This is a genomic window from Burkholderia glumae LMG 2196 = ATCC 33617 (assembly GCF_000960995.1).
GTDB classification, from domain to species: Bacteria; Pseudomonadota; Gammaproteobacteria; order Burkholderiales; family Burkholderiaceae; genus Burkholderia; species Burkholderia glumae.
This window is the reverse complement of the sequence record NZ_CP009435.1, coordinates 1640945-2096009: the sequence shown is the minus strand read 5'-3', so window position 1 is coordinate 2096009 and position 455065 is coordinate 1640945. Positions and strand designations below refer to the sequence as shown.

Here is a 455065-nt window from a genome sequence, read left to right as displayed (position 1 = left end):
GACACCGGCACGCTCGGCGCCGAATTCGTGGTGAACTGCGCGGGCCAGTGGGCCAAGGGCCTCGGCCGGCTCGCCGACGTCACGGTGCCGCTGCACGCGGCCGAGCACTACTACATCGTGACCGGCCGGATTCCGGGCACGCACCCGGACCTGCCGGTGATGCGCGACCCCGACGGCTACGTCTACTTCAAGGAGGAAGTGGGCGGGCTCGTGATGGGCGGCTTCGAGCCCGACGCGAAGCCGTGGGGCATGGACGGCATTCCCGACCAATTCGAATTCCAGCTGCTGCCCGACGACTGGGACCAGTTCGAGATCCTGATGCGCAACGCGCTGCACCGCGTGCCGGCGCTCGAGACGGCCGAGGTCCGGCAGTTCTACAACGGCCCCGAGTCGTTCACCCCGGACAACCACTTCATCCTCGGCGAGGCGCCCGAGCTGGCGAACTTCTTCGTCGGCGCGGGCTTCAATTCGATGGGCATCGCCTCGGCGGGCGGCGCCGGCCGCGCGCTCGCCGAGTGGATCGAGGCGGGCGAGCCGACCCTGGACCTGTGGGCCGTGGACCTGCGCCGCTTCGCGCGCCTGCACGGCAACGACGCGTGGCTCCACGACCGCGTGAAGGAAACGCTCGGCCTGCACTACGCGATGCCCTGGCCGAACCGCGAACTCGAGAGCGCGCGCGGCGTGCGGCGCTCGCCGGTCCACGCGCAGCTGCAGGCTGCCGGCGCCTGCTTCGGCAGCCGGATGGGCTGGGAAATCGTCAACGTGTTCGCGCCGCCGGGCCAGCCGCCGCGCATCGACTACCGCTTCGGCCGGCAGAACTGGCACGACTGGAGTGCCGCCGAGCACCGCGCCTGCCGCGAGGCGGTGGCCCTGTTCGATCGCAGCGCGCTGGCCAAGCTGCTCGTCAAGGGGCGCGACGCCGAAAGCGCGCTGCAGTCGCGCCTGGCCAACGACGTCGCGGTGGCGCCCGGCAGCATCGTGCGCAGCGGCATCCTCAACACGCGCGGCGGCTACGAGTCCGACGTCGTGCTCGCGCGGCTTGCCGACGATCGCTATCTGCTGCTCACCGGCACCACGCAGGCCACGCGCGATCTCGACCTGCTCGAGCGTCATCTCGAGGCCGGCGATCGGCGCTGCGTGGCGCTCGACGTGACGGGGCAATACGCGCTCTTCTCGCTGATCGGCCCGCATGCGCGCGCACTGCTGCAGCGCGTCTCGCGCGCGGACTTGCGCGATGCCGGGTTCGCGGCCGGCACCTGCCGCGAGATCGAGCTCGGCCACGCCACCGTGCACGCGCTGCGCCACGCGATCGCCGGCGCGCCGGGCTGGGACCTGCTGGTGCCGGTCGAGTCGGCGGTGCCGGTGCATGCGGCGCTGGTGCACGCGGGCGCCGCGCTCGGGCTCGTCCAGGCCGGCGAGTACGCGCTCGAATCGCTGCGCATCGAGAATGGCCAGGCGGCCTGGGGCCGTGAACTGTCGCCAAGCCTCGACCCGTTCGAGGCCGGCCTCGCCGGGCTCTGCAAGCTCGCGATGCCGATACCGTTCACGGGCTCGGCGGCGCTTGCCGCGCGCGCCGGGCTACCGTGCCGGCGCCGCGTCGTCGCGCTGCGCGTCGAGGGCCGGCCCGACGTCACCTTGTGGGGCGGCGAGGCGATCCTGCGCGACGGCGCGGCCGTCGGCCTACTGAGTTCGGCCGGGTTCGGCCACACGCTCGGCCTGCCGGTCGCGCTCGGCGTGGTGAGTTGCGCGGCCGGCGCGCCCGACCCCACCGAGGGCCGCTACCAGATCGAACTGGCGGGCGAACGGCTCGCCGCGACGGCGCGCCTGCCGGCGCCGCACGATCCGGCCGGGCTCGGGCGGCCCGCATGAGCGCGCCGGCGGCCGCCCCGTCGAGCCCGCCCCCGGGTCGGCCGGCGGGTTCGTCCCGGGCCGGCCGGCGCGGGCGGCATCGGGCCGGCGCCGTCTCGTCATCCGCGCCGGCCGCGCTCCGCCGCGCCGTTTCCTGCCGGTTCGCGCGGCGCGGCGCGGGGCGCTTTCCCACTTGGCTTTCAGCTTGTTTTCACACGCTTTTCCCGGCCCGCCAACCTTGTCTCGGTCACGCGGATGACACCGTTCGCCCGCTATTCTCGGCGACGACGCAGGTCGCGCCCCGCGCGACGCCGGCCGCATTTCTTTCGGCCGTCTCTGGCACGGCCGCCCATTCCCTCCGCCCAGGAAGCAACCCATGACGACGAAACATCGCCGCGACTTTCTGCGCCTCGCCGCCGGCACCGCCGGCGCCGCCGCGCTCAGCGTGTTCCCGCCCGTGATCCGCAACGCGCTCGCGATTCCCGCGAGCCGCCGCACCGGCACGATCCGCGATATCGAACACATCGTGATCCTGATGCAGGAGAACCGTTCGTTCGACCATTACTTCGGCACGCTGCGCGGCGTGCGCGGCTTCGGCGATCCGCGTCCGCTCACGCTCGCCAACGGCAAGTCGGTGTTCCATCAGCCGGCCGGCCTCGGCGAAGTGCTGCCCTTCCGTCCCACCGCGTCGAACCTCGGCCTGCAGTTCATCCAGGATCTGCCGCACGGCTGGCAGGACATGCACGCGGCCTGGAACCACGGCCGCTACGACCAGTGGGTGCCGAACAAGGGCACGACGTCGATGGCCTACCTGCAGCGCGAGGACATTCCGTTCCACTACGCGCTGGCCGACGCGTTCACGATCTGCGACGCCTACCATTGCTCGATCCCGAGCTCGACCGACCCGAACCGCTACTACATGTGGACCGGCTACGTCGGCAACGACGGCCAGGGCGGCGGCCCGGTGCTCGGCAACGAGGAAGCCGGCTACGGCTGGACCACCTATCCCGAGGTGCTCGAGAAGGCCGGCGTGTCGTGGAAGATCTACCAGGACATCGGCGAGGGCCTGAACGCGGCCGGCTCGTGGGGCTGGACCAGCAAGAACGCCTACATCGGCAACTACGGCGACAACTCGCTGCTCTACTTCAACCAGTATCGCAACGCCCAGCCGGGCAGCCCGCTGTACGACAAGGCCCGCACGGGCACCAACGTCAGCGCGGGCGGCACGCTGTTCGACGTGCTGAAGGCCGACGTCGCGAACGGCACGCTGCCGCAGGTGTCGTGGATCTGCTCGCCGGAGGCGTATTCGGAGCACCCGAACTGGCCGGCCAACTACGGCGCCTGGTATGTCGAGCAGGTACTCGCGACGCTGACCTCGAACCCCGAGGTGTGGAGCAAGACCGCGCTGTTCATCACCTACGACGAGAACGACGGCTTCTTCGACCACGTGCCGCCGCCGTTCGCGCCGCAGTCGCGCGACAACGGCCTGTCCACCGTGCCCACCACCAACGAGGTGTTCGCGGGCAACGCGACGCACATGGCCGGCCCCTACGGCCTCGGCCCGCGCGTGCCGATGATCGTGGTCTCGCCGTGGACCAAGGGCGGCTGGCTCTGCTCGCAGACCTTCGATCACACCTCGCTGCTGCAGTTCATCGAGGCGCGCTTCGGCGAGCAGTACGACATCGCGGCCTCGAATATCTCGCCGTGGCGCCGCGCCGTATGCGGCGATCTGACTGCCGCGTTCGACTTCCGCGATCCGGACTCGCGCCTGCCGTCGCTGCCCGACACGAGCGGCTACGCGCCGCCCGACCGCACCACGCACCCCGACTACGTGCCCCTGCCGCCCGTCTCGCAGGCCGTGCCGCGGCAGGAAGCCGGGCTGCGTCGGGCGCGCGCGCTGCCCTACGAGCTGTTCGTGTTCGGCCGCAACGACGCCGCGCGCGGCAAGTACAAGCTGACCTTCGCGAACGGCGGCCGGGCCGGCGCGGCGTTCCAGGTGCAGGCCGCAAACCGCATCGACGGCCCGTGGGCCTATACCGTCGAGGCAGGCAAGAAGCTCGCCGACAGCTGGAGCACGGCGGCCACGCTCGGCCTGTACGACCTTTCGGTGTACGGCCCGAACGGCTTCTTCAGCCGCTTCCGCGGCACCACCGCGGCCGGCGACGGCCACACGCCGAATCCGGAAGCGCTGTACGGCTACGACGTGATCAACGGCAACCTCATGCTGCGCCTCACGAACCGCGGCAAGGCACCGGTGCGGCTGACCGTGTCGAACGGCTATGGCGGCCGCACGCGCACCTGGGAGCTGTTCCCGGGCCAGCGCATCGATGACTACTGGGACCTGCGCGGCAGCCACGGCTGGTTCGACCTGACGATCAGCGACGGCACCGCCTCCGGCTTCCTGCGCCGCTTCGCCGGCCACGTCGAGACGGGCCGCCCGAGCACCAGCGACCCGGCGATCGCCACCGTGTAAACGGCGACGGCGCCCGTCACGTAATGCGACGGGCGCCGTCCGCGGGGTTCTCGCGCCGCGCGCGCTCTCGCGCTCGCCGCCCTGCCCCGCCCCGCCGTGCCGCTCACGCGGCCGGCGGATTGCCTGTTTCGGGTGTGCTCAGTTCGTGAGCTTCGGTTCGCCCTGCGGCTCGCCGACCACGAAGCCGCCGCCCTGGTAGCGCTGTGCCGGATCGTCGAGATTGCGGTCCGGGCCGCTCGACGGGAACAGGTGCTCGAACGGCGCCGAGCTGTCCTGCGGGCGGAAGCCGAGGAACGCGGCCTTGGCGTTGTCGATCCACTTGGTGCGGTTGTCCGACACGCCGTAGACGATCGCGTGGCCAACCCGGTTGGTCATCAGCGAGCAGCGCACCAGCTCGATGAAGTCACGGAAGCTCAGGTAGGTAACCAGCATGCGCGGGTTCTTGGGCACGTCGAACGACGAGCCGATCCGCAGGCACACCGTCTCCAGGCCGAAGCGGTCGAAATAATAGCGCGACAGCGACTCGCCGAAGCACTTCGTCACGCCGTACAGCGAATCGGGGCGCGGCGGCGAATCGACGTCGACCACCTCGGTGACCGGATGGAAACCGACCACGTGGTTCGAGCTCGCGTAGACGATACGGCGCACGCCGAACTGATGGGCGGCCGCATAGAGGTTGTAGACGCCGCGGATGTTGGCCTCGATCAGCGCGTCGAACGGCGCGTCCACCGAGATGCCGCCGAGGTGGATCACGGCGTCCACGCCCTCGACCAGCGCGTTGACGGCGGCGCGGTCGGCCAGGTCCGCCACCACCGCTTCCTCGTGCGGTGCCACCTCGCCGAGCGGCGCGATGTCGCTGACGCGGACGATGTCGGCCCAATCGCCGAGCGCCGCGCGCAGCTGGCGGCCGAGATTGCCCGCGGCGCCGGTGAGCAGCAGGCGGCGGAACGGCTTGGCGGTCGTGGAAGTGGGCGAAGTCACGGCGAAATCCTCTCTGGATGGCGAATCGAAGCAGGTGGCAGGACGCCGATGCAAAGGCATCGAGGCGCGGAATCGCGATCTTATACGATGACTGACGTTTTGGGCTACCCGGCGAGAACCCCTAGCCGCGAGGCCTCCGCCTCACGCGGGTCGGGCGCCGCGCCGCGCGGCGGGCCGCCCGGTCGGGCACGCTCAATCGGCGCCGTCGCGGCCCGCCTCGGCCGCTTCGTGCGCGCGGCGCAGACGCTCGCGGCTGTTGGTCAGGTGGGTGCGCATCGCGGCGCGCGCCGCCTCCGGATCGCGCCGCGCGATCGCCTCGAAGATCGCCTCGTGCTCGTGGTTCAGGCGCCCGACATAGCGTTCGAGATCGTCGCCGGCGAAGCGCGCCGAGTTCACGCGCGCGCGCGGAATGATCGAGGTGCCGAGCTGGGTCATGATGTCGACGAAATAGCGGTTGCCGGTGGCCTGGGCGATCTGCTGATGAAAATGGAAATCGAGCTGGGCCGTGTCGCGGCCGCCCGAGGCGCTCTGCGCGATCGCGTCGAGCGCGCGGCGCAGCGAATCGAGGTCGGTATCGTTGGCGCGCTGCGCGGCGAGGCTCGCGCATTCGCTCTCGAGGCTGATGCGCAATTCGAGCACGGCGAGCACGTCGCGCAGCGTGGTGATGGTGGCCGGATCGATGCCGAGCGTGCGGCGCCGCTCCGGCGCCAGCACGAAACTGCCGATCCCGTGGCGCGTCTCGATCAGGCCGCTCGCCTGCATCCGCGAGATCGCCTCCCGCACCACCGTGCGGCTCACCCCCTGGGTGGCCATCACTTCCGTCTCGGTCGGCAGCTTGTCGCCGGGACGCAGCATGCCGTTCTCGATCTGCGAGCTCAGCGCGTCGACGACATCTTGGGCGAGGCTGCGGGCGCGGCGGCGCGGGGGCACGGGGAGCGCGGGCACGGACATGGGGCCTTATCCTTAAAATAGAGAATCCGACCCGACGGAAAGCGGATCAGACCGAAATGGCGCGGCCATTATACTGCGTCACAAGTCATCCGATGACTGATGTTTCCCCCAATCCCTTGACGGACGGGGTCGCGGCGGCACGGCGCACGCGGCGGTCGGATGTCGAATCATCGCACTTCTTGACGCGCCTGGACAGATCGGCCTGTCGGGCCGCTGCCGACGGCTCGCGCCGGCAGTGCGGCAGCAGGTTCAGCCGGCGCCGATGCCGCGCGCCATGCCGGCGGCGGCGAACACGATGAGGATGATCAGCGCGGCCTGCGCATGGCAGATGCGCGAATAGGTGAACGCGCGCGCCACATCGGGCAGCTCGCCGCGCCGCACGGCCGCTCGCCACCGCAGCAGCGCGCTCATTGGCCGGATCTCGAGGATCAGGATGATCACGAAGGCCGTCATCTTCAGATGGAACAGCGGCTCGTGCAGATAATAGGCGCTGCCCTTCTCGAAGCCGCCGAACGCGCGCATCAATCCGGTGACGAGCAGCACCAGCGCCGTCAGCCCCCAGCCGGTGTCGGCACGGAACACGGCCTTCAGGTCGGCGACCTGCACCACGGGCGCGGCGGCGACGCGCTTGAACGCGCGATTGCGCGTGGCGCTCGCGGCCAGCGCGAGACCGAAAGCGCTCAGGTGGATCGCGGCCAGCAGCCACTGAATGATCATCGCAAGCTCCTGTTTCGGGCGGGACGGCCATGCCGCACCCACGCGGCGCGGCCCGCAGGACTTTGAGGCAGGCGGCCCGACCGCCGCTCCGCGAGGCGATCGTGCCGCCTGGAGGATGTCAGCCGAACTGCCGCAAGGTCGCATCGAGTGCGCGCGCGGCGGCGCGATCGCCCTCGGTCGCGAGCGGCGCGCGCATCACGAGCTTGCGATTATGACCGACCGCCGCCGGCGAATTCCAGAGCAGTTCGACCTTCGGCCGCGAGAACGGCCGGCCGCGCGGAATATCCGAGCTCGCCGGCACGCCGGGCCGGGCGCGGTCCGGTTCGGCCGATGCCGGCCCCGCCCCGTCCGCGGCGGCCGTCTCGGCGGCGGCGGGCGCCGCCGCGGGCCCGGAGCTTGCTATCAACGGCTCTGACCGGGGGGGCGACAGGGCCGGGTCCCGGCCCGAATCCGCGCCGCCCGCCGGCTCGACAGCATGAACGGGCGCGGCCGCCGCGCCGGCGTCGAGCGAGGGGCCGGCGTCGGCCGCAGCAGCGGCGCCGCCCGGTGCGATCGCCGCCTCCGGCTCGAGCGCGGCGGTCGCGGACATGGCCACCACGGCCGGCGGCTCGACCACCGCGGGAGGCGGCAGCACGGTGCCGCGCGGCCAGCGAATCGCCAGCTCGCGCGCATCGTATTGCCCGACCTTGCGGCTTTCCATCCAGACCACCACGGTGCGCGTGAGCACGTCGAGCGAGATCGCGTAGCGGCCGATCGCGAAGCGGCGGGCGGCGATATTGGTGCGCCAGAGCGGCTGCGGGCGGCAGATCCATACCACGGCGGCATAAAGCACCGGCGCGACCACCAGCCAGCCGTTGCTCGCCACCACCGCGTGCAGCGCACGGCGCCAGCCGGCGAACCAGACGAACGCGCCGACCGACCAGACGGCGAACAGTAAGCCGAGCAGCGCGAACAGGCGCAGCGCCTGCCGCAGCCATTGCGGCAGCGGATGGCTCGGCCGCTCGGCGCGCGCGGCGGCGCCGGGCAGCGTCATCAGCAGGAACAGGAACACCAGGTTCACGCAGGCCCACGGCGACGACGCCATGGTCGACAGCGTCGACCATGCCATCTGCGCCATGGCGTGCAGCCAGCGGACGAACAGCACGAGACCGATCGCGCGCAACGCGAAAATGACGCCGGCGCCAGGGGCCGGACTCGCGCGCGTGATTTTCGTTCTCGCCAAAACCTCTCTCCTGTCGATCTCGCCGGTGCCGGATTTTACGAAACGGCCATTATAGGGGCATGACCTGCCGCGTCAGACGAAAGCCGTCGCATTGCAGCCAAACGGGCCCGGCCGCGCGGCGCGGATACAACACCGAAGGCGCCCCCGAATGGACAACGCCCCGCGGGGCAAAAACCCTGCGGGGCGTCGGAGCGCGCCGGAACGGCCGGCGCGCCGCTCGTGCGATCAGTTCGCGTTGACTTCGCGCAGCACCGTGCGGCGGCTCTGGCGCAGCAGTTCTTCATAGACCTTCACGTAGTTGGCGGCCATCACCTTCGACGAGAAGCGCGATTCGAACGCGCCGCGCACCTTCTCGCGCGGCAGCGTGTCGAGCTGCTTGACGGCGGCGACCGCCGAGATCTCGTCCTCGACGACGAAGCCGGACACGCCGTTGTCGATCACTTCGGGCACCGAGCCGCGCTTGAATGCGATCACCGGCGTGCCGCAGGCCATCGCCTCGATCATCACCAGGCCGAACGGCTCCGGCCAGTCGATCGGGAACAGCAGCGCGTGCGCATTGCCGAGGAATTCGGACTTCTGCGATTCGTTGATTTCACCGATGTACTCGACGTGCGGCAGCGCGAACAGCGGCTTGATCTTCTCTTCGTAGTACGCGCGGTCGGCCTTGTCGAGCTTGGCGGCGATCTTGATCGGCAGGCCGGCCTGCTCGGCGATGCGGATCGCGGTGTCCACGCGCTTTTCCGGCGAGATGCGGCCGAGGAAGGCGAGGTAGCTCGGCTTGGCGTCCTTGGGCGGCGTCAGCAGGTTTTCCGGCAGGCCGTGGTAGACGGTCGGCTGCCAGTTGGCCTGCGGCAGCGGAATGCGCTGGTTGTCGGAGATCGACACCACCGGCACGGTGTTGAAGGTGTTGAAGATCGGCTGCAGTTCCGGCAGATCCAGGCGGCCATGCATCGTCGTGACGTGCGGCACCGGCTGGCGCGAGAACAGCGAGAACGGGTAATAGTCGATGTGGAAATGCAGCACGTCGAATTCGTCCGCGCGGCGGCGCACTTCCTCGAGCAGCAGCATGTGCGGAGCCATCACGTCGCGGATCGTCGGATCGAGGCGCAGGGCCTGCGGCCAGAACGCTTCGAGCTTCGCGGACGTCTGCGAATCGCCGCTAGCGAACAGCGTCACGTCGTGCCCCATCTCGACCAGTGCTTCGGTCAGGTAGGACACTACGCGTTCGGTGCCGCCGTACAGCTTCGGGGGAACCGCCTCGTGCAACGGAGCGATTTGAGCGATTCGCATTCGAGTAACTCCTAAAATATCGGCAAAAAGTCAGGCTGGATCAACCGTAAGCCTTGCCGTCCGGCGAGCCGGACTGATCAAAACGTCGGACAAAAACGACCGGCTCGCGGTAACGAAGCGCCGCCCACTGACGGCGCACTTGCATTCAACGCGTGGTGCCTTACGTCGTTGACAGCATCCCGTAAAATTTCCTTCATGCTGCGGGAGGCGGCACCGGGCATCCTGTAAAAATGACTCAGGGTTAGCCCGAACGGCATTATCGAGGCGAACGATGGCCGCGGCGCGGAACATTTCAAAGACTTTACCTTGTTACAAAGGCGCAACATTTTGCAACCCTTGGATTTTCAAGGCGGAATTAGAGTAGGACCATCGTTGACGCGCCGCCACAAACTTACCGGCCGGCCCGCCTGTTCGTTTCACGAGCCCCAGGTCCGCGCGCACCGCGCGCAACGCATGCGAGCCGCCGGATTTTATCCCAAAATGGATCGCAGACCGTAGCTCGATCGGATGCGATCGGGTGCGGCACAAAACCCGGGCTTGTTTACAATGCCGGCTTTCGTCTGCTTCTTGGACCGGCGCGGCACGCTGTCCGCACTGCGCGCGCCGCTTAACCTCCGTTCGACCACACGCACAAATTTTGGAAGCTCTCACACCTGCCCAGCGCAACGCCCACAACGCGAAGCTCTCGAGCTATGCGAGCCGCCCCCTTGCGTTTCTGTTCCGCTACATCCGCAAGCATCCCGTCGCCCATCTGATCGTGCTGGCCAGCGTGCTGGCGGCGGTCGGCTGCGCGCTCGGCTCGCAGTACGCGATCAAGCACCTGATCGACGTGCTGGCCGGCGGCCGCCATCACCCCGGGCCGCTGTGGGCCGCGTTCGGCCTGCTGGTGGGCCTGATCGCGGCGGACAACATGCTCTGGCGCGTCGGCGGCTGGGTCGCCGCGCACACCTTCGTGGCCGTCACGGGGGACCTGCGCCGCGACCTGTTCCAGTACCTGAGCGGCCACTCGCCGACCTATTACGCCGAGAAGCAGCCCGGCACGCTCGCAAGCCGGATCACCGCCACCTCGAACGCCGTCTACACGTCCGAGAACACCATGGCGTGGAACGTGCTGCCGCCTTGCATCGCGGTGGCGGGCGCGATCGTCATGATCATCGTCGTCAATCCGCTGATGGCGCTCGGCCTGTTCAGCTGCTCGGCGGTGCTGGCCGTGGTGCTGTTCAAGCTGGCCGGACGCGGCTCGGCACGCCATCATGCGTTCGCGACCAAGGCCGCGGCGGTGGACGGCGAACTGGTCGACGTGATCGGCAACATGTCGATGGTGCGCGCGTTCGGCATGACGCTGCGCGAGCAGAAGCGCTTCGGCCAGACCGTCAAGGCCGAGATGGACGCGCGTCAGCAAAGCCTGCTCTACCTCGAGAAGCTGCGGCTGCTGCACGCGGTGATCACGGCGATGCTGTCGGCCGGCCTGCTCGGCTGGGCGCTGCTGCTCTGGGACCAGGGCCGCGCGACCTCGGGCGACATCGTGCTGGTCAGCTCGCTCGGCTTCACCATCCTGCACGGCACGCGCGACCTCGCGGTTGCGCTGGTGGACGTCACGCAGCACATCGCGCGGCTCGCCGAGGCCGTGAAGACGATCCTCGAGCCGCACGGCATGCCGGACCGCTCGGACGCGACCGACCTGCAGCCGAGCGGCGGGCGCGTCGAGTTCGACAAGGTCACGTTCGCCTATCCGGGCCGCCGGCCGATCCTCGACCATTTCGACCTGCGCATCGAGGCGGGCCAGCGCGTCGGGCTGATCGGCAAGTCGGGCGCCGGCAAGTCGACCGTGCTCGCGCTGCTGCAGCGTTTCTACGACGTCCAGCACGGCGCGATCAAGATCGACGGCCAGGACATCGCCGCGATCACGCAGGACAGCCTGCGCCAGCAGATCGCGCTGGTGCCGCAGGACATCTCGCTGCTGCACCGCTCGATCTACGAGAACATCGCCTACGGGCGCCCCGACGCGAGCCGCGAGGAAGTGCTCGCTGCCGCGCGCGACGCGCGCTGCAGCGAATTCATCGAGGCCATGCCCGACGGCTATGACACGATCGTCGGCGACCGCGGCGTGAAGCTGTCCGGCGGCCAGCGCCAGCGCATCGCGATCGCGCGCGCGATCCTCAAGGACGCGCCGATCCTGCTGCTCGACGAGGCCACCTCGGCGCTCGACAGCGCCTCCGAGGAAGCGATCCAGGCCGCGCTCGACCGGCTGATGGTGGGCCGCACCGTGATCGCGATCGCGCACCGGCTCTCGACGCTGCGCAACTTCGACCGGATCATCGCGATGAGCGCCGGCAAGGTGATCGACGACGGCTCGCCCGCTGAGCTGCGCAACCGCCCCGGCATCTATCGCGACCTGCTGACCAAGCAGCACGGCCACGCCATGATGCCCGACGACGACGCGACGCTCGGCGACGAACGCGTCGCCTGACGCACCGCCCAGCCGAGACGAAAACCGCCGGTCCAGCCGGCGGTTTTTTCATGGACGCGCGGCTCAGCCGGCCCTCTGCAGATCGCGCAGGAAGTTGTCGCGCCAGACCGAGACGTTGTTCTCGCGCAGCTGCGCGATCATCTCGGTGTAGCGCGCGCGGCGCTCGGCCACCGGCATCGACAGCGCCTGCGAGAGCGCCTCGGCCATGCTGTCGATATCCATCGGATTGACGATCAGCGCGCCCGTCAGCTCGCGCGCGGCACCCGCGAAGCGCGACAGCACCAGCACGCCCGGGTCCTCGGGGTCCTGCGCCGACACGTATTCCTTCGCGACCAGGTTCATGCCGTCGCGCAGCGGCGTCACGAAGCCGACGCGCGCGAGCCGGTACAGCGCGGCGAGCAGCGGCCGTTCGTACTGCCGGTGGATGTAGAGGATCGGCGCCCAGTCGAGCTCCGCGTAACGGCCGTTGATGCGCCCCGACTCGCCTTCGAGCTGCAGCCGGATGTCCTGGTAGGCGCGCAGGTCCGCGCGCGTGGACGGCGCGATCTGCAGGAACGACACGCGGTTGCGGTACGACGCCTCGTGCTCGAGCAGCTTCTCGAACGCGCGGAAGCGCTCGACGAGCCCCTTCGAGTAATCGAGGCGATCCACGCTCATCACGAGCTGCCGCCCGTGCAGCGAGGTGGCGAGCGTACGCACCGCGCGGCCGTTGGCGCCCGCCTGCGCGAGCGAGGCGATCTCGTCGGGATAGATGCCGATCGGATAGGCATGCGCCTGCAGCACGCGGCCGAACGCGCGGATCGTCACCGGGCCGCTGCCGCGGATGCCGGGCGCGCCGCCGCGCTCGAGGCTGCCCTGCGCCTCCGCGTCGATGTAGTCGCAGAACGCGCGCAAGTCCGGCTCGGTCTGGAAGCCGAGCAGGTCGTACGAGCACATCGCCTCGACCAGCATGCGGTGCGGCGGCACGTTGACGAGCACCTCGGCGGCCGGAAACGGGATATGCAGGAAGAAGCCGATCCGGTTCTTCACGCCGGCCGCGCGCAGCGCCTGCGCGAACGGAATCAGGTGATAGTCGTGGACCCAGATCACGTCGTCGTCGCGCAGCAGCGGCACCAGTTGCTGCGCGAGCCAGACGTTGACGCGGCCATAGCCCTCGAATTCGTGGCGGTCGTACTGGATCAGATCGGTCCGGTAGTGGAACGCGGGCCATAGCGTCGCGTTCGAGAAGCCGCGATAGTACTGGTCGTAATCGCGGCGCACGAGGCCGATCGTGGCAAACGTCACGGGGCCGCGCTCCTCCACGCGGATCTGCGGCGCGCCCGAGGCGACCACCTCGCCGCTCCAGCCGAACCACATGCCGCCGGTTTCCTTGAGCGCGTCGTAGACGCCGATAGCGAGGCCGCCCGCGGCCGGTTCGCCCTCGGAGATCGGCGCGACCCGATTCGATACGATGATCAGCCGGCTCATGCGCGGGCGGGCTCCGCCGCAATCCAGGCGGCGATCTGCGCGCGCATCGCCTCGACCGAATCGAGCCGTGCGCGCGCCGTGGTATCGCCCGCGCCAATCTTGATCGACAGGCCGCCGGCCGCATCCACCACCGCGAAGCCCTTCTCGTCGGTCAGGTCGTCGCCGGCGAACACCGGCCTGCGGCCCGCGAACGGCGGCTCGTTCAGGAACGCCGCGATCGCGCGGCCCTTGTCGACGCCTTTCGGCTTGATCTCGAACACCATCTTGCCGGGCTGCAGCACGTAGGCATCGGGATAGTCGGCCACGAGCCGCTCGGCCGCCTCGCGCGCCACCGCCTCGCGTTCGGGGGCGTTGCGGAAATGCAGCGCGACGGCCGCGCCCTTGATCTCGAGCAGCATGCCGGGATGACGCTCGACCACCGCGGCGAGCTCGTGCTCGATGCGCAGCAGGCGCTCGTCGTTGAAGCCCACGCGCTGCGTATCGCCGTTCGCGTCGCGCCGCTCGGCGCCGTGCAGCCCGGCGACCGGCAGGTCCGTGAGGCCGAGGAAGCCGTCGATGCTGTCGATGCCGCGGCCCGAGACGATCGCCACCGCGCCGCGCGTGAGCGTGCGCAGCTCGGTCAGCAGCGCGGGCAGCGAGGCGGGTACGTGAATGCCGTCTGGCGTCGGCGCGAGATCGACGAGCGTGCCGTCGAAATCGAAGAAGAATGCGGTATCGGTCAGGGGGAGGGAAGCCGGGACGGATTGCATCGGTTCTCGGGTGAGGGTGGCGTGGGCATGGCTGGCCGCCGCCGGCGCAGCGGCCGACGAAAGCATGACGGCATCTTACCGCGCCGGCCGGGCCGAGGGCAAAACCGCCGGTGCCGCGCCGGCCGGCCGAGATGGGTTGGCGCGCGGCCCGGATCCGTTTCGCGTGATCGCCGGCATCGCTCGCAGCCGCCCCCGCCCCGACGAATTGCGCTACAGTCGGACGATTCGAAGACGGGCTGCAGCGCGCGTATCGGCCCCGATTCGGACTGCCCTGCCCCGGTTCCCACTCTCCGCCGATGAGCCGATCGATGCCTCTCCTGCCCGGCACCACCCGACGCCAGCCCCCGCGCGGCTCACACCGTGCGCGCCCCGCGATGGCACGCGCGGGATCGGCGGCGGGCGCGGCGCTGGTGCTGGCGGCGGCCTGCGCGCTGGGCGCCTGCTCGCCGCGCGGCACCAGCACCGCCACGCTGACCGACGTCTCGGGCCACCTGCCCGACCTCGCGTTCTCGCTGACCGGCGAGGACGGCAGGCCGATCGACGCGGCGGCGTTTCGCGGCCGCGTCGCGCTCGTCTATTTCGGCTACACGCACTGCCCCGACGTCTGCCCGACGACGATGGCGCGGCTCATGCAGGTGCTGGCCCGGCTCGGCCCCGACGCGGACCGGGTGCGCATCCTGTTCGTGTCGGTCGATCCGGCCCGCGACACGCCGGCACTGCTGCGCGCCTACGTCGGCGCGTTCGACGCCAAGCACGCGGTCGGGCTGACCGGCAGCGCGCGCGAGATCGAGACGCTGGCGAAACGCTACCGCATCGCCTATCAAATGGACGCACCCGATGCCTCGGGCGACTATGCGGTCACGCACAGCTCGGCCGTCTATGTGTTCGATGCGCGCGGCCGGGCGCGGCGGCTCGCCACCGACCAGGATTCGCCGGAGGCGATCGCCGCCGACCTGCGCGGCCTCCTTGGCGCACCGGCCTCATGAAGCCGCGCCCCACCGTGCCTCGGCACCGGCTCGCGCGATGAGCCCGCTCGCCTGGCTCGATCCCTGGGAGCCGTCGCCGACGGTGGTGGTCGCGATCCTCGGCGCGGCCGTGCTGTTCGCGCGCGGCGCCCGCAAGGCGCGCGTCACGCCGCTGCGGCAGCTGTCGTTCTGGTTCGGCCTGGGCGCGCTCTACGTGGCGCTGCACACGCGGCTCGATTATTTCTTCGAGCACGAGTTCTTCATGCATCGCGCGCAGCACCTGGTATTGCATCATCTCGGGCCGTTCTTCATCGCGCTGTCCTACCCCGGCGCCGCGATCCGCGCCGGCCTTCCGTTCGCGTGGCGGCAGCGCGTGGTGAAGCCCGCGCTCGCCGCCAGGCCGCTGCGCGTCGCGCTCGACGTGCTGTTCCATCCGGCCGTCGCGGTGCTGCTGTTCGTCGGGCTGATCTATTTCTGGCTGCTCGCGCCGATCCACTTCGTCGCCATGCTCGACTGGCGGCTCTATCGCGTGATGAACTGGAGCATGGTGATCGACGGGCTGCTGTTCTGGTGGCTCGTCGTCGATCCGCGCCCCGCGCCGCCGGCCCGCCTTGCGCCGGGGCGCCGCATCCTGATCGCGATCGCCGCGATTCCGCCGCAGATCCTGCTCGGCGCGCTGATCTTCTTCACGCCGCGCGAACTCTACCCGATCTATTCGATCTGCGGCCGCGCGTTCACGTGGCTGAGCCCGCTGCGCGACCAGCAGATCGGCGGCCTGCTGCTGTGGATTCCCGGCTCGATGATGAGCGTGCTCGGCGCACTGGTCGCACTGCGGCACTGGATGCGCCTGTCCGCGCGGGGCCGGCTGCGCGAGCGGACCGGCGCGGCGCCGCGCCCGGCGGACCGCGGCCGCGCCGCCGCCCCGCGCTAGGCGCGAGGCGCCCGGCGCGCGTCAGGCGCAACGCATCCAGACGTGCGGGATGCCGTCGTCGTCGTGGACCTCCGAGCTTGGCACGAAGCCGAACGCGCCGTAGTACTTCTGCAGGTGCGCCTGCGCGTGCAGGCTGATCGGCGTGGCCGGCCATTGCTCGCGGATCCGTTCGAGCACGTTGGCGAGCAGCGCGTTGCCGAGCCCGATGCCGCGAAACGGCGCCGTGGTCAGCACGCGGCCGATGCGGATGTCGGGCGAGCCGGCATCGGGCGGCAATACGCGCAGGTAGCCGGCCAGCCGGCCGCCGGCGTCGACGGCGCTCAAATGCCAGGCGTCGAAATCGGCGCCGTCGATGTCGCCGTAGATGCAGCGCTGCTCGACCACGAACACGGCGCTGCGCGCCTCGAGCAGTGTGTAGACCTCGCGCGCGGACAGCGCGCCGAACGGCTGCCAGCGCCATTCGAGCGTGGCGAGCGAAGCGGAACGGGACGAGGACGGCTGGGAGGAAGCGTTTGAAGACGACATGCGGCGGCCCAGAATGAAAACACGCGCCCGGGCGGGCGCGCTACAGGCGGTCATTATGCCCGCCGCGCGGCCCGCCGGGCAGACCGCGGCGCAAGCCCCGGCGCCGCCCCAAGACGGCGCCGGGGCTTGCCGGGATGCGCTCAGGCCGGCATCCGGCCGAACCGGCCGCGGTTGAAATCGTCGACAGCCGCGCGGATCTCCGCCTCGCTGTTCATCACGAACGGGCCGTAGCCGACCACCGGCTCGTCGATCGGCTCGCCGCTCAGCACCAGCAGGGTCGCGTCGTTGTTGGCCTCGATCTCCACGCCCGCGCCGTCGCGCGACAGATGGATCACCTGCGCTTCGCGCGCGACTTCGCTGCCGTTCACCAGCACCGTGCCGCGCAGCACCGCGAGCGCCAGCGTGCGGCCGTCGGCGATCTCGAAGCGGGCGCGGCCGCCCGAGGCGAGCCGCACGTCCCAGACGTCGACCGGCGTGAAGGTGCGCGCCGGGCCGTGATGCCCGTCGAACTCGCCCGCGATCACGCGCACGCGTCCCGCGCCGTCGGCGAGCGGCACCGACGAAATCTCGGCGTCGCTCAGCGTCTGGTAAGCGGGCGCGGCGAGCTTGTGCTTCGCCGGCAGGTTCACCCATAGCTGCACCATCTCCAGCGCGCCGCCGCGCTTGGCGAACGCGTCGGAATGGAATTCCTCGTGCAGGATGCCGCCCGCCGCGGTCATCCACTGCACGTCGCCGGGACCGATGTGGCCGCCCGCGCCGGTCGAATCGCGGTGATCGACTTCGCCCTCGTAGACGATCGTCACCGTTTCGAAGCCGCGGTGCGGATGCTGGCCCACGCCGCGCCGCTCGGTGGTCGGCTCGAAGCGGGCCGGGCCGGCGTAGTCGGGCAGCAGGAACGGGCTCAGGTGCGCGCCGGTGCTGTGATAGCTGAACAGCGAGCGGACCGGAAAGCCATCTCCGACCCAGTGCGGACGCGGGGCGCTGTAGGTGGCAACGATCTGTTTCATATGCGTTCTCCTCAATCTGCGTGCCCACGGCGATCTGCCCGGACGATAGGAAGCAGCATAAGATCGGAACGATAGACGCGGTAGTATGCGAAAATCGCACTCAGCGTTCTATCTGGTGAACGATGATGCGAGATCTGAACGATCTGTATTTCTTCGTGCAAGTCGTGGACCATGGCGGCTTCGCGCCGGCCGGACGCGCGCTGAATCTGCCGAAATCGCGGCTGAGCCGGCGCGTCGCCGGGCTCGAGGAGCGCCTCGGGATGCGGCTGATCCAGCGTTCGACGCGACGCTTCACGCTCACCGAGGTCGGCGCGACCTATTACGCCCACTGCCGCGCGATGCTCGTCGAGGCCGACGCGGCCGACGAGGCGGTTGCGCTGCGCCATGCGGAACCGCGCGGGATCGTGCGCGTGACCTGCCCGATCGCGCTGCTCGATTCGCTGGTGGGCGAGATGCTCGGCGCGTTCATGGCGCAATGTCCGCAGGTCGAGATTCATCTGGAGGAAACCAACCGGCGCGTCGACGTGGTCGGCGAAGGCGTCGACATCGCGCTGCGCGTGCGGCCGCCGCCGCTCGAGGACAGCGATCTCGTGCTGCGCCCGCTCGCCGAGCGCGGCCAGTGCCTCGTGGCAAGCCCGGCGCTGCTCGCGCGCGTGACGCCGCCGCGCGTGCCGGCCGATCTCGCCGCGCTGCCGAGCCTCGCGCTAGGCCAGCCGCAGGACGATCACGTCTGGAACCTGCGCGGCCCCCACGGCGCGCACGCAACCGTCCCGCACCGGCCGCGCTTCGTCACGCGCGCCATGTTCGCGCTGCGCGCGGCGGCCGTGGCAGGCGTCGGCGTCGTGCAACTGCCGACCATGATGATCCGCGACGCCGTCGCGCGCAGCGAGTTGCAGGTCGTGCTGCCCGACTGGGCGCCGCGCCGCGAGATGGTCCACGCGGTGCTCGCCTCCCGGCGCGGCCTGCTGCCGGCCGTGCGCGCGCTGCTCGACTTTCTCGTCGAGCGGTTCGCGGCGCTCGAACCCGATTGAATCCTGTCGAGCCCGATCGCCTCGCCGCCCGCTTCGTCGTCATTCGTCGCCGCAACAGGTGCCCGCGCAAAGCACGGCGATTTCTTTTAGACTGCGCGAATTCCGTGCGGCTCCGGCCGCACGCCCCGAAATCTCCGCCCCTTTGCGCCATGTTCGAACTCTCCACCTCGCAGTCCACCTCGAAGCCCGAGCTCTATGCCACGCTCGTCGAGCAAGCACGCTCGCTGCTCGAATCGGAAACGGATCTCGTCGCGAACGCGGCGAACTTCTCGTCGCTCGTCTATCACTCGCTCGACGGCCTGAACTGGGCCGGTTTCTACTTTTACGACGGCGCCGAGCTCGTGGTCGGGCCATTCCAGGGCAAGCCCGCCTGCGTGCGGATTCCGCTCGGCAGGGGGGTGTGCGGCACGGCAGCGCAAACGCGCGAGACGCAGGTGGTGCGCGATGTGGACGAATTCGCGGGCCACATCGCCTGCGATTCGGCTTCGCGATCGGAAATCGTCGTGCCGCTGGTGGCCGGCGACGGCACCTTGATCGGCGTGTGGGATGTGGACAGTCCGCAGCTCGCCCGCTTCGACACGGCGGATCGGGAGGGCATGGAAGCGCTGTGCCGCGTGTTCGTCGCGTCCCGGGAGCGGCGCGGCCGGGCTTGAGCTTGAGCGAGGGCGGTGCGGCCCTTCACGTGCGTCGCCGGCCCATCCGCGCGGCGAGGTGCCGGATGGTGAACCCGGCGCCTCGGCAGGCACCGCCGCCCGGCTTGTCCTGCGGGCAACGGGCAGGGCATGCCTGCACGAGATCACGTCGCCAGCCGGAAAAAGCAAAAGCCCCGCATTTGCGGGGCTTTTGCTTTTCCTACCTGGAGGCGCGAGCCGAAGTCGAGCCGGACTACACGGCTTGGCAGGCCGCTGATTATTTATATAAATCAATTGATTAGGCGAATTGACCACCCAATCAACCAATTCAAATATCTGAGGAAACCATGCCTACGTTCAAGTTCATCGACGGCGTACTGACGCCGGAGTCATTCGTAAAAGCAACGCTCAAGTACACCTGCGCGAAAGGGTCGGTGTCGATCATCACCTTGGATTGGCCGAGGGACCGACGCTAGAAAGCCGCGTTACGGTCAACAATGCGACTTGTGCATGTTGTGGCGAGATTCCCGTTTTCCCCCACCGGCACTCACAGTGTGAAAAACGGCAAAGTCGTCAGCGTGTATCCGTGAGATACGCCATCCTTTGGATGGAATGAGAGGGGAAAGCCTTACCCAGCAAGCCTCTCCCTGCGGCTGTAGCAAATTTGTACCAAACAAAAAAACCAATCGCGGCAGGCTTTGTGCTTCCCGCTCCCGACCTCGCTACGTGGTTGCAAAGCAACTTGCAGTGCTCGATGATGCAGTAGTATTTGGCAAGGCCCGGTATACAAACCTATGCCAAGGCGCACGATTGTGTTTTTGCGGCTTGTCTGTTATCGATCAAAGGCAGACAGTATGGTTACTACGGAGAAAGATAATGGGTCGACGACGCGCCTGATATGTAGGCTAGCAGGTTGCTGAAATGCCTCCTGAGCGGGGCAAGCAAAAAATTGCCGACCGCATAGGACGCCCTACAAGCCGCTCGTTTGACTTGGGCAAGGGGTGGGACCACCTTTGAAAAGGGCTCCCGGGCACCCCGCAAAACGGTATTTCAGCAACCTGCTAGGCAGTCGTGAGCAAGTCTGGCTTGAGATGCTCTGGATCAGAGCCTCTGATGTAGCGCTGATCTACGAGAATTTTCCTACAATAGTCGGAGCGGGAATTTGACCACCAATAAGATACCGAAAGCATTTCTTTCTTATTCGCACGATTCGCTAGACCATAAAAAATGGGTTCTCGACCTCGCAATTCGGCTTCGCAGTAATGGCGTGGAGTCAATCATCGACCAGTGGTCGCTGGGACCAGGGGATGATTTACCCCATTTCATGGAGCAAAACCTCGCTATCGCTGACCGCGTACTAATGATCTGCACCGAAAACTACGTCAAAAAGGCTAACACTGGCGCGGGCGGTGTCGGTTACGAGAAGATGATTGTCACTGCCGATCTTCTCAGGCGCATCGACTCGAACAAGGTCATCCCGCTAATCCGGCAGTCGGGCACTCACACTGTGCCAACCTTCCTACAATCGAAGTTGTACCTGGATTTCTCACGTCCGGATCAGATGGAGCTCGCTTTCGATGATCTGATACGAGCCATTCATGGCGCTCCGCTGTATGTGGCCCCACCTGTATCGAACAATCCTTTCGTACCTGTGGCCGATACTCCTGCCACGAAGACCGGTGATGGTGTTTTAATAGCGATGAGAATAGTCGTGGCGCTGTTTGAGGCCAGTTCATCGAACTTTATTTCCTATCGAGACATCCTCAGAAAGGCGTCAATTTCACGGATCATGTTGGATATTTATATCCAAGAAGCAATCGATCAAAAGCTTATCACCTGGCTCGAGTCGAGCAAGGAATACCTTAAACTTGAAAACAAAGGTAAGCACTACGCCATCCAGCACAAGCTGATCCGGAATTAAGTTTTTAGTCGCTTCGTCAATGTCCGCTCTTGGTTGCGGCCGCTCGCCGTCACCAACAAACAAATGACGGCGCGCTTCGAGCGGTCTCGTTCCCGCCACCGGCGACCGGCGACCTTGATTTACCAAAGCAATTTTTTAGGGCCGCGTGGGCACGTCCCCAGTCAGGGGCCGAGACCGTAGCCTGGCGACCTGACCCACTAATCCGTCAAGAAGCATACGGCACCCTTTAGGAGCAAAACCGGGCATGGACGCTGACGGAGATGCATGCGGCACCTGCAGATTTTACGGGGCTGCTGGAGCCTCGGCGGCGTGTACACTTCTCGGATCCGAGGCCCAAAGGAAGGAATGACGATGCCGATCCGCTGCTCATTCGATTTGAATGGAAAAACCACCTCGACGCTGAACTGCCCCGGCTTCGGGATGGTCCCGGCCTTTTCTGGCAAGGACAGCGGACGCGACAACCCCAACGCTACCGGAATCGAAGGAGTCGGTCCAATTCCGAAAGGGACGTATTACATCCTCGACCGACAATCGGGAGGGCATGCTGGCTGTACGACGCTTGGGGAAAGTATGGATGGGGCACCACCGACCACACCAAATGGTTTGCCTTGTGGAATGCGAGCACCGGGGACTCGACTTATGTCGGGAGGGTGAAGCGCGGACATTTTCGGCTGCATCCTATGGGGCCGCGTCGTTTGAGCGAAGGGTGTATCACCGTGACAAACCCGACAACGTTCGATCGCCTCGCCGATTTTCTTAGATCAAGCGGCGCGGACCTGCCGGTGCCCGGTTCGTCGTTTAAAGCCTATGGAACGGTTGAGGCGAAATGAAGAAATTCGGATTGCTCGCGTTGAACGTCGTGGTGACGTTGCTCGGCGGCTGGATTCTCGCGCACATCATTGTCGCGATGACAGACGACATGCCCGATTGGCTGGAATCCGTGCTAACCGCCGTACTCCACGCGACGGGCCAGGACCAACTCGCGAACCCCGTCGACCTGCCAGCACTCGGCATGCTGGCGATACTGATCGCATCAATCATCGTCTGCGGCCTGCTTGTCTGGATCGCGAACGTCGCAATCTGCCGCGCTCGAACCCGTCGAGCCCAGGCGTAACGACATCGTGCGAGCGGGCCGCCCCGCTCGCGCAACTTCCTTAGAACAACCCCGCCGGCTCAGCGCCGACGTCCGAGCTCGAAATACTCACCTCATGGCGGCTCGCGGCCTCCAGGCCAATCGTGTACTGGATCGGCACCGTCTCAATCTGAAATCCGTCGAACACTCGCCGGATTTCCGGGTGATCATTCAGGCTAACGATCGCGCGGCCCTTGAGGGTCCGCAGGTGATCGGCCATCTTCTCGTATTGCTCAAACGGAAACGAAACGCCGTAACCCGCGGTGTCGAGATACGGCGGATCCAAGTAGAACAGCGTGTGCGGGCGATCGTAACGATCAATGCACTCGGCCCAATCCAGGCCGCTCGATAAACGCGCTGGCGAGTCGCAGATGCGCTGCTGACAGATCCTCCTCCAGACGAAGCAGGTTCGGCCCAGGTGGTGTAGTCGGCTATACGGCCAAAGAGCCGGCTTAGGCGTGGTTGCGCGTGTTTCTTCAGTGGTTAGAGGCGACTTTGTACCACTCTGGGCGACTTTTTTACAAGGATGAAGCGGATTCGGAAAAAGCAAAAGCCCCGCGTTTGCGGGGCTTTTGCTTTTCCTACCTGGAGGCGCGAGCCGGAGTCGAACCGGCCTACACGGCTTTGCAGGCCGCTGCATAACCGCTTTGCTATCGCGCCGAAAGCGGACTGCCGATCATCGCGATACAGCCACACGCAACGACCGCAGATTTCGTCAGGCAGGACAGACATCCTGCCAAACAAAAAGGGAAGCTTTGCTTCCCCTTGTTTTGGAGCGGGAGACGAGTCTCGAACTCGCGACCTCAACCTTGGCAAGGTTGCGCTCTACCAACTGAGCTACTCCCGCATTGTCCTACTTGCGCAGACTTTGCCGAACTACACTGCTTCAACAAAACGCCGCTTGAATCTGGAGCGGGAGACGAGTCTCGAACTCGCGACCTCAACCTTGGCAAGGTTGCGCTCTACCAACTGAGCTACTCCCGCATTTTGCTGCTTCCTGCTGCCATCCCCGCTTAACTGCTTCGTTCGCTGCTGCGTTCGTTTCAGTGCAGCGGAGAGATGAGATTATGTAGAACCCGTTTCAATGTGTCAAGCGTTTTTCGCGCCCTTTTTGTCGACACCTTCTGCGATCCACGTCCCAGCGCCATCACATCGCGCCGCCGCGCTCACGAATCTGCGGCCACGCGAGCTTCATGTAGTACAGCATCGACCAGATCGTCAGCACCGCAGCGAGGTAGATCAGCCACAGCCCCAGCATGCGCGTATCGATGGTGATACTGCCCCCAATCGGCAGCTCGCCATAATACAGCAACATCGGGATCGCAACCATCTGGCAGGCCGTCTTGAACTTGCCGAGCGAATTCACCGCCACGCTCTTCGATGCGCCGATCTGCGCCATCCATTCCCGCAGCGCCGAAATCGCGATCTCACGGCCGATGATCACCAGCGCGATCGCCGCGTCGATGCGCGTGAGCTGCACCAGGACCAGCAACGCGGCCGTCACCATCAGCTTGTCCGCGACCGGGTCGAGGAACGCGCCGAACGCGGAGGTTTGATTCCACTTGCGCGCGAGGAAGCCGTCGAACCAGTCGGTCAGCGCGGCCAGCACGAAGATCAGCGCCGCCGCGAGATTGCGGTGGCCGGCGCTCATCATCACGTCCGGCAGGTAGAACACGCCAACCACGAGTGGAATCAGCACGATACGCACCCAAGTCAGGAAAATCGGGAAATTGAACGGCATGTCGGGTTGGGCCGATAAAGGATGTGCAATTGTGCCGTGCCGCCCGCACCGCCACAAGCCGCGCGGGCGCGCGTCGTTTCAATGGAGCTGCCGGTAGATCTGCTCGGCGAGCGCGTGCGAGATGCCCTCGACGCTCGCCAGTTCCTCGACGCTCGCGGCCACCACGCCGCGCAGGCCGCCGAAACGCGCGAGCAGGCGCTGGCGCCGCTTCGCGCCGACGCCTTCGAGCTCCTCGAGGCGCGAGGTCTGGCGCGTCTTGGCGCGCTTCGCGCGCATGCCGGTGATGGCGAAGCGGTGCGCCTCGTCGCGAATCTGCGCAACCAGCATCAGCGCGGCGCTCTCCTTGCCGAGTTCGAGCGAGGGCCGGCCGTCCGCGAAGATCAGCGTCTCCAGGCCGACCTTGCGGCCCTCGCCCTTCGCCACGCCGACCAACATCGAGCAATCGAGGCCCAGCTCGGTGAACACCTGCCGCGCGACCTCCACCTGCCCCTTGCCGCCGTCGATCAGCACGATGTTCGGCAGCAGCGCGGCCGAGGCGCTGGCGCGCGTCGCATCGCCGTCGATGCCGGCCTGCGCGTCGGCCGCGGCCGCCTCGCCCGCCTGCTCCACCATCTTCTCGTAGCGGCGCATCAGGACCTGGCGCATCGCGGCATAGTCGTCGCCGGGCGTGATCCCGGTGATGTTGTAGCGGCGATACTCGCCCGACTGCATCTTGTGGTGGTGAAAGACCACGCACGAGGCCTGGGTCGCCTCGCCCATCGTGTGGCTGATGTCGAAGCACTCGATGCGCAGTTGCGCGAGATCGTCGGCCTCGAAGCCCAGCACCTCGGCCAGCGCGCGCGTGCGCGCCTGCTGCGAGCCCTGCTCGGACAGCAGCCGCGCGAGCGCGAGCCGAGCGTTCTGCTCGGCCATCGCCAGCCATGCGCGCTTTTGCCCCTGCGGCTGGCGCAGCACGGCCACCTTGTGGCCGGCCTGCTCCACCAGCAGGTCGATCAGCTCGCGGTTGGCCAGCGCGTGGCTGACCACCAGCACGGGCGGCACGCGATTGCCGAGATAGTGCTGGGCGATGAACGCCTCCAGCACTTCGGTCTCGATCGGCGCGGCAACCGATTCGGCGTCGTCATCGGCTTCGGCGACGGCTGGTGGGCCCTCCGCCGGCGGCACGGCTTCGTCGGCACCGCGCGCGCCGCCGGCCTCGGCCGCGGCCGGAGCCGGCGCCGCGTGATCCGGCGCGCGCGCGGGATCGTCGGACCCGGCAGCGGCCGGCGTCTCGACGGCGACAACGGCAGCAGCAGCAGCAGCAGCAGCAGCAGCGGCGTCCGGCACGGCGCCGGCCAGCGCCGCGGGATCCTCGACGATCGCGCCCGCGTCCTCGTCCGGCGCCGCCTGCTGCGCCCCGCCCGCCGCCAGCGCGCCGTCGGCGTGCGCGGGGAAGTAGGCCTTGTCGCCGAGGTGCCGCCCGCCGCGCACCATCGCGAGATTGACGCAGACCCGCCCGCCGTGCGCGACCACGGCGAGGATGTCGACATCGCTCTCGCTGCCGACCTCGATCGCCTGCTGATGCAGCACCGTGGCGAGCGAGCTCATCTGGTTGCGCACCGCGGCCGCCTGCTCGAACTTCAGTTCCGCGGCGAAACCGTGCATCTTCTGCTCGAGTTCCTTCATCACTTCGCTCTGCCGGCCGAGCAGGAAGCGCGAGGCGTTCGCGACGTCGCGCGCGTAGTCCGCGGCGTCGATCGCGCCCACGCACGGCGCGGAGCAGCGGCCGATCTGGTGCAGCAGGCAGGGGCGCGTGCGGTTGTTGAACACCGAATCCTCGCAGGTGCGCAGCTGGAACACGCGCTGCAGGATCTGGATGCTCTCGCGCACCGCCCAGGCGCTCGGAAACGGCCCGAAATACTGGTTCTTGCGATCGACGGCGCCGCGGTAATAGGCCATGCGCGGAAACGCATGACCGGTCAGCTTCAGATACGGATACGACTTGTCGTCGCGAAACAGGATGTTGTAGCGCGGCGCGAGCGCCTTGATCAGATTGTTTTCGAGCAGCAGCGCCTCGGCCTCCGAGCGCGTCACCGTGGTCTCGATCCTGGCGATCCGCGTGACCATCATCGCGATGCGCGGCGAAAGCTGGGTCTTCGTGAAATAGCTCGAGACGCGCTTTTTCAGGTTGCGCGCCTTGCCCACGTAGAGCACCGAGCCGGCGGCGTCGTAATACCGGTAGACGCCCGGCAGATGCGGCAATTGCGCGAGGACCGGCTTCGGCTCGAATGGCGCGGCGGCCTGGCTCGCCGGGGCTGGCTGGCCACCATGGCCAGAGGCTTCGGGGCGATCGGAGGTATCGGGGGATGTCATGCGAAATCCGGGCGCCATGCGCGCGCGAACGGGTCATTTAGAATCGCCAGTTTAGTGCATTCGCCCCAATTCCTTCGATGCCTCCGATCCGCTCCGCCACGGCCGACTCGCTCCCGCACTCCGACGGCGGGCCGCTCGCCTGCGACATCTTCTGCACGGTCGTCGACAATTTCGGCGACATCGGCGTCTGCTGGCGGCTCGCGACCCAACTCGCGCGCGAGCACGGCTGGCAGGTACGCCTGTTCGTCGACGATCTCGCGACCTTCGCGCGCATCGCGCCGGGGCTCGACCCGGCCGCCCCGCGCCAGACGTGCGACGGCATCGTGATCGAGCATTGGGGCGAGCCCGTGCATGCCGGCGACACGCTCGCGATCGCGGACGTGGTGGTCGAGGCGTTCGCCTGCGAGCTGCCGGCCGAATACGTCGCGGCGATGGCGCGCCGCGCGCGCGCGCCGGTCTGGATCAATCTCGAGTACCTGAGCGCCGAGGACTGGGTCGCCGATTTCCATCTGCGTCCGTCGCCGCACCCGCGTTACCCGCTGCGCAAGACGTTCTTCTTCCCCGGGCTCGGGCGCGGCACCGGCGGCGTGCTGAAGGAAGCCGATCTCGACGCGCGGCGCGAGGCCTTCGTCGGCCGCGCCGCCGAGCGCGAGGCCTGGTGGCGGCAGGCCACGGGCGGCCCGCCGCCGGACGCCGACACGCTCGTCGTGTCGCTGTTCGCCTACGAGAATCCCGCGCTCGGCGCGCTGCTCGAACAATGGCGTGACGGCCCGCAGCCGGTACGGCTGCTGGTGCCCGAAGGCCGGGTTTGCCCGGCCGTCGCCGGCTTCTTCGGCATCGGCCGGTTCGGCGCCGGCAGCCGCGCCGACGCGGGCCGACTCAGCGCGCACGGGCTCGCGTTCGTCGCCCAGCCCGACTACGACAAGCTGCTGTGGGCCGCCGACCTCAACTTCGTGCGCGGCGAGGACTCGTTCGTGCGGGCGCAATGGGCGCGCAAGCCGTTCGTCTGGCACATCTACCCGCAGGCCGACGACGCGCATCGGCCGAAGCTCGACGCCGCGCTCGCGCACCTGACCGCTACGCTGCCGGCGCCTGCGCGCGATGCGACCGCGCGCTTCTGGCATGCCTGGAACGGCGCCGGCAGGCCGGACTGGGCCGACTTCCTCACGCATCGTGCCGCCCTCGAGGCCCGCGCGCATGCCTGGGCGGACGAGCTCGCCACACTCGGCGATCTCGCCGGAAATCTGGCGGAATTCTCAAAAACTCAGTTAAAATAAGCGGTTATCCAACGGCGGACCACGCAAGCGAGTCCCTGTCGGCGCCTGCGGCGCGCGGCGTGTCTTGCCGGGCGCGATCGGCGCGGACATGGGAGGCATGCAGCCAACCCGCGTGTGCGAGCGGCGCCCCGCGCGCGTTCCTGCCGCGGCGGCAAGCCGGGGCCGTGGCGCGTCGGCCGTTCCCCGCTTGCGTTGTCGGCCGTTGCGCAACGTCAGGAAAATTTTTTCGCACAGGACAGTTTTGATATGAAAACCGCACAGGAACTCCGCGTAGGCAATGTCGTGATGGTCGGCAACGACGCGTGGGTCGTCTCGAAGACCGAATACAACAAGTCGGGCCGTAACGCCGCCGTCGTCAAGATGAAGCTGAAGAACCTGCTGACGAACGCAGGCCAGGAATCCGTGTACAAGGCCGACGACAAGTTCGACGTCGTCGTGCTCGACCGCAAGGAAGTGACCTACTCGTACTTCGCGGACCCGATGTACGTGTTCATGGACGCCGACTACAACCAGTACGAAGTCGAAGCCGAAATGATGGGCGACGCATTGAACTACCTCGAAGACGGCATGACCTGCGAAGTCGTGTTCTACAACGAGAAGGCGATCTCGGTCGACATGCCGACCGTGATCGTGCGCGAGATCACCTACACGGAACCGGCCGTCAAGGGCGACACGTCGTCGGGCAAGGTCCTGAAGAACGCCAAGCTCGCGACCGGCTACGAGCTGCAGGTGCCGCTGTTCTGCAACACCGGTGACAAGATCGAAATCGACACGCGCACCAACGAATACCGCAGCCGCGCCTAAATTCGCGCAACCTGCACGAAAAAGCGCCCTTTGGGGCGCTTTTTCTTTTTCCGGCACACTGCAGCCGCGGCCTCGCGACAGGCGGTGAAACGCTGCGGAGCGCCGTTCCGCAAAGGCATCAATTTGTATCTTCGGTAACTCTTTTGCTTATATCGGCAAATATCGTACGCTTTATGCCCCGGGGGACATAAAATCCGACTCTAATCAAACAATGGGGCCAACGCGCCCGCCACGCACGGTCGCCCTTTGAACATCCAGCACACCATGCCCCACGCCCTCATAGTCGAAGACGATCCCAACAGCTTGTCCGGCCTGACGGCGCTGCTCGCCGCGGACGGATTCACGGTCGACACGGCCACCTCGCTCGCCGAGGCCCGGGCGGCACTGGCGCGGACGATTCCCGACGTCGTGCTGGTCGACCTGAACCTGCCGGACGGCAGCGGCTTCGACCTGTTGCAGCATTTGCCCCAGCCGCAGCAGCCGAACGGCGGCCTGCCCGTGATCGTGCTGACCGGCAACGCCACGGTCGAGAGCGCCATCGAGGGCTTGCGCTACGGCATTTGGGACTACCTGCTGAAGCCCGTCAACATCCCGCGCTTGCGCAGTCTGCTGGCGCGCATTCCGCGCCCTTACGAGCTGATCGAGGAAGTCCAGGCACTGCGCACCACGCTGCGCAAACTCGGCCGTTTCGGCCCCCTGATCGGGCGCAGCAACGCAGTCCAGCATGTCTACGACATGATCGAGCGCAACGCGCGCAGCGAGGCTGCGGTGCTGGTGTGGGGCGAAGCCGGCACCGGAAAGGAGACGACGGCTCGGGCGCTGCATGACCTGAGCCGCCGCCGCAAGGGACCGTTCATCAAGTTCGACTGCCGTGCCGCGCTGCAGCTGCCGCGCGTGATGGAACTCGGCAACATCGTCATCGAAAGCATGCTGTTCGGCCGCGAGCGCGGCTCCTACGGCGGCGCCGAGCGGCGCGAGCCGGGCCTCTTCGAGCAGGCGAGCGGCGGCACGCTGCTGCTCAAGGACATCACGGCGCTGCCGCTGCCGATCCAGGAATCGCTGCTGCGCGCGCTCGACTCGCAAAGCTTCCGGCGCATCGAGGGCACCACCGAAGTGGCCACCGACTTCCGGCTGATCGCCACCTCGCGCCGGCCGTCGCGCGAGGCGCTCGACCACGGCACGCTGCGCGAGGATCTGTGGATGCGGCTCGACGCGGCCTCGATCGCGCTGCCGCCGCTGCGCGCGCGCGACGACGACATGCTGCAGATCGCCCAGGCCTTCGTCGACGATCTGAACCGCCAGGCGCACGACGCCGGCCTCGGCGCCGTCGCCAAGCGGATCGCGCCCGACTTCATTCGCGAATGCCTCGCCTACGACTGGCCAGGCAACGTGCGCGAACTGCGCGATCGCGTGCGGCTCGCCTACGAGGCGTCGGGCGATTTCATCGAGTCGCTGCGCGCCAACGACGGCGTGTTCGTGCCGGGCGCGGCGCTCAGCGGCAGCAGCGTCCAGGTGCGCGTCGGCACGCCGCTGTCGGACGTGGAAGACCTGTTGATCCGCGCCACGCTCGACGCGGTCGGCGGCACCCGCCATCGCGCGGCCGCGCTGCTCGGCATCAGCCCGAAGACGCTCTACAACAAGCTGCAGCGCATGAAGATGAACTGACGGCGGCACTCGCCGCCGGCCGCCGCCCCGCCGATCTCAGCCGAACGTCTCGCGCAGCAGCGCGCAGGCACGCTGGTACTCGGGCCGGCGCATCAGCTTGTCCCAGCCCGACGCCTTGCCGCGCGGCCGCAGCCGACGGATCCGCCGCGCCGATTCCGGCGACACCTCCGCCCGCATCTCCTCGAGCACCCGCTCGGCGGCTTCCGGCTGGTTGCAGACCAGCACCATGTCGCAACCGGCCTCGAGCGCCGCGTCGGCCGCCTGCGCCAGCGTGCCGCCCGCGCGCGCCGCTTCCATGGAAAGATCGTCGCTGAACACCGCACCGGTGAAGCCGAGCCGCTCGCGCAGCACGCGCTGCAGCCAGATCGACGAGAATCCGGCCGGCCGCGAATCCACCTGCGTGTAGATCACGTGCGCCGGAATCACCGCGGCCAGCGCCAGCCCGAGCCAGTCATACGGCGCGGCGTCGAGCTTGAGGATCTGTTCGAGCGGGCGATCGTCGGTCGGCAGCGCGACGTGCGAATCGGCCTCGGCGTAGCCGTGGCCGGGGAAATGCTTGCCGCAGTTCGCCATGCCGGTCAGCGCGAGCCCGTGGCTCAGGCTCTTCGCCAGCAGCGTGACGACGCGCGGATCGCGATGGAACGCCCGGTCGCCGATCACCTTCGAGCGGCCGTAGTCGAGATCGAGCACCGGCGTGAAGCTGAGGTCGATCCCGCAGGCGCGCAACTCGGCGGCGAGCACGTAGCCGACCGCGGTCGCCGCGCGCGTGGCGTGCAGCACGTCCTTGTCCCACAGCTCGCCGAGCCGGCGCATCGCCGGCAGCACCGTGAAGCCGTCGGTGCGAAAACGCTGCACGCGCCCGCCCTCGTGATCGACGGCGATCAGGAGGTCGTCGCGCACGGCGCGGATCGCCTCGGTCAGCGCGCACAGCTGCTCGCGGCTTTCGAAGTGGCGCGCGAACAGGATCACGCCGCCCGTGCGTGGATGCGCGAGGCGCCGCGCATCGTCGCGCGTGAGCGTCGTGCCGACGACGTCGAGCATGACGGGGCCGGGGGTCGGTTTCATCGAATCGGGTCCGTGAAGTGAAAGAGAGAATCGGCCGGAGCGTCAGCCGGCGACGGGCGCCGAGGCCGCGTCCGGCACTTCGGCGACCACGAACGACACCGCGTAGTCGCGCTCGTCGCTGACCGTCACGCGCGCGCTGATGCCCCGTGCGGCGAGCCAGTCGGCCAGCTCGCCGGAGGCCGTCACGTAGGGCTGGCCGCTCGGCTCGTTGAGGGTTTGCAGGGCGCGCCAGGTCATCGGCCAGCGCATCCCGAGGCCGATCGCCTTCGAGAACGCCTCCTTCGCGGAAAAACGCGTCGCGAGGAACGCGATGCCGCGTGCCTCGGAGCGCTGGCGGCGCGCGTGGAACACGCGCAGTTCGTCCGGGCCGAGCACCTTCTCGGCGAACCGGCCGCCGGTGCGCTCGAGCACCGCCGCGATCCGGCTCAACTGGACGATATCGGTGCCGATGCCGTAGATCGCCATGAGGCGAGCCTCAGCGGCCACCGTGGCGTGCGGCCACGCGCGCCGCCACCATGATCGCCTTCATCTCGCGCACCGCGTTGTCCCAGCCCGAGAAGATCGACTGCGCGACGATCGCGTGCCCGATGTTGAGCTCGACGATGCCGTCGATCGCCGCGATCTGCTGCACGTTCGTATAGTGCAGGCCGTGGCCGGCGTTGACCTTGAGGCCGAGCGCGACGCCCGCGTCGACGGCGGCCGCCACGCGCTCGTACTCGCGCTGCTGGCCGGCCGCGTCGTGCGCCTCGGCGTAGGCGCCGGTATGCAGCTCCACGACCGGCGCGCCGGCCTCGTGGGCCGCGCGGATCTGGGTCTCGTCCGGGTCGATGAACAGCGACACGCGCACGCCCGCGTCGGCGAGCTGCCGGCAGGCCGCACGCACCGCCTCGAAGTGCCCGGCCACGTCGAGGCCCCCCTCGGTGGTCAGCTCGGCGCGTTTTTCCGGCACGAGACAGGCATCGTGCGGACGCACCTCGCAGGTGATGTCGAGCATTTCCGGCGTGACCGCGCACTCCAGGTTCATGCGCGTGGTGAGCAGCGGGCGCAGCGCGCGCACGTCCGCGTCGCGGATGTGGCGGCGATCCTCGCGCAGGTGCAGCGTGATCGCGTCGGCACCGGCCTGCTCGGCCGCGAGCGCCGCACGGATCGGGTCCGGATAGGCGGTGCCGCGCACGTTGCGCAGCGTCGCGACATGATCGATGTTGACGCCGAGATCGATGGCGTTCGGCGCGGTCAGGAAAAAGCTCATAGGTTTTGCAGATCGATGAGGATCTGGCGCGTCGCGAGTGGCGTGCCGCCCAGATAGGTATTGAGCAGGAAGCGCATCAGCGTCTTGCTTTGCGCGACCGTCTGGGCACGATGGTAATCGTCCTCCTCCATGTCGAGCAATGTCTGACCCGAGACGATCGGCCAGTGCGACGGTGTGTCGTCGCCGGCCTCGCGCACGCCGCGCTCCGGATCGAACACGTAGCGACCGTCGGCGGTGACGGCGCGGCGCGCCACGGTCCGGTTCAGCGCCCGCGCGTAACCGGTCTCGCGCAGCAGCACGCGCTCGAACGAGCGCAGCACCTGCACGGCCGGCTCGTCGTGGGCGAGCCGCGCGAGCGTCACCAGGTAATGCTGAAACAGCGCCGGGAAGGGATCCTCGCGCGCGCAGAACTTGACCAGCAGTTCGTTCACGTAGAAGCCGCAGAGCAGCGCGTCGCCGCCCAGCGGCAGCATTCCGCCCACCCACTCCGCGCCCGTCAGCGTGCGCATCTCCGACTTGCCGGACCACGACAGCGCGAGCGGCTGGAACGTCTGCAGGACCCCGCGCAAGGCCGAATGCGGCCGCTTGGCGCCTTTCGCGACGAGCGCGACGCGGCCGTGGTCGCGCGTCAGCACGTCGATGATCAGGCTGGTTTCGCGATAGGGATGGCTGTGCAGCACGAAGCCGGGCTGCTCGGCGACGCGAAAATCGGATGCGCGCGCCGCGACGCGGCGGGCCTTGCGGGGCCGCGCCGGCTCGGCAGGCGAGCCGGAAGCGGGCGGCTCCGCGACGGAGACGGGTGCGCCGTCGGAGCCGTCGGGCCTGCCGTCATTCGTACCCATAGGCACGCAGCCCCGCTTCGTTGTCCGCCCAGCCGCTCTTCACCTTGATGAATGTTTCGAGATAAACCGGGCCGTCGAACAGCTTCTCCATGTCGAGCCGTGCCTCGGTGCTGATCTGCTTGAGCTTGGCGCCCTTCTTGCCGATCACCATCGCCTTGTGCGAATCGCGCTCGACGAGGATCGTCGCGAACACGCGCGTGAGGCGCCCCTCTTCCTCGAACTTGTCGATGATGACGGTGCTCGTGTAGGGCAGCTCGTCGCCGGTCCAGCGGAATACCTTCTCGCGCAGGATCTCGGCCGCGAGAAAGCGCGAGCTGCGATCGGTCAGGTCGTCCTGGCCGTAGATCGGCTCGCCCTCGGGCAGGTAGGGCTTGACGGTGTCCATCAGACGGCGGATGTCGTCGTCCTGCTTGGCCGACAGCGGCACCACCTCGGCGAACGAGCGCAGCTCGCCCATCTGCTTCAGGAACGGGAACAGCGTCGACTTGTCGTGGATGCGGTCGAGCTTGTTGAGGATCAGCAGCGTCGGCACCTTGGGCGGAATCAGGTCCAGCACCTTCTGGTCGTCCGGGCCGAAGCGGCCAGCCTCGATCACGAACAGGATCGCGTCGACCGAGGTCAGCGTGGAGGTCACGGTGCGGTTGAGCGAGCGGTTCAGCGCAGTGCTGTGGCGCGTCTGGAAGCCAGGCGTGTCGACGAAGATGTACTGCGCGTCGGGCAGCGTGTGGATGCCGGTGATGCGGTGGCGCGTGGTCTGCGCCTTGCGCGAGGTGATGCTGATCTTCTGGCCGACGAGCGCGTTCATCAGCGTCGACTTGCCGACGTTCGGCCGGCCGACGATGGCGATCATGCCGCAACGGAATGCGGGGGTGGCGGTTGCGTTCATATCAGGCTGCTGCGATTCGAGGCGGGCCGCACGACGCGGCCCGCGGATAGGATCAGGCGTTCAACGGCCGACATCGACCACGCGCAACGGCGTGACGGAGAGCTCGTCGTCCGGGTCGGGCGCCGCGCTCGCGATGTCGCGCGCGCGCAACGTGCGGTCCGGCGCGCCGGCGCCGCGCGGCGCGGCATCGGGGTTGTCGGCGGCGCCCGGCTGGCCGGCGGGCGCGGATTTATCGGCGGCGGGCTTGTCGGCGGCAACCGGCGGCTCGGCCACGGGGGCCACGGGGGCCACGGAGGCCGCGTGTGCCGTCGGCCGCTCGCCGGGCGGCTGCGACGAAGCCGGCTTCTCCGGCTCGGCCGGCGCGGCAGGTGCGGCCGGCTTGTCGACGCTCGCGGACTTGTCGGCGGCGGGCGGCTTGGCGCCGCGCTCGGGCTTGTGCGGCAACGTGTCGGCATGCGCGGCCGCACGAATCACGGCCACCGGCGGCGCACCGCGTTCGCCGGCCGCCGACGCCTTCGCTGCACCCTGGGCCGGGCTCATGGCGCGTTCCTTGTGCTCGGGCGCCGCGCGCAGATCGAGCGCCTCCTGCACCCCCTTCACGCCCGGCACGATCTCGGGCTCGCTCTTCGAGGCACGCGCGCTCTTCGAGCGCTTCGACTTGGCGGCCGCCATCGGGCGCGCCATCACCTCGTCGAGCGCCTTCTTCGCGGCGGCCTGCTCGGCCGCGCGGCGGCTCGCCCCGGAGCCAGACACCTTGACGTCGAGCTTCGGCACCGTGCATTCCACCTCGAACTGCTGATTGTGCGCCGCACCATGCGTCGCCACCACGGTATAGGTCGGCAGCGCGATCTTGTGCCCCTGCAGGTATTCCTGCAGCAGCGTCTTGGCGTCCTTGCCGAGCGTGCGCGGATCGATGTGGTCGAGAATCGGGACATAGAGGCGCTTGATCACCCCCTGGGCGGCTTCGAAGCCCCCATCGAGGAACACCGCCCCGATGATGGCTTCGAACGCGTCCGCGAGGATCGACGGCCGGCGGAACCCGCCGCTGCGCAGTTCCCCTTCGCCGAGCCGCAGGCCGTCGGCAATATTGAGGGCCTGTGCGATTTCGTACAGCGACTGCTGCTTGACGAGGTTCGCCCGCACCCGCGACAGGTCGCCTTCGTCCAGCTTGCCGAAGCGCTGGAACAAAAGGGCCGCCACCGCGCAATTCAGAACGGAGTCGCCAAGGAACTCGAGCCGTTCGTTATGCGTGGCGCTATGGCTACGGTGGGTCAAAGCCTGACGCAGCAATTCCGCATTGCGAAATTCGTAGCGCAGCCGGCTTTCCAACTGGGACTGAGACATGAGCAGGAGTATAACGCGGGCGCCGGTTCCGTCTAGCGGCGGACGCCGGGCTCGAAAAGGCGTGTCGAAGCGGTGTTACCGCCGGTTCTTGAAGTGATTTGCCAGCATCGCGCGCGGCCATGGCGCGATGCTGGCGAGCGCGGCTCAGTGGAACGGGCCGATCCGCTTGAGGTCGCTGAAGTTCATCCAGATGAAGAACGCGCGACCGACGATGTCGCGGTCGGGCACGAAGCCCCAGTAGCGGCTGTCCGCGCTGTTGTCGCGGTTGTCGCCCATCATGAAGTAGTGGCCGGGCGGCACCTTGCAGATCACGCCGTGCTCGTTGTACGTGCAGTTGCTCTTGTACGGGAAATCGTAGGCGCCCATCACGTACGGCGGCACGGCCGGATTGTTCAGGATCGCGTTCTTGCGCGTGCCGTCGATGGTCTCCTCATACTGTTTCGCATAGTTCATGCGCTCTTCGTCGAAGAAGTCGGGCAGCGGCGTCTCCGGCACCGGCTGGCCGTTGATCGTTAGCTTCTTGTCGAGGTATTGGACGGTGTCGCCGGGCAGGCCGATCACGCGCTTGATGTAGTCGACCGATTCGTCCTTCGGGTAGCGGAACACCACCACGTCGCCGCGCTGGAGCGGGCTGCCCTTGGTGATCTTCTGGTTGCCGATCGGCAGGCGCAGGCCGTATTCGAACTTGTTCACGAGAATGAAATCGCCGACCAGCAGCGTCGGCACCATCGAGCCCGACGGGATCTTGAACGGCTCGACCACGAACGAGCGCACCACGAACACCGCCAGGATCACCGGGAAGAAGCTGGCCGTGTATTCGAGCCACCAAGGCTGGCGCAGCTTGTCGTCGCGCAGCTTGGCGCGCGTCTCGGCCGCGTTCTCGTCGGCGAAGCGCTCGCCGACGCGGGCCTGCTGGCGGTCGAACTCGGCGACCGCCGCGTCGGCCGCCTTGCGCCGGCGCGGCAGGAACACCAGCTTGTCCAGCACCCACGCGATACCCGTCAAGACGACGAGCACAAAAAGAATCAATGCGAAATTCATAAAAGGATCAGTCCTGTTATTTGTCTTCGACACGCAAGATCGCGAGGAACGCTTCCTGCGGGATCTCGACCGAACCCACCTGCTTCATGCGCTTTTTGCCTTCCTTCTGCTTTTCCAGCAGCTTCTTCTTGCGCGTGATGTCGCCGCCGTAGCACTTGGCCAGCACGTTCTTGCGCAGCGCCTTGATATTCTCGCGCGCGATGATGTGCGCGCCGATCGCCGCCTGGATCGCGACGTCGTACATCTGGCGCGGGATGATCTCACGCATCTTCGCCGCCACCTCGCGGCCGCGGTATTGCGACTGCGAACGGTGAACGATGACCGACAGCGCGTCGACCTTGTCGCCGTTGATCAGCATGTCGACCTTGACCACGTCCGAGGCGCGATACTCCTTGAATTCGTAATCCATCGACGCATAGCCGCGCGACACCGACTTCAGCCGGTCGAAAAAGTCGAGCACGATTTCGGCCATCGGGATCTCGTAGGTCAGTTGCACCTGGCGGCCGTGGTACTGCATGTTGATCTGCGAACCGCGCTTTTGCGTGCAGAGCGTGATGACCGAGCCGACGTAGTCCTGCGGCATGTAGAGGTTCACGGTCACGATCGGCTCGCGAATCTCCTCGATGCGGGCCGGCTCGGGCATCTTCGCCGGATTCTCGACCATGATGGTCGTGCCGTCGCTCTGCACCACCTCGTAGACCACCGTCGGCGCGGTGGTGATGAGGTCCATGTCGAACTCGCGTTCGAGGCGCTCCTGCACGATCTCCATGTGCAGCAGGCCCAGGAAGCCGCAGCGGAAGCCGAAGCCGAGCGCCTGCGAGACTTCCGGCTCGTACTGCAGCGAGGCGTCGTTGAGCTTGAGCTTCTCGAGCGATTCGCGCAGCGCGTCGTACTGGTTCGCCTCGACCGGATAGAGGCCCGCGAACACCTGCGGCTTCACTTCCTTGAAGCCCGGCAGCGGCTCGGCGGCGGCCTTCGTCACGTGCGTGACGGTGTCGCCCACCTTGGCGGCCGTCAGTTCCTTGATGCCGGCGATGATGAAGCCGACCTGCCCCGCCGAGAGCGATTCCAGGTTGCGCGACTTCGGCGTGAACACGCCGATGTGCTCGACCGGGAACTGCGCGCCGGTGGCCATCAGCTTGATCTTGTCCTTCGGGCGCAGCGTACCGTTGACGATGCGCACCAGCATCACCACGCCGACGTAGTTGTCGAACCACGAATCGATGATGAGCGCCTGCAGCGGCGCGTCCGGATCGCCCTTCGGCGGCGGCACCTTGGCGATCAGCGACTCGAGCACGTCCTCGACGCCGAGGCCGGTCTTCGCGCTGCAGCGCGTCGCGTCGGTCGCGTCGATGCCGATCACGTCCTCGATCTCGGTGATCGCGTTGTCGGGGTTCGCCGCAGGCAGGTCGATCTTGTTCAGCACCGGCACCACCTCGACGCCGAGCTCGATCGCCGTGTAGCAGTTCGCGACCGTCTGGGCCTCGACGCCCTGGCTCGCGTCCACCACCAGCAGCGCGCCCTCGCAGGCCGACAGCGAGCGGCTGACTTCGTAGGAGAAGTCGACGTGCCCCGGCGTGTCGATCAGGTTGAGGTTATAGACCTTGCCGTCGCGGGCGCGGTACGTGAGCGCCGCCGTCTGGGCCTTGATCGTGATGCCGCGCTCGCGTTCGAGGTCCATCGAGTCGAGCACCTGGGCTTCCATTTCACGGTCGGTCAGGCCGCCGCAAACCTGGATGATGCGATCCGCGAGCGTCGACTTGCCATGGTCGATGTGGGCGATGATCGAGAAATTGCGAATATGATCCATTCAGTGCCGATCAAGCGAAAAAGGCGCGCTCGACGACTGCGGAGCACGCCTTGTAAGTCGGTGAAAAAACGGCCTATTTTAGCCGAAAAGGGCTGTCCGGGGCGGCATTTTGGCCGCCGCGGCAGGCTCCGCGGCACGAAACCTGCAGGAACGACCGGCCGCCGGCACGCTCCGGCGCTCCGCAGGCGGCGCGCGACGCGGCTCAGCGGGCCGCGCGGCGCTCGAGCGCCGCCCGCACGCATCGCGGATCGAGGCGGTGCCGGCACAGCTCGACACCGTCGAGCAGCAGCACCGGCACGTCCTCGTCATAGCGCGCGACGAGCGCCGGATCGGCGTCGACGTCGAGGTAGTCCACCTCCACGCCGAATTCGGCCGCGAGCGGCGCCAGTGCGGCACGCATCTCGCCGCACAGGTGGCACCAGCCGCGGCCGTACAGCGTCAGCGCCATGCGCGACCTACTTCTGCCGCGGCCGCAGCGGGACGAACTGCGTGTTGTCGCCGCGTCGCACCAGCACCGCGACCATCTTCTGCGGATCGAGCTTAGAGGTGACCTCGACGAACTGCTTCGCGCTCGTGATATCGACGTCGCCGACGCGGATCACGATGTCGTCGCGCTTCAGGCCCGCGCGCGAGGCCGGCCCTTCGGCCAGGTCGACGTGCACGCCGTTCGGCACCTTCGCGGCCTTCAACTGGTCCGCCGTCAGGTCGCTGACCGTCAGCCCGAGCGCGTTGCTCTGGCGCGGCGTGGCGGGCCGGCGCGGCTTGCCGTCGTCGGCGCGCGCGTTCTTCTCGGCCGGCACCTCGGCGATCGTGATCGGCAAGTCGCGCGAGCTGCCCTTGCGCCAGATCGTCAGCGTCGCCTGGGTGCCCGGCTTGGTGTCGCCGACCATGCGCGGCAGGTCGGTGGCTTCATCCACCTGGCGGCCGTTGAACTTGAGGATGATGTCGCCGGGCTGCACGCCGGCCTTGTCGGCCGGGCCGCCCGCCACGACGCTGCTGACCAGGGCGCCTTCCGCGCGCGGCAGCCCGATCGAGTCGGCCACGTCCTTGGTGACCTCGGCGATCGCCACCGCGATGCGCCCGCGCGTGACCTTGCCCGTGGTCTTCAGTTGCTCGGCCACGCGCATCGCCTCATCGATCGGAATCGCGAACGAGATCCCCATGAAGCCGCCAGTGCGGCTGTAGATCTGCGAGTTGATGCCGATCACCTCGCCCTGCATGTTGATCAGCGGGCCGCCCGAGTTGCCCGGGTTGACCGCCACGTCGGTCTGGATGAAGGGCAGGTAGTCGCCCGTGTTGCGGCCCTTCGCGCTGACGATGCCGGCCGTGACCGTATTGTCGAGCCCGAACGGCGAACCGATCGCGACCACCCACTCGCCCACGCGCACCTTGTTCGAATCGCCGATCGCCACGGTCGGCAGGCCGCTGGCGTTGATCTTGACGATCGCCACGTCGGTGCGCTCGTCCACGCCGATCAGCTTGGCCTTGAACTCGCGCTTGTCGGTCAGCGTAACGTAGATGGTGTCGGCGTCGTCGACCACGTGCGCGTTCGTCATCACATAACCGTCCGGCGACAGGATGAAGCCCGAGCCCACGCCGCGGTTCTGCTCGGTGTCGGGCGCGTCGGGCAAGGCGTTCTTCGGCGTGCCGGGCGAACCCGGCGCGCCCGGCAGCGGAATGCCGAAAAAGCGGCGGAAGAACTCCGACATGTCACCGTCGTCCGGCCCCTGCGGGAACACGCCGCCGCGCGGATCGGCCGGCACGATCGCGGTGGTGCGGATGTTGACGACCGCCGGGCCCACCTTTTCGACCAGATCCGCGAAATCGGGCAGCGCCGCGCGCGCCGCCGGCGCGGTGGGCGGCGCGACCGGCACGGTGACCGGTGCGGACGCGCCCTGCACGGGCGCGGCGGTTTGCGCCGCCAGCGACGCGACGGGCAGGCAAGCCGTCAGCGCCGCTGCGGCCATCCAGGGACGCAGCGTGAATGTGATCATGTCGGGAAACCGGAAGATTACTTCGAAGGCTTGTATTCTATGGCAGCCGCGAACTGCTGCAACGTCGCCGGCGGCACTTCGCCGAGCAGCGTGATCCAGAAATCGCCGCGGCGCTTCACCAGCACATGCGTCGCGCCCGTGCTGCCCGCACCTTCCTTGCGCGTGCCCTTCTCCACCGGCTCCAGGAATACGGAGATGGTCGCGAGCCCGTCGGTAAACACGGCCTGATCGACCGGGATCGGCGGCTCGTTCGCGTCGCGCGCGGCCATCGGGCGGCGCACCTCGCGGATCTTGCGGAAACCGGCCACGCTCGGCGCGATCCGCCAGCCCTGCGACTCGATGTCGACGGGCGCCACCGGCGGGCGCACCACCGTGCAGCCGCTCAGGTTGTGGATGCCGTTCGCGATCGCCGTCTTCTGGCCCGGGCGCTCCTGGCCGATCTGCAGCTGCGAGAACGCCACCTGCTCGAGCACGTGATCGTCGGCATCGAGCGTCTGGCTACGCAGCAGCAGCCCCGTCTTCGCATCGGTCCAGAGCTTGTAGGCATAGCGGTAGCCGTCCTTCGGCACCAGTTCGGCAACCTGCGCATCGACACCGGCCACGCGATCCTGGCCGAGCGGCTTCAGGTCATACACCGACAGCACCTCGGCGCCGCTCGCGCCGAGCAGCGCCGGGAACGCGTCGCGGTTCTGGCGGCGCTCGACCACGCAGAGCTGGCGTTCCGGCACGAACGTCACGAGATCGTCGTTGTGGCGCAACAGCTTGCGCGGCTTGCCGTCGAGGCTTTCGATCTGCTCGTACTCGCCGCCCTTGGCGGCGATGTGCACGATGTGCGAGGACTGCACGTAGGTGCCGCGCTGGAACACGAAGGTGCCGTCGTAGCTCTGCTGCTGCGCGGCCTGCTGGATGCGATCGAGCCATGCGGCGGCGGCTTGCGGGCCGGCGGCCGGATCGACCGGCTGCTGCGCGATGGCATGCGAATGAACCGAGAGCAAGGCGGCTGCGCAGAGCACGAGCGCGGGCAGCCGCGTCCAGCCTGAAGTGGCGCGATTCAACAGCGATGTCCGCATCGGGTTTACTGGCCTTGCGTGGCGGCGGTGCGAATCAGCGGCATCGAGCCCGGCACGACAGGCTGCTGCGCGAATTGCTGGTGGGCCTCGAGATACTGGTCGAGGCTCGCATCACGGATGATGTTGCCGTCCTGGCGGCTCGACGCGGCCACGCGCTGCAGATCCTGCGGCGCGACCGAGGCAACCTGCACCGCCCCTCCGACCTGGCCTGCCGTGCCCTGCAGTTGCGGCACGACGATCCAGGTCAGCGTGGCCGCGGCGGCCGCCACCGCGAAGGCGGGCAGCACGCGGCGGCGCAGCGGCTGGCGCCGGACGGCCGCTTCGGCCGCGGCGGCCGACGCCACCGTGACGGCGGCCGGCGCGATCAGGTGCGGCTCGGCCGCGAACGCGGCCGCGAAACGGGCGCCGAAGGCCTGGCTGACGGCCGGCTCGATCGCCAGTTCGTCGGAGCGCAGCGCGTCGCCGATCGCGTGATATTCGGCCCAGGTGCGGCGCTCGGTGACGCCGAATCCGGCCAGGATCTGCCCGATCGACCCGGCCGACGCTTCACCGTCGATCAGTGCGGACAGTTGCTCGCCCTGCGAGCCTGCTTGCGATTGCGTAGAGACCGACCCCATGATGCTCCCCATCTTCCGATACCCCGTCGTGACCACGACTCAATCTGTAACTGGACCCCGTGCCGATCCTGCCGCCGGGCAAGCGCTTACCAGCGCTTGCCTTCCGGCGTGTCGAGCAGCGGCCGCAACTTGTTGGCGATCGCTTCGCGGGCCCGGAAGATACGCGAACGCACGGTGCCGATGGGACAATCCATCATTTCCGCGATTTCCTCGTAACTCAGACCCTCGATTTCCCGCAGCGTGATGGCCGTGCGCAATTCCTCGGGCAACAGCGCCATCGCCGCATTCACCGTTTCGGCGATCTGCTTGCTCATCAACATCGACTCGGGCGTGTTGATATCCCTTAGTTGGTCGGCATCGGAGAAAGTTTCAGCCTCTTCGGCATCGGCTTCAGTCGAGGTCGGTGCGCGGCGCCCCTGGGTTGCCAGGTAGTTCTTCGCCGTGTTGACGGCAATCCGATACAACCATGTGTAGAACGCGGATTCGCCGCGGAATTGCGGCAACGCCCGGTAGGCCTTGATGAACGCGTCCTGGGCCACGTCCTCGACCTCGGCGGGGTCACGCACGAGGCGCGAGATCAGCCGGAGGATCTTGCGGTGGTATTTGGAGACCAGGAGTTCGAACGCCGCCTTGTCACCTTTCTGTACGCGCTCGACCAGGGCCTGATCGATTTCTTTTTCACTCACCTGACAAATCCGTTAACTAGGGATGCAACGCGGAGCGCTATTGTAGCAACGCCACCTGGCGCGCCGCGAAACGCGCGCGGCGCGTGCTGCCGGCCTAGCCGTGCGTGGCCTGCCTGCCGTGCACCGACAGGGCGCGAAAGGCACGCGCGTCGAGCGCGTCGGCCGGCACCACGAACGGTACCGGACGGCCGTGCCCGCACGCGATCGCGAGCACCAGCAGGCGGTCCGCCCACTGCGTGCAGCCGACCACCGGGCCGTACGCCACGCGCCGGCCGCCGCGATCGAACACGGCGAGCGCGCCGCTGCCCGCGTCGATCTGCAAGGCAGCCGGCACGCGGCTGGCGCTGGTCCGCCGCGCGACCGACGCGAGATACGCGCCGCTCAGCATCCCGACGAGCATCGCTCCCGTTCGATCCATGAAACTGCCCGGCAGCGCTGCGGCTGCCGCGGCGACGGCCGCCGCGCAGAGCACGACGAACGCCGCCAACGCGACGCGCAGCGTCGCCGAGGCACGCAGCGCAACGGGCTGCGTGCCGGCGGAAAACAGGAGGAAGGGATCCGTCAAGCGACCCCGCTTCAGACGCGCTTGAAAACCAGCGTGCCGTTAGTCCCGCCAAAGCCGAAGGAGTTCTTCAGCGCGACGTCGATCTTCATGTCCCGCGCCTGGTTCGCGCAGTAATCGAGATCACATTCGGGATCCTGATTGAAGATGTTGATGGTCGGCGGCGACACCTGGTTGTGCACGGCGAGCACCGTAAACACCGATTCGAGGCCGCCCGCGCCGCCCAGCAGGTGGCCCGTCATCGACTTCGTCGAGTTGACCACCATCTGCTTGGCGCGATCGCCGAACGCCCGCTTGATGCCGGTCGTCTCGGCCAGGTCGCCGAGCGGCGTCGAGGTGCCGTGCGCGTTCAGGTAGTTGACCTCGTCGGGATTGACGCCGGCGTTGCGCAGCGCGGCCAGCATGCAGCGGCGCGCGCCGTCGCCGTCCTCGACCGGGGCGGTCATGTGATGGGCATCGGCGCTCATGCCGTAGCCCGCCACTTCGGCGTAGATCTTCGCGCCGCGCGCCTTCGCATGCTCGTACTCCTCGAGCACCATCACGCCGGCCCCCTCGCCGAGCACGAAGCCGTCGCGGTCCTTGTCCCACGGACGGCTCGCCGTGGCCGGGTCGTCGTTGCGCTGCGACAGCGCGCGCGCGGCCGCGAAGCCGCCGATGCCGAGCGGCGAGACGGTCGCTTCCGCGCCGCCCGCGATCATCACGTCGGCGTCGCCGTACTCGATCAGGCGGGCCGCCTCACCGATGCAGTGCAGGCCCGTGGTACAGGCCGTCACGATCGCGAGGTTCGGGCCTTTCAGGCCAAACTTGATCGACAGGTGGCCCGAGATCATATTGATGATCGAGGCCGGCACGAAGAACGGCGAGATGCGGCGCGGGCCGCGATTGAGCAGTTCGGTCTGCGTGACCTCGATCATCGGCAGCCCGCCGATGCCGGAGCCCACCACGACGCCGATGCGCTCCGAATTCTCGTCGGTCACTTCGAGACCGCAGTCCTTCATGGCCTGCATGCCCGCTGCGATGCCGTAATGGATGAAGGTATCCATGTGGCGTGCTTCCTTCGCCGGCAGGTACGCTTCGACGTCGAAGTCCTTCACCTCGCCCGCAAAGCGGGTCGAAAAATTCGTGGCATCGAACTTGGTGATATTGACGATGCCGGATTTTCCGGCAACGAGATTGGCCCAACCGTCGGCAACATTATTGCCAACAGGCGAAATCAGCCCCAGGCCTGTAACGACAACTCGGCGGCGGCTCACGGTACCCTCTTTTCCATTGAATGACTAAAGCAAAAGCCACAGCGGCCGCAGGAACCAGCCCTGCGAGCCCTGTGGCTGTTAACGCGGCCGGCATCGATGCCGGCCGCGCGATCGAGCGCCAATGCAGCGTTCCAGAAAACGTTGCAGACGGCGTGTGCCTGTGTCAGGCCTTGACGTTCGCGCGAGCGTAGTCGATCGCTTGCTGAACCGTCGTGATCTTTTCGGCCTCTTCGTCCGGGATTTCCATGCCGAACTCGTCTTCGAGCGCCATCACCAGCTCGACCGTGTCGAGCGAGTCCGCACCCAGATCGTTCACGAACGAGGCTTCGTTCTTGATTTCGCCTTCGGCGACGCCCAGTTGCTCGGCGACGATCTTCTTGACACGTTGTTCGATGTTGTCCATTACCCCTCCGAGGGAAAGTTCAAATTTACAAGTGCGCGCATTTTATCAGGTTTGATGCCGCCAAAAATGCGTGCCGGCGTTGCGGTTCGACAGGCGCCCGATGCGCCTTTCTCCATCCGTCACACGGCGCGGATGGTAAACGAATTCCGTTACGACATGTACATGCCGCCGTTCACGTGCAGCGTCGTGCCGGTGATGTAACCGGCCTGCGGCGATGCCAGGAACGCGACGGCGTGAGCGATGTCGTCGGTGCTGCCGAGGCGGCCGAGCGGAATCTGGCTCTTCAGCGCCGCCTGCTGCTCTTCAGGCAGCGCCTTGGTCATGTCGGTATCGATGAAGCCGGGCGCGACGCAGTTCACCGTGATGCCGCGGCTGCCGATCTCGCGCGCGAGCGCGCGCGTCAGGCCGGCCACGCCGGCCTTGGCGGCCGCGTAGTTGGCCTGGCCCGGATTGCCGAGCGAGCCGACCACCGAGGTGATGTTGATGATGCGCCCGCCGCGGGCCTTCATCATCGGGCGCAGCACCGCGCGCGACAGCCGGAACACCGACTTCAGGTTGGTGTCGATCACCGCATCCCAGTCGTCGTCCTTCATGCGCATCGCGAGCTGGTCCTGCGTGATGCCGGCATTGTTGACGAGCACGTCGAGGCGGCCGAATTCCTTCACGGTCGCCTCGATCAGCGCTTCGCCCGCGGCCGCGTCGTTGACGTCGAGCACCGCGCCGCGGCCGGCCGCGCCGGCCTCCGCGAACGCGGCACTGATCGCCTGCGCGCCGGCCTCGCTGGTCGCGGTGCCGATCACCGTCGCGCCGCTGCGCGCGAGTTCGAGCGCGATCGCGCGACCGATGCCGCGCGACGCGCCGGTCACGATCGCCACCTGTTTGTCGAGATTCTTGTCCATATTGGTTCCGTGAAACGATGGAAGCGGAATGTCAAGGCGCCGCGTTACGCGGTGACGAGCTTGAGCACGTCGTCGAGCGTGGCGGGATCGAACACCGATACCCCCGTGAGCGTGCCGTCGATGCGCTTGGTCAGCCCCGCCAGCACCTTGCCCGGGCCGCATTCGACCAGCTGCGTGACACCGGTGCCGGCGATGTGCCGCACGCACTCGACCCAGCGCACCGGGCCGGCCGCCTGACGCACGAGCGCGTCCTTGATCGCGGCGGGATCGGACACCACGGCCACGTCGATGTTGTTGACCAGCGGGATCGCCGGCGCGTTCACGGTGACGCTCGCCAGGTAGTCGCGCAGCTGATCCGAGGCCGGCTTGAGCAGCGACGAATGGAACGGCGCCGACACCGGCAGCGGCAACGCGCGCTTGGCGCCCTTCGCCTTCGCCAGTTCGCAGGCCTTCTCGACCGCGGCCTTGGCGCCGGCAATCACGACTTGTGCCGGCGCGTTGAAGTTGACCGCCTCGACCACGCCTTCGGCCGATGCCTCGGCGCAGACGGCGCGGACCGTGTCGTCGTCGAGGCCGAGGATCGCGGCCATGCCGCCCTGGCCGACCGGCACCGCGTTCTGCATCGCCTGCGCGCGGAACCGCACGAGCGGCACCGCATCGCGGAACGCGATCGCACCGGCGGCCACCAGCGCCGTGTACTCGCCGAGGCTGTGCCCCGCGACGATCGACGGCGCCGGGCCGCCCGCCGCCTGCCAGGCGCGATAGCAGGCGTAGGCGGCCGTCAGCATCACGGGCTGGGTGTTGGCCGTCAGGTTCAGTTCTTCAGCGGGACCTTCCGCGATCAGCTTGCCGAGGTCCTGGTTCAGCGCGTCGGACGCTTCCTGGACGGTCTCGCGCACCACGGCGAGATCGGCGAAGGCGTTGAGCATGCCGACCGATTGCGAACCTTGTCCCGGAAAAACAAAGGCAAATTTCATTTCGTCCTCATTGATTCGATTCGAGCGGCGCACCCGCGATGGCGGGCGCGCCCGCGAGGGGCCGCCGCGCGCTCAGAAGCGGAATGCCGTCGCGCCCCAGGTGAAGCCGCCGCCGACGCCCTCGATCAGGACCGTCTGACCGCGCTGGATTCGCCCGTCGCGCACCGCCACGTCGAGCGCCAGCGGAATCGACGCGGCCGAGGTGTTGCCATGCTCGCCGACGGTGACGACCATGCGCTCCTGGGGCAGGCCCAGCTTGCGGCAGGTGCTGGTCATGATACGGATATTGGCCTGGTGCGGAATCAGCCAGTCGACCTGGTCGGCCGTCAGGTTGGCCTTTTCGAGCGCCTCGATGGCCACCTTCTCGAGCACGTTGACGGCAAGCTTGAACACCGCCTGGCCGTCCATGTGCAGGAACGCGCTGCCGGCGATCACGCCGCCGTTCACGTTGCCCGGCGTGCAGAGGATGTGCGAGTAGCTGCCGTCCGCGTGCAGCGCGCTGCCGAGAATGCCAGGCTCGTCCGAGGCCGACAGCACCACCGCGCCGGCGCCGTCGCCGAACAGCACGCAGGTGGTGCGGTCCTTGAAATCGAGGATGCGCGAGAAGGTCTCGGCGCCCACCACCAGCGCGGTGCGGTGCTGGCCGCCGCGAATGAAGCTGTCGGCCGTGGCCAGCGCGTAGGCGAAGCCCGAGCACACGGCCTGCACGTCGAACGCGGCGCCGCCGTTGCGGATGCCGAGCTTGTTCTGCAGCAGGCAGGCCGTGCTCGGAAAGACGAAATCGGGGGTCGAGGTGGCGACGATGATCAGATCGATCGACTGCGGATCGATGTCGGCGGCCTCGATCGCGCGCTGCGCGGCGGCCAGCGCGAGATCGCTGGTCGTCACGTCCGGATCGGCGAAGTGGCGCGCGTGGATGCCGGTGCGCGCGACGATCCACTCGTCGCTGGTTTCGATGCCGTCCTTCGCGAGACGCTCGGCGAGCGCCTGATTCGTGACCCGGTTGGGCGGCAGGTGGCTGCCCGTGCCGAGCACGCGGGAATAGAGAGTCGATTGGGCCATTTAAGCTTTCGAGGACAAAGCGGAAGAAGGCTCGGCCTGCTGACCGGCGGACGGACCCGCCTGACCGGCACCGCCCGCGTCGTGACCGCTTTCGCCAAGCGGCATCGCGTTCTCCGCCATGGCCCGGGAAAGGCGCTCCAGCACGCCATTTTTGACCGCATCATACCCGCGTTTGATGGCCCACTCAAACGCGTAGGCGTCGGCCGAACCGTGGCTCTTGATGACGAGCCCGCGCAGGCCGAGCAACGCCGCGCCATTGTACTGGCGATGGTCGACGCGCCGCTTGAAGCGCAGCAGCACCGGCAGCGCCAGCACGGCCATCAGCTTGGTCAGCCAGGAGCGGCTGAATTCTTCCTTGATGATGTCGGCGAGCATCTGGGCGAGGCCTTCCGAGGTCTTCAGCGCGACGTTGCCGACGAAGCCGTCGCAGACGATCACGTCGACCGTGCCCTTGTAGATGTCGTTACCCTCGACGTTGCCGCGGAAGTTGAGCGTGCTGGCGCGCAGCAGTTCGCCCGCGCGCTTGATCGTGTCGTTGCCCTTGATCACTTCCTCGCCGATGTTGAGCAGGCCGATCGACGGACGATCCCTGCCCTCGAGCGCCGCGACGAGCGCGTGCCCCATTTCGGCGAACTGGAGCAGGTGCTGCGGCTCGCAGTCCACGTTCGCGCCGAGGTCGAGCATCATCGTGTAGCCGGTCGGGTTCGGCAGCGCGAACGCGATCGCCGGCCGCTCGATGCCGGGCAGCGTCTTCAGCACATAGCGCGACACGGCCATCAGCGCGCCGGTGTTGCCGGCCGACACGCAGGCCTGCGCCGCGCCTTCCTTGACGTGGTTCAGCGCGACGCGCATCGAGGAATCTTTTTTCCGGCGCAGCGCGATCTCGACGGAATCGTCCATCGCGACCACTTCCGTGGCCGGGACGATCGAGAGCGCGGGCTCGTCGAGCGCCTTGAGCTTTTTCAGCTGGGCACGTATCGCGGTATCGATGCCTACCAGCATCAAATGCGCATCAGGGTGCGCACGGACAAACTTGACTGCCGCGGGAACGGTCACGGACGGGCCGTGGTCGCCTCCCATGCAATCGATCGTGAGCTTTACTGTCATGGAGTGCGACGAATTTCAGGCACAAAAAAGCGGCAGTTGAATGCCGCCTTTTTGTCGAGCCAGGAAAGTGTCAAGCGAACCGGTCGTCGTGCGAAGTGCCCTGACATGGGGCCGGATCTCGCGCGACGAAACGCGCTTAGTCGTTCTTCGTCTTGACGACTTTCTTGCCGCGATAGTAGCCGTTCGGGCTGATGTGGTGACGCAGATGCACTTCCCCCGTGCTCGGCTCGACGGCCAGCGGCGTGGTCGTGAGGAAATCGTGCGAACGATGCATGCCGCGCTTGGACGGCGACTTCTTGTTTTGTTGAACTGCCATGACTCACTCCTAAAAATTTTCCGGATTCTAACACAGCCCGATACGGCGCCTAACCACATCCGGGCACTGCCGCCCGACGCCTTCCCGTGCTCCAACCTACTCAGTGTTTCTTGTCGCCGTCCCGCTTCAGCGCCTCGAGCGCCGCGAACGGATTGGGCCGCTTTTCACCACCCTCGCCGCCTTCGCTCTCGATCTCCGCGTCGGCCACGGCATCCTCGGCGGGGCCGCTGGCACCCGAGACGAGACTTTCATGCACCGCCGGACAGACTTCATGCTTCGGCACGAGCGGCAGCGAGAGCAACAGCTCCTCTTCGATCAAGTCAACGAGATCGAACTGGCGCGAACCCACGATCACATCGACTTCATCGTCCTCATCGAGCGGAATGGCTTCCGCCTCCTCTTCGCTCGCCACGATCCGATACACCATGTCGATATCGAAGGCTTGCGAATACGGCGTCATGCAGCGCTGGCACTCGAGCCAGGCGGCGCCGTGCAGCGCGAGCCGCAGATAGGGCTGCTGGCCTTCGCTGCCGTCGTCCTGCAGTTCCGACTGGGTCGAGCCTTCCGCTTGCCACGTAAACACAGTGTCGTGATCTGGCGCATCGGCCGGCACTTCGTTTACCATGCGCGGCAGCTGCGAGAGCCGCACCGCGCCGGCCGACTGCCGGGCACTGCGTGCGAACTCGAACAGGTCGACGAGGTGCGGATCGAGCGATACCGCAGGTTTGCCAGAAGAAGGATTCATGTGCGCTCCTGCCGTATTGTGCTTGCCGTCCTCGACCCCGCCGGTGCCGGGTGCGCCCGCGGGTTCCGCGCCGCTCCGCCCGCCGCCGCGGCTTGCGGACCGGAGCCGTGGCGATCGATCGAGCCGGGCCGATACCCGCTCGATACCCGCCCGCGGCACCTCGGTCGGCGCTCGATCACCGCTGCCGATGAAAAGCGCAAGACTATATCTGTTTTATCTTTTCGAGTCAATCACTTAAGACCCCGCCTCGCGCCACGCCGCGAGGCCCCTTCCGACGCGCCACGATGACCACGTTTTCCCGTCCGCCCAGGCTGATCCTGGCGTCCAGTTCCCGTTACCGGCGCGAGTTGCTCGAACGCCTGCGGATCCCGTTCGAGGTCGCCACCCCCGATCTCGACGAGACGCCGCGCGCCGGCGAATCGCCGGCCGACACCGCCCTGCGGCTCGCCGCCGACAAGGCACGCGCAGTGGCCGGCCGCGTCGCCGCGCCCGAGGGCGCGATCGTGATCGGCTCCGACCAGGTGGCGACGTTCGACGGCCGCCAGATCGGCAAGCCCGGCACGCACGAACGCGCGCTCGAACAACTGAAATCGATGCAGGGCCGCCATGTCGAATTCCATAGCGCGCTCTGCGTCTACGACAGCCGCACCGGTCGCGCGCAGGTCGAGGACGTCGTCACGCGCGTGCGCTTTCGCTCGCTGTGCGACGCCGAACTCGACGCCTATCTGCGCGCGGAGACGCCCTACGACGTGGCGGGCAGCGCCAAATCGGAGGGGCTCGGCATCGCGCTGCTCGACGCGATCGACGCCGACGATCCGACCGCGCTGGTCGGCCTGCCGCTGATCGCGCTCACGCGGATGCTGCGCGAGGCCGGCGTGCCGCTGTTCGGCGCGGAGGTGCGGGCATGACGAAGGGCACGCTTTATCTGATCCCGAACACGCTAGGCGAAGGCGACGCGTCGCTGCTCGCGGCGGTGCTGCCGGCCGCCGTGCAGGCACGCGCCGCCGCACTCGGCTATTACATCGGCGAGAACGCGAAGACCACGCGCGCGTTCCTGAAGAAGATCGGCACCGAGCGGCCGATCCAGGAAATCGAGATTCGCGAACTGAACGTGAAGACGCCAGCGGGCGAGATCGAGCGGCTGCTCGGGCCGATCCTCGCCGGCGCCGACGGCGGGCTCGTCTCCGAAGCCGGCGTGCCGGCCGTGGCCGACCCGGGCGCGCTGCTGGTGCGGCGCGCGCACGAGCGCGGCGTGCGCGTGGTGCCGCTGGTCGGCCCGAGTTCGATCCTGCTCGCCCTGATGGCCTCCGGCCTGAACGGCCAGACCTTCGCTTTCCACGGCTACCTGCCGGTCGACGCGGCCGCGCGCGCGAAGCGCCTGCGCGAACTCGAACAGCAGTCGCGCAAGACCAGGGAAACCGAAATCTTCATCGAGACGCCGTATCGCAACCAGGCGATGCTGGAGGCGCTGCTCGCGAGTTGCGCGCCGTCCACGCTGATCTGCATCGCGGCGGACCTGACGCTCGACACCGAGACGATCGTGAGCCGCAGCGCGGCCGACTGGAAGAAGGCGCCGCCCCTCAACCTGCAGAAGCGGCCGGCGATCTTCCTGCTGCTCGCGAACTGAGCGGCCCGGGCGGCAGCCCTTGCCGCCTCGCCCGCCGGGGCCCGCCTGCTTGACCGCCGGCCGTCAGCGCAGCCGGACCGCGCTGTCCGACAGCGCCGATTTCACCGCCCCGCCGCCGATCGCCGCGCCGAAGCGCCGCGCCACGCGGCTGCTCAGGCTTTCCTTGACCGTGTAGTCGACGATGTCGGGCGCCTTCAGCACGTCGCGCGCGACCGAGTCGGTGGTGCCGAAGCCGTCCGCGAGGCCGAGTTCGACGCTCTTCGCGCCGGTCCAGAACAGCCCCGAGAAAATGTCGGGCGAATCGTGCAGCCGCTTGCCGCGGCCGTCCTTCACGGCCTGGATGAACTGCGCGTGGATCTCGTCGAGCATCGACTGCGCATGCTCGTCCATTTTCGGTGTTTCCGGCGAGAACGGATCGTAAAAGCCCTTGTTCTCCCCCGAGGTATGCAGCCGGCGCTCGACGCCGAGCTTGTCCATCAGGCCGGTGAAGCCGAAGCCGTCCATCAGCACGCCGATCGAGCCGACGATGCTGGCCTTGTTGACGTAGATCCGGTCTGCCGCCGCGGCAATGTAATAGCCACCCGAGGCGCACATGTCGCTGACCACCACGTAGAGCGGCTTCGACGGGTATTTCTTGCGCAGCCGGCGGATCTCGTCGTAGACGATGCCGGCCTGCACCGGGCTGCCGCCCGGGCTGTTGATGTGCAGCACGACGCCGACCGTGCCGGAATCGTCGAATGCGTCGTCGAGCGCGGAATTGATGTCGTCGGCGTTGGCGCTGTTGCCTGCCGCGATCTCGCCGTCGATCGACACGAGCGCGGTGTGGCGGCTGCTCGACAGCTTGCCGTCGCCCGAGAAGTCGAACACCGCGAGCATGATCGCCACCACCGCGATCAGCCAGAGGAAACGGAACGCGATGCGCCAGCGGCGCGCCCGGCGCTGCTCGATGATCGCCGCCATCGCGATGCGCTCGAGCGCCGCGCGCTCCCAGCCGGGTTCATGGCCGGCGCCGCGCGCGGTGCCGGAGGAATCGGGAGAAATCGGTTGGTCGGTCATGCGTGGGCCAGTGAGGGTCGGAAAAGAAAAATCGGCGACGCGTCAGGACGCCGACGGCCGCAGTTCGCCGTCGGGCAGCCAGTAGACGGCGCGGCCCTCGGGCGTGTCGCGCTCGTCGACCGCGACGGCACGCAAGCGCGCGCCGCGGCACGGGCCGCCGACGCATTTGCCGGTGTCGGGCGCGTAGATCGCGCCATGCGTGGCGCACATCAGGTAGAGGCCCGAGGATTCGAAGAACTGGCCCTCGTTCCAGTCCAACTCCATCGGCACGTGCGCGCAGCGGTTCAAGTAACCGTAGGCGCGCCCGTCATAGCGAACGAAGAATACGACCACCTCCTCGCCGCGCAGACGCGCCGTCTGTCGCACGCCGAGCCCGCCGTCGACGAGCGCGTCCGACGCGCAGACGAACACCGCCTCGTCGCTCATGCGTGCTGGCGCAGCCAGTCGGCGAGCGCGCTCACGTCGGCGGCAATGAAACGCGGCGCCAGCGCGGCCAGCGACTCGGCGGAATGCGCGCCATAGGCCACGCCGATGCCGGCCGCCCCCGCGCTGGCCGCCATCTGCAGGTCGTGCGTGGTATCGCCGATCATCACGGTGCGCGCCAGATCCTGCCCCAGTTCGCGGCTCAGTTCGTGCAGCATTGCCGGATGCGGCTTCGAGAAGGTTTCGTCGGCACAGCGCGTGCCGTCGAAGAAACGCGTCAGCTTGGTCTCGTCGAGCGCGCGGTTCAGCCCGACACGGCCCTTGCCGGTCGCCACCGCGAGCAGGTAGCCGGTGTCGCGCAGTTCCTCGAGCAGTTCGCGCACCCCGGCGAACAGTTCGACGCGCGGGTCCTTGACCAGATAATGGAACCGGTAGCGCTCGGCAAGCCGCGCGTACTCGGACGGCTCGAGCGTCGGCGCGGCGATCGCCAGCGCGTCGCGCAGCCCGAGGCCGATCACGTAGCGCGAGGCTTCGTCGGACGGCGTTGGCAGGCCGAGGTCGCGGCAGGCCGCCTGGATGCTCCGCGCGATGTGCGCGGTGGAGTCCATCAGCGTGCCGTCCCAGTCGAAAACGATCAGGTCAAATTGCTGTCGGGCCATGCGGTTCATGCGGCGGGTGCGCGCAGCTCGTTGAGTTGGTCGAGGAAGCGCCGGCATTCGTCGGGCAGCGGCGCGTCGAATTGCAGCGGCTCGCCGGACAGCGGATGCGCGAGCTTCAGGCGGTAGGCGTGCAGGAACATCCGTTTCAGCGACGGACGCGCGTTGGCACGGGCCAGCGCCTTGTTCAGCGCGAAATCGCCGTACTTCGCGTCGCCCGCGATCGGCAGCCCGAGATGCGCCAAGTGTACGCGTATCTGGTGGGTCCGCCCCGTTTTGAGTTCCGCCTCGACCAACGCGTAGTCGGGCCAGCGCTCGATCAGGTTGAAGACGGTATGCGACGGCAGGCCATCGTCCTGCACGCGCACACGGCGCTCGCCCTCGGCCGTCGAATACTTGAACAGCGGCACCTTGACGGCGCGGCGGCGGCCCCAGTCGGCCGCCCAGTCGCCGTGGGCGCAGGCGTAATAGCGCTTGTCCATGCGGTTCTCGCGAATCTGCTCGTGCAGCGCGACCAGCGCCGAGCGCTTTTTGGCGAGCATCAGAATGCCCGACGTCTCGCGGTCGAGCCGATGCACGAGCTCGAGGAACTTCGCGTTCGGCCGGGCGGCGCGCATCTGCTCGATCACGCCAAACGACACGCCGCTGCCGCCGTGAACCGCGACCCCGGCCGGCTTGTTGATGGCGATCAGCGCCTCGTCCTCGAACAGAATCTCGAATTCGACGGCCGGCACCGGCGCGGCCTCGCGCGCAGGGTCCGCGGCGGCCACGCGAATCGGCGGAATGCGCACCACGTCGCCGAACGCGAGGCGGTATTGCGCATCGATCCGGCCCTTGTTGACCCGGACCTCGCCGCTGCGCAGGATGCGATAGATGTGACTTTTTGGCACGCCCTTGCAGACGCGCAGCAGGAAATTGTCGATGCGCTGACCGGCAGCATCCTCACCGACTTCGACCATGGAAACCTGACCGCTCGCGACCGATTTCTGGGATATTTTGCCTAACTCATTCATACTGAATATAATTTTGCCCAGCTCTCCGCTGCGGGCGGCCGGATCGGCCGGTTCGGGCGGATTGCGCAAAGGCGCAAGCGCAAACCGTTATTTTACTTGCGCCCGGGGTCCGCTGCTCGCCCTGTACAAAAGAGAAGCAGCAAGTTGCACGCACGGCACCCCGCGCCGGCAGGGATCGCGCCCACAGGCGGATTCGGTTGGAGGTGTGCCGCGGTAACGGAAGGTTGGACAAAAAGAATTCAATTGGCAGCGGCAGGCCGGCGTGAAGTAGGCCGGTCGCGCTGCCGGTTGCGAATATGACGGCGTGCGCCCGGTGTAGTCTCGTGAAACGTGCGGAACCAGGCGACGTCAAACCAAGGTAGAACACCCCAGGCGGGGAAGTCGGGCTGGATTCGATACTCCCCGCTGCGGCCCGGCCGCAGCACATGCCGCCCCAGCGACGTCGCGCGCAACTTGCGCCGCGTGCTGCGTGCGGCATTGCCCGGCAGCCGGCTTAGCGCGCCGCATGGCGCGCGGGGCGGACACCCGTGCTTTGAAGCCGCGTTCGCAGGTGCCCATGGCTGCCGACCAGTCGTATCGGTCCGCGCCTCTTCAGGCAATTCTCCCGCCCTCATTCCCGCTCCAGCGTGCTCGTGACAACACAACAAGGCGCGGCCTGCCGCCGCCCGCGTTCCGCCTGACAGCCGGGACGCGCCGCCGATAGCGCCGCCTGGAGCCGCTTTATGAAACGCATGTTGTTCAATGCGACACAGCAGGAAGAACTGCGTGTCGCCATCGTCGACGGGCAGAAGCTCATCGACATCGATATCGAAACCGCCGGGCGCGAACAGCGCAAGGGCAACATCTACAAGGGCGTCATCACCCGCATCGAGCCCTCGCTCGAAGCCTGCTTCGTCAACTACGGCGAAGACCGCCACGGCTTCCTGCCTTTCAAGGAAGTCGCCCGCCAGTATTTCCGCGACGGCGTGGACATGCGTTCCGCGCGCATCCAGGATGCGCTGCGCGAAGGCCAGGAGCTGATCGTCCAGGTCGAGAAGGAAGAGCGCGGCAACAAGGGCGCCGCGCTGACCACCTTCATCTCGCTGGCCGGCCGCTATCTGGTGCTGATGCCGAACAACCCGCGCGGCGGCGGCGTGTCGCGCCGCATCGAGGGCGACGAGCGTCAGGAACTGCGCGAAACCATGGCGCAGCTCGAAATCCCCGAGGGGATGAGCATGATCGCCCGCACCGCAGGTATCGGCCGCAGCGCCGAGGAACTGCAGTGGGACCTGAACTACCTGCTGCAGCTCTGGCACGCCATCGAGGCCGCCTCGAAGAGCGGCCATGCGGGCCAGCCGATGCTGATCTACCTGGAATCGAGTCTCGTGATCCGCGCGATTCGTGACTATTTCCAGCCCGACATCGGCGAAATCCTGATCGACACCACCGAGATCCACGATCAGGCGCGTGCGTTCATGGACATCGTGATGCCGGACAACGTCGGCAAGGTGAAGCGCTACCACGACGACGTGCCGCTCTTCTCGCGCTTCCAGATCGAGCACCAGATCGAGACCGCGTACTCGCGCACGGTGCCGCTGCCCTCGGGCGGGGCAATCGTGATCGACCACACCGAGGCGCTGGTCGCGATCGACGTGAACTCGGCGCGCGCCACCAAGGGCGCCGACATCGAGGAAACCGCCACCCGCACCAACCTCGAGGCCGCCGACGAAGTCGCGCGTCAGCTGCGCCTGCGCGATCTCGGCGGCCTGATCGTGATCGATTTCATCGACATGGAATCGGCCAAGAGCCAGCGCGAGGTCGAGCAGCGCCTGAAGGACGCGCTCAAGCACGATCGCGCCCGGGTGCAGATGGGCAAGATCTCGCGTTTCGGCCTGATGGAGCTGTCGCGCCAGCGGCTGCGCCCGGCACTGTCGGAAGGCAGCCACGTGACCTGCCCGCGCTGCAACGGCACCGGCCACATCCGCGATACCGAATCGTCGGCGCTGCAGGTCCTGCGCATCATCCAGGAAGAGGCGATGAAGGAGAACACCGCGGCAATCCACTGCCAGGTGCCGGTCGAAGTCACCGCCTTCCTGCTCAACGAAAAGCGCCAGGAAATCAACAAGATCGAGTCGCGCTTCAAGGTCGGCATCGTGCTGATCCCCAACAAGCACCTCGATACGCCGCACTACAAGCTCGAGCGCCTGCGCCACGACGATGCACGCCTCGACGATCCGCGTGCCTCGTGGAAGATGGCCGAGGAAGCGGCTCGCGAGCTCGAGTCGGAAACCGGCTACAGCAAGCGCACCGGCGACGTGAAGCCGAAGCAGGAAGCGGCCGTCAAGGGCATCACGCCCGACCATCCGGCACCGGGCGCGCCGCAGCGCGAAGCCGCGCCGGTCGCCCCGGCGGCAGCTCCGGTCGCAGCGGCACCCGTGCCGGTTGCCGCCTCCGGCGGCGGTTTCTTCGGCTGGATCAAGAGCCTGTTCGGCGGCCAGCCGCCCGCACCGGCGCCCGCCCCCGCTCCCGTCCAGGAAGTGGAGACGCAAGCGCGTCCGAGCCGCGAGCGCGGCGAGAAATCCGAGCGCGGCGAACGCGGCGGTGATCGCAACCGCAATCCGAATCGCCGCAACGGCCAGCCGGCCGGCGCGCGCGACACGCAGGCGGCGGCGGGTAGCCGCGTGCCGCAGGCGCGCGGCGAACGCGAGGTCAAGGAAGGCCGCGAACCGCGTGAAAACCGCGGCGAGGCACGCGAGGGCCGCGGCAATCGCGAACCGCGCGAGGCACGCGAAGGCCGCGAGGCTCGCGAGCCGCGTGAAGTGCGCGAGCCGCGCGAACCGCGTGCAGCCCGCGAACCGCGCGAGGCACGCGAACCGCGTGAAGGCCGCGAGCCGCGTGAAAGCGCGGTGACGGCCGACGGTGCCGAGGCCCCGCGTCAGGAACGACGCGAGCGTGGTGAACGCGGCGAACGCCGCAAGCCCGTGCCGCACGCGGCTACGCTCGAAACCGTGAATCGCGGCGAGACGGCACCCGCCGAAGCCACGGAAGACGCGGAACTGCTGGCACCGGGCGCCGAATTGGCCGCCGACGCGGAAGCCGGTGCGCGCGACGGCGAGGAACGGCGCCGCCGCCGCCGCGGCCGTCGCGGCGGGCGCCGCGAGCGCGAGGAAGGCGTGGCGGGCGCCGCACCGGAAGGCGCGGAAGCCGGCGAAGGCACCCAGCAAGCCGTGGAGGCCGAAGCCGGCCATGCCCATGGCAGCGAAGCGCCGGTGGCGGCAGCCGTCGCCACCGTGACCGTCGCCACGGCCGCGGTCGCGGCCGAGGCAGTGGTTTCGCACGCAGCGGCATCGACGCCGGTTGAAGCGACGCGGACCGAAGCGACGCAGGCTGAAACGGCACCGGCAGCGCTGATGCCGGCACCGGCCGCCGAGACGGCACCCGCCGAGCAGGCCGCGACGCCCGCCGCGTCGTCCGTGGAGCGGGTCGAACCTGCCGCGCCCGCCGAGCCCGTCGTGCTGGCCACGCCGGCTCCCGCGGAACCGGCACCCGCGACCGAACCCGCGGCCGTCGCCCACGTCGAGACGGCACCGCAGGAAGCCGCTGCGGCCAACGTGAGCGAGCCGCCGGCCGTGCCGACGGCACCGGTGATCGAACCGGCGGTTCCGACGGTCGAGCCGACGCAGGCTGCGCTGTTCGAACCGGCTCCGGCGATCGAACCGGCCGCCCAGGCACCGGCGGCCGAACCGGCACCGGCTGCCCCGCAGGTAGCGGAGTCCGAGCCATTCGTCGCGCCCGCACCGGTGGAACCGGCACCGGCACCGGCCGAGCCGGCACCCGCGGCAGCCGCCGAGCCGCAACCGGTCGCCGCTGCCCCCGTGGCGGCTCCGATGGAAACCGCTGCGGCGCCGCAAGCGGCTACTGCGTCGGCCCCGCTCGGCATCGAGGCCGCGCTCGACGCGGCCGGCCTGACCTGGGTCAACACCGACGCGAACAAGCTGCGTGCCGCCCAGCAGGCCGCCGCGCAGATCGTCCCGCCGGTGCGCACCCCGCGCGAGCGCAAGGTGCTGCCGCCGGTCGACCCGACGCCGATGCAGCAGGTCGAGACCCGTTCGCAGCAGTAAGCAGCGCCGGCTTGCGCCTGCGCAAACCCGCCCTCTCGAGGGCGGGTTTTTTCATTTCGCATGCTTCGTCGGGATGTCGCGCAAGTTTCGCGCACGCCACGCGGCCTCACCGGCGCTTGGTGCGCGCTTCCCGCATCGCGGCCCCCGCGCGCCGCCGTCTGTGCTCTTTTCCTAGGGGTTTGCGTGCGCCGGCCCGATCGGCCGCTTGCCGTTAAAATAACGGTCTGGTCGTCTTTCCCGAACGGGCCTCCGTCACCATGTCCCAACGCATCATCCCGGTCACCGACGTCAGCGGCATTCCGGATATCTCCGGCACGCCGTTCGCGCCGAGCGGCATCCTGCGCGACACCCTCGCGCGGCCGCTGCGGGATCTGCGCATCTCGGTCACCGATCGCTGCAACTTCCGCTGCGTCTACTGCATGCCGCGCGACGTGTTCGACAAGGACTATCCGTTCCTGCCGCACAGCGCGCTGCTCTCGCTCGAGGAGCTCGAACGCGTGGCGCGCCTCTTCGTCGCGCACGGCGTCGAGAAGATTCGCATCACCGGCGGCGAGCCGCTGCTGCGCAAGAACCTCGAGTTCCTGATCGAACGGCTCGCGCGGATGCAAACGGTGGGCGGCCATCCGCTCGACCTGACGCTGACGACCAACGGCTCGCTGCTCGCGCGCAAGGCGCGCAGCCTGCGCGACGCGGGTCTGACGCGCGTCACGGTCAGCCTCGACGCGCTCGATGATGCGCTGTTTCGTCGCATGAACGACGCCAACTTCGCGAGCGCCGACGTGCTGGAAGGGATCTTCGCCGCACAGGACGCCGGGCTCGCTCCGGTCAAGGTCAACATGGTGGTCAAGCGCGGCACCAACGACGCCGAGATCGTGCCGATGGCGCGCCGCTTCAAGGGCACCGGCATCGTGCTGCGCTTCATCGAATACATGGACGTGGGCACCTCGAACGGCTGGGACATGACCGACGTGCTGCCGTCGGCCGAGGTGCTCGAACGGATCGACGCGCAATTCCCGCTCGTGCCGCTCGAGGCGCACTCGGCGGCCGAGACCGCGCAGCGCTGGGGCTATGCGGACGGCAGCGGCGAGATCGGCCTGATCTCGAGCGTCACGCGCGCGTTCTGCGGCGCCTGCACGCGCGCGCGGCTGTCGACCGAAGGCAAGCTCTATCTGTGCCTGTTCGGCTCCTCCGGCCACGACCTGCGCGCCCTGCTGCGCAATGGCGCCACCGATGCGCAAATCGCGACCGCGATCGCGCGGATCTGGCAGGCGCGCGACGACCGCTATTCGCAACTGCGCGGCACCGCGCAGGCCGGGCAGCGCGCCGATGCCGCCGCGCCCCGCGTCGAAATGTCGTATATCGGTGGCTGAGCGCCGCCGCCCCCGATGTCCATGATCGCACCCGCGCCCTTGCCCGGTGACGCCACCCGCCAGTTGACCGGCCTGCTGCTGGCCGGCGGCCGGGGTTCGCGCATGGGCGGCGTCGACAAGGGGCTGCAGCCGCTGCGCGGCGAGCCGCTCGCGCTGCACGTGCTGCGCCGGCTCGCGCCGCAGGTCGCGGCGATCGTGATCAGCGCGAACCGCAACCCGGACACCTACGCGGCGCTGGGCCGCCCCTACGGCGCGCGGGTCGTGGCCGACGCGACGCCCGGCTTCGCGGGACCGCTGGCCGGCCTGCTGGCGGGCCTGCGCGCGGCTGCCACGCCGCTGGTGCTGAGCGCGCCGTGCGACACGCCCGATCTGCCGGACGATCTGGCCGCGCGCCTGCTGGCCGCGCGCGGAGCGGACCGCGCCGCGATCGCGATGGCAGTCAGCGTGGCCGCCGACGGCCGCGCGCATCCGCAGCCGACCTTCGCGCTGGTCCCCGTCGCGCTCGCCGACGATCTCGAGGCCGCACTGGCGGCCGGCGAGCGCCGCGTGCGCGCGTGGTACGCACGCCACACGACCATCGAAGTGCCATTTGACGACGAGCACGCGTTTTACAATGCCAACTCTTTGCAGGAATTGACACGCCTCGAACGCGACTGACAGCGGCCCGCGCCTCACCCGCCGCCGCCCGCCTCCGTCGGCGCGTCCTGCCGCTGCGGCACGCTGCTGCCGCCTGCCGGCGTGAACCCGATCCCAGCCTTGCGGCGCTCCTTCAGCCATGACCACGCCACCGTCGCCCGAAACCCTGTCCGTCGAAGCCGCGCGCATGCTTGCGCTGCAAGCGATCGTGCCGGTCGCGGAAACGGAGCGCGTCGCGCTGCACGACGCGCTCGGCCGCGTGCTCGCCGACGCCGTCACCTCACCGCTCGACGTGCCCGCCTACGACAACGCCGCCATGGACGGCTACGCGTTCGCCGGCGCCGCGCTCGCGCACGCGGCAGGCGCCGAACTCGCCCTGCCGGTCGCCGGCATCGCGCTGGCCGGCCATCCCCACGCGGGCCCCCTGCCGCCCGGCGCCTGCATCCGGATCATGACGGGTGCGCCGCTGCCCGCCGGCAGCGACACCGTGATCGCACAGGAGCGCACAAACGCGACCGACACGCTGGTGCGCTTCGCGGCGAACGCGGTCACGCCCGGCGCGAACTGCCGCCGCGCCGGGGAGGATCTCGCACGCGGCGCGATCGTCCTGGAAGCGGGCAGGATCGTGCGGCCCGCCGATCTCGGCCTGCTCGCCTCGCTCGGCATCGGCCACATCGAAGTGCGGCGCCGGCTGCGCGTGGCGTGCCTGTCGACGGGCGACGAGCTGCGCGCGCCGGGCGAGCCGCTCGGTGCCGGCGGCCGTTACGACAGCAACCGCGCGACGCTGTACGGGATGCTCGCGGCGCTCGGCGTCGACGTGCTGGACGGCGGGATCGTCCGCGACGATCCCGCCGCGCTCGAGGCGGCGCTGCGCGAGGCGGCCATGCGCGCCGACGTGGTGATCACCTCCGGCGGCGTGTCGGTGGGCGACGCCGATTTCACGCGCGGACTGCTCGGCCGCCTCGGCGAGATCCGCTTCGCGAACCTCGCGATGCGGCCCGGCCGGCCGCTCGCCTGCGGGCGCTTCGCGCCGCCCGAGCCGGGCGCGCGCGCGGCGCTGTTCTTCGGGCTGCCGGGCAACCCGGTGGCGGTGGCCGCGACGTTCCAGGTAATCGTGCGCGACGCGCTGCTCGCCATGATGGGCGCGCGGGCCGAGCCGGCGCCGCGCTATCCGGCCCGCACCAGCGCGGCGATCGACACGCGCGCGGGCCGCACCGATTTCCTGCGCGGCGTGGCTAGCCGCGAGCCGGACGGCGCGTGGCGCGTCGCGCCGGCGGGCTCGCAGAGTTCGGCGTCGCTGAAGGGCCTCAGCGACGCGAACTGCTTCATCGTCGTGGGCGCCGGCCTCGCCCGCGTCGAGGCCGGCGACAGCGTCGAGATCCTGCCATTCGCCGGCGCACTCTGAGCAACAATTATTTTCAGCACTTACGGGGCAATTCGATCATGAAAAAGCAAATCTCCTCGATCGCGGCGGGACAGACGGCCAAGGCACTGATCCTCGTCTACCTGACCTTCAGCGTGCCGATCGTGCTGCTCGGCATCGTCGTCGCGTTCGTGCGCTACGGCTCGGTCGAGCTGAGCACCATCTTCAGCGCGCTGCTGCTGAACGCGATCATCGGCTTCGTGCTGCTGTGGATCGCCTGCCATGCCTACAACTGGGTCGCGTCGCGCTTCGGCGGCATCGAGATCGTGCTGTCGGACGTGCCGGAGGAGGCATGAAATTCGAGATCCGCGACGCAGCCCCGAGCGACGTCGCGGCACTCATCGCGCTGACCCGCGAACTCGCCGAATTCGAGGCGCTGACGCATCTGTTCGTCGCGACCGAGGCCGATCTGGCCGATGCCCTGTTCGGGCCAAATCCGGCCGCCGGCGCGCTGGTGGCCACGCAAGAGGGCGACCTGATCGGCTATGCGCTCTACTTCCAGAACTACTCGACCTTCGTCGGCAAGCGCGGCCTCTATCTGGAGGATCTCTACGTGAAGCCGACGTGCCGCGGCACCGGGCTCGGCACGCGGCTGCTGCGCGCGGTTGCGGCGCTCGCGGTCGAACGCGGCTGCGGCCGCTTCGAGTGGACCGTGCTCGACTGGAATCGCCAGGCGATCGAATTCTACGAACGGATGGGCGCGGTGGTGCTGCCCGACTGGCGCGTGGTGCGCGTGACGGGCGATGCGCTCGACGCGCTCGCGCAACCCCTGCGCGACGCCGACTGAACCTTTGAAACGAACGGCGGGCGCCGTCCCCCAGCCCCCGCCCTCGCCGTTCGCGCGCCGCCGGAGCCGGCACGCCGGCACCGGCAGGCAGACACCATGCGCTCAGCCGTCCTCGCCGTCGGCCGCCGGGCCGGCCGCGCCGCCGAGCAGACCGGCCGCATCGTCGCCGGGCAGCGCCTCGACTGCCTTGAGCTTGCGATTCATCACGCGCGTGCGCTGCTCGGCCGCCTCGATCGAGCGCGTCACCGTCTCCAGCTGCGACTTGGTGCGCGCGAGCACCTCGCCGAACTTGCCGAACTCGGTCTTCACCGCGCCGAGCACCTGCCAGACCTCGCTCGAACGGCGTTCGATCGCGAGCGTGCGGAAACCCATCTGCAGGCTGTTGAGCAGCGCCGTGAGCGTGGTGGGACCGGCCACCGTGACGCGATAGTCGCGCTGCAGCAGATCGGTGAGCCCGGGGCGCCGCAGGATCTCGGCATAGAGCCCCTCGGTGGGCAGGAACAGCAGCGCGAAATCGGTGGTGTGCGGCGGCGCCACGTACTTCTCGGCGATCGTTTTCGCCTCGGCGCGCACGCGGGCCTCCAGCGCACGCGCCGCTTCCTCGACGCCGGCCGCGTCGGCGCGCTCCTGCGCATCGATGAGCCGTTCGTAATCCTCGCGCGGAAACTTCGCATCGACCGGCAGCCAGACCGGCTGCGCGTCGGCCTGCCGGCCCGGCAGCCGAATCGCGAACTCGACGCGCTCGCTGCTCTTGGGCACCGTCGCGACGTTCTTCGCGTACTGGTCCGGCGTCAGCATCTGCTCGAGCAGCGCCTCGAGCTGCACCTCGCCCCAGGTGCCGCGCGTCTTCACGTTGGTCAGCACCTTCTTCAGATCGCCGACGCCGGCCGCCAGCGTCTGCATCTCGCCGAGCCCGCGATGCACCTGTTCGAGCCGCTCCGACACGAGGCGGAACGATTCGCCGAGCCGCTGCTCGAGCGTCGCGTGCAGCTTCTCGTCGACGGTGCGGCGCATCTCGTCGAGCTTCGCGGCGTTGTTCGCCTCGATGTCCTTCAGGCGCTGCTCGAGCGTCGCGCGCACCTCGCCCATGCGGCGGTCGTTCGCTTCGCTGAGCTGCGCGAGCTGCTGGCTCAGCACCGCGCCGAAATGGCGTAGCGCCGCGCCCTGCTCGTCGCGCGCGAGCTGGGCCTGCTGGTGCAGTCCATCGCGCATCGCGTCGAACTGCTGGTGATGGGTGGCCACCAGCTTCGCGAGCTGCTGCGCGAAACCGTCGATCTGCTGGTTCTGCACGGTGGCCACGCTGGTCAACTGCGCGGCCAGCATCTGCTGCAACTGCGTGAAGCTGCCGGTGAGCTCGGTGCGCGCGCCGCGCGAGCCCGCCGCGAACTCGTCGCGCAGCGCGCGTTCGAGCCGCTCGAGCGCCTGCGCTTGGGCATCCTGCGCCTCGTCGAGCCGCTCGCCGAGCCAGCCGATGCCGTCACCGGCATGGCTCGCGCCGCGCCAGATCACCCCCAGCGCGATCGCGAGCGCGGCCGCGAGCAGCGCGACCGCGCCGAGCAGCCACGGCGTCATGCGCGCGCCCTGCCGAGCACGTCGGGATTGATCGGGTTCGGCGGCCGGCCGGCGCGCGGGCCTTCGCCAAGCGCCGCGATCAGATTGTCGGCGGCGAGGTTGGCCATCGCGCGACGCGTGGCCTCGCTCGCGCTCGCGATATGCGGCGTGAGCACGACGTTGGGCACCTCCAGCAGCGCCGGCAGCACGCTCGGCTCGCCCTCGAACACGTCGAGCCCGGCCGCCGCGATGCGGCGCTCGCGCAGCGCGGCGGCCAGCGCCGCGTCGTCGACGATGCCGCCGCGCGCGATGTTGGTCAGCGTCGCGCTGGGCTTCATCAGCGCGAGCTCGGCCGCGCCGATCGTATGGTGGCTCTCCTTCGTGTAGGGCAGCACCAGCACCACGTGGTCGGCCTGCCGCAGCAGGGCTTCCTTCGACAGATATTCGGCGTTCAGCTCGGCCTCGATGCCGGCCGCCACGCGCGAGCGGTTGTGATAGACGACGCGCATGTTGAAGCCGCGCGCGCGGCGCGCGATCGCCTGGCCGATGCGGCCCATGCCGATCACGCCGAGCGTCGTGCCGTGGAGGTCGGCGCCGAGAAAGCTGTCGAACGACCATTTCTGCCAGCGGCCCGCGCGCAGCCAGTGTTCCGACTCGGCGATGCGCCGCGCGGCGGCCATCATCAGCGCCCAGCCGAAATCGGCGGTGGTCTCGTTCAGCACGTCCGGCGTGTTGGTGGCGAGCACGTTGGCGGCGTCGAACGCCGCCATGTCGAAGTTGTTGTAGCCGACCGCCATGTTCGCGACCGCACGCAGCTTCGGCGCCGCCGCGAGCGCCGCCGCGCCGATCGGGTCGCCCGCGGTGAGCGCGCCGTCCTTGTCGGCGAGGCGCGCATGAAGCGCGTCGGGCGCGAGCGCGTCGCCGTCGTTCCAGTCCACGTCGAAATACTGCCTCAGGCGCTCGATCACGTCCGGAAAGATCGCACGCGCCACCAGGATTTTCTGCATAAGCCGTCTCCGTCGAGCGTGCGCGGCCCGGTGGGACGGCGCCTCGCGGCCCCACCGGGCCGCGGCACGCAGCCCACACCTGCCGAAACCCGCCCGTTCAGGCGGAAAAGAACAGCCACGTCGCCAGTGCGAACACCGGCAAGAGGATGCCGAACGACCAGCCGAGATAGCCGAAAAAGCTCGGCATGCGGATGCCGCGCGCCTCGGCGATGGCCTTGACCATGAAGTTCGGCGCGTTGCCGATGTAGCTGTTGGCGCCCATGAACACGGCGCCGGCCGAAATCGCCGCGAGCGCTGCGGCGCCCGTCGTCATCAGGCTCGCCGCGTCGCCGCCGGCGAGGTTGAAGAATACGAGGTAGGTCGGCGCGTTGTCGAGGAACGACGACAGCAGCCCGGTGGCCCAGAACAGCATCGGCACGACCGGCTCGCCGCCCGCGTCCGTGACGAGCCGGACGATCGGCGCGAACGCGCCGCCGGCGCCCGCGCGCAGGATCATGATGACGGGCGCGATCGTCACGAAGATGCCGGCGAACAGCTTCGCGACCTCCTCGATCGGGGCCCAGTCGAACGCGTTGCCCTCGCGCGCCGAGCGCGGCGTGAGGGCGAGCGACAGCAGCGCGACCGCCACCAGCGCGAGGTCCCGCACCAGGTTCTGCAGCGCCACGTGGGTGCCGGCCACCTCGAACTCGATACCGGGCTTCCAGATCCCGCTCATCAGCACCAGCGCGACGATCGCTGCGAGCAGCACGAAGTTGATCCGGCCTTCGAGCCACAGGCGGGTGCCGGCCGCCGGCTGGGCGCCCGGCCGGTTGGGCCCGAACGCGACGGCCCGCGCCTCGCCGGCCTCGTGGTCGAGCGGGTCCGCGTCGTGATCGAGCGCGCGCCCGAGCACGCCGTCGCGGCGAAAGCGCCACGCGTCGAGCACGTAGAACACGGTCAGCAGCACGGCGCAGACGAACAGCGTGGGCAGCGCGAGGTGGATCGTGGTCCAGAAGAAATCGACACCGTTCAGGAAGCCGAGGAACAGCGGCGGGTCGCCGAGCGGCGAGAGCGCGCCGCCCGCGTTGGCGACGAGAAAAATGAAGAACACCACGACATGCACGACACGCGGGCGGGCGGCGTTCGCGCGCAGCAGCGGGCGGATCAGCAGCATCGCCGCACCGGTGGTGCCCATCACGCTCGCCAGCACGGCACCGAGCGCAAGCAGCGCGGTATTGCGCGCGGGCGAGGCGCGCAGCGCGCCATGCAGGCAGATACCGCCCGCCACCGTGTAGAGCGCCGTCAGCAGCACGATGAACGGCAGGTATTCCTCGAGCAGCGCGTGAACCAGCGTGGCGCCCGCGGCCGCCGCGCCGAACGCGACCGCGAACGGCACGAGCAAGGCGCCGGCCCAGCCGGCCGCGATCTTGCCGAAATGCCGATGCCAGAACGCCGGCGCGACGAGCGGGCACAGCGCGATCGACAGCAGCATGCCGGCGAACGGGATGCCCCACAGCGCGGACAGCGTGGCGCCGTCGAGCGCGGCGGCCGAGGCGGTGGCGGGCGCGCCGCCGAGCAGGAGCGCGCCGAGCACGGCGAGCACGGCCGGCAGGCCGGGCGCGCGCCGCCGCCGGCCGCGACCTGGGGCGGCGAGCGTGGAGCCGGCGGAGAACGTGGCGGGAACGGACAAACGGAAAGCGGCCTGGCGCCGCGTGACGGCCGTCATGCGCCGCGCACGAGGATCGCGTGAACGCGATACGGGCCGTGCGCGCCGAGGACGATGGTCTGCTCGATATCGCCGGTGCGCGAGGGCCCCGACACCAGGTTGACCGCGCGCGGCAGTTCGCCCCGTTCCGCGCGGATCAGCGCGAACGCGTCCTCGTGGCCGGCCACGATCCGCGAGACCGGCACGACCACGATGTGCGTCTCGGGCAGCAGCGCGGCCGACGCGTAGCTATCCGGGCCGGACAGCAAGACGAGCGAACCGGTCTCGGCGGTCGCGCAGAAGCAGCCGGTGATGCCGACCAGATCGCCGTCGGCGGGCTTGCGCGGCACGACTTCCAGTCCGGCCGCCTGCCAGTCGAGGCCGTCGAGCGTGCGCCAGGCGATCGCCCGCGGCGGCAGCGCGTGCTCGCGCAGATAGCGCGCGGCCTCGGCCGGCACGGCGTCGAGCGTCTCGACGAACGCGACGGTGGTGGACATGCGCGCGGCTTCCTCGGCGAAACGCGCCGCCAGCGCGCCCGGCTCGGCCGGCATCGGCGGCCGCGGGCCGGCCGGATGGCGCGCGAGATAGTCGGCGGCCTGCTCACGTTCCTGGGCTTCGGGCTCGGTGGCGCGTCCCTGCGCGGCGCGGATGCGCGCGAGTATGTTGCGGCGGGCAGCCGACGTATCCATGAGCGGTCCTCGTGGGCGTGACGATAACGAACGATCGGGCTCGATTATAACGGCGCCCCCGCACGCGGCCGGCCGAGCGGCCCGGCGCGCCGCTCGTGGCGGCCGCTTATTTTCCTGCCTCGTCCTCGACCGGCTGCGCGATGCCGAACACCTGGCGCAGGTAGGCGAGATAGGCCTTGTCGTCGCACATGCTCTTGCCCGGCGAGTCGGACAGCTTGGCGACCGGCTGGCCGTTGCAGCGGACCATCTTGATGACGATCTGCAGCGGCCGGTAGCCGAGATCGTTGGTCAGGTTCGTGCCCACTCCGAACGCGAGCTTGCAGCGGTCGCGGAAGCGTTCGTAGAGCTGCAGCACCTTCGGGATGTCGAGCGCGTCGGAGAACACCAGCACCTTGGTGCGCGGGTCGCAGCGGTTGGCCTCGTAATGGCGGATCATCCGCTCGCCCCACTCGAACGGGTCGCCCGAATCGTGGCGCGCGCCGTCGAACAGCTTGCAGAAGTACATGTCGAAGTCGCGCAGGAACGCGTCCATGCCGTAGACGTCCGACAGCGCGATGCCGAGATCGCCGCGATATTCCTTGGCCCACATCTCGAGGCCGTAGATCTGCGAATCGCGCAGCCGCGGGCCGAGCGCCTGACAGGCCTGCAGATACTCGTGCGCCATGGTGCCGAGCGGCGTGATGCCGTGCCGCATCGCGTAATAGACATTGCTGGTGCCCGCGAACTGCTCGCCCAGCCCGTCGCGCAGCGTCAGCGCGACCTCCTCGTGCCAGACCTTCGAGAAGCGGCGGCGCGTGCCGTAGTCGGCGATCTTGCAGTCGGCGAACTCGGGCCGCGCGCCGAGCAGCTTCATCTTCTCGCGCAGCCGCCCGCGCCCCTCGCCGTAGTCGGGCTCGCTCTGCGTGTTGCGGAAATAGACCTCGTTGACGATCGCCAGCACCGGGATCTCGAACAGGATCGTGTGCAGCCAGGGACCGCGGATCGCGATGTCGATCTCGCCGTTGCCCTTCGGCGAGGGCGAGATTTCGATGTATTTCTCGCTCAGGTGGAACAGCGCGAGGAAATCGACGAAATCGCTCTTGATGAACCGCATCTGCCGCAGATAGTCGAGTTCGGCGTCGTTGAAGCGCAGCTGGCAGAGCCCGCGCACCTCGTCGCGGATCTCGTCGATGTAGGGAACGAGATCGACGTCCGGGGTGCGGCAACGAAAGCGGTATTCGACGTTGGCGGCGGGAAAGTGATGCAGGACGACCTGCATCATCGTGAACTTGTACAGATCGGTGTCGAGCAGCGAGGTAATGATCATGATTCGAGACTGCCAAAAACGGGATCAGCGGGAGTAGCGGAATCCGGAGCGAGCCGAGCCCGCAGGCAGCGCGCGCGCTGCCCGATCTGCCTGCCGCATGTTACCCGAATGCGAGAGGAGACACTTCGTCGCAGCGGCCTCGGTGCGACATAAACTAATCACGAAACGATATAAGACCGCTGCGGAGCGGCTGGATGCCGCTTTTCCGCATCAGTTACAATGGCATATTCGGCGCAAGGCCCGCCTCCCCACACACATATTCGCCAAGCAGGAGCGTTTTGAATGACTCACGTTGTGACCGAAGGCTGCATCAAGTGCAAATACACCGATTGCGTCGATGTATGCCCGGTGGATTGCTTCCGTGAAGGTCCCAATTTCCTCGCGATCGACCCGGACGAATGCATCGACTGCGCCGTGTGCGTGGCCGAATGCCCGACCAATGCGATCTATGCCGAGGAAGACGTTCCTGGCGATCAGCAGCAGTTCACGCCGCTGAACGCCGAGCTGGCGAAGCTGTGGCCGTCGATCACGAAGACCAAGCCCGCCCCCGGCGACGCCGACGAGTGGAAGGACGTGCAGGACAAGCTCCATCTGCTCGAGCGCTGAGCGTGCCCGAGGCGTGTCGCGCTGCGCAACTGTGCCCTGGAAATTTAACGAGAGCGCTTGACACCTCCTGCAGCGCCTCATACAATCTCGTTTCTCTGCTGTTTGTTCCCCGATAGCTCAGTCGGTAGAGCGCCGGACTGTTAATCCGTAGGTCCCTGGTTCGAGCCCAGGTCGGGGAGCCAAAAGTGCAGAGCCGGCGCGGCCTTGCCACGCGGCTTCTGCATCGAGAACAAACGCAGTACCGATTTATTCCCCGATAGCTCAGTCGGTAGAGCGCCGGACTGTTAATCCGTAGGTCCCTGGTTCGAGCCCAGGTCGGGGAGCCAGACAGCGAAAGGCCCGTCATACGACGGGCCTTTTTGCATTGGGCGGTCGACGGCAGCCTTGATGCTCGGCGCGTCGATTCGATCGCCACGGTCATCGCGAATGCCGCCCGATTCCGCGCAGCGGTACGCGAGGCAGCCCGCGCTCGCCGGCCGTGCTAGAGTCGAACTCCCAGCCGCTTTGCGCCCGCGCCAGCCAACCATGACCCGCCATTTCGCCGCCGCCCTCGCGGCCTGCGCCGCCTCGCTGCTTCCGCTCGCGGCCCATGCCGAGGAAATCGCCAGCGTCAACACGAATTTCCGCCTGACCGGCTCGGACCGCGTCGTGGTCGAGGCGTATGACGATCCGCTCGTGCAGGGCGTGACCTGCTACGTCTCGCGCGCGCGCAAGGGCGGCATCAAGGGCAGCCTCGGCATCGCCGAGGACCCGACCGAGGCATCGATCGCGTGCCGTCAGGTGGGTCCGATTCATTTCACGCAGCCGCTCAAGCAGCAGACCGACGTGTTCAACGAGCGGCTGTCGTTCGTGTTCAAGACGCTGCACGTGGTGCGCGTGGTCGACCGCAAGCGCAACACGCTCGTCTATCTGACCTATAGCGACCGGATCGTGAGCGGCAGCGCGAAGAACAGCGTGACCGCGGTGCCCGTGCCGGACGGCACGCCGATCCCGCTCAAGTAAGCTAAGCCGCGCCGCCGCGATCCCCTCGCCCGTGCCCGTTACCGCGCTGACCGCGATCACCGTGCCGATGACCGTGGCGCCACACGGCGGCGGCCTCGAGCTGGGATGGCGCAGCCCGCAGCTGGTCGGCGCGCTCGCCGCCGTAATGGTGTCGGCCGCCACGCGCCGCGCGCGGACCGGACCGGGCTCCGCCCGCGGCTTGCTCGCGAATTTCGGCGCGCCGCCCTCAAGTTTCTTCGCCGGGCGCCGATATAAGAGGAAAACCACCCTGGCGCCGGCCGCCAACGCGCTTCGAGAGATTCATGGGACAGATCACCCTGTCGATCAAGGACGACACCATCACGTCGCTGCGCAAGGACTTCGAGGCCTTCGTGCGCGTGTCGCAGAAGCTCGATCCGCAGTTCGCGACGCCGTCGTTCGAAGACTTCCTGCGCGCCAAGCTGCTCGACAACATGGTGCCGCTGACCGAGAACGCCGTGCAGCGCATGCTGCAGGGCGGCCAGTACGCGTGGGCGAAACGCACACTCGACAAGGAATTCCCCGACGTGCTCGCGATCATGATGCGGCAGGCGGAGAGCTTCGGCTTCGGCTTCGCGTCGCGCAGCGAATGGACCCCTGACGAGCTCGTGAAGGCGTGCCAGGACTGGGCCACCGCGCTCGTCACGGAAGCGCAGGGCGATCCGGCCCAGATCGAGCCGCTCGCCGCGCAGATCAAATCCGCGGTCCACGACATCCAGACGCTCGAGGAACGGATGCAGACGCCCGCCTGGCGGCTCGCCGAATCGCTGCGCCAGCGCGTCTACGAGGCGAAGCTCGCCTGCGAGATGAGCGTCGGCAGCCTGGCGCGCGAGAAGCTCGGCGAGTTGCGCGGGCTGCTGCGGCTCGGCATCTCGCACGGCTCGTTCCAGAAGCAGGAAGCCCAGCAGATCATGGAATACCTGCGCCTGCTGAAGCCGGAAATCTTTGTCGAGGAACCCTACGACATCTTCTCGCGGCTCGCCGGGTGGCTGCGCGGGATCTTCCTGGTGGCTGCGCCGATGCAGCCCAAGGCGCCGGTTCAGCAAAAGCAGCAGCGCAGGCCGTAATCCCGCCCGCGGCCGCGCCGGCCCGCTCGACGCGGCATCCGGCCCGGGCGCGCAGCCGCGGCTCACGCGCGTCGGGACTGCCACGCGCAGGCCGCGGCGCCGGTGTCGCTTACTGCGACTGCGAGCCGTTGCCGCCGCCCGACGGCGCCATCGGCGACATGCCGTTGGTATTGCCGTTCACGGCATCGCCCGCTTTCGACTTCGCGCCGTGCATCGAGCTATGGGAGCGCATCTTCGCATGCGGCGCCGTCGAATGCTTGGCGCCCGTGCCGCCGGCGCCCGGACCGGTGCCCGGCGCGGTCGGTGCGGCGTCGGTACCGCCGCCGGCGCTCATGCCGGCGCCGCCCGACGGACCGCCGCCGCCACCACCGGCACCAGCGCCAGCGCCCGTGCCTGCGCCACCTGCGCCGCCACCAGCCTGGGCCATGGCGGCGGTCGCGCCGAACGCCATGGTGGTCACGACAAGCGCGCTCATCAGCTTCATACGAATTCCGGACATGACATTTCTCCTCGGGTGAATGGGACACGGCTCGACCGCGAACCGCGCCACGCCGCCGCAACGGGCGGCAGGTTCATGAAATGCCGGCGGCCGGCCGGGCCGGGTCGCCGTCATGGCCGCCATCGCTGCCCGGCCGGCGCACGCCCGCCGCCGGCGGCTCGCGGCCGGCGCACCAGCGCCTGCCACCACCCATGCGGTCGGGTTTACGCCGTCTCGGAGTCGCGTCGTCGATGCCGGCCTCAAGGCTTGCGCAGCGTTCGTTCCCGATCCGGCAGCGCGCGTCCGGTAAGTCCCCGGGCGCGGCGCGCGCCGCGCCCGATGCGCCGCCCGTGCCCGTCGCGGCGGGCTTTGCGCAGAACTGGCCGGCGCCGGCGGTGCCGGCCTCACGCGGCGCTCGCCGCGGTGATCGCGCTGGCTTATGATGCGAAGCCTTGTCTTTTTTACTCATGCGCGCACGCCGTGCATGCCATTCGATGCCCAATCTGGATTTCACGCTGACCGGCGAATTCGTCGAACTGCACAACCTGCTCAAGATCACCGGCGTGGCCGACAGCGGCGGCTCCGCCAAGGTCCTGGTCGCCTCGGGCGCGGTGCGCGTCGACGGCGCCGTCGAGCTGCGCAAGACCTGCAAGATCCGCGCGGGCCAAGTGGTGCTGTTCGAGGACACGCGCATCGCCGTCCACGGCGCTTAAGGGTCAGGTTCGGCTTCGCCGCACCCCGCCGAGGTGCGTGCGGCGCTGCCCGCCGGCACGTCGGGCCCCTGCGCGGCGCGATTCGACAGCGGGAAGCGAAACCCGTAAGCTTGCCGTCCCAGTACAACAACGCCGCGCGGGCTCGCACTCGCGCGCACCGCTCATGCCGCGTCACGATTTCTCGCGCGCCGCTCTCGCGCCGCCCTCCTTTTCCCGCCACGCAGCCGACACCGCCCGTCTGGCCGCGCCGCTTGCGATCGCACAGCTCTCGCAGATGGCGATGAGCGTCACCGACACGGTACTGCTCGGCTCGCTCGGTCCCGATGCGCTCGCCGCCGGCGGCCTCGGCGCCACGCTGTTCTTCGTCGCCGTCACGGTGTTGCAGGGCGTGCTGAGCTCGGTCAGCGTCAGTGTCGCCCACGCGCGCGGTGCCCGCGACGACAGCCAGATTCCCCACATCTACTGGACCGGCGTGGTGCTCGCGCTGCTGCTGTCGGTGCCGGCGATCGCGGTGCTGCTCTACACCGAGCCGCTGCTGCTGATGTTCCACGAGCCGCCGATGCTGGCCCACCACATCGGCGAATACACGCGCGTGCTGAGTCTGGCCGCGCCCGGCAGCCTGATCGGCGTCGGCCTGATGCGCTCGTTCCTGCCGGCGATCGGCGCGGCGCGACGCCTGCTGTGGGTGTCGATCGCGAGCGTCGGCGTCAACGCGGTGCTGAACTACGGGCTGATCCACGGTGCGTTCGGGTTGCCGCGGCTTGGCTTCCTCGGCTCGGCGGCGGCCACCACCCTCACCATCTGGCTCACCGCGATCTCGCTCATGCTGCTGCTGCATGGCCGGCCGGCCTACCGCCAGTTCGTCGCGGCCTCGCGCCCGAAGCTGCCGCTGATGGGCGAGCTGGTCGGCATCGGCTGGCCGGTGGCGATCACCTACGGGGTCGAGTCGACCCTGTTCCTCGCCACCGGCCTCACGATCGGCGTGCTCGGCGAGACCTCGCTCGCCGCGCACCAAATCGCCCTCAACATCGCCTCGGTCACCTTCATGGTGCCGCTCGCGATCGGCCAGGCCGCCAACGTGCGCGTGAGCTACTGGGTCGGCGCCGGCGCGCCGCTCGCCGCTCGCCACGCGGGCTTCGTCGCGATCGGGCTCGGCGCCGCGTTCATGTTGCTGTCCGGGCTCGTGATGATCGTCGCGCCGCACGCGATCGTCGGGCTCTATCTGCGTCTCGACGACCCGGCCAACGCGCGCACCATCGCGCTGGCGGCCTCGCTGCTCGGCATCGCCGCGCTGTTCCAGATCGTCGACGGCGTGCAGACAGTGGGCTCGGGCTGCCTGCGCGGCCTCAAGGACACGCGCGTGCCGATGCTGGCCGCCACGATCGGCTACTGGGGCATCGGCTTCCCGGTGGGCTACTGGTTCGCGTTCCATGTCGGGCTGGGCGCGCGCGGGCTCTGGTGGGGCCTCGCGGCCGGCCTCGCCAGCGTCGCGGTGCTGATGACGTGGCGCTTCCACCGCAAGACCTCAATGCTGGCCGGCCGCTGACCGCCTGCGCCGCGAGCCGACGTGAAATCGGCCGCGGCGCTATGCTGGTCGCCTCCGGACGCCGTCGCCAGAACGGTGCCCGTCCCCACTTGCGCTTTCATGCCGTGCGCCGCGCGGCATGGTCCCTTTCTCAGTGACGGAGTCATCAAGATGAGCGAAGCAGTACGGATGGAACGCGACACGTTCGGCGAAATCGCGGTGCCGGACGCCCGCCTGTGGGGTGCCCAGACGCAGCGTTCGCTGCAGAACTTCCGGATCTCAACGGAAAAGCAGTCGCCCGAGCTGATCCATGCGCTCGCGCTGATCAAGCGCGCGGCGGCCAGCGTCAACCGTGAGCTCGGCGTGCTGCCGGAGGACAAGGCGAACGCGATCGTGGCGGCAGCCGACGAAATCATCGCCGGCAGGCACCCGGACGAGTTCCCGCTCGCGGTCTGGCAGACCGGCTCGGGCACGCAAACCAACATGAACCTCAACGAGGTGATCGCGAACCGCGCGAGCGAGCTGCTGGGCGGGGTGCGCGGCGAGTCGCGCAAGGTCCACCCGAACGACGACGTGAACCGCGGCCAGTCGTCGAACGACGTGTTCCCGACGGCGATGCACATCGCCGCCGCGCTCGCGATCCACGCCCGGCTGCTGCCGGCGTTGAAGCGCCTGCGCGCGACGCTCGACGAGAAGTCGAAGGCGTTCGCCGCGATCGTCAAGATCGGCCGCACGCACCTGCAGGACGCCACGCCGCTCACGCTCGGCCAGGAGTTCTCGGGCTACGTGGCGCAGCTCGACCAGGGCATCCGCCACGTCGAATCGACGCTGCCGCATCTGTACGAACTCGCGCAGGGCGGCACCGCGGTCGGCACCGGCCTCAACGCACATCCGCAGTTCGCGGCGGCGGTGGCCGACGAAATCGGCCGGCTCACCCAGTTGCCGTTCGTCACGGCACCAAACAAGTTCGAGGTCATGGCCGCGGCCGACGCGCTGGTGTTCGCGCACGGCGCGCTGAAGACGGTCGCCGCGAGCCTGATGAAGATCGCCAACGACGTGCGCTGGCTCGCCAGCGGCCCGCGCTGCGGTCTCGGCGAGCTGTCGATCCCGGAAAACGAGCCGGGCAGCTCGATCATGCCGGGCAAGGTGAACCCGACCCAGTCCGAGGCGGTGACGATGCTGTGCTGCCAGGTGTTCGGCAACGACGTGGCGGTGAATTTCGGCGGCGCGAGCGGCAACTTCGAGTTGAACGTGTTCCGTCCGATGATCGCGCACAACGTGCTGCAGTCGGTGCGGCTGCTGGCCGACGGCGCGCTCAGCTTCAACGACCACTGCGCGGTCGGCATCGAGCCGAACCGTTCACGCATCGACACGCTGCTCAATGAATCGCTGATGCTGGTGACGGCGCTCAATCCGCACATCGGCTACGACAAGGCCGCCCAGATCGCGAAGAAGGCGCACAAGGACGGCACCACGCTGAAGGCCGCCGCGCTCGCGCTCGGCTACGTGAGCGAGGCGCAATTCGACGAGTGGGTCAAGCCGGCCGAGATGATCGGCAAGCCCTGAGCGGCACGGCCGGCGCCGCCGCGATGCCCGGCAGGCCCGGGCGGTGGGGCGGACGCGCCGGCCGGCATCACTGCCGGGTCCGGGCTCGCGCATCGTCCGTCGCGCGCCGGCCCCGGCCGTTTCAGACGGAGCCCTTCGCGACTTCCTCGGGCTTGAGCTCGACGATCTTGTCGAGCGCCGCGCGCACGTCCATCGCGTACTGCGCGAGACGCTTCTCCTCGTCGGTGACGGGCACGAAGGGCGGCACCGGCAGCGGGTTGCCGTTCTCGTCCACCGCCACGAACACCACGAGGCAGTCGGTGGTCTGGCGCAGCACGCCGCCCTTCGGATCGCCGGCCTGAACCGACACGTGGATGTGCATGCTGGTGCGGCCCGTGGCGACCACGCGCGCCTTCAACTCGACCAGGTTGCCGACCAGGATCGGCCGCTGGAAACGGATGTTGCCGACGCTGACGGTCACGCAATAGCGGCTCGACCAGATCGCCGCGCAGGCATAGGCGGTTTCGTCGATCCACTTCATCAGCGCACCGCCGTGAACCTTGCCGCCGAAGTTCACGGAGGTCGGCTCGGCGAGGAAACGGAACACGGTCTCGGAGCGATCGAGCGGCGCGGTGGGCGGGGATTTCGACATCTTGGGCTCCGTTTCGGGCGGTATCGTGTGGATGCGCCGATTATACGGGGCCGCGACGATGCACCGCGCCCATCCCTTCCTGCGATGTCCGTCCGCCGAGGTGCGCGCGTGGCTCAGTTGTGAACGCTGATGCCCTGGTCGATCGTGCCGTACATCTCGATGCTGCCGTGGCCCGCGTCGCCGCCCGCCGCGCCGCCGTTCGCGCAGCCCGCGCAGACGAGCGCCACGGCCAGTGCCGCCAGCCAGACCTTGGTCAGTTTGCGCATGATCGTTTCCTCTCGCTACCGGATGGAGCGCATTCTACGCGGCGCCTCCGGCAGCGGACGCGCCTTCGACATTTCACGACGGCCAAAATCATCGAATCCGCGCCGCGCCTACACTGCTACCACCCCCGCCCCACGGAGCCCGCCCATGATCGCCACCGACCCGCACTTTCCCGGCCTGAGCCGGATCGGCGCGCTGCTCGCCGACCCGGCACGGGCGGCCATGCTATGGGCGCTGATGGACGGCAGCGCGCGCCCGGCCGGCGAACTCGCACGAATCGCCGGACTCTCGCCGTCGGCCGGCAGCGCGCATCTCGCGCGCCTGACCGACGGCGGCCTGCTGGTGCCCGATGTGCGCGGCCGGCATCGCTATTACCGGATCGCCTCGTCCGAGGTCGCCGCCTCGATCGAGGCGCTCGCGAATCTCGCGCAGGCCGCCGCGACCGCCAGGCCGCCCGAGGCCAGCCGGCCCGCACGCACCGTGCCGCACGCGCTGCGCCACGCGCGCACCTGCTACGACCACATGGCGGGCGAACTCGCGGTGCAGCTCTACGAACGCATGCTCGATGCCGGCTGGCTGAGCGCCGGCGCGCGCGAGGTCGAGGTCACACCGGCCGGCGCGGTGCAATTCGCGCGCTGGCAGATCGATCTGGGCCGCGAGCGGCAGCGCCGCCGGCGCTTCGCCTGCACCTGCCTCGACTGGAGCGAACGGCGCGCGCATCTGGCCGGCGCGCTCGGCGCCGCGCTGCTCGACGCGTTCCGCGCGCAGCACTGGATCGAGTCCGCCGGCAAGCCGCGCCTGCTGCGCGTCACGCCGGAAGGACGGCGTCAGTTCGCACGCCTGCTTACCGCCGGTTGACAGCGGATTTTCAGGCGGTTGACGAAGCACGCGCGGCGACATGGTTTGTTACAGGGATCGCGAGGCGCATTACAAAAGCGGGCGTTCGGAAACATCGGGCGCGGGTAGAGTGAGCTCACCGGTGCGCCGACGCGCCGGATCTCGAGCCACGAGTTCAACATGACATCACGCCGCGCTTCGTTCCTGACCACCTCGCCGAGCGCACTGGCCGCGCTGGCCCTCGCCGCCTTCACGGCGCTCGGCCTCGCCGCGCCGGGCGTGCTCGCCCAGACGCCGCCCTCCGCGCCTGCCGCGCAGCAGCCGGGGGGCGACCCGCCCTCGCGCGTGGCGCGGCTCGACTATCTATCCGGCCCGGTGACCACCGAGCCCGCCGGCGCGAGCGACTGGTCCTACGCCGCCGTGAACCGCCCGCTGACCACCGGCGACCAGCTCTGGAACGATCGCGGCGGCCGCTCGGAAATGCATATCGGCTCGACCGCGGTGCGGCTCGATCAATCGACCTCGCTCTCGATCCTGAATCTCGACGATAGGAGCGCCCAGCTCAAGGTGGCGCTCGGCACGCTGTCGACGCACGTGCGCGAGGAGCCGCCCGGCAGCGCCTATGAAATCGACACGCCGAACCTCGCGCTGGCGATCAACGGTCCCGGCGACTATCGCGTCGACGTCGCGCCGGACGGCGGCTCGACCACCGTCACGGTGCGCAGCGGCAGCGCGACCGCGTACGGCGACCAAGGCCAGATGCCGATCGGTCCCGGCCAGCAAATCAGCTTCACCGGCACCGCCCTGCAGACGGCCGGCAGCGGCGCGGCGCCCGCGCCCGACGCATTCGACACGTGGGGCGACGCGCGCGACGCGGCCGAGGATCGCTCGATCTCCGCCCGCTACGTGTCGCGCGACATCCCCGGCTATCAGGATCTCGACGCGAACGGCAGCTGGCACGAGACGCCCGAGTACGGCGCGGTCTGGATTCCGAACAACGTGCCGGCCGGCTGGGCTCCCTATCACACCGGCCACTGGATCTGGCAGGCGCCGTGGGGCTGGACCTGGGTCGACGACGCGCCGTGGGGCTTCGCACCCTACCACTACGGCCGCTGGGCCTATATCGACGACAGCTGGGGCTGGGTGCCCGGCCCGCTCGTGCCGGCCGCGCCGCCCTGCTATGCGCCGGCGCTAGTGGCCTTCGTGGGCGGCGGGGGCGGCGGCTTCGACTGGAGCGTCGGACTGGCCGCGGGCGGCGCGCTCGCCGCCGGCATCGCATGGTTCCCGCTCGGCCCGCGCGATGTCTGGCACCCAGGCTGGCAGGGCTGGAGCCCGCATTACTACGAACGCGTGAACCGGCCGGTGGTCATCAACCAGACCGTCAACATCACCAACATCACCACCATCCACAACACCTACGTGAACTATCACGTACACAACGCCATCACCGCCGTGCCGGCGACGGCGTTCATGCACGGCCAGCCCGTCGCGCACTTCGCGCAGCACGTCGATCCGCAGCAATGGCGCAACGCGCGCATCGGCGCGGGCGCGCCCGCAGTAGCGCCGGTGCGCCAGAGCTTCTCGGGCGGCCTGCGCAACGCGGCCTACCGGCCGCCGCAGGCCGCGTTCGCGCATCCGGTCGTGGCCACCCGCAATCCGGCCGTACCGGCCGCGTTCCACGACCGGCAGGCACAGCAGTATGCGCAGCACGGCGGCAGCGTGCCGGGCGCGGGCACGCCGGTGATCCGCACCGCACCGCCGCCGAACTACGCGCCGCGGCCGGTCCGGCCGGCGGCCGGCGGCGGTGCCCCGGCCGACGGTCGCGGCCCGTGGGCGATGCGCGGCGTGCAGCTCGTGAACACGCACGGGCCGGTGCTGCAAACGGGCCGCGCCGGGCCGGCGGCGCGCCCCGGCGCGGCCGTGATGCCGGCCGCCGGCCTCGCACGGTCGGGCGCCGCGCTGCCTGGCAACGGCGTGCCGCGCCCTCCCGCCGGGGCGTGGCAGCCGGGCGGCGCGCAGCCGCCCGAGCAGGCGGCCCGTGGCGGCCAGCCGGCGTGGACCCAGCCGCATGCGCCGATCGCGCAGCAGCGCGCCGACGGCCGTTTCCCGCGCCACGACGCGCCGGTCGAGCACGGCGGCGAGGGCGTTCAGCTTCACCCGAACGTCGGACAGCAGAACGGACAGAACCGGCAGCCGCATGTCAACGGCGTGCCGAGCCCGGGCGGACACGGCTTCGCGCCGGTCCCGGCGCCGCACGCGGCGCAGGAGAGGCAGGTGCCCACCGAGCCGCGCGCCGAGCAACAGGCGCCGCACATGAACGCGCCCCGGCCCGATTTCGGGCGACAGCCGGTGCCGATGCCGGCCCCGCAGCAGCATGTCGAGGCGCCCGCCTTCGAACGCCCGCAGCCGCGCGCCGAGGCCCCCCGCTTCGAGCGCCCGCAGCAGCAGCCGCGCGCCGAGACGCCACGCATGGCGGCACCGCAGCCGCATTTCGAGCGCCCCCAGCCGCAGCCGCACATGGAGCCGCAGCACATGGCCCAGCCGCACATGGAAATGCCGCACCAGGCGCCATCGCAGCCGCGTCCGCAGGAGGCGGCGCATCAGGGGCATGCCGCGCACGGCTGAGGTACGCCGTCGCCGCCGGCCAACGCGCGCGGCCACACGTCCGGTCCGCTCCGGCAACGAGCCGGCAGCAACCCGCCCGCGCCGACCTCGCGCGGGCGGGTGACGCTGCGCTGCCGGGCCGCCTGCCCGGCGCCTGCCTCAGACCGCCATCGGCGCGCTCAGCGGCGCGTGGTGGCGGTAACCGGCGAGCGTGAAATCGGCCGGCTCGATCCGCTCCAGCCATTCGGGCGCGTAGACGCCCGTCTTCGCGTAGTCGGGCACGCGCTCGGCGATCTCGAGGCGCGGGCTCTCGTAGGGCTCGCGCTCGAGCTGCTGGCGCAGCATGTCGAGCTGGTTCTCGTAGATGTGCGCGTCGCCGATGAAATAGCTGAACCAGCGCGGCTGGTATCCCGTCAGCCGGCCGACGAGCTCCAGCAGCGCCGCACCTTCCGCGAGGTTGAACGGCGTGCCGAGCCCCACGTCGTTGCTGCGGATGTACAGGCAGAGCGAGATCTCGCGCTTCGCCAGATTCGGCAGGAACTGATAGAGCAGATGACAGGCCGGCAGCGCGATTTCCTCGAGCTTGACGGGATTCCAGCCGTGGAACAGGATGCGCCGGCTCGACGGGTCGCGCATGATCGTGTCGAGGCAGTCGCGCAGCTGGTCGATCGCCTTGTGCAACAGCAGCTTTTGCGCGCCCGCCTCGTCGAAGCGCGTGACGATGCGATAGCCGCGCGCGAGCGCGTCCTCGAGCTGCGCCGTGGCCTGCGCGTCGAGCACCTTGTAGCCGGGCCAGCGGCGCCACTGCACGCCATACACGTCGCCGAGGTCGTCCACGCCGGTGCGATACGGGTTAGCGAGCCAGGCGGCGTTCTCGTTCGCATTGGCATCCCAGACCTTGCAACCGAGCGCGCGGAACTCGGCGGCGCTGCGCGAGGCGCGCAGGAAGCCGACCAGTTCGCCGATGGCGGACTTGAACGCGAGCTTCTTGGTGGTGACCGCCGGAAAGCCCTGCTGGAGATCGAAGCGCAGCATCGCGCCGGGAATGCCGATGGTGCGCACGCCGGTGCGGTTTTCCTGCCAGGAGCCGGTGTCGAGGATGGTGCGGACGAGATCGAGATACTGTTTCATGCGGGTTCCTTCGGCCGCGAGCGCGGCCACACCCGGCGATTCTAACAAGCCTCGCGCCGCGCGGCCGGCGGCGGGCGCAGCGAGCCGGCAACGCGCCACCTGCGATCGGCTCGGTTCGCGCGGTGCGCGGCGGCCAGGCGCCCGGCAGGCAGCGACGCGCACCCGCCGGCCGGCCCCGCCCGGCGATCCGGTAGAATCGGCGGCTTTCCCGCCCGCCCCCGGATCTCCCATGACGACCCTGAGCCTGATCGTCGCGCGCGCCCGCAACGGCGTGATCGGCCGCGACAACCAGCTTCCCTGGAAGCTCCCCGAGGATCTCGCGTTCTTCAAGCGCACCACGATGGGCGCGCCGATCGTGATGGGCCGCAAGACCCACGAATCGATCGGCAGGCCGCTGCCGGGGCGCCGCAACATCGTCGTCACGCGCGACGCGACGCGGCGCTTCGACGGCTGCGACGTGGCCGGCTCGCTGGCCGAGGCGCTCGCGGCGGCGGCACGCGACGGCGCGGCCGAAGCCTTCCTGATCGGCGGCGCGCAGCTGTACGCCGAGGGGCTGCACGCCGCCGACAAGCTGATCGTCACCGAGATCGACGCCGATTTCGACGGCGACGCGCATTTCCCGGCCCCCGATCCGGCGCAGTGGCGCGAGGTGTCGCGCGAGCGCCATCATGCGGCCGCGCCGAACGACTTCGACTACGCGTTCGTGGTCTACGTGCGCGCGCCTGCGCCCTGACGAGCCCGGCCCGCTGCCTGCCTGCGCCCCCACCGCGCCGATAAAAAAAAGCGCCGCTTCGCGCGGCGCTTCCTGCTTCAGCCCGGCGCGGGGCAAGCCCGCGCGCCGCTCACTGCCCGGCGATCGTCATCTGCTCGATCAGCACCGAGCCGGTTTCCTTGGTGCCGCGCACGATCGTGTCGGCGCCGATCGCGACGATGTGGCGGAACATCTCCTGCAGCGTGCTCGCCACCGTGATCTCTTCCACCGGGTACTGGATCACGCCGTTCTCGACCCAGAAGCCCGCCGCGCCGCGCGAATAGTCGCCCGTCACGTAGTTCACGCCCTGCCCCATCAGCTCGGTCAGCAGCAGGCCGGTGCCGAGCTTCTTCAGCATCGCGTCGAAATCGTCGCCCGCCTTCGTGCCGGTGCTGCGCAGCGCGAGGTTGTGCGAGCCGCCCGCGTTGCCGGTGGTCTGCGTCTTGAGCTTGCGCGCCGAATAGGTCGACAGGAAATAGCCTTCCACCACGCCGTCCTTCACCACGCTGCGCGCCTGCGTGCGCACGCCTTCCTCGTCGAACGGCGCGCTGCCCATCGCGCGCGGCACGTGCGGATCCTCGAGCACCTGCACGTGCGGCGCGAACACCGGCTTGCCGAGGCTGTCGACGAGGAAGGTGGTCTTGCGGTAGAGCGCGCCGCCGCTGGTGGCCTGCACGAAGGCGCCGAGCAGGCCCGCCGCGAGCGGCGCCTCGAACAGCACCGGCACCTTGCGCGTGTCGAGCCGGCGCGCACCCATGCGCGCCAGCGCGCGCTCGGCCGCGTAACGGCCGACCGCCTCGGGGCTGGCGAGCTCGGCGGCGTTGCGCTTCGAGCTGTACCAATCGTCACGCTGCATGTTGCGGCCGCTGCCGGCGATCGGCGCGCAGGCCACGTAGTGACGCGAATACGGGTAGCCGCCCAGGAAGCCGCGCGAGGTGGCCAGCACGAACTGCGAATGCTGCGCCGACACGCTCGCGCCTTCGGAATTGCGGATCTGCGGGCTGACCGCGAACGCGGCGTCCTCCGCGCGGCGCGCGATCTCGACGGCCTCGTCGGCGCTCAGCGCCCACGGGTGGTAGAGATCGAGGTCGCGCGGCGCCGTCTCCAGCAGCTCGGCTTCGGCCAGGCCCGCCGCATCGTCCTCGGCCGTGAAGCGCGCGATGTTGTAGGCGGCCGCGACCGTGTCCTTCAGCGCGCTCGACGAGAAGTCCGAGGTGCTGGCGTTGCCGCGCTTCTTGCCGATGAACACCGTGACCCCGACCATCTTGTCGCGGTTGTGCTCGATCGTCTCGACTTCGCCGCGCCGCACCGACACCGACAGGCCGTCGCCTTCGGAGATTTCGGTCGCCGCGTCGGTCGCGCCGAGCGACTTCGCGTGCCGGAGGATGTCCGAGGCGATTTCTTTCAGTTGCTCCTGCGTGTGCGGGAAATGGCGCGCGGGTGCGTCGATATGGGCAGGCATCGTCGTGATATCCGGTGGCGGGCGCGGGCACCCGCTTGTTTCGAAATTGGCGTATCCCGCGATCATAACAAGGTCCGGCCGCCGCCACCTACCCATGCCGCCCCCTCCGCGCGACCGGCGGCGGCTCGCGGCGCGATACAATCTCGCCCATGAACCGCAAAACCCGTATCCAACCGATCGAGCCCGCCGACGACGACAGCGGCCACGGCTACGACCGCCCCAGCAAGTCGCAACTGAAACGCGAGATGCATGCGCTGCAGCAGCTTGGCCGCGACCTGGTCGAGCTGCCGAAGGACGCGCTCAAGCGCATGCCGATGCCGGAGAGCCTCGGCGACGCCGTGCGCGAGGCGCGCCGCATCACCGACCACGAAGGCAAGCGCCGCCAGCTGCAGTACATCGGCAAGGTGATGCGCGTGCTGACCGAGCCCGAGATCGAGGCGCTCAAGTCCGCGCTCGACGCCCAGCGCGGCGTGAACAAGGCCGAAACCGCGCGGCTGCACTGGATCGAGCGCACGCGCGACCAGCTGCTCGCCGCCGACGAGGCGCTGACCGCCTTCATCCGCGACTATCCGGCCGCCGACGTGCAGGAAGGCCGCACGCTGATCCGCAACGCGCGCAAGGAAGCCGAGCAGGGCAAGCCGCCGCGCTACTTCCGCGAGCTGTTCCAGTGGATCAAGACCGCGAGCGGCACGCCGGGCGAGGCCGACGGCGAGCGCGACGAGGATCACGACGAGGATCACGACCATGACGACGAAGCGTAAGCACCCCGACGAACTGATCGTCGGCCTCGTGTCGATCAGCGACCGCGCGAGCCGCGGCGACTACCAGGACCAGGGCATCCCGGCGCTCGAAGGCTGGCTCGGCGGCGCGCTCGTCTCGCCGTGGCGCGCCGAGACGCGCCTGATCGCCGACGAGGCCGAGCTGATCTCGGCCACGCTCGTCGAACTGATCGACACCGCCGGCTGCGACCTGGTGCTGACCACGGGCGGCACCGGCCCGGCGCGGCGCGACGTGACGCCGGAGGCGACGCTTGCGATCGCCACCAGGGAAATGCCGGGCTTCGGCGAACAGATGCGTCAGATCAGCCTGCGTTTCGTGCCGACCGCGATCCTCTCGCGGCAGGTCGCGGTGATCCGCGAGACGGCCGACCACGCGGCGCTCGTGATCAACCTGCCGGGGCAGCCGAAATCGATCCGGGAAACGCTCGAGGGACTGCGCGACGCGGCCGGCGCCGTGGTGGTGCCGGGCATCTTCGCCGCGGTGCCGTATTGCATCGACCTGATCGGCGGCCCCTACATCGAGACGCGCCCCGAGGTCACGGCCGCGTTCCGGCCCAAGAGCGCGCAGCGGCCGCCGCGCGAGGCGTGAGGCCCGGCGCGGCCACGGCCATGGCCGTCCCCGCGCGCGCCGCCGTGCGCCGCCGTGCGCCACCTTCGCGCGCAGCGTCAGACGCCGTCGGGCGCGGTGCTCGCGGCCGGAATCAGGAAATGCTCGCGGTAATACTTGAGCTCGTCGATCGACTCGTGGATGTCGGCCAGCGCCGTATGCATCGCGCGCTTCTGGAAGCCCTTGTAGACAGCCGGCTGCCAGCGGCGGCACAGCTCCTTCAGCGTGCTGACGTCGAGGTTCCGGTAATGGAAGAAGCGCTCGAGCTCGGGCATCCAGCGCGCCATGAAGCGGCGGTCCTGGCAGATCGAGTTGCCGCACATCGGCGATTTGCCGGGCGACACGTACTGCGCGAGGAACGCCTCGATCTGTGCGGCGGCCGCGGCCTCGCTCACGGTCGAGGCGCGCACGCGGTCGATCAGGCCCGAGCGGCCGTGCGTCGACTGGTTCCAGGCGTCCATCTTCGCGAGCGTCTCGTCGCTCTGGTGGATCGCGAGCACCGGGCCTTCCACGGCCTTGTCGAGCGTCGAGTTCGTGACGACCACGGCGATCTCGATGATGCGGTCGCTATCCGGGTTCAAACCCGTCATTTCCATGTCGAGCCAGACGAGATTCAGTTCGTTGCGCACGAGCGCGCTCTGGCCGGCGGGTTCGGGGGTTTCGGTCATACGGTTTTCCTGGAGAATCGGCGGTGGCGAATGCGCCGCCAAGGCAGCCGAAGACCGATGAGCGGGCCCCGACCGCAAGAACATATAATTCTCGCATAGATACCACTGGCTCCCTTCCGATGTCCGCCCAACCGTTCACCCTGCTGTTCGCCGCCGCCATCCTCGCGATGGTCGGCACCAAGCTCTGGCTCGCCTCGCGCCAGATCCGCTTCGTCGCCGCCCATCGGGCCAGCGTGCCGGGCCAGTTCCGCGAGACGATCACGCTGGTCGCGCACCAGCGCGCGGCCGACTACACCGTGGCGCGCACGCGCCTGGCGATGCTCGAGGTGGTCGCGAGCGCCGTGGTGCTGATCGCGCTGACGCTGCTGGGCGGCGTGGGCGCGCTCGATCAGGCGCTGCGCGGCTGGCTCGGCGCCGGCTACGGCCAGCAGATCGCGCTGATCGCGCTCGTGCTGCTGATCACGAGCGCGGTGGAACTGCCGTTCAACTATTACCGCCAGTTCGGCATCGAGGCCCGCTTCGGCTTCAACCGCATGACGCGCCGGCTGTTCGTCACCGATCTCGTGCGCGGCACGCTGCTGGGCGCCGCGTTCGGCCTGCCGCTGCTGTTCGTCGTGCTGTGGCTGATGAACCGCGCCGGCCCGCTCTGGTGGCTCTGGGCCTGGGTGGTCTGGACCGCGTTCCAGCTGGTCGGGCAGGTGATCTTTCCCACCTTCATCGCGCCGCTGTTCAACAAATTCGAACCGCTCAGCGACGAGGCGCTGCGCTCGCGCATCGAAGGCCTGATGAAGCGCTGCGGCTTCGCGGCGAAGGGGCTGTTCGTGATGGACGGCAGCCGCCGCTCGGCGCACGGCAATGCCTATTTCTCGGGCTTCGGCGCGACCAAGCGCATCGTGTTCTTCGACACGCTGCTGGAGCGGCTGTCGGGCAGCGAGATCGAGGCCGTGCTGGCCCACGAGCTCGGCCATTTCAAGCTGCGCCACGTGCTGAAGCGGATGATCGTCGCGTTCGCGCTGAGCCTCGTGCTGCTCGCGCTGCTCGGCTGGCTCGCGGGCCGCGTCTGGTTCTACACCGGGCTTGGCGCATTGCCGTCGATGACGGGCAGCAACGCGGGCCTCGCGCTCGTGCTGTTCTTCCTCGCGCTGCCGGTGTTCCTGTTCTTCGTCACGCCGCTGGGCAGCCTCAGCTCGCGCAAGCACGAGTTCGAGGCCGATGCGTTCGCGGCCAGCCAGACCGACAAGCAGGACCTCGTCAACGCGCTCGTGAAGCTCTACCAGGACAACGCCTCGACGCTGACGCCCGACCCCGTCTACACCGCGTTCTACTACTCGCATCCGCCGGCTTCGCAGCGGATCGATCGCCTGCTGCGGCACGCATGACGCGCGGCCGCCAGAATGCGCCGGCCCGGCCGGCCAAAGCGGGCGCGCCCGGCGCCGGGCGCCTCGAAGGGCGCGTGATCGCCGCGCACGGGCGCCATTATCTCGTCGCGCCGGCCGCCGGCGGCCCGATGCTGCAGTGCTTTCCGCGCGGCAAGAAGAGCGAGGTGGCGGTCGGCGATCGCGTGTTCTACGAGCAGAGCTCGGCCGACCAGGGCGTGATCGTCGAGATCGGCGAGCGCCGCAACTTGCTCTACCGCTCGGACCAGTTCAAGTCGAAGCTGTTCGCCGCGAACCTCGACCAGTTGCTGATCGTGCTCGCCACCGAGCCGTACTTCAGCGAAGACCTGCTCGGCCGCGCGCTGATCGCGGCCGAGGCCAACGCGCTCAAGCCGATCGTGGTGCTCAACAAGATCGACGTCGCCGCCGCGCTGCCGGTCGCGCGCGAGCGGCTTGCGCCGTACCGCGCGCTCGGCTACGACGTGGTGGAGCTGTCGGTGAAGGGCGCGCCCGACGCGGCACTCGCGCTGCTGATGCCGCGCCTGGCCGGCCATTCGACGATCCTGCTCGGCCAGTCGGGGATGGGCAAGTCGACGCTCGTGAACCTGATCGTGCCGGAGGCCGAGGCGGCCACGCGCGAGATCTCGGCGGCGCTAAACAGCGGCCGGCACACCACCACCTTCACGCGGCTCTATCCGCTCGCCGATGGCGGCGCGCTGATCGATTCGCCGGGATTCCAGGAGTTCGGGCTCTATCACCTGACGGAAGGCCGGCTCGAACGCGCGTTCCCGGAGTTCCGGCCGCTGCTGGCCGACTGCCGCTTCTACAACTGCCATCATCTGCACGAACCGGGCTGCGCGATCCTCGCCGCCGTCGAGGATGGGCGGATCGCGAAATCGCGCCACGCGCTCTACGCGCAGCTCGTCCACGAGGCGAGCCAGATCGTGCGCTGAGCGCGCCGCCTGCCGCCCCGCCGCCTTTCGCGATGCGCTTCACGGCCCCCGATCTCGCCACCGCCCATCACTGGGTGAACCTGCTGAGCGCGGCCGGCATCGGTTGCGAACTGCACAACCGCTTCGCCACCGGCGCGCTCGGCGGGCTGCCGCCCGATCAGTGCGCCCCGGAAATCTGGCTGCACGACGAGCGCGACACCGCGCTCGCGCGGCGGCTGCTCGCCGGCGCCACCGCCGGACCGCCCGCCGGCGCGCCGCGCTGGCATTGCGGCGGCTGCGGCGAGTGGCTCGAAGCCCAGTTCACGGCCTGCTGGCGCTGCGCGCGCATCCGCGACCCGCGCGACGACGAGGCAGCGCCGGGGCGGTAGCGCACGCCGGCGAGCGGGCAAGGACGGCGCAAGCCGAGCACCCGGCGCTCAGCTCAGCCGCGGGCCTCGTGTTTCAGGCCAGGGGCGGCTCGGGCTGCCCGGACTGCACCGAGACAAAGCAAGGCACGCCGGCCGGCGCCGCCATCAACGAAAAAGCCGGCGCGTCGGCCGGCTGTTCCGATGTCCGCGGCACGCGCTCCGGCGCCGCGCGGTCACGACACCCAGACCGCCAGCGTCAGCATCAGCAGCAGGATCATCCACAGGATCACGGCGCGCCAGACGAGGCCGACCGCCGATTGCAGCGTGCGCGGCGTGCAGTCGTCGCCGACCGCGAGCGGGCCGCTGTCGCCGACCGCGAGCGCGTCGACGCTCGACGGCTCGGCGAGCGGGCCGGCCAGCCGCGCACCGAGCGCGCCGCTGCCGGAGGCCAGCAGCACGCCGTCGTTCGAGTCGGGCCATTGTCGCGTATGGTTGCGCCACGCGTAGATCGCGTCCTCGAAATTGCCGACGATCGCGAAGCCGAGCGCGGTCAGCCGCGAGGGGATCCAGTCGATCACGAAGAACGCGCGCTGCGCGAAATTCGAGAATGCGGCGGTGCGATCGTCGCCCGGCACCGACCAGCTGCGCGACAGATATTCGGCGATCCGGTACAGCACGGCGCCCGCCGGGCCCAAGGGCAGCACGAACCAGAAGAACACGCCGAACACATGGCGATGCGAGGCGATCACGGCGTGGATCAGCGTGTGTCGGACGATCTCGCCGACGGGCATGTCCACGGTGTCGAGTCCGGTCCATTCGTTGAGCACTTCGCGCGCACGCGGTACGTCGTCGTTGTTGAGCGCGAGGTGAATATCGGTGAAGTAATGGCTGAACTGCCGGAAACCGAGCGTGAAATAGACCACCACCACGTTCCAGGCGAACGCGAACGCGAAGCTGAGCTTGAACAGCAGGTAATAGACGAGCGCCACGGCCAGCACCCATGGCACCACCACCACCAGCCAGGCCAGCACGCCATGCTTGTTCTTGCCGGCGTCGAAGCCATGCGCGGCGGCTTGCGCATGTAGCTGGAACAGCGTGAACACCGGATTTCCCGGCGACAGCGCGCGCACCTGCTCGATGATGAGGGCGAGGAGAACCGAAAAGAAAGTCATGCGAAAGGCCGTGCCGTTCTGGGTTATGCGATTTTTCGCATAACGATAGCACAGCGGACCCGCCCGATGCTTCGGGCCGCCCCGGCGCGCCCGGTGCGCGGCATCGCCGGCTCAGGCGCGCGCGACCAGGAAGCGATACAGATTCCGCAACATGCCGGCGGTAGCGCCCCAGATGAAGTACTGGCCGCCGTCGCGCCCGTTCGGGTAGGGCATCGCAAAAAAACGACGCTCGCCGCCCTCCCATTTGAAGAGCCGCACCTCGTGATGCGCGGGCGTCATCAGGAACGCGAGCGGCACCTCGAAGATCTCGGCCACTTCGAGCGTGTCGGCCTGCACCGTGAACGGCGGATGCACGATGCCGACCACCGGCGTCACGCGATAGCCGGTGCCGGTCAGGTACTCGGGCAACTCGCCGAGCACCTCCACGTGCTCGTGGCCCAGCGCGATCTCCTCGTGCGCCTCGCGCAGCGCGGTGGCGGTCGCGTCGGCGTCGCCCGGTTCGTGGCGGCCGCCGGGGAAACTGATCTGGCCGGCGTGATCGGTGAGGTGGTCGGCGCGCTGCGTGAGCAGCACGGTCAGCCCCTCGGCACGCGCGACGAGCGGCACCAGCACGGCGGCGACGCGCGGATCGCGATCGACCTGCCGCGCCTCGTGCGCTTCCTGCGTCCAGGCGTAGCTCTGGCTGAAACGTTCGCGCAGCCCGGCCGGTGTGAGAACCTCGCGCGGCACTTCCGGCAGGCCGGCGCCGGTCGATTCGACAGGCAGCACTTCGGGATCGATGATCGGACGGCGTATCACAGGCTCGCTCGCGGAAAAGTCAGACGGAACCGTATTGTCGCGCCGGAATAAAAAAAGCACCCGGAAGGGTGCTTTTTCCTTACAGCATTTACGCCTGCTGGGCCGCGGCGCGATCCTTCGACACCAGCTTTTCCTTGATTCGAGCCGACTTGCCCGAACGCTCGCGCAGGTAGTACAGCTTCGCACGGCGGACATCGCCGCGGCGCTTGACGACGATGCTCGCGAGCAGCGGCGAGTACGTCTGGAACGTACGCTCGACGCCTTCGCCCGACGAAATCTTGCGGACGATGAACGACGAGTTGAGGCCACGGTTGCGCTTCGCGATCACCACGCCTTCGTAAGCCTGAACGCGCTTGCGGTTACCTTCCACCACGTTCACGTTCACGATCACCGTATCGCCGGGGGCGAATTCGGGGATCGTCTTGCCTGCGAGCGCGCGCTCGATCTCTTCCTGCTCAAGTTTTGCGATCAGATTCATGACTGCTCCCAATGCCATCGTGTCGGCGTTTGCGCCTGTCCGGTCCGGACCTGGCCCCGATAGAGGATGGATTCACAACTGGTGCCGCGCACGCATGCGCGCCACCGCCTGGTTCCCGGTCCGCCGCGAGCACGCCTCAGTTCGAGGCTTGCTTCGCGGCCTTCGCGAGACTTGCCAGCCAGGCCTCGTCGGCCCGGCTCAACAACTGCTTGCTGCGCGCCCGTGCGATCAGGTCCGGGCGCTTCTGCCACGTGTTGCGCAGCGCTTCCTGGCGCCGCCACTTCTCGATCTCGGCATGATGGCCGCCGAGCAGCACGTCGGGCACCCGCGCGCCCTCGTACTCCTCGGGCCGCGTGTAATGCGGGCAATCAAGCAGGCCGTCGACGAAACTGTCCTGCACGGCCGACTGCGTATCATTCAGGACGCCGGGCAACTGGCGCACCACCGCATCCATCAGCGCCATCGCCGGCAGTTCGCCGCCCGACAGCACGAAATCGCCGAGGCTGATTTCCTCGTCCACGCAGCGATCGAGCAAACGCTGGTCGATCGCCTCGTAGCGGCCGCACAGCAATACCACACCGGGCTCGTCGACCATCCGCATCACGCGTTCGTGCGTGAGCGGCGCGCCTTGCGGCGACATCATCACGACCCGCGTCGCGGCGATGCCCTGGGCGGCCTGCGCGGCCTTCGCCGCGCCGATCGCCGCCTCGAGCGGCTTCGGGATCATCACCATGCCGGGACCGCCGCCGTAGGGGCGGTCGTCGACCGTCCGGTAGTTGTCCGTGGTGAAATCGCGCGGATTCCACGTGCGCAACCCGAAACGCCCCTGCTTCACGGCCCGGCTGGTAATGCCCCAGTCGGTCAGCGCGGCGAACATCTCGGGAAAGAGCGTGACGACATCGAACTGCATCGCGCGCGCCTCGGCGTCATTCATTTCAGTAATCGGCTTCCCAGTCGACGACGATGCGCTTCGCCGCCTGATCGACCGTTTTCACGTACACGCCGACGAACGGAATCAGCCGCTCGCCGGTGACCGGGCGCCCGTCCTTGCCGCTGGCCGGATAGTCGACCCGCATGATCGAATGCACGCCGTTGTCGATCATGTCGCCGACGCGGCCGAGCGCGGTGCCCGCCTCGTTGACCACTTCCAGGCCGATCAGATCGACCCAGTAAAATTCGTCGGTGTCGAGCGCCGGAAAATCCTCACGGCGCACGAACACGCGGTAGCCGCGCAGTGCCAGCGCCTGATCGCGATCGGCCAGGCCGGCCGGATGCGCGACGACGGTATCGGCATGCAACTTCGACTGCGTGATCTGCGCGCACAGGCTTTCGGCATCCTTGCGCAGCCACCAGAGGCGCGCCTTCAGCAGCGCATCGCCGCCGCGGCCCGCGCCCGCGTGGGGCAGGATCTTGACCCAGCCTTTCAGGCCATAGGCATCGACGATCGCGCCGACCTCGACCGCATCGTCAGGCCAGGACTGCACCGGCTCGATGCTGGCCGAGGCATGCCCCGGGTTCCCGCTTGCTGCTTCCGGCCTCGCGCCGCCCTTGGCGGACGCGCGCTCGACCGGCTTGCGGACGAACACACCAAACTGCGAAGCTTCGCGTGTGCCGCGCTTTGCATCGCCGGATGAATCGTGACCGGACATTCAGACCACCTCGCGGCCGCGACCACCGGAAAACCGTGCCATGTCAGGCAGCCGGCTGCGCCTTTTGCGCTTCCTTCACGAGGCGAGCGACGGTGGGCGACAGTTGCGCGCCAACGCCTTGCCAGTACGTCAGGCGATCCTGAGCGATACGCAGCGATTCGCCCTTCGTCGCGACCGGGTTGTAGAAGCCGACGCGTTCGATGAAGCGGCCGTCACGACGATTGCGCGAATCGGTGGCAACGATGTTGTAGAACGGGCGCTTCTTCGAGCCGCCGCGAGCCAGACGGATGATAACCATATGAAATCCTTCGGGAAAACCGGGTTCGAAACTGCTGAAACGAGCGATTATAGCTGGAAACCAGCGGCATAACAAACACTTACCGTGGCATGCCGCAAAAAAGACGGCTCGCGAGGCGCTGCGGTGCAGCGCCTGCCGATCCGCGCGCAAGCTCCTACAATCCCGGCATGGTGCCTCGCGCACGCTCCCGCCCTGCTCCGCCATGCGCCCGACCGTTTCCGCCCGCCGCCGTTCGCTCGCCGCCCTGCGCCGCTGCCTGCAGGCGGCCGGCGCCGCCTGTCTCGCGCTCGCCGCGACCGCCGCCGACAGCCGCGCCGCCCCGCCCGTCGAGCGGCTGCGCGTACCGCCCGGCTTCCAGGTCGAGCTGTTCGCCGCCGACGTGCCGACCGCACGCGAAATGGCCTGGTCGCCGCGCGGCGTCCTCTACGTCGGCTCGACCGACGGCGTCGTCCATGCGCTGACGGTCGACCGGGGCCGCGTCACCGGCCGCCACGTGGTTGCCTCCGGGCTCGATATGCCGGTCGGCGTGGCTTACCGCGACGGCGCGCTCTACATCTCGGCGATCTCGCGAATCCTGCGGCTCGACGACATCGACGCGAAGCTGGCCACGCCGCCCAAGCCGGTGGTGGTGACCGACGCGCTGCCGTCCGAGCGGCAGCACGGCTGGAAATTCATCGCGTTCGGACCGGACGGCAAGCTCTATGTGCCGACCGGTGCGCCCTGCAACATCTGCGGGCCCGATCGCGACCGCTACGCGATGCTCGGCCGGATGAACCCGGACGGCAGCGATTATCAAGTGTTCGCGCGCGGCATCCGCAACACCGTCGGCTTCGACTGGCATCCGGCGACGCACGCGCTGTGGTTCACCGACAACGGCCGCGACATGCTCGGCGACGACGTGCCCGACGACGAGCTGAATTACGCGCCGCGCGCGGGCCTCGACTTCGGCTATCCGTATTGCCATGCCGGCGACGTGCCGGACCCGCAATACGGCAAGGGCCATCCATGCAGCAGCTTCACGCCGCCGGTGCTCAAGCTCGGCGCGCACGTGGCGGCGCTCGGCATGCGCTTCTACCGCGGTGCGATGTTCCCGGCCGGGTATCGCGATGCGATCTTCATCGCCGAGCACGGTTCATGGAACCGCAGCAGCAAGGTCGGCTATCGCGTGGTGAGCGTGACCGCCGGGCCGGACGGCCGCGGCGCGCGCATGCAGGTGTTCGCGCAGGGCTGGCTGCAACCCGACGGCAGCGTCTGGGGCCGGCCCGCCGACGTGCTGCCGCTGCCGGACGGCTCGCTGCTCGTCAGCGACGATTACGCGGGCGCGATCTATCGAATCACGTATACCGGGCACTGACGGCGGCAGCGGAGCGCGGCTTTCGACGCGGCGTAGAATGAGGCAGGCGCTGCGGCCGCGGCGCCACGCCTTGCCCGCCTCGCCTTTGCTATCGGATCTTTCCTAACGAATCGTCATGTCCAGCCAGCCGTCGCGCTCCCTGCCCGCTGCGCATCCGCCACGCTTTCGCTCGAAGACGCTGGCCGCCGCGCTCTCGTTCCTGCTCGGTGCGTTCGGCGCGCATCGCTTCTACCTGCACGGACACCGCGACCCGGCCGGCTGGGCGCATCTGGCCGGCACGCTGCTCGGCGCGCGCGGCATGCTGCTGCTCGCCGCCACCGAGCGCGCGTCCGGGCTCGGCTGGTGCCTCGCCGTGCCGGGCGCGATCTCGCTGCTGGCAGCATTCCTGGCCGCGATCGTCTACGGGCTGCGCCCCGACGACCGCTGGGACGCGCGCTTCAATGCCGGCACCGGCCGCCACAGCCAGTCGGGCTGGACGGTCGTGCTGGTGGTGATCTTCTCGCTGCTGATCGGCGCGTTCCTGCTGATGACGGGACTCGCGCTGTCGTTCCAGACCTACTTCGAATCGCAGGTGCAGGCGGCCAAGGCGCTGTCGCAGTAGTCGGCCTGCCGCGCCGGCGCCTTTAGAACAGGTTCAGCTGCGGCGTCCCGGCGCCCGCGCGCGCCGCCTCCTTCACGCGCTGCGGCGCATGGAACTGCGAGAAATCGAGAATGCCGCGCGCGCGCTCGTTCAGGCCGATCCGCTTGACCGCCTTCTGGAAGCGCTGCTTCAACAGATCGGCCCACAGGCCCTCGCCCTTCATCCGGCTGCGGAAATCGGCCTCGTAGTCCTTGCCGCCGCGCATGTCGCGCACGCGCGCCATCACGCGCTCGGCGCGCTCAGGAAAATGCGCGCCGAGCCATTCGCGAAAGAGCGGCGCCACTTCCCACGGCAGCCGCAGCACGATATAGCTCGCATGGGTCGCGCCGGCCTCGGCGCAGGCTTCCAGCACGCGTTCGAGGTCAGGCTCGGTGACGAACGGAATCACCGGCGCGATGCTCACGCCCACCGGCACGCCGGCCTCGCGCAGCGCGCGGATGGTGCGCAGCCGCCGCGAGGGCGTGGCCGCGCGCGGTTCGAGCGCGCGCGCGAGATCGGCATCGAGCGTGGTGATGGTCACCGCCGCGATCACCTGCCCGCGCGCGGCCATCGGCGCGAGCAGATCGAGGTCGCGTTCGATCAGCGACGACTTGGTGATCGCCGCGAACGGCTGGCCATGATCGTGCATCACCTGGATCACGTCGCGCGTGATGCGGCGCTCGCGCTCGCAGGGCTGGTAAGCGTCGGTGTTGACGCCGAGCGCGATCGGCTCGGGCACGTAGCCGCGCTTGCCGAGCTCGCGCTCGAGCAGCTCGGCCGCGTTGACCTTGGCGTAGATCCGGCTTTCGAAATCGAGCCCGGGCGAGAGCCCGAGATAGCTGTGGGTGGGCCGCGCGAAACAATAGATGCAGCCATGCTCGCAGCCGCGATACGGATTCAGCGAGACGTTGAACGGGATATCGGGCGAGGCGTTGCGCGTCAGGATGCTTTTCGCGCGCTCGTCGAATACCAGCGTGCGCAGACACGGACCAGGCCCGCCCGTGCCCTCTGCCTCGTCGTGGCCGGCGCCTGCCTGCCAGCCGTCGTCGACGCGCTCGCGCTGGTCCGTCTCGTAGCGCCCCTGCAGATTGCCCACCGCGCCGCGGCCCTTGCGCGGCAGGGGCGGCGCCACCGGAAATTCGACATCGGATCGATCGCTCATCATGCCTCTTCGTCATGCCGGCACAAGCGAACGTCGCGTGGGCCGAATACTGTTTATTTATACAGTATTCGGCCCACGCTGCCAAGTTGTCGCAGTTGTTGCCCGGTCGTCAGCCGTCTACGGCGATCGTCAGGGTCTCCTTGATCTCCTCCATCACCACGTAGCTCTTGGACTGCACCGCGCCGGGCAGTTGCAGCAGGATGTCGCCGAGCAGCTTGCGGTAGTCCGCCATCTCGCCGATGCGCGCCTTGATCAGATAATCGAAATCGCCGGATACCAGATGGCACTCGAGCACCTCGTCGATCTTCATCACCTCGCGCCGGAACTGCTCGAACATGTTGCCGCTCTTGTGATCGAGCGTGATCTCGACGAACACCAGCAGCGCAGCGCCCAGCAGGGCGGGATCCACGCGCGCGTGATAGCCGGTGATCACGCCGTCGCGCTCCATGCGCCGCACGCGCTCGATGCAGGGCGTGACGGTCAGTCCGACCTGCTCGGCCAGGTCCTTCATCGCCATGCGTCCGTCCTGCTGGAGCAGCCGCAGAATCCGGCGGTCGAGCTTGTCGAGCGCGCGGACTGGTTGACGTTGGGTTCTCATCGTGTTTTTTCTGAATTTCTAAAAAATACAATAACAAAACCTAGATATTCGACAATACCATAGCGCAAAAAACTAGGCCGGTTCGAGCGAGCAAGAGTTGACAAGTGCTTTCTCCGCGCCCCCGGCTTTTTCCATTTCGGAGCAGCTATGCGAGTCGTGATTCTGGGAAGCGGTGTGGTGGGCGTGACGAGCGCCTATTATCTGGCGCGCGCCGGCCATGAGGTGACGGTGATCGAGCGCGAGGCAGGCCCCGCGCTGGAAACCAGCTTCGCGAACGCCGGCCAGATCTCGCCCGGCTACGCGGCGCCGTGGGCCGCCCCCGGGGTGCCGCTGAAGGCCGTCAAGTGGATGTTCGAGAAGCATGCGCCGCTCGCGATCCGGCTCGACGGCTCGCGCTTCCAGTTGCAATGGATGTGGCAGATGCTGCGCAACTGCACGTCCGAACGCTATGCGGTCAACAAGGGCCGCATGGTACGGTTGGCCGAATACAGCCGCGACTGCCTGCAGGCGCTGCGCGCGGACACCCAGATCGAATACGAAGGCCGCACCGGCGGCACGCTGCAACTGTTCCGCACCCAGGCGCAGTTCGACGGCGCGGCGAAGGACATGGCCGTGCTGCGCGAGGCCAAGGTGCCGTTCGAACTGCTGAACGCGCAGGAACTCGCGCGCGCCGAGCCGGCGCTGGCCGCCGTCTCGCACAAGCTCACGGGCGGCCTGCGCCTGCCCGGCGACGAAACCGGCGACTGCCAGCTGTTTACCACGCGGCTCGCCGGGATGGCCGCGGAACTCGGCGTGCAGTTCCGCTACAACACGCCGGTGGATGCGCTGGCCGTGGCGGGCGGCCGGATCGCCGGCGTCCAGTGCGGCGGCGAGCTGGTGCGCGGCGACGCCTACGTGGTCGCGCTCGGCTCGTATTCCACGCGCCTGCTGTCGAACCTCGTGAAGATCCCGGTCTATCCGCTCAAGGGCTACTCGATCACGGCGCCGATCGTCGATGCATCGGCCGCGCCCGTCTCCACGGTGCTCGACGAAACCTACAAGATCGCGATCACGCGCTTCGATTCGCGCATCCGCGTGGGCGGAATGGCCGAGATCGCCGGCTTCGACAAGCGCCTCAACCCGGCGCGCCGCGAGACGCTCGAAATGTGCGTCAACGACCTGTTCCCGGGCGGCGGCGATACCTCGAAGGCGACGTTCTGGACCGGCCTGCGCCCGATGACGCCGGACGGCACGCCGATCGTGGGCCGCACGCCGATTCCGAACCTCTATCTCAACACCGGCCACGGCACGCTCGGCTGGACCATGTCGTGCGGCTCGGGCCAGTTGCTGGCCGACCTGATGTCGGGCAGGAAGCCGGCCATCCAGGCCGACGACCTCTCGGTGCACCGTTATCTCGGCGAGACGGCGGGCACCCCGCGCCCCGCCTACGCGTAAGCACGGCGCCTCCGCCGGCGCGCGCCAAACGACGAAGGGCACCCTCGCGGGTGCCCTTTTCACCTGTGCCTCAGGGCACGGGCCAATGCCTGGCGCGGCGTCAGAACTGGTCTTCGGTCAGCGCGAGCACGCTGTCGGTGCCGCTCGCCGTGACGATCGACGCGGCAATCCCCGGCGCCTGCACCAGCACGTGCTGCGCATAGAACTGCGCGATCGCGATCTTCGCGTCGTAAAACGCCGTATCGTGCTCGCGCAGACGCACGGCGGCCAGCAGCGCGCGCGCCATCTGCCAGCCGCCCAGCACGATGCCGGCCAGCTTCAGGTACGGCACGCTGCCGAGGAACACGGCGTTGGGATCGCCCTTGGTGTTCGCGACGACGAACTCGATTACCGCCTCGAACGACTTCAGGCCCTCCGACAGGTGCCGGCGCATCGCGGCACAGGCCGGCGAGTCGTGCGCGCCGAGCGCCTCGACGGTCTCGCCGATCGCGGCGGCCAGCGCCTTCGCCACCGCACCGCCGTCGCGCACGGTCTTACGGCCGACCAGGTCGTTGGCCTGGATCGCCGTGGTGCCCTCGTAGATGGCGAGAATCCGCGCGTCGCGGTAATACTGCGCGGCGCCCGTCTCCTCGATGAAGCCCATGCCGCCGTGGATCTGCACGCCGAGGCTGGCGACCTCGTTGACCATCTCGGTGCTCCATCCCTTCACGACCGGCACCAGGTACTCGTAGATCGCCTGGTGGCGCTTGCGTTCGGCCTCGTCGGGATGCGCATGCGCGTGGTCGCTGTGCGCGGCGGCGACATAGGCCAGCGCGCGGGCGCCCTCGGTCAGCGCGCGCATCGTGCCAAGCATGCGCCGCACGTCCGGATGATGGATGATCGTGACCGACTGTTTCGCCGAGCCGTCCACCGGCCGGCTCTGCACGCGCTCCTTCGCGAACGCGGCGGCCTTCTGGTAGGCGCGCTCCGCCACGCCGATGCCCTGCATGCCCACGCCGAAGCGCGCGGCGTTCATCATGATGAACATGTATTCGAGGCCGCGGTGCTCCTCGCCGACCAGATGGCCGATCGCGCCGCCGTGGTCGCCGTATTGCAGCACCGCGGTCGGGCTCGCCTTGATGCCGAGCTTGTGCTCGATCGATACGCAATGCACGTCGTTGCGCGCGCCCAGGCTGCCGTCCTCGTTCACCAGGAACTTCGGCACGATGAACAGCGAAATGCCCTTCACGCCTTCGGGTGCGCCCGGCGTGCGCGCCAGCACGAGGTGGACGATGTTGTCCGCCATGTCGTGCTCGCCCCAGGTGATGAAGATCTTGGTGCCGAACACCTTGTACGAGCCGTCGCCCTGCGGTTCCGCGCGCGCGCGCACCAGCGCGAGATCGGAGCCGGCCTGCGGCTCGGTCAGGTTCATCGTGCCGGTCCATTCGCCCGATACCAGCTTCGGCACGTAGCGTGCCTTCTGCGCGTCGCTGCCGGCCGTCAGCAGCGCCTCGATCGCGCCGTCGGTCAGCAGCGGACAGAGCGCGAACGACAGGTTGGCGGCGTTCAGCATTTCGATACAGGCCGTGGCGATCAGCTTCGGCAGCCCCTGGCCGTCGTATTCGGCCGGATGCTGGAGTCCCTGCCAGCCACCCGCGGCGAACTGCCGGAATGCCTCGCCGAAGCCGGCGGTCGCCGCCACCTCGCCGTCGCGCCACGCGCTCGGCTGCCGGTCGCCCTCGACGTTGAGCGGCGCGAGCACCTCGCCGCAGAACTTCGCGGACTCGTCGAGCACGGCCTGCGCGGTGTCGAAGCCGGCGTCCTCGAAGCCCGGCAGCTTCGCGACGTCGTCGATGCCGGCCAGCTCCTTCATCACGAACAGCATGTCCTTGACGGGCGCGATGTAGCTCATGGTGCTCCTCTCCTCTGTCTGCCTATGGGTAAAAAAAGGGGCGCTCGCCGCGCCCCTTGGTCCGTGCGGTCAGCCGCACCGGCAATCGATACGCGGGTTGGCCGCGCCCCGGCTCAGCCGAGCGCCGCCACCAGTTCCGGCACGACCGTGAACAGGTCGCCGACGATGCCGTAGTCGGCCACGCTGAAGATCGGCGCCTCCTCGTCCTTGTTGATGGCGACGATCACTTTCGAGTCCTTCATGCCGGCCAGATGCTGGATCGCACCCGAGATGCCGACCGCGACGTAGAGCTGCGGCGCCACGATCTTGCCGGTCTGGCCGACCTGGAAGTCGTTCGGCACGTAGCCGGCGTCCACCGCCGCGCGCGAGGCGCCCAGCGCGGCCTGCAGCTTGTCGGCGAGCGGCTCCAGCACCTTCGTGTAGTTCTCGCCGCTGCCGAGGCCGCGGCCGCCCGACACGATGATGGCCGCGCTCGTCAATTCCGGGCGGTCGAGCTTCGTGACCTCGCGGCTCACGAACTGCGACTTGCCGCTGTCGGCGGCCGCCTCGATCTTCTCGACCGCCGCGCTGCCGCCTTCGGCCGCCACCGGATCGAAGCCGGTCGCGCGCACCGTGATCACCTTGATCGGATCGCTCGACTGCACGGTCGCGATCGCGTTGCCGGCGTAGATCGGGCGCTCGAACGTATCGGCGCTGTCGACCGCCGTGATGTCGGAGATCTGCGCGACGTCGAGCTTGGCGGCGATGCGCGGCGCGACGTTCTTGCCGTAGGCGGTGGCCGGCGCGAGGATGTGCGTATAGTCCTTGGCGATGTTCAGCACGGTGGCCTCGACGTTTTCCGCAAGACCGGCGGCCAGTTGCGGCGCATCGGCCAGCAGCACCTTCGCCACGCCGGCGATCTTCGCCGCCGCGTCGGCCGCGCCCTGCGCCTCGTGCCCTGCCACCAGCACATGGATGTCGCCGCCGATCTTCTGCGCGGCGGCCACGGTGTTCAGCGTCGCCGCCTTGATCGAGGCGTTGTCGTGTTCGGCAATGATCAGGATCGTCATCTTCTCGTCTCCCCTTTACAGCACTTTCGCTTCGGTCTTCAGCTTCTCGACCAGCGTCTTCACGTCGGCCACCTTCACACCCGCGGCACGCTTGGGCGGCTCGGCCACCTTCAGCGTCTTCAGGCGCGGCGCGACATCGACGCCGAGGTCTTCCGGCTTGACGTTCTCGAGGGGTTTCTTCTTCGCCTTCATGATGTTCGGCAGCGTCACGTAGCGCGGCTCGTTCAGGCGCAGGTCGGTGGTCACCACCGCCGGCAGCGTCAGCGCCAGCGTTTCCGCGCCGCCGTCCACTTCGCGTGCGACGGTGGCCTTGCCGTCGGCGATCGTGACCTTCGAGGCGAACGTCGCCTGCGGCAGGCCAGCCAGCGCGGCCAGCATCTGGCCCGTCTGGTTGGAATCGTCGTCGATCGCCTGCTTGCCCAGGATCACCAGCTGGGGCTGTTCCTTGTCGACCAGCGCCTTGAGGATCTTCGCGACCGCCAGCGGCTCGACGCCGTCACCGGCTTCCACCAGGATCGCACGGTCGGCGCCGATCGCCAGCGCCGTGCGCAGCGTTTCCTGCGCCTGCGCCACGCCGATCGAGACGGCCACCACTTCCGTCGCGGTGCCCGCTTCCTTCAGGCGCACCGCCTCTTCCACGGCGATCTCGTCGAACGGATTCATCGACATCTTCACGTTCGCGATATCGACGCCCGTTCCGTCCGACTTCACACGCACCTTCACGTTGTAGTCGACCACTCTTTTTACCGGCACCAGGATTTTCATGCACACGCTCCAAAGTTACGAATACGACCGACGGCCATTCTATAGCGTCACCCGCCAGGGGCGGCGATACAGGCCATGCGACCCTCGACCGTCGAGGATAACGTCATTCGGCGACACGCCGGCAATAGCGAACGGTCGTTCTATTTTAAGAGAGAAAAAACCCGGACGCCAAGCCCGGGCTCTCGACCTTCGCCTCTAATCGCCGGCACGCCCGATGCTCGCGCCCGCGGCGCTCACCAAGACGCTATCACCGCGCCGCCGAATTTGGCTTCGAGATACTGCTTGACCTGCGAGGAATGGTAGGCCGCCACCAGCTTTGCGACCCACGGCTTGTCGCGATCCGCGGCGCGCACCGCCAGCACGTTCACGTAGGGGCCGTTCGCGTCCTCGATCGCGATCGCGTCCCGCTTCGGCTGCAGGCCCGCCTCCATCGCGAAGTTGGTGTTGATCGCGGCCGCGTCGACGTCCGCGAGCGAACGCGGGATCTGGGCGGCATCGAGTTCGACCAGCTTCACGCCCAACGGATTGCCGACCACGTCGAAGCGCGTGGCACTCGGTCCGGCGCCGGCGCGCAGGCGGATCACGCCCTGCTTCTGCAACAGCAGCAGGGCCCGGCCGCCGTTGGTCGGATCGTTCGGGATCGCGATGCGCGCGCCCTTGGGCAGGGCAGCGAGCGAGGTCACGCGCTTCGAATAGACACCCATTGGGAACGTGACCGTGTTCGCCACGGCGACGATCCGGTAGCCGCGGTCGCGGACCTGCGCGGCCAGATACGGCGCATGCTGGTAGCTGTTCGCGTCGAGCTCGCCGCTCGCGAGCGCCGCGTCCGGCTGCACATAGTCGGAGAACTCGACGATGCGGATCTCGAGGCCCTGTCCGGCCGCCACGCGCTTCACGACTTCCATCACCTGCGCATGCGGGCCCGCCGTCACGCCGACGCGGATCGTCTCGGCCGCCGCCCGCGCGGCGCCGAACCCGGCAAGCCATCCGGCCAGCACGAGGCTGGCGAACACGGTACGTCGCTGCATCTGGGTCGGGCTCCGGAAACGAAGAGGGGGAAACGGGGCTCAGCGGTGACTGAGCCGCCGCACCAGCCAGTCGCCGAACGACTGCACGATCTGCACGAACACGATCAGGATCACCACCACCGTCCACATCACTTCCGGCTCGTAGCGCTGGTAGCCATAGCGGATGCCGAGATCGCCGAGCCCGCCGCCGCCGATCGCGCCGGCCATCGCCGAATAGCCGACCAGCGACACGAAGGTGATGGTCAGGCCGGCGACGATGCCGGGCCATGCCTCGGGCAACAGCACCTTGAACACGATCTGGCGCGTGGTCGCGCCCATCGCGAGCGCCGCCTCGATCAAGCCGCGATCGACCTCGCGCAGCGCGGTCTCGACCAGCCGCGCGATGAACGGCGCCGAGGCGATCGTGAGCGGCACCACCGCCGCCGCGGTGCCGATCGACGAGCCGACCACCAGCCGCGTGAACGGGATCACCGCCACCAGCAGGATGATGAACGGCGTCGAGCGCACGGCATTGACGAGGCCGCCCAGCGCGCGATTGACGGCGAGGTTCTGCAGCACGCCCTGGCGGTCGGTCAGATAGAGCAGCACGCCGAGCGGCAGCCCGACCAGCGCGCCGACCACGCCCGAGATGCCGACCATGATCAGCGTTTCCCAGAACGACTGCACGAACATATCCAGCATTTCACTCAACATGCGACAACTCCTCGACCACCACGCCCTGCTCGCGCAGATACGCGAGCGCCTGCCCGACCTTGCCGGGTTCGCCGCCCGCGAGCACCGCGAGCGAGCCGAACGCCTGCCCCTGGATCTCGTCGATCTGGCCGTGCAGGATGTTGAAATCGAGTTCGTAGCGGCGGATCGTCTCCGAGAGGATCGGCTGATCGACGCCGCTGCCGGTGAACGCCAGGCGCAGCAGGTGGCTGCGCCCGCTCTTGAGCTTGTCGGCCACGCGCGCCTTCAGCGCCGGCGGCAGTTCCTGCGCGATCACGTCGCCGAGCAGCGCGCGCGTCACCTCGTGGCGCGGCTGCAGGAACACGTCGATGACCGGGCCGGTTTCCACCACGCGGCCCGCGTCGAGCACGGCCACGCGGTCGCAGACCTGCTTGATCACTTCCATCTGATGCGTGATCAGCACGATCGTGAGCCCGAGCTCGCGATTGATCCGGCGCAGCAGCTCCAGGATCGCGCGCGTGGTCTCGGGATCGAGCGCCGAGGTGGCCTCGTCCGACAGCAGCACCTTCGGCTTGCTCGCGAGCGCACGTGCGATGCCCACGCGCTGCTTCTGGCCGCCGCTGATCTGCGCGGGATAGCGGTCTTTCTGCGCGGCGAGGCCGACCAGCTCGAGCAGCGGCAGCACCGCCGCGTCGATCCCGGCGCGCTTGACGCCGGCCAGTTCCAGCGGCAGTGCGACGTTTTCGTAGACGGTGCGCGACGACAGCAGGTTGAAGTGCTGGAAGATCATGCCGATGTCGCGGCGCGCGGCGCGCAGCTCGGCGGCCGACAGCAGCGTCAGGTCGCGGCCGTCCACCACCACCTTGCCCTCGCTCGGGCGCGTCAGCAGGTTGACGGCGCGGATCAGCGTGCTCTTGCCCGCGCCGCTGCGGCCGATGATGCCGAACACCTCGCCGCGCGGAATCGTCAGGTTGACGTCATGCAGTGCCTCGATCCAGCCACGCGGGCCAGGGAAACGCTGCGACAGCTTGCGAATTTCGATCATGTCAACAAAACGGCGGAAGCTGCGGTGCCGACCGTATCGGGCCCGCCGGCGGCCGCCGTCATATCCGGGAATGGCCGCGCATTTTAGCGCAAGCACCTCATTTCACTTAATAATCGATTCGGTTTCTTTCATAACCTGGAGAAATTAGAGGATCGGACCCGCGCGGCGCGCCGGCCGCGCGACTATGATCGACGGCATCCTGGAACCCGCCGGAGACCTTGCCGATGCATGCCACCGCCCCCCAGGCCCGAGATCCGGGCGGCCCCGACGGTGCGGCCTGGACGCGGGTGCGCAGCGCCGACGGCGTCGAGCTGGCCGCGTGCCGCTGGCCCGTCGCTACCCCGCCGCGCGCGACCATCGCGCTGCTGCACGGACTCGCCGAGCACGCGGGGCGCTACGACGCGCTGGCAGCCCGGCTCGCGGCCGCCGGCATCGAGCTGGTCGCCGTCGATCTGCGCGGCCACGGCCGCTCGCCGGGCTCGCGAGCCTGGGTCGAGCGCTTCGACCGCTATCTCGACGATGCCGACGCGCTGATCGGGTTCGCCGCGCGCGACGGCGTGCCGTTGTTTCTGATGGGGCACAGCATGGGCGGCGCGATCGCGGCGCTGCATGCGATCGAGCGCGCGCCGCGCGTGGCCGGGTTGCTGCTGTCGAGCCCGGCGCTCGCGCCCGGCCGCGACGTGCCGCGCTGGATGCTCGCGGCAAGCCATGTGATGAGCCGCGTCTGGCCGCGCTTCCCGGCGCTGAAGATCGATGCGGCCTTGCTCTCGCGCGATCCGGCTGTGGTGGCCGCGAACCGCGCGGACCCGCTGGTCCATCACGGTGCGGTGCCGGCGCGCACCGGCGCCGAATTGCTGGCCGCGATGGCACGCATCGCCCACGGCCGCGCGGCGCTGACGCTGCCCACGCTGGTCTGGCACGGCACCGCGGACCAGCTGACCGAGCCCGACGGCAGCCGCGAGTTCGCCGCGCAGGCGGGGCCGGCCGACCTGACGCTCACGCTCTACGACGGCAATTATCACGAGACGCTCAACGATCTCGAACGCGAGCGTGTGACCGGCGCGCTGATCGACTGGATTCGCGCCCGCACCTGACCGTCCCGTTCCCACCTGAGGCAGGCGCCACCCGCGGCGCAGGAAGGATGGCGCGAGGCCGCCGCGCGCGTCAAACGCCCGCCAGCACGCGCAGATGCGCCACCACGCTGCGGCCGAGCGCGGACAGGTGGTAGCCGCCCTCGAGGCAACTGACGATGCGGCCCCGCGCATGGCGGCGCGCGACCTGGCAGATCTGCCCGGTCAGCCATTCGTAGTCGGCCTCGACGAGCCCCATGCGGCCGAGTTCGTCCTCGCGGTGCGCATCGAACCCGGCCGACACGAACAGCATCTGCGGCCGGAACGCCTCGAGCCTGGGCAGCCAGAGCAGATCGACGATCTCGCGCACCGCCATGCCCTGGGTACGCGCCGGCACCGGCACGTTGAGCATGTTCGGCGCCGGATGATCGGTGCCCGAGAACGGAAACAGCGGGTGCTGGAAGAAACTGCACATCAGCACGCGCGGATCGTTCGAGAACGCCGCCTCGGTGCCGTTGCCGTGATGCACGTCGAAGTCGATCACGGCGACGCGCTCGAGCCCATGGACGTCGAGCGCATGACGCGCGGCGACCGCGACGTTGTTAAAGAAGCAGAAGCCCATCGCGCGCGCGGGCTCGGCATGATGGCCGGGCGGACGCACGCTGCAGAACGCGTTGTCGTAGCGCCCTTCGATCACCGCGTCGGTCGCCGCGATGGCCGCCCCCGCCGCACGCAGGGCCGCGCGCCAGGTATGCGGATTCATGCGCGTGTCGGGATCGAGCTCGAAGTAGCCCTCGGCCGGTATGTTCGACTTCAGATAGTCGATGTGCGCGCGCGTATGGACACGCGCGAGCGCGGCTTCGCTCGCGAACGGCGCGCTCTCGTGCTCGAGCAGATCGTCGATCCGGCTCGCGATCAACTGGTCCTGGATTGCCGAGAGCCGTGACGGGCATTCGGGGTGCCACTCGCCCATCTCGTGCAGCAGACAGTCGGGATGCGTGTAAAGAGCGGTTGCCATGGCCTGTTCCGCGGCACACGCCCAGCCGGCGCCGCAGGTCTCCTCCAATGATGACGCCGCGTTCGTCGCGCGCGAATTCGCCGCTAACTTACCACAACGGCCTGCGTCGATCCGTCGCCTTAGAGCCCTCGGTTATACTGGACCGACTTCCACCGCGTCGTCCACCCTCCGGTACCCATGACTTTCCGATCGTCCGCCGTCTTCCATCCGCTTCGTTTCCGCTCACGTTTGCCGCTCGCGTCGCTCTCGCTCGCGGCCGTGGTCGCGACGCTGGCCGCATGCGCGCAGACGCCGACCGAGCCGCAGGCCGCAGCGCCGGCAACGCCCACTGCGCCGGTCGCGCCCGCTGCCGTGCCTGACGCCCCTGCCTCCGCTTCCGCGCCGGCCCCTGCCTCCGCCCCCGCCGCCGCGCCGGCCGCGGCCACCGCGCCCCAACTGGTGCCGGCCGCCGGGCTCTCGGCCTCCGAAGAGCAGATCGTGCCGCAGCAATACGCGAACAATCCGAAGATCGACGCGTTCATCGACGAAGTGGCCGCGCGCGACGGCTTCGATCCGGCGAAGCTGCATGCCTTGTTCGCGAGTGCGAACTATTCGGCGACGGCAGTGCGGCTGGTGCGCCCCGCCCGGTCGCCGTCGGTCAAGAACTGGCGCGCCTATCAGGCGCGCTTTCTCGATGCGATCCGCATCAACGCGGGCGTGAAGTTCTGGCGCGCGAACCAGGCGACGCTGCAGCGCGCGTCGGCCGAGTTCGGCGTGCCGCCCGAGGTGATCGTCGGCATCATCGGCGTCGAGACGATCTACGGCCGCTACATGGGCAACTTCCCGACGCTCGACGCGCTGACGACGCTCGCGTTCGACTATCCCGACACGCCGAACCGCGACGACCGGCAGGCCACCTTCCGCAAGAACCTCGAGGATTTCCTGGTCTGGACGCGCGACAGCCAGCTCGATCCGACCAGCGTGCTCGGTTCGTACACCGGTGCGATCGGCATTCCGCAGTTCCTGCCGAGCAGCATTCGCAGCTACGCGGTCGACTACGAGGGCAACGGCCACATCGACCTGCGCGCGAGCACCGCCGACGCGATCGGCAGCGTCGCGAACTATCTGAAGCAGCACGGCTGGGAGCCGGGCCGCCCGGTGGTATGGCAGATCGCGCCGGACGCGGGCAGCCAGGGTGTCGCGCAGGCCGCGGCCGACGGCAAGCCCGAGCCGCACCTCAAGCTGTCGCAGCTCACCCAGGCCGGCCTGGTGCTCGACGAGCCGTCGGTGGACCCGGCCGCCGAGGCCGGCACGCTGGTCACGGTCGTCGATCTGCCTAGCCCGGGGCGCGCGACCGAGTACAAGCTCGGCCTGAAGAACTTCTATGTGCTGACACGCTACAACCGCAGCTTCTTCTACGCGCTGGCCGTCTATCAGCTCGGCGAGCGCGTGAAGCAAAAGATGCTCGCCACGCAGTGAGGCCCAGGCACCTCGCCGGACCCATGAAAAAAGCGCCCTCGTGGCGCTTTTTTCTTGGGCGAAGACGGCAGCGAGCCGCTTGCGGCACTCAGGCGGGGAACACGCCCGTCGACAGATAGCGGTCGCCGCGGTCGCAGGCGATGAACACGATCGTCGCGTTCTCGACCTGCCGCGCGATGCGCATCGCCACCTCGCAGGCGCCGCCCGTCGAGATGCCGCAGAACAGGCCCTCGGTCGCGGCGAGCTTGCGCGCCATCGCCTCGGAGGCGGCCTGGCTGACGTTCTCGACGCGGTCGATGCGGCTGCGATCGAAGATCTTCGGCAGGTAGGCCTCGGGCCACTTGCGGATGCCGGGAATGCGCGAGCCTTCCTCCGGCTGCGCACCGACGATCTCGATGCTCTGGCGCTGCTCCTTCAGGAACTGCGTGGTGCCCATGATGGTGCCCGTGGTCCCCATCGCCGAGACGAAATGCGTGATGCGGCCTTCGGTTTCACGCCAGATTTCCGGGCCGGTCGTCTCGTAGTGCGCGAGCGGATTGTCCGGATTCGCGAACTGGTCGAGGATCACGCCCTTGCCTTCGCGCTGCATCTGGTCGGCGAGATCGCGCGCGAGTTCCATGCCGCCCTTGGTCGGCGTCAGCACGATTTCCGCGCCGTAGGCGGCCATGCTCTGGCGGCGCTCGACCGACAGGTCCTCGGGCATGATCAGCACCATCCGGTAGCCGCGGATCGCGGCCGCCATCGCCAGCGCGATGCCGGTGTTGCCGCTCGTCGCCTCGATCAGCGTGTCGCCGGGCTTGATGCGCCCGCGTTCCTCGGCCTTGCGGATCATCGACAGCGCCGGGCGGTCCTTGACCGAGCCGGCGGGATTGTTGCCTTCGAGCTTCGCGAGGATCACGTTGTTGCGGGCCCGGATCTCGTCGTCGGGGATCCGCACGAGTTGCACGAGCGGCGTGTTGCCGATCGTGTCTTCGATAGTCTTGTAAGCCATGGGCGATAAGTGAATACGAGGCCGATGAATCTGTCGATTGTAATCCAGCGCCGGATCGGTCGTATCGGCACCGGGAATGTCCCTGCCCGCGTCCGGGCCGTTCGCCGCCCGCCGCTCACGCAAAAAACCCGCGGCGACGCTGCGGGAAAACCGTCGAACCAGGACGGCTGAAGGAGTCACGCCGAGGCCTGCCGCACCGCGCGCCTGCCGCGCGCGGGCGGCGTCACTTGCGCGCGGCCTTGTTCCGCGCGGCAGCGCCGCGCGCGGCGGGCGACGCCGCAGCCTTGGCAGGACCGACCGTGAGACCCTCGGACACCAGCCGACCGACCGATTTCGGGCCGATGCCCTTGACGCGCCGCGCCAGGTCCGCGGCATCCTTGTACGGCCCGTGCGCGTTGCGCTCGTCGACGATCGCCTGCGCTTTCGCGACGCCGATGCCCTTGATGCCACGCAGCGCGTCGCTGTTCGCCTGATTGACGTCGACGGCGGCCCACGCCTGCGCAAGCCCCGCGAACCACATCGCCACCAACAGAATCTTCTTCAGCATCGGGATCTCCCATCAAGAAAAACGGCCGGCGGCTGCCGACCGTGAGACCCAGTGTAGGGACGATGCCGGGACGCTCACAGCTGGCCGAACAGCCAACGCACGTAGCGATCGACCCCCTCCTGAACGGTCAGGAACGGCGCGTCGTAGCCGGCCGCGCGCAGCCTGGACGAGTCGGCCTGTGTAAAGCACTGATATTTGCCGCGCAGCGCGTCGGGAAACGGCACGTACTCGATGAGCCCCTGCCGGACCTGCTCGTCGAGCGTGAGCGGCGGCTCGCCGTCGAGCGCGCGCAGCGTGTTGACGACCGAGGTCGCGATGTCGTTGAAGGGCTGGGCGCGGCCGGTGCCGAGGTTGAAGATGCCGGATTTTTCGGGATGGTCGAAGAAGAACAGGTTGACCTTCACCACATCCTCGACCGACACGAAGTCGCGCGTCTGCTGGCCGGCGCCATAGCCGTTGTACTCGCCGAACAGCTTGACCTTGCCCTCGGCGCGGAACTGGTTGAAGTTGTGGAACGCCACCGACGCCATACGGCCCTTGTGCGTCTCGCGCGGGCCGTAGACGTTGAAGTAGCGAAAGCCCGCGATCTGGCTTTGCGCCTGCGGCAGCACGCGGCGGATCACCTGGTCGAACAGGAACTTCGAATAACCGTAGACGTTGAGCGGCGCTTCCACCTCGCGATCCTCGACAAAGCGCGTCGAGCCGCCGTAGATCGCCGCCGACGAGGCGTAGAGGAACTGCGTGCCGTTCGCGAGACAGGTGTCGAGCACCGCGCGGCTGTAGCGGAAGTTGTTGTCCATCATGTAGCGGCCGTCGGTTTCCATCGTGTCCGAACAGGCGCCCTCGTGGAACACGGCACGCACCTTGCCGAAATCGCCGCGCGCGAAGCGCTCGACGAACTCGGTCTTGTCGAGATAGTCGTCGATCTCGCAATCGACGAGGTTCTTGAACTTGTCCGCGCGGGTCAGGTTGTCGACCGCGATGATGCGGGTCTCGCCTCGCTCGTTGAGCGCCTTCACGAGATTCGCGCCGATGAAGCCGGCCGCGCCGGTGACGATGAGAGTCATGATCGTCCTGCTGTCAGAAGGATGAATGGGTCGCGCGGCGCGCCCGGGCGCCGCTCAATGGAACAGTTCGTCGTATTCGACGGTGGCCGTGCCGAGCTTGCCGACCACGATGCCGGCCGCGCGGTTCGCGAGCATCACCGCCTCGTCGAGCGACACCCCGGCGCCGAGCATCGCGGCCACGGTCGCGATCACGGTATCGCCCGCGCCCGACACGTCGAACACCTCGCGCGCGAGCGCCGCGACATCGAGTTCGCCCGCGTCGGAAAACAGCGTCATGCCCTCCTCCGAACGCGTCAACAGCAGCGCGTCGAGCGCCAGCTCGGCGCGCAGCTCGGCCACGCGCGCGCGCAATTCGTCCTCGGAGCGCCACTGGCCGATCACCTCGCGCAGTTCGGCGCGGTTCGGCGTGATCAGCGAGGCGCCGCGGTAGCGCGCCCAGTCGGCGCCCTTCGGATCGACCAGCACCGGCAACCCGGCCGCGCGCGCAGTCGCGATCATGGTGGTCACGTGGGTAAGGCCGCCCTTGGCATAGTCGGACATCAGCACGACGCCATACGAGGGCAGCAGCGTCTCGAAGCGCGCCAGGCCGGCCAGCAGCACCTCGTGCTGCGGCGCCGCCTCGAAGTCCACGCGCAGCAGTTGCTGCTGCTGCGCGAGCACGCGCAGCTTGATGGTGGTGGGCAACAGCGCGTCGCGTTCGAGATGGGTCTCGACGCCGCTCTCGCCGAGCAGCCCGACGATACGCTCGCCCGGCTCGTCGGTGCCGACCACGCAGAGCAGCCCCGCGGCCGCGCCGAGCGTCACGATGTTGCGCGCGACGTTCGCGGCGCCGCCGAGCCGCTCCTCCTGGCGCTGCACGTGGACGACCGGCACCGGCGCCTCCGGCGAGATGCGGTTCACGTTGCCGAACCAGTAGCGGTCCAGCATCACGTCGCCGACCACCAGCACGCGCGAGGCGGCGAGGCGCTCGCGCGCGACGGACGCGGGCACGGCGGGCGCGGCCTCAGCCGCGCGTGGAGGAGTGAGCGGCGACATGCGGGCGTCCGATGGCGTAGTAGTCGATCCCGAGTTCGGCCATCGCGTCGGGTTCGTAGAGATTGCGGCCGTCGAAGATCACCGGCGCGTTCAGCACCGACTTCAGATGCGTGAAGTCCGGGCTCTTGAATTCCTTCCATTCGGTGACGACGACGAGCGCGTCGGCGCCCGTCACCGCCTCCTCCTTGGTGGCGACGAACACGAGGCCCGCGGCGGCCGCCGGCTGGTCGGCCAGATCCAGCGCGAACACGCGGCGCGCCTCGTCGATCGCGACCGGATCGTAGGCGCGCACCGAGGCGCCGCGCGCGAGCAGCGAGGCGATCAGCGTGCGGCTCGGCGCCTCGCGCATGTCGTCGGTGTTGGGCTTGAACGCCAGGCCCCAGACCGCGAACGTGCGGCCCGCCAGATCCGCGCCGTAGCGCGCCTCGATCTTCGCGAGCAGCACGCTCTTCTGCGCGTGATTGACGGCCTCGACCGCGTCGAGGATGCGCAGCGGCTGGCCGTTCTCGGCCGCGGTGCGGATCAGCGCCTGCACGTCCTTCGGAAAGCACGAGCCGCCGTAGCCCACGCCGGCGTAGAGGAAGTGATAGCCGATGCGCGGGTCGGAACCGATGCCGCGCCGCACCGCCTCGATGTCGGCGCCCACGCGCTCGGCCAGGTTCGACATCTCGTTCATGAACGAGATGCGCGTGGCCAGCATCGCATTGGCCGCGTATTTAGTGAATTCGGCCGAGCGCACGTCCATGTAGATGGTGCGCTCGTGGTTGCGGTTGAACGGCGCGTAGAGCTTCTTCATCTTCTCGCGCGCGATCGCGCCGGCCTCGTCGTCGTCGACGCCGATGATGATCCGGTCGGGTCTCATGAAATCGTCGACGGCCGCGCCTTCCTTCAGGAACTCGGGGTTCGAGACGACCGAGAAGCGGTGCGCGTCGCTGCCGGCCAGGCCGCGCGCGGCGAGCGCCTCGGCCACCACGTCCAGCACGCGCTGCGCGGTGCCGACCGGCACCGTCGACTTGTCGACGATCACCTTGCTGCCGGTCATGTAGCGGCCGATGTTGCGGGCCGCCTCGAGCACGTACTGCAGGTCGGCGGAGCCGTCCTCGTCGGGCGGCGTGCCGACCGCGATGAACTGGATCTCGCCGTGCGCGACGCTGGCCGCCACGTCGGTCGAGAACGTGATGCGCCCGGCCGCGCGCGTGCGCGCGATGATCTCCTGCAGGCCGGGCTCGTGAATCGGAATCCCGCCGTTGTTGAGGATTTCGATCTTGCGCGGATCGACGTCGAGACAAAACACGTCGTGGCCGATCTCCGCCAGGCAGGCGCCGGTGACGAGACCGACGTAGCCGGTGCCGATGATGGTGATTTTCATAGGTTTCCCGGTGATTCGTTCCGGAGGTTAGGCATGATTCTGCGCGGTGTTCGTGACGAAGCGTCGTGGCGCCTAGTTCGGCACGCCGGCCTCGACGCGCCGCGGCGCGTAGGTTTCCCAGCCGCTGCAGCCCGGGCACTGCCAGTAGAACAGGCGGGCGCGGAAACCGCAGTCGTGGCAGGTGTAGCGCGGCAGGTTCTTGGTGCGCTGCTTCACCAGCGCGTGCATCATTTCCAGTTCGGCGCGGCGCGGCTCGTCGGCCGCGGCGATCTGCGCCTCGAGCAGGTGCAGCATGCCCGACAGGTTCGGCGCCTTCTGCATCTGCGTGCGCGCCAGCGCATGCGCCGACTCGGTGCCGCGCAGCTCGGACACGTACTGGAACACGATGTCGAGCAGGTCGTTCGACGGATGGCGGTCGGCGTAGCCGGTCAGCAGTTCGGCCCCTTCGGGGCCGCGGCCGAGCGCCAGATACGACTTCATCAGCTTTTCGGCGACGAGCGGCAGATAGGCCGCGTTCTGCTGCTCGACGCGGCGCCAGTGCGCGATCGCCGCGTCGTGGCGGCCGGCTGCCGCGGCCGCGTCGCCCGACAGGATGGTCGCGCGCACGTTCTGCGGATTCACCGCGAGCGCATCGCGCAGCTGCGCGGCCGCCGCGTCGGCGTTCTGCTTCGCGAGCGCGTCCTGCGCCAGCTCGCAGTGGAACTGAGCGATCTCGGTGGCGAGCGGGCCGCCGCCCATCGCCTCGATCTTGCGTGCCGTCACGATCGACTTGTTCCAGTCCTTCTCGATCCCGTAGATGGTCAGCAGCGCGCGCTGCGCGCCGAGCGCGTAGTCGCCGTCGGCGAGCAGGTGGAACGATTCCTCGGCACGGTCGAGCAGGCCGGCCTTGAGGAAGTCCTGGCCGAGCTCGTAGAGCGCGTGGTCGCGCTCGTTGACCGGCAGGTCGTCGCGGTTCAGCAGGTTTTGATGCACGCGGATCGCCCGGTCGGTTTCGCCGCGCCGGCGAAACAGATTGCCGAGCGCGAAGTGCAGTTCGACCGTTTCGGGATCGAGCTTGGCGACTTCGATGAACGCGTCGATCGCCTGGTCCGGCTGCTCATTGAGCAGGAAATTGAGGCCGCGAAAATACGAACGCGGCAGGTTCGCACTTTCGGACAGCAGCTTGTTGAGGTCGTAGCGTGCCGCCACCCATCCGCATGCGAACGCGACGGGTATGGCCAGCAGCCACCAGAAATCCAGATCCATGCGTGATACCGAAGCAAGGTCGGGGCCGCTTGCGAGGCGGCCCGACGAACGTTAAATGACGGGCGGCATCGGCGGCTGGTCGATCACCACCGGGGTTTCGCGCGCCGAGCGCAGGTCGCGCTTCAGGCGAGCGTTCTCGAGACGCATGCGCAGCACGGCGGGCAGGGCGGACAGCAGGCCGGCGAGCAGGCCGACCCCGAAGAACGCGAGGCCGATCAGGATCAGCGGCGCCTGCCAGTTGTAGCCGGCGAGGAAGTTCAGCATCGCGGGTTGCGTATTGGCGAGTGCCAGAACCAGCAGCAGGACGAATACCAGCACCCGGATCAGCCAGACGACGAATTTCATTGAGCCCTCCTGTCGAGCTTGTTGCGCAAGCGGGGCTTGCCGTGCGCCGCGCTTGAAGTGCCCGTATTGTAAAGGATGCGTTTCGCGATCCGTGCAACCGATCGCAGCCGGTGCCGCTCCAATCGTCACAGCCGCCCGCGGCCGCCGCGGCACCGCGGCGGCCGCGCGGGCAATAAAAAAGCGCCCGCTAGGGGCGCTTTTCACAGCCATGCCGGCAGGCCGGCTTCGGGCGACGTGACGCTCACTGATCGTCGTCGCCGCCGCTGTCGTGCTTCAACGGTTCGCCGGCGCGGCCGTCGACGCGTTCGCGCAACTCCTTGCCGGGCTTGAAGTGCGGCACGTACTTCTCGGGTACCTGCACCTTCTCGCCCGATTTCGGGTTGCGGCCCACGCGGGCCGGACGGCGGTTGAGACCGAAGCTTCCGAAGCCGCGGATCTCGATGCGATGTCCCTTGGACAGTGCATCCGACATCGCATCGAGCATCGTTTTCACCGCGAAATCCGCATCCTTGAGGACGAGCTGCGGAAATCGCGTTGCCAACTGGGCGACCAACTCGGATTTGGTCATACTTCAGCAGACCTCGCGGGGCTTACTGGTTCTGGCCGTCGAGCTTTGCCTTCAGCAGCGCGCCGAGGTTCGTCGTGCCGCTCGCAGCCGAGTTGTTGTCCGACTGCAGACCGCGGATCGCCTCTTGCTGCTCGGCCGAATCCTTCGCCTTGATCGACAGGTTGATGCCGCGCGACTTGCGATCGATGTTGATCACCATCGCATTGACCTTGTCGCCTTCCTTCAGCACGTTGCGCGCGTCTTCGACACGATCCTGCGAGATTTCCGACGCACGCAGGTAGCCTTCGACGTCGCCCGTCAGCGTGACGACGGCACCCTTCGCGTCGACCGACTTCACGACGCCGTCGACAATCGAGCCCTTGTCGTTCATCGCGACGTAGTTGCTGAACGGATCGCCTTCGAGCTGCTTGATGCCCAGCGAGATGCGTTCCTTCTCGACGTCGATGCCGAGCACGATGGCCTCGACTTCGTCGCCCTTCTTGTACTTGCGAACGGCTTCCTCGCCCGACTCGCTCCACGACAGGTCCGACAGGTGGACCAGGCCGTCGATGCCGCCCGGCAGACCGATGAACACGCCGAAGTCGGTGATCGACTTGATCGCGCCCGTGATCTTGTCGCCCTTCTTGAAGTTGCGGCTGAAGTCATCCCACGGATTCGGCTTGCACTGCTTCATGCCGAGGCTGATACGGCGGCGGTCTTCGTCGATCTCGAGCACCATGACTTCGACTTCGTCACCGAGCTGCACGACCTTCGACGGAGCAACGTTCTTGTTGGTCCAGTCCATTTCCGACACGTGGACGAGGCCTTCGATGCCCGATTCCACTTCGACGAACGCGCCGTAGTCGGTGATGTTGGTGACCTTGCCGAACAGGCGCGTGCCCGACGGGTAGCGGCGCGAGATGCCTTCCCACGGATCGTCGCCGAGCTGCTTGATGCCGAGCGAGACGCGGTTCTTTTCCTGGTCGAACTTGAGGATCTTCGCGGTGACTTCCTGGCCAACCGAGAGCACTTCGCTCGGGTGACGCACACGACGCCATGCGATGTCGGTGATGTGCAGCAGGCCGTCGATGCCGCCGAGGTCCACGAACGCGCCGTAGTCGGTGATGTTCTTGACGACGCCGTTGACGATCGCGCCTTCCTTCAGCGTCTCGAGCAGCTTGGCGCGCTCTTCGCCCTGGGTCGCTTCGATGACGGCACGGCGCGACAGCACGACGTTGTTGCGCTTGCGGTCGAGCTTGATGACGCGGAACTCGAGCGTCTTGCCTTCATACGGGGTCGTGTCCTTGACCGGACGCGTATCGACGAGCGAACCCGGCAGGAACGCGCGGATGCCGTTGACCATCACGGTCATGCCGCCCTTCACCTTGCCCGTGATCGTGCCGGTGACGAGTTCGTTGTTGTCGAGTGCCTTTTCCAGCGACAGCCACGAAGCCAGACGCTTCGCCTTGTCGCGCGACAGGATCGTGTCGCCATAGCCGTTTTCCAGCGCGTCGATCGCGACGGAAACGAAATCGCCCGACTGAACCTCGACCTCGCCCTGATCGTTCAGGAATTCCTCGATGGGAATGTAGGCCTCGGACTTCAGGCCCGCGTTGACGACCACGAAGTTGTGGTCGACACGCACGACTTCGGCGGAGATCACTTCGCCGGCGCGCATGTCTTGGCGGGTCAGCGACTCTTCGAACAGAGCCGCAAAGGATTCGGTATTCGGGGTGGAGGTTTGCAGGTCGGACATAAAAATCGGATTGTGCATGGTTGCGCGCCATGCTCGAGCCATCGGGCCGAGCTTATCGGTGCGAGCGCCATACGGGGTTAAGGGTTGAAACACGCTTCGAGGCCGGCCCATGCCGATCGCCCGGAGCACCTACCGCGACTGCTGGCTACTATCTGCTACGTCACTGCCGGAGCTGCCCAGTGTTGCTTAACTGCCACTTCGAGGCCGCGACGGGGTGCCGTCAGGCGGACCGCGCGACTTCCCGGTACCACGCCTGCACCTGTTCGACCGCTTGCTCGATCGACAGGCCCGAGGTGTCCAGAAGCTTCGCATCCGCCGCGGGCTTGAGCGGCGAGGCCGCACGGTTGCTGTCCCGCGCGTCCCGCTCACGCAAATCCCGGAGCAAGTCATCAATGTTAGCAGAAAAACCTTTTTGCATCAATTGCTTATGCCGCCGGGCCGCGCGGGCCTCGACGCTGGCGGTCAGGAACACCTTCAGGCCCGCGTCCGGAAAGATCACGGTGCCCATGTCGCGGCCGTCCGCGACCAGGCCAGGCGTCTTGCGAAAGGCCCGCTGGCGCGCCACCAGCGCGGCCCGCACGCCGGCGTGGACGGCGATCGCCGAGGCGCGGTTGCCCACCGCCTCGGCGCGGATCTGGTCCGAGACGTCCACGCCGTCGAGCCGTGCGCAGCCCTCTCGGAACGTGATGTGCAGATCGTCGACCAGTTTCGCCAGCCCCGCCTCGTCGTCGGGCTCGATCCCGTAGCGCATGCTCGCGAGCGCGGCGAGCCGGTACAGCGCGCCGCTGTCGAGCAGGTGAAAGCCGAGATGCGCCGCCACGAGCGCGGCAACCGTGCCCTTGCCGGACGCGGTCGGGCCGTCGATCGTGATGACGGGGGTCGGGTGGAATGGTCGAGTCGATTTCATCGGAACAAACGGATCAGCGCGCGAGCGCGGTAAAGCGGTCGAAATAATCGGGGAAAGTCTTGGCGACGCACTTCGGATCGTTGATCCGCACCGGCACGCCGCCGAGGCTCACGAGCGAGAAACACATCGCCATGCGGTGATCGTCATAGGTGTCGATCGCGGCATTCGGCACGAGCTTCGCGGGCGGCGTGACGACGAGGTAGTCGGCGCCCTCCTCCACGGTCGCGCCCAGCTTGCGCAACTCGGCGGCCATCGCCGCGATCCGGTCGGTCTCCTTGACGCGCCAGCTTGCGATGTTGCGCAGCGTGCTGGTGCCCTCGGCGAACAGCGCGGCCACCGCGATCGTCATCGCCGCGTCGGGGATCAGGTTGAAGTCCATGTCGATCGGCTCGAGCTTGCCGTGGTCGTGGCCGATGCCGCGCACCTCGATCCAGTCGTCGCCCATCGAGACGTTCGCGCCCATCTGCATGAGCGCCGTGGCAAAGCCAACGTCGCCCTGGATGCTGGCGCGGCCCACGCCCTCGATGCGCAGCGGGCCGCCGCCGAGCGCGCCGGCCGCGAGGAAATACGATGCGGACGACGCGTCGCCCTCCACCATGATCGTGCCCGGCGACTGGTAGCGCGCCGCCGGCACGCTGAAGCGCTGCCAGCCGTCACGCTCGACCGTCACGCCGAAGCGCGCCATCAGCTTGATCGTGATCTCGATGTAGGGCTTCGAGATCAGCTCGCCGTCGATCTCGACGACGCTCGCGCCCCCCTTCTTGCCGACGAGCGGCAGCGTCATCAGCAGCGCGGTCAGGAACTGGCTAGACACGTCGCCGCGCACGCGGATCGGTGCGTCGACGGCGATCGTACCGGCCTGGATCCGCAGCGGCGGATACCCTTCGTTCTGCTCGTAGTCGATCACGGCGCCGATCTGGCGCAGGCCGTCGACGAGGTCGCCGATCGGCCGCTCGTGCATGCGCGGCACGCCGTGGACGCGGTAGTCGCCGCCGTTGACGGCCAGCGCAGCCGTGAGCGGACGCACTGCGGTGCCGGCGTTGCCGAGAAACAGATCGGCCGTCTTCGCCGGAAACGCGCCGCGCGTGCCGTTCACGACACAGGTATCGGCATGGCGTTCGAGCCGCACGCCGAGCGCTTCGAGCGCGGCCAGCATCACGCGCGTGTCGTCGGAGTCGAGCAGGTTGGTGATCGTCGTCACGCCCTCGGACAGCGCGGCGAGCAGCAGCACGCGGTTCGAGATGCTCTTGGAGCCGGGCAGACGCACCGTGCCCGACACACGGGAGTAGGGGCCGATATCGAGGAATTCCATAAAGATCCTGTTATGACTGAACGGAACCGGGGGCGGCTTTGCCGCCGCGCTCCTGCCAGGCCGTGCGCGCGGCGCGCGAACGGGTGAAGACTGCCTCGAGCGCGGCGGCGTCGCCCGCCTCGATTGCCGCGCGCAAGCGCGCGAGCACCCGGGTGTAGGCGTCGAGCTCGTCGAGCAGCGCCTCGCGGTTCGCCAGGCAAACGTCGCGCCACATCTCCGGGCTCGAAGCGGCGATCCGCGTGAAATCGCGGAACCCGCCCGCCGCGAACGAAAACTTCAGCTCGGCGTCGGCTTCGCCGAGGATCTGCTCGACGAGCGCGAACGACAGCAGATGCGGCAGATGGCTGACCGCGGCAAACACGCGATCGTGCTGCGCGGGCTCCATCTCGCGCACCACCGCGCCCGTGGCGCGCCACATCGCGGCGACGCGCTCAACCGCCCCGGGGGGATTCTCGGGCAGCGCGCAGAGCACGACGTTGCGGCCGACGTAGAGCTCGGGCAGCGCGGCCTCGACGCCGCTCGCCTCGCGGCCCGCGATCGGGTGGGCCGGCACGAACTGCGCGATGCGCTCGCCGAGGGCCGCGCGCGCGGCCGCGACCACGTCGGACTTGGTGCTGCCCGCGTCGGTCACGACCGTCGCCGCGTCGAGCAGCGGCGCGATCCGTTCGAGCAGCGGCCCGGTCTGCGCGACCGGCACCGCGAGCAGCACCAGGTCGGCCCCCGCCAGCGCCTCGCGCAGTTGCACGACATCGTCGAGCGCGGCGATCGCATCGACCACGCCGAGCGCGCGCGCGCGCTCGACCGTGGCCGGCGAACGCCCCACGCCGATCACGCGGCCGGCCCGCGTGCCATCGCGCTCGCGCAGCGCGCGCGCGAGCGAACCGCCGATCAGGCCGACGCCGAAAATCACCAGTTTGTTGAACGAGAAATCAGACACGGCAGCCGCCTGTTAGCCGGGTAAGGCGCGCGGCAACGACCCGCGCGCAACACGATGGAACCACTCGCCGCCGGCACCCGCGCCGGCGGATCGTCGCCAAGCCTCAACGGGCGCGCGGATACGAGCCGAGAATCTTCAGGAACGCGGCCTTCGCGCCGAGCTCCGCGAGCGCCGCCGCAACCTGTGCCTCGTCGCGATGGCCCTCGATGTCGATATAGAAGTAATACTCCCAGGTGCCCACGCGGGCCGGACGCGATTCGAAACGCGTCATCGACACGCCATGCCGCGCAAGCGGCTCGAGCAGCTTGAACACCGCGCCCGGCTCGTTCTTCACCGAGACGATCAGCGAGGTCTGGTCGTGGCCGCTCGCGCCGGTCGGCGCCTTGCCGATCACGACGAAGCGCGTACGGTTGTGCGGATCGTCCTGGATCATCGCCTGTACGACCTGCAGCCCGTAGTGGAGCGCCGCACGGTCACCCGCGATCGCCGCGACGCAGGGGTCGCCGGCCGCGAGCCGCGCCGCCTCGGCATTGCTCGCCACCGCCTGCCGTTCGAGCTGCGGCGCGTTGGCCGAGAGCCAGCGCTGGCACTGCGCGAGCGCCTGCGGATGCGCGCAGACGCGCGTCACGCCCTCGAGCGAGCCCGAGCGCGACAGCAGGTTGTGGTGGATCGGCAGCGACAGCTCGCCGCCGATCAGCAACTGCGTGTTCAGCAGCAGGTCGAGCGTGCGCGACACCGCGCCTTCCGACGAATTCTCGACCGGCACGATGCCGAACTCGGACGCGCCGGCCTCGACGCCGCGAAACACCTCGTCGATGGACGGACACGGCAGCCCCTCGATCGACTGGCCGAAATACTCGAACATGGCCTGTTCGCTGTAGGTGCCGACCGGCCCCAGGAACGAGACGTGGATGGTCTTCTCGAGCGCGCGGCTCGCGGCCATGATCTCGCGCCAGATGGCGTTGATGTGCTGGCTGACGAGCGGACCGTCGCTCATCGCCTGCAGGCGCGCGATCACCTGCTGCTCGCGCTCGGGCCGAAACACCGGCGCGTTGAATTCCTTCTTGACTTCACCGACCGCGAGCGCGACCGTCGCGCGCTGGTTGAGCAGCGCGATCAGCTGCGCATCGATCGCGTCGATACGCTCGCGCAGCGGTTTGAGCCGGGAATTGAGTTCGTCGTCCATGCTGGTTTGCCGTGCTTTGATGGGCGCGCCGCCGTCAGGCCTGCGCGCGCTCGAATTCTTTCATGTACTCGACGAGCGCCTTCACGCCCGCGAGCGGCACCGCGTTGTAGATCGACGCCCGCATACCGCCGACGGACTTGTGGCCCTTCAGCTGCAGCAGCCCGCGCGCCTTCGCGCCGGCAAGGAAGTCTTCGTTGCGCGTTTCGTCGGCCAGGAAGAACGGCACGTTCATACGCGAACGCGACGCCTTCTCGACCTTGTTGAGATAGAAGCTGCTCGCATCGATCGCGTCATAGAGCAGCGCCGCCTTTTCGGCGTTGCGCGCGGCGATCGCGGCGAGGCCGCCCTGCGCCTTCAGCCACTTGAACACGAGGCCGGCGATGTAGATCGCGTAGGTGGGCGGCGTGTTGTACATCGAATTGTTCGCGGCGACCGTTTTCCATTCGAACGCCGACGGGCAGATCGGCAGCGCGCGATCGAGCAGATCCTCGCGCACCACCACCAGCGTCACGCCCGCCATTCCGATGTTCTTCTGCGCGCCGCCGAACAGCGCGCCGTACCGGGTGACGTCGATCGGCCGTGACAGGATGTGCGAGGAGACGTCGGCCACGAGCGGCAGGTCTCCGGTATCGGGCACCTCGAACGCCTCGACGCCGTCGATCGTCTCGTTGGTGCAGAGATGCACGTAGGCGGGATCGGCCGACAGCTGCCATTCCGAGAACGCCGGCACGCGCGTGTAGCCGTCCTCGGTGCGCCCGCTCGCGGCCAGATGCGGCGTGCAGTACTTCTGCGCCTCCTTGAACGACTTCTGCGACCACGAGCCCGTCACGACGAAATCGGCGGTCTGGTGCGTGCCGAGCAGGTTCATGGGGACGATCGCATTCTCGGCGATCCCGCCGCCCTGCAGGAACAGCACGCGGTAATTGTCGGGCACCGCCATCAGTTCGCGCAGGTCGGCCAATGCGGTCTCGTGGATCGAGGTGAACTCGCGCCCGCGGTGGCTCATCTCCATCACGCTCATGCCGCTGCCGTTCCAGTCGAGCATCTCGTCGGCCGCCTGGCGCAGCACGTCCTCGGGCAACGCCGCGGGCCCCGCGGAGAAATTAAACACGCGCATCGTAGAACCTCGGGAGAGACGCGGCAGCGCCGGAACGAACCGGGTGCCGCACCAAAAAGAAATGGCCGCCTGCGTTGGTGCGCAAACGGCCATTATCGCACTGACGCCCCGCCCCGCCAAACCGCCGGACTGCACCGGCGTGGGGCAGACGCGTGCTTACTTACCGGGCTTGATGGCCGCGACTTCCTTGTCGGCCTGGGCGCGGGTCGCCTGGATCGCTTGCGGCATGTACTTCTGCATCAGGCCGTTCACGACGTCGCGGCCGACCTGATCCTGCACCTGGATGAACTTGCGGCCCGTCGGGCTCTTGTAGAACGTCGTCAGATCCTTGATCTCCGACGTGCTGTAATACTTCGCGTAGGCTTCGTACTGAGCCTGCATCGCGTCGTTCTTGAAGCCTTGCGTATCGAACACCTTGCCCGCCCCGTCAACCAGCTTCTGCACCGCGTTCTTCTGCAGCGTCGGCACGGCCGCCTGCTTCTGCGCGTCGGTCAGCGTCTTGTTTTCCGACAGCGCGTCCGACAGGATCGCCGGAACCAGCTGCTTCGACTGCATTTCCGCGCTGTTCGCGATCGCGCCAACCAGCTTCGGTGCGTCGATGGCGTTCAGCAGGTCGGTGATCGCCGCCTTCTTGTCCGCATCGATCGGCGCCGCAGCGGCCGAAGCAGCCGGTGCCTGATTCGACAGCGACTGCGCCAGCGCGAAAGTCGGCACGATGGCTGCCAGCAGCACCAGTTGCTTGAATTGCTTTTGCATCATCACTCCCTCATGGAAATATGAACGATTGTTGCACCGCCGGGCGCGACCGCTTCAGCGGTTCCCGCCCGGCGGCCGGCAGCCGCCGCCCGGTCAGGCGTCGCCGCCCTCCGGTACGTCGTCGGCGTCGACATCGCTGTCCGCGTCCGCCTCCGCGATCTGCTGCAGGCCCGAAAGCTTGGTGCCCTCATCGAGACTGATGAGTGTAACACCTTGCGTCGCCCGGCCCATTTCGCGGATCTCCGACACGCGCGTGCGGATCAGCACGCCCGCCGTCGTGATCAACATGATCTGATCCTCGGGATCGACGAGCGTGGCGGCCACCACGCGGCCGTTGCGCTCCGACGTCTGGATCGCGATCATCCCCTTCGTGCCGCGACCGTGACGCGTGTATTCCGTGATCGGCGTGCGCTTGCCGTACCCGTTCTCGGTCGCGGTCAGCACCGACTGCTCCTCGCCGCCCGCCACCAGCATCGCGATGACCTGCTGGCCGTCCTCGAGCTGCATGCCGCGCACGCCGCGCGCCTCGCGCCCCATCGGGCGCACGTCGTTCTCGTCGAAGCGCACCGCCTTGCCCGAATCGGAGAACAGCATCACGTCGTGCTCGCCGTCGGTGATCGACGCGCCGATCAGGAAGTCGCCGTCATCGAGGCCGACCGCGATGATGCCCTTCTTCATCGGGCGGCTGAAGGCTTCGAGCGGCGTCTTCTTCACGGTGCCGAGGGAGGTCGCCATGAAGACGTACTTGTCGGCCGAGAACTCGCGCACCGGCAGCACGACGTTGATCTTCTCGCCTTCCTGCAGCGGGAACATGTTGACGATCGGCCGGCCGCGCGAGTTGCGCGAGCCCTGCGGCACCTCGTAGACCTTGACCCAGTACACGCGGCCGCGGTTCGAGAAACAGAGGATGTAGTCGTGCGTGTTGGCGATGAAGAGCGTCTCGATCCAGTCGTCTTCCTTCATCTGGGTGGCCTGCTTGCCGCGCCCGCCGCGCTTTTGCGCGCGGTATTCGGACAGCGGCTGCGACTTCACGTAACCGGCATGCGACATGGTCACGACCATGTCCTGCGGCGTGATCAGGTCCTCCGTGTTCAGCTCGGTCGCGTTCAGCTCGATCTTCGAGCGGCGCGCGTCGCCGAACTCGGCCTTCACCGCCGTCAGTTCCTCGGTAATGATGGTCGTGATGCGCTCCGGACGCGCGAGGATGTCGAGCAGGTCGGCGATCTGCGCCATCACCTCGCGGTACTCGCCGATGATCTTGTCCTGTTCGAGGCCGGTCAGGCGCTGCAGACGCATCTGCAGGATTTCCTGGGCCTGCGTCTCGGACAGGTTGTACTGGCCGTCGGCCTGCATCCCGAACGCCGCATTCAGGCCTTCCGGGCGATACGCCTCGCGGCCGCCCGCCGCCGCGTTCTCGGTCTCTGCGCGCGTGAGCATCTCGCGCACCAGCGAAGAATCCCACGACTTCGCCATCAGCGCCTGACGCGCGATCGGCGGCGTCGGCGCGGCCTTGATGATCTCGATGAACTCGTCGATATTGGCAAGGGCGACGGCCAGACCCTCGAGCACGTGGCCGCGCTCGCGCGCCTTGCGCAGTTCGTAGATCGTGCGCCGCGTCAGCACCTCGCGCCGATGCGCGAGGAAGCAGACCAGCATCTCCTTCAGGTTCAGCAGCTTCGGCTGGCCGTCGACGAGCGCGACCATGTTCATGCCGAACGTGTCCTGCAGCTGCGTGGACTTGTAGAGGTTGTTCAGCACGACCTCGGGTACCTCGCCGCGCTTGAGCTCGATCACGACGCGCATGCCGCTCTTGTCGGACTCGTCGCGGATGTCGGAGATGCCCTCGAGCTTCTTCTCGTTCACGAGCTCGGCGATGCGCTCGAGCAGCGAGCGCTTGTTCACCTGATAGGGCAGCTCGTCGACGATGATCGCCATGCGCTGGCCGCGATCGATTTCCTCGAAGTGGGTGGCCGCGCGCATCACGACCCGCCCGCGCCCGGTGCGGTAGCCGTCGCGCACGCCAGCCACGCCGTAGATGATGCCGGCTGTCGGGAAATCGGGCGCCGGGATGATCTCGATCAGTTCGTCGACCGTCGCCTCCGGATTCGCGAGCAGATGGTGGCAGGCGTCGACGACTTCCGACAGGTTGTGCGGCGGGATGTTGGTCGCCATCCCGACCGCGATCCCCGACGAGCCGTTGATCAGCAGGTTCGGAATCCGCGCCGGGAGGATCGTCGGCTCGCTCTCGCTGCCGTCGTAGTTGGGCCCGAAATCGACCGTTTCCTTGTCGATGTCGGCCAGCAGCTCGTGGCCGATCTTCGCCATGCGGATTTCGGTGTAACGCATCGCGGCGGCATTGTCGCCATCGACCGAACCGAAGTTGCCCTGACCGTCGACCAGCATGTAGCGCAGCGAGAAGTCCTGCGCCATCCGGACGATCGTGTCGTAGACCGCGCTGTCGCCGTGCGGATGGTATTTACCGATCACGTCGCCGACGATACGCGCCGACTTCTTGTACGCCCGGTTCCAGTCGTTGTTCAGTTCGTGCATCGCGAACAGCACGCGCCGGTGCACGGGCTTCAGGCCGTCGCGGACATCCGGGAGGGCACGTCCGACGATCACGCTCATCGCGTAATCGAGATACGAACGGCGCATTTCCTCCTCTAGGGAGATGGGCAGGGTCTCTTTGGCGAATTGATCCATGTATCCGTGTCGTTTCGGAGCGAAGACGGGACCGCCTTTCGCGTGAGCGCCGTGGTCACGACGCAACGTGCGATTCTATCATGCGGCAAAACCGCGCCGACGCCCTCGACCCCCTCTATATAGATAGAGCGAAAATTGGCCGCAGCATCGCACCGGCTTGGCCGCAGCATCGCACCGGCGGCCGGGCGGCGCGGTCCGCCCGGTTTCGAGCCGGCATCGACACGGCATCGCCCCCCCCCCGACGCGCCGCCTCCCGCGCCCTCCCCGAATTCGCCACCATGCTGCCCCTCCCCGCAGCCGTCGGGCACCGATGGTGCGCGCCGCGCTTGCCCGCATCCGACGCGCGATTGTGTCAAAAGCAAGTCGGACGGACAGGATTCCCTTGACATTCCCGCAAACATCCTGCAAGCGCTTGTTGCACTGGAACCACAATCGCCGCAGCGTTCTTGGGGTGGGGAGGATTTTTTTTCGTGGGAAGGGAACGATATGGCAAAATGCCGAAGCACTGAAATTCAGCCGCTGCTCTCCGGGAGCGGTGCCGCGTTTTTTGTGCCGCACCAATGTTATACTCCGAGCAATGTATGACTTGTCATCGTCATCAAGCTCGCAGTAAACCTGCGGTAATCTCAATTTCGAGAGGAGAAATATGAATAAATTTTCAAAGCTCGCGTTCATTGCAGCTACCGCAGTTGTGGCTGCATCCGCCTCGGCTCAGTCGGTGCCGGCATCGCGACAAGCCGTGAATGACAACTGGGTGAATGGCACGGGCGAATACGTGTGGATGAACGGCACGAACGAGCTTTGCTGGCGCGATGCGTTCTGGACGCCGGCAACGGCAAACGCGAAGTGCGACGGCGCGCTGGTCGCGCAGGCACCGGCGCCGACGCCGGTCGCTCCGGTCGCTCCGCCGCCGATCACGAGCCAGAAGATCACGTATCAGGCTGACGCGCTGTTCGACTTCGACAAGGCGACGCTCAAGCCGCTGGGCAAGCAGAAGCTGGACGAGCTGGCCGCCAAGATCCAGGGCATGAACGTGGAAGTCGTGGTCGCTACCGGCTACACCGACCGCATCGGCTCGGACAAGTACAACGACCGTCTGTCGCTGCGCCGTGCGCAAGCCGTCAAGTCGTACCTGGTCAGCAAGGGCGTCGAGTCGAGCAAGGTCTACACGGAAGGCAAGGGCAAGCGCAATCCGGTCACGACGGGCTGCAACCAGAAGAACCGCAAGCAACTCATCGCCTGCCTCGCGCCGGATCGTCGCGTGGAAGTGGAAGTGGTTGGCACGCAGCAAGTGCAGAAGTAAAAGGGCCGGCAGTAACCTCACGGGTTACTACCGCCTTGAAGCCCCGCCTCGGCGGGGCTTTTTCTTTTCGGCGCCGGCCATCCGGTGGCAGCCGATCCCGCCCGCTTATATACTCGGGGCTCGCTCCATCTTCGCGTTTTCCGCTTGCCGACATGACCAACGCCGATCCGCACGAACTACAGAAATTCAGCGATCTCGCCCACAAGTGGTGGGATCCGAACGCCGAGTTCAAGCCGCTGCACGACCTGAACCCGGTCCGTCTCGGCTGGATCGACGCCCATGCGCACCTGCCCGGCAAGCGCGTGCTCGACGTCGGCTGCGGCGGCGGCATCCTGTCGGAGTCGATGGCAAGCCTTGGTGCCCAGGTCAAGGGCATCGACCTGTCGACCGAGGCGCTCGGCGTAGCCGACCTGCACAGCCTGGAAAGCGGCGTGACGGTGGATTACGAGGCGATCTCGGCCGAGGCGATCGCCGCACGCGAGCCGGGCAGCTATGACGTCGTCACCTGCATGGAGATGCTCGAGCATGTGCCATCGCCGGCCAACATCGTGGCCGCCTGCTCGGCGCTCGTGAAACCGGGCGGCTGGGTGTTTTTCTCGACGCTGAACCGCAACCTGAAGTCGTACCTGCTCGCCGTGATCGGTGCCGAGTACGTCGCGCAGTTGCTGCCTAAGGGCACCCACGACTACGCGCGCTTCATTCGCCCGTCCGAGCTTGCCGGCTTCATTCGCGCCACCGACCTGCATATCGCGGAAATACGCGGCATCACCTATCACCCGCTGACGAAGCACTTCGAGCTGTCGAACGACACCGACGTGAATTATCTCGTCGCCTGCCGCCGCCACGCCTGATCCGGATCGCCGCCCGCATGTCCACCTCCCTCGCCCCGCTCTCCGCCGTCGCGGCGCCGCCCCTCGCCGCCTGCGACGCGGTGCTGTTCGACCTCGACGGCACGCTCGCCGACACAGCGCCCGATTTGGCCGGCGCCGTCCACCAGATGCAGCGCGAGCGCGGCCTGCCGGAAACGCCGCTCGACGCACTGCGTCCGCTCGCCTCGGCCGGCGCGCGCGGGCTGCTGGGCGGCGGCTTCGGCATCGTACCGGGCGCGCCCGAATACGAGGCGATGCGCGTGGAATTCCTCGCCAACTACGCCGCCGCGATCTGCGTGAAAACGACACTGTTTCCCGGGATCGCCGAATTGCTCGACGCGCTCGATGCGCGCGGCGTGCGCTGGGGCATCGTCACCAACAAGGCGACGCGGCTGACCGAGCCGCTCGTCGCGCTGCTCGGCCTCGCTCCGCGCGCGGCCACCGTCGTCTGCGGCGACACCACCGCGCATTCGAAGCCGCACCCGGCGCCCTTGCTGCACGCGGCCGAGCAGATGGGCATCGCGCCGCAGCGCATCGTCTATGTCGGCGACGATCTGCGCGACATCCAGGCAGGCACCGCAGCCGGCATGGCGACGATCGCCGCCGCTTACGGCTATTGCGGCGACGGCGCGCCGCCCGAGACGTGGCAAGCCCAGCACTTCGCCGCGACCACGGATGCGCTGCACGAGCTGCTGCGCAATGTTGCGCTATAATGACCAATCCGTGGGGGCGACCTGGTTTCGACAGGGGTTGCGAAGCGGCTAGGGCATGTCGAGGACCCGTCACCTCGTTAATCAATGGGAAAAACGTAACTGCAAACGACGATACGTTCGCACTGGCAGCCTAACGGCCGCCGTCCTCTGCCTAGTTCACTGACGGGCTAGTGTCGCAAGACCGGTAGCAATACCGCCAGAGGTCATATACGTCAGTTAAGCCCTGCCGGCGCCGCGACGGCAGGGTCGAAAACCTAGCGGATCGCCGTCCCGCAGCGTGTTCGTCCGCGACGTGGCGGTTAAATCAAAAGACAGAACTAAACATGTAGAACTGGTCGTGGACCGCTTCTGGACGCGGGTTCGATTCCCGCCGTCTCCACCACCCGACACCTAGGCAGTACCTGCTTCGACAAGACACCCGCGACGGCGCAAGCCTCGCGGGTTTTTTGTTGGCCGCAGCCATGCCGCTCCCGCCTCCCCCCGGCGCCATCTCGAGATCGGGGTTCGCCGGGATTTAAACATATTAAAAAAATATTCACCTATTAAATACAAATTTACGCGCAGAGAAATACCCATATAGCACTCCAAGTATTCGAACTATGATTCCCTCCGCCGGGTCGATTCGATCCGACAGCGTCGATCCGACGACGCTTCACCCATAAAATCGCTACGAATCAGGAGTATAAAAATGGGCATTTACGTCATTCAATACAAACAGGATCCGACCTACGTTCTGGGGGTCAACGACCAGATTGCGAATTCCCCGGTGGTGGTCCGCAAGCAAGGTACGCCGAATCGCTTCGTGCTGTGGGACATCAACTTCGATACCGGCGTGATCTCGCTTAACTCGAGCGGCGGCACGCTCGCGCTCGATCCGCAGGGTGATCGCGTCGCGCCAGAAGTCCCGCTGGTACTGGCGCCCGTCAACCCTGCCGCGGCAGGCCAGCGCTACGACGTGATCACGAAGCCGAATTATCTCCTCAGCGTCGCGAACCACCAGCTCTGCATCGACAACAAGGGGCGCGGCCTGAGCGACGGCAATCCGGTCTGGCTGTATCAGTTCAACGGATCGCCGGCGCAGCAATGGAATCTGGTGCCGCTGATGAATCTGACGCTGGCAGTCTGATCCTTTTTGCAAGCGCCGCAAGGCCAGCGGCGCCTGTCAATGAAGCCCGTTGAAGTCATTTTCATCGGGCGCTTTTTCTTTCCCATCCAGCGAAAATCAAAAATGCGCCAGCGCGATAAAACATAATCGCCTGCGGCTCATCGCAGATGCTTTCGGCATCGCGAATGATTCGATCGGCAAGGTCGTGAGCTGGCGTTATCTTGCCCGCGATCATCGTCGATTGAGCCGCGGCTGCGGATCGTCCAAGCCAGGCATCGCGGTGCGCACTGCCCGGGCCACCCACGGGCCGCCCGGCTTCCGTGTCAATCGCCCACCTTGCCCCTGCCCGCCTTGATCGCCCCACGCCGGCTTTTCGCGTCGAGCCGGCGCTCCTTCGAGGCACGCGTCGGGCGCGTCGCCACACGCGAGCGCCGCACTACGGCGACGCTCGCGATCAGGGCGTCGAGCCGCGCCAGGGCGGCCACGCGGTTCTGTTCCTGAGTCCGGTATTTCTGAGATTTGAGCACGACGACGCCCTCGCGCGTGATGCGTTGGTCGGACAGCGCGAGCAGGCGCTCCTTAAGCAGGTCCGGCAACGACGACGCACGGATGTCGAAACGCAAGTGAATCGCACTCGACACCTTGTTGACGTTCTGGCCGCCCGCCCCCTGCGCGCGCATGGCCGACAGTTCGACCTCGGCCGGGTCGAGCGTGTAACGAATCATCACGCGGTCCGGCCGTGCGCCGCGGTCGCGGTGCCGTTCTGGTACATGGGGTTGTCCTCGTGGTCGTGCCGCCCAGCGCGGCCGCCGGCGAGTCCGGCGGCTGGAACATGCTGCCCTCGGCAGGCGCGGGCCGGGCTCGGCGCCCGCAACTTTACACCATCGCGGCAACCCGCTTCACGACCGCGCGGCGCGGCGCGCACGAGGCAGGCCCGCGCCGCGCCGGACGGGCGCCGGTGCTCGGAAAAACGAAACCGCGCGGGATTTGCCGCGAAGGGTGTGCCGAAAGCCGACCGCCGAGCGTGGAGCGTGCTTACGCGTCCGACAGCACGATGTTCGCCGTCTTGCTCGGGTCGCCAGCCAGGCCCATCGACGCCGCATCGTCGGTCGAGTACTGATAGGCGTGGATCGCGTCGCCGTCGCCGGCCATGCGGCCGTCCGACATCGTGACCGTCATGTTGGTCGCCCGACCGCCGAAATCCTTGTTCCCGTCGACCTTGCTGATGTCGGGATTGCCCGCCCCCGAAGCCTGGCCGTTGTCGGCCCCACCGTCCTCGTAAAGCACCTCGTCCGGGTGCGTGTTGCCGCTCGCGTCCGACGGCGAGATCCGCACCCCGATGTCGCCCGAGCCGGCCGTAAACGAACCGGTCTGGCCCGGCTCCAGGGTGATCGTCCCCTTGTTCTGCCCCTGTACCGAGTACGTGAACGACTGTTCGCGGTTCGTGTTGTTGGTCACGTTGAAGGTTTTGTCGTCGCCGGTGCCGGTATTCACGACCTTGACCGAATCGGGGCTCACGCCGCTCGTCGCGGCCGCCTGCGCCACGCCGCCCGCGTTGTCACCGAGGCCGGCCGCGCCCGGCGCGGCAGTACCGGCGGTGGCGCCCGCAGGTGCCGCGGCGGCCAGCGTCGAGGCTGCGGGCGTCGCACCCGCCGGTTGCGCGGCGAGCTGCGGGAACGCGCCGCCCGGGCTGCCACCGCCACCACTGCCGGCGCCACCGCCGCCGATCTTGTTGTTGCCGTCGGCACTCATCTGGGCGAGCAACTGATGGATCGCGTTCTCGATCTGCTGCAGCAACTGGATCAGTTGACTCTGCGCCGAATGGGCGGTGCCGGGCGCATCGATGCCTTCGCTGCCGTTCACATTGCCGATCGCAAGGGACATGTCAAACCCCGATGAAAGTGAGAGCACGAAAAGCGTAAGGGGGGTGCGCGTCAGTGTCCCGCGCGGGCGGAAACGATGTACGTCAATACGAAGCGCGCGACGGTAACCGCCCGATGCACCGGGAAAAATACGACCCGCTGGCTGCCACACGCTATCGTTAAATAATCGAACAATTCCGCTGATTGATGTCAATTGTTGTATCAATCCCCCACCGCCTTGCTCCTTTGACTTGTCTATACAAGCTTTATAGTGAAGCGCGTCCTTCACTTTCATGGAGCGGAAAATGGGAAATGCACAGGTCATGTCGACCAAAAAGATGGGACTCGTTGCGCTGACGCTCGTCACCGCCTCGAACATGATGGGCTCCGGGGTGTTCCTCCTGCCCACCAACCTCGCCAACGTCGGCTACATCTCGGTGTGGGGGTGGGCACTGACGATCGTCGGCGTGATGGCGCTGGCGCTGGTGTTCGCCAAGACCAACCTGGTTCAGCAGCGCGCAGGCGGCATCGTCGCCTATGCCGGCGACGCGTTCGGGCCGTTCATCGGTTTCCAGTCCACGTTCTGCTACTGGATCAGCGCCTGGGTCGGCAACGTGGCGCTGCTGGTGGCGGGGGTCGGCTACCTGAGCTATTTCTTTCCGCAGATGAAGAACCCGATGATCGGCAGCCTGACGGCCATCGGCATTCTGTGGGCGTTCATCGGCCTGTCCTGCTTCGGCGCCAAGGTGGCCGGGCGGGCGCAGTCGTTTACCGCCTCCTGCATGCTGATCGTCGTGCTCGGCGTCGGGCTCGGCGGCTGGGGATGGTTCAACCCCCATACCTTCACGGAGGTGTACAACGGCACGCCCCACGGTAGCGGCGCGGCGATCGTCACGGCAGCCTCGATCGCGCTCTGGGGGTTTCTCGGCGTCGAATCGGCCGTGGTGTCGACCGGCCAGGTCGAACGCCCCGAATATACGGTTCCGCGCGCCACCGTCATCGGCCTGCTGATCGCGGCGTTCTGCTACGTGGCGAGCTGCACGGTCATCATGGGTATCGTCCCGCATGCAGTGCTGATCAAGTCGGCCGCGCCGTTCGCCGATTCGGCACGCTACATGTTCGGTCCGCGCGCCGGCGAAATCGTCTCCGCGCTCAGCGTCATCGCCTGCCTCGGCTCGATTTCGGGCTGGCTGATCCTGCAGAGCGAATCGGCCCGCTCGGGGGCCGAACGGGGCCTGTTTCCGCGCTTCTTCGCCGACACCAACCGCAACGACGTGACGGTCAAGGGGCTCGTCGTCACCGGCGTGCTGATGTCGGGCGTGCTGCTGCTGACGGCTTCGCCCGATCTGGCCGCCCAGTTCCAGGTGATCATCCTGATGTCGGTGTTCGCCTCGCTGCTGCCCTACATGTACGCGGTGATGGCGCTGCCCATCATCATGGCCTCGAAGAAGATGAACATCGGCCCGACCTTCAAGCTCTACGCCGTGCTGGCCCTGATCGGCGTGGTCTACAGCATCTTCGCGCTGCTCGGATCGGGTTCCCGGTCGATCTTCTGGGGCACCGCGCTGATCATGGTGACGATTCCGCTGTACTCGCTCGTGGTCCGCAACCAAGCGGCCCGCACCTGAGGCATCACATGCAGGCATGCATGCCCGCATCCGGATTCATTTTATAAGGAATACGAACCAGCCCGGCGAGGCCGCGGCAGGTTACTTCGGAGCAATTTCATGAACCATCGCGACAACAAGCATTTCCCGATCCTCGTCATCGGTTTCGACAAGGAATCGATGAGCAAGCCCGGCGCCGAGGAGGTCCAAAAGATCGGCCGGTTGCTGAAAGACGGCTATGGCTACTCGATCCTCCACGAAACGACGCTGAAACCGGGCCTGCTGACGAAGGAGGCGGAAAGCACGCTCGGCTGCATCGTGATCGACGCCGATCTCTGCGGCGGCGAGCAGGACGGCCTGCACTACATCTCGCTGATCGAGGAAATCCGGCGCCACAACACCGGCGTGCCGATCATCCTCGCGGCCGAACGCGCCGTGATGACCGACCTGCCGATCGGCATCCTCGGCGAGGTGCGCGAATACGTCCATCTGGGCCAGGACACCTCGACCTTCATCGCCGGACGCATCGATTTCGCCGTGAAGCAGTACATGGATTCGCTGCTGCCGCCGTACTTCAAGGCGCTCAAGTCGTATGCCGAGGACCGCCCCTACTACTGGGACTGCCCCGGCCATCAGGGCGGGGTGGCCTACCTCAAGCATCCGGTCGGCCGCGAGTTCCTGCGCTTCTTCGGCGAAAACATCATGCGCGCCGATATCGGCATCGCGACGCCCGATCTCGGCAACTGGCTCGAACATCGCGGCGTGCCCGGCGAATCGGAACGCGAGGCGGCCCGCACCTTCGGTGCCGATGCCACCTATTACGTGGTCGGCGGCTCCTCGCAGTCGAATCAGATCGTCGGCCATGCGTTGCTGCGGCCCGACGAGATGGTGCTGGTCGACCGCAACTGCCACAAGTCGGTGAACCACGAGCTCACCATCACGGGCGCGCGGCCGATCTACTTCAAGCCGGCCCGCAACGGCTACGGGCTGATCGGGCTGATCCCGCCCGAGCAGTTCGAGGCGGCGGCGATTCGCGACGAGATCGCGACGAGCCCGATGCATCGAGAGGCGCGCGGCAAGGCGCCGGTCTACGCGGTGGTGACCAACTCCACCTACGACGGCCTGATCTACGACGTCGACCGCATCACGCGCCAACTGGCGGGATCGGTGCCACGCATCAAGTTCGACGAGGCCTGGTATGCCTACGCGAAATTCCATCCGCTCTACGCGGGCCGCTACGCAATGGGCGTGCCGGAAGACCTGCCCGAGCGGCCGACGCTGATCGCGGTGCAGTCCACGCACAAGATGCTCGCGGCGTTCTCGTCGGCCTCGATGATCCACATTCGCAACAGCGAACGCGCGCCGATCGATCACGACGTGTTCAACCAGTCGTTCATGATGCATGGCACGACCTCGCCGTTCTACCCGATCATCGCGTCGATCGACGTCGCCACCTCGATGATGAAGGGCGAATCGGGCAAGGCGCTGCTGCGCGACGCGATCAACGATGCCGTCGACTTCCGCAAGACGATGCTGACGATGGCCGCCAAGCTCGCGCAATCGGGCGACGACGGCTGGTGGTTCGGCGTCTGGCAGCCCACCGAGGTCCAGGTGGACGGCAAGCGCGTGCCGTTCCTCGACGTGCCCAACGCCACGCTCGAGCGCGATCCGACCTGCTGGTGGCTGCGTGCCAACGAGGCATGGCACGGCTTCGGCGAGATCGAGGACGGCTACGCGATGCTCGATCCGATCAAGGTGACGATCACCTGCCCCGGCATCGACGCGCTCGGCCGCGAGACGGATTTCGGCATTCCCGCGCCGATCGTCTCGCGCTTTCTCGGCACGCGCCGTACGATCCCGGCCCGCAACGGCGACTACAACCTCCTGATCCTCTATGCGCTCGGCTCGACGCAAGGCAAGTGGGGGACGCTGATCGAATCGCTGCTCGAATTCAAGCGCCTGCACGACACCGACGCGAGCCTCGCCACGGCGCTGCCCGAACTCGTCGCGCTGTCGCCGCGCTACCGCGACATGACGCTGCGCGAACTCTGCGCAGCGATCCACCAGAGCAAGCGCGAGCTGAAGATGACGCAGTTGTCCGACGCGGCCTGCACCGCCAAGGCCTCGCCCGTGATGTCGCCGGGCGAGGCGTATCAACGGCTCATCAGCGACGGTACCGAGAAGGTACGCGTGCGCGACATGGTGGGGCGGACCGTCGGCGTGATGGTCACGCCCTACCCTCCAGGCATCCCGGTCATCATGCCCGGCGAACGCGTCGCGCCCGACGCGCACGCCATCGTCGACTACCTGCTCGCCATGGAGCGGTTCAGCCGGCTGTTCCCTGGGTTCGAATCGGAACTGCAAGGCGTCGATGTCGACGACGAAGGCAACTACTGGGTGCGCTGCCTGAAGCCATGAGGCCGTGAAGCCATGAGGCCGTGACGGACGAGGCACGCGGGCCGCGGCGGCCGCATGCGCCGCGGCGCTGCCGTCGTCCTTCACGCGCGTCACCATTCGATCCGCAATGGCAGGCCGCGTTCGAGCGCGGTCAGCCGCCCGCCGGCCCCGAGCTTCGCGAAGCTGTCCTCGAGCTGGGCATGCGTTTCCTTCAAATGGGCCCAGCCTTCGTTGTGGACCGCGACCAGCGCGGCGTCGGGGAACGCGCTGGCCGCCTCGAGCGCGTCCTCGCTGCCCATCGTCATGTGAAAACGTCCGCGCGGCTCCGCGGCACCGGTATAGAGCACCACCACGCGCGGCGCGAACCGCGCCGCCACCTCGGCCGTGCCGTGATACCAAACCGTGTCGCCCGTCACGTAGAGCAGGTCGCCTGGCTGTTCGATGCCGAGCGCGAAGCCGACCACGTCGCCCGAATACGGCTCGATGCCGACCGGGCCGTGGCGCGCCGGCGTGGCCGTCACCAGCAGGCGCTGGCCGCCGCGCGTGTCGAGCGTGCAGGTCTCGAACGGCGCGAGGCCGCGCGCATTGCCGCCGAGGCGCCCGGCCCCGGCCTGCGTCGTCAGCACCGTCGGCACGCCGGGCAACATCGCACGGCCCGCGTGATCGAGGTTGTCGAAATGGTGGTCGTGGCTCAGCAGCACCGCGTCGAGTGCGCCGATCGCCTCGACCGGCAGGGCCGGCCCCGAGGTCTTTTCAAACCGCACGGGCGTTTCCTGGTAAAGCCCGGGGGGGTCGAAGGTCGGATCGGTCAGTAGTCGCACGCCGTCGAATTCGATCAATACGGTCGGGCCGCCGATCAGCGTCAGGCAGAGGTTCGAAATCGTCATCGCAATGTTCCGGTTGGCTATCGAGGACCTCATGCTAGGCTGCACGGCAATGTTCGAAAATTCCCCAATTTCACACAATGACTGATCAAATTCGCACAGTTCTCGACTGGGAGGACCTGCGCGTATTCGTGGCGCTGGCACGGCACGGCAGCCTGTCGGCGGCGGCCCGAGCGCTGTCGGTCTCGCACGCCACGATCTCGCGGCGAATCCAGTCGCTCGAACACGCGCTCGGCGAGCGGCTGGTCGAGCGCCGTCCCGACGGCTACGTGCTGACGCCGGCCGGCACCCGCGCGCTGGCAGGCGCGAGCGAGATGGAAACGGCGGCCGAACGGCTGAGCCGCGGCGGCCGCGACGACAGCCCACGCGGTCTGGTCAGGCTCAACGCGCCGCCCAGCCTGGTGCAGCACTTCCTGATCGCGCGGCTCGCGACGCTTGTCGCGCGGCATCCGTCGCTCGACATCGACGTGGCGTCGGACTTCCGCGCGGTCAGCCTGGATCGCCGCGAGGCCGACATCGCGCTACGCTTCGGGCGCCCCGGCGACGGTGACGTGATCGCGAAATCGGTGGCGACGCCGGGCTACGGGTTCTACGCGACGCCGCAATGGGCCAGCCGGCTCGCGGCGGGCGAGGCGCCGGTGTTCGTCGGCTTCGACGAGGCCAACGCGCATCTGCCCGAAGCGGTCTGGCTCGCGCGGCATTTTCCGCAGGCGCGGGTTGCCATCCGCGGCGGCAGCCAGCTCGCGCAGGCCGCTGCCGCGCGGGCCGGCGCCGGCGTCGCGCTGCTGCTGAACTTCATCGGCCGCTGCGACGCGGCACTCGTGCCCTGCGCGCTCGGCCAGACGCCGCCGCCCCGGGAACTGTGGCTGCTGACGCGGCGCGACGGCCGCAAGGACCTGCCGACACGGACCGTCGTCGATTTCCTCGTTCAGGCCTTCGCCGACGAACACGATCATCTGGCGTGAACCGGCCGCGGGATCGCTATGGCGGAATCAGGCGGCAGGCGTGCCGCACGCGGGAGACGCGAGCCGGTGGAGGGAGCCTCGGCGCCATGAGGGCAAGACACGGGCACGGCCCCTGCAGGGGAAACCAGGGGCCCGCCCGCTAGCGGCCAACGCTTACCGGTCTTGCGGGCACTGCAGGTTGCAGCCGTTCGGGTCGCCCAGATCGCCCTTTCTGCGCGCCTCCGAGCGCCTGCCGGTCTGGTATTTCTTCGACGGTGCCGATGCGGCGAACTGCATCTGCGGATGCTCGTTGAACTTGAACTGATCGGTCAGGATACCGCCCGGCACGCCGGGCGAATTCTGCGCGAACGAGACCGAGGCGACCGTGGACAGCAGGCCGGCCGTCATGGCGACAGCGGCGAGATTGACGAGGGGTTTCATGAAGTCGGGCACCGGCTTGCGACGCGGTGGCAGGTAAGGTTGGCTGAGCGAAAAGCGTAGCGCAAATGACCGCCACGTGCAGCGATCTGGACACCCGCGCCGCGTTACCGGCCATTTCCTGGGCCGCATGGCCAGGGCCGCGCAAGCCGAATCTGGTTGCGGCCCGGCAGCGTGGTCGGCCAAACGCGCCGCGTCAGGCCGCGGTCGCCCCCGCCAGCCCGTCGGCGACCGACAGCAGCGTGCCGCAGGCGCCCGGATCGTAGCCGTCGAGCCGCGCGACGGTGTCGCGATACGGCGTCCCGCGCAGCAGCGTGAGCGCGCCGGCCAGCGGCGCCTCGCCGAGCCGGTGGCGGTCGCAGGCAAAATAGTAGTCCTCGTCCACCACCGGAATGAACGCCAGCCCGAAGTGATGCGCGGCCGGCTCGACGCCGAAGCCCAGATCCGCCATCCCGCTCGCCACGAAGGCCGCGATCGCGGAATGCGTCAGCTCGGCCGAGGCATAACCGTTGATCGCCTCGGGATCGATGCCGATCTCGCGCAGGGCCAGGTCGAGCAGCATCCGCGTGCCCGAGCCGGGCTGGCGATTGACGAAGCGCACGTCGTCGCGCGCCAGATCGGCGAGCCCCACCACGCCCTTCGGATTGCCGCGCGGGATGAACAGGCCCTGTTTGCGCCGCGTCAGGTGGATCAGCACGTGGCGCGTGTCGTCGAGCCACGGCCGGTAGATCTGCGCGCAGTTCTCGCGGAACGTGCCATGCGGCAGGTGAAAGCCGGCCAGATCGCACTCGCCGCGCGCGAGCGCCATAACCGCCTCGACGCTCTCGCGGTACTTGATGTCCACCTGCGCGTGCCCGTCGACCAGCGCCGACACCAGCGCCGCGACCGCATAGCCGTGCGAGGCGTGGATCCGCAGCGCGCCGGGATGCTGGATCAGGCGCCGGTTCAGTTCGCTCGCGACCTCGGCGGCCAAGGCCCGCAGGTTGCCGCCCAGGCGCTCGCCGACCAGGCGCTGCGCACCGACCACGGCCACGCCGAGCTCGGACAGCGAAGTGCCCTTGCCGCGCGCGGTCTCGATCAGCGCGCCGCCCACGCAGGCTTCCAGCGCGCGCAGCAGGCCCCAGGCATGACGGTAGGACAAGCCCTTGGCCTCGGCGGCCTGAGCGATACTGCCCGTCGTCGCGACCAGATCCAGCAGCGGCACCACGTCCGACAGGCTGGCCGTGCGCCCTTCGCTGTCGCGCACGATCAGATGTGCGTCGCATTCGACTCGAATCATTTATGCAACCTCATTTCTTATTGCGACCTGGATTCTAACGGCTTATCGTCTTCTGCACTCGATCAAACAACAGCGTCGATGCCGGGATATATGAAACCCCGAGCATATAGACCTGGAGGAGCTCAGGATGTCCCCATCCCCCGTTTCAGCGGACGCGCTCGTCTCGCGGCATGTACGCGCCGGCCGATCGCTCGTGGCAATTCTGCACGCCATTCAGGATGAAGCCGGCTACGTGCCCGAGGGCTGCGTGCCGCCGCTCGCGAAAGCGCTGAACCTGTCACGCGCCGAAGTGCATGGCGTGCTCACCTACTACCACCATTTCCGGACCACGCCGCCCGCGCGCGTGACGATCCAGCTGTGCCGCGCCGAAGCCTGCCGCAGCCTCGGCGGCGAGGCGCTGGTCGAGCACGCGCAGGCGCGCACCGGCTGCCGAATCGACGCCGGGCACAACGGCGACGTCGCGCTCGAATCGGTGTACTGCCTCGGCTTCTGCGCGCAGTCGCCATCCGCGATGATCAACGGCGAGCCGCATGCGCGCCTGAGCCCGGCGCGCTTCGACGCGCTGCTCGCCGCAGCCGTGGCCGACACCGCCGCCGACCTGAAGGAGCCCGTATGAGCCAGTCCGCCGTCCGCATCCATGTGCCACGCGACTCGGCCGCGCTGGCGGTCGGCGCCGAGGCGCTGGCCCGCGCGATCACGGCCGAAGCCGCCGCGCGCGGCGTGCCCATCGACCTCGTGCGCAATGGCTCGCGCGGCCTGCTGTGGCTCGAGCCGCTCGTCGAGATCACCACGCCGGCCGGCCGCATCGGTTACGCGAACCTGTCGGCTGACGACGTCGGCGCGCTGTTCGACGCAGGCTGGCTCGAGGGCGGCGAGCACCCGTCGCGCGTCGGCCTCGTCGACGAGCTGCCCTGGCTCAAGCGCCAGCAGCGCCTGACCTTTGCGCGGATCGGCATCACCGACCCGCTGTCGATCGACGACTATCTCGCGCACGGCGGCCTCGACGGCCTGAAGCGCGCGCTCACGCTCGACGGCGCCGCAGCCTGCGAGGAACTGATCGAATCGGGCCTGCGCGGGCGCGGCGGCGCCGCGTTCCCGGCCGGCATCAAATGGCGTACGGTGCGCCAGGCGCAAGCCACGCAGAAATACGTGGTCTGCAATGCCGACGAGGGGGATTCGGGCACGTTCTCGGATCGCCTGATCATGGAAAGCGATCCGTATTGCCTGATCGAAGGGATGATCATCGCCGGCGTGGTGACCGGCGCAACGCGCGGCCATATCTATGTGCGCAGCGAGTACCCGCATGCGATCGCGGCCCTGAACGAGGCGATCGCGCGGGCGCGCGCGGCCGGCTGGCTCGGCGAGAGCGTGCTCGGCTCGGGGCTCGGGTTCGAACTCGAAGTGGCGAAAGGCGCCGGCGCCTACGTGTGCGGCGAGGAAACCGCGCTGCTCGAATCGCTCGAGGGCAAGCGCGGCGTGGTGCGCGCCAAGCCGCCGCTGCCGGCCCTCGAAGGCCTGCACGGCCAGCCGACCGTGATCAACAACGTGATTACGCTGGCCACCGCGCCGATCATCTTCGCGCGCGGCGCCGCGTTCTATCGCGACTACGGCATGGGTCGCTCGCGCGGCACGCTGCCGTTCCAGCTGGCCGGCAACATCCGCCAGGGCGGCCTCGTCGAGCTCGCGTTCGGCGTGACGCTGCGCGAGCTGCTGTTCGAGTTCGGCGGCGGCACGGCCAGCGGCCGCCCGGCACGCGCCGCGCAGGTGGGCGGCCCGCTCGGCACCTACCTGCCCGAGAGCCAGTGGGACATCCCGCTCGACTATGAAGCCTATGCGGCCGTCGGCGCGGTGGTCGGGCACGGCGGCATCGTGCTGCACGACGACACCTCGAACCTGGCCGAGCTGGCCGAGTATGCGATGCAGTTCTGTGTCCTCGAATCGTGCGGCAAATGCACGCCATGCCGGATCGGCTCGACGCGCGGCGTCGAGACCATCGCGCGAATCCGCGGCGGCGACACGTCCGAGAAGCAGGTCCACCTGCTGCGCGACCTCTGCGACACGATGATGGCCGGCTCGCTCTGCGCGATGGGCGGGATGACGCCGTACCCGGTGCTGTCCGCGCTCGATCATTTTCCGGAAGATTTCGGCCTCGCCGGTGCCCCCGTGGCGTCGAAAGCCGCGGCCTGACAGGAGACCACGATGTCCACCCAAGCATTCGACAGCAGCGCGCCAGCCGGGGGCTGCGGCTCCGGCAATTGTGCCTGCAAGAGCGCCGCGCAGGCGCGCCGCGATCCGTTCGACGAAACCGACTACGGCACGCCGTTCCGCCATTCGGATAGCGAGGTCACGCTCGAGATCGACGGCCGGGCCGTGACGGTGCCGGCCGGCACCTCGGTGATGCGCGCCTCGATCGAGGCCGGCGTGAACGTGCCGAAGCTCTGCGCGACCGACTCGCTGGAGCCGTTCGGCTCGTGCCGGCTCTGCCTCGTCGAGATCGAGGGGCGGCGCGGCACGCCGGCCTCCTGCACCACGCCCGTGGAAGCCGGCATGAAGGTACGCACCCAGAGCGACCGATTGCAGAAGCTGCGCCGCAACGTGATGGAGCTCTACATCTCGGATCATCCGCTCGACTGCCTGACCTGCCCCGCCAACGGCGACTGCGAGCTGCAGGACATGGCCGGCGTGGTGGGGCTGCGCGAGGTGCGCTACGGCTTCGGCGGCGACAACCACCTGCAGGCGGAGAAGGACGAATCGAACCCGTACTTCAGCTACGATCCGTCGAAGTGCATCGTCTGCAACCGCTGCGTGCGCGCCTGCGAGGAAACCCAGGGCACCTTCGCGCTGACGATCGCCGGGCGCGGCTTCGAATCGCGCGTCGCGGCCGGCGAAAGCGGCACCTTCATGGAATCGGAATGCGTGTCGTGCGGGGCCTGCGTGGCCGCCTGCCCCACCGCGACGCTGCAGGAGAAGAGCGTCACGTTGCTCGGCCAGGCCGAGCACTCGGTCATCACCACCTGCGCCTACTGCGGCGTCGGCTGCTCGTTCAAGGCCGAGATGAAGGGCTCGCAGGTGGTGCGCATGACGCCGCACAAGAACGGCCTCGCCAACGAGGGCCATGCCTGCGTGAAGGGCCGCTTCGCCTGGGGCTACGCAACCCACAAGGATCGCATCACCAAGCCGATGATCCGCGAGAAGATCACCGACCCGTGGCGCGAGGTGAGCTGGGACGAGGCGATCGGCTACGCCGCCTCGCGCTTTCGCCAGCTGCAGCAGCAATACGGCCGCGATTCGATCGGCGGCATCACCTCGTCGCGCTGCACCAACGAGGAAACCTACCTGGTGCAGAAGCTGGTACGCGCCGCATTCGGCAACAACAACGTCGATACCTGCGCACGCGTGTGCCACTCCCCGACCGGCTATGGCCTCAAGACGACGCTCGGCGAATCGGCCGGCACGCAGACCTTCGCCTCGATCTCGAAGTCCGACGTGATCGTCGTGATCGGCGCGAACCCCACCGACGGCCACCCGGTGTTCGGCTCGCGCCTGAAGCGGCGCGTGCGCGAGGGCGCCAAGCTGGTGGTGATCGATCCGCGCCGCATCGACATCGTCGACGGCGCGCACGTGAAGGCCGTCCACCACCTGCAACTGCGGCCGGGCACCAACGTCGCCATGATCAACTCGCTCGCGCATGTGATCGTCACCGAAGGCCTGCTCGACGAGGCCTACATCGCCGAGCGCTGCGAGGCGCGCGCGTTCGAGCAATGGCGCGAGTTCGCCGCGCGCGAGGAGAACTCGCCCGAAACCAACGAGGCCATCACCGGCGTACCGGCCGACCAGGTGCGTCGGGCCGCGCGGCTCTACGCGACGGGCGGCAACGCGGCGATCTACTACGGGCTCGGCGTGACCGAGCACGCGCAGGGCTCGACGATGGTGATGGGCATCGCCAACCTCGCGATGGCCACCGGCAACGTGGGCCGCGAGGGCGTGGGCGTCAATCCGCTGCGCGGCCAGAACAACGTGCAGGGCTCGTGCGACATGGGCTCGTTCCCGCACGAGCTGCCCGGCTACCGCCACATCGGCGACGCCACGGTGCGCGCGCAGTTCGAGGCGGCCTGGTCGGCGACGCTGCAGCCCGAGCCGGGCCTGCGGATTCCGAACATGTTCGACGCGGCGCTGGACGGCAGCTTCAAGGGCCTCTACTGCCAGGGCGAGGACATCGTGCAGTCGGACCCGAACACGCAGCACGTGGCGGCCGCGCTGTCGTCGATGGAATGCATCGTGGTGCAGGACATCTTCCTCAACGAGACCGCGAAATACGCGCACGTGCTGCTGCCGGGCTCGACCTTCCTCGAGAAGGACGGCACCTTCACCAACGCGGAGCGCCGCATCTCGCGGGTGCGCCGCGTGATGCCGCCGCTCGCCGGCTACGCGGACTGGGAAGTGACGCTGCTGCTCGCGCGCGCGCTCGGCTACGAAATGCACTACACGCATCCGTCCGAGATCATGGACGAGATCGCCGCGCTCACGCCGACCTTCTCGGGCGTCTCGTACGCGAAGCTCGACCAGCTCGGCAGCATCCAGTGGCCGTGCAACGACGACGCGCCGGAAGGCACCCCGACCATGCACGTCGACAGCTTCGTGCGCGGCAAGGGCCGCTTCGTGATCACGCAGTTCGTGGCGTCGCCGGAGAAGGTCAACGCGCGCTACCCGCTGATCCTGACCACCGGGCGCATCCTCTCGCAGTACAACGTCGGCGCGCAGACGCGGCGCACCGAGAATGTCCGCTGGCATGACGAGGACCGCCTCGAGATTCATCCGCACGATGCCGAGGAGCGCGGCATCGGCACCGGCGATTGGGTCGGCATCGAATCGCGCGCGGGGCAGACCGTGCTGCGCGCGCTGGTTTCCGACCGGATGCAGCCGGGCGTGGTCTACACCACGTTCCACTTCCCCGAATCGGGCGCGAACGTGATCACGACCGACAGCTCGGACTGGGCCACCAACTGCCCCGAGTACAAGGTCACGGCCGTGCAGGTGCTGCCCGTCACGCAACACTCGGAATGGCAGCGCCAGTATTCTCGGTTCAACGCCGAGCAGAACGAGCTGCTGCGGCAGCGCGAAGCCGCGGTGCTGCCGGTCGGCTCGGGCAAGTGAGGACGAGGACACGATGAAAGTCGATCACCTGATCACGATGGCGAATCAGATCGGCACGTTCTTCGGATCGATGCCGGACCACGACGAAGCGGTAAACGGCATCGCCGACCACATCCGGCGCTTCTGGGAACCGCGCATGCGCCGCACGCTGCTCGCGGCGCTCGACGGCGACGACCCGGCGGGCCACGCCCTGCTGCCGGTCGTACGCGAGGCGCTGCTCACGCACCGCACGGCACTCGAGCCGATGGCCTCGCCAGCCCACTGAGGAGCGCCTACCTGGACCACGGGCTGCCGGCGAAGCGGCCGCCGGCAGCGGCCCACTGCCGGCACTCTCGCCGGCGCCCGCATGTCCATACCGCCCTCGCGCCGTCGCAAACGCCGTCAGGCATGCCGGTTCACGGTCGCGAACCACGCCTCGCAATGCCGCAGCAGCGCGTTCGCGTCGGACCCGGGACGCCCGCGCGCGGCGATATACCCATCCGGACGCAACAGATAGAAGCTCGGCCGCGTATGGCCATAGGCGTCGCCAAGCGGCGGCGCGCCCGGCTCGTCGGCATCCGTCACGCGCCAGTGCCGGATCGCGCCCGGCATCAGGCGGTCGAGCGCGGCCGCCAGTTCACGGGCATCCCGGTCGCCCTCGGCCGCCTGCCCGGGCGCCTCGATCGTCAATAGCGTGAAATGCGCGGGATCATGCAGATCGAACAGGCGCGCGACGCCGGGCGCTTGCCCGAGCGGCCCGTCATGGACGCGCAGCAGCGCGTCGGGCGCGCGCTCGCCGGCGCGCGGGCCGCCGTCGAGCACGCGTTCGAGCGTCAACGGACTCTTGCGGTACTGCACCGCGAGCTCGCTGACCGAGCGGCGCAGCGCGTCGCGCACCGGCCCGAGTGAGGCGAGCACCGGCACCAGATGCTCGCGCAGCAGCTTCAGCGGGCCGCGATCGGCCTCGACGACCTGCGTGATGAAGTTCGTCTGGCGCAGCACGTCGCGCTCGATCGGGTGGCGCTCGACGTGATAGCTGTCGAGCAGACGCGCGGGCGCGCCGGCCTTCAGCACGCGCGCGAGCTTCCAGCCGAGATTGAACGCCTCCTGAATGCCCGTGTTCATTCCCTGCGCGCCGGCCGGGCTGTGGACATGGGCCGCGTCGCCCGCGAACAGCACGCGGCCGAGGCGCAACTGCTCGACCATGCGGTTGCTCAGATGGAAATACGAGGACCAGGCGAGCTCGTCGATTGCGAGTTCCGCGTCGACGCGGGTGCGCACGATCTCGCGGCAGGTCTCGAGCGTGGGCGCGGCAACGGCATGGGGGGCCGCGCCCGCGCCTGGCGCCGCGGCTTCACCGGCGTTGCGCTTGCCGCTGCCGGGCGGCCGGTCCGCCACGAGCCGATAGCGGCCGGCGCCGAGCGGCAGCATCGCGGCGAGTCCGTCGTGCGTGGCGAACAGGTGGATCTCGTCGTCGGGCCAGTCCGGCGCGGCGCAGAAATCGGCCAGCAGGAAGGTCTGTTCGAACGCCTGCCCGACAAAGCCGGCGCCGAGCTGGTGACGCACCGTGCTGTGCGCGCCGTCGGCGGCGATCAGGTAGGGCGGCTCGACCGGCTCCTCGCGCCCATCGCCGTGGCGCAGCGAAACGCGCGTCGTATCACCCTCCTGGCGGCAGTGCGTGAGCGTGACGGAACGTTCGATCATGACGCCCCGCTCGGCCAGCTGCTCGGTGAGGATCCGCTCCGTATCGGTCTGGTCGAGCAGCAGCAGATATGGATAGCGCGTCTGCAGCGGATCGAAATCGAGCGCGGCGATTCGCCGTCCGCCCGAATGCAGGTGAGCGAGGCGCGCGCGATGCCCAAGCGCGAGAAACGGCTCGACGATGCGATGCTGCTCGAACAGCTCGAGCGTGCGCGCCTGAATGCCGATCGCGCGTGAAAAGCGGCCCGGCCGCGGCGCGGCATCGATGATCCGCACGGGAACCTGGGCACGCGCGAGCGACAGTGCAGCAGCAAGCCCGGTCGGCCCGGCGCCGACCACCAGCACCGGCGCGAGATCGAGAGGAACGGCGAGCATGGCGACCTCCACGAGACACAACGGCTTTCAGTCTACGCCGGCCGCTGCGTCCGGACCATATGACGAACGGCCGACCCGTAGACGGCCGGACCGGCGCCGCGGTTATGGGAAAATGCCGCTTTACCGTCAGTCTTGCGTCATGGAAACCGTTTTCGATCGCGCGTTCGCGGCGCACCGCGCGGGACGCCTCGCCGATGCCGAGCGCGACTACCGCGCCGCGCTCGCGGCCAACCCCGCCGATGCCGACGCGCTGCATCTGTTCGGCGTGCTGCGCCATCAGCAAGGGCACAACCACGAGGCGGCCGAGCTGGTCGGCCGCGCCGTCGAGTTGCGCCCGAACGACGCCGCGCTGCAGCTCAATCTCGGCAACACGCTGAAGGCGCTCGGCCGGCTCGACGACGCGATCGTGCGGTTCCGCAACGCGCTCTCGCTCGCGCCCGATTTCCCGCTCGCGCACTACAACCTCGGCAACGCCTACGCGGCGCAGGCGCGCCACGAGGACGCCGCGGCCGCGTTCGAGCGCGCGCTGCGGCTCACGCCCGGCGACGCATCGATCCACAACAACCTCGGCAACGCGTTGAACGCGCTCGGCCGGCATGACGACGCGCTCGCCGCGTTCCGTCGCGCGCTCGAACTGCGCCCGGGCCACGCCGGCGCGCACAACAATCTCGGCATGGCGCTCTCGGCGCTCGGCCGCGTCGACGAGGCGATCGATCATTTCCGCGCCGCGCTCGCCGCCGAGCCGCGCTTCGTGGCCGCCCACTTCAACCTCGGCAACACGCTCGACGCGGTGGGCCGCCACGCCGAAGCCATCCACGCGTTCGAGCGGGCGCTGGCGCTGCATCCGGCCTTGCCGGTCGCGCTGCTCGGGCTCGGCAACGCGCTCGCCGCGCTGGGCCGCCACGCCGAGGCGCGCGCGCGCTACGAGCGCGCGATCGGCCTCGACCCGTCGCTCGTGCCCGGCTGGCTGAACCTCGGCACCGCGCACCATGCGCTAGGCGCGCACGAACTGGCGCTGCGCGCGTTCGACCAGGCGCTGCGGCTGGCGCCCGACCATACGCTGGCGCGCATGCACCGCGCGGTCACGCTGCTCACACTCGGCGATTTCGCGCGCGGCCTGCCCGACTACGAGGCGCGGCACGCGCTGCCCGGCGCGCCCGACGCGGGCGGCCTGCCGGTATGGCGCGGCGAGCCGATCGCGTCACGCACGCTGTTCGTGCACGCCGAGCAGGGCTTCGGCGATACGCTGCAGTTCGCGCGCTTCGTGCCGCTCGCGCGCGCGCGCTGCGCACGGCTCGTGTTCGAAGTGCAGCCGGAGTTGCTCTCGCTCATGGCACCGCTCGCGAAGAGCTGGCGCGTGTCGGTGGTCGCGGCCGGCGCGTCGGCCCGCGCGCGGCAGGATGCCGATCTCGGCTGCGCGCTGCTGAGCCTGCCCTACGCGCTCGGCATCGGTTTCGGCGAAATCCCCTCGCGCACCCCCTATCTGGCCGTGCCGGACGCTGCGCGGCGACGCTTTCGCGGCTCGCTCGGCGGCCAATCCAAGCGCAAGCTCGGCATCGTCTGGTCGGGCCGGCAGCAGGTGCAGGAGAATCGCGCGGTGCCGCTCGCCGCGCTCGCGCCGCTGTTCGCTACCGCCGGCATCGATTGGATCGTGCTGCAGCCGAACCTGTCGGAAGCCGATCGCGCCGCGCTCGGTGCGCATCCGCAGCGCGCACGCATCCACACCGTGGACGGTCTCGACGAGTTCGCGTCCACCGCGGCGCTGATCGACCGGCTCGACGGCGTGGTGTCGATCGACACCGCCGTCGCGCATCTGGCCGGCGCGCTCGGCAAGCCGCTCTGGCTGATGCTCGCGTTCGCCGCCGACTGGCGCTGGTTCACGGGCAGCGACAGCCCCTGGTACCCGCGCGCCGAGCTGTTCCGCCAGCCGGCGCCCGGCGCTTGGGATGCGGTGGTCGCGGCCGTGGCCCGGCGCGTTGCGGCCGCCTAGTTCCGGCCGGCTGGTTCCGGCCAGAACGCACCGCCAGCCCCAGGCAGCCGCTCGACTCGCGCGATCGGGTCAGGCCTTCCCCTGCACGCGCGCGACGGGCAACCTCGCCGCCCGTCTCGAAACGAAAAGGGAGCGCTGCGGCGCCCCCTGTTCCACATGCCCTCACGGCACACCGCGGCGCCCTCAGACCCCCTTGTACTGCCGGCGCGCCTCCGGCGTGCGGTACAGCACCAGCGTCGCGATCAGCCCGCAGATCGCCGCCACGCCGAGCCAGAGCCCAGGCGCCGCCTTGTTGTGGGTCTCGTGGATCAGCAGCGTCGAGATCGCCGGCGTGAAGCCGCCGATCGTCGTGGCGAGACTGTAGGCGAGCGAGAAGCCGGCGGTGCGCACGTCGGCCGGCATCACCTCGGTCAGCGCGACCACCATCGCGCCGTTGTACGAGCCGTACAGGAACGACAGCCACAGCTCCACGGTCAGCAGGCGCGCGAACGACGGCTCGGCCACCAGCCACTGCACGGCCGGATAGGCGGTCAGCAGCGTCAGCACGGTGAAGGTGATCAGCACCGGCCGGCGGCCGATGCGGTCCGACACGCTGCCCGACAGCGGCAGCCAGAACAGGTTCGACAGGCCGACGCAGACCGTCACGACGAGCGCGTCGACAGCCGACAAGTGCAGTTCTTCCTTGCCGAAGGTCGGCGTGTAGGCCGTGATCATGTAGAACGACACGGTGGTCATGATCACCATGCCCATCCCGGCCAGCACGACGCCCCAGTTCTGCACCATCGACCGCATGATCTCGCCCATGCTCGGACGGTGGCGCTTGGCGAGAAACTCGTCGGTTTCCCTCAGCGAGCGGCGGATCAGGAACAGGAACGGCACGATCAGGCAGCCGATCAGGAACGGCACGCGCCAGCCCCAGGCCGTCATCTGCTCGACCGGCAGCGCGCTGTGCAGCAGCACTCCCACCAGCGCCGCGAACACCACCGCCACCTGCTGGCTGCCCGACTGCCACGACGTATAGAAGCCCTTGTTGCCCTTCGTCGCGATCTCCGACAGGTAGACCGACACGCCGCCCAGCTCGACCCCGGCCGAAAAGCCCTGCAACAGCCGCCCGAGCAGCACGATGATCGGCGCGACCACGCCGATGGTCGCGTAGCCGGGCACGGTCGCGACCGCCAGCGTGCCGAGCGCCATCAGGCTCAGCGTGAGGATCAGCCCCTTGCGGCGGCCGTGGTGGTCGATGTACGCGCCGAGCACGATCGCGCCGATCGGGCGCACCAGGAAGCCGGCGCCGAACACCGACAGCGACAGCATCAGCGAGGCGAACGCGTCGCCGTTCGGAAAGTAGGTCTTGGCGATCGCCGAGGCGTAATAGCCGTAGACCATGAAATCGTACATTTCCAGGAAGTTGCCGCTGACCACGCGGAATACGGAGCGGGCCTTGGATTCCTGAGTGGCGTGCGTGTGAGTCGCAGTTGACATGATTGATCTCGATAGAGCGTGGGCCGTGCGCCGTCGCGATGCGACCGAAGCTGGCACGGCGGCCGAATGCGGTAGCGGACCGGCACCGCGCCGCGCGGCGGGCGTCGCCGCGCGGCCGGCCGGCATCCCGCGACTGTACCGCAGTGTCGCGCAAAACGCCGCAGTGGAGTATGCGGGGAAGTGATGAGGGGCGCGGTAAAGCTTTCGTAATGCTTACGAAACAGGTGGCTCGTGGCGCGTGTGAAACCGGATCGTCAGCCTCACCGCTGCGTCACGGCGCGTCCGGCCCGAGCCCGTTCTCTTGCTGCAGCCGCTGCACGCGACGCTGCAGTTCGTGCAGTTGGGCCGCCGCAGCGCGCTGCTCGACCGCGAGCGCCCGGGCCTGATCCTGCGCCGCCCGCTGCCGCGCCTCGATCTGCGCCTGCTGCTCGCGGGCGATCTCGAGATCGGCGCGCAGGCGCTTCGCCCGATCCTCGGACAGGCCGATCACGCGTTCGAGAAACTGCTTCTGGGCGGCCAGCTCGGTACGTCGCAGCTCGATGTCGGACAGCTGGACCGTCTGGTCGACGAAGTTCTGGTAGATCATCTCCGCGCGCGGGCGCTCCTGAGACTTGACCACGCGCCAGAAGTGCTTGTCCTGGAACAGCGCGACGTAATAGGTCATTTCTCGTGGATAGAACAACAGGCTCGCGCCGTAGCTGCCGTTGTAGGTCGTGCGCAGCTCCGTCAGCTGGTGATCACGCAGCATCCCCATCAGCTCGGCCACGCTGCCCTGCGCGTCGTCGGCGGCAAGCGGCGAGGTCCCGCCCGGGCCGGCGCCCTCGCCGGGCGTCAGCGTGGTGACGTCGGGACGCGTGCCGGCCACGGGCGGCACGGAATCGGGCAGCGGCGCCATATCGGCGGCGGCCGGGCGATCGGCCGCGGGCCGGGGCGGCGCCGGCGGCACGGTGGCCCCAGCGGGGGCGGCGCCGGCCGTCACGCCGGCTTCGGCGGCCGGCGCATGGACGCCGCAGATCGCGAACGCGGCCAGCGCGGCGCCCGGCAGCGCCTGTCCGATGAAGCGGGCAATTCTGCTGCGCGTGCTCAAGCTGAAGCTCCTAAATGACGAGAGAGAACGCGCGATTATCGCCCAAATCGCGTGCCGGCCGCCCGCGAATGCGGGTCGGCCGGCAGATTGCCGCAGTGGAACCCGGCAAGGCGGCATGCCGCCACGCGCTACGCCGTTACAGCCGCGTCTCGCGCGCGGCGCGCAGGAAAGTGTCGAGCAACGGCGTGCAGTCGAGCAGCTCGGCGCCGCCCGCGCGATGAAACTCCGGATGCCACTGCACGCCCACCACGAACGGCGCGCGGCGATAGCGAATGCTCTCGATGATGCCGTCCTCGGCCGACACGGCCTCGATGTTCAGGTCGCGGCCGAGATCGCGGATCGCCTGGTGGTGAATCGAGTTGACGATCGCCTCGCGGCGGCCCGGGAACATGTTCGCGAGCGTCGAGTTGTCGGGAAAGCGAATCGCGTGACGGTGCTGGTCGTAATGCTCGCTGACATGGACGCCGGCCGTCGGCACGTCGGTGGCGATGTCCTGGTAGAGCGACCCGCCGAACGCCACGTTGATCAGCTGGCAGCCGCGGCAGACGCCGAGCACCGGTTTGCCGGACTCGACGAACTCGTGCAGCAGCTCGAGCTCGTACATGTCGCGCACGCGGTCTCCCGGCCATTCGGGGCGCGCGTCCGACACCGCGTAGGTCTGCGGCGAGACGTCGGCCCCGCCCTGCAGCAGCAGCCCGTCCAGGTGCTTGGCGTAATCGCGCAGCCGGATGTTGCTCGGGTGCAGCATGCCCTGGTGGCCGACGGTCGGGATCATGAACACGAGCACGTCGCGCGACATCACCCAGTGCGCGATCGATTCCTCGAGGTACTGCAGGGTCTTGCCGCGCAGGCCGCTCGCGCCGGGCTCGGGATGGAAGATCCGGGCCGAGACGCCGATGCGCAGCGTGCGCTGCGTGATCCGCTGGCCGGCGCGGTCGAACAGCCGCCGCGCGCGCGCGGCGACGATGCGGCCGAACACCGACCACGGCGTGTCGCTGCGCTTCAGGTAGGCGGGCGGGGCCGGCTGCGCCGAGGCAGGCGGCGGGCGGGTGGTTTCGAAATCGGGAGCGGCGCCGAAACCCGGCGGCGGCGAGCCGGCGCGGGCCTGGCCGGCAGCGGCCGATACCGCAGCGGCCGCGCCCGCCACGGCGGCAATCCCGGCGATATCGGCGGCCGGCTGGACGGCGCCGCCCGACGCCGCTGCGGCGGACGTTTCGGGCAAGGTGGCTGCGAGCGGGTCGGCGGGTACGAAGGCCGGTTCGACGGCCACGTCCTGCGCTGCCGGAACCTGCGCAGCGAACACGGCCGGAGACAGCGGCGGCGGCTCGGGCGCAGGCGTGGAGGCCGCAATCGAATCGACCATGTCGGTGGCCGTGGTGGAATCCGGATGAGCGCCGGAAGACGGGGCAGGAGGCTTTTTTTCGCTCATGACGATGGCTGGCGCGTCTGTCACGCGAATGTTCGACGAAGATTCATTATCCGTCAGTAAAGGATCAGCGGCAAACCGGCTCACATTCCGCAACATTGTTGCAACGGCCGGCGGAACCTCCTCCCGCCCGCGCGAAGCGGGCCGGAGCGCGGGCTGGACGCCCGCGATCGATCCCCCTACCATCGACAGCCTGCGAGCCGGCACGCCGCGCAAGCCACGCGACGCCAGCCGACGCCCCACCCTTCGCCTGCTCTCGCCCCGACGCCGCCATGACCGCTTTCGCCCCCTTCCCCCCGCTCGCCACGCTGGCCGCCGATCTCGCGGCCGGCCGCACGACCAGCCGCGCGCTCGTCGACGCCGCGCTCGACCGCATCGCGGCGCCCGACGGCCAGGGTGCGGTCGCGTTCACCGCCGTCGACGCCGACGCGGCCCGCGCGACGGCCGACGCGCACGACCGCCTGCGCGCGGCCGGCACGGTGCTGTCGCCGCTGGCCGGCATCCCGGTGTCGGTCAAGGACCTGTTCGACATCGCCGGCCAGGTCACGCGGGCCGGCTCGCGCGCGCTCGCCGACGCGCCGCCGGCGGCGGCCGACGCGCCGGCGGTGGCACGGCTGCGCCGGGCCGGCGCGGTGCTGGTCGGGCGCACCAACATGAGCGAATTCGCGTTCTCCGGGCTCGGCCTGAACCCGCACTACGGCACGCCGCGCTCGCCTTACCGGCGCGCGGTGGCGGGCGACGCGCGCGTGGCCGGCGGCTCATCGTCGGGTGCCGCCGTTTCGGTGGCCGACGGCATGGCGGCCGCCGCACTCGGCACCGACACCGGCGGCTCGCTGCGGATTCCGGCCGCGCTGTGCGGGCTGACCGGCTTCAAGCCGACTGCGAGCCGGGTGCCGAAGGACGGCGGCGTACCGCTATCGTCGACGCTCGACTCGTTCGGCCCGATCGGCGTGTCGGTGGCCTGCTGCGCGCTGGTGGACCGGATTCTGGCCGGGCTCGCGCCGCGCGTGCCGGCCATGCGGCCGCTCGAAGGCGTGCGGCTCGGCGTGCTCGATCACTATGTGACGGACGGCATGGACGCCGAGGTGACGGCGGCGTTCAGCGCCGCGCTCGAACGTCTGGCGGCGGCCGGCGCAATCCTGTCCGACCTGCGCTTCGCCCCGCTCGAGCGGCTCGACGATATCAACCGCTTCGGCTTCTCGCCGATCGAGGCCTACGCCTGGCACCGGCCCTTGCTCGAGCGCCGCCGCGACACCTACGATCCGCGCGTGCTGGCGCGCATCATGAAGGGCCAGCCCGCCACGGCTGCCGATTATCTCGATCTGCTCGCCGCCCGCGCGGCCATGCTCGACGAGGCCGAGCGCACGCTCTGGCCGAGCGTGGACGCGGTGCTCGCGCCGACCGTGCCGGTGGTGCCGCCGCGCCTGGCCGAACTCGAACGCGACGACGACGCGTTCGCGCGCACCAACGCGCTGATCCTGCGCAATCCGAGCGCGTTCAACTTCCTCGACGCCTGCGCGCTGTCGGTACCATGCCATCAGCGCGACGGCGCACCGGTCGGCCTGATGATCGCGGCCGCGCCCCATCGCGACGACACGCTGCTCGCCATCGGCCAGTCGATCGAGGCGGTGCTCGCGACGAGCCGCTGACCGGCCCGCGGCGCGCGGCAGTTGCCGGCCATCCGCCGCACGGCGCGGCGCCTGCCACCCGGCGAGCGCCGGCCCGGTTGGCCGACGTGCGCGAAGTCGCCGCCGGGTTCGCGCTAAAATCCGACGACTCCATTTTCGGGACCGACCACCGATGAACGACTTCTCGCTGTCGCCGCGCCACGAGCGCCGCCTCCTGACGCTGCTCGGCGTCGTCTGCGTCGGCCTGCTGGCCGGGGCCATGTACCTGCAGCTCGCGAAGGGCGAGGACCCGTGCCCGCTCTGCATCATCCAGCGCTATTTCTTCGCGCTGATCGCGATCTTCGCGTTTCTCGGCACCGGCCTGCGCAGCCGCCGCAGCCTGGCCGTGATCGAACTGCTGATCGTGATCTCGGCGCTCGGCGGCGCCGCCGCCGCCGCGCGCCACCTGCAGGTCCAGCTGCACCCGGGCTTCAGCTGCGGGTTCGACGCCCTGCAGCCGATCGTCGACAGCCTGCCGCCCGCGCAGTGGCTACCGAGCGTGTTCAAGGTCGGCGGCCTCTGCGAGACCGTCTATCCGCCGATCCTCGGCATCCTGCTGCCGGGCTGGGCGCTGATCGGTTTCGTGCTGATCGCCGTGCTGGTCGGCGCGAGCCTGCTGCGCAAGCGCCGCCCGATCTGAGCCCGACCGCGGCAGGCTTTCCGCCGCGCGGCGGGGCGCGCCTGGCGCCGCATCGCCTGCGCGCCCCGCCGCCCGTCCTTCCTCCGCCGCGCGCCGCCGCGGTCTCGCGCGGCAGCCACCCCCGAGCCCCGGCGCGCCGCGCGGCAGCCGGCTTACCGCACCGCCGCCAGGGCCCGTCCGGCGGCTCGGCCCGCGCCGTCGCCGACGCTTTCGCGCGCGTCGTACTACGATCGACATGATCGCCACCGAATAGCCCGCATCAGTCCGGATAAATATTTCCGGAAATTGACGGTGCTATCTTGAAAAACGGATGGCGATCTACGTGCGCGACGGGCCGGTTGGCCCTGCGTAACGCGCGCCCGATCCGCAATGTCCTGTTGGTTGAACCATGACAACGCAAACCATCCGTATCCGCCCCCGTGGCGCCATGTCCGTCGTGCGCACCGCGCCTCGACTTGCCGCACCGCGCGCGCGCCGCGGCGCGCGGGCAGCGCCGGCCCGCGTGCCGCGCGCCCGCTCACTCTGCCTGCCGCCCGCCGCCCACGCGGCCGCGGCGTACTGAGCGCGGAGGCGAACCCATGCAAACCTGGCTCACCGATGCCCAGCAACTGATCGCACACGGCGAAGCGGCCGTGCTCGTGACGGTCGCGCGCGCCGAAGGCTCGGTGCCGCGCGAGGCCGGCACCAAGATGCTCGTCACGCGCGACACCGCCCGCCACACGATCGGCGGCGGCCATCTCGAATGGAAGGCGATCGAGATCGCAAGGCAGTTGCTGAAGGACGGCTCGCACGTGTCGCACGCGCGCCGGCTCGAACGCATGGCGCTCGGCCCCAGCCTCGGCCAGTGCTGTGGCGGCGCCGTGACGCTCGGCTTCGAGCGGCTCGACATCGCCGATCTCGGCTGGATCACCTCGCTCGCCAAGCGCGTGGCCGCCGGCAACGCCACCGTGCGCAGCGTGTCGTTCGGCCCGGCGGCCGATCCGGTGATGCTGAGCGAGCCCGAGGCCGACGTGACGCGCGCCGACTGCCTGCTGTGGTCCACCGGCGACGTCTCGCTGATGACCGAGACGATCGCGCCGCACAGCTTCGCGGTGATGCTGTTCGGCGCGAGCCACGCCGCGGCCGCGCTCACGCGCGTGCTCGCGACGCTGCCATGCCGGGTGCGCTGGATCGACGGGCGCGACGCGCCGTTCCCGCCCGCCGAGGCGCTCGCCGGCATCGGCAACCTGACGGTGGAGGCGCGCGACGCGCCCGAACTCGCCGTCGCCGAAGCGGCGCCGCACACCTACTTCGTGGTGATGACGCACGATCACGCGTTCGACTTCGTGCTGGCCCAGCACATCCTGCGCCGCGGCGACTATGCCTACTTCGGCATGATCGGCTCGCGCACCAAGCGCCTCCAGTTCGATCAGCGCCTCGCCGCGAGCGGCATCGATCCCGCGCAGACCGCGCGGATGCGCTGCCCGATCGGCGTGGAAGGCATCCTCGACAAGGCCCCCGAGACGATCGCGATCTCGGTGGCCGCGCAACTGCTGCAGGTGGTCGACTCGCACGCCGCCCCGGCCCGGGCGGAAGGCGCAGCGGCCTCCCCTCAAATCTGACCGACCGACACCCAACCATGACCCCTGACTTCCGCAACAAGATCGCGCTCGCCCCGAAAGCCGAGCTGCACATCCACATCGAAGGCTCGCTGGAGCCGGAACTGATCTTCCAGCTCGCCAAGCGCAACGGCGTGAAGCTCGCCTACGACTCGATCGAGGCGCTGCGCGCGGCCTATGCGTTCACCGACCTGCAATCGTTCCTCGATATCTACTACGCCGGCGCGAGCGTGCTGCTGCACGAGCAGGACTTCTACGACATGACGGCCGCCTACGTCGAGCGGGCGCTGGCCGACAACGTGGTCCATGCCGAGATCTTCTTCGATCCGCAGACCCATACCGAGCGCGGCGTGTCGATCGAGACGGTGGTGGCCGGCATCGACCGCGCGCTCGCCGACGCCGAACGGCGCGGCCTGTCGAGCCGGCTGATCCTCTGCTTCCTGCGCCACCTCTCCGAGGAGGACGCGCTCGCCACCTACGAAGCCGCGCTGCCGCTGTTCGAGCGGTACTCGCACCGGCTGATCGGCGTCGGCCTCGATTCGTCCGAGCGCGGCCACCCGCCCTCGAAGTTCGCGCGCGTGTTCGCCAAGGCTCGCGAACGCGGCCTGAAGCTGGTCGCGCACGCCGGCGAGGAGGGGCCGCCCGCCTATGTCATCGAGGCGCTCGACCTGCTCAAGGTGGATCGCGTCGATCACGGCGTGCGCAGCATCGAGGACGCCGAGCTGATCGCGCGGCTCGCCGACTCGCGCATCGCCTTGACGGTCTGCCCGCTGTCGAACCTGAAGCTGCGCGTGTTCGACGACATGGCCCAGCACACGCTGAAGCAGCTGCTCGACAGCGGCGTGGCCGTCACCATCAATTCCGACGATCCGGCCTACTTCGGCGGCTACGTCAACGACAACTACTTCGCCACCGTCGCGGCGCTCGGCCTCGACGAACGCGAGGTCTACAGCGTGATCCGCAACGGCTTCGAAGCTTCGTTCATCGACGCGTCCGAACGCGCCGCGCGGATCGCGCAACTCGATTCGCACTGGCATCCGGCATGACGCCCGCGTCCTGCCGAGGAAGCCGGTGCATCCGCTCCGCGCGGCATCGCGCGGACGCACCGTCGTCCCCATAACAGAGACTGAGGAGAGCTTTCCCGATGGACACGTACAACGGCAGCAAGGCCCCGGCCACGAGTTCGTGGCTCGACCGATTCTTCGGCATCCGCGAGTCCGGCTCGCGGCTGCGCACGGAAATCGTCGCGGGCGTCACGACGTTCCTGACGGCGATGTACATCATCGTCGTCAATCCCGGCATCCTGTCTCAGGCAGGCGTGCCGTTCGCGTCGGCGCTGACCGCCACCGTGATCGTCAGCTTCCTCGGCAGTTGCGCGATGGGCCTGTACGCACGCAATCCGGTGCTGGTCGCGCCGGGCATGGGCATGAACGCGTTGTTCGCGTTCGTGATGGTCCACGGCGGCAGGATGCCGTGGCAGACCGCGCTCGGCTGCGTGTTCTGGGCCGGCGTGATCTTCGCCGTGCTGGCCGCGTTCAACGCGCGCAAGCTGGTGGTGGACGCGATCCCGCCCAACCTGCGGCACGCCGTGTCGTGCGGCATCGGCCTCTTCATCTGCCTGATCGGGCTCGTCAACGCGAAGTTCGTGGTGGGCGATCCGGTGACCGTCGTGCATGCGGCGTCGCTGAACCCGGTGATCGTGACGTTCCTCGCCGGGCTCGCGATCACCACCGTGCTGGTGGTGCGCCGCGTGACGGGCGCGCTGATGATCGGCATCGTCGCCACCACGCTGCTGGCGGTGCCGATCGGCCGGATCTGGGGCGACGGCAGCGCCTACTGGCCCGCCGCGATCGCCACCCGGACGCTGGTGAACTGGAACGGCCTGGTGGCGGTGCCCGACTTCTCCGGAATCGGCCAGCTCGACCTGCTCGGCGCGCTCAAGGTGGCCTACTGGCCGTTCATCTTCGTGATGCTGTTCACCGCCTTCTTCGACGCGCTGTCCACCTTCATGGCGATCTCGGAGGCCGGCAACCTGGTCGATCGCGACGGCAATCCGCGCAACATTCGCCAGTCGATGATGGTGGACGCGTTCTCGGCGTTGGTCTCGGCGCCGCTCGGCACGAGCCCCGCGAACGCCTACATCGAGTCGGCCGCCGGCATCTCGGCGGGCGGGCGCACCGGCCTCGTGGCGGTGGTGGCCGGGCTCTGCTTCCTGCCGTTCCTCGTGCTCTCGCCGCTGCTCTCGCTGGTGCCCGCGATCGCCACCGCGCCCGCGCTAATCCTGGTGGGCGTGTTCATGATGGAGTCGATCACGAAGATCGAATGGCACCGCTTCGACGAGGCGATCCCCGCCTTCATCGCGATGGTGCTGATCCCGCTCACCTACTCGATCACCGACGGCATCGCCTACGGCTTCCTCGCGTTCGTGGTGCTGAAGCTGTTCACCGGGCGCCGCCGCGAAATCAAGCCGGCGATGTGGATCGTCGCCGCGCTTTCGGGCGTGCTGCTCGCGCAGCTTTGAGGCCGCCGGTGCGCCCCGTTCATCTGTCGCAGGAGTTTCGCCCATGACCCAATCCGCGTTTCGCGCCCGGCTGCTGACGTTTCGCGGCGACCCCGCGCACACCGACGAGGCCGCCGTCTTCGAGGAGGACGGCCTGCTGATCGTCGATGCGGCGGGCCGGGTGGTCGCGGCCGGCGCCCACGCGGCGCTGGCCGGCCGCCTCGCGCCCGATGCGCAGGTCACCACGCTCGGCGACAAGCTGATCGTGCCCGGCTTCATCGACGCGCACGTCCACTATCCGCAGACCGACATGATCGCCTCGCCGGCGCCGGGCCTGCTGCCGTGGCTCGACACCTACACGTTCCCGACCGAGCGGCGCTTCGCGGACCCCGAGCATGCGCGCGAGGTGGCCTCGTTCTTCATCGACACGCTGCTGGCGAGCGGCACCACCACCGCGCTCGTCTACTGCACGGTCCACCGGCAGTCGGCCGAGGCGCTGTTCGAGGCGAGCGAGGCGAAGAACCTGCGGATGGCCGCGGGCAAGGTGCTGATGGACCGCAACTGCCCCGAGTTCCTGCGCGACACGGCGCAGTCGGGCCACGACGACAGCGCCGCGCTGATCGAGCGCTGGCACGGCCGCGGCCGGCAGATGTACGCGCTCACGCCGCGCTTCGCGCCGACCTCGACGCCGGCCCAGCTCGAGGCCTGCGCCGCGCTCGCGCGCCGTCATCCCGACGTGTTCGTGCAGAGCCACGTGGCCGAGAACGTCGACGAGGTGAAGTGGGCCGCCGAGCTGTTCCCCGGACACCGCAGCTATCTCGACATCTACGATCGCCACGGCCTGCTGCGCCCGCGTGCCGTCTACGGCCACTGCATCCACCTCGACGACGAGGACCGGCGCCGGATCGCCGAGACCGGCACGGTGATCGCGCATTGCCCGACCTCGAACTTGTTCCTGGGCAGCGGCCTGTTCGATTTCGACCGCGCCACCGCGCAGCGCGTGCAGTTGTCGCTCGCCACCGATGTCGGCGGCGGCACCTCGTTCTCGATGCTGCAGACCATGAACGAGGCGCACAAGATCGCGCGGCTGTCAGGCCATCACCTCAGCGCGACGCGGATGTTCTGGCTCGCCACGGCGGGCGCCGCGCGCGCGCTCGCGCTCGACGCGCAGGTCGGCACCCTCGCGCCGCGCGCCGAGGCCGACTTCGTGGTGCTCGACCCGCGCGCCACGCCGCTGCTCGCGCGCCGCACCGCGCGCGCCGCCTCGCTGGAGGAACTGCTGTTCGCGTTCGCGATGCTTGGCGACGACCGCGCGGTCCACAGCACCTGGTCGGCCGGCCGCTGCGTGCATCGGCGCGGCGAGGCCGCGGCCGCCTGAGCCGCGGCGCAACGGCGCCGGCAACGGCGCAGCCGCGTCCGGACATGAGAAAGGCCCGCTGCGATCCCTCGCACCGGGCCTTTCTCATGGGTTGCCGCCGCCGCGCCGGCCCGGACGGACGCCGGGCCGGCCGTTCGCGCCCGGGCCTAGTTCGCGCCCGCCGGGGCCGGTGTGGCGGAAGCCGGTGCCGCCGGCACCGCGCGCTCATTCGACGCGGGCGGCGCGAACTCGCCGCCGCGTGTCACCGGCAGCCGCACGACCCGCATCTCGCCGTTGCCGAGCGGGAAGTCGGCGAGCGCCGAGCGCACCAGGTACGGCATCGCCGCGACGAGCGAATCGCCGCCGCCGGTGTTGCGCGCGCTGACGTTATAGACCTCGCGCCCGGTCGCCCGCTCGGTGATGCGCAGGTTCAACGAGCGCTGGTAGACCTGATAGGTCTGGTTCACGTAGCCGGCCGGGAACGGCCCGCCCCACGGCCCGAACGGCCCCCACGGGCCACCGCGCCAGAACGGCCCCGGGCCGAACCACGGATCGTAATAAACGGGCTGCGGCACCGACACCAGATCGCTCTTGACGCCATAGGTCAGCTTCACCAGATAACGCGCATCGGCCTGCGGCACACGGCGAAACGACAAGTTGGACAGCTCGTTCGCGACGATCTGCTCGTAGGTCGCCTGTTCCAGGCTGTTCTGCTCGCCGGGCGTGCGCGTGAACGCATAGGTGCGCGTCGCGTCGCTGCCGCTCCAATCGGAAAATGCCGTGACCTGGGTGTTTACGTAGCTCGCGCACCCCGACAGCAGCGCGGCGCAGGCCGCCGCGAGCCAGACGGCGGCACAAAACGTTCGATTCGCTTTCATTCCGATCCTCTTCCTCGATTCCCTTTGCGTATGCCAGGGGCGTTGCCCGGGAGTGGCCCGCCTCGCGATCATACGCCGCGCGCCGCCGCCGGCAACCACAGGGCAGACCGCCGGCAGGCCCGAAAGTTCGGTCCGCGCGACCGGCCAAGCCTTTGTACAATGACGCCAGCCGCTTGTCACGAGCGGCTCACGAACTCATCACCGACTGACCGACATGTCCGATACCGCCGCCCATTCCGCCGTGATCCGCCGCGCCGACTATACGCCGCCAGCGTTCCTCATCGACAGCGTCGCCCTCGAATTCGACCTGATGCCCGAGCGCACGGTCGTGCGCAACACCATGCGCCTGCGCCGCAACCCCGACGCCGCGCCCGCGCCGCACCTCGAACTGCTCGGCGAGTCGCTCGAATTCATCGCGGCGCAAATCGACGGCCAGCCGGCCGCGGCGGTGCGCGCCCACGAGCACGGCCTGAGCGTCGAGAACGTGCCGGACGCGTTCGAGCTCGTGATCGACAGCGCCTGCTCGCCGGCCGCCAACACCACGCTGTCCGGCCTCTACGTGTCGGGCGGCAACTTCTTTACACAGTGCGAGGCGGAAGGCTTTCGCCGCATCACCTACTTCCTCGACCGGCCCGACGTGATGTCGACCTACACGGTCACGCTGCGCGCCGAGCGCGAGGCCTACCCGGTGCTGCTGTCGAACGGCAACCTGGTCGATTCGGGCCCGCTGCCCGACGGCCGCCACTTCGCGAAGTGGGAGGATCCGTTCCGCAAGCCGAGCTACCTGTTCGCGCTGGTCGCGGGCAAGCTCGTCGCGCTCGAGGAGACCATCACCACCGGTTCCGGCGCGAGCAAGCTGCTGCAGGTCTGGGTCGAGCCGGCCGACCTCGACAAGACGCGTCACGCGATGGATTCGCTGATCCACTCGATCCGTTGGGATGAAAAACGCTTCGGCCTCGAGCTCGACCTGGACCGCTTCATGATCGTCGCCGTGAGCGACTTCAACATGGGCGCGATGGAGAACAAGGGGCTCAACATCTTCAACACGAAGTACGTGCTGGCGAACCCGGAAACGGCCACCGACATCGATTTCTCGAACATCGAGGCGGTGGTCGGCCACGAGTATTTCCACAACTGGACCGGCAACCGCGTGACCTGCCGGGACTGGTTCCAGCTGAGCCTGAAGGAAGGTCTGACGGTGTTTCGCGACCAGGAGTTCTCGGCCGACATGGCCGCCGGCGAGGAAGACGACGCGGGCGCGCGCGCCGTCAAGCGCATCGAGGACGTGCGCGTGCTGCGCCAGCTCCAGTTCGCCGAGGACGCCGGCCCGATGGCGCACCCGGTGCGCCCCGAGAGCTACGTCGAGATCAACAACTTCTATACGATGACCGTCTACGAGAAGGGCTCGGAAGTCGTGCGGATGTACCAGACGCTGCTGGGCCGCGACGGCTTCCGGCGCGGCATGGACCTCTACTTCAAGCGCCACGACGGCCAGGCCGTGACCTGCGACGATTTCCGCCACGCGATGGCCGACGCCAACGGCCGCGACCTCGCGCAGTTCGAGCGTTGGTACAGCCAGGCCGGCACGCCGCGGGTGGCCGTGAAGACTGCCTACGACGCGGCCGCGAAACGCTACACGGTCACCCTGAGCCAGGCTTACGGCGAGGGGTCGCCGGCCGCCCGCGAGACCCAGAAGGGCCCGCTGCTGATCCCGTTCGCGATCGGCCTGATCGGCCCCGACGGCCGGGATCTGCCGTTGCGCCTGGACGGCGAGGCCGAGGCTGGCGCCACCACGCGCGTGCTCGAACTGACCGAGACGCAGGCAAGCTACAACTTCGTCGACGTCGCGGCCGAGCCGCTGCCCTCGCTGCTGCGCAATTTCTCGGCGCCGGTGATCGTCGACTACGACTATCGCGATGATCAGCTCGCGTTCCTGCTCGCGCACGACAGCGATCCGTTCAACCGCTGGGAGGCAGGCCAGCGGCTCGCCACGCGCGCGCTGCTCACGCTCGCCGACACGGCCGCCGCGGGCGGCGAGCTGACGCTCGACGACGCGTTCGTCGATGCGTTCCACCGCGTGCTGGTGGACGACTCGCTGTCGCCGGCATTCCGCGAACTGGCCTTGACGCTGCCGTCCGAGGCCTATCTGGCCGACCAGATGCGCGAGGCGAACCCGGCCGCGGTCCACCGCGCGCGCCAGTTCGTGCGGGGCCGGCTGGCCGCCGCGCTGCGCGCCGACTGGCTCGCGATCCACGAACGGCACCGCACGCCGGGCGCCTACGCGCCGACGCCGGAAGACGCCGGCCGCCGCGCGCTGAAGAATCTCGCGCTCGCCTACCTCACCGAGCTCGACGCGCCCGACGAAGCCGTGCGCCTCGCCACCGCCCAGTACGACGTGGCCGACAACATGACCGACCGCGCCGCCGCGCTCGGCGCGCTGCTCTCGGCCTCGGTCGCCTCGCAAGCGGCCGAGGCACCGGCGCGCAAGGCGCTCGCCGATTTCTACACGCGCTTCGAGAAGGAGGCGCTGGTGATCGACAAGTGGTTCTCGATGCAGGCCACGCGGCGCGGCACGGCCGCCCGTCCGACGCTCGACACGGTGCGCGAACTGCTCTCGCACCCGGCCTTCAACCTGAAGAATCCGAACCGCGCGCGCTCGCTGATCTTCAGCTTCTGCGCCGCGAATCCGGCGCAGTTCCATGCCGCCGACGGCTCGGGCTACGCGTTCTGGGCCGACCAGGTGCTGGCGCTCGACGCCATCAACCCGCAGGTGGCCGCGCGGCTGTCGCGTTCGCTCGAAAACTGGCGGCGCTTCACGCCGGCACTGCGCGAGCCGATGCGCGCCGCGCTCGAACGCGTCGCGGCCAGCGCGAAGTCGCGCGACGTTCGCGAGATCGTCGGCAAGGCACTGGCGTAAGCACGGCGGCTGCCCAGCCGACCCGGCCGGGCCGCGTCGACCAGACGGCCGGCGCCGCTTGAGCGGCGCCGGCCGTTTTTTCATGGCGGCGGCACGCGGGACGCCGCGTGCTCAACCGAACGCGGCCACCTGCTCGCGCAGGCGTCGTGCCGCGCCGACCAGCGCGTGCAGCGCCGCGTCCACCTGCGCCCATTCGCGTTCGCGCAGCCCGCAGTCCGGATTGACCCACAGGCGCGTGGCCGGCACCCGTTCGAGCGCGGCCGCGAGCCGTGCCGCGATCTCGTCCTCGTCGGGCACGCGCGGCGAATGGATGTCGTAGACGCCCGGGCCGATCGCATTCGGATAGCCGGTGTCGAGCAGCGTGCCGTTCGAATGCGTGGTCTCGATCGAGATCACGTCGGCATCGAGCGCGGCGATCGCCGGCAGCACGTCGTCGAGCGAGGCATCGCAGATATGGGTGTGGATCTGCGTGTCGTCCGCGACCCCCGACGAGGCCACCCGGAACGCGCGCACCGCCAGGTCGAGGAACGCCGCGCGCCCGGCAGCCGCGAGCGGCAGGCCGTCGCGCAGCGCCGGCTCGTCGATCTGGATCATGCCGATGCCGGCCTTCTCCAGCTCGATCGTTTCCTGGCGCAGCGCCAGCGCAAGCTGCAGCGCGACCGTCTCGCGCGGCAGGTCGTCACGCACGAACGAACGCTGCAGCAGCGTCATGGGCCCGGTCAGCAGGCCCTTCACCGGCTTGTCGGTCAAGCTCTGCGCGTACTGCGTCCAGCCGACCGTCATCGGCTCGGGCAGGTAGACGTCGCCATAGACGATCGGCGGCTTCACGCACGCGGCAGGGCCGCGCTGCACCCAGCCCGCCTCCGTCACCGCGCAGCCCCACAGCTGCCCGGCGAAGAACTCCACCATGTCGTCGCGCTCCGCCTCGCCGTGCACCAGGACGTCGAGCCCGTAATGGAGCTGCTTGTCGATCGCGTAGCGGATCTGCTCGCGCATCGCCTCCAGATAGCCGAGGTGATCGAGCGCGCCGCGCCGAAACGCCTCGCGCGTGTCGCGCAGGCCGTCCGTGCATGGAAACGAGCCGATCGTGGTGGTCGGCAGCGGCGGCAGCGCGAAGCGCGCCTGCTGGCGGGCCGCGCGCACCGCATAGGGCGAGCCGCGGCGCAGGTCGGCTTCGCCGAGCGCCGCGACGCGCCGCTCGACCAGCACGTTGCGCACGCGCGGCGACGCGGCGCGCGCCTCGGCGGCACGGCGCGCCTCGTCGAGCGCGCCGGCCACCGCCTCACGGCCCCGCACCAGCGCGTCGCGCAGCAGCGCCACCTCGCGCGCCTTCTGGGCCGCAAACGCGAGCCATGATTTCAGCTCCTCGTCGAGCTTCGTCTCGGCGCGCAAATCGACCGGCACGTGCAGCAGCGAGCAGCTGGTGGCCACCCACAGCCGGTCGCCGAGCGCGGCGCGGGCCGCCGCGAGGCGCGCATGCGAACGGTCGAGATCGTTGCGCCAGACGTTGCGGCCGTCGACGACGCCGCACGAGAGCACCTTGTCGGCCGGCCAGCCGGCGAGGAAGGCGTCGAGCTGCGCGTCGGCGCGCGCCAGGTCGAGGTGCAGGCCCGCCACCGGCAGCGCCTTCAGGCGCGCGGCCAGCGCCGAGACGTCGCCGAAGCCGGTGGTCAGCAGCAGCTTCGGCGCGCCGTCGGCCAGCGCCGCGCAGGCCGGCTGCAGCGCATCGAGCCACGCCTCGGGCAGTTCGAGCGCAAGCACCGGCTCGTCGATCTGCACCCATTCGACGTGCTGCGCGGCCAGCCGCGCGAGCAGCGCGCGGTACGCGGCCAGCAGCGCGGGCAGCAGCGCCAGCCGGTTGCCGAGCCCGCCGCGCGAACGGCCGAGCCAGAGCAGCGTGAGCGGCCCCACCAGCGCGACCTTGACCGAATGGCCGAGCGCCTGCGCCTCCGCCACCTCGTCGAACAGCCAGCCGACACCGGGCCCGAACGCGGTATCGGGACCGAATTCCGGCACCACGTAACGATAGTTCGTATCGAACCAGGCCGCGGTTTCCATCGCCGGCCGCGAGCCGGTGCCGCGCAGCGCGTCGAACAGCGCGTCGAGCGTCAGCCGCTCGGGATCGGCGCCGAAGCGGCGCGGCAGCCCGCCCAGATGCGCGAGCGTGGTCAGCACGTGATCGCCCCATGCGAAGTCGCCGGCCGTCACCAGATCGAGGCCCGCGGCGCGCTGCATCCGCCAGTTCTCCGCACGCACCGCGCGTCCGGTTTCGGCGAGCACGCGCAGGCCGTGCGCCGACCGGCCATCTCGCCAATAGTGCTCCAGCGCGTGCGCCGCCTCACGCTGCGCGCCGATACGAGGGAATCCCAATACATGCGCCCGGCTCATTGGTGTCCTCCAGATATGGGCTGCAGTCGATATGGGCTGCAGTATCGGATCTCGCTTATCATTACTCAAACGAAATTTTCTTGAGTTGAACATGAAAAATATTCAGGTTCACGCTGCTACTGAACGCCGCCATGAATCGCTCGCCGCTTGAGCTGCGCCATCTGCAGACCCTCACGGCGCTGCGCGATACCGGCAACCTGTCGCGCGCGGCTCAGGTGCTCTGCGTCACGCAGTCGGCGCTCTCGCATCAGTTGAAGGCGCTCGAGACCCACTACGGGCTGCCGCTATTCGTGCGCAAGTCCTCGCCGCTCGCGTTCACGGCGGCCGGCAAGCGGCTGCTCGCGCTGGCCGACCAGTTGGTGCCGGTAGTCGACGAGGCCGAGCGCGATCTCGCGCGGCTCGCGCAGGGCACGGGCGGCGCGCTGCGCATCGCGGTGGAGTGCCATACCTGCTTCGACTGGCTGATGCCGGCCATGGATGCATTCCGGCAGCGCTGGCCGGAGGTGGAGTTGGATATCGTTTCCGGTTTCCATGCCGATCCGGTCGGCCTGCTGCACCAGGACCGCGCCGATCTCGCGATCGTCGCCGAGACCGAGCCCGAGGACGGCGTCGAATTCCACCCGCTGTTCCGCTTCCAGATCGTCGGCCTGGTCGGCAACGACCACGCGCTCGCCAGGCGCGCCGCGCTCGTTGCCGACGATTTCCGCGACGAGACGCTGATCACCTACCCGGTGCCCGACGACATGCTCGACATCGTCCGCCAGGTGCTGCGCCCGGCCGGCATCGAGCCGAAGCGGCGCACCTCGGAACTGACCGTGGCGATCCTGCAACTGGTGGCGAGCCGGCGCGGCGTGGCCGCGCTGCCGCTGTGGGCCGTCGCCACCTATCTCGACAAGCATTACGTCACCTCGCGGCCGGTGCTGCGCGCAAGCGGCGCCACGCTGTCGGGCGAGCTGTATGCCGCCACGCTGCCGGCCTTCTCGCGGCGCCCCTATCTCGTCGATTTCGTGCGCACCATGCGTGCGACCAGCGTCGCGTCGCTACCCGAAATCGAGCTGTTGTGACCGGGCCGTCACGCCCGTGGCCGTGATACGGAACAAAAAGGCGGCGGTGCGTCAGGGCGGCGCGGGTAAAATTGCGAAAAACAGCTATTTTCCCGCCTCTCGGAGCTCAGCATGTCCCTTTCCCGACGTACCACGCTGTCGAAGTATCTGATCGAGCAGCAACGCGAGAACCACAACCTTCCCGCCGACCTGCGCCTGCTGATCGAAGTCGTCGCGCGCGCCTGCAAGGCGATCAGCTTCCACGTCTCGAAGGGCGCGCTCGGCGACGCGCTCGGCACGGCCGGCAGCGAGAACGTGCAAGGCGAGGTGCAGAAAAAGCTCGACATCCTGTCGAACGAAATCCTGCTCGACGCGAACGAATGGGGCGGCAATCTCGCCGCCATGGCTTCGGAGGAAATGGAAACGTTCTTCCCGATTCCCGAGAATTACCCGCGCGGCGAATACCTGCTGGTGTTCGATCCGCTCGACGGCTCCTCGAACATCGACGTGAACGTCTCGATCGGCACGATCTTCTCGGTGCTGCGCTGCCCGCACGGCCAGCAGGCCACCGAGCAGTCGTTCCTGCAGCCCGGCGTCAAGCAGGTGGCAGCCGGCTATGCCGTCTACGGCCCGCAGACGGTGCTGGTGCTGACCACCGGCCACGGCGTGAACTGCTTCACGCTCGACCGCGAGCTCGGCTCGTGGGTGCTGACGCAGAGCAACATGCGGATTCCGGCCGACACGCGCGAATACGCGATCAACGCCTCGAACGCACGCCACTGGCATGAACCGGTCAGGCGCTATATCGACGAGCTGAACGCCGGCGCCGACGGCCCGCGCGGCGAGAACTTCAACATGCGCTGGATCGCCTCGATGGTGGCCGACGTCCACCGCATCCTGAACCGCGGCGGCGTATTCATGTATCCGGCCGACGCCCGCACGCCCGACCGCCCCGGCAAGCTGCGCCTGATGTATGAAGCCAACCCGATGTCCTTCATCGTGGAGCAGGCGGGCGGGGCCGCGTCGACCGGCACCGAGCGCATCCTCGAGGTGCAGCCGACCGGCCTGCATCAGCGCGTGCCGGTGATCCTCGGCTCGAAGCACGAGGTCGAACGCGTGGTCCGCTACCACCAGGAAGCAGCCGCCAGATAAGGCCCGCGCGGCGCCGTTGCGGCGGCGCCGCAAAAAAGCCCGCACGGCGCGGCGGATGTGCTTCCTCCCCTGCGTTTTTCATCGTAGAATTCGGGCCGTTGAAAGACTCGGGGACAGATGATCGGCAACGTTCGTCGCGAATCTGGAGCCGGCACGATCAGCGCGAAAGTTTGAAATTTCTTCGCCAGACCTCTTGCCAGCTTCGCAGAAATCACCCTATAATTTCATTTCTTTGTTGCCGGTGTAGCTCAGTTGGTAGAGCAGCGCATTCGTAATGCGAAGGTCGTAGGTTCGACTCCTATCTCCGGCACCATCCGAATCAAGCAAAAAGCCCGATCCTCGTGATCGGGCTTTTTGCTTTGCAGCATGCTCGCGCTCCTGCACTTCTGTCCCGCCTTTTGCGCCCGCGATGGCAGCAGCATGGGCGATCCTGGCCCGCCTGCAAAATCATTGGTAATCCCTTCCGGCGCTGTCTAACATTACTTAACGCTCCTGACCCGGCTATTGCAGTACATTGCGTGGAGCATCCGGCCCGGGCGGCAGTTCGCGCTGCCGATTCGCATCGCGATGCCCGCGGCCGGTTCGTTGCGTAGCATCCCAACCTGGAGGAACCATCATGGCTCATGGCTTGATTATGTGGCTCATCATCGGCGCCATCGCCGGCTGGCTGGCTGGCCTGCTCGTGAAGGGCGGGGGCTTCGGCCTGGTCGTCGACATCATCGTCGGCATCGTCGGCGCCATCATCGGCGGCTGGCTCGCAGGCGTGCTCGGCATCTCGATCGGCAGCGGCTTCTTCGCGTCGATCATCGTCGCCGTGATCGGCGCGGTCATCCTGCTGTTCATCATCCGGCTGTTCCGGCGCGCCTAGCCGCCCGCCCACCGCAGCCCGGCGCGCGCCCGAACGGCGCGCCGGGCCGCCTGCCCGCCTAGGCACCATCTCTGGCCGCCTCGCCCCGCCTCGCGCTCCCCGCCTCGCCGCTCCACGCATAGCTCAGACTGCTGCACCGCCGGGCAAATGCGCCGTCCCTGCGCCACGCGCGGGCGCAGCCGAAAAAGGTGCGCGCGCATCCATTTTCCCGGTAACGCCAGCTCGGCCAACCACGCCACGAGCCACCCGGGTGTGCGGTTTAAGCAACACCGACAAATTGAAACGATTCCTCACTGGAAAAATTGAAGACGGACGGCTGATAATCATCAAAGCGCAAGGAGAATGATCATGGACGAAAAGCCGACTCGCATGCCGCCTCCCGAAACAGTGATGAGCCCGGACCCGGACCCGGTGGCCGTCGAGTTCCTCGCGGAACTGCCCGACCATGTGCGCGCGTTTTTCGACGAGCAGCACAAGCTGGGCACGCCGAAGTAAGGGCCGGTCGAACGTCGCGAATTGCCGCGCCACCGCGTTCGACTCCTTCCGTCCATTCCCTTCCTCGCTGCCGCAGGCTACCCGACTCCCTCGCCGGGTCGGCTGCGCGCATCGGATTTCGTTTGCGGCGCCCGCGCGCGCCGCAGATTCGTTTATGCTGCTCGTTTTCCCCTATGCCGGGCAAGCCACCGGCGCCCGCCGATCCGCCATGACTCTGCCGATTCGCTCGACCCTCGCGCTCGCGTCCCTCGCCGCCTTGCTCGCCCTGCCACTGCCGGCCTCCGCCGATGGCGACGACACACCGCTCACCAACCTCGTCGCACTGGCTTCGCAGCGCATCGCGCTGGCCGAGCCGGTGGCCCGCTGGAAATGGGCGCATCACAAGCCGATCGAAGACAAGCCGCGCGAAGCACAATTGCTCGCCGATGTAGAACGCCGCGCGGAGGCAAGCGGGGTCGATCGCGATTACGCGCACGCGTTTTTCTCGGATCAGATCGAGGCGAGCAAGCTCATGCAGAACGCGTTGTTCGCGAAGTGGCGCGCAACGCGGGCGCCGGACGGCACGCCTCCCGATCTGGCCACCACCACGCGTCCGCAGTTCGACCGGCTCACCCAGTCGATGATCGGCGCGCTCGCACGCGTCGCGCCGCTTCGCAACGCGCCCGACTGCCAGTCGCGCCTGGCACGCAGCGTTGCCGACTGGAAGGCGATGACGCGCTACGACTCGAGCCAGACGCCCGCGCTCAATGCTGCGCTGGCACACGTCTGCGCCGGCGGCGGCGTCAGCGCGGTCGGCTGACCCGGCACCCGGCATCGAAGGTGCGGCCCAGCCTTGCTGCGCCGCACCACTGCGCGCAGCGCGCGCACCCCGCCGCCGCCTGACCGGTCGGCGGATGCCGCCTACCGCGATGCCGCCAGCGCGAGGGCCGGCAGCGCGATCGTCGGCACACCGCGCGCGAGATGGGTCTGGAGAATCCGGAACACGGCTGCATTGAAGCGGCCGTCGTCTGCGGCGGCAGCCAGCGCGCGCGCCGCCTCGATATCGGCGACGGTGCCCAGATAGCGCCAGCGATCGACCACGTGATACGACACCGGCGCGTCGCCGTCGACGATCGCCATCGGACCGTCGAACGGCCAGGGCTCGCCGGCCGTGCCGCGCCGCGCGTCGCCGGCCTTGCGGTTGAAGGCCGGCGACAGCGCCGCAATCCAGTGCGCCTCGGCCAGCATCGCGCCGAGTTCGCCGCCCGTCTCGCGCCATTCCACGCGCCGCACCTGCTCGGCGAGCCGCCGCTCCCTGGCCGAGCGCCGCTCGCCCGTGAGCAGTGCGCGCAGGCGGTTGCGCACCCGCACGCTGCGCCCCACGTAGAGCGGCGCATCGCCCTCGCCGAACAGCGCGTACGCGCCGCAGCCGGACGGCGCGCGCTCGAGATCGTCCTCGGTCAGCTCACCCGCCAGCCGGTAGCGGCGCGTGGTCTGCGCGATCTGCTCGGCGAGCCGCTCGGACGGAATCGTCTCGTGCAGGCGCCGCCAGAACTGCCAGACGAGATCGGCGTCGGCCAGCGCGCGATGCCGCGCGTTCGGCACCAGCGCGTGACGCTCGATCAGCGCGTCAAGGCCATGGCGCGATTCGCGCGGGAACAGTGCGCGCGACAGTCGCACCGTGCAGAGCACGTCGGGATTGAAGGCGTAACCGGCGCGCTCGAATTCGGCGCGCAGGAAGCCGCGGTCGAAGCTCGCGTTGTGCGCGATGAAGAACCGCCCCTCGAGCCGCGCGTAAAGCGCGGCCGCAATGGAGGCGAAGCTCGGTGCGCCGCGCACCATCGCGTCGGTAATGCCGGTCAATTGCTGAATGAAGGCCGGGATCGGCTGGCAAGGATCGATCAGCGAGCTCCAGGTGGAAACGCCATTCGGGCCGACCTCGACAACGCCGATCTCGGTGATTCGGTGTTCGGTCGCGGAACCGCCCGTGGTCTCGAGGTCGACGAACGCGAGTGGGCCATCGGCGGCCGGGAAAAACGAAGACAAAGGCGAAGACGAATCGGACATGTCAGCAGTAAGCGATACCGGTTGGAACACGCGAAACAGCGCGCATGCTGCCGATTCTACCCGCCAAAAACACAAAGCCCCCGCCAAAGCGGGGGCCGGACTCCGGGTCAACCCGGATTACAGCGCCTGGATGTTCGCTGCCTGCTTGCCTTTCGGCCCGGTCTTCACGTCGAACGAGACACGCTGATTTTCCTTCAGCGTCTTGAAGCCGTCCATGCGGATTTCCGAGAAGTGCGCGAACAGGTCTTCGCCACCGTTGTCCGACGTAATAAAGCCAAAGCCCTTAGCATCGTTAAACCATTTCACGATACCGGTATCCATATTCCTGATTCCCCAAACGATTATAAATAAAACGAGCAACTCGTGAGTGCCGTCACCGAAAGCCTCGGCCCCGCTAAACCTGATGGACGATGAGCAGTAAGCACCGCAGACTTCGTGGTGCTTTTATAAATGGGAGGCTCTGGGCTCGTCAAGAAAATTCTTCAAATCTTCTTATCGGACTTGACCTCGATCGCGATGGAAACGGTACGCCATCAACAAAATGGAGCATTTAGTCACGTACAACCTGTCATTATTGCTAGGGGTATTCATTTTAATTAACAGAAAAGCAAAAAATACCGATCGGGTGAAAAATAGCGATTACTTGGTATTTGTCCGGGTTGGCATGGACAGCCGGTTTTGCGATGCTGGACCAAGCTAGGGAAGCACAGGGGGCGGATATGCTGCTCGACAGACTGAAACGTTTCGCGCACCGGCTCGGCATGCGGCATCGCCATAAGGAGATCAAGGCGGCGCCCGCGGCCCACCCGCTTGATGCCGAATTCGACACCACCTGGCACGGTGACCATTGGCAGAACCTGCTCGCCTCACCGCTGGATGCGCGGCACTATGTGATGGAAGACTGGGCTCAGCCGGCCGGCGTGGTGCCGGCATGCGAAGCCTCAGACGCCAAGCCGGCACCACGGAGCCGCCGCAATTGAATCCGGCCGGCAGGCTGCGTCAACGGCCGCCGAGCAATGGCAAAAAAAAGCGCGACCGGGAAGTCGCGCCGACAAAGGTTTGGAGATCTTTTCCGTCAACGAAAAAGTCTGCTTCGGAAAGCAGCGAAGCCAGTATAACGATTGCACCGTGCCGCATTAGCGGCGGTCTTCACAAACGTCTATTGTCGAAGACTCAACAATCCCGCGTACCGCCCCACCTCCAATTCGGCCCGACTCATCGCGCGTTTCTGTCGCCACCACGCAACGGCCGAGCTTTGCTCGCGACGCCGACCCATTCCCGCCGAACCGCGGCTTTCCTTGTCTGACAAAGGTTTCCGGGCGATTTTTGATCATTTCTTAAACTTAAATTCATTATTGCTTAAAGTGCAAGCCACGAAGATGGCCAGCTCCCTCTTACACTTCGCTCGGGTTTGGAGATTTGCGGCGCCTTGTGGCGCCACCCTGAACACGCCGCACTGCGCTCTACCCGGTGCTGGCCGACTATCCCGCGTTGCGGAGGACCTGCGCCTCCGCCTGATGGAGATGAATCAATGAAAAAGACTCTACTCGTGGCTGCGCTTTCGGGCGTCTTCGCAACGGCTGCACATGCTCAGAGCAGCGTGACGCTGTACGGCCTGATCGACGCCGGCATCACCTACGCGAACAACCAGGGCGGCCACAGCGCGTGGTCGGAAACGAGCGGCTCGGTCAACGGCAGCCGCTGGGGCCTGCGCGGCAATGAAGATCTGGGCGGCGGCCTGAAGGCGATCTTCGTGCTCGAAAACGGTTTCGGCATCAACAACGGCACGTTCAAGCAAGGCGGCCGCGAATTCGGCCGTCAGGCATATGTGGGCCTCGGCCACAGCCAGTTCGGCTCGGTCACGCTCGGCCGCCAGTACGACAGCGTCGTGGACTTCCTCGGCCCGCTGTCGCTGACGGGCTCGCAATACGGCGGCACGCAGTTCGCCCACCCGTTCGACAATGACAACCTGAACAACTCGTTCCGCGTCAACAACTCGGTCAAGTACACGAGCGTCAACTACGGCGGCCTGAAGTTCGGCGGCCTGTACGGCTTCTCGAACAGCGGCCAGTTCTCGAACAACCGCGCATTCAGCGGCGGCGTGTCGTATTCGTACCTCGGCTTCAACTTCGCAGCCGGCTACCTGCAACTCGACAACAACATCACCGGCCTCACGTCGGCGACGCTGTCGAACACGGGCGGCGCGGTGGCGGGCGACAACACCTTCGTCGGCAAGCGCCAGCGCGTGTTCGGCGGCGGCCTGAGCTACACGTTCGGCCCGGCCACCGCAGGCTTCGTGTTCACGCAGACGCGCGTGAATCGTGCGCTCGGCATCGCGGCCAGCCCGTCGGGCACGGCGGCAGGCTTCGGTCTGGACGGCACCTTCGCGCGCTTCAACAACTACGAAGTCAACGCCCGCTACGCGCTCACGCCGGCCCTGTCGGTCGCCGGCTCCTGGACCTACACGGCCGGCTTCCTCGACGGCCGTCATCCGGGCTGGAACCAGTTCAACCTGCAGACCTCGTATGCGCTGTCCAAGCGCACCGACGTCTACCTGCAGGGCGAATACCAGCACGTCAGCAACGACGGCCTGGGGATCGGTGCCTACGTGAACGGTCTGGGCGGCGCTTCGTCGACGAACAAGCAGATCGCCGTCACGGCCGGCCTGCGTCACCGCTTCTGATCGAGCCTGTCCTGACCCGCCGCTGCCATCCGGCGGCGCGCATGACAAAAGCGCCCTGCGGGGCGCTTTTTTGCTTTGGGGCGGGGCCGATGCCGGCGTCAGGCCGGTGCGGCCGGCAGCCGGGCAGTCATGCGGCGGGCGCCGGGTAACGGACGTCGAGCACGTCCACGGGCTGCGGGCCGCCCGGCGTCACCAGCGTGACCGTATCGCCGATGCGCGCCTTCAGCAGCGCGCGTGCGATCGGCGAGACCCAACTGACGTGACCGCGGTCCAGATCGACCTCGTCGACGCCGACGATCGTGATGGTGTGCTCCTCGCCGTCCTCGGTCGCATAATCGACGGTCGCGCCGAAGAACACCTGATCGGTGCTCTCCTGCCGGCTCGCGTCGACCACCTCGGCCAGATCGAGCCGCTTGGTCAGGAAGCGGATGCGTCGATCGATCTCGCGCAGCCGCCGCTTGCCATAGATGTAGTCGCCGTTCTCGGAGCGGTCCCCGTTCGAGGCGGCCCACGAAACCAGCTTGACCACCTCGGGCCGTTCCTCGTCGATCAGTTGCAGCAACTCGTCGCGCAGCCGCTTATGACCGGCTGGCGTGATGTAGTTCTTCGCGCCGGCCGGGATCGGCGGCAAGGCCGCATCGAGCTCGTCATCGTCGCCGTCCGACTCCTTCACAAACGCCTTGTTCATTCCGTTCCAGACTACCCGTGAGATGCTTCAAGGGTACACGAATGGTCTTCACGAAGAAATTGGCGCCGAATACTTCCCTTTTCAAAAAACCTTGCTATAATCTCACTTCTGCGTGCGGCTGTAGCTCAGTTGGATAGAGTACTTGGCTACGAACCAAGGGGTCGTGGGTTCGAATCCTGCCAGCCGCGCCACCTTTTAACGGGTTGTCCTACGGGATCTCCCGGCAGTACGATGCAGTAGCGTTTGCGTGCGGCTGTAGCTCAGTTGGATAGAGTACTTGGCTACGAACCAAGGGGTCGTGGGTTCGAATCCTGCCAGCCGCGCCATATTTTGAAGGGCCTTCCTCCGGGAAGGCCCTTTTGTTTTTCGGGTCGGATTTTTCCTGGCCCGGCAGCCGGCGCCGCCGGCCTGTCAGTAGTCGTGCCGTTCCCGGTCGATGCGCATCCCGCCGTCGTGGCGCGTATGGGTCGTGTCGTCGCTCGACCGCTCGCGCATGATCCGCATCACGTCCGGGTTGGTTCGCACGCGCCGCATCACGTTCGCGAGGTGGACGCGGTCGCTCACCTGGATCACGAAGCGCAGCACCGTCGATTCGTGCGACAGATCCTCGTCCATCGCAATGTGGACGATATTCGCGTCGGCCGAGGTGATGTCGGCCGCGACGCGCGCGAAAATACCCTTGGTATTCTTCACCAGCGCCTTCACCGCCACGTCGAACAGGCGGCCCGGCTGCGGCGCCCAGGCAACGTCGATCCAGCGGCCCGGGTCGCGCCGGTGAATGCGCTGCGCCACGCGGCAATCCGTCGTATGGATCGCCATGCCCAGACCGATGCCGATGTAGCCCATGATGCTGTCGCCGGGAATCGGCCGGCAGCACGCCGAGAGCTGCACCGACATCCCCTCGGTGCCGGTGATCGCGACCGGCGGCGCGTTGTGCGCCGGACGGTCGGCGCGCGGCAGATCGTCGTCGGCGTCGCGCCCGCTCATCAGCACCTCGATGCGCTTGGCCATCACCGCGGGCACGCGCCGGCCGAGGCCGATGTCCGCGAAGATTTCCTGGCGGCTCTTGTTGCCGGTCCACTGCACGAGCTTGTCCCATACATCGGGCTGCACGTCGGCCAGCGCGAGACCGTAACCCTTGAGGCTCTGGTCGACGAGCCGTTCGCCGAGCTGCACCGATTCGTTCAGACGCATCGTCTTCAGGTAGTGGCGGATCGCCGAACGCGCCTTGCCGGTACGCACGAAGCCGAGCCAGACCGGGTTCGGCTTCGAGTACGGCGCCGTGATCACCTCGACGATGTCGCCGCTCTTGAGTTCGGTGCGCAGCGGCAGCAGTTCGTTGTTGATCTTGACCGCCACGCACTGGTTGCCGAGATCGCTGTGCACGGCGTAGGCGAAGTCGAGCGCCGTCGCGCCGCGCGGCAGCGCCATGATCTTCGACTTCGGCGTGAACACGTAGACGGCGTCGGGGAACAGGTCGATCTTGACGTGTTCGAGGAACTCGCTTGAGTCGCCCGCCTCGCTCTGAATATCGAGCAGCGACTTGAGCCACTGGTGGGCGCGCTTCTGCACGTCGTTGAGGTCGGCACCGCCATTCTTGTAGAGCCAGTGCGCGGCCACGCCTGCCTCGGCGATTTCGTGCATCTTGCGGGTACGGACCTGGAACTCGATCGGCGCGCCGAACGGGCCGACCACCGTGGTGTGCAGCGACTGGTAGCCGTTCACCTTCGGGATCGCGATGTAATCCTTGAACTTGCCCGGCACCGGCTTGTAGAGCGCATGCAGCGCACCGATGCAGGTATAGCACTCGAGCGGATGCTCGACCACCACGCGAAAGCCGTATACGTCGAGCACCTGCGAGAACGACAGCTGCTTGTCGCGCATCTTGCGGTAGATGCTGTAGATGGTCTTCTCGCGGCCGGTGATCTCGGCATCGAGCTTGGCGTCCACCACCGTGCGATGCGCGGCCTCGAGGATCTTGCCGACCACCTCGCGGCGATTGCCGCGCGCGGCCTTCACGGCCTTCTCGAGCGTCGCGTAGCGATGCGGGTTGAAGTTCGCGAAGCTCATCTCCTGCAGCTCGCGATAGGTGTTGTTCAGGCCGAGCCGATGCGCGATCGGCGCGTAGATGTCGAGCGTCTCGCGCGCCACGCGCCGGCGCTTCTCCATCGGCACCGCGCCGAGCGTGCGCATGTTGTGCAGGCGGTCGGCCAGCTTCACGAGGATCACGCGCACGTCGCGCGCCATCGCGAGCAGCATCTTGCGGAAGTTTTCCGCCTGCGCTTCCTCGCGGCTGCGAAACTCCATCTTGTCGAGCTTGGAGAGCCCGTCAACGAGCTCGGCCACCTTCGGGCCGAAGCGCTCAGCGAGTTCGCTCTTCATGACGCCCTGGTCCTCCATCACGTCGTGCAGCAACGCGGCCATGACGGCCTGGGCGTCGAGCTTCCAGCCGGCGCAGATTTCGGCGACGGCGACGGGATGGGTGATGTAGGGTTCGCCGCTCTGGCGATATTGACCGAGGTGGGCTTCGTCACTGAAGTGAAACGCCGCCTTCACCTCTTTGATTTCTTCCGGGGGCAGATACTCGGCAAGCGCGGCCGTCAGCTTCGCGATCGAAACGACGCCGTGCTTGCGAGGCTGCTCCGGCGTGGCGGTCGGCCCGAACAGGTGGCGAAACGACTGTTCGAGGACCGCGTCGATGTATTGCCGCGCCGGCGAGGTGGCCGTCGCTTCCGTGCTTTCGGCCGGGCCGGCTTCCGCGGAGGCGGACGATGGTGAGTTGCTCATATTCGCCTCCTCAGGTTGGCACGTCGGGTTGCACGGGACTACATGACTCGAGTGACCGAGTGTGCCTTAAACCGGCACTTTCTTCAGCATCTCGATGCCGACCTGGCCGGCCGCGATTTCGCGCAGCGCGACCACGGTGGGCTTGTCGCGGCTTTCGATCTTCGGCGTGTGGCCTTGCGCGAGCTGCCGCGCGCGGTAGGTGGCGGCGAGCGCCAGTTCGAAGCGGTTCGGGATCTGCTTCAGGCAGTCTTCGACGGTAATGCGAGCCATGGTGGGTGTTCCTTCTGAATATGTTGGCTATTCTACCTTATGTCCCTCGTCCCTCGCCTTCACTCGGCGTGCGGGAGATGGATGCCGAGCTCGATGAAAAGCTCGGTGTGGCGTGCGTATTGCGAGGCGAAGCGCAGCCGCGTGGCGGCCACGATGCGCCGCAACTCGGCCAGTGCCGTGTCGAAGTGCTCGTTGATCACCACGTATTCGGCCTCGGAAGCGTGCGCGATCTCGCTGCCCGCTGCGAGCAGGCGCCGCGTGATCACGTTCGGCTCGTCCTGGCCGCGTTTCTTCAGACGTTCCTCGAGGGCCGCGAGCGAGGGCGGCAGGATGAAGATCCCGACCGCGTTGCGGAACTGCTTCTTGACCTGCTGCGCGCCCTGCCAGTCGATCTCGAGCAGTACGTCGCGCCCGCTCGCCATCTGCTCCTCGATCCAGACGCGCGAGGTGCCGTAGTAGTTGCCGTGCACCTCGGCGCTTTCGAGGAATTCGTGCGCCGCATGGCGCGCGCGGAAGTCCTCGACGCTCGTGAAGTGATAGTGCTCGCCGTCCTGCTCGCCCGGGCGCGGCTTGCGCGTCGTGTACGAGATCGACAGGCGGATCTCGTCGTCCTGCGCGAGCAGCGCGTTCACGAGCGTCGACTTGCCGGCGCCCGACGGGGCCACCACCATGAACAGGTTGCCGGGATACGCGCCGGCATGCAGCGCGTGCGCGTCTCGGTTCGATTCGGTCATCTTGCGTTACTCCAGGTTTTGCACTTGCTCACGCATCTGCTCGATCAGCAGCTTGAGCGCCATCGATGCGTCGGCCAGCTCCTTGGCGGCCGCCTTCGAGCCCAGCGTGTTCGCCTCGCGGTTCAGTTCCTGCATCATGAAGTCGAGCCGCTTGCCCACGCGGCCCCCCTTCTCGATCACGTGGCGCGTCTCGTTCAGATGCGCGGTGAGCCGCTGCAGCTCTTCGGCGATGTCGATGCGAATTCCGTACATCGTCACTTCCTGACGGATGCGTTCGGCCGCTTCCTCGCGCGTGACCACCGTCTGCGCGCCCTCGGGCGCCGCGATGCCGAGCGCTTCCTGCAAGCGCTCGACGATCTTCTGCTGGTGCTTGGCGATCAGCTCCGGCACGAGCGGCGTGATGCGCGCGACGATCGCTTCCATCTCGGTGACGTTCGCAAGCAGCATCGTGGCCAGTTGCGCACCTTCGCGCGAGCGCACCACCACGAGCTCGCCGATCGCCTCCTTGCCGCAGGCCAGCACCGCGTCGCGCAGCGCCTCGACCGACACGCCGCTCTCGGCGAGCACACCGGGCCAGCGCAGGATCTCGCCTGCGCGCAGCCGCTCCGCGCCCGGAAACGCGGCCAGCACCGAGCGCTCCAGCTCGGCCAGCTGGCCGAGCGCGGTACCGTTGAGCGCGCCCGCCTGAGCGGTCTGCTCGCTGCGCTGCAGGTTGATGCGCACGTCGACCTTGCCGCGCGAGAGCTTCGTCATCAGCATCTCGCGCAAGGCCGGCTCGCAGACGCGCACGTCGTCCGGCATTCGGAAATTGAGGTCCAGGAAGCGCGAATTCACCGTGCGCAGTTCGACCGACACGCTGGTGGTGCCATTGCCGGAAGTGGCCACGAGTTCGCGCGTCGCGCTCGCGTAGCCCGTCATGCTGTAGATCATGGTTGGTCTCGCCGGTGAACGGGCCGCGGTGGCCCGGGATTCCAGAGGCGCCCGGTGCGGCCGAGGCACGGGGCGCGAAACCCGCATTATCCCATTTTTGACGCCGCCCCCTGCCTGCGGGGGGCGGTGCCCGCCTGCCCACCGCGCGCCACGCGGGCGCGGCCGATGCGCGGCGGCCTTGCGCGGTAAAATCGCGGTTTCCCTCCGGATGCCCCACGCCCACCATGACGAATTCCTCTCCGCGCCCGAGCGGCCGGCAAGCCGACCAGCTCCGCGAGGTGCGCCTGACGCGCCACTACACGAAGCACGCCGAAGGATCGGTGCTCGTCGAATTCGGCGACACCAAGGTGATCTGCACGGCCAGCGTGGCCGAGCGCGTGCCCGAGTTCCTGCGTGATCGCGGCCAGGGCTGGCTCACGGCCGAATACGGCATGCTGCCGCGCGCCACCCACACCCGCAGCGACCGCGAGGCAGCGCGCGGCAAGCAGACCGGCCGCACCCAGGAGATCCAGCGCCTGATCGGCCGCGCGCTGCGCGCCGTGGTCGATCTCGAGCATCTCGGCCCGCGCACCATCCACATCGACTGCGACGTGATCCAGGCCGACGGCGGCACGCGCACGGCCAGCATCACCGGCGCGTTCGTCGCCGTGCAGGACGCGGTCGCTAAGCTCGTCGCCGACGGCAAGCTCCCACGCTCGCCGATCAGCGATTCGGTCGCCGCGATCTCGGTGGGCGTCTATCAGGGCACGCCGCTGCTCGATCTCGACTATGCCGAGGACTCGCGCTGCGACACCGACATGAACGTCGTGATGACGGGCGCGGGCGGCCTCGTCGAGGTACAGGGCACCGCCGAGGGCGCGCCGTTTACGCGCGCCGAGATGGACGCGCTGCTCGACCTCGCGCAGAAGGGCATCGGCGAACTGATCGCGCTGCAGAAAGCCGCGCGGGAAGCGTGACATGAGCGGCCACATCGACCCGGCCCGCGGCGGCGGGCCCGCGCCGCTCACGCGCATCGTGCTCGCCTCGAACAACGCCGGCAAGCTGCGCGAATTCGCGGCGCTGTTCGAGACCGCAGGCATCGAGATCGTCCCGCAGGGCAAGCTCGACGTCCCCGAAGCCGAGGAGCCGTATCTGACCTTCATCGAGAACGCGCTGACCAAGGCGCGCCACGCCTCGCGCGCGACCGGCCTGCCCGCGATCGCCGACGACTCGGGCCTCTGCGTGCGCGCGCTGCGCGGCGCGCCGGGCGTGCATTCGGCGCGCTACGCGCAGCTCGCCGGGCTGGAGAAGAGCGACGCGGCCAATAACGCGCATCTGGTCGCGCAACTGCAGGGCATCGAAGACCGACGCGCTTACTACTGCTGCGTGCTGTCGCTGGTACGGCACCCCGACGATCCCGAGCCGCTGTTCGCCGAGGGCCGCTGGCAGGGCGAGGTGATCGACACGCCGCGCGGCGCGAACGGCTTCGGCTACGATCCGCATTTCCTGCTGCCGGCGCTGGGCGCGACCGTCGCCGAACTCGATCCGGCCGCGAAGAACGGCATCAGCCATCGCGCGATCGCGCTGCGCGCGCTGCTCGCGCGGCTCGGGGAAGAGGCGTGAGCCGGGCCGCCGAGACCGGGCAACGGATCGTCGCGACGTTCGCGTCGCCGGGCAGGGTCCGCCTCAGCGCGCTGCCGCCGCTCGCGCTCTACATCCACTTCCCGTGGTGCGTGCGCAAGTGCCCCTACTGCGATTTCAATTCGCATGAATGGAAGGGCGAGCGGTTTCCCGAGCAGGAATACCTCGACGCGCTGCGCGCCGACCTCGAGCAGGCGCTGCCGTTCGTCTGGGGCCGCCAGGTGCATACCGTCTTCATCGGCGGCGGCACGCCGAGCCTGCTGTCGGCGGGCGGGCTCGACCGGCTGCTGTCCGACGTGCGCGCGCTGCTGCCGCTCGACGCCGATGCCGAGATCACGCTCGAGGCCAACCCCGGCACGTTCGAGGCGGCCAAGTTCGCGCAGTTCCGCGCAAGCGGCGTGAACCGGCTGTCGATCGGCATCCAGAGCTTCAACGAGGCGCACCTCAAGGCGCTCGGCCGCATCCACGACTCCGCGCAGGCGCGCGCGGCCGTCGAGATCGCCGCCAGCAGGTTCGACAACTTCAATCTCGACCTGATGTTCGCGCTGCCGAACCAGAGCCTGGACGAATGCCGGGCCGACATCGAAACGGCGCTCGCCTACGCGCCGCCGCATCTGTCGCTCTATCACCTGACGCTCGAGCCGAACACGATGTTCGCGAAGTTCCCGCCGGCGGTGCCCGACGACGATGCATCGGCCGACATGCAGGACTGGATTCACGAGCGCACGGCCGAGGCCGGCTACGGGCACTACGAGGTGTCGGCCTATGCGCAGCCGCACCGCCAATGCAGGCACAACCTCAATTACTGGCGCTTCGGCGACTATCTCGGCATCGGCGCGGGCGCGCACACGAAGCTGTCGTTTCCGAACCGCATCCTGCGGCAGGCGCGCTACAAGCATCCGGCCACCTTCATCGAGCAGGCCATGGCCGGCACGCCGGTGCAGGAGGAGCGCGAGGTCGGGCCGCGCGATCTGCCGTTCGAGTTCATGCTGAACACGCTGCGGCTGGTGGAAGGGTTCCCGGTGGCGAGCTATGCCGAGCGCACCGGGCTGCCGTTCTCGACGATCGAGCCGGCGCTGGCGGAGGCGGAGCGGCGCGGGCTGATCCAGCGCGACTTCGAACGGATCGCGCCGACGCCGCTCGGCCAGCGCTTCCTCAACGATCTCCAGGAGCTGTTCCTGCGCGGCGACGAAGCGTGAGCTGAGCGCCAAAGGAGCGGACAGCGTCGGCATTTCGGTTACAATGCGCGGCTTGGAAGCGTGGCCGAGTGGTTTAAGGCACCGGTCTTGAAAACCGGCGACGGGCAACCGTCCGTGAGTTCGAATCTCACCGCTTCCGCCAGAGAGCCTTTCCCAACAAGGCTTTCCAGTAGCGCTTCAGGCGATGCCCCCAATCGGCCCATCCTGGAAATGCGCCGTTTTGTCTGCCGCTGGGCGGCACGAGGCGCGGACCTGAAGCGTCGCCACCCACGCCGGCCCGGCCCGCACCGACGCTGCGGTCATGCGCCACACCGCTCCCGCGCGCCGCGGCCGCCGACGTTTTCCAGTCGCGCCCCTCACGATCGTTTCTCCTGATGGTTTTCTCCGGCACGTCGGCTATGCTGACAGCGATCCGATCGCTCCCGGGATGCCTGCCGCCATGCCGCCGTCGCCTCGCCCCTGCTCTCCCAGTCGGTTCGCGTGCCTTGCCGCGATGCTGGCCGGCGTGCTCGTCGCGGCCGGCTGCACGATCACGCTGCCGAAGAGCGCGCTGGTACTCTCGCCTGCGCCGGCAACGAGCGACTCGACGCAGGCCCAGTATCGCGACGCAGTGGCGCAGCGGATTCTCGACGCGAACCCCGCCAGCGTCCTGCACGGCACGCCGCAGGCAATGCTGCGCTCACTCGTGGTGGTGGCCTTCACCGTCGATCGCGACGGGCGCCTCGCGCGTTCGTCGGTCTATCGCAGCAATGGCGACGACGGCGCCGAAGCGATCGCGCTGCAATCGCTGCGCCGCGCGGCGCCGCTGCCAAAGCCGCCGGCGGCCCTGCTCGACGGACGCGGCCAGTTGGAGTTGATGGAAAGCTGGCTGTTCAACGACAACGGCCAGTTCCAGCTGCGCACGAAGGCGACGCAGCAGGCACAGACGATCGATTGAGACGCGTGCCGCCTGCGCCGTTACCGAGAATCCCGGGCGCTGCCGGCTCGCCGTCGGGCGAAATCGATCACGCCTCACCGCATAAGGCGCGCCGCCACCCCTCGCCGTGCAAACGCGCCGCAGGGCTCCCCCCGCTCGAAACAGCCCTAGCCGTACCGGCTTCGCACGCCGGCCGGGCCGCGCGCCCACCCGATTCGGCAAGCACCGGCGGTGGTTATAATGCCGGCCATCCCGCCCCGTCCTCCCAGACCGCTCGCGGCGGGCCGCCTACCCGGCGGGGCCGCCGCACGAGCCAGACAGGCCTGCGCTTGCGCGACGCGCGCGAGCCGCCCTAGGAGGCGCGCCGGCCCTCGTGCCGCGCGCGACACCGGCACCGGCGCAGCACGCGCGGGCCGGCTTCATGCCAATCATTCGAATATCCGGCCGGCACCCTCGCGTGCCGTTTGCCCCGCACCACGGAAACCATCATGTCCTCCACCCCAGCGACGGCCGACGCCGCGCAGCACGGATCGAGCACGGCCAGCCAGCGGCGCATCGTCTTCGCCAGCTTCATCGGCACCGCGATCGAGTTCTACGATTTCTATGTCTACGCCACCGCCGCCGCGCTCGTGATCGGCCCGGTGTTCTTCCCGCACGGCTCGGCCACCGCGCAGGCGCTGTCGGCGTTCGTCACGTTCGGCATCGCGTTCATCGCCCGGCCGATCGGCTCGTTCCTGTTCGGCCACTTCGGCGACCGCTTCGGCCGCAAGTCCACGCTGGTCGCCTCGCTCTTGGTGATGGGCGTCTCCACCACGGCGATCGGCTTCGTGCCGGGCTATGACGCGATCGGCACGGTCGCGCCGGTGCTGCTGTGCGTGCTGCGCTTCGGCCAGGGCATCGGCCTGGGTGGCGAATGGGGCGGCGCGGCGCTGCTGGCCACCGAACACGCCCCGGCCGGCAAGCGCGGCTGGTTCGGCATGTTCCCGCAGCTCGGCCCGTCGATCGGCTTCCTGATGTCGAACGGCCTGTTCTTCGCGCTCGCGATCGGCCTGTCCGACGAGCAGTTCCGCAGCTGGGGCTGGCGCGTGCCGTTCCTGGTCAGCGCGGTGCTGGTGGCAGTCGGCCTGTACGTGCGCATGAAGATCGCCGAGACGCCCGCGTTCCGGGCCGCGATCGAGCGCAACGAGCGCGTGCGCGTGCCGGTGCTCGCCCTGATCTCGCAGCACTGGGCGCCCACCCTGCTCGGCGCGCTGTCGATGGTGGTCTGCTATACGCTGTTCTACATCTCGACGGTGTTCTCGCTGTCCTACGGCGTCGGCACGCTGCACATCGCGCGCACCGACTTCCTCGGCCTGCTCTGCATCGCAGTGGTGTTCATGGCGATCGCCACGCCGATCTCGGCCTCGGCCGCCGATCGCTACGGCCGCAAGCCGGTGCTGATCGTCGGCGGCCTGCTGGCCCTGCTGTCGGGCTTCACGATGGCCCCGCTGCTCGGCAGCGGCTCGATGCCGCTGGTCGCGCTCTACCTGATCATCGAGCTGTTCCTGATGGGCGTGACCTTCGCGCCGATGGGCGCGCTGCTGCCCGAGCTGTTTCCCACCCACGTCCGCTACACGGGGGCGGGCGTCGCCTACAACCTCGGCGGCATCCTCGGCGCCTCGATCGCGCCGTACATCGCGCAACTGCTTGTCGCGCGCGGCGGGCTGTCGTGGGTGGGCGGCTACGTGTCGGCGGCCGCGGCGCTCAGCTTGATCGGCGTGCTGCTGATGCGCGAAACGCGCGACGCACGTCTGATGTGAGCCGGCGGCGAGGCCGCGCGATCGGTCGTGCCGGCCCGCCGTGCGGCCATCGAGGGCGCGCGGGCACACCGCCGCCCGTCAGCTTGCGGCCTCGGCCCGCCCCCATCGACGGGCACGATCGCGTGCTCTCGGGCCGGATCTCCGTATAATTCCCTTTTGTCCGCGCCGCCTGCCACCATGCCGCCATGCAACGGTTGACCGATTTCCTCCCGACGCTGACGCGCCGTTCGCTACGGCTCTGGCGCCTGTACGGCGTGTTCTGGCTGGGCGCGATCGTGGTCGGCATCACCGCGGTACTCTACGCGCGCCTGATCGACTGGGGCTACGAGACGTTCCGCTCGCTGCAGCAGAGCCACGCGTGGCTGCCGCTGATCCTGACCCCGGCGATCGCCTCGGCCTCGGTCTGGCTCACGCGCCGCTTCTTTCGCGGCGCCGAGGGCAGCGGCATCCCGCAGGTGATCGCGACGCTGCAGGCCAGCCCCAGCGCGTTCGGCGCGCGGCTGCTGACGTTGCGCATCCTCTGCGGCAAGATCCTGATCTCGCTGCTCGGCATTCTCGGCGGCTTCACGATCGGCCGCGAGGGGCCGACGGTCCAGATCGGCGCCGCGCTGATGTTCAACCTGCGGCGCTTCTATCCGCGCTCGAACGCGCTGATCGAGCGCCAGCTCGTGCTGGCCGGTGCAGCGGCCGGCCTGTCGGCGGCCTTCAACACGCCGCTGGCCGGGATCGTGTTCGCGATCGAGGAACTCACGCGCAGCTTCTCCGAGCGCGCGAGCGGCGTGCTGATCACGGCGATCATCATCGCCGGGGTGATCGCGCTCGGCATGAATGGCAACTACACCTACTTCGGCACCATCGACGTCGGCCCGCACTTTCCGCGGCTGATGGCAGTGGCGGTGCTGGCCGCCGCAATCACCACCGGCATCGCGGGCGGCCTGTTCTCCTGGCTGCTGCTCAATACCAACCGCTGGCTGCCCGCGCGGCTGCTGACGATGTACCGCGGCCGGCCGGTCGCGTTCGCGGCCCTCTGCGGGCTCGTGATCGCGGTGGTCGGCATGGTGTCGGGCGGCACCACGTTCGGCAGCGGCTATGCCGAGGCGCGCGGCCTGCTGGGCGGCCATTCGCAGTTGTCGATGCTGTATCCGTTCGAGAAGATGGTCTCGATGGTCGCGTCGTACCTGCCCGGGATTCCAGGCGGAATCTTCGCGCCCTCGCTGTCGATCGGTGCCGGCTTCGGCAACCTGCTGCACCTGGCGTTCACCCATGTGCCGCTGACGATGCTGATCGCGCTGGCGATGGTCGGCTATCTGGCCGCGGTCACGCAAGCGCCGATCACCTCGTTCGTGATCGTGATGGAAATGATCAACGGGCATGCGCTCGTGATCTCGCTGATGGCCACCGCACTGATCTCCAGCCGCGTGTCACGCTTCTTCGTGACGCCGCTCTACGAGGCGCTCGCGCACCGCTACCTGCATCCGCCCGCGCCGCCCGCTACCGCGACGGCAACCGCCACGACAGCCGCGGCGGCGAGCGACGACGGACTGACGACGCCGGCCGACGCCACCGCCTCGCCGGCCGATCCGCTGCGCACGCTGACGCGCGGGGCGGTCGGCGAAGCCGATCCCGCCACCGGCAGCGAGACGGCTGCGCGCCAGCCCGATGCCGCCGCCGGCCACCAGGCCGGCGCGCGCGACGCCGCCCAACAGGCCGACTCCGTCACGTCGGCCCGGCCCGACGCCATCGGCCCCGCCGGCACCGCGCACCAAGCCGCGAGCCCGCCCGCGCCGCACGACGCGAACGACCCGCCGGCGCGCTGAGCGCGCCGCCACCTCGCCTCAATACACGACGACGCGCGCCGGACGGTAGTACACCGGCCGCGCCGGCACGACCACGCAGCCGGCCAGCACGACGGCGGCGAGTCCGACCACGAACAGGGTCCGCTTCATGATGGCGCTCCCTCAGGCCCAGTGGCCGCGCACCCAGACCCAGTTCGGACCGCGCGCGACCCAATGCCCCGGCGCCCAGTGCAGGCCGACTCGCTCGGCCTGCCAGTGGCCCGCGATCCACACGTAATGGCCGCGGTGCCAGTCCCAGTGGCCGCGATCCCAGACATAGCCGACCCGCGCGGCCGGCACCACCTCGTAGCGCGGCGGCGGCGGCGCGCTCGGTGCGACGATCACCACTTCCTCGGCGGAGGCGGCAAGCGGCGCGGCGGCGGCCCCGACGGTGGCCAGCGCGAGCGCGAGCGGCAGCAGACGGCGAGCGGTGAAGCGAATCATGGTGACCTCCTGTGTCGTCGATTCGGACATGCGATGCATGCGCGTACCGGTTCAATGCGCGAGCCGCGCGAACGGCCGACAGCGGCCGTATTACGACGGGGGGCAAAGTGCAACAGCTGGTAAAGACGGCGGACGGCGAAGGCAAAGCCGCGCCGCCCGCGGGGCGAAACGCCGGCGCCGTCGAAGCGCATGGGCGCGATCACGCGGCATGAGCGCGAGCGGGCCGGGGGCGTTGAGCGGCCTGAACGGCCAATGAAGGGGAACGCGGAAAACGGAAAAAACGGCCAGACAACACGGCGGCGGCGATGCCGCCGCGCCGGTCAACCCGCCGGCACCGTGTCGGAAACGCGCGCGCCGCGGGCGCGGCGCGCGATCGCGGCGCTCAGGCCTGCGGAATCTCGATCTTGACCTCGAGCACCTCGAGATCGTCCTGGCGCTCGAGACTCACGCGGATGTCGTCGTTCGAGATCTTCACGTACTTCGAGATTACGGCGAGCAGTTCCTTCTGCAGCGCGGGCAGATAGTCGGCTGGCGGGCGGCCGCCGATGCGCTCGTGCGCGATGATCAGCTGCAAACGCTCCTTCGCGACGGCGGCGGATTTCTTCTTCTCCCCAAGGAGAAACGACAGAATCGACATGAGGGGCCTCCGTTACTTGCTGCCGAACAGGCGTTGCAGCAGGCCCGGCTTCTGATAGTCGACGAAGCGCAGCGGCTTGTCTTCACCGAGGAAGCGGGACACCACGTCCTTGTAGGCCTCGGCCACGTCGGTGCCGTCCAGATGCACGGCCGGCAGGCCCTGGTTCGAGGCGTGCAGCACCGCTTCGGACTCCGGAATCACGCCGATCAGCTTGATCCGCAGGATTTCGCCGATGTCCTCGAGCGACAGCATCTCGCCCTCGCTGACGCGCTTCGGGTTGTAGCGCGTGATCAGCAGGTGCTCCCGGATCGGCTCGCCGCCGTCGGCCGCGCGCTTGGTCTTCGACGACAGGATGCCCAGAATGCGGTCCGAGTCGCGCACCGACGACACTTCCGGATTGGTGACCACCACGGCCTCGTCCGCGAAATACATCGCGTGCAGCGCGCCCGACTCGATGCCGGCCGGCGAATCGCAGACGATGTATTCGAAGTCCATCGCGATCAGGTCGTTGATCACCTTCTCGACGCCCTCGCGCGTGAGCGCATCCTTGTCGCGCGTCTGCGACGCCGGCAGGATGAACAGGTTCTCGCACTTCTTGTCCTTGATCAGCGCCTGATTCAGATTCGCCTCGCCCTGGATCACGTTGACGAGGTCATAGACCACACGCCGCTCGCAGCCCATGATGAGATCGAGATTGCGCAGGCCGACGTCGAAGTCGATCACGGCCGTCTTGTGGCCGCGCAGCGCCAGCCCGGAGGCGAAGCTCGCGCTCGTCGTCGTCTTGCCCACACCGCCCTTGCCCGAAGTCACCACGATGATTTTTGCCATTACCCTACCCTGTATGCGTCAATGAATCCGATCGATCCGCGTTTGCGTCACGTGCCTGCCGTTCAGGTCAGCCGCAGCGGCTCGATCATCAGTTTCTCGTCCTCGAGCCGGATCTGCACCGACTTGCCGCGCACGTCGGCCGGCAGCGGGTTCTCGGTGGTTCGATAGATGCCCGCGATCGAAATCAGTTCCGGTTCGAGGCACGTGCAGAAGATCCGCGCCTCGTGGTTGCCGTGTACGCCGGCCAGCGCCCGGCCGCGCAGCGGCGCGTAAATATGGATGTTGCCCTCGGCGATCACTTCTGCGCCGTTGCTGACCGGCGCGAGCACGACCAGATCGCCCTTCGCGTAGACCTGCTGGCCCGAGCGCAGCGGGCGGTCGATCACGAGCGTCTGCAGCGGCGGCGGCGCCGACGCAGCGGCCGCCGCCGACACCGGCACCGGCACGGCGGCCGCCGCCACGTCGCTCACGGCCGCGGCCGCTGCCGTGGCCGCAGGATCGACGGCCGCCTCGCTGCCGGCCTCGGCCGAAGCGTCGCCGCTCGGGTCCGATACCGCGTCGTGCGACGCCCTGCCGGCCGGCGCGCGGCGATCACGCGCCTCCAGCAGCGGCAGCCCGCCGTCGGCAGCCCAGCCATGCTGCTGCGTCTGCGCGACCACGCCGATCGGGCGCATCCGCACTTCGTCGAGCAGTCCGCGCAACTCGGCGAGCGACACCTGCTCGCCCTCCGCGAGGCGCCGCAGGTCGATCGCGACGACGTCGTCGGCAAAGAATTCCGGCGTCGCTTCGAAGCGCTTGACCAACTCGGCACGCAGTGCGTCCAGATCGACCGTCTTCACGACAAACAGCAAGGTGTCGACCGAGCCGCTGCGAAGCTCGAAGAATGGCGATTTTTTAAGCGACATGAACGTCCTGCAAAAAATTTTTGCGTATTTTACAGGCGTCCGCGCGGCGGGCCATCATTTTCGGGCGGCCTGCGGCGGCACGGGTCAGGCGGGCGACCGATCCAGGGCGCTCGCGGCCGCGCGACGGCAGCGGCCTGATGAGGGGAAACGGGCGGCCCGGGCGCTCAGGCGTCGAAGCGCCAGACGAACAGCGACTTCAGTGCGCCGGGGATGCGCGCGATCGGCGCACGCTCGCCCAGGTTCGTGAAACCCATATGTTCGTAGAAGCGGATCGCGTTGCGGTTCTGATCAGCGATCCACGCGTAGATCTCGGTTGCGCCCTGCCCGGCCAGCCAGTCGCGCGCCGTGTTGACGAGCAGCACGCCGCCGCGCAGATGGCGCACCGCATGCGCCACCCATAGCTCGCTGACGAAGGCGCGATGCGCGGGCGTGGTGTCGAAGTACGCACCGATCATGCCGGCCGGATGCCCTTCGGTATAGAGCAGGAAGGTGGTGGACTGGTCGGAGCTCGCGCGCTGCGCGACGATCGAATCGACCGCTTCCGCGTCGAACGACAGCTCCGCCTCGGGCGCTTCACCCGGCGCATAGGGCTCGCGCAGCGAGGCGGCACGCAGCTCGCGATACACATTGCCTTGATCGGCGGCAATACGGCGGACGGTCAAAGTCGAACTCATGCGGGGACACTCTTCGGACAGCAAGTTATTAGCTTCAACCGAAAGCGGGGTATGAGTCAAATCGTTATTTTTCAAGCCCAGAAACGATACGCAGGAACGAAAAATGGGTATGCCGGCGCGAGCAAAATATGGTGCAGCGCACATTCGATTACGAAAGATTTCGAAGCCGAGGTTTTTCCTTCTGATCAGGGCATTCCGAATCTTGCCCGTCATGCCCGGCGCGCCCCGCGACGCTGTCCGGCGATCGGCATGCCGCAACGCAGCAAACGCTGATTCGTCGGATGCCTGTTGTTGAACCGAAGCAGTCGGCGTGGCGGGCAGGCATTAGAGCTTGCGCGAATGTCGCACGATCATGCAGCGCGAGCGCGTGATCGATAGCGGGTTGCCTGGTTCGCGGGGTGCGAGGCCAGGGCGGCGGCTACGAAGTTAGGACGCCGGTGTTCGAATCGAGTCGCAGCCACTGCGGCTCACGCTCCGCCATTTGACCATCGATGCTCGGCCTATGCCACCACGCACTGCCGGTGGACTGCCTGCGGATTGGCTCATCCTTCGAGACAAACATCCGCCTCGCTGACAGACCGGAAGAACGTGGGCGCGTATTGCTCGGCAGCCTCCGCTGCCCCGCACCGTCGAATCGCGCAGCGCTGCCGGCAGCGGGCCGGCAAAAGCAAAACCCCTCGATGCTTTTCAGCATCGAGGGGTTTCAAGTATCTGGCGGAAAGGGTGGGATTCGAACCCACGGTACGGTATAACCGTACACCGGATTTCGAGTCCGGCGCATTCGACCTCTCTGCCACCTTTCCTTCTTGACTGCATCGCCGTGTGCTAGGTCGTGCCCCGGCGAAGCAAAGATTATAGAACAACTCTTTTCAAACTTCCAAGTCCTTTCCGCAAAAAACTTTGCGTCGCGTGCCGCACGAGCGAATCGCCGTTGCCGGCGCTGCGCATGCGTTGCGCGCGTTCAGGCCGCGGCGTTCGGCGCCGCAATCGTGTCGAGTCCACCCAGGTACGGACGCAGCGCGGCCGGCACCGTTACCGAACCGTCGGCGTTCTGGTAGTTCTCGAGCACGGCCACGAGCGTGCGGCCCACCGCGAGCCCCGAACCGTTCAGCGTATGCACGAGCTCGGGCTTGCCCTGTGCGTTGCGAAAGCGCGCCTGCATGCGCCGCGCCTGGAACGACTCGGTGTTCGAGCAGCTGGAGATCTCGCGATAGGTGTTCTGCGCGGGCAGCCAGACTTCGAGGTCGTAGGTCTTCGCGGCCGAGAAGCCCATGTCGCCGGTGCAGAGCGTGACCACCCGGTAAGGCAGTTCGAGCTTTTGCAGGATCGCCTCCGCGTGGCCGACCATTTCCTCGAGCGCCGCATACGACGCGTCGGGTGCCGTCACCTGCACCATCTCTACCTTGTCGAACTGGTGCTGGCGGATCATGCCGCGCGTGTCGCGCCCATAGGCGCCGGCCTCGGAGCGAAAGCACGGCGAATGCGCGGTCAGCTTGACGGGCAGCTCGGCCGCATCGAGGATCGACTCGCGCACGGTGTTGGTCAGCGTGATCTCGGAGGTCGAGATCAGGTACTGCGTGACGGTGTTCTCGCCGCCGCCCTTCTCCACTCGGAACATGTCGTCGGCGAACTTCGGCAGTTGGCCGGTGCCACGCAGGATGTCCGGGTTCACGATGTACGGCGTGTAGGTCTCGGTGTACCCGTGCTGCTGGGTGTGGGTGTCGATCATGAACTGCGCGAGCGCACGGTGCAGGCGCGCGATCGGGCCGCGCAGCATCGTGAAGCGCGCGCCGGACAGCTTCGCGCCGGTCTCGAAATCGAGGCCGAGCGGAGTGCCGACGTCGACGTGGTCGCGCACCTCGAAATCGAACGCGCGCGGCGTGCCCCAGCGGCGCACCTCGACGTTGCCGGCTTCGTCGGCGCCCACCGGCACGCTCTCGTGCGCGAGGTTCGGCATGCCGAGCATCAGTTCCGACATCGCACTCTGGATCTCGTCGAGCTTCGCGGCCGACGCCTTCATTTCGTCGCCGATCCCGCCCACCTCGGCCATCACGGCCGAGGTGTCCTCGCCCCGCCCCTTCATCGCGCCGATCTGCTTGGACAGGCTGTTGCGGCGTGCCTGCAGTTCCTCGGTGCGGGTCTGGATCGCGCGGCGTTCGGCCTCGAGCGAGGAGAACGCGGCGACGTCGAGGATGTAGCCGCGATCGGCGAGGCGCTTGGCAACGCCGTCGAGGTCTTTGCGCAGCAACTGGATGTCGAGCATGGGAGGACCGGAGAATCGTTGTGTGAAAGGCGAATTCTAACGCACCGCGCGGCGCTGCCGGCTGCCGCCCGAGGCGAAGCACGCGACGATTCCGGCCGGCCGCGCCGCTTCATTTCGGGTTCGGCCGGCCGCGGCCCCCGGCCGGGGGTTCACCGTTCACTCCGGCTTGCCGGCCTCGCGGTCGAGCTCGCGCAGCCAGGCGAGCTTCTCGGCGATCTTGGTCTCGAGCCCGCGCGGCACCGGCTGGTACCAGCGCGGCTCGCGCATGCCGTCGGGGAAATACGTCTCGCCGGCCGCGTAGGCATTCGGCTCGTCATGCGCGTAGCGGTAGGCGTGGCCGTAGCCGAGTTCCTTCATCAGCTTGGTGGGCGCGTTGCGCAGATGCACCGGCACCTCGCGCGACTTGTCCTGCCGCACGAACGCCATGGCCGCGTTGAACGCGTTGTAGCCGGCGTTGCTCTTGGCCGCGCAGGCCAGATAGATGACCGCCTGGCCGAGCGCCAGCTCGCCTTCCGGCGAGCCGAGCCGCTCGAAGGTCTCGGCCGCGTCGTTGGCCACCTGCATTGCGCGCGGATCGGCGAGCCCGATGTCCTCCCAGGCCATCCGCACGATGCGGCGCGACAGGTACTTCGGATCGGCGCCGCCGTCGAGCATGCGGCAGAACCAGTACAGCGCCGCGTCCGGGTTCGAGCCGCGCACCGACTTGTGCAGCGCCGAGATCTGGTCGTAGAAGTTGTCGCCGCCCTTGTCGAAGCGGCGCGCGTTCAGCGTCATCGCGCTGGCGACGAAATCGGCATCGATCCGGTTGGTGCGCGCCGACAGCGCGGCCGTCTGCGCCTGTTCGAGCAGGTTCAGGAAACGCCGCGCGTCGCCGTCGGCATAGCCGATCAGCGTATCGACGGCAAGCGGCTCGAACTCGAGCCCGTCGAGCGCGATCTGCTGCGCGCGCGCGAGCAGCTGGCGCATCTCGTCGTCGCTGAGCGACTTCAGCACGTACACCTGGGCACGCGAGAGCAGCGCCGAGTTGACCTCGAAGCTCGGATTCTCGGTGGTCGCGCCGATGAAGGTCACGAGCCCCGATTCGACGAACGGCAGCAGCGCGTCCTGCTGGCTCTTGTTGAAGCGATGGATCTCGTCGACGAACAGGATGGTGTGGCGCCCACTGCGGTTCAACGTCTCGCGCGCCTGCTCCATCGATTCGCGGATGTCCTTCACGCCGCCCAGCACCGCCGAGATCGCGATGAACTCGCAGTCGAACGCGTGGGCGGTGAGCCGCGCGAGCGTGGTCTTGCCGACGCCGGGCGGCCCCCAGAGGATCATCGAATGCGGCTTGCCCGACTCGAACGCGAGCCGCAGCGGCTTGCCGTCGCCGAGAAGGTGCGTCTGGCCGATCACCTCGGCAAGCGTCTTCGGGCGCAGCGCCTCGGCGAGCGGGCGGCGCGGTTCGACTTCAAACAGGTCGGCCATGGCCTCGACTCCTACGTTTGTGCCGCGCGGCGTCCATCGCCGCGCAGCCCGACATTATGACAGCCGGGCGCACGGCGCACCGCCCGCCGGATGGACGGGTTGGTGCCCGCTCGCGCCATCGCGCGGGCACCGTGCCGCACCGGCCGGCGCCAAACGAAACGGGCCTGCCATCGCTGGCAGGCCCGTGCGACCGGCGCCGCAGAGCCGGCGCTCAGCCCTTGATCACGTCGGTGCCCTTGGGCACCGAGAAGCGGAACTGGCCGGCCGGCAGCGCCGGGTTGGTCTGCATGTGGGTGAAGGTCAGCAGGGTGACGTTGCCGAACACGTCGTGCAGTTCCATCGCGGCCAGCGCGCCGCCCTTGAAGCCGATGCCGATGCGCTGGAACTGCGTGTCGCGCGCCTTCGGCAGCATCTCGACCCAGTCGATGCCGCCCTTCTCGCCGGCGTCGCGCAGCGTGTAGTTCTTCTCGATGTCGTTGCTGCCGAACAGGATCGCGGCCGGGCTCGCGCCGAGCGCGCCGGCCAGCTTGCGCTCGGTCACCTGGTTCAGATCCTTGTCGTAGACGTAGAGCGTCTCGCCGTCGGCCTGCAGCAGTTGCTGGTAAGGCTTCTCGTAGGACCAGACGAACTTGCCCGGGCGCAGGAACACGAAGCTGCCGCTCGAATCGTCGGTGGATTTCGCGGCCGTGGTGGCGATCGCGCCGCTCGCGGCCTTCGAGGGTGCCTTGACGATCTGCTGCGTGAAGTCGCCGCGGGCCGACTTCACCTGCGCGACGAATGCCTTCAGTTCGTCGGTGCCGCCCGCGAACGCGTGCGAGGCGGCGCCGAGCAGCGCGGTGCCGGCCAGCGCGGCGAGCAAATGACGCACCGCGCGGCGGGCGGACGAGGGAACGACGAACGGGAATGCTTTCATCTGGTGGGTTTCTCCTGATTGGCGGGCCGGCGCGGCCGGCGGGGGTCCGGGTGGCCCGGATCACTCCGCGTCGCGCGCCGGCACCAGAATTTCTCGGTTGCCGCTCGACGACATCGCCGAGACGAGCCCCGATTGCTCCATCTGCTCGAGCAGGCGGGCAGCACGGTTGTAGCCGATGCGCAGATGGCGCTGCACGAGCGAGATCGAGGCGCGGCGATGCTTGACGACGATCTCGACGGCCTGGTCGTATAGTGGATCGGACTCGCCGCCCGCCTCGCCGGTTCCCGCGCCGGGCGAGCCTTCCTCGCCCTCGGCGGTGCCGCCCTCGAGCAGCCCCTCGATATAGTTCGGCTCGCCGTGCTCCTTGAGCTTCTCGACCACGCGGTGCACTTCCTCGTCGGACACGAACGCACCGTGCACGCGCACCGGCAGCCCGCTGCCGGGCGGCAGGTAGAGCATGTCGCCCATGCCGAGCAGCGATTCGGCGCCCATCTGGTCGAGGATGGTGCGCGAGTCGATCTTCGACGACACCTGGAACGCCATGCGGGTCGGCACGTTGGCCTTGATGAGGCCGGTGATCACGTCGACCGACGGGCGCTGGGTGGCGAGGATCAGATGGATGCCGGCCGCGCGCGCCTTCTGCGCGATCCGCGCGATCAGTTCCTCGACCTTCTTGCCGACCACCATCATCAGGTCGGCCAGCTCGTCGATCACCACCACGATGTTGGGCAGGCGGCCGAGCGGTTCCGGGTCCTCGGGGGTCAGGCTGAACGGGTTCGGGATCTTCTCCTCGCGCCGGGCCGCCTCGTCGATCTTGTGGTTGTAGCCGCCCAGATTGCGCACGCCGAGCTTGCTCATCAGCTTGTAGCGGCGCTCCATCTCGGCCACGGTCCAGTTCAGCGCGTTGCCGGCCTGGCGCATGTCGGTCACGACCGGGCAGAGCAGGTGCGGAATGCCTTCGTAGACGCTCATTTCGAGCATCTTGGGGTCGATCAGGATCATCCGCACCTGCTCGGCCGTGCTCTTGTAGAGCAGCGACAGGATCATCGCGTTGATCCCCACCGACTTGCCCGAGCCGGTCGTGCCGGCCACCAGCAGGTGGGGCATCTTGGCGAGATCGGCGCACACCGGCTTGCCGCCGATGTCCTTGCCGAGCCCCATGGTCAGCGCCGACGAGGCCGAGCCGTACACCTCGGAGCCGAGGATCTCGGACAGCCGCACCGTCTGGCGGCGCTGGTTCGGCAGTTCGAGCGCCATGTAGTTCTTGCCGGGGATCGTCTCGACCACGCGGATCGAGACGAGCGACAGCGAACGCGCGAGATCCTTGGCGAGATTGACGATCTGGCTGCCCTTCACGCCGGTGGCGGGCTCGATCTCGTAGCGCGTGACGACCGGGCCGGGGTAGGCCGCCACCACGCTCACCTCGACGCCGAAGTCCTTGAGCTTCTTCTCGATCAGCCGCGAGGTGAATTCCAGCGTGTCGGCCGAGATCGACTCCTGCGCCTGCGGCGCCGGATCGAGCAGCGAGACGGCCGGCAGCGTCGAATCGCCGGGCAGGTCGGTGAAGAGCGGCGCCTGGCGCTCGCGCTCGACGCGCTCGGACTTGGCCGGCGTGACCACCGGCGGCACGATCGTGACGGGCTCGTGCTCCTCGATGCGCACCCGCTCCTCTTCCACCTTGCCCTCGCGGCGCACCGCGGCGGCCTCGCCGAGCCGGCGGTCGCGCTCGGCCTCGCGACGCAGCTTGGCGAGCGTGAAGGCGTTGATGATCGCGTCGCCGACGCGCTCGCAGACCGACAGCCACGAGAACCGGAAGTACAGCGACAGACCGATCGCGAGCGCGACCAGCAGCGCCAGCGTGCCCCCCGTGAAGCCGAGCGCGTGCGACACGCCGCGCGCCACCGTCTCGCCGATCACGCCGCCCGGCGCGCGCGGCAGCGGCACCTTCAGCGACCACATGCGCAGCGCCTCGATGCCGTCGCTCGCGAGCAGCACCAGCACGAATGCCAGGCCCTCGGGAAGCCAGCCCACCGGCCGGGCCGGCTCGTCGTCGGGCACCGCCTCATGGCGCGTGATGCGGCGGTAGTTGGCGGCGATCCGGCGCGCCAGCAGCGCGACCAGCCAGTAGGCCGAGATGCCGAACAGCAGCAGCAGGATGTCGGCCGTCCAGGCGCCGACTCGGCCGGCCCAGTTGGCGATGTGGTCGACCTGGGCCGCGTGCGTCCAGCTCGGGTCGCGACGGCTGTAGCTCACGAGTGCCATCAGCAGGAACGCGAACACCGCGACCTGCAGAATCCAGCGAATCTCGACGAGCAGCCGCGACATGCGATGCGGCAGCGCCTGCGCCTGAGCCGTATAGGTAGCTTTTGCCATGAATCCGTGTAGAAGAGGCGCCCGCGCCGGGCCGCCGATCGTTCGATCGCGATTATTGTAAACGCTGGCGTGACACGGCAAGTGTAAATGACGGTAACGGCCCGATCGACGCATGCTATCGACGCCATTGAAACGCCGGCTCGGCGGCGCAGCACACGCCCCTTTATAATGCGCGTCTGGTACCCACCTACGGCATCGTGCCGGTGCGCCGCCGCTGTCTCGCGCCGCCCCGGCCCGCTTGCCCCTCGCCGCACGCCGCGTCATCCCGACCGTCCGGCCGCTTTTTACGGATCCTGCACATGTCCACCAAACACGCGAAAGTTCTGATTCTCGGTTCCGGCCCCGCCGGCTACACGGCCGCCGTCTACGCCGCGCGCGCCAATCTGTCGCCGCTGCTCATCACGGGCATCGCGCAGGGCGGCCAGCTGATGACTACGACCGACGTCGAAAACTGGCCCGCGGACCCGAACGGCGTGCAAGGCCCGGAGCTGATGCAGCGTTTCCTCGAGCACGCGGAGCGCTTCAACACGGAAATCGTGTTCGATCACATCCACACCGCCCGGCTCGACGAGAAGCCGATCCGCCTGATCGGCGATTCCGGCGAATACACCTGCGACGCGCTGATCATCTCGACCGGCGCCTCGGCGCAGTACCTCGGGCTCGCCTCGGAGGAGGCGTTCATGGGCAAGGGCGTGTCGGCCTGCGCGACCTGCGACGGCTTCTTCTACCGCAACCAGGACGTGGCCGTGATCGGCGGCGGCAACACGGCCGTCGAGGAAGCGCTCTACCTGACCGGGATCGCGAAGAAGGTCACCGTGATCCACCGCCGCGACAAGTTCCGCGCCGAGCCGATCCTGATCGACCGGCTGCTCGAGAAGGAAAAGGAAGGCAAGGTCGAGATCAAGTGGAACCACGTGCTCGACGAGGTCACGGGCGACGATTCGGGCGTCACCGGCGTGAGGATCAAGCACACCGGCACGGGCGAGACCGAGCAGATCGCGCTGCAGGGCGTGTTCGTGGCGATCGGCCACAAGCCGAACACCGACATCTTCCAGGGCCAGCTCGAGATGAAGGACGGCTACATCGTCACCAAGAGCGGCCTGGCGGGCAACGCCACGGCCACCAGCGTCCCGGGCGTGTTCGCGGCCGGCGACGTGCAGGATCACATCTACCGGCAGGCCATCACCAGCGCCGGCACGGGCTGCATGGCCGCGCTCGACGCACAGCGCTACCTCGAGAGCCTGCACGACGCGAACTGAGCGGCGCGGCGCGCGGCGACGCTACAATGAAGCCGCCGCGCACCGCACGCCCACCGCAGTCCGCCGGCCCGCCGACGTCCGCTGACGCCGCCGTGCCGGCCCAAGGCCGCTGCCGTGCGCAGCGGCCTTTTTCATTGGCGCGCGGCCGGCCCCGGCCGGCCGCCCTTCGATCCGTCGACCATCATGGCCAAGAACCAGCCCCACCCGAGCGACCCGGCCAAGCGCCGCGCCGCCGCCCCCGTCCGGCCCGCCGAGCCGATCGTGCCGGCCCCCGCCGCGACCGCCGCCGCGTTGAAGCACCACGGACTGGCCGCCCTCGGCTCGCTGCGCGATGCCCTCAAGGGCGAGGCCGAGCGGCAGGCGCGCGCGCTCGCGCAGGCGCAGCGCGACGCGCGCGAGGCCGAGGCCGACGCAAACCTGTTCCGCCACGAGATCGGCGCGATCACGCCGCTCGCCGCCCCTGCCCGGGCCGCCGCCCGGCGTGATCCGCCCCAGCCGCTGCCGAAGCAGACGCGCCGTGACGAGGAGGCGGTGCTGTCGGAGACCTTGTCCGACGAATTCGATCCGGAAACGCTGCTCGACTCCGACGAGAGCCTTTATTACCACCGCCCAGGCGTCAGCCGCGACGTGGTCCGGAAGCTGCGCAGCGGCGCCTGGATCGTCCAGTCCCAGCTGGATCTGCACGGCATGCGCCGCGACGAGGCGCGCGAGGCGCTCGCCACGTTCATCCGCGAAGCCGGCAAGAAGGGGCTGCGCTGCCTGCGCGTGATCCACGGCAAGGGACTCGGCTCGATCGGCAAGGAGCCGGTGCTGAAGGGCAAGGTCCGTGCGTGGCTGGTGCAGAAGGAGGAAGTGATCGCATTCTGCGAGGCGCGCGGCCACGACGGCGGTGCCGGCGCGGTGCTGGTGCTGCTGCAGCCGGCCTCGGCGCTCGGCGCCATCACCTCGGGCGAGCGCGGCTCGCCGCGCGAGGCGCGCTGAGATCGCCCGTATCGGGCCGCCGGCGTCCCGACGGCATTCCGACAGCGGACCGGCCACAGCGTGCGGCCCGCCTACCGCCCGCCTTCTGCTGCGCGGTGTGCCCGCCATCGCCTGCGGTTGCCCGGCTTCGGTGCCCAAAAAGCAACGGGCCGCCCGCAGGCGGCCCGTGTTCGATCCGGCATGCGGGGCGACAAGCGCCCCGGGGCACGCCTCAGCGCATCAAGCGATCCGCGCTTCCGTGGCCGGATCGAACGCCACCGCCTTGGACACGTCGAACAGCAGCTTCAGCCGCTGTTGCGGCTGCGGATTCGCGGCCGGGTGGACGCGGCTCACGATGCGCTTGCCGTTGACCTGCGCGAACACGTGCGTGTCCGGGCCGGTCGGCTCGGTCACGTCGACGATCACGTCGAGCGGCTGCAGCGCCGAGGCCTGGCCGTCGTGCGCGTTGCGCGCGTCGGTGATGCGCTCCGGGCGCAGGCCGAGGATCACCTCGCGGCCGAGATGGCCGTTCAGCTTGGCGCGCTCGAACGGCAGGTTCAGCACGCCGCGCGTGGCGCCCGTGTCGATCTCGAGGCCCACGCCGCTGCCCTGCTCCACCAGCTTGCCGTTGATGAAGTTCATCGGCGGCGCGCCGATGAAGCCGGCCACGAACAGGTTCGACGGCGAATCGTAGATGTCCTGCGGCGCGCCGAACTGCTGCACCACGCCGTCCTTCATCACCGCGATGCGGTCGCCGAGCGTCATCGCCTCGATCTGGTCATGCGTCACGTAGACGATGGTGGTGCCCAGACGCTGGTGCAGCAGCTTGATTTCGGCGCGCATCTCGATGCGCAGCTTCGCGTCGAGGTTCGACAGCGGCTCGTCGAACAGGAACAGCGAGGGATCGCGCGCGAGCGCCCGGCCCATCGCCACGCGCTGGCGCTGGCCGCCCGACAGCTGGCCCGGCTTGCGGTCGAGCAGGTGCTCGATCTGCAGCATCGCAGCCACGCGGTCGACGATCTGCTTTTGCTCCTGCTTGGGCACCTTGCGGATGTTCAGGCCGAACGAGATGTTCTCCTTGACCGTCATCGACGGGTAGAGCGCATAGGACTGAAACACCATCGCGATGTCGCGATCCTTCGGCGACAGGTCGTTGACGACCTTGCCGCCGATCCGGATCTCGCCCTTCGTGACCGTCTCCAGGCCGGCGATCATGTTGAGCAGCGTCGACTTCCCGCAGCCCGAACCGCCGACCAGGATCAGGAACTGGCCGTCCTCGATATCGATGTCGACGCCCTTCAGGACCGGCACCCCGTTCGGATAGGTCTTGTACACGTCACGGATGGAAAGGCTTGCCATGCTGTGAATCCTCTGTCTCGGTGCGGCGCCGCGCGCCGCGTCTGTTCTGCGCGCCGCGCGCCCTGCATGCGCGGCCGGTAGGTTCGGAAATCGTTCGGGAAGGCCGCGCCCGTCAGCCCTTCACCGCGCCCGCGGTCAGCCCGCGCACGAAATAGCGGCCGGCGATCACGTACACGAGCAGCGTCGGCAGCGCGGCGATGATCGCGCCGGCCATGTCGACGTTGTATTCCTTCACGCCCGTCGACGTGTTCACGAGATTGTTCAGCGCGACCGTGATCGGCATCGAATCGACGCCGGAGAACACGATGCCGAACAGGAAGTCGTTCCAGATCTGGGTGAACTGCCAGATCAGGCAAACCATGAAGATCGGCAGCGACACCGGCAGCAGGATCCGCGTGAAGATCGTGAAGAAGCCCGCGCCGTCGATGCGCGCGGCCTTCACCAGTTCGGCGGGCACGCTGACGTAGAAGTTGCGGAAGAACATGGTGGTGAACGCGATGCCGTACACCACGTGCACCAGCACCAGCCCGGTGGTGGTGTTGGCCAGGCCGAACAGGCCCTCGACGCGCGCCATCGGCAGCAGGATCACCTGGAACGGGATGAAGCAGCCCACCAGCAGCAGCGTAAACAGCGCGTCCACGCCGCGAAAGCGCCAGTGCGTGAGCACGTAGCCGTTGAACGCGCCGATCAGCGACGAGATCAGCACGGCCGGGATCACCATCTTCAGCGAGTTGAAGAAGAACGGCTTCATGCCGTCGCAGCGCACGCCGGTGCAGGCCGTGCCCCAGGCCTTGAGCCACGGATCGATGGTCCAGTGGGTCGGCGGCGTGAGCAGGTTGCCGGTGCGCAGCTGGTCGAGATCCTTGAAGGACGTGGACAGCATCACGTAGAGCGGCAGCAGGAAGTACAGGGCGAACAGGATCAGCACCGCGTAAATGACGCCGCGGCTTATCGTCATCTTAGGCTGCATTGCGCGTGCTCCTCGATTCCATATACATCAGCGGCACGAGCACCGCGACCACGGTCACGAGCATCATCACCGACGAGGCCGCGCCCACGCCGAGCTGCCCGCGATTGAACGAATAGGTATACATGAACATGGCCGGCAGCGACGACGAGGTGCCGGGGCCGCCCGCCGTCAGCGCCACGACGAGGTCGAAGGTCTTGATCGTGATGTGGCAGAGAATCAGCAGCACCGAGAAGAACACCGGGCGCATGCTCGGGATCACGATCTTGCGGTAGATGGTGGGCAGCGTCGCGCCGTCCACCTGGGCCGCCTTGAAGATCTCGCCGTCCACGCCGCGCAGGCCGGCCAGGAACAGCGCCATCACGAAGCCGGTCGATTGCCAGACCGCGGCGATCACGACGCAGAAGATCGCCTTGTCCGGATCGTCGAGCCAGCCGAACGAGAAGCTGGTCCAGCCCCAGTCCTGCAGCACCTTCTCGAGGCCGAGGCCGGGATTCAGGATCCACTGCCAGGCGGTGCCGGTGACGATGAACGAAAGCGCCATCGGATACAGGAACACCGCGCGCAGCGCGCCCTCGTTGCGGATCTTCTGATCGAGCAGGATCGCGAGGAACAGGCCGAGCACCACGCAAATCGCGATGAACGGGATGCCGAACCAGCCGAGATTCGCGGCGGACGTCCACCAGACGTCGTTCTGGAACAGGTCCGTGTAGCGGCCGAAGCCGTCGAACGTATAGTTGGGCAGCAGTCGCGACTTGGTCAGCGACAGATAGCCGGTGATGAGGATGAAGCCGTAGATGAACACGACGGCGATCGCGATGCTGGGGGCGAGCACCAGCTTCGGGATCCAGCGATCGGCCAATGCGGAGAGCGGCGACGGATGGCGGCCGACGTGGTCGCGACCGGATTCGTTTCCGCTGAGAGGGGCAGCCACTTGATTCGACTCCTGAAACGGGGCGCCGGCCGCCTGGCGAGGCGCACGGCATCGGGGTGCGGCGCGGGCCCGCGAGAGCCCGCTTGCCTCGCTTCGGGCGGTGCCGGCGTGAAGCCTGCCGGCGCCGCCCGCTGCGCGATTACTTCACCTTGGCGGCCTTGGCGAGTGCCGCCACCGCGGCCTTCGGATCTTCCTGCGAGTTCATGAACTTGGTCACGACGTCCGAGATCGCGCCGGCGGTGGCATCGCCCTGCGCCATGCCGTGCGCCAGCGAGGGCACGTAGCCGCCCGCCTTCAGGGCGGCCTGCTCATCCGCGTAGGACTTCTTCGCGCAGTCGTCGAACTTGTCCATCTTCACGCCCAGGCGCACCGGAATCGAGCCCTTCAGCAGGCTGAACTGCTCCTGGAAGCCCGGCGTCATGATGGTCTTGGCGAGCGCCAGCTGGCCCGGCGTGGCCTTGTCCGAACCCTTCTGCTGGAAGAACACGAACGAGTCGACGTTGAACGTGTAGCCGTTCGCGGTGCCCGGCACCGGCGCGCAGATGTAGTCCTTGCCCGACTTCTTGCCGGCGTTCTCGAACTCGCCCTTGGCCCAGTCGCCCATGAACTGCATGCCGGCCTTGCCGTTGATCACCATCGCCGTGGCCAGGTTCCAGTCGCGGCCGTTGCGGCTCGGGTCGAAGTAGCCCTGGATCTTGCGCACCGTGTTGAACACGTCGAGCATCTTCGGCGAAGTCAGCGTCGCCTGGTCGAGATCGACGAGCGCCTTCTTGTAGAAGTCGGCGCCTTCGGACAGCACCACGTCCTCCCACAGCGTCAGATCCTGCCACGGCTGGCCGCCCATCGCGATCGGCTGGATGCCGGCGGCCTTCATCTTGTCGGCGACCTGGAAGAATTCCGGCCAGTTGGTCGGCACCTTGCCGCCCGCCTTGTCGAGCGCGGCCTTGTTGATGTACAGCCAGTTCACGCGATGCACCGAGAACGGTGCCGCCACGTAGTGGCCCTTGTACTTGATGATCTTGTCGATTTCCGGCGGCAGGTTCTGCTTCCAGTCACCCGCGACCGAGTCGATGTTGACCAGCACGCCCTGGTCGGCCCATTCCTGAATCAGCGGACCCTTGATCTGCGCGGCCGACGGTGCGTCGCCGCTGATCACCTTGGTCTTCAGCGCGGTCATGGCCGCCGCGCCCGCGCCGCCCGCCACCGCGAAATCCTTCCACACGTAGCCCTGCTTCTGCAGGTCGTCCTTCAGCACGCCCACTGCCTTCGACTCGCCACCCGAGGTCCACCAGTGCAGCACCGTCACGTCCTCGGCCGCCTGCGCCGTGGCGGCACCGAACATCAGGCCTGCGGCGCACAGCGCGCCCATCATCGCGCGAACTTTCATTGACTTATCTCCTCCAGATTGGATTGAACCAACTCGTAAGGCTTTCGACTCCGCGAAAGCCGGCTTGCTCGGGAACCTGCATAACGACACCACCGGAATGACATGCCGCGGACGACCGGAACCGGTCGGGCCGTTGCCGGCCGCGGGCGCTCAGGAACTGAGTGGATCGAGATTCAAGGCTTGTCTCCTCCGATCTTGATGGTTCCGGGTACGCCGTCGCGCGACACCGAACCTCGGGGCCGTCGCGGACCGGCGCACGATGCGTTTCGCCAATGTCCTTTAACATTCGGTCTCGGCGCGTTGCCGCCCGGACCGTCCCGGCACGAAGAGCGCGCTTCCCCGATCGATCGTGTGCGCTTCTTTTTCTTCGTTCAGGTCTACCCCTTGCGGCGGATTGTAGTTAAACTACAATTCAGTGTCAAAAATATTTTTATCGCACTACGGTTCCGATTCGTACCCGCCGCGCCCGCCGGATCGAGGTCGCAGGCATGCCGTGGTGGGGGCACTTCCAACCGGGCGGAGACACATGCAAACCGATTCCAGCTTTACCTTCGTTCTGTTCGGCGGCACCGGCGACCTGTCGATGCGCAAGATCCTACCCGCGCTGTTCGAGGCGCACCGCGCCAACATGCTCGCCGAGGCGGGACGCATTGTCGCGGTCGCGCGCCACGAGTCGGATCGCGCCGCCTATCACCGCTGGGTCGAGGAACACGTGAAGCCGCATGCGAGGAAGGCGTCGGGCAGCGCGTTCCAGGAGGCCGACTGGCAGCGCTTCCTCGCGCGCATCGACTATGTCCATCTCGACCTCGGCCGCCCGGCGGATTACGAGGTGCTGCGCGATGCGATCGGCACGCTGCCCGGCACGCGCGTGTTCTACCTGGCCACCGGCCCCTCGCTGTTCGAGCCGATCTGCAAGGCGCTGGCCGGCGTGGGCCTGAGCGAAGGCGCGCGCATCGTGCTCGAGAAGCCGCTCGGCTACGACCTCGCCTCGTCCAACGAAATCAACGACGCGGTGGGCGAGATCTTCGCCGAGGACCAGATCTACCGGATCGACCACTATCTCGGCAAGGAGCCGGTACAAAACCTGCTGGCGCTGCGCTTCGGCAATGCGCTGTTCGAGCCGCTGTGGCGCCGCGAGTGGGTGGAGAGCATCCAGATCACGATCGCCGAGGAACTCGGCGTGGAAGCGCGCGGCGATTTCTACGACAACACCGGCGCGCTGCGCGACATGGTGCAGAACCACCTGCTGCAGCTGCTGTCGATCGTGGCGATGGAGCCGCCGCATTCGATGGATTCGGATTCGGTGCGCGACGAAAAGCTGCGCGTGCTGCGCGCGCTCAAGCCGGTCGACCCGCGCGACATCAGCAAGGTGGCCGTGCGCGGCCAGTACCACAGCGGCACCATCAAGGGCACCCAGGTGCCCGCCTATGCCACCGAGCCGGGCGTGAAGCCCGACAGCACGACCGAGACCTACGTCGCGCTGAAGGTCGAGATCGAGAACTGGCGCTGGGCCGGCGTGCCGTTCTTCCTGCGTACCGGCAAGCGGCTCGCCGATCGCGTCGCCGAGATCGTGGTCAACTTCCGCGCCGTGCCGCATTCGGCGCTCGGTGCCTCCGCGCTGCGCGCCGGCGCGAACCGGCTGGTGATCCGGCTGCAGCCGAACGAGTCGATCCGCCTCTACTGCCTCGCCAAGCAACCCGGCGAGGGCATGAACCTGGCGAGCGTGCACCTCGACCTCGCGTTCGACCAGTTTTTCAAGGAAGGCCAGATGGAGGCCTACCAGCGCCTGCTGCTCGACGTGATCAACGGACGCCTCGCGCTGTTCGTGCGGCGCGACGAGCAGGAAGCCGCCTGGCGCTGGGTCGAGCCGATCCAGAACGAATGGCAGAAATCGCTGAAGCCGCCGAAGCCCTACGCATCGGGCACCTGGGGGCCGGCCGCCGCGAGCGCGATGCTCGCCCAGCACGGCACCTGCTGGCTGGAAGAAGAAAACTGAGCGAAACCGCGATGCGGCGGCTCGCGGCCGGTCGGCCACGCCGCGGCATCGGCAATCCATGATGTCCGAAATCAATAAGAGCAGCCTGGAGGAGAAGTGATCGAGCTTCACGCATTCGAAAGCCCGCACGCGCAGTGCGAGGCGCTCGCGCAGGCGGTGCGCGCGGCGCTGGAAGCGCCGCTCGCCGAGCACGCGCGCGCGACGCTCGCCGTGTCGGGCGGCACCAGCCCGCGCCCGTTCCTGCAAACGCTGTCCCGCTACCCGCTCGACTGGGCGAAGGTCGACGTCACGCTGGTGGACGACCGCTGGGTGGCCGACACCGACGGCGCGAGCAACGCACGGCTGGTGCGCGACACGCTGCTGCAGAACGCAGCGGCCGCCGCCCGCTTCCAGCCGCTCGTCGACGTCTCGCGCACGCTCGACGCCCAGGTCGCCGCGCTGAACGCCGACCCGGCGTACCGGCTGCCGCACGTCGCCGTGCTCGGCATGGGCGAGGACGGCCACACCGCCTCGCTTTTCGCCGACGCGCCCGAGTGGGAACTGGCGATCAGCACGCCGGCGCGCTACGTGGCCGTGCATCCCGGCGCCGCGCCGCATCCGCGCGTGAGCCTGTCGCTCGACGCGCTGCGCCACGTCGAGCGCCTGTTCCTCCTGATCGCCGGCGCCCGCAAGCGCGAGGTGCTGGAGGCCGCCGCCGCGGCGCCGCAGCGCAACGCGATTTCCCAACTGGCCAACGACAAGGGGACCAAGCTCGATGTCTACTGGTGCGCAAACTAAACCGGCAGCGGGCCAGCACGCCGACGGCCCGCGCCTGCTGGCCGACATCGGCGGCACCAACGCGCGCTTCGCGCTCGAGGTCGGCCCCGGCGAGATCACGCAGATCCGCGTCTACCCCGGCGCCGACTACCCGACGCTGACCGACGCGATCCGCAAGTATCTGAAGGACGCCAAGATCGGCCGCGTCAACCACGCGGCGATCGCGATCGCGAACCCGGTCGACGGCGACCAGGTGCGCATGACCAACCACGACTGGAGCTTCTCGATCGAGGCCACGCGCCGCGCGCTGGGCTTCGACACGCTGCTCGTGGTCAACGATTTCACCGCGCTCGCAATGGCGCTGCCCGGCCTGACCGACGCGCAGCGCCAGCAGGTGGGCGGCGGCACGCGCCGCCAGAACAGCGTGATCGGCCTGATGGGGCCGGGCACCGGGCTCGGCGTGTCGGGCCTGATCCCGGCCGACGACCGCTGGATCGCGCTCGGCAGCGAAGGCGGCCATGCCAGCTTCGCGCCGATGGACGAGCGCGAGGACCTGGTCATGCAGTACGCGCGCAAGAAGTTTGCGCACGTCTCGTTCGAGCGCGTTTGCGCGGGGCCCGGCATCGAGCTCGTCTACCGGGCACTGGCCGGGCGCGACAAGAAGCGCGTGCCGTCGGGCTTCGGCACGCCCGAGGTGGTCGAGCGGGCCCATGCGGGCGATGCGCTCGCGCTCGAGGCGGTGGACGTGTTCTGCGCGATCCTCGGCACCTTCGCGGGCAACCTCGCCGTCACGCTCGGCTCGCTCGGCGGCGTCTACATCGGCGGCGGCGTGGTGCTGAAGCTCGGCGAGCTGTTCCTGAAGTCGCGCTTTCGCGAGCGCTTCGAGCAGAAAGGGCGCTTTTCCGAGTACCTCGCGAACGTGCCGACCTACCTGATCACCGCCGACTATCCGGCATTCCTCGGCGTCTCGGCGATCCTCGCCGAGCAGTTGTCGAACCGCACGGGCGGCGCCTCGTCGGCCGTGTTCGAGCGGATCCGCCAGATGCGCGACGCGCTCACGCCGGCCGAGCGCCGCGTGGCCGACCTCGCGCTGAACCATCCGCGCTCGATCATCAACGATCCGATCGTCGACATCGCGCGCAAGGCCGACGTGAGCCAGCCCACCGTGATCCGCTTCTGCCGCTCGCTCGGCTGCCAGGGGCTGTCCGACTTCAAGCTCAAGCTCGCCACCGGCCTGACCGGCACCATCCCGATGAGCCACAGCCAGGTCCATCTCGGCGACACGGCCACCGACTTCGGCGCGAAGGTGCTCGACAACACGGTCTCGGCGATCCTGCAGCTGCGCGAGCACCTGAACTTCGAGCACGTCGCGCAGGCCATCGAGATCCTGAACGGCGCGCGGCGCATCGAGTTCTACGGGCTCGGCAACTCGAACATCGTCGCGCAGGACGCGCATTACAAGTTCTTCCGCTTCGGGATTCCGACCATCGCCTACGGCGACCTCTACATGCAGGCCGCCTCGGCCGCGCTGCTCGGCAAGGGCGACGTGATCGTGGCCGTCTCGAAGTCGGGCCGCGCGCCCGAGCTGCTGCGCGTGCTCGAAGTGGCGATGCAGGCCGGCGCCAAGGTGATCGCGATCACCTCCAGCAACACGCCGCTCGCCAAGCGCGCGACGGTGGCGCTGGAGACCGACCACATCGAGATGCGCGAGTCGCAGCTGTCGATGATCTCGCGGATCCTGCACCTCGTGATGATCGACATCCTGGCGGTGGGCGTCGCGATCCGGCGCGCCGCGCCGAACGCCGAGATCACCGAGGCGGTCGCGCAGGCGCGCTCGCGTGCCGGCGACGACGAATCGGCCGACGTGCTCGACTGGCTCAGCCACGGCGCGGCGCCCGCGGCCGCGCGCGAATGAAGCGGCGCGCGCCGCCGCCGGGTCGCTGAAGCGGCGCCGGGCCGGCACCGCGCGGGTCGATCCCAAGCCAAGACAAGCCGGGCCGGCGCTTTCGGGCGCCGGCCCGGTGTCGTTTCGCGCTTCGCCTTGCGGCTTCGGCCGCGGGCGCCTTCCCGTGCGTCCCGCGGTGCGCGGCCTCAGTCGCCGCGCACCGGCCGGCCGTGCCAGCGCAGCACGAGCCTGCGGCCCATCAGGCACAGCGCGCCCGTGATCGCGATGGTCACGCCCATGCCGAACGGCGTGCCGTCGGCCAGCAGCCCCACCACCGCGCTCGCCACGGCGCCCAGCCCGAGCTGCATCGCCCCGAACACGGCGGCCGCGGCCCCCGCGTTGTGGGGATAGCGGTGCATCAGATCGGTCGAGCAGTTGGCCGACAGCAGGCCGATCACGCCGACCACGAAGAACAGCCCCGCGACGATCGACCAGAGCCCGCCGATCCCCGTCAGCGCGAAGAACGCCACCGCGAACGAGGCGATGCTGCTCACCAGCGAGGCCGCCGAGATCAGCCGCAGCGAGCCGAGCCGGCCGACCACGCGCGTGTTGATGAAGTTGCCGATGATGATGCCGATGATGTTCAGGCCGAACAGCAGGCCGTAGTGCTGCGCCGAGACGTGGAAATACTCGATGTAGACGAACGGCGTGGCGGTGATGTACGTGATCATCGAGGCGAACGCCATGCCGCCGCAGAGCATGTGCCCCCAGGCCACCGGATCGCCGATGATGCGCCCGTAGGACGCGAACGAGCCCAGGATCGCCGAAGACCGGCGCCGCTCCTTAGGCCAGGTCTCCGGCACCTTCAGGAACGCGGCGATCGCGCAGCCGAGGCCGAACACCGCCAGCACCACGAACACCGTGCGCCAGCCGGCGAAGCGCAGGATCTGCCCGCCCAGCAGCGGCGCGAGCAGCGGGCCGACCGAGGTGACGATGGCCACCATCGACAGCACGCGGGCCGCGTCGGCCGGTTCGTGCGCGTCGCGCGCGATGGCGCGCGACAACACCGAGGCCGCGCCCGCGCCGAGCGCCTGCAGGAAGCGCAGCACGATCAGCGCGCCGATGCTCGGCGCCACGAAGCAGCCGACGCCCGCCACCGTGAACAGCACGATGCCGCCGAGCAGCACCGGCCGGCGCCCGAGCGCGTCGGACAGCGGGCCGTACAGCAGCATGCCGAGCGAGAAGCCCGCAATGAAGCTGGTGAGCGTCCATTGCACGGCCGCCGCGCTGGTGCCGAGGCTCTCGGCCACCGACGGCATGCTCGGCAGGTACATGTCGGTGCCGATCGGACCACAGGCGGCGAGCGCGCCGAGCAACAGGATGAGCCGGGCGTCGGGCCGGCGCCGTACCAGATTCGACATGGGAAATTCTCGGGAGCGGCCGGGACTTCGCCCGCTTCGGCTCGCTTCGCCGCGAGGCGGTTCGACGCGATTCGGCGCGGCCCGGCTCGGGCGGGACGGGCGGCCGGACGGCCGCCGCAAAGCGGTAATTGTACGCGCTTGTCCGAAATCGTTCGTCCGGCCCCGCCGCCGGGCCGGTGCACGCGCATCGACGCGGCGCCGGCGGCGATCGGGTAAGCTCGCGCAGGCGCTGCCCCCGAATTCGCGCCCCCCGCCCGAGAACCCCGTTGACCCGACCGACATGACCGCCTTCCTGCTGATCTGGAGCCCCCGGAAATGGCCGTGGCCCGAGTTGCCCGAACTCGCCGCGCGCGTGCGCGCCGGCGAGGCCGTGCGCGACGTCTGGGGCTGCGGTTTCTCGCGCAGCATCCTGCCCGGCGATCGCGTGTTCCTGCACCGCGTCGCCCAGGAGCCCAGGGGCGTGTTCGGCTCCGGCTACGTGACGCGCGCGCCCTACGAGGTCGCCGACGCCGGCACGAAGCGCGGCTACCGGCTCTGCATCGACTTCGTCTACGACTGGCTCGTGGACGGCCACGCCGAGACCGTGATCCCGCGCGACGCGCTGCGCGTGCATCCGTTCTCGGTGCAGACCTGGGACGCGCAGACCTCCGGCATCTCGATCAAGCCGGTGGCCGAGGGCGCACTGGAAAAGCGCTGGGCCGAACTGACCGGCCGGCGCAAGCCCCCGCCGCTGTAGCGGGCCGAACACGCCCGCGCGCGCTGGCGCCCCGCCCCGGCCGGCGACCCGCCGCGCCACTCTTCGGTACAATCTGCCCATTGTGTTCGCACGGTTTCGTGCGTTCGCGGCTGGGACGACGCGGCGGTCGTCGCGCCCCGCCCGGCCGCCGCCTCTCACCGCGGGTCCTTATCCATGTCGAACAATCAAACGCTCTTCGAACGCGCCCAGCGAACCATTCCCGGCGGCGTCAACTCGCCCGTGCGCGCCTTTCGCTCGGTGGGCGGCACGCCGCGCTTCGTGTCGCGCGCGCAAGGCCCGTACTTCTGGGACGCCGACGGGCAGCGCTATATCGACTACATCGGCTCGTGGGGGCCGATGATCGTCGGCCATGTTCATCCCGAGGTGCTGGCCGCCGTGCAGGCCGTGCTCGCCGACGGCTTCTCGTTCGGCGCGCCCACCGAGGCCGAGATCGAGATCGCCGAGGAGATCTGCAAGCTGGTGCCCTCGATCGAGCAGGTGCGGATGGTATCGAGCGGCACCGAGGCCACCATGAGCGCGCTGCGCCTGGCGCGCGGCTTCACCGGCCGCAGCCGGATCGTGAAGTTCGAGGGCTGCTACCACGGCCACGCCGACAGCCTGCTCGTGAAGGCCGGCTCGGGCCTGCTGACGTTCGGCAACCCGACCTCGGCCGGCGTGCCCGCCGACATCGCCAAGCACACCACCGTGCTCGAGTACAACAACGTGGCCGAGCTCGAAGCAGCGTTCGGCGCGTTCGGCGACGAGATCGCCGCCGTGATCGTCGAGCCCGTGGCCGGCAACATGAACCTCGTGCGCGGCACCGCCGAATTCCTGAACGCGCTGCGCGCGCTCTGCACGAAGCACGGCGCCGTGCTGATCTTCGACGAGGTGATGTGCGGCTTCCGCGTCGCGCTCGGCGGCGCGCAACAGCACTACGGCATCCAGGCCGACCTGACCTGCCTGGGCAAGGTGATCGGCGGCGGCATGCCCGCCGCGGCGTTCGGCGGGCGCCGCGACATCATGGCGCAGCTCGCGCCGCTCGGCGGCGTCTATCAGGCCGGCACGCTGTCGGGCAACCCGATCGCCGTGGCCGCGGGCCTGAAGACGCTGCAGCTGATCCAGGCGCCCGGCTTCTACGACGCGCTCGCCGCGCAGACGAGGCGCCTCGCCGACGGCCTCGCCGCCGAGGCGCGCGCGGCCGGCGTCGCGTTCAGCGCCGATGCGATCGGCGCGATGTTCGGCCTCTACTTCACCGAGGCCGTGCCGACCAGCTTCGCCGACGTGACCCAGAGCGACATCGCGCGCTTCAACCGCTTCTTCCACCTGATGCTCGACGAAGGCGTCTATTTCGCACCGTCCGCGTATGAGGCCGGCTTCGTCTCCAGCACCCACGACGACGCCGTGATCGACGCGACGCTCGCCGCCGCGCGCCGCGCCTTCGCCGCGCTGGCCGCCTGACCTACCACGGAGCACCGGATGTTCTCGGATACCGATTTCGCGCACATGCAACGCGCGCTCGACCTGTCGTCGCGCGGGATGTATACGACCACGCCGAATCCGCGGGTCGGCTGCGTGATCGTGAAGGACGGCGTGGTGATCGGCGAGGGCTACACGCAACCGGCCGGGCAGGATCACGCCGAGGTGCAGGCCATGAAGGACGCGCGCTCGCGCGGCCACGACCTGCGTGGCGCAACCGTCTACGTCACGCTCGAGCCGTGCAGCCACTTCGGCCGCACGCCGCCGTGCGCGCAGGGGCTGATCGACGCGCGCGTAGCCAGGGTGATCGCCGCGATGGAGGATCCGAATCCGGCCGTCTCCGGGCGCGGCCTCGCGATGCTGCGCGACGCCGGCATCGAGGTGCGCTGCGGGCTGCTCGCCCAGGAAGCGCACGAGATGAACATCGGCTTCGTCTCGCGCATGACGCGTGGCCGCCCGTGGCTGCGAATGAAGATCGCCGCCTCGCTCGACGGCCGCACCGCGCTGCCCACCGGCGAGAGCCAGTGGATCACCGGCGAGGCCGCGCGCCGCGACGGCCACGCGTGGCGCGCACGCGCCTGCGCGATCCTGACCGGCATCGGCACCGTGCTCGAGGACGATCCGCGGCTGACCGTGCGCGACATCGACACGCCGCGCCAGCCGCTGCGCGTGCTGGTGGACAGCCGCCTCGACCTGCCGCTCGACGCGAAGCTGCTGGCCGGCGCGCCGATCCTCGTGTTCTGCGGCAGGCTCGACGCCGCCAGCGAGGCCCGTGCCGCCGCGCTGCGCGATCGCGGCGCCGAGGTGATCCCGCTCGCCGACGCGAACGGCAAGGTCGACCTGCCCGCCATGCTCGCCGCGCTCGGCAGGCACGGCATCAACGAACTGCACGTGGAGGCCGGGCACAAGCTGAACGGCTCGCTGCTGCGCGAGGGCTGCGTGGACGAGCTGCTCGTCTATCTGGCGCCCACCCTGCTCGGCCCCGAGGCGGCCGGCATGTTCAATATCGCGACGCCGCCCACGCTGGCCCAGCGCACGGTGCTGCAGTACCACTCGATCGACCGGATCGGCGACGACCTGCGCGTGCTCGCGCGGCTGGCCGGCGCGCCGGCCTCCTGATTCTTCTCGTCCACGGAATTCACACGATGTTTACCGGAATCGTCGCGGCTGTCGGCCGCATTGAAACCATCGCCCCGCTCGGCAACGGCGCCGATGCCGGCGTGCGCCTCGTCGTCCACGCCGGCGGCCTCGATCTCGACGACGTCGCGCTCGGCGACAGCATCGCGATCCAGGGCGCCTGCATGACGGCGATCGAGAAGACGGCGCAGACCTTCACCGTCGACGTGTCGCGCGAGAGCCTGAACCGCACCGTGGGGCTGACCGAGCCGGGCGAGGTGAATCTGGAGAAGGCGCTACGCGCGCACGACCGGCTCGGCGGCCATATCGTCTCGGGGCACGTGGACGGGCTCGGCACGGTCACGCATTTCGCGCCGGTGGGCGAGTCGCACGAACTGCGCGTGCTGGCGCCGAAGGCACTCGGCAAGTATCTCGCCCATAAAGGCTCGATCACGGTCAACGGGGTGAGCCTGACGGTGAACGCGGTCGCCGATCGCGAGGACGGCTGCGAATTCTCGATCAATCTGATTCCGCACACGGTGCAGATGACGACGCTGCGCCATCTGAAGCCGGGAGTGAAAGTCAATCTCGAGATCGACATGATCGCGCGGTATGTGGAGCGGATGCTCGGGGCGTCTCGGGATGCCGCCAGCCCGTTGCAGTAACCCTCTCCTTGCGACCCGGCCGTCTGCCGCGGCCTCGCGGAATCCGCCCGGCTGACGGACGACGGCAGGCAGACGGAGCGCGCTCGACGGCCGCGCCTGGCCGACGCGATCGGCAGGCCGACGCCGTGATCGGCCGCGCGCCTTGCCTTGCGGCCCCGCGCGCACGCCGCTGCGGCTGTGCGGCCCCGCGTAGCTCGAGTCGGCGCGATCGAACGCGTCCACGCGCGCGCATGCTCCACTCTCCATTCGCAGCGGCCATCGGCGGCCCCTTTTCCTGGTGCCTCGTGAACCCACCGCGCAGGAAGCGCCCCAGCCGCACGAGCGACATCGGCTCGCAGGCTGTTCGACCACCGCCGGCAGCCTTCATGTCCTGCCCCCCGCCGCCGCTCCGACCGGCGGGCAAAGCCATCGCAATCCTCGCGGATTGCCACCGGCAAGGCTTGCGGTGACGTGCGCGCCGCGCAGCGGCAAGACGCCCTGAAAGACAGACTTCGGCCTCGCGATGACGGGCGACGATCCGCGTCGCTCCGCGCTCCACTCGGACATGCGCGCCGCTCGCCTGCGGCCACGGCTGCCGGGGCGCAGACGAATCGTGCGATGCGTGGCCTCGGCTACGCCCGGGCACTTTTTCCGACTATTTTTCCAATCATTTTCAGGCGCGACTCCAATACGCTGGCGCGCCCTATTCAATGTTTTACTTCGTATCCATTCGCGATTTTCCGAATGCCGTACAGCGGAAGGCAATTTGCGGATATCCCATGTTTTCTCGGCGATCCATGCCGGCACGCTTCGGACTACACTGCGAACGAGTTACCCGGTTTCATTCAAGGACGCGTTAACACCTTCTCATTGGAGACACGGCCTCTTATGAAAAATATAACAATTCGCCAACTCAAGACTTTCGAAAGTGTTGCACGCAACTTGAGCTTCTCGCGCGCGGCCGAGGACCTGCACCTGACCCAGCCCGCCGTCTCGATGCAGATCAAGCAGATGGAGGACCAGGCGGGCGTGTCGCTGTTCAGCCATGCCGGCAGGCGGATCTCGCTGACCGAGGCGGGCCAGCTGCTGTTACGTCACAGCAGGGTGATCCTTGCCGATTTGAAAGCCGCCGAACAATCGCTGGCCACGCTCAGGATCGGCGGCGGCGAGCAGATGCGCGTCGGGCTCATCACCTCCGGCAGCTATTTCTTTCCGCACCTGATCGGTGCGTTCATGCAGGGCGAGACGGGCTTCGAGCTCAACATGACGGTGCGCAGCCGCGACCAGCTGATCGCCCTGCTGCGCAACGACGGCATCGATCTCGCGATCCTGGTCCACGCGCCGGAGGACACCGCGATCGTCGCCGACGCCTTCGCGCCGAACCCGTTCGTGCTGGTCGCCTCGCCCGTCCATCCGCTGGCCGGTGCGCACGACATCCCGTCCGAGCGCATCGCCGGCGAATGCCTGCTCGTCAGGGAGGCCGGCACCGACACGCGCAGCGCCGCCGACGACGCGTTCCGCGGCCAGCCGTTCGCGCCGCGCTTCATGGAGATCGGCTGCGCCGAGGCCATCAAGCAATCGGTGATGGCCGGCATGGGCATCGGCTGCCTGCCCGTCCAGACCGTTCAGTCGGAGCTGCGCGCGGGCCTGCTGGCGATCCTCGACGTGCAGGGCTTTCCGCTGCGGCGCTGCTGGCGCGTGGTGCATCGCGCCGATCGGCACCTGCCGCCGGCCGCGCTGCGCTTCCGGCAATTCCTTCTGGCCGAGGGCGGCGCGCGGCTCGCGCATTTCACGGGAATCGACAAGCTACATACGGGCATGGATCGTCAGCGCCAGCCGCTCGCTGCTCCGTCTGCTCGGCCGATGGTCGCCGGCAGCGCCGGGCTCGAGGTGGCGCTGCGCACGCGCGCGCTGCTACGCGACGACGGCCTGCCAGATCAGCATCGCGTTCAGGACCACGATCACGCCGGTGGCGAGGCCGGCGGCAACCAGCAACCCGCGGCCCGCCACGAATCGACCCATCACTGAGCGGCGCGCCGACAGCACCACCAGCGCGACGAGCGGCACCGGCAGGACCAGGCTCAGCACGATCTGGCTGTCGATCATGGCGCGCATCGGATTGCAGGTCAGGCAGACCACCACCGCCGGCACCATCGTGACGAGGCGGCGCGCCATCACCGGCATGCGCATGCCGACGAAGCCCTGCATGATCGACTGGCCGGCCAGGGTTCCCACCACCGAGCTGGAAATGCCCGAGGCCAGCAGCGAGACCAGGAACAGCGCGGCCGCGCCGGTGCCGAGCACGGGCGTCAGCGTGTGATAGGCGGCCGTGATGTCGGAGATGCCGGGCGCATGCTCGCGAAACACCGAGGCCGACATCGCCACCATCGCGAGGTTCACGAAGCCGGCGAAGCCGAGCGCGATCGCCACCTCGCGGTTCGAGAAGCGCACCAGGCGCCGGCGCTGCTGGTCGTTGCGGGCCGGCGCGCGGTTCTGCGTGAGGCCCGAGTGCAGATAGATGGTGTGCGGCATGATGGTGGCGCCGACGATGCCCACGGCCAGCATCAGCGCCTCGCTACCGTGCAGATGCGGCACGAGGGTGTGGAAGATCGCGGCGTGCCAGTCGGGCGGCGCGATCACGAGTTCGCCCAGGTAGCTCAGGCCGATCACCGTGATCAGCGCCGCGATCACGATCTCGAGCGGGCGGAAGCCGCGCGCGTCGAGCGACAGGATGCCGATCGTGACCACGCCCGTGATCGCGAGCCCCCAGCCGATCGCGAGATGGAACAGCAGCGCGATGCCCATCGCGGCGCCCATGAACTCGGCCAGGTCGGTGGCCATCGCCGCGATCTCGGAGCCGACCCACATGCCGATCACGAGCGGCTTCGGGAAGGCCTCGCGGCAGAGTTCGGCGAGGCTGCGCCCGGTGACGATGCCGAGCTTGGCCGACATCGCCTGGAACAGCATCGCCACCAGCGAAGACAGCAGCACCACCCACAGCAGCTCATAGCCGTAGGTCGAGCCGGCCTGGATGTTGGTGGCGAAGTTGCCCGGGTCCATGTAGCCGACCGAGGCGATCACGGCCGGCCCGGCGAACGACAGCAGCGCGCGAGCGCCGCGGCGCCGGTGGTCGAGCACCTCGCGCATCGCGCTCACGGTGTCGGTGGTCGCCGTGCCGGACAGGGCATAGCCGGCGGTTCGTTTGATTGCCATCAGCATGATGAGGGCCTCTTCCCGGCATGGCCGGGTCTCGACAAGGGATTCCGAATCCGCCGCGCGGCAGCCTCGAATGCGGTGGCGCGCCGTGCGGCGGGTTCGCGCTCAGGCGATCACGTCGCGGCGGCGCTTCAGGTCGTGGATCGCGTCGAGCGTCTCGTCGTCCACGCGCAGATGCTCGCGCAGCAACTGGCGCGGCACGCCGGCCAGCCACTGCGAGAGCGTGACCTCCGCGAAGTGATCCGACTTGAAGATCTCGAGGAACATCAGGTCCTCCTTGCCGGTGTTCTTGATGTAGTGGCCCAGGTTCTTCTCGACGTAGCCGACGTCGCCGGGGCTGAAATCGACGGTCTGCGCGGCAGGCCCGGTGTTGAACACCGTCATGCGGCCGGTGCCCTTGATGAAGTACTGCCATTCGTCGTTGTCCGGGTGCCAGTGCAGCTCGCGCAGGCCGCCCGGCTTGACCGTCACGAGCGCGGCGGCCACCGTCCTCGAGACCGGGAAGTTGTGGCTGTCGACGATCCGCACCTCGCCGCCCGCGGTCGAGCGGGTCGGCGCCATCGCGCTCATGCGGAACACGAACGGATGATCGGGGCGACCGTCCGGCGAGGCCGCGTAGGCCTGGTCGGCGGCGAGCGGGCCGGCCTTGGCGCCCTGGTAGATCCACAGCTGCTCGAGCGGAATCTCCTTGAACTTCTCGGCCGGCACGCCGAAGTTCTGCGCCAGGATCTCGGGCGGCGTATGCGCGAGCCAGTCGGACAGCATCAGCGTGTTGAATTCACCGGCCGCGCCGTTGTCGAACGCCAGCACGAATTCGCCGCCGTTGTCGCCCAGCCCCTGCAGCGAATGCGGCAGGCCCGGCGGGAAATACCAGATATCGCCGCTCTGCACGTCGGCCACCTCGGCGCGGCCCTTGGTATCGATGGTGGTGATGCGCACCTGGCCGCTCACCATGATCGCCCACTCCGCCTGCTGGTGCCAGTGCAGCTCGCGCACGCCGCCCGGCCCGAGCCGCATGTTCACGCCGGCGATGTCCTTCGACACCGGGAACGCCTTGGTGGTCACCTCGCGTGCCCAGCCGCCTGCCTGGATGCGCTTGTGCGCGAGATTGAACGAGGCCCACGGGATCGGCATGCCGCCGACGTCGGTGGCGGGCGGATTGCTGAACGACGGCAGCGCGCCGCGCAGCTGCGGGCTCTGCGGCCCCGGATCGGAAATCGCGATCGGCGTCGAGTTGATGGCGCCCTGCGCCGGCATGTCGGGATTGCCGAACTCGGCCGCCTTCGCGGCGGCCGCCGCCCCCAGCGCCACGGCGCCCGCGGCCGCGCCGACCAGCACGCTACGACGTTTCAAATCGGTCATGCTCTGCTCTCCTGAATATAGCGTTTCGATGGCTCCGGCCGCCGCGCCGCTCCGGCACGCGGCGCGGAACGCCGGCGCAAGCGGCGGGGCGCGGTGCCGGCGTGGGCCGACACGTCGCGTCATGTCGTGACGGCCCACCGCGGCAGCGAAGCCCGCCATCCGCTCCGTGACGTCCATACTAGGGAGCCGCACGGCGCATGAACAATCACGATTTCTTGGCGAATGCATCAGCAGCTTTGATGCATCGCCGGCGCGATCGCGCTTAGGATCGGCGCACGCGCTGGTTCATCGGGCCGGCGCCCGACGCGCCCACCGGGTGCACTCACCAACCACGCAAGGAGCAGATCATGGGTAGCCTCAGCATCACGCACTGGCTGATCGTTCTGGCAATCGTCTCGCTCGTGTTCGGAACCACGAAGCTGCGCAGCCTCGGCTCGGATCTCGGCGGCGCCATCAAGGGCTTCAAGGCGGGCATGCAGGACGGCGAGGCGCCGGAGAGCGCCGACGCCAAGGCGGGGACGACGCGGGACGCGCGGACGGGCCGGCCGGTCTCGCAGTGAAACGGGGCTCGCGGTATCGGACAGGTGCAGGTACCGGGCGGGCAACGGACAGGCAGCGGGTGGTGCGGGCACGGCTGCGGCGCCGCAGCCCGTCCAGCCCCTCCGAGGCCTTGGCCGCCGCCCGGCGCCGCCGGATTTCCGAGGCAGCGGCGCGCGCGTGACGTAAAATAGCGCTTTTCTCCCGTCTCCCCCTTTTCTGATATGACGCTCGCCTCCACGCCCGACATCATCGCCGAGCTGAAAGCCGGCCGGATGGTGATCCTCGTCGACGAAGAAGATCGCGAAAACGAAGGCGATCTGGTCATCGCGGCCGAATTCGTCACGCCGGAAGCGATCAATTTCATGGCGCGCTACGGCCGCGGCCTGATTTGCCTGACCCTCACGCAGGAGCGCTGCAAGGCGCTGAACCTGCCGCTCATGACCTACCGCAACGGCACGCAGTACGGCACCGCGTTCACGGTCAGCATCGAGGCGGCCGAGGGGGTGACCACCGGCATCTCGGCGGCCGACCGGGCCCACACGATCGCCACGGCCGTCAAGCGCGACGCGCGCGCCGACGAGATCGTCCAGCCCGGCCACGTGTTCCCGATCATGGCGCAGCCGGGCGGCGTGCTGGTGCGCGCGGGCCACACCGAGGCCGGCTGCGACCTCACGGCGCTCGCGGGCCTCACGCCGGCGGCGGTGATCTGCGAGGTCATCAAGGACGACGGCTCGATGGCGCGCCTGCCCGACCTGATCGCGTTCAGCCAGGAACACGGCCTCAAGATCGGCACGATCGCCGACCTGATCCACTACCGCAGCCGCACCGAATCGATCGTCGAGCGCGTGGCCGAGCGCACCATGCAGACTGCGCACGGCGCGTTCCAGGCCGTGCTCTATCGCGACAAGCCCACCGGCTCGCCGCACATCGCGCTGGTGCGCGGCACGCCCACGCCCGACCGCGAAACGCCGGTGCGCGTCCACGAACCGCTCTCGGTGCTCGACCTGCTCGAAACCAGCAGCTCGACGCACTCGTGGACGCTCGACGCGGCCATGAAGGAGATCGCCGAGCGCGATCTCGGTGCGATCGTGCTGCTGAACTGCGGCGACACGAAGGAGCATCTCGTCGAGGTGTTCCGCGCGTTCGACGAGGAGGAAAAGGCCGCGGTGCTCAAGCGCCGCCCGGTCGACTTCAAGACGTTCGGCATCGGCGCGCAGATCCTGCGCGACGTCGGCGTCGGCAAGATGCAGGTCCTCGCGAACCCGCGCAAGCTCGGCAGCATGTCGGGCTGGGGGCTCGAGGCGACGGGCTTCGTGCCGATGCCGGGCGGCGCGGCCTCCGCGGCCTGACCCGCCCGGCTCTCGCCTTTTGGCTGCCGCTCCTTATTCACGCTGAATCCAACCACGGAACGAACATGGAAATCGGACAATATCAACCGAATCTCGAAGGCGAAGGCCTGCGTATCGGCATCGTGCAATCGCGCTTCAACGAGCCGGTCTGCAACGGCCTCGCGGACGCCTGCGTCGAGGAACTCGAACGCCTCGGCGTGGCCGGCGAGGACGTGCTGCTCGTGACGGTGCCCGGCGCGCTGGAAATCCCGCTCGCGCTGCAAAAGCTCGCGGAAAGCAACCAGTTCGACGCGCTGATCGCGCTCGGCGCCGTGATCCGCGGCGAAACCTATCATTTCGAACTCGTCTCGAACGAGAGCGGTGCCGGCATCTCGCGCATCGCACTCGACTTCAACACGCCCGTCGCCAACGCGGTGCTGACCACCGAGAACGACGAGCAGGCCATCGCGCGCATGACCGAAAAGGGTCGCGACGCGGCGCGCACGGCGGTGGAAATGGCCAACCTCACGATGACGCTCGACCAGCTCAACGAGGACGAGGAAGACGAGGACGAAGACGACGAAGAGGAACGCGCATGAAGAAGAGCGCACGCCGACAATCGCGCGAACTGGCGACGCAAGGCCTGTATCAGTGGCTGCTGTCGAACGCGTCCACCGGCGAGATCGACGCGCAGTTGCGCGGCGCGCAGGGTTACGACAAGGCCGATCGTGAACTGCTGGAGACGATCCTGTACGGCGTGATCCGCGAGCACGCGGATCTCGCCGCGGTGCTCACGCCATGCCTCGACCGCCCGCTCGAGCAACTCTCGCCGGTCGAACGCGCGGTGCTGCTGATCGCCACGTTCGAGCTGAAGCACCAGATCGAGACGCCGTACCGCGTCGTGATCAACGAGGCGGTCGAGCTGACCAAGACCTTCGGCGGCTCAGACGGCTACAAGTACGTCAACGGCGTGGCAGACAAGCTGGCCCTCAAGCTGCGCCCCGACGAGGCCGCCGCCCGCCGCAACGCGTGACCCGCGCGGGCGCCGCGCGGCGCCCGCGCCTCATCTCTTTCCGGTCCCGGACATGAATACTGCCGCCGAATCGCTGATCCGGCTGGCTTCGCGCATTGACGCGATCCAGCCGTTCTACGTGATGGAAGTCGTCAAGCAGGCCGCGCTGCTCGAACAGGCGGGGCGCGACGTGATCCACATGAGCATCGGCGAGCCCGATTTCACGGCCCCCGAGCCGGTGGTCGAGGCTGCCGCCGCCGCGATGCGGCGCGGCGTGACGCAATACACGAGCGCGCTCGGCATCACGCCGCTGCGCGAGGCGATCGCCGCCCACTACGCACGGGCCTACGGGCTCGCGATCGCGCCCGAGCGCGTGGTCGTCACGGCCGGCGCGTCGGCGGCGCTGCTGCTCGCCTGCCTCGCGCTGGTCGGCCGCGACGACGAGGTGCTGATGCCGGATCCGTGCTACCCGTGCAACCGGCACTTCGTGGCGGCCGCCGAAGGCCGGCCGGTGCTGGTGCCAAGCGGTCCCGAGGCGCGCTTCCAGCTCAGCGCCGCGGACGTGTCGGCGCGCTGGGGCGAACGCACGCGCGGCGTGCTGCTCGCCTCGCCGTCCAATCCCACCGGCACCTCGCTCGCGCCCGACGAATTGGGCCGCATCCTGGCCGCGGTACGCGCGCGCGGCGGCTTCGCGATCATCGACGAGATCTACCAGGGCCTCAGCTACGACGGCCCGCCCGTCTCCGCGCTGGCGCTCGACGATAACGTCATCACGGTCAACAGCTTTTCGAAGTACTTCAATATGACCGGCTGGCGGCTCGGCTGGCTGGTGGTGCCGCCAGCGCTGGTCGGCACCTTCGAGAAGCTCGCGCAGAACCTGTTCATCTGCGCGTCCGCGCTGGCCCAGCACGCGGCGCTCGCCTGCTTCGAGCCGGCCACGCTGGCCGTCTACGAGGCGCGCCGCCTCGAGTTCATGCGCCGCCGCGACTACATCGTGCCCGCGCTCGAATCGCTCGGCTTCGAGGTGCCGGTCATGCCCGACGGCGCGTTCTACGTCTACGCGCGCTGCAGCGGCGTCGCGCATCCGGCCGCGGGCGACAGCGCGAGGCTCGTCGACGCGATGCTGCAGGAAGCCGGCGTGGTGCTGGTGCCGGGCCTGGACTTCGGCCTGCACGCGCCGCGCGAGTACATCCGGTTGTCCTACGCCACCGCCCACGAACGGCTCGAGGAAGCGGTCGCCCGGCTCGGCGCGATGTTCGGCCGCGAGCCGCACGGGCCGCGCTAAGCCCCGATTCGGCCGCGCGGCCGCCAAAGAGAACAGGGCACCGAAGGTGCCCTGTTTGCCTTGCTGGTTGCCGTGGCCGCCGGAACGGCCCGGCCGCTCAGGTGCCGACTTCCGACGAACCGTCGTGCTTGGCGCCCGTATCGGCGCTCGCGTCGGACTGCGACGAGGTCTTCGCGTCGACCGGCGCGCTCGCCTTGATCGCGATCGGGTGCGCGCCGTCGAGCGTCGCCTGCACGCGCTTCTGGCCAGCGGCCGGCGCGGACGACGAGCCCGAGGCCGCGGTGGTGACCGGGGCCGGCAACTGCGGCGCGTAGATCGACACGTTGCGGCCGCGCGCGACGTCGCGCAGCCGGCCGCGCTCGGCCAGCACCTTCGCGCTGTAGCCGCCGTCGTCGGTGCCCGTCACGCCGTTGTACAGGCGCAGGCCGCCCGCCAGCGAGCCGCCGCGCGCGATGCAGTCCTTCAACACCAGTGCGCCGACCTGGATGTTGACGACCGGGCGCAGCGCCGCGTCGGTGCCGCCCGCATATTCGAACTTGTCGGAATGGATCTTCGACATCACCTGCATCAGCCCTTGCGCGCCGACCCCGCTTTCCGCATAGGGATTGAAGCCCGATTCGATCGCCATCACCGCCAGCAGCAGCATCGGATCGAGGCCGATGTCGTGACCGGTCTGGAACGCGGCCTTCACCAGCTGGCCGACCGGCTCCTGCGCGACGTGGTAGCGGCGCGCGAGATAGGTGGCGACGAGCGCCTGCTCGCGGCTCGTGAATACGCGGTCATCGCGCGCGTCGGCCGCGACGCGCTGGGCCGGGATCAGCTTCGCCAGCGTCACCGGCGACTGGCCGTTGCGGCCCGCGTCGTCGGCCGTGGCGACGTCGCCCGCGGCCGGGCCGGACGGGGCATAGGACACCGGCGAGACCGGCGAGCCGTCGGCGTCGACGTCCTCATCGGCATTGCCGGGACCGAACGCGGGCAGCGGGTGTCCGGACAGCAGCCGTGCCGGCCCCGCCTTGACGGCGGCCGACAGCACCGGCATCAGCTTTGCGGCCAGCGTGCCGCGAGCGTTCGGCAACATCCAGAGCGCGAACGCGACGACCACGGCCAGGCCGCCGACGACGCTGAAAAGATGGTGGCTGACACGCGTCCCCCGGCGCAGCACTTCACGCAGCAACTGCGCATGCCGTTCGGAGGGACGCCACGATAACCAAGCGTTCATTCAGATCTCCCATGAACATGACTCGTGCGGCTCGCTCGACTCGGTAGCGAGAAGGACGCGTGGCCGCAGAATCAGGACGTTGCTCGCCCGGATCGGGCGGCGACGTCGGAGAAACGGTATGTGTACCGTTCGGGGCCACGGCGGCTTGAGGTCAGTGCCCGGCGGGCAGACTGACGCGCGGTGGCTCCCACGCAAAAAACCAGCGTCGCGAAGGCGCTGGCTCGGACGACAACAACCGTCATGCCGTACAGGTCACGGCTAACGGCGACGCGAAGCGTCTGGAAGACCGGAGACTGGTTGTCAGCCAGGGGTCCGGCAAACAATGTGAGCGGATTCTAGGGAGGGTTTTATAGATCGTCAACACTATAAAATCGAGAAAACATAACAAAAAGTAATCATTTATTACCAGGCGGCTCGGAAAGCCGCGCAGCGTCTGGCTTTCAGGGGGGTCTACCAAATTCGCGGATCGCGCTGCCCGGAGCCACCCCGGGTAGAATCGTTGCTCGATTTCCGGCGCCCTGCGCCGCCATCGCGCCCGATGTTCGAGCGCCGGCAATACTCCGATGAAATACAAAGACTTACGCGATTTTTCCCAGCGCCTCGAAGGTCTCGGCGAGCTTCGTCGGGTCACGCAGCCCGTGTCGCCCGTGCTCGAAATGACCGAGCTTTGCGATCGGGTGCTGCGCGCCGGCGGCCCGGCCCTGCTGTTCGACGCCCCCCAGGGTTATCGGTTTCCAGTGCTCGGCAACCTGTTCGGCACGCCGCGGCGCGTGGCGCTCGGCATGGGCGTGGACGCCGACGCGGCCGACGACGCCGCGGCGCTGACTTCGCTGCGCGATATCGGCCGCCTGCTCTCGGCGCTGAAGGAGCCCGATCCGCCGAAGCGCCTGGCCGACGCCGGCAAGCTGCTCTCGCTCGCCAAGGCGGTGTGGGACATGGCGCCGAAGACGGTGTCCGCGCCGCCGTGCCAGGAGCTCGTCTGGGAAGGCGCCGACGTCGATTTGCACAAGCTGCCGATCCAGACCTGCTGGCCCGGCGACATCGGCCCGCTGCTGACCTGGGGGCTGACCGTCACGCGCGGCCCGAACAAGACGCGGCAGAACCTGGGCATCTATCGTCAGCAACTGATCGGCCGCAACAAGCTGATCATGCGCTGGCTCGCGCATCGCGGCGGCGCGCTCGATTTCCGCGAATTCGCGCTCGCCCACCCCGGCAAGCCCTACCCGGTGGCCGTGGTGCTCGGCGCCGACCCCGCCACCACGCTCGGGGCCGTCGCGCCGGTGCCCGACACGCTGTCCGAATACCAGTTCGCCGGGCTGCTGCGCGGCGCGCGCACCGAACTGGCGAAGTGCCTGACACCGGGCGTGGACGGGCTGCAGGTGCCGGCGCGCGCCGAGATCGTGCTCGAGGGCTTCATCTACCCGCAGACGGGCACGCCAGAGCCCGCGCCCGCCGGCGCGCCGCCACGGCCGGCCGGCACGCGCGGCGCCTTTGCCTACGAACATGCGCTCGAAGGCCCGTACGGCGACCACACCGGCTACTACAACGAGCAGGAGTGGTTTCCCGTGTTCACCGTCGAGCGCATCACGATGCGCCGCGACGCGATCTACCACTCGACCTATACCGGCAAGCCGCCGGACGAGCCCGCCGTGCTGGGCGTCGCGCTCAACGAGGTGTTCGTGCCGCTGCTGCAGAAGCAGTTCGCCGAGATCACCGACTTCTATCTGCCACCCGAGGGCTGCAGCTACCGGATGGCGATCGTGCAGATGAAAAAGAGCTACGCCGGTCACTCGAAGCGCGTGATGTTCGGCGTCTGGAGCTTCCTGCGGCAGTTCATGTATACGAAGTTCATCGTGGTGGTGGACGAGGACGTGAACATCCGCGACTGGAAGGAGGTGATCTGGGCGATCACCACCCGCGTCGACCCGGTGCGCGACACCGTGCTGGTCGACAACACGCCGATCGACTACCTCGATTTCGCCTCGCCGGTGGCCGGCCTCGGCTCGAAGATGGGCATCGACGCCACCAACAAATGGCCTGGCGAGACCCAGCGCGAGTGGGGCCGCCCGATCGAGATGGAAGCCAGCGTGAAGGCGCGCGTCGATACGCTCTGGAAAGAGATCGGACTCGGTTGAGCGCGATGCGGGCCGGTGCCGCGCAGCCGGCGGGCCGGTTCATCTTCGCCGGTCGGCGGGGCTGAGCCGCGTGTTCGCGGTGCACGGGGTGTCACGCGGCTACCGCTTCGGGGCGCCGCGGCGGCGCGCTTTCTAGTCCTCTGTCGCCGCCCCGGCCGCCGCTATCCCAGCCCAAAAACCAGCGGCGCGACACGGTTTCCCTTGTCGCGCCGCGACGGCGCGTGTCCGCGTGCCGGTGATTACCAGGGGCGGCCGTAGTAGCCGCGGCCGTAATAGCCGTGATGGTGCCAATACGGGCGGCCGTAGTAGCCGCCGACGACGACGGGCGGCGGCCCGTAGTAGACGGGCGCCGGCGCATAGACAACCGGCGGCGGGGGCGGCGGCGGCGGCGCGTAGACGACGGGCGGCGGCGCGGCGTAGACCGGGTAGGCCGGTGCGAGCGGCAGGCCGATGCCGACACCGATCGAAACATGGGCCTGGGCGGCGCTCGCGACCCCGAGGCCGAGCGCGGCAGCAGCAATGAGCGGAATGAGTTTTTTCACTTCGGTTCTCCTGGCGGCACTGCGTGGCCGGCCACGTGGACAGCGACGGATGCCTTGCTGTATGAGTTCAATGTAGCGAAATCCCTTCCCGCGAACCATCCGCATTTGTTGCAAATTGCAATTGCCGCGCCCCCCCGAGGCGCGCCCGGCGCGGCCTTTCACGGCGTGGAACGGCTCGCCAGGGCCGCCGGCCGGACCGCGGGCTTGCAATCGATCCAGCGAATCGGTCAGCTTTTCCGATAGCTATTCCCGAAGCCGCGATGGGACAGGTAATGATTGATTACAAATCCCGCGCGGCGCTGCCGCCGTTGCCCGGCGATTGCGTCGGATTGCGCCCCGGTTTTGCCTCGTGCCTGTGGGTATCGCATCAAATACGGGATACTGGCGGTTGATCGATTCATTCCGTGCCGTTCGCGCCATGACCGTCATGTCCCTTCCGTCCGTTCCTCGTCTCGGCTTCATCGGCGCCGGCAGGCTCGCCCACTGCCTCGCGCGCCGCTTCGCGCAGGCCGGCTTTCCCGTGGTCGCGATTGCGAGCCGCTCGCCGGCGCCCGCGCAGGCGCTCGCCGCGCGAATCGACGGCTGCGTGGCCGCCGCGAGTGCGCAGGCCGTGGTGGATGCTGCCGAACTGATCTTTTTGACCGTCTCCGACGACGGCATCGGCCCGGTGGCCGCGTCGCTGCGCTTCGATCCGGCCCGCGCGCCGACGCAGGCGCTCGTCCACTGCAGCGGCGCGTCGAGCCTGGAACTGCTGGCGCCCGCGCGCGCGCAGCAGGCGCAGACGGGTGGCTTCCACCCGCTCTACCTGTTCGGCGGCGGCGATGCCGACTTGACGCGCATCGCTGGCTGCTCGGTCACGATCGAGGCCGGCGGCACGCTGCGCCCCGTGCTCGACGCGCTTGCCGCCGCGCTCGGCTGCCATCCGCTGACGATTCCGGCCGGCGGCCGGATGCTTTACCACGCAGCCGCGAACTACGCGGCGAGCTTCGCGCTGTGCGGCCTGGCCGAAGCCGTCGCGCTGTGGCGCGAACTCGGCATGGACGAGGCCGACGCGCTGCGCGCGCTGCTGCCGATGCTGTCCGGCACTCTCGAAACCGCGCGCGACAAGGGGCTCGCCAATGCACTGGCGGGGCCGGTCTCGCGCGGTGACGCCGGCATCGTCGAGCGGCAGCTCGCGCTGCTCGACGAGCTGGGCGGCGACCACGCCGTGCTCTACGCGCTGATGACGCGCCGAGCCGTGGCGCTGGCCAGGCGCCGCACGGCACCGCCCGCCGGACTCGACGCGCTGGCCGGCGGCGTCGAGACGCTGCTCGCCGAGCACCTGGTTCGGCCTGCCCCAGCGAGCCGCGAGCCGTGATAAGGTGACGCCCGATGCAGGCCATCTTGATGCGGTGGCCGCACGCTACCCGACAGCCATACTAAGGATTTCAACGATGCTCGGCGAAATCGCCCGCTTTCTCCTCAACACCGTGTTCACGCTGTTCGGCGCCGCCCTGCTGCTGCGCGCCTGGATGCAGGCGGTGCGCGTGCCTCCCTACAACCCCGTCACGCAGGCCGTGCTGCAGGCCACCAACTGGATCGTGCTGCCGCTGCGCCGCGTGATCACCGGCACGCGCGGCATCGACTGGGCCAGCGTAGTGGCCGCGCTGCTCACCGCGTTCGTGTACGTGCTGCTGATGATGTCGCTGGCCGGTATCGACGCGCTGTCGATGCTGCCCACGCTCGTGATCGTCGCGCTGCTGACCCTCGTGAAATGGGCACTGAATCTGGTGCTGTGGATGACGATCCTGATGGCGCTGCTGTCGTGGCTCAATCCGCGCTCGCCGGCCATGGAGATCCTGTTCCCGCTGACCGCGCCGCTGCTCAATCCGCTGCGCCGCGTGCTGCCGAACCTGGGTGGCCTCGATCTCTCCCCGATCCTGCTGTTCGTGATCGTCCAGGTACTGATCATGATCGTGACGCGCACGGCGATCTCGATGACGCTGTTTACGCTCTGAACGCCCGGCGTGCCCGCGCGGCCGCCCCGGATGCGCCGCGGCGCGGCCGGGCCTCGCCCACGCGTTGCCGGCGCGCGCGGTGCGGCTCAGGCCGCTAGCAGCAACGCGCGCGCCGTCAGGATGCCGAGCAGCGTCAGCGTGAACGAGCCGATCAGATGCACGAACGCCACGGTCGCCGCCCAGCCCAGCCGCCCGTCCACCACGTGCTGCACCACCTCGGCCGAATAGGTCGAGAACGTGGTGAGGCCGCCCATGAATCCCGTGATCACGAACAGCCGCCACTCCGGCGGCAGGCCCGCCTTGGTGTTGAACACGACGATTGCCACGCCGATCAGGTAGCCGCCGATCAGATTCGAGGCGAGCGTGCCGAGCGGAAGGTGAGGCAAGACCAGATTGAGCGCGAGGCTCAGGCTCCAGCGCAGCAGCGCGCCGAGGCCGGCGCCGATGAAGATCGCGGCGATCGAGAATAGCAAGGTGGCTCCTGGGTAGACGGTGAACGGCGGCTGGACGGCGCCTGGGCGCGACCGGTGCCCGCGCGGGCACCGGTCGCGTTACTTTAGGCGCTGCGGGCCGGGTAAGGCAACGCCCGGGCCACACGCGCGAGGGCCCCGAGCGCGGCGGACGCCAGCCGTCTGGCACCGCCGGTCGTGGAATCGAATTCGGGCGCGCGACAGTTGCACGAAGCAGGCCCGACACGGTTTCGAGCGTCGATCTTGGATAAATTGCCGCAATGCCACTATGGCGGCAATCACTGATGCCGGGTGTCGACCGTCATGCCCTCCCCTCGTCAGTGCCCCTACTCTCATCTCGATCATTGCCGCGCGGCGGCCCGTGTTCTTCTACCAACGCCGCGTCTGCGGGCTGGTGCTCGGCCCGGCCGAGGTGTGGACACCCACCACCGCGCTCCAGATTTCCGCGTCGCTCGGCCTGCCCTGCCGATGTCGCTCCGGGGCACCGAGGACGGGCTACCGGTGGCGATTGATTTGTTTATGCCGGCTCGGTGAGCTGACCTGCCTGATTTCTTCGGACCGATTCAATCTTGGGGAACGGCCTCGATTGCTTCAGTTGAACAGTATCGCTGCTTAAACTCGTTGGGCGTCAGATAGGCCAGACTCGAATGCGGCCGAATGCCATTGTAGTGACGCCGCCATTGCTCAATGACGACCTTGGCCTCGAGCCGTGTCCGAAACCACTCCAGGCTCAGACATTCGTCCCTGAACTTGCCGTTGAAGCTTTCATCCGTACCGTTCTGCCATGGCTTTCCGGGATCGCTCAACGCCATCTCCATGCCGTTCCGAGCAGCCCATTTCAGAATGGCGCGTGACACGAACTCCGGGCCATTGTCCGACCGCAGGTAACGTGGCGCACCGTGCAAGCTGACCAGCCGTGACAACACTTCGATCACCCGCCCCGAGCGAATCGACCCTGCCACATCGATGGCCAGGCATTCGCGCGTGTATTCGTCGATCACCGTCAGACACTTCAACTGCTGGCCGTTGGCGCAGGCATCGAACACAAAGTCATAGGCCCAGACATGCCGAGCCGTCGTGGCAGGCTGAGGCCGCGGGCGATGCACTGATACTCGCCGGCGTGGGCGTTTGCGAGGCACTTGCAAGCCCGCGAGCCGCCACAGTCGCCAAGCCCGGTCGGCGCTCATCGGATGGCCTTGCCGATCCAGAAAAATCTGGATGCGACGGTAACCGTAGCGCGGATATTGTGCCGATAGAACACACATCGCCGCCAGCACCGGCGCATCACGCCCGGCCAGCCTCGACTTGTAATTCAGGGCCGACCTCGCGACCGACATCAGCGCGCACGCTCGCCGCTCCGACAGACCACGCGCTTTCGCGTAGGCAACCTGCTGACGGCGAGCGGGCGCGCTCACCATTTTTTGCGTTGATCTCCTTCATCACGTCGAGTTCGAGATCACGCTCGGCCAGCATCTTCTTCAATCGTGCGTTTTCCTGCTCCAACTGCTTCAGGCGCTTCACATCAGCGGCGTCCATCCCGCCGAAATGCTGACGCCAGTTGTAGATCGTCTGCTCGCTGATCCCATGCTTCTTCGCCACTTCGGCGACCGGCGCCTTGTCCGCCTCGCGCAGGATCGTGACCATCTGCTCTTCCGTAAACCGGCTCTTCTTCATGACTTCCTTTCTCCATTGGAAGCCATTCTCTCAAGTTTCAACTGGTCCGAAAATCACCGGGCAGGTCACGAGCGTTTCCACAAAACCATTCTGCAGGAGTTTTATCAGGTTGCGTTCCGCCGCAAACTGTATCTGTCGCTTGAGGAACTACAGGCCGATCTCGATACTTGGCTGGCGTATTACAACGGCGAGCGAACCCATCAGGGTAAGATGTGCTGCGGTCGCACGCTTCCGCAAACGCTCATCGCGGGCAAGGAGGTGTGGAAGGAGAAAGTGAGCCACCTGAATCTGATCTGACAGTCACGCACCGTCGGAACGGGTAACTGTCAGATCGGGTCGCGACTTCTACATCTCAAGCAGGAATTCAGCCTGGGACACTTCGAAGGGCGCGGTTGGCGTGGATTCCATCACCACGCATCGTTGTGTATTGCTGCCTACGGGTTTCTTGTTGCTCAACGCTTCGCTCAAGGCGACAGTAAAAAAACTCCACGATCCGCGATCCATTTTCCTTACCCTCGGATTACGTGCCACGCGGGTCCCCAGCGCGCGAGCGCCACGTGGCTGATTCCATCACCACACTGCGCTGGCGTATCGCTGCATACATCGCGCGTCGGCTCCTGCGATGTCCGTTTTGTTCAGCGTTCAAGAGTAACTTATTGCCACAGTAAGACTAGGCTTGTGGCGATGCCGCCTAGTCCCGCAAGTCCGACCGCAACCGCGGTCGCGCCCATCTTTACGCGATCAGTACCGGAGAAGGCAAAATCGTGATTGCAACGCGTTCTACGCAAATTGTGAATACGTCCACGAAGCAGTCTCGTCGGGGAAGTATCCGTTGCAGACGCGTTCATTTTGAGCCCTCACTCACTTGAAGTCCAGTCGATTTCGGTGCTTTTTAAAATTTCTCGTCGACTGCCTGGAAAGCTAAAGTACAGTACACTCAGCGCCGCCGGATCACCCTCCACCTTCCCTTTCTTTGTTACGACTGGAAAATCGATATTCTTGACATCCCTCTACCAAAATGCATCAAAATTACCTTCTACCAATCGAACGAATCCCACAAATTTTCTGGAAACTCGAAACGCGATAATTCCACATATAAGCGAATCAATTGCACACCCCAAAAAATACCAGGCGCAGCACCCTCCCAATTGAAATCATTTCCATACATGAAATATCCTCCTGCAAAAAGCACGAGAAAACGAATAGAATAGCAGTGGCGCGACAAATTTCGCACAAAATAAAAACGAATCTCGATAATGAGCGCACCACCCTCGTGAACAGTGTAGGCGAAGATCTACTATATAATCGCTTGTCCTAAAGATCCCATACCCTTACCAAACTTCTCCGACTTGCTCCGCTACAACCTCAACGTCATCGCCTTCATTAAAGATGGATTGCCAAACCCATGCGCGGACGGATCGCCCATCGAGATCAAACTCCAGCAAGTCGGCTTTTTCAGTCGTATCCATAGCCATACCGCTCAGCCCTGTCGCAATTCCACCCAGCCCAGCGAGGCCTGCAGCCACAGCGGTTGCACCCATTTTGGCGCGATCAGCAGAGGTGAAGAAGAAATCCTGTTTCCGTCGAGCTTTGCGCAGGTTGTGGATGCAACCTTTCAGCAGACGCGTCGGAGAAGGATCAATGCCAGACAGGCTCATTCTCTATTCCACCTATTCATCGTGATATCGAAAATAAAGTACACCAAGCACGGCTGGATCTCCCGGCTTCTTATTCTTCTTTGTAATTGCCGGGAGGTCGATGAACTTGACGTTGCACCACCCGAAGCCTTCAAAAATGCCTTCTGCTAATTTCACGAAACCCATCATCTTTCGGGTAACACGGTAAGCAATAAAACCGTATATTGCCGAAGCCGCCAGCACGCCAACCATAATAGTCGGAAGAGCACTCCACAATACCATCAACGATTTACTACCATCCATCGAATAACCTGCTATGAATAGCATTCCAAAAGCGGCAATAATCAGCGGGATCATACATTTCAAATATATACTGAATGCCGCCCGGTAGTGGGCGTAGCGCCCACGCGAACAATGGGGATGCAACGCGACGATGGCGTCACTTGGCCGGTATAGACCATACCCCTGCCAATGCGTTTCGGTCCACTCTGCTACGACCTGAACCTCATCGTCCTCACTAAAGACGGACCGCCATACCCAAGCCCGTATGGCTTCTCCATCTAGATCAAACTCGAGCAAGTCCGCCTCTTCCGTCGTATCCATGGCCATACCACTGAGGCCGGTGGCGACGCCGCCCAGACCGCCAAGCCCAGCGGCAATCGCTGTCGCGCCCATTCTGGCGCGGTCAGCAGCTGAAAAAAAGAAGTCCTGATTCCGGCGCGTCTTTCGCAGGTTACGAATCCGACCTTTTAACAAACGCGTCGACGCGGATGAAGTGCTTTCTATTTTCATTCAGAACCCTCTCCAGCCTGAAGGCTCAACGATCCCAGCGCCTTCTCGAGTTTTTCATGCTGTTCTCCTGCTTCCCATGGTGGGGAGTTCAGCGAACTACCGAACCAGCAGTTCTTCATCCACGCTTGGAGGTCGTTGTCCGAGAAATACCAGATCAAAACTTGGATCAACGTTATCGCAACGGCAACCTCCCAACCCGCCAGAAACAGTGTGACACGCCCAACACCAATCAGGAATGCACGTTCAGCTATACTCACGATGACATCTCCTGCAACGCCTTTGGTGGCGGTGTCGAATGCCACATTCACCACCCGTTCCACCGCCAAATTGCGCTCGGCGGCGGCCACACCTATAGTTGCGGGCTTGGCGAGAGCCTTATTGTATGCGGTGACTCCGACTATCCCCGCATCAACCTTAACAATCCATATAATCCAGAATTGCCCAGTCATTCGCCCTATAAATGGCACCAATGAAGTAAGCGCGGTCAGTATGTTTCTGGCAGCTGCGGCCAATCCAAGGGCACTCTTTGCAAAATAAAGCATCGCACCTGAAAAGCTCTGTTTTCTTTGATCAAAGATTTTTCCAAAGTCAACCACTCCCCCATTTAGGGCGGCTGCACCACTCAAATATCCCGCAATCGCCTTCAGATTAGTCCAGGTCTGTGTCACATCCTCTGCAAGTGCTGTCGCAGCTTTCGTCGAAACCTGGGAGCATGCCGATGCCGCGGAAAATCCGCTCGCAACCAGCGACGCATAGCCCTCGACGGACTTGTCGGTCTTCGAAAGTGAGGCAGCGAAGGACACCACCTCGATGAATGCAAGGGTGCTCGTAAGCCGAACCGCGCCGACTGCGTCTGCTCCTTCCGACGTTACCTTAACGGCATTCCACTTCGCACGACGCAACTGGCCACTTTCGGCGGAAGCCAGATTATCCAGCGTCTGAGCATACGCGTTAGCGGCAGGAACACCGCGCAGATGCAGCGCGAGGAAATCCACTTTCAGCTTGTTTAACATCGGCAACTCGGTTCTGGTTGCCGTTTTCACCAATTCGATCGCGTCGGTGTGACTAATGCCGACGCGCATCAACATCGCCCCGCGAAGCAGGTAGGTTCCTGCACAATTACCCACCAGCCCGAATCTGGTCCACTTGAACAGCGACGGGGCGATGGCGGTCATCAGCTTGTCGATGTGAAGGGCCTTGAGACCTGCTGCAGCCTTGAAAATCGGATTCTCATGCTCCTTCACCTCCTTCATCTTTTCCCAGAACTCCCAGAACGTCTTGGCCTTCTCAAGAGACTTCGCGATCTTTTCCGCCCATTCGGCAGTCACCTCCATGGGCGTGACCTTATACTTCGACAGACGTGTGTGTTTCAAGCGGCCCGTGGCCAGCGCTCCTTCGTTACTTCAACGGCGAGCGTTCCCCACGACTCCGCGATCGCAGCAGAGGCGTACTGACGTAACGTAAATCCAGTCCATTTGTCCATGCTGCTGGGTCAGGATGGGGCCATCGTGCCAAAGTTGTTTCTCGATTCGCATGCTCTCTCACGTAGTGCGACTGTTGGTTATTCGGTGCAACGACGCAACTTATACACGATATTCCACGGAATGCGCAACCGATTCCGTCAAATACAAGTGATTTGGCTTTCCAATAACAGGTAAAAATAAAAAATTAAAATTCGAATCTCAAATAACCATACATCTCAAAATATAATTTCGAGATTGTGAGCGTGGCGGTCTAGGTACAGGAAAGCGGAGATGCGGTGGCGTTCGAGATGGGCCGCTACGCCGCGCGTCACAACGACCTGGCCGAGTGGGAATAGCGGCCGGCTCATGAGCGACCGCCCGAGTAGATGGCCCACGCTGACTCGATCAACGCCGGAGGGACATCGCCGGTCTCGAATCCCGGCACGTCTTCTAGCAGTGCCAGCAGATGGTTCGTGAACTCGGCCCGCGAAAAATCATTGCCGAACGCGTCTTGGACAGATGCCGCCAGCCCCTGAATCTGATTGGGCGTGAGCGGCGAGAAATCGTCTTGGTGTAGCGTGTCGTCCATGCGACGACTATCCTCAAACAACATGATGCGGGCAACGGCTAGGTCGTTCGCCCATCCGCGTGGGACATATAGTTCATGAGCATCGATCCAAGCATCCTAGACGGCTTCGGCGTCTCAGAAAAAGATATACACTCGTTCGTCACGTCGAACGCCGGCCTCTGCGGCATCGACGTTTCCCGCCTCAGCAAATTCTTGCTCGTTCAGCTGACAAGCGCGTGGAAGCATCGGTCCTGGAACACGTTCGCGGTCGCTGACGTGATCCAACGCATTGAAGGCCGCAGCCCCTACCCCAGCAAGACAGCAAAACCCCGCCAGTTCAAAGGTGATGCTCTGCGCGGACTGTGGAAGGTGCACTTCGTTGATACTCGATTTCTGCTTCGAAATATCTACAACGAATGGGAAATGTTCAGCACGAAAAGCGATAAATTCGAAAAATTGTGCGCTCGAGTTACCGCAGCCGAGGAAGAAAGCCCGTCTCCGCTGGGCAGGCAGGGCCGCCTAGCGCATGAGTTCGTAATGGGGGGATACACACAGCGAACATCCAAGCAGAAGTTGACGGGCGAGTGGCTAATCTTCGGCATACGCGAACAAAAGAACATTTATCTTGCCCTCTGCACTCACTCCGGCAGCCCAGAACAGGACCGCGAAATCTACGATACCCTGTTGAAGCTATGCGGGAACGATTTTCCCGATATTTTCACAAAATCATCCGGATAAACGTTACATCACCGCAAAGCAATTGCAACACTCCAATTAAATTAATTTATCAAATCACAAATTAAAAAGTTTCCGAAAATCAGGGGATTTCCAATCATGAGCAACACAGGCGACGTGACTCAACACCATCACCGAGATTGGCATGGCGCCCACCAACCTTGGGCCTACTGTCAGGAGGCGTTTCGCTGGAAAGGTGAACAAATAGCCGAGATTAACTTCATCCCCTTAGCCAAAGAAATGCGTGCCTGGCTCATGCAGCGCGGAACACTTCGGGTAATTACAAAAGATGATTTTCCAGAAGAAAGTGGTCCAATCAACCACTATACGCTTAGTGGAGCATCGCTTACACTCATCATGGCCCAAGTTGTTAACGCTTGGCATGAGTTCGCGACAAATCCAATAGATCACGATGAAATAAACGCGAAAATTGAACGACTTCGACTATACAACGAGATCGTTTTATATGCAGCAAGAATTTGCGAAGTTACAGTCAAGCAACTACTCTATTGCACTCAAATACCAGAGTCCCTATATAAACGCATGGCCATTGGCGTCTTACTCGCCCCCCTGTCCCGACTGCAAGAAAAATAATGGAAAAACACCTCATCTTATATCATTGGTTGGTTCGTTAGCTCACCCATATCATCTATGCCACGAGTTTGATCATTGCGCGATGAATCACATGGATCTGGCAAACAAACTTCGAAATTCTCAAGCAGCACATTCTGAAATCCAGACACTCAACGCTCGATCCACCAAAGAATCAAAAGATCAACTTTTTAATGAATGCAACGATGTGTTAAATGGATTTACTCACATGCTCTCGCACCTCGAAAAACTCGAAGACAGCATGTTTATAGACCTTGCAGAGAAAGGACAGGCGATCATCTTGCTCAAAATGAATGGCCTTCCTGCGAAAGATTGCAATTTCCGCCTTACACCAGGGGAAAAGTTTGTATACGTCCCCCCGGCAGCACTAGACTCGATATAACGCCTTTCTGGACCGCCGCATGCCTCTTTCTCTGCACATCGAACTCGAAGCGCGCAAGATCGATCCGTCATCGCTTTCACCGCGCGGTCATGCTGAGAAAGCGGTCTAACAAGGAGAAGTGGTCGATCTCTCGAACCACTGCCAGCGACGCCACCGCTCCAGCATCGAGCCATGCCAGTTTCGCTGCCACCGGCCAAGACGCCCCGCTTGCCATCCCCGGCCAAATCCCTGTAGAATTGCGCGTTCTGCGGGCGTCGTATAATGGCCATTACCTCAGCTTCCCAAGCTGATGACGTGGGTTCGATTCCCATCGCCCGCTCCAGTACGGCTGACTCCCTTGCCACGTAAGGCTCCGAGGAATTTCCAGAAGTCACCTTACTCGCAGGCGGCACTCGATCGCCACTCACATCTAGCCCAACGTTTGAGCATCGGAAGCAACTGATGCCCATCTAGACGCCCAGGCTTCATCGCAACAAAAAATCCGGCACCTACTTTTTTTTCGATACACACGTCCCGCTGTGCGCTCGAAGCAGTCGGGGAAAACTTCGGTGTATCTTTCGCTCCGCAACGACAATGCGGACTGCGCGAGTTGTATAACGCGTTGTGTTGGCACGCCAGAGCAAGCGCCCCGTGCTGGTTGCCGCCGACGCATTTCCCGCCATGGGAAGCGGTATCTCAGCAAACACAGCGATGGCTTCGCGCCAGTGGCTTTGCAGCGATGACCGGTAACCTAGGTTCGATCACCCGCGTGGCGCCAACCCTTCAGGGGCAGTTCAGCGCCGTCATCCTTGACGACCCGACACAGCAGTCGACGCGCTAGCGCGGTCCGCGTTCGGGATAGGGCGGCTACGAACGCAAGCGCGGCAGCAAAGCGCATATCGCGGTCGATACCTTGAGACATTTTTGCGCGTGTCCATCACGCCGGCCAACGAGCAAGAGCGTGCTCAGGTTCGGGAGTTGGCGCAGCAGGTCCAGCAGGCTACGGGCAAGACGGTGAAGCTAGCTTTTTGCGGATCAGGGCTACGCCGGGAATGGCGCTGCAACGGCGGCCGGCAACGAAGGCATTGAGTTGCAGGTGGCCAAGCCACCGCAGGCGAAGAAAGGCTTCGTGGTTCCGCTGCGACGCTGGGCTGTTGAACGCAGTTTCGGTCGGCTCAACCGAGAACATTAATTTCGAAGAATTCTCGAATTATCGACAAAAACTTAACGAGTGAGTCATTCTAATTTTTTGGGATTCGAGGCGCTGGATCCAGCCCAACTCGATTCGGGAAACTTCTCACAGCCGCCACCTTGTCACCCCCGTCTTCCGAGGTAGCAAGGTTCTCAAGAAGCAAAATCCCGATAACATCGGCGTTATAGTTGCGAACATTTTCCCCTTTGAAGCGAATATCCCTTCCCTCGAAGACATTACCAAAGCAATCCAGCGCAAATTGATAATTGCCTGTCTCGTTGCAGCGCGATTATTAACAGTCGCAACCATCGGAGTAAAGCCAGCCTCTATCGGAACAGCGCGCGGCCCCTACGCCGCGGCCCAACCTGGACAACCGTCCCCGTCCATGCTACCTTACACGCCCTTTTCGGCCTGCCGTCGCGGCCCGAAACTCGCGCGAAGCCGCCTCACCGAAGGCGGCTTTTTCATACCGGGCCGCCATCGAGCCGGTGCCGGCCGCCGTCCGGCCCATGCATGCGGTACCGGCGCGCGATTCGGCGCGATTCGCCCACACTGAACACCATGATTCACGATTCCGACCCAACCGGCCTGCCGCCGTCCGGCGCCCCCGACGATGCCCGCGAGCCCGACCGCGACGCCGCCGGCGCATCGTCCGACGACACGAATCCGCCGCACTTGCGCCGCATCCGCAGCTTCGTGACGCGTGCCGGCCGCGTATCCACGGGTCAGCGCCGCGCGCTCGACGAATTCGGCCCGCGCTACCTGGTGCCCTACGCGCCCGCGCAGCCGGACTGGGCGGCGGTGTTCGGCCGCGAGGCGCCACGCATCCTCGAGATCGGCTTCGGCATGGGCGCGTCGACGGCCGAGATCGCCGCGCATCGCCGCGACGACGATTTCCTCGGCGTGGAAGTTCACGAACCGGGCGTGGGCGCGCTGCTGAAGCTGATCGGCGAACAGGGGCTGAGCAACATCCGGATCATCCAGCACGACGCGGTCGAGGTGCTCGAGAACATGCTCGCACCGGACAGCCTCGACGGCGTCCACATCTTCTTCCCCGATCCGTGGCACAAGGCACGCCATCACAAGCGCCGCCTGATCCAGCCGCCGTTCGTGGCGCAGCTCGTGTCGCGGCTCAAGCCCGGTGCCTATCTCCATTGCGCGACCGACTGGCAGAACTACGCCGAGCAGATGCTGGAAGTGCTCGGCGCCGAGCCGCAACTCGAGAACACCGCCGACGGCTACGCACCACGCCCCGACTACCGCCCCGTCACCAAGTTCGAGCGGCGCGGCCTGCGGCTCGGGCACGGCGTCTGGGACCTGGTGTTCCGCAAGCGCGCCGGCTGAGCCCGGCACCGCGCCGAAGCCCGGAAGGCCGCAATGCCAAAGCGGCAGCGCACCGATCGCGATGCGTTGCCGCTTTTTTCATGGCGCCGGCCGCCGCCGGCCGCCATCGCTCAGTTCCAGTTCAACCAGCCGCTGTAGCCCACCAGCAGCACGACCAGCCCGAACACGATCCGATACCACGCGAATACGGTGAAATCGTGCGAGGCCACGTAGCGCAGCAGCCAGCGCACGCAGGCGAACGCGCTCACGAACGCGGCTGCGAGACCGATCGCGAACAGCCCGACCGAATCGGCCGAGAACGCGTGCCAGTCCTTCACGGTTTCGTAGAGCGTCGCGCCGAAGATGATCGGAATCGCGAGGAAGAACGAGAATTCGGTGGCCACGCGCCGGTCGAGCCCGGCCAGCATGCCGCCGATGATGGTGGCACCGGAGCGCGACACGCCGGGAATCAGCGCGCAACATTGCGCGAGACCGACCTTCAGCGCGTCGAGCGGAGTCAGCGCATCGATCGATATCACCCTCGCCGGCGCGCGGCGCTCGCGCTGGCGCGCCTCGGCCCACAGGATCACGGCGCCGCCCGCGACCAGCGCGAACGCGACCGGCACCGGCGAGAACAGCGCGCGCTTGATGGCCTTTTCCAGCAGCAGCGCGAGCACGACGGCGGGCAGCGTGGCGATCACGACGTTGAGCGCGAAGCGCCGCGCCTCGGGCCGCGACGGCAGCCCCGCCACCACGGTGCCGATGCGGCGCCGGTATTCCCAGCAGACCGCCAGGATCGCCCCGAACTGGATCACCACGTCGAAGGTTTTGGCCTGATCGGCATTGAAATCGAGAAAGCTGCCGGCGACGATCAGATGGCCGGTGCTCGAAACGGGCAGAAATTCGGTCAAGCCCTCGACCACGCCGAGTATCAGCGCCTTGCAGATCAGTATCCAGTCCATCGGTTGCCCGTTCATCAGAGTTGCGGAAAACAGGGCCGCCGCCGGTACTGTGACCCGGCACGCGGCCCGCCCGGCCGCGCGCCGACCCCGTCACTTCTCGACGATCTCGACGCGTATACCGTTTGTAAGAATCGTAATTGTACCGGGTTCGTAGTTCACGCCGGCGAATTGCAGTTGCTCGGGCTTGAAGGTGTAGATCGGATAATTGGTCAGCAGTTGCGTGGCGAGCAGCCCGGCGGCCTGGCCGACCTGGGCGGTGTAGGCCTGCGCGTCGCCGTCGAGGTGAACGCTGTCGACGGCCGGCGCACGCAGCACCACCGAGAGGCTCGCAGGATCGTAAGCAAGCTGTGCCGAGACGGTAAACAGGCCGCTCACGGGCTCGCTCAGGAACGGGCTCGCGAAGCGCGCGTCGAGCTGCACGGCGACGCGGTTCTGTTCGGGCAGCAGGCTCACGGCGGGATTCGCGAGCGCGACCTCGAACACCTGTGAGACGGTGTGCTGGTATGGAAACTTGCGCGCCACGGCCCGCTGCACGTCCGATTTCGAGAACGTATAGTGGTTCGGGATGAACGGAAACGTAGGCGTCGCGCCGCAGGCGGTCAGCGACACCGATCCACCGAGGACCGCGAGCGCGGCAAGCGCGAGGCGGCGCCGGCGGCTCGTCCGGGAAAGCGTCATGCGGATTCTCCTGCTGCTGGCGAGCCGGGGCGTGTCGCGGCCTCGAGCCGGGTCAGCCACGCGAGCGCCTCGTCGCGCGAGCCGCCGCACATCTCGTCGTCGGGCTGCAGCCCCGAGCAGCAGGCGGGCCGCCCGGGCTGCCCGAAGATCGCGCAGCGCAGATCGTCGCCGAGCTGCGCGCAGCGCTCGCCCGCGGGCTTGCCCGCCGGCATGCCGGGAATCGGGCTCGAGATCGACGGCGCGATGCAGCAGGCGCCGCAGCCTTCTCGGCAGGCATGGGCGGCGGCGCGCGCGGGCGCCGCGAGTTCGGAGTGGACTGCCGGGTTCACGTCACTGGCTCATACGGGATCGAACAGGCGGCGGGCCATTTCCCCGCCGCGCGAACCCGCATTGTGCCATCTCAAACTCCATCGAGACCGGACGCCCTCGATCGCGCGCCGCGCCACTAGACTGAACCGCGTCGCCCGTCGCCTGTCGATTCCCATCATGACGTCCTGCTCCCGATCCCCGTTGTTCCGGCCCGATTTGCTGGCGAAGTACGCGATACCGGGCCCGCGGTACACCTCGTACCCGACCGCGCTGCAGTTCGACGAGGCCTTCGATCCCGGCCATTACGCGCGCGCGGCGGCCGATCCCGGCGCGGCGGCGAGCGAGCTGTCACTCTACGTCCACATCCCGTTCTGCGCGACGGCCTGCTTCTACTGCGGCTGCAACCGGATCGCGACCGGCAACCGCGCGCACGCGGTGCCCTATCTCGAACGGCTCAAGCGCGAGCTGGCGCTGCAGGCCGAACGCTTCGACCCGGACCGCGTGATCACGCAGCTGCATTGGGGCGGCGGCACGCCGACCTTCCTGTCCGATGCGCAGACGGCCGAGCTGATGGCCGCCACGCGCGCCTGCTTTCCGATCGCTGCGGACGACGAGGCCGAGATCTCGATCGAGATCGACCCGCGCACGGCCGTACCGGCCACGCTCGCGCACCTGCGCATGCAGGGCTTCAACCGGCTGAGCCTCGGCGTGCAGGACGTCGATGCCGAGGTGCAGCGCTCGATCAACCGGGTCCAGCCGATCGAGCGCACTGCCAGCCTGATTGCGGCGGCGCGGCTGGTCGGCTACCGCTCGATCAGCGTCGACCTGATCTACGGGCTGCCGAGGCAGAGCGTGGCCACCTTCGCGCGCACGCTCGACACCGTGATCGAACTCGCGCCGGACCGGATTTCCGTGTTCGGCTACGCGCATCTGCCGCAGCTGTTCAAGATGCAGCGCCGCATCGACGAGGCGCAGCTGCCGCCGCCGGCCGAGCGCGTCGCGCTGCTCGGCCTCGCCATCGAAATGCTGACTGAGGCCGGCTACGTCTACATCGGCATGGATCATTTCGCGCGGCCCGGCGACGAGCTGGTGGCCGCGCAGCGCAACGGCACGCTGCAACGCAACTTCCAGGGCTACAGCACGCGCGCGGACACCGACCTGATCGGCGTGGGCGTGTCGTCGATCGGCAAGGTCGGCGACGTCTACGCGCAGAACGCCAAGGACCTGGCCGCCTGGGGCGCGGCGCTCGACGCGGGCCGGCTGCCGATCGCGCGCGGCGTGCGGCTTTCGGTGGACGACCGCCTGCGCCGCGACGTCATCATGCGGCTCATGTGCAACCTGACGCTGCCGTTCGCCGAACTGGAAGCCGCCTACGGGATCCGCTTCGCCGAGCGCTTCACGCGCGAACTCGAAGCGCTCGGTGATTTCGAGCGCGATGGGCTGCTCACGATCGAACCCGACCGGCTGACGATCCACCCGGTCGGGCGCCTGTTCGTGCGCAATATCGCGATGGCGTTCGACGCCTACCTGTCGACAGCCAGCGCCGGGCGCTGCTCGCGCACCGTCTGAAACCGGCGCGGGGCTCACCGGGCCGGCGGCCGGCGCCGCGGCCCGCCATCTGCGCTAAAGTGACGGTTTCCCGCCGCTCCTTGCTCCACCACGATGCGCACGACCAAAGCGACCCTCGCGGTCGAACGCCTGAAGACCCGCACCGGCAACGCCCGCTACGCCGCCGTCAGCGTGCCGGGCGACCTGTTCTACCTGACCGACCGCTCGAGCGGCACCGCCGAGAAGCTTTGCGCGCCGCTGCCGCCCGACGAGTTCGTCGCGTTCGTCAACGCCATCGCGCCACCGGCACCGCGCAAGGCGAGCAAGCTCGACACGACGTTCGAGGAGAAGATCCGCAACGCCAAACGCTGACGCCCCGCAGCGCGGCGGCCCTGTTCCGGCGCTGAAATCGGCCGCCGTTTGGTACAATCGCCGCGTTAATCTCCCCGCTGACGGCCGCTTTGCGGCATGACCACCATGAACATCGAAAATGCGCGCTTCAACATGATCGAACAGCAGATCCGGCCGTGGGACGTGCTGGATCAGGAGGTCCTGAGCCTGCTGTCGGTCGTCAAGCGTGAACAGTACGTGCCCGCGGTGTATCGCGATCTCGCGTTCGCCGATCTCGAACTGCCGCTGCCCGGCGGCCAGAAGATGCTCGCGCCGCGCGTCGAGGCGCGCATGCTGCAGGAACTCGCGGTGAAGAAGCACGAGAGCATCCTCGAAATCGGCGCCGGCTCCGGCTACATGGCCGCGCTGCTCGCCCACCGGGGCCAGCACGTGGTGACGGTCGACATCGATCCCGAACTCGTGCGGTTCGCCACCGACAATCTGCGCAACAACGGCGTGACGAACGTCGAGGTGGTGCTCGGCGACGCCGCGCGCGGCCTGCCCGAGAAAGGCCCCTACGACGTGATCTGCGTATCGGGCGGCCTGCCGATGGTGCCGCAGGAACTGCTCGAACAGCTGAAGGTGGGCGGCCGGCTCGCCGCCTTCGTCGGCTCGCGGCCGGTCATGAAGGCGCAGATCATCACGCGCATCGACGACAAGCAGTTCCGCGTCGCCGACGTGTTCGAAACCTACGTCGACCACCTCGTCAACGCGATGGAGCCGTCGCGCTTCCGCTTCTGATTCCCGCTGACCCGCTCACGCCCATGCCGATGCAGATCCTGACCGCCCCCGCGCTGGCCGCCTGGCTCGCCGATCCGTCGCGCCCCGCGCCCGTCGTGCTCGACGTGCGCGAACCATGGGAGGTCGCGACCGCGAGCCTCGCCGGCAGCGTGTCGATCCCGATGCAGCAGATCCCCGCGCGCAGCGAGGAACTCGATGACGAGGCCGAGATCGTCTGCGTCTGCCATCACGGCATGCGCAGCGCGCAGGTCGCGATGTTCCTCGAATCGCGCGGCTTCACGAAGCTCTACAACCTGCAAGGCGGCATCGACGCGTGGTCGCGCGACGTCGACCCTTCGGTGCCGCGCTACTGATGCACCGGTGTCGCGCCGTGCCGCGACGCCCACGGTAGCCGATCCCGCGACGCCGCGGCCCTGACCGGCCGCGGCGTCGGCGCTTTCGGGCCACGCGGTTCCGCGCGCATCGTTCAGGCCGTACCGTATGGCTGGGCTGTTGCGCCTTGCCGTGATGTCGTGCGCCATGCACCGCCTGCGTGCGCCGCGTGTTGCCGGCGCCGTGCCGGCCGCCGCAGCGCCGCCGAGCCCCCCCTTCGCGCGACGATCGCGCACGATCGCGCACCAATGCACCAGCTTCGCCCGCGCCGCTGCACCGCCACGGCCCCCGCCCCGCCGGCATGGCTACGCGCGGCACCGCCAAACCGCCGGTGAAACCGCGCCGGCAACGGCTTTGCCCGCCTCTGGCACATGCCTTGCATTACCCCTGCCCGACAGCGCCGGCCGGCGCACACATGCCAACACGTCAAGGGGAAGTCGATGAAGCGTCGCAGTCTGTTGAAGGTCGGTTCGATGGCGGGTGCCCTCACGCTCGCGGGGCGCATTCCGCTGGCGCGTGCCGCTCAGGACACGGGCCCGATCAAGGTTGGCATCCTGCATTCGCTGTCGGGCACGATGGCGATCTCCGAGACCTCGCTGAAGGACACCGCGTTGATGACCATCGCGCAGATCAATCAGGCCGGCGGCGTGATGGGGCGCCAGCTCCAGCCGGTGGTGGTCGATCCCGCCTCCAACTGGCCGCTGTTCGCCGAGAAGGCCCGCAGCCTGCTCACCCAGGACAAGGTCGCCGTCGTGTTCGGCTGCTGGACCTCGGTCTCGCGCAAGTCGGTGCTGCCCGTGTTCGAGGAACTCAACGGCCTGCTCTTCTATCCGGTCCAGTACGAGGGCGAGGAGATGTCGCGCAACGTGTTCTACACCGGCGCCGCACCCAACCAGCAGGCCATCCCCGCCACCGAATACCTGATGAGCGCCGAAGGCGGCGGCGCCAAGCGCTTCTTCCTGCTCGGCACCGACTACGTCTACCCGCGCACCACCAACAAGATCCTGCGCGCCTTCCTGAAGTCCAAGGGCGTGCAGGACGCCGACATCCAGGAGGTCTACACCCCGTTCGGCCATAGCGACTACCAGACCATCGTCGCGAACATCCGCACCTTCTCCCAGGGCGGCAAGACCTGCGTGATCTCCACCATCAACGGCGACTCCAACGTGCCGTTCTACAAGGAACTCGGCAACCAGGGCCTCAAGGCCACCGACGTGCCGGTGGTGGCCTTCTCGGTCGGCGAGGAGGAACTGCGCGGCATCGACACCAAGCCGCTGGTCGGCAACCTCGCCGCCTGGAACTACTTCATGTCGCTGCGCAACCCCGAGAACACCAAGTTCAAGGCGATGTTCGCCGACTGGGTGAAGAAGAACAACCTGCCCGGCGGCGCCAAGCGCGTCACCAACGACCCGATGGAGGCCACCTACGTGGGCATCCACATGTGGAAACAGGCCGTGGAGAAGGCCAAAAGCGTCGACGTCGACAAGGTGCGCACGGCCATGGTGGGCCAGAAGTTCGCCGCCCCCTCGGGCTTCGTGCTGGAGATGGACGGCAACCACCACCTGCACAAGCCGGTCATGATCGGCGAGATCCGCGCCGACGGCCAGTTCAACGTGGTCTGGCGCACCAAGACCACGATCCGCGCCCAGCCGTGGAGCCCTTATATCCCGGGCAACGCCGGCAAGCCCGACGTGGTCAGCTCGATCGGCGAGTTCCTGCGCCGCCGCCGCGCCGCCGCGCTCGCGTAACTCGCCACGCCGGGACCTGGGGCGCGCAGTCGGCGCCCTGTCCCGCGATGTCCTCGCTCGACGGATCCTGCTCATGACTCTGCGCCCCCTCCTGCGGCTGCTGCTGGTTTGCGCGGCATGCGCGCTCGGCAGCCCCGCCGCCTTCGCGCTCCAGGCCGCCGACGCGGCCGCGCTGGCCGGCGACGACTTCGACGCGAAGCTCGCCGCCATCGACCACCTCGCCGCGGCCGACGACGCCGCGTCGGTCGCGCTGCTGCACGCGCTCGCCGACGGCGCCGCGCTCGCCACCGACAGCCGCAGGCTGCTGCTGCAGGCCGACGACGGCAGCACCCGCGACGCGCTCTCGGGCGCCGTGGTGCCGCCCGGCGACGCCCAGCCCGTCACGCTCAACAACCTGCTGCGCAGCAAGGTCGCCGGCGCGCTGTCCGGCCTCGCGCTCGCCTCGCCCGATCTCGCCACCCGCACGGCCGCCATCGACGCGCTGCTGAAGAATCCGGACGCCTCGGAAAAGCCGCTGATCGACCGTGCCCGCGCGAAGGAAACCGACCCCACGCTCAAGCACCGGCTCGACGCGCTGTGGGCGATCGCCGCGCTGCACGACGCCGATCCCGCCAAGCGCCTCGAGGCGGTGCAACTGGTAGCCGCGCGCCACGATCTCGACATGATCGAGCAACTGCGCCCGCTGGTGGCCAAGCGGCCCGACGGCAGCGACGCCGAACCCGACGCGCGCGTGCGCGAGGCCGCCCAGCAGGGGCTCGACGCGCTGCACGCGCTGCAGGAGCGCGGCGAGCTCGCCAGCACGCTGTTCGCGGGGCTCTCGCTCGGCAGCGTGCTGCTGCTCGCCGCGCTGGGCCTCGCCATCACCTACGGCCTGATCGGCGTGATCAACATGGCGCACGGCGAATTCCTGATGATCGGCGCCTATGCCACCTACGTGGTGCAGACGCTGTTCCAGCGCTACGCGCCGGGCGCCTTCGACTGGTACCCGCTGGTGGCCATGCCGGCCTCGTTCGCGGCCGCCGCGCTCGTCGGCATCGTGCTGGAGCGCAGCGTGCTGCGCCATCTCTACGGCCGTCCGCTCGAAACGCTGCTGGCCACCTTCGGCGTGAGCCTGATTTTGATCCAGGCCACGCGCATGATCTTCGGGGCGCAGAACGTGCAGGTGGCCAATCCCGCCTGGATGAGCGGCGGCGTGACGGTGATGCAGAACCTGATCCTGCCGTACAACCGCATCGTAATCCTCGCGTTCTCGCTGGCGGTGGTGGCGGTGGCCTGGGGCGTGCTGACCCGGACCCGGCTCGGCCTGTTCGTGCGCGCGGTCACGCAGAACCGCCGGATGGCCGCCTGCGTCGGCGTGAAGACGGCGCGCGTCGATGCCTATGCGTTCGCGTTCGGCGCCGGCATCGCCGGGCTCGGCGGCTGCGCGCTCTCGCAGATCGGCAACGTCGGCCCCGACCTCGGCCAGAACTACATCATCGATTCGTTCATGGCGGTGGTGCTCGGCGGCGTCGGCCAGATCGCCGGCACGGTGGTGGGCGGCTTCGGCCTCGGGCTCGTCAGCAAGGCCATCGAGCCGTTCTGGGGCGCCGTGCTCGCCAAGATCGCCGTGCTCGTGATGATCGTGCTGTTCATCCAGAAGCGCCCGCAGGGCATGTTCGCCCTGAAGGGCCGCAGCGCGGAGGCTTGACGCGATGACTTCGATCACCTCCTCCCCGCTGGCACCGGCCACGGTGCCCACGCCCGCGCCCGCCGGCGCGCCCGGCTTCGCGCTCGGCCTGCCGCCGCGCGCGGCGCTGCTCTCGCGCCGCGCCTGGCTCGCGCTCGTCGCGCTGTGCCTGGCGATCGGCGTCGGCGTGCCGCTCGCCGCGCTGGTCGCGCCCGAGACGAGCGCGTTCCACCTGTCGGCCTATGCCATGACGATCGCCGGCAAGTTCATGTGCTACGCGATCGGCGCGCTCGCGCTCGACCTGGTGTGGGGCTACTGCGGCATCCTGAGCCTCGGCCACGGCCTGTTCTTCGCGCTCGGCGGCTACGCGATCGGCATGTACCTGATGCGCGAAATCGGCCACGACGGCGTGTACGGCAGCAGCCTGCCCGACTTCATGGTGTTCCTGAACTGGAAGTCGCTGCCGTGGTACTGGCACGGCTCCGATCATCTGGCCGTCGCGCTCGCGCTGGTGGTGCTCGCGCCCGCCGTGGTGGCCTGGGTGTTCGGCTTCTTCACGTTCCGCTCGCGCGTGAAGGGCGTGTACCTGTCGATCATCACGCAGGCCATGACGTTCGCCGCCATGCTGCTGTTCTACCGCAACGAGACCGGCTTCGGCGGCAACAACGGCTTCACCGACTTCAAGCGCATCGCCGGCTTCGGCATCACCTCGCCCGGCACGCGCACGGTGCTGCTGCTGCTGACCTTCGCCACCCTGGTGCTGGCCTTCGTGGCCGCGCGCGCGATCGTCACCTCCAAGCTCGGCCGCGTGGTCACCGCCGTGCGCGACGGCGAAACGCGCCTGATGTTCCTCGGCTACAGCCCGCTCGCCTACAAGCTGTTCGTGTGGACCGTGTCGGCGGTGCTGTGCGGCATCGCCGGCGCCCTGTACGTGCCGCAGGTCGGCATCATCAATCCCGGCGAGATGTCGCCGGGCAACTCGATCGAGATGGCGATCTGGGTGGCCGTGGGCGGGCGCGGCACGCTGATCGGGCCGATCCTCGGCGCGTTTGCCGTGAACGGCGCGAAGAGCTTCTTCACCGCCTACTTCGCCGAATACTGGCTGTTCTTCCTCGGCCTGATCTTCGTGCTGGTGCCGCTCTTGATGCCGCGCGGCATCGTCGGCCTGGCCGATTCCCTCCTGAAGCGCGGAGCACGCCGATGAGCACGCACGCCACCGCCCTCGCCGTGAGCGGCGTGGCCTCGATGGCGCGCGTGGTCGAGCCGGGCGCGATCGACACCTCGCACGGCACGATCCTCTACCTGGAGGACATCGAGGTCAGCTTCGACGGCTTTCGCGCGCTCAGGAAGCTCTCGCTCGCGATCGACGCGGGCGAGCTGCGCTGCGTGATCGGCCCGAACGGCGCCGGCAAGACCACCATGATGGACGTGATCACCGGCAAGACGCGGCCGGACTCGGGCAAGGTGTTCCTCGGCCAGACCATCGACCTCGCGCGGATGAGCGAGCCCGAGATCGCGCGCATCGGCATCGGCCGCAAGTTCCAGAAGCCGACCGTGTTCGAGGCGCATCCGGTGTGGGAGAACCTCGAACTGGCGATGAAGGCCGACAAGGGGTGGCTCGCCTCGCTGCGCGCGCGGCTCGATCGCGCGGCGCAGGCCCGCATCGAGGCCACGCTCGAACTGATCAAGCTCGAGGACAGCGCCTACCGGCTCGCGGGCGAGCTCTCGCACGGCCAGAAGCAGCGGCTCGAGATCGGCATGCTGCTGATGCAGCAGCCCGCGCTGCTGCTGCTCGACGAGCCGGCCGCGGGCATGACCGACCACGAGACGATGGAGCTCGCGCAGTTGCTCAACCGGCTGCGCGGCACCTGCTCGATGATGGTGGTGGAACACGACATGGAATTCGTCGCGGCGCTGGCCGGCGAGAGCGGCCGCGTGACCGTGATGGCCGAAGGCGCGGTGCTCTCGCAGGGCACGCTCGAGCAGGTCAAGCGCGACCCGGCCGTGATCGAGTCGTACCTCGGACGCTGAAGCACAAGGATTCACGACAAGCCATGCTGAAGATCGAATCGCTGAACCAGTACTACGGCGGCAGCCACATCCTGCGCGACGTGAACCTGAGCGCCGAAGCGGGCAAGCTGACCGTGCTGCTCGGCCGCAACGGGGTGGGCAAGACCACGCTGCTGCGCTGCGTGATGGGGGTGGTGGCCGCCCGCGGCGGCACGATCGCCTGGGACGGCCGCGCGCTCGACGCGCTCGCGCCGCATGCGCGCGTGGCCGCCGGCCTGGCCTACGTGCCGCAGGGCCGCGATATCTTTCCGCGCCTGACGGTGGAGGAAAACCTGCTGGTGGGCGCGGCGAGCCGCAAGGCGCCGTCGAAGGTGCCGCAGCGGATCTACGAGCTGTTCCCGGTGCTGAAGGAAATGCGCGCACGGCGCGGCGGCGACCTGTCGGGCGGCCAGCAGCAACAGCTGGCGATCGGCCGTGCGCTGATGAGCGAGCCGCAGCTGCTGATCCTCGACGAGCCGACCGAGGGCATCCAGCCGTCGATCATCCAGGACATCGGCCGCACGCTGCGGCAGCTGGTTGACGAGACCGGGATGACGGTGCTGCTGGTGGAGCAGTATTACGACTTCGCGCGCTCGATCGCCGACCATTACTGGGTGATGAGCCGCGGCGAGATCGTGGCGGGCGGCGCGGCCAGCGAGATGGAGCGCAACGGCGTGCGCGAGTTGATCGCGGTCTGACGACCGCGCCCGGCTGCACGCCAATGCCCGCGGGCGGTAAGGACGGCGAAGGCGGCCGGCACGGGCCAGGCCGCGGCCGCGCCGGCATCCGAGCCGCGCTGCCTCAGGCGACGGTCTGGATGACCTCGAAGCCCTCGAACTCGGGATGGCCGAGATAGAGCGGGCGCTTGGCGCCGCCCGCATTGCGGTGCGCCGCGCGAAACGCCTCGGACTGGGTCCAGGCCGTGAAGGCGGCCTGATCGGCCCAGATCGTATGGCTCGCGTAGAGCACGTGGTCGTCGCGCACCGGGCCGCGCAGCAGATGGAACTCCACGAAGCCCGGCACCTGCTGGAGCTGCGAGTCGCGCTCCAGCCAGACCTGTTCGAAATCCTTCTCGGAACCCAATGCCACCTTGAAACGATTCATTGCAATATACATGCGCTCGATTCCTGTTGGCCGGCGATTCGCGCGGCAGGTTGACGACGCCCTCGGGCAGACCGCGAAAGTGTACCGTGCCGTCCCGCGCGCCGTGCGCGACAGCCGCCCGCCGCCGGGCCTGAGGTAGCATGACGGGGCACGGCACGCGGCGCGGCGCCGATGCCCGCTCCGCCCGCCGCGCACGCCGCGCCCGCCGTCGACTCACCGATTCACCAATGCACCGCCCGATCACCCGACGCCTCCCCAACTCGATGTCCGCCCACGATCCGCACGCCCGCCCCACCGCCGATGCTCCCGATGCTTCCGGCACGTCCGCCCCGCCCCCGCCGGCCGCCAAGAAATCGTGGCGCGCGACGCTCGAACTCGGCTTCGAGCGGCAGCAGGCGCGCACGGCGCTCGTGCACCGCCGCCACGACGGCCCGCTGCGCATCCAGCGCCCGCTGTACCCGGAGGGCGACGCGGTCTGCCACGCCGTGATCGTGCATCCGCCCGGCGGCGTGGCGGGCGGCGATCGGCTCGACATCGCGGTCAAGGTGGGCGCCGGCGCCCATGCGGTGATCACGACGCCCGGCGCGACCAAGTGGTACAAGTCGAACGGGCTCGACGCGCGGCAGCGCATCGCGATCGAGGTCGGCGACGGCGCGAGGCTCGACTGGCTGCCGCAGAACAATCTGTTCTTCGACGCGGCGCAGGCCTCGCTCGAGTTCTCGCTCACGCTCGGCGAGCGCGCCAGCGCGCTCGGCTGGGACGCCTCGCAGCTCGGCCGGCAGGCGGCCGGCGAGACCTGGTCGCTGGGCCGCATCGCGTCCCACGCGCGCATCGGCACCGCGGCCGGCGAACCGCTCTGGATCGAGCGCGCCCACCTCGGTGCCAGCGAACCGCTGCGCGTCACGGCACAGGGCCTTGCCGGCTTCCCGGTCTACGGCACGCTGTGGGCGATCGGCGACGCCTGCAGCGAGGCGCTGGCCGAATCGCTCGCGTCGGCGCTGCCGTTCGACACCGCGCTGCGCGCCGGCGCCACCTGCGTCGCGCCGCGCGTGCTGCTGATCCGCGCGCTCGCGGCCTCGATGGAGCCGCTGCAGCAGCTATTCGTCTCGCTCTGGACCCAGCTGCGCCCGATCGTGCATGGCATCGAGGCGCGTCCGCTGCGCCTCTGGCAGACCTGAGCGCCACGCACCCGCGTGGTGCGCACGCGCATCGCGCGCTGGCCGCCCGCGCACCAGAGCAGGGAAAATCCCCCCGAATTCGCCCATAGCGACGCACTGTCGCATGGCACACGGCTTGCATTCTGAAACGTTCCGACGCCATCGGCGCCGGCGGTGCTACGATCGTTGACCACACGCCCCATGCACGCACGCATTATTACGTCAAGCTAAATATCCCGCTTTCATGAAGCTGACTCCACGAGAAAAAGACAAGCTGCTGATCTTCACCGCCGCGCTGCTCGCCGAGCGCCGCCGCGCACGCGGCTTGAAGCTCAACTATCCCGAGACGGTCGCGTTCATCACCGCGGCGCTGATGGAGGCGGCACGCGACGGCAGGACCGTGGCCGAGGTGATGCACTACGGCACCACCCTGCTCACGCGCGAGGACGTGATGGACGGCGTGCCCGAGATGATCCCCGACATCCAGGTCGAGGCGACCTTCCCCGACGGCACCAAGCTCGTCACCGTCCACCACCCGATTCCGTGAGGCCGCGATGATTCCCGGTGAGATCCTCGTCGACGACGGCGAACACGAACTGAACGCGGGCCGCGCCACCGTCGTGCTGACGGTGGCCAACACCGGCGACCGGCCGGTGCAGGTCGGCTCGCACTACCACTTCCACGAAGTCAACGATGCGCTGTCGTTCGATCGCGCGGCCGCGCGCGGCTACCGGCTCAACATCGCCTCGGGCACCGCGGTGCGTTTCGAGCCGGGCCAGACGCGCACCGTCGAGCTGGTCGCGCTGGCGGGCGCGCGCGTCGTCTACGGCTTCCAGGGCAAGGTGATGGGCGCGCTCTGAGCGCCCGCCGCCTCCATTCGTTGCGCACAGGGCGCCCGCCGGCGCCCCGGGGATTCCACACCATGACACTACGCTTGAGCCGCCGCGCCTACGCGGAAATGTTCGGCCCGACCACGGGCGACCGCATCCGTCTCGCCGACACCGAACTGCTGATCGAGGTCGAGCGCGACTGCACGATCTACGGCGAGGAAGTGAAATTCGGCGGCGGCAAGGTGATCCGCGACGGCATGGGCCAGTCGCAGCGCGTGGCCGCCGAGGTGGCCGACACCGTCATCACCAACGCGGTGATCCTCGACCACTGGGGCATCGTGAAGGCCGACATCGCCATCAAGGACGGCCGCATCGCCGCGATCGGCAAGGCCGGCAATCCCGACATACAGCCCGGCGTGACGATCGCGATCGGCGCGGCCACCGAGGTGATCGCCGGCGAAGGCATGATCGTCACGGCCGGCGGCATCGACACGCACATCCATTTCATCAGCCCGCAGCAGATCGACGAGGCGCTCGCCTCGGGCGTGACCACCATGATCGGCGGCGGCACCGGCCCCGCCGCCGGCACCAATGCCACCACCTGCACGCCGGGGCCGTGGCACCTCGAACGGATGCTGCAGGCCGCCGACGGCTGGCCGATCAACATCGGCTTTCTCGGCAAGGGCAACGTGAGCCTGCCGAAGCCGGCCGAGGAGCAGATCGCCGCCGGCGCGATCGGCCTCAAGCTGCACGAGGACTGGGGCTCGACGCCGGCCGCGATCGACAACTGCCTCACCGTGGCGGACGCCACCGACACGCAGGTGGCGATCCATACCGACACGCTCAACGAGGGCGGCTTCGTCGAGTCGACGGTGGCCGCGTTCAAGGGCCGCACGATCCACACCTATCACACCGAGGGCGCGGGCGGCGGCCACGCGCCCGACATCCTGAAGGTCTGCTCGGAACTGAACGTGCTGCCCTCGTCGACCAACCCGACGCGGCCGTATACGATCAACACGCTCGACGAGCACCTCGACATGCTGATGGTCTGCCATCACCTCGATGCGTCGATCGCCGAGGACCTCGCGTTCGCCGAATCGCGGATCCGCCGCGAGACGATCGCGGCCGAGGACATCCTGCACGATCTCGGCGCCCTGTCGATGATGTCGTCCGACTCGCAGGCGATGGGCCGCGTGGGCGAGGTGATCATCCGCGCGTGGCAGACCGCGCACAAGATGAAGGTGCAGCGCGGCGCGCTGCCCGAGGACGGCGCGCGCAACGACAACTTCCGCGCCAAGCGCTACGTCGCGAAGTACACCATCAACCCGGCGCTCACGCACGGCATCGCGCACGAGGTCGGCTCGATCGAGCCCGGCAAGTGGGCCGACCTGGTGCTGTGGCAGCCGGCGTTCTTCGGCGTGAAGCCGGCCATGATCCTGAAGGGCGGGATGATCGCGGTGGCCCAGATGGGCGATCCGAACGCGTCGATCCCGACGCCGCAGCCGGTCCATTTCCGCGACATGTTCGCCACGCGCGGCGGCGCGCTGGGCCGCACCTCGCTGACCTTCGTCTCGCAGCTCGCGGCCGATGCCGGCGTGGCGGCGCGCTACGGGCTTGCCAAGCGCGTCGTGGCGGTCCGCCACTGCCGCAGCGTGACCAAGGCCGACATGATCCACAACGCGTGGCGGCCGAGCATCAGCGTCGATCCCGAGACCTACGACGTGGTGGCCAACGGCCAGCTGCTGACCTGCGAGCCCGCCACCGTGCTGCCGATGGCGCAGCGTTATTTCCTGTTCTGACCACTCCATGCGCACGCTCGACAAACGCATCGCCCCCCCCGTCAGGCTCGCCGCGTCGCTGGTGGCGCGCGCGCCCACCCTCACGCTCGCCTACGACGCACGCTGCAGGAGCCGCTTCGCGGCCACCCTCGACTCGGGCGAGGAGCTCGGCGTGGTGCTGCCGCGCGGCACCGTGCTCGCCGACGGCGACGTGCTGGTGGCCGACGACGGCGGCCTGGTGCGGATCGTCGCCGCCGCCGAGGCGGTGCTGCTGGTGCGCGCGCCCGACGCGCTGACCCTCACGCGCGCCGCCTACCACCTCGGCAACCGCCACACGCCGGTCGAGATCGGCACGCACACGCTCAAGCTCGAATACGATCCGGTGCTGGCCGACATGCTGACCCGGCTCGGCGCGCGCGTCGAACGCGTCGAGGCGCCGTTCCAGCCCGAGGCGGGCGCCTATGGCGGCGGCCACCGGCACGGCCACGACGCCACCTTCGCCGAGGACTACGCGCTCGCGCAGCAGGTGTATGGCGAGCATCACGGGCACGCGCATTCGCACGGCGGCCACGGCCACCCGCACGCCCACGACCACCCGCATTCACACGATGGTCACGCCTGCGGCCACGATCACCCGCGCGACCACGCGCACGATCCCGCAGCCGGGCAGGACCCGGCCGGCGCCGGCGGCCATCGCCACGGCCCCGCCTGCACGCACCGGCACGGCCATGGACACGGCTGAGCTCGTCGCGCTGCTGCATCTGGCCTCGCCGGCGCTGCCGATCGGCGCGTTCAGCTATTCGCAGGGCTTCGAGGCCGCGCTCGACGCGAACCTGATCCACGACGCCGACAGCGCGCGCGACTGGATCGCGAGCGGCCTGGCCGACGTGCTCGCGGCGGGCGAGCTGCCGTTGCTCGCCCATCAGCTCGAGCGCTGGCGCCGCCACGACGCGGCCGCGCTCGCCGAGGCCAACGCCGAGTTCGTCGCGAGCCGCGAATCGGCCGAGCTGCGCCGCGAGACCGAGCAGATGGGCTGGTCGCTCGCGCAGCTGTGCGGCGCGCTCGAATGGAGCGACGCCGGCCGCCGCGCCACGCTCGCCGCGCTGCGGCCGGTCGCGCTGCCCACCGCCTACGCGTTCGCGGCGGCCGCGCACGACGCGGCACCCGAGGCCGCGCTCGCCGCCTACGCGTTCGGCTGGGTGGAGAATCAGGCCGCCGCCGCGCTGAAGGCGGTGCCGCTCGGCCAGCTCGCCGGCCAGAAGATCCTCGTCTCGCTGCGCGGCACGATCGCCGCCGCGGTGAGCCGCGCGCTCGCCACGCCGCCCGAGGCGATCAATACCTTCGCGCCGCTGCTCGGCATCCTGTCGGCGCGGCACGAAACCCAGTACTCCCGACTGTTCCGCTCCTGAACGCTGCCCCCATGACTCCCTCTTCCTCCTCATCCCGCCGCACCAAGAAGCTGCCGCCGCTGCGCGTGGGCATCGGCGGCCCGGTCGGCTCCGGCAAGACCACCCTGCTCGAAATGCTCTGCAAGGCGATGCGAGAACGCTACGACCTCGTCGCGATCACCAACGACATCTACACCAAGGAAGACCAGCGCCTGCTGACGGTGGCCGGCGCGCTGCCCGAGGCGCGCATCATGGGCGTCGAGACGGGCGGCTGCCCGCACACGGCGATCCGCGAGGACGCGTCGATCAATCTCGAGGCCGTCGACCGCATGCTGGGGCGCTTTCCCGACGCCGACATCGTCTTCATCGAGTCGGGCGGCGACAACCTCGCGGCCACCTTCAGCCCCGAGCTGTCGGACCTGACCATCTACGTGATCGACGTGGCCGGCGGCGAGAAGATCCCGCGCAAGGGCGGCCCGGGCATCACCAAGTCGGACCTGCTCGTCATCAACAAGACCGACCTCGCGCCGCTGGTCGGCGCGAACCTCGACGTGATGGCCTCCGACACGCGCAGGATGCGCGGCGAGCGGCCCTATGTGATGACCAACCTGAAGGCGCTCGACGGCGTGGCCGAGGTGGTCGCGTTCATCGAGAAGAAGGGATTGCTGGCGGCCTGACGGTGCCGGCCCTGCCTGGCCCGCCAAGCAAGCCGGGCACGCGCGGCGGCCGGCGGCCGAGGCCGCGCCGCGGGTTCCGGGCTCAAGCCGGCTCGGGCTCGCCGCCGTCGCTCGCGTCGTGCTCGCCTGCGCCCTCGCCGCCGCGCGCGGCCGCGCCCGGTGGCGGCAGCAGCGCGGTCAGCACGTCGACGGTGCGGGCGGTCGCGCCGCGATGGCGCGCCGCGAACGCGGCGCCGGCCGCGCCCATCGCGGTGCGCCGCGCCGGATCGGCGAACAGCGCGTCGAGCGCCGTGGCCAGTTCGGCCGGATCGCGCACCTGCGCGGCGGCGCCAGCCGCCACCGCGTCGGCGGTGGCCTGCGTGAAGTTGAACATGTGCGGCCCGATCAACACCGGCACGCCCACCGCGCAGGCCTCGATCAGGTTCTGGCCGCCGAGCGGCAGCAGGCTGCCGCCGATGAAGGCCGCGTCGGCAGCCGCGTAGTAGGCGCCCAGCTCACCCATCGAATCGCCCAGCAACACCGCGACGCCGGCATCGAGCGGCGCGGCCGTGAGGCCGGCGGCCGCGGCCGCGCCGGGCGCCCAGTGCGTCGAGCGCCGTGCGAGCGCGAGCCCCTCGCGCCCGGCCAGCGCGGCCACCTCGTCGAAGCGCTGCGGATGGCGCGGCACCAGGATCAGCAGCGCGCCGGGCGTCTTCAGCGCCGCGAACGCGCGCAGCACCAGCGCCTCCTCGCCCTCGCGCGTGCTGGCCGCCACCCACACGGGCCGGCGGCCGATCGCCTCGCGCCATGCGCGACCGCGCGCAACCAGCTCGGGCGGTGTGCTCATGTCGAACTTCAGGTTGCCGAGCACCACCACGTTGCGCGCGCCGAGCGCCATCAGCCGCTCGGCATCGGCAGGGCTCTGCGCGAGCACGCGCGAGAAGCCGCCGAACACCTCGCGCGCGGCCGGCCCGAACCGCGCGGCGCGCCGGAACGAGCGCGCCGACATGCGCGCGTTGGTCAGCACCAGCGGCACCGCGGCGCGCCGGCATTCGTCGATCAGCGTCGGCCAGACCTCGGTCTCCATCACGAGCCCGAGCGTGGGACGCCAGGCGCGCAGGAAACGGCGCACCAGATGCGGCATGTCGTAGGGCAGATAGGCGCGCAGCACGCGCGCGCCGAACAGCTGCTCGCCGGTCGCGCGCCCGCTCGGCGTCATGTGCGTGAGGAGCAGCTTCGCGTCGGGCCGCGCGGCCAGCAGCGCCTTGATCAGCGGTTGCGCGGCGCGCGTTTCGCCCACCGACACCGCGTGGACCCAGATCAGCGGCGCGCTGTCGTCGGGGCCACGCGCGGCGCGCATGGCCGGCGCGAGATGGCCGAAGCGCTCGCCGATATGCTCGCGATAGCCGCGCTCGCGGCGCGACCGCCAGAACAGGCGCACTACCGCGGCGGGCGCGACGATCCACCAAAGCGCGCGATACACCGCTCTCAACATGACGCCATCATCATCGTGATTTCCATTCGGTTTGCCGCGCTCAGACGAGCGCGCGCTGCTGCAGGCGTTCGAGGATGCCGAGCGGCGCGCATTCGGGCCGCACCATCGCCTCGACAGGCAGGAAGAAGGTCTGCTCCATCATGAACTGGCCCGACATCACCGCGTGCGAGGTTTGGTCCGAGAAACAGATCCAGACGCAGCCGGACGGGAACGGCATGGTCTGCTGCGGGCTGGTGCGCTGATAGTCGAGGTCGGCCTTCATCGCGTCGTGCAGACGCAGCATCAGGTGGTCGTAGGCGCTGCGCCGCGACTTGGTCACGTGCAGCAGCTCGAGCAGCCGGGCCGACCCCGGCCACTGCGGGCGGATACCGGGCAGGAAGCGTCTGGCGACATCCTCGAACGGCTCGCCCACGCGCCACACGCGCGGCACGCCGGCCGGGTTGACGTTGGCGAACACGCGCAGGATCCGCTCGCCATAGTTCGGCCGCGACGGAAACGCATCCACGTGCAGCCGGCTGTCGTCCTTGCGCCACGAGGTGGCGCGCGTCTCGACCTGGCACAGGCGCAGGCTGGTCGGTGCCATGCGCAGCTTGCCGCGATACTCGGGGAAAAGGCCGTCCACCAGCGTGCCGGCCTGCTGCTTGAAGCGCGCCACCAGCGCGCGCACGGCCGACTGCGTGACCGCGTCGCCCTGCACGCCGGCCACCGCGCTGCCGTCGGGGGCGAGGCTGATGTTCTTGCGCTTCGGGTCGGCCAGTGCCGGATCGAGCAGCGCTTGCTCGCCGCCGTCGATCGCGAAGCGCAGCTTCGGGAAATACAGCACGCGGCCAGTCTCGAGCGCGGCCAGCAACTGCTCGCGCGGCACCGCCAGTTGCTCGCCGCGCCAGTCGGCCGATGCGATTTCGAGGATCTGGGATTCGCTCATGAGCCCATTGTTACAGGAGACCGAACGACGCGAGCGCGCCCTTCACCTGGGACAGCGAGGGCGGCGCGCCGGCCGTACCGAGATTGACGACGTTCGGCGACCAGTAGCCCCCCGTGCGCCAGGCGGTCGCGAAATTGTACAGTTCGACGGTGGGCCGCTTGAGCGCCGCCGCGATGTGGACGAGCCCCGTATCGACGCCGACGGTGGCCGCCGCGCCGTCGATCAGCCCGACCACGGCCGGCAGCGACAGCTTCGGCGGCACGATCGCGGCCGCGCCGAACTCCTTCGCGAGCCGTTCGCTCGTGGCGCGCTCCGCGTCGCTGCCCCACGGCAGCACCAGCGACGCGCCGCGCCGCACGAGCGCCTGGCCGAGCTCGATCCAGGCGGCGTCGGGCCACTGCTTGTCGGCGCGCGAAGTCGCATGAACGAACACGACGTAGGGTACTGGAAGATTGAGCTGCAACGAGGCGAGCGCACGCGCCGCCTGATGCGTATCAAGACCGAAATCGAGATCGTCGGTGGGCGCCGGCGGCGGGACGCCGAGCGCCGCGGCCACCAGCTCGCGCGTGCGCTCGACCACATGCGTGCGCGGCGCGATCGGCACGCGGCGGCGGTAGAAGAAGCGCACCGGCCACTCGTAGCCGGCGCCGTCGGTGCGGTTGCCGAGCCCGACGAGCGGCCCGCGCGCCCAGCTCGCCACCCACGCGCTCTTGATCAGCCCCTGGCAGTCGATCACGAGGTCGTAGTGCTCTTTCGCGATGCGCCGGCGGAACGCGGCGATCTCGCGCCAGGTGCGCACGCTGCCGAGCGACTTGCGCCAGCGCCGCAGCGAGAACGGCAGCACCTCGCGCACGCCGCGCACGAGCTTGACCAGATCGACGAAGCCTTCCTCGACCAGCCAGTCGATCTGCGCGTCCGGATAGCGCCGGCGAATGTCGGCGATGACCGGCATGTTGTGGACGACGTCGCCGAGCGACGACACGCGCACGATCAGAATTTTTTGCACACTGAAGAAACGGCGAGAGGCCGGTACGGACCGAAAGACGCGATTTTATCGCGTCGGCCGGCTTTGTCCCGGATTTTGTCCCGGGCAGGCGGGACACGGCGCAGGCGGCCTGCGCCGGGCGGGGGGATCGACGGCGGGGCCCGAAGCAGCAAGCAAGGGCCCGGGCGGCCGGGCCGCGCACCACGGCAAGCGCCGCGCGAGCGCGGCACCGGCGCGGCCAGCGGCGCGCCGGCGCGGGTGCGCCGCGTCAGAACGGCAGCTTGGCGTCGGGCTTGGCGGCCGTCAGCGCGCGGCGGAAGTCGTCCTGAATGCGCGCGAGCGCCTCGGCCGTGTTCGCCTCGAAGCGCAGCACCACCACCGGCGTGGTGTTCGACGAGCGGGCCAGACCGAAGCCGTCCGGATACTCGACGCGCAGCCCGTCGATCGTGACCACCTCGTCGGCCCCGTCGAACTTCGCGTTCGCGCGCAGCGCCTCGATCAGGGCGACGTTCTCGCCTTCCTCGAGCTTGAGCTGCAGCTCCGGCGTCGATTCGGCGTTCGGCAGGCCGTTGAGCAGCGCGCTCGGGTCGGCCACGCGCGCGAGGATCTCGAGCAGGCGCGCGCCCGTGTAGAGGCCGTCGTCGAAGCCGTACCAGCGATCCTTGAAGAACACGTGGCCGCTCATCTCGCCGGCGAGCGGCGCGCCGGTCTCGCGCAGCTTGGCCTTCACGAGCGAGTGGCCGGTCTTCCACATCAGCGGCTCGCCGCCCTTGTCGCGAATCCACTGCGCCAGGTTGCGCGTGCATTTGACGTCGTAGATGATCTGCGCGCCCGGGTTGCGCGACAGCACTTCCTCGGCGAACAGCATCATCTGGCGGTCCGGATAGATGATCTGGCCGTCCTTGGTGACCACCCCGAGCCGGTCGCCGTCGCCGTCGAACGCGAAGCCGATCTCGGCATCGGTCTGCTTCAGCGCGCGGATCACGTCCTGCAGGTTCTCGGGGTGCGCCGGGTCCGGATGGTGGTTCGGGAAGTTGCCGTCGATCTCGGTGAACAGCTCGACGAGTTCGCAGCCGAGCGCCTTGAACAGGCGCGGCGCGAGTTCGCCCGCCACGCCGTTGCCGGTGTCGACCACGATCTTGATCGGCCGCGCCAGCTTGATGTCGCCGACGATGCGCTGCAGGTAGGCCTCGGCCACGTCGTGCCGCTCGTAGCTGCCGCTGCCCTCGGCGAAGTCTCCCGCCACGATGCGGCGATACAGCGCCTGGATCTGCTCGCCGTAGATCGCCGCGCCGCGCAGCACCATCTTGAAGCCGTTGTAGTCGGGCGGGTTGTGGCTGCCGGTCACGACGATGCACGAATCGACGCGGCGCTCGCCGGCCGCGAGCGGCAGCGGCACGCTGGCGGCGAAATAACCCACCGGGGTCGGCACCATGCCGACGTCGACCACGTCGACGCCCGCCGCGCGCAGCCCGTCGGCGAGCGCGCCGATCAGCTCCGGCCCGGACAGCCGGCCGTCGCGCGCCACCACCACGGCGTCGCCGCCCTGGGCGCGCACCTCGCTGCCGAATGCCCGACCGATCGAGCGGGCCGTCTCGGCATCGAGCGTCTTGCCGATCACACCGCGAATGTCGTATGCCTTGAAGATGGATTGGGAAATCATCGATTCACTCTCTGTCGTGCATGGAAAAAGGTGGCAATCCCGCGCGCCGCGGCGATACGCTGCCGGCCGGCACCCCGCCGATGTCGGGTTCGAACCCGAACAACTTATAATCGATTGTTTCGACCGGACCGGTCGCCGACCGTGTCCGCGAGCCGCCCATTCTAATGCGTGGATGTTTCAGCGCAGCAAATTAGAAATTGGGCGGCACCGGCCGGACGCGGCCACGTACCCATTTTCTTCCGATTTTTTTCATGCTGAAGCTTTCGCGCATCGCCAACCCCGATGTCGCTCGCGCCGCCGCGAACCTGGTTTGGCTCGGCCTCGAGCGCCTCACGCAGATCGGCGTGGCGATCGTGATCAGCGGCCTGCTCGCGCGCGCGCTCGGCCCCGAGACGTTCGGCAAGTGGCAGTACGCGAACACGCTGCTGCTGGTGCTGGCGCCGCTGACCTGGGTGTGCGGCGCCGAGATCCTGGTGCCGACCATCGTCCAGCGTCCGGCCGAGCAGCTCGGCGCCGTGCTCGGCAGCGCGTTCGCGCTGCGCATCTCGGTGTCGGCCGCCGCGCTCGCGCTGACCTGGGCAGGCATCGCCGCGCACTGGGTCGATCCGCTCGTCGGCGCGATGCTGGCCGGACTCGCGGTGACGATGGTGCTGCGCGAGCCGTTCGTGGGCGTGGTCAACGCCTGGCTGCAGAGCATGACCTACAGCAAGCCGCAGCTGATCGCCAGCATGGCGGCCGCGCTCGGCAAGGCCGTGCTGGTCTGGCTGCTGGTGCGCGCCTCCGCGGCGCCCGCCAGCTACGGCTGGCTGTGGGCGCTCGAGGCCGGCGCCATCGCGCTCGCGCTGATGCTCTACTACCGGCACCGCCACGGCGGCCGGCTCGGCTGGCGCGTCGAGGCGCCCCTGTTCCGCCATTTCGCCTCGGCGGGCACGGTGTTCTGGTTCGGACTCGTCTGCATGTACCTGTTCCTGAAGCTCGACCGGCTGATGCTCGAGCGCCAGGTGTCGTTCGCCGAACTGGGCCGCTACGCGGCGGCGCAGCAACTGAACGAGAACTGGATCACGCTCGCGCTGCTGCTCGCCCAGACCATCGCGCCCGCCTTCGTCTACCGCGTGGGCGAGACGGCGCGGCTGCGCCGCAACGTCTGGCGGCTAATGGCGATGACCAGCGCGCTGATGGTGGCCGGCGCGGCGGTGCTCGACCTGCTCGCGCCCTTCATCATCGGCCGCGTGTTCGGGCCGGGCTTCGCGCAATCGGCATCGATCTTCCGCTGGGCCGTCTGGCTCTCGGTGCCGGCCGGGATCGAGGCGATCGGCAACCTGGTGGTGCTCAAATACCAGGCGAAATTCGTGCTGCTCGCGAAATGGCTGCTCGCGCTGGCCGTGGCGGCTCTCGCCAACACCTTCGCGATCCCGGCGCTCGGCCTGTACGGCGCGCTGGTCGGCCTCGCCGCCGGCTACCTCGCGGCCGCCTCGGTCAACTTCTACTACATCCGCCAGAGTCTGCACTCATGACGCCCTCCCCCGCCTGCGCCGGCACGCTCGACGACGTCGCGGTGCTGATCCCCGCCTACAACGGCCACCACGACCTCGAACGCACGCTCGACTCGCTCGATGAGCCGGCCCATGTGCAGGTGCTGGTGGTGGACGACGGCAGCACGCCGCCGATCGCGCCGCGCGCGCGCGACGGCCTGACCGTGGAGGTGCTGCGCATGCCGCGCAACGGCGGCATCGAGCGCGCGCTCGCAGCCGGCATCGACGCGCTCGCGGCTCGCGGCTTTCGCTATGCCGCGCGGCTCGATGCCGGCGATCTGGCCGTGCCGAACCGGCTCGTGAAGCAACGCGCGTTCCTGGCCGCGCACCCGCGCGTGGCCTGTGTCGGCACCTGGGCTCAGGTGGTGGCGCGCGACGGCCGGCCGCTTTTCATGCTGACGCCGCCCGCCGATCCGGCGCGGCTGCGCCGCACGCGCTTCCTGCGCTCGCCGCTCGTGCATCCGTCGGTGATGCTCGATATCGCCCGGGTCGTGGAGGTCGGCAACTATCGGATCAAATATCCGGCCGCCGAGGATCTGGACATTTTTTTGCGCTTAATGGAACGCTACGATTGCGCGAACCTGCCCGAACTCGGCCTATATTACGAACTGAACGAAGGCGGCATCAGCGCCACGAAGCGGCGCCGCCAGATCCGCTCCACGCTCGCGCTGGTGCTGCGCCATTTCGACGTCGGCAACCCCTGCGACTGGGGCGGCCTGGCGAAATACCTGCTGCATCTCGTCACGCCGTATGCGCTGCTGCACCGGCTCAAGCGCCGCTCGTTCGCGCCGCGCCCGCCGGCCTGACGCCCCGGTTCCGTTTCCCTTTCACCATCGCCCCATGAGTCCTGTTCCCGCGCTGCGCATCGTCCTCGTCTGCAACACCGCCTGGGCGATCCACACCTACCGCCACGGCCTGATCCGCATGCTGGTGGCCAGCGGCGCCGAGGTCGTGGTGCTCGCGCCGCGCGACCGCACGGTCGAGCCGCTCGTCGCGATGGGCTGCCGCTACATCGAGTTGCCGGTCGCCTCGAAGGGCACCGATCCGCTCGAGGATCTGCGGATGCTGGCCGCGATGCGCCGCCACTACCGCGAGCTGCGCCCGCAACTGGTGTTCCATTACACGATCAAGCCGAACATCTACGGCTCGATCGCGGCCTGGCTCGCGCGCGTGCCGTCGGTGGCGGTCACCACCGGACTCGGCTACGTGTTCATCCGCGAGAGCCGCGCGGCCTCGATCGCCAAGCGGCTCTACCGGTTCGCGTTCCGCTTCCCGCGCGAGGTGTGGTTCCTCAACCGCGATGACCTGGCGACCTTCGAGGCGTCGCGCCTGCTCGTGCATCCGGAGCGCGCCCGGCTGCTGCACGGCGAAGGTGTCGATATCGAGCAGTTCGCGGCCACCCCGCTGCCCGAGCGCGAGACCTTCCGGTTCGTGCTGATCGGCCGGCTGCTGTGGGACAAGGGCGTGCGCGAGTTCGTCGACGCCGCACGCGCGCTGCGCCCGCGCTACCCGCAGGCGCGCTTCGCGCTGCTGGGGCCGGCGGGCGTCGACAATCCGAGCGCGGTATCCCGGCGCTACGTCGACGAATGGGTGCGCGACGGCCTGATCGAGTATCTTGGCGAGGCGCACGACGTGCGTCCGCATATCGAGGCGGCCGACTGCGTGGTGCTGCCGTCGTATCGCGAAGGCGTGCCGCGCACGCTGATGGAGGCCTCCGCGATGTGCCGCCCGATCGTCGCCACCGACGTGCCGGGCTGCCGCGACGTGGTGGCCGACGGCGAGACCGGCCTGCTCTGTCTCGCGCGCGACAGCGCGAGCCTGGCCGAGAAGATGGCGGCGATGCTGGAGATGCCGGCCGAGGCGCGCCGCGCAATGGGCCGGCGCGGCCGCGAGAAAGTGTTGCGCGAGTTCGACGAGGCGAACGTCGTCGAACGCTATCGAGAAACCATCCGTGCACTGACAGGCACGGCACTCTGAAGGAGGGCAAGCATGAGTGACAAAGGCACCATCCTCGTGACGGGCGGTGCGGGCTTCATCGGCTCGCATACGGCCGTCGAACTGCTCGGCCACGGCTACGACGTCGTGATCGTCGACAACCTGGTCAACAGCAAGCGCGTGGCCGTCGACCGGATCGCCGAGATCGCGGGCCGCGCACCCGTGTTCCACGAGCTCGACGCGTGCGACGAGGCCGCGCTCGACAAGGTGTTCGACGCCCACCCGATCACGGCGGCGATCCACTTCGCGGCGCTCAAGGCGGTGGGCGAGTCGGTGGCCAAGCCGATCGACTATTACCGCAACAACCTGGGCAGCCTGCTCTCGCTGCTCGCGGTGATGCGCGCGCGCGAGGTCAGGCAGATGGTGTTCAGCTCGTCGGCGACCGTCTACGGCGTGCCCGAGCGCTCGCCGATCGACGAATCGTTTCCGCTCTCAGCCACCAACCCCTACGGCCAGACCAAGCTGATGGCCGAGCAGATCCTGCGCGACCTCGAGATCTCCGACCCGTCGTGGCGGATCGCGACGCTGCGCTACTTCAACCCGGTGGGCGCGCACGAGAGCGGCCTGATCGGCGAGGACCCGGCCGGCCTGCCGAACAACCTGATGCCCTATGTCGCGCAGGTCGCGGTGGGCAAGCTCGAACGCCTGCGCGTATTCGGCAACGACTACCCGACGCCCGACGGCACCGGCGTGCGCGACTACATCCACGTGGTCGACCTGGCGCGCGGCCACCTCGCCGCGCTCGACGCGCTGCGCCAGCGCGACGCCAGCTTCACGGTGAACCTCGGCACCGGGCGCGGCTACAGCGTGCTCGACATCGTGCGCGCGTTCGAGGCCGCGAGCGGGCGCAAGGTGCCCTACGAAATCGTCGCGCGCCGGCCCGGCGACGTCGCCGAGTGCTACGCGGACCCGGCCCGCGCGGCCGAGCTGATCGGCTGGCGCGCCGAGTACGGCATCGAGCGCATGTGCACCGACCACTGGCGCTGGCAGGAGAAGAATCCGCGCGGCTTCGCCTGAGCTGCGCGGGCGGCACGCGGCACGGCCAGCCCGCCCGGGCTCGGCCGCGCCGCCCGCGTGCCGGCCCGGCCGCGGATCCCGCGCAATCCCTTGACGCACAAGGGAAAGGCGCTTTCGGGGCCAACAGGGCGTCCTGTATAATCCGCTGTCCCCGTTTCCGGCTCGACGCCGGCCCTGCTCGCCCTTCGGCTCGTCCATGCTCAGCTTCGCCGTCGCGTTCCTCGCCTCCCTGTCCGTCACGCTGCTCATCATCCGCTATGCGCATCTGCACGAGAAATTCTCGATCGACGGCGACCTGGCAGGGGTGCAGAAATTCCATGCCCGTCCGGTGCCGCGCGTCGGCGGCCTCGGCATCGTCGCGGGCCTGCTGGCCGGCTGCGTGCCGCTCGCGCTGCGCTACCCGACGGTGGCCGGCAGCATCGCGGGGCTCGCCGCCTGCGGCGTGCCCGCGTTCGCCTCGGGGCTCGCCGAGGATCTGACGAAGCGGGTCTCGCCGCGCGCGCGCCTGATCTGCACCATGGCCGCCGCGGCGGTCGCGTTCGTGCTGGTCGGCGTGGCGATCACGCGCATCAGCGTGCCGCCGCTCGATTTCCTGCTCGGCTACACGGCGATCTCGGCCGTGGTCACGGTGCTGGCCGTGGCCGCGCTCGCCAACGCCGTCAACATCATCGACGGCTTCAACGGCCTGGCATCGATGGTCGCGTTCATGATGTTCGCCTCGCTCGCCTATGTCGCCTTCCAGGTGTCCGACCCCATCGTGCTGTCGGCCTCGCTCGTGATGATGGGCGCGATCATGGGCTTCTTCATCTGGAACTTCCCGGCCGGGCTGATCTTCCTCGGCGACGGCGGCGCCTACTTCATCGGCTTCATGCTCGGCGAGCTGTCGATCCTGCTCGTGATGCAGCACCGTGAAGTGTCGGCCTGGTATCCGGTGCTGCTGTTCATGTACCCGATCTTCGAAACCTGCTTCTCGATCTACCGGAAGAAGTTCGTGCGCGGCATCTCGCCCGGCATCCCCGACGGCGTCCACCTGCACATGCTCGTCTACAAGCGGCTGATGCGCTGGGCCGTCGGCGCGCGCACCGCGCACGACCTGACGCGCCGCAATTCGCTGACCTCGCCCTATCTGTGGCTGCTCTGCCTCGTGGCCGTGATTCCGGCCACGCTGTTCTGGCGGCATACGGTGCACCTGTTCGCGTTCGTGCTGGTGTTCGTCTTCACCTACGTATGGCTCTACGTCAGCATCGTGCGCTTTCGCGCGCCGCGCTGGCTGGTGGTGCGCAAGCAGCGCGCGCGGCATCCTCACTGAGGCGCGGGCGGCGTGCCGCGCGGCGCCGGCTTCACCATGAAAAAAGGCGCTCGTTCGAGCGCCTTTCGCTTTGCCGCCGCCCCCTCACATACGGGCCGGACCTGTCAGCCGGCCTGCTGCGCGCCGCCGCCGGCGATGCTCTGCAAGGTCGGCGCGCAGGCCGGCTGATACTCGGGCACCCAGCGGCGCAGGTCGCGGCGCACCTCGTCGTCGCCGAGCACGCGATGCTGCATGAGCCAAGGCAGCAATTCGTCGAGCAGGTGGTCGGGCACCTCGCGCGCCTTCGCGGTGCGCAGCTTCGGATGCGGCGTGCGGGTGGTGGTCTCGTCGTCGGCGAGCAGTTCCTCGTAGAGCTTCTCGCCGGGCCGCAGGCCCGTGAACTCGATGCGGATCTGCTGTTCGTCGAAGCCGTAGAGGCGGATCAGGTCGCGCGCCAGATCGACGATGCGCACCGGCTCGCCCATGTCGAGGATGAAGATCTCGCCGCCCTGCCCCATGCTCGAGGCCTGCAGCACGAGTTGCGAGGCCTCGGGAATCGTCATGAAGAAGCGCGTGATCTCGGGGTGCGTGACCGTCACCGGGCCGCCCTTGGCGATCTGCTGCTGGAACTTCGGGATCACGCTGCCGGCGCTGCCGAGCACGTTGCCGAAGCGCACCGTCTCGAACTGCGTGTTCGGGCTGGTCTGCTGCAGCGCCTGGCAGGCCATCTCGGCGAGCCGCTTGCTGGCCCCCATCACGTTGGTCGGATTGACGGCCTTGTCGGTGGAGATCAGCACGAAGTGGCGCACGCCATGGCGGATCGCCGCGCGCGCCACGCGGTAGGTGCCGAGCACGTTGTTGCGCAGCGCCTGCCAGGCGTTGAGCTCCTCCATCAGCGGCACGTGCTTGTAGGCGGCCGCATGGAACACGATGTGCGGCGCGTAGCTCGACATCACGTGCTCGAGCAGCAGCGAATCCTTGGCGTCGCCGATGATCGGCACCACGCGGCTGTCGCCGAAGCGCTCGCGCAGGTCCTCGGTGAGCCGGTAGATCGCGAATTCGGACAGGTCGAACGCGATCAGCTGCGCGGGCGAGAAGCGCAGGATCTGGCGGCACAGCTCGGAGCCGATCGAGCCGCCCGCGCCCGTCACCATCACCACGCGATCGTGCAGCAGGGCGTCGACGTGGGCCGTGTCGATCGTCACCTCGTCGCGGCCGAGCAGGTCCTCGAGGTTGATGCTCCGCACCTGGGACAGGAAGCCCTGCCCGGGCATCAGCCCGGTCAACGACGGCAGGACCATCGCCTTCACGCCCGCCCGCACGCACAACGTGGCGACGCGGCGCTGCACCTCCACCGAGGCCGACGGCATCGCGATGATCACGTGCTCGGCCTTCGTCGCCTCGGCCCAGCGCGGCAGTTCGGAAATCGGCCCGAGCACCTTGTAGCCGTACACCTCGCGGCCGCGCTTGGCCGGCTCGTCGTCGAGCAGGCCCACCAGCCGCCATTCGCCCGAGCGCGACAGCTCGCGCGCGAGGCTCGCGCCGGCGCCGCCCGCGCCGAGCACCAGCACCGGCTTGCCCTGGCCGACGAGGCCGCCGTAGCGATAGAACTCCTTGATCGCACGGTACAGCGCGCGCGCGCCGCCCATCACGAGGAACAGCAGCATCGGCGAGAGCAGCAGCACCGAGCGCGGAATGATGGGTGCCGGCTGGAACATCACGGCGCAGGCCATCACGATGCCGCCGCCGCCCATCACGGCCTTCGAGATCCGCAGCAGGTCGGGCAGGCTCGCGAATACCCACAGCCCGCGATAGAGGCCGAGGGCGCGGAACAGCACGGCGTAGACGGGCAGCACCCAGGCGAGTGCGGTCACGCCGCCGTGGAAAAACTCAGGGGGGATCTCGCCGTTGAAACGGACCAGATAGCTGACAAGCCAGGCGGCCGCCACGGCCAGCACGTCGAACAGGAACGCGCCGAACGAGAGCCAGGATGCTTTGGGTCGAATCATGGGCGCATACCTCGAGTAGATGACAGCGCCGCCTGATAGCGTCGCCACCGCGCGTCAATCGCCAGCGCCAGCGCGCCGAGCACGAGATACCAGAGCGCCGCGACCACCCAGGACCGGTACCCGGGGCCGGTGCCGGCGGCCACGCCGACGAGCGCCCCGACACCCATCAGCAGGTAGGCGCACAGCGCCATGCGCGCGTGCCCGGTACCCATCATGACGACCCGCTGATAGTAATGCTCACGATGCGCCTGCCAAAACTTCTCTCCCCGCAACAGACGTTTCGACAACGTGAGGGACGCGTCAAAAATAAAGGGAGCAAATACGATCGCGGGAAACGCGGCCGACCACACCCCATGGGTCCATCCCCAATAACTGAGCGCGCCCGCCAGGAAGCCGAGGGGAATCGAGCCGGCATCGCCGAGGAACAGCTTCGCGGGATGGAAATTGAGCAACAGGAAGCCGGCCGCCGCGCCGGCCACCGCGGCGGCGGCAAGCCCGACCGACGGCGCGAAGGCGGCACCCGCCGCCGCCGCACGATATGCCGCGACCGCCATTGCGCCGAAACCGAACACCGCCATGCCGCCCGCCAGGCCATCGGCGCCGTCCATGAAATTATAGAGATTGACGAGCCACAGCAGTACGAGCGCGACCGCGGGCAGCGCCCAGAGTGGCAGGTCCGCAGGGTAGGCCGCCAGCAGCGCGGCCACGGCCGCGATGTGACCGCCGAACCGCACGCGCGCCGACAGGCCGCGCCGATCGTCGATCTGGGACATGGCGGCCAGCGCCAGCGCCAGCCACGCGGCCCAGGCCAGATCCGGCGCCGCGAACACGATCAGCAGCGTCGCGACGGGGACCACGCCCCAGCCACCCACACGCGGAATCGGCCGCAGGTGCAGCGAGCGCGCGTTCGGCACGTCGGTCGCGAGGCGCCACGCAAGCCCCGTGCCCAGCAGCACACGCAAGATCAGCGTGCTGCCGACGCCCGCGATGGCGAGCACGCGCAACGCATCGCTCCAGTGGGGAAAAGCGGTGGTAAGCATGATCTGAATTTTACTCGTGCTTCGTCGTTGATCGGTACCACCGGGCGGTGGCAGCCAGCCCCTCGTCGGTCGAGATGGGCGGTTGCCAGTCGAGCGCGTCGGCGAGCGCGGCATGGCTCACGCGCAGGTTCTGCGTGAGCCGGTCGATCTGCGCCCCCCTGCCCGTCGCGCGCCCGAGCGCGCGCAACACCGGCACCGGCACCGGCAGCAGCCGCGCGGGCCGGCCGAGGTGGCGGCCGATCGCGCGCAGCAGTTCGGAGACGGTCAGCGAGCCGGCATCGGCCACGTGGAAGCACCGCTCGCCCGCCGCACCCGCCGCGCGCGCGTCGAGCGCGCAGAGCGCCAGCGCATCGGCCAGATTCCCGACATGCACGAGGCTGCGCCGCGCCGTGATCGCGCCGAGCGGCAGCGGCAGCCCGCGCGCGACCGCCCGCATCATGCTCATGAAGTTCGCGCGCACGCCGGCCCCGTAGACGAGCGGCGGGCGCACGATCACGATCTCCATGCCGGTGCTCGCGCCATATTCGCGCAGCGCGAGTTCCGCCTGCAGTTTCGAGCGGCCGTAGGCGTCCTCGGGAGCCGGCGGGGTGCGCTCGTCGAGCGGCTCGCCGTGGTCACGCTCGGCCACCGCCTTGATACTGCTGACGAACACGAAGCGCCGCGCGCCGCGCTCGCGCGCCGCGCGCGCGACACGCAGGCTGCCCGCCACGTTGGTCGCCACGAACGCCGCCTCCGCCGCTTCGCTCGCCGCCTCGCGCATCACATGCACCCGGGCGGCCGCGTGGATCACGGCATCCACGCCATCGGGAAACGGCCTGGCCGGTTCGCCGAGCCCCGCGAAATCGGCCGCCGGATGCAGCCATTCGCTTGCCTGCCCGATGGTGCGGTCTGGGCGCCGCAGCAGTGCCACCACCTCCACGCCGCGCGCGGCCAGCGCGGCCGTGGTGGCCCGGCCCACGAAGCCGCTCGCGCCCGTCACGACGATCCGCGTCACCAGAGCCTCCAGCCGAAACGATTGAAGAACCGGACCGCCGATGCGCCGAACAGCTTCACGTGCAGCCAGCCCTTGCGCGCCGCATGGCCGCCGTAATGGGTGGTGCGCACGGCGGGCACATAGGCGATGCGCGCGACCTCGTGGGTACGCAGGCTCAGATCGTAATCCTCGAAATACAGGAAATAGCGCGGATCGAAGCCGCCCAGCCGGCGCAACACCGAGGTGCGAAACAGCATGAAGCAGCCGCTGACGATCGGCGGATCGAGCCGCACGTGCTCGCCGTCGATCACGTCGCGCATCTCGTAGTCGGCCAGCAGCGCGGCGAACGGCGCGCGCAGCCGTTGGGGCAGGAAACCGCGCACGAACAGACTCAGCACGGTGGGCCGGCGTCGGCACAGATACTGCATCGCGCCGTCGGCCCCCGCCACGTAGGGCGACAGCAGGCCGACCTCGGGATGGCCGTCGAGGAAAGCGAGCGCCTCGCTCAGCGCATCCGGTGCGAGGTCGATGTCCGGATTCAGGATCAGATGAAAGTCCGCGGGCACCAGGTCGATCGCGAGATTGTGACCACGACCGTATCCGACGTTGCCGTGCCCCGAGATCACGCGCCCTTCGATTCCCGCGCTGGCCAGGTGCCGCAGCAGGTCGGCACCCGCGGCCGCGTCGAGCCCGCCATTGTCGATCAGAAGCACCGTCACCGGCAATGCACCGCGCCGCGCGCGCGCGTGGGCCACCGCGCCGGCCAGCCGTTCGATCGTGTGCGTCAGCACCGGAACGTCGGGCCGGTACGCCACGATCGACACCACGAGTCGGTCGCGGCCGGGCCGGGAAGCGTCGAAATCGTGCATGGATGCGGGCCTCGGCAGCGGGCGGGTCAGGCGAGCGCGCTGCGAAACGCCTCGGCCTGGGCCGGGTCGGTCGCATAAGCGTAGAACGCCGCGCGCGATGCAAACGCGCGCGCGGCGGTTTGCAGGAACAGCACGAGGTCGGACATTGCCTTGTTGGCGAGGAAACGGCGGAACGCGTCGAAATCGTCGGCGCCGAGCTTCGCGGAGAACAGCGCCGGACCGGTCATCTCGAGCGCCTGCGCGATCACCGCAGCGATCTCGACGCGCACGCGGCCGAGATCCTCCTTGATGGTGTTGCGCTCATGCACGCGGTAGACGATGTGCTCGTGGCCGCGATCGACGTGGACCGACGCGTGCGCATACGCATACATCAGGAAATCCAGGTCGTGACAGTAGCGCAGCGGCTGGAAGCCGCCGGCGGCCTCCCAGAGCGCACGGCTGAACACCATGTTGGAGGTCGTGCCGACCGAGTTCTCGTTTAGCAGCGCCAGTTGCGGCAAGCCGGTGTCGTCGAGGAACGCGCGCGCGCGCGCGAGCCAATCGATCGTGGCGCCGCTCTCGAGGCGCGTGCCATGGTCGTCCATGATGCCGATTTCGCCCGCCACCAGCGCCGTGCCCGGCAGTGCGCCGAGCACGCGCCGGCAGCGTTCCAGCTTGCCGGGCGCGAACACGTCGTCGGAATTGAGCACGGCCACGTAGTCGCCACGGCTGATGCCGATCGCGCGGTTGATGGTGTTGTGCGCGCCCGCGTTGTCCTGACGGAACGCCCGCGCGTTCGGCACGCGCGCGAGCACGCGCTGCGCCACGGCGTAGCCGTCGTCGGACGAGCCATCGTCGATCAGGATGATCTCGTCGGCAGGCGAGGTCTGCGACAGCACGCTGTCGAGCGCGCCCTCGATGTAGCGCGCGTGATTGTAGAGCGGAATGACCACCGAGATGGTCGCCGCCGACAGTTCGCCCTCGGCGGGCACGGTAAAGCCGGCCGGGACCGGAATCCGGCCCGGCCCGGCGGACGGGGCGCTGGCGGGCGGCACGGGACGGCGGCGGAACGGGAACAGGGCCATGATGTGAAATGAGCGAGTGATGCACGCGCGACGCGCGCAGCCGTTACTGGATATCCGTATCGAAGAACGGGAAATAGCGCGAGCGGTAGCGCAGCTCGCGTGAGCGCTCCTTGATGAAGCGCGCCGGATTGCCGCCGACGATCGTGTAAGGCTCGACGTCGCGCGTCACCACCGAGCCGGCGCCGATCACGGCACCCTCGCCGATCCGCACGCCAGGACAGATAATCGCGCGCGCGCCGATCCAGACGTGATCCTCGATCACGACCGGCTTGCAGAGGCAGACGAAGTCGGGGTTCTGCGGGTCGTGCGTGAGCGTCTGGATCAGCGTGTAGTGCGAGATGTTGACGTTGTTGCCGATCGTGAGCGGCACGCGGCCGTCGAGATAGGTGTACCGGTTCACCACCGTGTTGTCGCCGATCGAGATGTGGTAGCCGGTGACGAAACAGCCCATCGCGATGCTCGAATCATGGCCGATCCGGACCTGGCAGAAGCGCCGCAGGAACGCATGCCGAAGGCGGTACGGCATGTAGTTCATGAACAGGTGGTTGCCAAGATAGAAGCACACCGCCGGCTTGAAGCGCCAGCGTAGGAAGCGATACAGCGATTTGAGCCTGCCGAGCATTCGACGCCTCCGTCACCGCGCGTGCGCACGCACGACGTCCTCGATCACCGCCTCGTAACGCGAGACGATCCCGGCGAAGTCGTAATGCGCATAGATCTTGTCGCGGCCGCGCGCACCGCGTTCGCGCCACCCCTGGCGATCGCTGGCCATGCGATCCATCGCATCGGCCAGCACCGGTGCGACGCGGTAGCGGCGCGGCGCATAGGCGAGTTCGTCGAGCAGCTTCGAGTTCAGGTCGATGGTGTCGCCGTACTCGTTCGGCACGAGGATGCCGATGTCGTCCTGCTCGATCACCTCGGCCGACGCGCCGGTATCGCTGAGCACCATCGGCTTGCGATAGAACATCGCCTCGTTCATGGCGATGCTCCAGCCCTCGATGAACGACGGCAGCAGGAACGCATCGGCGATCCGGTGCACCGCCGCCACGTCCGCGACGTAGCCGGGCATCAGGATGTGCTCGCTCAGGCCATGAGCATCGAGATGGGCCCGCAGCGCGTCGATGTGCGGCGCATAGACGACGTTGCCGACGCAGAGAATCTTCACGTCGCGGCGCCGCTCCAGCAGGTGGAGCATCGCGTCGGCCATCAGGTAGTGGCCCTTGTGCAGGTTGTAGGACGCCACGTTGGCGAACACGTAGTCGGTGTCGGCCAGGCCCAGTTCCGCACGCGTGAGCGACTGCGGCTGGCGCTCGCGCGCCTCGTGCTCGGCCAGGATCAAGCCGTTCGGAATGGTGTCGACCTTGGCCTCGGACACGCCCAGCCGGTGCACGGCGAAGCGCGTGGCGTTGCGCGACACCGACACGTAGCGGTCCACGTAGCGGTCGTTGCGCGCAAACGCGCTCGCCTGTGCGTCCGAGAAGAACGCGTAGACGTTGTGGATGTAGGTCACGTTCGGTATCCCGAACTTCTCGAACAGCGGATAGCCGGTGTCCGAGAAGTGCGACATCGCGATGTCGATGCCGTCCTCGGCGAGCAGGCGCTCGTAGGCCGGCAGCGGGTTGCCGGCGGGCAGCCCGACCACGCGCAGGCCCGCGTCACGCGCCACCGTACCGAGATGGCCGACCGTGCCGGGCGTGACGATCGTCACGTCGAAGCGCGCGCGATCGAAGGCAATCGCCGAGTCGAGGACGACTTTCTCGAGGCCGCCCTTGTCGAACGATGCCAGCTCGATCACGACACCGAGCTTGCCGTCGGTGCGACGGCGGCGTTCGGGCCGTTTGCGGAACAGGGAAAACAGGGATTGCAGCATGGGAATATCCGGAAATGCGGGAAACGAGTCAGCGGACGTCGAACACGCCGGCGCGCAAGTCGCGCGTGCCGTCGCGAACGCCGATCGAGTCCAACAGGGTCGCGAGGCGGGCTGCCACCGACTCGACCGAGTACTCGGTCGCCGCCGCTGCGAAGCCGGCGTCGGCAATGCGCTGCCAGAGCGCGGCATCCTCGTGAAGCGCCACGATCGCGGCCGCGATCTCCTCGGCGCTGTCGCCGCTCAGCATCTGCTCGCCGGGCACGAGCCCCATGCCCTCGCTGGCGACGCGGCTCAGCACCGACGGCAGGCCGGCCAGCAGGCTCGACACGACCTTGCCCTTGATGCCGGCACCGAAGCGCAGCGGCGCCACCGACAGCCGCGCGGCCGACGTGACCGTGTCGAGATCCTCGACGAAGCCGACGATCACGACCTTCTGCGCCGGGTCCGCCAGCGCGGCAACCTCCGCGGTCACGCCGCTGCCGACGATGCGCAGCTCGATGTCCGGCAGCGAGCGCCTGACGATCGGCCAGATCTCCTTGACCAGAAACATCACGGCGTCAATGTTCGGCCGGTGCGCGAAACCGCCGACGAACAGCACGCCGGAACGCTCGGCGAACGGCACGGTCGAGCGATTCGGCATGCGCGGGATCGGGATCCGATGCACGTTGGCGCCGGGCACCAGGTTCGCCAGGATCTCGGCCTCGGTGCGGCTCACCACGATCGTGGCATCCGCGTCCTCCACCGCCTGCAGCTCGGCACGCTTGAGCAGCATCGCCTCGTCGAGCGCGGCTGGCGAGCGGCTCAGCAGGGCAGCACGCTCCTCGCGCACGTAGTGCAGATCGACGGTGCCGAAAACGAACTTGGTGCCGAACGCCCCGGCCTGCAGCACCTCGATGGCCTCACGCGCCACGATGATCCGTTGAGCGAGCACGACGCGCGCGTGCACGGCCTCCTCGGCAAGGATTTCCCCGAACGACTGCCCGGGGCGGGCGAGGCGGACGCGAATCCCCCAGCGGCGCAACGCGGCGCAATAGCGATCGTCCGGGGCCACGGGCGGCTCGTAGGCGGCCACGAAGCACACGTCGAAGCCGAACTCGTGCAGGATTCGCATGTACCAGTACACGTCGTTCGAGCCGGAATCCTGGTCGGGCTTCGGCACGAACGCATCGGCCACCACCACCTTCGGCCGCGTGGTGAGTTCCAGGACGTCATCGAACGGGCGATTGCCGCGGAACAGCCGCTCATAGCGCTGACGCAGCGCCCAGCGCGCATGCGCCGGCTCCCATGCGTCAGCGCCCGCGGCTGCGGCATCCATCTCGACGAAACGCGCGAACGGTTGCAGGTAGAGCGACTGGCCGCGCAAAGCCAGCTCGAGCGCGGTCGCGGTCAGATCGATGTCGCCTTCCACCAGCATCGCCACCTCGTCGTGCACGGTGCGCCAAACGTCCTTGCGGATCGCGACGATACCGGGGCTCGGCGCCGTCACGCGCTCGACCGCGCCGAAGCGGTCGTCGCTCAGCGCGTCGCCGGCATGCAGCGGCTGGAGTTGCGCGCTGGCGTCGAGGCGCGCGCCGGCAGCCCGCACCACGCCTTCGCGCGTGAGCACCAGTGCTGTAACGGCGTCCGCGCCGAAGCGGCGGAACGCCTCCTCGACGGCTTCGAGCCAGCCCGGCTGCGGCATCAGGTCGGCCGACATCAGCACCACGAATTCTCCAGGCAGGTCCGGCAGTTGCAGGCGCCGCGGCTCGCCCTCGAACCGGCCGTCCAGCTCGACGCGCGCAAGCACGTCGGCGCCGCTCTTCGTCTGCAGCGCCGCTTCCAACTCGCCCAGCACGGCGACCCGATACGGCAAGCCGGTCGTATGCGCCGCCAGCCCGGCCAGCACGGCCTCCGCGGACGCCGCGCGGCGCGGGAACACCACGATCGAGGCGCGCGGCGCATCGCTTTGCGCCAGCGCGCGCGGCGTCACGTCCAAGCCGGCCAGCAGCGCGCCGTCAGCCTGCTCGGGCGCCGAGCGCACGGGGCGCTGACGCATCGCGCGCAGGCGGCCCAGTACACTGCGCAGCGGCTGCGTCACGCGCCACGACATCGAGCGCTGCATCGCGCTCAGTTGCTCCCGCAACTGTTGGTTCTCGCGCAGCAACGCACGCTGCTGCGCGCGCGCCGAGACTGACGGCGCCGCCTGATCCGGCGCAGCGGCCGGCGCCACCCGCGCGAGCGCCTCACGCACGTGCCGCGACAGGTCATCGACGCGCCGTACCAGCAGCGAGGACGTCTGCTGCTGCTCACCGAGGCGTGCCAGCAGATCGGCGTTCGCGCGCTCCCTGCGCTGACCGCCATTGCCCTCGCCCGTGCCGGCAGCGGCGCGGGTCTTGAGCTGCGCCAGCTCCGTGTGCAGCTTCGCGATCTCCGCGTCGCGCTTGAGCGTGGCCTCGGTCAGGCGCACCGTCTCGGCCGTCAGCCGGCCGATTTCGTCACCGCGGCTCATTGTCTCGTTGGTCAGACGCACGATCTCGACCAGTTGCGCGCCGAGCTTGGCATTGCGCTCCTGGTCGTAGCGCGTAAACGACACGCCGCCGTCGAGCAGATCGTCGTCCGGCTCGGGCAGTTCGCCGTCGGAGGCGATCGCGATGAAGTAAACCGGATCGAGCAGTCCCGTGGTCGACCGGTATTCCCCGATCGAGCGCTCGGCCCAGCAGTTGAACTCACGCGTGCCTTGCCGGCCCTCGCGCTGCAGCCACGAGCCGGCCAGCGGCTTCTGCTCGTACAGCACGAAATTGCGAAAGCCGCTGGACAGCCAGGCCACGAATTCGTCACGGTCGAGCTCGCGCACGTGATACTCGTTCGGCGGCGCGCCCTCGGGCGAGTAGATCGGGCGATTCGGCGTGGAGATGATCATCAGGCCGTTCGGACGCAGCACGCGCTTGGCCTCGCGCATGAAGGCCTCGTGCTCGTGAAAATGCTCGAGCGTCTCGAATGAGTTCAGCACGTCGATCGAGGCGTCGGGCAGCGGAATCGCCGTTGCGCTGCCGTGCTCGTATCGCAGGTTCGCGTGCTCGCCGTAGCGCGTTCGCGCTTTTTCGACCGCGGCCGCGTCGATGTCGACCCCCACCACCGAGCGCGCGGCCTGCGAGAGCAGCGCCGAGCCGTAGCCCTCGCCGGAGGCGATATCGAGCACTTCCTTGCCGGCGACGAGTGCCGTCGAAAACAGGTAGCGATGATAGTGCTCATACTGGATCGGGCCGCCGACGCCGGGCAGATACCGCTCGCCGGTGAATTCGTGGCCGTTCTCCGCACCCTTGAACCGAAACGTCCGCACTGCTTTTGTCATATAGAGAAATCCTGATACGGATGGCGCGGGGTCATGGAAGCCGGATATCACCGGCCCGCGCCCCTGAGCAAACTGATGTCAGTGGATCGCCAGCATCTCGACGCCCGCAAGCGGCACACCCACCAGTGCGTGACGCACTCGCGAAGAGGTGACCTCGAGCGGCAGCGCGTCGTGAATCCAATGCAGCTGCACGTGGTCGTACTGCGTGCCGTCGGCAATCGCCACGTTGATGAAATACTGGCCGACCGGCAGTACCGGCATCACGAACGAAAACTCGGCGGTCAGCGTATCGCCCGCGCCGCAGGCGACCGGATCGCCGAGGTAGGTCAGGTAGGTATTCGCGCCGACCAGTTCCTGGCCGCGCTCGTTCTTGATGTAGAAACCCGCGATTGGCGAGACGAGCGCATCGTCCACCTCGATCGTCACGCGCAGCGTGACCGGTTCGCCGCCCACCGCCCATGCCAGCGGCCGGCGTTCGGCATCCACCAGACGCGCATCGACGATCCGGGCGCCGCCGGCGCCGAACGCCTGCGACGCCACGTTGAACGGCAGCACGCGGATATCGTTGCGCAGCGCCGAGGCGTTGATCGCGTCACGGCGCACGTCGAGCTGCCCGGCCGCCGGCGCCTGGGCATCCGGCGCCGGCGCGGCCCGCGACGGGCCGGCCGCCGGTGCGGCTTCGCCGTAGCGCGCCTCGAGATAGGCGCCGCAGACCTCGGCCGGCGAGCCCTGCGCGATCACGCGGCCCGCGTCGATCCAGACCGCCCTCGTGCAGAGCTTGCGGATCGTCGACGTGTCGTGGCTGACGAACAGGATCGTGCCGTGCCGCTTGAACGCCTCGAGAAAGCGATAGCACTTTTGATTGAAAAACGCGTCGCCGACGGCGAGCGCCTCGTCGATCACGAGGATGTCGGCATCGACGTGCGCGATCACCGCGAACGCCAAGCGCACGAACATCCCGCTCGAATAGGTCTTGACCGGCTGGTCGATGAACTCGCCGATGTCGGCGAACGCCGCGATCGAATCGTAGCGCGCGTCGATCTGCGAGCGCGTGAGGCCGTAGAGCTGCGCGTTCAGGTAGATGTTCTCGCGGCCCGTATATTCGACGTCGAAGCCAGAGCCGAGCTCCAGCAGCGCCGCCACCTTGCCGTTGACGCTCAGGGTGCCCGCGCTCGGCGCCAGCGTGCCGCAGACGATCTGCAGCAGCGTGCTCTTGCCCGAGCCGTTGCGGCCCACGATGCCGATCGTCTCGCCGCGCCGCACCGACAGCGACACGCCCTTCAGTGCCCAGAACGTACTGGCCTCGCCGGCCACCCGCGAACGGCGCGCCACGGACGGAGCAAATCGGGAAATCACGCCGAGCGCGCCGAGCTTGAGCCGGTCGGACGGCCGGGCATAGGCGGCAAAGCCCTTGGTGATACCCACTGCCTCGATAGCGCTCTCTTCAGACATACCGGTTGTTATGCACTCACCCCTGGGCCGCGAAAATACACCACAACGCTGGCGAGCGCCATATGTAAGGAGCAGCGGGACGGTTACGTTGTAGAACTTACTGGATTCTACCGCGTTTCGTGTTTTTCACGATGCGATAAAGCTCGTGGCGCCGGCAGTGTTGGATCAGCGCAAAGCTTTACCGGCCGAAGCTTGCCGAGCATGGCGCACGACGGTGGGCGCTGCCGATTCACTCGTAATATTTACACTTCGACACACTTCGAGCCGGCCGCGCCATCCATGAGAAGCCGAGCGCCGCGCCTCGTATGACATAATCTCGATCCAAACGCGCCCGACCACAATCCAAATCGCCATGGCGCTCCCGACTCCCGGACCCTGGCCCTTTCGATCGCGCGATCGCACCGGCGTCCATTTCCGCGTCCGGCATACTCGCGCCGCGGCGGGCTACATACATCACACGAAATTATGCAAAGTTTCAGCACGTCGCCGCGGGCGCTCGCCGCGTCGTTGATCCGGAATCGCCGCTTGTTGCTGGACCTCGCCCGCCGCGACGCCGTCGGCCGCTATCGGGGTTCGATGCTCGGCATCTTCTGGTCGCTGCTGACCCCGCTGCTCATGTTGAGCGTCTATACCTTCGTGTTCAGCGAGGTGTTCAAGTCGCGCTGGGGCGGTGCCTCCCCGTCGGCCTCGAAAGGCGAATTCGCGGTGGTGCTGTTCGCCGGCATGATCATGTTCAACCTGTTCTCCGAGTGCATCAACCGTGCGCCCGCGCAGATCCTCTCGCACACCAATTTCGTCAAGAAGATCGTCTTCCCGCTCGAAATCCTGCCTTGCGTGACGCTGCTGTCCGGGCTGTTCCACCTTGGCGTGAGCACGCTGATCCTGCTGCTCGCGGAGTGGCTGATCCTTGGCCACGTGCCGCTCACCGCGCTGCTGCTGCCGTTCGTGCTCGCACCGCTTTGCGTGTTCATCATGGGCCTGAGCTGGCTGCTGGCCGCCACCGGCGTCTACCTGCGCGACATCGGTCAGACCATCGGCATCGCGATCACCGCACTGATGTTCCTCTCACCGGTGTTCTTTCCGGTCTCGTCGCTGCCGGTGCGCTTCCAGAAGCTCGTCTACCTGAATCCGATGACCTACCCGATCGAGCAGAGCCGCGACGTGCTGGTGTGGGGTAATCCGGTCGACTGGAGCCGCTGGGGCGTGTATTCGGCAATGGCCGCCGTGGTCGCGTGGCTCGGCTTCGCCTGGTTTCAGAAGATGCGCCGAGGTTTCGCCGATGTCATCTGAGCACGCCGCCTCGCACCAGGCCGGCGAGGTCGCGATTCGCGTGGCGGGCGTCGCCAAGGGCTTCGAATCGTATCGCCAGCCCGCCGACCGCCTCAAGCGCAGCCTCTACTCGCTGCTGGCCAGGCTCGCCCCGCTGCCCGCGCTGCGCCGCCACTGGCGGGCCAGGGCTCAGGACAGCGTGCGCATGTTCTGGGCGCTGCGCGAGGTGGATTTCGAGGTCGCGCGCGGCGAGACGATTGGCATCATAGGCCGCAACGGCTCGGGTAAGAGCACGCTGCTGCAGATCGTCTGCGGCACGCTCGCGCCGAGCCAGGGCGAGGTCCGCACGCAGGGCCGGATCGCCGCGCTGCTCGAGCTGGGCTCGGGCTTCGACATCGAATACAGCGGGCGCGAGAACATCTACATCAACGCGCAGCTGCACGGCCTGTCGCGCGACGAAATCACCGCGCGCCTCGACGCCATCATCGCGTTCGCCGACATCGGCGAGTTCATCGACCAGCCGGTCAAGACCTATTCGAGCGGGATGTTCGTGCGCCTGGCGTTCGCGGTGATCGCGCACGTCGATGCCGACATCCTCGTGATCGACGAGGCGCTCGCCGTCGGCGACGCCTTCTTCACGCAAAAGTGCATGCGCTTTCTGCGCGGTTTCCAGCAGCACGGCACGGTGCTGTTCGTGAGCCACGATTCCGCCGCCGTGCGCAGCCTTTGCGATCGCGCGATCTGGCTCGATCGAGGCCGCCTGCGCGAAAGCGGCAGTTCGAAGACGGTCTGCACCCACTATTTCGAGGCGTACTATCGGCAACAACAGGGCGACGGCGTCGCCTGGGGCGAGCGGGTCCGCCACGCGCGGCGCGAGCGCGGCGACCTGCGCGCACGGCCGGCGGTCGACCAGCGCGAGGCATTCCCGAGCGCCACCGCGCCCGTCATGCCTCGGCTCGGCGGCGTCGGGATCGATCCGCAAGCGCTGCCGGCCGCGCGCGAGCGCGCGCTGATCGAGGAGGTCGCATTACTCGGTGCGGCGGGCGCGCCGCTCGCGTGGATCACCGGCGGCGAGGCCGTCACGCTGCGCATCACGCTGCGCGATCCCGGCGGCCCCAAGCCGCCCTGCGCCGGCTTTATCGTCAAGGACCGCCTCGGCCAGGCGATTTTCGGCGACGACACCGCATTCTCGCCGCCCACGGGTGCGGTCGCGGCGGGCGGAGCGTGGCGCGCCGAATTCCGCTTCGCGATGCCGCTGCTGCCACCTGGCGACTACGCCGTCACCGCCTACGTGCTGGGTGCCGACGGTGCCACGTCGCGGGTGGTGGACTGCCTGCACGATGCATGCATCGTCAGGTCCGAATCCGCACATCTGGCGGCCGGCCTCGCCGGCACGCCGATGACACGCATCACGCTGAGCGTGGGCGAACCGGCCGACGAGGCCTGAGTCCGCCGCGCGCCCGGCTCCGAGCCCCTTTCCGGCCCCGTCATGATCCACACCCCGCCGCCCGACGACGCTCCGCCTCCGCCCGCCGCCTCGCCCTCGTCGCCCTCGTCGCCCTCGTCGCCCTCGTCGCCCTCGTCGCCCTCGTCGCCCTCGTCGCCCTCGTCGCCCTCGTCGCCCTCGTCGCCCTCCGCCGCACCTGGCGCGTCCGGAACGGCCATACCGCGTGGCAAGCTGCGCCGGATCACTGCGATCCTGCCGCTCGCGATCGACGCGGCGCGCCGCCTGGCCGCCGGGCACGGTGGCTACCGCGCAGCGCTCGTCCACTGCGTGCGCACCGTGCGTCGCGAGGGCATCGGCGGCTTCGTCAACCGCCTGACTCGTCTGCCGCATGCGGCGCGCTACGGCGACTGGGTGGCACGTCACGACACATTCGGCGCGACCGAGCGCGCCGCTGCACTCGACCTGCTGGCGAGCCTGCCAAGGCTGCCGCGCTTTTCGATCGTGGTGCCGACCTACAACAGCGACATCGCGCTGCTAGACGCGATGATCGCCTCGATCCAGGCACAGGTGTACCCGCATTGGGAGCTGTGCATCGCCGACGACGCGTCGCCCTCGCCCGAAGTGCGCCGCGCGCTGGACGCGCACTGCGAACGCGACGCGCGGATCCACGTGATCCACCGTGACACCAACGGCCACATCTCCGAGGCGAGCAACAGCGCGCTATCGCTCGCGACGGGAGAGTTCGTCGTGCTCGTCGATCACGACGACCTGCTGCCGCCGCATGCGCTGCTGGTGGTCGCGCGCTACGTCAACCGCCATCCTCGCGCGCGGCTCTTCTACAGCGACGAGGACAAGCTCGACGCGCGCGGCGAGCGCACCACCCCCTACTTCAAGCCGGACTGGAACCCGCTGCTGTTTCATTCGCAGAACCTGTTCTCGCATCTGGGTGTGTTCGACACCGCCCTGATCCGCGAGGCGGGCGGCTTCCGCAAGGGCCTGGAGGGCAGCCAGGACTACGATCTCACGCTGCGCTGCGTCGAGATCGCCGGACACGACAGCGTGGTTCACATTCCGCACGTGCTCTACCATTGGCGCATGGTGCCCGGCAGCACGGCCGGCGGTCGCGCGGCCAAGCCGTACGCGCAGACCGCGGCACGCCGGGCGCTCGCCGAGCATCTGCAGCGCACCGGCCTGCACGCCGCGACGATCGAAGACACGCACCCCGAGACGGGCATCTGGCGCGTGCGCTATCCGCTGCCGCAGCCGGCCCCGCTGGTGTCGATCATCGTGCCGACGCGCGACGGCCTCGCGCTGTTGCGCCATTGCCTCGACGGCTTGCTGCGCGTCACGCGCTATCCGGCCTACGAGGTGATCGTGGTCGACAACGGCAGTGTCGAGCCGCAGACGCTGGCCTATCTGGCGCAGCTCGCGCAGCGGCCGAACGTGCGCGTGCTGCGCGACGACTCGCCGTTCAACTTTTCGGCACTGAACAACCGTGCCGCAGCACTGGCGCGCGGCAGCTACCTGTGTCTGCTCAACAACGACACCGAGGTACTGGACGGCGGCTGGCTCGACGAGCTGGTATCGGTAGCCGCGCTACCCGGCATCGGCGCGGTGGGCGCCGCGCTGCGCTATCCGGACGGACGGCTGCAGCACGGCGGCGTGCTGCTCGGCCTGAATGGCGTGGCGGGCCACATGCACCACCTGCTGCATCGCGGCGAGCTGGGCTACATGGCCCGCGCGGTGTCGGTGCAGAACGTGTCGGCCGTCACGGCCGCCTGCCTGTTGGTGCGCAAGACCATCTACGAGGAAGTGGGCGGCCTGGACGAATCGCTGCGCGTCGCGTTCAACGACGTGGATTTCTGCCTGAAAATCCGTGAGGCCGGCTACCGCAATGCCTGGACGCCGTTCGCCGAGCTCATGCATCACGAATCGGCGAGCCGCGGCTCGGACATGCTGCCGGAAAAGCGCGCTCGCTTCGCCGCCGAGGCACAGTGGATGGAGAACCGCTGGGGAGAGGCCCTGCGCCGCGATCCGGCCTACAACCCCAATCTCTCGCTGGCAGGCGACGTGCCGCCGTTCTCGTTCGCCGAGCCGCCGCGCCTCGGCATGCTCGACTGACACTCGCGCCCGGGCCGCCGGCTGTGCCGAGCCGCAGCCTCAACGCGGCCGGTACGGGCCGAGTCGTCCCAACAGACCGTCGATGGCCCCGCGACATGCCATGCGCAGGTGTTCGCGGCGACGCTCGGGCAACAGGCAATAGATGACGATGCGCACCGGCAGCTTGACCAGTTCGGCGCTTTTCCAGCTCAACGGCATCGAAGCACGCGCGGCCAGCGCGACGACATTGCGGAACTGGTAGTAGTGGCGGATCGGCCCGTGCATCGGATAGTTGCGGCCGAACACCCGCACCGGTTCGCCGCCGAGTTGGTGGCTAAGCCGCAGCCACGGCACGCCTATCACGCGAAAGCCGGCGCGCTTGGCCCGCACGCACCATTCGAGATCGACGAAGTCGATGAACAGCGCCGCGTCCATGGGACCGATCGCGTGCCAGTGGCGCAGGTTGATGCACGAGCCCGAGGTGATCAGGAAGTCGACGTCGATCGGCCGGTCGCCCGTGGGCGCGACGCGCCGGAAGCGACCCCAGCCGAACCGCACGAACGGTGCGACACCGCGCAGACGGATGTCCTCGTAGGCAGGGCCGGCGACTGCCACCGGCCGGCCCGCTGCCTCGGCCGCCGTGATCGCCGCCGGCAAGCCGGTGAGCAATTCCGGCGCCGGCTTGCTGTCCTGGTCGAACAGCAGCGCCATCGCGAACCCCTTGGCAATCAGCACCTCGACGCCCTGATTCAGCGCGATGGCGATGCCGACGTTCTCCGCGTTGGGCAGATAGTCGATGGCGGGATCGAGGCCGAGCGCGACCGCGCTGGTCGGCCCCGGCGTATTGTCCACCACCACGCAATGCAGCGCGGCCGCCAGGCGGTTGGCGCGCGCCACGCAGTCGGCATCGGGATGGTAGAAGACAACGACCGCGCCGACGCCTGCCGCGGCCGGCGGCACCGCACTCAATCGGCCGCCGTCATGCATAGGCGCAGCGCTTCGCGCCAATGTGGTACGGTCAGCCCGAAGGTCCGTTCGAGCTTGTCCATCGACAGCCGCGAATTCGACGGGCGCGCCGCCGGGGTCGGATACGACGCGGCCGGAATCGGCCGCACGGCAGGCCGGCGCTCACCGCCCGCCTGCTCGAAAATCGCCTCGGCAAAGCCGTGCCAGGAAGTCTCGCCGCCGGCTGCCAGATGGAAAACGCCTGAATGGGCAGCCCACCAATCGTCGGCCGAGACGCCGGGCGAAACCGACTGCGCGAGAATCGCCGCCGTCAGCTCGGCGATCGTGCGCGACCAGGTGGGCGCACCGATCTGGTCGGCCACCACGTTCAGTTCGCTGCGCTCGGCGCCGAGACGCAACATCGTCCTGAGGAAATTGCGCCCGCGCATGCCATAGACCCAGCTGGTGCGCAGGATCAGGTGCCGGCAGCCCGAGGCCGCGATGGCCTGCTCGCCCTCGAGCTTGGTGCGGCCGTAGACATTGCGCGGCCCGGTGGGGTCGGTTTCGGCATAACGCGCCTCGCCCTCGCCGGCATAGACGTAATCGGTCGAATAATGCACCAGCGCGGCCCCCGCGCGCCTGGCTTCCTCGGCAAACACGGCCGGCGCATCGACGTTCAGGCACGTCGCGCCCGCCACATCGGTTTCCGCCTGATCGACGGCCGTATAGGCGGCCGGATTGACAACCAATGCCGGCACGAGCTCGCGCATCACACGACGAATCGCATCAGGATCGGCGAGATCGAGCGCCTGGCGATCGAGCGCCACGACGCGCCCGAGCCCTTGCAGGCTGCGCGCGAGTTCGTGGCCGACCTGGCCGTTCACGCCCGTCAGCAGGATGGTACGGGAGGCATGCATCATCGACATCCTCAGGCGTAGACTTCGGCCTGCGCGAAGCGCGTACCGGCCGCATCCTTGGCGGCCAGCTTCGGCTCGAAGTCGATCGGCCATTCGATGCCGATCTCGGGATCGTTCCAGATGATGCTGCGTTCGAACTCCGGATACCAGTAATCGGTCGTCTTGTAGAGAAACTGCGCGGTCTCCGACAGCACCACGAAACCGTGCGCGAAGCCGGGCGGCACCCACATTTGCAGGTGATTCTCGCCGGACAGCTCCGCGCCCACCCATTTGCCGAAATTCGGGGAGTGCTTGCGGATATCGACGGCGACATCGAACACCGAACCCTCGACCACGCGCACCAGCTTGCCCTGCGCATGCTCGATCTGATAGTGCAGGCCGCGCAGGACGCCACGGGCGGAGCGCGAATGATTGTCCTGCACGAACTCGACGCCTTCGCACACGCTCGCCGCGAACTCGCGCGCGGTGAAGCTCTCGTAGAAGAACCCGCGCGCGTCGCCGAACACCTTCGGCTCGATGAGCTTGACTTCGGGAAGCGCCGTGGCGGTTACCTGGATGGCCATACCACTTGATCCATGAGAAGGTTTTTGAGATAGCGGCCGTAGCCGTTCTTCGCGAGCGGCTCGGCCAGTCGCGTCAGTTGCTCGGCGTCGATCCACTGCCTGCGATAGGCGATTTCTTCAGGACACGCCACCATCAGCCCCTGGCGCTTCTGCAGCGTGGCGATGAAGGTCGCGGCCTCGATCAGCGAGTCATGCGTGCCGGTGTCGAGCCACGCGTAGCCGCGTCCCATGATCTCGACGTCGAGCGCGTCGTCTTCGAGATAGCGCGAGTTCACGTCGGTGATTTCCAGCTCGCCGCGCGCGGACGGCTTGATGTCGGCGGCAATGTCGCACACGCGGTTGTCGTAGAAGTACAGCCCGGTCACGGCATAGTTCGAGCGCGGCTTGGCGGGCTTTTCCTCGATCGACAACGCGCGGAACGACGCGTCGAACTCGACCACGCCGTAGCGTTCCGGGTCCTGAACGTGATAGGCGAACACCGTCGCGCCGCTCTGCTGGGCGTTGGCCCGCTCGAGCTGCCCGGCGAGATCGTGGCCGTAGAAAATGTTGTCACCGAGAATCAGCGTCGACGGATCGCGGCCGATGAACTCGCGGCCGATGATGAACGCCTGCGCGAGCCCGTCCGGAGACGGCTGCACCGCGTAGGAAATGTTCATGCCCCACTGCGCGCCGTCGCCGAGCATGGCCTCGAAGCGCGGCGTGTCCTGCGGCGTCGAGATGATCAGCACGTCGCGGATTCCCGCGATCATCAGCGTCGACAGCGGATAGTAGATCATCGGCTTGTCGTACACCGGCAGCAGCTGCTTCGACACCGCATGCGTGATCGGGTACAGACGGGTGCCGGAACCGCCGGCCAGAATGATGCCCTTGCGTGCCATCTCGCCTCCGTCACGCGCGCCGCGCGTAGTTCATCTCGACCCAGTTACGATATTCGCCCGAGGCAACCTCGGCGGCCCACGGCTGGTTATCGAGATACCAGCGCACCGTCTTTTCCATGCCGGTCTCGAAAGTCTCGGCCGGCTTCCAGCCCAGCTCTCGCTCGAGCTTGCGCGCGTCGATCGCGTAGCGGCGGTCGTGGCCGGGGCGATCGGTGACGAACGTCACCTGCTCGCGGTACGAGCCGGCCGCCTTCGGGCGCAGCGTGTCGAGCAGGTCGCACAGCACGTGGACCACGTCGAGGTTCTTCTTTTCGTTCCAGCCGCCCACGTTGTAAGTTTCGCCGGGCACGCCGCGCGCGAGCACCTCGCGGATCGCCGAGCAGTGGTCGCCCACGTAGAGCCAGTCGCGCACGTTCTGTCCGTCGCCGTACACGGGCAGCGGCTTGCCGGCCAGCGCGTTGGCGATCATCAGCGGAATCAGCTTTTCGGGGAACTGGTAGGGGCCGTAGTTGTTCGAGCAGTTGGTGGTCAGCACCGGCAGCCCGTAGGTGTGGAAATAGGCGCGCACCAGATGGTCCGAACCTGCCTTGGTGGCCGAATAGGGGCTGTTCGGCGCATACGGCGTGGTTTCGGAGAACTGCGGGTCGCTCGCCGACAGCGAGCCGAACACCTCGTCGGTAGAGACGTGCAGGAAGCGGAACGCGGCCTTCGCGTCGGCCTCGAGCGTGTTCCAGTACTGGCGCGCCGCTTCGAGCAGCGTGAAGGTACCGACCACGTTGGTCTGCACGAACTCGGCCGGGCCGTGGATCGAGCGATCCACGTGGCTTTCCGCGGCGAAATGCAGGATCGCGCGCGGGCGGTGCTCGGCCAGCAGCGCGTCGATCGCCGCACGATCACAGATATCGACGCGGGCGAAGACGTGGGCCGGATTGCCCTGCAGAGATTTCAGCGTGCCGAGATTGCCCGCATACGTGAGCTTGTCGACATTCAGCACTGCCTCGCCGGATTGCGCGAGCCAGTCCAGCACGAAATTGGCGCCGATAAAACCGGCGCCGCCCGTCACCAAGATCATTGGATCCCTTTTTATCGAAATACGATTCGGCTGGACGCCCCCGTCGTCGGCTGGCGCCACGACACTCCCGCAATGTGGGTCAGTGAATCGCAAAGGTTCGGTTGTTCTGCAGCCTGGCCGGCCGATCGAGCCGTCCTTGCGGCACGCTTGGCAACACACGTCGCATGATGGCCCCCCGCAGGCACGCAATTATAAGGCCTGTCTACTGCAAAAGGCAGGCCTCTAACATCTTGCAACGGCTTGACAAGCGGCCGAAGACGTGAATTTTCACGCCATTTTTCTCACAAAATGAAACGCTTCGCGCCAGTTCGGCGCTCGCCCGTCCCCCCAGGGATGGGCGGATCAAGCTGTGTTACCGTGTGCCGCAGTTCGTGAAGCAACGTCAAATCACACCTCACGCCAATGACCCAAGCACCCGGCCCGTCCGTTCCGATCGCGTTCGGCGACCTTCAGGGTTGTCACGCGCCGTTTCGTCAATTGCTGTCCCGCCTGTCCCCGTCGGCCGACCGGCCGCTCTGGTTCGCGGGAGATCTGGTCAACCGCGGCCCCGCCTCGCTCGCCACGCTGCGCGAGGTGATCGCGCTCGGCGAGCGCCGCGTGGCCGTGCTCGGCAATCACGACCTGCACCTGCTGGCGGTCTCGGCCGGCATCCGGCAACTCAAGCCCGGCGACACGATCGGCGAGATCCTCGAGGCGCCCGACGCGCCGGACCTGCTCGACTGGGTCCGCCGCCGGCCGTTCGTCCACTTCGAGGGCGGCAAGCTGATGCTGCACGCGGGCCTGCTGCCGCAATGGGATCTGACGCTCACGCTCGAACTCGCCGACGAGCTGCAGCGCGCGCTGCAGGCACCGGACTGGCGCGACACGCTGCGGGCGCTGTATGGCAACGAGCCCAACCAGTGGCGCGACGGCCTGACCAAGACCGAACGCCTGCGCGTGGCGTTCAACGCGTTCACGCGGCTGCGCTTCTGCACGCCGGACGGCGCCATGGAGTTCCGCGCCAACGGCGGCCCCGACGCGGCGCCGGACGGCCATCTGCCGTGGTTCGAGGCGCCCGGGCGGCGCAGCGCCGAGCTGACCGTGGTGTTCGGCCACTGGGCCGCGCTCGGGCTGATGCTGCGCGACAACCTGGTCGCGCTCGATTCGGGTTGCGTGTGGGGAAACCGCTTGTCGGCCGTCGAACTCGCCGACGAGCCGGCCGCACGCCGCGTCACGCAGGTGGGCTGCGAGGGCTGCGGCGCCGGCGGAGACTGAGCGGACGGCGCGGTCCGCCACCGCGGCAGCGTCAGGCGCCGCCGCCGGCCCCGCCGCCTTCAGGCATCATGGCGTGCGGCGGGCTCGGCTTCGACGCGGGCCGGCTCGGCATCATGCGTCGCCGCATCGGGCTGCGGCTCCGCGAGCTCGTCCACGGCGAGCCGCGCGAGCGCCTCGGCGGTCGGCCGGCCCGCGTTGGCCTGCATGCCGGCCAGCGCCGCGCAGACCGCCTCGCGCGCGCGCGCCGCCAGCTCGCGCCGGTCGCCGGCCTCGAGCGGCGTGCCGACGTAGAGATGCGCGACGAGCGGCGCGTCGCGCAGCACGCGCCCGAGCGAGGTGCCGAGCGACATCTTGCCGGTGTAGGCAGGTGCCACCGACTGCCGGCCCTGGGCATCCTCGTACATGATGCAAAGCGGCTGCACCGGGCGCCCCGCCTCGACCGCGGCCTGGAACATGTTCGAATGGAACGGCAGCACGTCGAGCCCGTTCGAGGTGGTGCCCTCGGGGAACACGCACATCAGCTCGCCGCCCTTCAGCCGCTCGGCCAGCTCGTGCATGATCCGCTTCGCCTCGCTGCGCTTCTCGCGCTGCAGGAAGATGGTGCCGAGCTTCTCGGCGAGCCAGCCGACCACCGGCCACTGGCGCACCTCGGCCTTCGAGACGAAGGGCGTGGGCCGCCAGGCGTTGATCACGTAGATGTCGAGCCAGGAGACGTGGTTGCCGATCACGAGCGCGCCGGCATCGAGCCGCGCCTCGTCGTGATGAACGACGAGGCGCATCCCGCAGAGGCGCAGCATCTTCAGGGTCCAGCGGCGCGTCAGCTCCTGCCGCCGCGCCGGCGTGGCCCGGCCGAAATGCAGGGCGATGGTCGCCATTCCGCGCAACAGGTGCAGGATCAGGCGCAGCTTGCGCAACAGGTTCACGATGCGCCCCCGCTCAGCGACGTTCGAAGGCGAGCTGGCCGGCGACGATCGTCACGCGCACCTGGGCGGGCAGCTCGTAGCCGAGGAACGGCGAGTTGTGGCCCTGGCTCTTCAGCGCGCGCGGCTCCACCTGCCAGTGCGCGGCCGGATCGAATACCACCAGGTCGGCCACCGCGCCCGGCGCGAGGCGCCCGGCCGGCAGCTTCAGCACGTCGGCCGGCGCCGAGGTGATGCGGCTCAGCGCCTGCGCGAGCGGCAGGTTCGCTTCGTTGGCCCACTTCACCGTCAACGACAGCAGCAGTTCGAGGCCGGTGGCGCCCGGCGTCGCCTCGGCGAACGGCAGCAGCTTTTCATCGTCGTCCACCGGCGTGTGGTCCGAGCAGATCGCGTCGATCGTGCCGTCGGCCACCCCGGCGCGGATCGCTTCGCGGTCGCGCTCGGCGCGCAGCGGCGGATCGAGCCGGAACTGCGCGTCGAAGTAGCCGATGTCGACGTCGATCAGGTGCAGGTGGTTCGCGCTGACGTCGCAGCTCACCGCCAGCCCTTCGGCTTTCGCCTCGCGCACCAGCGCGATGCCGGCCGCCGACGACAGCCGTGCGACGTGGACCCGCGCGCCCGTCACGCGCATCAGCTCGAACAGCGTGTGCAGCGCGATCGTCTCGGCCGACACCGGCACGCCCGACAGCCCGAGCCGCGACGCGACCGCGCCGCTCGCGGCCACCCCGCCCTTGGCGAGGAACGCGTCGAGCGGGCGCAGCCAGACCGTGAAGCCGTAGGTGCTCGCGTACTGCAGTGCGCGCAGCAGCACCTGCGTGTCGCGGATCGGCACGTTGGCCTGCGTGAAGCCGATGCAGCCCGACTCGGTCAGCTCGACCATCTCGGTGATCACCTCGCCCCTGAGCCCCACCGTCAGCGCGCCGAGCGGATAGACGTGGGCCTGGTGCAGCTTGCTCGCGCGAAACTTGAGCATCTCGACGAGGCCCGGCTCGTCGAGCACGGGATCGGTATCGGGCGGGCAGACCAGGCTCGTCACGCCGCCCGCCACCGCCGCGGCCATCTCGGACTCGAGCGTGGCGCGGTGCTCGTTGCCGGGCTCGCGCAGCCGCGCGGAGAGATCGACGAGACCGGGCGCGACCACCAGCCCGGCGGCGTCGATCGTCTTCGCCGCGTGGAAATCGGCCGGCGCCGCCCCGATCGCGGCGACCTTGCCGGCCGCGAGATAGACGTCGGCCGTTTGCTGCGTGCCGGCGGCCGGATCGACCAGCGTGCCGCCCTTGATATGAATCTTCATGCGCTGCCTGTGAATGCGTTGGATGCGTTGAGTTCGATGGCCGGGCGACGTATGCCGCCCAGCGCCGCGATCAGTCGCTGGTGCCGGCGACGATGCCCATCACGGCCATGCGCACCGCGATGCCGAAGGTGACCTGGTTCAGGATCACCGACTGCGGGCCGTCGGCCACCTGCGAGTCGATCTCGACGCCGCGGTTCATCGGCCCCGGGTGCATCACGATCGCATCGGGCGCGGCCAGCGCGAGCCGCTCGGGCGTGAGCCCCCAGCTCTTGAAATACTCCTGCGCCGAAGGCAGCAGCGCGCCGCTCATGCGCTCGTTCTGCAGGCGCAGCATGATGATGACATCGACGCCCTTCAGGCCTTCGTCGAGATTGTGGAAGACCTTGACGCCCATCTGCTCGAGGCCGCCCGGCAGCAGCGTGCGCGGGCCGATCGCGCGCACCTCGGGCACCCCGAGCGTGGTCAGCGCGTGGATGTCCGAGCGCGCCACGCGCGAGTGCAGGATGTCGCCGACGATCGCCACGCGCAGCTTCGTGAAGTCGCGCTTGTAGTGGCGGATCGTGTACATGTCGAGCAGCCCCTGGGTGGGATGCGCGTGGCGGCCGTCGCCGGCGTTGATCACGTGCACGTGCGGCGCACAATGCTCGGCGATCAGGTAAGGCGCGCCGCTCGAGGCATGACGCACCACGAACAGGTCGGCGTGCATCGCGGAAAGGTTGTTGATGGTATCGAGCAGCGATTCGCCCTTGCTCGTCGATGATGCGTTGATGTTCAGGTTCAGCACGTCGGCCGACAGGCGCGTGGCGGCGATCTCGAAGGTGGTGCGGGTGCGCGTCGAGTTCTCGAAGAACAGGTTGAACACCGACTTGCCGCGCAGCAGCGGCACCTTCTTCACCTCGCGGTCGGTCACGCTGACGAAGCGGTCCGCGGTATCGAGGATGTGCGTGACGATCGAGCGCGGCAGGCCCTCGATCGACAGCAGGTGCTTGAGCTCGCCGTTCTTGGTGAGCTGGGGGTTGCCCTTCAGGAAACCGTAGCGAAAGCGCTCGGTGGACGCGGCCGCGGCGGGGGTGCCGGCGCGGCCGGAGGTGTCGGTCGTCATGGTGTGCGTGATTCCAGCGTGTTGCCAGGTAGCTGGCGCCCGTGCACGGCTTCGCCTGCCGCGGGCGCCGGATGAGGCGCGCTCAGTGCGGGCTCGCCTCGAGATCGAACGTGAAGCGCAGCGCCGCGTCGCGCGTGAGCACGAGCGTCGCGTCGGCCGGCACGTCGAGCGTGCCGCCCACGAAGCGCGCCGCCACCGGCAGCTCGCGACCGCCGCGGTCGGCCAGCGCCGCGAGCTCGACGGCGGCCGGACGGCCATAGTCGTAGAGCTCGTTGAGCGCGGCGCGCACGGTGCGGCCGGTGTAGAGCACGTCGTCAACGAGCAGGATGCGGCGGCCCTCGACCTCGAACGGCAGCGAGGTCGGACTGGCCTGGCTGTGCAGGCCCTTCTTGGCGTAGTCGTCGCGATGCAGCGCGACGTTGACGACGCCGAAGCCCGGCGCGTTCAGGTCGCGCGCGAGGCGCTCGGCGAGCCAGGCGCCGCCGCTGTGAATGCCGGCGATCGCCGGGCCGTCGGGCGCCGCGAACGCGGCTTGGCCCCAGGCGTCGCGAATCTGGTCGAGCAGCACGCGATAGAGCGCTTCGGCGTCAATGGAACTCATGATGATCGGACAACTGGTCGAGATGGGTTTGAAGGATCACGCGGGCCGCTTCGGCATCGACGGCCGCGGCGGCGCCTCTTGCGGCACCTCTCGCGCCGCGCTCGCGCAACTGGGCGCGCGCCTCGACCGACGAATAGCGCTCGTCGATCCAGCTGACGGGCAGGCTGAAGCGGCCGTTCAACTGGTTGCCGAAGCGCCTCGCCTGCTGCGTCATCTCGTGCGGCGTGCCGTCCGGATGCAGCGGCAGGCCGACCACCAGCGCGTCGGGACGCCATTCGGCGATCAGCTCGCCGATTGCCTTGAAGCGATGGTCGCGATTCAGATTGGCGACGATGACGAGCGCGCGAGCCGTGCGCGTGAGCGTGTTGCCGACCGCCACGCCGATCCGCTTCTCGCCGTAGTCGAACGCGAGCAGCGTCGCCTCGCGCGCGTTCGAACCGCTCATGCGTGGCCCGCCTCGCCGGAAAGCATCGTCGAGGACACGCCGAGCAGGCCGAGCGCGGCTTCGAAGCGCTCCTCGGCCGGCGTGTCGAACACGATGCGCGGGTCGGCCGCCACGGTCAGCCAGCCGTTCTTCGAGATTTCATCCTCGAGCTGGCCGGCGCCCCAGCCGGCATGGCCGAGCGTCAACAGGAAGCGTTTCGGGCCGCTGCCCGAGGCGACCGCCTCGAGCACGTCCTTCGACGTCGTCATCTCGAGCCCGCCCTCTACCGTCATCGACGAACTGTAGGTGCTGCCCTCCACCGGCTCGTGCAGCACGAAGCCGCGCTCGGTCTGCACCGGGCCGCCGAAATAGACGGGAATGTGCAGCAGCGGCTCGATCTCGAGCTTGAGGTCGATGCGGTTGAACAGCGATTCGAGGTCGATGTCGGTGGGACGGTTGATGACGAGGCCGAGCGCGCCGCGCTCGCTGTGATCGCAAAGATAGACCACCGTCCCGGCGAACGTCGGATCGGCCATGCTGGGCATGGCGATCAGGAACTGGTTGGTGAGATTGATGCGATCGGAACTCTTTGACATGGTTTGAATTTTAGCAAAGACCGCGCGGTAGCAGCCGGCGCCATGTCATCCGGCGCCGCCCGCCGCGAGGGTCGATATGACGGATCACGTCGCACTCTATCACGCGTTCGGGGACGACCGGCATGCCCGCCGCGCGGCAACGGCGTCGCGGCGCGCGGCAGCACCGCGTTACAAAAAGCCCGTTGGCGGCGATGCCGCCGAATCGGTCACCCAATCGGTCGCCAATCGGCGAAAACACCCCGCAATCCGTCGATCCGGCCGCTTCGCGCCCAGCGCGGCGGGGCCGGCCCTCGGTGGCGCGCCCGCCACAGGACATAAGGGGGACAAGACGGTGAACGGCGCTCAGGCGGCCTCGAGCGCCGCGCCCAGTGCCTCGCGCGCGGCCGCCAGATCGGGCGGCGCCACGCCGGCCGCGATCTTGTAGAGCGCCGCGCGCAGTGCGTCGGAGCCGGCCGCGAGCGCCGCGCCGCCGTCGCCCGGCGGCTCGCCGTGGGTGATGCGGCGCCAGCCGAGCCCGACCGCGTCGGCCAGCAGCGCCGTCTGGCCGAGCCCGAGCGCGGCCGCGGCAGTGCCGACCCGATAGGCCGCGGCCGACGCGCGCCAGGCCCGCGTCGCGTCGGCCGCGGCCGGATCGCTTGCCAGCTCGGCCATCGACGCGTCGGCGGTCTGCAGGAAATCTTCGTAGGCATGGCCGTTGACGGTCACCACGCCGAGTTGGCGGATCGCCGCGGCATCGCGCAGCGCGTCGGCCTCCCAGAGCATCTTCGATGCCTGCGAGCCGGCCGTTTGCCAGTCCACCGTGAGGCCGTAGTCGTTCAACAACTCGACCTCGGCGGCGTCCTCGGCCGCCGCGCCGTACAGGGCGAGATCGCGCCAGACCAGCGCGAGCGTCTCGCGCACGAGGGCCACGTCGGCCACGCGCACGCCGTTGGCCTGCTCGCGCAATTGCAGGTTGCCGCGCGCGAGCCAGCGCCGCAGTTCGGCCCCCGGCGTGCCGCGCAGCGCGCGCAGGCAGGCGCGGGCCAGCCGCCAATAATCATAGGGATCGCCGCCGGCGAGCGCGGCGAGGCAGGCGTCGAGCGCATCGAGCGCGGCCGCGGGCGGCGCGTCGGGCTCGCGCAGCACCATCAGCAGCGCCGCCTCGTAGACGGCGCGCAGATGCGCCAACCGGTCGGCAGGCAGCGCGTCGAGCCGCGCGGGCGGCACCGGGCGGCCGGCCAGCGCCAGTGCGTCGAACGGCACCTCGCGCGCGGCGCGGGCGCCTGCGGGCTCGGCCGAGGCGCACGATGCGCGGTAATGCGCGTGCAGCAGCGGCGAACAGGCGAGCTCGCGCAGGTTGCGGCGCGCCACGGCCCAACGGAAGTCGCGCAGGGCCTCGCGCCACGGCAGGCGCTGCGCGCCATCAGCGTCGGTCGTCACGGACGCGGCGGCCAACGCCAGCGCATAACGCTGCGCGGCCAGCCAGCCCGCGTCGCCCAAGGCTGCCGCGCCGGCCCGCAGCAGCCGCGCGGGCGCCTCGCCCGACGCGGTGCTGGCCTCGGCCAGCGCCGCCTCGACGAGCAGCACCGCACCGCCTCGGGGATTCGGCAGTGCCTCGGGGATCGGCACGGCGGCCGGGGACATCGTCATGGGCTCGCAATCATCGACGCGAATACGAAAATGCCGCGCGGCCGGAGCCGTGCGGCATACCGCCGGGCCAGCGTCGCGTCAGGCACGCCGGCCCGCGGCCGAAAGACGGCGCGGATCGCTCAGATCTGAACCATCTCGAAGTCTTCCTTGCGCGCGCCGCATTCCGGACAGGTCCAGTTGATCGGCACGTCTTCCCAGCGCGTACCCGGGGCGATGCCTTCGTCCGGCAACCCCGCCTCTTCGTCGTAAATCCAGCCGCAGATCAGGCACATCCAGCTCTTGTATTCCATCGTTCGCCGTGCAAGGGATAGCGTTGTTTGAGAGCCGTGATGGTAACGTGCGAAGGGCCGCGCTGCCTAGCACCGAGATGCGGCCCGGGAACGGTCGGGCCGGGACGGCGCGACCGCTGCGCGCGCATCGATCCCGCCCGGGCGGCACGGCCCGCGCGCCGCCGATGGCCGGGCGAGGCCGCCGTAGGCGCCCGGCCCGGCAAGGCCGCCGCGGGTTATATCTCATTAAAAAAACCGTTTCACGCGCAGCTTTCCCACGCATAATGACCGGCAAGGCACGCCCGCGTGGTGCGCCGCCCGCTCGTTATCTCTTTCCCCGATTTTTCATGTCCAGCAACGCCCCCCCGATCGTCCTCACATTCGGCCTGTCCGATCCCACCGGCGGCTCCGGCCTGCAGGCGGACCTGCTGACACTGGCGAGCATGGGTTGCCACGGCGCGTCGGTGCTGACGGGTTATACGATCCGCGATTCGGCGTCCTGCGACGAGGTCACCGGCCTCGACCCCGATGCCGTGGTCGCGCAGGCCCGCATGCTGCTCGAGGACATGCCCGTGGCCGCCTTCAAGATCGGCGCGACCGCGCGTGCCGAGGTGGTCAGTGCGATCGCCGAGGTGGTGGCCGACTACGACGGCGTGCCGCTCGTGCTGGCGCCAGACTTCACGCTCGACGACGAGCACGTGCTGGCCGCCGACGACCTGCGTGAATCGATCGCGGACCTGCTCGCGCCGCAGACCACGCTGCTGGTGGCCGATCACGCCACGCTGATCGCGCTCGCCCAGCCCGACGGCGACGCGGAGGCGCCGAATCTCGACGCGGCGATCGCGCATCTGCTCTCGCAGGGCTGCGAATACATCCTCGCGACCGAAACCGGCTCGCACCGGCTCGTCAACACGCTGTACGGCGAAGAGGGGCAGATCCGCCAGGACTTGTGGGAGCGCACGCCGCACCGGCTGATGGGCGTGACCGACACCCTCGGCACCGCGATCGCGGCGCTGCTGGCCAACGGCCAGGAGCCGCCCGAGGCCGTGCGCGAAGCGCAGGAATACCTCTATCAGGCCGCCCGCGACGCGTTCCGGCCCGGCATGGGCGCCTGGGTGCCCGACCGCTTCTTCTGGGCGCGCAGCAACGACGATGCGCCGGCCGCGCCGGCCGCACCCGCCACCCCGCCGTTCGGCGCATCACGCCACTGACGGGCCGCCGGCCGGCCGCGTTTCCGGCGTCGCGCGCGGCGCCGAGCAGCCGGGCCGCAAACGACAAAAAACCCGCAATCGCTTGCGGGTTTTTTTTGGCAGACGGGACGCGCATCGCTGCGCGCCCCGCCGATGCAATCGACCGAAGTCGATTACATGTCCATGCCCATGCCGCCCATGCCGCCCGGCATGCCGCCCGGCATCGGTGCGTCTTCCTTCGGCAGTTCGGCAACGGCGGCATCCGTCGTCAGCAGCAGGCCGGCGACCGAAGCAGCGTTCTGCAGCGCGGTGCGCGTGACCTTCGTCGGATCGACCACGCCGGCTTCGACCATGTCGACGTACTCGCCCGTCGCCGCGTTGTAGCCGTAGTTGCCTTGGCCGGCAGCCACCGCCGCGACCACGACGCTCGCTTCTTCGCCGCCGTTCGTGACGATCTGGCGCAGCGGCTCTTCCATCGCGCGCAGCACGATCTTGATGCCGGCGTTCTGGTCGGCGTTGATGCCGACGAGGCCAGCGATCGCGGTGCGAGCGCGGATCAGCGCGACGCCGCCGCCCGGCACGATGCCTTCTTCAACGGCGGCACGCGTGGCGTGCAGCGCATCTTCGACGCGTGCCTTCTTTTCCTTCATTTCCACTTCGGTCGCAGCGCCGACCTTGATCACCGCCACGCCGCCGGCCAGCTTCGCCACGCGCTCTTGCAGCTTTTCGCGGTCGTAGTCCGAGGTCGCTTCCTCGATCTGCGTGCGGATCTGCTTGACACGCGCTTCGATGTTGACGGCTTCGCCGGCGCCATCGATGATCGTCGTGTTTTCCTTGCCCACTTCGATGCGCTTGGCTTGGCCCAGTTCGGCCAGCGTCGCCTTCTCGAGCGTGAGGCCGGTTTCCTCGGCGATGACCTGACCGCCCGTCAGGATCGCGATGTCTTCCAGCATCGCCTTGCGACGGTCGCCGAAGCCCGGTGCCTTGACGGCGACGGTCTTCAGGATGCCGCGGATGTTGTTGACCACCAGCGTGGCCAGCGCTTCGCCTTCGACGTCTTCGGCGATGATCAGCAGCGGACGGCCGGCCTTCGCGACCTGCTCCAGCACCGGCAGCAGATCACGGATGTTCGACACCTTCTTGTCGTGCAGCAGCACGAACGGGTTTTCGAGGACGGCGACTTGCTTGTCCGGGTTGTTGATGAAGTACGGCGACAGGTAGCCGCGGTCGAATTGCATGCCTTCGACGACATCGAGTTCGTCGGCCAGCGACTTGCCGTCTTCGACGGTGATCACGCCTTCCTTGCCGACCTTGTCCATCGCCTCGGCGATGCGGTCACCGATCGATGCGTCGCTGTTCGCCGAGATCGCGCCGACCTGGGCGATTTCCTTGTTGGTCGTGCAGGGCTTGCTGATCTTCTTCAGCTCTTCCACGGCAGCGGTGACGGCCTTGTCGATGCCGCGCTTGAGGTCCATCGGGTTCATGCCCGATGCGACGTACTTCATGCCTTCGCGGACGATCGATTGCGCGAGGACGGTTGCCGTCGTCGTGCCGTCGCCTGCGTTGTCGCTGGTCTTGGAAGCCACTTCCTTGACCATTTGCGCGCCCATGTTCTGGAGCTTGTCCTTCAGCTCGATTTCCTTGGCGACCGACACGCCGTCCTTGGTGACCGTCGGGCCGCCGAACGAACGCTCGAGCACCACGTTGCGGCCCTTCGGACCCAGCGTGACCTTCACTGCATTGGCGAGAATGTTCACGCCTTCAACCATCTTGGAACGGGCGGAATCGCCGAACACGACGTCTTTAGCTGCCATCTTCTAACTCCTTGAATGCTTGGGAATGGATACTGGCGCAAACGCTCAGTTCGCGTTGACCACGGCCATGATGTCTTCTTCGCGCATCACCAGCAGCTCCTGGCCGTCGACCTTGACGGATTGGCCAGCGTACTTGCCGAACAGGACGCGATCGCCAACCTTGACGTCGAGCGCAATCGGAGCGCCCTTGTCGTCACGCTTGCCCGGGCCGATCGCCAGCACTTCGCCCTGATCCGGCTTTTCCGCTGCCGCTTCGGGAATCACGATGCCCGAGGCCGTCTTGGTTTCCTGATCCAGGCGCTTGACGATCACGCGATCGTGCAAAGGACGAAGGTTCATATTCACTCCTCTCTAGATTGAGACTGAAGAACACTGAAGGATGCCGCCTGGCAAGCGCCGGCAGCGTATTGTTAGCACTCTCGTGCAGCGAGTGCTAATTATATGGACGCAGTTTGACAAATTCAAGGACGCGCCAGCATGGTTTTTTGCGGTGGCCGCCGGCCCTCGCTAGGCCCCCGCGCCGGCCGAAACGCCGCCATCCGTCAGGGTTTACCTGCCCCCCGGGCCGCCCCCCGCAGCGCGCCGGCCGGCCCGGCACGCCGCGCGAGCCGTCCCAGACGCGGCACGGATCCGGACGGCGAGATTGGGCGGCACCGGTCAGATACCGCGCTGCACCGGACATGTCACCGGACTGCGGCGCGTGATGACGAGCGGGCCCTGTCGATGGAGTTGCGACTGCGGCGCCGGCCGGATCTGCCTGAAGTCCGGCGGGGACGCCCCGACGAAGCCGACTGGATTGCGATGGCGGCGGCGGGCACATCCGGGTCGCGCTCCGATCCGAATGGCGAGTCGCCGCCCAGCGCCGACTCCGGCAACCGGCAAGCCGGCCATGCCGAGGCGGCGCGGCCGCGTACCGTCCCTCGTCTGCCGCGGAGCGGACTGAACGCGAACCCGCGCCCACAACGGGCGAGCGCGGCCGCGCCCGGCCGCCCGGCCGCCCGGCCGCCCGGCCGCTCAGCCGCTCAGCCGCGCTCGCCGACCAGCTCGATCAGCGCGCGCGCCTGCGCGTCGGCGTCGCCCGTCATCGGTGCGAACGGGAACGGCAGCGCCCCCGCGAGCTGCCGGAACGCGGCGCGGCTGCTGCGCGCGTAGGCGGGATCGTAATGCAGATCGATCAGCGATTCGAACAGTTCGCCGCGCTCGCCGGACTCGGCCAGCCTCTGCCACTCGCGAATTCGCGCGTGGCCGTGCAGCTCGGTCAGGCGCGTGAGCTGCTGCACGAACGCGACCGGATCGTCGAACAGGTGTTCGTAGTCGCGCAGCAGCAGCGCCACGCGTTCGTCGCGCGCGGTCTCCACCGCGACGCAGCGCGCCTCGCGCATGCCGGCGAGGATCGTGTCCGGCAGCGCGATGCGCCCGATCTTGCGGCTCTCCGCCTCGACGAACACCGGCCGCGCCGGATCGAGCCCGCGCAGCGCGAGCACGAGCGCCGTCTCGAAGCCTTTCTGCGTCGGCTGCTCGGCGCCCGGCAGCGCGCCGAGCAGCGAGCCGCGATGCACCGCCAGCCGCTCGAGGTCGAGCGTCTGCGCGCCGGCCCGCGCGAGCGCGCCGAGCAGTTGCGTCTTGCCGCTGCCGGTGCGCCCGGTCAGCACGATGTAGCGGAACCGCGCCGGCAACGCGCCGAGTGCGTCCACCACCGAGCGCCGGTAGGTCTTGTAGCCGCCATCGAGCTGCCGCGCGCGCCAGCCGATCAGGTTCAGCCACGTGGTCATCGAGCCGGAGCGCTTGCCGCCGCGCCAGCAGTAGATGAGCGGGCGCCAGTTCAGCGGCCGGTCCGCGAAGGTGGTCTCGAGGTGGGTGGCGATGTTGCGCGCGACCCAGGCCGCGCCGATCCGCGTGGCCTCGTGCGGCGACTCCTGCTTGTACATCGTGCCGACGATCACGCGCTCGTCGTTGCTGAGCACCGGCGCGTTGAGCGCGCCGGGGATGTGGTCTTCCGCGTATTCGAGCGGCGTGCGCACGTCGATGATCTCGTCGAATTCGTCGACGCGGGACAGCGGAACGAGAAAGGGATTCACGAAAGGGCCAGGAGGGACAAGGAGCGGAACGAGCGGCGGACAGCCCGCGGATTATCGCATGGCGCCCCGCCCTCCCCGCTTTCCCCCGCCCCGCCTGCCTCGGCCCCGTGGCGCGAGCGGCCCGGTTCAGTCGCGCAGCGCGTCGCGGATCGCCGCGAGCCAGAGCGCCACCGCGTGGGCTCCCGGGTCCGGATGGCCGAGCGCGCGCTCGCCGAGATAGCTCGAGCGGCCGCGCTTCGGCAGCAGCGCGGCCGTGCCGGCGGCGCCCTCGGCGGCCGCCGCCGCGCTCGCGTCGAGCGCCTGGCGCAGGTTGCCGGTGGCGTCGAGCGCGGTGCGCAGCGCACGCGCGGCCGGATCGAGTGCATCGACCATGGTGCGGTCGCCGGGATGCGCACCGCCGATCTCGGTGACGCCCGCCACCGCGGCGAGGAACGCATCGGCCCAGGCCGACGCGTCGGGCCGGGCCGCCGCGTCGAGCGCGGCCGCCGCGCGCATCAGCATGGCCGCGTAGAGCGGGCCGGACGTGCCGCCCACCGCGCGCCGCAGCGTCGCCGACATCGCGCGCAGGACCGCGCCCGGGTGCGACGCATCGGGCCAGCCACCAGCCTCGGCCGCGATCGCGCGGGCCGCGCGCGACAGGCTGATGCCGAGGTCGCCGTCGCCCACGCGCTGGTCCATGTCGGTCAGCGTCGGCTCGGCGGCCAGCAGCCGCGCGCAGATCGCGTCGATCACGCGGCGCAGCGCGGCGTCGGGCGCCAGCCGCGCGCCGCCCGCCAGCCGGCGATGCACGGCATCGGGCGCGGCCGGCACCGGCCGGCTCTCGGGCGGCGCGACCTGCCCGGCGCGCGCCGGCCACGCCGGCGCGGCGCTCGGCGCATCGAGCCAGGCGAGCCGCGCGTCGTCCACGCGCAGCAGGGTCAGCGATATGCCGGCCATGTCGAGCGCGCTCAGGAAGGTGCCGGCCCAGGCGCGCTCCACCTTGACGCCGCGCGCCCCGAGCACGCGCAGCGCCGCGCCCGCCACGATGTCGAGCTCGCCCGGCGGCGTGCCACCGAGGTTGTTGACGAGCAACGCCACGCGCGCGCCGCGTTCGAGCGCGAGATCGCCGGCGATGCGTGCCAGCAGGCGTTCGGCCACCGTGTCGGCGGCGCCGGCCGGATCGAGTTCGGCACGCTCGACGCCGGCCTCGCCGTGAATGCCGAGCCCCCATTCGATCTCGCGCTCGCCGAGCGTGAAGCCGGGCACGCCGGCCGCCGGCACCGTGCAGGGCGACAGCGCGACGCCCATCGTGCCCAGTGCGGCCGCGGCCTCGCGCGCCTGCCGCGCGACCTCGGCGAGCGGCAGGCCGGCCGCCGCCGCCGCGCCGGCGATCCGATGCACGAGCACCGTGCCGGCCAGGCCGCGCCGGCCGGCATGCTCGCCGCGCGCGGCGAGCGCGACGTCGTCGGCGACGATCACCATCTCGACGTCGATTCCTTCCGCACGCGCGATCTCGGCGGCAAGCCCGAAATTGAGCCGGTCGCCGGTGTAGTTCTTGACGATCAGCAGCACGCCGGCCGGGCCGCCCACGGCGCGGATCGCATCGAGCACCGCATCGACCGACGGCGAGGTGAACACCTCGCCCGCCACCGCCGCGCTCAGCATGCCGGCTCCCACGTAGCCGGCGTGCGCGGGTTCGTGGCCGGCGCCGCCGCCCGACACGAGCGCGACTTCGCCGCGCGAAGCGGCCTCGGCCGCGTCGGCACGGACCACGATCGTGCGGTCCGCGAGCAGCGCCAGATGAGGATGCAGCGCGACGAATCCGTTCAGCAGGTCGGGCACCACGCGTTGGACATCGTTGATCAGCTTCTTCATTCGGCAGGCTCTCCGGGAGCGTGGCTCCCCGTCGTCTCCAGCATCGTCTTGCCGGACGCGCCGCGCCCGGCCCTCGTGAACCGCAGCCGGCCGCGATCGCGGCCGGCGTTCGTCACTATAAGACGATCGCCCGGAACCGGCCGTGACGCAGGCGGAACGCCGGTATGCCCCCGCAGGTATGCCCCCGCCGTGACGACGCGGTCCCACGCGGGCGCGACGGCGGCGAGCCCGGCCGGCAGCGGCTCGGGCGGCGGCGAGGGGCATGCCGCCCGTCGCGGCTGGCAGCGATCGGAATGCGCGCGGCAGCGCGCGAACATGAAAAAAGCGGTACGGCCGCTGCGCCGTACCGCTTTCGAAGCGCGGTTCACGGGGATCGGCGCGCCGCTCCCCGCTGGCCGGCCGTGGCTTATTTCCTCGGCAGCCCGCCTGCCAGCGTCGTCACCAGCGAAGTCACCGGCGAAAGCAGCGTGCCGGCCGACGAGGCGCCGCCCGAGGATCCCGAGGACGACGAGGCGCCGCCCGACGATGGCGTGACCGCGACGCCCGGCAGCGCCGCGCCGACCGCGCCGACCGTCTGCGTTGCGGCGGTGGTGAGGGCGCCGAGCGTCGCCGCGCCGGTCGAGGCAACCGCGCCGAGCGTGGCGGGCGCGGTGCCGAGCGCCGCCGTGCCGGTGGTCGCAACCTTGCCGAGCGTGGTGCCCGCGCTGTTCGCGAGCGTCGCGCCGACGGTGCCGAGCTGGGTGGCCGCCGCGACGCCGGTATTGGCCGCCGTCGCCAGCGTACCCGTCACGGTGTTCGCGACGCCCGCCAGCGCACCCGTCGCCGTGCCGACCGGCAGCGCGCCGGACAGGCTGCCCACCACCGTCGTGATCGGCGCGATCGGGTTGCTGGCCACCACGTTGGTCACCGCGTTGACCACGCCGCCCGCGATGGCCGGCGCCGTGCCCGCCACCGTGCCGAGGCCGCTCACGGCCGACGACACGCCCGAGGACGCCGCGTTCACCACGCCCGTCAAGGCAGCGGTCGGCACCGCGCCCGCCGCGCCCGTCAGGGCCGTGGTCGCGGTGCCGAGGCCGCTGGCGGCCGCGTTGACCACGCCCGTCACGGCGCTGGCCGGATTGACGCTGCCGACCAGGCCGGTGATCGCCGTGGTCGTCGCGCCAAGGCCGCCAGCGGCGGCCTGGACGCCGCCCGAAAGTGCGCTGGCGCCCGCGCCGAGGCCACTGGCCGCCGCCCCGACCGTCCCGCTCAGCGCCGAGGCGCCGGCGCCGAGCCCGCCCGCCAGCGCACCCGCGCCGTTCGACAACGCGCCGGCCGCCGCGCCGAGACCATTCGACAGGCCACTGGCCGCCGCGCCCGTGCCCGACGCCAACGCGCCCGACACCGCGCCCGCCCCGTTCGACACGCCGTTCGCCACCGTGCCGGCCACCGTGTTCAGGCCGCCTGTCGCGGCCCCAAGACCGCCGGCCAGCGCGCCCGCGCCGCTCGACAACGCGCCCGAGGCCGAGCCAAGCCCGTTCGACACGCCGCTCGCCACCGTACCGGCCACCGTGTTCAGGCCGCCCGCCAATGCACCGGCACCCGACGACAAGACGCCCGAGGCCGCGGCGAGTCCATTCGAGACACCGCTTGCCACCGTACCGGCCGCCGTGTTCAGGCCGCCCGCCGCCGTTCCCAGCCCGCCTGCCAGCGCGCCGGCTCCCGAGGCCAGCGCGCCGGAGGTGGCGCCAAGCCCATTCGACACGCCGCTCGCCACCGTGCCGGCCGCCATGTTCAGGCCGCCCGCCGCCGCACCGAGCCCGCCCGCCAGCGCACCCGCGCCGGCAGCCAGTGCCCCCGAGGCGGTGCCGACACCGGTCGACAGGCCGCTCACGGCGGTGCCCGCCACCGCGTTCAAGCCGCCCGCGGCGGCGCCGAGGCCGCTCGCCAGCGCCGCCGCGCCCGACGACAGCGCGCCAGCCGCGGTGCCAAGCCCGCCCGACACCCCACCGGTCGCCGAGGACAGCGCCCCCGAAACCGCGCCAAGTCCGTTCGTCAGGCCGCCCGCCAGCGCGCCCGAAGCGCCCGACGTCACGGCACCGAGCCCGGACGCCGCCGCGCCGAGGCCGTTCGAGAGCGCCGCGGTGCCGGTCGAGAGCGCGCCGGCCGCCGTGCCGACGATGCCCGCCAGCGCCCCGGCCGGATTCGTCAATGCGCCCTGCAGGCCGGCGACCACGCCGCCCAGCGGGGTGTTGCCGGCGATCGCCTGGACCGTGCTGGCGAGGCCGCCCAGCGAGGTCCGCAGCGGCTCCACCACGTTGCCGAGCGAGACGCCGAAGCGCGTGCCGTTCGCAATCAGGACGACGGCCAAACCGTCGTTACGGTTCAGCGTCGCATCGAGGCCGAGCGTCGTGCCGGCCAGGCTCGCGGTCGCGTCCAGTGCGGCACCGCTTGAGTTCAGCGAACTGCTCAGCGTCAGGCTGGCCCCCAGCGGAGTGACGATGCCCCCGACCTCGGCCATCGCCGGCGCGGCCGCCGCGAGACCGAATACCGCCGCAACCGAAAGCGCGATGCTCGACAGAGTGAAGTGTTGTTTCATTTGTGGCCCCATATCAGTTGGTGCTGCCGTCTGGTGTAGCGAGGGCATTTCTGCAGGGACCATGCCAGCGGCCGGGCGATACGGGAAACCATGCGTTTCGTCGAACAAATCTGCGCGAATGCGCGCTCAACCTCCATCAATCACCTCACCGGCAAGATGCCCGTCGCGTGTTCCGCTTCACGAATCCCTCCGACGTAACGTAACGAGCGAATGGAACGTTACGCGCGATCTCCGTAACGAGATGCGCGTGCCGACGACGCGCCTTCAGTCATGACGCATCGCCATGAATTCGCGGCGATGCCGATCTTGGAAGGCTCACGCGGCGGCTTCGCCACATTCGGCATGCCGCGCCGGCCGGGGTGGGTGTCGATAGGCCGAGTGACGAGCGCGTGGTGCCGACTGACGCCGGCGGGCCGAGATTCTTGAAAATCGACAAGGCAAAGGAAGGGCCGATTCGACGCTCGAAAGCCTCGAGATTGACGAGGCGCGATACAAAGGAATCGCAATCGCGCTGTCTCGACGCCCTGACGAGGCGGGCCGCGCGGGGCTCATGCCAGATCGCGCTGCGCGGCCGCGACGCCGAGCATCGCCTCGACGAACGCCACGAAGGCCCGGGCACGCGAGGTGGCGGGCCGGCCGGCGGGAAACGCCGCCCACAGTTCGGCGGGCGGCAGCGTCCAGCCCTCGAGCGCGGCCGCGAGGCGCCCGTCGCGCAGCGCGTCGGCGAACAGCCAGTCGGAGCCGATCGCCAGCCCAAGTCCGGCGAGCGCGGCCGCGCGCACGCCTTCGGCCTCACGCACGCGCAGCCGTCCCGAGGTCTCGACGGCCAGCACGGTATCGTGGCGGCGGAACGTCCAGACCGCGCCGCCGGCGCGCCGGTCATGCACGACCACCTGATGCCGGGCCAGGTCCTGCGGCAGATGCGGAATCCCCGCGCGCGCGAAATAGGCATGCGAGCCGACCACGCGCCGCGGGCTCTCGCCGATCTTGCGCACGCCGGCCGGCGTGCCGCTGCCGCCGGCGGCAGCGGCCTGGCCGATCCGCAGCGCCACGTCGATGCGTTCGGCGCCGAGGTCGGCATGGCGATCGTCGAGCAGCAGTTCGACGACGAGATCGGGATGGGCGTCGAGAAACGATTCGAGCGCCGGCACGAGTTGCAGGCGCGCGAACGCCACCGGCACGCCGACGCGCAGCGTGCCGGCCAGGCTGGCGCCCGCGCCGCGCACCGCCTGTTCGGCCTCCTCGGCATCGTCGAGCAGCCGGCGCGCGCGCTCGTAGTACTGCTGGCCGGCCTCGGTCGGCATCAGTCCGTGCGTGGTGCGCGCCAGCAGCGGCACGCCCACCTGCCGCTCGAGGTTCGCGATCGACTTCGACACGGCCGGCTGGCCGATCCCGAGCCGCCTGGCAGCCGCCGAGAACGAGCCGGTTTCAATGGCGGCCACGAAGCTGGCCATCGCGCTGAGACGGTCCATCGGCGGGTCCTCCCGATTCCTCCGTCAAATCAGCATAGCAGCCGCGCGACGCGGCAGTGGCCGGGTACGGCCCCATCTCGCGTGCCGCGACGCGGCGAGCGGAGCCAGGGCCCGTCCGGCGCGCCCTCGCCGCCCCTTTGCCCGCCACCGCACCGCGCCAGCCGACATTCCCACGCCCGAGCGGCAATTTTGCGACAATGGCGGGTTTGGACCGCGCGCAACCACCGAGCCCTCGCCGATGTCGCTTCCCCATATCGATCTGCTCTACACCGCCTCCGGCCTGTTCGTCGGCTTTCTCGTCGGCATGACGGGCGTGGGCGGCGGCTCGCTGATGACGCCGATCCTGGTACTGCTGTTCAACGTCCATCCGGCCACGGCGGTCGGCACCGACCTGCTCTACGCGGCGGCCACCAAGGCCACCGGCACCCTCGTGCACGGCGCCAAGGGCTCGGTCGACTGGCGCATCACGGGCCGCCTCGCGGCGGGCAGCGTGCCGGCCGCCGCGCTCACGCTGTGGCTGCTGCACGCACACGGCCTGGGCTCGACCTCGACCAACCGGCTGATCCAGATCGTGCTCGGCGGCGCGCTGCTGCTGACCTCGGTGGCGCTGATGTTCCGGCCGCAGCTCGCCGCGTTCGCCTCGCGCCACGCACTGGCGCCGAATCCGGCCCGCACCGTCGCGCTGACGGTGCTGACCGGCATCGTGCTCGGCGTGCTGGTGTCGCTGACCTCGGTGGGCGCGGGCGCGATCGGCGTGACGGTGCTGCTGCTGCTCTATCCGACGCTGTCCACCACGCGCATCGTCGGTTCGGACATCGCGCACGCGGTGCCGCTCACGCTGGTGGCCGGGATGGGCCACTGGCTGCTCGGCTCGGTCGACTGGTCGATGCTGGTGTCGCTGCTGCTCGGCTCGCTGCCCGGCATCGTGGCGGGCAGCCATCTGTCAACGCGCGCGCCCGAACGCCTGCTGCGCAACGTTCTGGCCGCGACGCTGGTGGCAGTCGGCCTGAAGCTCGTCGCCTCCTGACGCGGCACGGCGCGCGCCGCGGGCCTGCCTCCGGCGGCCGGCACGACCCCGCCTGCCGCCTCAAAAAGAATGCGCCGCTCGAGGCGGCGCAGGTTTCACGCGAGGCGGCCGACGCCGCCGGCGTTTGCAGTCTTACTGCTGCTGAACGGTCAGCTTGTTGTCGACCGAGGTGACACCCGCCACGCCCTTGGCCACTTCGCCGGCCTTGTCGATCTGCGACTGGTCCGGCACCGTGCCCTGCAGCGAAATCGCGCCGCCCTTCGAGCGCACGGTGATGTTCGACACGTCGATGCCGCCCGCCTTCGTGATGGCCTTGCGCACCGCGTAACCGAGCTTGCGGTTGGACTTGTGGGCCGCCTTGGCGGCCGCCTTCTGCGTGCTCTTGCTGGCGGCCGGCGCCTCGGCGCCCGAGGCGGCGTCGCTCGCCTGCGCATAGACGTTGCCGCACACGAGCGCCGCAACCAGCGCGCTGCCCAGAGACTTCCACACGATCGACTTCATAGTTTCTCCTTGTGATTCCGGAAACGGCCGCACGAGACCGGCGGCCGAATTACCCCCAGATGAACGGCCGGCGACGGATGCCGTCGGCCGACGTTTTCACGCAGATACGAGAGGCGCAGCGTTCGCCCGGCGCGCGCACGGCGGCCGGACTGCCGGGCCGTGGTCCGTCTCGCGCCCGGTCTGGTCTGGACGGCTTGCCGGGTCGCGCCGCGACGGACACGGCGCGGCTGCGACGCCCAATGTAATCCAGCGGCCCACGAAGCGCAAAGGATTTGCGCGCCGGATCAGCGGCACGGCGCGACGGCATCCGGACCTTCCCGCATCGCGCGTTCCGCCCGCCGCAGGGCCGCCGAACTAGGGTACCATCCTCGCCGTCGCCACGGCCCGCGCGCCGCCCTCCCGCCCTTCGTATCGCACCGCGATGACTGCCCGCCCGCCTCGCTCCCGCCGTCCGCACCGGTTCCTGGCCCGCTTCGTCGCGGTGTCGTGGCGCGACCTGGCGATGTCGTTCGGCCCGGCGCTGCTGCTCGGCGCCGCGGCGATCTGGCTCGCGATCCGGCTGATCCAGCCGGCACCGCCCACCCATCTGGTGCTCTCGGCCGGCCCGCCCGGCAGCACCAACTGGATGGCCGCGCGCCGGTATCAGCGAATCCTCGCGAAGAACGGCGTGACGCTCGAGGTGCTGCCCTCGGAAGGCTCGGCGCAGAACCTGCAGCGCCTGCTCGATCCGCACGGGCGCGTCGACGTGGCGTTCGTGCAGAGCGGCGTCGATCAGAAGGACCGGCCCGACAGCCTGGTCTCGCTCGGCAGCGTCGGCTACCTGCCGCTCGCGATCCTCTACCGCGGCCCGCCCGTCGCGCGGCTCTCGCAGTTCGACGGCAAGCGGCTCGCGCTCGGCCCGGACGGCAGCGGCGCCCACGAGCTCGGCCTCGCGCTGCTGAAGCTCAACGGCATCGTGCCGGGCGGCGCGACGCGGCTGTTGCCGCTCGCGGGCGAGGACGCCGCGCGCGCGCTGATCGACGGCCGCATCGACGCGGCGTTCCTGTCGGGCGATTCGACCCAGATCCCGGTGATGGCCAAGCTGTTTCGCGCGCCGGGGGTGCGTTTCTATTCGTTCCCGCAGGCCGAGGCCTACACGCGGCGCTTCCCGTACCTGACCGACATCACGCTGCCGATGGGCGTGTACGACCCCGGCACCAACCTGCCGCCGGAGGATATCCACACGCTGTCGCCCACCGTCGAGCTGATCGCGCGCGCCTCGCTGCATCCGGCGCTGTCGGACCTGCTGATCGAGGCCGCGCGCGAGGTGCACGGGCGCGCGACGATCCTGCAGCGCGCCGGCGAATTCCCGTCGCCCGTCACGCACGGCAGCTTCCCGCTGTCCGACGACGCGGCGCGCTACTACAAGTCCGGCAAGACCTTCCTCTACCGGCAGCTGCCGTTCTGGGTGGCGAGCCTCGTCGACCGGCTGCTGGTGATCGTGGTGCCGCTGGTGGTGGTATTGATCCCGGGGCTGCGCTTCGTGCCGATGCTGTACGGCTGGCGGGTCCGCTCACGGATCTACCGCTGGTACGGCGCGCTCATCACGCTGGAGCGCAGCGCGCTCGGCGAGCCGAGCGGGCGCGAACGGCTCGCGCTGCTCGAACGGCTCGACGACGTGGAGGATTCGGTCAACCGCATGAAGATGCCGCTCGCCTACGCCGGACAGTTCTACGTGCTGCGCGAGCACATCGGCTTCGTGCGCGAACGCCTGCTCGCGCAGGACGCGGCACCGCGCGATGCCGCGCCGGCCGGCGGCGCCGCCGCCGCGCCGGGTTGAGCCGGGCGGGCGAGGCTGAATCGGCTCGCCGCCGGCGCGCCGGAGGGCGCCCGCGCCGCGCCGTGATGCCCGAGCGGCCAGGGCGCCGCGATTGCTGCAATCGCCGTCGCCATTGCGTACCATGGCGACACGCGGGCCGCGCGGCCCCCCGCCTTTCCTCAGGAGACTTGCCGATGACCGTGGGCCACGATGCCAGCCAACCCCGCTGGTATTACGATTTCCTGTCACCGTTCACGTATCTGCTGCTGGAGCAGCAGGACAAGTGGCCGAGCATGCCGTTCGCGCCGGTCCCGGTGTCGCTGCCGGTCCTGCAGGCGCACTGGGGGCAGCGTCCGATGTACGACGTGCCGGCCAAGCGCGTGTTCACCTATCGCCATGCGCTGTTCCGCGCCGAGCAGCTCGGCATCGCGTTGCGCATGCCGCCCGCGCATCCGTTCGATTCGACGCGCCTGCTGCGCCTCGCGATCGTGGTGGACGCCGATCTCGCCGTGGTGCGCGAGATGTTCCGCTTCATCTGGCGCGAGGGGCGCGATCCGCTCGCCGAGGAAGGCTTCGCCGCGCTCTGCGAGCGGGTGGGCGTGGCCGCCGACGACCCGCGCATCGACGCGCCGCAGACCCACGCGCAACTGCAGCGCAACACGCAGGACGCGATCGAGCTCGGCGTGTTCGGCGTGCCGACCTTCTGGATGAACCGCCAGCTGTTCTGGGGCGAGGACGCGCTGCCGATGGTGCTCTATTGCGCGCGCACGCCGAACTGGCTCGAATCGAAGGAAGTGAAGCGGATCAGCACGCTGCCGCCGGGCCACCGCTGATCGCGGCAAGCCGCGCCGATACCGCGGATAACCGGCCGGCCCGCGCCCCGGCCGCGCGCCCCGATATCCTTGGCGCGACGCCCTCGACGCCCCGCCGATGCCAACCGACGACGACACCGCCGACTCCCGCACCGACTCGCTCGACATCTGGCTCGTGCGGGTGCTGCGCACGCTGCTGCTGGAGCGCAGCGTGACCCAGGCCGCGCTGCGCCTGAACCAGACGCAGCCGGCCATCAGCACGGCGCTGCGGCGCCTGCGCGCCGTGCTGAACGATCCGATCCTGGTGCGCGGCAAATCGGGCATGGTGCCGACCGAGTACGGCGCGTCGCTGCTGGAGGCCGCGCAGCGCGCGCTGCGCGACGTCGACTTCATCGCCACGCCGCACGGCGACTTCGATCCGGCTAGCTCGCGCCGCACCTTCCGGCTGGCCGCGCCCGACTATCTGAACGACTTCTTCATGCCGACGCTGATCGCGCGGTTTCGCGAGGCGGCCCCGCTCGCGCGCCTCGAGCTCGATTCGCTGAACCCGGCGCTCGATCATGCCGGCGCGCTCGACTCGGGCGCGCTGGACCTGGTGATCGCGAACTGGCCGCGGCCCGATCCGCGCTTCGCGCGCAGCGACCTGTTCCCCGACACCGTGGTGTGCCTGATGCGCGAGACGCACCCGCTCGCGCACGCGCCGCTCACGCGCGAGGCCTACGCGGCGGCGGCCCATCTCGCGCCGACGCCTTACACGGGCGGGGCGCGCAACGCGATCGAGATCGGCCTCGCGCGCGCGAAGCTCGAGCGCCGCGTGGTGACGACGCTGCCCTACTTCGGCGTGATCCCGCAGGTGCTGCTGCAGTCGGACCTGATCTTCACCACCACCCGCCGCTTCGCCGAGCATTACGCCCGGATGCTGCCGCTCGTGATGCTCGCGCCGCCCGTGTCGTTCCCGCGCATCCGGTGCTATCAGCTCGCCCACCCGCAGCCGGACCGGCCGTCCGACCTCGCCTGGTTGCGCGCGCTCGTGAAGTCGGTGTCGGATTCGCTGACCACGCGGCCGCGCGCGCGGCACCAGGCGGGGCGCTGAGGCCGCTCAGGCGTCCAGCCAGGTTTCCTGCAGATGGAGCCAGCGAATCCGGCCGTCGGCCGCGTCGCGTTCGAGCACGGCGGTCGAGCGGCGCGCGCGCAGCGCTCCGCTCGCGGCGCGCTGATGCTCGTCGTAGCCGATCACCGCGCCGCCCGGATACACGGCGATCGTGCGCAGCGCGGCCAGCCTGATCTCGAGCCCGGGCTTGTAGCCGGCTAGCCGCGCGAACAGGGCACGCAGGCCGGCGTGGTCCAGGCACGCGCCGTCGGTGCCGACCATCGTGAAGGCCGGCGCGAAGCGCTCGAGCAGCGCGTCGAGCGCCGCGGCCGAGGCGGCGGTGCCGCCCAGCCACGCCTCGATCTCGGTGCAGATCGAGACGAGGGCGTCGAGGAAGGGTTGCGAATCGTTCATCGGGAACCGCTGCGCGGCCGGGCCCGGGCGGCGCATCGAGGATAGTCTCGAGCGGCCCCTCGAGCGGGACCGCGAGGCGGCGGCGCCGGACGGCAGGGCCGGGGCGCGCCGAACCCGCGCCCGGCGCCACGCTTCATTGCGCGGGGACCGGATCGAGCCCGGTCGCGACCACGTCGGCGCGCGCGGCCGGCGAAGCCAGATAGTCGAGCAGCTTGCGCGCCTGCGCGGGATGCCGGGCGCCGGTCGGAATCCCGCCCGCGTAGCGCGTGACCGACTGCAGCGACTCGGGAATCCGCCCCGCGAACGTGACGCCCTTCACCGGCAGCAGTTCGGCCACCTGCTGGAAGCCGAGCGCGTAGCTGCCGTCGGCCACTTTCGAGGCGACCGGCACGCGCGGCACCTTGACCGCCTTCGGCCCCATCTGCGCGGCAATGTCGAGCCGCTTGAACAGCTCGCGCTCGATGTAGACGCCGCTCGCGCTGTCCGAATACGCGACCGAGGGCGCGGCCAGCAGCGCGGCCTTCAGCGCCTCGGGGGTATCGATCTTGGGCACCGGCGCACCGGCGCGCACCACGGCGCCGATCCGCGAATCGGCGAGTTCGACGCGCGAATCGGCGCGCACCTTGCCCTCGGCGATCAGGCGGTCGAGCGCGTAGCCGACCATGATCACGACGTCGGCCGGTTCGCCGCGCGCGAGCCGGTTCGGAATCGCCTGCGGGGTCTCGCCCATCGACGGGCCGTAGGTGATCTCGAGCGTGTCGCCCGTCGCGGCCGTGAACTTCGGCGCGAGACGCTGGTAGGCGGCGGTGAAGCCGCCCGAATTCATGACGTGGAGCTCGACGGCATGGGCCGCGGAGGCGGCGAGCGTGGCGGCGCCCGCGAGGCAGGCGGCGCAGGCGCGAAGCGCTGCGCGACGGCGCGTGGCAAAGGACAGGGCGAAATGCCTGGACATGGTGGGTGACGCGGCCCGGCAAAGGCCGCTGGAGTGGAAACAGCGTTCCATCTTCGCGAATCACGGCGCGTTTGAAAAGTGCCGCGTGCGTTTGCCGATCGCCGGCAGCCCCCGCGCCCGCGCCGGCTCGACCCGCTTCACGGCGCCGCGAACGCCTCGCCGGCGCGCCGCCGGCGCCGCGCGGCGCCGGTGCGCGCCTGCAGCAATTCGGCGCAGACCGCCACCGCGATCGCGGGCGGCGCCTTGTCGACGATGCCGGCCACGCCGATCGGACAGATCATGTCGGCCAGCCGCGCGGGCGCCACGCCGCGCCCGATCAGGCGCCGCTCGAACTTCACGCGCTTGGTGTGCGAGCCGATCATGCCGAAGTAGGCGAAATCGTCGCGGCGCAGGATCCGCTCGGCGAGCGCGAAGTCGAGCGCGTGGTTGTGCGTCATGACGAGGAAGTAGCTGCCGGGCGGCGCCGCGTCGACGCTCGCCTCGGGCGTGTCGGTCGGCTCCGGCTGCACGTTAGGCGGCAGCTCGTCGGGAAAGCATTCGTCGCGCGTGTCCACCCACTGCACGATGCAGGGCAGATGCGCGAGCAGCGCGACGAGCGCATGGCCGACGTGGCCGGCGCCGAACAGCACCACGTGCATCGGCGCGAACGCGTGCACGGGGTCGCGAAGCCGGCCGGCCCGGCGCGGTGACGGCAGCATGATGCCTCAGCTGCGCGCGGCGGCCGCACGCACGGCCTGCACCGCGCCCAGGATCGCCTCGCCGGTGGCGGGCGCATGCAGCGGCGGCTGCACGCGGTAGTCGCCGACCGCCGCCACCGCGTCGCGGATCGCGAAGAACACCGAGAACGCCAGCAGCAGCGGCGGCTCGCCGACCGCCTTCGAGCGGTGGATGCTGTCCTCGGCGTTGCGATTGCGGAACAGCTCGACGCGGAAGTCGGGCGGGGTGTCGTTGACGGTCGGGATCTTGTAGGTGGACGGCGCGTGCGTCATCAGCCGGCCGCCGTCGTTCCACCACAGCTCCTCGCTGGTGAGCCAGCCCATGCCCTGGATGAAGCCGCCCTCCACCTGGCCCCGATCGATCGCCGGGTTCAGCGAGGCGCCCGCGTCGTGCAGCACATCGGCGCGCAGCACGCGCATCTCGCCGGTCAGGGTATCGATCACCACCTCGCTGCAGGCCGCGCCGTAGGCGTAATAGAAAAACGGCCGGCCCTGCAGCGTCGCCTGGTTCCAGTGCAGCTTCGGCGTGGCGTAGAAGCCGTCCGACCATAGCTGCACGCGCGCCAGATAGGCCTGGGCGACCACCTCGCCGAACGGCACGGCCCGCGCGCCGATCCACACCTGATCGTTGGCGAAGCGCACCTCGGCGGCGGCCACGGCCGGCGCGTCGGGCTCGCCGAGCCGCTCGGCGGCGAACGCGGCGAGCCGCTCGCGCAATTGGCGCGCGGCGTCCTGCGCGGCCTTGCCGTTCAGGTCCGAGCCGGTGGAGGCGGCGGTGGCCGAGGTGTTCGCGACCTTGCTGGTGTCGGTGGCCGTCACGCGCACGCGGCCGAACCCGACGCCGAGTTCGTGCGCGACCACCTGCGCGACCTTGGTGTTGAGCCCCTGCCCCATCTCGGTGCCGCCGTGGTTCACGAGGATCGAGCCGTCGGTATAGATATGCACCAGCGCGCCGGCCTGGTTCAGGTGCGCGACGTTGAACGCGATGCCGAACTTGACCGGCGTGAGCGCGATGCCCTTCTTCAGCACCGGGCTGCGCGCGTTGAACTCGCGCACGGCCGCGCGCCGCGCGCGATAGCCGCTGGTCGCCTCCAGCTCGCCGAGCAGCGCGTGCAGCACGTTGTCCTCGATGGTCTGGCCGTAGGGCGTGACGTTGCGCTCGTCCCGGCCGTACAGGTTGCGGTAGCGCACGTCGAGCGGATCGAGGCCGAGATCGCGCGCGATGTTGTCGATGATGGTCTCGATCGCGAACGCGCCCTGCGGGCCGCCGAAGCCGCGAAACGCGGTGTTCGACTGGGTGTTGGTCTTGCCGCAGTAGCCGGCGATCGAGACGTCGGGCAGCCAGTAGGCGTTGTCGAAGTGACAGACCGCGCGCGTCATGACTGGCCCCGACAGGTCGGCCGAGAAGCCGCAGCGCGAGGTCATCTCCACCGACACGCCGTCGATCGCGCCGGTTTCGTCGTAGCCCACGTCGTAGCGGTAATGGAAGTCATGGCGCTTGCCGGTGATGATCATGTCGTCGTCACGGTCGGCGCGCAGTTTCACCGGGCACAGCAGCTTCCAGGCGGCGAGCGCCGCGCAGCACGCGAACAGGGCCGACTGCGATTCCTTGCCGCCGAAGCCGCCGCCCATGCGCCGGCATTCCACCAGCACGTTGTGCGAGGCCACCCCGAGCAGGTGCGCCACCACGTGCTGCATCTCGCTGGGGTGCTGCGTGGAGCAGTACACGTGCATGCCGTCGTCGTCCTTCGGCACCGCGTAGGCCACCTGCCCTTCGAGATAGAACTGCTCCTGGCCGCCCAGCGTCAGCTCGCCCGCGTCGCGCCGCGGGGCCGCCGCCGCGCGCCCGGCCGCGTCGCCGCGCGCGAGCTTCATCGGCGGCAGCACGTAGGACTCGGCCGCGCGCGCGGCCTGCGCGGTCAGGATCGCCGGCAGCTCCGCGTAGTCGATCTTCGCGCGGCGCGCGGCGAGCCGCGCGACGTCGTGCGAGGTGGCCACCACGATGAACACCGGCTGGCCGACGAACTGCACCACGCCGTCGGCCAGCACCGGATCGTCGTGGATCACCGGGCCGCAGTCGTTGACGCCGGGGATGTCCTCGGCGGTAAACACGGCCACCACGCCGGGCGTGGCGCGCACCGCGTCGAGATCGGCCGAGACGATGCGCGCATGGGCCCTCGTGCTCAGCCCGAGCGCGGCGTGCAGCGTGCCGGCGAGCACCGGCAGGTCGTCGGTGTAGCTGGCGCGGCCGCTCACGTGCAGATGCGCGGATTCGTGCGGACGCGAGACGTGCACCTGCCGGAAATCGAGGTCATTCAGGAACGGTTCGGCTTGCTGGTTCATGGCGCGGGTCTTTCGTGTTCCGGTTCGGTCAAAGGTCGGCGACGGCGGGCCCGGCGGCCCCCGCCGCCTCGGCGCTCACGCAGCGCACGTTCAGCGCCTCGGGCCCGAGCGGCGCGTGCGCACGGGTCTCCAGCCAGAAGCGGTACAGCAGGTTGCGCGCGGCGTCGAGCCGGTAGCCGCTCGTCGCGCGCATGTCGCTGAGCGGCGCGAAATCGCGCTCGACCGCCTGCATCGCGGCCTGCACGGTGACCTCGTGCCAGCGCGCGTCGGCCAGCGCCGCCTCCGCCTGCGCGGCGCGCTTCGGGGTGGCCGCCATGCCGCCGAACGCCACGCGCGGCGTGCGGATCGCCTCGCCGTCGGCGATGAACGCGAACGCGGCGCAGACCGCCGAGATGTCCGAGTCGAAGCGCTTCGACAGCTTGTAGGTCCGAAACCGCAGGTTCGCGCGCGCGCCGGTACGCAGCGGCACGCGCAGCGCGGCGACGAACTCGTCGGCGGCCATGTCCTTCTTCTGGTACGCGAGGTAGAGATCCTCGAGCGGCAGCTCGCGGGCCGCCTCGGGGCCGCGCAGCACCACGCGCGCGCCGAGCGCGATCAGGCCCGGCATCGAATCGCCGATCGGCGAGCCGTTCGCGACGTTGCCGCCGAGCGTGCCGGCGTTGCGGATCGGCAGCGAGGCGAAGCGCTTCCACATCTCGGTCAGCTCGGGGTAGTGCGCGGCGAGCGCCGCATAGGCGCGCTCGACCGACACGCCCGCGCCGATCTCGAGCCAGCCGTCGCGCTCGTCGATGCGGCGCAGCTCGGCCACCTGGCCCAGGTAGATCAGGTCGCCGAGCTCGCGCAGCTGCTTGGTGACCCACAGCCCCACGTCGGTGCTGCCGGCCAGCAGCCGTGCCTCGGGCTTGGCGGCGCGCAGCGCGGCCAGCGCCTCGATGCTGCGCGGCGCGTCGAAGCGGCGGCCGGCGTGCTCGTAGTGGAACGTGTCGTCGCGGCGCAGCGCGGTGAGCGTGCGGGCCAGCGCGGCGGTATCGACGGGCGCCGCGGGCGGCGCCATCGCGAACATCCGCTCGGCCGCGTCGACGATCGGCCGGTAGCCGGTGCAGCGGCACAGGTTGCCGGTCAGCGCGTCGGCGATCTCGGCGCGCGACGGCGCAGCGGCCCGCGCGCAGGGCGAGCCCGCCGGCGCAGCCGAATCGCACGGGCCGGCCGCGTGCGCGCCGCCGTGCCGCTCGTAGAGCGCCCACATCGACATCACGAAGCCCGGCGTGCAAAACCCGCACTGCGAGCCGTGGCAATCGACCATCGCCTGCTGCACGGGGTGCAGCGAGCCGTCGGGCTGGCGCAGGTCCTCCACGGTGTAGAGCGCGCGGCCGTCGAGCGTGGGCAGGAACTGGATGCAGGCGTTGACGGCCTTGAACTCGACGCGGCCGGCGTCGTTCAGCTCGCCGACCACCACCGTGCAGGCCCCGCAGTCGCCCTCGGCGCAGCCTTCCTTGGTGCCGGTGCAGGCGGCGTCCTCGCGCAGGTACTGCAGGACGGTGCGGGTGGTGGCGGCACCGCCGACTTCGCGGATTGCCTGGCGAAAATGGAAACGGATCGGTTGGCTCATGGGTATCGTGGGTCGGGGCACGCGGCGAGGCGCAGGCGCGGCGGCCGTTGCCCGGCATTCGCGCCGTGGTCTGAGTCAATAGGTCGCAAGCTATCATCGCCGAAAATGCCAACCCATAGGCCGAACGACATGGGGCACATATTGCCCACGCCATATCGGAATGCAGCGTGCGCGCCACAGTCATTCGTCTGATGAACTAAGCGGTCCATGCGACGGTAACGGTTCCATGCAACAATTCGGGTTTCTACCGACGCCCGTTTTCCGCTCGACCCGTTCCCCATGTCATCCGATTCCGGTTTGCCTGCGCGCAGCGCGTTCTCTACGACGCTGCAGATCGTCTCCGTCGTCTCGTTCACCTTCGTCTGTTACCTGACCATCGGCCTGCCGATCGCGGTTCTGCCGGGCTTCGTGCATGAGGAACTGGGACTGTCGGCGGTGGTGGCCGGGGCCGTGATCAGCGTGCAATACCTGGCGACGCTGGCCTCGCGCCCGCTGGCGGGGCGCTGCGCGGACACGCTCGGGCCGCAGCGCACGGTACTGCGCGGGCTGGTGGGCTGCGGCGCGAGCGGCGCGCTGCTGCTGGTGGCGCTGCTGTTCGTGCGCTGGCCGGCGGTGAGCCTGGTGCTGCTGACGGCGAGCCGGCTGGTGCTCGGCGTCGGCGAGAGCCTGGTCGGCACCGGCGCGATCCTGTGGGGCATCGGCCGCGTCGGCGTGGCCCACAACGCGCGCGTGATCTCGTGGAACGGCATCGCCACCTACGGGGCGCTCGCGATCGGCGCGCCGCTCGGCGTGGCGATCGCGCATTCGCTGAACGCGGCCCTGCTGGGCGTGCTGACGGTGGCGCTCGCGGCAGGCGGCTACTGGCTTGCGCTGCGCGTCGCGCCGGTGCCGCTCGTCCACGGCGAGCGGATGTCCTACGCGAGCGTATTCACGCGCGTGCTGCCGCACGGCCTCGGGCTCGCGCTCGGCTCGGCCGGCTTCGGCTCGATCTCCACCTTCATCGCGCTCTATTACGCGGCGCGCCACTGGCCGAACGCGGCGCTCTCGCTGACGGTGTTCGGGCTGCTGTTCATCGGCTCGCGCCTGCTGTTCGCGAACAGCATCAAGACCTATGGCGGGTTCCGCGTGGCGATCGTGTCGTTCGGCGTGGAATGCGCGGGCCTGCTGCTGCTCTGGCTCGCCCCGGTGCCGCACGTCGCACTGGCGGGCGCCGCGCTGACCGGCTTCGGCTTCGCGCTGATCTTCCCGGCGCTCGGCGTCGAGGCCGTCGCGCTGGTGCCGCCGGCAAGCCGCGGCGCCGCGCTGTCGGCCTATTCGGTGTTCCTCGACCTGTCGCTCGGCATCACCGGGCCGCTCGCCGGCTACGTGGCGGGCGAGTTCGGCTATCCGCAGGTATTCCTGTTCGCGGCGTTGGCCGCCGCGGGCGGCATCGCCACTTCGGTACTGCTCTACCAGCGGCAGACGCGCATCGGCACGCACACCGGCGCGGCCGCCTGACGGCGGCCCGAGGGCCGGCGGCAGCATGCAGGGATGCCGGACGGGACGGCACGGGCGGTGCGGGCAGTGCGGGCAGTGCGTGGCCTCCGGCCGCCGCGGTCCGTCCAACCCGTGCCGGCCGCGGCGCGCTACGGCCGGATATGAAAGGCACGCCGGGATCGTTGCCGCCGCACCGGACGGCGGGCCGGCCGGGCCTGCCCCGCCCCGCCGCCGAGCCCGGTGCCGGCCCGCGCGGGCCGGCCGCGTTTCTCAGAGCCGGTTCGACAGCGCCTGTTCGAGCGCGGAGACGCCGCCCGACAGATCGACCGGCACCTTCAGGTCGACCATGGTGCGGCCGAACGCGTGCAGCGTACGGAACAGGTTGTGTTCGCGGCACTGCTCGCCCATCTGCCCGATCCGCACGATCGGCAGGCCGAACGAACCCGAGATCTCGACCTGATACTGCTTCGAGATGTGTCCGCAGATCATGCCCGGCGTGAGACCCTCGGGCACGCGGATGCCCACCACCGAATTGAGCCGGCACGCCTCGGGCGCATAGAGCTCGAGGCCGAGCGCCGCGATTCCGGCCTGCAGCGCGAGCGCGCAGCGCTGGTGGCGCGCGTAGCGGCTTTCGAGCGTTTCCTGGCAGACGAGGCGCAGGGCCTCGTGCAGCGCGAGCACGCCCGAGACGGGCGCCGTGTAGTGGTAGCCGGCGTTGTGCCAGAAGTGCTCGGCGAGCGCCATGTCGAGGCACCAGTGCGCGTTCGGCTCGGGGCGCTGCTTCATGCGCTCCCAGGCGGCATCGGAGAAGGCGATCAGCGACACGCCCGGAATCGACGACAGCCCCTTCTGGCCGCCCGTGATCACCGCGTCGATGCCCCAGCCGTCCATCTCGAGCGGCATGGTCGACAGCGTGCAGACCGCGTCGACCACCACCAGCGCGCCGGCCGCCTTGGCCAGTGCCGCGATCTCCCGCAGCTGCCGGTTCCAGACCGTGTTCGAGGTCTCGCCGTGGACGATCGTCACGATCTCGGGCCGCTCGCGCTCGATCGCGGCGGCCACCGCCGCGAGGTTCGCCGCCTCGCGGTCGGGTACGTCGAGCAGCGCGACCTCGGCGCCGATGCGCGTGGCCATCTCGGCCATCCGGGCACTGAAGAAGCCGTTGCGGATCGACAGCACGCGCGTGCCGCGCCAGGCCAGGTTCGAGATCGCCATCTCCATCGCGGCCGAGCCGGGGCCGGCCACGCCGAGCACCCACTTCGTGCGCGTCTGGAACACGTAGCGCGCCATCTCCTTCACCTGTTCGATGATCTTCGCCATGGTCGCGCCCAGGTGGTTGATCACGATCGCGTTGGCCTTGGCGACCGCGGCCGGGATCGGCACCGGGCCGGCGCCCATCATCAGGAGCGGCTCCTCGGGCAGGATCGCGTCGAGCGGGACCACGACGGGGCAGGGAATCGGCGAATAATCGTTATGGGACATGGGCGAAGGCTCGGCGGAAGCGGTTGATGCGGTGCGGCGCACCGCAACCGTCGATCATTCCGCGAACCGGCCCCGCACGCAAGCCCCGCTCGCCGGCGTCGCGCCGCCGGCCCGTCTGGAACCGGACCCGGCCCGGCTGCCGGGCAAGCCTTGCGCGCCTAGCGCCGCGCCGCGGCCTGACCCGCGCCAGCCGCGTCTTCGCGACGCGTTCGCGCCACGTTCACGGCGCCTTCGCCGCAGCTTGGCGGCAAGAGCGCGCCAGGGCCCAGGCACCGCCGGAAGCTATCCGGGGCGAGTTTCCGGATTATCGGAATTGCACGGCGGCGGTTAATCAGGCAGCGCGCGGCGGCACCGGCCAAGGTCCCGCTTCAAGCATTTCCGCCCACCTCATTCTGAATTCCGAATCTTCGGAAATCGTGAAATCAAAAACCGCAAAAATTCTTTCCAGGAAAGCAAGGAATTCCCAGCCCGCTCCCAAAACCCTTATAGAACAAGGGATTTGATAGATTGATGAAAAATGAAACCACGTTCCGGCAAGCCAAACCTGTTAAAAATACCGGCGACGATAACCAATTAACGGGTTGACTGCGTTACCGACTTTATTGAACAATTTAAGCTGTCGTGGGTATTACGATAATCGCCCCGTGCTGATCCGACAGCGCTTGACGGGACCATTCTCGACACGGCAATTACACAACCAAAATCATCCGAACGGGCCGACAAGCTATGAACCAGATCCAAACCATGAGAGTGTTCGTCTGCGTCGCCGAACTGCAGAGCTTTCGACAAGCCGCGCGCAAGCTCGGCGTATCGAACGCTCTCGTCACGCGATCGATCGCGATGCTGGAAACCCACCTGAACACACGCCTGATCCACCGCACCACGCGCAACCTGTCGCTGACCGAGGCCGGCACCCGCTATCTCGATGGCTGCCGCGCCCTGCTCGAAGAGTTCGATCACCTCGAGGCCTCGGTCGCGCACACCATCCGCGAGCCGGTGGGCACGCTGCGCATCGCCGTGTCGGGGGCGCTCTCGCCGCAACGGCTGACGCCGCTGGTCGACGGCTTCCGCCGCCAGTATCCGAAGGTGCGCGTGCAACTGACCATCGCCGACGGGCCGATCGACGGGCTCGACACCTCCTACGACGCGGCGATCGTGGCCGGCCGCCGGATCGACGACGGCCCCGCGCTCGTGAGCCATGCGCTCGCGCCCGACCCGTTCGTGGCGATCGCCTCGCCGGCCTATATCGAACAGCGCGGCGAGCCGCACCGCCCCGACGAACTCGCGCGGCACGCGGCCATCACGCTGCCACTCGACACGCACGGCTTCGCATGGCGCTTCGTCGATGCCGGCCGCTTCGCGCACCTCGTCACGCTGCAGCCGTCCTACACGATCAACGACGCCTGGCTGGTGCGCGCCGCCGTGATGGCCGGCTCGGGCATCGCGATCCTGCCGGAGAGCTTCGTGGCCGACGCGATCTCGCGCGGCGAACTGGTGCGGCTGCTGGCCGACTACCGGATCGACGATCCCGACGCGCAGCTCGCGGTGGTCTATCCGAACCGCCAGTTCGTGCCGGCGCGCACGCGCAGCTTCGTCGAGCACGCGCTCTATCACTTCGGCGCGCGCTCGAACGGCCGCTACGGCTACGTCCACGACACGCTCGGCGAACATGCCGAGGTCGTCACCACCGGCCTGCAATGACGCGGGCGGCGGCGGCCGGCGCCGTCGTCGAATGCGGCGAATAGCCGCACCCATGACCGCGGACCGCCCCGTCGCCAGCGGCGACACGCGCCGCGGCGGTGCGATCCGGAGGGCCCAGCCCCAGGCGGCGGCAGCCGGGCAGGCCGCCGCGCGCTGATCCTGGCGGGCCCGGCACGCACCGCACGTGCCACGCGTCCAACGTGTCCTGTCATGCGGCCAGGCCACGCCGCCTCGCCTTGGGCTGCGGCCATCACCGGCGCGGCCGCGTCGGCGGATCTGCTATCGTTGCGCTCGTCCGCCGGCTCGCCCCGGCCCTGTAGCCCTCCTCCGCTTCTCCATGCGCTTCGACGATTCCGCGATCGCCGCCGTCTATCGGGCGATCTTCGAGCGGCGCGACATGCGCCATTTCACGTCCGCCCCGGTTGATCCAGCCGTGCTCGCGCGACTGGTCCGCGCCGCCCACCACGCGCCGAGCGTCGGCTTCATGCAGCCGTGGCGCTTCATCCGGATCACCGACCGCGCGCTGCGCGAGCGCCTGCACACGATCGTCGAGGCCGAGCGCTGCGCGACCGCCGACGCGCTCGGCGAACGCCGCGACGCGTTCATGCGCCTCAAGGTGGAAGGAATTCGCGAATGCGGCGAGCTTCTCGTGGTGGCGCTGGCCGACGACCGCGAACGGCACGTGTTCGGGCGCCGCACGCTACCCGAGATGGACCTCGCCTCGGCCGCCTGTGCGATCCAGAACATGTGGCTCGCCGCACGCGCCGAAGGGCTCGGCATGGGCTGGGTATCGCTGTTCGACGTCGACGCGCTGCGCGCCCTGCTCGGCATGCCCGACGGCGCGAAGCCGATCGCGGTGCTCTGCATCGGCCATGTCGACGCCTTCTACGAACGGCCAATGCTCGAGGCCGAGCACTGGGCCGCGCGCCTGCCGCTCGAAGCCTGCCTGTTCGAGAACGGCTGGAACGCCGGGCCGGGCCCGGCCCGCGCGCCGGCATCGGACGCATCGGACGCATCGGACGCATCGGACGCATCGGAGGCCGCGTCGCCGCCGCACAACAGCTGATCCGGCCCCTCTCATTGCTTTTCTGATCCGGGTTTTTACTGAGATAGAATCGCGGCACCTTCCCGCCACGCCGTGAGCGCGCCCCATCCGGCGGCGCGCGAGCCCGGCCCGTTTTCCCGGAACCGCCCGATGCCGCTGCCCCTGTTCGCTCTCGCCCTTGCCGCGTTTGGTATCGGTACCACCGAGTTCGTCATCATGGGGCTGCTACCTAATGTCGCACTCGATCTCGGCGTCTCGATTCCCGCCGCCGGCATGCTGGTGTCGGGCTACGCGCTGGGCGTGACGATCGGCGCGCCGATCCTGGCGATCGTCACGGCACGGATGCCGCGCCGTCAGGCGCTGCTCGGCCTGATCGGCGTGTTCATCGCGGGCAACCTGCTGTGCGCGATCGCACCGAACTACGGCCTGCTGATGGCCGCGCGCGTGGTGACCGCGTTCTGCCACGGCGCGTTCTTCGGGATCGGCTCGGTGGTCGCGAGCAGCCTGGTCGCGCCGAACCGCCGCGCGCAGGCGATCGCGCTGATGTTCACCGGGCTCACGCTCGCCAACGTGCTGGGCGTGCCGCTCGGCACCGCGCTCGGTCAGGCCTTCGGCTGGCGCTCGACGTTCTGGGCCGTCACCGCGATCGGCGTGCTGGCGGCCGGCGCGCTGGCGCTGTGCCTGCCGCGGCAGCTCGCGATGCCGTCCACCAGCATCGCACGCGAATTCCGCGTGATGCGCAACCCGCAGGTGCTGATGGTGCTCGGCATCAGCGCGCTCGCCTCGGCCAGCCTGTTCTCGGTGTTCACCTACATCACGCCGATCCTCGAGGACGTCACGCATTTCTCGCCGCACGAGGTCACGCTGGTACTGCTGCTGTTCGGCCTCGGGCTGACGGTGGGCGGCATGATCGGCGGCAAGCTCGCCGACTGGCGCCGGATGCCTTCGCTGATCGTGGCGCTGGCGCTGATCGGACTGGCGCAGGCGGTATTCGGCGGCACCCTGCGCCTGCCGATTCCCGCGCTCGCGACGATCTTCGCCTGGGGCGTGCTCGCGTTCGCGATCGTGCCGATCGCGCAGATCCTGATCGTCGATCGCGCGAGCGAGGCGCCGAACCTCGCCTCGACGCTGAACCAGGGCGCCTTCAACCTCGGCAACGCCGGCGGCGCCTGGCTCGGCGGCCTCGCGATCGGTGCCGGCGTGCCGCTCGCGCAGTTGCCGTGGCTGGGCGCGGCGCTGGCGCTCGGCGCGCTCGCGCTGACGCTGTGCTCGGCGTCGCTCGAACGACGCCCGCTGGCCGGGCCGGTGCCGCTGGCCTGAGCCGGGCGCGGGCCTGCCGGCCCGCGTGCCGGGCGTGCTCGCCGAGCGCGCCCGGTGCGGCGCATCCGCCCGGACGCTCGCGGCCAGCTAAGGCCGCTGCGATGGTGGCCGCCGGCCTCGGCCGGTTCGCGGCACGGCAAAACCGTCAACATGCCGCACGCGCATGCCGATTCGCTCGCGCGCGGCGCTGCCTCATGGCTCGAACCGCAGGGCCGGTGTAGCATCTCGGCCGATGAAAGCGATCCTCAACCGTGATTTCCTCGCACTGATCCTGAGCGTCGCGGTGGTCGGCCTGGGCACCGGCGCGACCCTGCCGCTCACGGCCCTCGCGCTGACCGAGGCCGGTCACGGCACCGGCGTGGTCGGCATACTGACCGCCGCGCAGGCAGGCGGCGGCCTCGCGGTCGTGCCGTTCGTCACGCGCCTCACGCAGCGCTACGGCGCGCGCGAATCGATCGTCGCATCGGTGCTGATCGTGGCCGCGGCCACCGCCGCGATGCAGGTCACCTCGGATCTCGCCGTCTGGGGCCTGTTGCGCGCACTCTGCGGCGCCGCGCTGATGCTGCTGTTTACGATCGGCGAGGCCTGGGTCAACGAGCTCGCCGACGACGCCACGCGCGGCCGCGTGGTGGCGATCTACGCCACCAATTTCACGTTGTTCCAGATGGCCGGGCCGGCGCTCGTCAGCGAGATCGCCGGGCTGCACGGCATCCGCTTCGCGCTGTGCGGCGCGCTGTTCCTGCTCGGGCTGCCGACGCTGGCGGCGATTCGCAAGCCGCCCGGCGCGGCTGCCGGCCGGCACGGCGAGCACGACGGCGCGTCGCGCGCGCAGTGGCGCCGCGTGCTGCCGCGGATGCCGGCGCTGATCATCGGCACCGCGTTCTTCGCGCTGTTCGACACGCTCGCGCTGTCGCTGCTGCCGATCTACGCGATCGAGCGCGGCGTGGCGAGCGGCATCGCGGTACTGCTCGCGTCGGTGACGCTGCTCGGCGACACCGCCATGCAGTTCCCGATCGGCTGGCTCGCCGACAAGCTCGGCCGCGCGCGCGTCCACCTGGGTGCGGGCATCGTCGTCACGCTGCTGCTGCCGCTGCTGCCGCTCGTGATCACCAACCCGTGGCTCTGCTGGCCGCTGCTGTTCGTGATCGGCGCGGCGGCGGGCAGCACCTACACGCTGTCGATCGTCGCCTGCGGCGAACGCTTCCGCGGCGCCGCGCTGGTCACCGCGAGCTCGCTCGTGTCGGCCTCGTGGAGCGTCGCGAGCTTCGCCGGCCCGGCCGTCGCCGGCTCGCTGATGAACGCCTGGGGCGACGACGCGCTGGTGGGCGTGATGGTGGCCACCTCGCTGATGTTCGTGATCGCCGCGTGGTGGGAACGCCGGCGCCTGCCGGCGGCGGCCGCACGCGAGGTCTGAAGCGGGCGCCAATCACCGGCCGCGTCGCCGTTCGAGCCCGATTCGCATCTCACACCGTGCGCCGCGCCTGGCCATCGGCCGGCCGCGTGGCCAGGCCGAGGCTCAGCACGAACAATGCCGAGGCCAGCACCGGCAGCGCGGCGGCGAGAAACAGCGCGCCGTTCGACCAGCCGAGCGCGATCAGCTGGCCGCCCACGAGCGGCCCGAGCACCGAGCCGATGCGGCCCACCCCAAGGCTCCAGCCGATTCCGGTCGAGCGCAGCGCGGTCGGATAATAGTGGCCGGCCAGCGCGTTGACAGCCGGCTGCCCGCCCACCACGCAGAAGCCGCCGGCGAACACCGCCACCAGCAGCCACGGCAGCGAGCCCGCCACCGCGCCGATCGCCGCCACCGACAAGGCGGCGCAGACGAAGCAGGCGGACAGCACGCGCACGAAACCATGGCGCTCGATGAACCCGCCCAGCAGCAGCGTGCCGGCCACGCCGCCCGTCTGCAGCGCGGTGCCGACGATCACGGCCGCCTGCGACGAATGGCCGGCGTCGCGCATCACGGTGGGCAGCCAGTTCGACAGGAAATACAAATCGATCAGGTTCAGAAAGCTGATCGCCCAGAGCAGCAGCGTGACGGGCAGCCGGCCCGCGCGGAACAGCTCGGCGACGGGCGCGGCGCCAGCGGCCGGCTCGCGCACCACGAGCCGCGTCCGCGCGTCGATCTCAAGCGCCGGCGCGAACGCCGCGAGCCAGGCGCGGGCGCGCGCCATGCGTGCCTTCAGCACCAGGAACTGCAGCGATTCCGGCAGCCAGGCAAGCATCGCCAGCGCCAGCGCGAGCGGCACCGCCCCGCCCGCCACGAACACCGCGCGCCAGCCGAGGGCCGGGATCAGCGCGGCGCTGACGAACCCGCCGAGCGCGGCGCCCAGCGTGAAGCCGCACGACACGAACATCATGCGCTTGACGCGATGCACGGCCGGGCTGAACTCGCCGACCAGCGCCATCGCGTTCGGCATGATGCAGCCAAGGCCAAGCCCGGTCACGAAGCGCAGCGCGATCAATGACGTGATCGAGGCGGCCAGCGGCGTGGCGAGCATCGCCAGCGCGAAGAACAGCGTCGCGCCGATTAGCACCGGGCGGCGGCCGATCCGGTCGGCCAGCACCGACAGCCCCAGCGCGCCGATCAGCATGCCGAACAGGCTCGCGCTGAACACCGGTCCGAGCGCGGCCTTCGCGACGCCCCACTCGGCGATCACGCTCGGCGCGACGTAGCCCATCGCCTGCGCGTCGAAGCCGTCGATCACGAGGCATGCGCCGCACAACGCGAACAGCGCGGCCTGGAAGCCCGGCCGGTGCGTCTCGTCGATCACGCGCTCGATCTCGAGCGTGCGCGGCCCCGCCTGCGGCGCGCTCATCGCGCGCTCCCGGCGGGCACGGGGCGGGCGCGGCGGCGCCGGCATCGAGGCGGGCCGTCACGGCGGCCGGCCACGGCGTCGCGAGGCGTCGGCTGGCGCAGGGCAATCAGGGGCATCGCGTGTCTCCGGAAGCGGCGCGGCGCCACGGGCCGCGCAGGCATTCGAGGCCGGCTTGCACCGCTCGATGGGCCTCGATCTGGGAATTTCCAATCGTAAAATGAATTACGAACTGAGAAATCGCCGTATACCCTGAGCGCGCGGCGCCGATATCGATATCAGCAAAACGCCGAACCGCACGAATCGGGCGCTGCTACTATCCTTGAAGACATCGCGCCGCGTCGCGGCCGTTCGCCCACTCGACGAATCCATGATCCCGCCCACCATTCCCGAACTGGTCGACCGAGCCAGCCAGTTGCCCTACCTGCGCGAACATCTCGCGCTGGCGCCGGGCGGCGACACCGCGATCGCCAGCCTGCCGGGACTGACACTCGAAAGCGTCTACGAGCCGATCTACGACGTGACGATGCCCGGCGCGCCGCAATCTTCGTCGTTCGCCGACGCGATCGAGCGCTATGGCGACGAACTCGGTTTCCAGGCCGTGCTGCGCGCGAGCGGCGCGCCGTACGATCCGTTCGACGCGATCGCCGACGACCCGACGCTGGTGGCCGTCGATCGCCTTTCGCGCGCGCTGCACGCGATCAACTTCTTCGGGCCGCAGCGCCACGGGTTGCTGTTCCTGCGCGTTCACGAGCGGCTGCTCAAAAGCGTGAAGTACGATCATGGCAAGCATTTCTCGACGGTGCTGCGCAGCTTCGGGCTGAGCCCCGAGCGCATCGTGATCGAGCTGCCGGCCGCCGCCGTCGCTCACAAGACGTTCCTCGGCTACCTGACCAGGAGCTACCAGCACCACGGCTTCAAGGTGGCCGACAAGCTGCCCGATCCGGGCCGGATTCTCGCGGTCGAGTCGGACATGGCGCGCCCGGACTACATCAAGATGGATGCGGCGATCGCCTTGCGCGACGGGATGGTCAAGGCGCTGGTCGGCTATGCGCAGCGCGTGCGGATTCCGATCATCTTCGATCACGTGATCGACGAGGCCCAATTCCTGCTGCTGCGCCAGTACGACGTGCGGCTCATGCAGGGGCCGGCCTTCACCCAGCCCGCGCCGGTCTGACGCCGCGCGGCCGGGTTGGCGCGCGGCACACCGCCGGCACCGGCGCGCAGGCCGCCGCGCGCTAGGCGAGCTCGCCGAGCCGGCGCGCGAGCGCGCGCAATTGCGGCCCGATGCGCTCGCGAAACAGCGCCTCCCCCATCGACGAGGCCGGCCCGCTGCAGCTGAGGATCAGCCAGCGTGCCTGGTGCGGCTCGCGAAACGGCACCGCCACCGCGTTGACGTCGTCATGCCAGTCGCGAAACGAATAACAGCAGCCATCGGCCGCGAAATCGTCGAGCGCGCGCTCGGCCGCGGCCACGCGCGCGGCCGCCACGCGCGCCGGCCCTGCCGCCTGCTTCAGCCGGGCGAGCAGCGCCGCACGCACCTCGGGCGGCTGCACCGCCAGATAGGCGCGCCCCATCGAGCTGGTCAGCATCGACAGCCGCGAACCGGGCGCGAGCCCGAGCGTCAGCGCGGTCTCGCTGCGGATCGTCTCCAGGTAGATCATCTCGAGGCCCTCGCGGCAGCCGAGTGAAACAGCCGCCCCGACCTCGCGCGCCAGCGCCTGCATGTGCGGGCGCGCGAGATCGAGCGTGCCCGAACCCGACAGCAGCGCATAGCCGAGCGAGAGCACGCCCGCGTCGAGCGCGTACTTGCCGAGCGCCGCGTCGAAGCGCAGATAGCCGAGCGCAGTCAGCGTGTAGGCAAGGCGGTTCACGGTGGCCTTGGGCAAGCCGGTGCGCTCGACCAGGTCGCGGTTGCCCAGCAGCGGCTCGCCGGGCCGGAACGCGCGCAGCAGTTCGAGCCCGCGCGCGAGCGCCGTCACGAACTTGCGCTGGTCGAGCGCTTCGTCGATACGGGCGAAATTCGACACGGTGTACACTCAATCTCAAAATTGCAAAACATTGTTCCGCAGTGCGGAACTCCAGTCAAGCAAGGAGCCGACACGATGAGCACCACCGCTTTCCAATGGGACGATCCGCTGCTGCTCGACCAGCAGCTAAGCGACGACGAGCGGATGATCCGCGACGCGGCCCGCGCCTATGCGCAGGGCAAGCTCGCGCCGCGCGTGGTCGAGGCGTTCCGCCACGAGAAGACCGACACGACGATCTTCCGCGAGATGGGTGAGATCGGGCTGCTCGGCCCGACGATTCCCGAGCAGTACGGCGGCCCGGGCCTCAACTACGTCAGCTACGGGCTGATCGCGCGCGAGGTGGAGCGCATCGATTCGGGCTACCGCTCGATGATGTCGGTGCAGTCGTCGCTGGTGATGGTGCCGATCAACGCGTTCGGCTCCGAGGCGCAGAAGCAGAAATACCTGCCCAAGCTCGCCAGCGGCGAATGGATCGGCTGCTTCGGGCTGACCGAGCCTGACCACGGCTCGGACCCGGGCGGCATGAGCACGCGCGCGAAGCCGGTGCCGGGCGGCTACGTGCTGTCGGGTGCGAAGATGTGGATCACCAATTCGCCGATCGCCGATGTGTTCATCGTGTGGGCCAAGCTCGAGGAAAACGGCGAGGACGCGATCCGCGGCTTCATTCTCGAGAAGGGCTGGAAGGGGCTGTCGGCGCCGGCGATTCACGGCAAGGTCGGGCTGCGCGCCTCGATCACCGGCGAGATCGTGCTCGACGAGGTGTTCGTGCCCGAGGAAAACCGCCTGCCCGGCGTGAAGGGGCTGCGCGGCCCGTTCACCTGCCTCGACTCGGCGCGCTACGGCATTTCGTGGGGCGCGCTCGGCGCGGCCGAATCGTGCTGGCACACGGCGCGCCAGTACGTGCTCGACCGCAAGCAGTTCGGGCGCCCGCTCGCGGCCAACCAGCTGATCCAGAAGAAGCTCGCCGACATGCAGACCGAGATCACGCTGGGCCTGCAGGGGGTGCTGCGGCTCGGCCGCATGAAGGACGAAGGCACGGCCGCCGTCGAGATCACCTCGATCATGAAGCGCAACTCGTGCGGCAAGGCGCTCGAGGTGGCGCGGCTCGCGCGCGACATGCTCGGCGGCAACGGCATCTCGGACGAATTCGGCGTGGCGCGCCACCTGGTCAACCTCGAGGTCGTCAACACCTACGAGGGCACCCACGACATCCACGCGCTGATCCTCGGCCGCGCGCAGACAGGCATCCAGGCGTTCTCGTGACCCCGGCCCGCCCTCAGGCGCTAGGCCCGGCCCCGCCGCCGGCAGGCGCCATGCAAAACGGGCAGCGCGATCGGCGATGCCCGTTGCGGTTGGTGCGGCCGGCAAGCCGGCAGGCAAGCGCGGCTCGCGCCGCGCGCCGTCTCACTGCTTGTTCGGTTGCGGCGTGAGGCGCAGGTACGGACGCAGCGCCTTGTAGCCCTTCGGAAAGCGTTGCTTCAGTTCGTCCTCGTCCTTCAGCGACGGCACGATCACCACGTCGTCGCCGTCCTTCCAGTTGCCCGGCGTCGCCACCTTGTAGTTGTCGGTCAACTGCAGCGAATCGATCACGCGCAGCACTTCGTCGAAGTTGCGGCCGGTGCTGGCCGGATAGGTGATGGTCAGGCGCACCTTCTTCTTCGGATCGATCACGAACAGCGAACGCACCGTCAGCGTCTCGTTCGCGTTCGGGTGAATCATGTCGTAGAGTTCCGACACCTTCCGGTCGCTGTCCGCGAGGATCGGAAAATTCACACTGGTCGCCTGCGTTTCGTTGATGTCGTTGATCCAGCCTTTGTGCGATTCGACATTGTCGACCGACAGCGCGATCGCCTTGACGTTGCGCTTCTCGAACTCGTCCTTGAGCTTGGCGGTCAGGCCCAGCTCGGTGGTGCAGACGGGCGTATAGTCGGCCGGATGCGAGAACAGCACACCCCAGCTGTCGCCGAGCCACTCGTGGAACTTGATGCGGCCGAGACTCGAATCCTGCTCGAAATCGGGCGCGGTGTCGCCGAGACGTAGACTCATGGTGCTCCTCCTGCGGTGATGATTCGATGACGGATGCCGCGCGCGGCAAGCACGCAGCCGAGCCTTCTAGCTTACGTCAACCGGCTGTTGCGGCAACGATTATTCCGTCAGATATTCATGAGTATTTGTTATTTTTGCCGGCGCGTTTGAAAGATTGGGGAAACTTTTTGGTTCGCGTTTCACTCCCTCATCACATGGCCAGTCGTTTACCATGGCTTGAAACAACGTATGACTCGCCTGTGCAAGGTTTAGGCGCATGGCTCGCCAGCAGGCACGGGTTTCGCTAGGATGTGGTCTACGCGGTACCTCTGCACAAAGGGAGTTGCAATGTCGGAAGTCAACAAGGAGAAACTGATGTCGGATATCAAAACCGTTCTCGCGGATGCGGAAGACCTGCTGAAACAAGCGGCGGCCACCACCGGCGACCGCGCCTCGGAGTTGCGCGAAAAGGCGCTGTCGCGCCTCAAGCAGGCCAAGGACAAGGCCGCCGACGTTCAGGTCGTGGTCGTGGAGAAAGGCAAGAAGGCGGTGCGCGCGACCGACGACTACGTCCACGAGCATCCGTGGACCTCGATCGGCGTGGCGGCCGGCGTCGGCGTGCTGATCGGCCTGCTGATCAACCGCAAGTAAGCCCCACGGCGGCGCCCGCGAGCGGCGCCGCGCTCCGCTGCCGGGCCGGCCAGCGCCACCTGCGCCGGCCGGCCCGGCCAGTTCATGCACGCGCCAAGCGCTCCCATCCATGACGACAGATACGCCACAGCCCCGCGCCGAACACGGCCCGTTGCGCCGCCTGCTCGGTTCCGTATTCGCGCTCCTGCAAACCCGGCTGGAGCTGGTCGGGATCGAACTCGCCGAGGAGAAGGAACGCCTGATCGGGGTGCTGTTCCTCGGTCTTGCCGCGATGATGCTCGCGACGATGGCGCTGATCAGTCTGACCGTGCTGGTTGCGATCGCCTTCTGGGACACCTACCGCTGGCAGTCGCTCGCCGCCATCACGGCGGTCTACGCGATCGGCGCGATCGGCTGCGGAATCAAGGCCCGCATGGGCTTGCGCGAAGCGCCGAGCGTCTTCGAGGCGACCCTGCACGAGCTCGAAAAGGACCGCGAGCTGTTTCGCGGCAAGCCCTGACCCACTTCACGCCCACGCGCCATGAACCAATCCGCACCGGATGAACCGTTCCGCCCGCCGCGTTCGCGGCGACGGCTCAACGCCACGCAATATCGTGCGCTGCGCAAGGAGTTGCTGATCCTGCGCTCGGACGTCGAGCGTCTCGAACTCGCCCAGGCCGGCAGCGAGCTGCGCCAGGCAGTCACGCACTTCCGCTGGCTGAAGCTGCTGATACCGGGCTTCTCCGGCCGCGGCGCGTTCGGCAAGTCGGGAAAGGGACTCAATGCCAGCCTCGGCGCACTGGTGGGCCAGTATCCGCTGCTCAGCTCGCTCGCCTCGGTGGTGCTGGCGAAGCCGGTCCGCACGCTGGTGGTGAAGAGTGCCGGGCCGGCGATCAAATGGGGCTCGATCGGTTTCGCCGTCTGGGAAGCCTACCAGATCTGGCGCGGCGCGCAGCGCGACAAGACCGCGGCCGAGGCGCGGCAGGCCGGCTCCACGCCGGCCGCTGCCGGAGCGCGCAGGAACGACGGCCGCTCGTAACGCCGGCGGCGGGCCGCGCGGGCGCGCGGCAGGCGCCGCTGGGCGGCCTGCTTGCCGGCGGCCCAGCCGCCTGCCTGCCCCTTCGCTCGGCCCCTTCGCTCGCCCCCCTCGCGCCGACAATCGCCGGCGCGGCACGCCGGCCTCAACGCATCGTCCAGCAACCGTCCCGCACCTCGCCGGTGCCCGTAGCGCCAGGCGAGCGGTTGCGGCGCGCGCCGTCTGCGCTCAACAGATACGTGCCGCACCGATCGTCATGCATCGGCCCCTGCCCGACCGGCGTCGCGCTCAATACGTAACCACCGTCATCGGGTGCCGCACGCACCGCCAGGCGGTAGACGGGCGCGCCCTGCTCGGGCACGTTGCCGAGCCACAGTTCGCGCCCGGGCGGCTCGAAGTGGCTGCGCGCCGCCAGTTCGTGAGCGGCGCGATACAGCGCCGTCACCGCACCGAGCCGGTGGCCGCGTGCGATCTGACGCCGGTACGACGGCACCGCGAACGCGGCGATCAGCGCCGCCACGGCCAGCGCAATCGCCAGTTCGACGAGCGTGAAGCCCGCACGCGGCCGCCCGCCGGCACTGCGGCCTGCCGCGTTGGTGCGCGCCACGATGCGCTCGATATGCATGACGCTTTCCCTCCCTCACGACGGCGGCGCCGCAACCCGGCGCCAGCGCCGCGCGACCCGACGCGTATCATCGTATGCAAGCTGCAGTTGCAACCAGGCCGTCGTTGCGTGCGTCGCGCCGGTGCCGCGTGCCGTGATCAGATAAGCGCGCCAGCGCGGGTGCGACGCAATCGGCCAACGCTCGATCAGGCAAGCAGGCGGCGCAGCCGCGCCCGGCCAGGTCGCGAACGGCCGCCATGCCGGCGGGCCATCGAGCGCCCCCGGCTGCCGCCACATGAGGGGCTCGGCAGACGACGCACCGGCGCGGCCCGGTTGCATCGGCATCGACGTGCGGCGCACGGTGGGCGACGGCATGCCGACAGCCACCGGAGCCGTCTCCGCGATGAACAAAACGCGCTCGGCGAGACGCCGCTCGCATACATCGAGCGCGGCTTCGGCCGCGTGCAGCGCGATGCTGCGCGACGCGTAGACCCCGACCGACCGCGCATCGGTCATCGACACCTCGAACCAGCCCGCGCTCGCCGCGAGCAGCGCCGCGACGATCGTCAGCACGCCCGGCAAGGCCGAGGCCATCGATCGCGCACGGCGGCACGGCCGCCCGAAGACGGCGCCGGCTGCCGCGCGGCGCCGACGCCTGGACCCGTCGGCCGCGCGCGGATACGCGCACGGCACTGCATGGCCCGGGCGCGGCGAGGGCTGCGCACCATCCGTCCGATTCATTGGTTCGCTCCCGTTGCGCCCACCGGCGCAACGGTGTTTCGCAGCGACAGCCAGCGCCGCGCGATCCAGCGGCGCCGCCCGTCGCGGCTCGTTTGCGAGATGCCATCGCAGTCGATGTAGCGCCCGGCCGGTGCCGGCGCCGTGCCTCGCACCTGCACGCAGACCTCGATCGCGACCACCTCGCGCCACGCGTCGGCCGCCAGCGCCGAGGCGTCGCGCCATGCCGGCCGCCCCCGCAGACGGTAACGCAGGCGCAGCCGTTCGATGCCCTCCACGAGCGGCTGTGCGACCCCGGGCCGGCCGCTGCCCTCGCAATACAGCTCGGGGACGCCCGCCGACCTGCCCTGCCGCACGAAATAGCGGTTGACGACCAGCGGCCGGTCGCCCGCGGCGCCGACGCCCTGCCCCAGGCAGTCGGTCACGCGCCCGTCTGCGGTGGGCCAAGTGGACCGGACGTCGCCGACGTAGCGCACCAGCAGACCGTCGGAGCCGTCGGTCGCCGCGACGCAGGCCGGCCGCATGGCGTCGCCGGCCGCGCGCGCCGACGCGCATCCGAATAGCGGGGCGAAGCCGGCCATGCGCATGTCGAGCGGCACGAAACCCGCCATCCGCACCGATTGCGCGACGAGCGTCAACGCAACCGCTGCCGCGTCGCGCGCCCGCGCGGCATCGACCGACGCGACATAGGCGTCGCGCTGGGTCCGGTACAGCGCCACGGCGGCGGCCAGCACGACCGCCGCCAGCGCCAAGGCGACGAGCGCCTCGACCAGCGAGTGCGCGCGCTGACGCCGCCACCTGCTCATGGCGACAGCTCCGCCGCATAGGCGAGCGCCACGCAGCCGGCCGGCTGGCGCGTGCCGCTCACGCGCGGCTTGCAGACAGCCGGCGCGGCACCGTGGCCGCCACGCCGCCACGACACCGTGACGAGCGCGTGGCCGTCGCGCGCCGACGTGTCGAACCGCGCGCCGGGCAGGTCAGGCGCGGCGCGCGCCCAGTCGACCGTCGGCACGCTCTCGCTGCGCGCCAGCTCGGCGCGCGAATCCGCAAGCCGCCACGCCTGCGCGCGCCTCGACAGATCGGCTTCGACGTGGCGCATCGCGAGCTGCGCGCCGAGTACGCCGACCGTCGCTCCGGCAAGCAGCAGCAGTGCGATCGCGACCTCGAGCAGGGAGCTGCCGGCCATGACCGCTCGCGCGCGCCTCATCGGGCTGCTCCGCAGCGTCCCGGCGACAACCGGGCCCGGCCGCCGGCCGCAATCCGCAGGCAGCGCGAGGCGACGGGCCCGCCCGTCGAGGAAATTCGCGCGCGCGCCGAGAATTCGAAGCGCCGAAAGCCTCCGATCACTTGTCCCGCAGGCGGCGTGAACACGACGTCGGCCACGGCGCCCTCGACCCGCACGCCGGAGTCGGCCGGAATTCTGCGCAGCACCGTGCCGCGTGCCGTATCGCCCGGTGCCGCCGCGTCGAGCGCCACCACCGCCCAGGCGCACGACCACGCGCCTTCACCGTCGCAACGATGCTGCGCCGCCAGGCAAGGCTGCCCGGCACTGCCGTCGCCGCGGCACAGCACAACGCGTACGCCGCGCGACACGGCCTCGACGCGCGCGGCCGCGAGCGCGGCCAGCATGGCCGTTGCACGCGCATCGACCCGGTCGCGCTGCCGCCACGCCACGAACGACGGCATCGCATAGGTGGCGACGAGCGCCACCAGCGCGATCGCCACCATCGATTCGACGAGCGTGACGCCCGCCGCTCTTGCTCGGTCCCGCATGATCCCGCTCCGCCGACACGACGCCTCGACTGTAGCGGGGCGAACGCGGGCGCGCCATTGGCCGAACGGCCGAATGGCGTGAGCCGACCGCGCCGGTGACAATCGTCACGGCGAGATCGGCTTCAGGAGATCGGGAATGAAATCGGAAGGTGCGGAATCAGCGCTTGCGCGGTGCCTTCGACGGCCCCGCGCGGCGGAATTCCTCGATGACGTCGGCGAATTCCGATACGTCCTCGAAGCGCCGGTAAACCGACGCGAACCGGACATAGGCGATCGTGTCGAGGCCGCGCAACTCGTTCATCACGAGTTCGCCCAGCTTTTCGCTGCGCACCTCGCGCTCGCCGGTGGCGAGCAGCTGGTATTCGATGCGCGCCACCGCCGCGTCGATCGCATCCGCCGCCACCGGGCGCTTGCGCAGCGCCAGCTGCATGCTAGCGACGATCTTGCGGCGATCGAACTCGGTGCGGCTGCCGTCCTTCTTGACGACGGCCGGCAGCGCCAGTTCGACCCGTTCATAGGTGGTGAAACGCTTGTCGCAGGCGGAGCAGCGGCGGCGCCGGCGAATCGCGGCGCCGTCCTCGGACACGCGCGAATCCACCACCTGCGTGTCGTCGTGCCGGCAGAACGGACAGCGCATGACCGATCAGCGGTAGACCGGGAACTGCCGGGTCAGCTCGGCCACCTGCGCGCGCACGCGCTCCAGCGTGGCCGCGTCCTCCGGATTGTCCAGCACGTCCGCGATCAGGTTGCCCACGATCTCCGCCTCCTTCGTGCCGAACCCGCGCGTCGTCATCGCCGGCGAGCCCAGACGAATCCCGCTCGTCACGAACGGCTTCTCCGGGTCGTTCGGGATCGCGTTCTTGTTCACCGTGATGTGCGCCGCGCCCAGCGCCGCTTCCGCCGCCTTGCCCGTGATCTTCTTCGCCTGCAGGTCCACCAGCATCACGTGGCTTTCCGTGCGCCCGGACACGATCCGCAGCCCGCGCTTGACCAGCGTCTGCGCCAGCACCCGCGCGTTCTCCACCACCTGCTGCTGGTACGCCTTGAATTCCGCCGAGCCCGCTTCCTTGAACGCCACCGCCTTCGCCGCGATCACGTGCATCAGCGGGCCGCCCTGAATCCCGGGGAAAATCGCCGAGTTGATCGGCTTCTCGTACTCCGACTTCATCAGAATCACGCCGCCGCGCGGCCCGCGCAGGCTCTTGTGCGTGGTCGTCGTCACGAAGTCCGCGTGCGGCACCGGGTTCGGATACACCCCAGCCGCGATCAGCCCCGCGTAGTGCGCCATGTCCACCATCAGGTACGCGCCCACCGACTTCGCGATCTTCGCCAGGCGCTCGAAGTCGATCTTCAGCGCGAATGCCGAGGCCCCCGCCACGATCATCTTCGGCTTGTGCTCCTGCGCGAGCCGCTCGGCCGCCTCGTAGTCGATGTCCTCGCTTTCGTCCAGGCCGTAGCTCACCACGTTGAACCACTTGCCCGACATGTTCACCGGCGAGCCGTGCGTGAGGTGCCCGCCGTGCGCCAGGCTCATGCCCATGATCGTGTCGCCCGGCTTGAGCATCGCGAAGAACACGCCCTGGTTGGCCTGCGAGCCCGAGTTCGGCTGCACGTTGGCCGCTTGCGCGCCGAACAGCGCCTTGACCCGGTCGATCGCCAGCTGCTCGACCACGTCCACGTATTCGCAGCCGCCGTAGTAGCGCTTGCCGGGATAGCCCTCGGCATACTTGTTGGTCAGCTGCGAGCCCTGCGCGGCCATCACCGCCGGGCTCGTGTAGTTCTCGGAGGCGATCAGCTCGATGTGATCTTCCTGGCGCTGGTTCTCCTGCTGGATCGCCTGCCAGAGGTCGGGATCGACGTTCGCGATGGTGCTTTGGGCTCTGTCAAACATACGGTTTCCGTTAAGTGTGTACAGGTTGACCGGGGCGGCCGAGTACATTGCGTTGCTGGCGGAATGGCCAGCCCGACGTGGCGGAAGTATCCGGTTGACGCGAGGCGGGACAGCCACCGGCGATGCACGCAACGGCGCACAACGGCTGCCCAGGCGAACGGCAAAAACGGCACCCTGCGCTTCACGGTGGGAGGCTCCACCTTGAACCCGGAGGGTTCTATCGCCAGTCACGCAGGGGGTGATGAGCGCCGTAGTTTATTGGATGCATGATGAATAGGCAACCGGCCGGCCCCCGCGCCGGCGCAATCGGGGAGCGAACAAAATCAGGCTGGCAGCCCCGTCCGGCGGGCATTCATCGTTTTGCTGCATGACAGCAAAACAAGGCAGGGCCGCCTGCCCGCCAAGGCCGGCGTCGCCTTGCCGCAACGCGGCAATGTCAGTAGGCTAACGCGTTCCCCATCGCTTCCTTTCACCGACCAGGAGCAGCAGCAATGATCGTGTTCGTCACCGGCGCATCCGCGGGATTCGGCGCCGCCATCGCCAGGGCCTTTGTCAAGGGCGGCCACCGCGTCGTCGCCAGCGCGCGCCGCAAGGATCGCCTCGACGCACTCGCCGCCGAACTGGGCGAGGCCCTGCTGCCCGTGGAGCTCGACGTGCGCGACCGCGCCGCCGTGGCCGCCGTGCTGAAGGGCCTGCCCGCCGCGTTCACCGAGATCGACGTGCTCGTCAACAATGCGGGTCTCGCGCTCGGCGTGGAGCCTGCCCAGAAGGCCAGCCTCGACGAGTGGCAGACCATGATCGACACCAACTGCTCGGGCCTCGTCACCGTCACGCACACGCTGCTGCCCGGCATGATCGCGCGCGGCCGGGGCCACATCTTCAATCTCGGCTCGGTCGCGGGTACCTATCCCTACGCCGGCGGCAACGTCTACGGCGCGACCAAGGCATTCGTCCGACAATTCAGCCTGAACCTGCGCACCGACCTGCTCGGCACGCCGCTGCGCGTGACCGACATCGAGCCGGGCCTCTGCGGCGGCACCGAGTTCTCGAACGTGCGCTTTCGCGGCGACGACGCCAAGGCCTCGAACGTCTACGCGAACGTCCAGCCGCTCACGGCCGAGGACATTGCCGACACCATCTACTGGATCGCGACGCGCCCGGCCCACGTCAACATCAACACGGTCGAAATGATGCCCGTCGCCCAGGCACCGGCCGGCCTCGCCGTGCACCGCGGCTGAGTGCTTCCGAGCCCCGCCGGAGCCCGCGCAGCAGGGCTCCGGCGGGGCTCGGGCCAGTCATCGCACACGCAACATTCGGTTACGAAAAGAGGCAGGGGCTTCCGGTAGAATGCGCGCCATGAATCCGCCCAATCGACCGCCCGGACCGCCCGAGACCGCCTTTTCGTTCGACTGGCCGGTTCGCGTGTATTACGAGGACACCGATGCCGGCGGCATCGTCTTCTACGCGAACTACCTGAAGTATTTCGAGCGGGCCCGCACCGAATGGCTGCGGGCATGCGGCCTCGACCAGCGCCGGCTGGGAGACCAGACCGGCGCGATGTTCGTGGTGCGCGACACCGCGGTCGACTATCGCGCCCCGGCACGGCTCGACGACCTGCTGACCGTCAAGAGCCGGATCGAGCGGTTTGGCCGCGCCTCGCTGAGCTTCGTCCAGGAAGCCTGGCTCGGCGGCGTGCTGCTCGCATCCGGCCGCATCGGCATCGGCTGGGTCGAGCGCGAAACACTGCGCCCGACGGGCATTCCGCCCGTGGTGCGCACGGCACTCGAGCGGGGTCCGATGCAATGTCTGTCAACGGCCGACGCATGAGCACCGTTTAGACATAGCCGATGAACTTGCGACCCTGATTCGGGACCAATGAGAACGCCGGGCCGGAACCGGGCTCGGGCCGCCGGCTGCAAAGCCGGCCGGCCACCGGACGCCGGACCCGTACCGCGCCACGGCGGCAAGGCGCGACGCGACGGCCAAGAAGCACGTTAACCACACACCTATGAACTCTGCACAAGACCTGTCGATCGTTTCTCTCGTCCTCAATGCGAGCGTGCTTGCCCAGGCCGTGATGGGGCTGCTTCTGCTGCTGTCGCTGATGTCCTGGACGTTCATCTTCCGCAAATGGTTCGCGCTGCGCCGCGCGCGCAGGCAGACCGAGCGCTTCGAGCGCGACTTCTGGTCCGGCGGCGACCTGCAGGCCCTGTATCAGAGCGCGGCCAACAATCGCCATACGATCGGCTCGCTCGAGCGCATCTTCGAATCGGGCATGCGCGAGTTTCTGAAGGCGAAGGAAAAGCGCATCTCGGACCCGTCGCTGATCCTCGACGGCGCGCGCCGCGCGATGCGCGCCGCGTTCCAGCGCGAGATGGACATGCTCGAGGCCAACCTCGCGTTCCTCGCCTCGGTCGGCTCGGTCAGCCCGTACATCGGCCTGTTCGGCACCGTGTGGGGGATCATGAACTCGTTCCGCGGCCTCGCCAACGTGCAGCAGGCCACGCTCGCGAACGTCGCGCCCGGCATCGCCGAAGCGCTGGTGGCCACCGCGATCGGCCTGTTCGCCGCGATCCCGGCGGTGGTTGCCTACAACCGCTACGCACACGAGATCGATCGTCTCGCGAGCCGCTTCGAGACCTTCGTCGAGGAGTTCTCGAACATCCTGCAGCGTCAGGCGCAATAAGGAGCACGCGATGGCCGGCACTCCCCTCCGTTCCAGCATGCGCGGCGGCCGCTCGCGCCGCGCGATGGCCGACATCAACGTCGTGCCTTACATCGACGTAATGCTGGTGCTGCTCGTGATCTTCATGGTCACGGCGCCGCTCGTCGCGCCGTCGATCGTGAACCTGCCCACCGTCGGCAATGCCTCGCCGCAGGAGCAGACGCCGCCCGTGGTCGTCAACATCCAGGCCGACGGCAAGATGAGCGTGCGCTACAAGAGCGACGCCGGCGCATCGCAGGAAGACACGATGACGAAGGCCGAGCTCGACGACTTCATCGCGTCGCGGCAGGCCGACCACCCCGACCAGCCGGTCGTGATCGCGGCCGACAAGACCGTCCAGTACGACGCGGTGATGACCGTGATGTCGGATCTGAAGGCGCGTGGCGTCAAGCGCGTGGGCCTCCTCGTCAAATCGCAATGAACCAACGCACCCGGCGCTCCGCTTCCCCGCTGCAGCCGCCTCGCGAGCGCGGCACGGGGCGGGCGTTCGCGCTCGCGGCACTGATGCACGTGCTGCTCGCGCTGTTCCTCTATCACGGCATGCAATGGCAGAACAGCACGCCGGCCGGCGCGGAAGCCGAGCTGTGGAGCGAGGTGCCCGACTCGCCGATGCCGCGCCCCGCCCCACCACCGCCGCCGGCACGGGTGGCGCCCGCGCCGCCGCCCGCCCGGGACGACGAGGCCGAGATCGCGCTGCAGGAAAAACGCCGCAAGCAGCAGGAAGCGGCCGCGCGCGCGGCGCAGCTCGCCGAGCAGCGGCGCGAGCAGGAAAAGGCCCAGCAGGAGGCCGAGGCCAAGCGCGCGGCGCTGGCCGCGCAGCAGCTCGCCCAACGGCAGGCGGCCGAGAAGCAGCGGCAGGCCGAGAAGCTGCGCCAGCAGCAGCTTGCCGAGCAGCAGAAGAAGCTCGAACAGCAGAAGCTCGAGCAGCAGCGCAAGCAGGAGCAAGCCCAGGCCCAGGCCGATGCCGAGAAGAAGGAACAGGCCGAGAAGGCCGCGGCGGCCAAGGCCGAAGCCGCGGCCAAGGCCAAGGCGGAAGCGGCCGCGAAGGCGAAGGCCGACGCCGCGGCCAAGGCGCGGCTCGACAAGGAGCGCCAGGCGCGCCTCGCGCAATTGCAGAACCAGGCGGGCGGCGGCCAGGGCGGCGGCGAAGGGCTGGCCCGCAGCGGCACCGGCACCGGCTCGGGCGGCAACGCCGCGTCGCCGGGCTACGCCGACAAGGTGAAGCGCCGCGTCAAGCCGAACATCATCTGGAACGGCGAGCGCAGCGGGCTCGAAACGCGCGTGCAGGTGCGCTGCTCGCCGAACGGCGACGTGCTCGGCGTCACCGTGACGCGATCGAGCGGCAATCCCGGCTGGGACGACGCGGTCGTCAACGCCGTGCGCGCCAGCACGCCGCTGCCGCCCGATGTTAACGGAAGCACCCCTTCGAACATTACGATTACGTTCCGGGCCGCAGAATGACGCGCAATGCGCTTACACTCACCGGTCGCCGCGAGGAACGAATCGGGTATTGTTGAGTCTCTGTGCGGATGCGCAGCTACATAAGGGAATCGGAAGCATGAGTTTGATGACGAAGCTGGGTTTCAGGTCACTCGTGGCCTCGTGTCTGATTGCGGCGGGCAGCGCCGCGAACGCGCAGGTCAACGTGCTCATCACGGGCGTCGGATCAACGCAGTTTCCGATCGCGACCGCGAATTTCGTCAACGAGGCGGGCCTGCCGCAATCGGTGACCGCGGTGGTGCGCGCCGATCTCGCTCGCACCGGCAAGTTCTCGAACATCGACGCGGGCAGCACGCCGATTTCCGAATCGGCGCCGGTCGACTACAGCGCCTGGAAGGCCAAGGGCGCCAACGCCCTGGTGGCGGGCACCGTGAACCGCGAGGCGAACGGCCAGGTGAAGGTCGACTTCATGCTGTTCGACACGGTCAAGCAGCAAAGCCTGGGCGGCCTGTCGCTGACGGCCACGGGCGACGTCGAGGGCATGCGCAAGACCGGCCACAAGATCGCCGACTTCATCTACCAGAAGCTGCTCGGCGTGCGTGGAGTGTTCAGCACGCGGCTGTCCTACGTGACGCACTCGGGCGGCAAGTATCGTCTGCTGATTTCCGATTCGGACGGCGAAAATGCGATACCGGCCCTGACCAGCTCCGAGCCGATCATCTCGCCGGCGTGGTCGCCGAGCGGCACGAAGGTTGCTTACGTGTCGTTCGAACTGCGCAAGCCGGTCGTCTACATCCACGACCTGCCGACCGGCCGCCGCTACGTGATTTCGAACCAGAAGGGCAACAACAGCGCACCGGCCTGGGCGCCGGACGGCCAGACCCTCGCGGTCGCGCTGTCGCTCACCGGCAATACGCAAATCTATTCGGTCAGCGCGACGGGCACCGGCCTGCGCCGGCTCACCCAGAGCAGCTCGATCGATACCGAACCTTTTTATTCTCCTGATGGCCGGTGGATCTATTTCACCAGCGATCGTGGTGGTCAACCGCAGATCTACCGGATGCCCGCGCAGGGCGAGAGTGCCGGTGCCGCGCAACGCGTGACCTTCACCGGCAGCTACAACACGAGCCCGCGGGTGAGCCCCGACGGCAAGCTGCTCGCGTACATCTCGCGCACCGGTGGCGGCTTCAAGCTGTATGTCCAGGATCTGCAGACCGGCGCCGCCAACGCGGTGACCAACACCACGCATGACGAGTCGCCGAGTTTCGCGGCAAACGGTCAGTACATTCTGTACGCGACCCGAGCCGGTGGCCGCAGCGTTCTTGCTGCCGTTCCTTCGGACGGCAGCTCGCCGCCGCAGATTCTGCCCGTCCAGGGCGGCTCGTTCAGCGAGCCGTCTTGGGGGCCATTCATGCAATGACCAACAGGAGATTCACCATGATGACCAATAAAGCTCGCCTGGCACTCGCCGTAATGATGATCAGCGCGCTGGCCGCGTGTAAGTCGGGCGTCAAGCTCGACGACAAGGCCAACCAAGGCAACGCGATCAGCACGCAGCCGAACCCGAACGACGTCGCGCAAGTGAGCGTCGATCCGCTGAACGACCCGAACAGCCCGCTGGCGAAGCGCAGCGTCTACTTCGACTTCGACAGCTACTCGGTGTCGGACCAGTATCAGCCGCTGCTGCAAGCGCACGCGCAATACCTGAAGAGCCATCCGGCGCGTCACATCCTGATCCAGGGCAACACCGACGAGCGCGGCACGAGCGAGTACAACCTCGCGCTGGGCCAGAAGCGCGCGGAAGCGGTTCGCCGCGGCCTGTCGCTGCTGGGCGTGCCGGATTCGCAGATGGAAGCCGTGAGCCTGGGCAAGGAAAAGCCGCAAGCGACCGGCCACGACGAAGCCGCATGGGCGCAGAACCGCCGCGCGGACATCGTCTACCAACAGTAAGTAACGGAAGAACCTCCGCATGACGCACCGCTTCCCTTGGCTGCGTGCAGCCGCTGCGGCCTGCGTTGCCGGAGTCGCGCTCGGCGCGGCCCCGGCGCACGCCGGCATGTTCGATGACGACGAGGCTCGCCGCGCCGTGCTCGACCTGCGCACGCGCACCGACAGCCTGACGAACCAGCTCTCCGCCGCGCAGCGGACGATCCTCGATCAGTCCGCGCGTCTCGACCAGCTCAACCAGCAGGTCGCGACGCTGCGCGGCCAGAACGAGGATCTGACGAACCGTCTGACGACGCTCGAGCGCCAGCAGCGCGACGCCTACACCGATCTCGATGCGCGGCTCAAGAAGTTCGAGCCGCAGCAGACCACGGTGGACGGCGTCGAGGGTACGGTCCAGCCCGGGGAAACGGACGCGTTCAACGCGGCGTCGCAGCAGTTCCGCAGCGGCGACTTCAAGGGCGCGGCCGCTTCGTTCCGCGCCTTCATCGCGAAGTATCCGCAGAGCCCGTATCAGCCGGTCGCGCAGTACTGGCTCGGCAACGCCCAGTACGCGCTGCGCGACTACAAGGGCTCGACGGCCACCTGGCAGGCGCTCGTGAAGGCCTACCCGCAGCATCCGCGCGCCGGCGATGCGCTGGTGGCGATCGGCACCAACCAGCTCGAGCAGGGGCAGAAGGCGGCAGCCAAGCGCACCTTCGAGCAGGTCCTCTCGCAGTTCCAGGGGTCGAGCGCCGCGCAGGCGGCCCAGGCGAAGATCGAATCGATCAAGTGAGCGACGGCCGGGCCGTCAGGCGATTGATGCTTGACGGCCTGACGAAGCGTTCACTATAATCTCGCCTCTTTGGGTCGTTAGCTCAGCTGGTAGAGCAGCGGACTTTTAATCCGTTGGTCACTGGTTCGAATCCAGTACGGCCTACCAAAGCATCAAACGAAAAGCCCGGTCTCGCGACCGGGCTTTTTGCTTTGGGGCCGCCGAAGCGGAGCAAAGCTCCGGCTCAGCGAGCGGCGCAGGCCGTCGCATACCCGCCGTCGGCCACCCGCGCCTGCCCGGCACATGACACGCCGCGTCGAACGCCGGGAACGCGACGATGGCCGTCCCCTCCTCGGCCGTGCCCTATCTATCGCCCCCGCCGGCGTGCGCGTGGCGAAGGACGGCCCAAAGTGCCGCGCTGACGGGTAGAGCGCGACGAGGAATCTGTTCCTCGGGGTCCGCGCCGCGCTCCCCGGCATCCTGCAATGAACCGGAAGAAAGCCGCGCCGCGCTCAGCGCCCGAGCCGCATGCGGATCGACTCGAGCTCGGGCGGCAATTTGGGCGAGACCGGCTGCGCGCGCGGCTGCTCGACGAAGCCGAGCCGCCGATACAGCGCGGCCGCGCGCGAGTTGCTCAGCAGCACGTCGAGCACCACTTCGCGGCCCTCGCCATCGCCCAGCGCGCCGGCGCGACGGGTATCCTCGAACAGCGCCGTGAAAACGCCGGTGCCACGCCAGCGCTCGTCAATCGCGCAATGCGCGACGTGCGTCTGCGAGCGCTTCGGCGCCGGCAGTTCACCTTCGAGCACGAGCCCGCGCAGCAGGCTCGCCACCGTGTGGCGCAGCCCGAAGCGGCGCAGCAGCAACCAGGCCACGTGCGGATCATCGAACGCGATCATGCGCCCGTCGTGCGCGGCCAGCACGCCCGCCACGCTGCCGTCGGGCGCCACCGCGACGCGATGCCGGCGCCACGAGAAGCGGCCGTGCCGCGACGCGAACGCGCTGGCGAGAAACGCCACCATCGCCTCGACCGGCACGCCGAGAAAGAAACCGAACTCGCGCACGCCCGAGGCGAGGATCAGCGGCGCGCAGGCCGCGGCATCCTCGGGACGCGCGGCACGGAAGGTCCACCCGGCAAGCGGGGCCGCCATTGCGCTGCCTAGCGCGCGAGCCGGGCCAGCGCGGCCACGGTGCGCGTGATCTGCCCGGGCTCGTGCGTCGAGCAGATGAAGAAGCGCAGCCGCGCCGCTTTTTCCTCGACGGCCGGATAGAAGATCGGCTGCACGTTGATGCCCTCGTCGAACAGCGCGTTGGCCCAGCGTGCCGCCTTCAGCGAGCTGCCGGTGATCACCGGCACCACCGCGTAGCCTGCGCTGGTGCCGGTGTCGAGGCCCGCGGCGCGCGCCTCGTCGAGGAACTGCCGGCCGCGCTCGCGCAGCTGCGCGACGCGCTGCGGCTCGCGCTGCAGGATCTCGAGCGCGCTCAGCGAGGCGGCCGCGAGCACCGGCGCGAGACCGACGCTGTAGAGGAAGCCCGGCGCCAGATGGCGCAGCATGTCGGTGAGCGGCTGGCAGCCGGCGATGAAGCCGCCGCAGCCGGCCAGCGTCTTGCTGAGCGTGCCCATCCACAGGTCGACGTCCTCGGCGGCCACCCCGAAATGCTCGCGGATGCCGCGCCCGGTGGCGCCGAGCACGCCGAGCGAATGCGCCTCGTCAACCATCAGGAACGCGCCGTGGCGCTTGCGGATCTCGACGAACTTCGGCAGATCGGGGAAATCGCCGTCCATGCTGTAGAGCCCCTCGATCGCGATCAGCACGTTGCGATACTCGTGGCGCACGCGCGCCAGCAGCGCGTCGAGCGCGCGCCAGTCGTTGTGCGGGAAGCTCAGGCGCTTGGCGCCGCTCAGCTGCGCGCCCTGCACGATGCTGTTGTGCGCGAGCGAATCATGGACGATCAGGTCGCCCTGCCCGAACAGCGAGCCGATCACGGTCACGTTGGTGGCGTGGCCGCTCACGAACACCACGCAGTCGTCGGTCCCGTAGAACGCCGCGAGCGCGTGCTCGAGATCGCGCTGCACGGGCCGCTCGCCCGCCACCATGCGGCTCGCCGAGGCCGAGGTGCCGTAGCGGTCGATGGCCTGCTTGGCGTGCGCCGTCACCGTGGCGTCGCCCGCCAGGCCCAGGTAGTTGTAGTTCGCGTAGTTCAGGTACTCGCGCCCGCCGATCAGCGTGGTCGCGCCGGCAAGCCCGTCATGGACGCGGAAGAACGGCGATTCGACGCCGAGCGTCTCGCCCATCTCGCGCATGATCCTGAGCTGCTGGTATTGCGGCATCGACTCGAAGCGGCTGCGCGGCGAGGCATGCACGCCCGCCGCGGCCGGCGCCGGCGCCGGCGCGGTGTCCGCGCCGCCCTCGGTCACGCGCTCCAGTTGGCGCTTGAGCGCCTTTGCAGCCAATTGCTGCCGGAGATGATCTCCCAGTCCCATCGATTCGTTCGCCCGTAGCCTGATCAAGTTCGCTATGTTACGCCGCGAATTCGGCCCACTCCCATGCATCGGGGCTGGACAGCAGCGCATCGACGAGCCGGAAGTTCATTTCGTGGCTCGGCCGCAACGCCGAGACGCGCGCGAGCAGCGGCGCGCCGGCCATCGCCAGGTCGCCGACCAGGTCGAGCACGCGGTGGCGCACGAACTCGTCGGGCAGGCGCATGCCGCCCAGCACGCGGCGGCCGACGATCGACGCGGTGCAGGAGGGCCGCGCGCCGCGCAGGATCGGCACGCCGCGCAGGTAGCCCGCGACGATCGCCGGCACCGCCCACTTGACGCGCCCGTAGGAGCGCGACGGCGCGATCTCGGCGGCGAACGCGGCCGGCGTCATCTCGCCGGCCCAGTGCATCTCGCCGAAGCCCTTCAGGTCGTTGCGCACGCTCATCTCGTAGCGCGGCGCGGGTTCGAGCCGCATCTCGCGGCGCGCGCCGCCCGCGCCGTCGGTCACCGCGAGCGCACGCGTCACGCGGATGAAGCGCTTCGGCGCGGCCAGCGCGTGGCGGCCGGTCGCGCGCAGCGCCGCGATCCAGGGCGCGGCGCTGCCGTCGAGGATCGGCACCTCCTCGGCGTCGAGCTCGACCGTGGCATGGTCGATCTCGCAGGCGAGCAGCGCCGCGAGCAGGTGCTCGACGGTGCGCACGCCCACGCCGTCGGGGCCGCGCAGCATGGTGCAAAGCGGCTGGGCACGGCGCAACGCCGGATCGACCGCGAAGCTGGCCAGCTCCCGGCCGCCGTCCAGGCGGCGAAACCGGATGCCGCGCGTGGCAGGCTGCCTGCCCGCCGCGGGCAGGATCCGCACCCGCACGCGCCGGCCGGTGTGCAGGCCGTGGCCGTCCAGCACGAGCTCGCTCGCGAGCGTGCCCTGCGTGGCCTGCCAGCCGGCCGGCGCGGTGCTCGTCATTGCGCCACCTCCAGCCTCGGCTTCTTGCCGCCCACCGGATCGTTGGCGGCGGCCTTCAGCGCGGCCTTGGCCTCGCTGTCGAGCGCGTGCTTCGCGGCCAGCGCGGCCACCTCGTCGAGCCCGCCGCCGTCGGCCGCCCCCCCGGCATTGGCCTCCTGCGCCGCGATCGAGTCGACGATCCGGCCGGCCAGCGACTGCACGGTCGCGCCGTCGGCGATCGCCATCACCGAGAGCTTGACCTCGAACACTTCCTCGACCGCGAGGCCGAGCTCCATGCCCATCAGCGAATCCATCCCCATTTCGAGCACCGACTTGTCGAGCGCGATGCGCTCCGGCGTCATGTGCAGAATCCGCGCGATCTGCGCACGCAGCGTCTCCGCGACGAACGCCACCGCTTGCTCGCGCGGCAGCGCGGCGACCTGCTCGCGCAGTTCGTCGCCGCCGTCGCGCGAGCCGTCGCTGCCGGGGCGGGTCTGCATCTGCGCATAACGGCGCGCGCCGGCCGCCGGCATGCCGCGCGCGAGCGCCTGCCAGTCGATGCGCACCACCGCCTCGCCGGCACGGCCGTCCACCAGCGCGCGCTCGAGCGCGTCGAGCGCCTCGGCCGAGCTGATCGCGGCACCGCCGATGCGCGCCTGCAGCGCCTCGCGCGTGCTGTCGTTACGGGCCAGGAAGCCGACGTCGTCGAGCGGGCCCCACGCCATGAAGGTGGCCGGCAGCCCCGCCGCGCGGCGGTGCACGACGAGCGCCTCGAGGAAGCTGTTGGCCGCCACGTAGCTGGCCTGGCCCGGATTGCCGAGATAGGTGGTGGCCGAGGAATAGACCACGAACCAGTCGAGCGGCGCGCCGCGCGTGGCGCGATGCAGGTTCCAGGCGCCCGCCACCTTCGGCGCGAGCACCGCCTCGAAGCGCGCGTCGTCGAGATTGCGCACCAGGCCGTCGTCGATTTGCATCGCCGAGTGCAGCACGCCCCTGAGCGGCGTGCCGCGCGCGGCGATCCGCGCGACCAGCGCGTCGAGCGCCGGCGCATCGGTCACGTCGCAGGCAGCGACCTCCACCGCCACGCCGAGCGTCTCGCGCCATCGCGCGACCTCGGCCGCGGCGGCCTCGGCCAGCGCGCCGCCGCGGCTCGCCAGCGTCAGGTGCCGCGCGCCGCGCTCGACGAGGCGGCGCGCGGTCGCGAAGCCGAGTCCGCCCGTGCCGCCGATCACCAGGTAGGCGCCGGCCGGATCGAGCGCGAGCGCGGCCCGCGCGGCCAGCCCGCGCGTGGGCGCCGGCGTGCCCGACGGATAGGTGACCAGCACCTTGCCGATCTGGCGCGCCTGCTGCATGTAGCGGAACGCATCCTCGGCGCGCTCGGCCGGGAACGCGCGGTACGGCAGCGGATGCAGCACGCCGTCGGCGAACAGTGCCATGACCTCGCCGAACAGGCGTGCGGTCAGCTCGGGCAGCACGCCCATCAGCTGGTCGGCATCGATCCCGAAGTAGCTGATGTTGTTGCGGAACGGGCGCAGCCCGATGTGGCTGTTCTCGTAGAAATCGCGCTTGCCGAGCTCGAGGAAGCGGCCGAACGGGCGCAGCGTGTCGATGCTGCGCACCATCGCCTCGCCCGCCAGCGAGTTGAGCACGACGTCGATGCCCTGCCCGCCCGTGATGGCGTGGATCTGGTCGGCGAAGGCCAGGCCGCGCGAATCGAGCACGTGGTCGGCGCCGAGCAGGCGCACGAATTCGCGCTTCTCGTCGCTGCCGGCGGTGGCGAACACCTCCGCACCGAAGTGGCGCGCGATCTGGATCGCCGCGATGCCGACGCCGCCCGCGCCGCCGTGGATCAGCACGCGCTCGCCGCGGCGCAGGCGCGCCAGCTCGACCAGCGCGTAGTAGGCGGTGAAGAAGGTGGTCGGCACGGTGGCCGCCTCCTCGAACGACATCGCGGCCGGCTTGGCCGCGATCGCCTCGGCGCGCGTCACCACGCGCGTGGCGAACGAGGCCGGCGCGAAGCCGAGCACCGCGTCGCCGGGCGCGAACGCGCTGACCCCGCGGCCGATGCGCAGCACGCGCCCGGACAGCTCCATGCCGATCGTCGCGCCCGCGAAGCCGTTCTCGACGGCCTCGTCGGACAGCAGCCCCATGGCGTACATCACGTCGCGGAAATTGAGGCCGGTGGCCACCGGTTCGATCTCGACCTCGTCGTCGGCGAGCGCGCGCGGCGCCTGCGCGAACCATTCGAGGTTGCGCAGCGAGCCGGGTGCATCGAACGCGAGCACCGCCGGCGCATGGGCCGCGAGCGGCGCGCGCGCGGCCGCGCGCTCGGCGCTGAGCATGCGCGGCACCTGGCGGCCGGCCGGCGTAAACAGCACCTCTTCCTCGGCCACGTCGATCAGCAGTTCGCGCGCGAGCCGCGCCACCTCGACGCCCGCGGCCGGGTCGACGTCGATCAGGCGGCAGCCGAGCTCGGGATGCTCGTTCGCGAGCACGCGCCCGAGGCCCCACAGCGTCGCCTGGGCGGGGTCGCCCGCGGCGGCGCCGTCGAACGGCGCGCCGCCGCGCGTGATCACCGACAGGCGCACGCCGGCCGCGTAATGCGCGGTGTCGAGCGACCGCACCAGCGCGGCCAGCGCGATCGCGCCCGAGCGCTGCGCCTGCATCAGACGCTCGGCCGGCACTTCGTCGGCAAGCCGCAGCGCGGGCGCGCAGAACACCAGGTGGAGCGGATCGGTGGCCGGCATGGTCGCGATGAAATCGGCGGCCTGCCGCGCCTCGACGGCCTCGACCACGTGGCCCGCGTGCGTCAGCGCGTCGGCCAGCAGCGCGCCGAGCGGCACCTCGTCGTCGGCCGCGGTGACGATCACCCATTGCTCGGCGCGCTCGAGCGCGTCGAGGCTGTCGTCGTCGGGCTCGAGCGCGGCCTCGTCGGGCAGCGGCCGGCGCGCGACGACGAGGCTCGGCGTGCCTTCCAGTTCCAGATCGTGCTCGGTGTGGCGCGCCACCTCGACGAGGCCCGCGCGCTCGCAGAGCGCGGCGAGCTCGGTCGGCGCGAGCGCCGCGGCGCGGCCGTCGCCGGCCTGCAGCCCGAACACGATGTCGGCGAAGCGGCTGCGGCGCGACTCGGCCAGCACCACCAGCCCGCCCGGCGCCACCCAGGCGCCGATCGAGGCCAGCACGTCGGCCGGATCGCCACGCCCGGCCAGGGCGCGGTCGACCAGCGCCAGATCGTACAACTCGTGCGGATCGGCCTTCAGGGCGAAACGCTCGCCCGGCAGCTGCGCGACCGTGGTGATACCCGGCGAGGCGTCGGCGTCGAACGCGGCGAGCTGGTCGGGCGTGCCGACGATGGTGCGCTCGCAGCGGTCGCCCGGCACGCGCATCGCGAGCGGGCGCAGCACGTCGCCGCGCGTGGATTCGATCTCGAGCAGGCGCAGACGGCGCGTCTCGCGCCAGCCGTCGATCGCCGCCATCGCGCAGGCCTGCATCACCGCGTGCGTGTGTTCCCAGGTCGGCGAGGCGTCGAAGAACTGCTCGACCAGGCTGCGGCCGGTGGCCGACAGCACGCGCGAGGCCTCGAGCTCGCCCTTCAGCACACGCGGCAGCGCCGCGCCGCAGTGCGCGAGCAGCGTCAGCTCGGCGACGTGATGCGGCGATTCGGCGAGCAGGCCGCGCCACAGCTCGTCGAGCGGCGGCAGCGCGGCGCAGGCTTCGTCGTCGCGCACCAGGCGTTCGCCGTCGCGGCGCGCGAGGCCGTCCTCGATCAGGATCTCGGCGAGCCGGGCGACGAGCGGCGCCTGCGGATGCCCGGGCAGCAGCGGCGCGGCGAACGCGTCGATCGCCTCGAGCCCGCGCAGCGCGTAAAGGCTCGCGAGCACGTCGAGCAGCGGCAGCATTTCGGTCAGGTGCCGGCCGCGGCGCGCGCCGTCCTCGCCCGCCGCGACGCGCGCGGCGGCGTCCTGCAGCAGCGCGGCCGGCGCCGGCAGCATGTCGGCGCGCGCCTCGTCGGGCAGCGGCCGGTGTTCGAGCGCGTAGACGAAGCGCGACGGCGCGTGATGGCGGCGGCCGAGCAGATCGACGCGGCGGAACCGGCAGGCGGCGAGCCGCGCCGTCACGGCGCCGCGGGCATCGAGGAATTCGAAGCTGGCGACCACCGAATGCGGGCTGCGCCGGTCGATGCGCACCAGTACGCGCTCGATCGCGTCGCCGCGCAGAAAGTCGACGCGGCCGATCTGCACCGGCACGTAGGCGGCGTGGTCGCCGTCACCGGCATGCGCGCCGAGCAGCGCGAAGAGCGGGTGGAAACCGCTGTCCATCAGCGCCGGATGCAGGTGGTAGGCCGCCAGCGCGGCCGCGTCGCCGCACGCGGCGGGCGCCGCGAGGTCGGCCAGCGCGAACTCGCGCGTGACCCGCAGGTCGCGCACCCAGCGAAACGCGGGGCCGTATTCGAGGCCGATCGTCGAGGTGCCGCCGTACAGCGTCGCGCCCTCGATCAGCGGTTGCGCGCGCAACGAATCGAGCAGCGCGCCGGGCACCGCGGTATCCGCGTCGAGCGTGCAGCCACTCGCGAGCAGGCGCCCGGTGACGTTCAGCGTCCACGGCGTGTCGCTCATGCGGTCGCGCGTCTCGATCGTGAAGACCGCCGTCTCCGGCTCGATCTGGAAGCGGAACAGCTTGGCCTGTTGCGGCTGGAACACCACCGGCGCGCGGATCTCGACGTTTTCGAGCGCGCAGCTGTCGGATTCGAAGTAGACGCGCGCGGCGGCCAGCGCCATCTCGACGTAGCCGGCGCCCGGGAACGCCACGCCGCCGTCCACCACGTGGTCCGCCAGGAGCGGCAGCCGGATGGGGTCGAGCTGGTTCTCCCAGCCGAACGCGAGTTCGTGCAGCCGGTAGCCCAGCAGCGGATGCTCGCGGCGGCGGTTGACGAGGTCGTAGGCCTCGACGCTCGGCTCGAGCCAGTAATGCTCGTGCTGCCACGCGTAGGTCGGCAGCGCGACGGGCGGCGCGGCCGGCGCGAAGCGCTCGACCTCGACGGCCGCGCCGTGCGCGACGGCCGACAGGATCGCGGTCTCCAGCATCGCGGCGCTGCCCTGCTGGCGCTTCATCGTGGGCAGCACGGCGCCCTGCGCCTGCGCGGCCAGCAGCGCGTTCTTCATGTAGCTGCGCAGGATCGAATGCGGTGCGACCTCGATGAAGATGGTCACGCCCTCGCCGATCAGGTTCGCGATGCCGTCGCCGAAACGCACCGGCTCGCGAATGTTGCGCCACCAGTAGCCCGCGTCGAGCGCGGTGCCGTCGAGCCGCGCCCCCGTGACGGTCGACACGAAGCCGCCGTCGCCGGCGCTCGGCGCGAGCCCGGCCAGCTCGTCGCGCACGATCGGCTCGATGCCGTCCATCTGGCGGCTGTGGAACGCATAGTCGAGATCGAGCATCTGGAAGAAGCGCCCGCTCTCGCGCTGCGCTGCCTCGACCGCCTGCAGCGCCTGCAGCGAGCCGGCCAGCGTGACCGCCTCGGCGCTGTTCACGCCGGCCACCTCGACCAGCGCCGTCAGGCCCAGGCGCGCGATCAGTTCGTTGGCGGCCGCCTCGCTGAGGCCCGCCGCCGCCATCCGGCCGCTGCCGCGCGTGGTGCCCTGGGCACGGCTGCGGATCTTGATCACGCGCACCGCGTCGGCCAGCGAAAGGATCTGCGAGGCCCAGGCGGCGGCGATCTCGCCGACGCTGTGGCCGATGGTGGCGTCGCAGCGGATGCCGCGCGCCTTGAGCACGCGCGTCAGGCCCACCTGGATCGCGAACAGGAGCGGCTGGGCGTTCTCGGTGGCGGCGAGCCAGGCCGCGCTCGCGCCGTGGCGCATCACCTCGACCAGCGAGGCGCTGCCGTCGGCGCGCCAGAGCGCATCGACCTCGTCGAGCGCGGCGCGGAACAGCGGCTCCTCGTCGTACAGCTGCTGGCCCATGCCGGCCCACTGGCAGCCGTTGCCCGAGTAGACGAACGCGACCCGGCCGGGATCGGCCGGCGCCTCGCCGCGCACCACGCAGGCCGGCAGCTCGGCGGCGCCGGCGGCCAGCGCCGCGAGCGCGGCGCGCCCTTCGTCGTCGCTGGCCGGCGCGATCACGAGCCGGTGCGCGAACCACTGGCGGCGCCGCGCGGCGGTGGCCGCGACCGACTGCCAGCCGGCGCCGCGCTCCAGCACGGCGAGATAACGCGCAGCCAGCCCGGCGAGCGCCTGCGGCGTGCGGGCGCTCAGCACCAGCGGCGCGCGGCGCGCGCCCGCCCCGGCCGGCGCAGCCGCCGGGGAAGCGGCGCCGGCCGTGACCGGCGCCTCGGTCAGCACGACGTGCGCGTTGGTGCCGCCGAAGCCGAACGAATTCACGCCGATCGTGAGCGGCACGTCGCCGGCCGCGTCGAGCGGCGTGTAGCGATCGGCCACGCGCAGCCGTCCGCCCTCGAAATCGATGGCGGGGTTCGGCGTGACGAAGTGCAGCGAGCGCGGCACCGCGCGGTGCTTCAGGCACAGCACGGCCTTGAGCAGGCCGGCCATGCCGGAGGCGGTTTCCAGGTGGCCGATGTTGGTCTTGATCGAGCCGATCAGGAGCGGCTTGTCGGCGGGACGGCCGGCCGACATCACGTCGATCAGCGCACGCGCCTCGATCGGGTCGCCCACCGCGGTGCCGGTGCCGTGCGCCTCGAGGTACGACACCGAGGCCGGATCGACGCCGGCGCGTGCGTAGACGCTGCGCAGCAGCGCGGCCTGGGTGGCCGCGCCCGGCACGCTGATGCCGCCCTGCGTGAAGCCGTCGGAGTTCACGCCGGAGCCGGCGATCACCGCGTGGATCGTATCGCCGTCGGCGAGCGCGCGCTCGAGCGGCTTGAGCAGCACGAACGCGCCGCCCTCGGCGCGCACGTAGCCGTCGCCGCTCGCGTCGAACGCGCGGCAGCGGCCGCGCGGCGAGAGCATCGAGGCCTTCGAGAAGGTGACGAAGCCGAACGGATGCATCAGCAGGTTCACGCCGCCGGCGAGCGCCAGCTCGGCCTCGCCCGAATGCAGCGCCTGCACCGCCTGGTGCAACGCCACCAGCGACGACGAGCAGGCGGTGTCGATCGACAGGCTCGGGCCGCGCAGGTCGAACAGGTAGGACACGCGGTTCGACGCGATGCTCAGCGTGTTGCCGGTGGCCGAATACGGATCGACCGAGTTCAGGTCGTCCACGCTGCGATTGCCGTAATCGGGGCTCGCCACCCCGACGAACACGCCGCAGTTGCTGCCGCGCAGGTCCTGCGGGCGCAGCCCGGCGTGCTCGAAGGTTTCCCAGGCGAGTTCGAGCAGCAGGCGCTGCTGCGGGTCCATCTGGCTCGCCTCGCGTGGCGAGATGCCGAAAAACGCCGCGTCGAAGCCGGCGATGTCGTCGAGCACGCCCGCCGAGAACGTGTAGCTCTTGCCGGCCTCGCGCTTGGACGGATGCAGGTAGAACTCCGTGCCGAACCGCTCGGCCGGAATCTGCGTCACCGCATCACGCTCGGCACGCAGCAGGCTCCAGAGCTCGTCCGGACTGTTGGCACCCCCGGGAAAGCGGCACGCGATCCCAACAATTGCAATCTTTCCGTTCATCTTTATGTCGTTTTCTCTGATGCCTGCGACCCATCCATGCGACTGCCGTGTTGCGTCGCTAGCAACAGCAGGCCGCCCAGTTGTTCGGCCCGCACGTCCCGGCGTTCGGGCCCTTTTGTCCCGTGGTTACGCCAGATGAAAAAATCGCTGTGTTCCGGATTGCTGCCCAGACGCTCGAAAATCCGAGACAGGGCGGGCACGTGATCGCCGTAAAAGCAGACCACCGTTTCCCGATGGCTCGAACGCAAATGATCCAGCAAGCGGCCGAGCATTGCATCCGCATTTTCAATATGTCGCAAATAAGCCGTCAGATCGCGCCACGGCGCGCCGTCGCCGAGAGTATGGCGGTTCGTCGACTCCCCCGGCAAAACTGTTTCGAGATGTAACGGCCCATGATTCTCCATGGTCATCGCGAACACGAAGCGCGGCTCGTCGCCGGGCGCCTCGAGCGCCTCGATGATTGCGTCGGCAACGGCCGCGTCCGCGACGTAGGGGCCGGCGCGCGCTGCGCCGGCGAAATGGCCGATGTCGAGCAGGCGCGAGAAGCCAAGCAAGGGGAATACCCGGTCGCGCCCGAAAAAGTCGGCGTAGTACGGATGGATCGCCAGCGTGCGGTAGCCGCCGCGGCCGAACCAGGCGGCCAGCGAAGCGCAGCGTCGTCTGACGAATGCATAGGGATAGAAGCGCGCGTAGCCGAGCGCGGCCTGGCTCGCGCCGGTCAGCACCGCGAATTCGGTGCGCATGGTGTTCGCGCCCCAGGCCGGCACATGCAACTGGCCGTGCCAGAGCGCCTCGCGGCACGCCTCGTCGAAGCGCGCGAGCAAGCCGGGGGCGATCGCCGCGCCGAGCCGGCGCGCGTCGAAGAACGACTCGCTCTGGATCACGACCACGTCGGGGCGGCGCTGCGGCGCGCCATCCGCGTAGGGGCTGGCCGCGAGCGCCTCGCGAAAGCGGCGCAGCGTGGCCGGCCGCAGGCCGTTCAGCAGGTAGGCGACGAACACCGCGAGAAAGCCGTGGCGGCGCTGGTCGGCGCCGGCCTCGAGCGTGAGCGGCAGCGCGGCGGCCGCCGGCAGCGCGAGTCCGAACAGCAGCGCCGCGAGCGGCAGCGATACCGACGCCGGATAAGGCGGCGCGGGCCGCTCAGCGATGAAGCCCGCGACCACGAGCACGATGCCGGCCCCGATCGCAGCGACCTTGCCGACGCTCAGGAACGGCAGGTAGAGGCGCGGATGGGAGAACAGCTGGCTGAACAGGCTGAGGTCGGTGAACACGAACGGCTCGCGCAAGGACTCATACTTGGCATTGCTGACGGCCGCGAGCAGGCCGACGAGCGCCAGCGTCGCGAAGGCGGAGAAAAGCGGCCGCGACGTCACGGCGAGCATCAGGTTGGCGACGGCGTATACGGCAAGCAGATGTAGCCACGCCGACCGCCACGGCCGGCGCCACGGCCCGCGCGGCAGCGCGATGCGCTCGAGCGCGAACGACGGCGCCGCGGTGAGCGCGAACATGAGACCGGGCAGCAGGCTCAATTGGCCGCGTCCTCGGCAGGCAGGTACGACAGGCGGCCCAGGATCGCGTCGGCCAGCGCGGCCGGCAGCAGCGGCAGCAGGCGCATGCCGAACGCGAGCAGCGCCGGGAAGGCGATCTCGCTGCGGCCCGCGTCCAGACCGCGGCGGATATGGGCGGCGGCGCGCTCGGCGCTCCACAGGAACGGTTTGTCGCCGGGAAACACGTCGCTCATCGCGGTCTTCACGAAGCCGGGCAGCACCACCGTCACGCGCACCCCGTCGCGCGCCAGCAGCGGCCGCACCGAATCGCCCCAGGCCTTGATCGCCGCCTTGCTCGCGCAGTAGGCGGGCGAGATCGCCATGCCGCGCAGCGCGGCCAGCGAACTGACCAGCACCACCCGGCCGGCGCGGCGCGCGCGCATGCGCTCGAGCACCGGCAGCACGGTGTGGAGCGCGCCGTAGAAGTTGGTGTCGACCACCCGCGCGGTGCGCTCGAGCCCTTCCCAGTCGTCCGCCGAGCCGATCGTGCTGGCCACGCCGGCATTCGCGATCAGCAGCCCGATCGGATGGCGCGCGTCGAACGCGTCGAGCCAGGCAGCGGTCGCGGCCGCCTCGCGCACGTCCAGCACCCCCGTCTGCACCTCGGCGCCGCGCGCGCGACAGGCGGCGGCGGCGGCCTCGATGCGTTCGCGGTCGCGCCCGATCAGGCCGAGCGTGACGCCGGGCCGGGCGTAGGCGAGCGCGAGCGCGCGCCCCAGCCCGGCGCTCGCGCCGCTGATCACCACGTGGCGGGCGCTCGGCTCAGCCATCGGCGCGCTCCAGGCGGTCGGCCGCGCCCGCCACCGCCATCGCGATGCCGGTGCGCGTGTAGAAATCGCCGTTGATCTGGGTGTGGTGCATCACGTAGTCGAGGAACGCGTGGTAAAGGTCCATGTCGGGCTGGCCGCACTGCCGCCAGAATTCGTCGAGCGTGCCCTGCCAGGTCAGCCCGGGCAGATTGTAAATGGCCGTGCCCAGCGTGATCAGCGGGCGCTCGTGGTGCAGCGCCGAGAGCCCCACCGTGCTGTTCACCACCACCACGCCGCGCGCGTGCTCGAGCAGCGTCGGCAGGTGGCCCGCGTTGATGAAGTCCACCCGCTGCGCCACGCCTTCCTCGCCGGCGATGCGCAGCGCGAAGCGCCGGTATTCGATCATGCCGGTGTCCAGCGGATGGTTCTTGATCAGCAGCAGCGCGTCGTCCGGCGCGTGGCGCGCGAACGAGCGCACCACGCGCTCGATCGCCTCGCGCACGCCCGCGAACGGCGAATGCACGACGATCTGCGCGTCCGAATTCAATTGCAGCGGGAACAGGTAGTACGGCCGGCCGCCGCCCAGCACCGCGCGCGTCACGGCTTCGGCATGACGGTGGTGCCGGCCCTGCATCAGCGCCCGGAACGCGAGCCCGGCGTATTCGACCAAGCCGTTCCTCGGGCGGTGGCTGCGGTAGTGCGGAAACCGCCACGCCAGCAAGCCGTTGGCGAGCCGGTACGTGATGTCGTGGAAGACGCGCTCGTAGAGGTTGTAGCCGGTCGGCTTGCCGGGCGCGGCGGGCGGAATATGCTCACGCAGGCGCAGAAACTCGGCGGGATCCCTCGGCATGCGCGAGCGGCCGTTGACGCCGTGCGACTCGAGCGTGATCCAGTGCGGACGGACATATCCCTCCTCGAACACATGCACGTGCAAGCCGTATTGCTCGGCGATCGGGTGCAGCGGGCGGTGGACTTCGCGGCAGTCGCCGAACATCAGGACGTCGGTGATGTTTTCACGCTGCACCAGGGCGGCATACCAGGCCGGCAGATCGGCAGCCGCGCCGCTGTAGTTCACGGCATGCTTAGTTTTGCCATAGAACCAGTCTCCACCGCAAAAATTGACGCGATATACGGCATGGCCACGCGATTCAAGCACCGCGGCCAAAGAACTGAAAAACGTGGAAGCCGTGCCTTGCAGCACTAGAAATGAGCGAGGCATCGGTAATGAATAACGGACAACACGGACTTGCTAGACGCCCAAGCGGCACTCGGCGGCGTCCGACGATACCCCTCGGCAGAGCTTATTGGAACACTCGCCGGCGAGTCGAGGCCCGTTTCGGGGCGTCACCGAATATATCATTCGGATACAAACAAAAACAGTCTGACTCGAAAACTTCACCAAACTTGAAGTTCGCGGTTGACAAAGCCAGTTCGTGGATGGCTAAAGTGGGCCGAGCTGGCTATAATCGACCGCCTCTGGTGAACGCATGACACGCAATCGATCGAACCCACCACGGTACCTGGTGTGATGAGCGCACGGGGCTGCTGCAAACTGCGGCCGCACTCGGCAAGTCAGTGAAGCCGGCCCGTCCCTCCCGCGGACGCGGGCAATTGTGTCCGCCGCTCGTCGGACTACGCAGCCTCTCAACGTGACGGAACAAAGTTGGAAAACGTAACCAGCAGCGACCTCCCCCCCTCATCCGGTACCAAACCGAGCCTTGGACAGCGCCTCAAGAAAGTCAATCGTCTGTTTCTTCTGACTGTCGCGCTGCCCACCACGCTCGCCGTACTGTATTACGGCGTGATTGCCTCCGACGTCTACGTGTCGGAATCGCGCTTCGTCGTCAGGAGCCCGCAAAAGCAATCGCAGACCAACCTGGTCGGCGCCCTGCTGCAGGGCACGGGTTTTTCGCGCGCCCAGGACGATACCTATGCGGTGGTCGACTACGTCGAGTCGCGCGATGCCTTGCGCGAGCTGAACGCCGGCAACTACATCGTCGACGCCTACTCGCAGCATGGTGACCCGATCAGCCGTTTCCATCGCTGGCCGGACGGCAGCTTCGAATCGCTGTGGAAATACTATGGCAAGCGCATCGTCGACATCGAATTCGACTCGACCTCGGCGATCGCCAAACTGCAGGTCAGGGCATATACGGCGGAGGATGCGGAAAAGATCAACGAACGCCTGCTGGAAATGAGCGAACGGCTGATCAACCGCATGAATCGCAGGGCGGCAAGCGACTCGGTGAAGTTCGCCCAGGACGAAGTCGACGTCGCGGCGGCCAAGGCGAAGGAAGCCGCCGGCGCATTGGCGGCCTATCGCAGGACCTATACGGTGTTCGATCCCGACCGCCAGTCGGCACTGCAGCTCCAGCAGGTCACGGCCCTGCAGACGCAGATGCTGGCCGCCCAGACTCAGTTGGCCCAGCTCCAGTCGATCTCGCCCAAGAATCCGCAGATCCCGGTACTGCAGACCAATATCGCCAACCTGGAAAAGCAGATCACGGCCGCCACCAGCGGAGTCGCCGGGGGCAAGAACTCGCTGGCCGACAAGGCCGCCGTGTATGCGCGCATGCAACTCGACTCGCAGTTTGCCGACAAGCAACTGGCCTCGGCGATGACAGCGCTGGAGAATGCGCGCGCCGATGCCCAGCGCAAGCAGCTCTACCTCGAGCGCCTGGTCGAGCCGAACACGCCCGATGTCGCCATCGAACCGAAGCGCCTGAAGAGCATCCTCGAGGTGTTCGCGCTCGGCGTCATCGCCTGGGGCATCCTCGAGTTGCTGCTCGCGGGCGTGCGCGAACACAACGACTGAGGGTCGGACATCGTGCATCACGACACGCCTCTCGCCTCGTCATTGCGCATTCAGCTCCGGGTCGTCGGCGCCTTGTTGATGCGTGAAATTCTGACACGCTATGGCCGGCACAACGTCGGCTTTCTGTGGATCTTCTTCGAGCCGATGATGTTCACGCTCGGCGTGCTGGCGCTCTGGACGATCCTCAACGCCACCCATGGCACGACGCTCTCGATCACCTCGTTCGCGGTGACCGGCTACTCGTCCGTGCTGCTATGGCGCAACTGTGCGAGCCGTTGCGCCCTGGCCATCCTGCCGAACCAGGCGCTGCTCTATCACCGCAACGTGCGCGTCATCGACCTGTTCTTCGCGCGGCTGCTTCTGGAGATCTCCGGCGCGACGATGTCCTTCGTGTTCCTGACGGTCTTTTTCGTGTCGATCGGCATGATGGATCCGCCGAAGAACATCAGCCTGGTGCTGGGCGGATGGCTTCATCTGGCCGCCTTCGGAACCTCGCTCGGCCTCATCGTCGGCGCCCTGAGCGAGCGCAGCGAAACCGTGGAACGCGTCTGGCACACCATCGCCTATCTGCTGTTCCCGCTGTCGGGCGCGGTATTCATGGTCGAGTGGATTCCTGAAAAATTCCGCGCCGCGGTGCTCTACCTGCCGATGGTCCATGGAACCGAAATGCTGCGCGGCGGCTATTATGGCTCCCTGGTCAAGCCGCACTACAGCATCCCCTACATGGTCGCCTGCGATTCAGTGCTGTTGCTGATCGGCCTGTTCCTCGTGCGCGACGCCAGCAAACGGGTGGAACCCGAATGATCGATCTGCAGGGCGTCTGCAAGGACTACCACACCCGGCAGGGCCGACGCCGGGTGCTCAATGACATCAACCTGCGCGTGGCACCGGGCGAAAAGCTCGGCGTGTTGGGGCGCAACGGCGCGGGCAAGTCGACGCTGATCCGCATGATCAGCGGCGCCGAGCTGCCGACCAAGGGCAAGATCAACCGCAGCATGAGCGTGTCCTGGCCGCTCGCGTTCGGCGGCGCCTTTCAGGGCAGCCTGACGGGCATGGACAACCTGCGCTTCATCTGTCGCGTCTACGGAGCCGATGCGAAGCAGGCGGAACCATTCGTCCAGGAGTTCTCCGAACTGGGCTACTACCTCAACGAGCCGGTCAAGAGCTATTCCGCCGGGATGCGCGCCCGCCTCGCCTTCGCGATTTCGATGGCGATCGAGTTCGATTGCTTCCTGATCGACGAAATCGTGGCCGTCGGCGACAACCGCTTCCACGCGAAATGCCACCACGAATTGTTCGTGCGACGCGCCGACCGCTCGCTGATCATCGTGAGCCACGATGCCGGCTACATCCGTGAGCATTGCCATCGCGCCGCCGTGCTGGTCCAGGGCCACCTGCACAGCTTCGACGAGGTCGATGACGCCTACGCGTTCTATCAGCAGAATGGCTGACGTTTTCCGCGCTCCATGCCAGGCCTGAAGAATTGGCGCGCAGCACTACTGCAGCATGCCGCAACCCGGTGGGGCCTCCCCCTGGCGGGCGCAGCGCGCAAGGCGATCGCCACGCTGCGTTCCGAAGCCGCCCGCCAAGCATCGCGACAACCGCGTCAACTCCTGGTCGACGTCTCGATCATCGCCGCACAAGATGCGGGAACCGGCATTCAGCGCGTGGTCCGCTCGCTGCTGGCCGAACTGCTGGAGACACCGCCCGCCGGCTATACGGTCCGCGCGATCCGGGCAACCCGCAAACGCCCGTATGTCTATGCTGACCGCTACCTGGAGACGATGACCGGCGCCCCCATCGGCGACGACGATCCCCCCGTCCAAGTCCGTCCTGGCGATTTATTCCTCGGCCTCGACCTGACCAGCCGCATCTCGCCGGCCAGGCAAGCGGATTTCCTGGGCTGGCACGCGGCGGGGGTGCGCTTCGCCTTCGTCGTCTACGACATGTTGCCGGCCTTGCACCCGGCCTGGTTTACGCCACGCGCGGTCCAGTCGTTCGAACGCTGGCTGACGATGCTGGCAATCCACGCGGACGCCCTGTTCTGCATCTCGGCCACGGTGGCCGAACAAACGCGGCGCCAACCGCGATTGGCGGCGATTCCCACCGGATGGTTTCACCTCGGTGCCGAACTCGCCGCAAGACAGGGCGCCGGGCAGGCGACGGCGGACGACATCACGCCGTGCCCTGCCGGAGCGCCGCGCATTCTGATGGTCGGGACCATCGAACCTCGCAAGGGACATGCGCTGGTCATCGATGCATTCGAGCGGTTGTGGCGCGACGGTTGCCAGGCCTCGCTGTCGATCGTCGGCCGCGCCGGCTGGGCCGTCGAGGCGCTGACCGCCAGACTCGCGGCGCATCCCGAATCCGGCAAGCGACTGCACTGGCTGGCGGGCGCCGGCGACGCCGAGCTTGCCCGGCTCTACGAAAGCAGCGATGGATTGATTCTGGCCTCCGAGGGCGAAGGCTTCGGTCTGCCGATCATCGAGGCCGCCGCCCAGCGCCTGCCGCTACTCCTGCGCGATCTACCGGTATTCCGCGAGATCGCCGGCGACCACGCCAGCTACTTCTCCTCGGTTACGGCGGCCGAACTGGCGCCGCGCCTGCAGCAATGGCTCGAGGCGATCGCTGCCGGCACCGCGCCCGACAGCGGGGCGATCAAGACACTGAGCTGGCATGAAAGCGCGATACAGCTGAAGTCGCTGATCAGCCGGCTCGACGCACGGTCATGACTGCGCTACCCGGCGATAGGTTTCAAGCGTGCGCTGCGCGCATCGCCGCCAGGTCGCCGCGCCGGCCACGCGGAGCCCGAGACGCGATGCCTCGTCGCGCCAGGCCGAGTCGCTCAGCACGTGCTCGATGCCGGCCCGCAGGGCCTCGTGGTCGTCGGGCTCGACAAGCCAGGCGGCACCGCCTGCCACCTCGGGCAGCGACGACGTATTCGAGGTCAGCGTGGGTACGCCGCTGGCCAGCGCCTCCAGGACCGGAAGTCCGAAACCCTCGTACTTGGACGGCATGAAGAAGGCGCGAGCACCCGCATACAGCACGGGAAGCAGTGGCTCCGGAACGAAGCCGAGATAGCGCAGCCAGCCCTCCTGCTCCGCGCTGGCGATCGCGCCATGCAAGGCTTCGCTCAACCACCCCGCACCGCCCGCCAGGACGAGCGGATAGCGCTCTCGCAATGCGGCCGGCAACTCGGCATAGGCCGCCATCAGCCGGTCGATGCGCTTCCTCGGTTCGAGCGTCGATACGCTCAGGGCATATCCGCCCGGCACCAGGCCGTATTGGGCCAGCGGCATCGAAAGCTCCTCGGCGCCACGCGGCCGGAACTCCGGTCGCACGCCGAGCGGCACGGCCGTGATCCGATCCAGCGGCCAACCGAAATAGGCGGCCACCTCATGCCGAATCGCCTCGGAATCGGTGAGCAGATGCGAGGCGCGGCGCAGCGTCGAGTCGAAACTCCGCTCGAAGTGCTTCAGGCGCTCAACGGGATGGGTTTCCGGAAATCGGAAAACCGATAGATCATGAATCGTGACGATCCCACGCTCGACGGGATAGGGAAGGAAATAGTTCGGCGAGTGAAACAGGTGGCCGCGCAGGCGATGCCGCATCCGCAGCCCCCGGAAGCGGCGCGTCGAGGTGACCGACCTGGGCAGCCAGCGCGGACGCCGCCGCCCCTTTTCCGCATCGCCGCTGATGACCCACGACGGGTCTTCGATCGGCTCGTCCCCGAAGAAGAAACGCAAGGACTGCAAGGGCTCGTCGAAGTGCGTGAAATGCCAGGCAAGCTCCCAGGCGTAGCGCCCGATTCCAGTCAAAGGCGGCACGATCGCGTCAACCGCAAACGCGACTTTCACCGCCCGCTCTCCAGCATCCAAGCCAGGGTCTCCTGCAAGGGCACGATATCGAGGCAGCCAATCGCCGCGGTAAGGCGACGATTGTCGCCGATCAAGCGATGGACCTCATTGGCCCGCACGAAATTCGGATTCACGCGGATCTCGGGATCGTGCTGCGTGAGTGACCGCATCATCTGCAGAATATCCTGCAGCGAATACCCGTTGCCCGAACAAACATTGAAGGTTTCGCCCGCCCAGGTGCCGGCAATCAGGTCGGCGTAGGCCCGCACCACCATCCGAACATCGGAGAAATCGCGGATCACGTTCAGGTTTCCGAGCTCGAGCACCGGCGAACGGCTACGGAAGCCCTCGACGATCTTCGGCAGCACAAAATTGGCGGCCTGTCCTGGCCCGGTGTAATTGAACGGGCGCACGATCGTGATCGGCAAACGATCGCTCCAGAGCGCCGCCACGCGCTCCGTCGCAAGTTTGCTGATGGCGTAGTCGTTTGCGGGATTCGGCGGCACCGACTCGTCGATCACGCCGCGATCGGTGTTGCCATAGACGTTGGCGCTGCTGGCGACCAGCACCGCACGCGGCTGGCAGCCGGCCGATGTGATCGCATCGAGCAGGTTGCGCGTCCCCATGATGTTCGTCTGGTAGACCGCCCCGACGTCACCATGCGCGACGAAGGCGATCGCAGCCAGATGAATCACCACGTCCGGACGGCATGCCGCCATCAGCGCGCCCATGGCTTCGCGATCGAGTAGATCGCAGACATGGGCCGGCCATGCCAATCCGGCAACCGGCCGATGGACCAGCCCCTCCACCTCGCAGCCGCGCCCTTCCAGCTCACGCGCGAGATGGCGGCCGGTGAATCCGCCGATTCCCGTGATGAGTACTTTCGTCATCGGTCAGAATGAAAATCCGGTTTCATTGCGGCGAATATCCGCTTCCACCATCATCTGGCAAAGGGCTTCCAGCGTGGTCGCGGGCTCCCAGCCAAGTTCGGCTCGCGCCTTGGCCGGATCGCCGATCAGCAGGTCGACCTCGGCCGGGCGATGGAACTTCGGATTGATCTTCACGATCGCCTTGCCGCTGGCCGTATCGACACCGACCTCCTGCAGGCCGCTGCCTTGCCAGGCGAGCTCGAAGCCGGCCGCGCGTGCGGCCATCGCAACGAAATCCCGCACCGTCTCGGTCCGATTGGTGGCAAGCACATAGGTATCGGCCCGGTCTGCCTGCAGCATCCGCCACATGCCTTCCACGTACTCCTTGGCGTAGCCCCAGTCGCGCTTGGCATCGAGATTGCCGAGTTCCAGCACGTCGGCCTTGCCGAGCCGGATCTTGGCGATGGTGTCGGTGATCTTGCGCGTCACGAACTCGCGACCGCGCAGCGGCGATTCATGGTTGAACAGGATGCCGCTGCAGCCGAAGATATCGTAGCTTTCGCGGTAATTGATCGTCATCCAGTGGGCATACAGCTTCGCCACGCCATACGGGCTACGCGGATAGAAGGGCGTGCTTTCGACCTGCGGGATCGTTTGCACCTTGCCGAACATTTCCGACGTGCTGGCCTGATAGAAGCGAATCGCGGGATTGACGATGCGAATGGCTTCGAGCAGGTTCAGGGGGCCGATGCCGGTGATTTCCGCGGTCGTCACCGGCTGGTCGAACGAGACACCGACGAAGCTCTGCGCCGCGAGGTTATAGACTTCCGTGGCACCCGTGCTTTGCAACAGGCGGATACTCGAGCTCAGGTCGGTGAGATCGTACTCGACGAGGTGCAGGTTCGGATGATGCTCGACACCGATTTCGGCGATACGCCAGAAGTTGACCGAACTGGTTCGGCGATACGTACCATAGACGGTATAGCCCTTCTCCAGCAGCAGCTGGGCGAGATAAGCGCCGTCCTGGCCGGTGATGCCGGTAATGATCGCTTTTTTCACGAACTTCCTTCCTCGAATGAAAATTAAACTTTGACGGCGGATTCGGTAGTTTCATGCGCGCCGCGCGCATCCTCGCGCTCTCGCTTGAGGGCAATATAGGCATTCACTGCGCGAATTGCCGAATTCCTCGAGCTGAACTTGCGAATCTGCTCCCTGGCGCCGTTCGACAGGCGGGCATGCAGGGTCTTGTCGGTCAGGACGCGCAGCACCTGGTCGGCCAGCTCGGCCGCATTGCCGGCTTCGAACAGCAAGCCCGACTGCCCATCTCCCACCACCTCCGGAATGGCACCCGCCCGCGAGGCGATCACCGGCTTGCCGTGCACGAAGGCCTCCAGCGGCACGAGCCCGAATGACTCGTACTGCGACGGGAAAGCCACGCAATGGGCGGCATGCAGCAGCTTTTCGCGAAGTTGGTCGTCCACCTGGCCAAGGAAATGCACGCGCTGCATCAGCGATGCGCCGAGCAAGTCCTTGGCGCGTTCCGTCCAGTTCTCGATATCGCGTCCGACCAGGACCAGATGAGCGTCCGTATCGTCGGCCAGGAAGCGCTTGGCGGCATCGAGCAAGGTGCCGACTCCCTTGCGGCCCTCCAGGCGACCGACGAACAGGACGAACTTCATGTCCTCCGAGATCTTCAGCGGCTTGCCGGCGCTGTCCTCGAGTGCCGAATAACCTTTCTGCGCATCGAAGAAGGGCCAGTAGGCGATGCCGCAATGAGAATGCTGCCAGCGCGCGTCGCGCGTGACGCCATGCTCGGCCTCGATCGTTTTGGCGATCGACTCGCTGATCGGCACGACCAGATCGGCATGTTCGATCAAGGTCGCTTCACCGGTCACGAACAGGTCTGCCTCGCGCGGGGGTAGCTGCCAGCCGTTCAGGCGCGCGGCGACCGGGAAAGGCGTGACCAGCCGGACCACCACGGGCGGCCGCTCGTGCTTGGGCAGCAGCGCGATCGGCAGGGCCTCGGTGTCCCACAAGGCCGATTCGATGACGTCGATTCGGTGCTCGGCATGGAGTTCGGCGACCGCCCGCAGCGCCGTCAACCCCCAGTGGAGGTTGTTCACGAAGCCGGTCGATCCGAGCGTGTCGGTAACATTGGCGACCGGCAGCGCATACCGGACCGAGAAGCGGCCGCACCGGTAGACGAAGTCGCTGCTGCCCGGCGTCACTACCGTGACGTGGTGCCCCATCAGCAGCAGCTCGCTGGCGAGATGATAGTACAACGTTCCGATACCGCCGCTGCCGGAATACGGGGGAAACTCCTTCGTCACGATGCAAATATGCAGCCGCGGCGTGTCGCAGCCGACCAGCGGGTAGCCGGCCGCGCCGGTGAACACCTCGAATCGTCCGATGCCCTTTTTCAGCGTGCGCGTCTTCGGAAAATCCGCAGCATCCTTCAGCCCTTGCTGGACACCCGACCGAATTGCCTTGAGGTACCGGTCGTATTCGTCGCTACCGATCTCGCCTGCCTGCTGTGCCGCCGCCAGCGGCGCGATGCGCTCCGACTGCATGCGCTGATCGAGATATTTCTTCAGTTCCGCCCCCTTCAAGCCGGAGTAGGCGGCAATGAAATAGGCGGTATTCTTGCAAATTGTGAACCAGTTGTAGTTGTAGCGGCCGCCCCGGTTATGGCTCTGCGCAAATTCGTGCCGCAGATGGAGGTCCGGCCGGTAGGCGATCAGGTAGCCCGCCTTGCGCATCCGGAAGCACAGCTCGGATTCGTCGAGGAAATAATCGAACTGCTCGTCGAAGCCATTGACCGCGCGCACCGCCGCGGCACTGAAACAGGTGTTGGTGCCGAGTAGCGAACGCTCCCAACCGTTCTCGCCGATCTCTCGCGAATCGATATTGACCTTTGCCTCGGCGAACTTGTTGATGCCGATGTCCTCCGACTGATAGCGCAGGGTACCGGCATAGTAGGCCGGGCCACCAAGCGCGCCGAGCGTCAGCGGCCGGCGGTTGAACTCCTCGAGCAGCCCCTCCACCCAGTCATCGAACGGCAGCGCGTCGTCGTCGATGAAGGCCAGCAGGTCGCCATCGGCGAGATCGATGCCGATATTTCGCGAGATGGCAAGGTTGCGCTGCGGATTGCGGCCGATCTTGATGCGATCCTTGTAGCGTTCGAGCACCGCGTCGGTACCGTCATCCGACGGACCGTTGACCACCACCACCTCGAAATTCTGATTCGTTTGGTACTGCAGGTAGTCGAGGCAACGCTCGAGCAAATCGCCGCGATTGTAGGTGCAGATGATGATCGAGACGGTCGCGAACTGCTTGGCCTCAGGCAGCACCTTGCGCAGCGCGTCGACGACGTGTGTGCGCACCGCCGCGGAGGTGAAGCGCTCGGTATTGCGGCGCTGGAACTCGACCAGGTTCCGATACGCCGCCTCATCCTTCGCCAGGCGCGCGATCTCGGCTTTGAGCTTGCCGATCGAATCGAGCGGATTGTCCTTCACCCCGAGCGTCTCGCCGATCGCGGTATTGTGCAGGCCAACCACCGGCAGGCCATGCAGCGTCGCCTCGATGAGCGGGACGCCGAACCCTTCGTGGCGGCTCAGCGAGACATACACGAAGGCCTTGCCGAAGTAGCTGCTGATCGCCTCGTCGGGCACCTTGCCGGTGATGTCCACGAGATGTTCGACCTTGTGCTTCTTGATCGTGGCGAGCAGCTTCTGGTAGTAGGGATCCTGAGGATTGAAGCCTCCCACGAGCGACAGGCGCGCCGCGACCTGCGGCGACGATTCGTGCATCTCGGCGAACATCTGCACCAGGTCGACCTGCCCCTTGTTGGCCGCCACGCGCCCCAGGAACAGCCAGTGGCCAGGCTCGCGATTGCGGGAGGCACGCACGGCCGCGGCAGACTCCGGCGCATCGACGATGATCGGAACCAGGCTGCATCGGTCGGGGGACACGCCCAGGTCGATGATCTCCTGCAGGTTGTACTCGCTGTCGCCCCAGAAGTAATCGAAGCTCGGAACGATTTCACGCAACTGCTCACGCCCCATCAGGCAGAACTTGTGCAGATCGGTACCCTTCTCGAAGAAGGTATGCGGCGTGATGTTGTGATACACGCAGATCTTGGTGCAGCGCTTGGTGTGATAAGCCTGCATGACGTGCTCGGAATACCCGGCGAAATGAATGATCAGTACGTCGTTATCCTGAATATCCAGTTCTTCGAGATTCTTGCGGTACGGTCCGACGCTCTTGTGATGCCATTTGCTGTAGATCTGCGATCGCAGGCCCAGCCCCCTGAACATCTGATCGAGTGCGACGACCTGATTGGAAACGGCGTCGCCGAAGTCCAAGGCTTCGGTAAGTTGCAGAATCCTGCCGGAAAAATTGGTATCGAACATCACGGACGATTTTTGCATGACCGAATAATCTCGAAATTATCTCGTGGGGATGGCCGCCTTGCGGTGACAGCGATCGATCGGAGCAGAGGCTTAGCGCGCAGCCAGCATGCGAGCCTCGAGGGATGCCCCGACCAGGGCGCTCAGGCTGTGCATCACCTGTCGCGCATCCGGCTCGGTCAGGACCACCGGAGCAGCATGCACCGACTTCGGCGACGTATCGCCGGGCACGCCTGCGGCAAGGCCGGCCGGCAGATCGCGATTTTCGGCGGACCCGGACGTGACGTCGGATGCGACGGCGTGGGAAGTCGAAAGATAGGCGCTGAGTGCATCGAAGCGCGCCGACAGCGCCGTGATCGAGGCCTGAATGTCGGCCGTCTTGCGCTCGTGGGTCGCCAGCAAGGCAGCCTGATTGGCCGCGATCGACTCCAGGCGCGCATCGATCGACGCGAAGCGCCAGCTGGCGAGTTCGCGCTGCTCGTCGTATCCCCAGATCTTGCCGAAGATCGGGCCGATCACGGGAAACGCCGCGATCTTGAGCCGCGACACCGCGGAGTTCAGGCCGATCACCGTGACCTTGTTGATCTTGCCTTCGTCGGACTGGGCAATCGCCTCGAGAATCCGGACGCGCGAATCGCCGCGCCGGGCACGTCCGAGGAAATGGTCGAAACCGCTGGGATCGGGATCGCGACGCAGAAGTACACGGTAAGCCAGGACCACGAACCCCGCATCATCGACGGCCATGAAATCACGTAACCGGTGTGGACCGCTGCGCGGCACTTCCCCATTTTCCCTCAGGGCTCGGTTCAAACTATCGCTCATGTTTCGTTCCGTAGATGCAGGAGATTGATTTTCCGCCGTCGAGCCATTCGACAACCGGCCTTGCATGGGGCAGGACGCATTTTCGTCGGACCGGGCACCACGGTCGGCAGCGGCGCCCGTGACGAGCGCCGTGACGTCGGCAGCAAGCCTTTTGTCGAACACGGCACGCAACGGCGCCATGATCTTCCAGCTAAACGACTGCCGGATGTCCTCGATCACGCCGTACAATTCAACGGCTTTTGCATCCGCCCTCGCATAACGGCCTTCGATGTCGAGAATTCGCTCGAACGCTTGGGCGTCGCGTTGCGTGAAGTCGCGACGCTCCGTTTCCAGAAGCGCTCGCAAACCCGCCAGTTCATGGCTCATCTGTTGTTTGCTTTCGCTCCACTCGCGAGCTTTGCTCTCGAATTCGCGCCGTGCCGACTCGAGCTCGATGACGAGCCGGGACTCGCGTGCGCTGGATTCGATTGCATTGACGCGCAGCGTGGCCTCATGGCGTCGACTCACATCGAGCAGTTCATTTTCGAGTTGACGCTCGCGCTTCAAGGCGAACTGCCGCAGCATTCGATTACGGCGCCGGATCAAACGCAGGCGCGCCGAAAGCTGCCGTCGCTGCTCGTCGTGGCGCTGCTCGGCGGTGCGCCGCGCGGCCCGTGCCTCATGCAACTCGGCGGCGGCACGCTCGAGCGCCTGCGCATGAAGCGCGGCCGCCACGGCCTCGCGCCGCTCGGCGTGCGCCGCCTGCAGCGCCAATTCGGCTCGATGGTCCTGCTGCTGCCGCAACATCTGCTCGCGAGTTTCGCGCAAGGCGGAGGATTCGCGCGAAGTGGCCGCCTCGGCATCGCGCAGCGCATCGGCCAATGCCGCGTCGTGGGCCGCACCCATCCTGATCAGCCGCCCACACTCGGCACGCAAGGTCTCGAGATGTTCGGCCATCAAGCGGTCGTCGTCGCGATACGCGTCCCTTTCGCGCGAATGAAGGCGCTGGAAACGATCCAGTTCGTCGATCAGCCGATCATCGTGCCGTCCCGCGCCATCGGCCGACGACACCGCCCCGAAGGCCTGGCGAAGCTGGCCGGCCACCTCGGAAAGCGACTCCAGCGCCGCATTTTCCCGCAGCCGTGCCGTGGCAAGCTGCCCTCGCAGTTCGCTCGTCTGTGCAGCCGCTTCGTCGCGCAGTTCCGTCTCGCGCAACTGCAGGGTCTTCTGCATCTGCTCGGAGGTTTGCTGAATGCGCTCATGCAACAGGGCGTGAAACGGCGCACTGGCCGTCCCACTCAGACGGAACCCATCGAATAAGTTGGGTGGCGCGTCAAATGCCGCACGCAACTCGGGATGTTCCGCGCACACGTAGAAACGATTCAGCCCGTCAAAATAGACCGGCTCGTAACCGCGCTCCAGGAGCTGTGCCTCCCATTTATCGTGACTGAGCGTTTGCGTGAGCGGCAGCGTGCTTTCGACCACCACGATCCAGGGACGAGCCGGCGAGTCTGCCCAACTCTGCAGTACCGATAATTCAAAACCCTCGACGTCGATCTTGAGCCAGTGCACCTCGCGGCCGGCATACATCGCGAAGATTTCCGCCAGCGATACTGCGGGCACGACAATCTCGGTCAGCTCGAAGCCGCGCGCTCTATGCCCTTCGGCAATCACCGGATCGGCCGTCGAAATGCCGGTCCCGACGATCTCGAAGAAGTTCAGCATGCCCGACCGGGCCGCAACCGCAGCCTGGATCACCGTTTCGTCGGGCCGATGAGCTCGCAGCGCATCGGCATAGCGGGCCGTCGGCTCGACATGAACGCCGCGCCATCCGTGCTCGTAGAACGCCAGGCTGACGGAATCGACCAGCGGGTCCTGGGCGCCGATATCGATGTAAAAGCCGCTATCGATGTGCGACAGCGCACGCCAGAGCATGACATCTTCGAAATTCTGGGCATAGGAAGTAATCATCTGTCCGCTTCCCAACCTTGATGAATCGACATCGTTTCCAGGATATGCGCCTCCCCTGCGCAGACATCCGATCCGGTCCATTCGCTCGGCAATACCGTGCGGGCTGCCCACTCAGCAAATCGAACGAGAATCACGACCGCCGTGACTCGACAAATCCGGCGATCCATTAGAAGTCGCGTCAGATGCAGCATATCGCAGCGGACTTGGGCATCCGTGCGATATGCCAACCCTTGATTCTTATTTGAACGACTGAACACCCGTCACGACGGGATAGGCAACCGAGAACACCAGATTCAAGACTTTCTGAAGCTCGGTAATCGGCGCATTCGACACGTACAGGAGATCCTTGTTATCCATCACGAAACTCTGCGCGGTGAAAAATGCACTCGGGTCCTTCAGGTTCATGCGATAGATGACGGGCACCTTGCCGTCCGCCGTGGTGCGCACCGGCTTGACAGGCCACGGCAACGCATTGGCGTCCTCGAGGCGGAAGATGAACACGCCCTGCGCATCCGAACGCGAATCCTCCAGGCCGCCTGCGCGCGCGATCGCCTGAGCAAGCGAGATGCCCTGGGCCTCGAAATTGATTTCCTGATTCTTGCCCGTCGCGCCGAGCGCGGTGAAGCTGTAGGGCTGGTACAACGCCGTCACCACGTCGCCGGCGTGCAGCGGCACGTTCTGGCGCGGATCGCGAATCACGGTCTGCAACGGCAAGGAAGCAACCTTGTCGCCGCGCGTCACCTGCAACGTGATCTTGTCGATCGGCTGACGCACGCCGCCAGCGCTGGCCAACGCATCGAGCAGGCGCTCGCCTCTCGCCGACAACTGCATGCGATTGCTGGAGACCACGTCGCCCACCACGGTGACATAGGAAGTTACATTTCGTGACAGTTTCACCAGCACCTGGGGATCGTGCGCCATATTCTTCAGACGCAACGTGATGTCACGCTCGAGCTGCGTCGGCGTCTTGCCCTGAGCCTTGACGGCGCCGACGAACGGCACGTTGATATTGCCGTCGCCGTCGATGGTCTGGTCTGGCAATACGGTCACGCGCGCATTGCTCGGCGCGCTTGCGCCGCTACTGCGCGTGTCGGCTTGCGCGGCACCGAACAAGGTCGCGGGCGGCGCCTCCCAGATCGACACCTCGATCGTATCGCCGATCCCGAGTTGCTGACGAAAGTGCGTATCGATACCCAGCGTGGTGGCGAAATCGCCCTGCTCGCGTTCGGCATAAAGCCGGCGCGCGATGGAGTCGGTCAGGTCGACGACCTGGATCCCTGCCATGCCGGCCGTCGCCTCGGCGGACCCGTTGGCGGATTGCACAATCGCGGACCGGCTAGGCCCTGACGTCGGAATGATCGAGCAGCCGACTAGCGCACCGCTGACAAGGACCGAACACGTAACACCACGGAGCAAAAGCGACATGTGTTGCCAGGGAAACGGAAAATCTACGGATCTGAATTGTCGCACGTTAGTAGATGCAATAAACTAGTTTTTTGCAGACTGGGCCGAGTGCCACCGCGCCCGCCGGCACGCCGGTAATAATTGGTGCCGCAACCGCTTGCCAACATCCATTAACGACATTCGAGTGACACAAATACTCCTTGACGTCACGCGTATCGTCACCCGCCGTTACGATGGCTTGATTCCCACCGGGGTCGACCGGGTCGGCCTGGCCTACGTGCAGAAATATGGCGACCACGCACGCGCGGTTCTCGGCGAGCGGGGCCATTCGATCGTTCTGAGCGAGCGAGATTCCCAACGCCTCTTCGGCCTGCTGCTCTCGACGCCGGGCCCGCGTGACCGCTGGGCGCTGCGCGGCATGGTTGCACGCACGCTGATGGGCGCGTTTAACCGGTCACGCTTCGAACATGCCGTCCTGCTCCATACCAGCCATTCTGGCATGGAGCACACACGCTACTACAGAGCCATGGCCCGCCGCAATGCTCGGCCGGTGTTCATGGTCCACGACCTGATCCCCTTGACGCACGCGGAGTATTGCCGGCCCGGCGTCGAACAGATGCATCGCCTGCGCATCCGCACGGCATTGCGACACGCGAGCGGACTCATCGCAAATTCGCAGGCGACGCTGGATTCGATCGAACAGGAGGCGCAGGCGGCTGGCCTGCCGATGCCGCCCTGCACGATCGCCCGTCTCGCGCCCGGCATCACCGCGCACCAGCCCTGCCCCGCACCGATCGGCGAGCCCTACTTCCTCATGCTGGGCACCATCGAGCCGCGCAAGAATCATTGGCTGATGCTGCATGTATGGCGCAGCTTGGTCGAGCGCCACGGCGCGCGCGCCCCGAAACTCGTGATCATCGGGCGCCGGGGCTGGGAATGCGAAAACGTCGTCGACATGCTGGAGCGATGCACGCCGCTACGACAGTTCGTCGTGGAGGAGTCGGAATGCAGCGACGAACGCCTGCATGCGCTGCTCCAGCATGCGCGGGCCTTGTTGTTTCCGTCGTTCGTCGAGGGCTACGGCATGCCGCTCGTGGAGGCGCTCGCCTCGCGCATCCCGGTGCTCGCGAGCAATCTCGAGGTGTTTCGCGAAATTGCCGCCGACACGCCGGATTATCTCGATCCGCTCGACGGCCCGGCATGGGCGCAGCGGATCATGGAGTATGCCGCCCCCGCGAGCCCGGCACGGCAGCAGCAGATGTCGCGCATCGAGCACTTCGGCGCACCGACCTGGAGCGCTCATTTCGCGTGCGTCGACAGCTTCATCGGCACGCTCAATTAGATGTCCGAATATCCCATCCCGTCGTCCGGATCGCGCGACCGGCAGTTCGACGCGATTTACCTCGCGCATGGCTACCGGCTGCTCGGCTGGCTGACCCGCCGAAGCCGATGGCTCTGGCCCGAAGCCCGCGGCGGCCGCCTGCTGGCTGCGCTGGCGCGCCTGCTCAAGCTCGATGCCCAGGCCGCCTATGCGGGGCCGATCGCACCTCGCGCCTCGCTCGGCCTGGCGCCGCTGTCGTGGTTCTCGGTCCCGCTCGAGCTCGGCCATGAGGATCCGCTCGGCGCTGCCATCGAGCAGGCCGTGACCGCGTCGACACCCCACGACGAAGCGCGCACGCGTGCGCTGATGCGGCACCTGCTCGACAGCGATGCACTGCATCCGCGCCGCAAGGCGGCACAGTTGCCACATGCCGAGTTCGTGGCAACGGCTCGGCAGCGCATTCTCCTGATAGACGAGCGCTTGATTTCCGGAGTCTCGCCGCCTGCGCGCCGAAGCCGCCGCATCGCCGATTTCCGTGCGATGGTCGACGCAGCGCTCGCCAGTCATCCCGATGCGGAATTCTGGCTGGCCCCTTCGTCGGATCCGGGACGCGGCCCGTGGTTGTCGTCCAGATGCGGCGTGCTCCCACGCGAATTGCGCGTGCTGGACCCGGAATACTCGCTGCGCGCCTGGCTGCCGTATTTCAGCCAGGTGTATACGGTCGGCGCCGCCGAAGGAATGGGCGCGATTCTCGCGGATCGCCCCACCTTCGTCTACGGGCGCCCCTATTACGCCGGCTGGGGTTTCACGACCGACGCTCAGGCATTCCCGCAGCGCCAGGCGCGACCCACATTGAGCGCCTGGTTCGACGCCACTTTCGTGCGGCTGACGCACTACCTCGATCCCGAGCAGGAGCAGCCCGGCACGCTGGAGCACGTGCTCGATGCCCTCCAGTTACAACATCAGGTCAGCGAACGATTCCGCGAGCTCGACCATGTCGTCGGCCTGCGCTTCCAGTGGTGGAAGCGTCGTCTTGCAACTCCCTATCTTTCGGCGGGAGGCGGCACGCTCCGCTGGGCGCGAGCAATCGCGGACATCGGTCCGCACGAATGCGCGGCATTGTGGGGGGCGCGGCTGCGAGACGGCACGCCGCAAGGCACGCGCTACTACCGCATCGAGGACGGCTTCATCCATTCCGCCGGGTTGGGCTCCGACATGAGTCCGCCGTGCAGCCAGGTCATCGACGGCAGCAACCTCTATTTCGACGCCAGCGCCCCGAGCGACCTGACGCGCATCCTGAACACGGCCGGCTTCGACGCCGCCGAACTCGCGCGCGCAGCAGCGCTGCGCCGCAGCATCGTCGAATTCGGCATCACCAAGTACAACCTGGGGCGACAGCGCCCCGCCTGGCCCCGGCCGGCCGACCGTCGTGTGATCCTGGTCCCGGGTCAGGTGGCGGACGACGCTTCGATCCGGCTCGGCACCGGCGCAGTCAACACCGCCGAAGGCCTGCTCGCGGCGGTGCGCGAACGGCGCCCGACAGACTGCATCGTCTACAAGCCTCATCCCGACGTACTTTCGGGCAATCGCAACGGCCTCGTCGAGGCACAACGCCTCGCCGACATCGTCGACCTCGACTCCGACATCGTGTCCCTGATCGAAGCCGCCGACGAGGTGCACACGCTCTCGTCGCTATCGGGCTTCGATGCCCTGCTGCGCGGCAAGCCGGTATTCACCTACGGCCTGCCCTTCTATGCCGGCTGGGGTCTGACCGACGACGCCATCAGCCCCCAGCCGTGGCGAGAGCGTGCCTTGACCCTGGACATGCTGACGGCAGGGACGCTGATACGCTATCCGATATATTGGAACTGGCGCCTGGCTCTTTATACTACCCCCGAGGCCGTGGTCCGGCGGCTCGCGCCGGCCGCGAACCGGCCCCTGCGCGCCCAGGGACGCAACTGGCGGCGCCCTGCCCTCAAGGCACTGCGATGGACCACCAATGCGCTGGTTCATCTCGGCTGGCGATACAGGCAGTGCAGGCAGGCAGGGCATCGGCGAAATTCATTCGTATGACGCATTGAATGAGACTTGCGTTGCAAAAAACAACGCACCTGGACAATCCGCAATCGTTGGCAGCATTTCCATCTGAGATTCAGACATGAGCATCTTTCCGGTAATTTTGTGCGGTGGCAGTGGTACGCGACTCTGGCCGATGTCGCGCGGCGGATATCCCAAGCAGTATCTCAAGCTGACCGGCGACGATACGCTGATCCAGCAGACAGCCCTGCGCGTGCGTCATTTGCCGGATGCGACCAAACCCATCATCCTGACCAACAACGAGCAACGCTTCCTGGTCGCCGAGCAACTGCGGCAGGTCGGCATCGAACCGTCGTCGATCGTCCTGGAACCCGTCGGCCGCAACACCGCACCCGCGATCGCGGTGGCCGCGCACATGGCCCTCAAGGAGTCGCCGGACGCGCTGCTGCTGGTCCTGCCTTCCGACCACGCCATCCTGAACCAGGCCGCCTTCGCTGCGGCGGCGCAAGCCGCGGCAGCGGTCGCGAGCGAAGGCTGCCTGGTCACCTTCGGCATCCCCCCCGACCGCGCACATACGGGATTCGGCTATATCCACCGGGGCAAGCCGTTCGACGATGAGGCGCAGGCCCACCGCGTGGACGCCTTTGTCGAAAAACCCGACATGGCGACCGCGGAGGAATTCGTCAAATCGGGCGAATACTACTGGAACAGCGGCATGTTCATGCTGAAGGCATCGACCTACCTGCAGGAACTGCAGCGGTTCGAGCCCGAGATCGCACGGCTGTCGCAAGCGGCGCTCGAGGGCGCGTCGCACGACAACGATTTCATCCGACTCGATCCGGTCGCCTTCGCGGCAAGCCCCAACATCTCGATCGACTACGCCGTGATGGAAAGGACCGAGCATGCCGCCGTCGTCGCCACCGATAACCTCGGCTGGAACGACATCGGCTCGTGGGGCGCCCTGGCCGATCTCGCCAAGACCGACGAGGACGGCAACACCCTGATCGGCGACGTGTTCTGCGAATCGACCAGCAACTCGTACGTCCGCGCCGAACACCGCATGGTAGCCACGATCGGGGTCGACAACCTGGTCGTCGTCGAAACTGCCGATGCCGTCCTGGTGGTCCATCGCGATCACGTGCAGGACGTCAAGAAAGTGGTCGAACAACTCAATAAATCCGGCCGTCACGAGTCCGTCACGCACCGCCGCGTGGTCCGCCCGTGGGGCGACTACGAGGGCATCGACCAGGGCGACCGGTTCCAGGTCAAGCGCATCGTCGTCAAGCCGGGCGCGCAGCTGAGCCTGCAGATGCACCATCACCGCGCCGAGCACTGGATCGTCGTGAAGGGCACCGCGCTCGTGACGAACGGCGACAGGGAGATCATGCTGACCGAGAACCAGTCGACCTACATCCCGCTCGGCGCGACGCACCGCCTGAGCAACCCCGGCAAGATCCCGCTCGAGCTGATCGAGGTGCAGTCGGGTGCCTACCTCGGCGAGGACGATATCGTCCGCTTCGAGGACACCTACGGCCGCGCGCCGAAGTAAGCCGGGCAGCGGCGCGAAGGCCAGCGAAGGCCTTCGAAAACGCGCCGCCATCGGCCACGCGAGCCGCTTCGCAGGCTATGCGCAAGGCCAGCGGCGGCCGTCTTCCGCTATGCTCGGCTGACTTCCCGGCCGGCCGCGCCCCGCGTGCCGGCCCTTCGCGCAGTCGCAGAAGGAGTTCCCCATGTGCCGCTGGCTCGCCTACACCGGTAACCCGATCCCGCTCGAAACCGTCCTGTTCCGCGCGCAGCATTCGCTGATCGATCAGAGCCTGCATTCGCGCCTGGGCGCCACCACCACCAATGGCGACGGCTTCGGCATCGGCTGGTACGGACGCCCCGACGAGATCCCGTTTCGCTACCGCTGCGTGCATCTGGCCTGGAACGACCGCAACCTGCGCGAGGTCGCGCGCGCGATCCATTCCCCGCACTTCGTCGCGCACATTCGCGCCGCCACCGACACGCCGGTCCAGGAAACCAACTGCCATCCGTTCCGCCACGGCCGCTGGATGTTCGTCCACAACGGCCTGATCCGCCACTACCACAAGCTGCGCCACGACCTGATGCTGCGCATCGACCCCGCGCTGTTCCCGTCGGTGGAGGGCTCGACCGACTCCGAGCTGATGTTCCACCTGGCGCTCACATTCGGGCTCGAACACACGCCGCTGCCGGCGCTCGAACGGATGGCCGGCGTGATCGAGGAGATCGCCGCGAAGCACGGCGTGGCACCGCCGATCAGCATGACCGTCTGCGCAACCGACGGCGAGCAGGTGGTGTCGGTGCGCTATTCGAGCGAGCATCGATCGCGCACGCTGTTCCACAGCACCTCGTTTCGCCATCTGCACGAGCTCTATCCCGACGATCCGCGCATCGCCGCGGTCGGCGACGACGCATTCCTGGTGCTGTCCGAGCCGCTCGTCGACCTGCCGGGCGCGTGGCAGGCCATTCCCGAGAGCACGGCGATCGTCGCGCGCGGCGGCCGCGTCGAGACCTTCGCGTTCACGCCGCGCGCGCCGCGCAACGGCACGCACGCCTGAGCGGGCGGCGCCTCGGCCGGACTCGGCCTCGACGCCCAGGCGCCCGCGCCGCCGCCTGGGCGCAGCCACCGGCAGCGCCCCGCCCGCGGTCCTGCTCGGGCCTGGCATCGCGGGCCACGATTGCCGGCGCGCGACCGGGCGGTTATAACTGCGCGGCCGGACGCATGTCGCGTCCCGCCTTCCCGATTCGGAGACCCCATGGTGGAACTCGCTACCGCCCAACAATTCCTGATGACCCGTGGCCTCGATTTCGGCCTCAAGGTGCTCGCCGCGATCGCGCTATGGATCGTCGGCCGCTGGCTGATCCGCCTTTCCACGCGGCTGCTCGGCCGGCTCGTGCAGCGCAGCGGGCGCGTCGACACCACGCTCGCCTACTACCTGTCGTCGGTGGTCAGCGTGCTGCTGACCATCGTGCTGATCCTCGCGATCCTGCAGGTGTTCGGCGTGCAGACCACCTCGTTCGCGGCACTGCTGGCCGGCATCGGCCTCGCGGTCGGCACCGCCTGGGGCGGCCTGCTCGCGCACTTCGCGGCCGGCGTGTTCCTGCAGGTGCTGCGCCCGTTCAAGGTCGGCGACTCGATCTCGGCGGCCGGCGTGACCGGCACCGTCAAGGAACTCGGGCTGTTCAGCACCACGCTGCTGACCAGCGACAACGTCGTGACCATCGTCGGCAATAACAAGATCTTCTCCGACAACATCGCCAACTACAGCGCAACGCCGCATCGCCGCGTGGACCTGACCGCGAAGATCGCCCACGGCGTCGACGCGGCCGAGGCGATCGCGAAGCTGAAGGCGGCCGTGGCGGCGATCCCGAACGTGCTGCCGACGCCCGCGCCCGACGTCGGCATCCTGCAGTTCACGCCGGAAGGCCCGCTGCTGTTCGTGCGCCCCTGCACGCCGCCCGCCAGCTACTGGCAGGTCTATTGCGACGCGCAGCACGCGATCCTCGACACCTTCCGTCAGGCCGGCTATCCGACGCCGGAGACGCCGACCATCCAACGCTCGGCCGGATAAGGCGCGAACCGCGCCGCGGCGGCACGGGCCTCAGCCGCGCCCGCGCGGCGTATTCGGGCCGCCCCGCGACGGGCGGGTCCGACCGCGCAGCAGCTTCCAGAGCGCGCCGATCACCACCGGCACGGCCGCCGCGCCGACTCCCACCAGCACGATCACGTTCAGGTACTGGCGAATGAACGGGATGTTGCCGAAAAAATAGCCGAGCAGGGTGAGCAGCAGCACCCAGGCCAGCGCGCCGGCGACGTTGAAGAGCTGAAAGCGCGCCAAGCGCATCGCCGAGACCCCGGCGACGAACGGCGCGAAGGTGCGTACCACCGGGATGAAGCGCGCCAGCACCAGCGTCTTGCCGCCGTGACGCTCGTAGAAATCGTGGGTTTTCTGCAGCGCGGCGCGGTCGAGGAAGCGCTCGAGCACCGGCACATGCGTGTCGAACACCTTCGGGCCGATCGCGCGGCCGAGCAGGTAGTTGACCGTGTTGCCCAGGGTGGCGGCCACCAGCAGCAGCACGATCAGCGCCGCCAGGCTCATCTCGCCCGACGCGGCGAACGCGCCCGCGATGAACAGCAGCGAATCGCCGGGCAGGAACGGCAGGATCACCAGCCCGGTTTCGCAGAACACGATCAGGAACAGCACCAGATACACCCAGGCGCCGTAATACTGGATGAACTTGCCGAGGAACGCGTCGATGTGCAGGACCAGATTGACGAAGTGAAGCAGCGTATCCAAGACGTTTCCTTCGGTTCGGGAACAGGAGCGGGAGCGGGACGAGCGCGCGGGCTGGGGGGCGGCCCGGCGGGCGAGCCGAACAGGCGCGCCGCCGGCCGGGCCTGGGCAACCGGCGAGATGATACCGAAGGAAGCCCGGGCGCCCGTGGATGCACTTGAAAAAAATTGTGTCCGCGCCCGGCGCCGGTGCCGGCTCGGCGGCGTCGTTATAATTCCCGCATGTCCGAATTTACCGATTCCACCGATTCCACCGGTGCCGACGCCGCCGCGAGCGCCGCCGTCCCCGCGGCCGGCCCGCGCCCGCTGCGCGCGATCCAGCCGCTGCCCGACCAGTTGATCAGCCAGATCGCGGCCGGCGAGGTGGTCGAGCGCCCGGCATCCGTCGTCAAGGAGTTGCTCGAGAACGCGCTCGACGCGGGCGCCACCACGCTGCGCATCGCACTCGACGAGGGCGGCGTCAAGCGCATCTCGATCACCGACGACGGCTGCGGCATCCCCGCCGACGAGCTGCCGCTCGCGCTGATGCGCCACGCCACCAGCAAGATCCGCTCGCTCGTCGAGCTCGAGTCGGTAGCCACGCTCGGCTTTCGCGGCGAGGCGCTGGCCTCGATCGCCTCGGTCTCCGAGCTGGCGATCACGAGCCGCACCGAGCAGGCGCCGCACGCCACGCGCATCGACGCCGACACCGGCGCGCTGTCGCCCGCGGCCGGCACGCGCGGCACCACCATCGAGGTGCGCGAGCTGTACTTCAACACGCCTGCGCGCCGCAAGTTCCTGAAGAGCGAGCAGACCGAATTCGGCCACTGCCTCGAGATGATCCGCCGCGTGGCGCTGGCACGCCCCGACGTGGCGATCTCGGTGCTGCACAACGGCCGGGCCGTCGAGCACTGGAACGCGAGCGAGCCGGCCGTGCGCGTCGCGAAGATCCTCGGCGAGGGCTTCGCCACCGCGCACCTGCCGCTCGACGAGCAGGCCGGGCCGCTCGCCGTGTACGGCTGCGCGGGCCTGCCCACCGCGAGCCGCGGCCGCGCCGACCAGCAATACTTCTTCGTCAACGGCCGCTTCGTGCGCGACAAGCTGCTCACGCACGCGGTGCGCGCCGCCTACGAGGACGTGCTGCACGGCGACCGCTACCCGTCCTACGTGCTGTTTCTCGACCTGCCGCCCGAGGCCGTCGACGTGAACGTCCATCCGTCGAAGATCGAGGTGCGGTTTCGCGATTCACGCTCGATCCACCAGTACGTGTTCCACGCGGTGCAGCGCGCGCTCGCGCGGCACGCGGGGGCCTCGCCCGGGACCACGGCGGGCGGCCACGCCGCGCATCTGGCACCGGCCGGCGAGAGCGCCGCGCCAGAACGTGCCCCGGCCGGGTCCGCCGGCCAAGCCGGCGACCACGCGGCACGCGCCGACGGCGTGAGCGGCTCCGGCTTGGCCGATGGCGCCGGCAGCGCGACGTCCTCGGGCCCGGCGGGCGGCTTCGGCCGCGCCTCGGGCGGCTTCGGCTCGGCCGCCGGCAGCAGCAGCAGCGGTGGATTCGGTGGCGGCGGTGCGGCGCGCTCGGGCGCGGGCAACACCTGGACGCGCCAGTCACGCATGACGCAGGGCACGCTGCCGGTCGCGCAGCCGCTGGCGCTCTACGACGCGTTGTTCGGGCGCAAGGCAGCCGGCGGCGAAGCGACCGGCACGGCCGAGCCGGCGCCGTTCGGCGCCACACCCGGCACGCTGCCGGCCGACGCCGGGCACGACGCGCAGCCGCTCGGCTTCGCGCTCGGCCAGGTCCACGGCATCTACGTGCTCGCGCAGAACGCGCAGGGCCTCGTGATCGTCGACATGCACGCCGCGCACGAACGCATCCTCTACGAGCAGTTCAAGACCGCGCTCGCGAACCGCGCGATCGCGGTGCAGTCGCTGCTGCTGCCGGTGACGATGGCGGCCACGCCGGTCGAGATCGGTACCGCCGAGGAGGAACGCGAGACGCTCGACGCGCTCGGCTTCGACCTGGCCACGCTCTCGCCCACCACCCTCGCGATCCGCGCGGTGCCCGCACTGCTGCGCGATGCCGACCTGCCGACGCTGGCGCGAGCGGTGCTGGCCGACCTGCACGAATTCGGCGGCTCGCGCGTGCTGACCGAGCGCCAGCACGAACTGCTCGGCACGCTGGCCTGCCATCATGCGGTGCGTGCCAACCGGCGCCTGACGCTCGACGAGATGAACGCGCTGCTGCGCCAGATGGAGGCCACCGAGCGCGCCGACCAGTGCAACCACGGCCGGCCGACCTGGTACCAGCTCACGCTCGGCGATCTCGACCGCCTGTTCATGCGCGGCCAATGAGCGGCGCACCCGAATCGCCCCGCGTCACCGTCGCCTGCCTGCTCGGCCCCACCGCCTCGGGCAAGACCGCCGCGGCGCTGGCGCTGGCCGAGCGGCGGCCGGTGGAGATCGTCAGCGTCGATTCGGCGCTCGTCTATCGCGAGATGGATATCGGCACCGCGAAGCCGGAGCGCGCCGAACGCGAGCGCGTGGCGCATCATCTGATCGACATCCGCGACCCGCGCGAGGCCTATTCGGCCGCCGAGTTCCGCGCCGACACGCTGCGCCTGCTGGGCGAGATCCTCGCGCGCGGACACACGCCGCTGCTGGCGGGCGGGACCATGCTGTACTACAAGGCGCTGACGCAGGGGCTCAATGCGCTACCGGCCGCCGATCCGCAGGTGCGCGCGCGGCTCGACGCCGACGCCGCGCGCGACGGCTGGCCGGCGCTGCATGCGCGGCTCGCACGGGCCGACCCGGAAACCGCCGCGCGGCTGGCGCCGAACGACGCGCAGCGCATCCAGCGTGCGCTCGAAATCCTCGAACTGAGCGGCCGGCCCATGTCGGCGCTGCTCGCCGCACCGCCGCCAGCCTGCGACGAGGCGGCCCGCTACCGCTTCGTGCCGGTGGCGCTGGAGCCGTCCGAGCGCGCCGTGCTGCATGCGCGGATCGCGGTGCGCTTCGACGCGATGCTCGCGGCCGGCTTCGTCGACGAGGTGGAACGGCTGCGCGGGCGCGGCGACCTGCATCTGGGCCTGCCGTCGATGCGCTGCGTGGGCTACCGGCAGGCCTGGGAATATCTCGACGGCGCCACCGACCACGCCACGATGCGCGACAAGGGCATATTCGCCACGCGCCAGCTCTGCAAGCGGCAGCTGACCTGGCTGCGCTCGATGCCGGAGCGCATCGTGGTGGACTGCTGCGCCGATGACGCGCCGCGGCGCGCCGTGGCCGCGCTTGAGCGCGTGCTCGACGCGGCGCCCTGAACGCGTCCGCGCCAGGCAACAAAAAAGGCCGCGCTCCGCGGCCCTTCCTGCTGCACGGCACGAGCGCCGTGCCACCGATCCTCCTGCTGCGCCAGCCTCAGACCACCACGGTCTGCGCCTCGCCCTCGCGCGTGGCGCGCACCTTGCCGATCTTCCAGACCTGCTCGCCGGCGGCGCTCAGTTCCGCCACGGCCGCGTCGGCATCGGCCGCCGCGACGATCACGGCCATCCCGATCCCGCAATTGAACACGCGGTGCATCTCCGCATCGGCCACGCCGCCGTGCTGCTGCAGCCACTGGAACAGCGGCGGCAGCGTCCAGGCGGTCTGGTCCAGTTCGGCCGTCAGGCCCTCGCGCAGCACGCGCGGGATGTTCTCGACGAGGCCGCCGCCCGTGATGTGCGCCATGCCCTTGACGGGCAGCTTGGCCATCAGCGCGAGCAGCGGCTTCACGTAGATGCGGGTCGGCGCGATCAGCGCGTCGGCCAGCGTGCGGCCGTCGAAGGCGGCGTCGAGATCGGGATTGGCGCGCTCGATGATCTTGCGCACCAGCGAAAAGCCGTTCGAGTGGATGCCGCTCGACGCGAGGCCCAGCACCACGTCGCCCGCGGCGATGGTGCTGCCGTCGATGATCCGGCTCTTCTCGACCGCACCCACCGCGAAGCCGGCCAGATCGTACTCGCCGTCCGGATACATGCCGGGCATTTCCGCCGTCTCGCCGCCGATCAGCGCGCAGCCGGCCAGCTCGCAGCCGGTCGCGATGCCCTTCACCACCGTCGCCGCCGTCTCGACGTCGAGCTTGCCGCAGGCGAAGTAGTCGAGGAAGAACAGCGGCTCGGCGCCCTGCACGAGGATGTCGTTCACGCTCATCGCCACCAGATCCTGGCCGACCGTGTCGTGGCGGTTCAGGTGGAACGCGAGCTTGAGCTTGGTGCCCACGCCGTCGGTGCCCGACACCAGCACCGGCTCCCGATACTTCTTCGGCACTTCGAACAGTGCGCCGAATCCGCCGATCCCGCCCAGCACGCCGTCGCGCAGCGTTTTCTTGGCAAATGGCTTGATCTTGTCGACGAGCGCGTCGCCCGCGTCGATGTCGACGCCCGCGTCACGGTAGGAAAGACCTTGGGCGTCGGGAGCGGATTTCGGAGAAGTCATGGGGGAATGCGAGAAGGTCGGTAAAATGCGATTTTACCCGAAGCCGGACGCCCGGCCGAATTCCCCGCGCCGATCTCTCCAGGTAACGCATCGTGTCCGAATCGTCCCCGTTTTCGTCGCCGGCCCGCCGGTCGGCCGCCGCGCGCGGCGCGCCGCCGCGCAGGTCGCGCGCGGCCGGCGCGGATGCGATGCGGGCGCGCCGCGCCTGCGCGCAACGCGGCGGCGCCTCGCGCCGGGTCGCCGCACGGCGCGAGCCCGACCTCATCCGATCCGCACCGTGACCGCCACCCGTCAACTGACGCTCGACCTCGGCACGCCGCCGCCCGCGACGTTCGAGAACTTCACCATCGGGCCGAACGACGAACTCGTCTCGCGGCTGCGCCGGCTCGATCTCGCGCTCGCCGCCGGCCCGGTGGCCGACCGCTCGTTCTACGTCTGGGGCGAGGCCGGCAGCGGCCGCAGCCACCTGCTGCAGGCGCTCGTCCACGACACCTCGTACGGCAGCGCGCGCTACCTGACGCCGCAAAGCCCGCTCGGCGCGATCGCGTTCGATCCGCGCGTCTCGCTGTACGCCGTCGACGACATCGACGCGATGAGCGACACCCAGCAGATCGCGCTCTTCAACCTGTTCAACGAGGTGCGCGCGCATCCGTCGAGCGCGTTCGTCGGCGCCGGCCCGGCCGCGCCGCTCGCGCTCGACGTGCGCGAGGACCTGCGCACGCGGCTCGGCTGGGGCTTGGTGTTCCACCTCGCGCCGCTGTCGGACGCCGACAAGGCCGTCGTCTTCAAGCAGGCCGCCAAGGCGCGCGGCATCGCGATCGCCGACGATGTGCCCGCCTACCTGCTCACGCACTACCGGCGCGACATGCCGAGCCTGATGGCGCTGCTCGACGCGCTCGACCGCTTCTCGCTCGAGCAGAAACGCGCGGTCACGCTGCCGCTCCTGCGCGCGCTGCTGACGGCGCTGGAGCGCGAGGCGGATGCTTCCGGCCGGATCAAGTAGCTTCAAGTAAAATGCCCCTCCATGACAAATCTGGCACTCTTTGACCTCGATCACACCTTGATCCCGACCGACAGCGACCACGAATGGAGCCGCTTCATCGTCAAGCTCGGCCTCGTCGACGCGGACAGCTACACGCGTCAGAACGATCGCTTCTACGCCGACTACCAGGCCGGCACGCTCGACATCCAGGCCTACCTGGCCGCCGTGCTGGCGCCGCTCGCGCAGCATTCGCGCGCCCAGCTCGACGCGTGGCACGAGCAGTACATGCGCGAGGTGATCCGGCCCGTGATGCTGCCCGCCGCGCGCGAGCTGGTGCGCGAGCATCAGCAGGCGGGCGACCTCTGCTGCATCGTCACCGCGACCAACGCATTCGTGACGCGCCCGATCGCGCAGGCGTTCGGCGTCGAGACGCTGATCGCCTGCGAGGTCGAAACCGTCGACGGCGATCCGGCCTCGGCGCTCACGGGCCGCGCGACCGGCACGCCGAGCTTCCGCGAGGGCAAGATCGCGCGCACCGAGGCCTGGCTCGCCTCGCTCGGCAAGCGCCTCGCCGATTTCGAGCGCAGCTACTTCTACAGCGACTCGCACAACGACATTCCGTTGCTCGAGAAAGTGACCGATCCGGTCGCGACCAACCCCGACGACACGCTGCGTGCGCATGCCCGCGAACACGGCTGGCGCGTCCTCGATCTCTTCCAGCCCTCGTGATCAAGAAACTCATCCGCAAGCTGCTCGGGCAGGACGATTCCGCCGCCCGCGACAACGCCGGCGCGGCCGATGCCGCCCCGCCCTCCACCGGCCCCGCGGCCGCCTCGCCGGCCGCCGTGGCAGCCGCCAAGAAACAGGCCGCGCGCGACGCCGCGAAGGTCGCCGCGAGCCGCACCGAGCCGACCATCGTGCCGGCCGCCGTGCATGGCATCGACCCGTCGCTGATCTCGCGCAACGCCGTGCGCGTGACCGATACGCTGCAGCAGGCCGGCTTCCGCGCGTTCATCGTCGGCGGCGCGGTACGCGACCTGCTGCTCGGCATCGCCCCGAAGGATTTCGACGTCGCCACCGACGCGACGCCCACCGAGGTGCAGCGCCTGTTCCGCCGCGCCCGGCTGATCGGCCGGCGTTTCCAGATCGTCCACGTGCAGTTCGGCCAGGAGCTGATCGAGGTCTCGACCTTCCGCGCGCTGGTGGACGCGCCGGCCGACGCGCCCGCGTCGGCGCCCGCCGACGCCGCCCCGCCGCGGCGCATGAAGCGCGACGAGCTGGACCGCCGCACCCATGCGGTGGACGCGAGCGGGCGCGTGCTGCGCGACAACGTCTGGGGCGAGCAGCACGAGGACGCGGCGCGCCGCGACTTCACGATCAACGCGATGTACTACGACCCGGCGACCCAGACCGTGCTCGACTACCACGACGGCATGGCCGACGTGCGCGCACGATTGTTGCGCATGATCGGCGACCCGGCCACGCGCTACCGCGAGGATCCGGTGCGGATGCTGCGCGTGGTGCGCTTCGCGGCCAAGCTCGGCTTCGACATCGAGCCGCACACGCGCGAGCCGATCCAGCCGCTCGCCGATCTGATCAACAACGTGCCCGCCGCGCGCCTGTTCGACGAGATGCTGAAGCTGCTGCTCTCGGGCCATGCGCTCGCCTGCCTCAGGCAGTTGCGCAGCGAGGGCCTGCACCATGGGCTGCTGCCGCTGCTCGACGTGGTGCTGGAGCAGCCGCAGGGCGAGAAGTTCATCACGCTCGCGCTCAACAACACCGACGCGCGCGTGCGCGCCGGCAAGTCCGTGTCGCCGGGCTTTTTGTTCGCGACGCTGCTCTGGCACGACATGCGCCAGCGCTGGAACCAGAACGTCGCGAACGGCGAGTTCCCGGTGCCGGCGCTGCAGCGCGCGATGGACGACGTGCTCGAGATGCAGACCGAGAAGCTCGCGATCCACAAGCGCTACTCGGCCGACATGCGCGAGATCTGGGGGCTGCAGCTGCGCCTCGAGAAACGCTCGGGCCGCAGCGCCATGAGGCTGCTGGAACACCAAAGGTTTAGAGCGGGGTATGATTTCCTCCTCCTGCGCTGCGAGTCGGGCGAGCTGGACCCGGCCGTGGCGCAATGGTGGACGGATTTCATCGACGGCGATGCCGCGGCTCGCGAGGCCTTGCTCACGAACGGCGCCCCGCGCGATCCGGCGGCACCGCGCAAGCGCCGCCGCCGCGGCGGCGCGCGCAACCGCAGGCCGGCCGACGGCACCGTGCAACAGGCCGACGCCCAGGACGCGCAGGACTGAGCCGTCGAACGACGTAGGATGTGGATGCCATGACGGTTGCTTATCTCGGGCTGGGCGCGAATCTCGGCGATGCGCGCCAGGCGTTGAAGGACGCGGTGGTCTGCCTCGCGCAGCAATGCACGTCGATCACCGTGATCGGCAAGTCGAGCCTGTACCGGACGGCCCCCGTGGATGCCGGCGGCGACGACTACTACAACTGCGCCGTCAAGGTCGACACGCGTTTGCCGGCCCGTGAATTGCTCCGGCTCTGCCAGCAGATCGAGCACCATTTCGGCCGCGAGCGGCCGTTCCCCAATGCGCCGCGTACGCTCGACATCGACATCCTGCTGTACGGCGACCATCTGATCGACGAGCCCGATCTGGTCGTGCCGCACCCGCGCCTGACCGCGCGCGCGTTCGTGCTGGTGCCGCTGCTCGAACTCGATCCGGCGCTCATGATTCCCTCGCGGGGCGCCGCCCAGGCGTTCCTCGCCGCGGTGGCCGACCAGCGCATCGAGAAGGTGCAGACCTGCCAGTGCCTGCTGGCGATGAAGAGCGCGAACGAGTCGCGCCGCTGCCGATGAACGCGACGCCGCTGACCGTCACGCCGCCCGACCCGCGCCCGCCCCACCGCTACCTCGCGATCGAGGGGCCGATCGGCGTCGGCAAGACCTCGCTAGCCACGCTGCTGGCCGAGCGCTGGGGCATGGACACGCTCTTCGAACGCCCGCAGGACAATCCGTTTCTCGAACGCTTCTACCGCGAGGGCGCACGCTACGCGCTGCCGGCGCAGCTCGCGTTCGCGCTGCAGCGCGCGCGCCAGACCGGCGGGATCGCCGCCGCGCAGGCCGCCGGCGCCGCGCTGGTGGCCGATTTCATGCCGCAGAAGAGCGAGATCTTCGCGCGCCTGACGCTCGCCGACGACGAATGGCAGCTCTACCGCACGCTGGCCGAGCGCATCGACGCGCCCGCGCCCGCGCCCGACCTGGTGGTCTACCTGCAGGCGAGCCCCGAGGTGCTGTACGCGCGGATCCAGAAACGCGGCATCGCAGCGGAACTGCAGATCGGCGACGCCTACCTGCGCGCGCTGTGCGACGCCTACAACGAATTCTTCTATCACTACGACCGCACGCCGGTCCTCACCGTCGCGGCGGAACACCTGAATCCGCTCGACTCGCCAGACGATCTTGCCTTGCTGATGACGCGCATCGAGACGATGCGCGGGCGCAAGGAATCCTTCGTCAAGGGCGGCGTCGGCCGCTGAGGCGGTTCGCGGCGCCGCCTGTTTTCTCCACGAAACCGGACCCCCCATGACCTACCTCCAGGAATCGAGCCGCGCGGCCGTGACCGTGCCGAAACTGCAGGCGATGCGCGACGCGGGCGAAAAGATCGCGATGCTGACCTGCTACGACGCGAGCTTCGCGTCGCTGCTCGATCGCGCCGGCGTCGACGCGCTGCTGATCGGCGACTCGCTCGGCAACGTGCTGCAAGGCCAGACCACCACGCTGCCGGTCACGCTCGACGAGATCGCCTACCACACCGCCTGCGTGGCGCGCGCGCAGCCGCGCGCGCTGATCGTCGCCGACCTGCCGTTCGGCACCTACGGCACGCCGGCCGAGGCGTTCGCGAGTTCGGTCAAGCTGATGCGCGCCGGCGCCCAGATGGTCAAGCTGGAAGGCGGCGAATGGCTCGCCGACACGGTGCGCTTCCTGGTCGAGCGTGCCGTGCCGGTGTGTCCGCACCTCGGGCTCACGCCGCAGTCGGTGCATGCGCTCGGCGGCTTCAAGGTGCAGGGCAAGACGGAGGCCGGCGCCGCGCAGCTGCTGCGCGACGCGCAGGCGCTGGAACAGGCCGGCGCGCAGCTGATGGTGCTCGAAGCGGTGCCGACGCTGGTGGCCTCGGAGCTGACCGCGCAGATCCGCACGCCGACCATCGGCATCGGCGCCGGCATCAACTGCTCGGGCCAGGTGCTGGTGCTGCACGACATGCTCGGCATCTTCCCCGGCAAGCGGCCGCGCTTCGTGAAGGATTTCATGCAGGGCCAGCCGAGCATCTTCGCGGCTGTCGAAGCCTACGTGCGCGCCGTCAAGGACGGCAGCTTCCCCGGCCCGGAGCATTCGTTCTGACGAGGCCGCGAGGCGCGCCGCCCGGACCTCAGCAGGCGCGCCGCAGCGTGGCCATGACGGCGCCGCGCAGCGCGTTGCAGACCATCAGCGCCTCGGCGCGCAGCAGATCCTCGGGCGTCATCACGCGCTCGCTGGCGCCCCAGGCCGGGTCGTCGAGCAGGGCCGCGCGCATCACGCCGGGCAGCAGCCCGCAGGCGAGCGGCGGCGTGTACCAGCGCCCGTCGAGCCGCACGAACAGGCTGGTGCGCCCGCCCTCGGTCAGCTCGCCGCGCTCGTTGACGAACAGCATGTCGAACGCGCCGGCGGCCTCGGCCGCGCGCCACGCGCGATCGTATTCGGCGCGCCGCGTGGTCTTGTGCGCGAGCAGCGGATCGGATGACGAGGTCGGCGCGAAACCGTGCTCGGCCGCGAGCAGCACCGCGACGCCGGGCCCGGCCAGCGCCGCCAGCGGCGCTGCCGCGAGTTCGAGCGTGCCGTCCTTGGCGAGCGCCGCGCGCAGGCGGATCGCGCCGTCGCCGTCGAACGACGCCACCCGTTCGGCGATGCGCTGCGCGAGCGCCGCGCGGTCGCAGGCGAAGCCGAACGCCTCGGCGCTCGCGGCGAGCCGCGCGAGGTGGCGCGCGAGATGGCGCACCCCGCCGGCACGCGTCGCGTGCATCGTCTCGAACAGCTGGAAGCCGGGATCGGCCTCGGTCAGGAAGCTGGCCTTCAATTCGCACTCCGCGTATTCGTCGGGGGCGGCGCTGTCGAGCACGATGCCGGCGCCGACGCCCATTGCACCGGCGCGCCAGCCGTCGGCGCGGCGTGCCGCGAGCACCAGCGTGCGGATCGTCACGGCCAGGCAGAAGTCGCCGCAGGCGGCACCCGGCGGCGCCGCGTCGAGCCAGCCGAGCGCGCCCGTGTAGAGGCCGCGCGGCGTCGATTCGATCGCGTCGATCAGCGCCATCGTGCTGTGCTTCGGCGCGCCCGTGATCGAGCCGCACGGAAACAGTGCACGCAGCAGGTCGGCGAAGCCTGCCTCGGGCCGTGCCTCGGCCTCGACGCTCGAGGTCATCTGCCAGACCGACGCGTAGGGTTCGACGGTAAACAGCGCCGGCACGCGCACCGATCCCGTCACGGCCACGCGCGAGACGTCGTTGCGCAGCAGATCGACGATCATCAGGTTCTCGGCGCGGTTCTTCGCATCGCCGGCGAGGAACGCCGCGGCGCGCGAGTCGGCGGCCGGATCGGCCGAACGCGGCGCGGTGCCCTTCATCGGCCGCGCGCGCAGCCGCGCGCCGGCCTTCTCGACGAACAGCTCGGGCGAGCACGACAGCACCCAGCGCTCGTCCGGCAGCGCGACCAGCGCGCCGTAGCGCACCGGCTGGCGCGCGCGCAGGCGCCGGTACAGCGCGAGCGGCGAGCCGTGCGCCTCGAAGCCGAGCCGGTAGGTGTAGTTGACCTGATAGGAGTCGCCGGCACGCAGCGCGGCGTGGATCGCGTCGATCGCCGCGTCGAATCCGGCGCGCGTGACGCTCTTGCGCAGGCGCGCGACGCCGGCCGCCGACGGCTCGCCGCCGCCGTCGTGCGCGGCGAGCCAGGCATCGACCTCGTCGCGCGAGAGCCGCGCGAGCGAAGCGAACAGCAGGAACCGCAGCGCGCCGTCGCCGGCCACCCCGCGCTGCAGGTTGCGGCCGAACTCGTAGTCGCCGAGCACCACCGCGTGCAGGCCGCTCGCCGTGTCGGCCGCCACCGCCGCGCAGACGGCGTCGAGCCCGGCCGGATCGGTGCAGACGCGTTGGTGCGAAAAGCCCGTATACAAACGACTCGACCGCGCAAACGCGGTCGAGTCACAGTCGTCGAGCAGCGCGAACGGCGCGCCGGCTGCGACTTCGGTCATGCTGCCATCCTTGCGGTCACTCGAAGAAGCTCTTCACCCGGTCGAACCAGCTCTTGCTCTGCGGACTGTGGCGGCCGCCGCCTTCGGCCAGCGATTGCTCGAACTGCTTGAGCAGATCGCGCTGCACGTCGGTCAGCTTGACGGGCGTCTCGATCTGCACGTGGACGTAGAGATCGCCGGCGATGCTCGAACGCAGCCCCTTGATGCCCTTGCCGCGCAGCCGGAACGTCTTGCCCGACTGAGTGCCCTCCGGCACCGTGAACGAGGCGCGTCCGGCCAGCGTCGGCACCTCGATCTCGCCGCCGAGCGCCGCCGTCGTGAAAGGAATCGGCATCTGGCAGTGCAGGTCGTCGCCGTCGCGCTCGAACACCGAGTGAGACTTGATATGAATCTCGACGTAGAGGTCGCCCGACGGGCCGCCGTTGATGCCGGGCTCGCCGTTGCCGGCCGAGCGGATCCGCATGCCGTCGTCGATCCCGGCCGGGATCTTCACTTCCAGCGTCTTGGTTTCCTTCACCTTGCCCGAACCGTGACAGTGCGCGCACGGTTCCGGGATGTAGGTGCCGGTGCCGTGGCACTTCGGGCAGGTCTGCTGAATGCTGAAGAAACCCTGCGACATGCGCACCGAGCCCTGGCCGTGGCAGGTGGGGCAGGTGTCGGGCTTGGTGCCCGGCTTCGCGCCGGAGCCGTGGCAGATCTCGCACGAGACCCAGCTCGGCACGCGGATCTGCGTCTCGTAGCCGTGCGCGGCCTGCTCCAGCGTGATTTCCATGCTGTAGCGCAGATCGGCGCCGCGATAGACCTGCGGGCCGCCGCGGCCGCCGCGCGCCGCGCCGCCCGCGGCCTGGCCGAAGATGTCGCCGAAGATATCGCCGAATGCATCGGCGAAGCCGCCGAAGCCCTGCGCGCCGGCGCCACCCATGTTCGGATCGACGCCCGCGTGGCCGTACTGGTCGTAGGCGGCACGCTTCTGGTCGTCCGAGAGCATTTCATAGGCTTCCTTCACCTCCTTGAAACGCTCTTCCGCATCCTTGCTGTCCGGATTGCGGTCGGGGTGGTACTTCATCGCGAGCTTGCGATATGCCTTCTTGATTTCGTCGTCGCTCGCATTCTTCGCGACGCCCAGAACCTCGTAGTAATCCCGTTTCGCCATATCGGTTCACTGCCGCCGCGCACGTCGCGCGGGCGGCTCCTCTCGCTTCCAGTAAAGTCTTGCGACCTGTAGAGCGGCGCTCGCGCGCCACCCGCCATAAAACGAATGTGCCCGGCGAGCCGCAAGGCCCGCCAGGCGCAAGGGTGATCCGCCCGTCCGGCAGTGACGGGGCGGATCGGAAGCGGCCGTGCCGCGCGGCGCGGCGCGGCCGCTCCCCGACTTCAGTCCTTCTTCACTTCCTTGAAGTCGGCATCGACGACGTCATCGGCCGCCGCGCTCGCGCCGCTCGTATGCGCCGCCCCCTCGGCCGCGCCTGCGGCGCCCGCCGCGCCGGCAGCACCGGCCTGCTGGGCCTGCATGTCGGCGTACATCTTCTCGCCGAGCTTCTGCGAAGCCGCCGACAGCGCCTCGACCTTCGCGTCGATCGTCGCCTTCTCGGCCGAGGCGTCCTTCAGCACGTCCTCGAGGTCCTTCAGCGCCGCCTCGATCTTTTCCTTCTCGCCCGCGTCGAGCTTGTCGCCGTAGTCGGCCACCGCCTTCTTCGTGCTATGGACGAGCGCGTCGCCCTGGTTGCGTGCATCGGCACGCTCACGCAGCTTCTGGTCCTCGGCCGCGTTCGCTTCGGCGTCCTTGATCATCTTGTCGATCTCGGCTTCCGACAGGCCCGAGTTCGCCTTGATGGTGATCTTGTTTTCCTTGCCGGTCGCCTTGTCCTTCGCGCCGACATGCAGGATGCCGTTCGCGTCGATGTCGAACGTCACCTCGATCTGCGGCACGCCGCGCGGCGCCGGCGGGATGCCCTCGAGGTTGAACTCGCCGAGCAGCTTGTTGCCGGCCGCCATCTCGCGCTCGCCCTGGAACACCTTGATCGTCACGGCTCCCTGGTTGTCGTCGGCGGTCGAGTAGACCTGTGCGTGCTTGGTCGGGATCGTGGTGTTCTTCTTGATCATCTTCGTCATCACGCCGCCGAGCGTCTCGATGCCGAGCGACAGCGGGGTCACGTCGAGCAGCAGCACGTCCTTGCGGTCGCCCGACAGCACCTGGCCCTGGATCGCGGCGCCCACGGCGACGGCTTCGTCCGGGTTCACGTCACGGCGCGGCTCCTTGCCGAAGAACTCCTTGACCTTTTCCTGCACCTTCGGCATCCGCGTCTGGCCGCCGACCAGGATCACGTCGTCGATGTCCGACACCTTCACGCCGGCGTCCTTGATCGCGGTGCGGCACGGCTCGATGGTGCGCTCGACCAGTTCCTCGACCAGCGCTTCCAGCTTGGCGCGCGTGATCTTGAGGTTCAAGTGCTTCGGACCCGAGGCGTCCGCCGTGATGTACGGCAGGTTGATTTCGGTCTGCTGGCTCGACGACAGCTCGATCTTCGCCTTTTCGGCCGCTTCCTTCAGGCGCTGCAGCGCGAGCACGTCCTTCGACAGATCGACGCCCTGCTCCTTCTTGAACTCGCCGATGACGTAGTCGATGATGCGCTGGTCGAAGTCCTCGCCGCCGAGGAACGTGTCGCCGTTGGTCGACAGCACTTCGAACTGCATTTCGCCGTCCACGTCCGCGATCTCGATGATCGACACGTCGAACGTGCCGCCGCCGAGGTCATACACGGCGATCTTGCGGTCGCCCTTCTCGGCCTTGTCCAGGCCGAACGCGAGCGCGGCCGCGGTCGGCTCGTTGATGATCCGCTTGACTTCCAGGCCGGCGATCCGGCCCGCGTCCTTGGTGGCCTGACGCTGGCTGTCGTTGAAGTAGGCCGGCACCGTGATCACGGCTTCCGTGACCGGCTCGCCGAGATAGTCCTCGGCCGTCTTCTTCATCTTGCGCAGCACTTCGGCCGAAACCTGCGGCGGCGCGAGCTTTTCGCCATGCGCCTCGACCCAGGCGTCGCCGTTGTCGGCCTTGATGATCGAGTAGGGCATCAGGCCGATGTCCTTCTGCACTTCCTTCTCTTCGAAACGGCGGCCGATCAGGCGCTTCACCGCGAACAGCGTGTTCTTCGGGTTGGTCACCGACTGACGCTTGGCGGGCGCGCCGACCAGCACTTCGTTGTCGTCCATGTACGCGATGATCGACGGCGTGGTGCGGGCGCCTTCCGAGTTCTCGATGACCTTGACCTGATTGCCTTCCATCACGGCCACGCACGAGTTCGTGGTCCCGAGGTCAATACCGATGATCTTTCCCATTTTTGATAATCTCCAGAAACTCTGTTTTGCTGCGGATTCCGGGGCGTTTCGCCCGGTTTGCCGCGCCGAATTCAACCCTGTCCACGAAATAGGTGCGTTCCCGCCGTTTTCAAGACCCCGAATGCGATGCGGGCATTCGATTTTTTCAATCGGCGGGAGTCGCGAGCCGATTTGGCCCCTTACCAATGCGAAGCCGGGCGCCACCCGCCGCGCCCGGCCCAGGAACCTCGCGCCACCGCCGCCGGCGAGGCCCGCGCGGCGCGGCGCCCCGGACGCCGGCCGGGCGGCGCTCAAGCCATGCCGGCCGCCGCACGGCGGCGTGCTGGCTTACTTCGGCTGCGACACCGTCACGAGCGCGGGGCGCAGCACGCGGTCGGCGATCATATAGCCCTTTTGCAGCACGGTGACGACGGTATTCGGCTCCTGCTCGGCCGGCACCATCGAGATGGCCTGGTGCTGGTGCGGATCGAACTTCGCGCCGGCCGGATCGATCACGCTGACGCGGCCCTTCTCGAGCGCGCTCTGCAACTGGCGCAGCGTCAGCTCGACGCCCTCGCGGACCTTCGCGATGTCCTCGGACTTGTCGCCGACCGCGGCTTCCAGGCTGTCGATCACCGGCAGCAGATGCTCGGCGAAGCTCTCGATCGCGAACTTGTGGGCCTTGGCAACGTCTTCCTGGCCGCGGCGGCGCACGTTCTCGGTTTCGGCCTTGGCCCGCAGGAAGCTTTCCTGCAGCTCGGCGATCTTGGCCTGTGCCTCGGCCAGCGCGGCCTCGGCCTCGCCTGCCGGCTGCGCCGGCGCCGCTTCGGCGGCCTGGGGTTGCGCAGCCTGCGCGTCGCGGCCGCTCTCGTCGGCCGGTTGACCAGCCGGATTCTCTTGCGTGTTTTCCATGTCGCTGAAATCGAATTGAGTGATGAAAGCCAGACCGGCGGCGCCTCGCACGGGCAACGCACCGCCGCACAACGTTGGCGCAGATGGGGCCGAAGACACCCTATTCAAGAGGGTCTTTCGGCCACCGCACCGGTTTCGGCGGGTTTCGGCCGATTCGACGCGGATTGCGCCCCCCGGCCGGGCGATTCCCTCCATTTGCGCGCCAATCCGGTGCATGTCTGCGGCAGCGCCGGCATGGTACCCGTTCCGCAGCGCGCGCCGCCGGCGGCGCGGCGAAACCCGCTGTAACAACCCTTACCCGCTTGGCACTGGATCGGTATCGGGCACTGGACTACACTGCGATACGCGTTGTCGAAGCAAGCGCAATTCCCGATTCATTTTCCGGCGCGGCTGCCGTCAGGCGGCCACCACCGAACCCGTTCCGCCTGCCTTCCCGAGGGGAGTACCGTGAAACTGACCTTTGCGATATCGGTGGTCGCGCTGGTGTTGGCGGCCGGCACCACCACCATTTGCCTGTCGGGCGCCGTCACCGATCGCACTACCGAGTATGGTGGCGCCCAGGCGACGTTCGAGCACCTCTTCAGCGCCCATTCGAAAGTTTGTCGATGATCCGGCGGTCGCGCTTGGTCGGCCGGCCATGCAGCTCGGCGGCCGGCTCGCGATAATGCCGCCGCCGCTCGAGTTCGGCAAGCCGCTTCGCGCGCCCCTCCGCGGTTTCCGCATAAAGCGTCTGCGCCACCGCGGCCGGCCCGCGCAAGTCGCAGATGCCGAGCACGTCGATCTGCCAGAGCGCCGTGTCGATCGTCACCTCGACCCGATCGCCCACGCGCACGTCCTTCGACGGCTTGACCGGCACGCCGCCGATCCGCACCCGCCCCTTCTCGACGGCCTCGGCCGCGAGCGAGCGGGTCTTGAAGAAGCGTGCCGCCCACAGCCATTTGTCGATGCGCAGCTTCGCGCCCGGTTCGGTCGAAATTCGGTGATTCATCGGATCTTTCCCGTCTCAGTGGCCGTCGCGCGGCCGGTTCGCCGTCATGCCGCCGCGTCGGCCGGCGCCGGCGCGCGCACCGGCCAGCCCTGCAGGTTCTCGGCCACGATCTGGCCGAGCGCGTCGATCCAGGCCGGCGACGCGTTCAGGCACGGAATCCGGTGGAACGTCCCGCCGCCGCCGTGCAGAAACTCGTCGCGCACCTCCATGCCGATCTCCTCGATCGTTTCGAGGCAGTCGGCCGTGAAGCCCGGGCAGAACACGTCGGCGCGCCTGACGCCGGCCGCGCCGAGTTCGCGCAGCGTCGGCGCCGTGTAGGGCTGCAGCCATTCGGCCTTGCCGAAGCGCGACTGGAACGTGACGCGGCATTCGAGCGGGGTCAGTTCGAGTGCGGCCATCAGCAACGCGCCCGTCTGCTGGCACTGGTCATGATAGGGGTCGCCGAGGTCGAGCGTGCGCTTGGGCACGCCGTGGAAGCTCAGCACCAGCTTGTCGCCGGCCGCGAAATCGGGGCGCCCGTGCTCGGCCCAGTATTGGCGGACCTGCTCGGCGAGCGCGTGGATGTAGGCGGGATGATCGGCGTAGTGGCGCAGCGTGCGGACCTCGAGCTGGTTGCGCATGCGGCCGAGCGCGGCGAACGCAGCGTCGAACGCGGTGGCCGTGGTCGACGACGAGTACTGCGGATACATCGGCACCAGCAACACGCGCTCGGTGCCGGCGCGCTTCAGCTGGCCGAGCACCGTGCCGATGTCGGGCGTGCCGTAGCGCATCGCGTAGTCGATCAGCACCTGGTAGCCGTTCGCGGCGAACAGCGGGCGCAGGCCCTCGACCTGCCGTTCGGTATACACGCGCAGCGGCGAGCCCTCGGGCATCCACACCGACCGGTATTTCTTCGCCGAGGCGCGCGAACGCAGCGGCAGGATCAGCCCGCGCAGGATCGGCTGCCAGGCGATGGCCGGGATTTCGACCACGCGCGGGTCCGACAGGAACTGCGCGAGGTAGCGCCGCACCGCGCCCGGAGTGGGCGCGTCGGGCGTACCGAGATTGACGAGCAGGACGGCGACGCGATGCGCCGCGGCGTGTTGCGACGGTGGTTCGAGATCAAAACGCATGAACGGAAGGTGGGCCTGGGCACCGGATCGAACGAGCCTCATTATAGCGAGGCCGCCGCGGCGCGACCGATGCCGCCCCAATGCCTCCGGCGCACGTATCGGCAAGGCCGGCCCGCCGGCGCGGCGGGCCCGGCGCTACTGCTGGCTCAGCGTCAGCGACAGCAGGCGCGCGGTGATGTCGACGATCGGGATCACGCGGTGGTAGGCCATCCGGGTCGGCCCGATCACGCCGAGCGTGCCGACGATCTTGCCGTTGACCTCGTAGGGCGCCGTCACGACGCTCATTTCGTCGATCGGCACCAGCGTCGATTCCCCGCCGATGAAGATCTGCACGCCCTGCGCGTGGCTCGACACGTCGAGCAACTGCAGCAGGCTCGTCTTCTGGTCGAACACGTCGAACAGCTTGCGCAGCCGCGCCATGTCAGACGACAGGTCGGCCACCTCGAGCAAATTGCGTTCACCCGAGATCAGCACCGTGTCCTCGTCGTCGGAGGTCTCGGTGCTGGCGGTGACGGCCGCGTGCATCAGCGCCGTCATGTCGTCGCGCAGCGCGTCGATTTCCTCGCGCAAGCGGCGCCGGACCTCGTCGAACGACAGCCCGGCGAAATTGGCGTTGATGTAGTTCGAGGCCTCGGTCAGCTGCGACGACGAATAATCGCGCTGGGTGGCCATCATCCGGTTCTGCACGTCGCCTTCGGGCGTCACGATGATCAGCAGGATGCGCTTGTCCGACAGCCGCATGAACTCGACCTGCTTGAACACGTGGCTGCGGCGCGGCGTGAGCACCACGCCGGCGAACTGCGAGAGGTTCGACAGCACGCTGGCCGCGGCCGCCACCACCTTCTGCTGCGGCTCGCCCGCCTGCAGCGTGGTCTGCACGAGCCGCGTCACGGCCTCGTCGTCGATTGGCGATTCCACGCTCAGCAGCGTGTCGACGAACATCCGGTAGCCGCGCGGGGTCGGCACGCGGCCCGCCGAGGTGTGCGGGCTCGACACGAGGCCGAGCTCCTCCAGGTCGGACATCACGTTGCGGATGGTGGCCGGGCTCAGTTCGAGACCGGAGTACCGGGACAACGTGCGCGAGCCGACCGGCTGACCGTCGGCGATATACCGTTCGATCAGGGTCTTGAGGAGGGTGCGGGCGCGAGGATCTAACATGACGGAAAATTCTAGCGCAACCGGGCGGCGCCCGCGAGATTTCCGGCGAGCGCCCCGTCGCCCGGGCCGCCCGCCGCTCGGCCGGTTCCTTTTCGTCATCCAGCTATGGTGTAATGCCGGCATGAAAACCGGTAACCTGTTCCAGACCGTCGCGCTCGTGGGGCGCAGCAGCACGCCCGGCATCGCCGAACCGCTCGCCGCGCTCGCCGCCGCCATCGCCAAGCGCGGGCTGGAGGTGGTGTTCGAGGCCGCCACGGCACGCGAATACGGCATCGAGGGCCACCCGGCGCTGACGCCGAGCGAGATCGGCGCGCGCGCCGATCTCGCGATCGTGCTCGGCGGCGACGGCACGATGCTCGGCATCGGGCGCCAGCTGGCGCCTTACCGGACTCCGCTGATCGGCATCAACCATGGCCGGCTCGGCTTCATCACCGACATTTCCGCCTCGGACATGCTCGAACTCGTGCCGCAGATGCTGTCGGGCAGCTTCGAGCGCGAGGAGCGCACGCTGCTCGAGGCGCGCATCGTGCGCAACGGCGAACCGATCTATCACGCGCTCGCCTTCAACGACGTGGTGGTCAACCGCAGCGGCTTCTCCGGGATGGCGGAACTGCGTGTATCGGTGGACGGCCGCTTCATGTACAACCAGCGCTCGGACGGCCTGATCGTCGCCACGCCGACCGGCTCGACGGCCTACGCGCTGTCCTCGGCCGGGCCGATCCTGCACCCGCAGCTGCAGGGCATCGTGCTGGTGCCGATCGCGCCGCATTCGCTGTCGAACCGCCCGATCGTGCTGCCCGACGACGTCAAGGTCGGCATCCAGATCATCGGCGGGCGCGACGTCAACGTGAACTTCGACATGCAGTCGTTCACCGCGCTGCAACTGAACGACACGATCGAGGTGCGGCGCTCGCGGCACACCGTGCCGTTCCTGCACCCGGTCGGCTACAGCTATTACACGACGCTGCGCAAGAAGCTGCACTGGAACGAGCATCCGTCGCACGACGACGATCCGCAATCCTGACGCGGCCGCGCCCGACATCATGCTTCGTCATCTCTCGATCCGCGACTTCGTCATCGTCGCCCGGCTCGACCTAGAATTCGACGCCGGCTTCACCGTGTTCTCCGGCGAAACCGGCGCCGGCAAGTCGATCCTGATCGACGCGCTGGCGCTCGCGCTCGGCGAGCGCGCCGACGCCAGCGTGGTGCGCGCCGGCTGCCAGCGCGCCGACATCACCGCCGAGTTCACGCTGCACGACCGCGTCGCGCAATGGCTCGACGCCCATGCGTTCGACGCCGACGACAGCGTGATGCTGCGCCGCGTCATCGACGCGAGCGGCCGCTCGCGCGCCTTCATCAACGGCACCAGCGCGACGCTGTCGCAACTGCGCGAACTGGGCGAGATGCTGGTGGACATCCACGGCCAGCACGCGCACCAGCTGCTGATGCGCCCCGACGCGCAGCGCGAGCTGCTCGACACCCACGCCGGGCTTGCCGCCGAGGCGGCGGCGGTCGCGCGCGGCTGGCGCGCGTGGCGCGACGCGCTGCAGAAGATCGAGGCCGCGCAGGTCCACGAACGCGAGCTGCAGCTCGAACGCGAGAAGCTGGCCTGGCAGCTCGCCGAGCTCGACAAGCTCGCGCCGCAGCCCGGCGAATGGGCCGAGGTGAATGCCGAGCACGGCCGGCTCACCCACTCGGCGAGCCTGATCCGCGGCGTGCAGGGCGCGCTGCTCGCGATCTCGGAGTCCGACGACGCGCTGCTGCGGCAGCTCGGCGGCGTGATCTCGAAGGTACGCCAGCTCGCCTCGATCGATCCGACGCTCAACGACGTGCTGGCCGCGCTCGATCCGGCCGAGATCCAGCTGCGCGAGGCCGGCTATTCGCTGTCGCACTACGCGCAGCGGCTCGAACTCGATCCGGAACGGCTCGCGCAGGTCGAAGCGCGGCTCGACGCGCTGCACACGGCGGCGCGCAAGTTCCGGCTGCCGCCCGACACGCTGCACGACGAACACATGGCGCGCCGCGAGCAACTGGCCGCGCTCGACGCGGCAGCCGACCTCAGCGCGCTCGAGGACGCGGCCGAGCGCGCGAAGCAGGCCTATCTGGCCGACGCGCGCGCGCTGTCCGAGGCACGCGCACAGGCGGCCGGCGCGCTCGGCGCGGCGGTCACGGCCGCGATGCAGGAACTGTCGATGGCGGGCGGCAGCTTCGAGGTGACGCTGGTAGCGCTCGCCGAGGGCGGCGCGCACGGGCTGGAGCAGGTCGAATTCCGCGTCGCGGGGCACCCCGGCGTACCGCCGCGGCCGCTCGCGAAGGTCGCCTCGGGCGGCGAACTCGCGCGCATCAGCCTCGCGCTGGCGGTGATCGCGAGCGCCGCCAGCCTCACGCCGACGCTGATCTTCGACGAAGTGGACACCGGCATCGGCGGCGGCGTGGCGGAGGTGGTCGGGCGGCTGCTGCACCAGCTCGGCCGCGACCGGCAGGTGCTCTGCGTCACGCACCTGCCGCAGGTGGCCGCGCGCGGCGATCACCATTTCCAGGTCGCCAAGGGGCTCGACGCGGCCGGCGGCACCGTCTCGACCGTCACGCCGCTCGACCGCGCGAGCCGCATCGAGGAAGTCGCGCGGATGCTCGGCGGGCTCGAGATCACGGCCACCACGCGCAAGCACGCGAGGGAAATGCTGGCGGCCTAACGCCTAGCCGCCGACGCGCGCACCGTGGCCGCCCTTCCCCGCCCCGGTGCCCGCCGCTCGGCCGAGACCTGCTTCGGGCGCGGGCCCGTCCGTTTCCGCTGCCGCGCCAGCTGGCGCCGCACCGCGTCCTCGCAGGCGCCGAAGCCGGGGGCCGACGGCGCCAAGCGCGACAAGGCCGGCCTGACGAAGCCGTCGCAGCCGGCCCTCAGCCCCCGCTCGAACGCCGCTCGGGCCCCCGGGGGCGCCCTGCTCAGCCCTGCGGATCGGCCGCCGCCGCGGCCGGCGCCACGCCTCCGAACACGCGCTGCCAGAGCGCCAGCACGGCCGCGCGCTCGGCCGCCACTGTCTCGCTCGGCACGCGCGCCTTCTCCATGCCGTCGAGCCGCAGCTGATGCTGGCGCTTGCGATAGCGCCGGTAGGCGGCCCCCACCGTCTCGGCCTCGGTCTCGTCCATCAGCCCAAGTCGCGCGACCTCGCGCAGCAGCGCGATGTTGCCGGTATTGCGGATCAGCTCCGGATCGCGCGCGGCGTGCAGCAGCACCCAGTACTGGACGATGAACTCGATGTCCACCATGCCGCCGCGATCGTGCTTGAGGTCGAACAGCTCGCCGTGGTTCGGATGGCCGGCCGCCACCTTGTCGCGCATCCCGACGATCTCGCGCGCCAGCAGCTCGCCGTCGCGCGGCGTGGTCAGCACCTGTTCGCGGATCGCCTCGAACGCGGCGCCGATCCGCGCGTCGCCGGCGCTGAAGCGCGCGCGCGTGAGCGCCTGGTGCTCCCAGACCCAGGCGGTGTTGGCGCCGTCGCCCTCGCGCAGCTGGTAGCGGCGGAACGCGTCGAGATCGGTGACGAGCAGCCCGGCCTCGCCGTTGGGCCGCAGCCGCAGGTCGAGGTCGAACAGCGCGCCCGCGCCGGTGGCAGTGGTGAGCCAGGTGATCAGGCGGCGCGTGTAGGTGGTGTAGATGTCGGCCGCGCGGTCGTCGGGATCGTCGTAGAGGAAGATCACGTCGAGGTCCGACGCGTAGCCGAGCTCCTTGCCGCCGAGCTTGCCGTAGGCGATCACGGCAAAGCGCGGCGCGTCGCGGTGGCGCTTGGCGAGCTGCGACCAGACCACCTCGAGCGTCACGTCGAGCACCGCGTCGGCGAGCTCCGAGAGCCGGTCGCTGACATGTTCGACCGACAGCTTGCCGGCCAGATCGATCAGCAGGATGCGGAACACCTCGGCGTGCTGCGCGTGCCGCAGCAGGTCCATCTGCTGCTCCATGCCGTCGGCCGCCGCGAGCCGCGCGCGTAGCGAGGCCTTGAACGCGGGCCAGTCGAACGGGCTCGCGATCGCCTCGTCGTCGAGCAGCTCGTCGAGCAGCTGCGGATGGCGGATCAGGTAGCCGCCGCCCCAGCGCGTCGCGCCGAGCACCGACAGCACGCGCTCGAGCGCGGCCGGGTACTCGGTCAGCAGCGCCAGGTAGGCGCCGCGCCGGCCCACCGTTTCGAGCAGGTCGAAGAAGCGGATGATCGTGTCGTCGCGATGCGCGGCGTCGATGCCGGCAGCCGCGTCGAGCGCGCGCTGCGCGACCCGGTCGAAGCGCTGCCGGCTGCTCTCGGGCAGCCCGGCATAGCGCGACGACTGCCAGACCGCGCGCAGCCGCGCCAGCACGGCCGCCGGCGTCACGAAGCCGAGGCCCGCGAGGCGCGCGGCCAGCGCGTCGTCCTCGCCGTCGTCGGCCAGCGCACCGCTCCAGACCCAGGCGGCGTCGTCCTCGGCGCCGTTGCCGCTTGCATTGCCGCCGGCGCCGTTGCTGCCCGTCTCGCCCGAGCGGTTCGAGAAGATCTGGTCGAACTGCGCCTCGACGAACGCGCGGTGCCGGTCCAGCTCGGCGACGAGCGCCGCGTAGTCGGCGTGGCCGAGCGAGGCCGCCAGCGCCGCGCGGTCCTCGGGATCGACCGGCATCGCATGGGTCTGCGCATCGTTGCGGTACTGCAGCCGGTGCTCGATCGTGCGCAGCAGCCGGTAGGCCTGGGCGAAGCGCTCGGCCACCTCGGCCGCGATCAGCCCGCGCTCGGCGGCATGGGCCAGCACCGCGAGCGTGGGACGAATCCGGAAGCCCGCATCCTGGCCGCCGCGAATCAGCTGGAACACCTGCGCGCTGAATTCGATCTCGCGAATCCCGCCGCGCCCGAGCTTGATGTCGTCGGCCTTGTCGGGACGCATCGTGGCGCGGCGCTGGGCCTCCTGGCGGATCTGCCGGTGTAGCGAACGGATCGCGCCGATCACGCCGAAATCGAGGTAACGACGGTAGACGAACGGCTTGACGATCGCGTCGAGCTGCGTGGCGAGCCGCTGCGCGGCCTCGCTGTCGGGCTCCGAGACGAGCCGCCCCTTGATCCAGGCGTAGCGCTCCCATTCGCGCCCCTGCACGTAGAAGTACTCCTCCAGCATGCCGAGGCTGCAGACGAGCGGGCCGGAATCGCCGTTCGGCCGCAGCCGCATATCGACGCGAAACACGTAGCCGTCGGCGGTGGCGTCGGACAGCACGCCGATCAGGCGCCGGCCCAGGCGTGTGAAGTATTCCTGGGTGGCAAGGCCCGCGCGCGCGCCGCCGGCGGTTTCGCCGTCGTCCTCGTAGACGAAGATCAGGTCGATATCGGACGAGACGTTCAGCTCGCGCCCGCCCAGCTTGCCCATGCCGACCACGCCGAGCGCGAGCCGTTCGCCGGCCGGCCCGCGCGGCTCGCCGTAGAGCGCCTCCAGCTCGGCCGACAGCACCGCGAGCGAGCGCTGGATCGCGACCTCGGCCAGGTCGGTCATGGTCGCCGTGACTTCGGTCACGTCGGCCGCGCCGGCCAGATCGCGCTCGACGACGGCGCCGAACACCTCGAGGCGCAGTTGGCGCAGCGCGCGGCGCAGGGCGTCCTCGCCGGGCGCCGCCGCGGGCGAGGCCGCGGCCAGCAGCTCGTCCAGGCGCGCCTCGATCGCCTCGCGCGAGAGCGGCGCGGCGGCGGCCTCGGCGATGCGCTCGGCGAGTTCGGGGCGCGCGGCGACGGCGCGGGCCAGATAGCGGGAATAAGCGGTGCTGAGCAGAAGGTTGGCGTCGGTCATGGCGGCGGCGCGCGAAGCGCGGGAACGGGGCACGAGAAACGAAGCACGAGGCGGGACGAAGCCGCGGCGCGGCATCCCGCCGGCGGCAGGATGCGGCCCGGCCGCCGCCGCCCCCGGGCGGGCCACCCGGGCCGCCGTCGGCTTGCAGCAGGCGGCAGCTCGCCGGCGCCGGGCGCGGGCCGCAGGCAAACCGGATGTCGGCCGAACGCTTGCCGGACCAGACCCCTGTGTTACATTTCACCGTCGATTCGCAACGCTACCATATCCCCGCCCGTCCGCCGCATGCCCGACCGTCAGGAATCCGCCGCCAGCAGTCCAGAAGCCGGTCCTCCCAGGCACGATCACCCGGTCCTGCGACGCGTTTGCCGCGTGGTGCTGATCGGCGGCGCGACGATCTACTTCGTCGCCGCGAGCAGCTACCTCGGCCTGCGCTACGTGCTGCTGCCGCAGGTCGACCGGCTGCGCCCGCGCATCGAATCGTTCGTCTCCGACAAGCTCCACGCCGAGGTCCGGATCGGGCGCCTCGCGCCCCACTGGTCCGGCATGCAGCCCGGCGTGGACGTGACCGCGCTGACCATCCGCAAGGACGGCACCACCGCGCTGACGATCCCGCACGCCACCGCCGCGATCGCCTGGGGCTCGCTGCTGAGCCTCGCGCCGACGCTCTCGAGCCTCGTCGTCGACGCGCCGGACCTGCTGATCGAGCGCAACCGCGACGGCACGCTGATGGTCGCCGGCGTGGCGGTGCCCACCACCCGCAGGAGCGGCAACGACGCGTTCAGCACCTGGCTGCTGCGCCAGCAGGCGATCGTGCTGCGCGGCGGCACGCTGCGCTGGCGCGACGCGCAGCGCAACGCCCCCGAACTGACGCTGACCGGCATCCGGCTCGCCGTGCTCAACGACGGCCTGGTCCACCGGCTGGCATTGCAGGCGCCGGCCAACGGCACGCTGTTCGCCGGTCCGCTCGATTTCCGCGCGCGCTTCACGCACCGCCCGCTCGCGGCGATCGGCCGGCCCGCCAACTGGACCGGCGAGGCCTACCTGTCGACCGGACCGGTCGATCTGCCGACGCTCGCGCGCTACCTGCCGGTGCCGCTCACGGCCTACGCCGGGCGGCTCGACAACACCATCTGGCTCGGCTTCCAGGACGGGCGCCTGCGCGACGCGCACGGCATGCTGAGCGGCGCCGACGTCGCGCTGCGCGTGCGGCCCACCCAGCCGCGGCTCGACATCCCGACGGCGAGCTTTGGCTGGAACCTCGCGCTCGATCCGGGCCACGACTACACGCTGAACCTGACCGACCTGCATGCCGAGCTGGGCCAGCCGCCGCTCGACGACGGCACGCCGCTGTCGCGCCTGCTCGCCTTCAGGACGCTGACGGCGCGCTACCGCGTGCCCGACGCCACCCACGGCCAGTTGATCCAGGTGGCCGGCGACCGCGTCGATCTCGGCATCCTCGCCGAGTTCGTGCGCGGCCTGCCGCTGCCGGCGCGGCTTCGCAACGCGCTGGTGCGCACCGATCCGCGCGGGCTGATCGCCAACTACGTGATGGAGGCCGAACGCGCCCCGCCGGACCCCGCCGAGCTGGCCGGCGACGAGACTGCCCGCGCCGCGCCGATCGTGCGCTACCGGATCACGGGCGACCTGCAGGGCATCAGCGTCGAGGCGCAGGAGCCGGGGCCGGGCCTCTCGCCGCGCGGGCATCCGCGCGCCGGCGTGCCGGGCTTCGAGAACCTGTGGGGCCACGTGGACGCGAACGAACGCGCGGGCCAGGCGCGCATCGACACCGTCCGCGCCGCCGTCACGATGCCCGGCGTGTTCGCCGACCCGCGGCTCACCTTCGACCGGCTGAGCGCGCAGGCCTCCTGGACCGTCACGCACGCGCCCGGCGAGCCGCGCCCGCGCGTCGACGTGAAGGTGCCGCTGCTCTACGTGGCCAACCCCGACGCCGAGATCACCGCCGCGGGCGGCTATACGAACCCGGGCCACGGGCGCGGCTCGCTGGACCTGAAGGCCGAGTTCGGCCGCGCGGCGCTCGCGCGCCTCGTGCGCTACCTGCCGACCAGCATGTCCGACCACTTGCACCAGTACCTCGGCCATGCGCTGCAGGCGGGCACCGTCTCGAAGGGCGCGACGATCGTCGCGAAAGGCCCGCTCGAGACCTTCCCCTACGAGCACACGCCGCACGACGGCGTGTTCCGGATCGTCGCGCCGTTCACGGGCGGGCGCTTCGATCCGACGCCGCAGCCGCTGCACACGCTCGCCGACGGCACGCCGAGCGTGTGGCCCGCGCTCGACGGCATCAGCGGCGTGTTCGAACTCGAGCAGAACAAGCTGGGCCTCGACATTGCCAGCGCGCACTACAAGCGCGTGCAGCTGAGCGGCGTGCGCGGCCGCATCGCCGACCTCGGCAATCCGGCGCGGTCGCCGCTCGTGATCGAGGGCCGCGCGCACGGCCCGCTCGCCGACCTGATCGACTACGCGAACCACAGCGCGCTGGGCGGCATGAGCCGCCACCTCGGCGAGCGCGTCACCGCCCAGGGGCCGGCCTCGCTCGCGCTGAAGCTGACGGTCCCTCAGCGCGCGGCGCACGGCCACACGCAGGTGGAAGGCGCGCTCAGGTTCGGCGACAACACGCTCGCCGCGGACGGCCTGCCGCCGCTGTCGCAGCTGCGCGGCACGATCCGCTTCACGCAGCAGAGCGCGTCGCTCCACCGGCTCTCGGCGCGCCTGCTCGGCGGCGAGGTCCACGCCGACGGCAGCTATCGCGTCAACGGCGGCTACGCGCTCGACGTGAACGGCCGGATCGCCGTCGATTCGGCGCGCGGCCTGAACCTGCACGGGCCGGCCGCCGCGCTGCTCGGGCGCGTGGTGGGCGACGCGCCGTACCGGCTCTCGGTGCGTGGCGCGAAGGACGGGCTCCCCGAGATCGACGCCTCGTCGGACCTGACCGGGCTCGCGCTCGATTTTCCGGCGCCGTTCACCAAGGCGGCAGGCACGCCGATGCCGTTCAGCTTCACGCTGGCGCCGCTCGCGCCCGAGGCGGGCCGCACGCTCGAACAGGCCGATCTCGCGCTCGGCCCGGTGGCCGCGCACTACGTGCTCGACGCCACGCAAGGCGAGCCGCTGCGCGCGGTGCGCGGCTCGCTCGGCATGAACCGCCTGCCGGACCTGCCGCGCGACGGCGTGACCGCGGCCGTGGACGCGTCCGAACTCGATGCCGACGCGTGGCTCGCGTTCGCGAAGACGCTGCGCGCAGCCCCCGCCGCTCCGTCGTCGCCGGCGCGGGCGCCGTCGCCGGAGCCGGCGGCAGCCGCGCGCGTCGATCTGGCGAGCTTCGCGCCGAAACGCTTCGCGCTGCACCTCGGCCGGCTGAAGCTGCTCAAGCGCAACTGGGAGAACGTGATCGTCGGTGCCTCGCACGTCGACGATCTCTGGCAGGCCAACGTCGCCTCGAACCAGGTTTCGGGCTATCTGTCGTGGGCGCCGCCGATGCCGGGCGAGACGGGCGCCGGCGTGCTGAACGCGCGGCTCGCCAAGCTGATCGTGCCCGACAGCGCCGACCACGATCTGGTGGGCGGCGCCATGGATATGCCGACCAGCCGCGCGATGCCGTCGATCGACCTGGTGGTCGACCAGGTGGTGGCGCGCGGCCACGACATCGGCCGGCTGCAGGTCAACGCGCACAACTTCAGCGAGAACGGCGTCCCGGTCTGGCAGCTCGACCGGCTCGAACTCGCGAACCCGGCCGCGAAGCTGACCGCCACCGCGAACTGGCGCACCTCGAAACGCGCCATCGCGCTCGGCGCCGACGCGGACGACGCGCCGCGCCGCACGGTGTTCGATTTCAAGCTGGCGATCGACGACGCCGGCGCACTGCTCGACCGGGTCGGTCTGCCGCGCACCATCGCCGGCGGCCGCGGCACGCTGCAGGGCAAGGTGGGCTGGCGTGGCGGCCCCACCGCGATCGACTATCCGACGCTCGACGGCCGGCTCTCGCTCGATCTGGCGCACGGCCAAATCCTCAAGGTCGATCCCGGCGCGGCCAAGCTGCTCGGCGTGCTGAGCCTGCAGGGCCTCGCGCGCTTCCTGACGCTCGACTTCCGCGACGTGATCGGCAAGGGCCTGCCGTTCGACTCGATCGAAGGCACCGGCCGCATCAACGACGGCATCGTCACCACCGACGACTTCCGCATCGTCACCGCGCCGGCCCGCGTGACGGTGACGGGCTCGGTGGACCTCGCGCACGAAACCCAGGACCTGCTCGCACACATCACGCCGAAGCTCAGCGCCAGCGCGGCGGCGATCGGCGCGGCGGTGATCAACCCGCTGCTCGGGCTCGGCGTGCTGGCCGCGAACCTCGCGCTGTCGCAGACGCTCGCGCATGCGTTCGCGTTCGACTACGTCATCACCGGCTCGTGGGCGCACCCGCAGATTCAGCGGGTCGCGGACGATCGGGGTAAGATGGGCCGCATGCCCGCCGATGCGGCCCGTCCCTGACGGTGCGGGACGCACCCTTTTTTACGTCCGACGCTCTCCGATGACCGACCGATCCGAACGCCTCGCCCCGCTGACGGTCGCCGCCGTGCAGATGGTCAGCTCGCCCGATCTCGCCCGCAACCTGGACGACGCGGGCCGGCTGGTCGCCGAGGCGGCCGCGCTCGGCGCGAAGCTCGTGCTGCTGCCGGAATACTTCTGCTTCATGGGCCGGCGCGACACCGACAAGCTCGCGCTCGCCGAACCCTATCAGGACGGCCCGATCCAGCGCTTCCTCGCCGATTGCGCGCGCCGCCACGGCGTCTGGCTGATCGGCGGCACGCTGCCGCTCGCCGCGCCCGAGCCGTCGCGCGTGCTGAACACCACGCTGGTGTTCGGTCCCGACGGGCGCGAATGCGCGCGCTACGACAAGATCCACCTGTTCAGCTTCGAGAAGGACGGCGAATCGTTCGACGAGGCCCGCACGATCCGCCCAGGCGGCACCGACGCCTCGGCGGTGCGCGGCTTCGAGGCGCCGTTCGGCCGGGTCGGCCTGTCGGTCTGCTACGATCTGCGCTTTCCGGAGCTGTATCGCCGCCTCGGCGACTGCGCGCTGATCGTCGTGCCGTCCGCGTTCACCTACACCACCGGCCGCGCGCACTGGGAGACGCTGCTGCGCGCGCGGGCGATCGAGAACCAGTGCTACGTGCTCGCCGCCGCGCAGGGCGGCCGCCATGAGAACGGCCGGCGCACCTGGGGACACAGCATGCTGGTGGACCCGTGGGGCGAGATCGTCGCCGTGCGCGACGAAAGCCCCGGCGTGGTGGCCGGCACGGTCGATCCGGCGCGCCTGGCCGAAGTCCGCCAGAGCCTGCCCGCCTGGCGCCACCGCGTGCTCGACTGAGCGCCCCGCCGAGCCCACGCGATCCGCTCCGAAACCGACACACCGACGACACACCCGACCCCGCTCAAAGCAACCCCGATATCCGATACCGCATGAACATCATCGAACCCGGCATCCGCAATCTCGCCCTCGCCAAGGACATCCTGCTCACGCCGTACGGCCTCGACGAAACGCTGCTCACGCGCACGCTCGCCGACATCTTCACGCATCGCGTCGACTACGCGGACCTGTACTTCCAGGCGACCCGCAGCGAAGCGTGGAGCCTGGAGGAAGGAATCGTGAAATCGGGCAGCTTCAGCATCGACCAGGGCGTCGGCGTGCGGGCCGTGGCCGGCGAGCGCACCGCGTTCGCCTATTCGGACGACCTCTCGCCCGAGGCGATCCGCCAGGCCGCCAGCGCCACCAAGGCGATCGCGGCCGCGGGCGGCGGACGCCGCAGGATCCAGGTGGCATCGTCGCTGACCGGCGTGGCGGGGCGCGACCTCTACCTGCCGTCCGACCCGCTCGCCTCGCTCGACGCCACCGCCAAGGTCAAGCTGCTCGAACGCGTCGAGCAGATGGCACGCGGCCGCGACCCGCGCATCACGCAGGTGATGGCGGGCCTGGCCGGCGAATACGACGTGGTGCTGGTGGCGCGCAGCGACGGCGCGCTGGCCGCCGACATCCGCCCGCTGGTGCGGGTCTCGGTGACGGTGATCGCCGAGCAGGACGGGCGCCGCGAGATCGGCTCGGGCGGCGGCGGCGGCCGCTTCGACTACGGCTACTTCAGCGACGAGGTGCTGTCGCGCTACGTGGACGACGCCGTCCACGCCGCGCTCGTCAATCTGGACGCGCGCCCGGCGCCGGCCGGCGCGATGACGGTGGTGCTCGGCTCGGGCTGGCCCGGTGTGCTGCTGCACGAGGCGATCGGCCATGGCCTGGAGGGCGACTTCAACCGCAAGGGCTCGTCGGCGTTCGCCGGACGCATCGGCGAGCGCGTCGCCGCCAAGGGCGTGACGGTGGTGGACGACGGCACGCTGCCGAACCGCCGCGGCTCGCTCAACATCGACGACGAAGGCAACCCGACCCAGTGCACCACGCTGATCGAGGACGGGATCCTGAAGGGCTACATCCAGGACACGCTGAACGCGCGCCTCATGAAGATGCCCGTGACCGGCAACGCGCGCCGCGAGTCGTACGCGGCGCTGCCGATGCCGCGCATGACCAACACCTACATGCTGAACGGCGACAAGGACCCGCAGGAGATCATCGCATCGGTCAAGCACGGCCTGTACGCGGTGAATTTCGGCGGCGGCCAGGTCGACATCACCAACGGCAAGTTCGTGTTCTCGGCCTCCGAGGCCTACATGATCGAGAACGGCAAGGTGACCTATCCGGTGAAGGGCGCCACGCTGATCGGCAGCGGCCCCGAGTCGCTGAAGTACGTCAGCATGATCGGCAACGACATGAAGCTCGACTCGGGCGTGGGCGTGTGCGGCAAGGAAGGCCAGAGCGTGCCGGTGGGCGTGGGCCAGCCGACGCTGCGGATCGACTCGATGACGGTCGGCGGCACCGCCTGAGTCCGGCCGGGCGGTCACGCTGCGGCGCGGCAATTCCGCACCGCAGCGCGGACATCGCGCACCAGACATCAACCTTGCGCGGATTGTCCGCGTTTTTTGCGCCACCCGGTTGCATTGCGCGTGCCGCCCGGGTATAAAGTCCAGATCGCTCCAACCACGACGCACCGCACGATCATGTCCGCCAGGTTTTACTTTTACTTTTTCTGGTATCTCAGACCGCTGGCGGATCGAGAGGAGTGATAGCGCGCAACGCGCGAACCAAATTCCCAGAAAACCGCCGGCGAACCCGGCGGTTTTTTTTCGTCCCGCCGGTTCAGCAGCCCCGGCGCCGATGAACCCGGCCGTCCCCGGCCAAACCGACCGAAACCCGCAACGGCCGAGCGCGACCGCCCCGGCGACGCGACACTGGAGAACACTGCATGCCCCCGCACAACACCGACGATGTCCGGATTCGCGAACTGAAGGAACTGACACCGCCCAACCACCTGATCCGCGAGTTCCCCTGCTCGGAAGCCGTGGCGGAACTGATCTACAGCACGCGCCGCGCGCTGCACCGGATCCTGCACGGCATGGATGACCGCCTGGTGGTGGTGATCGGCCCGTGCTCGATCCACGACACGAACGCGGCAGTCGATTACGCGAAGCAGCTCGTCGAGCTGCGCCGGCGCTTCCGGGACGATCTCGAGATCGTGATGCGCGTCTACTTCGAGAAGCCGCGCACCACGGTCGGCTGGAAGGGGCTCATCAACGATCCGCACCTCGACAACAGCTTCAAGATCAACGAAGGGCTGCGCACCGCGCGCGAGCTGCTGCTGCAGATCAACGAGCTGGGCCTGCCGGCCGGCACCGAATTCCTCGACATGATCAGCCCGCAGTACATCGCCGACCTCGTGTCGTGGGGGGCGATCGGTGCACGCACCACCGAGTCGCAGGTCCACCGCGAACTCGCCTCGGGCCTGTCGTGCCCGGTCGGCTTCAAGAACGGCACCGACGGCAACGTGAAGATCGCCGTGGACGCGATCAAGGCCGCCTCGCAGCCGCACCATTTCCTGTCCGTGACCAAGGGCGGCCACTCGGCGATCGTCTCGACGTCGGGCAACGAGGATTGCCACGTGATCCTGCGCGGCGGCAAGGCGCCGAACTACGATGCCGACAGCGTCAACGCGGCCTGCGCCGACATCGGCAAGGCCGGCCTCGCCGCACGCCTGATGATCGACGCGAGCCATGCCAACAGCTCGAAGAAGCACGAGAACCAGATCCCGGTCTGCGCCGACATCGGCCGCCAGCTTGCGGCCGGCGACGAACGGATCGTCGGCGTGATGGTGGAATCGCATCTGGTGGGCGGCCGTCAGGACCTGACGCCGGGTTGCCCGCTGACCTACGGCCAGAGCATCACCGACGCCTGCATCGGCTGGGACGACAGCGTCAAGGTGCTCGAAGGCCTGGCCGACGCCGTCAAGGCGCGGCGCGTGGCCCGCGGCAGCGGCAACTGAGGCCGGCGCCCGAAGCCCTCAAGCACGAAGGGCCGGACCGCCTCGCGGCGAACCGGCCCTCCCCGCAGCACACCGCCTCACGCCAACGCGCCCGAACCGAAGATCTCGGTATGCACGCGCGCCGGCTCGACGCCGCGCGCCAGCAGCGTCTCGCGCTGCGCGGTCATGAAGCCTACCGGCCCGCAGACGTAGTAGTCGGCATCGGGCAGCATCGCCGCGTCCAGTTCGGCCGGCGTGAGCCGCCCCTCGCGGTCGTGATCGACGCCGGCCTCGTCGTTCGGGCCGACGGTCTCGTAAAGTACCTGGCGCGTGGTGTTCGGGCGGCTCGCCACCAGCGCGTTGAGCCAGTCGCGAAACGCATGGGCACGGCCCGAGCGGCAGGCGTGCAGGAAATGGAGCGGCCGCCGGCTGCCGGCCGCGGCCAGCGCCGAGGCCATCGACACCATCGGCGTGATGCCGACTCCCCCCGAAATCAGCACCACCGGCGTGTCGGCCTCGCGCGCCAGCGTGAAGTCGCCCATCGGCGCCGACACCTCGACGATCGCCCCTTGCTCGACGCCGTCGTGCAGCAGCGTCGACATCTTGCCGGCCGGCAGCTCGGCGCCGCGCCCCGCCTCGCGCTTCACCGAGATCCGCAGCCACTTGCCGTTCGGCAGGTCCGACAGGCTGTACTGGCGCGGCTGGTCGACGCCGAGCGCGCCGATGTAGCGCTTGACCGAGACGTACTGGCCCGGTTCGAAGTGCGGCGCGACGCCGCCGTCGGTGGGCGTCAGATAGAACGAGGTGATCTCGTCGCTCTCGCGCTGCTTGCGCTCGACCCGGAACGGCCGGTAGCCGGTCCACGGCGCCTGCGCGTAGAGCCGCGCCTCGACCCCGGTCAGGATCTGCGCGAGCTGCGCATAGGCGGCCCGCCATGCGTCGAGCGTCGGCGCATCGACCGCCTCGCCGAGCACCTCGACGATCGCGGCCAGCAGGTTGTCACCGACGATCGGGTAATGCTCGGGCCGCACCGACAGGCTCACGTGCTTGTGCGCGATGCGCGAGACCGCGCCGCCGAGCGCGCCGAGATTGTCGATGTTCGCGGCGTATGCCCACACCGCCCGCGCCAGCGCCTCGGGCTGGCCGCCGCCCGCCTTCTGATGCGATTGGTTGAACAGGTTTCGCAATTCGGGATGGCGACGGAACATCCGCTGATAGAAGTGCCGCGCGATCTTCGGCCCTTCGGCGGCAAGCATTGGGGCGCTTGCCTTGACACGGTCCATCTGCTCGGCGGTGAGCGTCGTCATCGTTCTTCTCCATCGGCGGTCGGTTTAAAGATTCATACACGATACATTTTTAAAGCCGAATATTGAGATGGGCGAATTGCCGCAGTTGCGGCGACCCTGCCCGATGCTGCCGCCGATGCAATGCCGGCGCGGCGCGACCGCCCGCGCCGCCCGCCTCACTCGGGGCGGCCGTGCTCCCAAAGCACGTCGCGGCCGCCGGCCGCGCGGTTGAGCACGCGCGCGAACACGAACAGCAGGTCCGAGAGCCGGTTGACGTAGCGGCGCGGCGCGGGCGCCACCTCGCCGGCCGCGCCGAGCGTCACGATCGAACGCTCGGCGCGCCGGCACACGGTGCGGCAGACGTGCGCGAGCGCCGCCGCGCGCGAGCCGCCGGGCAGGATGAACTCCTTGAGCGGCGGCAGCTGCGCGTTGTAGTGCGCCAGCCAGTCGTCGAGCCGCGCCAGATGCGCGTCGGTCATCGCCACGTGGCCCGGCATGCACAGTTCGCCGCCGAGGTCGAACAGATCGTGCTGGATTGCCGACAGCGCACCGCGCAGGTCCTCGGGCAGCGGCTCGGCCAGCAGCACACCGAGCTGCGAATTCAGTTCGTCGACGTCACCGATCGCCGCGATCCGCACGTCGTCCTTGCCGACCCGGCTGCCGTCGCCAAGGCCGGTCGTACCGTCGTCGCCGGTGCGGGTCGCAATCTTGCTCAGGCGGTTGCCCATCTCGTGTCCTCGTCGTGTCGTGTCGTGTTGGTGGCAGGCTCGGCCGGCCCCCGGTCCGCATTCGAGCGGCGCGCGGACCCGCGCGTCGGCGCGCCCTTGCCGCGGCGCCCGCCGGGCGCACGCGTTGCGCGAGCGATGGCGCGCAGCGAGGCGGGCGCCGCGGCAAGGGCGCGCCGGCCGGGCGGCGTCTGCCACGCGGCCCGCCGGCCCGGGCCCGGCGCCGCCGGAGCGGGCGGCCGTGGCAGCCCGCTGCCCGCTGCCATTATCCCAGCGCCGGCCGCCGCGCGGCGGCCGGCTTTGCGCGTAAAATGATTCGCGGGTCGCCGGCCCGCGCGGGCCGCGCGTCGAAGGCCGGCCCCGACAAGACGGGCCAGACGGCGCCGTGCCCGCCGCGCGCGGCATGCTACGCACGACCTCGAGCCAATCGCCCCAAGGAGACACGCGTGAACCACCCCGCCCCCCCGGCGTCGCTGCGCCGCCCGTTCCCCGATGCGCTGCGCGCGGCGCTGGTCGCCGCGTTCGGCGAACGCGTGTCGACCTCGGAAGCGGTCCGCGCCCATCACGGCCGCGACGAATCGCCGTTCGATCCCGAACTGCCCGACGCCGTGGTGTTCGCGCAGCATGCCGACGAGGTCCGCACCGTCGTCACGCTCTGCGCGCAGCACGGCGTGCCGCTGATCCCCTACGGCGCCGGCTCCTCGCTCGAAGGCCACCTGCTCGCGGTGCGCGGCGGCGTCTCGCTCGACCTGTCGCGCATGAATCGCGTGCTGTCGATCGACGCCGACGACCTGACCGTGACGGTCGAGCCAGGCATCACGCGCAAGACGCTCAACGAGGCGCTGCGCGACACCGGCCTGTTCTTCCCGATCGATCCGGGCGCCGACGCCAGCATCGGCGGCATGACCGCCACGCGGGCCTCGGGCACCAACGCCGTGCGCTACGGCACGATGCGTGAGAACGTGCTCGGCCTGACCGCCGTGCTGGCCGACGGCCGCGTCGTGAAGGCCGGCAGCCGCGCGCGCAAGTCCTCGGCCGGCTACGACCTCACGCGCCTGTTCGTCGGCTCCGAGGGCACTCTCGGGGTGATCACGGAAATCACGCTGCGCCTGCATCCGCTGCCCGAGGCGGTGTCGGCCGCCATCTGCACGTTCCCGTCGATGGGCGACGCGGTGCGCTCGGTGATCGAGACGATCCAGATCGGCGTGCCGATCGCGCGTGTCGAGTTCGTCGACGCGCTCGGCGTGCGCGCCATCAACCGCCACTCGAACCTGACGCTCGCCGAGGCGCCCACGCTGTTCTTCGAATTCCACGGCACCGAGGCCGGCGTGCGCGAGCAGGCCGAGCGCGTGCAGGAGCTGGCCGCGCAGAACCGCGGCCGCGGCTTCGAATGGGCGACGCGCCCGGAGGACCGCACGCGCCTCTGGTCGGCGCGCCACAACGCGTTCTTCGGCATGTTGCAGCTGAAGCCCGGCTGCCGCGCGGTGACCACCGACGTCTGCGTGCCGATCTCGCGGCTGGCCGAATGCGTCGAGGAAACCGAGCTCGACCTGCGCGCCTCGACGCTGCCCTGCCCGATCGTCGGCCATGTCGGCGACGGCAATTTCCACGTCGCGATCCTGATCGATCCGGCCCGGCCGGAAGAGCTCGAGGAAGCCGAGCAGATCAACCAGCGCATCGTCGAGCGCGCGCTGCGCATGGGCGGCACCTGCACCGGCGAACACGGCGTGGGCCTGCACAAGATGCGTTTCCTCGCGGCCGAGCACGGCGAGAACGCCATCGAGACGATGCGCGCGATCAAGCTCGCGCTGGACCCGCGCAACCTGATGAACCCCGGCAAGATCTTCAGCCTCGACGCATGAACGCCGCCGAACCCGCGATCCACCCGGCCGGCACGCTGCCGGACCCGGCCACCCGGGCGCAGCGCCAGCGCGAAGTCGTGCAGGCGCTGATGGCGGTGCTGCCGAGCCACTGCCTGCTGCACCGCGACGAGGACACCGCCGCCTACGAGTGCGACGGCCTTGCCGCCTGGCGGCGGCTGCCGCTCGCGGTGGCGCTGCCGGAAACCGAATCGCAGGTGCAACGCATCGTGCAGATCTGTCGCCGCATGAACGTGCCGATCGTGCCGCGCGGCGCCGGCACCAGCCTGTCGGGCGGCGCGCTGCCCCACGAGAGCGGGATCGTGGTCTCGCTCGCGCGCTTCACGCGCATCGTCGAGGTCGACTCCTACGCGCGCACCGCAACGGTCCAGCCCGGCGTGCGCAACCTCGCGATCTCGGAGGCCGCCGCGCCCTACGGGCTCTACTACGCGCCCGACCCGTCCTCGCAGATCGCCTGCACCATCGGCGGCAACGTCGCCGAGAATTCGGGCGGCGTCCACTGCCTGAAGTACGGGCTGACGGTGCACAACGTGCTGCGCGTGCGCGCGGTGACGATCGACGGCGACGTGGTCGAGTTCGGCTCGCTGGCGCTCGATACGCCCGGCCTCGACCTGCTTGCCGTGATGATCGGCAGCGAGGGCATGTTCGCGATCGTGACCGAGGTCACGGTGCGGCTGATCCCGAAGCCGCAGGCCGCGCAGCTCGTGATGGCGAGCTTCGACGACGTGGTGAAGGGCGGCGAGGCGGTGGCCGCGATCATCGCGGCGGGCATCGTGCCGGCCGGGCTCGAGATGATGGATCGGCCTGCCACGCAGGCGGTCGAGGCGTTCACGCAGGCCGGCTACGACCTCGACGCGGCCGCGATCCTGCTCTGCGAATCGGACGGTACGCCCGACGAGGTGCTCGAGGAGATCGCGCGCGTCAAGGCGGTGCTCGAGCAGAGCGGCGCGACCCGCATCCAGGTCTCGCGCTCGGAAAGCGAGCGGCTGCGGTTCTGGTCGGGCCGCAAGAACGCGTTCCCGGCCGCGGGCCGCATCTCGCCCGACTACTACTGCATGGACGGCACCGTGCCGCGCCGCGCGATCGGCCCGCTGCTCGCGCGCATCGAGCAGATGGAGGCGCGCTATGGCCTGCGCTGCATCAACGTGTTCCATGCGGGCGACGGCAACATGCACCCGCTGATTCTGTTCGACGGCAACGATCCCGACCAGCTGCATCGCGCCGAGCTGTTCGGCGCCGACATTCTCGAGAGCTGCGTCGAACTGGGCGGCACGGTGACGGGCGAGCACGGCGTGGGCGTCGAGAAGCTCAACTCGATGTGCGTGCAGTTCTCGCCCGAGGAACGCGACGCATTCTTCGCCGTCAAGCGCGCGTTCGATCCCGCCAACCTGCTCAACCCCGACAAGGGCATCCCGAGCCGCGCGCGCTGCGCCGAGTACGGCCGCCTGCACGTGCGCGGGGGCCTGCTGCCGCACCCGGGGCTGCCGCGCTTCTGAACGGCCCGGGCGGCGGGATCTAGGGGGTTCGCCCGACTGCCGGCGCCGACGGCGCCGGTACAATCGAGGCACAAAAATTTGAGGACGAGGCGGCACCGGATGGAACAGGACGACATCGTCGCGCACTGGGCCGAACGCATCCGCGCGGCGGCCGCCGACGGCCGCGGCCTGCGGATTCGCGGCGGCGGCACGAAGGACTGGTACGGCCAGTCGCTCGACGGCGAGATACTCGACACGCGCGCGCATCACGGCATCGTGTCGTACGACCCCGCCGAGCTGGTGATCACCGCGCGGGCCGGCACGCCGCTCGCGCAGATCGAGGCGGAGCTCGCCGCGCACGGCCAGATGCTGGCGTTCGAGCCGCCGGGCTTCGGCGCCGCGGCCACCTTCGGCGGCGTGATCGCAGCCGGCCTGTCCGGGCCGCGCCGCGCCAGCGCCGGCGCGGTGCGCGACTTCGTGCTGGGCGTCACGCTGATGAACGGGCGCGGCAGCGTGCTGCGCTTCGGCGGCCAGGTCGTCAAGAACGTCGCCGGCTATGACGTGTCGCGCCTGATGGCGGGCTCGCTCGGCACGCTCGGGCTGATGCTCGAGCTGTCGGTGAAGGTGCTGCCGGTGCCGGTGGCCGAGCTGACGCTGAAGTTCGACATGAGCGCGACCGATGCGGTGCGCAAGCTCAACGAATGGGCAGGCCATCCGTTTCCGATCAGCGCGAGCGTCTGGCGCTTCGGCTCGCTGGTGCTGCGGCTGTCGGGCGCCGAGGCCGCCGTGAAGGCCGCCAAGGCCACGCTCGGCGGCGAGGCGGTGGATGCGGTCGAGGCCGAGCGCTTCTGGGAAGGCGTGCGCGAGCAGAACGATCCGTACTTCAACCTCCTCGCGCCGGGCCAGGCGCTGTGGCGCCTGTCGCTGCCCTCGATCACCGAGCCGCTGCACCTGCCCGGCTCGCAGATGATGGAATGGGGCGGCGCGCAGCGCTGGTGGATCACCGACGCCGACGCGCAGACGGTGCGCATCAGCGCCAAGCAGGCGGGCGGCCACGCCACGCTGTACCGCGCCGGCAGCGGCTATGATCGCGGCGCCGGCGTGTTTACGCCGCTCGCGGGCCCGCTCGCGGCGATGCACCGCGGCCTGAAGGCCGCATTCGACCCGGACCGCGTGTTCAATCGCGGCCGGCTCTATCCCGAGCTCTGAGCCCATGCAGACGAATCTCGCCGACTTCATCCGCGGCACCCCCGACGGCGACGAAGCCGAATCGATCCTGCGCAAGTGCGTCCATTGCGGCTTCTGCACGGCGACCTGCCCCACCTATCAGCTGCTCGGCGACGAGCTCGACGGCCCGCGCGGGCGCATCTACCTGATCAAGCAGACGCTCGAAGGCGCGCCCGTCACGCGCAGCACGCAGCAGCATCTCGACCGCTGCCTGACCTGCCGCAGCTGCGAGAGCACCTGCCCGTCGGGCGTGCAGTACGGGCGGCTGGTCGAGATCGGCCGCCAGCAGGTGGACGCGCGCGTGCCGCGCCCGCTGTCGCAGCGGCTCGTGCGCCGCGCGCTCGCGAGCTTCGTGCCGAACGCCGCGCTGTTCGCGCCGGCCATGCGGCTCGGCCAGCATTTGCGCCCGCTGCTGCCGCGGCGGCTGCGCGACAAGGTGCCGGCCCGGACCCGGCCGCTCGCATGGCCGAGCGCGCGCCATCCGCGCAAGATGCTGATGCTGGCCGGCTGCGTGCAGCCCGCGATGATGCCGAACGTCAACATCGCGACGGCGCGCGTGCTCGACGCGCTCGGCATCGAGACCGTGATCGCGCCCGAGGCCGGCTGCTGCGGCGCGATCCGGCTGCATCTGAACTACCGCGACGAGGCGCTCGCCGACGCACGCCGCAACATCGACGCGTGGTGGCCGTTCATCGAGCAGGGCGCCGAGGCGATCGTGATGAACGCGAGCGGCTGCGGCGCGACCGTGCTCGAGTACGCGCACCTGCTGCGCGACGACGCCGCCTACGCGGACAAGGCGCGCCGCATCGTCGAGCTGACCCAGGACGTGTCCGGGCTGCTGGCCGGCTTCGCGCCGCAGCTCGTCGCGCTCGCCCGGCACCGCGCGAGGCAGACCGTCGCCTACCATCCGCCCTGCACGCTGCAGCATGGCCAGCAATCGCGCGGCAAGGTCGAGCGGCTGCTCGAGGCGCTCGGCGTCGAACTGCGCGTGCCGGCCGACAGCCATCTCTGCTGCGGCTCGGCGGGCACCTATTCGCTGACCCAGCCGGCGCTGTCGTACAAGCTGCGCCGGCAGAAGCTCGCGAAGCTCGGCGAACTCGACGCGCAGCTGATCGTATCGGGCAACATCGGCTGCATCACGCACCTGCAGAGCGGCACCACCACGCCCGTGATGCACTGGGTCCAGCTGGTCGAGCAGCTGCTCGACGATTGACGCAGTCGCGGCGCGCGCGCCGCCTCGCCGCGTCCGGCCCGCCCGCGGCCGGACGCGCTCCGTATAATGGACCGTGCCGCGGTCGCGCGGCCCCTTTTCGTCTTTCGACCTCCTTCGCGTATGCTCGATCTCGCCGCCCGTCTCGCCTCCGTCCACCGCCGCATCGACGACGCGGCCCGCTCCGCCGGCCGCGCGCCGGGCGACGTCGCGCTGCTCGCGGTGTCGAAGACGTTCCCGGCCGAGGCCGTGCGCGCCGCGCACGCGGCCGGCCAGCGTGCGTTCGGCGAGAACTACGTGCAGGAATCGCTCGACAAGATCGCCGCGCTCGCCGATCTGCGCGCCTCGCTCGAGTGGCATTTCATCGGGCCGCTGCAGTCGAACAAGACGCGCGCGGTGGCCGAGCGGTTCGACTGGGTGCATTCGGTCGACCGCCTGAAGATCGCGCAGCGCCTGGCCGAGCAACGCCCCGCGCAGCTGCCGCCGCTCAATGTCTGCGTGCAGGTCAACGTCAGCGGCGAGGCGACCAAGAGCGGCGTCGCGCCGGACGAGGTCGCCGCGCTCGCGCAGGCGGTCGCGGCGCTGCCGGCGCTGCGGCTGCGCGGGCTGATGGCGATCCCCGAACCGGCCGGCGACCTCGCGGCGCAGCGCGCCCCGCACCGCAGGCTGCGCGAGCTGTACGACGCGCTGCGGGCCGGCGGCCTCGCGCTCGACACCTTGTCGATGGGCATGTCGGCCGACCTCGAGGCGGCGGTGCTCGAAGGCGCGACGATCGTCCGGATCGGCACCGCGATCTTCGGCGCCCGCGATTATTCGACGCCGAGCGCGTCCTGACCCTTCGCTTTTCCTCCCAACCATCATGAAAATTGCATTCATCGGCGGCGGCAACATGGCCTCCGCTCTGATCGGCGGCATCGTCAAGCGCGGCACGGCCGCGCCCGACACGCTCTACGTGATCGATCCCAACGACGGCTCGCGCACCAAGCTACGCGAGACGTTCGGCGTGCGTACCGGCGAGACGGTCGACGCCGCGCTGGCCGGCTACGACGCGATCGTGCTGGCGGTCAAGCCGCAGGTGCTCGCTGAAGTCGCGAAGACGCTCGCGCCGCATCTGGGCGGCGCGCTCGTCATCAGCATCGCGGCCGGCGTCCGCGCGACCGACCTGTCGCGCTGGCTCGGCGGCTACGCGCGCGTCGTGCGCGCCATGCCGAACACGCCGGCGCTGGTCGGCATGGGCGTGACGGGGCTCGCCGCGCTGCCGGGCGTGGACGCGGCCGGCCGCGAACTCGGCTCGGCCGTGCTCGGCGCGGTCGGCGAGACCGTGTGGTTCGACGACGAAGCGAAGCTCGACGCCGTCACCGCGATCTCGGGCAGCGGCCCGGCCTACGTGTTCTATTTCATCGAGGCGCTGCAGGAAGCGGCGCGCCAGCTCGGCCTGAACGACGAGCAGGGCCGCGCGCTGGCGGTGGCGACGTTCACCGGCGCCGCGCAACTGGCCGCGCAGTCGGGCGAGCCGGCCGGCGTGCTGCGCGAGCGCGTGACCTCGAAGGGCGGCACGACGGCGGCCGCGCTCGCCGCGTTCGACGCGCAGGACCTGAAGCAGGCGATCGTGCGCGGCGTGCTGGCGGCCGAGGCGCGCGCGCGCGAACTCGGCAACGAGCTGGGCGGCGCCTGAGCCGGCGCGGCCGGCGCGGCCGGCGCGACGGGCGCCCGGCATCGGCACGCTGCGCCGGAGCGCTTCGGCCGCCTCGCTCGCCGCCGCCGTCCGGCCGGTAGCGCGTCACGGCGTGAACGGCATGCTCCCGCGCTATGCGCGCCGAAAACGACGAAGCGGCCTTTCCGGCCGCTTCGTCGTTTTCGCCTCACCGGCCGCAGCGCTCCGCCAGGCTCAGCGCGCGGCCACCGCATAGTGCGCGGCGATCCCGGCGAACAGCGCGCCGCCGAGCCAGTTGTTGTGCAGGAACGCGGCGAAACACTTCATGCGGTCGCGATCCTTGATCAGCGTGTAATGGTAGACCGAGCAGCCGAGCGCGACGGCCCAGCCCAGCCAGTAGAGCGGCCCGAAGCGCTCGACCAGGCCGACCCAGAGGTAGATCGCGAACACCATCGCATAGCAGAGCATGATGGCCAGCACGTCGTGGCGGCCAAAGGTGATCGCCGAGGTGCGCATGCCGATCTTCAAGTCGTCGTCGCGGTCGACCATCGCGTAGGCGGTGTCGTAGGCAACCGACCAGAACACGTTGGCGGCCAGCATCACCCAGGCCAGCAGCGGCACGGTGTCCTGCACGGCCGCGAACGCCATCGGAATCCCGAAGCCGAACGCGATGCCGAGATAGGCCTGCGGGATCGCGAAGAAACGCTTCATGAACGGATAGGTGCCGGCAACGATCACGGCCACCACCGACAGTTCCTTGGTCAGCAGGTTGAGCGGCAGGATCAGCAGGAACGCGGCGATCGCGAGGCCCGCCGCGATCGCCACCGCCTCCCACGCGCGGATCTTGCCCGAGGCCAGCGGCCGGTCCACCGTGCGTTTCACGTGGCTGTCGAAATCGCGGTCGGCGTAATCGTTGATCGCGCAGCCGGCCGAACGCATCAGCAGCGTGCCGACGATGAAGATCACCAGCAGCAGCGGCGCGGGCCGCCCGTTCGAGGCAATCCACAGCGCGTTCAGCGTCGGCCACAGCAGCAGCAGACTGCCGATCGGCTTGTCCATCCGGATCAGCTTCAGATAGAGGGGGAAGCGGGCAAACATGTCGGGATTCCACCGCGGAAACGATGGCGGCATTGTAACGCGCATGGCGGTGCGGCCCCGTGCCGTGCGCGGCGGCCGACCGGCCGAGGCAAGCGCGCGGGCCTCGCCGGGCCGGCCTTGCGCCGGCCATCGGCGAAAAAAAACCTCCCGCCAGCGCGGGAGGCTCGGCCGCGGCCGCGGCGTTCGCCCTTATTGCAGCAGCGAGCGCAGCATCCAGGCGGTCTTCTCGTGCGTCTGCAGGCGCTGCGTGAGCAGGTCGGCGGTCGGCTCGTCGCCCGCCGAATCGGCGTCCGGGAACAGCGCGCGCGCCGTGCGCACCACGGTCTCGTGGCCCTCGACGAGCTGACGGATCATGTCTTCCGCGACCGGCACGCCGCTCGCTTCCGGCACCGAGGTCAGCTTCGCGAAGTCGCCGTAGGTGCCGGGCGCGACCACGCCGAGCGTGCGGATCCGCTCGGCGATCGAATCGACCGCGAGCCAGAGTTCGTTGTACTGCTCCTCGAACATCAGGTGCAGCGTGTTGAACATCGGCCCCGTGACGTTCCAGTGAAAATAGTGCGTCTTCAGATACAGCGAAAACGTGTCGGCCAGTAGCCGCGACAGACCATCCGCGATCTTCTTGCGGTCCTTGTCGCTGATGCCGATGTTGATCTGCGTTGCGTTGCCCTTTTTGGCCATGTTGCTGACTCCTTATCGATGAGTTGAACCGGCGAAAACGCGTCGAGATTACCCCGATGGTGTTGCCTGAAACGATCGATTCAAGCCTGTCAAGTGTAACGTAGAACGCCGGAAAGGGACGGATGAGCGGCACCGGCCGGACGCCGGCCGGCGCGGGTGCGCCGTCAAGCCGCGCCGTGCAGACGCGCCGCGACCTGCGCGGCCAGCGTGACGATGCCGGCGAACGTGACCGAGAGGCCGATGGTCCGGCGAAACGCCGACGTGGCGGCCCGATTGACGACGGCGGCCCGGGGTGCGGCGCCGGGCTGGCCGGCGCGCGGGGGCTGGTACGGGGTAGTCATGTTACGTTCTCCTTTAGATGTCGTGGCCTGCCGCTCGCGGCGGCAGGCGGTAGTCGCCGTCGCGGTGATCGCAGCGCTCGACCGCGCCGCGCGGTCCCGCGAGAAATCACCGTGGCGGTGGGGCGCCTCGCTGAGGGTGCCGCCGAGATTGCCGTCGGCACGGGCGACGCCGGCGCGCCGAGGCGCTCAGGCGCCGAGCAGGCGGCCTTCGAGGTAGGCGAACGCGAGCGGCCGCAAGCGGCGGAGCGCGGCGCGGGTCCGGAAAAGCGCACGGGGCGGTGCGGCGGGGCGCAAAGCAGTCGTCATGGCGGGCTCCGTGGTTCGGGTTCGGGACCGGCAGCGGACGGTCCGGCGGGTCATCGAAGGCAACCCATGGAAGCCATCATAAAAAATTCTATCGAATTTTTATATTTGATTGAATTTATGTATTCGATAGGCAAAATAAAACCGGGGCGCTCGGCCCCGGTCTCGCGCGTCGCGCTCAGTTCAGCGTGGCGGGCATGTCGAGCTTGGCAACGCCGGGCAGCACGCAGGCCGAGATCGCCTCGCTGATCGCGTCGATCGCCGGCATGCGCGTGAAGCTCTTGCGCCACACCAGCACCACGCGGCGGTCCGGCACCGGCTCGTCGAACGGCACGTAGGACAGCAGGTCCGAATCGCTGTTGTTGGCGGTGGGCCCGATCTCGGCCACCGACATGCGCGGCAGCACGGTGATCCCGACGCCGCTCGCCACCATGTGGCGGATCGTTTCCAGCGACGAGCCCTCGAAGGTCTTCTGGATGCCGTCGGCCGTCTGCGAGAAGTGCATCAGCTCGGGACAGACGCCGAGCACGTGGTCGCGAAAGCAATGGCCGTTGCCGAGCAGCAGCATGGTTTCCTGCTTGAGGTCGGCCGCGTCGATCTTGCGGCGCTTCGACCACGGATGGCTCGACGGCAGCGCGACCACGAACGGCTCGTCGTAGAGCGGGCGCACCATCAGCCCGGTCTCGGGGAACGGCAGCGCCATGATCGCCGCGTCGATCTCGCCCTGCTTGAGCAGCTCGAGCAGCTTGAGCGTGTAGTTCTCCTGCAGCATCAGCGGCATTTGCGGCACGCGGCGGATCATCTGCTTGACGAGCGTGGGCAGCAGGTACGGCCCGATCGTGTAGATCACGCCGAGCCGGAACGGGCCGACCAGCGGGTCCTTGCCCTGCTTGGCGATCTCCTTGATCGCGAAGGTCTGTTCGAGCACGCGCTGCGCCTGCGTGACGATCTGGTCGCCGATCGGCGTCACGCTCACCTCGCTCGCGCCGCGTTCGAAGATCTGCACGTTCAGCTCGTCCTCGAGCTTCTTGATCGCGACCGATAGCGTGGGCTGGCTTACGAAGCACGCTTCGGCCGCGCGGCCGAAATGCCGCTCGCGTGCGACCGCGACGATATATTTGAGTTCAGTAAGCGTCATTGTGGGTCAATCAAGTAAATGCAAACGATAGCTTTAATTTATACACCGGATAGGCCCATTTCGCCAACCATCTTCGGTGTCATATTTGGCGGCAGATGGCGCGTCGCTTTAGGGGTCGAATCAAACACGACGCCGTCACCGGTCGCTCAGGCCTTCAGGAATTGCTCGCGCGCGCCGAGCCAGCGGGCCAGATGCTGGGTCACCACGTCCGGATAGCGCGCGATCAGCACGCCGGCGGCCTCGCGGGCCGGCTCGATCAGCCAGCCGTCGCGCTCCAGGTCGGCGAAGCGCAGCATGGCGGCGCCGGACTGCCGCGCCCCCAGGAACTCGCCGGGGCCGCGGATCTCCAGGTCGCGGCGCGCGATCTCGAAGCCGTCGTTGGTCTCGCGCATGGTCTTCAGACGCTCGCGGCCGGCGATCGACAGCGGGCCGCTGTACATCAGCACGCAGGCCGAGGCCGCGGTGCCGCGGCCGACGCGCCCGCGCAGCTGGTGCAGCTGGGCGAGGCCGAAGCGCTCGGCATGCTCGATCACCATCAGCGAGGCATTCGGCACGTCCACGCCGACCTCGATCACGGTGGTGGCCACCAGCAGCTGCACCTCGTTGCGCGAGAAGGCCTCCATCACGGCGGCCTTCTCGGCAGGCGCGAGGCGTCCGTGCACCAGCCCGACCTGGATGCCGGGCAGCGCGGCGACGAGCGTCTCGTAGGTTTCCACGGCGGTCTGCAGCTGCAGCGTCTCGCTCTCCTCGATCAGCGGACAGACCCAGTACACCTGCCGCCCGCCCAGCGCCGCGTCGCGCACGCGGGCGATCACCTCCTCGCGGCGCGCGTCGCCGACCAGCTTGGTGACGATCGGGCTGCGTCCCGGCGGCAGCTCGTCGATGGTCGAGACTTCCAGATCGGCGTAGTAGGTCATGGCAAGCGTGCGCGGGATCGGCGTGGCCGACATCATCAGCTGGTGCGGCTGGAAGCCGGCCGGGCCGCCCGCCTTGGCACGCAGCGCGAGCCGCTGGGCCACCCCGAAGCGGTGCTGCTCGTCGACGATCACCAGCCCGAGCCGCGCGAACTCGACGCTGTCCTGGATGATCGCGTGGGTGCCGATCACGAGCTGCGCGGTGCCGAGCGCGGCGGCCTCGATCGCCGCGCGCTTGTCCTTCGCCTTCAGGCTGCCGGCCAGCCATGCCACCGTCACGCCGAGCGGTTCGAGCCAGCCGCGCAGCTTGCGCGCGTGCTGTTCGGCGAGGATCTCGGTGGGCGCCATCAGTGCGGCCTGGTAGCCGGCGTCGATCGCCTGCGCCGCCGCCAGCGCCGCCACCACCGTCTTGCCGCTGCCGACGTCGCCTTGCAGGAGCCGCTGCATCGGGTGGGGCTGCGTCAGGTCGTGCGAGATCTCGTCGACCACGCGCGCCTGCGCGCCGGTCAGCGCGAACGGCAGCGCCGCCAGCAGCCGCGCGGCGAGCGAGCCGGCGTCGGCCGGCGCGCGGCGCGGCATGGCGGGCGCCGCGCGCGTGCGGCGCTCCTCGTGCGCGCGCTTGAGCGAGAGCTGCTGCGCGAGCAGCTCGTCGAACTTGATGCGGATCCAGGCCGGATGAGTGCCGTCGATCAGCGCGGTCTCGTCGTCGTCGACAGCCGGGTGATGGAGCTGGCGCACCGCGTCGGCCAGGGTCGGCACGCCGAGCGGCTGCAGGTACGCGGCGGCCACCTCGGGCGGCAGCAGCTCGGGCAGCGGCGTGCGCGCCAGCGCGTTGTCGATCGCCTTGCGCAGATAGGCCTGCGAGACCCCGGCCGTGCTCGGGTAGACCGGTGTCAGCGCCTGCGCCAGCGGGGTGTTCTCGTCGACCACGCGTACCGCGGGATGCACGATCTCGAGCCCGAAGAAGCCGCCGCGGATGTCGCCGCGCACGCGCAGCCGCTGGCCCACGGCCATCTGCTTGACCTGCGAGCCGTAGAAATTCAGGAAGCGCAGCACCAGCTCGGCGCCGTCGTCGTCGCGCAGCTTCACCAGCAGCTGGCGGCGCGGCCGATAGGTGATTTCGTTGTCGTAGACCACGCCCTCGGTCTGCGCGACCTCGCCGGGCAGCAGCTCGCGGATCGGCGTGAGCGTGGTCTCGTCCTCGTAGCGCATCGGCAGGTGCAGCACGAGGTCGATCGAGCGCGTAAGGCCGAGCTTGGCGAGCTTGTCGGCGGTCTTGACGAGCTTGGCGGGCGCGGCCTTGGCCGGCTTGGCGGCCTTCGCGCCCCTGGCGGGCGGCGCGTCCGCAGCGTCGGCGGCGTCGGCGTGGTCGGCATCGCCGGCCTCGTCCCGGCCGGCGACCCGCGCCGTGCCGGAGCCGCCCTCGCCCGCTCGGCCAGCCGGATCGCCGCGCGCGGCGTCGGCCGCTTCCACGGCGGGCTCGGCAAGCCGTCCGTCGCGGCCGCGCCGCGGCGTGCGGCTGCGCGTCGGCGGGCTCGCCGGGGCGTGCGGCACGGCGCCGTGGCCGTGCTCGCGCGCGGCGTCGCCGACCTCGGCATCGGGGGCGGCAGCGGCGGAAACGGAGCGGCGGGCGGGTACGGGCATCGGATCGGCAGTTCGCAAGGGGCAAGCAACGTACAATATCGGCTTTGACGTCGCGCGACCGGGCGGCGCCCGCGAGCCGCGCGACCCCGCCATCATAGCGGCTCGCGCCGGCACTGCGCGGCATGCACGCCGCCGCGCCCCGGCGACGCACCGCGTCTGGTCCCCATTTCCCACTTCATGTTCAAGCTTTCCGATTTCGATTTCGACCTGCCGCCCGAGTTGATCGCGCAGACGGCGCTGCCCGAGCGCAGCGCGAGCCGGCTCCTCGAGGTGGGCGGCACCGCCGGGCCCGCGCGGCTCGTGGATCGCCGCTTCACCGAGCTGCCCGACTGCCTCGCGGCCGGCGACCTGCTGGTCTTCAACGACACCAAGGTGCTCAAGGCGCGCTTCTTCGGCCAGAAGGCGAGCGGCGGCCGGATCGAGGTGCTGATCGAGCGCGTGACCGGCCCGCGCACGGCGCTGGCGCAGATCCGCGCCAGCAAGAGCCCGGCGGCGGGCGCCACGCTGACGCTGGCCGACGCGTTCGAGGTGACGGTCGGCGAGCGCGTCGAGCCGTTCTTCACGCTGCATTTCCCCGACGATTGCCTGACGCTGATCGAGCGGCACGGCCGCCTGCCGCTGCCGCCCTACATCGAGCACGATCCCGACGCGACCGACGAGACGCGCTACCAGACCGTATTCGCCAGCAATCCGGGCGCGGTGGCCGCACCCACCGCCGGCCTGCACTTCGACGAGGCGCTGCTCGCCACGCTGCGCGCGCGCGGCGTCGAGACCGCCACGCTCACGCTGCACGTGGGCGCCGGCACCTTCCAGCCGGTGCGCGTCGACAACATCGCCGACCACCGGATGCACAGCGAGTGGTACGAGCTGACCGACGCGCTGGTTGAGCGGATCGCGGCCACCCGCGCGCGCGGCGGCCGCGTGATCGCGGTCGGCACCACCTCGATGCGCGCGCTGGAAGCGGCCGCGCGCGACGCCGAGGCGGCCGGCCGGCCGCTCGCGGCCACCCGCGCCGAGACCGACATCTTCATCACGCCGGGCTACCGGTTCCGCGTGGTGGACCGGCTCGTCACCAATTTCCATCTGCCGAAATCGACGCTGCTGATGCTGGTCTCGGCGTTCGCCGGCATCGAGCCGATCCGCGCCGCCTACCGCCACGCGATCGCCGAACGCTACCGTTTCTTCAGCTACGGCGACGCGATGCTGCTCACGCGGCGCGAGCCCGACTGACGCGGCCGTCCCCGGCCCTGCCCTTTTCCCGCCGCCGGCACGTTCACGCGCCGGCGGCATTCACCACCACTCGCAACGCGCGCCGGACTGTCTTCCGGTGGCCAGGAGTACCTGAATGACCGATCGCCGACCGGAACCCGTGCCGACCCACGTGCCGCCCGAGAACGGGCTGAACTTCGAACTGCTGACGACCGACGGCCACGCGCGCCGGGGCCGCGTCACGCTCAACCACGGCGTGGTCGAGACGCCGATCTTCATGCCGGTCGGCACCTACGGCACCGTCAAGGCGGTGCAGCCGCGCGAGCTGCGCGAGATGCAGGCGCAGATCATTCTCGGCAACACCTTCCACCTGTGGCTGCGCCCGGGCCTCGAGACGATCGGCGCGCACGGCGGCCTGCACCGTTTCATGGGCTGGGACAGGCCGATCCTGACCGACTCGGGCGGCTTCCAGGTGTTCTCGCTCGGCGAGCTGCGCAAGATCACCGAGGATGGCGTGACGTTCGCCTCGCCGATCAACGGCGACAAGCTGTTCCTGTCGCCCGAGGTGTCGATGCAGATCCAGAAGGTGCTGAACTCCGATATCGTCATGCAGTTCGACGAATGCACGCCCTACGCGACCGGCGGCGTGCCGACCACCCACCGGGAGGCGGCCGAGTCGATGCGCATGTCGCTGCGCTGGGCGAAGCGCTCGCTCGACGAATTCGACCGGCTCGGCAACCCCAACGCGCTGTTCGGCATCGTGCAGGGCGGCATGTTCGAGGACCTGCGCGACGAGTCGCTGGCCGGCCTTGCCGCGCTCGACTTCCACGGCTACGCGATCGGCGGGCTGTCGGTGGGCGAGCCGAAGGAGGACATGATGCGCGTGCTGCGCCATGTCGGCCCGAAGCTGCCGGCGCACAAGCCGCACTACCTGATGGGGGTGGGCACCCCCGAGGATCTGGTCGAGGGCGTGGCCAACGGCGTCGACATGTTCGACTGCGTGATGCCGACCCGCAACGCGCGCAACGGCTGGCTGTTCACGCGCTTCGGCGACGTGAAGATCCGCAACGCCACGCACCGCAACTCGCTCAAGCCGCTCGACGAGCGCTGCGGCTGCTACACCTGCCGCCACTTCACGCGCGGCTACCTGCATCACCTGCACCGCGTGGGCGAGATCCTCGGCGCGCAGCTGAACACGATCCACAACCTGCACTACTACCTGGAGCTGATGAGCGAGATCCGCGCGGCGATCGAAACCCACACGTTCGACGCGTTCCGCGCACGCTTCGCGGCCGACCGCGCACGCGGCGTGGAGGCCGAGCCGGTCGCGCCGGGCGAGGCGGCCGCGGGCGGATGACGGCCGCGCATGTCACGGCGGCACGCAATCGCGCCGCCTCCCGGGATGCCTCATACGCCTGTCGAATGCCGCGGCGATGCTCGCGAGGCCGCGTTTTTCATCGATCGCGACGGTTGCGAGCGCCCCGAGACATTACAATTTGCTTTCGCGAATACGGCAAATCGCCGGAGCCAGGCTTAACGGCTTGATCCCAAAGCGCATTTGCGGTGCCGTCGCGTTTTTCGCCGGTGGTAGAATGGCCGGCTTATTTTTCTGATCATCCCAACGGAGAGACCAAGGTGTCGTTCATTTCCAATGCATTCGCGCAAGGCGCCGGCGGTAGCGCCGAATCGAGCCTGATGAGCTTTCTGCCGCTCGTCCTGATGTTCGCGGTGCTCTACTTCATCATGATCCGCCCGCAAATGAAGCGCCAGAAAGAGCACCGCAACATGCTCGCCGCGATGGCCAAGGGCGACGAGGTCGTGACGAACGGCGGCCTGGTGGGCAAGGTGACGAAGGTCGGCGAGGCCTACGTGGGCGTCGAGGTGTCGGAAGGCACCGAGATCACGGTCCAGAAGTCGGCCGTGACGACGATCCTGCCGAAGGGCACCATCAAGTCGCTGTAAGCCGCACCCCGAGCGTCCGGCGCCGAGCCGGCCCGCGCGAGCCACGCGCGGGCGGCAAGGCCGCCGGACGCGACGCTTTCCAAGCCAACCTTCCCGTTCGGCCCCCTCATGAATCGTTACCCAATCTGGAAATATGTCGTGATGGTCGTCGCGCTCGCGATCGGCCTTCTGTACACATTGCCCAACTTCTACGGCGAGGCGCCGGCGGTACAGGTGTCGAGCGGCAAGGCCACGGTCAAGATCGACTCGAGCACGCTCGCCCAGGTCGAGGCGGCGCTGAAGGCCGCCAGCATCACGCCGGACGACATCACGTTCGACAACTCGGCGAACAACGCGAACATCCGCGTGCGCCTGAAGGACACCGATACCCAGCTGCGCGTGAAGGATCTCTTGCAGAAGGCGCTCAACAGCGACCCGAGCGATCCGCAGTACGTCGTCGCGCTGAACCTGCAGAGCGCCTCGCCGCGCTGGCTGACCGCGCTGCACGCGCTGCCCATGTACCTCGGCCTGGACCTGCGCGGCGGCGTGCACTTCCTGCTGCAGGTGGACATGACGGGTGCGCTCAACAAGAAGCTCGATTCCGACGCCACCGACGCGCGCACCCAGTTGCGCGACCGCGGCATCCGCGACGGCGGCGTGAACCGCGTCGACCAGTCGGTGGTCGCGAACTTCGCCGACCAGGCCACCGCCGAGCAGGCGCGCAGCTTCCTGGCCGGCTCGATCACCGAGCTGCAGTGGGCCACCCAGCCCGGCGGCGGCGGCTACCAGGTGGTCGGCACCTTCACGCCGGCCGTCCGGCAGGCCGTGGAAGAAGCCGCGCTCAAGCAGAACCTGACCACGCTGCACAACCGCGTCAACGAACTCGGCGTGTCCGAGCCGATCATCCAGCAGCAGGGCAACGACCGCATCGTGGTGGAGCTGCCGGGCGTGCAGGACACCGCGAAGGCGAAGGACATCATCGGCCGCACCGCCACGCTGGAGGCGCGCCTGGCCGACCCGGTCAACCTGCATCCGAACCCGAATGACCCGGTGCCGCCGGGCGACGAGCTGTTCACGCAGGGCAACCAGGTGCCGGTGCTGCTGCGCAAGCAGGTGATCTTCACCGGCGACCGCATCATCGACGCGTCGGCCGGCTTCGACGAGCACAACCGCCCGTCGGTCAACATCCGCCTCGACTCGAACGGCGGCCGCGCGGTGCGCACGGTCTCCCGCGAGAACATCGGCAAGCCGATGGCCATGGTGCTGTTCGAGAAGGGCAAGGGCGAGGTGCTGACGGTCGCGACGATCCAGTCCGAGCTCGGCGACCGCTTCCAGATCACCGGCCAGCCGACCCCGCAGGCCGCGGCCGACCTCGCGCTGCTGCTGCGCGCCGGCTCGCTCGCCGCGCCGATGGACATCATCGAGGAACGCACCATCGGCCCGAGCCTCGGCGCCGACAACATCCGCATGGGCGTGCACTCGGTGATCTGGGGCTTCGTGGCGATCGCCGTCTTCATGGTGGCCTACTACCTGCTGTTCGGCGTGGTGTCGGTGATCGGCCTGTCGGTGAACCTGCTGCTGCTGGTGGCCGCGCTGTCGGTGATGCAGGCCACGCTCACGCTGCCCGGCATCGCCGCAATCGCGCTCGCGCTCGGCATGGCGATCGACTCGAACGTGCTGATCAACGAACGCGTGCGCGAGGAGCTGCGCGGCGGCGCCTCGCCGCAGATCGCGATCCAGCAGGGCTATGCGCATGCCTGGGCGACGATTCTCGACTCGAACGTGACCACGCTGATCGCCGGCCTCGCACTGCTCGCGTTCGGCTCGGGCCCGGTGCGCGCGTTCGCGATCGTCCACTGTATCGGCATCCTGACCTCGATGTTCTCGGCCGTGTTCTTCTCGCGCGGTCTCGTGAACCTCTGGTACGGCGGCCGCAAGAAGCTCAAGTCGATCTCGATCGGCCAGGTCTGGAAACCGGCCGCCGCCACGCCGGGCGCGGACCTGGCGCTGCCCGAGCAGGGCGGCGACGGCGGCACCGCGAAGGCGGGCCGCCCCGCCGCCAGGACCGCGAACGCCGGCACCGCGGCGCGCGGCGCGAAGCCGGTGGCACGCCGCCGCTCCGGCCCCGGCGTCCCGCCGAAGAAGCCGGGTTCGTCCCAATAAGCGCCGGAGAACGCACATGGAATTTTTCCGCATTCGTAAAGACATCCCGTTCATGCGGCACGCGTTGGTGTTCAACGTGATATCGCTCGTGACGTTCCTGGCCGCCGTGTTCTTCCTCGTGCATCGCGGCCTGCACCTGTCGGTGGAATTCACCGGCGGCACGGTGCTCGAAGTGCAGTACCAGCAGGCGGCCGAACTCGAGCCGGTGCGCGCCGCGCTCGGCAAGCTCGGCTACGCCGACGCGCAGGTGCAGAGCTTCGGCACCTCGCGCAACGTGATGATCCGCCTCGCGCTGAAGTCGGGCCTGACCTCGGCGCAGCAGAGCGACCAGGTGATGGCGGGCCTCAAGGCGCAGAACCCCGACGTGCAGCTGCAGCGCGTGGAGTTCGTCGGCCCGCAGGTCGGCAAGGAACTCGCCACCGACGGCCTGCTCGCGCTGGCCTGCGTGGTGATCGGCATCGTGATCTACCTGTCGTTCCGCTTCGAGTGGAAATACGCGGTGGCCGGCATCATCGCCAACCTGCACGACGTGGTGATCATTCTCGGCTTCTTCGCGTTCTTCCAGTGGGAGTTCTCGCTGTCGGTGCTGGCCGCGGTGCTGGCCGTGCTGGGCTACTCGGTCAACGAATCGGTCGTGATCTTCGACCGGATCCGCGAGACCTTCCGCCGCGAGCGCAGGATGACCGTGCAGGAAGTGATCAACCACGCGATCACGAGCACCATGTCGCGAACCGTCATCACGCACACCTCGACCGAAATGATGGTGCTGTCGATGTTCTTCTTCGGCGGCCCGACGCTGCACTACTTCGCGCTGGCGCTGACGGTCGGCATCATGTTCGGCATCTATTCGTCGGTGTTCGTGGCGGGCTCGCTCGCGATGTGGCTCGGCATCCGCCGCGAGGATCTGATCCGCGACAAGAAGGGCGCGCACGATCCGAACGATCCGAACGCGGGCGCGCAAGTCTGAGGCGCGGCGCCCGGCACCTGGCGTCACCCGGAAAACCGGCCCGGCGGGCCGGTTTTTTTTCGTCCGCGAGGCGCTCCGACGGCCGGTGCGGCGCCGCACGCGGCGGCTCAGGCGGCCGCGCGGCTTCGTTAACGGCAAAACCGCCGCGCCCGTTGCCGGGTCGCGGCGGTATCACGCGTTCCTGCGGCGCCGGGCGCCGGCCATGGCTATGGCTGGCTTACTGCGCGACCCCTTCGGCCGAGATCAGCAGCTTGGTCTTCATCTTGAAGCCGTACTGCTTGCCGTAGTCGATGCCGAATTCGTCGCGGTTGAATTCGCCGACGGCGTCCACGCCGCACACCTCGCGCTTGAGCATCGGGTGCTGCATGCACTTGAACGAGTCGATCTTCAGCGTCAGCGGCTTGGTCACGCCGTGCAGCGTCAGGTTGCCGACCACCGCCACCGGCTTGTCGCCCTCGAACTTCAGGGTGCCCTTGTAGGTCGCGTCCGGGTACTTCGCCGCATCGAAGAATTCCGGCGTCTGCACGTGCTCGTCGAGCTTCGCGCTGCCGGTGTGGATCGACGCGATCTTGGTGGTCACCTCGACGCTGCCCGTCTTGGCCGCGCGATCGAGCGTCACGGTGCCGCTCGACTCGTCGAACTTGCCGCGCCACACCGACAGGCCGCCGAAGTGGTCGGTCTCGAAGCTCGGGTAGGTGTGGCTCGGGTCCAACTGGTAGGTCACCGGCGCGGCCATCGCGGGGATCGACAGGGCGGCGGCGAGCGCACCGGCGGCCATCATCAGGGGCTTGTTCAAATCATTCTCCTAGTTTGCGGTTGAACGGGCGCCACGGCAGCGCGGTGCCCGGATACGATTCGCCGGCGCGATCACTTCGCGGCGACGAGATGGAACTTGATCTGGACTTCGTCGGCGACGATCGAGGTGTCCTTCCATTCGCCGGTGCCGATCTCGAAGGTCGAGCGCTTGATCGGCAGCACGCCGTCGAACACGCGCGTCGCGCCGCTGTCGGTGACCGTCACGGGCACCGTGACCGGCACCGTCTTGCCCTTGATGGTCAGCTTGCCGGCCACCTCGTACTTGTTGCCGCCCGCCGGCGCGATCGACGACGAGACGAAGCTCGCCTGCGGGAACGCCTTCGCGTCGAACCACTCCTTGCCGGCCACCTGGTCGTTGTACATCTTGTCGCCCAGGTCGAAGCTGGCGACGTCGATGCTCACGCGCGCGCTGCCCTGGGCCGCCTTGGCCGGATCGAACTTCAGGTCGGCGCTGAACTTCTTGAACACGCCCTCGGTCGGCACGTTCATCTGCTTCGAGACGGCCGACACCTTGCTCTTGGCGAGGTCCATCTGCGCGAGCGCGCTGCCCGAGAAGGCGAGCGCGGCGGCGGCCACGGCCGCGAGCACGGAACGATGCAATGCAATCTTCATGACGAGCCTTGTCTTATTTGAGGAACGGGAGCATGCGCGCGAGCACGCCGTCGCGATCGAGCAACTGGTGCTTGAGCGCACCGAGCAGGTGCAGCGACACCAGCGCGAGCAGCGTGTAATTGAGCGTCACGTGCAGGGTTTTCAGCGTTTGCTTCAACGCCGGATCGGGATCGATCAGGCGCGGCAGCGGGACCAGGCCGAGATAGACGACCGGGATGTTCGAGGCCGAACTGTAGAGATAGCCCGTGACCGGGATCGCCAGCATCAGCAGGTAGAGCAGCGCATGGACGGCGTGCGCGCCGCCCGTGGCGAGCCGCGAGGTACCGGCCGGCAGCGGCGGCGGCACGTGGGTTGCTCGCCACAGCACGCGGATCACGGCCAGCGCGAACACCGTCACGCCGATCCACTTGTGCCAGGAGAAATACTTGAGCTTGGTGGGCGTGAACCCGGGGATGTCGGTCATCACCCAGCCGAGCGCGAAACCGCAGACGATCAGCAGCGCGATCAGCCAGTGCAGCGCGATCGCGGTGCGCGTATAGCCGGCCGGCCGGTTCGGCGACAGGGTCGATGCCATCGGAGTGCCTCGCAAAGACGGGGAGCGGCGCCGGCCCTGGCTGCCAGGGATCCGACACATTCACGGGCGCCATGCTACCGCAACATCCCGGCGGCCGTGGGGGCCGGAAACGGACCGGGAGGTCGGATTCGGCGCGCGCGCGCGACGGCGGCCCGGCCGGCCCGCGCGGGCCGCGAAAACGGGGTTGACACCGCAAAAACCGCGTTTTGGTAAGATTGGCGCGGGTTCCAGCCTTTCCCAGCGTCCCCGTGATGGCGCGCAACCGTCTTCCCACATGGAAAGAAACGATCTGATTGCCTGTCATGAGTGCGACGCACTGTTGCACAAACCGCAGCTTGGCCGCAAGGAGAGCGCGCGCTGCCCGCGCTGCGATGCGTTGCTGTACCGCAGCAGCTCGACCCGCATCGAGCCGCTTTGCGCGCTCACGCTCGCCGCGCTGATCACGTTCGTGATCGCCCAGGCCTTTCCGATCCTCGAGATGGAGGTCAACGGCATCCGCGTGCGGACCACGCTGCTCGGCGCGCTCGGCGCGCTGTGGGACCAGGACATGCGGATCGTCGCGATCATGGTGTTCTGCTCGACCCTGCTGTTCCCGCTGATCGAGATGGCCGCGCTGCTCTACGTGCTGTTCCCGCTGCGCGCCGGCTACCTGCCGCCCGGCTTGAACGCCGTGCTGCGCGCGATCCAGCTGGTGCGGCCATGGGGCATGATCGAGGTGTTCATGCTCGGCATCCTCGTCACCATCGTCAAGATGGTGAGCCTCGCGCGCGTGGTGCCGGAAGCCGCGCTGTTCGCGTTCGGCGCGCTCACGCTGATGCTGGCCGCGGTCGTGATGTTCGACCCGCGCGCGCTGTGGGATGTCGCCGACGCGCTGCGCGCGCCCCGCGCCGGCGCCCCGGATGCCGATGCGGACCATGCGGCGGGCCCGTCCGGCTCCGCCGCGGCCGCCAGCGGAGCCCCGCGCCCATGAAGATCGTCTCCGCAGCCAGCCGGGGCATGGCGAGCTGCCACGCCTGCGGCCAGGTGCAGAAGCTCGCGCGCCGCGACGCGCACCCCGCCGAGCCGTGCGCGCGTTGCGGCGCGCCGCTGCACCTGCGCACGCCGGACAGCATCATGCGCACCTGGGCGCTGCTGCTGGCCGCGGCGATCCTGTATATTCCCGCGAATCTGTTGCCGATCATGCGCACCGCCTCGATCGTCGGCGCCCAGGAAGACACCATCATGAGCGGCGTCGTCTACTTCTGGGTGTCGGGCGACTGGCCGCTCGCGGTGGTGGTGTTCGTCGCCAGCATCCTGGTGCCGATGCTCAAGCTCGGCGCGCTGACGATCCTCGTCATCAGCGTGCAGCGCCGCTCGGCCTGGCGGCCGATGCAGCGCACCCGGCTGTACCGGATCGTCGAGCGGATCGGCCGCTGGTCGATGCTCGACATCTTCGTCGTCACGCTGACCGTCGCGCTGGTTCACTTCCGGTCGCTGGCCGAGATCACGGCCGGCCCCGGCGCGCTCGCGTTCGGCTCGGTGGTGATCCTGACGATGCTCGCGTCGATGCAGTTCGATCCGCGCCTGATCTGGGATCACGTCGTTACCTCTGGAAAACACCATGAATAGTCCGCAAGGCCCGCAGCACGACCCGAACGCGGCTCCCCCCGACGGCCCCGAACTGCCGTCGCCCGTGGTTGCGCGGCGCAGCGGCTGGCTGCCGTCGCTGGTCTGGCTGGTGCCGCTGGTGGCCGCGCTGATCGGCGTCGGGCTGGTCGTGAAGTCGGTGTTCGACCGCGGCCCCGAGATCACCATCAGCTTCCGCAGCGCCGAGGGGCTCGAACCGGGCAAGACCCAGGTCAAGTACAAGGACGTCGAGATCGGCACGGTCAAGACCATCAAGCTCTCGAAGGATCTCTCGCACGTGCTCGTCAACGTGCAGCTGAAGAAGGAGGCCGAGGACTTCGCAGTGAAGGGCTCGCGCTTCTGGGTGGTGCGGCCGCGCGTCGGCGTGAGCGGCGTGTCGGGGCTCAACACGCTGCTGTCGGGCGCCTACATCGGCGTGGACGCGGGCCGCTCGTCGGATAGCGAGTCCGACTTCGCCGGGCTCGAGACGCCGCCGCCCGTCACCGGTGACGAGAAAGGCACCTCCTACGTGCTGCGCGGCGATTCGCTCGGCTCGGTGGACATCGGCTCGCCGGTCTACTACCGGCGCGTGCAGGTCGGCCAGGTGGTCGGCTTCTCGCTCGACAAGGACGGCAAGGGCGTGACCTTCAACGTGTTCGTCAATGCGCCCTACGACCAGTACGTCGGAACCAACACGCGCTGGTGGCAGGCGAGCGGCGTGGACCTGCGGCTCGATTCGAGCGGCTTCAAGCTCAACACGCAGTCGCTCGCCACCGTGATCCTCGGCGGCCTCGCGTTCCAGTCGCCGCCCAACCAGTCGGCCGGCGAGCCGGTGAAGAACGGCGCGACGTTCCGGCTCGGTGCCGACCAGGCCGACGCGATGCGCGACCCGGACGGCCAGCCGGTCGACGTGGTGATGAACTTCAACCAGTCGCTGCGCGGCCTGTCGGTGGGCGCGCCGGTGGACTTCCGCGGCATCGTGCTCGGCAACGTCACCAACATCGGGATCGAATACGACCCGCAGCACAAGAATTTCATGATGCCGGTCACCATGAACATCTATCCGGAGCGGCTCGGCAAGCGCTTCCGCGAATTGGTCGCGAGCCAGGGCGAGGCCGCGCAGCAGGACATCCTGCGGAGCCTCGTCGAGCACGGCCTGCGCGGCCAGCTGCGCACCGGCAACCTGCTGACGAGCCAGCTCTACGTGGCGGTCGACTTCTTCCCGAAGGCGCCGCGCGCCAAGCTCGACCTGAGCCGCAAGCCGGTGGAGCTGCCGACCGTGCCGAACACGCTCGACGAGCTGCAGCTGCAGGTGGCCGACATCGCCAAGAAGCTCGACAAGGTGCCGTTCGACCAGATCGGCAACAACCTCAACGATGCGCTCAAGCATGCCGACCAGCTGTTCCAGCAGCTCGACACGCAGGTCGCGCCGCAGGCGCGCGACACGCTGTCGGCCGCCAAGCAGACCTTCACGACGGCCGAGGCGACGCTGCAGCAGGATTCGCCGCTGCAGTCCGACGTGCGCGGCGCGCTCAAGGAGCTCACGCGCACGCTGCGGACCCTGAACAACCTTGCCGACTATCTCGAGCGGCATCCCGAATCGCTGCTGCGCGGCAAAGCCGGAGACCAGAAATGACCGACCGCACGCCCCGTTCCGTTCGCCGCGCCCGGGCCGGCGGCCTGAAAGCGCTCGCCGCGGCCGTGACGAGCGCCGCCGTCGCGCTCGCGACCGGCTGCGCGTCGCCGCCGTCGCACTTCTACACGCTCTCGGGCGACCCGGCCACGGTGACGGCCGGCCGCGCGATGCCGGCCAATCCGGCCTTCCTGATCCAGGTGCCGGCCGTCAGCGTGCCCGAGCAGGTCGCCAAGACCCAGTTCGTGGTGCAGCGCGACGCGGCCCGCGTGGACGTGCTCGAGGAGCGCCGCTGGGCCTCGCCGCCCGCCGACGAGATTCGCCGCGCGCTGTCGGCGGCGCTCACGCGCCGGCTCGACACGATCGACGTGGCCGACGCGGCGGTGCCGCCGGGCGTGCCCGTCTATCGCGTCAGCGTCGACGTGCAGCGCTTCGAGTCGTGGCCCGGCGAGCGCGCCGCGCTCGATGCGGTGTGGAGCGTGCGCTCGCTCGCGACGCAATCGGTCATGACCTGCCGCAGCACGCTCAGCGAGCCGGTGGCCGCCGGCTACGACGCGCTGGTGGCCGGCCACCGCAAGGCCGTCGGCGAGCTGGCCGAACGGATCGCGGCCGGCGTGCGGGCGATGGCGGCCCAGCCGGCCGGCGTCTCCACCAGGAACGGCGCGGCAGCGCCGGCCGCGGTGCGCTGCCCGCTCGAGCCCGGCGCCGCGCCGAAGGCGGGCTGAGCCGCGCTCGTTCGCGCGGCCCGGCGGCCCACGGCCGCCGCGTGCTCGTCGCCGCGCCGCGCCGCGCCGATTTGACAATCCTTGTTCATCGCGCGCGGAACCGGTGCCGCCGCCTCCGGTCGCCTTGCGTTTTCGCAATCGATTAACGATGCTTGACGCCGAGCGACGCCGCCCCCGTGGCCCACCCATCGACCGCCCATGTTCCGATCCCTGCCGATCCTCCTGAAGAAATGGCGCGCCTCGCGCAGCGCCAGCCACCAGCTCGACGCGCTGCTCGCGAACGCCGACGCCGACGCGCCCTACGCCGAGCGCAGCGAGTGGCTGATCGAGCTCGCGCACTGGCTGCGCCGCGACGGCACGCTGCAGACGCCGGGCGCGTCCGACGGCGCCGCCGCCGAGCCGCGCTCGCCCACGGCCACCGCCCACGCGCGGCTGCGCTACGTGCTGCACGTGCTCGACCGCAATCCCGCCTGGAAGACCCACGTCGCACGCATCCTGCGCGCGCTGCTGCGCGAGACCGACGCCATCTCGCTGCTCTGCGACGCCGGCATGCCGGTCCACTCGGGCTTCTTCGGCGCGCTGTTCGAGCGCATCGACGCGTCGCTGATCCCGCCGGCGCCGAACCGCCGCGAGCTGGCCGCCCTGTTCACGCTGATGTTCCCGGCGCCCGGCGACGGCGCCTGGATCGAGGCGCTGCCCGACGACCTGCTGGCACGCCTGCAGGAGCTGTTCGGCCACGACGTCAGCGAAGCCGAGCGCCACCAGCCCGGCTCGTTCTCGCGCGACCTGCTGGCCGCGCTGCACAACCTGAGCTGCCAGATCAGCTCGACCGGCCTGTCACAGACAGTGCGCAGCCGGCTCGCCGCCGACGACGCGCACCGCCCGATCGACGCGCAGCCGTTCTACCGCCTGATGCGCGCGATGCTGGCGGTGGAGGCCGCGCAGGCGGCCGTCGACGAGGGCGGCGAGCCGGACCGGCTGCTGCACGAGGTCAACTATCTGCGCGTGCTGCTCGACGAATGCCGCGAATCGGCCGACGACGTCTCGGCCCATCTCTATCGCAACGGCGTGTCGGTCGACATCGTGTTCCAGGTCGAGCGCATGCGCATGCGGATCCAGCGCGCCGAATCGCTGCTCAACGCCTGGATGGCGCGCGACGACCGCCGCGGCCTGGCGCGCCTGACCGCCGAGCTGATCGACGCGAACCTGAGCAGCCAGAGCGTCGCGCACCTGGTGCGCAGCAGCACCTCGCTGTTCGCGCGCAAGCTGGTCGAGACCAATGCCGACACCGGCGAGCACTACATCACGCGCGGCCGCGCCGACTACCTGAAGATGATGCGGATGGCCGCCGGCGGCGGGCTCGTCACGGTGGCCACCGTCTGCGTGAAGTTCTGGATCACCGGCGCCCACCTGCAGGCGATGGTCGAGGGCTTCCTGGCCGGGCTCAACTACGCGGCCAGCTTCACCCTGATGCACTTCCTGCACTTCACGCTCGCCACCAAGCAGCCGGCGATGACCGCCCCGACGCTCGCGCGCGAGCTGGACGGCACCGGCAGCGACGCGGGCATGCGCGAGTTCGTGGCCTCGGTGATCGCGCTGATCCGCACCCAGGCGGCCGCGATCACCGGCAACATGCTGGTGGTGCTGCCGGTGTGCCTCGCCGTGCAGCTCGGCGCCCACGCGCTGCTGCACGCCGACGTGATCTCGCCGGCCAAGGCGCATGCCACGCTGCGCTCGTTCTCGCTGCTCGGGCCCACGCCCGTCTACGCGGCGCTGACCGGCGTGCTGCTGTGGGCCTCGAGCCTGGTCGCGGGCTGGGCCGACAACTGGTTCGTGCTGCACCGCGTCGGCGACGCGATCGCCTGGCACCGCCGGCTGCGGCTCACGCTCGGCGCGGCCGGCGCGGCGCGGCTGGCCCGCTTCTGTCGCAGCAACGTGGCCGGGGTGGTCAGCAACGTCGGGCTCGGCATGATGCTCGGGCTGGTGCCGGCGATCGTCAGCGCCTTCGCGTTCGGCTTCGAGGTGCGCCACGTGACGCTGTCGGCCGGCTCGATCGGTGTGGCCCTCGGCGTGCTCGGCAAGGGCGCGCTCGACTCGGCCGAGCTGTGGTGGGCGGCGGCCGGCGTGCTGTCGATGGCGGTGCTCAACGTCGCCGTCAGCTTCGCGCTGGCCTTCACGATGGCGGTACGCTCGCGCAGCCTGCGGCCGACCCGGGTGCGCGCGTTGCTGGCCGCGATCGGGCGCGCCGTGCGGGCGAACCCGCTGAGCCTCATCTGGCCGCTCGCCGCCCGCGGCGAGCGCGAGACGCGTCCGCACTGAACCGGCCACGGCGCGCGAGCCGCTGCCGCATCGGCATGCCGGCGGCCCGGGCCGCGCGGGCGCGCGCCGGGCCGGCGGCGCCGCCCGCGTACAATGACGGCTTTTGCACGCCTCGCCACCCCGCCCCATGTCCTCCTCCCTATTCGATTTCTTCGCTCCCTGCCCGCGTGGCCTCGAGGCCGCGCTCGCGGCCGAACTGGCCGAGATCGGCGCGCGGCGCATCGCCGGCGCGCCGTTCGAGGCCGGCACCCAGGTGCCCGGCGGCGTCCATTTTCGCGGCGGCTGGATGGCCGGCATGGCCGCGAACCTGCATTCGCGCATCGCGAGCCGCGTGCTGCTGAAGATCGCCGATCGGCCGTACCGCAGCGAGCAGGACGTCTACGCGCTCGCGCTCGAACAGCAGTGGGAGCGCTGGTTCGCCGCCACCCAGACGCTGCGGGTGGACGTCACCGCGATCAAGTCGCCGCTCAAGAGCCTCGAGTTCGCGACGCTGCGCGTGAAGGACGCGATCTGCGACCGGCTGCGCGAGAAGACCGGCGCACGCCCGAGCATCGACACCGCCCAGCCCGACGTGCGCGTGTTCGCGTTCCTGACCGCGACGCACTGCACGCTCTACCTCGACACCTCCGGCGAGCCGCTGTTCAAGCGCGGCTGGCGGCTCGACAAGGGCGCGGCGCCGCTGCGCGAGAACCTCGCGGCCGGCATCCTGCGCGTGGCGGGCTGGACCCCGGCCGTGCCGCTCTACGATCCGATGTGCGGCAGCGGCACGTTCCTCGCCGAGGCCGCCCAGATCGCGCTCGACGTGGCGCCGGGCGTGGAGCGCCGCTTCGGTTTCGAGAAGCTCAAGCAGTACGACATCACCGCGTGGCAGACGCTGAAGGTGGCCGCGATGGACGCCAAGCGCGCCGCGCGCGGCAGGCACGCCGCGCTGCCGGTGTACGGCAGCGACATCTCCGGCGACATGCTCGACAAGGCGCGCGCGAACCTCGAACGCGCGGGCGTGCCGGCTATTTCGCTCAAGCAGGTCGACGCGCGCTTCATGGCACCGCCCACCGACACGCCGGGGCTGATCGTGGCAAACCCGCCGTATGGCGAGCGCATCGAGGTGCGCGGGCGCGGCCCGCGCGGCGACGCACGCGAGACCGGCCGCAATCGCGGCAACGACGACGCGTTCCGCCGCACCCACACCGACGCGCCCGACGGCGAATTCTTCATCGCGCTCGGCAACGCGCTGAAGCAGCGCTTCGCGGGCTGGCAGGCGTTCCTGCTGAGCTCGGACCGCTCGCTGCCGGGCCAGCTGCGCCTGCGCGAATCGGCGAAGACCCCGCTCTTCAACGGCGCACTGGAATGCCGGCTGTTCCGCTTCGACGTGGTGGCGGGCAGCGTGCGGCAGCGCCCCGCGCAGGGCGCCGAGGCGGCCGGCGGCGACGCCTAGGCGCCGCCGGCGCGCGCCGCCTCGGCGCGCCATCGCAGCAGACCCGAGGGCCGGCCTTGACCGGCCCTTGGTTCGCCCTTCTCGGCTCGCGCCCGCCCCGTCCTGCTCACGCGGCGGGGCCGGGCCGCACGCTTGGCGTCGCGTTCCCGCCAGCGCCCCGCCGCAGCGAGTCGGTCCGCGCGGCCGCCGCCGGCTGCTGACAGCACGGTGTCAGCAGCCCTGCGCCACACTGCGCCTGCCACATCCGATCGATGCGATCCCACCCTGCCAAGGAGCCACCGATGACCTCGACCGCCGCCCAGACCACCGCCACCCCGGCCGCCCACGCCCCGCGCACGCTCGCCTGGTTCAGCATTCCCGTCCTCGATCTCGATCGGGCCACGCGCTTTTACGAATCGATGCTCGACACGACGCTGCGGCGCGAGATCTCGGGCGGCGTGCCGATGGCGATGTTCGGTGCCGCCGGCGCCAAGGCCAGCGACGGCGGCCTCGTGCAGGACCCGCACGGCAGCACGCCGGGCACGGCCGGCGCGCTCGTCTACCTGAACGCGCACGCATCGGTGTCGGCCGCGCTCGAACGCGCGCGGCGCGCGGGCGGCGCCTGGCCACCGCGCAGCAGCTGGCCGAATGGCTGTCGGTATCGCCGCGCACGGTCTATCGCGACGTCCGCGACCTGCAGCTGTCGGGCGTGCCGATCGAGGGCGAGGCGGGGATCGGCTACCGCCTGAACCGCGCCGCGCACCTGCCGCCGCTGACCTTCACCAGCGAGGAGCTGGCGGCGCTCGCGGCCGGCGCGCGCATGCTCGAATCGTGGGGCGGCGCGACCCTGGCGGGCGGGGCACGCTCGGCGCTCGCCAAGATCGCCTCGGCGATGCCGGCCGACAAGCGCGTCGCGCTCGACCGCCTGCCCCTGTTCGCGCCGTCGATCCACGTGGACGCGGCGTTCCGCGAGGCCGTCGACGCGCTTCAGCTGGCCATCGACGGCCGGCGCGTCGTGCGCCTTTCCTATCGCGACAAGCGGGATGCGCCGAGCGAGCGGCGCGTCTGGCCGCTCGGCATGGCGTACTGGGGCGGGCAGTGGACGGTGGCCGCCTGGTGCGAGCTGCGCGGCGCGTTCCGCAATTTCGACCTCGCGCGGATGCGCGGCATCGTGGCCTGCGAGGTCTATCCCGACGTCGCGGGGCGCCGGCTCGCCGATTTCCTGCGCACCGTGGAGCGCGGCAGCCACTGAGCGGCGCGCGCGGCGCTATTCGACCGCCTTCACCATGTCCTCGACCACCTTCTTGGCGTCGCCGAACACCATCATGGTCTTGTCCATGTAGAACAGCTCGTTGTCGAGCCCGGCGTAGCCCGAGGCCATCGAGCGCTTGTTGACGATCACGGTGCGCGCCTTGTAGGCCTCGAGGATCGGCATGCCGGCGATCGGCGAGGCCGGATCGTTCTTCGCGGCCGGGTTCACCACGTCGTTGGCGCCGAGCACCAGCACCACGTCGGTCTGCCCGAACTCGTTGTTGATGTCGTCCATCTCGTAGACGAGGTCGTACGGCACCTCGGCCTCGGCCAGCAGCACGTTCATGTGCCCCGGCATGCGCCCGGCCACCGGATGGATCGCGTAGCGCACGTCGATGCCCTTGGCGACCAGCTTGTCGGTCAGCTCCTTCAGCGCATGCTGCGCGCGCGCCACGGCCAGGCCGTAGCCCGGCACGATCACCACCGTCTCGGCATTGCCGAGCATGAACGCCGCGTCGTCGGCCGAGCCCGACTTCACCGGCCGCTGCTCCTTCGCGGCCCCCGCGCCGGCTGCTGCCGCCTCGCCGCCGAAGCCGCCCAGGATCACGTTGAAGAACGAGCGGTTCATCGCATGGCACATGATGTACGAGAGGATCGCCCCCGACGAGCCCACCAGCGAGCCGGCGATGATCAGCATCGGGTTGTTCAGCGAGAAGCCGATCCCGGCCGCGGCCCATCCCGAGTAGGAATTGAGCATCGACACCACCACCGGCATGTCCGCGCCGCCGATCGGGATGATGATCAGCACGCCGAGCGCGAAGGCGATCGCCGTCATGATGATGAACGGCAGCCACGACTGGGTGAGGAAGAACAGCACGCCGAAGCCGAGCATGCCGAGCGCGAGCATCAGGTTGATCAGGTGCTGGCCCGGATAGACCACCGGCGCGCCCTGGAACAGCCGGAACCGGTACTTGCCGGACAGCTTGCCGAACGCGATCACCGAGCCCGAGAACGTGATCGCGCCGACGAAGGTGCCGATGAACAGCTCGATGCGGTTGCCGTAGGGGATGAAGTTCGCCGCGACGGCATCCTGCGGCACCAGCCCGAACGCCTCCGGCTCGGCCACCACCGCGTAGGCGATCGAGACCGCCGCGAGGCCGATCAGCGAGTGCATCGCGGCCACCAGCTCGGGCATCTTCGTCATTTCGACGCGCGCGGCCACATAGGCGCCCACCGCGCCGCCCACCACCAGCGCGCCGAGCACCAGCGCGAGCCCGAGCGGCAGGTTCGCGCCGAGCCAGGCGGCCTGCTTCGCGATCAGCGCGACCGTGGTGAGCATCGCGATCGCCATGCCGACCATGCCGAACAGGTTGCCGCGGCGCGCGCTCTTCGGATTCGACAGGCCCTTCAGCGCCTGGATAAAGCAGACCGAGGCGACCAGGTACAGCAGCGTGACGAGGTTCAGGCTCATTGCGCGCCCTCCTTGCCCGCCGCGCCGCCGCGCTTGGGCTCCTTCTTGCGGAACATCTCCAGCATGCGCCGCGTGACGAGGAAGCCGCCGAACACGTTGACGGCCGCGAGCGCCACCGCGATGGTGCCGAACACCTTGCCGGTGGCGCCGACGGTCAGCGCCGCGGCCAGCATCGCGCCGACGATCACGATCGCCGAGATCGCGTTGGTGACGGCCATCAGCGGCGTGTGCAGTGCCGGGGTGACGTTCCAGACCACGTGGTAGCCGACGTAGACGGCCAGCACGAAGATGATCACGTTGATCACGGTGTGATTGATGATTTCCATGGGTCTCCTCGATTATTTGCGCAGCACTTCGCCGTCGCGGCAGAGCAGCGTCGCGGCGACGATGTCGTCGGCCGGGTCGATCCGCAGCGCGCCGTCCGGGCCGATGATGAGCTTCAGGAAGTCGGCCAGATTGCGCGCGTAGAGCGCCGAGGCGTCGGCCGGCACCTGGGCGGCGAGATTGGTGTGGCCGGCGATCGTCACGCCGTGCGCGACCACCACCTGGTCGGCGACGGTGAGCGGGCAGTTGCCGCCGCGCCGGCCGGTGCCGTCCACCTCGGCGCCGCGGCCGGCGGCCAGATCGACCAGCACCGCGCCCGGCTTCATGGCCGCCACCGTCTCGGCAGCGATCAGCGTGGGCGCCGGGCGCCCCGGAATCAGCGCGGTGGTGATCACGATGTCGGCCTGCTTGGCGCGCTCGTGCACGAGCGCGGCCTGGCGCGCCAGCCATGAAGGCGGCATCGGCCGCGCGTAGCCGCCGGTGCCCTGCGCGGCCTCGCGCTCCTCGTCGGTCTCGAACGGCACGTCGAGGAACTTCGCGCCGAGCGATTCGATCTGCTCCTTCACGGCCGGCCGCACGTCGGACGCCTCGATCACGGCGCCCAGCCGCTTGGCGGTGGCGATCGCCTGCAGCCCCGCCACGCCAGCGCCCAGCACCAGCACGCGGGCGGCCTTGACGGTGCCTGCGGCGGTCATCAGCATCGGCAGGAAGCGCGGGTAGAGCGAGGCCGCCACCAGCACCGCCCTGTAGCCGGCGATGTTGGCCTGCGAGGACAGCACGTCGAGGCTCTGCGCGCGCGTGGTGCGCGGCGCGGCCTCGAGCGCGAAGCCCGTCACGCCGGCCGCCGCGAGCCGCTGGGCCTGGGCGGCGTCGAACGGCTCGAGCATGCCGACCAGCACGGCGCCGCGCTTGAGCAGCGGCAGCTCGGCCGGCTCCGGCGCCTGCACCTTCAGCACGATCTCGGCACCGAACGCGGCCGCGCGCTCGCCGAGCGTCGCCCCGGCCGCGGCATAGGCCTCGTCGGGGTAACTGGCGGCGGCGCCGGCGCCGCGTTCGACCGTCACGGCGTGGCCGGCCGCCACGTATTTCTTGATGGTTTCCGGCGTCGCGGCAACGCGCGCCTCGTTCGCCCTCGTCTCGGCGGGCACTCCGATCAGCATCGTGATCCCTCCAGCTTGCGCTCTGTTATTGATTTCGATTGTGATGGCGAGCCGGAAAGCGGCAACCGGCCCGAAAGCAACGGCGTGTTCCACGCGCCAATGTACCTGAAAGCATCGCGCTCGCCGACATCGGGCCGGTTCCCGGTGGACAAACCGCTGCGGATCGGTCAAGACAGCAGTGAATAAATAGGGGCCACACCCTTAAAATTCCAATCGGGCGACGCCGGGTAGTCCCGCGCGCCTCGGCAGCGATCGCGCGCAACCGGTAAAATGCGCGGTCAT

The 455065-nt window shown here is 68.8% G+C and carries 400 protein-coding genes, 12 tRNA genes, 1 other RNA gene, 6 pseudogenes and 1 riboswitch (2 of these 420 cut by a window edge); of the genes and pseudogenes, 201 read left to right on the top strand and 218 right to left on the bottom strand.

Translation table 11 applies throughout. The features are described 5' to 3' along the window. Positions 1–1869 carry the 3' portion of a GcvT family protein gene (locus KS03_RS22095; protein ID WP_012735060.1) on the top strand. Its footprint begins 621 nt before the window's first position, so the window shows 1869 of its 2490 coding nt (coding positions 622–2490); its start codon lies beyond the left edge, outside the window; its stop codon occupies positions 1867–1869. Positions 1870–2224: 355 nt separating this feature from the next. After that, on the top strand, positions 2225–4321 hold the full coding sequence (locus KS03_RS22090; RefSeq protein WP_012735059.1) for a phosphocholine-specific phospholipase C: 2097 nt from the start codon (positions 2225–2227) through the stop codon (positions 4319–4321). Between the two features lie 138 nt (positions 4322–4459). Here KS03_RS22090 and KS03_RS22085 read toward each other — a convergent pair whose 3' ends face one another. The 5 genes from KS03_RS22085 to KS03_RS22065 all read right to left on the bottom strand — a co-directional run bounded on the left by KS03_RS22085 (position 4460) and on the right by KS03_RS22065 (position 9482). Further along, complete coding sequence (locus tag KS03_RS22085; RefSeq protein ID WP_012735058.1) at positions 4460–5302, bottom strand: NAD-dependent epimerase/dehydratase family protein; 843 nt, start codon at positions 5300–5302, stop codon at positions 4460–4462. Positions 5303–5494: 192 nt separating this feature from the next. Beyond that, positions 5495–6253, bottom strand: coding sequence for a FadR/GntR family transcriptional regulator (locus tag KS03_RS22080; RefSeq protein ID WP_012735057.1), 759 nt, complete (start codon positions 6251–6253; stop codon positions 5495–5497). A 249-nt stretch (positions 6254–6502) separates the two neighbouring features. Beyond that, positions 6503–6970 carry a DUF2214 family protein gene (locus tag KS03_RS22075; protein WP_012735056.1) on the bottom strand — a complete coding sequence of 156 codons (468 nt, stop codon included), beginning with the start codon at positions 6968–6970 and terminating at the stop codon, positions 6503–6505. A 118-nt stretch (positions 6971–7088) separates the two neighbouring features. Then, a complete protein-coding gene (locus KS03_RS22070) occupies positions 7089–8192 on the bottom strand; it encodes a hypothetical protein (RefSeq protein WP_012735055.1) in 1104 nt (367 codons plus the stop codon). Positions 8193–8417: 225 nt separating this feature from the next. Continuing rightward, positions 8418–9482, bottom strand: coding sequence for a glycosyltransferase family 4 protein (locus KS03_RS22065; RefSeq protein ID WP_012735054.1), 1065 nt, complete (start codon positions 9480–9482; stop codon positions 8418–8420). Positions 9483–10119: 637 nt separating this feature from the next. On the opposite strand from KS03_RS22065, the gene KS03_RS22060 reads away from it, so the two are divergent. Beyond that, positions 10120–11952: an ABC transporter ATP-binding protein gene (locus tag KS03_RS22060; protein ID WP_012735053.1), complete on the top strand. Its 1833-nt coding sequence runs from the start codon at positions 10120–10122 to the stop codon at positions 11950–11952. A gap of 63 nt (positions 11953–12015) precedes the next feature. Here the strand turns inward: KS03_RS22060 and otsA are convergent, their stop codons facing one another. Beyond that, positions 12016–13419, bottom strand: coding sequence for an alpha,alpha-trehalose-phosphate synthase (UDP-forming) (gene otsA, locus KS03_RS22055; protein WP_012735052.1), 1404 nt, complete (start codon positions 13417–13419; stop codon positions 12016–12018). Then, complete coding sequence (gene otsB, locus KS03_RS22050; RefSeq protein ID WP_012735051.1) at positions 13416–14168, bottom strand: trehalose-phosphatase; 753 nt, start codon at positions 14166–14168, stop codon at positions 13416–13418. The genes otsA and otsB overlap by 4 nt, the downstream gene beginning before the upstream one ends. Before the next feature lie 308 nt (positions 14169–14476). Here otsB and KS03_RS22045 point away from each other — a divergent pair, with 308 nt between their 5' ends. After that, entirely contained in the window at positions 14477–15154 is a 678-nt protein-coding gene (locus KS03_RS22045) for an SCO family protein (RefSeq protein ID WP_080569290.1), read from the top strand. Between the two features lie 37 nt (positions 15155–15191). Beyond that, a complete protein-coding gene (locus KS03_RS22040; protein ID WP_012735049.1) occupies positions 15192–16064 on the top strand; it encodes a cytochrome c oxidase assembly protein in 873 nt (290 codons plus the stop codon). A gap of 21 nt (positions 16065–16085) precedes the next feature. On the opposite strand, the gene KS03_RS22035 is transcribed toward KS03_RS22040, so the two are convergent. Together KS03_RS22035 and KS03_RS22030 are read right to left on the bottom strand one after the other, a co-directional pair. Then, positions 16086–16589, bottom strand: coding sequence for a GNAT family N-acetyltransferase (locus tag KS03_RS22035; protein WP_012735048.1), 504 nt, complete (start codon positions 16587–16589; stop codon positions 16086–16088). A 140-nt stretch (positions 16590–16729) separates the two neighbouring features. Next, positions 16730–17596: a pirin family protein gene (locus KS03_RS22030; protein WP_012735047.1), complete on the bottom strand. Its 867-nt coding sequence runs from the start codon at positions 17594–17596 to the stop codon at positions 16730–16732. A gap of 125 nt (positions 17597–17721) precedes the next feature. Here KS03_RS22030 and KS03_RS22025 point away from each other — a divergent pair, with 125 nt between their 5' ends. The 5 genes and pseudogenes from KS03_RS22025 (at position 17722) to KS03_RS22010 (ending at position 22294) form a co-directional block, all read left to right on the top strand. Then, positions 17722–18627 carry a LysR family transcriptional regulator gene (locus tag KS03_RS22025; protein WP_012735046.1) on the top strand — a complete coding sequence of 302 codons (906 nt, stop codon included), beginning with the start codon at positions 17722–17724 and terminating at the stop codon, positions 18625–18627. A 149-nt stretch (positions 18628–18776) separates the two neighbouring features. After that, positions 18777–19280 (top strand): GAF domain-containing protein, encoded by a 504-nt coding sequence (locus tag KS03_RS22020; protein ID WP_012735045.1) that lies wholly within the window; start codon positions 18777–18779, stop codon positions 19278–19280. Positions 19281–20421: 1141 nt separating this feature from the next. Then, on the top strand, positions 20422–21180 hold the full coding sequence (locus tag KS03_RS22015; RefSeq protein ID WP_012735044.1) for a toll/interleukin-1 receptor domain-containing protein: 759 nt from the start codon (positions 20422–20424) through the stop codon (positions 21178–21180). A 351-nt stretch (positions 21181–21531) separates the two neighbouring features. Further along, positions 21532–22010: pseudogene (locus KS03_RS30335) on the top strand (DUF2778 domain-containing protein). Next, positions 22007–22294 (top strand): hypothetical protein, encoded by a 288-nt coding sequence (locus KS03_RS22010; RefSeq protein ID WP_012735043.1) that lies wholly within the window; start codon positions 22007–22009, stop codon positions 22292–22294. The pseudogene KS03_RS30335 and the gene KS03_RS22010 overlap by 4 nt, the downstream one beginning before the upstream one ends. 40 nt (positions 22295–22334) lie before the next feature. Here KS03_RS22010 and KS03_RS22005 read toward each other — a convergent pair. The 6 genes and pseudogenes from KS03_RS22005 to uvrC all read right to left on the bottom strand — a co-directional run. Then, a pseudogene (locus tag KS03_RS22005) lies at positions 22335–22734 on the bottom strand (DNA adenine methylase); the annotation flags it as partial. Between the two features lie 164 nt (positions 22735–22898). Then, positions 22899–22972: transfer RNA gene (locus tag KS03_RS22000), tRNA-Cys, on the bottom strand. Between the two features lie 111 nt (positions 22973–23083). Further along, positions 23084–23159, bottom strand: a tRNA-Gly gene (locus KS03_RS21995). A gap of 61 nt (positions 23160–23220) precedes the next feature. Further along, positions 23221–23296, bottom strand: a tRNA-Gly gene (locus tag KS03_RS21990). 163 nt (positions 23297–23459) lie between these two features. Next, the gene (pgsA, locus tag KS03_RS21985; protein ID WP_012735042.1) at positions 23460–24053 is read right to left on the bottom strand and encodes a CDP-diacylglycerol--glycerol-3-phosphate 3-phosphatidyltransferase; all 594 of its coding nucleotides are present in this window, start codon (positions 24051–24053) and stop codon (positions 23460–23462) included. 78 nt (positions 24054–24131) lie between these two features. Next, the gene (gene uvrC / locus KS03_RS21980; RefSeq protein ID WP_045678887.1) at positions 24132–26405 is read right to left on the bottom strand and encodes an excinuclease ABC subunit UvrC; all 2274 of its coding nucleotides are present in this window, start codon (positions 26403–26405) and stop codon (positions 24132–24134) included. 77 nt (positions 26406–26482) lie between these two features. On the opposite strand from uvrC, the gene earP reads away from it, so the two are divergent. From earP to KS03_RS21965, 3 genes are all read left to right on the top strand, one after another. Beyond that, positions 26483–27682 carry an elongation factor P maturation arginine rhamnosyltransferase EarP gene (gene earP / locus KS03_RS21975; RefSeq protein WP_012735040.1) on the top strand — a complete coding sequence of 400 codons (1200 nt, stop codon included), beginning with the start codon at positions 26483–26485 and terminating at the stop codon, positions 27680–27682. Positions 27683–27928: 246 nt separating this feature from the next. Beyond that, complete coding sequence (efp, locus tag KS03_RS21970) at positions 27929–28486, top strand: elongation factor P (protein ID WP_012735039.1); 558 nt, start codon at positions 27929–27931, stop codon at positions 28484–28486. 264 nt (positions 28487–28750) lie between these two features. Continuing rightward, positions 28751–30151, top strand: a complete 1401-nt coding sequence (locus KS03_RS21965; protein ID WP_012735038.1) for a sigma-54-dependent transcriptional regulator — start codon at positions 28751–28753, stop codon at positions 30149–30151. A gap of 36 nt (positions 30152–30187) precedes the next feature. Here the strand turns inward: KS03_RS21965 and nagZ are convergent, their stop codons facing one another. The 22 genes from nagZ to KS03_RS21855 form a co-directional block, all read right to left on the bottom strand. Continuing rightward, positions 30188–31216 carry a beta-N-acetylhexosaminidase gene (nagZ, locus tag KS03_RS21960; RefSeq protein WP_012735037.1) on the bottom strand — a complete coding sequence of 343 codons (1029 nt, stop codon included), beginning with the start codon at positions 31214–31216 and terminating at the stop codon, positions 30188–30190. A 42-nt stretch (positions 31217–31258) separates the two neighbouring features. Beyond that, a complete protein-coding gene (acpS, locus tag KS03_RS21955; RefSeq protein WP_012735036.1) occupies positions 31259–31681 on the bottom strand; it encodes a holo-ACP synthase in 423 nt (140 codons plus the stop codon). 10 nt (positions 31682–31691) lie between these two features. Further along, the gene (pdxJ, locus tag KS03_RS21950) at positions 31692–32465 is read right to left on the bottom strand and encodes a pyridoxine 5'-phosphate synthase (RefSeq protein WP_012735035.1); all 774 of its coding nucleotides are present in this window, start codon (positions 32463–32465) and stop codon (positions 31692–31694) included. After that, a complete protein-coding gene (gene recO, locus KS03_RS21945) occupies positions 32462–33307 on the bottom strand; it encodes a DNA repair protein RecO (RefSeq protein WP_012735034.1) in 846 nt (281 codons plus the stop codon). The genes pdxJ and recO overlap by 4 nt, the downstream gene beginning before the upstream one ends. Further along, complete coding sequence (era, locus tag KS03_RS21940; protein WP_012735033.1) at positions 33294–34193, bottom strand: GTPase Era; 900 nt, start codon at positions 34191–34193, stop codon at positions 33294–33296. The genes recO and era overlap by 14 nt, the downstream gene beginning before the upstream one ends. 60 nt (positions 34194–34253) lie before the next feature. Beyond that, the gene (rnc, locus tag KS03_RS21935; RefSeq protein WP_012735032.1) at positions 34254–35537 is read right to left on the bottom strand and encodes a ribonuclease III; all 1284 of its coding nucleotides are present in this window, start codon (positions 35535–35537) and stop codon (positions 34254–34256) included. Between the two features lie 144 nt (positions 35538–35681). Beyond that, on the bottom strand, positions 35682–36578 hold the full coding sequence (gene lepB / locus KS03_RS21930; protein ID WP_012735031.1) for a signal peptidase I: 897 nt from the start codon (positions 36576–36578) through the stop codon (positions 35682–35684). A gap of 16 nt (positions 36579–36594) precedes the next feature. Further along, a complete protein-coding gene (lepA, locus tag KS03_RS21925; protein ID WP_012735030.1) occupies positions 36595–38388 on the bottom strand; it encodes a translation elongation factor 4 in 1794 nt (597 codons plus the stop codon). A 202-nt stretch (positions 38389–38590) separates the two neighbouring features. Then, positions 38591–38836: a glutaredoxin family protein gene (locus KS03_RS21920; protein WP_012735029.1), complete on the bottom strand. Its 246-nt coding sequence runs from the start codon at positions 38834–38836 to the stop codon at positions 38591–38593. A 7-nt stretch (positions 38837–38843) separates the two neighbouring features. Continuing rightward, positions 38844–40382, bottom strand: a complete 1539-nt coding sequence (locus KS03_RS21915; RefSeq protein WP_012735028.1) for a DegQ family serine endoprotease — start codon at positions 40380–40382, stop codon at positions 38844–38846. A gap of 17 nt (positions 40383–40399) precedes the next feature. Continuing rightward, a complete protein-coding gene (locus KS03_RS21910; protein WP_012735027.1) occupies positions 40400–41452 on the bottom strand; it encodes a MucB/RseB C-terminal domain-containing protein in 1053 nt (350 codons plus the stop codon). A 5-nt stretch (positions 41453–41457) separates the two neighbouring features. Continuing rightward, the gene (locus KS03_RS21905) at positions 41458–42069 is read right to left on the bottom strand and encodes a sigma-E factor negative regulatory protein (protein ID WP_012735026.1); all 612 of its coding nucleotides are present in this window, start codon (positions 42067–42069) and stop codon (positions 41458–41460) included. 86 nt (positions 42070–42155) lie between these two features. Next, positions 42156–42755: an RNA polymerase sigma factor RpoE gene (rpoE, locus tag KS03_RS21900; RefSeq protein WP_012735025.1), complete on the bottom strand. Its 600-nt coding sequence runs from the start codon at positions 42753–42755 to the stop codon at positions 42156–42158. Between the two features lie 94 nt (positions 42756–42849). After that, entirely contained in the window at positions 42850–43320 is a 471-nt protein-coding gene (locus KS03_RS21895) for a hypothetical protein (protein WP_012735024.1), read from the bottom strand. An 11-nt stretch (positions 43321–43331) separates the two neighbouring features. Continuing rightward, positions 43332–44570, bottom strand: coding sequence for a beta-ketoacyl-ACP synthase II (fabF, locus tag KS03_RS21890; RefSeq protein WP_012735023.1), 1239 nt, complete (start codon positions 44568–44570; stop codon positions 43332–43334). Positions 44571–44733: 163 nt separating this feature from the next. After that, complete coding sequence (acpP, locus tag KS03_RS21885) at positions 44734–44973, bottom strand: acyl carrier protein (RefSeq protein WP_012735022.1); 240 nt, start codon at positions 44971–44973, stop codon at positions 44734–44736. Positions 44974–45122: 149 nt separating this feature from the next. Beyond that, the gene (gene fabG / locus KS03_RS21880) at positions 45123–45872 is read right to left on the bottom strand and encodes a 3-oxoacyl-ACP reductase FabG (RefSeq protein ID WP_012735021.1); all 750 of its coding nucleotides are present in this window, start codon (positions 45870–45872) and stop codon (positions 45123–45125) included. A 44-nt stretch (positions 45873–45916) separates the two neighbouring features. Continuing rightward, the gene (gene fabD, locus KS03_RS21875; protein ID WP_012735020.1) at positions 45917–46849 is read right to left on the bottom strand and encodes an ACP S-malonyltransferase; all 933 of its coding nucleotides are present in this window, start codon (positions 46847–46849) and stop codon (positions 45917–45919) included. 72 nt (positions 46850–46921) lie between these two features. Then, a complete protein-coding gene (locus KS03_RS21870; RefSeq protein ID WP_012735019.1) occupies positions 46922–47911 on the bottom strand; it encodes a beta-ketoacyl-ACP synthase III in 990 nt (329 codons plus the stop codon). Beyond that, positions 47912–49018, bottom strand: coding sequence for a phosphate acyltransferase PlsX (gene plsX / locus KS03_RS21865; protein WP_012735018.1), 1107 nt, complete (start codon positions 49016–49018; stop codon positions 47912–47914). It abuts the gene before it with no gap. Positions 49019–49154: 136 nt separating this feature from the next. Then, positions 49155–49334 carry a 50S ribosomal protein L32 gene (rpmF, locus tag KS03_RS21860; protein WP_012735017.1) on the bottom strand — a complete coding sequence of 60 codons (180 nt, stop codon included), beginning with the start codon at positions 49332–49334 and terminating at the stop codon, positions 49155–49157. A 100-nt stretch (positions 49335–49434) separates the two neighbouring features. Further along, complete coding sequence (locus KS03_RS21855; RefSeq protein ID WP_012735016.1) at positions 49435–50079, bottom strand: DUF177 domain-containing protein; 645 nt, start codon at positions 50077–50079, stop codon at positions 49435–49437. A gap of 284 nt (positions 50080–50363) precedes the next feature. On the opposite strand from KS03_RS21855, the gene KS03_RS21850 reads away from it, so the two are divergent. Both KS03_RS21850 and KS03_RS21845 read left to right on the top strand, forming a co-directional pair. Continuing rightward, positions 50364–50987: a Maf-like protein gene (locus tag KS03_RS21850; RefSeq protein ID WP_012735015.1), complete on the top strand. Its 624-nt coding sequence runs from the start codon at positions 50364–50366 to the stop codon at positions 50985–50987. Next, positions 50984–51706, top strand: a complete 723-nt coding sequence (locus KS03_RS21845) for an SAM-dependent methyltransferase (RefSeq protein WP_012735014.1) — start codon at positions 50984–50986, stop codon at positions 51704–51706. The genes KS03_RS21850 and KS03_RS21845 overlap by 4 nt, the downstream gene beginning before the upstream one ends. A 63-nt stretch (positions 51707–51769) precedes the next feature. Here KS03_RS21845 and KS03_RS21840 read toward each other — a convergent pair whose 3' ends face one another. Genes KS03_RS21840 through KS03_RS21825 form a run of 4 tightly spaced genes read right to left on the bottom strand, consistent with a single transcriptional unit; the run spans position 51770 to position 54854 of the window. Then, entirely contained in the window at positions 51770–52762 is a 993-nt protein-coding gene (locus KS03_RS21840) for a S49 family peptidase (protein ID WP_012735013.1), read from the bottom strand. Positions 52763–52804: 42 nt separating this feature from the next. Next, the gene (locus tag KS03_RS21835) at positions 52805–53188 is read right to left on the bottom strand and encodes a Rieske (2Fe-2S) protein (protein WP_012735012.1); all 384 of its coding nucleotides are present in this window, start codon (positions 53186–53188) and stop codon (positions 52805–52807) included. Then, positions 53185–53844: an HAD-IA family hydrolase gene (locus tag KS03_RS21830; protein ID WP_012735011.1), complete on the bottom strand. Its 660-nt coding sequence runs from the start codon at positions 53842–53844 to the stop codon at positions 53185–53187. Before KS03_RS21830 ends, KS03_RS21835 begins: the two co-directional genes overlap by 4 nt. Before the next feature lie 5 nt (positions 53845–53849). Next, a complete protein-coding gene (locus KS03_RS21825; protein WP_026051662.1) occupies positions 53850–54854 on the bottom strand; it encodes an RluA family pseudouridine synthase in 1005 nt (334 codons plus the stop codon). Positions 54855–55576: 722 nt separating this feature from the next. Between KS03_RS21825 and KS03_RS21820 the strand changes: the two genes are divergently transcribed. The 6 genes from KS03_RS21820 to KS03_RS21795 all read left to right on the top strand — a co-directional run bounded on the left by KS03_RS21820 (position 55577) and on the right by KS03_RS21795 (position 63170). Further along, positions 55577–58954: an Rne/Rng family ribonuclease gene (locus KS03_RS21820; protein ID WP_039200922.1), complete on the top strand. Its 3378-nt coding sequence runs from the start codon at positions 55577–55579 to the stop codon at positions 58952–58954. Positions 58955–59211: 257 nt separating this feature from the next. Next, entirely contained in the window at positions 59212–60324 is a 1113-nt protein-coding gene (gene moaA, locus KS03_RS21815; protein WP_012735008.1) for a GTP 3',8-cyclase MoaA, read from the top strand. A 15-nt stretch (positions 60325–60339) separates the two neighbouring features. Beyond that, the gene (gene mobA, locus KS03_RS21810; protein WP_012735007.1) at positions 60340–60981 is read left to right on the top strand and encodes a molybdenum cofactor guanylyltransferase MobA; all 642 of its coding nucleotides are present in this window, start codon (positions 60340–60342) and stop codon (positions 60979–60981) included. Between the two features lie 118 nt (positions 60982–61099). Further along, complete coding sequence (moeA, locus tag KS03_RS21805; RefSeq protein ID WP_012735006.1) at positions 61100–62365, top strand: molybdopterin molybdotransferase MoeA; 1266 nt, start codon at positions 61100–61102, stop codon at positions 62363–62365. Positions 62366–62403: 38 nt separating this feature from the next. Further along, positions 62404–62679, top strand: coding sequence for a hypothetical protein (locus KS03_RS21800; protein ID WP_012735005.1), 276 nt, complete (start codon positions 62404–62406; stop codon positions 62677–62679). Beyond that, positions 62676–63170 carry a GNAT family N-acetyltransferase gene (locus KS03_RS21795; protein ID WP_012735004.1) on the top strand — a complete coding sequence of 165 codons (495 nt, stop codon included), beginning with the start codon at positions 62676–62678 and terminating at the stop codon, positions 63168–63170. The genes KS03_RS21800 and KS03_RS21795 overlap by 4 nt, the downstream gene beginning before the upstream one ends. A 102-nt stretch (positions 63171–63272) precedes the next feature. Here KS03_RS21795 and KS03_RS21790 read toward each other — a convergent pair whose 3' ends face one another. The 5 genes from KS03_RS21790 to pncB form a co-directional block, all read right to left on the bottom strand. After that, positions 63273–64742, bottom strand: a complete 1470-nt coding sequence (locus KS03_RS21790) for a DNA recombination protein RmuC (protein WP_012735003.1) — start codon at positions 64740–64742, stop codon at positions 63273–63275. Further along, on the bottom strand, positions 64739–65728 hold the full coding sequence (locus tag KS03_RS21785; RefSeq protein WP_012735002.1) for a 2-hydroxyacid dehydrogenase: 990 nt from the start codon (positions 65726–65728) through the stop codon (positions 64739–64741). Before KS03_RS21785 ends, KS03_RS21790 begins: the two co-directional genes overlap by 4 nt. Before the next feature lie 97 nt (positions 65729–65825). Then, positions 65826–67319, bottom strand: coding sequence for a sodium:proton antiporter (locus KS03_RS21780; protein ID WP_045678957.1), 1494 nt, complete (start codon positions 67317–67319; stop codon positions 65826–65828). Between the two features lie 110 nt (positions 67320–67429). Next, the gene (locus KS03_RS21775) at positions 67430–68101 is read right to left on the bottom strand and encodes a LutC/YkgG family protein (RefSeq protein WP_012735000.1); all 672 of its coding nucleotides are present in this window, start codon (positions 68099–68101) and stop codon (positions 67430–67432) included. Between the two features lie 106 nt (positions 68102–68207). Further along, positions 68208–69407 carry a nicotinate phosphoribosyltransferase gene (gene pncB / locus KS03_RS21770; RefSeq protein WP_012734999.1) on the bottom strand — a complete coding sequence of 400 codons (1200 nt, stop codon included), beginning with the start codon at positions 69405–69407 and terminating at the stop codon, positions 68208–68210. Positions 69408–69689: 282 nt separating this feature from the next. On the opposite strand from pncB, the gene fdxA reads away from it, so the two are divergent. From fdxA to KS03_RS21745, 6 genes and pseudogenes are all read left to right on the top strand, one after another. Continuing rightward, a complete protein-coding gene (fdxA, locus tag KS03_RS21765) occupies positions 69690–70013 on the top strand; it encodes a ferredoxin FdxA (protein ID WP_012734998.1) in 324 nt (107 codons plus the stop codon). Positions 70014–70119: 106 nt separating this feature from the next. After that, a tRNA-Asn gene (locus tag KS03_RS21760) sits at positions 70120–70195 on the top strand. 68 nt (positions 70196–70263) lie between these two features. After that, positions 70264–70339 (top strand) — tRNA-Asn (locus KS03_RS21755). Between the two features lie 199 nt (positions 70340–70538). Further along, positions 70539–71015, top strand: a complete 477-nt coding sequence (locus KS03_RS21750; RefSeq protein WP_012734997.1) for a CreA family protein — start codon at positions 70539–70541, stop codon at positions 71013–71015. Positions 71016–71046: 31 nt separating this feature from the next. Next, positions 71047–71184 (top strand): annotated as a pseudogene (locus KS03_RS30320) (AzlD domain-containing protein); the annotation flags it as partial. Between the two features lie 133 nt (positions 71185–71317). Further along, a complete protein-coding gene (locus KS03_RS21745; RefSeq protein WP_012734996.1) occupies positions 71318–72100 on the top strand; it encodes a DUF4088 family protein in 783 nt (260 codons plus the stop codon). Positions 72101–72209: 109 nt separating this feature from the next. Here the strand turns inward: KS03_RS21745 and KS03_RS32090 are convergent, their stop codons facing one another. Next, a complete protein-coding gene (locus tag KS03_RS32090; protein WP_045678886.1) occupies positions 72210–72599 on the bottom strand; it encodes a hypothetical protein in 390 nt (129 codons plus the stop codon). Between the two features lie 73 nt (positions 72600–72672). Further along, positions 72673–73047, bottom strand: coding sequence for a hypothetical protein (locus tag KS03_RS31600; protein ID WP_124837029.1), 375 nt, complete (start codon positions 73045–73047; stop codon positions 72673–72675). A 25-nt stretch (positions 73048–73072) separates the two neighbouring features. Between KS03_RS31600 and KS03_RS21735 the strand changes: the two genes are divergently transcribed. The 3 genes from KS03_RS21735 (at position 73073) to fumC (ending at position 76382) form a co-directional block, all read left to right on the top strand. Then, complete coding sequence (locus KS03_RS21735) at positions 73073–73291, top strand: RNA-binding S4 domain-containing protein (protein ID WP_012734995.1); 219 nt, start codon at positions 73073–73075, stop codon at positions 73289–73291. A gap of 163 nt (positions 73292–73454) precedes the next feature. Continuing rightward, positions 73455–74837, top strand: a complete 1383-nt coding sequence (locus tag KS03_RS21730) for an MATE family efflux transporter (RefSeq protein WP_012734994.1) — start codon at positions 73455–73457, stop codon at positions 74835–74837. Between the two features lie 150 nt (positions 74838–74987). Next, on the top strand, positions 74988–76382 hold the full coding sequence (gene fumC / locus KS03_RS21725; RefSeq protein ID WP_012734993.1) for a class II fumarate hydratase: 1395 nt from the start codon (positions 74988–74990) through the stop codon (positions 76380–76382). Between the two features lie 121 nt (positions 76383–76503). On the opposite strand, the gene KS03_RS21720 is transcribed toward fumC, so the two are convergent. Further along, on the bottom strand, positions 76504–77013 hold the full coding sequence (locus KS03_RS21720) for an acyl-CoA thioesterase (protein WP_012734992.1): 510 nt from the start codon (positions 77011–77013) through the stop codon (positions 76504–76506). A gap of 113 nt (positions 77014–77126) precedes the next feature. Further along, positions 77127–77279, bottom strand: coding sequence for a hypothetical protein (locus KS03_RS32355; RefSeq protein ID WP_012734991.1), 153 nt, complete (start codon positions 77277–77279; stop codon positions 77127–77129). A 145-nt stretch (positions 77280–77424) separates the two neighbouring features. Here KS03_RS32355 and KS03_RS21715 point away from each other — a divergent pair, with 145 nt between their 5' ends. Continuing rightward, complete coding sequence (locus tag KS03_RS21715; RefSeq protein ID WP_012734990.1) at positions 77425–78135, top strand: ArsR/SmtB family transcription factor; 711 nt, start codon at positions 77425–77427, stop codon at positions 78133–78135. 159 nt (positions 78136–78294) lie between these two features. After that, entirely contained in the window at positions 78295–80739 is a 2445-nt protein-coding gene (locus tag KS03_RS21710; protein WP_012734989.1) for a DUF6600 domain-containing protein, read from the top strand. A 138-nt stretch (positions 80740–80877) separates the two neighbouring features. Here KS03_RS21710 and KS03_RS21705 read toward each other — a convergent pair whose 3' ends face one another. Then, a complete protein-coding gene (locus tag KS03_RS21705) occupies positions 80878–81849 on the bottom strand; it encodes a thymidylate synthase (RefSeq protein WP_012734988.1) in 972 nt (323 codons plus the stop codon). Positions 81850–82078: 229 nt separating this feature from the next. On the opposite strand from KS03_RS21705, the gene KS03_RS21700 reads away from it, so the two are divergent. Beyond that, a complete protein-coding gene (locus KS03_RS21700) occupies positions 82079–82582 on the top strand; it encodes a dihydrofolate reductase (protein WP_012734987.1) in 504 nt (167 codons plus the stop codon). A 109-nt stretch (positions 82583–82691) separates the two neighbouring features. On the opposite strand, the gene pmbA is transcribed toward KS03_RS21700, so the two are convergent. After that, positions 82692–84062 carry a metalloprotease PmbA gene (pmbA, locus tag KS03_RS21695; protein ID WP_012734986.1) on the bottom strand — a complete coding sequence of 457 codons (1371 nt, stop codon included), beginning with the start codon at positions 84060–84062 and terminating at the stop codon, positions 82692–82694. A 149-nt stretch (positions 84063–84211) separates the two neighbouring features. On the opposite strand from pmbA, the gene yjgA reads away from it, so the two are divergent. Both yjgA and mog read left to right on the top strand, forming a co-directional pair. Next, complete coding sequence (yjgA, locus tag KS03_RS21690) at positions 84212–84823, top strand: ribosome biogenesis factor YjgA (protein WP_012734985.1); 612 nt, start codon at positions 84212–84214, stop codon at positions 84821–84823. Then, a complete protein-coding gene (mog, locus tag KS03_RS21685) occupies positions 84807–85430 on the top strand; it encodes a molybdopterin adenylyltransferase (protein WP_012734984.1) in 624 nt (207 codons plus the stop codon). Before yjgA ends, mog begins: the two co-directional genes overlap by 17 nt. Positions 85431–85507: 77 nt before the next feature. Here the strand turns inward: mog and orn are convergent, their stop codons facing one another. Next, the gene (orn, locus tag KS03_RS21680; RefSeq protein WP_012734983.1) at positions 85508–86116 is read right to left on the bottom strand and encodes an oligoribonuclease; all 609 of its coding nucleotides are present in this window, start codon (positions 86114–86116) and stop codon (positions 85508–85510) included. A gap of 119 nt (positions 86117–86235) precedes the next feature. On the opposite strand from orn, the gene KS03_RS21675 reads away from it, so the two are divergent. Genes KS03_RS21675 through KS03_RS21665 form a run of 3 tightly spaced genes read left to right on the top strand, consistent with a single transcriptional unit; the run spans position 86236 to position 88813 of the window. Next, on the top strand, positions 86236–87495 hold the full coding sequence (locus KS03_RS21675) for a M48 family metallopeptidase (protein ID WP_012734982.1): 1260 nt from the start codon (positions 86236–86238) through the stop codon (positions 87493–87495). Then, the gene (rsgA, locus tag KS03_RS21670) at positions 87492–88445 is read left to right on the top strand and encodes a ribosome small subunit-dependent GTPase A (RefSeq protein ID WP_012734981.1); all 954 of its coding nucleotides are present in this window, start codon (positions 87492–87494) and stop codon (positions 88443–88445) included. The genes KS03_RS21675 and rsgA overlap by 4 nt, the downstream gene beginning before the upstream one ends. Before the next feature lie 32 nt (positions 88446–88477). Then, a complete protein-coding gene (locus KS03_RS21665) occupies positions 88478–88813 on the top strand; it encodes a putative signal transducing protein (protein ID WP_012734980.1) in 336 nt (111 codons plus the stop codon). A 212-nt stretch (positions 88814–89025) separates the two neighbouring features. On the opposite strand, the gene KS03_RS21660 is transcribed toward KS03_RS21665, so the two are convergent. From KS03_RS21660 to rpsP, 6 genes are all read right to left on the bottom strand, one after another. Then, a complete protein-coding gene (locus KS03_RS21660; protein WP_012734979.1) occupies positions 89026–89964 on the bottom strand; it encodes a CobD/CbiB family protein in 939 nt (312 codons plus the stop codon). Between the two features lie 111 nt (positions 89965–90075). Beyond that, positions 90076–90762, bottom strand: a complete 687-nt coding sequence (locus tag KS03_RS21655) for a CoA pyrophosphatase (protein WP_012734978.1) — start codon at positions 90760–90762, stop codon at positions 90076–90078. A gap of 88 nt (positions 90763–90850) precedes the next feature. Further along, the gene (gene rplS / locus KS03_RS21650; protein ID WP_012734977.1) at positions 90851–91240 is read right to left on the bottom strand and encodes a 50S ribosomal protein L19; all 390 of its coding nucleotides are present in this window, start codon (positions 91238–91240) and stop codon (positions 90851–90853) included. 136 nt (positions 91241–91376) lie between these two features. Next, positions 91377–92174, bottom strand: a complete 798-nt coding sequence (gene trmD, locus KS03_RS21645) for a tRNA (guanosine(37)-N1)-methyltransferase TrmD (protein WP_012734976.1) — start codon at positions 92172–92174, stop codon at positions 91377–91379. Between the two features lies 1 nt (position 92175). Then, complete coding sequence (gene rimM, locus KS03_RS21640) at positions 92176–92889, bottom strand: ribosome maturation factor RimM (RefSeq protein WP_012734975.1); 714 nt, start codon at positions 92887–92889, stop codon at positions 92176–92178. Between the two features lie 43 nt (positions 92890–92932). Continuing rightward, complete coding sequence (rpsP, locus tag KS03_RS21635) at positions 92933–93187, bottom strand: 30S ribosomal protein S16 (RefSeq protein ID WP_012734974.1); 255 nt, start codon at positions 93185–93187, stop codon at positions 92933–92935. 202 nt (positions 93188–93389) lie between these two features. Between rpsP and KS03_RS21630 the strand changes: the two genes are divergently transcribed. Together KS03_RS21630 and KS03_RS21625 are read left to right on the top strand one after the other, a co-directional pair. Then, positions 93390–94541 carry a PQQ-dependent sugar dehydrogenase gene (locus KS03_RS21630; RefSeq protein WP_012734973.1) on the top strand — a complete coding sequence of 384 codons (1152 nt, stop codon included), beginning with the start codon at positions 93390–93392 and terminating at the stop codon, positions 94539–94541. Positions 94542–94656: 115 nt separating this feature from the next. Further along, positions 94657–95142 carry an NINE protein gene (locus KS03_RS21625; RefSeq protein WP_012734972.1) on the top strand — a complete coding sequence of 162 codons (486 nt, stop codon included), beginning with the start codon at positions 94657–94659 and terminating at the stop codon, positions 95140–95142. Positions 95143–95164: 22 nt separating this feature from the next. Here the strand turns inward: KS03_RS21625 and KS03_RS21620 are convergent, their stop codons facing one another. Then, a complete protein-coding gene (locus tag KS03_RS21620; RefSeq protein WP_012734971.1) occupies positions 95165–96322 on the bottom strand; it encodes a PA0069 family radical SAM protein in 1158 nt (385 codons plus the stop codon). A 109-nt stretch (positions 96323–96431) separates the two neighbouring features. After that, the gene (locus tag KS03_RS21615) at positions 96432–96920 is read right to left on the bottom strand and encodes an Lrp/AsnC ligand binding domain-containing protein (protein WP_012734970.1); all 489 of its coding nucleotides are present in this window, start codon (positions 96918–96920) and stop codon (positions 96432–96434) included. A 147-nt stretch (positions 96921–97067) separates the two neighbouring features. On the opposite strand from KS03_RS21615, the gene KS03_RS21610 reads away from it, so the two are divergent. After that, positions 97068–98354 carry a D-amino acid dehydrogenase gene (locus KS03_RS21610; protein ID WP_012734969.1) on the top strand — a complete coding sequence of 429 codons (1287 nt, stop codon included), beginning with the start codon at positions 97068–97070 and terminating at the stop codon, positions 98352–98354. 100 nt (positions 98355–98454) lie between these two features. Here the strand turns inward: KS03_RS21610 and KS03_RS21605 are convergent, their stop codons facing one another. The 6 genes from KS03_RS21605 to KS03_RS21580 form a co-directional block, all read right to left on the bottom strand. Continuing rightward, entirely contained in the window at positions 98455–100245 is a 1791-nt protein-coding gene (locus KS03_RS21605; RefSeq protein ID WP_012734968.1) for an acyl-CoA dehydrogenase, read from the bottom strand. A gap of 113 nt (positions 100246–100358) precedes the next feature. Beyond that, positions 100359–101294 (bottom strand): electron transfer flavoprotein subunit alpha/FixB family protein, encoded by a 936-nt coding sequence (locus KS03_RS21600; protein WP_012734967.1) that lies wholly within the window; start codon positions 101292–101294, stop codon positions 100359–100361. Between the two features lie 15 nt (positions 101295–101309). Continuing rightward, on the bottom strand, positions 101310–102059 hold the full coding sequence (locus tag KS03_RS21595; RefSeq protein ID WP_012734966.1) for an electron transfer flavoprotein subunit beta/FixA family protein: 750 nt from the start codon (positions 102057–102059) through the stop codon (positions 101310–101312). Between the two features lie 233 nt (positions 102060–102292). After that, positions 102293–103087 (bottom strand): MetQ/NlpA family ABC transporter substrate-binding protein, encoded by a 795-nt coding sequence (locus KS03_RS21590; RefSeq protein ID WP_012734965.1) that lies wholly within the window; start codon positions 103085–103087, stop codon positions 102293–102295. A gap of 39 nt (positions 103088–103126) precedes the next feature. After that, positions 103127–103780 (bottom strand): methionine ABC transporter permease, encoded by a 654-nt coding sequence (locus tag KS03_RS21585; RefSeq protein ID WP_012734964.1) that lies wholly within the window; start codon positions 103778–103780, stop codon positions 103127–103129. Beyond that, complete coding sequence (locus KS03_RS21580; protein ID WP_012734963.1) at positions 103770–104804, bottom strand: methionine ABC transporter ATP-binding protein; 1035 nt, start codon at positions 104802–104804, stop codon at positions 103770–103772. The genes KS03_RS21585 and KS03_RS21580 overlap by 11 nt, the downstream gene beginning before the upstream one ends. Before the next feature lie 287 nt (positions 104805–105091). On the opposite strand from KS03_RS21580, the gene KS03_RS21575 reads away from it, so the two are divergent. Further along, positions 105092–105898: an alpha/beta hydrolase gene (locus KS03_RS21575; protein ID WP_035977069.1), complete on the top strand. Its 807-nt coding sequence runs from the start codon at positions 105092–105094 to the stop codon at positions 105896–105898. Between the two features lie 70 nt (positions 105899–105968). On the opposite strand, the gene KS03_RS21570 is transcribed toward KS03_RS21575, so the two are convergent. Beyond that, positions 105969–106892 (bottom strand): histone deacetylase family protein, encoded by a 924-nt coding sequence (locus KS03_RS21570; protein ID WP_012734961.1) that lies wholly within the window; start codon positions 106890–106892, stop codon positions 105969–105971. 177 nt (positions 106893–107069) lie between these two features. On the opposite strand from KS03_RS21570, the gene mltB reads away from it, so the two are divergent. Continuing rightward, entirely contained in the window at positions 107070–108350 is a 1281-nt protein-coding gene (gene mltB / locus KS03_RS21565) for a lytic murein transglycosylase B (RefSeq protein ID WP_012734960.1), read from the top strand. 88 nt (positions 108351–108438) lie between these two features. Here mltB and cysM read toward each other — a convergent pair whose 3' ends face one another. Further along, on the bottom strand, positions 108439–109341 hold the full coding sequence (cysM, locus tag KS03_RS21560) for a cysteine synthase CysM (RefSeq protein ID WP_012734959.1): 903 nt from the start codon (positions 109339–109341) through the stop codon (positions 108439–108441). A 24-nt stretch (positions 109342–109365) separates the two neighbouring features. Between cysM and KS03_RS32085 the strand changes: the two genes are divergently transcribed. Continuing rightward, the gene (locus KS03_RS32085; protein ID WP_153477922.1) at positions 109366–109512 is read left to right on the top strand and encodes a hypothetical protein; all 147 of its coding nucleotides are present in this window, start codon (positions 109366–109368) and stop codon (positions 109510–109512) included. A 52-nt stretch (positions 109513–109564) separates the two neighbouring features. On the opposite strand, the gene KS03_RS21555 is transcribed toward KS03_RS32085, so the two are convergent. The 15 genes from KS03_RS21555 to gyrA all read right to left on the bottom strand — a co-directional run bounded on the left by KS03_RS21555 (position 109565) and on the right by gyrA (position 126170). Then, a complete protein-coding gene (locus tag KS03_RS21555; protein WP_012734958.1) occupies positions 109565–109888 on the bottom strand; it encodes a ComEA family DNA-binding protein in 324 nt (107 codons plus the stop codon). A gap of 74 nt (positions 109889–109962) precedes the next feature. Beyond that, complete coding sequence (gene rfaD / locus KS03_RS21550) at positions 109963–110955, bottom strand: ADP-glyceromanno-heptose 6-epimerase (protein ID WP_012734957.1); 993 nt, start codon at positions 110953–110955, stop codon at positions 109963–109965. Between the two features lie 54 nt (positions 110956–111009). Beyond that, positions 111010–111990: a D-glycero-beta-D-manno-heptose-7-phosphate kinase gene (gene rfaE1, locus KS03_RS21545; protein ID WP_012734956.1), complete on the bottom strand. Its 981-nt coding sequence runs from the start codon at positions 111988–111990 to the stop codon at positions 111010–111012. Beyond that, the gene (locus KS03_RS21540; protein WP_012734955.1) at positions 111959–113359 is read right to left on the bottom strand and encodes a UDP-glucose dehydrogenase family protein; all 1401 of its coding nucleotides are present in this window, start codon (positions 113357–113359) and stop codon (positions 111959–111961) included. Before KS03_RS21540 ends, rfaE1 begins: the two co-directional genes overlap by 32 nt. A 72-nt stretch (positions 113360–113431) precedes the next feature. Beyond that, positions 113432–114604 carry a lipopolysaccharide assembly protein LapB gene (lapB, locus tag KS03_RS21535; protein ID WP_012734954.1) on the bottom strand — a complete coding sequence of 391 codons (1173 nt, stop codon included), beginning with the start codon at positions 114602–114604 and terminating at the stop codon, positions 113432–113434. Positions 114605–114655: 51 nt separating this feature from the next. Continuing rightward, positions 114656–114949 carry a lipopolysaccharide assembly protein LapA domain-containing protein gene (locus tag KS03_RS21530; RefSeq protein ID WP_012734953.1) on the bottom strand — a complete coding sequence of 98 codons (294 nt, stop codon included), beginning with the start codon at positions 114947–114949 and terminating at the stop codon, positions 114656–114658. Between the two features lie 241 nt (positions 114950–115190). Then, positions 115191–115517 carry an integration host factor subunit beta gene (locus KS03_RS21525; protein ID WP_012734952.1) on the bottom strand — a complete coding sequence of 109 codons (327 nt, stop codon included), beginning with the start codon at positions 115515–115517 and terminating at the stop codon, positions 115191–115193. 22 nt (positions 115518–115539) lie between these two features. After that, a complete protein-coding gene (gene rpsA, locus KS03_RS21520) occupies positions 115540–117252 on the bottom strand; it encodes a 30S ribosomal protein S1 (protein WP_026051520.1) in 1713 nt (570 codons plus the stop codon). A 220-nt stretch (positions 117253–117472) separates the two neighbouring features. Next, positions 117473–118159 carry a (d)CMP kinase gene (gene cmk / locus KS03_RS21515; protein ID WP_012734950.1) on the bottom strand — a complete coding sequence of 229 codons (687 nt, stop codon included), beginning with the start codon at positions 118157–118159 and terminating at the stop codon, positions 117473–117475. Between the two features lie 13 nt (positions 118160–118172). Then, the gene (gene aroA / locus KS03_RS21510) at positions 118173–119471 is read right to left on the bottom strand and encodes a 3-phosphoshikimate 1-carboxyvinyltransferase (RefSeq protein ID WP_012734949.1); all 1299 of its coding nucleotides are present in this window, start codon (positions 119469–119471) and stop codon (positions 118173–118175) included. A gap of 10 nt (positions 119472–119481) precedes the next feature. Beyond that, complete coding sequence (locus KS03_RS21505) at positions 119482–120408, bottom strand: prephenate dehydrogenase (RefSeq protein WP_012734948.1); 927 nt, start codon at positions 120406–120408, stop codon at positions 119482–119484. A gap of 103 nt (positions 120409–120511) precedes the next feature. Further along, the gene (gene pheA, locus KS03_RS21500; RefSeq protein ID WP_012734947.1) at positions 120512–121594 is read right to left on the bottom strand and encodes a prephenate dehydratase; all 1083 of its coding nucleotides are present in this window, start codon (positions 121592–121594) and stop codon (positions 120512–120514) included. A 34-nt stretch (positions 121595–121628) separates the two neighbouring features. Then, complete coding sequence (gene serC / locus KS03_RS21495) at positions 121629–122711, bottom strand: 3-phosphoserine/phosphohydroxythreonine transaminase (RefSeq protein ID WP_012734946.1); 1083 nt, start codon at positions 122709–122711, stop codon at positions 121629–121631. A 156-nt stretch (positions 122712–122867) separates the two neighbouring features. Beyond that, positions 122868–123467 (bottom strand): DUF2059 domain-containing protein, encoded by a 600-nt coding sequence (locus KS03_RS21490; RefSeq protein WP_026051649.1) that lies wholly within the window; start codon positions 123465–123467, stop codon positions 122868–122870. Between the two features lie 93 nt (positions 123468–123560). Then, positions 123561–126170, bottom strand: coding sequence for a DNA gyrase subunit A (gene gyrA / locus KS03_RS21485; protein WP_012734944.1), 2610 nt, complete (start codon positions 126168–126170; stop codon positions 123561–123563). Between the two features lie 646 nt (positions 126171–126816). On the opposite strand from gyrA, the gene ompA reads away from it, so the two are divergent. The 5 genes from ompA to KS03_RS21465 all read left to right on the top strand — a co-directional run bounded on the left by ompA (position 126817) and on the right by KS03_RS21465 (position 130181). Next, positions 126817–127473 (top strand): outer membrane protein OmpA, encoded by a 657-nt coding sequence (gene ompA / locus KS03_RS21480; protein ID WP_012734942.1) that lies wholly within the window; start codon positions 126817–126819, stop codon positions 127471–127473. A 152-nt stretch (positions 127474–127625) separates the two neighbouring features. Continuing rightward, positions 127626–128324 carry a bifunctional 2-polyprenyl-6-hydroxyphenol methylase/3-demethylubiquinol 3-O-methyltransferase UbiG gene (ubiG, locus tag KS03_RS21475; RefSeq protein ID WP_012734941.1) on the top strand — a complete coding sequence of 233 codons (699 nt, stop codon included), beginning with the start codon at positions 127626–127628 and terminating at the stop codon, positions 128322–128324. Between the two features lie 17 nt (positions 128325–128341). Next, the gene (gph, locus tag KS03_RS21470) at positions 128342–129055 is read left to right on the top strand and encodes a phosphoglycolate phosphatase (protein WP_012734940.1); all 714 of its coding nucleotides are present in this window, start codon (positions 128342–128344) and stop codon (positions 129053–129055) included. Between the two features lie 12 nt (positions 129056–129067). Continuing rightward, positions 129068–129437, top strand: a transfer-messenger RNA (tmRNA) gene (gene ssrA / locus KS03_RS30315). 306 nt (positions 129438–129743) lie between these two features. Further along, entirely contained in the window at positions 129744–130181 is a 438-nt protein-coding gene (locus tag KS03_RS21465; protein WP_012734939.1) for an RICIN domain-containing protein, read from the top strand. 61 nt (positions 130182–130242) lie between these two features. On the opposite strand, the gene KS03_RS32080 is transcribed toward KS03_RS21465, so the two are convergent. The 3 genes from KS03_RS32080 to KS03_RS21455 form a co-directional block, all read right to left on the bottom strand. Then, the gene (locus KS03_RS32080) at positions 130243–130395 is read right to left on the bottom strand and encodes a hypothetical protein (protein ID WP_153477928.1); all 153 of its coding nucleotides are present in this window, start codon (positions 130393–130395) and stop codon (positions 130243–130245) included. 88 nt (positions 130396–130483) lie between these two features. Beyond that, on the bottom strand, positions 130484–130888 hold the full coding sequence (gene arfB / locus KS03_RS21460) for an alternative ribosome rescue aminoacyl-tRNA hydrolase ArfB (RefSeq protein WP_012734938.1): 405 nt from the start codon (positions 130886–130888) through the stop codon (positions 130484–130486). Between the two features lie 307 nt (positions 130889–131195). Then, on the bottom strand, positions 131196–132401 hold the full coding sequence (locus KS03_RS21455; protein ID WP_127913968.1) for a hypothetical protein: 1206 nt from the start codon (positions 132399–132401) through the stop codon (positions 131196–131198). On the opposite strand from KS03_RS21455, the gene KS03_RS21450 reads away from it, so the two are divergent. After that, on the top strand, positions 132346–133650 hold the full coding sequence (locus KS03_RS21450; RefSeq protein WP_012734937.1) for an amino acid permease: 1305 nt from the start codon (positions 132346–132348) through the stop codon (positions 133648–133650). The two genes, KS03_RS21455 and KS03_RS21450, sit on opposite strands and share 56 nt — an antisense overlap. A 99-nt stretch (positions 133651–133749) precedes the next feature. After that, positions 133750–136047: an Orn/Lys/Arg family decarboxylase gene (locus KS03_RS21445; RefSeq protein WP_012734936.1), complete on the top strand. Its 2298-nt coding sequence runs from the start codon at positions 133750–133752 to the stop codon at positions 136045–136047. Between the two features lie 89 nt (positions 136048–136136). Here KS03_RS21445 and KS03_RS21440 read toward each other — a convergent pair whose 3' ends face one another. Continuing rightward, complete coding sequence (locus tag KS03_RS21440) at positions 136137–136913, bottom strand: MBL fold metallo-hydrolase (RefSeq protein ID WP_012734935.1); 777 nt, start codon at positions 136911–136913, stop codon at positions 136137–136139. Positions 136914–136990: 77 nt separating this feature from the next. Here KS03_RS21440 and KS03_RS21435 point away from each other — a divergent pair, with 77 nt between their 5' ends. Further along, a complete protein-coding gene (locus KS03_RS21435) occupies positions 136991–137875 on the top strand; it encodes a LysR family transcriptional regulator (RefSeq protein ID WP_012734934.1) in 885 nt (294 codons plus the stop codon). A 153-nt stretch (positions 137876–138028) separates the two neighbouring features. On the opposite strand, the gene KS03_RS21430 is transcribed toward KS03_RS21435, so the two are convergent. Then, positions 138029–138295 (bottom strand): hypothetical protein, encoded by a 267-nt coding sequence (locus tag KS03_RS21430; protein ID WP_012734933.1) that lies wholly within the window; start codon positions 138293–138295, stop codon positions 138029–138031. Between the two features lie 193 nt (positions 138296–138488). Then, positions 138489–139571 (bottom strand): substrate-binding domain-containing protein, encoded by a 1083-nt coding sequence (locus KS03_RS21425; RefSeq protein WP_012734932.1) that lies wholly within the window; start codon positions 139569–139571, stop codon positions 138489–138491. Positions 139572–139698: 127 nt separating this feature from the next. Here KS03_RS21425 and KS03_RS21420 point away from each other — a divergent pair, with 127 nt between their 5' ends. From KS03_RS21420 to KS03_RS21405, 4 genes are read left to right on the top strand one after another with little or no spacing between them, the layout of a single operon-like run. After that, positions 139699–140187 carry an NAD(P)H-dependent oxidoreductase subunit E gene (locus KS03_RS21420; protein WP_012734931.1) on the top strand — a complete coding sequence of 163 codons (489 nt, stop codon included), beginning with the start codon at positions 139699–139701 and terminating at the stop codon, positions 140185–140187. Continuing rightward, the gene (locus KS03_RS21415) at positions 140184–141758 is read left to right on the top strand and encodes a formate dehydrogenase beta subunit (RefSeq protein WP_012734930.1); all 1575 of its coding nucleotides are present in this window, start codon (positions 140184–140186) and stop codon (positions 141756–141758) included. The genes KS03_RS21420 and KS03_RS21415 overlap by 4 nt, the downstream gene beginning before the upstream one ends. A 12-nt stretch (positions 141759–141770) precedes the next feature. Then, the gene (gene fdhF, locus KS03_RS21410) at positions 141771–144725 is read left to right on the top strand and encodes a formate dehydrogenase subunit alpha (RefSeq protein WP_012734929.1); all 2955 of its coding nucleotides are present in this window, start codon (positions 141771–141773) and stop codon (positions 144723–144725) included. Positions 144726–144738: 13 nt separating this feature from the next. Then, entirely contained in the window at positions 144739–144990 is a 252-nt protein-coding gene (locus KS03_RS21405; RefSeq protein WP_012734928.1) for a formate dehydrogenase subunit delta, read from the top strand. A 116-nt stretch (positions 144991–145106) separates the two neighbouring features. On the opposite strand, the gene KS03_RS21400 is transcribed toward KS03_RS21405, so the two are convergent. Next, positions 145107–146780, bottom strand: coding sequence for an FAD-dependent monooxygenase (locus KS03_RS21400; RefSeq protein WP_012734927.1), 1674 nt, complete (start codon positions 146778–146780; stop codon positions 145107–145109). Positions 146781–146919: 139 nt separating this feature from the next. Here KS03_RS21400 and KS03_RS33260 point away from each other — a divergent pair, with 139 nt between their 5' ends. Next, positions 146920–148770 carry a tetratricopeptide repeat protein gene (locus tag KS03_RS33260; RefSeq protein ID WP_012734926.1) on the top strand — a complete coding sequence of 617 codons (1851 nt, stop codon included), beginning with the start codon at positions 146920–146922 and terminating at the stop codon, positions 148768–148770. A 183-nt stretch (positions 148771–148953) separates the two neighbouring features. Here the strand turns inward: KS03_RS33260 and tcuC are convergent, their stop codons facing one another. From tcuC to KS03_RS21380, 3 genes are all read right to left on the bottom strand, one after another. Further along, positions 148954–150252, bottom strand: a complete 1299-nt coding sequence (gene tcuC / locus KS03_RS21390) for an MFS transporter (protein WP_012734925.1) — start codon at positions 150250–150252, stop codon at positions 148954–148956. Between the two features lie 271 nt (positions 150253–150523). After that, complete coding sequence (locus tag KS03_RS21385; protein ID WP_012734924.1) at positions 150524–151339, bottom strand: DUF2968 domain-containing protein; 816 nt, start codon at positions 151337–151339, stop codon at positions 150524–150526. A gap of 136 nt (positions 151340–151475) precedes the next feature. Further along, on the bottom strand, positions 151476–152768 hold the full coding sequence (locus KS03_RS21380; RefSeq protein ID WP_012734923.1) for a gamma-glutamyl-gamma-aminobutyrate hydrolase family protein: 1293 nt from the start codon (positions 152766–152768) through the stop codon (positions 151476–151478). A 269-nt stretch (positions 152769–153037) separates the two neighbouring features. On the opposite strand from KS03_RS21380, the gene KS03_RS21375 reads away from it, so the two are divergent. The 6 genes from KS03_RS21375 (at position 153038) to guaD (ending at position 160548) form a co-directional block, all read left to right on the top strand. Next, positions 153038–154414, top strand: coding sequence for an amidase (locus KS03_RS21375; protein ID WP_012734922.1), 1377 nt, complete (start codon positions 153038–153040; stop codon positions 154412–154414). A 151-nt stretch (positions 154415–154565) separates the two neighbouring features. After that, positions 154566–155072, top strand: coding sequence for a disulfide bond formation protein B (locus KS03_RS21370; protein ID WP_012734921.1), 507 nt, complete (start codon positions 154566–154568; stop codon positions 155070–155072). Between the two features lie 578 nt (positions 155073–155650). After that, positions 155651–156673: a xanthine dehydrogenase accessory protein XdhC gene (gene xdhC, locus KS03_RS21365; protein ID WP_012734920.1), complete on the top strand. Its 1023-nt coding sequence runs from the start codon at positions 155651–155653 to the stop codon at positions 156671–156673. Between the two features lie 17 nt (positions 156674–156690). Then, positions 156691–157716, top strand: a complete 1026-nt coding sequence (locus tag KS03_RS21360; RefSeq protein WP_012734919.1) for an adenosine deaminase — start codon at positions 156691–156693, stop codon at positions 157714–157716. Between the two features lie 98 nt (positions 157717–157814). Continuing rightward, a complete protein-coding gene (locus tag KS03_RS21355) occupies positions 157815–159191 on the top strand; it encodes an NCS2 family permease (protein ID WP_012734918.1) in 1377 nt (458 codons plus the stop codon). Between the two features lie 43 nt (positions 159192–159234). Further along, entirely contained in the window at positions 159235–160548 is a 1314-nt protein-coding gene (gene guaD / locus KS03_RS21350; RefSeq protein WP_012734917.1) for a guanine deaminase, read from the top strand. A 146-nt stretch (positions 160549–160694) separates the two neighbouring features. Here guaD and KS03_RS21345 read toward each other — a convergent pair whose 3' ends face one another. Continuing rightward, the gene (locus tag KS03_RS21345; protein WP_012734916.1) at positions 160695–161405 is read right to left on the bottom strand and encodes a DUF4136 domain-containing protein; all 711 of its coding nucleotides are present in this window, start codon (positions 161403–161405) and stop codon (positions 160695–160697) included. Between the two features lie 214 nt (positions 161406–161619). Between KS03_RS21345 and pepN the strand changes: the two genes are divergently transcribed. Next, complete coding sequence (pepN, locus tag KS03_RS21340) at positions 161620–164322, top strand: aminopeptidase N (RefSeq protein WP_012734915.1); 2703 nt, start codon at positions 161620–161622, stop codon at positions 164320–164322. A 111-nt stretch (positions 164323–164433) separates the two neighbouring features. On the opposite strand, the gene metE is transcribed toward pepN, so the two are convergent. Beyond that, positions 164434–166710: a 5-methyltetrahydropteroyltriglutamate--homocysteine S-methyltransferase gene (metE, locus tag KS03_RS21335; protein WP_012734914.1), complete on the bottom strand. Its 2277-nt coding sequence runs from the start codon at positions 166708–166710 to the stop codon at positions 164434–164436. A 131-nt stretch (positions 166711–166841) separates the two neighbouring features. On the opposite strand from metE, the gene KS03_RS21330 reads away from it, so the two are divergent. The 6 genes from KS03_RS21330 to KS03_RS21305 all read left to right on the top strand — a co-directional run bounded on the left by KS03_RS21330 (position 166842) and on the right by KS03_RS21305 (position 171067). After that, entirely contained in the window at positions 166842–167774 is a 933-nt protein-coding gene (locus KS03_RS21330; RefSeq protein ID WP_012734913.1) for a LysR family transcriptional regulator, read from the top strand. Between the two features lie 111 nt (positions 167775–167885). Beyond that, positions 167886–168905 carry a class 1 fructose-bisphosphatase gene (locus KS03_RS21325; RefSeq protein WP_012734912.1) on the top strand — a complete coding sequence of 340 codons (1020 nt, stop codon included), beginning with the start codon at positions 167886–167888 and terminating at the stop codon, positions 168903–168905. A 237-nt stretch (positions 168906–169142) separates the two neighbouring features. Beyond that, positions 169143–169218 (top strand) — tRNA-Thr (locus KS03_RS21320). A 303-nt stretch (positions 169219–169521) separates the two neighbouring features. Beyond that, the gene (locus KS03_RS21315) at positions 169522–169773 is read left to right on the top strand and encodes a GlsB/YeaQ/YmgE family stress response membrane protein (protein WP_012734911.1); all 252 of its coding nucleotides are present in this window, start codon (positions 169522–169524) and stop codon (positions 169771–169773) included. Positions 169774–170121: 348 nt separating this feature from the next. After that, positions 170122–170268 carry a hypothetical protein gene (locus tag KS03_RS32350; protein ID WP_012734910.1) on the top strand — a complete coding sequence of 49 codons (147 nt, stop codon included), beginning with the start codon at positions 170122–170124 and terminating at the stop codon, positions 170266–170268. Positions 170269–170476: 208 nt separating this feature from the next. Beyond that, positions 170477–171067, top strand: a complete 591-nt coding sequence (locus KS03_RS21305; RefSeq protein WP_012734909.1) for a chorismate mutase — start codon at positions 170477–170479, stop codon at positions 171065–171067. A gap of 101 nt (positions 171068–171168) precedes the next feature. Here the strand turns inward: KS03_RS21305 and KS03_RS21300 are convergent, their stop codons facing one another. Both KS03_RS21300 and KS03_RS21295 read right to left on the bottom strand, forming a co-directional pair. Then, positions 171169–172314, bottom strand: a complete 1146-nt coding sequence (locus tag KS03_RS21300; RefSeq protein WP_012734908.1) for an exonuclease domain-containing protein — start codon at positions 172312–172314, stop codon at positions 171169–171171. A gap of 117 nt (positions 172315–172431) precedes the next feature. Continuing rightward, complete coding sequence (locus KS03_RS21295) at positions 172432–172635, bottom strand: cold-shock protein (RefSeq protein WP_012734907.1); 204 nt, start codon at positions 172633–172635, stop codon at positions 172432–172434. Between the two features lie 398 nt (positions 172636–173033). On the opposite strand from KS03_RS21295, the gene KS03_RS21290 reads away from it, so the two are divergent. Then, on the top strand, positions 173034–173294 hold the full coding sequence (locus KS03_RS21290) for a hypothetical protein (protein WP_012734906.1): 261 nt from the start codon (positions 173034–173036) through the stop codon (positions 173292–173294). A gap of 551 nt (positions 173295–173845) precedes the next feature. Continuing rightward, complete coding sequence (locus KS03_RS21285) at positions 173846–174997, top strand: porin (RefSeq protein WP_012734905.1); 1152 nt, start codon at positions 173846–173848, stop codon at positions 174995–174997. Positions 174998–175124: 127 nt separating this feature from the next. Here the strand turns inward: KS03_RS21285 and greB are convergent, their stop codons facing one another. Next, positions 175125–175685 (bottom strand): transcription elongation factor GreB, encoded by a 561-nt coding sequence (gene greB / locus KS03_RS21280; protein WP_012734904.1) that lies wholly within the window; start codon positions 175683–175685, stop codon positions 175125–175127. A 114-nt stretch (positions 175686–175799) separates the two neighbouring features. On the opposite strand from greB, the gene KS03_RS21275 reads away from it, so the two are divergent. Both KS03_RS21275 and KS03_RS21270 read left to right on the top strand, forming a co-directional pair. Continuing rightward, positions 175800–175876: transfer RNA gene (locus KS03_RS21275), tRNA-Arg, on the top strand. 58 nt (positions 175877–175934) lie between these two features. After that, positions 175935–176011: transfer RNA gene (locus KS03_RS21270), tRNA-Arg, on the top strand. Positions 176012–176096: 85 nt separating this feature from the next. Here KS03_RS21270 and KS03_RS21265 read toward each other — a convergent pair. The 4 genes from KS03_RS21265 to KS03_RS21250 all read right to left on the bottom strand — a co-directional run bounded on the left by KS03_RS21265 (position 176097) and on the right by KS03_RS21250 (position 180406). Beyond that, the gene (locus tag KS03_RS21265; protein WP_012734903.1) at positions 176097–178472 is read right to left on the bottom strand and encodes a RelA/SpoT family protein; all 2376 of its coding nucleotides are present in this window, start codon (positions 178470–178472) and stop codon (positions 176097–176099) included. Between the two features lie 66 nt (positions 178473–178538). Then, positions 178539–178742, bottom strand: a complete 204-nt coding sequence (rpoZ, locus tag KS03_RS21260) for a DNA-directed RNA polymerase subunit omega (RefSeq protein ID WP_006999799.1) — start codon at positions 178740–178742, stop codon at positions 178539–178541. Between the two features lie 59 nt (positions 178743–178801). Next, on the bottom strand, positions 178802–179476 hold the full coding sequence (gene gmk / locus KS03_RS21255) for a guanylate kinase (RefSeq protein ID WP_012734902.1): 675 nt from the start codon (positions 179474–179476) through the stop codon (positions 178802–178804). A 6-nt stretch (positions 179477–179482) separates the two neighbouring features. Further along, positions 179483–180406, bottom strand: a complete 924-nt coding sequence (locus KS03_RS21250) for a YicC/YloC family endoribonuclease (protein WP_012734901.1) — start codon at positions 180404–180406, stop codon at positions 179483–179485. A 224-nt stretch (positions 180407–180630) separates the two neighbouring features. Between KS03_RS21250 and rph the strand changes: the two genes are divergently transcribed. The 7 genes from rph (at position 180631) to KS03_RS21215 (ending at position 187757) form a co-directional block, all read left to right on the top strand. Then, complete coding sequence (rph, locus tag KS03_RS21245) at positions 180631–181362, top strand: ribonuclease PH (protein ID WP_012734900.1); 732 nt, start codon at positions 180631–180633, stop codon at positions 181360–181362. 1 nt (position 181363) lies between these two features. Continuing rightward, a complete protein-coding gene (gene rdgB / locus KS03_RS21240; protein WP_012734899.1) occupies positions 181364–182008 on the top strand; it encodes an RdgB/HAM1 family non-canonical purine NTP pyrophosphatase in 645 nt (214 codons plus the stop codon). Further along, positions 182005–183225, top strand: coding sequence for a radical SAM family heme chaperone HemW (gene hemW, locus KS03_RS21235; RefSeq protein ID WP_012734898.1), 1221 nt, complete (start codon positions 182005–182007; stop codon positions 183223–183225). Before rdgB ends, hemW begins: the two co-directional genes overlap by 4 nt. A 54-nt stretch (positions 183226–183279) precedes the next feature. Next, positions 183280–183367 (top strand) — tRNA-Ser (locus KS03_RS21230). 297 nt (positions 183368–183664) lie between these two features. Continuing rightward, positions 183665–184162, top strand: a complete 498-nt coding sequence (locus KS03_RS21225; RefSeq protein WP_012734897.1) for an energy transducer TonB family protein — start codon at positions 183665–183667, stop codon at positions 184160–184162. A gap of 467 nt (positions 184163–184629) precedes the next feature. Beyond that, positions 184630–185940 (top strand): MFS transporter, encoded by a 1311-nt coding sequence (locus tag KS03_RS21220; protein WP_012734896.1) that lies wholly within the window; start codon positions 184630–184632, stop codon positions 185938–185940. A 185-nt stretch (positions 185941–186125) separates the two neighbouring features. Beyond that, entirely contained in the window at positions 186126–187757 is a 1632-nt protein-coding gene (locus KS03_RS21215) for a chloride channel protein (RefSeq protein ID WP_012734895.1), read from the top strand. Positions 187758–187898: 141 nt separating this feature from the next. On the opposite strand, the gene KS03_RS21205 is transcribed toward KS03_RS21215, so the two are convergent. The 5 genes from KS03_RS21205 to KS03_RS21185 form a co-directional block, all read right to left on the bottom strand. Then, the gene (locus KS03_RS21205; protein ID WP_012734893.1) at positions 187899–188258 is read right to left on the bottom strand and encodes a YXWGXW repeat-containing protein; all 360 of its coding nucleotides are present in this window, start codon (positions 188256–188258) and stop codon (positions 187899–187901) included. Positions 188259–188601: 343 nt separating this feature from the next. Then, positions 188602–188856 carry a cell division topological specificity factor MinE gene (gene minE / locus KS03_RS21200; protein ID WP_012734892.1) on the bottom strand — a complete coding sequence of 85 codons (255 nt, stop codon included), beginning with the start codon at positions 188854–188856 and terminating at the stop codon, positions 188602–188604. A 12-nt stretch (positions 188857–188868) separates the two neighbouring features. Beyond that, entirely contained in the window at positions 188869–189684 is an 816-nt protein-coding gene (gene minD / locus KS03_RS21195) for a septum site-determining protein MinD (RefSeq protein ID WP_012734891.1), read from the bottom strand. A 62-nt stretch (positions 189685–189746) separates the two neighbouring features. Continuing rightward, complete coding sequence (gene minC, locus KS03_RS21190) at positions 189747–190589, bottom strand: septum site-determining protein MinC (RefSeq protein ID WP_012734890.1); 843 nt, start codon at positions 190587–190589, stop codon at positions 189747–189749. A gap of 164 nt (positions 190590–190753) precedes the next feature. Further along, positions 190754–191407, bottom strand: coding sequence for a GNAT family N-acetyltransferase (locus KS03_RS21185; protein WP_230674408.1), 654 nt, complete (start codon positions 191405–191407; stop codon positions 190754–190756). Here KS03_RS21185 and KS03_RS32180 point away from each other — a divergent pair. After that, positions 191315–191536 (top strand): hypothetical protein, encoded by a 222-nt coding sequence (locus KS03_RS32180; RefSeq protein WP_162486899.1) that lies wholly within the window; start codon positions 191315–191317, stop codon positions 191534–191536. The genes KS03_RS21185 and KS03_RS32180 overlap by 93 nt on opposite strands. Positions 191537–191975: 439 nt before the next feature. Here KS03_RS32180 and KS03_RS21180 read toward each other — a convergent pair. From KS03_RS21180 to KS03_RS21160, 5 genes are all read right to left on the bottom strand, one after another. Next, positions 191976–192066 (bottom strand) — tRNA-Ser (locus tag KS03_RS21180). Positions 192067–192224: 158 nt separating this feature from the next. Next, a complete protein-coding gene (gene serS / locus KS03_RS21175; protein ID WP_012734888.1) occupies positions 192225–193526 on the bottom strand; it encodes a serine--tRNA ligase in 1302 nt (433 codons plus the stop codon). A 156-nt stretch (positions 193527–193682) separates the two neighbouring features. Then, on the bottom strand, positions 193683–194993 hold the full coding sequence (locus KS03_RS21170) for a replication-associated recombination protein A (RefSeq protein ID WP_012734887.1): 1311 nt from the start codon (positions 194991–194993) through the stop codon (positions 193683–193685). 211 nt (positions 194994–195204) lie between these two features. Then, positions 195205–195906: an outer membrane lipoprotein chaperone LolA gene (gene lolA / locus KS03_RS21165; RefSeq protein WP_012734886.1), complete on the bottom strand. Its 702-nt coding sequence runs from the start codon at positions 195904–195906 to the stop codon at positions 195205–195207. Between the two features lie 60 nt (positions 195907–195966). Further along, positions 195967–198279: a DNA translocase FtsK gene (locus tag KS03_RS21160; RefSeq protein WP_012734885.1), complete on the bottom strand. Its 2313-nt coding sequence runs from the start codon at positions 198277–198279 to the stop codon at positions 195967–195969. A gap of 299 nt (positions 198280–198578) precedes the next feature. Here KS03_RS21160 and trxB point away from each other — a divergent pair, with 299 nt between their 5' ends. Together trxB and KS03_RS21150 are read left to right on the top strand one after the other, a co-directional pair. Then, positions 198579–199538, top strand: coding sequence for a thioredoxin-disulfide reductase (gene trxB, locus KS03_RS21155; protein WP_012734884.1), 960 nt, complete (start codon positions 198579–198581; stop codon positions 199536–199538). Between the two features lie 183 nt (positions 199539–199721). Further along, positions 199722–200519 (top strand): Smr/MutS family protein, encoded by a 798-nt coding sequence (locus KS03_RS21150; RefSeq protein WP_012734883.1) that lies wholly within the window; start codon positions 199722–199724, stop codon positions 200517–200519. 219 nt (positions 200520–200738) lie between these two features. On the opposite strand, the gene KS03_RS21145 is transcribed toward KS03_RS21150, so the two are convergent. The 4 genes from KS03_RS21145 to KS03_RS21130 form a co-directional block, all read right to left on the bottom strand. Further along, positions 200739–201857: an ABC transporter ATP-binding protein gene (locus KS03_RS21145; protein WP_012734882.1), complete on the bottom strand. Its 1119-nt coding sequence runs from the start codon at positions 201855–201857 to the stop codon at positions 200739–200741. 112 nt (positions 201858–201969) lie between these two features. Continuing rightward, positions 201970–202827 (bottom strand): carbohydrate ABC transporter permease, encoded by an 858-nt coding sequence (locus tag KS03_RS21140; RefSeq protein ID WP_012734881.1) that lies wholly within the window; start codon positions 202825–202827, stop codon positions 201970–201972. Then, positions 202817–203758, bottom strand: coding sequence for a carbohydrate ABC transporter permease (locus KS03_RS21135; protein ID WP_012734880.1), 942 nt, complete (start codon positions 203756–203758; stop codon positions 202817–202819). Before KS03_RS21135 ends, KS03_RS21140 begins: the two co-directional genes overlap by 11 nt. Positions 203759–203897: 139 nt before the next feature. Beyond that, positions 203898–205145, bottom strand: coding sequence for an ABC transporter substrate-binding protein (locus KS03_RS21130; RefSeq protein WP_012734879.1), 1248 nt, complete (start codon positions 205143–205145; stop codon positions 203898–203900). 526 nt (positions 205146–205671) lie between these two features. Between KS03_RS21130 and zwf the strand changes: the two genes are divergently transcribed. The 3 genes from zwf (at position 205672) to KS03_RS21115 (ending at position 209812) form a co-directional block, all read left to right on the top strand. After that, a complete protein-coding gene (zwf, locus tag KS03_RS21125) occupies positions 205672–207141 on the top strand; it encodes a glucose-6-phosphate dehydrogenase (protein WP_012734878.1) in 1470 nt (489 codons plus the stop codon). Positions 207142–207237: 96 nt separating this feature from the next. Then, positions 207238–207918: a 6-phosphogluconolactonase gene (gene pgl / locus KS03_RS21120; RefSeq protein ID WP_012734877.1), complete on the top strand. Its 681-nt coding sequence runs from the start codon at positions 207238–207240 to the stop codon at positions 207916–207918. Continuing rightward, entirely contained in the window at positions 207896–209812 is a 1917-nt protein-coding gene (locus KS03_RS21115; protein ID WP_012734876.1) for a bifunctional transcriptional regulator/glucokinase, read from the top strand. The genes pgl and KS03_RS21115 overlap by 23 nt, the downstream gene beginning before the upstream one ends. 176 nt (positions 209813–209988) lie before the next feature. Here KS03_RS21115 and KS03_RS21110 read toward each other — a convergent pair whose 3' ends face one another. Further along, complete coding sequence (locus KS03_RS21110; protein ID WP_035981709.1) at positions 209989–211203, bottom strand: Bcr/CflA family multidrug efflux MFS transporter; 1215 nt, start codon at positions 211201–211203, stop codon at positions 209989–209991. A gap of 280 nt (positions 211204–211483) precedes the next feature. Between KS03_RS21110 and KS03_RS21105 the strand changes: the two genes are divergently transcribed. The 5 genes from KS03_RS21105 to KS03_RS30300 all read left to right on the top strand — a co-directional run bounded on the left by KS03_RS21105 (position 211484) and on the right by KS03_RS30300 (position 217203). Then, positions 211484–211939, top strand: a complete 456-nt coding sequence (locus KS03_RS21105; protein WP_035981712.1) for a hypothetical protein — start codon at positions 211484–211486, stop codon at positions 211937–211939. A 174-nt stretch (positions 211940–212113) separates the two neighbouring features. Then, entirely contained in the window at positions 212114–213397 is a 1284-nt protein-coding gene (gene hemL / locus KS03_RS21100) for a glutamate-1-semialdehyde 2,1-aminomutase (protein ID WP_012734874.1), read from the top strand. Between the two features lie 18 nt (positions 213398–213415). Continuing rightward, positions 213416–214534, top strand: coding sequence for a bifunctional diaminohydroxyphosphoribosylaminopyrimidine deaminase/5-amino-6-(5-phosphoribosylamino)uracil reductase RibD (gene ribD, locus KS03_RS21095; RefSeq protein WP_012734873.1), 1119 nt, complete (start codon positions 213416–213418; stop codon positions 214532–214534). A 26-nt stretch (positions 214535–214560) separates the two neighbouring features. Further along, positions 214561–215196: a riboflavin synthase gene (locus KS03_RS21090; protein ID WP_012734872.1), complete on the top strand. Its 636-nt coding sequence runs from the start codon at positions 214561–214563 to the stop codon at positions 215194–215196. 597 nt (positions 215197–215793) lie between these two features. Continuing rightward, positions 215794–217203 carry a LysR family transcriptional regulator gene (locus tag KS03_RS30300; RefSeq protein WP_080569286.1) on the top strand — a complete coding sequence of 470 codons (1410 nt, stop codon included), beginning with the start codon at positions 215794–215796 and terminating at the stop codon, positions 217201–217203. Here KS03_RS30300 and KS03_RS21080 read toward each other — a convergent pair. Next, positions 217090–218394, bottom strand: a complete 1305-nt coding sequence (locus KS03_RS21080) for an Nramp family divalent metal transporter (protein ID WP_012734871.1) — start codon at positions 218392–218394, stop codon at positions 217090–217092. The genes KS03_RS30300 and KS03_RS21080 overlap by 114 nt on opposite strands. Before the next feature lie 102 nt (positions 218395–218496). Then, a complete protein-coding gene (locus tag KS03_RS21075) occupies positions 218497–219753 on the bottom strand; it encodes a cupin domain-containing protein (RefSeq protein ID WP_012734870.1) in 1257 nt (418 codons plus the stop codon). Between the two features lie 347 nt (positions 219754–220100). Between KS03_RS21075 and tatA the strand changes: the two genes are divergently transcribed. From tatA to KS03_RS21050, 5 genes are all read left to right on the top strand, one after another. Then, entirely contained in the window at positions 220101–220313 is a 213-nt protein-coding gene (tatA, locus tag KS03_RS21070; protein ID WP_012734869.1) for a Sec-independent protein translocase subunit TatA, read from the top strand. A 201-nt stretch (positions 220314–220514) separates the two neighbouring features. After that, positions 220515–221642 (top strand): bifunctional 3,4-dihydroxy-2-butanone-4-phosphate synthase/GTP cyclohydrolase II, encoded by a 1128-nt coding sequence (ribBA, locus tag KS03_RS21065; protein WP_012734868.1) that lies wholly within the window; start codon positions 220515–220517, stop codon positions 221640–221642. 65 nt (positions 221643–221707) lie between these two features. Next, positions 221708–222220: a 6,7-dimethyl-8-ribityllumazine synthase gene (ribH, locus tag KS03_RS21060; protein ID WP_012734867.1), complete on the top strand. Its 513-nt coding sequence runs from the start codon at positions 221708–221710 to the stop codon at positions 222218–222220. Next, positions 222217–222654, top strand: a complete 438-nt coding sequence (gene nusB, locus KS03_RS21055) for a transcription antitermination factor NusB (RefSeq protein WP_012734866.1) — start codon at positions 222217–222219, stop codon at positions 222652–222654. The genes ribH and nusB overlap by 4 nt, the downstream gene beginning before the upstream one ends. A gap of 52 nt (positions 222655–222706) precedes the next feature. Then, positions 222707–223918, top strand: a complete 1212-nt coding sequence (locus KS03_RS21050) for a pyridoxal phosphate-dependent aminotransferase (protein WP_012734865.1) — start codon at positions 222707–222709, stop codon at positions 223916–223918. 97 nt (positions 223919–224015) lie between these two features. On the opposite strand, the gene KS03_RS21045 is transcribed toward KS03_RS21050, so the two are convergent. Further along, positions 224016–225137, bottom strand: a complete 1122-nt coding sequence (locus KS03_RS21045) for a transglycosylase SLT domain-containing protein (RefSeq protein ID WP_012734864.1) — start codon at positions 225135–225137, stop codon at positions 224016–224018. A 563-nt stretch (positions 225138–225700) separates the two neighbouring features. On the opposite strand from KS03_RS21045, the gene KS03_RS21040 reads away from it, so the two are divergent. Next, the gene (locus tag KS03_RS21040) at positions 225701–227272 is read left to right on the top strand and encodes a UbiD family decarboxylase (protein WP_012734863.1); all 1572 of its coding nucleotides are present in this window, start codon (positions 225701–225703) and stop codon (positions 227270–227272) included. A 239-nt stretch (positions 227273–227511) separates the two neighbouring features. Here the strand turns inward: KS03_RS21040 and KS03_RS21035 are convergent, their stop codons facing one another. Continuing rightward, positions 227512–227814: a hypothetical protein gene (locus KS03_RS21035; RefSeq protein WP_012734862.1), complete on the bottom strand. Its 303-nt coding sequence runs from the start codon at positions 227812–227814 to the stop codon at positions 227512–227514. Positions 227815–228241: 427 nt separating this feature from the next. Here KS03_RS21035 and KS03_RS21030 point away from each other — a divergent pair, with 427 nt between their 5' ends. After that, positions 228242–229171, top strand: coding sequence for a Rossmann-like and DUF2520 domain-containing protein (locus tag KS03_RS21030; RefSeq protein WP_012734861.1), 930 nt, complete (start codon positions 228242–228244; stop codon positions 229169–229171). A 76-nt stretch (positions 229172–229247) separates the two neighbouring features. After that, complete coding sequence (locus KS03_RS21025; protein WP_012734860.1) at positions 229248–229811, top strand: YggT family protein; 564 nt, start codon at positions 229248–229250, stop codon at positions 229809–229811. An 86-nt stretch (positions 229812–229897) separates the two neighbouring features. Here KS03_RS21025 and crcB read toward each other — a convergent pair whose 3' ends face one another. Together crcB and KS03_RS21015 are read right to left on the bottom strand one after the other, a co-directional pair. Further along, the gene (gene crcB, locus KS03_RS21020; protein WP_012734859.1) at positions 229898–230284 is read right to left on the bottom strand and encodes a fluoride efflux transporter CrcB; all 387 of its coding nucleotides are present in this window, start codon (positions 230282–230284) and stop codon (positions 229898–229900) included. Positions 230285–230844: 560 nt separating this feature from the next. After that, a protein-coding gene (locus KS03_RS21015) for an IS3 family transposase (RefSeq protein WP_085962339.1) occupies positions 230845–231955 on the bottom strand; the annotation gives its coding sequence in 2 pieces (ribosomal slippage) (positions 230845–231703 and positions 231702–231955; 1113 coding nt in all). Between KS03_RS21015 and KS03_RS33095 the strand changes: the two genes are divergently transcribed. Together KS03_RS33095 and KS03_RS32900 are read left to right on the top strand one after the other, a co-directional pair. Continuing rightward, positions 231866–232252: an integrase core domain-containing protein gene (locus KS03_RS33095; protein WP_255220023.1), complete on the top strand. Its 387-nt coding sequence runs from the start codon at positions 231866–231868 to the stop codon at positions 232250–232252. The genes KS03_RS21015 and KS03_RS33095 overlap by 90 nt on opposite strands. Positions 232253–232306: 54 nt before the next feature. After that, a pseudogene (locus tag KS03_RS32900) lies at positions 232307–232520 on the top strand (IS701 family transposase); the annotation flags it as partial. A 106-nt stretch (positions 232521–232626) separates the two neighbouring features. On the opposite strand, the pseudogene KS03_RS33500 reads toward KS03_RS32900, so the two are convergent. The 5 genes and pseudogenes from KS03_RS33500 to KS03_RS20995 form a co-directional block, all read right to left on the bottom strand. Beyond that, positions 232627–232803, bottom strand: a pseudogene (locus KS03_RS33500) (putative type VI secretion system effector); the annotation flags it as partial. A 483-nt stretch (positions 232804–233286) separates the two neighbouring features. Further along, entirely contained in the window at positions 233287–233613 is a 327-nt protein-coding gene (locus tag KS03_RS33220) for a putative type VI secretion system effector (protein WP_308506980.1), read from the bottom strand. Positions 233614–233625: 12 nt separating this feature from the next. Further along, on the bottom strand, positions 233626–234384 hold the full coding sequence (locus KS03_RS30280; protein ID WP_012734856.1) for a putative type VI secretion system effector: 759 nt from the start codon (positions 234382–234384) through the stop codon (positions 233626–233628). Beyond that, complete coding sequence (locus tag KS03_RS21000) at positions 234381–235757, bottom strand: T6SS effector BTH_I2691 family protein (RefSeq protein ID WP_017432439.1); 1377 nt, start codon at positions 235755–235757, stop codon at positions 234381–234383. The genes KS03_RS30280 and KS03_RS21000 overlap by 4 nt, the downstream gene beginning before the upstream one ends. Positions 235758–236211: 454 nt before the next feature. Then, the gene (locus tag KS03_RS20995) at positions 236212–236436 is read right to left on the bottom strand and encodes a hypothetical protein (RefSeq protein ID WP_012734855.1); all 225 of its coding nucleotides are present in this window, start codon (positions 236434–236436) and stop codon (positions 236212–236214) included. Between the two features lie 75 nt (positions 236437–236511). On the opposite strand from KS03_RS20995, the gene KS03_RS20990 reads away from it, so the two are divergent. The 6 genes and pseudogenes from KS03_RS20990 (at position 236512) to trmB (ending at position 240659) form a co-directional block, all read left to right on the top strand. After that, entirely contained in the window at positions 236512–237153 is a 642-nt protein-coding gene (locus KS03_RS20990) for a hypothetical protein (RefSeq protein WP_012734854.1), read from the top strand. Between the two features lie 96 nt (positions 237154–237249). Further along, positions 237250–237744, top strand: coding sequence for a hypothetical protein (locus KS03_RS31590; protein WP_127913969.1), 495 nt, complete (start codon positions 237250–237252; stop codon positions 237742–237744). A gap of 91 nt (positions 237745–237835) precedes the next feature. Beyond that, positions 237836–238144 (top strand): hypothetical protein, encoded by a 309-nt coding sequence (locus KS03_RS31585; protein WP_127913970.1) that lies wholly within the window; start codon positions 237836–237838, stop codon positions 238142–238144. 247 nt (positions 238145–238391) lie between these two features. Beyond that, positions 238392–238466: transfer RNA gene (locus KS03_RS20985), tRNA-Gly, on the top strand. Positions 238467–238703: 237 nt separating this feature from the next. Beyond that, a pseudogene (locus KS03_RS30275) lies at positions 238704–239306 on the top strand (transposase); the annotation flags it as partial. Between the two features lie 570 nt (positions 239307–239876). Further along, positions 239877–240659 carry a tRNA (guanosine(46)-N7)-methyltransferase TrmB gene (trmB, locus tag KS03_RS20980; RefSeq protein WP_012734853.1) on the top strand — a complete coding sequence of 261 codons (783 nt, stop codon included), beginning with the start codon at positions 239877–239879 and terminating at the stop codon, positions 240657–240659. A 110-nt stretch (positions 240660–240769) separates the two neighbouring features. Here trmB and KS03_RS20975 read toward each other — a convergent pair whose 3' ends face one another. The 3 genes from KS03_RS20975 to KS03_RS20965 form a co-directional block, all read right to left on the bottom strand. Further along, on the bottom strand, positions 240770–241600 hold the full coding sequence (locus KS03_RS20975) for an undecaprenyl-diphosphate phosphatase (protein ID WP_012734852.1): 831 nt from the start codon (positions 241598–241600) through the stop codon (positions 240770–240772). Positions 241601–241690: 90 nt separating this feature from the next. After that, a complete protein-coding gene (locus KS03_RS20970; RefSeq protein WP_012734851.1) occupies positions 241691–242278 on the bottom strand; it encodes a DUF1439 domain-containing protein in 588 nt (195 codons plus the stop codon). Then, positions 242275–242607, bottom strand: a complete 333-nt coding sequence (locus KS03_RS20965; protein ID WP_012734850.1) for a YkgJ family cysteine cluster protein — start codon at positions 242605–242607, stop codon at positions 242275–242277. The genes KS03_RS20970 and KS03_RS20965 overlap by 4 nt, the downstream gene beginning before the upstream one ends. Before the next feature lie 157 nt (positions 242608–242764). Here KS03_RS20965 and hemN point away from each other — a divergent pair, with 157 nt between their 5' ends. The 9 genes from hemN to urtE all read left to right on the top strand — a co-directional run bounded on the left by hemN (position 242765) and on the right by urtE (position 251799). Next, a complete protein-coding gene (gene hemN, locus KS03_RS20960; RefSeq protein ID WP_012734849.1) occupies positions 242765–244156 on the top strand; it encodes an oxygen-independent coproporphyrinogen III oxidase in 1392 nt (463 codons plus the stop codon). 93 nt (positions 244157–244249) lie between these two features. Then, complete coding sequence (locus KS03_RS20955) at positions 244250–244507, top strand: hypothetical protein (protein WP_012734848.1); 258 nt, start codon at positions 244250–244252, stop codon at positions 244505–244507. A 105-nt stretch (positions 244508–244612) separates the two neighbouring features. Beyond that, entirely contained in the window at positions 244613–245266 is a 654-nt protein-coding gene (locus KS03_RS20950) for a protein-L-isoaspartate O-methyltransferase family protein (protein WP_012734847.1), read from the top strand. Between the two features lie 29 nt (positions 245267–245295). Continuing rightward, entirely contained in the window at positions 245296–245619 is a 324-nt protein-coding gene (locus KS03_RS20945; RefSeq protein ID WP_026051308.1) for a rhodanese-like domain-containing protein, read from the top strand. Positions 245620–246078: 459 nt separating this feature from the next. Continuing rightward, the gene (gene urtA / locus KS03_RS20940; RefSeq protein ID WP_012734845.1) at positions 246079–247386 is read left to right on the top strand and encodes an urea ABC transporter substrate-binding protein; all 1308 of its coding nucleotides are present in this window, start codon (positions 246079–246081) and stop codon (positions 247384–247386) included. A 73-nt stretch (positions 247387–247459) separates the two neighbouring features. Continuing rightward, the gene (gene urtB / locus KS03_RS20935; protein ID WP_012734844.1) at positions 247460–249073 is read left to right on the top strand and encodes an urea ABC transporter permease subunit UrtB; all 1614 of its coding nucleotides are present in this window, start codon (positions 247460–247462) and stop codon (positions 249071–249073) included. A 4-nt stretch (positions 249074–249077) separates the two neighbouring features. Next, positions 249078–250256: an urea ABC transporter permease subunit UrtC gene (urtC, locus tag KS03_RS20930; RefSeq protein ID WP_012734843.1), complete on the top strand. Its 1179-nt coding sequence runs from the start codon at positions 249078–249080 to the stop codon at positions 250254–250256. Then, positions 250253–251083, top strand: a complete 831-nt coding sequence (urtD, locus tag KS03_RS20925; protein ID WP_012734842.1) for an urea ABC transporter ATP-binding protein UrtD — start codon at positions 250253–250255, stop codon at positions 251081–251083. The genes urtC and urtD overlap by 4 nt, the downstream gene beginning before the upstream one ends. 23 nt (positions 251084–251106) lie before the next feature. Beyond that, positions 251107–251799, top strand: coding sequence for an urea ABC transporter ATP-binding subunit UrtE (urtE, locus tag KS03_RS20920; RefSeq protein ID WP_012734841.1), 693 nt, complete (start codon positions 251107–251109; stop codon positions 251797–251799). Between the two features lie 103 nt (positions 251800–251902). Here the strand turns inward: urtE and hmuQ are convergent, their stop codons facing one another. Beyond that, complete coding sequence (gene hmuQ, locus KS03_RS20915) at positions 251903–252217, bottom strand: heme-degrading protein HmuQ (RefSeq protein WP_012734840.1); 315 nt, start codon at positions 252215–252217, stop codon at positions 251903–251905. Positions 252218–252468: 251 nt separating this feature from the next. On the opposite strand from hmuQ, the gene KS03_RS20910 reads away from it, so the two are divergent. From KS03_RS20910 to ureG, 7 genes are all read left to right on the top strand, one after another. Further along, on the top strand, positions 252469–253383 hold the full coding sequence (locus KS03_RS20910) for an urease accessory protein UreD (RefSeq protein ID WP_012734839.1): 915 nt from the start codon (positions 252469–252471) through the stop codon (positions 253381–253383). 223 nt (positions 253384–253606) lie between these two features. Further along, positions 253607–253909, top strand: a complete 303-nt coding sequence (locus KS03_RS20905; protein ID WP_012734838.1) for an urease subunit gamma — start codon at positions 253607–253609, stop codon at positions 253907–253909. A gap of 7 nt (positions 253910–253916) precedes the next feature. Continuing rightward, on the top strand, positions 253917–254222 hold the full coding sequence (locus tag KS03_RS20900; RefSeq protein WP_012734837.1) for an urease subunit beta: 306 nt from the start codon (positions 253917–253919) through the stop codon (positions 254220–254222). Between the two features lie 62 nt (positions 254223–254284). Next, complete coding sequence (gene ureC, locus KS03_RS20895; protein ID WP_012734836.1) at positions 254285–255991, top strand: urease subunit alpha; 1707 nt, start codon at positions 254285–254287, stop codon at positions 255989–255991. Positions 255992–255998: 7 nt separating this feature from the next. Beyond that, positions 255999–256712 carry an urease accessory protein UreE gene (gene ureE, locus KS03_RS20890; protein WP_012734835.1) on the top strand — a complete coding sequence of 238 codons (714 nt, stop codon included), beginning with the start codon at positions 255999–256001 and terminating at the stop codon, positions 256710–256712. Then, on the top strand, positions 256699–257379 hold the full coding sequence (locus KS03_RS20885) for an urease accessory protein UreF (RefSeq protein ID WP_012734834.1): 681 nt from the start codon (positions 256699–256701) through the stop codon (positions 257377–257379). The genes ureE and KS03_RS20885 overlap by 14 nt, the downstream gene beginning before the upstream one ends. Before the next feature lie 11 nt (positions 257380–257390). Further along, complete coding sequence (gene ureG / locus KS03_RS20880; protein ID WP_012734833.1) at positions 257391–258035, top strand: urease accessory protein UreG; 645 nt, start codon at positions 257391–257393, stop codon at positions 258033–258035. Between the two features lie 82 nt (positions 258036–258117). Here the strand turns inward: ureG and waaA are convergent, their stop codons facing one another. From waaA to KS03_RS20860, 4 genes are all read right to left on the bottom strand, one after another. After that, positions 258118–259509 carry a lipid IV(A) 3-deoxy-D-manno-octulosonic acid transferase gene (gene waaA, locus KS03_RS20875; RefSeq protein WP_012734832.1) on the bottom strand — a complete coding sequence of 464 codons (1392 nt, stop codon included), beginning with the start codon at positions 259507–259509 and terminating at the stop codon, positions 258118–258120. A gap of 40 nt (positions 259510–259549) precedes the next feature. Then, complete coding sequence (locus tag KS03_RS20870) at positions 259550–260434, bottom strand: Kdo hydroxylase KdoO (protein WP_012734831.1); 885 nt, start codon at positions 260432–260434, stop codon at positions 259550–259552. Between the two features lie 10 nt (positions 260435–260444). Continuing rightward, entirely contained in the window at positions 260445–261440 is a 996-nt protein-coding gene (waaC, locus tag KS03_RS20865; protein WP_012734830.1) for a lipopolysaccharide heptosyltransferase I, read from the bottom strand. 247 nt (positions 261441–261687) lie between these two features. Further along, positions 261688–263082 carry a phosphomannomutase/phosphoglucomutase gene (locus KS03_RS20860; protein ID WP_012734829.1) on the bottom strand — a complete coding sequence of 465 codons (1395 nt, stop codon included), beginning with the start codon at positions 263080–263082 and terminating at the stop codon, positions 261688–261690. Between the two features lie 251 nt (positions 263083–263333). Here KS03_RS20860 and KS03_RS20855 point away from each other — a divergent pair, with 251 nt between their 5' ends. From KS03_RS20855 to KS03_RS20835, 5 genes are all read left to right on the top strand, one after another. Continuing rightward, the gene (locus KS03_RS20855; RefSeq protein WP_012734828.1) at positions 263334–264596 is read left to right on the top strand and encodes an oligosaccharide flippase family protein; all 1263 of its coding nucleotides are present in this window, start codon (positions 263334–263336) and stop codon (positions 264594–264596) included. Then, entirely contained in the window at positions 264593–265420 is an 828-nt protein-coding gene (locus tag KS03_RS20850) for a glycosyltransferase (RefSeq protein ID WP_012734827.1), read from the top strand. Before KS03_RS20855 ends, KS03_RS20850 begins: the two co-directional genes overlap by 4 nt. Positions 265421–265454: 34 nt before the next feature. Further along, the gene (locus tag KS03_RS20845; RefSeq protein WP_012734826.1) at positions 265455–266591 is read left to right on the top strand and encodes a glycosyltransferase family 4 protein; all 1137 of its coding nucleotides are present in this window, start codon (positions 265455–265457) and stop codon (positions 266589–266591) included. 12 nt (positions 266592–266603) lie between these two features. Continuing rightward, a complete protein-coding gene (gene galE / locus KS03_RS20840) occupies positions 266604–267626 on the top strand; it encodes a UDP-glucose 4-epimerase GalE (RefSeq protein ID WP_012734825.1) in 1023 nt (340 codons plus the stop codon). Positions 267627–267822: 196 nt separating this feature from the next. Further along, positions 267823–268935, top strand: a complete 1113-nt coding sequence (locus KS03_RS20835; protein WP_012734824.1) for an MraY family glycosyltransferase — start codon at positions 267823–267825, stop codon at positions 268933–268935. 104 nt (positions 268936–269039) lie between these two features. Here the strand turns inward: KS03_RS20835 and KS03_RS20830 are convergent, their stop codons facing one another. From KS03_RS20830 to KS03_RS20790, 9 genes are all read right to left on the bottom strand, one after another. Next, entirely contained in the window at positions 269040–270923 is a 1884-nt protein-coding gene (locus KS03_RS20830) for a polysaccharide biosynthesis protein (RefSeq protein WP_012734823.1), read from the bottom strand. Next, positions 270920–271963 (bottom strand): MraY family glycosyltransferase, encoded by a 1044-nt coding sequence (locus KS03_RS20825; RefSeq protein ID WP_012734822.1) that lies wholly within the window; start codon positions 271961–271963, stop codon positions 270920–270922. Before KS03_RS20825 ends, KS03_RS20830 begins: the two co-directional genes overlap by 4 nt. A gap of 10 nt (positions 271964–271973) precedes the next feature. Beyond that, entirely contained in the window at positions 271974–272957 is a 984-nt protein-coding gene (locus tag KS03_RS20820) for an NAD-dependent epimerase/dehydratase family protein (RefSeq protein WP_012734821.1), read from the bottom strand. Beyond that, positions 272954–273805: a glycosyltransferase family 2 protein gene (locus tag KS03_RS20815; protein WP_012734820.1), complete on the bottom strand. Its 852-nt coding sequence runs from the start codon at positions 273803–273805 to the stop codon at positions 272954–272956. Before KS03_RS20815 ends, KS03_RS20820 begins: the two co-directional genes overlap by 4 nt. Positions 273806–273831: 26 nt before the next feature. Then, positions 273832–274869 (bottom strand): glycosyltransferase family 2 protein, encoded by a 1038-nt coding sequence (locus KS03_RS20810; protein WP_017923202.1) that lies wholly within the window; start codon positions 274867–274869, stop codon positions 273832–273834. Between the two features lie 43 nt (positions 274870–274912). After that, positions 274913–275491, bottom strand: coding sequence for an acyltransferase (locus KS03_RS20805; protein WP_012734818.1), 579 nt, complete (start codon positions 275489–275491; stop codon positions 274913–274915). A gap of 12 nt (positions 275492–275503) precedes the next feature. Beyond that, positions 275504–276739 (bottom strand): glycosyltransferase family 4 protein, encoded by a 1236-nt coding sequence (locus KS03_RS20800; protein WP_012734817.1) that lies wholly within the window; start codon positions 276737–276739, stop codon positions 275504–275506. 28 nt (positions 276740–276767) lie between these two features. After that, positions 276768–280070, bottom strand: a complete 3303-nt coding sequence (locus KS03_RS20795) for a methyltransferase domain-containing protein (RefSeq protein ID WP_035981867.1) — start codon at positions 280068–280070, stop codon at positions 276768–276770. Positions 280071–280148: 78 nt separating this feature from the next. Continuing rightward, complete coding sequence (locus KS03_RS20790) at positions 280149–281522, bottom strand: ABC transporter ATP-binding protein (protein WP_012734815.1); 1374 nt, start codon at positions 281520–281522, stop codon at positions 280149–280151. Between the two features lie 465 nt (positions 281523–281987). On the opposite strand from KS03_RS20790, the gene KS03_RS20785 reads away from it, so the two are divergent. From KS03_RS20785 to KS03_RS20775, 3 genes are read left to right on the top strand one after another with little or no spacing between them, the layout of a single operon-like run. Next, positions 281988–282812, top strand: a complete 825-nt coding sequence (locus tag KS03_RS20785) for an ABC transporter permease (protein ID WP_012734814.1) — start codon at positions 281988–281990, stop codon at positions 282810–282812. Continuing rightward, positions 282802–284238 (top strand): ABC transporter ATP-binding protein, encoded by a 1437-nt coding sequence (locus KS03_RS20780; protein ID WP_012734813.1) that lies wholly within the window; start codon positions 282802–282804, stop codon positions 284236–284238. Before KS03_RS20785 ends, KS03_RS20780 begins: the two co-directional genes overlap by 11 nt. Before the next feature lie 42 nt (positions 284239–284280). After that, on the top strand, positions 284281–286359 hold the full coding sequence (locus KS03_RS20775) for a glycosyltransferase family 2 protein (RefSeq protein ID WP_080942765.1): 2079 nt from the start codon (positions 284281–284283) through the stop codon (positions 286357–286359). 39 nt (positions 286360–286398) lie between these two features. Here KS03_RS20775 and KS03_RS20770 read toward each other — a convergent pair whose 3' ends face one another. The 5 genes from KS03_RS20770 to rfbB are packed head-to-tail and all read right to left on the bottom strand — an operon-like array spanning position 286399 to position 290713. Continuing rightward, positions 286399–287325, bottom strand: a complete 927-nt coding sequence (locus KS03_RS20770; RefSeq protein WP_012734811.1) for a glycosyltransferase family 2 protein — start codon at positions 287323–287325, stop codon at positions 286399–286401. Next, on the bottom strand, positions 287304–288209 hold the full coding sequence (gene rfbD / locus KS03_RS20765) for a dTDP-4-dehydrorhamnose reductase (RefSeq protein ID WP_012734810.1): 906 nt from the start codon (positions 288207–288209) through the stop codon (positions 287304–287306). The genes KS03_RS20770 and rfbD overlap by 22 nt, the downstream gene beginning before the upstream one ends. A gap of 2 nt (positions 288210–288211) precedes the next feature. Continuing rightward, on the bottom strand, positions 288212–288763 hold the full coding sequence (gene rfbC / locus KS03_RS20760; RefSeq protein WP_012734809.1) for a dTDP-4-dehydrorhamnose 3,5-epimerase: 552 nt from the start codon (positions 288761–288763) through the stop codon (positions 288212–288214). Continuing rightward, positions 288748–289641: a glucose-1-phosphate thymidylyltransferase RfbA gene (gene rfbA, locus KS03_RS20755; RefSeq protein ID WP_012734808.1), complete on the bottom strand. Its 894-nt coding sequence runs from the start codon at positions 289639–289641 to the stop codon at positions 288748–288750. Before rfbA ends, rfbC begins: the two co-directional genes overlap by 16 nt. Positions 289642–289651: 10 nt before the next feature. Then, positions 289652–290713, bottom strand: coding sequence for a dTDP-glucose 4,6-dehydratase (rfbB, locus tag KS03_RS20750; RefSeq protein ID WP_012734807.1), 1062 nt, complete (start codon positions 290711–290713; stop codon positions 289652–289654). 402 nt (positions 290714–291115) lie between these two features. On the opposite strand from rfbB, the gene KS03_RS20745 reads away from it, so the two are divergent. After that, positions 291116–291967 (top strand): symmetrical bis(5'-nucleosyl)-tetraphosphatase, encoded by an 852-nt coding sequence (locus tag KS03_RS20745; protein WP_039202945.1) that lies wholly within the window; start codon positions 291116–291118, stop codon positions 291965–291967. A gap of 59 nt (positions 291968–292026) precedes the next feature. On the opposite strand, the gene KS03_RS20740 is transcribed toward KS03_RS20745, so the two are convergent. From KS03_RS20740 to KS03_RS20705, 8 genes are all read right to left on the bottom strand, one after another. Next, positions 292027–292890 (bottom strand): lysophospholipid acyltransferase family protein, encoded by an 864-nt coding sequence (locus KS03_RS20740; RefSeq protein WP_012734805.1) that lies wholly within the window; start codon positions 292888–292890, stop codon positions 292027–292029. Between the two features lie 13 nt (positions 292891–292903). Next, the gene (locus KS03_RS20735) at positions 292904–294181 is read right to left on the bottom strand and encodes a dihydroorotase (protein ID WP_012734804.1); all 1278 of its coding nucleotides are present in this window, start codon (positions 294179–294181) and stop codon (positions 292904–292906) included. Positions 294182–294251: 70 nt separating this feature from the next. Beyond that, positions 294252–295283, bottom strand: coding sequence for an aspartate carbamoyltransferase catalytic subunit (locus KS03_RS20730; protein WP_012734803.1), 1032 nt, complete (start codon positions 295281–295283; stop codon positions 294252–294254). A gap of 82 nt (positions 295284–295365) precedes the next feature. After that, positions 295366–295884: a bifunctional pyr operon transcriptional regulator/uracil phosphoribosyltransferase PyrR gene (gene pyrR, locus KS03_RS20725; RefSeq protein WP_012734802.1), complete on the bottom strand. Its 519-nt coding sequence runs from the start codon at positions 295882–295884 to the stop codon at positions 295366–295368. Continuing rightward, positions 295871–296329 (bottom strand): Holliday junction resolvase RuvX, encoded by a 459-nt coding sequence (ruvX, locus tag KS03_RS20720; RefSeq protein ID WP_012734801.1) that lies wholly within the window; start codon positions 296327–296329, stop codon positions 295871–295873. The genes pyrR and ruvX overlap by 14 nt, the downstream gene beginning before the upstream one ends. Then, positions 296326–296904, bottom strand: a complete 579-nt coding sequence (locus KS03_RS20715) for a YqgE/AlgH family protein (RefSeq protein WP_012734800.1) — start codon at positions 296902–296904, stop codon at positions 296326–296328. The genes ruvX and KS03_RS20715 overlap by 4 nt, the downstream gene beginning before the upstream one ends. A 342-nt stretch (positions 296905–297246) precedes the next feature. Further along, positions 297247–298533 carry a hypothetical protein gene (locus tag KS03_RS20710; RefSeq protein ID WP_012734799.1) on the bottom strand — a complete coding sequence of 429 codons (1287 nt, stop codon included), beginning with the start codon at positions 298531–298533 and terminating at the stop codon, positions 297247–297249. A 119-nt stretch (positions 298534–298652) separates the two neighbouring features. Beyond that, complete coding sequence (locus KS03_RS20705) at positions 298653–298823, bottom strand: rubredoxin (RefSeq protein ID WP_006400971.1); 171 nt, start codon at positions 298821–298823, stop codon at positions 298653–298655. A 326-nt stretch (positions 298824–299149) separates the two neighbouring features. Here KS03_RS20705 and thiD point away from each other — a divergent pair, with 326 nt between their 5' ends. Next, the gene (gene thiD, locus KS03_RS20700) at positions 299150–300013 is read left to right on the top strand and encodes a bifunctional hydroxymethylpyrimidine kinase/phosphomethylpyrimidine kinase (RefSeq protein WP_012734798.1); all 864 of its coding nucleotides are present in this window, start codon (positions 299150–299152) and stop codon (positions 300011–300013) included. A 152-nt stretch (positions 300014–300165) separates the two neighbouring features. Here the strand turns inward: thiD and groL are convergent, their stop codons facing one another. The 6 genes from groL to KS03_RS20670 all read right to left on the bottom strand — a co-directional run bounded on the left by groL (position 300166) and on the right by KS03_RS20670 (position 309788). Beyond that, on the bottom strand, positions 300166–301806 hold the full coding sequence (groL, locus tag KS03_RS20695) for a chaperonin GroEL (RefSeq protein ID WP_012734797.1): 1641 nt from the start codon (positions 301804–301806) through the stop codon (positions 300166–300168). Positions 301807–301851: 45 nt separating this feature from the next. After that, positions 301852–302145: a co-chaperone GroES gene (locus KS03_RS20690; protein WP_012734796.1), complete on the bottom strand. Its 294-nt coding sequence runs from the start codon at positions 302143–302145 to the stop codon at positions 301852–301854. Positions 302146–302828: 683 nt separating this feature from the next. Then, positions 302829–303884 (bottom strand): tRNA 2-selenouridine(34) synthase MnmH, encoded by a 1056-nt coding sequence (mnmH, locus tag KS03_RS20685; protein WP_012734795.1) that lies wholly within the window; start codon positions 303882–303884, stop codon positions 302829–302831. A gap of 126 nt (positions 303885–304010) precedes the next feature. Further along, entirely contained in the window at positions 304011–305738 is a 1728-nt protein-coding gene (dhaL, locus tag KS03_RS20680) for a dihydroxyacetone kinase subunit DhaL (RefSeq protein ID WP_045678885.1), read from the bottom strand. Positions 305739–306144: 406 nt separating this feature from the next. Beyond that, positions 306145–308316 carry a beta strand repeat-containing protein gene (locus KS03_RS29000; protein WP_052231253.1) on the bottom strand — a complete coding sequence of 724 codons (2172 nt, stop codon included), beginning with the start codon at positions 308314–308316 and terminating at the stop codon, positions 306145–306147. Between the two features lie 548 nt (positions 308317–308864). Continuing rightward, entirely contained in the window at positions 308865–309788 is a 924-nt protein-coding gene (locus KS03_RS20670; protein ID WP_012734792.1) for a LysR family transcriptional regulator, read from the bottom strand. 238 nt (positions 309789–310026) lie between these two features. Between KS03_RS20670 and KS03_RS20665 the strand changes: the two genes are divergently transcribed. Further along, positions 310027–310815 (top strand): sulfite exporter TauE/SafE family protein, encoded by a 789-nt coding sequence (locus tag KS03_RS20665; protein WP_012734791.1) that lies wholly within the window; start codon positions 310027–310029, stop codon positions 310813–310815. 132 nt (positions 310816–310947) lie between these two features. Here the strand turns inward: KS03_RS20665 and KS03_RS20660 are convergent, their stop codons facing one another. Then, a complete protein-coding gene (locus KS03_RS20660) occupies positions 310948–311316 on the bottom strand; it encodes a BON domain-containing protein (protein WP_012734790.1) in 369 nt (122 codons plus the stop codon). A 421-nt stretch (positions 311317–311737) separates the two neighbouring features. Here KS03_RS20660 and KS03_RS20655 point away from each other — a divergent pair, with 421 nt between their 5' ends. The 3 genes from KS03_RS20655 to KS03_RS20645 all read left to right on the top strand — a co-directional run bounded on the left by KS03_RS20655 (position 311738) and on the right by KS03_RS20645 (position 315019). Next, positions 311738–313135, top strand: a complete 1398-nt coding sequence (locus KS03_RS20655; RefSeq protein ID WP_012734789.1) for a TAXI family TRAP transporter solute-binding subunit — start codon at positions 311738–311740, stop codon at positions 313133–313135. Between the two features lie 173 nt (positions 313136–313308). Beyond that, the gene (locus KS03_RS20650) at positions 313309–313947 is read left to right on the top strand and encodes a 2-hydroxychromene-2-carboxylate isomerase (RefSeq protein ID WP_012734788.1); all 639 of its coding nucleotides are present in this window, start codon (positions 313309–313311) and stop codon (positions 313945–313947) included. Between the two features lie 97 nt (positions 313948–314044). Next, positions 314045–315019, top strand: coding sequence for a LysR family transcriptional regulator (locus KS03_RS20645; RefSeq protein WP_012734787.1), 975 nt, complete (start codon positions 314045–314047; stop codon positions 315017–315019). A gap of 6 nt (positions 315020–315025) precedes the next feature. Here the strand turns inward: KS03_RS20645 and KS03_RS20640 are convergent, their stop codons facing one another. The 5 genes from KS03_RS20640 to xdhA form a co-directional block, all read right to left on the bottom strand. Further along, positions 315026–315430 carry a polyketide cyclase gene (locus KS03_RS20640; RefSeq protein WP_012734786.1) on the bottom strand — a complete coding sequence of 135 codons (405 nt, stop codon included), beginning with the start codon at positions 315428–315430 and terminating at the stop codon, positions 315026–315028. A 133-nt stretch (positions 315431–315563) separates the two neighbouring features. Next, on the bottom strand, positions 315564–316382 hold the full coding sequence (locus KS03_RS20635; protein WP_017924047.1) for a substrate-binding domain-containing protein: 819 nt from the start codon (positions 316380–316382) through the stop codon (positions 315564–315566). A 137-nt stretch (positions 316383–316519) separates the two neighbouring features. Next, entirely contained in the window at positions 316520–317080 is a 561-nt protein-coding gene (xdhC, locus tag KS03_RS20630) for a xanthine dehydrogenase accessory protein XdhC (RefSeq protein ID WP_012734784.1), read from the bottom strand. Positions 317081–317086: 6 nt separating this feature from the next. Then, positions 317087–319441, bottom strand: a complete 2355-nt coding sequence (gene xdhB, locus KS03_RS20625) for a xanthine dehydrogenase molybdopterin binding subunit (RefSeq protein WP_012734783.1) — start codon at positions 319439–319441, stop codon at positions 317087–317089. 28 nt (positions 319442–319469) lie between these two features. Continuing rightward, positions 319470–321050, bottom strand: a complete 1581-nt coding sequence (gene xdhA, locus KS03_RS20620) for a xanthine dehydrogenase small subunit (RefSeq protein WP_012734782.1) — start codon at positions 321048–321050, stop codon at positions 319470–319472. Positions 321051–321329: 279 nt separating this feature from the next. Between xdhA and KS03_RS20615 the strand changes: the two genes are divergently transcribed. After that, a complete protein-coding gene (locus KS03_RS20615; RefSeq protein ID WP_012734781.1) occupies positions 321330–322547 on the top strand; it encodes an MFS transporter in 1218 nt (405 codons plus the stop codon). Between the two features lie 249 nt (positions 322548–322796). On the opposite strand, the gene KS03_RS20610 is transcribed toward KS03_RS20615, so the two are convergent. Then, positions 322797–324008 carry a pyridoxal-phosphate-dependent aminotransferase family protein gene (locus KS03_RS20610; RefSeq protein ID WP_012734780.1) on the bottom strand — a complete coding sequence of 404 codons (1212 nt, stop codon included), beginning with the start codon at positions 324006–324008 and terminating at the stop codon, positions 322797–322799. A 726-nt stretch (positions 324009–324734) separates the two neighbouring features. On the opposite strand from KS03_RS20610, the gene KS03_RS20605 reads away from it, so the two are divergent. The 4 genes from KS03_RS20605 to KS03_RS20590 all read left to right on the top strand — a co-directional run bounded on the left by KS03_RS20605 (position 324735) and on the right by KS03_RS20590 (position 329488). Beyond that, the gene (locus tag KS03_RS20605; RefSeq protein WP_012734779.1) at positions 324735–325709 is read left to right on the top strand and encodes a LysR family transcriptional regulator; all 975 of its coding nucleotides are present in this window, start codon (positions 324735–324737) and stop codon (positions 325707–325709) included. Between the two features lie 337 nt (positions 325710–326046). Beyond that, positions 326047–326775 carry a 5,6-dimethylbenzimidazole synthase gene (gene bluB, locus KS03_RS20600; RefSeq protein ID WP_045678884.1) on the top strand — a complete coding sequence of 243 codons (729 nt, stop codon included), beginning with the start codon at positions 326047–326049 and terminating at the stop codon, positions 326773–326775. Positions 326776–326904: 129 nt separating this feature from the next. Beyond that, positions 326905–328074 (top strand): MFS transporter, encoded by a 1170-nt coding sequence (locus KS03_RS20595; RefSeq protein WP_012734777.1) that lies wholly within the window; start codon positions 326905–326907, stop codon positions 328072–328074. 232 nt (positions 328075–328306) lie between these two features. Further along, the gene (locus KS03_RS20590; protein WP_012734776.1) at positions 328307–329488 is read left to right on the top strand and encodes an MFS transporter; all 1182 of its coding nucleotides are present in this window, start codon (positions 328307–328309) and stop codon (positions 329486–329488) included. Between the two features lie 49 nt (positions 329489–329537). Here the strand turns inward: KS03_RS20590 and KS03_RS20585 are convergent, their stop codons facing one another. Then, complete coding sequence (locus KS03_RS20585; RefSeq protein ID WP_012734775.1) at positions 329538–330893, bottom strand: MFS transporter; 1356 nt, start codon at positions 330891–330893, stop codon at positions 329538–329540. Positions 330894–331260: 367 nt separating this feature from the next. Between KS03_RS20585 and KS03_RS20580 the strand changes: the two genes are divergently transcribed. Then, positions 331261–332067: an EAL domain-containing protein gene (locus tag KS03_RS20580; protein WP_012734774.1), complete on the top strand. Its 807-nt coding sequence runs from the start codon at positions 331261–331263 to the stop codon at positions 332065–332067. Between the two features lie 61 nt (positions 332068–332128). Here the strand turns inward: KS03_RS20580 and KS03_RS20575 are convergent, their stop codons facing one another. Beyond that, positions 332129–332929, bottom strand: a complete 801-nt coding sequence (locus tag KS03_RS20575) for an IclR family transcriptional regulator (RefSeq protein ID WP_012734773.1) — start codon at positions 332927–332929, stop codon at positions 332129–332131. A gap of 66 nt (positions 332930–332995) precedes the next feature. Between KS03_RS20575 and KS03_RS20570 the strand changes: the two genes are divergently transcribed. Beyond that, complete coding sequence (locus KS03_RS20570; protein ID WP_012734772.1) at positions 332996–334183, top strand: acyl-CoA dehydrogenase; 1188 nt, start codon at positions 332996–332998, stop codon at positions 334181–334183. Between the two features lie 141 nt (positions 334184–334324). Here the strand turns inward: KS03_RS20570 and KS03_RS20565 are convergent, their stop codons facing one another. Continuing rightward, positions 334325–334966: a peroxiredoxin gene (locus KS03_RS20565; protein ID WP_012734771.1), complete on the bottom strand. Its 642-nt coding sequence runs from the start codon at positions 334964–334966 to the stop codon at positions 334325–334327. A gap of 327 nt (positions 334967–335293) precedes the next feature. Between KS03_RS20565 and KS03_RS20560 the strand changes: the two genes are divergently transcribed. The 3 genes from KS03_RS20560 (at position 335294) to KS03_RS20550 (ending at position 336614) form a co-directional block, all read left to right on the top strand. Continuing rightward, positions 335294–335596 (top strand): ElaB/YgaM/YqjD family protein, encoded by a 303-nt coding sequence (locus KS03_RS20560; RefSeq protein ID WP_012734770.1) that lies wholly within the window; start codon positions 335294–335296, stop codon positions 335594–335596. Positions 335597–335705: 109 nt separating this feature from the next. Further along, positions 335706–336095 (top strand): phage holin family protein, encoded by a 390-nt coding sequence (locus tag KS03_RS20555; protein ID WP_012734769.1) that lies wholly within the window; start codon positions 335706–335708, stop codon positions 336093–336095. Positions 336096–336116: 21 nt separating this feature from the next. After that, complete coding sequence (locus tag KS03_RS20550) at positions 336117–336614, top strand: DUF3318 domain-containing protein (RefSeq protein ID WP_012734768.1); 498 nt, start codon at positions 336117–336119, stop codon at positions 336612–336614. 142 nt (positions 336615–336756) lie between these two features. Here the strand turns inward: KS03_RS20550 and KS03_RS20545 are convergent, their stop codons facing one another. From KS03_RS20545 to glyA, 7 genes are all read right to left on the bottom strand, one after another. After that, the gene (locus KS03_RS20545; protein ID WP_012734767.1) at positions 336757–337236 is read right to left on the bottom strand and encodes a type IV pilin protein; all 480 of its coding nucleotides are present in this window, start codon (positions 337234–337236) and stop codon (positions 336757–336759) included. A 15-nt stretch (positions 337237–337251) separates the two neighbouring features. Next, a complete protein-coding gene (locus tag KS03_RS20540; protein ID WP_232252278.1) occupies positions 337252–337788 on the bottom strand; it encodes a pilus assembly PilX family protein in 537 nt (178 codons plus the stop codon). 164 nt (positions 337789–337952) lie between these two features. Then, a complete protein-coding gene (locus KS03_RS20535) occupies positions 337953–338759 on the bottom strand; it encodes a type IV pillus assembly protein (protein ID WP_012734765.1) in 807 nt (268 codons plus the stop codon). Continuing rightward, positions 338756–339139 carry a hypothetical protein gene (locus KS03_RS20530; protein ID WP_012734764.1) on the bottom strand — a complete coding sequence of 128 codons (384 nt, stop codon included), beginning with the start codon at positions 339137–339139 and terminating at the stop codon, positions 338756–338758. The genes KS03_RS20535 and KS03_RS20530 overlap by 4 nt, the downstream gene beginning before the upstream one ends. 17 nt (positions 339140–339156) lie before the next feature. Continuing rightward, complete coding sequence (locus KS03_RS20525) at positions 339157–339726, bottom strand: pilus assembly FimT family protein (protein ID WP_012734763.1); 570 nt, start codon at positions 339724–339726, stop codon at positions 339157–339159. Between the two features lie 157 nt (positions 339727–339883). Continuing rightward, positions 339884–340363, bottom strand: a complete 480-nt coding sequence (gene nrdR / locus KS03_RS20520) for a transcriptional regulator NrdR (RefSeq protein ID WP_012734762.1) — start codon at positions 340361–340363, stop codon at positions 339884–339886. A 6-nt stretch (positions 340364–340369) separates the two neighbouring features. Beyond that, positions 340370–341617 carry a serine hydroxymethyltransferase gene (gene glyA, locus KS03_RS20515; protein ID WP_017432707.1) on the bottom strand — a complete coding sequence of 416 codons (1248 nt, stop codon included), beginning with the start codon at positions 341615–341617 and terminating at the stop codon, positions 340370–340372. A 140-nt stretch (positions 341618–341757) separates the two neighbouring features. Continuing rightward, positions 341758–341858, bottom strand: a riboswitch (ZMP/ZTP riboswitch). Positions 341859–342108: 250 nt separating this feature from the next. Here glyA and KS03_RS20510 point away from each other — a divergent pair. From KS03_RS20510 to KS03_RS20470, 9 genes are all read left to right on the top strand, one after another. Further along, entirely contained in the window at positions 342109–342855 is a 747-nt protein-coding gene (locus KS03_RS20510) for an SDR family NAD(P)-dependent oxidoreductase (protein WP_012734759.1), read from the top strand. A 109-nt stretch (positions 342856–342964) separates the two neighbouring features. Beyond that, on the top strand, positions 342965–343444 hold the full coding sequence (gene ybgC, locus KS03_RS20505) for a tol-pal system-associated acyl-CoA thioesterase (RefSeq protein ID WP_017423283.1): 480 nt from the start codon (positions 342965–342967) through the stop codon (positions 343442–343444). 181 nt (positions 343445–343625) lie between these two features. Beyond that, complete coding sequence (gene tolQ, locus KS03_RS20500) at positions 343626–344303, top strand: protein TolQ (RefSeq protein ID WP_012734757.1); 678 nt, start codon at positions 343626–343628, stop codon at positions 344301–344303. Between the two features lie 10 nt (positions 344304–344313). Further along, on the top strand, positions 344314–344763 hold the full coding sequence (gene tolR, locus KS03_RS20495; protein ID WP_012734756.1) for a protein TolR: 450 nt from the start codon (positions 344314–344316) through the stop codon (positions 344761–344763). Beyond that, on the top strand, positions 344760–345803 hold the full coding sequence (gene tolA / locus KS03_RS20490) for a cell envelope integrity protein TolA (RefSeq protein ID WP_012734755.1): 1044 nt from the start codon (positions 344760–344762) through the stop codon (positions 345801–345803). The genes tolR and tolA overlap by 4 nt, the downstream gene beginning before the upstream one ends. 97 nt (positions 345804–345900) lie before the next feature. Then, on the top strand, positions 345901–347202 hold the full coding sequence (gene tolB, locus KS03_RS20485; RefSeq protein WP_026051366.1) for a Tol-Pal system beta propeller repeat protein TolB: 1302 nt from the start codon (positions 345901–345903) through the stop codon (positions 347200–347202). Positions 347203–347219: 17 nt separating this feature from the next. After that, complete coding sequence (pal, locus tag KS03_RS20480; protein ID WP_012734753.1) at positions 347220–347732, top strand: peptidoglycan-associated lipoprotein Pal; 513 nt, start codon at positions 347220–347222, stop codon at positions 347730–347732. Positions 347733–347751: 19 nt separating this feature from the next. After that, positions 347752–348501, top strand: coding sequence for a tol-pal system protein YbgF (gene ybgF, locus KS03_RS20475; RefSeq protein WP_012734752.1), 750 nt, complete (start codon positions 347752–347754; stop codon positions 348499–348501). Positions 348502–348572: 71 nt separating this feature from the next. Beyond that, positions 348573–348648 (top strand) — tRNA-Lys (locus KS03_RS20470). Between the two features lie 344 nt (positions 348649–348992). Here the strand turns inward: KS03_RS20470 and KS03_RS20465 are convergent. Genes KS03_RS20465 through KS03_RS20435 form a run of 7 tightly spaced genes read right to left on the bottom strand, consistent with a single transcriptional unit; the run spans position 348993 to position 363036 of the window. Beyond that, the gene (locus KS03_RS20465) at positions 348993–349631 is read right to left on the bottom strand and encodes a GNAT family N-acetyltransferase (RefSeq protein ID WP_012734751.1); all 639 of its coding nucleotides are present in this window, start codon (positions 349629–349631) and stop codon (positions 348993–348995) included. An 8-nt stretch (positions 349632–349639) separates the two neighbouring features. Further along, positions 349640–350965, bottom strand: coding sequence for an aminotransferase class I/II-fold pyridoxal phosphate-dependent enzyme (locus KS03_RS20460; RefSeq protein WP_012734750.1), 1326 nt, complete (start codon positions 350963–350965; stop codon positions 349640–349642). Positions 350966–351002: 37 nt separating this feature from the next. After that, positions 351003–351926, bottom strand: a complete 924-nt coding sequence (locus tag KS03_RS20455) for a UDP-3-O-acyl N-acetylglycosamine deacetylase (RefSeq protein WP_012734749.1) — start codon at positions 351924–351926, stop codon at positions 351003–351005. After that, on the bottom strand, positions 351923–359521 hold the full coding sequence (locus KS03_RS20450; protein WP_045678883.1) for a type I polyketide synthase: 7599 nt from the start codon (positions 359519–359521) through the stop codon (positions 351923–351925). Before KS03_RS20450 ends, KS03_RS20455 begins: the two co-directional genes overlap by 4 nt. A gap of 2 nt (positions 359522–359523) precedes the next feature. Next, a complete protein-coding gene (locus KS03_RS20445; protein WP_012734747.1) occupies positions 359524–361029 on the bottom strand; it encodes an LTA synthase family protein in 1506 nt (501 codons plus the stop codon). A 17-nt stretch (positions 361030–361046) separates the two neighbouring features. Continuing rightward, positions 361047–361838 carry an SDR family NAD(P)-dependent oxidoreductase gene (locus KS03_RS20440; protein ID WP_012734746.1) on the bottom strand — a complete coding sequence of 264 codons (792 nt, stop codon included), beginning with the start codon at positions 361836–361838 and terminating at the stop codon, positions 361047–361049. After that, a complete protein-coding gene (locus tag KS03_RS20435; protein WP_026051346.1) occupies positions 361831–363036 on the bottom strand; it encodes a capsule biosynthesis protein in 1206 nt (401 codons plus the stop codon). The genes KS03_RS20440 and KS03_RS20435 overlap by 8 nt, the downstream gene beginning before the upstream one ends. A gap of 444 nt (positions 363037–363480) precedes the next feature. Between KS03_RS20435 and KS03_RS20430 the strand changes: the two genes are divergently transcribed. The 4 genes from KS03_RS20430 to KS03_RS20415 are packed head-to-tail and all read left to right on the top strand — an operon-like array spanning position 363481 to position 367364. Beyond that, the gene (locus KS03_RS20430) at positions 363481–364632 is read left to right on the top strand and encodes a KpsE/RkpR family capsule polysaccharide export protein (RefSeq protein WP_012734744.1); all 1152 of its coding nucleotides are present in this window, start codon (positions 363481–363483) and stop codon (positions 364630–364632) included. A 9-nt stretch (positions 364633–364641) separates the two neighbouring features. Beyond that, positions 364642–365436 (top strand): ABC transporter permease, encoded by a 795-nt coding sequence (locus KS03_RS20425; RefSeq protein WP_026051347.1) that lies wholly within the window; start codon positions 364642–364644, stop codon positions 365434–365436. Beyond that, positions 365433–366083: an ABC transporter ATP-binding protein gene (locus tag KS03_RS20420; protein ID WP_012734742.1), complete on the top strand. Its 651-nt coding sequence runs from the start codon at positions 365433–365435 to the stop codon at positions 366081–366083. The genes KS03_RS20425 and KS03_RS20420 overlap by 4 nt, the downstream gene beginning before the upstream one ends. A 15-nt stretch (positions 366084–366098) precedes the next feature. Continuing rightward, positions 366099–367364, top strand: a complete 1266-nt coding sequence (locus KS03_RS20415; RefSeq protein WP_012734741.1) for a glycosyltransferase family 4 protein — start codon at positions 366099–366101, stop codon at positions 367362–367364. Here the strand turns inward: KS03_RS20415 and KS03_RS20410 are convergent. The 6 genes from KS03_RS20410 to KS03_RS20385 form a co-directional block, all read right to left on the bottom strand. After that, a complete protein-coding gene (locus KS03_RS20410; RefSeq protein WP_012734740.1) occupies positions 367359–368489 on the bottom strand; it encodes a glycosyltransferase family 4 protein in 1131 nt (376 codons plus the stop codon). The two genes, KS03_RS20415 and KS03_RS20410, sit on opposite strands and share 6 nt — an antisense overlap. After that, the gene (locus KS03_RS20405; protein ID WP_012734739.1) at positions 368486–369379 is read right to left on the bottom strand and encodes an NAD-dependent epimerase/dehydratase family protein; all 894 of its coding nucleotides are present in this window, start codon (positions 369377–369379) and stop codon (positions 368486–368488) included. Before KS03_RS20405 ends, KS03_RS20410 begins: the two co-directional genes overlap by 4 nt. Before the next feature lie 3 nt (positions 369380–369382). After that, on the bottom strand, positions 369383–370417 hold the full coding sequence (gene gmd, locus KS03_RS20400; protein ID WP_012734738.1) for a GDP-mannose 4,6-dehydratase: 1035 nt from the start codon (positions 370415–370417) through the stop codon (positions 369383–369385). 23 nt (positions 370418–370440) lie between these two features. Beyond that, positions 370441–373788 carry a glycosyltransferase gene (locus tag KS03_RS20395; protein ID WP_012734737.1) on the bottom strand — a complete coding sequence of 1116 codons (3348 nt, stop codon included), beginning with the start codon at positions 373786–373788 and terminating at the stop codon, positions 370441–370443. Between the two features lie 72 nt (positions 373789–373860). Next, on the bottom strand, positions 373861–376539 hold the full coding sequence (locus KS03_RS20390) for an FkbM family methyltransferase (protein WP_012734736.1): 2679 nt from the start codon (positions 376537–376539) through the stop codon (positions 373861–373863). A 237-nt stretch (positions 376540–376776) separates the two neighbouring features. After that, the gene (locus tag KS03_RS20385) at positions 376777–377964 is read right to left on the bottom strand and encodes a polysaccharide biosynthesis/export family protein (RefSeq protein WP_173941157.1); all 1188 of its coding nucleotides are present in this window, start codon (positions 377962–377964) and stop codon (positions 376777–376779) included. Positions 377965–378127: 163 nt separating this feature from the next. Here KS03_RS20385 and KS03_RS20380 point away from each other — a divergent pair, with 163 nt between their 5' ends. The 5 genes from KS03_RS20380 to KS03_RS20360 all read left to right on the top strand — a co-directional run bounded on the left by KS03_RS20380 (position 378128) and on the right by KS03_RS20360 (position 384897). Continuing rightward, positions 378128–379285 (top strand): glycosyltransferase family 4 protein, encoded by a 1158-nt coding sequence (locus KS03_RS20380; RefSeq protein WP_012734734.1) that lies wholly within the window; start codon positions 378128–378130, stop codon positions 379283–379285. Then, on the top strand, positions 379286–381337 hold the full coding sequence (locus KS03_RS20375) for a capsular polysaccharide export protein, LipB/KpsS family (protein ID WP_012734733.1): 2052 nt from the start codon (positions 379286–379288) through the stop codon (positions 381335–381337). It abuts the gene before it with no gap. Positions 381338–381422: 85 nt separating this feature from the next. Next, positions 381423–382850: a mannose-1-phosphate guanylyltransferase/mannose-6-phosphate isomerase gene (locus tag KS03_RS20370; protein WP_012734732.1), complete on the top strand. Its 1428-nt coding sequence runs from the start codon at positions 381423–381425 to the stop codon at positions 382848–382850. Between the two features lie 181 nt (positions 382851–383031). Further along, on the top strand, positions 383032–383883 hold the full coding sequence (locus tag KS03_RS20365) for a class II glutamine amidotransferase (RefSeq protein WP_012734731.1): 852 nt from the start codon (positions 383032–383034) through the stop codon (positions 383881–383883). Positions 383884–384081: 198 nt separating this feature from the next. After that, the gene (locus KS03_RS20360) at positions 384082–384897 is read left to right on the top strand and encodes a mechanosensitive ion channel family protein (protein WP_012734730.1); all 816 of its coding nucleotides are present in this window, start codon (positions 384082–384084) and stop codon (positions 384895–384897) included. A gap of 30 nt (positions 384898–384927) precedes the next feature. On the opposite strand, the gene KS03_RS20355 is transcribed toward KS03_RS20360, so the two are convergent. Further along, positions 384928–385623, bottom strand: a complete 696-nt coding sequence (locus tag KS03_RS20355) for a VTT domain-containing protein (protein ID WP_012734729.1) — start codon at positions 385621–385623, stop codon at positions 384928–384930. Between the two features lie 218 nt (positions 385624–385841). Between KS03_RS20355 and mutL the strand changes: the two genes are divergently transcribed. Both mutL and miaA read left to right on the top strand, forming a co-directional pair. After that, entirely contained in the window at positions 385842–387953 is a 2112-nt protein-coding gene (mutL, locus tag KS03_RS20350) for a DNA mismatch repair endonuclease MutL (protein WP_035984654.1), read from the top strand. Next, a complete protein-coding gene (miaA, locus tag KS03_RS20345) occupies positions 387950–388918 on the top strand; it encodes a tRNA (adenosine(37)-N6)-dimethylallyltransferase MiaA (protein ID WP_012734727.1) in 969 nt (322 codons plus the stop codon). Before mutL ends, miaA begins: the two co-directional genes overlap by 4 nt. A gap of 97 nt (positions 388919–389015) precedes the next feature. On the opposite strand, the gene purM is transcribed toward miaA, so the two are convergent. Continuing rightward, positions 389016–390071, bottom strand: coding sequence for a phosphoribosylformylglycinamidine cyclo-ligase (purM, locus tag KS03_RS20340; RefSeq protein ID WP_012734726.1), 1056 nt, complete (start codon positions 390069–390071; stop codon positions 389016–389018). 277 nt (positions 390072–390348) lie between these two features. Between purM and hda the strand changes: the two genes are divergently transcribed. The 6 genes from hda to panB are packed head-to-tail and all read left to right on the top strand — an operon-like array spanning position 390349 to position 395461. Beyond that, positions 390349–391074, top strand: a complete 726-nt coding sequence (gene hda, locus KS03_RS20330; protein ID WP_017924621.1) for a DnaA regulatory inactivator Hda — start codon at positions 390349–390351, stop codon at positions 391072–391074. Positions 391075–391095: 21 nt separating this feature from the next. Further along, entirely contained in the window at positions 391096–391782 is a 687-nt protein-coding gene (locus tag KS03_RS20325; RefSeq protein ID WP_012734724.1) for a histidinol-phosphatase, read from the top strand. After that, positions 391779–393356: a polynucleotide adenylyltransferase PcnB gene (gene pcnB, locus KS03_RS20320; RefSeq protein ID WP_012734723.1), complete on the top strand. Its 1578-nt coding sequence runs from the start codon at positions 391779–391781 to the stop codon at positions 393354–393356. The genes KS03_RS20325 and pcnB overlap by 4 nt, the downstream gene beginning before the upstream one ends. Before the next feature lie 29 nt (positions 393357–393385). Continuing rightward, positions 393386–393919 (top strand): 2-amino-4-hydroxy-6-hydroxymethyldihydropteridine diphosphokinase, encoded by a 534-nt coding sequence (folK, locus tag KS03_RS20315; protein ID WP_012734722.1) that lies wholly within the window; start codon positions 393386–393388, stop codon positions 393917–393919. After that, positions 393916–394599 (top strand): deoxynucleoside kinase, encoded by a 684-nt coding sequence (locus KS03_RS20310; RefSeq protein WP_012734721.1) that lies wholly within the window; start codon positions 393916–393918, stop codon positions 394597–394599. Before folK ends, KS03_RS20310 begins: the two co-directional genes overlap by 4 nt. Before the next feature lie 46 nt (positions 394600–394645). Continuing rightward, on the top strand, positions 394646–395461 hold the full coding sequence (panB, locus tag KS03_RS20305; protein WP_012734720.1) for a 3-methyl-2-oxobutanoate hydroxymethyltransferase: 816 nt from the start codon (positions 394646–394648) through the stop codon (positions 395459–395461). A gap of 28 nt (positions 395462–395489) precedes the next feature. On the opposite strand, the gene KS03_RS20300 is transcribed toward panB, so the two are convergent. The 4 genes from KS03_RS20300 to grpE form a co-directional block, all read right to left on the bottom strand. Beyond that, positions 395490–397340, bottom strand: a complete 1851-nt coding sequence (locus KS03_RS20300) for a chorismate-binding protein (protein WP_012734719.1) — start codon at positions 397338–397340, stop codon at positions 395490–395492. Positions 397341–397356: 16 nt separating this feature from the next. After that, the gene (dnaJ, locus tag KS03_RS20295; protein ID WP_012734718.1) at positions 397357–398493 is read right to left on the bottom strand and encodes a molecular chaperone DnaJ; all 1137 of its coding nucleotides are present in this window, start codon (positions 398491–398493) and stop codon (positions 397357–397359) included. Between the two features lie 221 nt (positions 398494–398714). Further along, entirely contained in the window at positions 398715–400676 is a 1962-nt protein-coding gene (gene dnaK, locus KS03_RS20290; RefSeq protein ID WP_012734717.1) for a molecular chaperone DnaK, read from the bottom strand. A gap of 327 nt (positions 400677–401003) precedes the next feature. After that, entirely contained in the window at positions 401004–401567 is a 564-nt protein-coding gene (gene grpE, locus KS03_RS20285) for a nucleotide exchange factor GrpE (protein ID WP_012734716.1), read from the bottom strand. A 447-nt stretch (positions 401568–402014) separates the two neighbouring features. On the opposite strand from grpE, the gene KS03_RS32340 reads away from it, so the two are divergent. Further along, positions 402015–402176 carry a hypothetical protein gene (locus KS03_RS32340; RefSeq protein WP_012734715.1) on the top strand — a complete coding sequence of 54 codons (162 nt, stop codon included), beginning with the start codon at positions 402015–402017 and terminating at the stop codon, positions 402174–402176. Here the strand turns inward: KS03_RS32340 and KS03_RS20280 are convergent. The 3 genes from KS03_RS20280 to hrcA all read right to left on the bottom strand — a co-directional run bounded on the left by KS03_RS20280 (position 402148) and on the right by hrcA (position 404825). Continuing rightward, positions 402148–402555: an RNA-binding S4 domain-containing protein gene (locus KS03_RS20280; protein WP_012734714.1), complete on the bottom strand. Its 408-nt coding sequence runs from the start codon at positions 402553–402555 to the stop codon at positions 402148–402150. The two genes, KS03_RS32340 and KS03_RS20280, sit on opposite strands and share 29 nt — an antisense overlap. 44 nt (positions 402556–402599) lie before the next feature. Continuing rightward, the gene (gene hemH, locus KS03_RS20275) at positions 402600–403667 is read right to left on the bottom strand and encodes a ferrochelatase (protein ID WP_012734713.1); all 1068 of its coding nucleotides are present in this window, start codon (positions 403665–403667) and stop codon (positions 402600–402602) included. Positions 403668–403802: 135 nt separating this feature from the next. Next, entirely contained in the window at positions 403803–404825 is a 1023-nt protein-coding gene (gene hrcA / locus KS03_RS20270) for a heat-inducible transcriptional repressor HrcA (protein WP_012734712.1), read from the bottom strand. On the opposite strand from hrcA, the gene KS03_RS20265 reads away from it, so the two are divergent. Together KS03_RS20265 and recN are read left to right on the top strand one after the other, a co-directional pair. Further along, a complete protein-coding gene (locus tag KS03_RS20265) occupies positions 404824–405849 on the top strand; it encodes an NAD kinase (RefSeq protein ID WP_026051320.1) in 1026 nt (341 codons plus the stop codon). The genes hrcA and KS03_RS20265 overlap by 2 nt on opposite strands. A 19-nt stretch (positions 405850–405868) precedes the next feature. Continuing rightward, complete coding sequence (recN, locus tag KS03_RS20260) at positions 405869–407518, top strand: DNA repair protein RecN (RefSeq protein WP_012734710.1); 1650 nt, start codon at positions 405869–405871, stop codon at positions 407516–407518. Between the two features lie 250 nt (positions 407519–407768). Here recN and glnE read toward each other — a convergent pair whose 3' ends face one another. Beyond that, positions 407769–410615 carry a bifunctional [glutamate--ammonia ligase]-adenylyl-L-tyrosine phosphorylase/[glutamate--ammonia-ligase] adenylyltransferase gene (glnE, locus tag KS03_RS20255; RefSeq protein WP_045678882.1) on the bottom strand — a complete coding sequence of 949 codons (2847 nt, stop codon included), beginning with the start codon at positions 410613–410615 and terminating at the stop codon, positions 407769–407771. 282 nt (positions 410616–410897) lie between these two features. On the opposite strand from glnE, the gene KS03_RS20250 reads away from it, so the two are divergent. The 4 genes from KS03_RS20250 to aroG all read left to right on the top strand — a co-directional run bounded on the left by KS03_RS20250 (position 410898) and on the right by aroG (position 419047). Further along, complete coding sequence (locus tag KS03_RS20250) at positions 410898–415115, top strand: YhdP family phospholipid transporter (RefSeq protein ID WP_012734708.1); 4218 nt, start codon at positions 410898–410900, stop codon at positions 415113–415115. A gap of 40 nt (positions 415116–415155) precedes the next feature. After that, positions 415156–415995, top strand: coding sequence for a carbon-nitrogen hydrolase family protein (locus tag KS03_RS20245; protein WP_012734707.1), 840 nt, complete (start codon positions 415156–415158; stop codon positions 415993–415995). 92 nt (positions 415996–416087) lie between these two features. Further along, positions 416088–417554 carry a metalloprotease TldD gene (gene tldD / locus KS03_RS20240; protein WP_012734706.1) on the top strand — a complete coding sequence of 489 codons (1467 nt, stop codon included), beginning with the start codon at positions 416088–416090 and terminating at the stop codon, positions 417552–417554. Between the two features lie 419 nt (positions 417555–417973). After that, positions 417974–419047 carry a 3-deoxy-7-phosphoheptulonate synthase AroG gene (gene aroG / locus KS03_RS20235; protein WP_012734705.1) on the top strand — a complete coding sequence of 358 codons (1074 nt, stop codon included), beginning with the start codon at positions 417974–417976 and terminating at the stop codon, positions 419045–419047. A gap of 77 nt (positions 419048–419124) precedes the next feature. Here aroG and hmpA read toward each other — a convergent pair whose 3' ends face one another. Together hmpA and KS03_RS20225 are read right to left on the bottom strand one after the other, a co-directional pair. Continuing rightward, positions 419125–420333 (bottom strand): NO-inducible flavohemoprotein, encoded by a 1209-nt coding sequence (gene hmpA / locus KS03_RS20230; RefSeq protein ID WP_012734704.1) that lies wholly within the window; start codon positions 420331–420333, stop codon positions 419125–419127. A 155-nt stretch (positions 420334–420488) separates the two neighbouring features. Further along, the gene (locus tag KS03_RS20225) at positions 420489–421040 is read right to left on the bottom strand and encodes a cob(I)yrinic acid a,c-diamide adenosyltransferase (RefSeq protein ID WP_012734703.1); all 552 of its coding nucleotides are present in this window, start codon (positions 421038–421040) and stop codon (positions 420489–420491) included. A gap of 443 nt (positions 421041–421483) precedes the next feature. On the opposite strand from KS03_RS20225, the gene KS03_RS20220 reads away from it, so the two are divergent. The 6 genes from KS03_RS20220 (at position 421484) to proC (ending at position 428504) form a co-directional block, all read left to right on the top strand. Beyond that, positions 421484–422899: an FAD-binding oxidoreductase gene (locus tag KS03_RS20220; protein ID WP_012734702.1), complete on the top strand. Its 1416-nt coding sequence runs from the start codon at positions 421484–421486 to the stop codon at positions 422897–422899. Continuing rightward, positions 422896–424413, top strand: coding sequence for an FAD-linked oxidase C-terminal domain-containing protein (locus KS03_RS20215; protein WP_012734701.1), 1518 nt, complete (start codon positions 422896–422898; stop codon positions 424411–424413). The genes KS03_RS20220 and KS03_RS20215 overlap by 4 nt, the downstream gene beginning before the upstream one ends. A 99-nt stretch (positions 424414–424512) precedes the next feature. After that, complete coding sequence (gene glcE, locus KS03_RS20210; RefSeq protein ID WP_012734700.1) at positions 424513–425601, top strand: glycolate oxidase subunit GlcE; 1089 nt, start codon at positions 424513–424515, stop codon at positions 425599–425601. A gap of 4 nt (positions 425602–425605) precedes the next feature. Beyond that, positions 425606–426832, top strand: coding sequence for a glycolate oxidase subunit GlcF (gene glcF, locus KS03_RS20205; RefSeq protein ID WP_012734699.1), 1227 nt, complete (start codon positions 425606–425608; stop codon positions 426830–426832). A gap of 120 nt (positions 426833–426952) precedes the next feature. Continuing rightward, complete coding sequence (locus tag KS03_RS20200) at positions 426953–427663, top strand: YggS family pyridoxal phosphate-dependent enzyme (RefSeq protein WP_012734698.1); 711 nt, start codon at positions 426953–426955, stop codon at positions 427661–427663. Between the two features lie 25 nt (positions 427664–427688). Beyond that, positions 427689–428504, top strand: coding sequence for a pyrroline-5-carboxylate reductase (gene proC, locus KS03_RS20195; RefSeq protein WP_012734697.1), 816 nt, complete (start codon positions 427689–427691; stop codon positions 428502–428504). A gap of 213 nt (positions 428505–428717) precedes the next feature. On the opposite strand, the gene ubiA is transcribed toward proC, so the two are convergent. The 5 genes from ubiA to recG all read right to left on the bottom strand — a co-directional run bounded on the left by ubiA (position 428718) and on the right by recG (position 434599). Then, a complete protein-coding gene (ubiA, locus tag KS03_RS20190) occupies positions 428718–429581 on the bottom strand; it encodes a 4-hydroxybenzoate octaprenyltransferase (protein WP_012734696.1) in 864 nt (287 codons plus the stop codon). Positions 429582–429770: 189 nt separating this feature from the next. Then, a complete protein-coding gene (locus KS03_RS20185; protein WP_012734695.1) occupies positions 429771–430259 on the bottom strand; it encodes a Dps family protein in 489 nt (162 codons plus the stop codon). A 164-nt stretch (positions 430260–430423) separates the two neighbouring features. Further along, complete coding sequence (locus tag KS03_RS32335; protein ID WP_017425149.1) at positions 430424–430600, bottom strand: hypothetical protein; 177 nt, start codon at positions 430598–430600, stop codon at positions 430424–430426. Between the two features lie 481 nt (positions 430601–431081). Further along, entirely contained in the window at positions 431082–432041 is a 960-nt protein-coding gene (locus tag KS03_RS20180; protein ID WP_012734694.1) for a hydrogen peroxide-inducible genes activator, read from the bottom strand. A gap of 146 nt (positions 432042–432187) precedes the next feature. Continuing rightward, positions 432188–434599, bottom strand: coding sequence for an ATP-dependent DNA helicase RecG (recG, locus tag KS03_RS20175; RefSeq protein ID WP_012734693.1), 2412 nt, complete (start codon positions 434597–434599; stop codon positions 432188–432190). A 177-nt stretch (positions 434600–434776) separates the two neighbouring features. Here recG and queA point away from each other — a divergent pair, with 177 nt between their 5' ends. The 5 genes from queA to secF all read left to right on the top strand — a co-directional run bounded on the left by queA (position 434777) and on the right by secF (position 440879). Then, complete coding sequence (gene queA, locus KS03_RS20170; RefSeq protein ID WP_012734692.1) at positions 434777–435829, top strand: tRNA preQ1(34) S-adenosylmethionine ribosyltransferase-isomerase QueA; 1053 nt, start codon at positions 434777–434779, stop codon at positions 435827–435829. Positions 435830–435944: 115 nt separating this feature from the next. Beyond that, positions 435945–437165, top strand: a complete 1221-nt coding sequence (tgt, locus tag KS03_RS20165) for a tRNA guanosine(34) transglycosylase Tgt (RefSeq protein WP_012734691.1) — start codon at positions 435945–435947, stop codon at positions 437163–437165. A gap of 278 nt (positions 437166–437443) precedes the next feature. Then, the gene (gene yajC / locus KS03_RS20160; RefSeq protein ID WP_012734690.1) at positions 437444–437770 is read left to right on the top strand and encodes a preprotein translocase subunit YajC; all 327 of its coding nucleotides are present in this window, start codon (positions 437444–437446) and stop codon (positions 437768–437770) included. A 108-nt stretch (positions 437771–437878) separates the two neighbouring features. Then, entirely contained in the window at positions 437879–439912 is a 2034-nt protein-coding gene (gene secD, locus KS03_RS20155) for a protein translocase subunit SecD (RefSeq protein ID WP_012734689.1), read from the top strand. A 16-nt stretch (positions 439913–439928) separates the two neighbouring features. Further along, positions 439929–440879, top strand: coding sequence for a protein translocase subunit SecF (secF, locus tag KS03_RS20150; protein WP_012734688.1), 951 nt, complete (start codon positions 439929–439931; stop codon positions 440877–440879). A gap of 217 nt (positions 440880–441096) precedes the next feature. Here secF and KS03_RS20145 read toward each other — a convergent pair whose 3' ends face one another. The 3 genes from KS03_RS20145 to KS03_RS20135 form a co-directional block, all read right to left on the bottom strand. Continuing rightward, positions 441097–441675, bottom strand: coding sequence for a YceI family protein (locus KS03_RS20145; protein ID WP_012734687.1), 579 nt, complete (start codon positions 441673–441675; stop codon positions 441097–441099). A 71-nt stretch (positions 441676–441746) separates the two neighbouring features. After that, on the bottom strand, positions 441747–442307 hold the full coding sequence (locus KS03_RS20140) for a YceI family protein (RefSeq protein ID WP_012734686.1): 561 nt from the start codon (positions 442305–442307) through the stop codon (positions 441747–441749). A gap of 13 nt (positions 442308–442320) precedes the next feature. Next, positions 442321–442881 (bottom strand): cytochrome b, encoded by a 561-nt coding sequence (locus KS03_RS20135; RefSeq protein ID WP_012734685.1) that lies wholly within the window; start codon positions 442879–442881, stop codon positions 442321–442323. Between the two features lie 274 nt (positions 442882–443155). On the opposite strand from KS03_RS20135, the gene KS03_RS20130 reads away from it, so the two are divergent. From KS03_RS20130 to KS03_RS20095, 8 genes are all read left to right on the top strand, one after another. Then, a complete protein-coding gene (locus KS03_RS20130) occupies positions 443156–443851 on the top strand; it encodes a paraquat-inducible protein A (RefSeq protein WP_012734684.1) in 696 nt (231 codons plus the stop codon). After that, complete coding sequence (locus KS03_RS20125) at positions 443848–444489, top strand: paraquat-inducible protein A (RefSeq protein ID WP_012734683.1); 642 nt, start codon at positions 443848–443850, stop codon at positions 444487–444489. The genes KS03_RS20130 and KS03_RS20125 overlap by 4 nt, the downstream gene beginning before the upstream one ends. Then, positions 444482–446122 (top strand): PqiB family protein, encoded by a 1641-nt coding sequence (locus KS03_RS20120; protein WP_012734682.1) that lies wholly within the window; start codon positions 444482–444484, stop codon positions 446120–446122. Before KS03_RS20125 ends, KS03_RS20120 begins: the two co-directional genes overlap by 8 nt. Then, entirely contained in the window at positions 446119–446844 is a 726-nt protein-coding gene (locus KS03_RS20115) for a PqiC family protein (RefSeq protein WP_012734681.1), read from the top strand. The genes KS03_RS20120 and KS03_RS20115 overlap by 4 nt, the downstream gene beginning before the upstream one ends. Positions 446845–447042: 198 nt before the next feature. Beyond that, positions 447043–449163, top strand: a complete 2121-nt coding sequence (locus KS03_RS20110) for a site-specific recombinase (protein ID WP_012734680.1) — start codon at positions 447043–447045, stop codon at positions 449161–449163. A gap of 127 nt (positions 449164–449290) precedes the next feature. Then, on the top strand, positions 449291–450598 hold the full coding sequence (locus KS03_RS20105; RefSeq protein ID WP_012734679.1) for a THUMP domain-containing class I SAM-dependent RNA methyltransferase: 1308 nt from the start codon (positions 449291–449293) through the stop codon (positions 450596–450598). Positions 450599–450879: 281 nt separating this feature from the next. Then, positions 450880–451326 (top strand): VOC family protein, encoded by a 447-nt coding sequence (locus KS03_RS33425; RefSeq protein ID WP_012734678.1) that lies wholly within the window; start codon positions 450880–450882, stop codon positions 451324–451326. Continuing rightward, positions 451218–451829 carry a helix-turn-helix transcriptional regulator gene (locus KS03_RS20095; RefSeq protein ID WP_373419877.1) on the top strand — a complete coding sequence of 204 codons (612 nt, stop codon included), beginning with the start codon at positions 451218–451220 and terminating at the stop codon, positions 451827–451829. Before KS03_RS33425 ends, KS03_RS20095 begins: the two co-directional genes overlap by 109 nt. 15 nt (positions 451830–451844) lie before the next feature. Here the strand turns inward: KS03_RS20095 and KS03_RS20090 are convergent, their stop codons facing one another. Genes KS03_RS20090 through KS03_RS20080 form a run of 3 tightly spaced genes read right to left on the bottom strand, consistent with a single transcriptional unit; the run spans position 451845 to position 454783 of the window. After that, positions 451845–453299 (bottom strand): NAD(P)(+) transhydrogenase (Re/Si-specific) subunit beta, encoded by a 1455-nt coding sequence (locus KS03_RS20090; RefSeq protein ID WP_012734676.1) that lies wholly within the window; start codon positions 453297–453299, stop codon positions 451845–451847. Continuing rightward, positions 453296–453625: an NAD(P) transhydrogenase subunit alpha part 2 gene (locus tag KS03_RS20085; RefSeq protein ID WP_012734675.1), complete on the bottom strand. Its 330-nt coding sequence runs from the start codon at positions 453623–453625 to the stop codon at positions 453296–453298. Before KS03_RS20085 ends, KS03_RS20090 begins: the two co-directional genes overlap by 4 nt. Positions 453626–453637: 12 nt before the next feature. Continuing rightward, positions 453638–454783, bottom strand: a complete 1146-nt coding sequence (locus KS03_RS20080; protein ID WP_012734674.1) for a Re/Si-specific NAD(P)(+) transhydrogenase subunit alpha — start codon at positions 454781–454783, stop codon at positions 453638–453640. A gap of 280 nt (positions 454784–455063) precedes the next feature. Here KS03_RS20080 and KS03_RS20075 point away from each other — a divergent pair, with 280 nt between their 5' ends. Then, positions 455064–455065, top strand: partial view of an NUDIX hydrolase gene (locus KS03_RS20075; RefSeq protein ID WP_012734673.1) — a 2-nt sliver only. Its footprint extends 508 nt past the window's final position; a 2-nt sliver of its 510-nt coding sequence is all that appears in the window; its start codon straddles the right edge of the window (only 2 of its three bases are visible, at positions 455064–455065); its stop codon lies beyond the right edge, outside the window.

Coding starts and splice junctions, on each gene's coding strand:
- KS03_RS31600 (WP_124837029.1), bottom strand. CDS start 73,047: ATGAGTAAAAAAGACAAGGCTTCGCATCATAAGCCAGCGCGATCACCG.
- KS03_RS21150 (WP_012734883.1), top strand. CDS start 199,722: ATGGCCAAGAACCAGCCCCACCCGAGCGACCCGGCCAAGCGCCGCGCC.
- KS03_RS20510 (WP_012734759.1), top strand. CDS start 342,109: ATGATCGTGTTCGTCACCGGCGCATCCGCGGGATTCGGCGCCGCCATC.
- KS03_RS20310 (WP_012734721.1), top strand. CDS start 393,916: ATGAACGCGACGCCGCTGACCGTCACGCCGCCCGACCCGCGCCCGCCC.
- KS03_RS20905 (WP_012734838.1), top strand. CDS start 253,607: ATGAAGCTGACTCCACGAGAAAAAGACAAGCTGCTGATCTTCACCGCC.
- rfaE1 (WP_012734956.1), bottom strand. CDS start 111,990: ATGTCGCCGCTCACTCCTCCACGCGCGGCTGAGGCCGCGCCCGCCGTG.
- KS03_RS20455 (WP_012734749.1), bottom strand. CDS start 351,926: ATGACGAGCACCGCGCCGGCCGGCTGGCAGGCCACGCAGGGCACGCTC.
- KS03_RS21730 (WP_012734994.1), top strand. CDS start 73,455: ATGCCGCGTCACGATTTCTCGCGCGCCGCTCTCGCGCCGCCCTCCTTT.
- KS03_RS20225 (WP_012734703.1), bottom strand. CDS start 421,040: ATGGGCAACCGCCTGAGCAAGATTGCGACCCGCACCGGCGACGACGGT.
- ybgC (WP_017423283.1), top strand. CDS start 342,965: ATGCGCGCCATGAATCCGCCCAATCGACCGCCCGGACCGCCCGAGACC.
- KS03_RS20780 (WP_012734813.1), top strand. CDS start 282,802: ATGTCATCTGAGCACGCCGCCTCGCACCAGGCCGGCGAGGTCGCGATT.
- ureG (WP_012734833.1), top strand. CDS start 257,391: ATGACTCCCTCTTCCTCCTCATCCCGCCGCACCAAGAAGCTGCCGCCG.
- KS03_RS20590 (WP_012734776.1), top strand. CDS start 328,307: ATGAAAGCGATCCTCAACCGTGATTTCCTCGCACTGATCCTGAGCGTC.
- KS03_RS21525 (WP_012734952.1), bottom strand. CDS start 115,517: ATGACCAAATCCGAGTTGGTCGCCCAGTTGGCAACGCGATTTCCGCAG.
- KS03_RS33260 (WP_012734926.1), top strand. CDS start 146,920: ATGGAAACCGTTTTCGATCGCGCGTTCGCGGCGCACCGCGCGGGACGC.
- KS03_RS20825 (WP_012734822.1), bottom strand. CDS start 271,963: ATGCTTACCACCGCTTTTCCCCACTGGAGCGATGCGTTGCGCGTGCTC.
- rfaD (WP_012734957.1), bottom strand. CDS start 110,955: ATGACTCTCATCGTCACCGGCGCGGCCGGCTTCATCGGCGCGAATCTC.
- nusB (WP_012734866.1), top strand. CDS start 222,217: ATGAAGAAGAGCGCACGCCGACAATCGCGCGAACTGGCGACGCAAGGC.
- era (WP_012735033.1), bottom strand. CDS start 34,193: ATGAACGCAACCGCCACCCCCGCATTCCGTTGCGGCATGATCGCCATC.
- KS03_RS21585 (WP_012734964.1), bottom strand. CDS start 103,780: ATGTTGAGTGAAATGCTGGATATGTTCGTGCAGTCGTTCTGGGAAACG.
- mog (WP_012734984.1), top strand. CDS start 84,807: ATGACGACGAAGCGTAAGCACCCCGACGAACTGATCGTCGGCCTCGTG.
- guaD (WP_012734917.1), top strand. CDS start 159,235: ATGACCCAATCCGCGTTTCGCGCCCGGCTGCTGACGTTTCGCGGCGAC.
- KS03_RS20460 (WP_012734750.1), bottom strand. CDS start 350,965: ATGGGACTGGGAGATCATCTCCGGCAGCAATTGGCTGCAAAGGCGCTC.
- KS03_RS22030 (WP_012735047.1), bottom strand. CDS start 17,596: ATGAAACAGATCGTTGCCACCTACAGCGCCCCGCGTCCGCACTGGGTC.
- KS03_RS21915 (WP_012735028.1), bottom strand. CDS start 40,382: ATGATCACATTCACGCTGCGTCCCTGGATGGCCGCAGCGGCGCTGACG.
- KS03_RS21850 (WP_012735015.1), top strand. CDS start 50,364: ATGACCACGTTTTCCCGTCCGCCCAGGCTGATCCTGGCGTCCAGTTCC.
- KS03_RS21700 (WP_012734987.1), top strand. CDS start 82,079: ATGACGACCCTGAGCCTGATCGTCGCGCGCGCCCGCAACGGCGTGATC.
- KS03_RS21790 (WP_012735003.1), bottom strand. CDS start 64,742: ATGACGCCGTGGCTGCTCGGCGCGGTCGCGCTGCTCGCGGCCGCGCTC.
- KS03_RS21750 (WP_012734997.1), top strand. CDS start 70,539: ATGACCCGCCATTTCGCCGCCGCCCTCGCGGCCTGCGCCGCCTCGCTG.
- fumC (WP_012734993.1), top strand. CDS start 74,988: ATGAGCGAAGCAGTACGGATGGAACGCGACACGTTCGGCGAAATCGCG.
- KS03_RS21415 (WP_012734930.1), top strand. CDS start 140,184: ATGAGCCAGTCCGCCGTCCGCATCCATGTGCCACGCGACTCGGCCGCG.
- KS03_RS20550 (WP_012734768.1), top strand. CDS start 336,117: ATGAACCAATCCGCACCGGATGAACCGTTCCGCCCGCCGCGTTCGCGG.
- KS03_RS20945 (WP_026051308.1), top strand. CDS start 245,296: ATGCAGATCCTGACCGCCCCCGCGCTGGCCGCCTGGCTCGCCGATCCG.
- KS03_RS20115 (WP_012734681.1), top strand. CDS start 446,119: ATGACCGACCGCACGCCCCGTTCCGTTCGCCGCGCCCGGGCCGGCGGC.
- KS03_RS30280 (WP_012734856.1), bottom strand. CDS start 234,384: ATGAAAATAGAAAGCACTTCATCCGCGTCGACGCGTTTGTTAAAAGGT.
- KS03_RS32080 (WP_153477928.1), bottom strand. CDS start 130,395: ATGATCGCGGGCAAGATAACGCCAGCTCACGACCTTGCCGATCGAATC.
- KS03_RS20120 (WP_012734682.1), top strand. CDS start 444,482: ATGAATAGTCCGCAAGGCCCGCAGCACGACCCGAACGCGGCTCCCCCC.
- tolR (WP_012734756.1), top strand. CDS start 344,314: ATGGCCGGCACTCCCCTCCGTTCCAGCATGCGCGGCGGCCGCTCGCGC.
- KS03_RS20180 (WP_012734694.1), bottom strand. CDS start 432,041: ATGACGCTTACTGAACTCAAATATATCGTCGCGGTCGCACGCGAGCGG.
- KS03_RS20135 (WP_012734685.1), bottom strand. CDS start 442,881: ATGGCATCGACCCTGTCGCCGAACCGGCCGGCCGGCTATACGCGCACC.
- pheA (WP_012734947.1), bottom strand. CDS start 121,594: ATGGACGACGAACTCAATTCCCGGCTCAAACCGCTGCGCGAGCGTATC.
- KS03_RS21435 (WP_012734934.1), top strand. CDS start 136,991: ATGACTGATCAAATTCGCACAGTTCTCGACTGGGAGGACCTGCGCGTA.
- KS03_RS21580 (WP_012734963.1), bottom strand. CDS start 104,804: ATGATCGAAATTCGCAAGCTGTCGCAGCGTTTCCCTGGCCCGCGTGGC.
- KS03_RS21105 (WP_035981712.1), top strand. CDS start 211,484: ATGACCGCCTTCCTGCTGATCTGGAGCCCCCGGAAATGGCCGTGGCCC.
- KS03_RS20770 (WP_012734811.1), bottom strand. CDS start 287,325: ATGCATGACGGCGGCCGATTGAGTGCGGTGCCGCCGGCCGCGGCAGGC.
- recO (WP_012735034.1), bottom strand. CDS start 33,307: ATGGGTACGAATGACGGCAGGCCCGACGGCTCCGACGGCGCACCCGTC.
- KS03_RS22020 (WP_012735045.1), top strand. CDS start 18,777: ATGTTCGAACTCTCCACCTCGCAGTCCACCTCGAAGCCCGAGCTCTAT.
- KS03_RS20435 (WP_026051346.1), bottom strand. CDS start 363,036: ATGCCTCGCTCATTTCTAGTGCTGCAAGGCACGGCTTCCACGTTTTTC.
- KS03_RS22080 (WP_012735057.1), bottom strand. CDS start 6,253: ATGTCCGTGCCCGCGCTCCCCGTGCCCCCGCGCCGCCGCGCCCGCAGC.
- ruvX (WP_012734801.1), bottom strand. CDS start 296,329: ATGAGCGGTTCGAACGCGCGCGAGGCGACGCTGCTCGCGTTCGACTAC.
- KS03_RS20110 (WP_012734680.1), top strand. CDS start 447,043: ATGTTCCGATCCCTGCCGATCCTCCTGAAGAAATGGCGCGCCTCGCGC.
- KS03_RS20245 (WP_012734707.1), top strand. CDS start 415,156: ATGACCGACCGATCCGAACGCCTCGCCCCGCTGACGGTCGCCGCCGTG.
- KS03_RS20885 (WP_012734834.1), top strand. CDS start 256,699: ATGGACACGGCTGAGCTCGTCGCGCTGCTGCATCTGGCCTCGCCGGCG.
- urtB (WP_012734844.1), top strand. CDS start 247,460: ATGACTCTGCGCCCCCTCCTGCGGCTGCTGCTGGTTTGCGCGGCATGC.
- tldD (WP_012734706.1), top strand. CDS start 416,088: ATGAACATCATCGAACCCGGCATCCGCAATCTCGCCCTCGCCAAGGAC.
- ompA (WP_012734942.1), top strand. CDS start 126,817: ATGAATAAATTTTCAAAGCTCGCGTTCATTGCAGCTACCGCAGTTGTG.
- fabD (WP_012735020.1), bottom strand. CDS start 46,849: ATGAAATTTGCCTTTGTTTTTCCGGGACAAGGTTCGCAATCGGTCGGC.
- pal (WP_012734753.1), top strand. CDS start 347,220: ATGATGACCAATAAAGCTCGCCTGGCACTCGCCGTAATGATGATCAGC.
- urtC (WP_012734843.1), top strand. CDS start 249,078: ATGACTTCGATCACCTCCTCCCCGCTGGCACCGGCCACGGTGCCCACG.
- purM (WP_012734726.1), bottom strand. CDS start 390,071: ATGACTTCTCCGAAATCCGCTCCCGACGCCCAAGGTCTTTCCTACCGT.
- pepN (WP_012734915.1), top strand. CDS start 161,620: ATGTCCGATACCGCCGCCCATTCCGCCGTGATCCGCCGCGCCGACTAT.
- KS03_RS21620 (WP_012734971.1), bottom strand. CDS start 96,322: ATGAGCGATCGATCCGATGTCGAATTTCCGGTGGCGCCGCCCCTGCCG.
- lepA (WP_012735030.1), bottom strand. CDS start 38,388: ATGGATCATATTCGCAATTTCTCGATCATCGCCCACATCGACCATGGC.
- KS03_RS20690 (WP_012734796.1), bottom strand. CDS start 302,145: ATGAACCTTCGTCCTTTGCACGATCGCGTGATCGTCAAGCGCCTGGAT.
- KS03_RS21355 (WP_012734918.1), top strand. CDS start 157,815: ATGGACACGTACAACGGCAGCAAGGCCCCGGCCACGAGTTCGTGGCTC.
- recG (WP_012734693.1), bottom strand. CDS start 434,599: ATGCCCGTACCCGCCCGCCGCTCCGTTTCCGCCGCTGCCGCCCCCGAT.
- hmuQ (WP_012734840.1), bottom strand. CDS start 252,217: ATGTATATTGCAATGAATCGTTTCAAGGTGGCATTGGGTTCCGAGAAG.
- KS03_RS21130 (WP_012734879.1), bottom strand. CDS start 205,145: ATGAAAGTTCGCGCGATGATGGGCGCGCTGTGCGCCGCAGGCCTGATG.
- groL (WP_012734797.1), bottom strand. CDS start 301,806: ATGGCAGCTAAAGACGTCGTGTTCGGCGATTCCGCCCGTTCCAAGATG.
- KS03_RS20615 (WP_012734781.1), top strand. CDS start 321,330: ATGTCATCCGATTCCGGTTTGCCTGCGCGCAGCGCGTTCTCTACGACG.
- KS03_RS20830 (WP_012734823.1), bottom strand. CDS start 270,923: ATGATTCGACCCAAAGCATCCTGGCTCTCGTTCGGCGCGTTCCTGTTC.
- KS03_RS20745 (WP_039202945.1), top strand. CDS start 291,116: ATGACCCAAGCACCCGGCCCGTCCGTTCCGATCGCGTTCGGCGACCTT.
- rfbB (WP_012734807.1), bottom strand. CDS start 290,713: ATGATCTTGGTGACGGGCGGCGCCGGTTTTATCGGCGCCAATTTCGTG.
- cmk (WP_012734950.1), bottom strand. CDS start 118,159: ATGAAATCGACTCGACCATTCCACCCGACCCCCGTCATCACGATCGAC.
- cysM (WP_012734959.1), bottom strand. CDS start 109,341: ATGGCTTACAAGACTATCGAAGACACGATCGGCAACACGCCGCTCGTG.
- rpoZ (WP_006999799.1), bottom strand. CDS start 178,742: ATGGCTCGCATTACCGTCGAAGACTGCCTGAAGCAGATCCCGAACCGC.
- KS03_RS20860 (WP_012734829.1), bottom strand. CDS start 263,082: ATGATTTCCCAATCCATCTTCAAGGCATACGACATTCGCGGTGTGATC.
- KS03_RS20415 (WP_012734741.1), top strand. CDS start 366,099: ATGCCAGGCCTGAAGAATTGGCGCGCAGCACTACTGCAGCATGCCGCA.
- KS03_RS32335 (WP_017425149.1), bottom strand. CDS start 430,600: ATGACTACCCCGTACCAGCCCCCGCGCGCCGGCCAGCCCGGCGCCGCA.
- gyrA (WP_012734944.1), bottom strand. CDS start 126,170: ATGGATCAATTCGCCAAAGAGACCCTGCCCATCTCCCTAGAGGAGGAA.
- KS03_RS20870 (WP_012734831.1), bottom strand. CDS start 260,434: ATGAGCGAATCCCAGATCCTCGAAATCGCATCGGCCGACTGGCGCGGC.
- KS03_RS21570 (WP_012734961.1), bottom strand. CDS start 106,892: ATGGCAACCGCTCTTTACACGCATCCCGACTGTCTGCTGCACGAGATG.
- KS03_RS21360 (WP_012734919.1), top strand. CDS start 156,691: ATGACCCCTGACTTCCGCAACAAGATCGCGCTCGCCCCGAAAGCCGAG.
- KS03_RS20580 (WP_012734774.1), top strand. CDS start 331,261: ATGATCCCGCCCACCATTCCCGAACTGGTCGACCGAGCCAGCCAGTTG.
- KS03_RS20545 (WP_012734767.1), bottom strand. CDS start 337,236: ATGCATATCGAGCGCATCGTGGCGCGCACCAACGCGGCAGGCCGCAGT.
- glyA (WP_017432707.1), bottom strand. CDS start 341,617: ATGTTTGACAGAGCCCAAAGCACCATCGCGAACGTCGATCCCGACCTC.
- KS03_RS20640 (WP_012734786.1), bottom strand. CDS start 315,430: ATGAACGATTCGCAACCCTTCCTCGACGCCCTCGTCTCGATCTGCACC.
- pyrR (WP_012734802.1), bottom strand. CDS start 295,884: ATGAGTTCCATTGACGCCGAAGCGCTCTATCGCGTGCTGCTCGACCAG.
- glcE (WP_012734700.1), top strand. CDS start 424,513: ATGGAACAGGACGACATCGTCGCGCACTGGGCCGAACGCATCCGCGCG.
- KS03_RS33425 (WP_012734678.1), top strand. CDS start 450,880: ATGACCTCGACCGCCGCCCAGACCACCGCCACCCCGGCCGCCCACGCC.
- KS03_RS21440 (WP_012734935.1), bottom strand. CDS start 136,913: ATGACGATTTCGAACCTCTGCCTGACGCTGATCGGCGGCCCGACCGTA.
- lolA (WP_012734886.1), bottom strand. CDS start 195,906: ATGAAAGCATTCCCGTTCGTCGTTCCCTCGTCCGCCCGCCGCGCGGTG.
- minE (WP_012734892.1), bottom strand. CDS start 188,856: ATGTCGATTCTGTCGTTTCTCCTTGGGGAGAAGAAGAAATCCGCCGCC.
- trmB (WP_012734853.1), top strand. CDS start 239,877: ATGATTCACGATTCCGACCCAACCGGCCTGCCGCCGTCCGGCGCCCCC.
- xdhC (WP_012734784.1), bottom strand. CDS start 317,080: ATGCTGCCGTCACCGCGCCGGGCCGGCCGGCTTCGCGACCCCGTGCAC.
- KS03_RS21825 (WP_026051662.1), bottom strand. CDS start 54,854: ATGAATGAGTTAGGCAAAATATCCCAGAAATCGGTCGCGAGCGGTCAG.
- KS03_RS21715 (WP_012734990.1), top strand. CDS start 77,425: ATGATCGCCACCGACCCGCACTTTCCCGGCCTGAGCCGGATCGGCGCG.
- KS03_RS21205 (WP_012734893.1), bottom strand. CDS start 188,258: ATGCATCGCATGTCCGAATCGACGACACAGGAGGTCACCATGATTCGC.
- KS03_RS21705 (WP_012734988.1), bottom strand. CDS start 81,849: ATGAAACAGTATCTCGATCTCGTCCGCACCATCCTCGACACCGGCTCC.
- nagZ (WP_012735037.1), bottom strand. CDS start 31,216: ATGAAACCGACCCCCGGCCCCGTCATGCTCGACGTCGTCGGCACGACG.
- aroG (WP_012734705.1), top strand. CDS start 417,974: ATGCCCCCGCACAACACCGACGATGTCCGGATTCGCGAACTGAAGGAA.
- KS03_RS20085 (WP_012734675.1), bottom strand. CDS start 453,625: ATGGAAATCATCAATCACACCGTGATCAACGTGATCATCTTCGTGCTG.
- KS03_RS20645 (WP_012734787.1), top strand. CDS start 314,045: ATGCCAACCGACGACGACACCGCCGACTCCCGCACCGACTCGCTCGAC.
- recN (WP_012734710.1), top strand. CDS start 405,869: ATGCTTCGTCATCTCTCGATCCGCGACTTCGTCATCGTCGCCCGGCTC.
- KS03_RS20790 (WP_012734815.1), bottom strand. CDS start 281,522: ATGTCTGAAGAGAGCGCTATCGAGGCAGTGGGTATCACCAAGGGCTTT.
- KS03_RS21675 (WP_012734982.1), top strand. CDS start 86,236: ATGTCCGCCCAACCGTTCACCCTGCTGTTCGCCGCCGCCATCCTCGCG.
- xdhA (WP_012734782.1), bottom strand. CDS start 321,050: ATGAGCCAACCGATCCGTTTCCATTTTCGCCAGGCAATCCGCGAAGTC.
- pmbA (WP_012734986.1), bottom strand. CDS start 84,062: ATGCCTGCCCATATCGACGCACCCGCGCGCCATTTCCCGCACACGCAG.
- KS03_RS20660 (WP_012734790.1), bottom strand. CDS start 311,316: ATGAAGTCGATCGTGTGGAAGTCTCTGGGCAGCGCGCTGGTTGCGGCG.
- hemL (WP_012734874.1), top strand. CDS start 212,114: ATGTCGAACAATCAAACGCTCTTCGAACGCGCCCAGCGAACCATTCCC.
- panB (WP_012734720.1), top strand. CDS start 394,646: ATGACCTACCTCCAGGAATCGAGCCGCGCGGCCGTGACCGTGCCGAAA.
- fdhF (WP_012734929.1), top strand. CDS start 141,771: ATGTCCACCCAAGCATTCGACAGCAGCGCGCCAGCCGGGGGCTGCGGC.
- gph (WP_012734940.1), top strand. CDS start 128,342: ATGTCCACCTCCCTCGCCCCGCTCTCCGCCGTCGCGGCGCCGCCCCTC.
- KS03_RS20610 (WP_012734780.1), bottom strand. CDS start 324,008: ATGTCCCATAACGATTATTCGCCGATTCCCTGCCCCGTCGTGGTCCCG.
- KS03_RS21325 (WP_012734912.1), top strand. CDS start 167,886: ATGTCCCTTTCCCGACGTACCACGCTGTCGAAGTATCTGATCGAGCAG.
- xdhB (WP_012734783.1), bottom strand. CDS start 319,441: ATGAACCAGCAAGCCGAACCGTTCCTGAATGACCTCGATTTCCGGCAG.
- rplS (WP_012734977.1), bottom strand. CDS start 91,240: ATGAATCTGATCGCAAAACTTGAGCAGGAAGAGATCGAGCGCGCGCTC.
- KS03_RS21215 (WP_012734895.1), top strand. CDS start 186,126: ATGCAACGGTTGACCGATTTCCTCCCGACGCTGACGCGCCGTTCGCTA.
- orn (WP_012734983.1), bottom strand. CDS start 86,116: ATGACCGAAACCCCCGAACCCGCCGGCCAGAGCGCGCTCGTGCGCAAC.
- ureE (WP_012734835.1), top strand. CDS start 255,999: ATGCGCACGCTCGACAAACGCATCGCCCCCCCCGTCAGGCTCGCCGCG.
- grpE (WP_012734716.1), bottom strand. CDS start 401,567: ATGGAAAACACGCAAGAGAATCCGGCTGGTCAACCGGCCGACGAGAGC.
- KS03_RS32090 (WP_045678886.1), bottom strand. CDS start 72,599: ATGTCCGGAATTCGTATGAAGCTGATGAGCGCGCTTGTCGTGACCACC.
- rfbC (WP_012734809.1), bottom strand. CDS start 288,763: ATGGCCATCCAGGTAACCGCCACGGCGCTTCCCGAAGTCAAGCTCATC.
- KS03_RS20845 (WP_012734826.1), top strand. CDS start 265,455: ATGAGTCCTGTTCCCGCGCTGCGCATCGTCCTCGTCTGCAACACCGCC.
- greB (WP_012734904.1), bottom strand. CDS start 175,685: ATGAACAAGGCGTTTGTGAAGGAGTCGGACGGCGACGATGACGAGCTC.
- KS03_RS21225 (WP_012734897.1), top strand. CDS start 183,665: ATGCCGCCGTCGCCTCGCCCCTGCTCTCCCAGTCGGTTCGCGTGCCTT.
- KS03_RS21290 (WP_012734906.1), top strand. CDS start 173,034: ATGCTGCTCGACAGACTGAAACGTTTCGCGCACCGGCTCGGCATGCGG.
- trxB (WP_012734884.1), top strand. CDS start 198,579: ATGTCCACCAAACACGCGAAAGTTCTGATTCTCGGTTCCGGCCCCGCC.
- KS03_RS20200 (WP_012734698.1), top strand. CDS start 426,953: ATGCTCGATCTCGCCGCCCGTCTCGCCTCCGTCCACCGCCGCATCGAC.
- KS03_RS20665 (WP_012734791.1), top strand. CDS start 310,027: ATGTCGCTTCCCCATATCGATCTGCTCTACACCGCCTCCGGCCTGTTC.
- KS03_RS21660 (WP_012734979.1), bottom strand. CDS start 89,964: ATGACTTTCTTTTCGGTTCTCCTCGCCCTCATCATCGAGCAGGTGCGC.
- KS03_RS30300 (WP_080569286.1), top strand. CDS start 215,794: ATGCGTGGCCTCGGCTACGCCCGGGCACTTTTTCCGACTATTTTTCCA.
- miaA (WP_012734727.1), top strand. CDS start 387,950: ATGAGCGGCGCACCCGAATCGCCCCGCGTCACCGTCGCCTGCCTGCTC.
- queA (WP_012734692.1), top strand. CDS start 434,777: ATGTTCAAGCTTTCCGATTTCGATTTCGACCTGCCGCCCGAGTTGATC.
- fabG (WP_012735021.1), bottom strand. CDS start 45,872: ATGGACAAGAATCTCGACAAACAGGTGGCGATCGTGACCGGCGCGTCG.
- nrdR (WP_012734762.1), bottom strand. CDS start 340,363: ATGCGCTGTCCGTTCTGCCGGCACGACGACACGCAGGTGGTGGATTCG.
- KS03_RS20450 (WP_045678883.1), bottom strand. CDS start 359,521: ATGAACGGAAAGATTGCAATTGTTGGGATCGCGTGCCGCTTTCCCGGG.
- KS03_RS20835 (WP_012734824.1), top strand. CDS start 267,823: ATGCTCAGCTTCGCCGTCGCGTTCCTCGCCTCCCTGTCCGTCACGCTG.
- ybgF (WP_012734752.1), top strand. CDS start 347,752: ATGACGCACCGCTTCCCTTGGCTGCGTGCAGCCGCTGCGGCCTGCGTT.
- dnaK (WP_012734717.1), bottom strand. CDS start 400,676: ATGGGAAAGATCATCGGTATTGACCTCGGGACCACGAACTCGTGCGTG.
- KS03_RS21400 (WP_012734927.1), bottom strand. CDS start 146,780: ATGCTCGCCGTTCCTCTCGATCTCGCGCCGGTGCTGGTGGTCGGCGCC.
- KS03_RS21605 (WP_012734968.1), bottom strand. CDS start 100,245: ATGAGCTACATCGCGCCCGTCAAGGACATGCTGTTCGTGATGAAGGAG.
- KS03_RS20705 (WP_006400971.1), bottom strand. CDS start 298,823: ATGGAATACAAGAGCTGGATGTGCCTGATCTGCGGCTGGATTTACGAC.
- metE (WP_012734914.1), bottom strand. CDS start 166,710: ATGAGCCGGGCGCATGTATTGGGATTCCCTCGTATCGGCGCGCAGCGT.
- KS03_RS20250 (WP_012734708.1), top strand. CDS start 410,898: ATGCCCGACCGTCAGGAATCCGCCGCCAGCAGTCCAGAAGCCGGTCCT.
- KS03_RS20405 (WP_012734739.1), bottom strand. CDS start 369,379: ATGACGAAAGTACTCATCACGGGAATCGGCGGATTCACCGGCCGCCAT.
- KS03_RS21490 (WP_026051649.1), bottom strand. CDS start 123,467: ATGCAAAAGCAATTCAAGCAACTGGTGCTGCTGGCAGCCATCGTGCCG.
- KS03_RS21025 (WP_012734860.1), top strand. CDS start 229,248: ATGCTCGGCGAAATCGCCCGCTTTCTCCTCAACACCGTGTTCACGCTG.
- dhaL (WP_045678885.1), bottom strand. CDS start 305,738: ATGAAGAAGCTGATCAACGATGTCCAACGCGTGGTGCCCGACCTGCTG.
- KS03_RS21075 (WP_012734870.1), bottom strand. CDS start 219,753: ATGACCGATTTGAAACGTCGTAGCGTGCTGGTCGGCGCGGCCGCGGGC.
- KS03_RS20715 (WP_012734800.1), bottom strand. CDS start 296,904: ATGTCAAAGAGTTCCGATCGCATCAATCTCACCAACCAGTTCCTGATC.
- xdhC (WP_012734920.1), top strand. CDS start 155,651: ATGCAAACCTGGCTCACCGATGCCCAGCAACTGATCGCACACGGCGAA.
- fdxA (WP_012734998.1), top strand. CDS start 69,690: ATGACTCACGTTGTGACCGAAGGCTGCATCAAGTGCAAATACACCGAT.
- KS03_RS21265 (WP_012734903.1), bottom strand. CDS start 178,472: ATGAGCAACTCACCATCGTCCGCCTCCGCGGAAGCCGGCCCGGCCGAA.
- KS03_RS22065 (WP_012735054.1), bottom strand. CDS start 9,482: ATGCGAATCGCTCAAATCGCTCCGTTGCACGAGGCGGTTCCCCCGAAG.
- KS03_RS20730 (WP_012734803.1), bottom strand. CDS start 295,283: ATGACGACCGACACCTCCGGCCGCGCCGGCACCCCCGCCGCGGCCGCG.
- KS03_RS21040 (WP_012734863.1), top strand. CDS start 225,701: ATGAAATACAAAGACTTACGCGATTTTTCCCAGCGCCTCGAAGGTCTC.
- KS03_RS20215 (WP_012734701.1), top strand. CDS start 422,896: ATGAACGCCGCCGAACCCGCGATCCACCCGGCCGGCACGCTGCCGGAC.
- hemN (WP_012734849.1), top strand. CDS start 242,765: ATGACGTCCTGCTCCCGATCCCCGTTGTTCCGGCCCGATTTGCTGGCG.
- KS03_RS20670 (WP_012734792.1), bottom strand. CDS start 309,788: ATGGACCGTCTCAGCGCGATGGCCAGCTTCGTGGCCGCCATTGAAACC.
- KS03_RS20815 (WP_012734820.1), bottom strand. CDS start 273,805: ATGCACGATTTCGACGCTTCCCGGCCCGGCCGCGACCGACTCGTGGTG.
- ureC (WP_012734836.1), top strand. CDS start 254,285: ATGACACTACGCTTGAGCCGCCGCGCCTACGCGGAAATGTTCGGCCCG.
- aroA (WP_012734949.1), bottom strand. CDS start 119,471: ATGGAATTCCTCGATATCGGCCCCTACTCCCGTGTGTCGGGCACGGTG.
- serS (WP_012734888.1), bottom strand. CDS start 193,526: ATGCTCGACATCCAGTTGCTGCGCAAAGACCTCGACGGCGTTGCCAAG.
- KS03_RS21115 (WP_012734876.1), top strand. CDS start 207,896: ATGTCTACTGGTGCGCAAACTAAACCGGCAGCGGGCCAGCACGCCGAC.
- KS03_RS32350 (WP_012734910.1), top strand. CDS start 170,122: ATGGACGAAAAGCCGACTCGCATGCCGCCTCCCGAAACAGTGATGAGC.
- KS03_RS20805 (WP_012734818.1), bottom strand. CDS start 275,491: ATGCTCGGCAGGCTCAAATCGCTGTATCGCTTCCTACGCTGGCGCTTC.
- KS03_RS20775 (WP_080942765.1), top strand. CDS start 284,281: ATGATCCACACCCCGCCGCCCGACGACGCTCCGCCTCCGCCCGCCGCC.
- rph (WP_012734900.1), top strand. CDS start 180,631: ATGACGAATTCCTCTCCGCGCCCGAGCGGCCGGCAAGCCGACCAGCTC.
- galE (WP_012734825.1), top strand. CDS start 266,604: ATGAGTGACAAAGGCACCATCCTCGTGACGGGCGGTGCGGGCTTCATC.
- KS03_RS21590 (WP_012734965.1), bottom strand. CDS start 103,087: ATGCAGCGACGTACCGTGTTCGCCAGCCTCGTGCTGGCCGGATGGCTT.
- KS03_RS21845 (WP_012735014.1), top strand. CDS start 50,984: ATGACGAAGGGCACGCTTTATCTGATCCCGAACACGCTAGGCGAAGGC.
- KS03_RS22040 (WP_012735049.1), top strand. CDS start 15,192: ATGAGCCCGCTCGCCTGGCTCGATCCCTGGGAGCCGTCGCCGACGGTG.
- KS03_RS21445 (WP_012734936.1), top strand. CDS start 133,750: ATGAACCATCGCGACAACAAGCATTTCCCGATCCTCGTCATCGGTTTC.
- KS03_RS21185 (WP_230674408.1), bottom strand. CDS start 191,407: ATGTGCGCTGCACCATATTTTGCTCGCGCCGGCATACCCATTTTTCGT.
- tolQ (WP_012734757.1), top strand. CDS start 343,626: ATGAACTCTGCACAAGACCTGTCGATCGTTTCTCTCGTCCTCAATGCG.
- KS03_RS21870 (WP_012735019.1), bottom strand. CDS start 47,911: ATGGCCCAATCGACTCTCTATTCCCGCGTGCTCGGCACGGGCAGCCAC.
- KS03_RS21140 (WP_012734881.1), bottom strand. CDS start 202,827: ATGCAGCCTAAGATGACGATAAGCCGCGGCGTCATTTACGCGGTGCTG.
- efp (WP_012735039.1), top strand. CDS start 27,929: ATGAAAACCGCACAGGAACTCCGCGTAGGCAATGTCGTGATGGTCGGC.
- glnE (WP_045678882.1), bottom strand. CDS start 410,615: ATGACCGACGCCAACCTTCTGCTCAGCACCGCTTATTCCCGCTATCTG.
- KS03_RS21345 (WP_012734916.1), bottom strand. CDS start 161,405: ATGAAAGCGAATCGAACGTTTTGTGCCGCCGTCTGGCTCGCGGCGGCC.
- KS03_RS21830 (WP_012735011.1), bottom strand. CDS start 53,844: ATGGCCCGACAGCAATTTGACCTGATCGTTTTCGACTGGGACGGCACG.
- KS03_RS21795 (WP_012735004.1), top strand. CDS start 62,676: ATGAAATTCGAGATCCGCGACGCAGCCCCGAGCGACGTCGCGGCACTC.
- glcF (WP_012734699.1), top strand. CDS start 425,606: ATGCAGACGAATCTCGCCGACTTCATCCGCGGCACCCCCGACGGCGAC.
- KS03_RS29000 (WP_052231253.1), bottom strand. CDS start 308,316: ATGAAACAACACTTCACTCTGTCGAGCATCGCGCTTTCGGTTGCGGCG.
- tolA (WP_012734755.1), top strand. CDS start 344,760: ATGAACCAACGCACCCGGCGCTCCGCTTCCCCGCTGCAGCCGCCTCGC.
- secF (WP_012734688.1), top strand. CDS start 439,929: ATGGAATTTTTCCGCATTCGTAAAGACATCCCGTTCATGCGGCACGCG.
- acpP (WP_012735022.1), bottom strand. CDS start 44,973: ATGGACAACATCGAACAACGTGTCAAGAAGATCGTCGCCGAGCAACTG.
- KS03_RS21735 (WP_012734995.1), top strand. CDS start 73,073: ATGCCCAATCTGGATTTCACGCTGACCGGCGAATTCGTCGAACTGCAC.
- KS03_RS21160 (WP_012734885.1), bottom strand. CDS start 198,279: ATGGCAAAAGCTACCTATACGGCTCAGGCGCAGGCGCTGCCGCATCGC.
- KS03_RS20995 (WP_012734855.1), bottom strand. CDS start 236,436: ATGGACGACACGCTACACCAAGACGATTTCTCGCCGCTCACGCCCAAT.
- KS03_RS21745 (WP_012734996.1), top strand. CDS start 71,318: ATGGGACAGATCACCCTGTCGATCAAGGACGACACCATCACGTCGCTG.
- plsX (WP_012735018.1), bottom strand. CDS start 49,018: ATGACAGTAAAGCTCACGATCGATTGCATGGGAGGCGACCACGGCCCG.
- ribBA (WP_012734868.1), top strand. CDS start 220,515: ATGACGCTCGCCTCCACGCCCGACATCATCGCCGAGCTGAAAGCCGGC.
- pncB (WP_012734999.1), bottom strand. CDS start 69,407: ATGATCATTACCTCGCTGCTCGACACCGATCTGTACAAGTTCACGATG.
- KS03_RS20130 (WP_012734684.1), top strand. CDS start 443,156: ATGGAAAGAAACGATCTGATTGCCTGTCATGAGTGCGACGCACTGTTG.
- earP (WP_012735040.1), top strand. CDS start 26,483: ATGCCTCCGATCCGCTCCGCCACGGCCGACTCGCTCCCGCACTCCGAC.
- KS03_RS22010 (WP_012735043.1), top strand. CDS start 22,007: ATGAAGAAATTCGGATTGCTCGCGTTGAACGTCGTGGTGACGTTGCTC.
- KS03_RS21250 (WP_012734901.1), bottom strand. CDS start 180,406: ATGATCTACAGCATGACGGGCTACGCGAGCGCGACGCGCGAACTCGTG.
- KS03_RS20445 (WP_012734747.1), bottom strand. CDS start 361,029: ATGTTCGCGCTCACCGCGGCGCCGTCGTTCGCGCTCGAGCGCATCGCG.
- KS03_RS22025 (WP_012735046.1), top strand. CDS start 17,722: ATGCGAGATCTGAACGATCTGTATTTCTTCGTGCAAGTCGTGGACCAT.
- KS03_RS21840 (WP_012735013.1), bottom strand. CDS start 52,762: ATGACCGACCAACCGATTTCTCCCGATTCCTCCGGCACCGCGCGCGGC.
- rnc (WP_012735032.1), bottom strand. CDS start 35,537: ATGTCTCAGTCCCAGTTGGAAAGCCGGCTGCGCTACGAATTTCGCAAT.
- KS03_RS20810 (WP_017923202.1), bottom strand. CDS start 274,869: ATGGCCCTGTTCCCGTTCCGCCGCCGTCCCGTGCCGCCCGCCAGCGCC.
- ribD (WP_012734873.1), top strand. CDS start 213,416: ATGTTCTCGGATACCGATTTCGCGCACATGCAACGCGCGCTCGACCTG.
- KS03_RS21835 (WP_012735012.1), bottom strand. CDS start 53,188: ATGAGCGACGAGGCGGTGTTCGTCTGCGCGTCGGACGCGCTCGTCGAC.
- KS03_RS20535 (WP_012734765.1), bottom strand. CDS start 338,759: ATGAGCAGGTGGCGGCGTCAGCGCGCGCACTCGCTGGTCGAGGCGCTC.
- KS03_RS33095 (WP_255220023.1), top strand. CDS start 231,866: ATGCTTCTTCGCCACTTCGGCGACCGGCGCCTTGTCCGCCTCGCGCAG.
- KS03_RS20125 (WP_012734683.1), top strand. CDS start 443,848: ATGAAGATCGTCTCCGCAGCCAGCCGGGGCATGGCGAGCTGCCACGCC.
- KS03_RS20950 (WP_012734847.1), top strand. CDS start 244,613: ATGAACATCGAAAATGCGCGCTTCAACATGATCGAACAGCAGATCCGG.
- moaA (WP_012735008.1), top strand. CDS start 59,212: ATGTCCCAACGCATCATCCCGGTCACCGACGTCAGCGGCATTCCGGAT.
- KS03_RS20605 (WP_012734779.1), top strand. CDS start 324,735: ATGAACCAGATCCAAACCATGAGAGTGTTCGTCTGCGTCGCCGAACTG.
- rdgB (WP_012734899.1), top strand. CDS start 181,364: ATGAGCGGCCACATCGACCCGGCCCGCGGCGGCGGGCCCGCGCCGCTC.
- KS03_RS20090 (WP_012734676.1), bottom strand. CDS start 453,299: ATGAGCCTGAACCTCGTCACGCTGCTGTACCTGGTCGCCTCGGTCTGC.
- KS03_RS20800 (WP_012734817.1), bottom strand. CDS start 276,739: ATGCTGCAATCCCTGTTTTCCCTGTTCCGCAAACGGCCCGAACGCCGC.
- KS03_RS21330 (WP_012734913.1), top strand. CDS start 166,842: ATGAATCGCTCGCCGCTTGAGCTGCGCCATCTGCAGACCCTCACGGCG.
- zwf (WP_012734878.1), top strand. CDS start 205,672: ATGCAAACCGATTCCAGCTTTACCTTCGTTCTGTTCGGCGGCACCGGC.
- KS03_RS21615 (WP_012734970.1), bottom strand. CDS start 96,920: ATGAGAACCCAACGTCAACCAGTCCGCGCGCTCGACAAGCTCGACCGC.
- KS03_RS32355 (WP_012734991.1), bottom strand. CDS start 77,279: ATGCGCAAACTGACCAAGGTCTGGCTGGCGGCACTGGCCGTGGCGCTC.
- KS03_RS21710 (WP_012734989.1), top strand. CDS start 78,295: ATGACATCACGCCGCGCTTCGTTCCTGACCACCTCGCCGAGCGCACTG.
- KS03_RS21300 (WP_012734908.1), bottom strand. CDS start 172,314: ATGTCCGATTCGTCTTCGCCTTTGTCTTCGTTTTTCCCGGCCGCCGAT.
- KS03_RS21465 (WP_012734939.1), top strand. CDS start 129,744: ATGGGCATTTACGTCATTCAATACAAACAGGATCCGACCTACGTTCTG.
- KS03_RS22075 (WP_012735056.1), bottom strand. CDS start 6,970: ATGATCATTCAGTGGCTGCTGGCCGCGATCCACCTGAGCGCTTTCGGT.
- KS03_RS31585 (WP_127913970.1), top strand. CDS start 237,836: ATGGATCTGGCAAACAAACTTCGAAATTCTCAAGCAGCACATTCTGAA.
- KS03_RS20185 (WP_012734695.1), bottom strand. CDS start 430,259: ATGGCCAAAAAGGGCAACGCAACGCAGATCAACATCGGCATCAGCGAC.
- KS03_RS20855 (WP_012734828.1), top strand. CDS start 263,334: ATGCTGAAGCTTTCGCGCATCGCCAACCCCGATGTCGCTCGCGCCGCC.
- KS03_RS33220 (WP_308506980.1), bottom strand. CDS start 233,613: ATGAGCCTGTCTGGCATTGATCCTTCTCCGACGCGTCTGCTGAAAGGT.
- KS03_RS20570 (WP_012734772.1), top strand. CDS start 332,996: ATGAGCACCACCGCTTTCCAATGGGACGATCCGCTGCTGCTCGACCAG.
- KS03_RS21430 (WP_012734933.1), bottom strand. CDS start 138,295: ATGAAACCCCTCGTCAATCTCGCCGCTGTCGCCATGACGGCCGGCCTG.
- KS03_RS21145 (WP_012734882.1), bottom strand. CDS start 201,857: ATGGCAAGCCTTTCCATCCGTGACGTGTACAAGACCTATCCGAACGGG.
- waaA (WP_012734832.1), bottom strand. CDS start 259,509: ATGTTGAGAGCGGTGTATCGCGCGCTTTGGTGGATCGTCGCGCCCGCC.
- rfbA (WP_012734808.1), bottom strand. CDS start 289,641: ATGGCACGCAAGGGCATCATTCTGGCCGGCGGTTCCGGCACCCGTCTG.
- KS03_RS22090 (WP_012735059.1), top strand. CDS start 2,225: ATGACGACGAAACATCGCCGCGACTTTCTGCGCCTCGCCGCCGGCACC.
- KS03_RS21420 (WP_012734931.1), top strand. CDS start 139,699: ATGTCCCCATCCCCCGTTTCAGCGGACGCGCTCGTCTCGCGGCATGTA.
- KS03_RS20735 (WP_012734804.1), bottom strand. CDS start 294,181: ATGAAGATTCATATCAAGGGCGGCACGCTGGTCGATCCGGCCGCCGGC.
- secD (WP_012734689.1), top strand. CDS start 437,879: ATGAATCGTTACCCAATCTGGAAATATGTCGTGATGGTCGTCGCGCTC.
- hmpA (WP_012734704.1), bottom strand. CDS start 420,333: ATGACGACGCTCACCGCCGAGCAGATGGACCGTGTCAAGGCAAGCGCC.
- mutL (WP_035984654.1), top strand. CDS start 385,842: ATGTCCGAATTTACCGATTCCACCGATTCCACCGGTGCCGACGCCGCC.
- serC (WP_012734946.1), bottom strand. CDS start 122,711: ATGCGCGTGTTTAATTTCTCCGCGGGGCCCGCGGCGTTGCCCGAGGAC.
- KS03_RS20465 (WP_012734751.1), bottom strand. CDS start 349,631: ATGGCGGCCCCGCTTGCCGGGTGGACCTTCCGTGCCGCGCGTCCCGAG.
- KS03_RS20375 (WP_012734733.1), top strand. CDS start 379,286: ATGTCCGAATATCCCATCCCGTCGTCCGGATCGCGCGACCGGCAGTTC.
- bluB (WP_045678884.1), top strand. CDS start 326,047: ATGCGCTTCGACGATTCCGCGATCGCCGCCGTCTATCGGGCGATCTTC.
- moeA (WP_012735006.1), top strand. CDS start 61,100: ATGACCACGCCACCGTCGCCCGAAACCCTGTCCGTCGAAGCCGCGCGC.
- urtE (WP_012734841.1), top strand. CDS start 251,107: ATGCTGAAGATCGAATCGCTGAACCAGTACTACGGCGGCAGCCACATC.
- KS03_RS21050 (WP_012734865.1), top strand. CDS start 222,707: ATGAATACTGCCGCCGAATCGCTGATCCGGCTGGCTTCGCGCATTGAC.
- otsA (WP_012735052.1), bottom strand. CDS start 13,419: ATGAGCCGGCTGATCATCGTATCGAATCGGGTCGCGCCGATCTCCGAG.
- urtA (WP_012734845.1), top strand. CDS start 246,079: ATGAAGCGTCGCAGTCTGTTGAAGGTCGGTTCGATGGCGGGTGCCCTC.
- proC (WP_012734697.1), top strand. CDS start 427,689: ATGAAAATTGCATTCATCGGCGGCGGCAACATGGCCTCCGCTCTGATC.
- dnaJ (WP_012734718.1), bottom strand. CDS start 398,493: ATGGCGAAACGGGATTACTACGAGGTTCTGGGCGTCGCGAAGAATGCG.
- KS03_RS21450 (WP_012734937.1), top strand. CDS start 132,346: ATGTCGACCAAAAAGATGGGACTCGTTGCGCTGACGCTCGTCACCGCC.
- lapB (WP_012734954.1), bottom strand. CDS start 114,604: ATGGATCTGGATTTCTGGTGGCTGCTGGCCATACCCGTCGCGTTCGCA.
- KS03_RS20710 (WP_012734799.1), bottom strand. CDS start 298,533: ATGACGATGTCCCCGGCCGCCGTGCCGATCCCCGAGGCACTGCCGAAT.
- KS03_RS21315 (WP_012734911.1), top strand. CDS start 169,522: ATGGCTCATGGCTTGATTATGTGGCTCATCATCGGCGCCATCGCCGGC.
- tcuC (WP_012734925.1), bottom strand. CDS start 150,252: ATGTCAACTGCGACTCACACGCACGCCACTCAGGAATCCAAGGCCCGC.
- KS03_RS20975 (WP_012734852.1), bottom strand. CDS start 241,600: ATGGACTGGATACTGATCTGCAAGGCGCTGATACTCGGCGTGGTCGAG.
- KS03_RS21455 (WP_127913968.1), bottom strand. CDS start 132,401: ATGTTCGAGGCGGTGACGAGCGTCAGCGCAACGAGTCCCATCTTTTTG.
- hrcA (WP_012734712.1), bottom strand. CDS start 404,825: ATGTTAGATCCTCGCGCCCGCACCCTCCTCAAGACCCTGATCGAACGG.
- KS03_RS21295 (WP_012734907.1), bottom strand. CDS start 172,635: ATGGATACCGGTATCGTGAAATGGTTTAACGATGCTAAGGGCTTTGGC.
- KS03_RS22035 (WP_012735048.1), bottom strand. CDS start 16,589: ATGTCGTCTTCAAACGCTTCCTCCCAGCCGTCCTCGTCCCGTTCCGCT.
- KS03_RS21800 (WP_012735005.1), top strand. CDS start 62,404: ATGAAAAAGCAAATCTCCTCGATCGCGGCGGGACAGACGGCCAAGGCA.
- KS03_RS21170 (WP_012734887.1), bottom strand. CDS start 194,993: ATGGCCGACCTGTTTGAAGTCGAACCGCGCCGCCCGCTCGCCGAGGCG.
- KS03_RS21540 (WP_012734955.1), bottom strand. CDS start 113,359: ATGAAAATCACCATCATCGGCACCGGCTACGTCGGTCTCGTCACCGGC.
- mobA (WP_012735007.1), top strand. CDS start 60,340: ATGTCCATGATCGCACCCGCGCCCTTGCCCGGTGACGCCACCCGCCAG.
- KS03_RS21380 (WP_012734923.1), bottom strand. CDS start 152,768: ATGAGCGAAAAAAAGCCTCCTGCCCCGTCTTCCGGCGCTCATCCGGAT.
- KS03_RS21595 (WP_012734966.1), bottom strand. CDS start 102,059: ATGAAAATCCTGGTGCCGGTAAAAAGAGTGGTCGACTACAACGTGAAG.
- KS03_RS21555 (WP_012734958.1), bottom strand. CDS start 109,888: ATGCTGAAGAAGATTCTGTTGGTGGCGATGTGGTTCGCGGGGCTTGCG.
- rpmF (WP_012735017.1), bottom strand. CDS start 49,334: ATGGCAGTTCAACAAAACAAGAAGTCGCCGTCCAAGCGCGGCATGCAT.
- KS03_RS20560 (WP_012734770.1), top strand. CDS start 335,294: ATGTCGGAAGTCAACAAGGAGAAACTGATGTCGGATATCAAAACCGTT.
- KS03_RS20395 (WP_012734737.1), bottom strand. CDS start 373,788: ATGCAAAAATCGTCCGTGATGTTCGATACCAATTTTTCCGGCAGGATT.
- ubiA (WP_012734696.1), bottom strand. CDS start 429,581: ATGTTTGCCCGCTTCCCCCTCTATCTGAAGCTGATCCGGATGGACAAG.
- KS03_RS20390 (WP_012734736.1), bottom strand. CDS start 376,539: ATGATTACTTCCTATGCCCAGAATTTCGAAGATGTCATGCTCTGGCGT.
- minC (WP_012734890.1), bottom strand. CDS start 190,589: ATGTCGCTTAAAAAATCGCCATTCTTCGAGCTTCGCAGCGGCTCGGTC.
- KS03_RS21775 (WP_012735000.1), bottom strand. CDS start 68,101: ATGGATACGTCGGCTGCCCGCCGCAACATACTCGCGCGCATCCGCGCC.
- hemH (WP_012734713.1), bottom strand. CDS start 403,667: ATGCGTTTTGATCTCGAACCACCGTCGCAACACGCCGCGGCGCATCGC.
- KS03_RS20265 (WP_026051320.1), top strand. CDS start 404,824: ATGACGGAAAATTCTAGCGCAACCGGGCGGCGCCCGCGAGATTTCCGG.
- KS03_RS21405 (WP_012734928.1), top strand. CDS start 144,739: ATGAAAGTCGATCACCTGATCACGATGGCGAATCAGATCGGCACGTTC.
- KS03_RS32180 (WP_162486899.1), top strand. CDS start 191,315: ATGAGTCAAATCGTTATTTTTCAAGCCCAGAAACGATACGCAGGAACG.
- KS03_RS20655 (WP_012734789.1), top strand. CDS start 311,738: ATGACTGCCCGCCCGCCTCGCTCCCGCCGTCCGCACCGGTTCCTGGCC.
- KS03_RS20105 (WP_012734679.1), top strand. CDS start 449,291: ATGTCCTCCTCCCTATTCGATTTCTTCGCTCCCTGCCCGCGTGGCCTC.
- KS03_RS22045 (WP_080569290.1), top strand. CDS start 14,477: ATGCCTCTCCTGCCCGGCACCACCCGACGCCAGCCCCCGCGCGGCTCA.
- tgt (WP_012734691.1), top strand. CDS start 435,945: ATGACCGATCGCCGACCGGAACCCGTGCCGACCCACGTGCCGCCCGAG.
- mltB (WP_012734960.1), top strand. CDS start 107,070: ATGACTTTCCGATCGTCCGCCGTCTTCCATCCGCTTCGTTTCCGCTCA.
- acpS (WP_012735036.1), bottom strand. CDS start 31,681: ATGGCGATCTACGGCATCGGCACCGATATCGTCCAGTTGAGCCGGATC.
- KS03_RS20365 (WP_012734731.1), top strand. CDS start 383,032: ATGTGCCGCTGGCTCGCCTACACCGGTAACCCGATCCCGCTCGAAACC.
- KS03_RS21785 (WP_012735002.1), bottom strand. CDS start 65,728: ATGCAGAAAATCCTGGTGGCGCGTGCGATCTTTCCGGACGTGATCGAG.
- KS03_RS20910 (WP_012734839.1), top strand. CDS start 252,469: ATGTCCGCCCACGATCCGCACGCCCGCCCCACCGCCGATGCTCCCGAT.
- KS03_RS20080 (WP_012734674.1), bottom strand. CDS start 454,783: ATGCTGATCGGAGTGCCCGCCGAGACGAGGGCGAACGAGGCGCGCGTT.
- tolB (WP_026051366.1), top strand. CDS start 345,901: ATGAGTTTGATGACGAAGCTGGGTTTCAGGTCACTCGTGGCCTCGTGT.
- KS03_RS20635 (WP_017924047.1), bottom strand. CDS start 316,382: ATGTCCAGGCATTTCGCCCTGTCCTTTGCCACGCGCCGTCGCGCAGCG.
- KS03_RS20525 (WP_012734763.1), bottom strand. CDS start 339,726: ATGCGGGACCGAGCAAGAGCGGCGGGCGTCACGCTCGTCGAATCGATG.
- KS03_RS21910 (WP_012735027.1), bottom strand. CDS start 41,452: ATGCGGACATCGCTGTTGAATCGCGCCACTTCAGGCTGGACGCGGCTG.
- urtD (WP_012734842.1), top strand. CDS start 250,253: ATGAGCACGCACGCCACCGCCCTCGCCGTGAGCGGCGTGGCCTCGATG.
- otsB (WP_012735051.1), bottom strand. CDS start 14,168: ATGCAATCCGTCCCGGCTTCCCTCCCCCTGACCGATACCGCATTCTTC.
- KS03_RS21375 (WP_012734922.1), top strand. CDS start 153,038: ATGACCGCTTTCGCCCCCTTCCCCCCGCTCGCCACGCTGGCCGCCGAT.
- KS03_RS21045 (WP_012734864.1), bottom strand. CDS start 225,137: ATGAACGCTTGGTTATCGTGGCGTCCCTCCGAACGGCATGCGCAGTTG.
- KS03_RS20850 (WP_012734827.1), top strand. CDS start 264,593: ATGACGCCCTCCCCCGCCTGCGCCGGCACGCTCGACGACGTCGCGGTG.
- KS03_RS20440 (WP_012734746.1), bottom strand. CDS start 361,838: ATGGCTGAGCCGAGCGCCCGCCACGTGGTGATCAGCGGCGCGAGCGCC.
- rsgA (WP_012734981.1), top strand. CDS start 87,492: ATGACGCGCGGCCGCCAGAATGCGCCGGCCCGGCCGGCCAAAGCGGGC.
- KS03_RS20370 (WP_012734732.1), top strand. CDS start 381,423: ATGAGCATCTTTCCGGTAATTTTGTGCGGTGGCAGTGGTACGCGACTC.
- KS03_RS21080 (WP_012734871.1), bottom strand. CDS start 218,394: ATGCTGATGGCAATCAAACGAACCGCCGGCTATGCCCTGTCCGGCACG.
- KS03_RS20585 (WP_012734775.1), bottom strand. CDS start 330,893: ATGAGCGCGCCGCAGGCGGGGCCGCGCACGCTCGAGATCGAGCGCGTG.
- KS03_RS20360 (WP_012734730.1), top strand. CDS start 384,082: ATGGTGGAACTCGCTACCGCCCAACAATTCCTGATGACCCGTGGCCTC.
- KS03_RS20325 (WP_012734724.1), top strand. CDS start 391,096: ATGACAAATCTGGCACTCTTTGACCTCGATCACACCTTGATCCCGACC.
- KS03_RS20555 (WP_012734769.1), top strand. CDS start 335,706: ATGACGACAGATACGCCACAGCCCCGCGCCGAACACGGCCCGTTGCGC.
- KS03_RS21370 (WP_012734921.1), top strand. CDS start 154,566: ATGAACGACTTCTCGCTGTCGCCGCGCCACGAGCGCCGCCTCCTGACG.
- KS03_RS20280 (WP_012734714.1), bottom strand. CDS start 402,555: ATGAATCACCGAATTTCGACCGAACCGGGCGCGAAGCTGCGCATCGAC.
- KS03_RS20990 (WP_012734854.1), top strand. CDS start 236,512: ATGAGCATCGATCCAAGCATCCTAGACGGCTTCGGCGTCTCAGAAAAA.
- KS03_RS21920 (WP_012735029.1), bottom strand. CDS start 38,836: ATGGCGCTGACGCTGTACGGCCGCGGCTGGTGCCACCTGTGCGGCGAG.
- KS03_RS21905 (WP_012735026.1), bottom strand. CDS start 42,069: ATGGGGTCGGTCTCTACGCAATCGCAAGCAGGCTCGCAGGGCGAGCAA.
- rimM (WP_012734975.1), bottom strand. CDS start 92,889: ATGTCCGGTCACGATTCATCCGGCGATGCAAAGCGCGGCACACGCGAA.
- lepB (WP_012735031.1), bottom strand. CDS start 36,578: ATGAATTTCGCATTGATTCTTTTTGTGCTCGTCGTCTTGACGGGTATC.
- KS03_RS21820 (WP_039200922.1), top strand. CDS start 55,577: ATGAAACGCATGTTGTTCAATGCGACACAGCAGGAAGAACTGCGTGTC.
- KS03_RS21305 (WP_012734909.1), top strand. CDS start 170,477: ATGACTCTGCCGATTCGCTCGACCCTCGCGCTCGCGTCCCTCGCCGCC.
- minD (WP_012734891.1), bottom strand. CDS start 189,684: ATGGCAAAAATCATCGTGGTGACTTCGGGCAAGGGCGGTGTGGGCAAG.
- KS03_RS21030 (WP_012734861.1), top strand. CDS start 228,242: ATGTCCCTTCCGTCCGTTCCTCGTCTCGGCTTCATCGGCGCCGGCAGG.
- gmk (WP_012734902.1), bottom strand. CDS start 179,476: ATGACCGAATCGAACCGAGACGCGCACGCGCTGCATGCCGGCGCGTAT.
- KS03_RS32085 (WP_153477922.1), top strand. CDS start 109,366: ATGAATCTGTCGATTGTAATCCAGCGCCGGATCGGTCGTATCGGCACC.
- KS03_RS20420 (WP_012734742.1), top strand. CDS start 365,433: ATGATCGATCTGCAGGGCGTCTGCAAGGACTACCACACCCGGCAGGGC.
- KS03_RS20530 (WP_012734764.1), bottom strand. CDS start 339,139: ATGGCCGGCAGCTCCCTGCTCGAGGTCGCGATCGCACTGCTGCTGCTT.
- KS03_RS21110 (WP_035981709.1), bottom strand. CDS start 211,203: ATGTCGAATCTGGTACGGCGCCGGCCCGACGCCCGGCTCATCCTGTTG.
- KS03_RS20785 (WP_012734814.1), top strand. CDS start 281,988: ATGCAAAGTTTCAGCACGTCGCCGCGGGCGCTCGCCGCGTCGTTGATC.
- trmD (WP_012734976.1), bottom strand. CDS start 92,174: ATGAATGACGCCGAGGCGCGCGCGATGCAGTTCGATGTCGTCACGCTC.
- KS03_RS20900 (WP_012734837.1), top strand. CDS start 253,917: ATGATTCCCGGTGAGATCCTCGTCGACGACGGCGAACACGAACTGAAC.
- rfbD (WP_012734810.1), bottom strand. CDS start 288,209: ATGTCGATGATGCATGCCTCCCGTACCATCCTGCTGACGGGCGTGAAC.
- KS03_RS20565 (WP_012734771.1), bottom strand. CDS start 334,966: ATGAGTCTACGTCTCGGCGACACCGCGCCCGATTTCGAGCAGGATTCG.
- KS03_RS21855 (WP_012735016.1), bottom strand. CDS start 50,079: ATGAATCCTTCTTCTGGCAAACCTGCGGTATCGCTCGATCCGCACCTC.
- KS03_RS20595 (WP_012734777.1), top strand. CDS start 326,905: ATGCCGCTGCCCCTGTTCGCTCTCGCCCTTGCCGCGTTTGGTATCGGT.
- rpsP (WP_012734974.1), bottom strand. CDS start 93,187: ATGGTTATCATCCGTCTGGCTCGCGGCGGCTCGAAGAAGCGCCCGTTC.
- KS03_RS20650 (WP_012734788.1), top strand. CDS start 313,309: ATGACCGTGGGCCACGATGCCAGCCAACCCCGCTGGTATTACGATTTC.
- ubiG (WP_012734941.1), top strand. CDS start 127,626: ATGACCAACGCCGATCCGCACGAACTACAGAAATTCAGCGATCTCGCC.
- KS03_RS20955 (WP_012734848.1), top strand. CDS start 244,250: ATGCGCACGACCAAAGCGACCCTCGCGGTCGAACGCCTGAAGACCCGC.
- rpsA (WP_026051520.1), bottom strand. CDS start 117,252: ATGTCCGACCTGCAAACCTCCACCCCGAATACCGAATCCTTTGCGGCT.
- KS03_RS20970 (WP_012734851.1), bottom strand. CDS start 242,278: ATGACGCTTTCCCGGACGAGCCGCCGGCGCCGCCTCGCGCTTGCCGCG.
- KS03_RS20385 (WP_173941157.1), bottom strand. CDS start 377,964: ATGTCGCTTTTGCTCCGTGGTGTTACGTGTTCGGTCCTTGTCAGCGGT.
- KS03_RS20795 (WP_035981867.1), bottom strand. CDS start 280,070: ATGACAAAAGCAGTGCGGACGTTTCGGTTCAAGGGTGCGGAGAACGGC.
- KS03_RS21630 (WP_012734973.1), top strand. CDS start 93,390: ATGCGCCCGACCGTTTCCGCCCGCCGCCGTTCGCTCGCCGCCCTGCGC.
- folK (WP_012734722.1), top strand. CDS start 393,386: ATGACGGTTGCTTATCTCGGGCTGGGCGCGAATCTCGGCGATGCGCGC.
- KS03_RS21665 (WP_012734980.1), top strand. CDS start 88,478: ATGCGCTTCACGGCCCCCGATCTCGCCACCGCCCATCACTGGGTGAAC.
- KS03_RS21530 (WP_012734953.1), bottom strand. CDS start 114,949: ATGAAATTCGTCGTCTGGCTGATCCGGGTGCTGGTATTCGTCCTGCTG.
- KS03_RS21720 (WP_012734992.1), bottom strand. CDS start 77,013: ATGTCGAAATCCCCGCCCACCGCGCCGCTCGATCGCTCCGAGACCGTG.
- KS03_RS21610 (WP_012734969.1), top strand. CDS start 97,068: ATGCGAGTCGTGATTCTGGGAAGCGGTGTGGTGGGCGTGACGAGCGCC.
- ribH (WP_012734867.1), top strand. CDS start 221,708: ATGGAAATCGGACAATATCAACCGAATCTCGAAGGCGAAGGCCTGCGT.
- pgsA (WP_012735042.1), bottom strand. CDS start 24,053: ATGCCGTTCAATTTCCCGATTTTCCTGACTTGGGTGCGTATCGTGCTG.
- thiD (WP_012734798.1), top strand. CDS start 299,150: ATGTCCAGCAACGCCCCCCCGATCGTCCTCACATTCGGCCTGTCCGAT.
- tatA (WP_012734869.1), top strand. CDS start 220,101: ATGGGTAGCCTCAGCATCACGCACTGGCTGATCGTTCTGGCAATCGTC.
- KS03_RS21220 (WP_012734896.1), top strand. CDS start 184,630: ATGTCCTCCACCCCAGCGACGGCCGACGCCGCGCAGCACGGATCGAGC.
- KS03_RS31590 (WP_127913969.1), top strand. CDS start 237,250: ATGAGCAACACAGGCGACGTGACTCAACACCATCACCGAGATTGGCAT.
- KS03_RS20140 (WP_012734686.1), bottom strand. CDS start 442,307: ATGAAGATTGCATTGCATCGTTCCGTGCTCGCGGCCGTGGCCGCCGCC.
- KS03_RS21285 (WP_012734905.1), top strand. CDS start 173,846: ATGAAAAAGACTCTACTCGTGGCTGCGCTTTCGGGCGTCTTCGCAACG.
- KS03_RS21965 (WP_012735038.1), top strand. CDS start 28,751: ATGCCCCACGCCCTCATAGTCGAAGACGATCCCAACAGCTTGTCCGGC.
- KS03_RS21600 (WP_012734967.1), bottom strand. CDS start 101,294: ATGACGATCCTGATCATTGCCGAACACGACAACGCCTCGATCAAGGCG.
- KS03_RS20300 (WP_012734719.1), bottom strand. CDS start 397,340: ATGACCGAAGTCGCAGCCGGCGCGCCGTTCGCGCTGCTCGACGACTGT.
- pdxJ (WP_012735035.1), bottom strand. CDS start 32,465: ATGAGCTTTTTCCTGACCGCGCCGAACGCCATCGATCTCGGCGTCAAC.
- KS03_RS21425 (WP_012734932.1), bottom strand. CDS start 139,571: ATGATTCGAGTCGAATGCGACGCACATCTGATCGTGCGCGACAGCGAA.
- KS03_RS21090 (WP_012734872.1), top strand. CDS start 214,561: ATGTTTACCGGAATCGTCGCGGCTGTCGGCCGCATTGAAACCATCGCC.
- yjgA (WP_012734985.1), top strand. CDS start 84,212: ATGAACCGCAAAACCCGTATCCAACCGATCGAGCCCGCCGACGACGAC.
- uvrC (WP_045678887.1), bottom strand. CDS start 26,405: ATGACATCCCCCGATACCTCCGATCGCCCCGAAGCCTCTGGCCATGGT.
- KS03_RS21625 (WP_012734972.1), top strand. CDS start 94,657: ATGTCCAGCCAGCCGTCGCGCTCCCTGCCCGCTGCGCATCCGCCACGC.